Genomic DNA, 461,373 nt, shown 5'->3' with positions numbered 1-461,373 from the left:
ATTTCAGCAAGGGCCAGCCCAGCCTCTACATCCCCGCCAACAGTGTTTAAAAGAATGATTAACCCTTCAATTTTAGGATTTTGCTCTACGGCAATGAGCTGTGGCAGCAAATGCTCATATTTGGTTGTTTTATTTTGCGGGGGCAGCTGAAGATGTCCTTCTACCTGTCCGATAATGGATAAAACATGGATATTTGATTCAGGTGCCTGTGGAACATTAGCTTGTCCAAGCTGCTGAATTTTTTCTACGAGAGAAGATGCATTTTGCTGATTCTCCTCTTCTCCTTGATTTTCATTATTATCATCCGTATCCATACGCATATAAAAACTCCTTCCAGCTATGTTTATAGGATTAGTATAAACAATTGGTTTAAAAACATACGGAAGAAGGGATACAGAAAATAAAGCGTATCTAAAAAAGCAGTGTCTGATTGTTTTCATGAATATTCCAAATAGGGTATTTCATAAAAAAGGGAGATGAAGCAGTCAAACCCTGCTTCATCTCCCTTTTTTCTAAAGCGGTACTTCCTCTGCACTTAATCCAAATACATCATGTAATGCATTAACTGCTGTGACTAATTCATGATCATGTACTAAAACCCAAATCGTTGTGTGACTATCTGCAGATTGCAATATTTGTACACCGGCATCTGTTAATGCCTGCACGATTTTAGATGCCACACCGGGTACTCCTGTCATTCCGGCTCCAACAGATGAAACCTTTGCACAGTTCTCTGTGATTTCCGGATGAAAGCCCAGCATCTCTAAAATTTCAATCGCTTTTGTCGTTAGTTCTGCGGGTACAGTATAAGCAACCCCTGTTGGTGAAATATTAATAAAATCAACAGAGATACCTGCTTCCGCCATTGCTTTAAATACTTCTGATTGCATCCGGTAAGCTGATTCTTTCGTCTGCACTTTAATCTGCGTCACATTTGCAATATGCGCGATACCCGTTATCATTCGTTCAGAAATGTCTGCACCTGCTTCCTCTATCCGTGAAGAAGTAACAAGTGTCCCTAACCGTTCTGAATAAGTGGAACGGATACGCATGGGTATTTTTCCTTGCATCGCTATTTCTACAGCGCGAGGATGAATGACTTTTGCACCTTGATAAGCAAGATTACAAATCTCTGTATATGTCACTACATCCAGTGGGCGGGCATTTTTTACGACGCGCGGGTCTGCTGTCATAATCCCTTCCACATCTGTAAAAATTTCAATACGTTCTGCGTCTAAAGCAACTCCTAAAGCTGCTGCAGAGGTATCACTGCCACCCCGGCCAATCGTGGTAATCTCCCCGGATTCACTTTGACCTTGAAAACCTGCTACTACGACAACATCATGTGTTTCCAATTCATGTAAAACTCTTGCTGGATTAACCTCTTTTATTTTTGCACGATTAAAATCTTCACTCGTTAGAAAACCAGCTTGCGCACCGGTTAGAGCTGTCGCAGAAACATGATTTTTTTGCAGTTCATTAGACAGAACAACCGAAGAAATAACTTCACCACATGACATTAGCAAATCCAGCTCACGATTTGAATTTTTATTTGCCGGAAAGTCGATTAAGCTTAGTAAACTGTCCGTTGCATAAGGATCTGGTTTCCTCCCTAATGCAGAAACAACAACGACTAACTTATATTCTTGAACAAGTGCATCTTTAATATGACGGATAACATGTTCCCGGTTTGTTTCTGATTGTACAGAAGTTCCTCCAAATTTTTGAACTAATACTTGCAATATGAACACCTCAACACTATCCAAGAAGTTAAACTCTGGATGTCTATTAGATTGATTACACCATTATTTTTAAAATGGGCCCATGAAGGATACAAAAATATTGGTTCAAATAGAGGGTGTTCAAAAAGTCCAATAAAAATGACACGGTGAATTTCTGCGTTGACGTTTTTTTCCGATACTCACGTATTATAAAGCATACGCTCCGTTCGGAAATAACTCGTCGCCTTGAACTTTCGACGCACAGGACGTGCTAGTGTCGGCGTTGCGACAGGACGTCGCGAACTTAGCCGACTTGGTCCTATTTATCGGTCTTTTTGAACACGCACAAATAAAGAAACTTCTATTTTTCAACCTTCTTGAACCCATATTCAAAGTATACGTTATGAATAACTGGAAATCATTATTTTTTTAACCCACCACGTTCAACTAACGTTTGCGCGATTTGTACTGTATTCCAGGCCGCACCTTTTAATAAATTATCCGAGACTACCCATAAATGGAAGCCTTTTGGATTGTCTAAATCTTTTCGTACGCGCCCTACAAAAACTTCCTCTTTATCTTGAGCAGATTGTGGAGTTGGATATTCCTGCTCCTCTGGATTATCTTGAAGGATGATCCCGTCTGCTGCTTCTAATATCTTCCAAATATCTGTTACATTTAGATCTTCTTGACCTACTTCAATATATACACTTTCCGCATGAGAAGTAGCAAATGGAAGACGTACACAAGTTGCTGCTACATTCAATGCTTCATCATGCATGATTTTTTTCGTTTCATTGATCATTTTCATCTCTTCAAACGTAAAACCATTATCTCCAAAAACATCGATTTGCGGTAATGCGTTAAACGCAATTGGGTAGTGTTTTTTATCCCCTTTAACCGGTAAAATCTCTGCATTTACTTCGTTACCTTCTAAATAGTCTTTTGACTGTTCATACAACTCTTCTACCGCTGCATTTCCCGCACCAGATACTGCCTGGTAGGTAGAAACAATAATCTTACCAATTCCAAATGCATCTTTTATCGGTTTTAAAGCTGCCACCATTTGAATAGTGGAACAGTTTGGATTTGCGATAATTCCTTGATGCTCCGCAATATCTTCCGGATTTACTTCTGGCACAACAAGCGGTACATCTTCATCCATACGAAAAGCACTTGTATTATCAACAACAACTGCTCCTCTTTTCACTGCTTCAGGAGCCAATTGTTTAGAAATAGAACCACCTGCAGAAAATAACGCAATATCTACACCTTCAAATGATTCAGGTGCAGCTTCTTCGACAATAATTGTTTCCCCGTTAAACGTTTCTTCTTTTCCTGCCGAACGGGCGGAAGATAATAATTTCAGCTGTTTTACCGGAAACTGTTTATCTTCTAATATTTTTTTGATTTTCTGACCTACTGCTCCTGTAGCACCTACAATTGCTACATTATATGTTTGTTGCTCTGCCATTCCAATATCTCCCTCCACTTATTTAAATGTCAACTAAACTTCATTTTAACACATTTTTCGTGGAATAAGGTACAATAATCGGCTGAATTTGTTTTCCATTTAACGCAGCCTCTGCTGCAGGAATTAATTCATTTAAATTCGCTGAAAGGGAAGAAGGTTTTTGATAAGGATTATCCTGCCCGAACGGGACAAAAAAGATATGCTTTGCATTAAGCAGTGCAGCTAAATTTTTAGCATTTAATCCAAGCGCGTCATTCGTTGTCAAAGCTAATAAAACTGGGTTTTCATTGCGGAGTGTCGATTTAGCAGCCATTAAGACTGCATTATCCGTATGAGCATTTGCAAACTTGCTCATTGAATTTCCTGTAAGTGGTGCGATAATCATTACATCAAGCGGTTTATCCGGTCCATAAGGCTCTGCATCGGGAATGGTCGTAATGATAGGATGGCTGGTTATTTTTTTAAGCTTCTCTACATTATCCTTTGCTTTTCCATGTTTCGTATCTGTATATTGGACTGTTTCTGTTATAAACGGAACGACTTCTGCTCCTTGCTTAATCAGTTCTTCGATGATTGGAAAAATATGAGGAAAGGTATGATGCGATCCGGTTAACCCAAAGCCAATTCGCTTATCCTTGAATATCATTCTAACGCACGCTCCTCCTCCAGAATTTGTTCAATCACATTCGCAAGTATTTTCCCTGCTGTTCTTGGTGCTACAATCCCCGGCAAGCTGCGTGCTAATATAGCTTGAATCCCCCGCTTTTTTGCAAATTCAAAATCGGTTCCACCCGGCTTTGATGCAAGATCAATGATAACTGCATTTGTCGGCAGATTTTGAATTGCTTCTTTGGTTACCACTAAACTTGGAATCGTATTAATTAAAATATCACAGTTGTCTGCATGATTGCTTAATTCATGCAAAGGAACTGCATGTAAACCCATTTCCGTGATACGAGCTAAATCTCTTATACTTCTGGCACATACGGATACTTTTGCTCCCAGTGCAGAAAATTTATTTGCTACTGTGTTACCCACTCTTCCAAATCCTACCACCATTACCCGTGAAGAATGGACAGTCTGATCGGTATGCTCAAAAGCCATCATAATGGCACCTTCTGCCGTTGGAATGGAGTTATAAATAGCAACATCATCACGATCAAGCAACGGTACTAATTTCACTCCCGCTTTTTCTGCCAAGCTTGTTAAGTAAGCATTCGTTATCCCTGTAAAAACGGTACATTCAGGAGGTAATTTTCGAAACCATGCCTCATCTAAATGGATTTTCTTATCTGTAAAAACGGTCTCTACATTCCCTTTTGCATCTATACCTGTTATGGGCAAAACAACGACATCTAACTTGCTCACGTCCAATTCGTCCAGCGCTGATTCATTTAAACCTGTAAAGCCCTGCTCTAATTTATCGAAGCCACAAAGAATCACTTCATTATCAGGATTACCTTTTAACATTTTTATTAACTCTAAATATCTTGCATCTCCACCAATTACTGCAATCCGTCGACTCATTTTACGTATAACCTCCAGACAACTTTTCACGTATTCATGATTCGATATAGCTTATGAATTTTTAAGCCAGTGGTGAACAATTAAGACATAAAAATACAACCTTACAGGAAAGAAAGGTGAAGACCTATTTTCAGGTTAGAAGTTTGCTGTTTCAGGTTACATTTTTATGTTTTCATAATGGACAAAAAAAGCTTGTTTACCCAGTAAGAAAAGAAGCATGACACTACCTTTTCGAACAAAATAAACAAGCTTTCCAATTTCTATCCTTCTTCAGGGAGCTCTGTATCAATCATAATCATATCCGTACCTATTTTTTTAATAGACTGCCAATGAATTTTTGTTTCTTCTCCCTCTTTTACAAGACCGAACCATTTATAACTCGGAATAATAAACGCTTCAATTTGTCCTGTTTTTGGATTAATTTCCAGATCTGTTTGTCCCAGCATACCAAGCCTTTTTCCTTCATTTACATTAATAATTTCCTTATCTCCCATATCGCGAAAGCGTACCATAGAAAAACTCCTTTTCTGTGTTCTGAAGATCGATAACCTCAGGATAATGAAGTTTCACTTTCTACACTATATGTCCAAAATAAGAAAACATGCTCTTATTTACGAGTATCTTCAGGTGCAATCAATGCCCGGGACGGCTTTTGCATTAATACATTTTGAATAACATCCGTTATTTGCTCATTTGTAATGCCATCTATCTCCTGAATCAAATCATCTAAAGAACGATGTCTTTGCAATAACAATTCATTCCGTCCATTTCGTGACATACGGCTGTTGGTGCTTTCCAGCCCAAGCATAAGATTTCCTTTAATCTGTTCTTTACTGTTTCGTAATTCTTTTTCGGTTAAGCCATGTTCCACAAAATGATGAAGTGTAGACTGAATCACTTCTTCTAATTGTCCCAGCTGGTCTTTGCCCGTACCAGCATAAATCGTTAATAAGCCATCATCAATAAATGCGGCATGATAAGAAAACACGGAATAGGCAAGTCCCTTTTTCTCGCGTACTTCTTGGAATAAACGTGAGCTCATGCTCCCACCAAGTACATTATTCATGATTGATAACGGGTATAAATGTTTGTCTCCCACTTCATAACCATGGTAACCAAGGCAGAGATGTGCCTGCTCGGTATCTTTACTCCGGTAAATGGCTTCCTGTAAAAATACAGGTTTTATTCTTGTTTCCTTAGATGCATTTCTTGTAAAAGATCCAAAATAAGCATCAACATCCTTGATAAACGAGCTGGACACATTACCAGCTACAGAAATAACAACATTATCCGGCGTATAATTATCTTCTACATACTGCTGCAATTGCTTTTGATCAAAAGACGCAAGCTGCTTTTCTGTCCCGAGAATAGGATATCCGAGAGGGTGCTTGCCATACGCTGCTTCTGCCAGCAGATCATGTACGATGTCATCCGGTGTATCTTCACACATTTTTATTTCTTCGTAGACAACCTTTTTTTCTCTTTCCATTTCCTCTTCGTCAAATGTCGATTCAAAAAACATATCCGCTAATATTTCCAGAGCAAATTCTTTATGTGTATCTAACACCTTCGCATAAAAACATGTATATTCTTTTGAAGTAAAAGCATTAATCTGCCCACCAATAGAATCAAATGCTTCTGCAATATCCTGTGCGCTTCTTGTTTTCGTTCCTTTAAAAAACATATGCTCTAAAAAATGTGAAATGCCGTTATTATGGAGGGTTTCATTTCTGGATCCCGTTTTAACCCATATCCCTATCGTAACCGAACGAACGGCCGGCATAGATTCTAATACAATACGAACTCCATTACTACCTGTATATTTTTCTACCAATGCTTATCCTCCTAAATTTCTAAGCTTAACGTGATTCACTTAACAACGATTCTACTGTTCCTATTTTATAATCTTTTTCTTTGATAATGTTAATCATTTGCTCCAAAGCCTTCGTACTGGCCTCCGTCGGATGCATTAGAATCATCGCTCCAGGGTGAACATTATTTTCTATGCGATTAACCATAACAGATACAGAAGGATTCTTCCAATCAATTGTATCAACTGTCCATAAAATAGTTTCCATTTCCAGTTCTGCTGCTGTTTCTACTGTTTCGTCCTTATAGCTTCCACTTGGCGGTGCAAACCATTTGGGCTGCTCCCCTGTGATTGTTTTTAAAATTTGATTGGTTTCCTCTATTTGTGTATAGGCATTACTTTTATCAAGCGCAGCCATATCTGGATGATCATAGGCATGATTACCAATGACATGTCCTTCCTCTTCAATCATTTTAACAAGGCTCGAATTATTTTGCGCCCATTTGCCTTCAATAAAAAAGCTGGCTTTTACCTGATTATCTTTTAATATTTGCAGCATTTCTGGAATATACGCTTCTCCCCAGGAAACATTAATTAAAAAAGAAACCATTTCTTTTTCTGGATTTCCTCGATAAATGGGGGATGGCTCCAGATCCTCTAATAAGATATCAGGAGAAGTTTCGTTAAAAACAAGTAAATCTTCATCCCATTTATTTGCTTCTTTCATTTTTTGATAAGATTCTTCCACATTCACTTCTAAGCCATTCCGTCCAGGTGTTTTCTTCCAAACCTCATCTATATAAGCATTTTCTGGATCCTCTTGATAAGCGTCTTTCTTTTGCTCAATTTCCATATAAAGTGCATCATTTGGTGCACTTACTTCTATTTCTGATGGCTCCATCACCACAGGATCAGTTTGAAAAGGATTATATCGTATATCAAATACCGTGAAAATTAAAATTAGAAAAACAAGAACATGCACATACTTAAAATACCGCTTCATCTTTAATCCCTCCCTCTCCCTATTTTTATGCTTTTAGAAGGACAAGTATGAATGTATTTTAAGGAAGGCACCGTTCCTCTTATCTATCCATAAAAAAAGAAACTGAATTAAAAACCAGCTTCTTTTTATCATAGAAATCTTTTTCTACCCGAGATTAAGTGACTTTTCTTACTATGATTTAGCATTCTCTTTCTTTTCATCTTGCAGGACTGCTTTTCTGGAAAGGTTGATTCTTCCTTGACGGTCAATTTCTTTTACCTTCACCATGATTTGATCACCAATCGAAACAGCATCCTCTACTTTATTTGTACGCTCCTCAGCAAGCTCTGAAATATGAACCAATCCGTCTTTTCCTTTGAAGAGTTCAACAAACGCACCAAATTTTTCAATACGTTTTACGGTACCAAGATACAATTGACCAACTTCAACTTCACGTACAAGGTCTTCAATGATTTTTTTCGCTTTTTGATTCATCTCACTGTCTGTAGATGAAATAAAGACATTACCATCCTGCTCAATATCAATTTTTACACCAGTTTCATCAATGATTTGATTGATCTGCTTTCCGCTCGGTCCAATAACATCACGAATTTTATCTGGATTAATTGACATCGTTAAGATTTTTGGTGCGTATTCAGACAACTCATCCTTTGGTTCCTGAATCGTTTGAAGCATTGAATCCAGGATATGCATACGGCCTTTTTTCGCCTGCGTTAATGCTTCTTCTAAAATCGCACGGGACAAACCATCAATTTTAATATCCATTTGCAGTGCTGTTACACCTTTTTCTGTACCAGCCACTTTAAAGTCCATATCACCAAGGGCATCTTCCATACCTTGGATATCAGAAAGAATCGTATAGTCCTCTCCGGATTTAACCAATCCCATCGCAATACCAGCTACCGGCGCTTTAATTGGAACACCTGCATCCATCATAGCTAACGTACTTGCGCAAATACTTGCCTGGGATGTTGAACCATTGGATTCAAGCACTTCGGATACAAGACGAATCGTATACGGGAAATCTTTTTCAGTTGGTATTACTTTTTCTAATGCACGTTCTCCTAAAGCACCATGACCGATTTCACGGCGGCCTGGTCCACGGATTGGGCCGGTTTCTCCTACACTATATTGCGGGAAATTATAGTGATGCATAAATCGTTTTGTTTCTTCTAAATCAAGTCCATCTAAAATCTGCACATCTCCTAATGCTCCTAATGTGCATACACTTAACGCCTGCGTCTGTCCACGGGTGAACAAACCGGAACCGTGCGTACGTGGAAGCACATGGATACGAGAAGATAATGAACGAATTTCATCTACTTTACGGCCATCCGGACGTATTTTTTCTTTGGTAATAAGGCGTCGCACTTCTTCCTTCACAAGTTTATCCAATAAAGATTTAACCTGTTTAACCGTTTCTTCTTCCGCCTCTTCTTCTTCGTATTTATCAACAATTTCCTGCTTCACTGCATCAATTGCATCTTCACGTGCATGCTTTTCAACAACCTGGATTGCTTCAAGTAATTTTTCTTTTGCTTCTGCTTCTACTTTTTGTACAAGTTCTTCATCTGTTTCTGCAATGTCAACTTCAAATTTTTCTTTACCGAATGCCTGTACAATTTCTTCTTGGAAAGCAACAAGACGTTTGATTTCTTCATGTCCAAACATAATTGCTTCAAGCATTACATCCTCTGGTACTTCATCAGCGCCAGCCTCTACCATGTTAATGGCATCTTTTGTTCCGGCAACGGTTAATTCAATATCGCTTTTTGCTTCTTGTTCAATCGTAGGGTTAATAATTAACTCCCCATCGACACGGCCAACATGAACACCCGCGATTGGCTGTTCAAAAGGAATATCCGAAATACTCAATGCAATGGATGAACCAATCATTGCAGCTATTTCGGAAGAACAGTCCTGATCCACACTCATTACGGTGCTGATTACTTGTACTTCATTACGGAATCCGTCAGGAAATAATGGACGAATCGGGCGGTCAATCAATCTTGAAGATAAGATTGCTTTTTCACTTGGACGCCCTTCACGTTTAATAAATCCTCCTGGAATCTTTCCTACTGCATATAATCGTTCTTCATAGTTTACTGTTAAGGGAAAGAACGGTAAATCTTTTGGTTCTTTAGAAGCTGTTGCTACCGATAGTACAGAAGTATCTTCATAGTGTATCATACAGGCACCATTTGCTTGTTTTGCCAGCTCCCCTACTTCAACCGTAAATTTCTTTCCTGAAATTTCTGTAGAGAATAGCTTTTTTTCATTTGCCATTAGTTTTGTTGCTCCTTTCGAGGCTACAGCTATTTAAATATATGTAGCACTTCATATATTACATTTTTCTTCTATTTTATATTATTCACAAAAGAATCTCTTTTTATAGGATAAACGATAGCCTGTCAGGAATCAATCGCTACCTTTTAAAATACAGCTTGAGTAAGAATCTATCTATATTATTGCTGTCTTGCTTTTACATAAAAGAAAAAGCAGGATTGCTCCTGCTTTTTGCGTTATTAACGACGTAAACCAAGTTTTTTGATTAATTCACGATAACGAGTAACATCTTTATTACGTAGGTAAGTTAATAAGTTACGACGTTTACCTACCATTTTCAAAAGACCGCGACGTGAATGGTGGTCTTTTTTATGCGTACGTAAATGTTCATTTAGTGCAGTAATTTCTGCAGTTAAGACAGCAATCTGAACCTCTGGAGATCCAGTATCTGTGTCGTGAACCTTATACTCATTAATAATTTCGTTCTTACGTTCTTGTGTAATTGCCATGTTGGCACCTCCAAAATAATTTTTGTTATCCCCAATCCCCTAGCATACGTCGGAGTTACGTGATGCCAAGCGATGGTTGTACAAATATAAGAATAGCGTTTTTGAAGAAAAAAATCAAGTATAAGTTTATCTATTTGTTTAGAAAGACTTGCATTCCTTCAATTCATTATACTTTCTAAGCCTGTAAATAAGCTCTAATTTCCTGCTCATCTTGTTGCATTCGTTCAATTAAAGCTTCTTTGGAGTCGAATTTTATTTCTTCTCTTGTATAAGATAACCATTCTATCATTAATTCTTCTCCATATAAATCACCGTCAAAATCAAATAAAAAAACTTCCACAGACATATCTTCTATCTCGTCTGTAAATGTTGGGTTCGTCCCAATATTCGCCATTCCTCCATATACTTCGCCCTTATAATAAACACGAGTAGCATATACGCCTTGTTTTGGCAGCAAAGCATCTTTGGATATAGCTAAGTTTGCTGTTGGGTAACCTAATTCACGCCCACGGCTTGCCCCTTTTACAACCAACCCAGTTGTTTTAAATGTCCTGCCTAGCAACTGTTCTACTTGCTCCATATCTCCAGTGGCCAATGCAGCTCTAATTCGGGTAGAGCTGATCTTTTCTTTTTCTAAAGTAACTTTACCGATCGTTTCCCAAGTGAATACATCCCTTGCATAGTCCTGCATATCTGCCATTTTCCCTTGCCCTTTGTGTCCAAAAGAATAATCAAACCCTGCCACAAGATGTTTAATATTTAACCCAATAATAAAGTGATCAATAAATTCTTGCGGACTGAGTTTAGAAAGATCTTGATTAAATTGGATAATATATAAACGGTCTACTTGGAGATCATCCAGTATTGCTTGCTTTTCCGAAGATATCGTTATGTACTTAACATGCTGAGTATCTTTCCTTAACACAACAGAGGGGTGCGGAAAAAAAGTGATAACAGCACTTTCCATATTCTTTTGCTTCGCTTTATCGACAGCTTGCTGGATGACCCTTTGATGTCCTTTATGAATTCCATCAAAAAAGCCAATGGCGCTGACTGTCTCTGGTAAATCCTCTTTACTTAATGTATGCGGATAGGATAATTCAATTGTTTCCATCCTGTTACACCTGCACTTTCTTTCGTTAGAATACCCTTAATGGTTTAATTTGACCTGGTTGTTCTGGATGCTTTCCATAAATTGCTAAGACTTCTTCGTTGTTTGTAAATACAAACGGATTATTTGTCACTGGAGCTTCGGTAACAGCTAATTTCTGTCCATTTTTGATGCGGAGTTTTAATGCATTGTCTACATCTTGATGCACTAAATGACTTAATCCTTCTGAAATTGGCCGTAATAGCTGCGCTTGCTCATTCTTTGCAGCTGCCTCTTCTATCATAGCAAAAGTAACCGTATTTTTCTTGGAAAAACTACCGGTTTTTATACGTTCTAATTGAAGCATATGTGCTGGGTATCCTAATTCTTTACCAGTATCCACACATAATGTTCTAATATACGTCCCTTTTGAGCACTCTACGTATAAGTCAAAAGAATTTTTGCTTTCATCTATCGCTAAAAGCTGTAAATCATAAATAAAAACTTCCCTGCTTGGCCTTTCCACTTCTTCATTTGCTCTCGCATACTCATAAAGCTTCTTCCCATTTACCTTCACAGCAGAATACATTGGTGGTACTTGAGTAATCGCCCCTTTAAACGCTTCTAAAACAGCTTCTATCTCTGTTTTTGTAGGCATTTCAACCACTTTTTTTTCTTCAATAACACTCCCTGTAGCATCTTCAGTTTCCGTAGCTGTTCCTAACGCAACCGTACCGAGATATACTTTTTTCGTATCCGTCAGGAAGGGAACAACCTTGGTGGCATTGCCAAGACAAATAGGCAAAACTCCCTCAACTTCCGGATCTAAGGTGCCTGTATGCCCTACTTTTTTTGTATTAAAATAACGCCGGCATTTAGCTACACAATCAAAAGAAGTCATCCCTTTCGGCTTCCAAAGCGGTAAGATACCATTCATTATAAACACCATCCTTTGGTTATAAATCATAAAACGAAACTTCACTCAGTGGGAGTTTTTCGACGCACAACTCTTTACGATGGGACGAGTAATCCCAGTCCCAGGACGTACTAGTGCAGACGTTGCAACAACTCTTTTCGATGGGGTGAGTAATCGCAAAAGCTCTTCGGTGGGGCGAGTAATCGCAGCCCCAACCCCAGGATGTTGCGACTTTAGTCTGCCTAGGGGCACGCTCTTCAGCTAACTTTTGCCAAGAAGACCGCTTGGCAAAAGTGGATCTTCAGATGGTGCTGATCCCTCAGGAGTCAAAACGGTCCGCCTCTGCTAGTTAAATCTTCTATACGTGGAATAGCTGAACAAATAAAAGGTAGATCAGACAGAAGAGATTTTTCGTGGTGCATGATAAAAATGTTCAGCAATCATTTCTCTCTGTACAAAAAAGCTATTCCTTGTATTTCATATCCATGCTGTCATAATTGGTTTTCAGGCGAAAGCTGCTATTTTGTCAAACGCATCAAAATGTTATTTCTTTCATTCGCTGTAGAATCCTATTAAAGCGGAGGTCAACCACGTAGACTCCTATGGGAACAGGGCGAGCTGAAGATCCACTTGAAAAGCGGGTTTCTTTTCAAGTTAGCTGAAGCCGTCCCCATGGAAAGCGGAGTGGTTGACTGGAGCGGAGCTATACATAATCACCAATTCCCAAATCGCCGGATATGTAACCAAAAACGAGCATGATACTGGAAAACATGTTCATCCTGAGATAGCAAGATATATATGCTTATTCTTAAGTGCGAAAGTTGAGTTACCTATAAGTAAAAAAACTGACCCCTTGCCAGGAAGCAGAAGGATCAGTTTTCAAAATTACTTATTAAGATCTCTCAAGATAGAGTCTATTCGATTACCTTGTTCGATTGCTTCGTCAAATTCAAAGGTAAGTTCAGGCGTTTTGCGCAAACGAATTCGCTTGCCAATTTCTGAACGGATAAACCCTTTCGCTTTTGCAAGACCCAATAATGTCTCTTGCTTTTTCTTTTCATCACCTAATACCGAAATAAATACTTTCGCTTGTTGCAAATCACCAGTTACTTCTACATCGGTAACTGTCACAAAGCCAACACGGGGATCTTTGATTTTTCTGGATAAAATATCACCCAGCTCTTTTTTCATTTGCTCTGCAACTCGATGAGCTCTTAATTCAGCCATTTATCTCACCTCACATAGCTCTATGCATTTTCATTATAATCGTTCGATATTTGTTATTGTTCTCTCTAATTCAGAAAAAGAATCAATGGTGTTTAAAGCTTGTTGTATTACTTTTTCAGCATGCACATAATCGGTTGAAATGATAACAATCCCCAATTTGGTCCGTTGCCACATATCATGAAAACCAAGCTCTGTGACAGAAACATTAAAAGACTGGCGTAACTTATTTATGATCCGTTTTAATACGGAACGCTTTGCTTTTAATGAGTTCCCTTCATACAACATACATTCTACTTCTGCATAGAGAATCATTTTCTTTCAATTTCTTCCATTACATAGGCTTCAATAATGTCGCCTTCTTTAATATCGTTGAAGTTTGATAATGTGATACCACATTCATAATTTTGCTGGACTTCTTTCACATCATCCTTAAAGCGTTTCAATGCAAGCAAGCCGCCTTCATAAAGAACAACACCATCACGAATTAAACGGACACTGGAATCTCTGGTAATTTTACCATCTGTTATATAGCTTCCTGCAATCGTACCGATACGTGATACTTTAAATGTTTCACGAACTTCTGCTTGGCCAATGACTTTTTCTTGATACTCTGGATCCAGAAGCCCTTTCATTGCTGCTTCAATTTCTTCAATAGCACTATAAATCACACGGTGAAGACGCAAATCAATTTTTTCAGATTCTGCAGCTCTTTTCGCATTTGTATCCGGACGAACATTGAAGCCAATAACAATTGCATTTGATGCAGAAGCAAGGATAATATCAGATTCTTTAATCGCTCCAACACCAGTATGAATTATTTTAATATTAACGCCCTCTACTTCAATTTTGCGCAGTGAAGCAGCTAAAGCTTCCACAGAACCTTGAACATCCGCTTTGACAATAATATTTAATTCTTTCATTTCACCTTGTTTAATCTGTTCAAATAAATCGTCTAAGCTGACAGTAGTTTGACCGCCACGGCTTTCATCAATTTTCTTTTGTTGACGGGCTATTCCGATTTGACGAGCTTTTTTCTCATCTGAAAACGCAAGAAATTGATCTCCGGCCTGAGGTACATCTTGTAAACCTGTAATTTCAACTGGAGCTGATGGACCCACTTCTGTTACACGTTGACCAATGTCATTTACCATGGCACGCACTTTCCCGTACGTACTTCCAACAACAAGTGGGTCTCCCACATGCAACGTTCCATTTTGTACAAGGAGTGTGGCAACAGAACCCCGGCCTTTATCTAATTGTGCATCAATTACCGTACCGAAAGCTTTTGCATCTTGATTTGCCTTTAATTCTTCTACTTCTGCAACTAATAAAATCATTTCAAGCAGATCATCAATACCTTCTCCTTTAATTGCTGAAAGATTAACAAAGATAGTGCTGCCACCCCAGTCCTCAGGGATTAATTCGTGCTCTGTTAATTCCTGCATGACACGATCTGGATTGGCACCTTCTTTATCCATTTTATTAACTGCAACGATAATTGGTACTTCTGCAGCTTTTGCATGGTTAATTGCTTCAATGGTTTGCGGCATAACTCCATCATCTGCAGCAACAACTAAAATAGCAATATCCGTTACTTGAGCACCCCGGGAACGCATACTTGTAAATGCAGCGTGACCTGGTGTATCTAAAAATGTAATTTTCTTCCCATCATTTTCCACTTGATAAGCACCGATATGCTGCGTAATTCCGCCAGCTTCACCAGCTGTTACCTTCGTATGACGAATCGCATCTAATAAGGTTGTTTTTCCGTGGTCTACGTGTCCCATAATGGTAACAACAGCTGGACGCTCTTCTAATTTATCCGGATCATCTTCTTCAATATATTTATCCAGGTCTGTATCTTCCAATATAATTTCTTTTTCTACTTCTACATTATATTCTTCACAAATTAATTCAATAGCCTCATCATCAAGGTCCTGATTTTTTGTAGCCATAACACCCATAAACATTAATTTTTTGATCAATTCTGCCGGCTCTTTGTGAAGTTTATCTGCTAAATCTTGTACAGTTAATGTACCATGGTACGTAATTTTACTTGGAGTCTCTTTCACTAATGACTGCCCCTTTTGTGGTTGATGTTGTTTACCTTTTTTAGAGGATTTTTGTTTTTTATTTTTAGGATTATCTTTCTTTCCATGCTGATTCGCATTCGATTTATGATTGGATGCTTTTTTATCCTTCTGTTGCTTATTCGTATTTGCCTGATCATTCTTATTATCTTGTTTTGTTTGCGGATTAAATTTTTCATCCAATTGTTTAACTTCTTTCTCAGAAATCGTAGACATATGATTGGAAACTTCCACACTCTTGTCTTTTAAAAATTGAATGACTTCCTTACTTGCTACATTGTTTTTCTTTGCGTATTCATATACACGTATTTTACTCATACGTTCACCCCCGGATTAATTTATCCAACGAATTAAAAGCTAAAGAGCGCCCTTGCACGCGACGACGATCTGGAACCATGCTTACTCTCCCCATCGAAAACATGAGAGACTTGCGTTTATTCGCCCACTGACGAAAGTACGACGCGGAATCTCTTCAGTTTGGCACTCAAAGCCAGATAGCTATATCTATAGCTTGGGAGTTCATTCACGAAAAGGGTTATACTTTCTTTGTTAATAAAGAAAGGAGTTTTTTTGCAAAACCTGCATCTAATATTGCTATAGCTACACGTTGTTCTTTGCCAATCGCTTTCGATAAAACCTCACGATTATCAATAAATCGATATGGGATATTGTATGAGGTACATTTATCTGAAAGTTTCTTTTTGGTTTGCGGCCCAATATCTTCAGTCAATAAAACAAGCTTTGCATGGCCTTTGCGAATATCCTTTATAATGTTATCTTCCCCTGTGGAGCATTTCCCTGCTCTAACAGCGAGACCAATGATGTTTAAATAATTAGGATTCATGTCATTCTCCCTCTACTAAAGCTTCTAACTCATCGTAGATTGTTGGACTTACTTCTGCATTCAAGGTTTTATTAAGCGCATTGGTTTTCCGTGCCTGTTCAATCACAGACTTATCCTTGGAAAGGTAAGCTCCACGTCCGTTTTTCTTACCAGTTTCATCAACGAACACTTCCCCTTCTTTGTTCCGGACAATGCGGATTAATTCTTTTTTAGGCTTCATTTCATTTGTAATAACACATTTTCTTTCTGGTATTTTTTTCTTTTTAGCCAAGTGAAATACCTCCTTATTCAAACAAATCTTCATCGTTGTCAGAATAAGCTTCTTCTAACTCTACGTCATCTAGCAAACCTTCTGCTCTTGCATCTGATTCGCTTTTAATATCGATTTTCCAGCCTGTAAGCTTAGCAGCTAGACGCGCATTCTGGCCTCTTTTACCAATTGCCAGTGATAATTGATAATCTGGAACAACGACTGTCGTTGCTTTGTCTTCCTCATCAACAAATACTTTTAATACTTTGGAAGGGCTTAATGCGTTTGATACATATACGACAGGGTCCTCAGACCATTCCACGATATCAATTTTTTCACCTTTTAATTCTGTTACAATTGCTTGAACACGCTGCCCTTTTTGTCCTACACAAGAACCTACTGGATCGATCTCTGGATCTGGTGCATGAACAGAAATTTTAGAACGGTCCCCAGCTTCACGGGAAACAGATTTAATTTCAACAATTCCATCATAAATTTCTGGAACTTCCATTTCAAATAACCGTTTTAACAAACCAGGATGAGAACGGGAAATATAAATTTGTGGTCCTTTGCTTGTATTCTCAACCTTTGTTACATACACTTTCAAACGATCATGAATATGATATTCTTCTGTTGGCATCTGTTCTGCCTCTGCCAACTTTGCTTCAATTTTCCCTAGATTTACATAGATAAAACGTGAATCCTTACGCTGAATAATTCCTGTCATAACATCTTCTTCTCTATCAATATATTCAGAGAAAATTACGCCGCGTTCTGCCTCACGTACTCGCTGTGTAACAACTTGTTTTGCAGCCTGTGCTGCAATACGTCCAAAGTCTTTCGGTGTTACTTCTACTTCGATAACATCATCCACTTCATAATTTGGATTAATACTTTTGGCCTCATCAAGAGATATTTCTAATTGGGAATCGTCTACATTTTCAACAATTGTTTTTCTTGCAAAAACAGCCATCTTTCCAGTAGTTTCATTCAACTCTACCCGGACATTCGATGCAGACTTAAAATTTTTCTTATAAGCAGAAATAAGTGCTGCTTCTAACGCTTCCATCAAAATGTCTTTGTCTATCCCTTTTTCTTTTGCTAAATGATCAATCGCATCAAACAACTGCGTGCTCACTTTTTCTTTTCCCCCTTTTATTTAAAACATGACTGCTAGTCTTGCTTTTGCAACTTTTTCATAAGGTATTTCTACGATTTTCTTTCTTGTTTTTATTTTGTATTCAATAAAGAGTTTATCATTCTCCACATTTTGTAAAATACCTTCAAATGCTTTTTCACCATCAATTTTTTCATATAACTTTACAAAAACATTCTTTCCAATGTTCTTTTTCAAGTCTTCCATCGTTTTTAATGGTTTCTCAACTCCAGGAGAAGATACTTCTAGAAAATAAGCTTCTTTAATTGGATCAGCCTCATCCAGTTTTTCACTTAACTGCTCAGAGACTTCTCCGCATTCTACAATGTCAATACCGCCTTCTTTATCGATATAAACACGTAGAAACCAGTTTTTTCCCTCTTTCACATAATCAATGTCCACTAATTCTAAATTTTTCTCTTCTAAGATTGGATGAACTAATTCGGTTGTTATATCAATTATATTGGAACTCAAGTGTAAACCTCCTTTAACCATGTCCTTACGCCTTCACTCAATATAAAACCCCTGCCTAAAATATGGCGGGGGAAGCAGAGAGTCTTGTTTGCACTATAGAAAAGAATAAAAATTCAGCGGATGTTTTCAATGGAATAAGTGGTCACGTCCCAAAGAAATGACTTTGGTGTAGCTGAAATTTTACGGTCTATAGTATACGTGCAACAAAGTCGATCAATCCTGCACCTTCAGCTTGGCTTGCCAAGTTTTTTTAGGCGAGGTATGAATAAAGAGTGGGCATACACCCACTCTTTACATTCGTACATATCGAACATTCTAACAAAAAATAGTATAGCATATTCTATAGCCCTTTGCAAACCATCAAACCAAGACTTCAACGCTTTTTAAAGCCATGTCATTTCCTATAGTTTTTCCAAAAACAAAAGGCTTTATGCGCGTATTTTCTTATCTAAAATAAGGAAAGTTGATTTTTCTCTTCCATTCCTTCTAAACATCCATGATTATCTAAATACTCTAGTACCGTTTTAGAGATCTTACTTCTTTCTCTTAAATCTTCTTTGGATAAAAATTCGCCTTCTTCACGTGCTTTCACAATGTTTAAAGCAGCATTCGTACCTAATCCATCTACTGCATTAAAAGGCGGTAGTAAAGAATCACCGTCAACGATAAATTCAGTTGCGCTTGATTTATATAAATCTACTTTTTTAAAGGACAGGCCCCGTTCACACATTTCTAAAGAAATTTCTAACACTGTGAGCAAGTTTTTTTCTTTTGGTGATGCATCATTGCCTTTATAATTAATTTCTTCCATACGTTTACGGATAGCATCTGAGCCTTTAATCATTGTATCTAATTCAAAATCATCTGCGCGGACGGTAAAATATGCCGCATAAAAAAGAATCGGATGATGTACTTTGAAATAAGCAATCCGTACGGCCATTAAAACATAGGCTGCCGCATGGGCTTTCGGGAACATGTATTTGATTTTCTTACAAGATTCAATATACCAGTCAGGTACATTATTTTTCTTCATTTCCTCGATCCATTCATCCTTCAACCCTTTACCTTTACGGACAAACTCCATGATATTAAATGCTAAGGAAGGTTCTAACCCTTTATGCATTAAATACACCATAATATCATCACGACAGCCGATAACGTCCGGAAGCTGACAGATGCCATCATTAATAAGCTCCTGTGCGTTTCCAAGCCATACGTCTGTACCATGAGACAAACCAGATATAATTAACAATTCTGCAAATGTCTTCGGCTTTGTATCTTCCAGCATCTGCCGGACAAATTTTGTACCGAATTCAGGTACTCCCAGCGTTCCTGTTTTACACTGGATCTGCTCCGGAGTAACACCTAACGATTCTGTTCCACCAAAGATTTTCATAACCTCTTCATCATCTGTCGGTATGGTCTTAGGATCGATCCCGCTTAAATCCTGCAGCATACGGATAACGGTGGGATCATCGTGTCCAAGTATATCCAACTTCAGCAGATTATCGTGAATCGAATGGAAATCAAAATGCGTTGTCCGCCATTCACTATTCCGGTCATCTGCCGGGAATTGGATTGGTGTAAAATCATAAATTTCTTTATCATCGGGAACAACAATAATCCCCCCGGGATGCTGTCCAGTTGTTCTTTTAACCCCAGTACAGCCTTGCACAAGACGGTCAATCTCTGCATTTTTATAAACAAGCTGATGGTCGGAAGCATAACCCTTCACATAACCATAAGCTGTTTTTTCAGCTACAGTTCCTATAGTTCCCGCCCGGTATACATTGTCGATCCCAAACAAATCCTTTGTATAGTTATGGGCACGCGGCTGATAATCTCCTGAGAAGTTCAAGTCAATATCCGGAACCTTATCCCCTTTAAAGCCTAAGAACGTTTCAAAAGGAATATCCTGTCCATCCTTTACAAGTGCTGTACCGCATTCCGGACAATTTTTATCTTCCAAATCAAAACCGCTCGCTACAGAACCATCTGTAAAGAACTCAGAGTGTTTGCAGCTTGGACAAACATAATGTGGAGGAAGCGGGTTAACTTCTGTAATTTCAGTCATCGTAGCAACGAAGGAAGATCCGACAGAGCCCCGGGAACCTACAAGGTAGCCATCATCCAATGATTTTTTAACCAGCTTATGGGAAATTAAATAAATTACCGCAAATCCATTTCCGATAATACTTTCTAATTCCGTTTCCAGACGTTTGCTAACAATTTCTGGTATTGGCTCGCCATATACTTTTTTTGCCATATCGTAACATAAGTCACGCATATCCTGCTCCGCGCCTTCAATGTTTGGTGTAAACAATCCATCTTGAATTGGTGAGATATCCTCGATACTGTCAGCCAATTGCTGTGTATTTTGAATAACGATTTCTTTTGCTTTTTCTTTTCCTAAAAAAGAGAAAGCCTCAAGCATCTCACTCGTTGTTCTAAAAGGTGTGTCCGGCAATGTTTGCCTATTCAATGGATTACCAGCTTGGGAGGCAATTAATATTTGACGATACTGTTTATCAAAATCTTGCAGATAGTGTACATTTCCAGTCGCTGTTACCGGCTTATTCATCTGTTCTCCCAGGTTTACAAGTTTCCGTAATATATCTACTACTTGCGCCTCGTTTTGTACTAAATCCTTTTCTACTAAATGGACATAGTTTTTAGGCGGCTGTACTTCAATATAGTCGTAGAATTCAGCAACCTGCTCTGCTTCTTCCTCTGATTTTTGCATCATCGTTTCAAAGACTTCTCCTTTATCACAAGCAGTCCCAATTAATAGTCCTTTACGATATTTTTTCAAGACAGACCTCGGCAGTCTCGGCTCACGATAGAAATAATCAATATGTGCATGGGACACAATCTTATATAAATTTTTCAATCCTTCCTGCGTCTGCGCTAAGATCGTACAGTGAAAAGGTCTGGAGCGCTGATAAGCGTTGTTTTCTCCCATATGATTATTTAAGTCCTGATGGTTGGTAATTTCTCTTTCTATTAATTTCTGGACCAGGTTCCACAATAGGTAGCCTGTAGCTTCTGCGTCATAAATGGCACGGTGATGCTGTGTCAATTCAATCCCTAAATGCTTACATAATGTATTTAAACGATGATTTTTGAGTTCTGTAATTAAAAATCTTGCTAATTCTAATGTATCAATGACTGGATTAGCCGCTTTTTCATAGCCAATTCGTTTAAAGCCTTGATTTAAAAATCCCATATCGAAACTTGCATTATGCGCTACTAAAATATCTTCCCCCATCCAAGCATGAAAATCTTTTAGAACATCACTTACTTCTGGAGCATCCTTGACCATATCATCGGTAATACCGGTTAAATTTGTTGTTGTCTCAGACAGTGGGTGATGCGGATTAGCAAAAGACTCAAATCGATCAATAATCTCACCATTGTGTACCTTTACGGCAGCTAATTCAATGATTGTATCGTATACTGCAGAAAGCCCGGTTGTTTCCACGTCAAACACAATATAATTCGCATCTTTCAGGAGCTGGTCACTTTCATTGTAAGCAATTGGAACACCGTCATCGACAAGATTCGCTTCTACACCGTAGAGTACTTTGATACCATGTTTTTTCCCTGCATAGTAAGCGTCAGGGAAACCTTGCACACCAGCATGGTCTGTAATAGCTACAGCAGGATGCCCCCATTTAGCAGCTTGTTCCACCAAAGCATCTGGAGAAACCACTGCATCCATTTGACTCATTGTCGTATGTGCGTGCAGCTCTGCTCTTTTTTCATCCTCCGGCGCTTCATCTTGCTTCTCTCTTACTTGCACTTCATGAATATCCTTTGCCATCATTGCCAGTTCATTCGTATACATATCTGTTTGAATGCTGCCGCGAGCTTTGACCCACATCCCTTTTTTAACAGATTGAAACTTATTGACGTCTTCATCACCTTTAGAGAACATTTTAATTTGTAGAGAATCTGTATAGTCTGTTGCTTTAATAATTAAAAGACTGCGTCCTGATCGCAACTCTCTGATCTCCGCATCAAACACATAACCTTGTACAGTGATTCTTCTTTCTTCTTCTAAAATTTGATTCATCTCGGCCGGTTCATCTTGAATTTTATAACCAATTGCCAGCGGCTGACTAACAGGCGTATCTTTTTCTTTATCCCGTTTTTCCTTTTCTTGAACTGTTTTTTGGACAAGCGCCTGATCTTCTTTCGCTTTATTATCCTGGAAAGCTTGCATTTCGTTTTGATCTTCCTTTACTTCTAATTCTATAGAATAAGGTCTTGATCCAATTTGATAGCAAAATTGGCTGAATGCTGGCTCAAGTCTTTTTTTCAAAATATTAGATTCCGTTTCATTTCTTGAAGTTAACATAATTTTATTTTCCACAACCCGGGGCGTCTGCTGCATCACCATCTCCTGATATGCTGGAGAAATGTTGGTTGTTGCTAAAAAATGCTTCCAATAAACGCCAATATCTTTTTCATTACATTGTTTATTATCTGTATGTAATGTCAACTCTACCTTCTCGGCAATCGAGGAAAAGCTTTTTTGCAAGGATTGGTATAAATATAAATATTCATCAAAAGGAAGAACATCTTCCAGATGAATATAGAAATGCCATTTTTTTTCTTGCTTATAGACTTCTACTTTTTCTAAATAACTTGAAGCAAAATACGTTTGAACCGATGTTTCAGACAGTTGAATTTGCTCAAGTAATAATCTCATTTTTTCTTGCTTGGAAATACTCATTTATGTCCCTCCAATTGTAGATAGTTTTTTGACTACCCAGGAAGCTAATTTCTCCTATACGATAAAACTTGCTGTATTTATTATATTGATTTATCACTTTTAACACAACGGAATGATTTGTAAGTTTCTTATCTTTTTTATATGAATTCACAGGATGGAGGCTATTTTTAATAATTCAACTTTCGCACCTTAAAATAAGCATATATATCTTGCTATTTCAGGATGAGCATGTTCTTCATTATTGTGCTTGTTTTTTGGTCAAATCAGCTTTTTTTGAGCTAATGATAGTGTATAGCTTCCGCTCCGTCCAACCACTCCGCTGAATTTGGACTCTACAGCGAATGGAAGAAATAACATCCTGTTGGGGTGGACGAAATAGTATCTCTATCGCTTGATGCAACAATCATTCCGTTATTTCAAATGGTTGGTTTAGCAGTTCGAATCAAAACAGCATGAATAATTAACATCAGGAATAGCTTTCATGCACAGAAAGAAATCTTAGCAGAACATTTTACTATGCAGCATAAAAAATATGTTCTGTCTGATCTACTTTTTATTTGTTCAGCTATTCCACGTATAGAATATCTAACTAGCGGAGGCGGACCGTTTTGACTCCTGTGGGATCAGCACCATCTGAAGATCCACCTTTGCCAAGCGCTCTTCTTGGCAAAAGTTAGCTGAAGAGCGTGCCCCTAGGCAGACTAAAGTCGCAACGTCCTGGGGTTGGGGCTGCGATTACTCGTCCCATCGAAGACCCTTGTACGTCGGAAAGCAAAACGGTCCGCCGCAGCGGCGCTTTACACTACACCTTCTATTCTTTTTATTGAAGGAACAACCAATTCCTCTTTCTATGGAAATGAAGTTGCTTTTTAAGGTGTGAAAGTTGAGTTAATAATACTAAAAACCATCCATATGACATTCAACTCATATACAAACACGAAACCCTTGTCTATTTATCGACAAGGGTATCTTATTAAGTTCACTATTTTATTTTACAAGAATAACCGCTGAATGTCATTCCATGTGACAACAATCATCAAAAGCATCAAGAGCGCAAATCCGACAAAATGAAAGACGCCTTCTTTTTCTGGAGCTATCGGCTTTCCTCTGACTGCTTCAAGTCCGACAAACATTAATCTACCGCCATCTAATGCTGGAAGAGGAACTAAGTTAATAATTCCTAAATTAATACTTAGCATAGCTGTCCACATTAAAAAGTTGGTAAAACCAGATTGAACAACTTGATTGGTCGCATCATAAATTCCTACTGGTCCTGATAAAACATCGATGGAAAGCTGACCTGTAACTAACATAACTAAATTGGTAAGAATAAGCTTTGATGTTTCATAAGTTGTTTCGAAACCAAATGCTAATGTTCCAAGGATATCTTTCTCATAGGCCGGCAACACACCAATTTGTCCGATTTGAATCGGATCACCTTGTTCATTGACATCTTCAACCTCAGCTGGTACAACAGTTAATTCTTGTTCCACATCGTCTCTGGATATGACTAAATCTAATTCCTCGCCAGGGTGTTCCCGTACAATATCCGTAAACTGTTCCCAAGTTGAAATAGACTGGTCACCTATTTGCATAATAACGTCATTTTCCTGCAATCCCGCTTCTTCTGCAGGGCTTTCCGGCTGAACTTCACCCATTTGTGCTTCCTCTGATGGAACACCTTGGATCATTCCCAAAAGCAGGAAAATAAAGATGGCCAATACAAAATTCATCATTGGTCCCGCAAACAGCTGCATACCACGCTGTCCGACCGATTTGGAAGCAAATTGTCGATCGAAAGGAGCAATCTGTGTTTCTTGTTCATCGACAATAAACATCGCTTTCGGATCCACATCGAAATGAAGCTTTGTATCTTCGTCATCTAATTCATAACCTTCAATATATAACTGATGATCCAGATCGACCTTCTCTACTTCAATCGTACGGGCATTCGGATGTTTTGATTTATTATTGACTATAATTTGAGATACTTTTCCATCTTTATTAAAATCCAGGGCAACGTGGTGTCCCGGTTTTAACTCGACAATCTCCGGATCATCTCCAGCAACACGGACATACCCGCCAGCCGGGATCAATCGAATTGTATATAGTGTCTCATTTTTTGTAAATGATATTATTTTGGGTCCGAATCCAATCGCAAATTCGCGAACAAGCATGCCTGCTCTTTTTGCAAAAATCAGATGGCCCCACTCATGAATGGAGACGAGGACACCAAACATTAATATAAATGCAACAACAGTTGTCATGACAGCACCTTCCTTTTTATAAAGGTAGAAAGAGGTTGTTAAGAAGTATTGAAAATAATTCATTCTCCGTAACAATTTCACATAACAATAAATTTCTCTTGATCGAATAAATCCCGTCACAAGAGGATATACATGTACGTGACCGGGCAAGAATAAGATATATTATAACTTGTCCCAGAATGAAAACTTGTTATGTATTAAGAAAATAAAGCTCTTCTTCTAGTATATTCAACAAGTCGGTTTTCTTTACCGATTCTACAACATTCACTTCGATTTGTTAAAAAAAGTGAATAAAATGTAGTAATGGAAAAACAAAAAGCATGCTGTCAAATCGATCTAAAATACCACCATGCCCGGGAAGTATTTTCCCGGAATCTTTTACATTGTAAACACGTTTGAAAGCAGATTCAACTAAATCACCGATTTGTCCAAAGCTTGAGGCGATCATTGTAACAATTATTAGTGTCAGCCAGGAGTGATCAAATGGCGCTATCAGATGAAAAACCACAGCAACAACAACTGCTACAAAAATACCGCCTAATGCACCTTCAACCGTCTTCTTCGGGCTGATAGTCGGCCATAATTTGTGTTTGCCTAACTTACGACCAAATAAATAGGCTCCTGTATCTGTTGCCCAAATAATACAAAATGCAAACAAGATATTTCTTAACGCATTCTCGCCATCTCTTGTTTCAAGGAGATAAAAGAACCCTAAACCAACATAAAATGCTGCAAGAATCACAAAGCCGACATGGTCAAAGGTAAATTCGTTTTTCACAAGCACAGTATATGCTAATAAAATAAGAATTATGATAGAAATCAATTCATACTTCGTAAACCACTCTATACTAGCAAAAATTTCATTAGGCAATAAAATAACCCATGTTAATAAAGCGGACAAAACATATGGAAAGATGTTCTTATCTGTATGGCGCATACGTATTAATTCAAATAATCCTATAGTGGCTAATAAATAGACAAAAACGGTAAATGGTAATCCGCCAAGAATAATAATCGGTACAAACACAAGCAGAGCTAGTATTGCGGTTATTGTTCGTTGCTTCATTAAATCATCATCACCTTATATACCTCCATATCGTCTTTTTCGCTGCTGATATGCAAGTAAAGCTTCATAGAATGTTTCTTCCGTAAACTCCGGCCATAGCTTATCCGTAAACCAAAATTCGGTATATGCCATTTGCCAAAGCATAAAATTACTTAATCGATATTCTCCGCCAGTACGGATTAATAAGTCCGGGTCAGAAACATCCTCTGTGTATAAATACTTTGAAAAGGTTTCTTCATCTAAGCTGTTCATATCGATAGCATCTTCTTTTACTTCTTCTGCAATTTGCTTCACTGCTTTTAAAATTTCATAACGGCTGCCGTAATTAAGGGCAAAATTTAAAATAAGACCATCATTATTCTTCGTTTTTTCTTTTGCATAGTTTACTGCTTCCTGCGTAGAGGCTGGTAAAGCAGAAAAATCACCTATCGTTTCAATACGAACATTATTTTCCATCAAACTTGGTAAATATACATGCAAAAATTCTTTTGGAAGTTTTAAAATATATTCCACTTCTTGTTTTGGCCGTTTCCAGTTTTCTGTTGAAAAAGCATAGAGCGTTAAAACCTTCACATTTGCTTTCACAGCGGTTTTAACGATTTTATTCACCGTAGAAACACCCTCTTTATGACCAGCAAACCTAGGTAACCCCCGTTTTTGCGCCCATCTTCCGTTCCCATCCATGATGATAGCAACATGATTAGGAGCATTTTCTTCAGAAAGTGAATCGGATTCTTTTGGTTGTTTTGATAAAAAAGGAATTTTAATAGACATTTTCCGTCCCCCGAATGGTTGTTTGTTCATAACCCTCTCCATCTTTTTTAAAAGAGCAAGGGATGAAAGGCATGACCATGCCAATAATTAATATAACTGTGTTTTATTTAACAGGTATTTTAAAGTGCACGATTGCCAGTGACATTAATACAAAAACCCCCTTTAATAAGAGGGCTTAATGGCATCTTACTACGTTAGCAGAAAACTGTCACCTTTAAACAAAATATATTTTTGCCAGGGTTTGTACCTTTAAGGCTGATAGAAGTAATGGATATCTTCTATCAAACTTCCATAATTTCATTTTCTTTTGTTTTTGCTAAATCTTCAACTTGCTTAATGTAACCATCTGTTGCTTGTTGAACATCATCTTGAAAAGCTCTTAAATCATCTTCTGTCATGTCGCCATTTTTTTCAGCTTTTTTTAGCTGATCATTTGCCTGACGACGAAGATTTCTAATTTGTACACGAGCTTCTTCTGCATATTTCCCGACAACTTTTACCAAGTCTTTTCTTCTTTCTTGTGTAAGTGCAGGAATATTTATCCGAATGATATTTCCATCATTCGATGGAGAAAGTCCCAAGTCTGCTTTTTGAATTGCTTTATCAATATCGCCAATTGCAGACTTATCATATGGTGTTACTGTTAATAACCTTGCTTCCGGAGCACCTACCTGAGCCAATTGGTTAAGCGGTGTAGAAGCACCATAGTAATCAACATTAACAGTGTCTAAAAGGCTAGGATTTGCACGTCCAGCACGAACAGAGGCTAAATTTCTTGAAAAAGCTTGAACAGCTTGGTTCATTTTTTCCTTCGTATCTTTAATTACTGATTCTGACATTTTTAGTTCCCCCTTATCGTTGTTCCGATATTTTCACCTTGCACAACTCGTTTAATGTTTCCTTCTTCCGTAATAGAGAAGACAATTAATGGTAAGTCATTATCCATACATAATGAAGAAGCGGTAGAATCCATTACACCTAATCCTTCATTCAACATTTCTAAATAAGTAAGTGTTTCATATTTCTTAGCTTCTTTATTAATTTTAGGGTCGTCTGTATAAACACCATCAACATTATTTTTAGCCATTAAAATAACTTCTGCTTCGATTTCTGCAGCACGTAATGCAGCTGTTGTATCTGTAGAAAAATAAGGATTTCCAGTTCCAGCAGCAAATATGACAACACGCTTTTTCTCCAGATGGCGAATCGCTTTCCGGCGTATGTATGGTTCAGCAACCTGTCTCATTTCAATAGATGTCTGAACTCTGGTTTCTACCCCAATCGTTTCCAGTCCATCTTGTAAGGCAAGAGAATTCATAATTGTTGCAAGCATGCCCATATAGTCAGCCGAAGCTCTATCCATACCCATTTCTGATCCTACTTTACCACGCCAGATATTTCCGCCGCCTACAACTACAGCAACCTCAACTCCAAGGTCTGCAACTTCTTTTACTTGTTCTGAAATGGATTGAATGATTTTAGGTGAGATTCCATAACCTTCTTCTCCACTTAATGCTTCCCCACTTAATTTTAACACAACTCTATTATAATGTGCTGTCGTCATAATAACCTCCAGAGAAAAAAATATATTTACGATAGATAGAGATAAAGTGAAACTGTATTCAACGGAGGATTCTACCCCCGCTGAATAATAGTTAAACCGGTCAAGCCATTTCTGGTCTTCCGGCTCCCGCCCAGAATTTTCGAGTTTTTTCTATTCTTGAGACGTGAGCTTTGCAGCCAGTTCCACTGTAATAAATAGGGGGTTCGTATCCCCTACAAAGAAGGGAACAAATTAATGTCCCCTAATTTGTAAAACTTATTTTTTAATTTGGCTCATTACTTCTTCCGCAAAGTTATCTTCACGTTTTTCCATTCCTTCGCCCACTTCATAACGAACGAAAGCTTTTACAGAAGCACCTTTATCTCCAACATATTTTTTCACTTTTTGGTCCGGATCTTTGACAAAGCTTTGCTCTAAAAGAACAATTTCTTCAAAGAATTTACCTAGACGGCCTTCCACCATTTTTTCAACAATATTTTCTGGTTTACCTTCGTTTAATGCTTGTGTTTTAAGCGTTTCGCGCTCACGATTTACTTCTTCTTCAGCAACTTCATCACGAGATACGTAGCGAGGATTGATAGCAGCTACATGCATCGCAACATCTTTAGCAACTTCTTCATCTGTAGTACCTTCTAATAAAGAAAGCACTCCGATACGTCCGCCCATATGAAGGTAAGCTCCAAAAGCATCATTATCTGTTTTTTCTAAAACAGTAAAACGGCGAAGAGAAATTTTTTCTCCGATTTTCGAAACAGCTGTAGTAATTGCATTATCAATTGTTTCAGATCCATCTAAAAAATTTTGTTGTAAAGCTTCTTCTACAGATGCAGGGTTATTTTTTACAATGTGTTTTCCAATATCAGAAAGCAATTGTTTAAATTGCTCATTTTTTGTAACGAAGTCTGTTTCACAGTTTACTTCAATAATTGCAGCTTTATTTCCATCTATTTCAATATGAGTTAAGCCTTCAGCTGCAACGCGGTCCGCTTTCTTAGCAGCTTTTGCCATCCCTTTTTCACGAAGAAAATCAATTGCTTGTTCCATATCTCCGTTTGTTTCTGTTAGTGCTTTTTTACAATCCATCATTCCTGCACCTGTTTTTTCACGTAATTCTTTAACCATTTGAGCAGTTACTGCCATGTTAAATTCCTCCTTAAAATATTCAATTATACAAGTTGAAATTAAAATACTTTCATTATCTGCATAGACAACAAGAAGCTTCATAGTGACCGCTACGGAAAAACACTACGCTTTCCGTGGGCTTGAGCTCAGCCTCCTCGAAAAAAAAAGAAGTTCACTTTTTTTTTTGCGGGGTCTTCCCATTGTGCGTTCCCACAGGAGTCTCCGTATTTTTCCTCCGCTAGTTAGTTTTATTATTGAATCATTATCCACTTTTATTGTAAAAAAAGAAACAGATAAATTAAAAATCAGCCTATATCGATTTGTGCACGCCATAATTTCTTTCCTGAAAAAAGGGTGATAAAAGGCTTCTATCCTCTTATCACCCTCACCTTTTAAAAGATTACTCTTGGGAAGCAGCTTCTTCTGTAACTTCTGCTTCTAATTGATCTTGTTCAGAAACAGCTTCTTCTGTTTCTTCACCTTGTTTTACTTCCAGAATAGCATCTGCCATTTTTGAAGTAAGAAGTTTTACTGCACGGATTGCATCGTCGTTTGCAGGGATTACATAATCGATTTCATCCGGATCACAGTTTGTATCAACAATTCCAATGATTGGAATGTTTAATTTATGAGCTTCTGCAATTGCAATACGCTCTTTACGAGGATCGATTACAAATAAAGCATCTGGAAGCTTCTTCATTTCTTTAATACCGCCTAGGAATTTAACAAGACGATCTTTTTCTTTCAATAAGTTTACTACTTCTTTTTTAGGCAGTACATCAAATGTACCGTCCTCTTCCATTTTTTCAATGTCTTTCAAACGATTGATACGTTTGCGAATAGTTTGGAAGTTCGTTAATGTTCCACCTAACCAACGTTGGTTTACAAAGAACATTCCAGAACGGATAGCTTCATCACGTACTGAATCTTGTGCTTGTTTTTTTGTACCAACGAAAAGAATTGTACCGCCGTTTCCAGCGATCTCCTTAACGTAGTTGTACGCTTCATCCACTTTTTTAACTGTCTTTTGTAAGTCGATGATGTAGATGCCGTTACGCTCCGTAAAAATGTATTTTTTCATTTTTGGATTCCAACGACGTGTTTGGTGACCAAAGTGTACACCAGCTTCTAGCAATTGTTTCATTGAAATTGCTGCCATAATAAATTCCTCCTAATTGGTTTTATTCCTCCGCACTTTTCTTCTTTATAAGAATACTGTCGTTCAGCACCAATCTTATAAATCCAAATGCGTGTGTGATTTTTAGCTAACTAATGATAGATAGACTATTTACACCAAAAGTTACTATACCATAACATTACCGTGTAGGCAAGTGATTTCTATGACTTTTTTTGGTGCATTTTAATGATTATTTCAGCTTCCGTTTTTCCGCAGTTAAGTTTTTTAGCAATTTCATCTACCGTTTCCCCATTTGCATGGAGCTGCAGTATTTTTGCTTCTAAGGAAGTTTCTACTTCATCATGATAAATGTCTGACGAAAGTTTTTCTATATCTTCCAGCTTTTTTTCAGCTGCCACAGGAGTCTCATCATCATCTTTTACAGGAATTAAAGGTGTTTGTTTTATTTCGTCCTTATCAGCAGTTTTTTTATAGAACTGTCTATCCTCCTGTAAAAGCTCCTGCAGCATCCGATTCTCTTTCCGTATTTCTTCCAGCGTCTCTTTCAACACATTTTCTGTTTGCTTATTTCCGCTATTGTTCTGCCTATCCTTTAATAATAAATAAACAGCTAATATTGAAATGCCATGTAATAAAAAGCTGATCATCCATAGTAATGTTGACATATTTTTTCCTTTCCATACATACTTTACTCAACTTTCGCACCTAAGAATAAGCATATATATCTTGCCATTCCAAGGTTATCATGTTCTTCATTATTGTGCTTGCTTTTGATTAAATCAGCTTTTTTGAACGAATGATAGTATACACTCCCGCTCCGGCCAACCACTCCGCTTAGTTAGAATTCTACAGCGAATATAAGAAATAACATACTGTTGGGGTGGACGAAATAGTATCTCTATCGCTTGATGACAAGATCATTCCGTTATTTCAAATGGATGGTTTAGCAGTTCGAATCAAAACAGCATGGATAATTAACATCAATAATAGCTCTCATGCACAAAAAGAAATTATTGCTGAACATTTTTACCATGCAGCATAAAAAATATGTTCTGCCTGATCTACTTTTATTTGTTCAACTATTCCACATATAGAACACTTTACTAGCGGAGGCGGACCGTTTTGACTCCTAAGGGATCAGCACCATCTGAAGATCCACTTTTGCCAAGTGCTCTTCTTGGCAAAAGTTAGCTGAAGAGCGTGCCCCTAGGAAAGCAAAACGGTCCGCCGCAGCGGTCGCCTTACACCTCACCTGCTATCCTTGGTCAAGGAAGTTATCAAAAGAATAATCCACTCCTGTTCCTATAGAAATGAAGTTACTTTTTAATGTACGAAAGAGTTGAGTACTTTATATTAAATCTGTGTAATTTTTTGCAGGGTTGAACGTAATTTAACAATACTTCGCTTATGGATCTGTGAAATTCGGGAAGTCGTTAATTCAAGTACCTGTCCAATCTCTGTAAAGGTTAATTCTTCCTGATAGAAAAGACTAATAACAAGCTGTTCTTTTTCATTTAATGACTTGATACCTTCTATTAATTCACCCTTCCACTCCTCTTGGATAAGCCGGGCTTCCGGACTAAGCTCCGGTTTATCTGAGACATTGTAACCAATACCTTCTTTTAAATCATTCTCATGCCCTTTTGGTTTATCTTCAATAGACAGCATGTTACTTAAAACCATATCTCGTAATGTTGTTTCTACTTCTTGAATGGGCATTCCTGTTATCTCAGCTATGTCCTCTGGCTGCGCTACACGTTGATGTTTTTGCTCAAAAAGTTCACTTGCCTGCTCCACTTTTTTTGTTTTCTCACGGATGGAACGGGGCAGCCAGTCTTCTTTTCTTAGACCATCTATAATAGAACCTTTAATTCGAAATGAAGCATATGTATCAAATTTCAAATCACGTTTCAACTCGAACTTATGCAATGCGTCATAAAGCCCCAGCAAACCATAGCTGCGTATTTCTTCACGATCAACACTATTAGGTAATTGACTTACAATTCTTTCCGTGTGAAAGGAAACAAGATACATGTAGTTCTCAATAAGTATATTTGCTGATTCATTATCTTGATTGGTCATCCAATTTTTCCATAACACTTGTTCTTGTGAAGGGTCTAATGCGTTCAAGATGACATACTCCTTTCAAATCGGTTAAATTGTAAAAACATCATGATTACGTTTTCTGATGGAAAGTTTTGAAGTGACTGGATCAAATTCAATGGTTCTCCCTAAATTGCCGCCTACATCCGAGGAAACAACTTTAATATTTAATTTCTGGAGCGCGTCTTGGACTGCTTCAATATTTTTATCGCCTATCCTCATAAAACTTGTTCCCTTGCCAACTTGAAACATTTGTGCTCCCCCCGCTATTTTAGCTTTCATATTTCTGGCTCCCTGACCTTGTAACATTTCTAACAGCTGGGGAATAGCTGTATCTGCATATTTCATTGGACTTACATTGCCGGCTCTTGCTTGACTGGAATCAGGCAATAAAATATGGGACAAGCCTGCTATGCCGTTCCTTTCATCATATAATACTGTTCCAACGCAGGAACCAAGCCCCAACGTACGAATTGTATTAGGAGAGCGAACGGTTTTCGTATCTGCAATACCAACATTTACAATTGTTTTTATCGTACTCATATTAATTCCATCCTAATTTGGCAAAGAGCTTTTGAAAGGATTCCGGATCAGGGATAAAAAGAAAATTTCCTCTAATTTGTTCATGACCCTGCTCCTCTTGCCTTATTTCCGTATCAATAATAATTGCATAATCCGTTACCTGAGAAATTTCCAACAATCCCATTGTCATGATAGCACCGGCCATATCCATTCCAAGATGGGGAACAGACGGCTGTAAATTCATACCTGTAAAATCAGAAAGCGCGGTGAGATACGATCCTGTTAAAATATTACCAATTTCTCCTAGTGCAGACATCGCAATCTCTAATTCTGCTCCATTTGTTTGTTCGGATAATTGAAACGCAGGATTATGCGTTAACTTTTGTACAAGGTACTCTGCTTCTTCAATATCTACAACAATGGCCATGACTCCAGTTATTTCTCCTTCTACCTGAAACATCAGTCCAACAATTGGCTGTTCCGGACCGCCGACTAATTCAATTACTTCATTAAAATCAGCAACTTCCACATTAGGGACCATCATATCTATTTTTTGTCCTAATAGTTGTGATAAAGATGTTGCTGCATTTCCAGCACCAATATTCCCGATCTCTTTTAAGATATCCTTCTGAAAAGTCGTTAATTGAAAAACATCCATTAATGATCATCCATTCCCTGTGTCTTTATTTCCTCTAAATTTAATAATTTATAAATATCTAATAAAACAATCAGTCGATCATCAAAGTGAACAATGGAATGAATATATTCTTTTTTCACTGTACCAATTGTTTCTGGAGGAGTTTCCAAAAGGTTTTCCGGAATATCTAAAACGTCATTTGCACTATCTATAATTAACCCTACCTGTGTTTCACCAATTCGAGTGATAATAATTTGGTCTTCTTCATTACGATGCTCCCGCACTTCTCCTAAACGAATTCGCAAATCGATTACAGGAATAATCTTTCCTCTTAGATTAATAACTCCTTTTATATAGTTTTGATCATGTGGCACACGAGTGATTGGCAAGGCTGTCTCGATAGATTCTACAAAATTTACTGGCAGTCCATATTCACTGTCATTTAAATCAAAAATGATTGTTTTTTCTAATCTTTCTGGAGTTAACTGTTCTTGTATCATTCAAATCGATCCCTTCAAATTATTCGTTACTTAATAAAGAAAACTTGGCATTCACGAATGCCTTAGTTGGGCACTTAGAGCTAGACGAAGATCTTCCAAAATAAAAATTAATTCAGAAAAATATTATATTTCCTTAGTTCACAAGATTGCTCAATTGGCTAGCCATTTGATTTAAGGGTACTTGATAATCAGCTAGTCCTTCCTTAATAATAGATTTCGGCATTCCATAAACAATTGCAGTCTCTTCTGTCTCTGCAAGTGATAATACGTGAGAATTTACTTTTTTTAATTCTTTTAAGCCAAGTGTTCCGTCATTTCCCATCCCAGTTAAGATACATGTTACAATCTGATAATTCTTTAGAGCACAAAGGGAACGGAATAACGTATTTACGGATGGACGATGACCGTTATCCGGCGGTTGTTGATTTAATGAAATAATTAATGCCATACCACTGCTCTTTACTTCCATATGATATCCGCCTGGTGCAATGTAGACCGTTCCTTTTTTCATTAATTCTCCATGCTCAGCTTCTTTAACAGCTACCTGACTGATTTGATTCAACCGTTCTGATAAGGATGCAGTAAATCCAGGAGGCATATGTTGCACGACAGCAACAGGAACACGAAGATTTTTTGGTAAAGCAGTAATCACTTTCTGTAAAGCTCTCGGCCCTCCAGTAGATGTCCCTATTGCAATTAGTTTTTTTGAGGAGAGGGAAGGTTTCTCAGGCATGGTTAACGGTTGCTGTATCTGCTCTATCGGGACATGCTTCTCTGCTCCATTTATTTTTTTATGTACCTTCACTGTTGCAGCCGTGTATACTTTGTCACATATTTCTTTTTCTACCTTTTTTATATCTAATGAAATAGCTCCGGACGGCTTTGTAATAAAATCAACAGCACCTGTTGAAATAGCCTGGATGGTATAATCGGCACCTTTTCTTGTTTCGCTAGACAGCATAACTACCGAGGCAGGACATTCTTTCATAATTTGTTTTAATGCCTCTAAACCATCCAACTTTGGCATTTGTACATCCATGGTCACGACATCTGGATGCAGCTTCTTTACTTTATTCACACCATCAGCGCCATTTACGGCAGTTCCTGCTACATGAAATCTGCCGTCCTCCGTTAAGATTTCTGTAATCATTTTTCTCATAAATGCAGAATCATCTACGACAAGAACATTAATTAGAGCCATTATCTCACCCTTTCATAAAATGCTTTATCCGCTCTATGAAACTGCCAGATTTACGCATCGTTCGATTCACTTGCTTTACGTAGTTTTGCAGAATCAAATCTACCGCTTTTGCAGCTTTCGTTTTGGGATATATTATCGTATATGGCTTTTGATGCATGACAGCTTTCATAATATTGTCGTCTTCTGGAATGAAACCTAAGCCCCGAGCATTTCCATCTAAGAAACGATCAATAACGGTATGAAAATTATCGAGAATATTACTGCCATCTATTTTATTACCTGAACGATTTAAGATCGTATAAATGGGCATATCGGCTTGATTGGATAAAATATGCTTTACCATTCCATATGCATCTGTAATGGAAGTTGGTTCAGGTGTCGTTACAACAAAACATTCATCTGCTGCCAAAATAAAAAATAATGCTGTCTCTGTAACGCCTGCTCCCATATCAAAAAATACATAATCATATTCTTTTAATAACTTCTCCAGTCCTTGATAAAAAATCGCTTTTTTATGTGCATCCATTTCTAAAAAACCGTGAAGACCAGAACCTCCAGGAATATAGTCAATGCCGTAAGGACTTTTTACAATGGCGTCCTGAATGGAAATACGGTTATTTAATACATCGGCAATTGAGGACTCTGTTTGCATACCCAAAAGTAAATCGATATTCCCCATTCCAACATCTAAATCAAAAACTAATATTTTATAGTTTTCCTGAGAGAGTTTAATAGAAAAATTAAGTGTAAAGTTTGATTTGCCTACCCCGCCTTTACCACTGCACACAGCAATCGTTTTTGCTTTTCTTTCCAGGGAAAGTTGGTTTCGAAGCTTTTCGGCTTGATCATAACTCATTGTCCTTCACCTGTAATATAATGGCTAAGTTGACTGAATGTTGGATGAATCATATCCTCAGGCACATCTTGCCCATTTGTTATAAAACCGATTCGAATATCATCGTAAGTGGATACTGCATTTAAAATATTCCCGTATTGTTCTGTTTCATCAAACTTCGTCAAGATAAGGCCATGAATGCCAATAGCAGCAAACTTTCCGTAAATATCCAAAAAATCTTTTGGTTTTGCTGTCATAGATAACACTAAGTAATTCGTTACCTCATTGGGATTTACCCAGTCTACTAAATCTGTTAAGTACGCTTCATCCCGATAATTTCTGCCGGCAGTATCTACTAAAATCACATCATAATCCTGCTGCAATTGTTCAATGTACTGACGATATTCTTGTTTGTTATATGCCACTTGTACAGGGATATGAAGAATTTTTGCATATGTTTTTAATTGCTCCACAGCTGCTATCCGGTACGTATCCAACGTAATAAATGCGATTCTTTTGTTTTCTGTCAATTGCATCTGGGCAGCGATTTTTGCAATCGTGGTTGTTTTTCCTACACCGGTAGGTCCGACAAATTGAATTACTTTATATGGATATGAGAAACCTAACTGCAGATTTTCTAAACGCTTTTCTATGCTTTCATGAACCATTTGCTTTAATGTTTGTGCCGTATCTTCTTTAGAGGAAACAATCATATTGGCTGCTTCCTTAACAATATCCAAAGCAATATCAGGCAGAACCTCCCGGGTTATTAAACGATCATAAACCAGCTGTTCATCCGGTGTAAACTTAAGCTGAAGCTGTCTGCTCTGCGCTGCTAACAGGTTATAGACCTGTTCCATTTCTTTTGAGTGTGGAACATCTGCTAAGTCCTCCTGAAGGTTCTCTTTCTTAGGAGCAGGAGCCTCCTTTTTCATAGCAGCCTTTTTAGCAGGTTTGACCGGATCAGGGTCGTAACCGGCAACAACCTCTATATAATTCTTTTTAAAAAGACCTAATACGCCACCTGATTTAATTTGTCTGGATTGCAGAATCACCGCATCCGTACCAAAATCTTTCCTGACCTGCTTCATCACTTCCGGCATGGACGGAGCTTTATATTTCTTTATCTTCATGCGATATTCACCACCCCAACACTTTGTACCTCAACTGACGGTTCTAATTCATTATACGACAACACCACAACTTGAGGTAAGAACCGGTCTAATAATTGCTTCAAATACATCCGTACTGCTGGAGAACATATTATAATCGTTGTTTCTTCCTGTAGTGATACTTTTTCCGCTTCTTTATGAATGGCTTGTACAATTTCTTGCTGCTGATCTGGGTCCAAGGCTAAGTAATTTCCATGTTCTGTCTGTTGAATATGATCAGCAATCGCTTTTTCAATTTTCCCAGAAATCGTAATTACTTTAAGCGAATTATCATCTTTTACAAAGCTCTTCGTAATTTGCGATGCTAATCCTTGTCGGACATACTCACCTAAAACATCGGTATCATTTGTCAATCTGGCAAAATCAGCTAATGTTTCAAAAATCACCGGCAGGTTCCGGATAGATACCCCTTCTCTCAAAAGCTTCGCCAATACTTTCTGAACGTCACCGACCGATAGTGGTTCAGGAGTTACTTCTTCCACTAAGATTGGATTCGTTTCTTTTAAATGATCAATAAGCTGTTTCGTTTCTTCTCTTCCTAAGAGTTCAAATGCATATTTTTTAATAACCTCTGTCAGATGCGTCGATACAACAGAAGGAGGATCCACGACCGTATAACCAGACAACTCTGCTTCATCTTTTACATTTTCACTGATCCATTTTGCAGGAAGACCAAATGCAGGCTCTTGTGTATCAATTCCTTCAATATCATCCTCTAAAAAGTCAGGAGCCATAGCCAAATAATGATCTAGCATTAATTCGCCACTAGCAACTACATCCCCTTTTATTTTCAATTGGTATTCATTTGGTTGAAGCTGAATATTGTCTCTAATTCTTACTACAGGTATTACTAATCCTAACTCAATAGCTAGCTGTCTCCGTATCATAATAACCCTGTCCAAGAGATCACCACCTTGAGATGTATCAGCTAATGGAATGAGCCCATAACCAAATTCAAATTCAATCGGATCCATATTTAAGAGATTAACCACGTTTTCCTGCTGTTTAAGAGCGGTTGATTCCGTTTCTTCTTCCTCTTCTTCTGTGACCTCTTCCGGCTCCACACTTTTCTTCTCCATCCAATAACCGCTAAACGCCAAAAAAGCTGCAAGAAGCGTTGTTAAGAAAAAATTAATTGGAGTCAAACCAAGCAGGAAAATGGTTCCTGCTGCTATATATAAAAGCTTCGGAAATTGCAACAGTTGCCCTGTTACATCTGAACTTAAATTACTTCCTCTCGCAGATCTTGTAACAACAATCCCTGTTGCAGTCGAAATAAGCAGTGCTGGAATTTGACTAACCAAACCATCCCCAACCGTAAGCCGTGTAAATAGTTCAACGGACTCTGACAAAGACATGCCCATTTGCGCAACACCAATAATCATACCAAAAAGGACATTAATTAGAACGATAACAATTCCGGCGATGGCATCACCTTTTACGAATTTACTTGCCCCATCCATGGAACCATGAAAGTCCGCTTCATTTTCAATTTTTTCACGGCGCTCTTTCGCTTGACTTTCTGTAATTAGACCAGCATTTAAATCTGCATCAACACTCATCTGTTTTCCCGGCATTCCATCGAGGGAAAATCTGGCAGCCACTTCCGATACACGTTCTGCACCTTTTGTGATCACAATAAAATTAATAATAACTAAAATAATAAATACAACAAATCCAACTAAAGGGTTATTTCCAATAACAAAGGAGCCAAACGTTTCAACAACTCCTCCTGCGTCACCTTCAGAGAGAATGGCCCGGGTGGTGGACACATTTAAAGCTAACCGGAATAATGTCAAAAGCAATATCAACGTTGGGAACACGGAAAATTGTAATGGTTCCGTTGTATTCATTGCTACTAAAATAACAACCAGTGCAAGTATTATATTAACTAATATGAAAAGACTCAAAAGTTCTCCAGGCAAAGGAATAACCAGCATGATAATGACTAGTATAACGCCTATAAGAACCGCAATATCCCGGAACTTCATTTCCATTCTCTCCTAACTTCTTACGCTTTTTTCTCCATTTGATACACATAAGCAAGAACTTCTGCTACAGGCTGAAAATATTCTTCCGGAATAACTTCCCCAATTTCGGTTGTAGCATATAGCGATCTTGCTAGAGAACGATTCTCTACCATTTGAACATGGTGTTCTTTTGCAATTTCTTTAATTCGCTGGGCAATACTATCGGTACCTTTCGCAACAACAAACGGAGCTTCTGCTTTCGCTTCGTCATATTTAATTGCAATTGCATAATGAGTTGGGTTGGTAATAATCACATCTGCCCCCGGAACTTCACTCATCATTCTTCTAGTTGCCATTTGTCGCTGCTTTTCTTTCATTTTTGATTTAATTAAAGGGTCCCCTTCAACATTTTTATACTCATCCTTGATATCTTGCTTAGACATACGAATGTTTTTTTCAAAATCATATTTTTGATACAAATAATCAAGAACACCTAAAAAGATTAATAAAGCCACTGCCGAAAATGCCATGATCGTAGTAACTTGTGCAAAAAAACCCAGCGCTCCCTCTGCATCTAAAAATGCTGTCATCAGCATCTGATCTTTATTCATCCAGATAACTGTAAATGTCACTGCTCCGACCAATGTAATTTTCAGCAAAGATTTCAGGAATTCCACTAAAGCACGAATTGAAAAAATCCGCTTCGCACCTTTAATTGGATCAATTTTTTTTAAATCAAACTTTAATGGTTCTGTCGTAAATAAGAATTTAACTTGTAAAAGGTTTGCTGCGACACCAGCTATAACAGCAATCAGCATAATTGGAGCAACCATCAGAACAGCTTGGAGGAATGAATCATTAAACATTGTTTGAACCGAATTATTTGTTACATCCCAATGAATGTATTCTGTAAATGATTTTCTATAAAAGCTTGTCATATACTCCAGGATATAACCGCCAAAAACAAACAGCCCGATAAAACATCCCAGCAGCAAAATAGCTGTATTAATATCCTGACTTTTAGCAATACGTCCTTTTTTTCGTTCGTCCTGCCTTTTCTTTGGAGTGGCTTTTTCTGTTTTTTCACCTGCAAAAAATTGTAAGTCTAATGTTAACTTCACATTAAACACCTCCAAATAAAGCCATTAACTGCTCCATCACACGGTACATTGCCTCAAAAACTGCTTGTAAAAGCCCAATATACAATGCAAGAAACACAAGAATTGCTGCAAAACTCACCAGAATTTTTATTGGCAACCCAACAACAAACACATTCATCTGTGGTACGGTACGTGCGATAATTCCTAAAGCAACATCCACTAAAAACAAACACCCTACAATGGGAATTGCGATTTGAAAAGCAATGATGAACATCGTATTAAAAGTAGTTAATACTAATTCCACAATACTTTCCCGCCCAAAAGGAATAAATTGATCCAAGGGAATATAGGAAAAGCTGTTCATCATTCCATTTAAGATCATATGATGACCGTCTACAGATAATAAAAATAACAAGGCAATAATATAGAAATATTGACCGGTCAACGGACTTTGCGCACCTGTCTGCGGATCTACAACATTGGCAATAGCAAACCCCATTTGAAAATCAATAAATCCCCCGGCAACCTGAATCGCTGATACTAAAATAAATGCAATTAGTCCGATACAAATACCAACCAGAGCTTCTTTAACCAGTAGAAATAAATACAAATCATTCAGCGCAACATTACTGATGTCTACCGTAGAAATTAAAATAATTGTCAGGAAAAAACTGATTCCTATTTTAAATTGAACAGGAACAGACCGATAAGAGAATAAAGGCATAATCACAAAGAATGCCATAAGCCTTACAAATATCAGCATGAACGCAGGAACAAGGTTCCAATTTATCATCTCAATCATCTGAGCTACCCTATGTATTGGTTAATATTCATATATAGATTGGAAGTAAATTCAACAATGGTTGTCAACATCCACGGCCCAAAAAATACGAGACCGAGTAATACCGCCAGGATTTTAGGAATAAATGCCAATGTTTGTTCTTGAATTTGTGTTGTTGCTTGAAAAATACTTACTAGTAAACCAACTGCTAAAGCTAACAGCAGCAAAGGAACGGTTATTAATAAAATGGTAAAAATCCCCCGTTCCGCCAGAGTTAATACTAATTCACTACTCATTGATTGTACTCCTTCCGATGTATCCTTTCTAGAAACCACCGAGTAGTGACTGCGTAATCAAATACCAGCCATCCACCAATACAAATAGTAATATTTTAAATGGCAATGAAATCATTACCGGCGGCAGCATCATCATCCCCATGGACATCAATATACTTGCTACAGCCATATCGATAATTAAAAATGGGATAAAAATCATAAAACCCATTTGAAATGCCGTTTTTAATTCACTAATTGCAAACGCAGGAACTAAGGTGGTTAACGGAATATCTTGTACCGTTTCTGGTGGTTCTGCCTCTGTATAGCTTATAAACAATTGCAAATCCTTCTGCCTTGTATGTTGGGCCATAAATTCTTTTAACGGAATACTTGCATTTTCATAAGCTTCATCCAAAGTAATCTCCTCTTCAAAAAGTGGAGATAAGCCTTGTTCATAGACTTCCGAAAAGGTTGGAGCCATGATAAAGAAGGTCAAAAATAGAGCAATACCAATCAATACCTGATTCGGGGGCATCTGCTGTGTAGCTAATGATGTACGTACAAATGACAAAACAATAATAATTCGCGTAAAGCTGGTCATCAAGATTAAAATCCCGGGAGCCAAGGAAAAAATCGTTAATAATAACAACAGCCTCACAGAGGTTGCTATATTTGTCGGGTCAGAGCTTGAAAATATATCTATAAAATCATTCATTTAAATCGTCCTTATGCTTGTTAATCAAATCCTGGCGATTTTTACGAATCGATTTCAGCTCCCTTGTCAGTAATTGATCAAAAGACTTGCCAGATGATTTCTTCCCATTATTATTTTTTTCTCTTGAAAAGAATGATAATGCATCTGTATCTTTCTCGGTTGACTGATTGATCAACTGTTCTATTGTTTCAGGGTCATCGATTTCCTCTAAAAGCTCCACATTATCTCCAACGCCAATAAGATAATACTTGTTTCCAACACGGATAATTTGAACAGATTTATTCGCTCCAACAGATACTCCGCCTACATTGCGCAGGAGTCCCGGCTGCTGATTAAATCCATTTCTTTTTCCTAAAAATTTCAATACAACATAAACTAAACCTAATACCAAAGCCAGACCAATAATCAGTCTAACAATCTGCCAGCCCATAGATGAATTATCAGCATCGTCCTCCACTAAAAATTCATTGTCATTATTCATGATTGTATCCTCATCATTTTCATTCGGCTGTAGCTGTTCATTATCTATGTTTACTTCTTCTTCGTTACACTCCTCTTCGTTTTCAAGGCAGTCTAACACATTTGCTTCTGCGCCTACGCTGATTGGGAGCAGCAGAAAAAATAGAATTCCTACTCCCAACACATAGATACGCCATGATTGCTTCTTCAACCTCGTCAACTCACTTTTTAAATTGAAGTTTACTTAACCTAGTGCTTTTTGAATCGCTTCAATGACACGATCCGCTTGGAATGGTTTAACAATAAAATCTTTTGCTCCAGCCTGGATAGCATCAATAACCATCGCTTGCTGCCCCATAGCTGAACACATAATTACTTTTGCATCTGGATTAACTTGAAGTATTTCTTTCAAAGCTGCTAATCCGTCTTTTTCCGGCATTGTAATGTCCATTGTTACTAAATCTGGTTGATGCTCTTTATATTTTTCAACAGCTTCATTACCGTCTTGTGCCTCGGCAACTACTTCAAAATCATTTTTCGTTAAAATGTCCTTAATCATCATTCTCATAAAAGCTGCATCATCTATGATTAAAATCTTTTTACTCATTTTTCTCTCTCCTTAAATATCCTAAATTATCGTGCGTGTTCAAAAGTTGCCGATGGTTTTCACTGAAGCTAATAAGCAGATAACAAATTCTATATTAAAAATAGTAGCTAAAGTCTTATCTGCCCTAGGGCCATCATTATTTACCGATAAAACCTATTGGAGACTTTTTGAGCCTTTGCTTATACTCTTCTATTTCCTTAAATGTTGGATTCTATCATATTGACTAACAATATCCGTCACTCGAACACCAAAATTTTCATCGATAACCACGACTTCTCCTTCAGCAACCAATTTTTCATTTACAAGAATATCTACAGGTTCTCCTGCTAGTTTGTCTAATTCAATAATAGATCCTGCTCCAAGTTCTAAAATTTCCTTAATTGATTGCTTCGTTCTACCCAGCTCAACAGTAACTCTTAAAGGAATATCCATTAACATATCTAGATTTCGCTGTCCTTGATGGTTCAATGGAGCATGTTCGAAGTTTGAAAATGCGGCTTCTTGTACATTTGCATCTTGTGAACTTGGTCTGCCTAGGATTTCCTCATTTCTTTGATTCGCTGCAGCAGCCTGTTTGATAGGTTGTTCCTGCTTTACTTGCTTATTTTCTGTTACCGGTGCTGCATTAACGTGTGAACTTGTGTTTATGCTTGCTGCAGTTTGGCTTTCTGCTGCTTCCGGTTCGTCTGCTTCAACTTCAGGAGCTGGATTCATTAATTGCTGTACTAATTCTTTCGCAAAATCCAGCGGAACCAGCTGTACCATATTGGAATCTATTAAATTGCCAACCATTAACTTGAAAAAAACTTTGACATAAACGTCATCTTGAAATAAAACTTCTTTTTTCTCATTTCCTAATCCATGAATAATCTCAGGAGGGGAAATATCTATTTTTTTATTAAATACAGTGGACATACTTGTTGCAGCCGCACCCATCATTTGATTCATGGCTTCCTGGACAGCACTAAGATGCATTTCATTCAGCTCTTCGTCCGGATTGGTTCCATCTCCACCAAGCATAATATCCGCAATTACTGCTGCATCTTCTGTTTTAATGAAAAAAACATTATTGCCAGAAAAGCCTTCTATGTAATTAACTTGAACACTTACAGGTCTAAATGTAACTTCGCCTTCTAATTCTTCTTTTCCAATTACCTTAACAACAGGTGTTGTAATCTCTACCTTTTGGTTTAAAAGTGTCGACAGCGTAGTAGCTGAACTTCCAAAGGAAATATTGCCAATTTCCCCCAAAGTGTCCTTTTCGATACTCGTTAAAAGTTCATTGTCTTCTGTTTGTTCCTGCTGGTCATCTTCCTGATTATCTTCAGGTACCTTCAGCAGAGCATCTATTTCTTCTTGCGACAGCTTGCCATCATTCATCATTTTCTATCACCCCATTCAATTCCTCTAATACTTGTACAGACATTTTTTGTCGATACTTCCCTGGTTGCACCAAAAATTTAAATTCATCGTTTACAGCCATTTTTAATGGTGAATCAATCGATTGATCCAATGCAATCACATCACCGACAGAGAACTTCAAAAATTCATCAATATTGATTGACGCTTCCCCTAAAATTGTTTTTACTTCTACATCTGTATGTTGAAGATATTGCGACATTCTTTCCAGACTTTTTTCATCTTTATTTTTATTTGTCTGCATCCAATAGCTTGCAGAAAGCTTTGGTATGATTGGTTCTAAGATAATATGCGGAATACATATATTAATCATACCGGAAACTTCTCCAATCATTGCAGTTAAAGAAACAACAACAACTGTTTCGGTAGGAGCGACAATTTGCATAAATTGGGGGTTCTCTTCAAATTCTGCTAACACAGGTTCAATATCTGCAACAGAGGACCAGGCTTCTTTTAAATTTATTTCTGCCTTCTCAAACAATTGCGTAAGTAAAATCTTTTCAATTTCTGTCAGACTACTTGTTTTTGAACCGGTAGAGCCTTTTCCACCAAGTAGCCGCTCTAATAATGCAAATGCAACATTAGGGTTGATTTCCATGATTAAATTACCGTCTAATGGTTCTAAACTATAAATATTAAGCACTGTCGGTTTCGGTATAGACCGTATAAATTCTTCGTATGGTACTTGGTCAACGGAGGTAACATTAATATTTACATATGTTCTAAGTTGTGTAGCAAAAAAGGTAGTCAGTAATCGTGCATAATTCTCATGTAATCTTGAAATGCTGCGTATCTGGTCTTTTGAAAAACGTAATGCTCTCTTAAAATCATATACGCGTACCCGTTTTTCATCTTCTTCTTTTTTCAACTCTTCCGCATCCATTTCTCCTGATGTTATCGCTGAAAGCAAGGCATCAATTTCATTTTGTGATAATACCTCATCCATTAAATTTGGTCACCTCCTAGCATGATATACTCTATTGAAGTATCTTCTTGATGGTATATACTTCTGTAACCGTTCCTTCTGTCATTATTTCGTTTAAATTTACCTTCAGTGTCTCCTCCAAGTCATCCAGACCTGTTTGAAAGTCATCCACTTCCATGACGGCCAACTCTTTAATTAATAAATTGGTAATTTGAAAATCTCTTTTTTCCAATTCGTCTATCGCATCATTATCATCCGCAATTACTTGAAATTGAACCTGAACATACCTATTATCCATTATATCTGTTGTCACCTCTGGTGTTTCATAGGAGTGGCTGACCATGTCATCAATTGATTGCTCTCCAGATGCTTGCTCCGGTTCATTCACATAAATAACAATAATCAGCGTAGCTACAACACCAACAAGTAATGTAATAATAGATGTCACAGCTATTTTCACAACCTTACTCATTTTTTTCACCTGCCTTCAATGGGAGTGCGGGAAACCCAATCTGGTGATAAAAAGCAGTTACCTTTTCAATGATTTCTTCTTCGCTTTCTTTGACAAATACCTTTTTTCCATTTAATAGAGAAATGCTCGTATCGGCATATGCCTGGACTTGTTCAATCATGATGGCATTCAGAACAAAAGGCTCATTATTTAATCGGGTCAGTCTAATCATACGTTATCGGGACTAACCTGGTGATGTAAATTCAGGTTAGTCCCCTCCCTCCCTTGCTTATCGTTTTAGATTAACAAGCTCTTGTAAAATTTCATCCGATGTTGTAATAATTCTTGTGTTTGCCTGAAATGAACGTTGCGCTGTAATCATTTCTGTAAATTCTTCTGATAAGTCGACGTTAGACATTTCTAAGGCGCCGCTAATAATCTGTCCCGTTCCATTTTCTCCTGAGGCCTCCACACCAACTAAACCAGCATTGTTTGTATTTGCATATAAACTGCCTCCAACTTTCTCTAATCCAGATGGATTAGAGAACTTCGCTAATGCGATTTGTCCAGCTTCTATTGTGTCATCACCTACATTATAAGTAACTGTTCCATCCGGCTGCACGCTAAAGTCATCTGCGTTTTCCGGAATATTAATATTGCCTCCCCCTACTGATTGTAAATAATAACCATCTGCATTGACGATATCTCCATTATTATCTAAATAAAAGTTCCCGGCACGTGTATAGTAATCTATACCCTCTCCTTGTACCACAAACATCCCATCACCTTGTATTTGAAAATCTAATGGGTTATTTGTTGTTTGTCTAAAACCTGTAGTGTGATCATTAGAAATGGATCCTTCTTGAGAACCAAGACCCACTTGAGATGCGTTAATCCCGCCGCGCCCATTCCCAGCTCCTTGAGCTGCAGATGTCGTCTGACTCATCATATCCTGAAAATTGATATTTGCTTTTTTATATCCTGATGTATTAACGTTAGCAATATTATTACCGATAACATCTAATTTGGTTTGTGAATTTTTCATTCCTGAAATACCTGCGTACATTGAACGTAACATGATTATTTCCCCTTTTTAAGTTTCATTTGACCGCTTCTGTCATTCCACGGTGATAGGCTTCCCTTCAAGGGTCTGGCCATTTATATTTATAATAAAATCGTTCCATCAATATTGGTAAATACTTTTTTATCTGTCTCTGATTGATTCAGCGCAGTAATTATTGTATTATTTTTCACACTGACTACCATCGCATTCCCATCAACAACGACTAATGCATCTTTAACACCCTTCTGTTTAGCTTCCTTCACTTTATCTTGAATAGACTGCCATTCCTCGCTGCTAAACTGGATATTCCGCTCTTGCATACGGTCTGCTGCATGCTTACTAATAGTTAGCCCTTGTTGATCCTCAAGAATTTCCCTAAAGGATACATTCCCTTGTTTTGGCGCCGTTTTTTGTATTTGTTGATTTTGTGATATAGCTGGCGCGATTGGTTGAATTGGGCGAACCATTATGCTTCTCCCTCCTCGTTCTCAGAAGGATCTGTTTCATTATTATCTGTCTCGTTATTTGACATCCCTACTTCAATAACCGTATCAGCATAAATTTTCTCGCCATTTTCCAAATGAAAAACAGCCCATCCATCCTGTTCAGATACAGAAACAACCTTACTTGATTCAACACCTGTTTCTCTTCCCGTTTCTTCATCAAATGTTCTGTAATTTACCGTTTCTCCAATCATATGACTATATTGGATAGCTGGAGATACCAACTGATTATTTACTAAAAGATCCATCGAGTTTGACATATTCATCATTTGCTCCAAGGAAGAAAAAGTTGCCATTTGCGCAATAAACTCAGATTCATCCATACTATTCATTGGATCTTGGTTTTGCATTTGCGTAACAAGTAATTTCAGAAATTCGTCTTTCCCAAGTTCTGCAGAAGGTTCCCGTTGCTTTTGCTGATTACTTAAATATAAAGAGGGATCAATAGAAGTGATTGTCGTCACCGCCTTTCAAATTCAAAATAAATCTCTGTACAGCTTACTCCACCATTAAACTTGTTCTTCTATATTTTGAGATAGCAGCTGCTCCATAAACGATTCAAATGACTCTGTTTCAGAAGATTGCTCCGGTTCATTTGAATCAGAAGAAGCTTCCTGGTGCTCTGCTTGCTGCTGTTCATTTTGATTTTCTTTTGGGTTTTTCGATACATCTGTTTGTGAAGCATTTAGAGTTTCCTGTCTTTCAATCGTTACTTGATGTGGCGAAAATACATTTCTCAACTGGTGTAAATTAGATTCTAAAACTTCCTTTACTGCTTTAGAAGACACAAGCATCTGTACAGTCAGCTCTCCATTTGTCTGGAGAAAACGTATTGTCATATCACCAAGGTTCTCCGGTCTTAACTGAATAGATATTGGACTTTGTCCTCTTGCAAAATTTTGGAGACGCTGGCTCTGAACAATCGTCTCGATTTTATCAATCAGCTCTTTACCTGATAAACCTTTTGATGAATCGGTTGAACCCATATTGACAAGAAATTGTTCTACTTTAGAGATAGGAAGATGATCTTGCTTAAAAACAGCCGGTGATGCATCCTGAAAAGAAGTATGTAGCCATGCTGCCAATTTAGGCTCTATATGCCCGGTAACTTCAGAAGCTGTATGACCAGCAACATTTATATTGTTGCTCTGTTTGATAACTCCCGGCGAAACTTCTTTAAAAATGGATCGTAGCCATGTTGCTATCCTCACTTCCAGAGGCTGTTTTCCTTCCGGCCCTGCTGCAGATGCCTGCTGAGCTGAAACGCTTGTTTGTTCAGGCAGTTGAACTCCCTGCAATTGTTTCATTATTTGTCCAGCTATCTGCTTTGCAATATTGGTGTCTGCTCTTTGTATCTGTTGACTTATGACGTTCATTAATTGCTGCGCCTCTACCCTCTGTCCTGCATGAAACTGTACATTTTTCAGCAGCCCTTCATCTATTAAATTTGAGCCTGCTAATAGATTGATTATCTGCTCCATGAACTGTTCGGCGGTTGTGGAATCAATGGTTAACATGAATTGATTTAAATCTTGTAAAACGTTATTTACGTTGATGGCTTCAACATCTTCACCATTATTCATTTCTTGTGCTGAAAAATCCACATCCAATAATTGATACGCCATCTGATTTATTGCCTGATCAAATCCCGATAAGTCACCGCTTTGCATTTGTTGATGAATATGATTGAGAATCCTTTCTTTATCCATGCCTGGATTTTCCTGAAAGAACTGTTCCCAGTCCTGCACCAATTCTGTTAACGTCCCGGCCATATCATCTATGTCTGCTGTTTTTTCGAAGCCTTTTAATACCTCTGCTATTTCGTTATATATATCTATAGTGACTTGCAAATCTGCTTTCGTTTCCGGAGCCGACTCCAGCTGTTTTAATGAAGATAGGTGCTTACCAACCAGATTCTCTATAAAAGCTTTCTGCTGCTCCTCAACTTCCATTGGAAAAACATTTTGTTGAGAGGATAAACCTTGCATGATTAAATCAATTACCTCTTCCTGTAAAACATCATTACCTTTCAAAATATCAAGGACTTCTTCTGGCAGCATTTCTTCCAGATTTTCATACAGTTTCGTTAGTTGTTGCTCTTGATCTTGCAGAGGCGATGTCCTATCTGTCAACAACGATAAAGGCTCTGTTTGTTGTGTTAATAAATTTCCAAATTTGGAGGAACCTTGATTTGTCGTTGTTTTCGCATTCATCCGATTCGAAAACATTAAATCATGTATATTTAACATTGCCGCATTCATATACTCACCTCCCTTCAAGTTTTGCGTCGAATTACTCCATTAACATTTGTGTATAGATGGTTGCTGCTTCTACATTCATTTGCTGTAAAATGTCTCCGCGATCACCTGTAGACATTTCTTCTAAAATCGTTACAGCCAAATCGTCTTCTAGATTTTCTAAAATAGCTGCAGCTTCTTTACTTTTCATACTTTCTAACGTTCTTGTCATCGAACTTTTTTCTGAAGCTGCATTTGTTTGTCCTTGATTCTCTTCCTGCTGTTCGGTATTTTCATCAGCTTCCTCGTTATTCTCCTCTTCGTCCATTTCTTCTTCCAAACTACTAATCTGACTTTCTAAGTTCGTAATTGTTTCTTCTAATTCTTGGATTTGTTCATCTTTATTATCAATAATTTCATTTCTGCTCTCCACTTGATTGCGAAGCACTTCTAAGTCATTTGCAGTACTGATTTCTTCCCCTGTTTCATCTGTTAACATTTCTCCAACAACAGGAATAGATTGACCTCGCTCTTTTAACCAATCCAATGTATTAAATCCAGCAATATGTAAAACAAAAACAATAATAACCGCCAGAATGAAAAGTGGCATCGCTATTAAAAACAGCTTTATAAAAATACCGCCTGAAGACTTTTGAACTTCCACTTCCGTTTCACTTTGTTTTTTATTTTTCATGATTTTCACCTTTGATTTTGTCTCAAAAATTGTTGCATGGACATTTCATCCATAAAGCTAGCTTCTTGTTTTTTGACAATTGCTTGAGCTTTTTCTTTTTTTAAATCAATCATCTTATCATATTTTTTGTACTCAATGTAAGCTTCAGACAGTTTCGTCTGCTTTGTGTTCATATCATTTCTTGCTCTCTGTACTAAAAGCTGCACAGTCTGAATTTGATTTGTTAATTTTTCAATATAAGCAGATTGTTCTTTTATTTTTTCAATAGATGTCGATGCCTGAATAGCATTTTCAAAGGAACTTTCTGCTATTTCTTTTTTCTTCAACAAATTGTATAGTTCTTTAGCAATTTTTTCGAAAGTTTCTTGTGACTCTGCATAAGCTTTTTGAGCGACTTGTTTCTCATTATCGTGCATATCCCGTATTTTAGTTAGACTGGATATCTTAGCCATTAAAAAACCACTCCTTTATTCAACCAAGTTTTTCATCATCTGTATAGTTTCTGCCAGACTCACCTGCTCGTAGACCCCTTGTTTTAAAAAAGAAACAATATTTGGATAGGATGCGATAGCTAAGTCAATTTCGGGATTTGTTCCTTTTTTATAGGCACCGATAGAGATTAACTCATTATTTTCTTCATAGGTCGCAAGAAGTGTTCTTAACCTTGAAGCAATTTGTTTATGTTCTTCTGTTGCAATTGTATTCATGACTCTGCTAATGGACTTCAGAACATTGATTGCAGGATACTGGCCTCTTTCAGCAATTTTCCGGTCCAGGACAATATGGCCATCTAATATCCCTCTCACTGCATCCGCAATTGGCTCATTCATATCATCGCCGTCAACGAGTACTGTATAAAAGCCTGTTATCGAACCATTTTCATCTGTTCCTGCTCGTTCTAGGAGTTTTGGCAATATGGAGAATACACTTGGCGTATATCCTTTCGTTGTTGGCGGTTCTCCAACAGCCAACCCGATTTCCCTCTGCGCCATTGCAACACGTGTAACGGAATCCATCATTAAGTTCACATGTAAACCTTGCTCTCTGAAATATTCACTGATCGCTGTAGCAGTGTATGCCCCACGAATTCGCATGAGTGCAGGCTGATCGGAAGTGGCTGCAACAATAATAGACTTTTTTAACCCCTCTTCCCCTAAATCATGCTCAATAAATTCCCGGACCTCTCTTCCTCTTTCTCCAATAAGAGCTATAACATTCACATCCGCACTACTATTTCTTGCAATCATTCCAAGCAGTGTACTCTTCCCCACGCCACTGCCGGCAAATAAACCAACACGCTGCCCGATTCCCATGGATAAAAATCCATCAATCGCCCGGATGCCAACCTGTAATGGCTGCCTGATCGTTGGCCGGGAGAGAGGGTTAGGCGGCTTTCTTTCCGTTTGATACCCTGTTAAGCCTTTAGGCAAAGACTCCAGATCTAAAAGCGGCTTTCCTAGAGGGTCCAGAATATGACCTATCAAACTCCTGCCAACCTTTACTTTTAATGGATGTCCTGTTGCTTCTACCAAACAGCCGGAACCTACTTCATTTACCTCCCGATATGGCATCAGAATTATTTTTTCATTTTGAAAGCCTACTACTTCCGCTAAAATCTTCTCCTTGTTACCCGCGCTCGTGTGAATATAACAAACCTCACCAATATTTGCTGCAGGTCCTTCCGACTCAATCATCAGACCTACCACACGAATTACTTTTCCAAATCGCTTATACGGAACTGTCTTTTCTATAACTGAAAGCAACGCCTCTTTGTTCATTGCGCATCCTCCATCACATATTCCATCAAAGATTCACGAATTTTTTCCAGTTGCGTGTTTACACTGGTTTCTATCTGGCCATATGGATACTGGATAATACAATCTGTCGGTTGGATACCTGTATTAGCATGAATAGAAAGTTTAGTTTCATCCCCGACTAACCGCTGCAGTTCTTCCTGATGAGAATGTACTTCCTCATAGTATTCCGGATGAACGACAATAACAATAACAGGCTGTGACCTCACTTCATCAAGTGCTTCCTCGATTAATAACTTGATATAAGCTGGCTGCTCTTTTAATTCATTATGTAAAACCTTGTTTGCTACTGCCATTGATATATCTACAATACTTTCTGATTGTTTCTCCAGCGTTTGGTGATAGTCTTCTTTGGCTATGTCAATAATGTGGTTGGCTTCTTGCAGTTTATTCTCAAATTGCTGGTGAGCTTCTTTTTTCCCATCTTCATATCCCTTTTGAAACCCTTGCTGCTGTGCATTCTCTATTAATTCCTGCTTTTCACTTTCCCATCTGTTCCGTGCTTCTTCTATCTCTTTATCAGCATCTTCTATGCGTTTTTTTTGTTTTTCTTCAATGGAAGCCAGCTCTTCTTTTTGTAAAAAAATCGTCTCTGATAATTGCTGGTGCACTTCATTTTCATCTTCTTTAGGTGTGAATGCTGGAGGAATGATCGATTCAATTGGTTTAATGGATATTTGTTTTTTATAATCAGACAATAATATCGTCTCCTCCACCACGCGCTATAACAATTTCTCCTTTTTCTTCCAATCCACGTATCACATTGACTATTCTTGTTTGCGCCTCCTCTACATCTTTCAAGCGTACTGGTCCCATAAATTCCATTTCCTCTTTAAAAGTGGTTACCATACGCTCCGACATGTTTTGGAATACAATATCTTTCACTTCGTTGCTTGCCACTTTGAGCGACAAGCGTAAGTCATCATTATCAACTTCTCTAATGACACGCTGAATAGCACGATTATCCAATGTAACAATATCTTCAAATACAAACATTCTTTTCTTAATTTCTTCAGCCAATTCTGGGTCCTGTGACTCTAAAGCTTCTAAAATAGTTCTCTCTGTCGAGCGATCTACGCCATTTAATACTTCTACCACTGTTTGGATACCACCAGTTTGCGTATAATCTTCCGTCATAGAAGAAGATATATTTTTTTCCAGCACTTGCTCTATTTGACTTATTATCTCTGGTGATGTGGAATCCATCGTAGCAATTCTGCTAGCCACATCTGCTTGTACATTTTTGGGCAGAGCAGAGAGTATTTGACCGCTCTGTTCTGCATCCAGATAAGAAAGAATAAGCGCAATCGTTTGTGGATGTTCTCCCTGAATATAATTCAAAACTTGTTGCGGGTCTGCTTTTCTCGCAAAATCAAATGGTCTGACCTGCAAAGAAGAAGTTAGACGATTGATAATGCTGGATGCTTCCTGCTTTCCAAATGCTTTTTCTAAAACTGTTTTAGCATATCCTATACCTCCTTGAGAGATATAGTCTTGTGCAACAGCAATCTGATGAAATTGGTCTAATATATCTTCTTTTAAATTGGAATCTACTTTTTTAACAGAAGAAATGTCTAAGCTTAATTTCTCAATTTCTTCTTCAGATAAATACTTATACACTTGTGCTGATACATCCGGACCTAATGAGATTAAAAGAATGGCTGCTTTTTGTCTTCCTGTTAATGTATTTTTCCGTGCCATAAATAATCCCCCTAATCTTCATTCATCCAACTACGTAATAATTTCGCAAATTCTTCTGGTTTTTCATTTGCAATTTTTTCAAGTTGCTTTCTTCTAATAACTTCTTCTGAGTCTTCTGCTGGCAGGTCTGGAATAATTGGTTCTTCGTTATTAGATATAGAATCTAATGATTCTTCCTGTATCTCTTCTTCTACCCATTCTTGTTCTGTACGTTTTTTTCTAAGCATAAATAATAAAACAACTATAACAATTAGCAATATTCCGCCAACTATATACAGCCATATTGGTATTCCTGATCCTGATGGTTCTTCTTGTTCTCCAGTAGAAGTACTAAATTCTTGGAAAACAATTGATGTATTTGCTTCGGTATCTTCATCCTGTAGCTCGCCGTCAACAGATGTTTCTATGATGGAATTTAAAATAGATTCAACGCCTTCTTGAACGTCTGTCTGTTCCTGTTGATTTAAAAATTCTATTTCTCCATCTGCACCTTGTCTTGTACTGTTAACTGCTACTTGGATACCAAGATCTCTAACTTGATAAGGACTTTCTACGATCTCACGACGGATACGATTAAACTCATAATTGATGGTTTCACGATCTAATTCATATTCACCGTCATCACCCTCACCTGCAGGAAAGTTAGCAACATCTTCTTCCCCAGCTCCAACAACGCCATCTGGATCTCCTTGACCCGCATAAGACTCTTGAATCGTTTCTAAGCTAACTGGTATTCCTTCCATTGCTTCTAAATCGACAGGTTCTACTAAATCTTCTGTACGATTCTCTTGAGAAAAATCAATATCTGCCGTAACAGAAACAACAATATTTTCATTTCCTACCATTGTTCCAAGCATTTGCTGTAATCTTCGCTGTATGTCTCTCTCTACATCTTTTTTAATAGATTGCTGATTTGAATATGTATCCTGTCCTCCGGCAAGCTGCGTGTCCTGGTCATAGTATTCAAAATACTGGTTCATAATAATAATCTCTTCTGGATCTAAATTGGGAATTGCCTTTGATACAAGATGATAAAGACCATCTACCTGGTTTCCTTCAAATTGGTATCCCGGCTGTGTATGTAACATAATAGCAACACTTGCTTCACCTGTTGCTTCATCAGCAAATACCGGCTGTTCAGGCATGTTTATCATGACATTCGCATCTTGTATCCCATCAATTCCTGAAATCAAATTACCCAGCTCTGTTTGCATCGCGTCTAATTTCATCACACTAAATTCATTTTCTGTAATTCCCCACGATGCATTTTCGCTAAAAAAAGAATAATCTATGCTGCCGCTGCTTGGAAGACCCATAGAGGCAAACTCTAATAGCAATGAATCATCTTGGCCTTCAGGAACCAGAATAGAAGTTCCACCATTTTCTAACTCATATGGAACAGACCTAGCATCCAATTCACCGGTAATTTGACCAGCTTCTTGTAGAGACAAATTATTATATAAAGGGACATAGTTTGTATTGGAACTAAAGAAAATCACTGAAGCAATTAATAGGACTATCAAAATTGCTCCACCAATCATCGACCCTTTTTGCCCTTTAGATCTGGATTTCCAAAAAGTAAAAGTGGATTCTCTCCATTTTTGTAATTTCTCTTTCATATACACTACCCTCACTAAATTCAAAAACTATTATCTTTTTTCTTATTTATTTTATACTTGCACTTACACCTGCATCCGCATTATTTCGTTGTACGCGTCGATTACTTTACTCTGCACTTGCACACCTGTTTCAAGTGAAACACTTGCTTTTTGAGCTGTAATCATTACATCATGAAGGTTCTCTACATTGCCAGTTGCCAATCCTTCTGTTTTTTTATCTGATTCTAATTGAATGTGATTTAAATCCTCAATAGCGTTTTTTAACATAGAAGAGAAATTACCTTGTGCTTGACTTGGAGTTAAACGCGAAGATTGCCCCTCTTCAACCTGATTTACTGGAGGGAGGTAAGTTCCAATTGTATTCATTCTGTTCGACCACCTTTTTTTATTGTCCGATTTCTAATGTTTTCATAAGCATTCCCTTACTCGCATTAAAAGCTGTTACATTTGCTTCATAAGAACGGGAAGCGCTCATCAAATCAACCATTTCTTTTAAAGGGTCTACATTGGGCATTTCAACATAGCCTTCTTCATTTGCATCCGGATGTTCTGGATTATACACAAGTTCAAATGGTGTTTGGTCCTCTACAATTCCAGTTGCACGTACACCACCGCCAGAATCATTATTCCCTTCTGCATGTTTTAACATTTGCTTAAAAGAAGGCTGTTCTGTTCCAAATGTTGCCATTTTTCGTCGGTATGGTTCGAATTCTCCATCTGCATTTTGTGTTGCTCTTGTTGTCTGTGCATTTGCCAGATTAGAAGAAACCAGATCCATACGTAATCTTTGCGATGTCAAACCACTTGCGCTAGCATCCATTGATTGAAAGATTGACAATTTAATTCCCCCCTCGAATAACCGATTGTAAACTGCTAAATTTTCCACTTATACGATCAATAAGACTATTATAGTAAATTTGATTTTTAGCCAGTTCTGACATTTCTTTATCGATATCGACATTATTTCCGTTATGATTATATGTAGTTGATGAATCTTTCACGATCCGATAGGGATTATTTCCTTCTTCACCAAAGTTAAAATGCCGTTCGTTTGTTGTCTTCGTCTCAAGGCCAGTCATCTCATTTTCTAAAGTAGATTTAAAACTTACTTTTTCAGCTTTATAATTAGGTGTATCAACATTTGAAATATTATTAGAAATAACATCATTTTTTGCAGAAGCGTACTGTATAGAATTTTCTAAGTTATTAATCGTTCCACTAAATAAGTTCATTTTATCTTTTAACACCTCTTTTTTTCCATTAACGCCCATAAATTGTATTGATTATACGAACTAATTTTAAATTAAGTATTAGACAAAGTCTATGCAATTTCTACATTAATATTGACAAATTTAAAAATCGTTCATTATAACCAGACTAAAAGTCCTAAATATTCGTTTTTCATTTTCACGTTCCCGTATATCCCCCAAATCTTTATACTCTATACAAAAGTCCTAATGTGATTCCACTAGTTTTAAAACAAACAAAAAAACAGGTAATTAGACCTTATTTTCAATTCTACCTTTTCTTACCAAGGAATTCAATATACTCAGATGAAATTATTTTTAAATATAATTTACTATAACTTAACTTTCGTAAGTTGATCTTTCCTTCGATAACTCTCTAGAAAGAATAGAAGGTGCAGTGTAAAGTCCCGCTGCGGCGGACCGTTTTGCTTTCCAACGTACAACGGTTTTTGATGGGGCGAGTAATCGCAGTCCCAACCCCAGGATGTTGCGACTTTAGTCTGCCTAGGGGCATGCTCTTCAGCTAACTTTTGCCAAGAAGAGCGCTTGACAAAAGTGGATCTTCAGATGGTGCTGATCCCATAGGAGTCAAAACGGTCCGCCTCCGCTAGTAAGGTGTTCTATATGTGGAACAGCTGAACAAATAAAAGGTAGATCAGACAGAAGAGATTTTTTGTTGTGCATGGTAAAATGTTCAGTAATCATTCCTCTCTGTGCATAAAAGCTGTTTCTTGTGTTTCATATCCATACTATTTTGATTCGAACTGCTAAACCAACCATTTGAAATAACGGAATGATTGTTGCATCAAGCGATAGAGATACTATTTCGTCCACCCCAACAGGATGTTATTTCTTTCATTCGCTGTAGAGTCCTAGCTAAGCGGAGGCCAACCACGCAGACTCCTATGGGAACAGGGCGAGCTGAAGATCCACTTGAAAAGCGGTCTTCTTTTCAAGTTAGCTGAAGCCGTCCCCATGGAAAGCGGAGTGGTTGGCTGGAGCGGAGCTATACACTATCATTCGTTCAAAAAAATGATTTAACCAAAAGCAAGAACAATAATGAAGAACATGATAATCCTGAAAATAGGAAGATATATACGCTTATTCTTAGGTGCGAAAAAATGAGACTATGAAAATATATTCAAAGAATGTTCGATAAAAAAGGCCAAACAGCCAGAAATGATATATCTTAAGGGTGTGTATATCCAAAATGTTCAGGAGTACGGTTACACATCCCATTATAAAGAACGGAACGCCGGAAGGTTGATGTGATGTTATTTTTTACGTACAAGCCTCCACTGAAATGATACTTACCGTGTTCTACGCATGTAGCCCGCCCCTCAGTTGAAGTCCTTTTGGGTGAATCTTTTTGAGTTTTTTATCCGTTCTTTTCCTGTCAGCAATATCTCTTTAACAAAATTCCGTACTTTTCTCACACAAAAAAAGCTATGAAGGAATACTCCCTCACAGCTTTTTTTGTTGATTTAGCGTGTACGGATTTTTTCTAATTCTACTAAGAACTTATCGTTTAGTACTTTAATATACGTTCCTTTCATACCTAGAGAACGAGATTCGATAACGCCTGCACTTTCTAACTTACGTAAGGCATTAACAATAACAGAACGTGTTATTCCAACTCGATCAGCAATTTTACTTGCTACTAATAAGCCTTCTTTGCCATTTAACTCTTCAAAAATATGATCGATTGCTTCCAATTCACTGTAAGATAAAGAGCTGATTGCCATTTGTACAACAGCTTTGCTTCGAGCTTCCATTTCAATTTCTTCTGTTTTTTCATGAAGAATTTCCATTCCTACTACTGTTGCACCATATTCAGCTAATAATAAATCATCATCATTAAATGTTTCGTTCACACGACCGATAATTAGTGTTCCTAAGCGTTCCCCGCCACCAATAATTGGGACAATTGTTGTATAGCCATCTTTAAATAATTCCTTATTTTCTACTGGAAATACAGTGTGTTTGTTGTCAATATCAAGATTTGCAGTAGTCTCACGAATTTCTTGTAGTCCTTCTGTATATTCTACAGGGAATTGTTTTTCTTCAAGCATTGTTTTCATACGATCATTTTCTACTTCTTGATTCACTGCAACACCTAATAATTTCCCGCGTCGGCTAACTATATATACATTACCTCGAATTACATCACGTAATGAAGCTGACATTTCATTAAAGTTTACCGACTTTCCTGTTGCTGTTTGTAACATTGCATTAATTTTTCTTGCTCTCGTTAATAAATCCATTTGTTATTCCTCCATTCAAAATTTTAAATTATAGTATAAATTGACTGAGATCCTTGTTTTGAGCAATCGTCGAAAGCTTATTATCAACATATCCTCCTGTAATTTCAACTTCAGCCATCGAAATATCAGGAGCTTCATAGGACAGGTCTTCTAGTAATTTTTCTAAGATCGTGTGCAATCTACGTGCCCCAATGTTATCTGTATTCTGATTCACATCATAAGCAATCTGCGCAAGTCTTTCTATAGCTTCGTCCGTAAATTTAAGTTTTATACCTTCTGTTTCTAGCATTTGCTTATATTGTTTTAATAAAGCATTGGAAGGTTCCGTTAAAATTTGCTTGAATTCATTGATTGTAAGCTTTTCTAACTCTACACGAATCGGAAATCTTCCTTGTAGCTCCGGAATTAAATCAGAAGGCTTTGACATATGAAAAGCTCCTGCTGCGATAAACAGAATATGATCTGTTTTTAATGTTCCATGTTTAGTGACAATCGTTGATCCTTCTACAATCGGCAGAATATCTCTTTGCACACCCTCTCTAGAAACATTCGCAGAGCCTTCTTGTTTTCCGGCTACTTTATCAATTTCATCAATAAAAATGATGCCTGTTCGCTCAGAACGTTTAATCGCTTCTTGCGTAACCTCATCCATGTCGACAAGCTTTTGCGCTTCTTGCCGGGTTAAGACTTTTCTTGCCTCTGAAACTGTTAATTTACGTTTCTTTTTCTTTTTGGGCATGAACTGACCAAAAGCATCTTGCATGTTCATCCCCATTTGTTCCATTCCCGAACCTTGCAGCATGTCAAACATAGATGGCGGAATTTCTTCAATTTCAATAGAAACATAATGGTCTTCCAGCTCACCTAAAGCCAACTGATGGGCTGTTCGTTTTCTTCTCGATTTAATTTCTGACTCTTCATTGGATGTATCATCTTCTTGGTCTTCCTCTGAATCAGAAGCTTGAAATAGCATTTCAAATGGATTTTTCACAGAATTTTTAGATTTTGTTTGCGGGACGAGCAGTTTTACAAGCGTTTGATTTGCCTCTTGTTCTGCTCGATCCATGACATCCTCCATCTTTTCTTCTTTCACCATTCGAACAGCTTTTTCAACTAAATCACGTACCATTGATTCAACATCTCTACCAACATAACCAACTTCCGTAAATTTTGTAGCCTCTACTTTAATAAAGGGCGCCCCAACTAATTTCGCAAGACGTCTTGCAATTTCTGTCTTACCAACACCTGTTGGGCCCATCATTAAAATATTTTTAGGTACAACCTCATCTTGAAAATCTTCATCCAGCTTCATACGTCTATAGCGATTCCTTAAAGCTACAGCCACCGATTTTTTTGCTTGCTTTTGACCTATAATATACCGATCCAACTGATTTACAATTTGTTTAGGCGTTAAGTCTACCGTCATGAAAAGCATCCTCCTTTATCAAGATTTCATTAAAAGCATGAGATTTTATTCTAATACTTCTAACGTAATCTGATCATTTGTAAACACACAAATATCTCCCGCAACCTCCAGTGCAGTTTGCGCAATTTCAGCAGCAGATAACTCAGGTGCTTTTTGAATCAATGCTCTGCCGGCACTTAACGCATAATTACCTCCAGAACCAATCGCTAGAATACCGTCGTCCGGTTCAATCACTTCACCTGTGCCAGATACAAGGTACATATTTTCTTTATTCATCACGATCAACATAGCTTCTAACTTTCTGAGAACTTTATCAGAGCGCCATTCTTGTGCTAATTCAACAGCAGCTCTTGTCAAATTACCGTTAAATGCCTGTAATTTCCCTTCAAATTTCTCAAATAGAGTGAAAGCGTCTGCCACAGAACCAGCAAATCCAGCTAAAACTTTTCCATTATATAACGTTCTGACTTTTTTTGCTGTGTGCTTCATGATTACGGAATTTCCCAATGTAACTTGACCATCACCACTCATGGCACATTTTCCATTATGCTGTACCGCAAATATGGTTGTGGCATGCATTTGCGAGTCCATATATCCACCTCACCTAATTTTTATCATTTGCGCGCGGATGGCTTTTCGTATAAGCCTTTTTCAGATGCTCTTTAGAAACATGCGTGTAGATTTGTGTAGAGGATAAACTCTCGTGTCCTAACATTTCCTGTACAGACCTTAAATCAGCCCCCTCATTCAACATATGCGTTGCAAACGTATGTCTGAGCTTATGAGGGTGTACTTTAATATTTATAGAAGCTTTTTCTACTATTTTATTTAACACAGTACGAATGCCTCTTGTTGTTATCGGATTTCCTCTTGCGTTTAGAAACACATTCTCTGTTATATTATTTGACTTACCCAGTAAATTTTCTCTTCCATTAAGCAGATATTTTTCTAAAGCTGCTTCTGCAAAGCTACCAAAAGGAACATAACGTTCTTTTCTTCCTTTTCCCTTTACAAAAATAGTTCCGATTGAAAAATCAATATCCTGCAAACGTAATTGCTGGCACTCACTAACACGAATTCCAGTACCGTATAGAACCTCTAACAACGCTTGGTCCCGCTGCCCCATATCCGTCGTCAAATCACTCACACAAAAAAGCTTCTCCAACTCCTTTTCATACAGAAAGCCCGGGACAGGTTTTTCCGATTTAGGGAGTGTAAGCTGCGTAAATGGATTCTCCAAAACGAAATTCTCCCGCTCTAAAAAACGGTAAAAACTCCTTAATGAAGATATTTTCCTGGAAACAGATCTCCTACTTAATGCCTCGTTATATAATTCTGTAAGAAATACCCGAACTTCCCGGTAACTTACATCTTTTAAATCATTTACTTCTTCTCTTTGCATAAAAGCTTCGAATGTTTCTAAATCAGTCCGATAATATTGAATAGTATACGGTGAGGCATTTTTTTCAATTTGTAAATACTCTATAAATACATCCATATATTCCTTTAAATTCACAAATAAGTCACCTCATCATCGTATAACGGATAAAGCATAGCATAATACATATTAGAATGCAATGAATTTAACGAAATTGTAATAAAATTCAGAAAGGTACTTACGGTTAAGAAAATTCAATGAAGTGAAAAAACAACGATAGGATATATCGGGGCATCTAAAAGTCTTACCTTTCCCATTATACAAGTATATTTAAAAGAACCATAGCTACCTGATCAAATAATTCGGAGTATTATTTCCATCAAGATAATTGGACATCTTCTGTAAAGGAAAATCCCTTACCAAGTAGAGATTATAATGATAATTATTATTTTAGTCAACTTTAACGTTTTTTATACTTTTGTTTCAAGGATTCTAAAACAACACACCAAACATATATATGTTTTTACTTTTCTTAACACCAACAGAAGTAGCTGATTGGCTGATCAGCTACTTCTGGGCAACTTCTTTATATTCACAATTAGAGCATTGAACTTGCGTTTCTTTTTTACTTTTCTTTTCAACAAGCATGGAATCACATTTTGGACAGGTTCTGGCAATCGGTTTATCCCATGAAACAAAATCACACTCCGGAAATTGATCACAGCCATAGAAAGTCCTCTTTTTCTTTGATTTCCTTTCTACGACATCACCTTTATGACATTTCGGACAAGTGACACCTATTTTTTTCAAAATTGGTTTTGTATTTCGGCATTCAGGAAAGTTGGAGCATGCCAAAAATTTACCATATCTCCCCATTTTATATACCATTTCATGCCCACATTCTTCACAGTCTATTCCTGCAGGCTCATCACGTATTTCTACTTTTTCCATTTCAGCATCCGCTTTTTCTAGACGCTTACTGAAGTCTTGATAGAATTCGTCAATAATTTGAATCCAAGCTGTCTTTCCCTCTTCAATGGAATCTAAGTCTGTTTCCATTTTTGCAGTAAATTCTGCATCAATTACCTCTGGGAAGAACTCTTCTACAAGTTCACAAACGATCGTACCTAACTCTGTTGGTACAAACCGTTTATTATCCATCGATACGTAACCTCTACGCTGAATTGTATCTAAAGTTGGCGCATAGGTAGATGGACGACCAATCCCCATTTCTTCCATTGTTCTAACTAATCTGGCATCTGTATACCGTGGAGGCGGTTGCGTGAAATGTTGATTCGGTTTCACTTCTTTTGATTCAACCTTCATACCTTCTTCTAAGTCTGGCAATATTTTATCTTCCAGCTTTTTATTATCATCGTTGCCTTCCACATAAACTTTCATAAAGCCTTTAAACTTTATCTTTGAACCGGTAGCACGAAACTCTACGCCATTATTTAATAAGTGCACCGTCATTGTATCCATTATAGCTGGAGCCATTTGACTAGCAACAAAGCGCTCCCAAATCAGTTTATACAGACGCAGCTGATCTCTCGATAAAATACTTTTTAATTCTTTTGGATCACGCAAAGTGGAAGTTGGACGTATTGCTTCATGGGCATCTTGCGCACCACTTTTATTTTTAGTGGGGGCTTGTTTACCAAGATAATTTTCTCCATAATTTTCTTTAATATATCCTTTTGCTTCTTCCTTAGATCCATCTGAAATTCTTGTGGAGTCTGTACGCATATAAGTGATTAAACCTGTAATTCCCCCTGAAGAACGGCCTAAGTCTATTCCTTCATATAATTGTTGAGCGATCATCATTGTTTTCTTCGCCCGGAAGTTAAGTTTTCTCGCTGCTTCCTGTTGTAGGGATGATGTAGTAAATGGAAGTGCAGGGTTTCGTTTTCTTTCTCTTTTCCTCACACTTTGAATAGTAAATTCTTTTCCATCCAGTTTCTTTTTAACCTCTTCTACATCTTCTTTTGTTTGAAGTTTCGTCTTCTTACCATCAACACCATAAAAGGAACCTTCAAACGTTTCCTTTCCTTTTGCAAATAAACCATCGATAGACCAATATTCTTCCGGCTTAAAATTCTCAATTTCTTTTTCTCTATCAATAATCATTTTTAATGCTACAGACTGTACTCGTCCGGCACTCAATCCTTTTTTCACTTTCTTCCATAATAATGGGCTGATATTGTAACCCACTAACCGGTCAAGGATACGGCGTGCTTGCTGTGCATCAACTAAGTCTAAATCTATTGCACGGGGGTGTTTAAACGATTCTTTAATAGCGTCTTTTGTAATTTCATTAAAAACAACACGGCATTTTGACTGTTCATCAACATTTAGAATATGAGCTAAATGCCAAGCAATTGCTTCTCCTTCGCGATCCGGGTCGGCTGCGAGATAGATTTTTTTTGCTTTTTTTGCTGATTTTCTTAAATCCTTCAGTATATCCCCTTTTCCTCGAATGGTAATATACTTCGGCTCATAATTTTCTTCTACATTTACTCCCATTTGACTTTTTGGTAAATCACGAAGATGTCCCATGGAAGCTTTAACTGTATATTTTTTTCCTAAATATCGTTCAATCGTTTTTGCTTTCGCCGGCGATTCAACGATAACGAGATAATCTGACATGTACGTTCCTCCCATAATGAGGTTGACAATTTACGAATAGAAATCTTTCCTAATACTATAGATAGAATACGTTTTTGTCAAACACTATTTATTGAACATTTGAAAATGATAATTCCATTCTGTGTAAATATCTTCCGCAGATTGAATTAATTTTGCACCATCCTGAATGATTTCATTACAACCTATGCACTGTTTTAAAAGCGGGTTACCTGGTACAGCAAATACATCTCTGCCCTGATCAAGAGCCTGATTAACTGTAATCATCGTACCGCTTTTCTTCGTCGCCTCTATTACTAAAGTCCCCATTGTTAAACCGCTTATAATCCGGTTCCTTTCAGGGAAATGATATTTTCGCGGCGGTTTATCAGGCGGATATTCAGAAAGTACTAACCCTTTCTTTACGATTTCGTGAAACAGCGGTATATGTTCTTTTGGATAAACGGAACGGAATCCGCTCCCTAAAACTGCAATCGTGTTTCCCTGCCTTTTTAAAGTCAACCGATGTGCCATACTATCAATACCTCTAGCCATACCGCTGACAATCACCCATTTTGCATCAATTAAAGGTGCAACTGAAATCGCAAGCTTCCCAAACGCCTCACTTGATGGATTTCTGGTACCAATAACACTAAGTGTCGGCTGTTTTGTTAAAAGATGCAAATTTCCTACACCATATAAAACGAGCGGCGCGTCTTTAATTGTATTTAACATAAGAGGATAATATTCGTCAACTATTGTGATGATGTGGAATTCTCTAGATTCGTCCCATATCTTCTTTTTTAATTGCGGATTATGAAGGTCTTGCAAGAGGGTTTGTGCTTTTTTATGAGGAATCCGAATAATTTGTGACAATTCTTGAGAGGTTATTTGATAAATCATTTTTAATTCAGGGTCTATCCGTATCCATTTGCGGATAAACGGGCGTGAGGCATAACGGCATCGACTGAGATGAATAAAGTCTAATCGATTAAAATGATAATTCAATACATATCAATCCCCTTTCTTCTACAACACGTACATTTTAAGCTTTTAAAAAAACCTGAACAAAATGCTGATTCTATCTATTATAATAGATAGAATCAGCATTTTCTGTAGCAGCCTCAACAGGCTCAGTGTGTTTTACACTTTTCCTCTAAACCTTTTTCTTTTAATGCTTCAATCATTGTTTCTCCCATAACGGCAGGAGTAGAAGCTACTTTAATACCGCAAGACTCCATAATGTGGATTTTTTCTTCAGCTGTCCCTTTTCCTCCGGAGATGATGGCACCAGCATGTCCCATGCGTTTTCCTGGAGGTGCTGTTGCACCGCCGATAAATCCGACAACCGGCTTTGTCATGTTTGCTTCCACCCATTCCGCAGCTTCTTCTTCAGCAGTACCGCCGATTTCACCAATCATGATAACAGCCTCTGTTTCAGGGTCTTTATTAAATTCATCTAATACATCAATAAAGTTCGTTCCATTGACCGGATCACCGCCAATACCGACAGCTGTGGTTTGTCCATAACCGGCTTCAGATAACTGATGAACAGCTTCATAGGTTAAAGTACCTGAACGGGAAACCACACCGATATGGCCTTTTTTATGGATGTACCCAGGCATAATGCCAATTTTTGTTTCATCAGCTGTAATTACACCAGGACAGTTAGGCCCAACAAGACGCGTTTTCTTACCTTCCATATAACGTTTTACCTTCACCATATCCATTACCGGGATATGTTCTGTAATACAGATTACTAAATCAAGCTCTGCATCAGTTGCTTCAATAATGGCATCAGCTGCAAAAGGTGCCGGCACATAGATAACAGATGCTGTTGCTCCAGTAGCTTTCACAGCATCTTCAACTGTATTAAATACAGGAACTCCTTCTACTTCTGTACCTGCTTTTTTCGGTGTAACCCCACCTACAATTTTTGTACCATATTCCAGCATTTGTTTTGTATGGAAACGTGCAGTTCCACCTGTAATTCCTTGGACTATTACTTTTGTATCTTTATTAATATAAACACTCATTCTAAGTCCGCCCTTTCCTATTTGTACGTCCTTTATTTGTATGTCATTGTAACGGTAACTACTTTATTTTACTGCAGCAACAATCTTCTCTGCGCCATCCGCCATAGAGGATGCAGAAGTAATATTCAGACCTGATTCGTCTAAAATTTCTTTTCCGCGCTCCACATTCGTGCCTTCTAAGCGAACCACTAACGGGATGGTCAGACCGATTTGTTTCGTTGCTTCCACAACTCCTTCAGCAATAACATCACATTTCATAATTCCGCCAAAAATGTTTACAAAAATCCCTTTTACATTTTTGTCTGAAAGAATGATTTTAAATGCTTCTGTTACTTTTTCAGCTGTAGCACCGCCTCCTACATCAAGGAAGTTAGCCGGATCGCCGCCATAGTGCTTAATAATATCCATCGTAGACATTGCTAAGCCGGCACCATTTACCATACATCCGATATTTCCATCTAATGAAACATAACTTAAGTCATATTTAGAAGCTTGGATTTCTTTCTCATCTTCTTCACCTAAGTCACGCAGATCTGCTATATCAGATTGACGGTAGAGTGCATTATCATCAAAGTTTAATTTTGCATCTAAAGCAAGCACTTCATTATCACCTGTAGTTACAAGCGGATTAATCTCTGCAATAGAGCAATCTTTTGCAACAAAAGCATCATAAAGTGCTGTCATAAATTTAACTGCTTTCCCTAGTAATTCATCAGGAATATTAATATTAAATGCTAGTCTTCTAGCTTGATAAGGTAATAAGCCAACGACAGGATCAATTACTTCTTTAAAGATTTTTTCAGGTGTTGCTTCTGCCACCTCTTCAATTTCTGTACCGCCTTCTTCAGACGCCATCATCACTACTCTTGACGTTGCACGATCAAGAACTACCCCTACGTAATATTCTTTTTGAATATCACAGCCTTCTTCAATAAGTAAACGTTTTACTTCTGTGCCGTCAGGACCATTTTGATGTGTTACAAGTGTCTTTCCTAAAATTTCATCCGCATATGTACGAACTTCCTCCAGGTTCTTTGCTACTTTTACTCCGCCAGCTTTCCCGCGTCCACCTGCATGGATTTGCGCCTTGACAACGGTTACAGACGAGCCAAGCTTTTCCGCAGCTTCCACAGCTTCATCTACTGAATAAGCAACATGACCGTTCGGAACGTTGACACCAAATTCTCGTAAAACTTGTTTACCTTGGTACTCATGAATGTTCATCTTCCATCCTCCTATCAAAATCAATGCACTACTATTGTATTAAAAATAGAGAAAATAAACAAGAAATAGGGAACACAAAATTCAACATTATTTCTTTATTCGCCAAAAAGGATGAACGAGACTGCAGATAAATTCCATTCATCCTTTTGCAGACTAGCGATGACATGATATTTTATTATACTTTACATATTTTCTTTTCCTGTCTGCTTATCAGTTTGATAAATAAAGGCAAAAACTTCTGAAACGACTTGAAACAGTTCTTCCGGGATTTGTTCATTGATATTTAATTCAGCGAGTACTTCTACTAAGGAAGGGTCTTCTAAAATTGGAATATCATGCGTCTGTGCCCTTTCTATGATTTCTTCAGCAAGAAAACCTTTTCCTGAAGCTTTGATTCTCGGCGCATCATCCATACTCTGTTCATAGCTTAAAGCTACTGCTTTTTTCCGTTTTTCATTCATATCCGGAAATCCACCCCTCCTTGCTCAGGATTTTCATCAAGAGCGCTTGTTGATTGAAGCTGCTGTTTATCTATTTCTGTATAAGGTTTACAGATAATTGATGCGACTTGATAATTCATTTTTTCTAAGGCTTCTTGCAGATTTGGCCGAAGTTTATCTACCAGCATTGGTGTTGTTGCTTGGTCATTATATATGGTAATAGCTAATGAATTCTTTTGAACATGTAAATCAACAATCGTCTCTTTCATCCTGTGCAGCTGCAAGTCAAATATAATCCGACAATGCTCAGGATCAATACTCCCATCAGCAGTCTTCTTTCCTTCAAAATGCAAGCCAATATCCTTAGATACACCCAGTTTTTGACCGGGTATTTGTAGGTTAGTCTGAATAAAATAACTACTTTCATTGATATTATTTAATTGCATCCCGTTCAAAAAATGGACTACCTGCTGTGCATTCTCCCTGCCAATCCCGCTGCTGGTATTCTGAAGCATTTCCAGCAATAAGTGTTTGAACTGCATCGAGTTTGCGTCATCTGTTTTTAACGAGTTTTCTGCATTTAATCCTGCATCACGGAGAACCCACTGCATTTGCTGCAGGAATTGCTCTTTAGGATTATGAATCATATGTTCATTAGAAGCTTTCCAGATATTCAAGAGGCGTTCCAGTGCTTGATAATTTTTTGGTTCTGTTAATGCTTCCATTAGGGAGCGGACAGTATTTTCACTCTCTTGTGCAACCGGCGCATGATTAGAGAAATACTGTGGAAACTCAGCAGTTAAATGGGCCTTAGGCAGAGCTGCAGTATTGTTTCCCTGTATCATCGCTCCATGTAACACTTTCGCCTCTGCCATGAGTTGTTTCTGATTTCCCAAAATAGACTGGATCTGTTCTTTTACACCTTCAAAGCTGCCTGTGAACGGTGTGGTTATCGTTCCTTGACTTTGCCCTGCTGGCGGATTCCATTGCTGTAATGCATTTATCCAGCCTTGCTTACCTATTGACTTTGAAACAATACCTAAGTCTTGTAAAAGAGGAAACAATGCCGGTTTTGCAGCTTGTGTATCAGCAGTCAATACAATTTTTACCGCTCTTTCATTAGAGGTTCCCAAAATATTCATGAAACGTTCCAAAGTTTGATAATTTTTAGGTTCTGATAAAGCTTCGGTTACTTGACGTGCATTCCCTTCGTTTCCAGGTGTTTGACTTGAAAAATATTGCGGGAACTGTGCTTCCAAGTTTGGCCTCATCTGTACTCCCTTGTTATTTCCTTGTTGTTGAGCCCTCGCTTCAGACATCAGCAGCTGCTGATTTGCTAAAATAGATCGAATCTGCTCCGTTACCTTTTCAAAGCCAGCTGTAAATGGCGGTGTTGATGCAGCCTGGTTGATTGCATTCGGCGGAGCTTGTGTATTCCATTGCTGTAAAATATTCGACCAGCTTTGTTTATCCAATGCTTTTGAAACGAAGCCGAGATTTTGAAGCAACGGAAATAAAACTGGTTTTGCTGTTTGCGCATCAGCAGTTAAGACGGCACGTACAGCACTTTGTTCAGATGGAAATCCTCTCAACACATGTTCCAGGTTTACTTGCAGCATCGATTGTTTCCCTGGAGGAAGAGAACGGTCAAGCGAGGCTAAACCGGCACTGATATTTCCATTTTGTAATGCCTGCACTGCCTGAAAAGAAGCTTGAGTAACCGGGATTCGCATTTTCATTAACTGCATAAGTACAGGCATTGCCTGCCTCGGGGGGATTTTATTATCCTGGATATATTGTACTGCCTGCATTAAATCACTTCTCTGCATTGGTACTTGTTCTCTGGCGAGAGCATTTACAAGCTGGGAAGTTAATCTGTTTTCTTTGATGCCAAGCTGCTGCAGAAGATTACTGATCATTTGCTCTTTATTTTGCTGTTCACCTGTCATTACTTTTAACTCCGGCATGTTACCTTCATTAGATGTAACTTGAAAAAAATACCTTCCACCAACGGAAAGTGAGGCCTCAAGCTGAGCAATAAGCTGGTTGCCTTGAATTTGAATGGCTGCTCTTTGATTTGGATAAAGCTGTTTTACCGTTCCTTGTAAAACATCCCCCATCTTTAAATTTTGAAGCAAGCTAGCCTTGGATGGACGTAGTAACTTATCCGCCTTTATATTTTCTTGAATCCTCATAGCTTCTCCTCTTTTTCTTTATCATTTTACCAATGTTTTTATTGGAGCAAATGATGTTCTATGGTAAGGCGTCACTCCAAATTGATTCAGCCCCTCTAAGTGCGCTTTGGTGCCATATCCCATATTTTTATCAAAATCATAACCGGGATATTCTTTATTTAATTCCTTCATAAACTGATCACGGGCTACTTTTGCCAGAACACTGGCAGCTGCAATACTGATACTTGACGCATCTCCCTTGATAATTGCTTCTTGAGAACAATGTAAACCCGGAAGGTGGACCGCATCAACCAACACATGATCAGGAGACGGGTCTAATCCTTCCAACGCTTCATACATTGCTTTTTTAGTTGCTTGATAAATATTGATTGCATCAATCGTTTGATTATCTATAAAAGAGATATGATAGTTGACAGCATGTTCTTTTATATAGATACTATATGCTTCTCTCACGTCTTCCTTTAATTTCTTAGAGTCATTTAACCCGATCAGCCGAAAATCTTCAGGAAGAATAACAGCTGCCGCAACCACTGGTCCTGCAAGCGGTCCTCTTCCTACCTCATCTACACCAGCAATCTTTTCTGCTCCATTTGTATATGCTTTCTTCTCGTAATGCTGCATCGCTGTAAACTGGTTGATTAAGAGTTTTTCCCGTTCTTTTTTACGTTGATATGATTGAATCAGTGTCTGTACACCTTTTCTTTCATCTTGCAGCAACACTTCCCAGTTTTCAGTTGTCAGATTATCTTCATTTAGTAATTCTTTAATTTCTGCGATGGATTGTTTTTTCATTTTCTATCCTGCTTTCTTTTATTATCGTCATTTTTTCAAGCATGTTAAGCTGTCTTTTTAAATACAAAAATAGCCTACAAAGAAAATCCCTTGCAGGCTGTTAAAATAAGTTTTTATGGCAGCTCTAATGTGAACTTACCTAATTTTCCTGTACGTAAATCTTGAAGAACAATATCGGAGACTTTATCAAAATTTACATGACCGCCGCTTTCCAATGCGCCTCTTTTCCTTCCGATGCCTTCAAATATCTCTACCATATCAGAACTATCCTCTATACCATAACGTTCCTGCAGGTAACTCGGGTATTCTTCAAATAAAAAGCGGATAACAAAGGCTGTAATATCTTGAAGAGGAAGAAGCTGGTCTTTTATTGTGCCAATTGCCGCCAACCGGTATCCCACAGCTTCTTCTTCAAATTTTGGCCATAAAATGCCTGGAGTATCCAATAATTCAAAGTCTTTCTTGATTTTAATCCATAATTGCTGCTTGGTAATTCCAGGACGATCTCCTGTTTTGGCAATTTTTTTATTGGCAAGCCGATTAATCAACGTAGATTTCCCTACATTTGGAATACCAACGATCATTGCTCTGGCAGGCCTAGGCTTAATTCCTTTTGCCTTCAGCTTGTCCATCTTTTCTTGCCCCATTGCTTTGGCGAGTTGAACAACCTGCTGTATATCTCCTTTTTGATTCACATCCACTGCAGCAGCTTGTATTCCTTGTCCCTGATAACTTTCTATCCAATTAGCTGTTCTTGCAGCATCCGCTAAATCTTTTTTCATCAGCAGGACAAGCTTCGGTTTTTGTCCTAAAACTTCTTGCAGCATCGGATTTTGCGAGGAGTATGGCGCTCTTGCATCAACTAATTCAATCACAAAATCTACGAGCTTTAATTGCTCCTGTACTTCTCTTCTGGCTTTGGCCATATGGCCGGGAAACCATTGAATTGGCATAACGATTTTCAACTCCTTCCATATCAAGGGTTACTAGGCTTATTTTTTACTTTTTATTAACTAACTAAACTTTCGCACCTAAGAATAAGCATATATATCTTGCCATTCCAGGGTTATCGTATTCTTCATTATTGTGCTTGCTTTTGATTAAATCACTTTTTTGAACTAATGATAGTGTATTGCTCCGCTCCGGCCAACCACTCCGCTCTGATAGGATTCTACAGCGAATGAAAGAAATAACATTTTGATGCGTTTGACGAAATAGTAGCTTTCGCCTGAATAACCAATCATGAAAGCGTGGATAGTTAACATCAAGAATAACTTTCATGCACAAAAAGAAATCATTGCTGAACATTTTTACCATGCACCACAAAAAATCTCTTCTGTCTGAACTACCTTTTATTTGTTCAACTATTCTATATATAGAACATCTAACTAGCGGAGGCGGACCGTTTTGACTCCTGTGAGGAAAGCGGAAAGTGTCGTTTAAAAACGTAACAACTGGACCGAAGCAACTGAGATAAAGGAATCACCGTGAGTTTACGAACGGATGATGACTTTCACCCGCGGGGCATAAGTGCGACTTTACTTCTGTCTGCGCCTGTCGGCTTGCCAATCAGTAAGTCTTCTTTATCGTAGGGCGCTCTCGGGAAGTTGTCTAGTTTTTGACGCTTGTAGCTGGACAAGGGATCAGCACCATCTGAAGATCCACTTTTGCCAAGCGCTCTTCTTGGCAAAAGTTAGCTGAAGAGCGTGCCCCTAGGCAGACTAAAGTCGCAACGTCCTGGGGTTGGGGCTGCGATTACTCGCCCCACCGAAGAGCTTTTGCGGTTACTCGTCCCATCGAAGACCGTTGTACGTCGGAAAGCAAAACGGTCCGCCGCAGCGGTCGCCTCACACTTCACCTTCTATTCTTCTTGTCTTGGGAGTTATCAAAGGAACAATCCACCCCTGTGTCTATGAAAATGAAGTTTCTTTTTAAGGTGCAAAAATTGAGTAACTAATTAAACATTCACTCACCAGTGGTTCGCAAATAACTTTACATCATCCTAATGCACAGTACCGGCTGCTCTATTTACTCTCTTTATTCACTAAAATGTATTCGATTCAATGGCCAGTAGACAAAACTTGCCTTCCCGACAACTTCATCCATCGGCACAACTCCAATAATACGGCTATCTGTTGAATTGCTTCGATTATCACCTAATACGAATACAGAATCTTCAGGAACGACTTCGTATCCTTCTTCCAATTCTTCTAACTCAAAATCATTTGTAAAAACTTGATCATTTAAAAATGGTTCATCTACTGGTTCGCCATCTATATATAATACATTATCTCTCACTGCTACATGTTCTCCTGGTAAACCAATGACACGTTTGATAAAATCATTTTGCTCAGGAGCATGGAAAACAACAATATCAAAACGATCCGGTTCTCCAAGTGTATAAGTGATCTTATTAACAATCATTTGATCGCGGTCATGTAAGGTTGGAAGCATGGATGGTCCTTCAACAACAATCGGCGCAAATAAAAACATCCGCACTAAGAACACGAAACCAAAAGCCAGTAATAATGCTTTTATCCAATCCAACCATTCATTTTTTTTCTTTTTTTGCTCTTTCTCTGTCATCTAACTTCCTCCGATAACTACAGTCTACCTTTTATTGTAGCTAGTAAACTTTAGATAAACAACTTCTAAGTATTATTTTTTTATAAACCATTTTTAAAAAAGATACAAAATGCTAAAAGAATAACTTGATACTTCTTCTTTTTTAGTCTTCAAATCTAAACCTGGATAGCGTGAATAAGCATTTATTCATACTTGGCGTATAATATTATCTTAATCAAGAACAAAAGCGCAGAGCGCCTGTTTAAAAACGTAGAGATTGGAGCGGCGCAACTGAGATAAAGGAAACACGGTGAGGTGACGAACCGATGTTGACTTATCGTAGGGCGCGACGTGAAATCTCCTAGTTTTTGGCGTTCGGAGCTGGACGTGGCTGTTTTACTATAAATAGTTATCCACAAGGCAATAATTCTATAATTTCCTATGCAATGAAAAAGAGCTACTGTCATTATTGACGTAGCCCTTTTGTATTTGTTTCAAATTCTCTGTCAGCTGATTAGCGACGTTCTTTAATACGAGCTGCTTTTCCACGCAGGTTACGTAGGTAATAAAGCTTCGCACGACGTACAATACCGCGACGAGAAACTTCAATTTTATCAATTCTTGGTGAATGTAATGGGAAAGTACGCTCCACACCAACACCGTAAGAAATTTTTCTTACTGTAAACGTTTCGCTGATTCCGCCATTTTGACGCTTAATTACAACACCTTCAAATACCTGGATACGTTCACGATTACCCTCAACAACCTTAACGTGAACTTTTAAAGTGTCACCAGGTCGAAAATCAGGATGATCTGTACGTAATTGATCTTTTGTTACGTCAGCAATAATTTGTTGCATGATTTTCACTCCTTCCAAACTAATGCTCATGCCCTCATTTGAACAGCGGAACATCGTTCTACATGCTTATACGCACATAAGCACAATTAATAATATAGCATATTCCAGCGTAAAGTACAACTACTTTTCGTCATTTTTTATTTCTTGAAACATTTCAAGATCTGCTTCATCCATCTCTTGGTTTTCTAATAAATCTGGTCGTCTTTGGGTTGTTCTTTTTAAAGATTGTTTCCTTCTCCAAGTTTCAATATTCGCATGATTTCCTGATAAGAGGACATCTGGAACCTTCATTCCACGAAAATCAGATGGGCGTGTATAATGAGGGTACTCTAATAAACCGGTTGAAAAAGAGTCCTGCTTTGCTGATTCTTCATTTCCTAACGCTTCTGGCAACAGCCGGACAACACTATCCACAACAACCATTGCTCCTAATTCCCCACCAGTTAAGACATAGTCTCCTATAGATATCTCGTCCGTTACAAGGTGCTCACGGATTCTTTCATCATATCCTTCATAATGACCGCAAATAAAAATAAGATGCTCTTCCTGCGCTAATTCTTCTGCCTTTTTTTGTGTATAAGGCTCTCCTTGAGGGCACATCAAAACGACACGCGGGTGTGATGATCTTTCTTTTTTCACAGCTTCCACAGCATCGAATACAGGTTGTGGGGTCAGTACCATGCCGGCTCCTCCACCATAAGGGTAATCATCCACTTTTTTATGTTTATGCATGGAATAATCCCGAAAATCAACGAGTTGATATGAAAACTGTTCCTTTTCTGCTGCTTTCTTTAAAATAGAGCTTTCCATCACACCATGAAACATTTCCGGGAATAATGTCAGAATATCAATATGCATCTAATCTAACATCCCTTCCATTAATTCGACAGAAATAATGCCATCTTGGGTATTTACCTTTTTAACTACATCTTCAATATAAGGCAACAATAAATCTTTCTTTCCAGGCCTTTGTACTACCCAGACATCATTAGCACCAGGAGATAAAATTTCTTTCACTTTTCCTAGTTCTTCCCCTTCTACTGTCTGAACTTGGCAGCCGATAATTTCATGATAGTAATATGCATCCTCTTCCAATTCTTCTGCCTGGCTCTGATCAATATACAAATTCATGCCCTTCCATTGTTCTACATCATTCACATTTGTATAGTCTTTAAATGTAATTAAATCAAATCCTTTATGGATGCGGTGTGAATCAATTGTTAATGTAATATCACGCTGTTCTGATGTAATAATCACTTCATTTCCAGGCGTAAAACGCTCTTCAAAATCGGTAATGCGTAAAACTTTTACTTCGCCCCGAATTCCGTGTGTATTAACGATTTTACCAATTTTTAATTTCTCTGTATGCATCTTTGCTCACCTATTTCATTCATCAATTCGGATAACTTTATCATCTTTAATTACGATAGCCTGCTCTTTCATAATATGATTCCAATCAGAGCCCACTTCGACTTCAACAAGAGCTTCAACCTCTTTTTCAACGATTTCGCTACCCATTTTTAATTCATCTAACTGTTCTATTTTAAAATCTAATAGCTTCATTTTTTCTTGACGGTTTTTAATTTCCTGGTTAAACCGCGTTTCCATATCTGAACGAACATTTGCGTTTTTGTTCTTTAGTTTCCGTATTTCAAATTGGAGTTGTTGACACTCTTGTTCAAGACGTAATTTATGATTCGTAAAATTTTGGCGGATTTTTTCTTTGCTTTCTTCTGTTACGACTAGCTTAATGGGAACCTTTTTTATTAATTTCATCTAAATTCAGCTCCTGCCTGATAGATTCGGGTTACAATGTGTAAAAAGGGAAAGTTGAGCCCTAAAAAAACAGGGTCAGCTTTCCCTTTACCAGGTTATTCAAAAAGAATACTTTCTTTTTGAATACGAATCTTACATAATATCTAAAAAAATACGTTTATTACCACCAGTATTTGCAGCATATACAACAGTGCGTATCGCTTTTGCAATCCGGCCGTTTTTGCCAATGACTTTTCCGACATCATCCGGGTGAACGGTTAAATGATACGTAACCTTGGAATCTTCTTCCTTTTCTTTAATCACAATATCATCCGGATGATCTACTAATGAGGTAACAATCGATTTAATCAGGGCTTTCATGATATCACACTACTTATTTAGAATTTTTTTGTTCGTGAAATTTCTTCATGATGCCTTCGTTAGAGAATAAGTTACGTACAGTATCACTTGGTTTTGCACCTTTCGTCATCCAATCAAGTGCTTTTTCTTCATCTATTTTAACCTCAACTGGATTTACTACAGGATTGTACGTACCGATTTGTTCGATAGAGCGACCATCACGTGGAGAACGAGAGTCAGCTACTACAATACGATAGAATGGATTTCTTTTAGAACCCATACGTTTTAAACGAATTTTTACTGCCATGCTTTGCACCTCCAATAATTATCTTATCACAAGAATTGATTCTACCAGATAGTTTTTAGTCTGTAAAGTATTTTTCCATTACAAGCTTATTTTATTATAAAAAAGTACAAAAATCAACTCTGCATATGCATGTTTAAAATTTAATAGAAAAGACAAGCCGACTCGGAACACGACTCAGGCATCCTTAGTGGAAACTCTTTCCTGCCGCCGCATCACCTTTATTATTTTTTAGTTATCCTCTACATGAAAGGAAATTTAAATCCGCCGCCTTTGCCTTTTTTTCCTTTTTGCATATTAGTCATTTGCTTCATCATTTTTTTCATCTCTGTAAACTGTTTTAACAAACGGTTTACCGCTGCCACAGAAGTCCCTGAGCCTTTTGCAATACGTTTTCTTCTGCTTCCGTTGATGATACTCGGTTCTTGGCGCTCTTTTTTAGTCATTGATTGAATGATCGCCTCTACCTCTGTCAATTGGCCTTCATCTAATTGCGCATTTTTCAGGCCTTTCATCTTGTTGGACCCTGGAATCATTGACATTAAGTCATCTAATGGTCCCATTTCACGAACCTGTCCCATTTGTTCCAGAAAATCATCAAATGTAAAGGAAGCCGTGCGCATTTTTTCTTCTAATTCTTTCGCCTGCTTTTCATCCACATTGGTCTGTGCTTTTTCAATTAAGGAAAGCACATCGCCCATGCCAAGTATTCTGGATGCCATGCGTTCAGGATGGAAAGCTTCTAATTGATCCAGTTTTTCACCCATCCCGGCAAATTTAATCGGCTTATCCGTAACTGCTTTGATAGAAAGTGCAGCACCGCCACGCGTGTCACCATCCAATTTTGTCAGAACAACTCCTGTAATATCGAGCTGCTCATTAAAGCTTTCTGCTACATTGACAGCATCTTGTCCTGTCATGGAATCAACCACTAAAAAGATTTCATCCGGTTTTACGCCGGTTTTGATTTGCTGTAATTCCTCCATAAGATTTTCATCAACATGCAGACGGCCAGCTGTATCAATAATGACGTAATCATTGTGATTTTCTTTTGCCTGAGCAATTGCCTGATTGGCAATATCAACTGGATTTGCCTCTGTTCCTAATGAAAAAACAGGCATATCCAGCTGTGTCCCAAGTGTTTCCAATTGTTGAATGGCTGCAGGACGATAGACATCACACGCAACTAATAAAGGATTACGGTTATGATTTTTACGTAAATGGTTCGCCAGTTTTCCAGTAGTAGTTGTTTTACCTGCACCTTGTAAACCAACCATCATAATAACTGTCGGCGAGCGGTCGGCTACTGCAATTTTACTTTGTTCCCCGCCCATTAAATTCGTTAATTCGTCTTTTACAACTTTAATAACCTGCTGTCCAGGCGTTAAACTTTCCATTACTTCCTGTCCGACGGCTCTTTCTTTTATCCGGGCAATTAATTGCTTTACAACTTTAAAGTTTACATCAGCTTCTAAAAGTGCCAAGCGAACTTCCCTTGTCATTTCTTTTACATCTTGCTCAGAGACCTTACCCTTACCAGTAATTTTCTTTATTGTACCTTGGAGGCGGTCCGCTAATCCTTCAAATGCCATAGAAGGTATCCCCCTAATCTAAATCTTGTAATTGTTGAACATACTTCTTTGCCTCCGGATCTTTTACTGTTTCCGAAAGCTTTGCAATAATGTGCGTGCGCTTTTCAAATCTTGAGTAAAGATGAAGTTTATCTTCATACGTCTCTAACATTTTTTCGGTTCTTTTAATATTATCATATACTGCTTGCCTGGAAACTTCAAAGAGCTCTGAGATCTCTCCTAAAGAATAATCCTCCAAATAGTACATTTCCATATAACTGCGCTGTTTTGGGGTCAACAGTGATTGATAAAAGTCAAATAAATAATTTATCCGATTCGTTTTTTCTAGCAACAGGTACACCTCTTGTTAAGTGATTTTCCTTTACATTTATCATATCCAACCAAATCGGAAATTGTCAAGTAGTCTAGTGAGGTTTCGCTTACTCTCTTTTCTCTTCTTCTTCACTCATTCCTAAATCTGCAAACAGTCCGTACACAAATGCATCTGCTTCAAACTGCTGCAAATCATCAATACCTTCACCCAGACCGACATACTTCACCGGAATTTGCAACTCATTACGAATAGCTAAAACAATTCCGCCTTTTGCGGTACCATCCAATTTGGTTAAAACAATCCCAGTCACGTTCGTTGCTTCAGAGAATGTGCGTGCTTGTGTCAATGCATTTTGGCCGGTAGTAGCATCTAACACTAACAAGACTTCATGTGGAGCACCAGGAATTTCACGCTCAATAACACGTTTTACTTTGGCAAGTTCATTCATTAGATTCACCTTGTTTTGAAGTCTTCCTGCTGTATCACAGATTAGCACATCTGCTTCCCGTGACTTTGCAGCTCTAATTCCATCATAAATGACTGCGGCCGGGTCACTTCCTTCACTGTGTTTAATGACGGGGACATTTGCACGTTCTCCCCAAACTTCTAACTGTTCAATAGCTCCGGCACGAAATGTATCTCCTGCTGCTAAAATCACATTCTTACCATCTGCTTTTAATTGATGTGCGAGCTTACCTATGCTTGTTGTTTTCCCAACACCGTTAACGCCAACAACAAGAATAACCTGTAATCCATCCCCATCTAATTGCATATGCTGGATCGATTCATCTTCTTCGCCATAATAGATTTCTACGAGTTTCTCAGAAATAACATCTTTTACTTCAGAAGAATCCTTAATCTTTTGACGCTTCACTTCCATTTTAAGCTCTTCAACAAGATCCATCACTGTGGAGACGCCTACGTCTGCTGTAATTAAAACCTCTTCTAATTCTTCAAAGAAATCCTCATCTACCTTCCGATAACGAGCGATTAAATCATTTAATTTACCAGAAAAAGAATTCCTTGTTTTTTTCATCCCTTCTTGATATTTCTCGGAAACTTCCTTTGTTTCTTCATTTTCCTTAAAACGCTGTTTCAATTTATCCATAAAACCCATATTGATATCCCCCTACGATTGAATCAATTCTTTTGTATCTTCTAATCGGACAGAAACCAGCCTTGATACGCCCGATTCCTGCATTGTTACACCATAAAGAACATCCGCTTCTTCCATGGTTCCTTTCCGATGTGTAATAACGATAAATTGTGTATTTTTGCTAAAGTGTTTCACATATTTAGCAAAACGGACTACATTGGCTTCATCTAAAGCAGCTTCGACCTCGTCCAATATACAAAATGGGACGGGACGAACACGTAAAATGGAAAAGAGAAGGGCAATTGCTGTTAATGCACGCTCTCCCCCTGACAAAAGACTTAAATGCTGCAGTTTCTTACCAGGCGGCTGCGCGATTATTTCAACACCTGTTTCTAATAAATTATCTGGTTCTGTTAATTTTAATTCGGCATGTCCGCCACCGAACAAGTGCTTAAACACCTCAGAAAATTCTTCCTTTATTTTGGAAAAAGTAGAATCAAATCTTTCTTTCATTTCAGTGTCCATCTCTTCAATAACAGTATATAGCGTTCGCTTTCCTTCTACAAGGTCATCTCTTTGTTCTTTTAAAAACTGATATCTTTCAGAAATACGCTCATATTCATCAATAGCACCTAAATTAATTGTACCCAGCCGATTGATTTTATCCTTTAAATTGCTGACCACAGCTTTTGCCTCATCCATATTTTCGACCTTAGCGTAATCACGTTTCGCCAATTCATATGTCATCATATATTCTTTTTCAAGCTGCTGCAGGTGATTATCAAGCTCCACGTCTAAGCGATTCGATTTAACTTCTTGTTTTTGATATTGCTCATTCGTGTCGCTGTATTGTTCCTGTGCTTCTTTCAATTTCACTTCCAGAGACTGCTGTTTATCGGAGCTTTCTTTTCTTTTATTACGCAGTTTTTCTATGCTTTCTGTTATTTCCTGTTTAGTATTTCTGGCGTGAACTATATTTTCTTCAATCTCTTCTTCTGTTTCTTCCTGATTTTTAATAGCTGTTATTGCCTCCAGCTCTTCATCTACTTGATTTTTTTCCTGGATTGCCCGCTCAAGCTGCGTTTCCAACGCTTTTGTATTAGCTTTCTGATTTTTGAAACGTTCTTCTTGCTCAGCCAGGGCCACTTTGACTTCATAAAATGCATCCTGTAATTTCGCTTGTGTCTCTTTTAATTTTGCTTCTTCTTTCGTTAAATCATCCACTTCTTTTTGGACCGTTTGAAGTTTGAGATTAATTTCTTCTAATTCCTTTGTTAGAATCTTACTTCGATCCGCTAACTCTGTATGGCTCTGTTCATTTTGCTTTTTATCCATATCATAAATGGCTAAATTGTCATTTATCGATGTCAATTTTGCTTGAAGGGATTGAAAATCGACTTGACTTTCTTGTACATCCTTTTGCAGCATATTCACTTCTTGTTCAGTAGAACTTATTTTTTCATCTACTTCCCGTAAATAATCTCTTTTTTTCTGTACGCCTTTCTCAAATTGCTCCGTTTTTTGTTTGTATTCTGCTAATCGCGCATGCAGCTCCTGCAAGTCTTTTTCCCGAGAAAACAACGACTGGTTCTGCTTTTTCTGCGCTCCCCCTGACATCGACCCTCCAGGATGCACCATATCTCCATCCAAAGTGACGATACGGTACCTCCGATGCAGCTTTATCGCAATATCATTTGCATCCCGCAATGTTTTAGCGATAACAACATTCCCCATTAAGTGCTGCACTGCTTTTTCATATTTTTTTGTTTTCGGCTGTACTAAATCCGATGCAACTCCTACAAAGCCATCATGGTCTTTTACTTCCTGTTTCCCTTCATTTGATAAAAAGCGGGGCTGGATAGATTTAAGCGGCAAAAAGGTGGCTCGTCCGCTATTTGTCTTTTTCAACCAATTAATTGCCTCTCTTGCTGCCTGATCCGTTTCTACAACAATATTTTGCGCCTGTCCGCCTAATACTGTTTCGATCGCTGTAATATAATCTTTCGGAACATCAATTAACTCAATAACTGCTCCTTCTACGCCAGTTAGCTTACCTTCTTCTCTGGCTCTTAATACTTGACGAACTCCCTGAAAGAAACCTTGAAAGTCTTCTTTCATTTCTTCAAGCATCTCTTTCTTTGATTTTACTTTTTCAATATATTGATAGCCTTGGTAAAGCTTTGATTGCGCTTCTTCATATTTTGCACGTTCGGATTGCATTTCCAGTTTTAAGGTCTTTAATTGCTGATTCTTCTCTTCTAAATTTTTCTGATAGGATTGCAATGCTTCTTCAGCAGCTGCCTGTTTAACTTGTAACTCATTTCTCTCCGTAAGCGTATCTTTAAATTTCATAGACTGCGAAGTATTTTTAGCTTCAATTTGCTCCTGTTGCCGATCAACGGATTGCTTTTCGTTTCGATAAGCAGCTTGCTGATTCAATAGTTCAATATACTCTGCCTTTAAGTCCTCAATTCGATTAGCTACATCTTCCGGCCGCATAGCTAATTTATTCTCTATTTCTTTTTTCCTTGCTAATGTATTAGCTTTTTCTGCTTCTAAATGTGTGAGCTTCTCTTGCTCTTTCGTTTTTTGTTCTTCCAGCACTCGAACATTAGAAGTTACCCGCTCTAACTGCTGCACAAGTTTTTCTTTGTTTTCATCTGCATGCTTTGAACGTTCATCAAATAGTTGTTTTTTCCCTTCAAATTTCTCCAGACGTTCTGTTACATCTAGTAAATCAGATTGCAACTGTTCTATTTCTGTTTCGTAGTACTGGGTGCATTCTTTTTCTTTTGCTAAGTCTTCTTCAACAAGCCGAATGGCTTCCGATTGTTCTTTTAGTTTTTTTTCATTCTCTGCTAAACGTTTTAATACCTGCTGCCATTCATAATGGATTTGTTCCATTTCCGTAATCAGTACAGAAATCTCTGTTTCTTGAAGCTCCGCTTGTAAAGTCTGATATTCTTTTGCTTTTTTCGATTGCTCTTTTAAAGGCTCCAGCTGTTGTTCAATTTCAAAAACAATATCTTCCACACGGTTCAAGTTCTCCTGCGTTTCCGCAAGTTTATATTCTGCTTTTTTCTTTCGTTGTTTATATTTTAATACACCGGCCGCTTCTTCAAAAATCACCCGACGCTCTTCCGCTTTTGAACTAAGAATTTCTTCTACACGCCCTTGACTGATAATAGAGAAGGCTTCCCTGCCAAGACCTGAATCAATAAACAGATCAACAATATCTTTTAATCGGCAAGCCTGTTTATTAATATAAAATTCACTTTCTCCAGAGCGGTAAATCCTTCTTGTTACACTCACTTCTTCATAATCCAGCGGTACACGCTGATCTTTATTGTCTAATACGAGTGTAACTTCAGCGATATTTAGAGGAGATCTGGAATCACTCCCTTGGAATATAATATCTTCCATTTTTGATCCGCGCAGAGATTTCATAGATTGTTCACCCAGCACCCAGCGTATCGCATCCGTAATATTACTTTTGCCGCTGCCATTTGGACCGACTACTGCTGTCACACCAGGTACAAAATCCACATTAATTCTCTCTGCAAAGGATTTAAATCCAACACTTTCCAACCGCTTTAAATGCATAATCATTCTCCTAAAAATCAAATCTTTCTATTTATCGTTATAAATTTCATTTTTTATTTTATCGTTGCTAGAATTGTTTAGCTAATACATTTTATCATATTATCATGCTTTAGCCTATGTGCAGCACGGTATTAATTCAGAAGTGAACCATTAACGATTTCTAAAACTTATGCTATAATAAAAACTCGTAACAAATGAATTAGGTTTTACCGTACATGCTTAAGTTGAAATACAAATCATCGCTATTTTATGCTTTTCGCATGTACATGAATATTCCAGATTAAGGATCATGATAAGGGGGATAAGATGCAATTAGACCAGCCAAGCGTTGAAAATATGGAGTATATGCTTCAGGAATTAGCAGAAAAGTTACAAGTAGTTAACCGTTCAATTATGGACGCAGAAGATTATAATCTTGAAAAATATGAAGATTTAAAATGGATGTATGATATGGTTATCAGTAAAGGCCGTTTAAGTGCTTCCGAAACGCAAGCCTTTATTAACGAATTGGCATCTATCCGAAAATAATATGAAACAAAAAACGTTACGCAAGAACAAGCAACCAAATTACTCTTGCGTAACGTTTTTTTTGATTCTCAAGAACGAATAACCTTGTCTATTCCGGCAGTTTTTTCTCCAGTGCTGCTCTGGCTGCTTTTTGTTCAGCTTCTTTCTTCGTTCTTCCAATTCCTTTTCCAGCCGGTTCTCCCTGAATTAAAACCTCAGCAATAAATTCTTTGTGATGAGACGGGCCATGCTCATCAATAATTTGATATTCAATTTTTCTATCTTTTTGCTGCTGGACAATTTCTTGGAGATGACTTTTATAATCCACTACACTTGTTGAAGCATCGACTGTTAATACAGGAAAAATGTGTTTGTTTAAAAAACAAAGTACTGTATCGAAACCCTGATCTAAGTAAAGCGCTCCTAAAAATGCCTCAAATGCATCTGCTAAAATAGCTGGTCTCTGTCTTCCGCCAGTCTTATCTTCTCCTTTTCCTAAAAGGATATATTGCCCAAAGTTAAATTGCTTTGCAAAGACTGTTAAAGATGCTTCACATACGATAGCTGCACGTAATTTGGTCATTTCACCCTCAGGCATTTCCTGATTATTTCTATATAAATATTGCGAAACGGCTAATTCGAGTACAGCATCTCCCAGGAATTCTAATCGTTCGTTGTCTTTCAGCTTGCTTTTCTTATATTCGTTCACATAAGAAGAATGGGTAAATGCTTCTTTTAATAATTTCTTTTGTTGAAAGGATATTCCTAATTCCTGTTCCAGTTGACTTAATTCCATATTGACCTCCTTCACTCTCATCCATAACATGATGATTGGTTTACTATTCATTTTTTCTATTGCTGTTCATTGATTGCTCTAAATAATCTTTATACAGATATTTTACCATATACGAAAAATAATTATTTATGTTCTTTACAGTAAAATACAAATAATGAAGGGAAAGTCTCTAAAAGAAACTTTCCCTCGCTGTTTTTTTATTCATTAAGCTTTGCTGTTTATGTAATCTACAGCATCACCTACTGTATTAATCTTTTCTGCATCTTCATCAGCGATTTCAATATCAAACTCATCTTCTAATTCCATAACAAGTTCAACAACATCTAATGAGTCTGCTTCAAGGTCATCTTTAAATGAAGCTTCTAAAACTACTTTTTCTTCGTCTACATCAAGACGATCAGCAATAATGGACTTTACTTGTTCAAACACATCTGCCATTCCCGTTCACCTCCTTTCAAGAATATACCACTTTATTTTACTTTTAAAAAGTATAAATGCCACGATTTTTTTAGCCGAGGAACCGCAACGGGTTTCGGTGGGGCGAGTAATCGCAGCAACGGTTTTAATAGACCGAGTAATCGCAGGTCTCAATGTTGTAGCTTAATCGACCGCTGCGGAAAAACACTACGCTTTCCATGGGCTTGAGCTCAGCCTCCTCAAAAAAAGAAGTTCGCTTTTTTCTGCGGGGTCTTCCCACTGCGCTTTCCCACAGGAATCTCCGTGTTTTCCTCCGCTAGATAGATTTTTTGTTATCTGTATTAAATTAAAAAAATTCATTAACCTGACAACATTGGTAATCGCAGCCCCAGGCTTCAACGATTTTTATTGTTCTGTAATTGTATTACATCACCATTCCACCGTCAATATGAATCGTTTGTCCGGTAATGTAATTGGCGTCTTCACTTGCTAAAAAGCGGATAACACGTGCTACATCTTCCGGTTTACCGAAGCGCTCTAATGGTACCAATTGTAATAAAGATTCCTGCTGCTCTTCACTTAATTCGTCCGTCATATCTGTAGAAATAAAACCGGGAGCAACTGCGTTTACCAAGATATTTCGGGAAGCAAGCTCTTTCGCTGTCGTTTTCGTTAAACCAATCACACCTGCTTTTGCCGCAACATAGTTGGCTTGTCCCGGATTCCCACTTACTCCAACAATGGAGGCAACATTAATAATACGTCCTGATTTTTGTTTCATCATTTGACGCGTCACTGCTTTTGTACATAAAAACGTACCCTTCAAGTTAGTTTGAATAACCTGGTCGAATTCATCTTCCTTCATGCGCATTAACAAGTTATCTTTCGTAATACCTGCATTGTTCACTAAAATATCGATAGTACCGAATTCTTTAACAGATTGTTTCATAAGCTGCTTAACAGAATCTTCATCAGAAACATTTGCCTGAATTTTAACTACTTTCACGCCAAGTTCCTGGATCTCTCCGACAACCTCTTCAGCTTTTGCTTCACTTCCAGAGTAATTCACAATCACATTAGCTCCGTTTTTAGCAAGTTCCAAAGCAATGGCTCTGCCTATCCCTCTGGAAGCTCCAGTTACTACTGCTGTTTGCCCTTGTAACATTATTCTTCCTCCTTATACCAGCGAATAAACGCTTCAAGTGATTCCTGATCCTGTACAGCAAATGTTTTTGCTTTCCGATCTATTTTTTTCAATAAACCGCATAATACTTTTCCTGTACCTACTTCTACAAATGCATCTACACCTTCTTCCAACATCTTTTGAATCGATTCTTCAAAACGAACCGGTGAGTAAAGCTGCTGTACTAATAATTCTTTCACAGTATCTTTTTCCGTTACTGCATCGGCTGAAACATTTGCATAAACAGGTGTTTTCGGATCTTCCAAAGCTACTTCATTTAGATACGCTGCAAAGTCTTCATTTGCTTGTTTCATCAATCTCGAATGGAATGGCCCGCTCACATTTAATGGTAGTACGCGTTTTGCTCCGGCTTCTTTCAGTAAATTTGTTGCTTGTTCTACACCTGGAACGGAGCCGGAAATAACAATTTGTCCCGGACAATTTAAATTAGCAATATCCACAATTTCATCTGTGACCTGATCCAGCGCTTCTTGAACCTTATCTTCATCAAGTCCTAAAACAGCTGCCATAGTCCCTTGCCCTTTAGGAAACGCTTCTTCCATTAAACGACCTCTTACTTTAACAAGCTGGATAGCGTCTTGCCATTTCATTGCTCCTGCAGAAACAAGTGCACTGTATTCACCTAAACTGTGCCCAACAACCATGGAAGGTTGAATACCATTTTCCTCTAACAGTTGAGATGCCACAACACTGGATAACAATAATGCTGGTTGTGTGTTCTCTGTTTCTGTTAACGTTTCTTTGGGACCTTCGAACATAAGTGATTGTATATCCACATTTAAAACTTCATTTGCTTCCTTATATAATTCTTGTATCTGCGGATAAGTATCAAATAAGTCTTTGCCCATTCCAACTGTTTGTGATCCTTGACCCGGGAACATAAATGCAATGCGTTTCATTTATTTTTCCTCCTCTTTCCCCATTGTCTCAATAGTATTTTGAATTGTGGTTGTTACATTATTATCAACCATATAAACTGCTTGTTTAATCGCATTTTTGATTGCTCGGCTTTTGGAAGAGCCATGTGCTTTAATAACGGGTGCGCTTAACCCAAACAACCCTGCTCCGCCATACTCGGAGTAATCCAATCGGCCTTTTAAGCCCTTCAAGTCATTTTTAACAAGCGCAGCAGCAATTTTTGATTTTGTGGAAGACATAAAAGCATCTTTTAAAAGAGAAAAAATTGTTTCAGCAACGCCTTCCATTGTTTTTAGTGCTACATTTCCGCTAAATCCGTCTGTAACAACTACGTCCGCAACACCATTTAAGATGTCTCTCGCTTCTACATTTCCTACAAAATGAATGGGTGCATTTTCTAAAAGTTGAAAAGCTTTTTTGGTTAAATCATTTCCTTTTCCATCTTCCGTACCTACATTTAATAAGCCAACTCTAGGATTTTTGATGTTTCTTACTCTTTCCACATAAACAGACCCCATAATAGCGTATTGAAGCAGATGTTCTGGTTTTGCATCAACATTTGCTCCAACATCAAGCATTAAAAAGCCTTGTCCATCTACTGTTGGGAAAGTAGGGCTTAACGCCGGTCGGTCAATTCCAGGAATGCGGCCTACCACAAACAAACCCGCACTCATTAAGGCCCCTGTATTACCAGCAGAAATACACGCATCTGCTTCCCCATCTTTTACAGCCTTAGCCATTAGAACTAAAGAAGCATTCTTCTTACGTCGTACGGCTTTTACAGGCTCATCCTCTGATGTTATTTTTTCGTCTGTATGTATAATTTTAATTTGCTGGCTATCTGTTAAAATCGGTTTAATTTGGTTTTCATCACCATAAAGTGTAATTTGTAAATCTTTATTTTCTTTTACGGCATCCATTGCACCTAACACAATTTCCTTAGGAGCATGGTCGCCTCCCATTGCATCTATCGCTAATCGCATCTATCTAATCTCCTTTGCTTTCGCTAGAATGAAACATGAAAAATTCACCTGTTAGCACAGATTCATTATTTACAAAGCTATTCACTTCCACAATCGTGTGGCCGCGATTATCTTTCCCTTTAACAGTAGCTTTAGCAATGACTCTTTCTCCTTCTTTAACCTGCCTTTTGAAGCGCAGGGTGGACTTTGCTGTTAAAGCAAGCTCATCATTAATGACGGCTACAGCTAATGAATTTGCTTGAGCAAACAGATGATGCCCTCTGGCAATCTTGTTTCGGGAAAAAACAAAATCTGATGTTATATCGAGCATAGAGATAGCCCGCTCATCTAATTCCAAATCAATAATATCTCCAATCACTTCTTCAACCGGTAAAGCTTTTACAGTCTCATTCCATTGCTTTGTAGCAACATATTTGATTCGTTCACGAAGTTCAGGAATAGACAACTCCATACGATCAAGTCGAATCGTTTGGATACTGACTTGAAAATCTTTCGCCAACTGTTCATCTGTTACAAATGGAGAGTCCTCTATTTTTTCTCTTAATAACGATTGTCGTTCTGCTTTCGAGCGTCTCATTTCTATCATCAAACTTTCATTTAATATTTTCAGAGATGTTGACTCTTTTTATCACGTCGCTGCGTTTTTAATGGAGTGAGTAGCCGCAACCTCAGCATCCTTAGTAAAGCGAGTAATTGCAGTCTAAACCAGTGAAAAAGAGCGTAAACTTCCACTGTTTGAAGTTCAGCTTTATGACTTGGTACTAATAGTAATATATAATAGCACTCTTTATTATGCAAGTAATCTATTGATTTATATACGACCTCTGAATTAATCCAATTTCTCCAACAAACCTTCTTCTTCTGCTAAGATTTCTTTTAAGTATTTGTAGTCTTCAGCTTGTAATAAATTGTCCTCAACAATTTGTTGTGCGTCTTGTCTTGCAGTTTCCAGCGCTCTATAATCATGTACCATATCCGCTACTTTAAATTCTGGCATACCACTTTGTTTTCTGCCAAAGAAGTCTCCTGGGCCTCGTAATTGTAAATCTTGTTCAGATAGTTCAAACCCATCACTTGTTTCCGACATGATGCGCATACGTTCCTTGCCGACCTCTCCTTTAGGTTCTGCAATAAGGATACAATAACTTTGCTTTTCTCCTCGACCTACTCGCCCCCGAAGCTGATGCAGTTGCGATAATCCAAAGCGTTCCGCGTCATAAATAACCATTACCGTAGCATTCGGAACATTGACGCCTACTTCTACAACTGTTGTTGAGACTAAAACTTTTACTTTATTATCTGCAAAATCACGCATTACTTCATCTTTTTCTGCAGAAGATAAACGTCCATGCATCAAACCAATTTCCATTTCATTATCATAGTAAGCTGTTAACTGATGATACAAATCCACAGCGTTTTGAATATCCAATTTATCCGATTCTTCAATAAGCGGGCTTATAATATATGCTTGTTCCCCCTGCTTAACCCGCTCTTGGATAAAATCAAGAATTCGTTCAAACATATTTTCCTTCACCCATAGAGTTTCAATCTCTTTCCTTCCTGAAGGCAGCTGGTTAATAATAGACACATCCATATCACCAAAAGTTGTTATAGCTAGTGTTCTAGGAATTGGTGTAGCTGTCATAAATAGCACATCCGGATCTAATCCCTTATCCCGCAGTGTCCTACGCTGAGCAACACCAAAACGGTGCTGCTCATCAACAATTGCTAAACCTAAATCATTAAATAGGACATCTTCTTGAATAAGAGCGTGCGTTCCAATCACGATATCTATTTCCTGATTTTCAATTTGCTCGGTTAATTCTTTACGTTTCTTACCTTTTATAGAACCAGTTAGTAAAGCAACCTTAGCCCTTCCCTCTAGCATTGATTGAAGAGATTGAAAATGTTGCTCCGCTAAAATTTCAGTAGGAACCATTAATGCTCCCTGCTTGTTCGCTGTAACAGCAGCATATAAACAGATTGCCGCTACTGCTGTTTTCCCCGAACCAACATCCCCTTGAAGTAATCGGTTCATTCGATAAGCACTCTTCATATCTTTTAGAATTTCAGTCAATACCTTTTGCTGTGCCTCGGTTAAGATAAAAGGCAAGGAGCTGGTAAAATTCTCTACTTTCTTTATTTCATAATCTTGCGTATTCCCTTTTGTGGATTCCCGATTTATTTTTCTGATCAGCTGCATTTTTAGTTGAAACAATAGAAATTCCTCATAAATAAATCGCCGCCGTGCATGCTTTAAAGCTACTCTGCTTTCCGGAAAGTGCATTGTTTTTACTGCTTCCTTCCGATTTGGAAGCTTATAATTTTCTAAGTAAGAGGCAGGGAGAATTTCTGTTATATCCTCTTCATGTGAATCAAGCACCTGTTTTAAAAGCTTTTGAAATTTATAAGAAGTTAAATCACCCTTTAGAGAATACACAGGTGTAATCGAATCATTTTCTTCCATTTTTCCAATTTTATATTTGCTAACCGTTATTTGCAGCCGATGGGCGTCCCATTTCCCTGTTAATGTAATATCCTGCCCTTGCTGAATTTGTTTTTTGGCAAATGCCCGGTTAAACATAATAGCTTTTACAGCTATACCTTCTACTTCTACTGTAAAACTTAACCTTGATTTTTTTTTCCCAAAAAAAGTAAGAGAAGGATCATAAATGACCTTCCCTTTAATCGTTACTTTTTCATCATGAACCAGCTCTTGCAATGGTTTTTCTTCATAAATATCATATCGATACGGGAAATATTCTAATATATCGTTTGTTTCGTAAATTTGAATGGAAGCAAGTTGTTCTGCTAATTTTTCGCCGACACCTTTAACTTCTAATATCGATTCATTCATTTCTAACATCCTTTTCTATAAAACAAAACTTCATTCAGTGGGAGTTTTTGCTTCAATGTTGTCAGGTTAATCGATCGCTCCGACAGGTTATGGTGGGGTGAGTAATCTTAGGCCCCAGAAAAACACTACGCTTTCCATGGGCCCCGAGCTCATCTCCTTTAAAGAAGACTTGCTGATTGGCAAGCCGACAGACGCAGACAGAAGCATAGTCGCGCTTATGCCAGTGGTAGAAAAAAAGAGTCCTTTTTTCTGCGGGGTCTTCCCACTGGGACTGAGGCTGCGGTTACTCGCCCCATCGAAAAACATTGCGATTACTCGATCCATCGAAGAGCTTTTGCGGTTACTCGCCCCATCGAAAACCGTCGCTAGATAGTTGTTTCCATCTAACTCTAACAAATATAATATTCAAGAAAATTCATTAACCTTACAACATTGATTTTTACTCTTCTCCTACTGAATTAGCCTGAGTGATTCAGGGAGTTAGCGTCTGTTATCTCCCGCCTAAATAAATTTATTTTTACGCTTTATTTGGAGGTGGGAGTTTTATGGACGGTTCTCCGTGATAAAGAAAACTTGGCATTTGTTAAAAAGGTCTTGAAAGTGTATGTTACTTTCTTAGAATCCCTCATACTATGGAGTGTAAGCATTTAGGCGAAACACTCAGCAGGGGAGCCTGTTAAAAAACGTTGTGCTGCGAGTTTATTACATTTACATCCTAGACAGAGACACCAAAAATTTTTTCTTTTAAGAACCGTCCAGTTGGTGTATCTGCCAAGCCGCCTTCACCTGTTTCACGCAAAGAAGAAGGCATTTGTTTTCCGATCCGGTACATCGCGCCTATTACCTCATCACAAGGAATCCGGCTTTCTACACCTGCTAATGCTAAATCAGCAGACACAATGGCAAGTGAGGAACCTCCTGCATTTCTCTTTACACATGGTACTTCTACTAACCCAGCTACAGGGTCACAAACTAAACCGAGCATATTTTTTAATGTCATCGCAAATGCCTGTGCTGATTGCTCCGGCGTGCCCCCAGCCATTTCAACGATAGCTGCAGATGCCATTGCTCCTGCTGAGCCAACTTCTGCCTGACAACCACCAGCTGCACCGGAAATAAAAGCATTATTGGCTACTACAAAACCAAAAGCTCCTGAAGTAAATAAATACCGAACCATTTCTTCTCTTGTCGGGTTTAATTGTTCTTTCACTGCAAACAGCGTTCCAGGTACACAACCGGCGCTTCCCGCAGTCGGTGTAGCACAGATAATTCCCATGGCTGCGTTAACTTCGTTTGTCCCCATTGCTTTACTGACCGCATCCATCATTAAATTGCCTGATAGTGGCGTCTTTTCTTTCATATACTTCTGTACTTTCACCGCATCTCCGCCAGTAAGTCCTGTTACCGATTGCACACCCTTTAGCGCATCTTCAACCGCATTTTCCATTACAACAAGATTTTTTTCCATTTCTGAGAAAACTTCTTCTCTCGTTTTCTCTTTCACATCCATTTCCTGACGTATCATCACTTCTGAAATGGGAATGTTTTCTGTATTTGCCATCTCAACTAATTCTGCAACCGTTCTAAACATCCCTTTCCCCCCTTTTTTTAACTTACAATCTTTGCAATAGAGATAATATGATCCGCCGCTTCAAGCTCCTGTAATATATGATCTTCTACATTCTGGTCTACTTCAATTACCATCAATGCCTCTTTACCGACATCTTTTCGATTCACTTCCATATGACCAATATTCAATTCATATTTTGCTAAAATTTTTGTTACAGAGGCAATTGCCCCAAAACGATCATTATGCATAATTAATATAGCTGGATGATTTCCTGATAACCTAAGTTCAAAGCCATTTAATTCTGTAATCTCGACTTTTCCACCGCCAATAGATATTCCCATTAGCTCTTGCTGTTCTTTGCCATCTCCAATAATCATACGGACCGTATTCGGATGATTTGCGGAGGCGCTATCCTCAATAAACTCGATTTCCAGCCCATTCTTTTTTGCAAGCTCTAACGCTTTACTCATCTGTGGATCATCCGTCTCCATTCCTAAAAGGCCACCTACAAGCGCAAAGTCTGTTCCATGCCCGCGATAGGTTTTGGCAAAAGATTCATAAAGATGTATTTTTGCCCAAGTTGGTTGTTTCCCAAATAGATTCCGGGCTGCTTTCCCAATACGTGCAGCACCAGCTGTATGTGAGCTTGATGGCCCCACCATCACTGGACCGATAATATCAAATACGGAATTATATTTCATAAAATAACACCGCCTTAAATTAATTTAATTCAACTAGTATCATTATAACAAAAATTTGCGTCCAGATCACAATTCAATCAAAAAGAAAGCAATCATGCGTTCTAATTTTTTATTTGCTGCATCTGTTAGTCCCAAATCATATAGTATTTACAATAACTTCAGTTAGAAAAATGCTAGCAGTTGTTCCCTATTTACCTGGACAAAGATGTGCTGTCTTTGATATTTCCACAGGACTCTCTCTATTTGCCCTCCAGGACTGCCATCACTCGTCCCGGCAAAAATAAAGCTCAACTTGATTTGTATTATCAAGCTGAGCTTTATATACATAAAAAATATATTTTATTCTATAGTTTTAGCAATTATTCCAACCAATAATAATTGAAATATTGTTCTTTTATTCCACCGAGAAGATATAAGAATAAATTGGCTGTTCTCCTTGATGAATTTCTACTTCTATTTCATCATATTTCTCTTCTACATAAGATTCTAAAGCTTCTACCTCTTCTTCTGAAACATCTTCTCCTGAAAGAATGGTTAAAATCTCGCTGTCATCAGAAATCATTTTATCAATAAGGTCTTCAGCTGCTTTTTGCTTTTCCTTATGTGTTGTTACTATCTTGCCTTCATCTATTCCCATAAAATGTCCTTTAGCAATATCGATTCCGTCAATTTGAGTATCTCTTACGGCATACGTAATTTGCCCGCTTCGCACTTGTTTTCCTGCCTCTTCCATCGCAGTTCTATTGTCATCTAATGATGCCTCTGGATGGAATGCCAGCATAGCACTAATTCCTTGAGGGATTGTTTTCGTCGGTACAACCCTGACATGGTCACCAGCTAAATTTGCAGCTTGTTCAGCAGCCATTTGAATGTTTTTATTATTAGGAAGTACGATAATGTTTTCCGCATTTGCTTTTTCGATCGCATTCGTAATATCTTGCGTACTTGGGTTCATCGTTTGTCCACCTTCAATAACTACTGCAACACCAAGGTTTTCAAATAACTCTTTTAAGCCACTCCCCATTGCTACCGTAACCATTCCATAAACGGATTTTTCTTTTGGCGCTTCTTTTTTATTTCCAACAATCGCCGTGTGCTGTTCACGCATGTTTTCGATTTTTAAATTAATCAAGCTGCCATATTGCTGCGCTAAATTCAAGCATGTTCCTGGAGATTCAGCATGTACATGGACCTTTACAATTTCTTCATCCGCAACAACAAGAAGAGAATCTCCCCATTCACTCAATTCATTGCGGAAAGTTGTTTCATCAAAAGGATGAGACTTCAATTTTTCGTCTTCCAATTTCACCATAAACTCTGTACAGTATCCATAAACAATATCCTCTGTTTCCATGAAATCCTGTGTTACTTTATGATGTTCTACATTAACCATTTCTTCCATTTTATTAGCGGCATCTGATTCTTCCGGTACCTCTTCACCTTTTAATGCAGCTAAGAAACCTTCATAAATCGTGACTAAACCTTGTCCACCAGAATCAACTACCCCAACTTCTTTAAGAACAGGTAATAGATCCGGGGTGCGCTTTAGGGATGCTTTTGATTCTTTTAATATTTCTTCCATAAACGTAATGATATCTAAATCATTATTTGAAATTTCTACCGCTTTATTACCAGCATCTTTCGCTACAGTAAGAATCGTTCCCTCTACCGGCTTCATAACCGCTTTATAAGCTGCATTGACAGCTCCTTCAAAAGCTCCTGCTAAATCTTTTACATTCAGTTCTTTTTTTCCTTCACATGCTTTTGCAAAACCGCGGAAAATTTGTGATAAAATAACTCCTGAATTTCCTCTGGCTCCCATTAATAAACCTTTGGCAAATGCATTCGTCACTTCAGAAACATTATCTGTTTCCAATTTTTTCACTTCATTTGCTCCAGAAGTGATTGTTAAATTCATATTAGTTCCAGTATCCCCGTCAGGAACAGGGAAAACATTTAATGCATCAATTTTTTGTGCATTATTTGAGAGATGGTAAGCACCGGTCAACACCATCTGTGATAATAACGCTGCATCAATTTTCTCAACTGCCACATTTTCTCCTCCTTCTGCTCTATTCCTTTTCTACCCGGACACCTTGAATATATATATTTACCGAATCAATTTCTAAACCCAAGGATTGACTAAGTGTATATTTCACCTGTGACTGTACATTATGCGCCACTTCAGAAATTTTTGTTCCATAGCTTACAATAATATACAAATCTATATGTAGCTTTCCATCTTCTTGGCGAACGACAATTCCTTTAGAGTAATTTTCTTTTCGCAGTATTTCTGCAATATTATCTTTAATTTGGCTTTTTGAAGCCATCCCTACAATTCCATAGCACTCAACAGCTGTTCCGCCAGCTATTGTAGCAATAACATCTGTTGTTATCGTAACGAGTCCATCGTTTGTATGCAACTCTATTGACATAACCACAGCTCCTTTTAATACGAAATATAATTATAAAATAAATTCGAAGTTTTAACCATCATACCTTATCATTAGCTTCCATCATATATGATTAAAATTATACTATACGCTCTGCCATTTTAAAAGGAAGCACGTGAGAATTAAAAAACCCATTTCCTCAACGATCTTCACTAATTTCCATGCAGAAGAAAAACTCCACTATTACAATGGATGATTTTTAATCATCTGTCAAGCAATTTTTCTTTAAGGTATAAAAAGATTCAATTGCAATATCGGAGAACTTATGATAAATTAGTTTAGTGGTATACTGATTTTAGGAATGTAAGGAGGGAATGACATGGCTAGAAAATGTGTTGTAACTGGACGCCAGACTCGTAGTGGTAATCACCGCTCTCACGCTATGAATTCCAATAAACGTAATTGGAAAGCAAATGTACAAAAAGTACGTATTATGGTAGATGGAAAACCGAAGAAAGTATATGTATCTGCTCGTGCATTAAAATCAGGCAAAGTAGAACGTGTATAATATACGAAAATATGTGCATATGCCTTAAAAACACCATGATTCCCATGGTGTTTTTTTGTATAAAGAGAAACAATCTTCATGCAAAAAAATAAGATTTATCTTTAAAGTAAATCCTAAAAACGAGCCTTTGCCACTTATGACAAAAGCTCGTTTACTATTACTTATCTTTTTTAAATACACCAATGACCACTTTAACAAATCCACCTACAAACTTAGGAAGCTTAATCGTATAGAATTTCATTTATAAAGGCCCTCCCTGTTTAACCATCCTATTTGCTCCTAGTTAAACTGTATCAAAACTCTTTACTAGTATTAGTATGCCTTTATGGAAAGAAAAAGTACCTTTTTTTTGACTAAGCTCATTCGATATGCATAAAGAAGATCCCCAATGTATTGTTTCATGTTTTAAAGGGTATAAAAATCCTGTTAATGTTAGGCTGGTAACCTTAGGAGTAAACGCTAAAAAAGAAAGATAAGAATACCCTTCTGAAGCAACCTGGTAGGTGCCTGGTTCAAACAATTCTATTTGGTTGCCCTTATCGATAATGACAGCACGCTTTTTCTGCTGTAATAATGGATAAAGTAATTGTATATTCATTAATGCATGATCCAGTCTGCCGCCTGTTACACCAAAAAAGAAAAATTGACTTGCTTCTTTCTTTACTCCCATATCTATAGCAATCTCTAAATCCGTCTGATCCTTCATCGCCGGGTGCTTATCGAAATGTTTGGTATGCTTCTCGATAATCCCATATTCGCTTTCAGAGACAGAATCAAAATCTCCAAGTGCTATATCCATGGTAATTCCTTGTTCCGCTAAATATAAAGCTCCGCGGTCAGCGCCAATCCAAAAATCCATCTCTTCTTGATAGTTTAAAAGATTGGGTAACAATCCCTCAGGACCATTACCCACAATTCCAACACGTGTCATTATTTTTCTGCACTTTTACGAATCTGATCGATTGCTTCTTTTCGATCGCTTTGATTAAAAATCGCACTTCCGGCAACCAATACATCAGCACCGTTTTCCGTACAAATAGGTGCTGTTTCCTCATTTACTCCACCATCGATTTCAATTTCAAAATCTAAGTTCATTTCTTCTCGCCAAGCTGCGATTTGGGCAATTTTAGGAACAACTTCATGAATAAAGGATTGTCCGCCAAAACCCGGATTTACGGTCATTAATAAAACAAGATCTACTTCTGTTAAAATAGGCTTGATCGCTTCTGCAGGCGTTCCTGGATTTATAACTACTCCCGGCTTCACATCATGGGAACGAATTAATTGTAACGTACGATGAAGATGTACACATGCTTCCTGATGAACCGTGATAATCGAAGCACTTTTAGCAAATTGCGGAATATACACATCTGGATTTTCTATCATTAAATGAACATCTAACGGTACATCGGTGATTGGTTTAATCGCATCTGCTATTAAAGGACCGATTGTAATGTTGGGGACGAAATGACCGTCCATCACATCAACATGTATATAATCAGCTCCTGCTTGTTCTACTTCTTTAATTTCTTCTCCTAATTTAGCAAAATCTGCTGATAATATGGAAGGTGCTATTTTTGTCATAATCAATACCTCGGCTTTCTCGTTTTAATTTCTTCTAAGAATCGTAAATAATGCTGATACCTGAATTCAGCGATCACTCCATCGTTAACAGCTGCTTTCACAGCACACTTAGGCTCTTTATCATGTAGACAACCCCGAAATTTGCAATCTGACATATGAAGTCTAATTTCCGGAAAACAGGGACCTAAATCCTCGGCTTCTAAATCAGAAAACTCTAACACACTGAATCCAGGCGTATCTGCTACCAATCCTTCTCCAATCGGAAGAAGTTCAACATGCCTTGTTGTATGCTTCCCTCTCCCGAGACTTTTGGAAATCTCTGCAGTTTCTAAATACAGATTAGGATCAAGTGTATTTAACAAGGAGGATTTACCTACTCCGGATTGTCCAGCGAAAACAGACACTTTATTTTTAAAATAAGGGATTACTTCAGAAATCCATTCCGGCTCTTTAGATGATAATAGCTTTACTTCATAGCCAATGTTCTGATAGATCGATTGATACTCCTTCATTCTATCTATCTCTTCCTGCGTGGCTAAATCCATTTTGGTAATAAATATGATCGGCTGAATATGCTTGGCTTCTATAAGGACAAGGAAACGGTCAAGCAATAACGGATTGAGTTCTGGTGAATTTGCTGCATTTACAATACAGACTTGATCAATATTAGCAATAGGAGGCCGAATTAGTTCATTCGACCTGTCTTTTACTTTCATAATATAACCTTCATCCTCATTACGAACTTCAAATTCCACATCATCGCCAACTAACGGGGTGATGTTTTTATTCCGAAACACACCTCTGCCTTTACAAGCATAAACACCTTCATTTGACTGTACATAGTAGAAGCCGCTCAATGCTTTGATAATTCTGCCTACTGCCATCTACTCTTCCTCTCCCTCATAGGATACAGTCCTTTCTGAAACTTCTTCATCATCTCTGGTAATACGATATTCAGCATCTGTACCAGGTGCAATCGTTAATGTGAATGTTACCTCTGTGTCTTCTGTTATCGCTATTTCCCGATAGACGTCTGAAATATCGTTATCACTATCACCAATATAGATTCGTACGATTTGCTCTTCTGGTTCGGATGTTTCTGTCTCTTCTCCATTTACTTCTTCCGTATCTTCATTTGCTTCGCTTCCATTATTTTCTTCGCTTCCATCATTTTCTTCATTTCCATCGTTCTCTCCATTTTCTTCATTTGACTCGCCGTTATCCTCACCTTCATTATTCCCATCACCAGATGAAGTTTCTTCACTTTCTTCTTCGTTTCCATCGTTTTGCTCGTTTTCATCTCCACTGTCTTCTTCATTTGTTTCCTCTTCATTATCAAGTGTATAAGGAACCATGTAAGAAACAGAGTGAGAACGTGGCGGTTCTTCTTCAGGCCCAATAGAGAAATAAACATCTACCGTAGAACCTTTCTCTAAATCCGTTCCAGATTCAGGAGACTGGCTGATTACAAGACCCTCCTCCACATCATCCGAATATTCTTCATGCTTATTCATAACTAACTCATTGCGATCTACATACGCTTGTACTTCTTCTTCATCCATTCCGGTTAAATTATTGAGGCTGACCATCTCTGGCCCGGCGCTCACTTCAAAAATGACTTTTGTATCAGCAGGAACGACGGATGTTCCCGGATCTGGCTGTACTTGAGAAATAATCTCACCAACGGGTTGATCTGAATTTCGTTCAAAAGGGGTAATATCATCAAATCCCTCTTGCTCCAATTGTTCTTCAACCTCTTCAAAATTATCTCCCTCATAATCACCAAATTCCACTTGTTCTGGTCCTTGACTGACAAAAAGAGTGATCGTTGCGCCTTCTTTTACGGTTCTTCCAGCGACGGGGTCCGTTCGCTCCACGAATCCAGATTCAATTTCATCTGAGTTGACTTCTTCTATTTCTACTAAAAGATTTTGACTTTCCAGTGCATCTCTCGCTTCGTCCGCCGGCTGGTTGGCAAAATCCTCTATGGTGACATCCTGGGGCTGCATGGCATATACAATGGCAGTAGTCCCAATGCCAATAAGCAGCAGTAACAGGATCGAAATCCAAATAATTTTTTTCTTTTTACTCGCTGGTTTCTTTTTCTTCTTCTTTTCTTTTTTCTTTTCATTCTTTTCTTCAGGATAGCTTTTCGTTGGATCTGTATCCGAGTGATGGACAATCGTCCGGCCTGTTTCTGTATCATCCTGAGATAAATTTTCGTCTGTAATTATTGGAATTGCCTTTGTCTCATCACCCTCTTCATCCGGAATTGTAAAAGCTTCTTCATTTAGTTTTTCCGGTGAAAGTGCTGTTACAAGTGCTGTTTCAAACTGATAAACATCTTCATAACGATAAAACGGATTTTTTGCAGTTGCTTGTAAAACAATATTCTCTACACTCTGCGGGATATCCGGATTAATCTCTTTCACAGATGGTGTGTCACTCTGCAAATGTTTTAAGGCAATAGATACAGGAGATTGCCCAGAAAATGGAAGTTTTCCTGTTAACAATTCAAATAGTACAATACCTAATGAATAGATATCTGATTTTTTAGTTGCCATCCCGCCACGCGCCTGCTCTGGTGAAAGATAATGAACAGAACCCAGGATAGAATTTGTTTGCGTTAATGCTGTCGCACTAAGCGCCATAGCAATTCCAAAGTCTGTCACTTTCACTTGCCCGAAACGGTCAATTAATATATTTTGAGGCTTAATATCACGATGAATAATATCATTTTCGTGTGCATGGGCAATTGCCGACGCAATTTGCTTCATAATATCTAATGCAAGCGGAACTTCTACTGGTCCAAACTGTTGGATATATTCCTTTAAGGTCATTCCCTCCACATATTCCATGACCATATACAAGGTTTGGTCATCTTCACCGACATCAAAAATATTAACAATATTTGGATGAGAGAGAGAGCTTGCCGATTGTGCTTCACGGTCAAAACGGGCAATAAACTCTTGATCATGTACATAATCCGTTCGCAATGATTTGACAGCTACGTCGCGTTCAAGAATGGTATCTCTGGCAAGAAAGACATTTGCCATGCCTCCTCCGCCTACTTTTCTCTCGATTCGATAACGATCATTTAATAAGTGTCCAGTGTTCATGCAGGTTCACCTGCCTCCGAGTCTGAACCGTCATGTGCTATCAATATAAGCGAAATATTATCTTCTCCACCACGATGATTCGCTAAATCAATAAGTTGCTGACCTATCTCATCCATCTCTTTCTCTGCAGTAATAAGTTGTGCTAACTCCGTTTGACTAAGTTTGTCTGATAAACCATCTGAGCATAGTAATAAGCGGTCTCCAGTTTCCCAGGTCAGCGTCTTTACATCTGTATCGACATCTGCATCAGTCCCCAGCGCACGAATAATATAGTTTTTATAAGGGTGAACCTCTGCATCTCCCTCTGTAATCTCGCCTCTTTTTACAAGCTCATTTACAAAAGAATGATCTTCCGTCAGCTGCTCAATTTGATCTCCTCTTGCAATATACAATCGACTGTCTCCGATATGAGCAATAATAAGTGAATTTCCTATTATTACAGCAGCTACAAGCGTTGTTCCCATTCCTTCTAGTTGCTTGTTTTCTTGAGATTTCTGAAAGATTTGTTCATTCGTTTCTCTGATTATTTTTTGAAACCATTGTTCAATTTCATCCGGGTTTTCAACTCGTTCTGTTTCTTCCCATCTATTTTTGATATTTTCAACAGCCAGCATACTTGCTACATCGCCCGCTTGGTGGCCACCCATGCCATCCGCAATAATAGCAATTGGCTGATAGCTTTTATTTTTAAAAATACCGCCCGCATCTTCGTTATGATTGCGAACTTGACCACAATGCGTTAAGAAAAGCCCTTTCAAGAGCTACTCCCCCTTTATAGATCCAAATATATATCCTTTTCAAACAATAATTAGTACTTCTGATTAATAATAAATAGATATTCAAAAAGCAGCTAAAACGATTCAATGCGTTTCTCAAGCTTTTGAACATACGCTTCTATACATAATTATGGCACAATCTTACTGAGATTAAAACTATGCAACATAATTTTTAGCCTCTAATAAACACACCCTACTTATTTCGTTTAATTCTTGTTAGAAAAAAACCATCTGTTTGGAAATCTTGAGGGAATAGTTGTAAGCCTTCTGGCGACCATCCTGGCGCTTGTTTTAACGGTTCAGAAAGTTGATCTCTAAAGGAAAGATCCATGCAAAAGGCAGGATTTTTTTCTAAAAATGCCTGAACGACTTGATTATTCTCTTCCTTATCGACTGTACAAGTACTGTAAATCAGTAATCCTTCTGGTTTAAGGAGTTTTGCTACAGATTGAATAATATCCAGCTGAATGGATGAAAGACGTTCAATATCTTGAGCTTGCTTTTCGTATTTTATCTCAGGTTTACCATTAATAACGCCTAGACCGGAGCAGGGAGCATCGATCAAAATTCGATCAAAGCTTTCCTCTTCATATTTTTCATGAAGTTTTCTGGCATCCCCTTGAAAAGCGGTTATCGTGTGTAAATCCAATGTAGATGCTTTTTCTTCTATTAAATTTATTTTTTTCTTATGCAGGTCATAGGCATGAATTTCTCCTTGATCTGCCATTTTTTCAGCAATATGTGTTACTTTGCCGCCTGGCGCACTGCAAGTATCCAGTACTTTCATACCCGGCTCTAATCTTAAACATTCTGCTACAAGCATGGAGCTTTGATCTTGTACCGTTACTAAGCCATCCTGCAAAAGATTTGTTTTAAAAATATTTCCTTTCTCAATTAGAATACCCTGCGGCGAAAATACTGATGCTGTTACAGTGAAGCCTTCACTTTCCAACTGTTTCATAATCGATTCGCGATTTGTCTTCATTGGTTGAATACGAATAGACATTGGAAAGTGCTTTAAGTTTTCACGGCACATTGCCTCAGTCCGGTCCATCCCATACATTTCTACCCATCTTTCTACGAGCCATACTGGATGACTGGTTTCTATCGAAATCCTTTTAACCGGATCTTTAATCAAAGAAATGTCTGGAAGGCCTTTCCGCTGAATGCTGCGTAATATCCCGTTTACAAATGAAGCGATCCCCTTATGACCTCGAATTTTTGCAATTTCAACAGACTCATGGACCACAGCATGATCTGGAATTTTTTCTAAATAAACCATTTGATAAACAGACATTCTTAAAAGCTGTCTCACCCATATATCTAACTTCTTCTTATTGTTTATAAAATGTGCTAAATAATAGTCAATTGCTAATTGATTTTGTACCGTTCCATAAACAACCTCTGTAAGTAACCTTTTGTCTTTTTCAATTAAGCCTTTTTGCTGCAATTCATGGTTTAATATCAGATTGCTAAACCCTTTATCTTTCTCAATTCGAATAAGTACGTCAAGCATTGTTTGCCTCAATTGATAGTTCATAATTATTTTATTCTCCTAGTATTACACCAATTTGAATCCTGTCCTGTGACGCCTGCAAGTAATCTTTTACCTTCATGCGTTTCTTTCCGGCAGGTTGAATTTCTGTAATCTTGATACTTGTTTGCTGTCCGCACTGAACAGTAAAAGATTTACTGTCCTTTGCTATAATTTCTCCCGCTGGTTTGGAAGACGAGCTGTCCGATATTTCCTCTCCCCACCAGATTTTCATGACCTTCCCTTGATAGATTGTAAAAGCGACCGGCCATGGGTGAAGTCCTCTTATTTGATTATAAATTTCTGCAGCAGGTTTATTCCAGTCAATCTGTTCTTGTTCCCGTTTTATGTTTGCTGCAAAGGTTGCCGATGATTCATCTTGTTTTACAGGTGTTATGTTATCAGCAAACAAATCAGGTAACGTGTCCATAAGCAAGTCTGACCCAGCGTCAGCCAACTTATCATGCAATGTACCGACATGGTCTGTATCTTCTATTTCTACCTCTGTCTGTGTAAGAATATCTCCTGCATCTAATTTTTCTGCCATATACATGATCGTTACGCCTGTTTTCTTTTTCCCTTGAATAATGGAGTAATGGATTGGTGCACCGCCACGCAGCTCAGGAAGCAGGGATGCATGTACATTGATGGCTCCAAAAGGGGCTATCTCAAGTACTTCTTTAGGTAGAATTTGACCATAAGCAGCTGTTACAATCAAATCTGGTTTTGCATCTATCAGTGCTTGATAATCTTTTCTCAGCTTTTCTGGTTGAAACACTTCTATCCCATGTTTTAAAGCTTCTTCTTTAACCGGAGGAGGAGTGATTACCTTTTTTCTTCCTTTAGGTCTATCAGGTTGTGTCACAACAAGAGCGACGTCATATTTATTTTGAATAAGTTTTTGTAAAACAGGGACAGCAAAATCTGGTGTCCCCATAAAAACGATTCGTTTCAATTTCATTCCCTCATTTCCTTACAATTCGAACTACCTTACATCATATAATACGGCTGCATATCAATAAACAACTGCAGCGTCTGCTTCCGTATCTCATCCGCATATACCGATTTAATCTGTTCTAAATATCTAATTAAGTCAGGTTCATGTTTGTATTTTATCATGCACTGGTACCGATATCTATCTTTTATCCGTGTAATTGTAGAAGGAGTCGGCCCTAAAACAGTTGTTCCCGGCGATATCACTTCACTAAGCTGCTTTACAATTTCTCCAGTCACTTGTACAGCCCGGACATGATTTTCATGTGACACTGTAATCAATACAAGAAATACAAATGGCGGATACTGAAATGCTTTACGGACAGCCATTTCATGCTTGTAGAAATCCAAATAATTATGTCCTGCTGCATATGTCACACTATAATGTTCCGGTGTATAAGTTTGCACAATGACATTGCCGGTGAGTTCATGTCTTCCCGCTCTTCCGCTTACCTGGGTTAATAATTGAAAAGTACGTTCTGAGGCACGAAAATCAGGAAGATGCAGCATGGAATCCGCAGATAAAACACCCACCAATGTCACATCCTTAAAATCGAGTCCTTTGGCAATCATTTGCGTCCCAAGTAAGATATCAGCCTGTTTCTCGGAAAACTGTTTTAATAATTTTTCATGTGCTCCCTTTCTTCGCGTTGTATCTACATCCATCCGGATAACACGGGCTTCTGGCAGGAGCTTCGCTAACGATTCCTCCACGCGCTGTGTACCTGTTCCAAAAAATCGGATTAAATCACTTTCACAGGATGGACAATGCTCTGGAACAGCCTGCTCATAGGAACAATAATGGCATTTCAGTCTGTGTGTATTCTTATGATACGTTAACGCAATATCACAATGCGGGCATTCAGATACATGTCCGCAGTCACGGCACATTACAAATGTAGAATATCCTCTCCGGTTCAGGAGCAGTACAATTTGTTCTCCCCGTTCCATACAAGCCTTCATATTTTCCATAAGCGACGTCGAAAACATGGTCCGGTTGCCTGCATGCAGTTCTTTACGCATATCAACAATCTCTACGCCTGGCATCTGCTGATGATTCGTACGGCTGGCAAGGGTTAAAAGTTTGTAGACATCTTTTTTAGCTCTGGCAAAACTCTCTAAGGAAGGCGTCGCACTACCAAGGACGACTGGGCAGCGATGGCTGTTTGCCCTTTCTATCGCGACATCACGGGCGTGATACCTTGGCTGGTCTTCCTGCTTATAAGTAGTTTCGTGCTCCTCATCAATGATAATAATACCAATATTTGAAAAAGGAGCGAATATCGCAGAACGCGCTCCAACAACAACTTGAACCTGTCTTTGCTGAATTTTTCTCCATTCATCATATTTTTCTCCTGCAGAAAGACCACTATGCATCACAGCCACGTTTGATCCAAACCGTCCTTTAAAACGACGAACCATTTGTGGTGTTAACGAAATTTCCGGAACAAGAACAATAGCCTCTTGCCCTTTAGAAATCACATGTTGAATGGATTGCAAATAAACTTCTGTTTTACCGCTTCCTGTAACACCATGCAATAAAAATACATTGTCTTCTTTATTATCGATAGAGGCGACAATTGGGCGCATAGCATCGGATTGCTCTTTTGTAAGCTCGAACGCCTCTGTCTGTTCAATCTGCTGATTTTTATAAGGATCACGAAACACTTCCTGCTGAAATGTCTTAACAATCCCTTTTGATACTAATGTTTTCACGGTCTGTGTTGATGTACCAAGCAGTTTTATCAGTTTCGCCTGCTCAATCGGCTCCGGATTTTCAATAAAATATTGAATCAGCTCTTTTTGCTTTTTAGCCTGCTTTGATAAATCTTCTAAAGCTTCGAAAGCACGGATCTCAGATACATTCAATTGCACCATTGTCAGCTGCTTCTTAGTAATTCTCGACTTCACATGATAATAAATCGTGATATTTCCAGCCTCAACCTGATTTTGCAGATGGTAATAACTAATAGAAGAAGCTGTAAATTCTTCAAATGGAACCGACTCTCTCCCAGCGAATAAGTCTTCTAACTCCGGACTGAGAAATTCATCTGTTTCCCGAACCAAATCTTTTGTATACTGTGATTTTAATACTTGGGGAAGCATTGTCTGAAATACCGTAATATATAAACTGAGCGTTTTTGTAGCTACCGATTTCCCTAACTGCAACAGCTCTTCTGTTAAAACAGGCGTAATATCTAACACTTCATGCAGTTCCTTTAATTTTGTTAAATGCGTCTCACTCTTTAACTGTACAACAAACCCCATAATCTTCCGCGGTCCAAATGGCACCGTCACCCGCATGCCTGGAGTAATGATTTCATGATATTTCTCCGGAACGAGGTAGTCATATGTCTGGTTTGTTGCACTTGTAGGAACATCAACGATAACACTGGCAATTTTCAAATGGAATCATCCTTCATATCTTCTAAAATACAGTCCAGAAGCTGGGTTGCGATTTGTTTTTTATCAGCTTGCTGCAACTCAATGACAGATTCCGCTTTATTAATATAGGAAACAATATTCGTATCTCCTTCAAATCCTGCTCCCTCACGGCTGACATCGTTGACAACAATCGCATCTAAATGCTTCTTTTTCAGTTTTCCCAGCCCATATTCAATCGGCGTATCTGTTTCTGCAGCAAATCCTACTAAAAATTGATTTTCTTTTCTTTCGCCAAGTTTTTTTAAGATATCTTCTGTCCGCTCTAAAGTGATCACATCATCGCCTTCTTTTTTCTTCATCTTGGATGTTTGCACCTCTTTAGGTCGATAATCTGCTACAGCAGCAGATTTAATCACAATATCCTTATCCGCAAACTGATCATTCATCACATCATACATTTCTTTGGCGGAAACTACATCAATTCGTTTAATTGAAGGGTGCTGCGCTTCCAACGATACCGGACCTGCAACCAGGGTAACATCTGCACCCCGTTCCGCAGCTGCTTCAGCCAGAGAAAAGCCCATCTTCCCTGAGGAGCGATTGGTAAAGAAACGCACCGGATCGACCATTTCTTTTGTTGGTCCTGCAGAGACAAGTACCTTTTTTCCTTGCATATCGTGTTTTTTTTGTTGATGGCGTTCCAGTACAGTTATGATTTCCTGCGGCTCTTCCAAACGGCCTTTTCCAACATAACCGCATGCTAAATATCCATCACCCGGTTCAATGAAATGATAGCCCCATTTGTCAAGCTGTTTCATATTTTGGATAACAGCCGGATGCTCGTACATATGCACATTCATTGCCGGTGCAATATACACCTCTGCCTGCGTTGCCAGCATAGTGGTTGAGAGCATATCATCCGCTTGTCCATGAGCTATTTTTGAAATAATATTTGCTGTTGCCGGCGCAATAATGGCGATATCTGCCCAATCGGCTAAATCAATGTGCGCTATTTTCTTTGGATTTTTTTCATCAAAAGTATCTGTATACACCGGATTTCTTGTTAAAGCTTGAAAGGTTAAGGGCGTAACAAATTCTGTTGCACTTTCTGTCATAATAACCTTCACTTCCGCTCCAAGCTGTGTCAATTTACTTGCCAGCGCGCTTACTTTATAAACAGCAATTCCTCCAGAAACACCTAATAGTATCTTTTTCTGATCGAGCATGGAAAACATCCTCTCTATGATTTATTTTCATATATTTGTAGTTAAAAACGTGTAAAGTACGTGTTCATTCAGCGAGGGATTTCCTTTCATCCCTCATTGAATAAGACTGTGATTATCAAAGCTGTCAAGTTAATACGACTAATACAGGAAAACATATTTCCACAATTTTTTTACCTTCTCTATACATAGTTATAACATATAATAAGTGTTTTCTGCCGAATAAAGGCTTGTAAAAAATACTTGTAAAAGGATCCGAAAATGAACTTGTAAATAGCTCAACTTTTGCGTATTAAAAAAGTAACTTCATATCCATAGACACAAGAGTTGATCATTTGTTCCATAAAAAGAATAGATGGTGAAGTGTAAAGCACCGCTGCGGCGGACCGTTTTGCCTTCCTAGGGGCACGCTCTTCAGCTAACTTTTGCCAAGAAGAGCACTTGGCAAAAGTGGATCTTCAGATGGTGCTGATCCCTCAGGAGTCAAAACGGTCCGCCTCCGCTAGTTAGATGTTCTATACGTGGAATAAGCTGAACAAATAAAAGGTAGTTCAGACAGAAGAGATTTTTCGTGGTGCATGGTAAAAATGTTCGGCAATGATTTCTTTTTGTGCATGAAAGCTATTCCTGATGTTAATTATTCATGCTGTTATGATTCGAACTGCTAATCCAGCCATTTGAAATAACGGAATGATCGTGTCATCAAGCGATAGAGATACTATTTCTTTCACCCCAACAGGATGTTATTTCATTCCTTCGCTGTAGAATCCTAACTAAGCGGAGTGGTTGGCCGGAGCGGAAGCTATGCACTATCATTCGTTCAAAAAAAGCTGATTTAGTCAAAATCAAGCAAAACAAGGAAAAACATGATAACCGTGGAAAGGCAAGATATATATGCTTATTCTCAGGTTCGAAAGTTGAGTAAATAGAAAAACCTCTGCATCGTGAACAATTCTTGTATGAAGAATTATTCATTGTGCAAAGGTCTTTTTTTCTTCTGTGTACCACTTTTTATTTTCTAATATACAGCTTTCCAGCTTCAATTTCTTCTAATGCTTTACCAACAAATTTATGTGATTTTGGACGTTCTACTAACACATCATTTGTTTCACTTAGCTCTCTGGCTCTTCTGGCAGATAAAGTTACTAAACTGTATTTTGATTTAATTTTTGTTTGCAGTGAATCAATAGAAGGTTCTAACATCATGATAATTCATCCTCCAAAATTTGCTTGTATTGTTTTGCGATTCTTTCCCGCTTTAAATGCTCACTTTTAATAATTGCTTTTACTTTATCAACTGCTGTCTCCACCTGATCATTGACGACAACATAATCATAAGCATCCATCATTTCTATTTCATTACGTGCTTCCTTCAGACGGTTTAAAACAAGTTCTTGTGATTCTGTACCACGGTTAACGATACGATTTTTCAGCTCTTCTAAACTAGGAGGGAATAAGAAGATAAATACACCTTGAGGGAAATTTTCCTTCACCTGCATTGCTCCCTGCACTTCTATCTCAAGAAAAACATCAAGTCCTTTTTCTATGGTTTCTTCTACATATTTTCTGGGAGTCCCGTAATAATTATTTACATACTGGGCATATTCTAAAAGCTCGCCTTCTTCAATTAGCCTTTCAAATTCTTCGCGTGTTTTATAAAAATAATCAACACCATCGACTTCCCCATTTCTTCTATCTCTGGTTGTCATCGAAATAGAGTATTGAAGATCCATTTCTTCCTCAAATAACTTTTTACGAACTGTACCCTTCCCTACTCCTGATGGGCCAGATAAAATGAATAAAATGCCTTTCTCTTTAATCAAACCATTTCCTCCTAATTTCCAGCTTCGTTATTCGTCTGCAATTTCGTCGCTTGTCACAAGCCGCTGTCCTACTGTTTCAGGCTGCACTGCAGATAATACAACGTGATCGCTATCAGTAATTATAACAGCTCTGGTACGTCTTCCATACGTAGCGTCCACTAATTTATTATTTTCCCTGGCAACGGTAATAATTCTTTTCACTGGTGCTGATTCCGGAGACACGATAGAAATAATGCGGTTTGCGGAAACAACATTACCAAAGCCAATGTTTATTAAACTTAAATTCAAGATTTTTCCCCCTACCATTTCTTTTCTATCTATAATAGTACCATTATACTGTATCTTTATTGAATTTTATACTATAAACTTTTTTGTTACAAGGGCAAAACCAAGAAATAGGAAAATAGAGTGATGTTCACAGGCTTCATCTCGCGTGTTTATCCAGATATTAAAATATACTCTAATTAGTTAAAACAGCTATCCCACCTTGCAGCACATTATACTGCATCGATGGGATAGCTGCTTCTATAAAACGAAACTTCATTCAGTGGGAGTTTTACGGACGATTCTCCGTAATAAATTTGATATTTTATTTTTTAGTAAATCCAAATAATACTGTTGGTAATGCTCCTAGTCCCACGATAAGGCACCAGTCAACGACAGACAAGCTTACTGTATGGAAAATCGGCTGAAGCGGCGGGAAGTAAATAACAACTAAGAGCAGCAACATGGATGATAATACAGCCAAAATCAGATAACGATTTTCAAATAAATTTCTAGAAAAAATTGATTTTTCACTGCGACAATCAAATACATGAATTAATTGTGCTACTACCAGTGTTGTAAAAGCAATTGTCTGGGCGTAGACAAGGTTATTAGGATCATTTTGATAAGCAATAATAAAGGCGATCAATGTAACCACACCAATTAAGATCCCTCTACTGATAATCTTATAGCCAAGTCCGCGAGAGAAAATCCCTTCCCGTGGATTTCGAGGCCCTCTTTTCATCACGTCTCCCTCCGCCTGATCCACACCTAACGCCATTGCCGGCAGCCCATCAGTCACTAAGTTCACCCAAAGAATTTGCACAGGTACTAGCGGCAACGGTAATCCAAGTAGCATCGCAAAGAGCATTACTAAAATTTCTCCTACATTAGAAGCCAGCAGATAGCGAATAAATTTACGAATGTTTTCATAAATATTTCTGCCTTCCTGGATAGCCGATTTAATGGTCGCAAAGTTATCATCCATCAGAACTAATGACGACGCTTCTTTCGTTACATCCGTACCACTTATTCCCATTGCAATACCTATATCACTTGCTTTCATTGCAGGTGCATCATTGACACCATCTCCTGTCATCGCAACGATATGGCCTTTTTCTTGAAAAGCATTGACAATTCGAAGCTTATGCTCCGGCGTTACTCGTGCAAAAACATACGTATCTTCAATCGTCTCCACTAATTCAGCATCGGACATTTGTGTTAATTCTTTACCTTCCAGCACCTTACCGCTTTCTGGCAGAATTTCTAAATGATTCGCAATTGCTTTCGCCGTATTCGCATGATCCCCTGTTATCATTACTGTTTTAATCCCTGCTTCTTTACATTCACGGACAGCCGCTTTCACTTCTTTTCGAGGAGGATCCATCAAACCATATAAACCAATTAATGTTAAATCTTCCTCTAATAATGCCGTATCTAATGATTCTGACGGAGATAAGACCCGGAAACCTATCGCAATCGTTCGCAGTGCTTTTTCAGCCATAGCTACTACTGCTTGCTCCGTCTTTTTGCTTTGTTCCTTTGTTAAAATCGTTTTCCCATCCTCTGTTTGGATGTAGGAAGTTTTCGGGAGTAAAATATCAGGCGCGCCCTTCGTGATTAATAAACGCATGCCGTTTTTATCTTCTACAACGATACTCATCCGTTTCCGATTGGAATCAAATGGAATTTCTTTGACAACCCGAAATTCCTGTTTATCATTTTCATGGAAACCAAACTTATACGCTGCAACGAGTAGAGCGCCATCTGTCGGATCACCATCTACTACATTCTTTCCTTTTTTCGTCGAAACGGATGCATGGTTACACAACATTCCATATAGGAGCATTGATTTTAAATTGGAATGAGAATCTTCTATCTTCTTCTGATTATATAGAAAATCTCCTTGTGTTTGATACCCGTCACCTGTAACATACAAGGTTTTTTCATTTATATATACTTCCTTCACAGTCATTTGATTTTCAGTCATTGTGCCTGTCTTATCTGAACAAATGACAGAGGCACATCCTAATGTCTCTACTGCCGAAAGCTTTCTTACAATGGCTTTCTTTTTAATCATCCGCTGAACACCAAGTGATAGAGCAACTGTAACAATTGCCGGCAGACCTTCAGGTATAGCAGCTACCGCCAGGGAAACGCCTGCTAAAAACATTTCGTACATCGGATGACCTTGGAATATACCAGCTCCGACCACTAGTATGGTAAGGAATAGAGCGACAACAATTAATATTTTTCCTAACTCGGCTAATTTCATTTCCAACGGTGTAATTGTTTTCTTGGTATTATCGAGCAAAGTAGCTATCTGCCCCATAACGGTTTTCATACCTGTACCAACAACTATGCCCTCGCCTGATCCGCGTGTAACAAGCGTTCCCATAAAAGCCATGTTAACTTGGTCCTGTGCTTCTAGCCCATCCATTCTAATTTCTTTTGCATGTTTCGCAACAGGCAGAGATTCCCCTGTCAAAGCAGACTCTTCTGTTTCCAGGCTGGCAGTTCGAATTACCCTTACATCTGCTGGAATCCTATCGCCACTTGTAAATCTTACGACATCTCCTACTACAATTTCTTTGGATGGAATCTTGACCCATTGTCCATCTCTTCTTACGTTGGCTACGGGGGCAGACAGCTCCTTCAATTTTTCTAATGAATTTTCTGCCTTCTGCTCCTGGAAATAACCAATGACCCCGTTAATTAACACAATAACCATAATAGCTATTGCATCAATATATTCTCCTAGTAACCCTGCAAGCAACGTTGCAGCTAACAAAACTAATACCATAAAATCTTGGAATTGTTTTAAGAATAAAATCCATTTAGGTATTTTTTTCTTCGCTGCTAAAACATTTTCGCCATATTGCTGACGTCTCTTCGAAACCTGCTTCTCTCCTAATCCGACATTCGATTTTACTTGTAATGTCTCTTCTAATTTTTCTGGTGTTAGCTGATACCATTTCATTATACATTCCTCCGACAGACATGAATTGTACAAGCACTTAATCCATTTCTATGCCCGAACATCTAAAAAGATGCTATAATTGCCAATGAGGTGATCACATATGCCATTCGACGGTATTGTAACAAGAGCGATTACAAATGAATTAGCAACAAAATTAGAAAGAGGAAAAATAAATAAAATCTATCAGCCATCGGAAACAGAGATTGTGATGACAGTCCGCAGCCAGTCTGTAAACCACAGCCTGCTTTTTTCTGTCCATCCTACCTATGCCCGTTTTCATATTACGAACGATTCCTACACCAATCCGAAAGAACCCCCTATGTTTTGTATGGTGCTGCGAAAGCATCTGACCGGGAGTGTAATTGAACAGATCGAACAAAAAGGAATGGAACGGATCGTTACATTTACGATCCGGACCCGTAATGAAATAGGGGATATCAGTTATAAACAATTAATTATCGAACTCATGGGCAAGCATAGTAACTTTATTTTAGTCGACCAGGAAAAAGGGCATATTATTGACAGTTTGAAACATGTCTCTTTATCCCAAAACCGGCACCGGATGATTTTACCGGGACAACAGTATCAGTTACCGCCTGACCAGCATAAGGTCTCCATTTTAAATAGAGATAGTGCATCCATTGTAAAAAAATTAGATTTCAATACTGGAAAAATGGATAAACAGCTGCTTGGATTATTAGAAGGTTTTTCACCATTTGTGACAAAAAGAATGATAGAGCCTGTCCGGCTTGGTTCTAATCAAGACTACGAGAACATGATTTCCCTTGTTCAGAAGCAATTACAAGAAAATGATTATCAGCCTGCTGTCTACCAGGAACCAAAAGAAGATTTTCATGTACTATCTTTTCCAGAAGAAAAACCAGACACGGTATTTGAAGAGATCAATACAATGCTCGATGCATTTTACTCTGGAAAAGCCGAACGGGACCGTGTCAAACAGCAGGCAAAAGACCTCTATCGCTTTATTAAAAATGAACAGGATAAAAACGTTCGGAAGCTGAAAAAACATCAGCAAACGGTTGAGAAGTCTGAACGGGCAGATCACTATCAAAAAATGGGTGAACTTTTAACAGCGCATATGCATTTAGTGAAGCCAAATCAAAAAGAAATCTCTGTCGTAGACTACTATGATCCAGATCAGCAGGAAATAACCATTCCATTGAATCCGAATAAATCACCAAGTGCGAATGCACAGAATTACTTTAAGACCTATCAAAAGCTGAAAAATTCCCGAAAAATGATGGAAACAGAAATCAAACGAACGAATGAAGAAATTCTATATTTTGACCAATTGTTACAGCAACTTGATGTAGCAAGTACCGATGATATTGAAGAAATTCGTGAAGAGCTCAGGGAAGAAGGATATTTGCGGAAACAGCGTGCTTCGAAAAAGACAAAGAAACCGCAGAAGCCATCGCCAGAAACTTACCAGTCTTCTGACGGCACGACTATTTTAGTTGGGAAAAATAACAAACAGAATGAATATGCAACAATGCGATTAGCCCGCCGCAATGATATATGGCTGCATACGAAAGATATTCCAGGTTCGCATGTTATCATTCGAGACGAGGATCCAAGCGAAAAAACATTAGAGGAAGCTGCTATTTTAGCTGCTTACTTCAGTAAATCTCAACAATCTTCCTCCGTTCCGGTAGACTATACATTAATTCGTCATGTAAAAAAACCGAATGGATCAAAACCAGGGTACGTGACATACGATAATCAAAAAACATTGTTTGTTACACCGAAAAAAGAGACGGTGGATCAACTGAAGGTAAAATAAAAAGACCGGTGTATCACTTCTCTGATTTGATACACCGGTCTTTTTATTTACAACATATCATTAGCTGTTATCATCTAACAAAATCACAAAATTAGAGCCTTCTTCTTCTAAATGATAAACTTGTACTATACGACAAAATACAAATTAACTGGAAAAGAGGTTAAAATATATGAAACTTATAGGAGTATCAGGTGCGCTTGCAGGGGATAAAACATCGATCGTGGTGAATCAGATTTTAGTTCGCGCTCGTCGTTTCGATTCATCCATAAAAACAGAATTAGTCGACTTAAGAGATTATGAAATCGACTTTTTTAATGGCGCTCCCTTGGCAGACTATAATGACGATACCTGGGATATTGTTCAAAAGATTGCTTCCTCTGATTTCCTTGTATTTGGGACTCCCATTTACCAAGCGTCTATTCCAGGAGCGTTAAAAAATCTGTTCGATCATTTGCCAGAATACACCTTTAAACATAAAGTTACCGGGATGGTTGCAACCGGTTGGTCAGACCGGCATTTTCTTGTGATGGAATATCATCTAAGATCAATTCTTTCCTATTTTAAAGGATTAGTTCCAACTGGCAATGTTTTTGTCCATAACAGTGCTTTTAACATGGACGGTGATGAAATTAAGGATGAACGTGTTTTGGAAAGACTTGAAGCCCTTGGACAGGAAATGGTTTCTTTACAGCAGGGGATGAAGGATCAGTAATTAAACTGGGAGGTGAAGGTGGCACCCCCTCTCGAAACGGATTTGAACCTTCGCACCTTAAAAGTAACTCATTTCCATAGAAACAGGGGGTAATCGTACCTTTGATAACTCCCGTGATAAAGAATAGAAGGTGTAGTGTAAGGTACCGCTGATATGCTACCTTTATAGTAGACAGAGAAATAATAAAAAATCTCTCCTACTATGAAGGGAGTATTTTGTATGTCTAGAAGACTGACGAAACATGAGTTAGATGATCGAATTCAAATCGTACGGCAAGTATTAGATAAGAGAAAATCCATAGGGGCAACAGCTAAAAAACATGGAGTAGATGAACGGACACTGAAAAGCTGGATTCGTAAATACCAGGCTGATGGAGTGGACGGTTTGAAAGAATCAAGAAGCTGGAAGTCTTATTCCGCAGAGTTAAAACAACAAGCTGTCGAGTTTTATCTGTATAAAGGAGGAAGTCTGGAAAGCACATGTAACCAATTTCATATTTCGTCCCGATCGGTTTTACAACATTGGCTTAGCCTTTATAATAGTGGGAAAGAGATGAAATCCACGAATAAAGGAAGCGTTAAAATGAGCGAAAGGCGTAAAACCACATTCAAAGAACGGATAGAGATTGTCCAATATGCGATAGCCAATGATTTGAATTATCAGCAAGCTGCGGAGAAGTATGGGGTTTCCTATCAACAAGTGTATAGTTGGGTTCGTAAATACCGGAAAGATGGCGAGCAGGCTCTTCAGGATCGGCGCGGGAAAACATTAGAATCAAAGCCAAACCTAACCGAAGAAGAGAAATTACAGCTTCGAATCAAGGAACTGGAACACCGTACGCAATATTTGGAGGCAGAAAATGGTCTCTTAAAAAAGTTGGAGGAAATCGAAAGGAGAGGATGGAACGAGTAGGAAAACAAGTCCCTACCTTTGAAGCGATTCATGCATATCATGAAGAAACAGGTACGCCAATTCAATTATTATGCGACATTTTAAAGGTATCCCGATCCGGATATTATAAATGGCTGAATCACACGCCGGGTAGCCACGAAGAAGAAAATGTATGGCTGATGAAGCAAATTCAAAAGATTTTTAAACAGTACGGAGGGATTTACGGCTATCGCCGGATCAGAATGGTTATTCAACGCAAATACGGGAAACGCTATAATTTGAAACGTATTCGCCGTTTAATGATTTTATTAGACTTGAAATCATTTATACGTCGTTCCAATAGATATTCCACCAAAACAAGCTATGTCAACATCGAAGACAATCTTCTTAATCGGGAGTTTACGGCAGAAAAACCAAATCAAAAGTGGGTAACGGATATTACCCATTTAAAATACAGAGACGGTCATAAAGCCTATTTATGTATGATCAAAGACCTTTATGATGGGTCCATCGTTGCCTATAAGGTTAGTTACTATAACAATAATGATCTCGTTATGGAAACAATTAAAGCAGCGCTGGAAGCAAATCCAGGGGCTACTCCTTTACTGCATAGTGATCGTGGTTCGCAATATACCTCGAAGGAATATCGATTCGTGACAACAGAAGCCGGGATTACCCGCAGTATGTCCTGCGTTGGAAATTGCATTGACAATGCGCCTGCGGAAAGCTTTTTTGGGCATTTTAAAAGTGAGTCTTACTATTTTAAACAGTATAAAAGTTTTGAAGCATTGGCAGCGGATATTGATAGATATATCCAATTCTATAATAAAGAACGTTACCAGGAGAACTTAAATAGCCTGACACCGTTGGAATGTCGGTACCAGGCTGTTGCATAGAATTTTTGTTTTTTTACTGTCTACTTGACAGGGAGCAGTTCACCGCTGCGGCGGACCGTTTTGCTTTCCTAGGGGCACGCTCTTCAGCTAACTTTTGCCAAGAAGATCGCTTGGCAAAAGTGGATCTTCAGATGGTGCTGGTCCCTCAGGAGTCAAAACGGTCCGCCTCCGCTAGTAAGGTGTTCTATATGTGAAATAGCTGAACACATAAAAGGTAGTTCAGACAGAAGAGATTTTTTGTAGTGCATGATAAAAATGTTCAGCAATCATTACTCTCTGTGCATGAAAGCTATTACTGATGTTAACTATCCATGCTGTTATGATTCGAACTGCAAAACCAAAACATTTTAAAATATCGAAATGATCATGTCATCAAGCGAAAGAGATGCTATTTCGTCAACCCCAACAAGATGTTATCTCTTTCATCCACTGTAGAATCCTATCAGAGCGGAGGCCAACCACGCAGACTCCTAAGTGGTTTGCAGGCTAAACCCGTGACTCCTGGGGTTGCGATTACTCACCCCATCGAAAAGAGTTGTTGCAACGTCTGCACTAGTACGTCCTGGGACTGCGATTACTCGCCCCATCGAAAACATTTGTACGTCGGAAAGCGGAGTGGTTGGCCGGAGCAGAGCTATGCACAATCATTAATTCCAAAATCGCCGGATATGTAACCAAAAAACAAGCATGGTAATGAAGAACATGTTCATCCTGAAATAGCAAGTTATATATGTTTATTCTTAAGTGCAAAGTTGAGTAAGTAAGAAGTTTTTTATCACGTATAAAAAAAGTTCCAGCTTTTATTAGCTGGAACTTTTTTAAATAGACTTTTAAACTGCCGTCGGTTTTAATTCAACATCAATATTACCTCTTGTTGCTTTGGAATATGGGCAGAATTGATGTGCATCTTCTGCCAATTTTTCTGCTTCTTCCTGATTAACGCCTTCTATTTTGATATGCAGGGTTGCACCAATTTTAAAGCCGTCGTCAGCAGGATCTTTCATAAAATGAATTTCTGCTGTTGTTTCTGACGTAATATTTTTTCCCTGATTGGATGCCATTAAATTAAGTGCCCCATCATAGCAAGCTGCGTAACCAGCAGCGAAGAGCTGTTCCGGGTTGGAGCCTTTTTCATCTGATTTATTTCCAGCTGGATTAACTAAATTAACATCGATAATCCCATCATCTGATTTTACATGTCCATCTCTGCCGTTTTGAGCTGTTGCTTTTGAATTGAAAATAATGTTACTCATTGAAATCACTGCTCCTTTATCATTTAATCTAATGGTACTATTTCCTTTATTCCTTTTCTTTAAACCTTTTTTTAAAAGAAACGCTATCATTTTTTAATCGGCAACAAAATCATAGTTTTCCAATAAACGAAGAAAATGATCGACTTGCGGGAGCTGGCGAATCCCTTCCTGAAAGCAGACCCAGGTATCACGGGTCAGTGCCTGTTTTTCGACAAATAAAGGAATATAAGGATAATGTTCCTTTAAATGATTGGAAACACTGCCCGGCAATACAGCCATTCCAATTCCCTGCTTCATAAATTGCTTACACGTTTCAATTTGGTCTACAGTCATCTTTTTTTGCGGTTTAATATAATTTTGCTGTTCAAATAACCAGCTGTCAACGAGCTCATGCATGCTGTCATCACTTTTGAAGGAAATAATAGGCCGTTCTTTTAAGGCGTGATCCGGAAAAGGCTCCGTATCAAAAATATAGAGCGGGTCATCAAACAAATGTACCGAGGTGGTTTCTTTTAATTTTTCGCCGCGAATAATACATACATGGTATTGTTTATGATTTTTTTTGATATTTTCACTAATTCCTGTTACTAAATCAATCGTTACTTTTGGGTACGCAGCAGTATACTCCCCTAAAATGTCCGGCAGATAACGCTGGCTGATCAATGAAGAGCATGCAATAGATAATGTCCCTTGTATTTCTTCACCTGTCTCCGCTAAACGGTTTTTAAATTGATGCTCCCTTTCTACGGTTTCCTTGGCATGCTGAATAACCCGTTCGCCAGCCGGCGTCGGCAATAAACGCTTCGATGTCCGTATAAATATTTCTTCTCCAAAATAGTTTTCCATGTATTTCAAACGTTGAGTAACAGCCGGCTGAGAAATAAGAATAGCTTTTGCTGTGCCTCTTATGGTCCCTATTTCATAAAGTTTTAAAAGGATTTCGTAATCATCCATCCGCATAACAAAACCTCCTATAAGGATAGGTTATCATTTTTGATTAAAATATAGTATTTTACTTATTTGATTATACCATATAATATGAATTTAAGAGTATTTACAGTAAGCTTCATCTGTTGAATAAAGCGGAGTTTGATGCGGAAAACAAGAAAGGAAGGATGTTACATGGATAAAAAGCTATTGAATAAAGAATTATTTACCAAAAGAGAAGATGCTTATATCAAAAGTCATACACATAGTAACCCGGCGGCTTTACAAAAAATTGTGGAGTGGTTAAACCCGTCCAGCGAACAAACTGTTTTAGATATTGCTACAGGTGGAGGGCAGGTTGCAAAAACATTAGCCCCATTCTCCAAACAAGTTATTGCAACCGATTTAACACCATCAATGTTAGTTAATGTGAAAAACAGCTTAAATGAAACCAATAACATTTTACTTCTCATTGCTGACGCCGAGGAACTTCCATTTCTCGATGATTCTATGGATATTGTCACCTGCCGTATCGCAGCCCATCATTTTCCACATCCTGAAAAATTTATACAGGAAGCATATCGTGTATTAAAACCCGGCGGTAAATGTTTATTTATCGATAATATTGCTCCCGAGGATGATGCAGAAGACCAATTTTTAAATCAGCTGGAAGCGATGCGTGATCCAAGTCATGAACGCGCTAAAAAGATTTCGGAATGGAAGAAACTCTTTTCAAAACATCCATTTACATTGCTGAAAGAGGATATTCGGATAAAAGAACTTCCTTTCCAAGACTGGCTTAACCGTACAGTAGATTCGGAGGAAGTACGTCAGCAAGTTACTGATTTTATCGAAACAGCCGATGAAAAGCTGCAAAAATCAATACGTTTACAAAAAGATGAAAATACCATCCTCTCCTTTGCCATTGATGAATGGATAAGTATGTGGGAAAAATAAGGACGAAAAAAGGATGTGCCTTCTTTTACGGGTCACATCCTTTCTTATTCTTATAACTCGCTTCTCCAAGCAAGTACTGTCTCTTTTTCTTTCTCCGTAAGCTTATTTTCTTCAATAAGTAATTCTAACAGCTGATCAAAACCGGTAATCGATTCATAGGAGAAACCTGCTTCTTCAAATGCTTTTTGGGCTCTTGGAAGTCCATATGTAAAAATGGAATACACTGCCGTAACTTCAGCACCATCCTGCTTTAGCGCTTCGGCTGATTGAATAGACGACCCGCCCGTGGAAATCAGATCTTCAATAACAAGCACCTTTTTCCCTTCTACCGATGCCCCTTCAATCTGGTTTCCTTTTCCATGTCCTTTTGGTTTAGAACGCACATATACCATTGGTAAATCAAGTTTTTCTGCAAGCCAGGCTGCATGTGGAATGCCAGCAGTTGCACAACCGGCGATAACTTCCGGTTTTGTATCACTATTTTTCACCATATCAGCAAATGCTTGAACAATTTTTTTGCGGACAGCAGGATAACTCATTGTTAAACGATTATCACAATAAATAGGTGATTTTAATCCGGATGTCCATGTGAAATAGTTATCTGCATTTAATTGTACGGCTTCGATTGCTAATAAATCTTTTGTTACATTATTCTCCATGCTGCCACTCCTTCATTACTTGTTCATATGCTTTTCTTGGATTATTTGCTTTGGTAATACTTCTGCCGACAACCAGAAAATCACTGCCCAATTCTTTGGCCTTCTGCGGCGTCGCTACTCTTTTCTGATCATCCTGAGAGGAATCTGCTAAGCGAATTCCTGGGGTTATCGATAAAAAGTCTTTACCGCAATGTTCTTTTATCACTGGTACTTCATGAACCGAGCTGACTACTCCGTCTGCTCCAGCTTCTTTTGCTAAGGATGCAAAACGAATGACATTATCTTCTACATCTCCCGGCAAACCAAGCTCCTGCTCTAAAACGGTATTGTCCATTGAAGTAAGTATTGTCACTGCCATCAGCTTTGTCGACGACCCTCCCAAGCCTTGTTTCGCCTGATAGATCATTTCTTTTCCGCCAATCGCATGGGTTGTTACCATATCTACATTCAACGCAGCAATGTTTTTCATCGCCTGATGAACCGTATTTGGAATATCATGAAGCTTTAAATCCAGAAAAATCGGGTGGTTATCTGCCTGCAATTTTTCTATTATAGCCGGACCTTCACGATAAAAAAGCTCCATTCCTACTTTTACTGGGACGCCTGCTAAATTATTGCCTTTTAAAAACCGTTCTGTATCTGTCCATGTTGGAAAATCTAAAGCGACAAAGACGCTCATGCATGTACACTCCTTCTATCAATCACCTCTTGAACAGAAGTATATTGATATTTAGTCAATGTTTCTGGAAGGGCTTCAATGATATCTGCACACGCAAAAGGATTTTGGAAATTTGCTGTACCGACTGCAACAGCATCTGCACCAGCCTGCAAAAATTCTAGTACATCTTCTGCTGTGGAGATGCCTCCCATACCAATAATCGGGAGGGTCACGTGCTGCCGTACTTCATAAATCATCCGGATAGCAATCGGCTTAATGGCCGGGCCGGATAATCCTCCAGTCTGGTTGGCAATAAGCGGTTTTCCCGTTGGCAAATGCAGCTTCATCCCTGTTAATGTATTAATCATAGATAGTCCGTCAGCACCTGCTTCTTCCACTGCTTTTGCCATCTCTACTATGTTGGTCACATTCGGCGACAGCTTTACATATACAGGAAGATTACTTGCTTCTTTTACTGCAGAAGTAACTTTTTTAGCCATTTCCGGATTAGTCCCAAACTGAATACCGCCTTCTTTTACATTGGGACAAGAGATATTTAATTCTAACGCATGAACATCTTTTGTCTGATTAAATGATTCGGCTACAAAAACATATTCTTCTAACGAACTCCCGGCAACATTTGCGATAATCGACGTATCATATGCAGCCAGCCTGGGAACTTCATTTTCAATAATTCGTTCTACTCCAGGGTTTTGCAAACCAATCGCATTTAACATGCCGGAAGACGTTTCTGCAACTCGCGGTGTCGGATTTCCAAAGCGTTCAAATTGCGTTGCTGCCTTCATGATAACAGCGCCTAAACGGCTTAAATCGTAGAATTCACTGTACTCCTTGCCGAATCCAAAGCAGCCTGATGCTGGCATAATAGGGTTTTTTAACGTTAGTCCAGGTAATTTCACCTCTAGGTTCATAAGATAACCTCCTGTGCAGAAAATACGGGTCCGTCACTGCAAATCTTCTTGTAGCTATTATCTACTGTCGGCAGGACACACGCCATACAAGCACCGACACCACAGCCCATTCTTTCCTCAAGAGAGACATTCCCTGCAGTGTCTCTTAATTCTGTTGTTACGGCACGAAGCATTGGAAGCGGTCCACAGCTGAAATATTGATCAAATGCACCAACTTCAGGGAAAACATGTGTGACAAATCCTTGATGCCCATAAGAGCCATCATTGGTTACTACATAGGTTTCTGCTATTTGTTTGAACGCTTCTTCATAAAAGACATAATCCTTGGATTGAAAACCTAAAACAGCAACAAGCTCCACATTCTTTTCACTCAAGCGCTTGGCGAGATGGTAGATGGGAGGAACCCCAATTCCTCCACCTACTAACAAAATCCGCTCCCCTTCTTTTACATTGGAGATAGAAAAACCATTTCCATTTGGACCAAGCGCATCCACGGTCATTCCAGGTTGATATGCTGCTAAAGCACTTGTTCCATCACCTACTATTTTGAATAAAATCGTAAGCGTACCTTCTCCAGGATCTACCTTAGCAATCGAGATAGGCCTTCTTAAAGTAAATCCCGGGACAAGCAGATGCAAGAACTGACCTGGTACCGTTTGTTGACTGATTTCCGGCTGATACAATGTCATTTCAATCGTTTCTTTGGCGATCGTATCAACAGCTAATACTTTCATTTCATGTCTTTTCTTCATGATTGTTTCACCTTTTGTCCGCCGATGGATTGTGCTGTAAATGTTGTTGAATCAATTACATTAATAATCGCATTCACTGTATCTAAGCTTGTCAGACTTGCAATGCCATGTTCTACTGCTTCACGCCGGATCAAGAAGCCGTCGGATCTTGGTTTTTGTCCGGAATTAAGGGTATTGATAACAAATTGGACTTTTCCTTCTTCAATGATAGACAGAACATTTGGCTCATCCACACCGACTTTACCAACTTGAACAACAGGAATATCGCCTTCTTCCTCAATAAAGGCTGCTGTCCCTTGTGTTGCATAGAGTACAAACCCAAGCTGATGGAAACGTTCAGCTACCTCAAGCATTTCTGCTTTATCCTTATCCGCAACGGTCAATAACACGCCGCCTTCTTGCGGAACTTTTAATCCAGAAGCAATCAGTCCTTTATACAATGCTTTTTCTAATGTTTTATCATAGCCGATTGCTTCCCCGGTAGATTTCATTTCTGGTCCAAGAATGGTATCTACACTGCGTAATTTTTCAAAGGAGAATACCGGAATTTTGACAGAAACAAGCTCTTGTTCAGGTAAAATACCCGTTTCATAACCCATATCAGCTAATTTTTCACCCAGAATACATTTAGTTGCAATATTGGCCATCGTAACGCCAGTAATTTTACTTAAGAAAGGAATCGTTCTGCTGGCTCTAGGGTTTACTTCCAACACATAAACATCTTCATCACGGATAATAAACTGAATATTGATAAGTCCTTTTACGTTTAGTGATTTAGAAATTTTCACTGCTGCGTCCAAACATTTTTCTTTCACTGCTTCACTTAGACGTTGCGGCGGGTATACTGCCATCGAATCACCAGAGTGCACTCCTGCACGTTCGATATGCTCCATAATTCCAGGAACAATCGTTGTTTCTCCATCACTAATGGCGTCTACCTCTGCTTCCATTCCAGTTAAATATTTATCAATTAAAATCGGATGTGCAGAATCAACACCATCTGATTTCGCTAAATAATTTTCCAGCTCTTTTTCGCTATATACAATTTCCATACGGCTACCGCCAATAACATAGGAAGGGCGTACAAGTACCGGATAACCAATTTCATTTGCTGTTTCAATTGCCTTATCTAATCTTGGCACGGCTTTACCTTGTGGACGAAGCAAATCAAGCTCATCTAATAAAACTTCAAATTTATCCCGGTCTTCTGCGCGGTCGATTGCTTCCAGACCTGTGCCTAAAATTTTCACCCCGCGGCGTTCCAGCCCATCTGCAAGATTAATCGCTGTTTGCCCGCCAAACTGTACAACCACGCCTTCTGGTTTTTCCAGTTCAATGACATGCATGACATCTTCTAAAGTAAGCGGCTCAAAGTAAAGCTTATCGGAAATTGTAAAATCAGTAGATACCGTTTCAGGATTATTATTCATAATAATTGCTTCATAGCCAAGTTCTTTAATGGCAAATACAGAATGAACAGTTGCATAGTCAAACTCTATTCCCTGTCCAATACGAATTGGTCCGGAGCCGAGCACTAAGATTTTCTTGCGATCCGTTACTTCTGATTCGTTTTCGGTTTCATACGTACTATAAAAGTAAGGAGTTTCAGATTCAAATTCTGCCGCACAGGTATCTACCATTTTATAAACTGGGAAGATCCCCTGCTCTTTCCTTAATGCATAGACCTCATCAATTGAGACATTCCAGAGTCTAGCTATTTGTTCATCAGAAATACCAAGGTCTTTTGCTATTTTTAATACCGCAACATCTTTTTTGTTTTCAACTAAAGATTTCTCTGTTTCTATTATTTTATTTAAACTGTTTAAAAAGAAGCGGTCAATCTTTGTCATGTCAAAGATTTTATCAACCGAATAGCCGCGTCGTATTGCTTCTGCTAACAGGAAAATACGTTCATCATCTGCACGCTTCAAACGTTTATCCAATGTTTCTTCATCTAATTCCTCTGCTTTTGCGAGGTACAGCTCTTCGGTTCCCATTTCCAGGGAGCGTACACCTTTCAATAAGGATTCTTCCAAATTACGGCCGATTGACATTACTTCTCCAGTCGCCTTCATCTGTGTGCCTAAACGGCGATCTCCTGAAGTAAATTTATCGAATGGGAAACGTGGGAATTTCGTTACTACATAGTCTAATGCCGGTTCAAACATGGAGTATGTTTTACCAGTAATTGGGTTAATGATTTCATCCAATGTGTAGCCAACCGCGATTTTCGCAGCAATTTTTGCAATCGGATAACCAGTTGCTTTTGATGCTAACGCAGATGAACGGCTAACACGTGGATTTACTTCAATCACATAATATTGGAAGCTATATGGATCGAGAGCCAGCTGAACGTTACAGCCGCCTTCAATTTCTAAGGAACGGATAATTTTTAAAGATGCATTACGTAACAGATGATATTCACGATCACTTAATGTTTGTGACGGCGCCACTACAATGGAGTCACCAGTATGAATGCCAACCGGATCAATATTTTCCATATTACAAACAACGATTGCTTGGTCCTTATGGTCACGCATAACTTCATATTCGACTTCTTTAAAACCAGCAATATTACGTTCAATTAAGCATTGGTTAACTGGAGAAAGTACAAGCCCGTTATGCGTAATTTCTTTCAGTTCTTCCTCACTATAACACATTCCACCGCCGGTTCCGCCAAGTGTATAGGCAGGGCGTACAATGAGTGGATAGCCAATTTTATTTGCGAAATCAACAGCTTCATCAACTGTATGAACAATTTCACTTTCTGGTACTGGCTCATTTAATTCATTCATCAATGTACGGAATAATTCTCTATCTTCCGCTTTTTGAATTGATTCTGGAGCTGTTCCTAAAAGCTGCACTTTGTGATCCTCTAAAATACCTTTGCGGACGAGTTCCATTGCCAGATTTAAGCCAGTTTGTCCGCCTAGAGTAGGTAAAATAGCGTCTGGATGTTCTTTACGTATAATTTTTGTTAAAAATTCTTCCGTTAAAGGCTCCATATATACTTTATCAGCAACCGTATTATCCGTCATAATCGTTGCAGGATTTGAATTAGCTAAAATAACTTCATAACCTTCTTCTCTTAATGCTTGGCAAGCTTGCGTTCCGGAATAATCGAATTCTGCAGCTTGTCCGATAACAATTGGACCGGATCCAATCACAAGAATTTTTTGAATATCTGTACGTTTAGGCATGAATATGAACCTCCTGCTTCTTCTCTTGTTGCTTCATCATCTTTAAAAATTCATCAAATAAATAATTTGTATCCTCCGGCCCTGGTGATGCTTCCGGGTGATATTGGACTGAGAACGCCGGATAAGTCGTGTGTCTTACCCCTTCTACGGTTTCATCATTGATTGCGATTTGTGTTAATTCAAGCCCGGTATTTTCCAGTGTGGAGGGGCTCACTGCATAACTGTGATTTTGAGAAGTAAGGTATGTTTTATCATTCTCTAAATCTTTTACAGGATGGTTGGCACCACGGTGTCCAAATTTCATTTTTTCTGTATTTGCTCCACAAGCTAGGGACAGAAGCTGATGGCCAAGACAAATTCCGAATATCGGTACTTGTCCAAGAATCGCTTTGATCATTTCAATGGCTTCTGGTACATCCTTTGGATCTCCCGGTCCATTGGTCAGCATAATTCCATCTGGACGAAGACGTAAAATGTCTTCCGCTTTGTAATTATAAGGAACAACCGTAATTTGACAATCACGCTTTGTTAACTCACGAAGGATTCCGTGCTTTGCACCAAAATCAACCAATACAACACGGCATCCTCTGCCTGGAACAACGTAAGGCTTGCTTGTCGAAGTCTGTTTTACCTGGTCAGTCCGAAATACAGCAGTTCTTAAGTTTTCCAATGCTGTTTCTACATCTTCTTCAGCAGAAACAATTGCTGCTTTCATCGTTCCATGCCTGCGGATAATACGTGTTAACTTCCTCGTATCGATTCCAGCAATTCCAGGAATATTATTCGCCTTTAAGAAACTATCAATTGTCTCTTCATTCCGGAAATTGGAAGGTTGCTCGCTATACTCTTTCACAATCAAACCGTGGATAAATGGAGTGACTGTTTCAAAATCATCTCTGTTTATCCCATAGTTTCCGATTAAAGGATACGTCATTGTTACAAATTGACCACAATAACTTGGATCTGTAATCACTTCCTGATATCCAGTCATTCCCGTGTTAAACACAATCTCTCCTTTGGAAACCTCTTCGCTTCCAAAACCATATCCTTCAAAAACTGTTCCATCTTCTAAGATTAAATTACGTTTACGCATTGTTGCCCTCCTCAAATACGACTTTCCCATTTACCATTGTCATGACAGGGAACCCTGTTACCTCCCAGCCATGGAAAGGTGTATTTTTGCCTTTAGAAGCAAATTGATAACGGTCGATTTTTGCTGTTTTTTCTAAATCAACCAGCGTTAAATCTGCAGGTGCTCCTTCTTCCATAGTTCCATAAGGAAGTCCGAAAACATCTGCCGGTTTTTTGGTCATTCGATCGATTAATTCATGTAAATTTAATACATTTTTTTGTACTAAATGCGTGTATAGCAGTGGAAAAGCTGTTTCTAAGCCAACAATGCCAAATGGTGCTTCTAAGAATCCATTTGCTTTTTCTTCCTCTCCATGAGGAGCATGGTCTGTCGCAATAAAATCAAGCGTTCCATCTAAAAGACCTTCAATCAGTGCATCTTGATCATCTTTTCCTCTTAATGGGGGATTCATTTTGAAATTTGCATCATTTTCAAGAATATCCGTTTCATTCAGGATCAGGTGATGCGGTGAAACTTCTGCTGTTACTTTGATACCCGCTTTTTTCGCATCACGGATGATACGGACAGATTCTTTCGTGCTGACGTGGCACACATGATAATGGCAATCCGCTGCTTCAGCTAATAATACGTCTCTGGCAATTTGTACAGATTCGCTTAAAGACGGTATTCCAGGAAGGTTTAGCCGTTTGCTTACTTCCCCATCGTGTGTCACACCGCCGTAAACAAGGGAATTATCTTCACAATGGGCAACAATTGCTGCACCACATGCTGCTGCTTCTTTCATAGCTTGAAACATTTGGTTCGCTGTCTGAATTCCTACCCCGTCATCGGTAAAAGCAAATGCACCCTGCTCGAATAACGCTTTAATATCGGTCCGTTCTTCTCCTTTTAAGCCTTTGGTGATCGATGCATATGGAAGGACACGAACAACCGCGTCTTCTTCAATTTTTTGAAGTAGTTTTTCTAAAGTCCCTTCACTGTCAGGTACCGGGTTTGTATTCGGCATATTACAAACGGTAGTATAGCCGCCGCGCGCTGCAGATTGTGTACCTGTTGCAATCGTTTCTTTATACTCGCCGCCCGGTTCACGCAGGTGGATATGCACGTCTATAAAACCTGGCGTAAGAAGGTTATTGTTTCCATTAATTGTTTTATCAGCTTGTTCTGTCACTTCTGGAGCTATCTTTATAATTTTCCCATTTTCGATAACTACCTCACAGTTTTCCAATTCATTAGATGATGTTAAGCGTTTTGCGTTCGTTAATTTCGTTTTCATGAATAATCCCCCATTCTTTTAATACATGAATCAATATAGCCATTCTGACATAAACACCATTTTCCATTTGTTTAAAAATACGTGATTGTTTACTTTCTACAAGTTTTGTATCAATTTCTACCCCTCTGTTGATTGGAGCTGGATGCATAATAATAGCATGCTTTTTCATTTTCGCTGCTCTTTCCATTGTTAAACCATAGAGAGTGAGATAATCAGAAGTCTCCGCCTTATGAATGTGGCGTTCATGCTGAATTCTCAGAAGCATTACAACATCTGCTATTTCTACTGCCTCATCCATTGTGATGTATGGGTAATACAGCGAGTTATCTTCAAATCCCGGCGCTGCACTTAAGTATACCTTGGCGCCTAATTTTTCAAGAGCCAGTGCATTTGATCTGGCAACTCGACTATGTTGTATATCCCCGGCAATTACAACTTTTCTTCCTTCAACATTGCCAAATTCCTGATACATGGTCAGTAAATCCAGCATACATTGGGTAGGATGCTCTTCTTTGCCGGAACCGGCATTGATAACAGGTATGCGGAGTCCACCAGCTTCCTCAATTTCGTCTATCCAATAATCAGATGGATGACGGACAACCAGTACATCCGCACCAATGGCTTCAAAGGTTTTCGCTGTATCGTATAAGGATTCTCCTTTTACAAGGCTGGACGCTTCTGTATGCAAATCCAGCATTTCTAATCCTAACTTTTTCTGAGCAACTTCAAAGCTCATTTTTGTTCTTGTGCTAGGTTCAAAGAATAGATTGGCAGCAAATAACTGTTTGTTCATCGTTTTTGGTGATTTTCTTATCGATTCGGCTTCTTTAAGAATTTGATTCATCGTTTCTTTCGATAGTTGCTGCATCGAAATAAAATGTTTCACGATTCATCTCTCCCTCTTTGGTGTCATTCTTTTAAATTGATATTTAAATATAATACTTCCTTCAAAAAAAGCTCCCTGCAAAGGCTGCAGAGAGCTAGACGAATACTCTGTAAGAGCATTCGCTGTTCTTTAACAACCTTTCAAACCTCTCTGGATTTGATTAAAAGTTATCATGTATTCTTTTCATAAATAGAAACAAGGTCCACTTGATCTTTTTCACTTAGCTGAACGACGACAATTTCCTGGTCGGAAGTAGGTATATTTTTACCTACATAGTCAGCCCGAATAGGCAGCTCCCGGTGACCACGGTCTACCAAGGCTCCAAGTTGTATCGTTGCTGGTCTGCCGACATCCATTACGGCATCCATTGCCGCACGGACGGTTCTTCCTGTGTAGAGGACATCATCAATCAGAATTACTTGCCTGTTGGTTATATCCATGTCTATAGAAACCGAATTGATCCTCGGTTCTTCATGATGATCCTTTTTCTCCAAGTCATCCCGATACATGGTAATATCTAATTCGCCAAAAGGCACTTCGATATTTTCAATTTGCTTGATTTTCTCTTGAATACTTTTCGCAAGCGGAACACCTCTTGTTTTGATTCCAATTAAAACGAGGTCGTCTCCACCTTTATTCTTTTCCAGAATTTCATGGGACATTCTAGTTAATGCTCTGTTTATTGCTGCAGCATCAAGAATCTCTGTTTTTTTCTTCAACTATATACGCCCCTTTCTTATTACATAAAAAATGCCCTTTTCCTGCAGATGGAAAAGGGCATACGTGTACCATAAATAAACTTGTTCATCGTAGCCTTTCTAGCCTCACAGGACTATTATTAAAGGTCTTTATTTGTTGTTACTTATTATGTCAGAATGTGACGAGTCTGTCAATACATTTTGCGGATTTGGTCGAGCGCTTCTGTGAAAACAGCAGGCGGAGCAGCTTCAAATTCCATTCGTTTTTCTGTTCGCGGATGGATAAAAGCAATTTGTTTCGCATGCAATGCCTGTCCTTGTACATCTAACGATTTTCGCTGTCCATATTTCGGATCACCTACTAACGGAAAACCAATATATTGCATATGGACACGTATTTGATGTGTTCGGCCGGTTTCCAATTGGCATTCCACATGAGTATAGTGAGGAAATCGATCTAACACGCGAAAATGAGTGACAGCTGGTTTACCATTTTCAACGACTCCCATTTTTTGACGATCTTTTGGATCTCTGCCAATTGGTGCATCAATTAAGCCGGTCTCATGACCAACCTCTCCATGAACAATCGCTTCATACGTTCTTTTTAACGTCTTTTCTTGCAGCTGTTCTGATAAATGCTGATGGGAAAAATCATTTTTTGCTACAACTAATAGTCCACTAGTATCCATATCAATTCGATGGACAATACCAGGTCGTTCTACACCATTGATTCCTGATAAATCGGTGCAATGAAATAATAACGCATGGACTAACGTTCCTGTGCGATGTCCAGCAGACGGATGGACAACCATTCCTTTTGCTTTATTTACTACCAGAAGATCCTCATCTTCATAGACAATATCTAAAGGAATATCCTTTGCCTCTAATATAAGCGGCTTTGTTTCAGGTATTTCCCAGGTAAGACTTTCACCTGCTTGACCTTTTTGATTTGCTTTTACAGACTCTCCATTCAATTTAACGTTACCTTCTTCAATCCAGCTTTGAATTTGCGAGCGCGAATGGTCTTGCAGCAAATCAGAAAGAATTTTATCCACCCTTTTTCGATGCTCTATCTCCGTTATCGTGTGCTGATTCATTGTCATTTTTTCTCCTTGCCCCGCTTTCTCTCATCCAATATAATCGCAATCATCACAATAACAACACCGATTGTCAGTGAAGCATCCGCCACATTAAATATTGGAAAATTATAATTAAAAATATAGAAGTTTGCGAAGTCTACTACTTCTTGATATAAGATGCGATCAATAAAATTCCCAACCGCTCCTCCGATTAATACACTAACTCCGACAGCAATCAGGCGATCTTGTTTCCCATGTGTATGTAAAAAGTAGATTAATCCGGCAACCACAATAACGGTAATGATATAAAACAGCGTCATTTGTCCTTCTAAAATCCCCCATGCTGCTCCTGAATTTCGATGCGAGGTAATATAGAAGAATTCATTAATAATTGGGATGGATTCACCAATTTCCATTCTTTCAGCAACAAGCCACTTTGTCCATTGGTCAATTCCAATCAGGACAAGTGTAATCAGGTAATATCTCCACATGTTCATTTCTCCAATCTAAGCAAGTCTTTTTAACAATTTAAGGAATACATTACGACGGATCCGATGTCCCCGTATCAACATTGGTTGCAAATGTTTTCGTTTTAGTAAGGTGAATAACTCCAGTCCCGACTAAGGCAAGCCTGTGCCTTTTCAAGCTTGGTTTACCGAGCTTTCTTTATCTTATCCTTTCTGCTGGTAATTTTCAAGAAACAATACGATTTTCCTTATTTCTAACATCGTCAACTTTTGTACCTGAGAATAAGTATATATAACTTGTTATTTCAGGATGAACATGTTCTCCATTACCATGCTTGTTTTTTGGTTACATATCCGTTGATTTTGGAATTAATGATTGTGCATAGCTCCGCTCCGGCCAACCACTCCGCTCTAATGGAATTCTACAGCGAATGAAAGAAATAACATCCTGTTGGGCTGGACGAAATAGTATATCTATCGCTTGATGACGCAATCATTCCGTTATTCCAAATGGATGATTAAGCAGTTCGAATCAAAACAGCATGGATAATTAACATCTGGAATAACTTTCATGCACAGAAAGAAATCTTAGCGGAACATTTTACCATACACCACGAAAAATCTCTTCTGAACTACCTTTTATTTGTTCAGCTATTTCACCTATAGAACACCTTACTAGCGGAGGCGGACCGTTTTGACTCCTGTGGGATCAGCACCATCTGAAGATCCACTGTTGCCAAGCGATTTTCTTGGCAAAAGTTAGCTGAAGAGCGTGCCCCTAGGAAAGCAAAACGGTCCGCCGCAGCGGTGACTTACCCCTCACCTTCTATCCTTTGGCAAGGAAGTTATCAAAAGAACAATCCACTTCCTGTTTCTTGAATATAAAGTTACTTTTTAATGCACAAAAGTTAAATAACATCATCATCCATAAGTCTTTAGAATATTGGTATAAAAAACCCCCTTTTTACCATTTACAAATAGTTAAAAGGGAGTTTTAGACAGCAGATTATTTAAAATTGAAAATCAACGGTTGTATCTTCTTGCGTTTCATATCCTTTCATATATTGAATACGCCTTTGCGCTGCAGATTGACTTACTTGTTCATCCGCATGATAAGAGGAGCGTACCAATGGTCCTGATTCACAATGTGAGAAGCCTTTTTCAAGAGCAATTTTTTTCAATTCTTCAAATTCATCAGGATGATAATACTTTTCCACATTCAAATGCTTTTTCGTTGGCTGTAAATATTGCCCGATTGTAACAATATCCACATCATGCGCACGCAAGTCATCCATTGCTTCAATAAGCTCTTCTTTTGTTTCTCCCAGCCCCACCATAATGCTTGATTTTACAGGTGTGTCTGAAGCAATTTCTTTTACGCGTTGAAGCAATTGTAAGGATCGATCGTACCTCGCAATTGCTCGTACACGTTTCGTTAAGCGCCTGACTGTTTCAATATTATGGTTAAAAATATCCGGTTCGCTATCCATAAGTGTATGTAAACTTTCATAATCCCCTTTCATATCTGAAGGGAGAACTTCTATGGTGCAGCCTGGATTTTGGTGACGAATGGCACGCACCGTATTGGCAAAAACAGCGGCTCCGCCATCTTCCAAGTCATCACGGGCAACTGCTGTCACAACCACATGCTTTAATCCCATCACTTCAACGGAATCAGCAACCCGCTTCGGTTCTCCAAGGTCTAATCCGCTTGGAAGACCTGTTTTGACTGCACAAAAACGGCAGCCACGTGTACATGTATCACCTAAAATCATAAATGTTGCCGTTTTCCGCTCACTCCAGCATTCGTAAATATTTGGACACTTTGCTTCCTCACACACGGTGTTCAGCCGGTTATCCCGCATTAAGTTCTTTAATTTTTTATACGATTCATTCGTATTGATTTTTGTTTTCAGCCATTCTGGTTTACGAATATATTCTGATTGTTTAGCCAATGTCAGCACGCTCCTTGCCTGAGTTTATATTCCATGCTTTTGATTCATACTTTGATTGTGCTAATTGCTGTACTTCATCCCACTCGATTTTCGTTAACTGTAAAGGTTGTAGTTCTATACCTAACCCTTTCTTAAAGCCTTCCTTAAATGCATCCGTTAACATCTCATATTGATGTGTCCGATTCGTTATTTGGTTAATGGTAACTGCTTTTTTAGAAAAAGAAGCTCGACTCCGTTCTCTTAATTTTTCAGAAGAGAATACAAACAAATCAAAGAGCATCTTGGTATCCATACTCATCGGAATAGATCCATGCTGCATCAGTACACCCTTTTTTCTTGTTTGTGCATTTCCAGAAATCTTTTTACCTTCAACAACCATTTCGTAAAACGCTGGTTTTTCAAAGCATATTGCCGTTCTCCCTCTGACGCTTTCCCTGTCCAACGTTGCATATTCAGCAGGAATCCCTAAGTTATGATACCCTTCAAAGACCCCCTCAGATAATACGTGATATGCCTCTTGAACCGATACAGGAATAGCCGGATCATTCTCTGAAATAACCAGACTGTACGTTAATTCATCGTCATGAAGTACGGCACTGCCACCTGTCAAACGACGGACGAATTGGCACTGATGTCGTTCTATTGCTTTAAGATCAATTTTCTTATCAACTTTTTGAAAATAACCAATCGACAAACTCGGGTATTTCCAACCATAAAATCTTAGTGTTGGCGGGATTCTCCCTTCGTGGTGCCAGTTGATCAGACATTCATCAAAAGCCATGTTCCACGCAGCATCCTGGAAACCCGTATCGATAAAAGTCCAATGCTTATTCAAATTTCTCACCTCCTATGGATACATAAAACGAAACTTCATTCAGCGGGAGTTTCGTCGCACAACTCTTTACAATGGGGCGAGTAATCGCAGCCCCAGTCCCAGAATGTCGCGAACTTAGTCTGCTGCTTTTCTCTCACTGAATTAGCCTGAGTGATTCAGGGAGTTAGCTCACCTGATCTACCGCCTAAATAAATTTATTTTTTCGCTTTATTTGGAGGTGTGAGTTTTACAGACGATTCTCCGTGATAAAATGTTTTAGAGCTGTTCCCTGTTACACCAAACTTCTTAGCAGGACTTCCCAGTTCCCTTTCCTTGCGATGAAGGTTAAAAGATACAGACGAAATGAGAAGTATAACTAAAAAAAGACCACATTCCATAGAATGCAGCCTTTAATAGAGTTATTGATAAATTGATAAATTATTATCTAATTCATTATCGACTGCACATTCCCCACGCTAGGATTATCTAGTTCGGGTGCAAAGGGTCAATACAAAACGTCTTTCTCAGCTAAACAGCTCCCCCAGTGCATTTTATGTATTCAGTTTACAAATTAAGTCTACTGGTAATTGTAGTAATTGTAAAGAAAAATACAACAATTAGCTTTACAATTTTATAGTAAAAATAAGAGCCAGCTTTCCAGAAAACTGGCTCCTCCATTTTTAATTCACATAATTTTCTTTGACAACACTGGCACATCTTGCGCATAGACCTGGATGTTCCTGATCTTGGCCTACTGTTTCAGAAACAACCCAACAGCGTTCGCATGTTTCACCTGGATGCTTTTCAACGGCAACTTCCACATAATCATATGCTTTACCAATTCCTTTTTCACTTGAAATAGCTGCCTCAGAAACAATAAAGTATTGATGCAGATGAGCAATATTTTCTAAAACTTGTTTGGTTTCTTCATCGAGAGGTACTAATGTAATTTTAGCTTCTAATGACTTCCCGATAACCTTCTCACTTCTCGCTTCTTCAAGAGCTTTCAGAACGTCATCTCGAACTTCCATAAATTGGTTCCATTTTTCAACAATTTCTTCTGAACCTGCAACTTCTCGCGGCTCTGGAATATCTGTTAAGTGAACTGACTCTGCTTCTACCCCAGGGATATATTCCCACACTTCTTCTGTCGTATGCGGGATAATTGGAGCAAGCAATTTCACGAGTGTTGTTAAAATTTCATAGTAGCCTGTTTGAATACTGCGACGGCGTGGATGGTCCGCAGCTTCAATATACAGAATATCCTTCGCAAAATCTAAATAGAAAGAGCTTAAATCAACAGCACAGAAATTATGAACTTGACTAATCACTGGTGCAAATTCAAAGTGCTCATAGTTATCACGGGCATTTTTTAAGATTTGTTGCAGACGATAGAGCATATAACGATCTACTTCCTGCAGGTCTTCATCCTTCACACGGTCTTTACTAGGGTCAAAATCAGCAAGATTTGCTAATAAGAATCGGAATGTGTTTCGGATCTTACGATAACTTTCCGAAGTTTGTTTTAGAATAGCATCGGAAATACGCACATCCGCCTGATAATCTACACTAGAAACCCAGAGACGCAAAATATCAGCGCCTAATTGCTTTTGTACTTTGGATGGATCAACAGTATTTCCCAATGACTTACTCATCTTACGACCATTTCCATCCAGCGTAAAGCCATGACTGATAATGTTTTTAAATGGCGCTTTTCCCGTTACAGCGACAGATGTAGACAACGAGGAGTTAAACCAGCCACGATATTGGTCACTTCCTTCTAAATAGACATCAGCCGGGCGAGTAAGTTCTTCACGATTCATCAATACACCTTCGTGTGAAGAACCTGAATCAAACCAAACGTCCATAATGTCGACTTCTTTGGTAAATTTGCCATTTGGACTATGCTCTGATGTAAATCCATCCGGCAATAAATCTTTCGCTTCTCTCTCAAACCATACATTAGAACCATGTTCGCGGAAAAGATCAGATACATGCGAAATGGTTTCATCTGTAATAATTGATGTACCGTCTTCTCCATAAAATACAGGAATCGGAACTCCCCAAGCACGCTGTCTGGAAATGCACCAATCTTCACGATCTCTTACCATATTGTAAAGTCTTGTTTCTCCCCAATGCGGGTACCAATTCACTTTTTTAATCTCTTCAAGAATATCTTGTCGAAAATCTTTTATAGATGCAAACCACTGTGAAGTTGCACGGAAGATCGTCGGTTTCTTTGTTCTCCAATCATGCGGGTAAGAGTGTGTAATAAATTCTAATTTTAATAATGCACCATTTTCATCCAATTGTTCTGTAATGGCTTTATTTGCTGCATCGTAGAATAAACCTTCAAACCCTGGTGCTTCACTTGTAAATACACCTTTTTCATCCACTGGGCAAAATGCATCAATTCCATATCTGCGGCAGACATAGAAGTCGTCTTCCCCGTGACCGGGAGCTGTATGAACACATCCTGTCCCTGCATCTGTTGTAACATGTTCTCCGAGCATGACAAGCGATTTACGATCGTAAAATGGGTGCTGTGCTTCTATACGATCTGCTTCTTGCCCTTTGAATTTCTTTACGACTGTTACATCTTCCCAACCTAATACTTCTTTCACATCCTCCAGTAAAGCTTCTGCAAGAACATATTTTTCATCATTTACTTGGGCTACGACATAGCTTAAATCAGGATGTAAGCTGATTCCTAGGTTCGCAGGAAGCGTCCAAGGAGTGGTCGTCCAGATAATCATTTTCTCTCCGCCATCAAGCACATCTTTTCCATCTGTTACTTCAAAAGAAACATAGATAGATGGCGAGCGTTTATCTTGATATTCGATTTCTGCTTCTGCGAGTGCAGATTCAGAAGACGGAGACCAATATACCGGCTTCAGCCCTTTATAAATATAGCCTTTTCGTGCCATTTCTCCAAATACCTTAATTTGAGAAGCTTCATAATCCTTTGTTAACGTGATATATGGATTATCCCAATCTCCACGTACACCTAATTTTTTAAATTGTGTACGCTGACTGTCAATTTGTTCAAGTGCGTATTCTTCACAAAGTTTACGGAATTCTGCAACGGACATTTCTTTCCGTTTTACTTTTTTCTTCGCTAATGCTGTTTCAATCGGCAATCCATGTGTATCCCAGCCAGGAACATATGGTGCGTAATACCCTGTCATGGACTTATAGCGAACAATAAAATCTTTTAAAATTTTATTCAACGCATGACCGATATGAATATCTCCATTCGCATAAGGGGGACCATCATGTAAAATAAATAATGGCCTGTCCTTTGTGCGCTCTAAATTTTTTTGATATTGATTATTTTCTTCCCAATTTTTTTGGCGTTCAGGCTCTTTATTTGGAAGATTTCCACGCATTGGAAAAGCTGTTTTTGGCATTAATAATGTTTGTTTATATTCCAAAATATTCCCTCCTGTAATGTTCATCCCACATTTAAATAGTTTATCAAATACAAAAAGAGTCCTCTAATCCCTAAAGGGACGAGAAGACTCGCGGTACCACCCTTATAAATTTAATGATAAGCATTAAATTCACTCGAAATCCGTAACGTGGACAGCCGGCTATTATTACTAATATTCATAACAGCTACTCCAGAGTGATTTTCTAAAAGTCTTCTGTATCAGGCTTCCACCATCCCTAACTCGCTTAAGCAGAATATTCTTTTATACTTTCTCTTTCTTCGTATTACTATAAAATCTTTTTTTGTAAAATGAATGTCAAAAAACTCTATACTTGTATGAATTATATGTAATATACAAGCCTAAGTCAAGCCTTTAAGATTCATGCTCCATTAGCTCTAAATCTTCATCCACTTCTGTATCAAACAGCTCTTCCCAATCATCCGTTCCGAGCATTTCTAATTGTGCTTGAACGAGCATACGCATTCTTGAACGGAAGACTTTTGCTTGTTTTTTTAATTCTTCTACATCAAGTGAAATTTTTCGTGCTTTGCTTAAAGCTTCATTAACAATACGATCCGCATTTTTCTCTGCCTCTTTAATAATTAATTTCGCTTCTTTTTGCGCACTGCCTTTTATATCTTCTGCCGTTTCCTGGGCAACCAGAATAGATTTATTTAACGTTTCTTCAATATTTGTAAAGTGCCCTAATCGCTCTTGGAGCTCTTTCGCCTTCTGGTCCAGCTCATCTCTTTCACGTATGACGATTTCATAATCCTTCATCACTTGATCAAGAAATTTATTTACTTCATCCACGTCATAGCCTTTCCATCCTCTTGCAAACTCTTTATTATGAATATCTAATGGTGATAGTGCCACCATCTCCACCTCCCTTATCGGTGCTTGCTTGAGCTTCCGATTTCTCTCTTTATTATTCAATAATTCCAGCTAAATTTCCAGTATTTATTGCAAAATTGCAGCAGTCATTTTTATTTTATCTTTCTTCGACCTTCCACGTATCTCTACTACTTTACTTCTGCCTTTTCCACGTACAGAGAGCATATCTCCCGCTTGTAATTGAAATTTCACATCATCTACTACACGATAATTTACTTTTACATGTAGTTTTTGAATAAATGTAGCTGCGTCTTTCCGAGAGATGCCATATATTTCTTTAACCACTGTATCTAATCGCAAAGAAGAAATAGTCTTATCATATTCCTTCCATGCTTCTTTTTTTACAATGAGAGACGTAAGTGACTGTTCCTTAAAAGAGATACGAGATTTTTTAATGGATGTTAAATTTAACTTGATAAAAGGGACAACCTCTCTGGCTGCCAACAAATGAACTTTTCCCTCTGATATCATAATATCTCCAAGTTTTTTACGCTTCACACCCTGAGACAAAAAAGCCCCCATGACATCCCGATGTTCCAGGCTTACAAATTTTTCTGGATAAGATGCCTCTAATAGTTCTACCTGAAACATATCTTCTGTAAGAGTTTCATAAATAGGCGCAATCATCATTCTTTTCCGCTCACTATACTTGGACCCTCCAAAAGCTTCCACCTGCAGCTCATCTTGGCTCGTGCCTAAAAGTATCTGCACAATTTCTTGCTCCCGCGGGTCTAAAAAATCAGTCAGTTTCGGGATATAAGATCGCTCTACCTGGTCTTTCCAAGAAAGAACTTGATCAATAAAAGGCTGTTCTTCTTTTCGAAAATGCTGATAAACTTCCATGGTCATTCCTTTCCTTGAGCCTTAAACCATCATGGCAATTTGTACAAAACCCTGTCTTGCAAAATGCAATAAAATGATCGCAACAATTGGAGAAAAATCAATCATGCCAAGCGGCGGAATAAACTTACGAAAAATCTCTAAATAGGGCTCACAAATTTTCCCGAGCATTTCTCCAAATTGAGACTCTCTTGCTCCAGGGAACCAAGACATAAAAATATACACAATTAGTGCAAAGCTATAAATAGTTAAACCAAAACTTATTAGTGAAACGAGTTGTGCTAACATCTGCTGCTACCATCCTTTATCATAATCTTCCTGCTCATATAACATTTCAGAAATACTTCCGGATACTTCCACATTATCTGGCGTACACAGAAATGTTTCTGACCCTAATTTTTGAATATCCCCCTTCACGGCATAAACCGTCCCGCTCAGGAAATCAACGATCCGCTTTGCCTGCTGATGATCAACACGCTGCAGATTAATGATAACAGCACGCCTGTTAACAATATTATCTGCAATGTCCTGAGCTTCATTATAATTTCTAGGCTCTGCTAAAACAACCTTTGAATTCGCATTTTGTATACTGGAAAGGTTCACAACATTTTTACCCGATGCTGTTTTATCTTGAGTCTGGGGTATTTCTTCTGTTGGTTCTTCTTCGGCATATTCATACTCATATTCATCATCCATCGTGAAATAGTTCTTAAGCTTCTTTTTAAAGCTCATCTCTGCACCTCACTTTATATTTCTTTGCCGACCAGTTTAGTACCTATCCGAATATGTGTAGCGCCTTCTTCTATAGCAACTTTATAATCGTTACTCATCCCCATAGATAGGTATTCACACGGGGCATAATCTAAATCTAACTTCTGAATATAATCCCTTAGCAAACGTAATTTTTTAAATAGTGGTCGGGTTTCTTCCGGATTATCAACATGTGGGGCCATTGTCATTAAACCAACCACACGTATATTCTCAAATACTGCCAATTCTTTTATAAAAGATTCCACATCTTCTTCCGCTAATCCATGCTTCGATTCCTCACCACTTACATTAACTTGAACAAAACAAGGAACTGTTTTTTGACTTCGTTTATTAATTTCTTTCGCCAAAGATTTTCTATCTAGTGAATGAATATAATCAACATGATGAATGATATCTTTTACTTTTCTAGATTGTAGGGATCCAATAAAATGCCAGGTAGCACTATCCTGAATCTCTTCAAATTTCGCTAAAAAACCTTCATTTCTATTTTCTCCCAGGTTAACTATCCCTGCAGAAATTGTTTCTTTTGCTCGTTCTATTGTAACATACTTCGTCACAGCGATAATATTAATATCTTCTTTATTTCTTCCAGCTTTTTCTGCAGCTTGTGCTATATCAGCTTGAATTTCAATTAGATTTTCTCTTACTGCAACCATTTATATCCTCCATTACTTCTTCTGTTTCTCAAATCCTATAAATCCTAACATTCTTCCTGTTTTTCCATTATCGCGCCGATGAGAAAAAAATAGCTTTTCATCTTGTAATGTACAATATTTTGTTATCTCTATATTATGACGAAAGACTCCAGATTGTACAAGGATATCGACATTAAGTTCTTTTAAATCAATAAGATATTGATTGGGCGATATTTCTTCCGTAAATTTGAGTTTTTGTTTAGCAGTCAGATGTGATATGACGACATCGTCAACAACATAATTCTCTTTGGAAATACACGGACCTATCACAACTTTCAGATCTTCTAAAGATGCACCGGCTTTTTTTAATTCTTGTACCATTTCCCAGGCAATCTGTCCAACTGTTCCTTTCCAGCCTGCGTGGGCAATACCTGCTATTCTTGTAGTTGGATCGGCAAAAAATAAGGGAACACAATCTGCGAAAAAAGCCGTAGCAAGGATAGAATCGACCTCATTAACAATCAATCCATCAACGTTGGAAATGCTGGAATCATAGGAAATACTACCTTTTCCAGCATCTTCTGTACCTGCAGGATGCACTTTTGTTCCATGTACTTGTTCACCACAAATCCAACGATGCAACGGTATATTCAATTCATCACTTAAAATACGTCGATTTTCTAACACCTTTTTCTCATCATCTGCTACATGGAGCCCCATATTTAATGTTTCATAAGCTCCTTCACTTACACCTCCATTTTTTGTTGTAAAGCCTGCAATCAGACCTGGAATTGCCTCTTCTAATGAAGTTAAGTGGAGTCTTGTCTCACTTTTAAGCTGAAATGGCTCCATGTCTTTTCCCTCTTTTCGTTTTCTAATAATTTTAAAATTCATCAAACATTTGCTTTTACATATCATTTTGTGTCTTATTTTAACACATAATATCGATAATTTCTCCTTAATCTTCTGTATAGAGATCGGGTCCTTTTACTTTTTCCACTAAAATAACGTCTTCCCCGATCCGTACAATTTTCTCCCAAGCGATAAAAAGCTCTCCCGCTTTAGCAAACATGCCCGATTTTTTACCTTTTGCTTCAGCAATGATAGCTATGATTCTTCCTGTTCTCCCGTCAATCTCTAAATCAATGATATGTCCCAGTCTAGTTCCATCGTCCATCACAATGAGTTCTTTTATTTGTAATTCAGATAGCTTCACCATGCCAACTCCCTCCTCTTCTTATCCTATGCATTGGTACATGCTTTTTTTCATGGAAAATAAAAAAGAAAAGGTGTGTTAATTCATACAAAAAGCCCTGCCAATAGAGGCAGGGCTTTTTATTCCACTGTAATCATGTTTAAAGAATTCAGGGAATTACGTTCGACGGATACATTGTCCTCGTACATGAATTAGTCACACGACTGACCGATCTTAGGCAATGAAGATACAGCGTTTTTTTACTTATTCAAACATTTGCTTATTCATTTGATGGATAGCACCTTTTTCCAGTCTGGACACTTGAGCTTGAGATATGCCGATCTCATCAGCCACTTCCATCTGTGTTTTCCCTTGAAAAAAGCGTTTATTTAATATCATCTTTTCTCTTGAATTTAATCTGTGCATTCCTTCTTTTAGCGATAGCTTATCTACCCAAGATGAATCTTTATCTTTATCATCACTTAGCTGATCCATCACAAAAATCGGATCACCGCCATCATTGTAAATTGGCTCAAAAAGAGAAACTGGATCTTGAATGGCATCCAGTGCAAAAACAATATCAGCTTGCTCTACTCCCATCTCCTTTGCGATTTCTGCTGGAGATGGATCTTTAGATGTTTTACTGATTAATTGTTCTCTGACCTGCAGGGCTCGATAAGCAATATCACGTAAAGACCTGGATACGCGGATTGGATTATTATCCCGTAAGTACCTTCTAATCTCACCAATGATCATTGGAACAGCATAGGTGGAAAAACGCACATTATGAGATAAATCAAAATTATCGATTGATTTCATTAAACCAATACAACCGACTTGAAATAAATCATCGACATATTCACCCCGGTTATTAAAACGCTGAATAACACTAAGAACAAGGCGTAAATTGCCGTTTACTAATTCTTCCCGGGCAATCATATCGTTTTCTTGTTGCACCCGGATAAATAATTTTTTCATTTCATCGTTTTTAAGTACTGGAAGTTTTGATGTATCAACCCCGCATATTTCAACTTTATGTCTTGCCATTCCCGAAAACCTCCCCAATCTTAGATGCTGTTCAAGGACAGTATCTCCCCGGGAAAAGTTTTTATGCAGGAAAATCCTGTAAAATAAGAAGTCATATGCGGAGAATGATTGATATAGCAAGTTAAACCATTTTATTAAATTCTTTTTTTAATCGACGTATAATTTTCTTCTCTAATCGGGAAATATAAGACTGGGAAATTCCAAGCATATCTGCTACATCTTTCTGTGTTTTTTCATCATCACCTACTAAACCAAAACGTAGCTCCATAATTTGTTTTTCGCGTGCATTTAATTTTCCTAACGCTGATTTTAACAATGATTTATCCACATTTGATTCAATATTTTTTGTAATAATATCTTCTTCTGTTCCCAACACATCAGATAGTAAAAGCTCATTCCCATCCCAATCAATATTCAATGGTTCATCAAAGGAAACCTCTGTCTTTAATTTATTCGTCCTGCGCAGATACATTAAAATTTCATTTTCAATACAACGGGATGCATAGGTCGCCAGTTTAATCTTTTTTTCTGGATTAAACGTATTTACAGCTTTGATCAATCCTATTGTACCAATACTAATCAAGTCTTCAATATTAATTCCTGTGTTTTCAAATTTTCTGGCAATATAAACAACTAATCTCAGATTTCTTTCAATTAACATTGACCTCGCAGCCTTATCTCCTTTAGGCAGTTTTTTTAGCAATTCTTGTTCTTCCTGCTTTGTTAAAGGAGGTGGCAATGCCTCACTTCCACCAATATAATAGATTTCTTTTGGCTTAATTCCAATCTTTCTGAGAAATTGATACCAACGTAATTTAAATTTAAATTTCCAAATAGCCACTTGAGCACTCTCCTTTATGCAGATTGTATGATCGATTGCTTAATAATAAGGGGATGCAGCAAGCAATGATATTGCCCGTCCCTTTCCAGTTCTCCAAATTGAATACCAATTAATACATTCGCTGTTTGTAGAACCTCATTATTATAAAAAATAGTCAATTCCTCAGCCCGGATTGCCAGCATAAAAGAATGCGCTCCATCAACCCCTTGATACGGAATCAAATGTAGTTTATCCTCCCACTTCTTCGGCAGCTGACTGAAATCTAAATGCTCCTTCACTCTTTGTAATTCTTTCCATTCTTCATCATCAAACCACTGCTGTAAAAACGGTTGATCACAAATTACAACAGGTTGTTTGGTCATCGGATCGACAAGCTGGTTTCCACTGTCAACATAACCAATGGATTCAAAAGACTCACGATGGATTGTCAATACTACCTTATACATTTCGTCATATTTCACCTGCTCTCCAACATGCTCGTCCATACGCCGTTTTGTAAAATACCAAATAATTGGGAAGCAAGTAATCACAAAGATCCAGCTGACCGGGTCACCATACCCTTGATTAAAAGTAATGATCCCATCCAATGTGACGCTCACCGGACGCTGCAGGAAAAAGTGTATTGCCATTAACCCTCCGCCAATTGCAAAGGATACAAAATAAAAAAGCAATGACAACTTTATAAAGCGATACAGACTCTTAAAACCAAAAGTACTAAAAATAATGAAAAAAGAATAAACCAGCTTTCCAATAACATGATTGAAAAACGAATTTGGATACAAAATAGTCAGTGGAACAATACAAGAAGCAACAAATGCTCCAAGGAACAAGCGAGTTCTTTTCACTGGTTTTCGAGCAAGTATCTGTACGAGCATCAGCAACATTAAATCTACCAAAAAATTTAATGCCCAAATTACGTCTAAGTAAATAGACAATCCGTGCTGCACCCCCTAAATTGTTGCTGCTAATCAGAAGGTGTCATTACCTTCCGCATGCTTTGTTACCTATGATTTTCATAGAAATGAAGTAATATATGATGAAAAGTATAGACAATTGAAAGAGAAAAGTCTGTCAATTCTTGTGTGCAAAATTAAGCTAATTAACACTTATTCTTAGAAATAATGTCTAATCATTTTGGAGTGATATACAGGAGGGAAAAACATGGATGAAATTGCAGTTATTAAATCAGCTATCGCACCTAAGAATAAGCATATATATCTTGCAGTTTCAGGATTATCAAGTTCTTCTTTATTGTGCTTGCTTTTTAGTTAAATCAGCATTTTTTGAACGAATGATAGTGCATAGCTCCGCTCCGGCCAACCATTCCTCTTTCCGACGTACAGGACGTACAAGTGCAGACGTTGCAACAGGACGTTGTGGTTTTAGTCTGCCATGGGGACGGCTTCAGCTAACTTGAAAAGAAAACCGCTTTTCAAGTGGATCTTCAGCTCGCCTGCGATGCACAAATGTTTTCGATGGGACGAGTAATCGCAGTCCCATCGAAAACATTTGTACGTCGGAAAGCAAAACGGTCCGCCGCAGCATATCAGCGGTGCTTTACACTTCACCTTCTATTCTTTGGCAAGGGAGTTATTAATGGAACGACCAAATCCTGTTTTTATGGAAATGAAGTTTCGTTTTAATGTGTGAAAGTTGAGTTATTAAATTAAAATTAATTCTCTTTTTTTTGAGGCGGGAGTTTTACGGGCGATTCTCGGCGATAAAACAAAAATTTTCATGTTAAGCCGTTGTTCGCGCTTCCGTTAACTGAGGAATTCTTATCAAAAAAAACACTGTGTCAGAAGAGCCTTGATATGCTCTTCTGACACAGTGTTTTTTCTTATACGTATCATAGATAACCGTCTGTAAAACTGCCATTAATGGAAGTTTCGTTTTATCGATTACGATTACGGTTTCTTAGGAAAGTTGGAATATCTAATTCATCTTCTTCAGGACGAGGTTTTGAAGGTGATGGATTTGATGCTTCTCTTTCCCTGACAGGAGTTGATTCACTTGTTTGTTTCGTAGCTGCCTGTTGTGTCTGCCCTACATTTGGACGTTGTTGTTTTTGACGCGTATCTGCCTTTGGTTGTGCATTCTCATCAAAACCTGTAGCAATCACTGTCACAACAATTTCATCATTGAGGTTTTCATTAATAACGGAACCGAAGATAACATTTACTTCCTGATCCGCTGCAGATGTAACTAAGTCAGCCGCTTCTTGCACTTCATAAAGACTTAGGTTTGTTCCACCGGTGATATTCATTAAAATACCATGTGCACCATCAATTGATGTCTCTAATAATGGAGAAGAGATCGCTTTTTTGGCAGCTTCTGTTGCTCTTGTTTCTCCAGTAGCGATACCAATACCCATTAAAGCAGAGCCCTTATCATACATAATTGTTTTTACGTCAGCAAAGTCAACGTTAATAAGTCCCGGTTTAGCAATTAAATCAGATATGCCTTGTACACCTTGACGAAGTACATTATCTGCTTCGCGGAACGCTTCAAGCATCGGTGTATTTTTATCAACAATTTCTAGTAGACGATCATTTGGAATAACAATTAATGTATCCACGCTTCCTTTTAATGTATCAATACCAGAAATTGCTTGTGTTGATCTTCTTCTACCTTCAAAAGAAAATGGACGGGTAACGACACCAACAGTCAATGCGCCTAAATCTTTAGCTACCTGTGCAATAACTGGAGCTGCACCAGTACCTGTACCGCCGCCCATTCCAGCAGTAACAAAAACCATATCAGCACCTTTTAATACTTCTTCTAATTGCTCTTTACTTTCTTCTGCTGCTTTTTTCCCTACTTCTGGGTTAGCGCCAGCTCCAAGACCGCGGGTTAATTTCCCGCCGATTTGTATCTTGGATTCAGCCATTGAAAGATTCAAAGCTTGAGAATCTGTATTTACTGCGATAAATTCGACACCTTCTACGCCATGCTCAATCATACGGTTAACTGCATTGTTACCGCCGCCGCCAACTCCAATAACTTTTATTGTTGCTAATTCTTCCATGTTTGTATCAAATTCTAACATATTATGGTTTCCTCCTAGTCTACTAATTACGAACAATTCCTCATATAAACTTCTACAGGCAGAAATTAATCAAAGAAATATTTGAATAGGTTAGCAAATCCTGATTCTTTCTTCTTGCCTTTTTTCTTTTCTTTCTTCTCAATTGCAGGTCTGGATTGTTTAACTGGCCGCTGTTCCACATCTTCACCTTCTAAAGCTACAGCAGGATACAACTCTTTCCCTTGTATTTTCGCATTACGATAGGCAAATTGTAAAATACCAACCCCTGATGTGAATTGAGCTTCTCTAACACCAATGTAATCCGGGACAGCAACTCGCACATTGGAATAAAATAAATCTTGTGCTAATTCTAAACTCCCAGGCATTGCTATGGTGCCTCCTGTTAATACAAAACCACCAGGCAGTTCCTGATAGCCCATTTTTCGAATTTCTCTATCAATATAAGTGTATATTTCTTCTAATCTAGCTTCAATCATATCAGCTAATTGAAGTTGATTAAATACTTGTTTTTGATTACTTCCAATTGTTGTTACTTCAAACGTTTCTTCCTCGGAAGCATCATTGTAAAATGCATATCCATGTTTTAATTTAATTTGTTCAGCTTCTTCTGTAGAAATACGTAGACCAATTGATAAATCTTTCGTTATATTGTCTCCACCTAAATTAATAACGCTTGTTGCAGCTAAATGATCGTTTTCAAATATAGAAACTGTTGTACATCCGCCACCAATATCAATAAGGACCGATCCCATATTCATCTCATCCTTCGATAAGGCAACTGTTCCCGCAGCTAGCGGCTGAAGACAAATATCAGAGACTTCTAAATTAGCACGTTCTACACATTTTAAAATATTATGCAGAATCGTTTTCGAGCACGTGATAATCGTTCCTTCCATCTCCAAACGTACACCGATCATTCCTCTGGGATCGGTAATTTCATCCAATCCATCCACAATAAATTGTTTTGGAATAACATCGATAATCTCTCGTTCTGGAGGAATAGAAATTACTTGAGCACCATCAATTACTCTTGTTACATCTTCATCATTTATTTCTCGATTCTCACTTTGTACAGCTACGACGCCATGACAAGGCTGAAGTTGGATATGGGAGCCATTTATCCCCACTACAACTCGGTGAATTTCCATCCCTACCATTCTTTCAGCTTGTTCAACTGCACTCCTAATAGAATGAACAGTTTGATCGATATCAACGATAGCACCCTTCTTCATTCCGTTTGACGCTGCAGTACCTACTCCAATAATATTTAAAGAGTCTTGTTGTACTTCTCCAATAATCACTTTTATCGTATTTGTCCCAATATCAAGACTAACTAATATTTCACTGTTGTTCAAAAAAGAGCACCTCCCCGTAAAAATATGCTTTTGATATTTTTACTGCCACGTTATCCTTTGTATAGTGTTTAATTCTAAAAGAAAATGAATAAAAAATAAACATATTTATGCTTATTTTTTCATATAGTCTATTTCTATAAAAATCGACAATATACCATTCGTAAAAAAAGGATGATATATGACTTTATTCTACAAATTATTCATTTCCTGTTTCTTCATTTTCTTCATTAATTTCCTCATTGAGTTCTTCTATTTCGTCTTCAATATCTACTTCTTCCGTTTCATCTTTTTGAAAAGACTCAAAATAGACGCCAACCCCAATATGAATGATACCACTATCTCCCTCTTCAAGCTGTGTTACAATGGAAGGATAATAATCCAATTTATCTAACATTTGATCTGCACTGCCTTCTACGAGAAAACCATCACTCATATACAATCTAATAAGCAGTTTGTCCTCATCTTCTTCTGATTCTTTTCGTTCAATCTCAGAAATCATATTAAAAATACTCGGGCGAACATCATTCATTGCTGTTGCCAGTTCTGTTAATTGATCTTCATTAAAGCCTGTTATTAATGGAGCATTACTGATAGAACCTTGTCCATTTTGTTGGATGACTTGACCATCTGCAAGAACCGGGTAAAATTCCCTGCCATCTTGAACATAGCCCAAAATAGGTTGCTCTTCTACTTCAATTACAACTGTACTGGGGAAACTCCGGCTAATAGATGCTTGCTCAATGACAGGATCTTCTTCAATTTCTGTTGCAGCAGAGGATCCATTCATAGACCAAATGTTGTTTCCTTCTGTTAAGCCTGACTCATCTATTATGTACTCATCCGTTAAGAATACATTACCGTTTACCTCAATCGACCTTATTTCACTCCATGGAGATTGCAAGTAAACAATAATAGCAATGAGCAAGAAAAATACAGATAGATAAAATATTAATCGCCTGTTCGCTTTTTTCTTTCTAGCTTGCTTCAATTTTGGAATTCGATCCTCAATAGAAACGATATTTTTATCACTCATCTCCATTTCTTCCTTTGTCCATTATTTTAAAAGGGGACATAACTTCATAAGTTTATTCCCTTGTATTTACAAAAAGTATATCATAAATTAAGGTGATACACGTAATTGACTTCTATTGTTTCTAAAGTTTTTTCTATTTTTTAAAGATCATTCCAATAATAAGTTACATTAAATATATATAATCAGTGTCAAAAACTTAATTTGCTCGTCCTCTATTAGCAGAACGTTGTGTTGACTTCCACGCATTCCAACTGTTTTCTTTCTTCAGAACGAGTAAACGTAATCAAACTGCTATGACGAACGAGCTTTCACGTGTTATAATGAATTTTATGTTATTCACACAACATAAAATTCATTAGTAAAAGCTCGTTTGCTTTGTATCATTTTGTTTGGACTTGTTAAACATCCTCTTATACACATTTTATGATGTTTACAGTATCGTGATGGTAACTTATTAGACAAGTAGCCAATTCAAGTTGTACAGGCAGAATATTTTGGAAAAAATATGGAGCATTAAATAATTGGTTTTGTACTTTTTTCCATACTTTTAGCATGTCTGCTAATACTTAATAAAATTCCTGCTGCACATAATGTTAAAGTTAACGAGGACCCTCCGTAACTCAGGAAAGGCAATGTAATCCCGGTTACTGGTATTAAACCGATAACTACACTAATATTAATCATTGCTTGTAATGCTAACATGCTAGCTATTCCTATTGCTAATAATCTACTAAATAAATCTGGTGCTTCAATAGCAATTTTGATCCCTCTCCATAATAGCAGAAAAAACAATAGAATAGTTGTACAACCTCCAATTAATCCTAATTCTTCTCCAATTATCGAAAAAATAAAATCCGTCTGTGGCTCAGGAAGATAAAAATATTTTTGTAAACTATTTCCTAAACCTAATCCCATGAGTCCCCCTGGTCCAATAGCGTAGAGGGATTGAATAATTTGAAAACCATGGCCTAAAGGGTCTTCCCATGGATTGAGAAAAGCTAAAATTCGGTTAATCCGATAAGGAGCTGAAGCAATTAATCCAATAAAACCGATGATACCAATACCAGCCAGTCCAAAAAAATGAGAAAGCTTGGCACCTGCTACAAAAAGCAGAATCATGCATGTTAGTACAAGTACCATCCCCGTACCTAAATCAGGCTGCAGCATAATAAGACCAAAGGCCGTAAAAATCAAAAGTAAACATGGAAAGAATCCTTTTTTAAACGAAGTAATATATTTTTGATGGTCAGATAATATAGATGATAGAAAAATAATTAACCCTAATTTCATAAATTCAGATGGTTGAATACTAAATGCGCCAATACCAATCCAACTTTGTGCACCGCCACGAATCATTCCAATTCCTGGTATCAACACAAACAGAAGCAAAATGAAACAAGAAAACAATAAAATCTTTGCATACTTTTTCCATATATAATATGGGAAATAGGAGATAATTATCATTCCAACAAAGCCAATTCCTGCAAATAAAAGTTGTCTTTTTAAATAATAAAATGAATCATTGAACTTATATTCCGACCAGATGTAAGAAGAGCTATAAACCATCAGCATACCAATACATAAAAGGATGACAATTATTCCAAATAATACTTTATCAAGTTTATTCTTATTTTGAGTGAATTTATACAAAAATACCCCTTCTTTCCATGAGATAAACTTTGGAAATAGGGGCATTTGAAATCTGCTATATGATTACCCGGCTTGTCCGAGTTTGTTTACTATTTTTTGTTCAAGCCCCTTAGTTCATTGTATGAACAGCTTGAACAAATATGTCTCCTCTTTCTTCAAACGTTTTATACTGATCCCAGCTCGCACATGCTGGAGAAAGCAATAAGATATCACCAGCATCTGTTAATGAAAAACCAATTTTTGCAGCATCATCCACACCACTGGCATGTTCGATCACCTGAATACCGGCTTCTTTTCCAGTACGCTCTAACTTGGGAGCAGTTTCTCCAAATACGACCATTGCTTTTACATTTTGTAAATGTGGAATCAGCTCGTCAAATTCATTCCCACGATCTAAACCTCCCGCGAGAAGAACAATGTTTTTTTTAAAGGAATCTAATGCTTTTTGCGTAGCTAATGTATTGGTTGCTTTAGAATCATTATAAACATAACGTCCTTCAAGCATTCCAACAAACTCCAAACGATGTTTGACACCAGAAAACGTTTTTAATACATGCTGTATCCCTTCGTTTGTTGCTCCATTTAATTTTGCTGCCGCAACAGACGCCAGGATATTCTCTAAATTATGCTTCCCAACTAAGACGATATCTTCCAAACGTACAATTGCTTCATCGAAAAAGTATACATGTGTATCATCTATCCAAGCACCTTCTTGATACAAATTTTTTGTTGCTGAAAAGGGTATTTTTTTTGCTTTTGTATTCATTACCTTTTCTTGAAGTGTTGGATCGTCCACATTATATACAAGATAATCGTCTGCATGTTGATTTTTAAATATATTACATTTGGCATTTACATAGCTCTCTAAATCACCATGATAATCCAAATGGGCTTCATAGATATTTAACAGGACTGCTGTAGATGGTCGAAATGTATCGATTCCTTGTAATTGAAAAGAAGATAACTCGATAACCATCCTTTCATCTGTTTGCATCGTCTGCGCTACTTCTGTTGCTGCAATTCCAATATTACCTGCCAGCTTTACGTTACAACCACTCTGGTTTAACATTTCCGTAACCAAAGTTGTTGTTGTTGTTTTCCCATTTGAACCAGTAATTCCGATAATTGGCTGTTGTGTTAAGTAGGATACGAGCTCCACCTCTGTGATTACTGGAATGTTTTGTGTTAATGCTTCAGCAACAATCGGATGATCGTAGCGGATTCCCGGGTTTTTAACAACTACCTCTATTCCTTCTAAAACACTTAACGGGTGGGAGCCAAGTACGAGATGCGCTCCCTTTTTCTGGAGTTCTAAAACAGCAGCATCATCATATTTTGCCGCTGCATCATTGACAATTACATTTTTGCCGTTTTCTAAAAGGACCTTCGCAGCTGCTGTACCACTTCGAGCCAATCCTAAAACAAGCACTTTTTCGGAGAATTGTTTCCAAGCCTTCATTAGATACCCACCTCAATATAAATAGCAAGAATCGCAAATAGCAGGCCAACAGACCAAAATGTCGTAACGACTCTCCATTCTGACCATCCAACTAATTCATAGTGATGATGCAAAGGACTCATTTTGAAAATACGTTTTCCTGTTGTTTTAAAGGAAATAACCTGGATAATAACAGACAATGTTTCAATAACAAATACACCGCCGATGATTACTAATAAAATTTCAAGCTTCAGGAGTATCGCTATCGCCGCAATTGCCCCTCCTAATGCCAATGATCCTGTATCACCCATAAATACTTTAGCAGGATGCGCATTAAAAACTAAAAATCCGAGTAAAGCACCGACCACTGCCAAAGCAAAAACAGTTACCATATCGTTAGGCACACCATACCATGCAATAATTGCAAAAGCGCCGAATGCAATCGCTGCTGTACCAGCTAATAATCCATCTAATCCGTCAGTCAGGTTAACCGCATTAGAGGCTCCTACTAGCATGACAATGATAAGAATCGCATAGAACCAGCCAATATCAAATTCTGCGGCTGTTCCCGGAATGGCAATCGCAGACGAGAAATCCTCCTGTCCGCGTAAAACAAAATAAAATACAAGTGCAATAATAATTTGTCCAATTAATTTCTGCATCGATGTTAGACCTAAGTTTCGTTTCATCGCAACCTTAATATAGTCATCCAAAAAGCCTAATAAACCATAACCAAATAATACAAAAAGTAATAACCATAGCTCATAATTAATTCCACCGCCAACTCTGCTTCCCATAATAAGCGATGTGATCATAATACTGAATACAATCATGATTCCGCCCATCGTTGGCGTTCCTGTTTTCTTTTGATGCGATTCAGGGCCTTCTTCTCTAATACTTTGTCCAAACTTTAATCGTCTTAAAAAAGGGATAAAAATTGGAGATAGAAGAACTGTTATAAGAAACGCTACTGCGATTGTAATTAATAAACCTGTAATATTCATTTTCTCTCCACCTCATTTGTAACCTTCTATAGAATGGTTTAAAAAGCACGATAGAATCAGCGCAATTCCATGGGTTTTGTGGAGTTAACAAATCATCTCTAAATCCCAATATACCGCACTGATTCTGTCTCTTGCTAATTTAAACATACCTATAAGATCTCTTTTTGAACATCCTCTTTAACATAATTGTTCTAAGAATGTTTCAAACTCCATTCCTCTTGATGCCTTTAACAGGATAAGATTTTCTGGTTGTAGATAGTTTTCTACATGATGAATCAGTTCAAGCTTATCCTCTAAATGTACAGCAATCAGCCCAGGAACTTTTCTTTTTAACTCATCATGTATGTACTGTGAATGATTACCATACGTATACACAGCTGTAATTTCTGAATTAATGACCTCTACAATACTTCGATGAAATTCTTCCGCAAAATCTCCAAGCTCTAGAATATCCCCCAAAACGAGAATTTTATGCCGGTATCCTCTCATTTCTTCAACTACTTGTATGGATGCTTTCATAGATGCCGGAGAAGCATTATAAGCATCATTAATAACCGTTATACCATTTTTACCAACATGCTTTTCAAAACGCATCTTGGTCATTTCTAATTGTCCGAATGCATCTTTGATTGTTTCAGGATCAATTCCCATTTCATACGCCAGTTGAATAACATAAGCAGCGTTTTTCGCGTGATGTTTTCCTAATAGTGGAATTTGGTAAGTTTTTCCCTTTATCTCAAAGGTGGTTACGGTATCCTTTACTGCTATATTCTGAACAACAACATCATTGTATTCCGCGAAGCCAACGCGTTTTTTAGAAACTGGTACCGAAGCATTGATTAACAGAGGTTCATCTCCGTCAATAATCAAGGTCCCCTCCGGCTTTATTCCGGAAACAATCTCTAATTTTGCCTTGGCAATCCCTTCTTTAGAACCCAGATTTTCAATATGCTGACCATCAATATTTGTAATAATCGCCTTATCAGGTTCACCAATATTACTTAATCGTTCTATTTCTCCAAAATGATTCATGCCCATTTCGAGAATAAGTACTTCTGTTTCGCGGTCCATTGATAAAATGGTTAACGGAAGCCCGATATGGTTGTTAAAATTCCCTTTTGTAGCATGTGTTTTAAACGTTGTCTGTAAAACAGCTTTCGTTAAGTCTTTGGTAGTAGTCTTTCCATTTGATCCAGTAATACCAATAACAGTTGGATTTATTTCTTTCCGATAGGCAGATGCCAGCTCCTGTAAAGCCTTTACGGTATCTTCCACAAATAAAACGAGAAGGGAATCAAGAAGATTTTGCGGGAGCGGCTTTTCTTTTTGCCAAAAGGTCGCCACTGCTCCATTTTCCACCGCTCCGTCAATAAATTGATGCCCATCAAACCGTTCGCCAGCCACAGGTATATAAATTCCACAATGAGAATGAACACGGCTGTCATGGATTACTTCATGAATTTCCAGATCAGCAGATACATTCCCTTGATGGTGGGGAAATAAGTTCATTAATTGCGACGCAGTAAATAACATCTTTTACTCCCCTTTCTCTTTAATTGCTTCCCGGGCAATTTGACGATCATCAAAATCATATTTCGTTTGACCAATAATTTGATAGGTTTCATGTCCTTTACCTGCAATTAAAATAATATCATCTGTTTGCGCGAGCTTTACTGCATGTTTTATTGCCTCTGTCCGGTCCGCAATTACTTCAAAAGTTGCTTCCTCTTCGGTTAAATGACCTGTCATATCCTCTAAGATTTGTACCGGGTCTTCTGTACGTGGATTGTCAGATGTAAATAATGCATGGTCAGCATATTTCATAGCAACATCTGCCATTAATGGACGTTTGGTACGGTCTCTATCTCCTCCGCAACCAACGACAACATACACTTTACGCTTTGCAAATTCACGGCTCGTTTGAAGTACATTTTCTAAAGAATCAGGTGTATGCGCGAAATCTACAATCACGGAGTAATCCTGCCCTTCATTAATTGGTTCAAACCGGCCATCTACTCCTTTCGTATTCTCAAGGGCTTCTTTAATCACATCTAATCCTACATTAGATGCAATTGCAGCACTGCTTGCCGCAAGCATATTATACACATTAAACATGCCGATTAAATTCGTTTTAATATGGGTCGTGCCAATCGGAGTCACCAAATTAAATGCTACACCCGCTGGAGATAACATAATATTTTTTGCCATAATGTCAGCTTCCTGTTTGCAACTGTAGGTAAGTACTTGTTGTGCAGTACTTCGTTTTAATAAATCGCTTGAAGCATCATCTTCATTAATAATAGCGTATTTTTTCTTACCTGGACGATAATCATTTCCCAAACCAGCAAATAGCATACTCTTCGCTCTTAAATAGTCGTCCATATCTTTATGGTAGTCAAGATGGTCTTGCGATAAATTTGTAAAAATGCCAATATCATAATCACAGCCAAAAACTCTTCCCATGTCTAAAGCATGCGAAGAAACTTCCATAATAACTTGATCCGCCTCTTTTTCCTGCATTTGATGAAAGATGCGGTTTAACTCTAATGCATCAGGTGTCGTATTAACTACTGGAAATGTTTCGTTCCCAATTTTCACTTGAATACTGCCGATGACACCAGATTTTTTACCTTGTTTTTCAAAAATGGTATCTAATAAATAAGTTGTTGTCGTTTTTCCGTTTGTTCCGGTAACACCGATTAACGGAAATTGAGTTGTTGGATAATCATAATATGCGGCCGAGAGCATCGCCAGGGCACGCCCTGTATCTTTCACCCGAATAAGCGGAAGATCTCCTTTGACGTTAACTTCCTTGGAAACAACTGCGGCGGCAGCTCCTTTGTCTATCGCTTGCTGAAGAAAATCATGACCGTCTACGGTATAACCTTCAATACACACAAATAAGCTCCCTGCTTTTACTTTTCTGGAGTCCATTTCTACATTTACAACATTAATATCCTCTATGGAATCTGTTGTTTGATAGAATCCTATTCCATCTAATAGTTCTTTAAGTCTCATTTTTACACCCTATTTCTATTCTTTTCCTTTTAATTTATTCTTAACTAACCTCAAGTTTAAGAGGGTTGTCATTAAAGTTCTGTTTAGGCAAAAATATATAAACAGATGAGTTTTGAAACATTTCAATTTAATCAATGTTATACGTTACATTGATTAAATTGAAATGCATTACAAAATAAATATAACAAAATCTATTATAGCAAATATTTATAGATTTAACGATTATTTTTATGACCTAAAATCAAACGAATAGTACTTCCAGATTCTAACATTGTTCCCGCACTTGGAGATTGATCAATAATTTCATCCCCTTCGCCGTTTACTTCGATAGAAAGGTCTAAAGGGTATTCTGCAAGTTTATCTGTACTTTCTCCTATAAAATCTGGCACTTCAATTTTAGGCTGGTCTGGCCAAGCGTATTCTTTTTCTAAACCATCGGTACGCGGCTCTACGTCCATCGCCCTTAAACTATCATCAATAATCGTCCCAACAACAGGCGCAGCAACTACCCCACCAAATTGAATGGTATCTTTCGGATTATCGACAGCCAGATAAACAACAATTTCCGGGTCATCCGCCGGTGCAAAGCCAATAAACGATACAATATAATTATTTTCTAAATAACCACCACTCGGGCCTACTTTTTGTGCAGTTCCCGTTTTTCCGCCGACACGATAACCATCAACATAAGCAGGTCTTCCTGTCCCTTGTGCGACAACTGTTTCTAAAGTTTCACGTATGGTTTCTGAAGTTTCTTGAGAGATTACTTGTTCTTTTAAATTAGGTTCATAGCTTTCCACCACTTCTTCTGTTACAGGATCAACCCATTCTTTCGCAATCATTGGTTCATATAAATAACCACCATTTACCGCCGCCGCAACCGCCATCACTTGCTGAATCGGTGTCACGGAAACACCTTGTCCAAAGGATGTAGTCGCTAGTTCCACTGGCCCTACATTTTCTGGTTCAAAAAGAATCCCATTTCCTTCTCCTTGTAAATCAATTCCTGTTTTCTTTCCAAAACCAAAGGCATCAATATAAGAAAACAATTTTTCGGTTCCAAGCATTTGTCCTAGATTGACAAATCCTGGGTTACAAGAATTTTGAACAACTTCTAGATAGGATTGATCTCCATGTCCTCCACGTTTCCAACAATGAATTGTGGCACCACCAACTTTAATATCACCATCATCATAAAATCGATCTTTTTCCAAATCAACGACGCCTTCTTCTAAAGCAGCAGCTAACGTAATTATCTTAAATGTTGACCCCGGCTCATACGTGCTCCAAATAGGTAAATTTCTACCAAATATAGATGCATCCACATCCTGATAATTTTCCGGATTAAAATTAGGACGACTAGACATCCCCAATACTCCGCCTGTTTTAGGATCAACTGCAATTGCTGTTGCCCCATCTGGATTATATTCAGCTACAATTTGATCTAGCTCTCTTTCCATAATCGTTTGTACTTTGTTATTAATCGTTGTTTTTAAATCCAAACCATCTTTTGGAGATTTATATTCGTCTGCAAGCTGTTCTAACCGTCCGCCTTTTGCATCAGAAAAAAATGATAAACTTCCATTTTCCCCTTTCAATTTATCATCATAGTATAATTCAAGTCCCATTAATCCTTGGTTATCAATCCCTGTAAAACCAAGCACGTGTGATAAAGCACTATTATTTGGATAGTGACGCTTGGAATCTTTCGCTAAATAAACACCGTCCAAATCTAATTCTCTAATTGCTTGTTCTTGCTCATTATTTACTTTTATCCCCTCAGGGCGTACCATCACGCTTAATGAATTTTGTGTAACTAATTCCAACATTCTATCTTCTGGCACATCAAGAATCTCACCCAGCTGTTTTGCTGTATTTTCAGGTTCTTTGATTTGCCGCGGCATCAGTAATACCGTAGGAGCTGTTACATTCTCTGCAAGAATTTCCCCTTCCGAATCAAGAATATAACCTCTTTCTGCTGCAAATGTTATATCTCTTGTCCATAAATCATTTGCACTGTCTGATAAATCATCGCTCAACACAAGTTGAACATAGGCCAGTCTTGCAATAATAACAAGGAAAATAAGAATCGCAAATAAAAAAACTGTAACGATTCGTTTTTTTATAATAATGGTGGATGCGCGTTTCATGAAAGAACTCCTTTCATTCTGCTTTGTATCCACTATATGAATTTAAAAAATAGAATAGAACAAGCTATCTTTTATAGCTTGTTCTACCGCAAAATGTCAGTCTTTTATACTTTACAGGTTTTACCACTGGTGTTCTTGCCAAGGAGATGTCCGCTTCGGGAAGTCGCTTTCCGCGGGCAACGCCTCAGTCTCCTCGAAAGAAGATCACTTTCTACTCAGGTCTACCTGTTGCTTTTCACGCAGGAGTCGACTTCCCTCCGCTCCCATCTTTGAAGAAATATGTTTCATTTGCTTTCTTTCTTAAAGTATAAAAAAGAACTTGTTGAAAAGGTAATTGCCTTTTCAACAAGCTCTTTTTTATTCATCTTCTGTTTCTTCGTCCGCTTCTTCTGTACTCTCTTCGTTATTTTCTTCTTCTGTTTCTTCATTGTCTTCATCGCCGCTATCATCCGATGATTCACCAGAAGGAATCTCTAATTCAAAACCTAAATAGTCCCCTTCTTGGATTGGTTTCCCAACTTCAATACTTTGTGAGGTGACATAGCCATTACCAAATCTTTCTGTCTGCAAATCCAGCATATCCGCAAAGCTCATTACTTCTCTTAATGACCATCCTGTTAAATCAGGCATGGTTGGTTCATCTGTAAGTAATAGAACTTTCTCATTTGGTAATATTCTTTCTCCTGCTTCCACATTGCTTGAAACAATGTTTTCTCCTTCTCCAATGACAATTGGCTGAATTCCTCTTTCTTCTAAATCGGACTGTATACTTTCTGTAGATTCATCAACGACTTCTGGAAATTCAACCTCTTCAATCTGGTTAGATTCATTTTCATCTGTCTCCACATCTAAATAATGCAGACTGTTTTCTACCACGTTATTAAAAATGAATGCCAGAGGCGCAGAACCTGATTCCGTATCTTCCAATTCTGGTTGCTGAATAGATACGTAAACCATTAATTCAGGATCATCCATCGGAGCCATTCCTAAAAATGAAAATACATAGTTATCTCTTCCCGTTAAGTAACCGCCGCCTTCAGGATCTGGCATTTGTGCCGTTCCTGTCTTGCCGCCTACTATATAATCATCCAATTTATACGGTGCACCAGTTCCATCTTCATCATTTACTACCGATGCCAGTAATTCTTTCATTTCCTCTGCTGTTTCTGGTGAAATTGGTTGACCAGTGTATTCAGGTTCTGTTTCTTCCATCACATTTCCTGTTGTAGAATCGACAATTTTATCCACCACATAAGGCTTTACCATTTGCCCATCATTTACAACAGCTGAAGCAGCTCTCATTTGCTGTATCGGAGTAACAGTAGTACCTTGTCCAAAGGCAGTCCTTAATTTTTCTGACGGCCAGTTATATTGAATATGTCCAATAGATTCATCAGGAAGATCAATTCCAGTCGGTTCTTCAAAGCCAAAATCCTGAATATATTCATAGAATTCATCTGCACCAATATCTTCCCAGAGTAATTTAGAAGCAGCTACGTTAGAAGAACGCATAAATCCTTCATCATAGGAAATAGTACCCCAGCCTTCTCCCTGGTTATGGTCTCTGATTTCTTCAATTCTTTCGTTAGGTTGGTATGTTCCCGATTCAAAAGTCTCTTCTCCATTATAGATACCTTCTTCAATTGCTGCTGCCCATGTGAAAATTTTAAATGTAGACCCCGGTTCAAAAGGAGAGGAAATCGGATCATTATACCAATTCTCTACATTTTCAGGGCTGTTAGGGTTAAAGCTTGGACGTGTACTCATTGCCACAATCTCCCCCGTTTTCGGATCCATTATAATCGCATTCATCTTCGTAGGATTATATTGTTCATCCACTTGCGTCATTAAATCTTCTAACAAGGTCTGAATTTTTTGATCAAGTGTTAAATAAACAAGATCCCCATCTTCGGGCTCTTGAATAATTTCATCAGGATCTAACAATTTCTTATTATAGCGATCACGCTGATAAGAAATAGAGCCGTCTTTTCCACCAAGCACCTCATTCATAACATGTTCCATCCCTGTTACACCGGTAATACTATGTTCAATGCCATCCTCTGTTTCTTCTTCCACCTCACGAGCAAAGCCAATAATATGTGAAGCAAACATTCCATTTGGGTAATAACGCATTGGCTCTTCATCAAAGTAAATGCCTGGAATTCCTGATTCTTCTATTGCTTCTTTTTCCTGCTGAGACAATTGACGCCCAAGCTGTCCAAATTCAACCTGAAATCTCTCAGATTGAACCGCATCATCTAATATGCTTTTTATTTCGCTCTTATCCTCATCTAAAATAGATGCGAGTGTTTCCGCTGTTTCTTCCGTATTTGAAACATGCAGGTCTTCCGGTGAATTTTCGGAGTATGCTTCATCTAAAATAGCGTACATTCGAAATGCTGGACGATCATATGCTAACACCATGCCATTCTTATCCATGATTTGTCCTCGCTCTGCATTCATCTTATAAGAAGCTGTCCGCTGTTGCTCCGCCCACTCATTCAACGAAACACCACTAACTTCACCTGTTGATTGTATATACATAAACCTGCCTGCAATTACAAGGAATAAAGCAACGAAAACTAGCATATAAATGCTAGCCATTACATTTGCCATCTTATTTTTTTTCATGTTTAAGAAACCCCTTGCTAGTTGTTAACCGTTTCTGCTTGTTTCACTTCCGAATTTTGGATTTTCAAACCATTTTTCTCTGCAATATCGATAATTCTTTCTGGACGTGACAACTCCTCCTTCTCAAAATGCAAGTTTTCATTCACGGTTTTTTGATTGTTGATATTGTCTTCTAATTGCTGCATTTCACGATTTAAGGAATCTGTTCCAGACGCAAAAGATACCATTCCAATTCCAAATGCTAATACAGCAGCGCTAGTAACGGAGTAAATAATTTTTTCGCCTTTCGTAATCCAAGGTGTTTTCTTTACCTTTTTGACGACTGTTTTCGTTTCTTCTTGAGGATTATACTGGGGATTTACTTGCCATTTTCTAGCCTGGTTTTCACTCATCATTTTTTCCACCCTTCTTCATAACGGAAATCATTATTCCATTCATTTATTTTTTCAACGATCCGTAACTTAGCTGAACGCGATCGTCTATTTTCATCCAGTTCACTGTCCTGAGCTATAATTGGTTTTCGGCTTATTAATTTAAATGGAGCCTGGTGCGTTTCCGGAACAATTGGAAGATTCCTGGGGACAGGCTTATCTGTACTCCATGTTTTAAAAGCCTGCTTACAAAGACGATCCTCTAATGAATGGAATGTAATTACAGCAATTCTTCCATTTACACCTGTCAATTTAGCCGCCTGATGAAGTGCCTGATTAAACACTTCCAACTCATCATTTACTGCAATCCGTATCGCTTGAAAAATACGTTTCGCCGGATGACCGCCTTTTCTTCTGGCAGGTGCGGGTATCGCATCTTTTATAATTTCTACCAGTTCTCCTGTAGTTCCAATTGGTTTTTCCTCTCTGGCTTTTTCAATTTTCCGGGCAATTCCTTTGGAAAATTTCTCCTCACCATACCGAAAAAAAATAGATACTAACTGTTCATAAGACCATTCATTTACTACTTCGTAAGCCGTGAGAACTTGAGATTGATTCATACGCATATCCAGTTTGGCATCCTGATGATAGCTGAAGCCTCTATCTGCTTGATCTAACTGCGGAGAAGATACTCCCAGATCAAAGAGAAAGCCATCCACTTGAGTTATACCAAATTCAGATAGGTTTTCTTCCAATCCTTGAAAATTGGAGTGTATAAATGTAATTCTATCTTGATATGCATGTAGACGTTCCTTAGCAGCTTCTAAAGCTTGTGTATCTTGATCAAAAGCAAATAGCCTGCCATTTTCATTCAGTCTGGAGGCAATTTCCAGAGAATGGCCCCCACCGCCGACTGTACAATCTACATAGATTCCATTTGGTTTTATTTCTAACCCTTTTATTGTTTCTTCTTTTAAAACACTGTAATGTTCAAACATTTAAGCCACCAACTTTTTTATCCTTTTCATTCCATTTAAATATCAAAATCCATTAAATTCTCAGCGATCTCTGCAAACGACTCTTCAGATTCTTCCACATACGTATTCCATTGATCACTTGCCCAAAGCTCCACACGGTTTGAAACACCAATCACATTACAATCCTTTTCCAGATTAGCGTAAGTCCGCAGATTCGCAGGAATATTTATTCTTCCCTGTTTATCTATTTCACATTCCACTGCACCAGAGAAAAAGAAACGTGTAAAAGCCCGAGCATCTTTTTTAGTTAGTGGGAGTTGCTTTAACTTTTTTTCTAAAATTTCCCATTCATGTTTAGGGTACGCGAATAAACATTTATCAAGCCCACGTGTTAATACAAAACTTGTCCCTAAGTCTTCTCTAAACTTAGAAGGAACAATGATTCGTCCTTTTGTATCAATGCTATGCAGGAATTCTCCCATAAACATATAGACGCCCCCTACTTTCGTAAATTCATAATACCACATCCCCCCACTATGCTCCACTATTTCTTCAAAAATATTTTATTTCATGTTTTTTACATCCCTTATTTCCTTTTTTAAACCATTAAAAAAAACTGTCATATCAATAGATAGACAGTTTTACTTTTTCTTATAAAATTGTGGTGGGGAGTTGTGGGGGATTTTATTCAACCACCCAATGTCCTTTTTCCATATCCAATGAAAATGACGTTAACTGTGAAATAAATTCAATACCATAGTGATTCAGTAAAAACAATGGATTCCAAACGCGTTCTTGTAAGCCCCCATGTGGATGAAGTATTTGCTCCATCTGATTAAATTCACTTAGCACTTTAGAATGTTTCTTTTCGAACTCTTTATGGAAACGTTTATTCATAAATTGAATATTCTCTAACAAGTATGCTAAATTCTTTTTACTTAACGCTTGTATATCATCTCCCATATTAGCAGCCATATCTCGAATCGGTTGATGTACCTCTTTAATCTTTTCAGCAACATCCTCTGTGATTTGATCAATCTCTTGGCTTCCGTTCATTTCCATGTAATCCTTCACCTTGGATTGAACACCATTTAAAATAACAGCTTTTGTCGTCAGTTGATATTTTGTGACTAATTTCTTCGTAGCAGTGTCTAAAAATGTGAGAGATACTCTCGGAACAACAGGGGGCATTTGCATGTTCATCACATGAAAACTTGACTTCAACGCCGCCCAATAAGCTATCTCACCGGGGCCAGCTATAAAAGCTAACGTAGGGAACATATACTCTTGCATAATTGGCCTTGTTACGACATTATTACTTAGCTTCCACGGTGTATTCTTGGCAATATCCTTCAGTTCCTTCTCCGTAAATGACATTTCTTGTTGTTTTCCAACCCAGTCCCCATTCTCATCCACTCTTAACAAAATTCTTCCTTGTATATCATCATGGTAAAATAAATTTCCATCTGATTTTGCAGCTTCAATTGCAAGTGGATACTCGCGTTCTTCTAACGCTTTCAAGGTCTTCACTACAGATACACTAATTTGTGATTGTTTCTGGATCAATTTCAAAAAGCAATCTGTCTCCAGCTTACGGAAGGCTGAATTTCCTGAATCCACCAGAACAATTCCCTGCTTTGGAAACAACTCAAAAATTAGACGTGCAAAAAAGTCGATATAATTAGAAGCTTTATGCTGGACATCCTGAATTAACATGTAGATATCTTTTGTATGTGCTGTCTCCGGCAGTGTTTCAAAAACAGCTTCAATCCACTTTGATAACTCCTTCTTATCCATTTCTAATTCCGAAACAGCTTTTTTCCCAGCATCTATACTTTTGGTATGCAATTTTAATTTTTGAAAATCTCCATCTTCAGTGGGACAGTGAATATGATTGATTTCCTCGAAGTCATGATCTTCTCCGGCAATCCAAAACACTGGAATAACTGGTTTCCCCAATACTTTTTCTTGTTGCTTAGCCACTTCAAGAATCGTAATTATTTTATTAATCGTATAAATAGGTCCTGTTAAAAGCCCAGCTTGCTGACCGCCAATGACAACTGTACTCTTTTCATCATTTAAGCGTTCAATCTGTTTGAGTGTTTCTTCAGGAGCTCCCCATTGTTTATTTAATGTATGTAATACATTTGTTAACTCATTCCGATTAAAATCTCTCTCTGATAGATCTTGCAATCGTTTATGAAAGTCCTTATACGGATGATAATCGAACAAATTAGTTATATTATCTTCTTCATTTTTATAATCAGCTACCAGCCTATTAGCAGCAGGTAAAGTTAATGAATTTATCTGCATATCATTTTCTCCTTATATCGATTTGGATACATTCCGTATTGTACAGAAAAAACAGGAAGAATCAAACTAATCTGCTTTCTAAGAAAATGAATTCAGATTTTATTATGAAAAAATTGCTAAGATAATATAAATAATGCTTAAAATAAGATAAGCACAAGCAAATAGTAAAAATGCACTCCTCCAAACTATTTTAACCGCTTTAGAGACTTCAATATCTGCTTGTTTTCGATACTGGTGAATGAGAATTCCTGTCAAACTTACTAGGAACAAAAGGATAATCCAACCGAAAAAGCTTCGGTCAAATAAAAGTTGTAATAAGACACCTACACCTAAGATAAAAAAGATTGCTGACCATTGGACAGCATTATGTACAGCTTTCCATGTATGTTTTTTCCGTAATTTCGTTATCCCATACGCTAAAAAAGTAACAACGAATGGAAATGCAATAAAAAGAGCTAATATATAATAGATATAATCTCGCATCCTTTTCCCCCTGCCTGAAAACAAATTCATTTACCAGGTTAAATCCATCAACCTGTTTTATGTTCGTTTATTTTGTCTCAACTTTCGCATCCAAGAATAAACATATATATTTTACCATTCCAGGATTATCATGTTCTTCATTATTGTGCTTGCTTTCCGCCGCAGCGATGATCTTACACCTTACCTTCTTTATGCTTCGGCAAGAGATACATAGAAGACACAATCAACATTTGTTCCTATTGATATAAAGTAATTTTTTAAAGTACGATAGTTGAGACCTTGATAAGTAAGCAAAATAATTTTGGTGAAGAGCCGTCATTTTTTATCACGGAGAACCGCCCGTAAAACTCCCGCCTCAAAATAAAAAGCGAAAATAAATTTATTTAGGCGGGAGATAACGGGCGCTAACCCCCTGAATCACTTAGGCTAATTCAGTGGGAGAAGAGCGAAAACTCCCACTGAATGAAGTTTCGTTTTATGCATATCAGCTTTTCTAATATAAATATAACAGAAATAATTTTAAATTTGTCTCCTATGTATTATAATTTAGTCAGGGACGGAAATCTACATTCATCTTTAATATTTATGATATTACTTTATTCAGGAGGGGTAAACATGGGGAATATAAAGATAGAGAATTTACTTATTAATTTTAAGACACTTGAAAAATTTAAGCGTTTTCGTGAATACGGAAACCAGGAACTGACAATGATGGAGGATTTAGAAAATAAGATTATTGAAAACAATAGTAAATCTCCTTTTTACGGGATTTACATTGGTGATAATTTAATAGCCAGGATGAGTCTTTATGAAGTGAGTAAGAAGTATGATTTTTACTTTGAGCCTCCACAGGATTATCTGACGCTATGGAAATTAGAAGTACTTCCTGATTACCAGGGGAGAGGTTACGGAAAAGCACTTGTGGATTTTGCAAAAGGTTTCGGCCTTCCTATTAAAACAAACCCAAGAATTAATTCACATGGTTTCTGGGAAAAGATGGACTTTGTGAAACCACATTATGAAATGGAACGTGATTTAGGAGAAAATCCATTACTGTGGTTACCTGAGGGTGTTGAAGAAAAAGACACGAAGCAATAAGCTTCCTGTCTTTTTTCACACATTAAAAAGAATAAAATGAATAACTGTAAACTTCTAAGTGTTACGAATTTGAAACTGTTTTAAGCAGATCGTTTATTTCTCCCCACACAGTCTCATATGTGGCAACCCTGTTTTTTAAATCTTTATTTTCCTGTAAAACTTTATCTAATTCTTCCCGTTTCACAAAATCATCCTGCTGCGGGATATCCGTCCGCATTTTTTCTAGCAGCTGAATAGCTGCATCAATAGATTGAATGGATGAAGCCTCTATAGCCGGGTATGCGATTCGCTGCTTTAATCCTGCTTTTCTTTTTTCTTTTGCATCCTGCACCTGTTCCTGGCATTGCTTTCTTATTTTAGCATTCCAACGAAACCCGCAAGCTGCCGATGTCCTGGATAATTTTTCCGCAACTTCTTTAAATGCTTCTAATTGTGTTCTTCCTTCCTGTATACACTTCAGCACAGTATCTGCTAATAATCTGTCTTCTTCTTCCGTCCACGCATCTTGTCTTGTATCGTTCATAACATACCTCCTATTAGGGTTTGCTATCAATGTATGCAAAAAATAGGAATGCTAGAATCGTTTTATACTAAATTTATGAAACAAATATGAAGATACCTTCTAAATATGAGACATACGAAAAAAACAGACCACGTATTGTGATCTGTTTTCGTTAATTAGAATTAGTTACTTACAACTTCTTTTCCATCATAATGTCCACAAGCTTTGCAAACATGATGAGGTTTTGTTAATTCACCACAGTTCGAGCATTCTACCATACCAGGTACGTGTAATTTTTTATGCGTACGGCGTTGGTTTTTTACTTTTTTGGAAGTTCTTCTTTTAGGTACTGCCATGACTTACACCTCCTTCAAATTGAAAGTAAAACTTGAATCAGATTCTTATTTTTCTTTCGGCTTATTATTAAGGAAAGACTCCAATTTTTTCAATCTCGGATCGATGGACTTCTCTTCCTTAGTTTCAGATACAAATTCCCAGTCCTTCCCGCTAGAAGGAGCTGCTTCATCCGAATCAACGTTCTCAGCAAACACGCGGAACGGAATTTCCAATAATATATTTTCCTTGATATATGGTGTTAAGTCAAGAACTTCTCCCTGAATTGGATGAATTTCTTGCTCCTCTTCTTCTTTTCCATAATAAGCAGAAGTAGAAAAAACTTCACTTGCATCTATGTCAAACGGATAAGGAACATCCACCAATGTACGGGCACAAGGAAGGGTCATTTCTCCCTTAATATGAAAGTTCACATAGAACTCCTCACCATGCATAGTTGCTTGGCCAGTCACATGTACTGGAGAAATTTTACGTATATCATTATTCATCGATTCCAATTCTGACACATCTGCTTGGTTATCAAAGAAATACGGTTCATTTACAGAACCTTTTTTAATCTGATTAACAGTCAATTTCATTAAAATCACCTCTAGGCAACAAGATAAATGATAAAAGAAAAAGCTACTTTTGTCAATATATTTTCTTTACGCCACAAGCATTCGTATAATTATGGCTCTGTTTACGATTGCGGAACGATCATTGACAATTCTTCTTTACAAAAGTAGTATTCCCTAAGATTGAATATACAAAACGACAGCTAAAATCATTCTACTCGTACTTTGTCTATTTGTCATCCTATTCCACTTTTTATCATCTAACGCCCCTTATGTTAAAATACAATTACCTAAAAAAATAGAGGTGAGTATATGGAAGCTTGTGGTTTAGTAGTGGAATATAATCCTTTCCATTATGGTCATCAGTATCATTTAAAGAAAGCCAAAGAAAAAACAGGTGCTGATTGTATAGTTGCAGTGATGAGCGGAAATTTTTTACAGCGTGGCGAACCAGCTATCATGGATAAATATAACCGGGCCAAAGCAGCAATCCTTGGAGGAGTTGATTTAGTTGTTGAACTGCCATATGTATACGCTGTTCAACATAGTGATTATTTTGCTAAAGGAGCGATTGATACGCTTTACTATTCCGGAGTAAATGCTATCTGTTTTGGAAGTGAATCGGGAAATATTGATTCTTTTTCAGAAGCTTATCACATCCAAAAAGAGCATCAGGATCAATATAAAACATCTCTAAAAGAATATTTAAATGCAGGTCATGCTTATCCTGATGCAGCAACAAAAGCTTATCAAAGCATTTTGGGTATCTCGGAGATTCTTGATGTGTCCAAACCAAATAATATATTAGGATTAAGTTATGTCCGGGCAATTAAAGACGCTCACTATCCTATCCGCCCAACTACCATTAAACGAATTCAGAATAATTATCATGATACAACAATCACTGGAAATATCGCAAGTGCAACAAGTATCCGTAAAGAAGTCCTAAACAATCCATCCGCTTCAAAATCAGCTTCTGACGCCATGCCTGCTGACACGTTAGATATTTTAAAAAACTATAAACATACGTCAGGTTATTGGCATGATTGGGAGTTATATTTTCCTTTTCTAAAGTATCGTGTACAAACGATGACTTTAACAGATTTAAAACAAATAGAGGGCGTTGTGGAAGGGCTGGAGCATCGAATTGCACGTACATCTATAGATGCTGCTTCTTTCCAAGAATGGATGACAGCCTTAAAAACAAAACGTTACACGTGGACAAGACTTCAGCGAATATTTGTCCATATTTTAACCAATACAAAAAAAGAAGAAAATATACTAACCAATCAAACAGGATACGTACGGATACTTGGCATGAACAAAACGGGGCAGAGCTTTTTAAACCAGCAAAAAAAGAAAGCTGATTTACCGTTCATTACAAAAATAAATCAGTTGAAGCATCCATTTTTACAAATAGAAGAACGAGCTGCTAAAGCGTATTACAGTGTTTTACCCGTTCAAAAGCAAAGAAGATTTTTTTTACAGGAACTTCAATCCCCCATTATTGTAAAGTAGATGTTTTTATAAAACGAAACTTCATTCAGTGGGTATTTTCGACGCACAACTCTTTACGATAGGACGAGTAGTCGCAGCAACGGTTTTAATAGACCGAGTAATCGCAGGTCTCAATGTTGTCAGGTTAATCGACCGCTGCGACGGGTTATGGTAGGGGCGTAATCGCAACTCCAGGACGTTGCGAGCTTAGTCTGAGTGTGATTCAGGGAGTTAACGCCCGTTATTTCCCGCCTAAATATGTTTATTCTCCCTCTTTTTTTGGAGCGGGAGTTTTACAGGCAGTTCTCCGTGATAAAAAAGAGGATTTCCAGCCCCTTATTTCAACATGGAAATCCTCTTTCATTTATTTTTTATTCATTAACACTTTCTAAATAGTCTATGGCATCTTCAAAAGTATCCACCGGAACAATTTCCATATCTGTCCCTATACTTTCTGCCGTTTCAACTGCTACCTGGTAATTTGAATCTTCACGTCCATCTTCATTTGGTGCAAAGAAAATATCGACTCCTTCTTTATCAGAAGCAACAACTTTTTTATCTACTCCACCAATTCGATGAACATTTCCATCATAGTCAATTTCACCAGTCCCGCCGATCTGTTTTCCACCAGTTAAATCTCCTTCTGTTAATTGATCATAGATTTCTAAAGAAAACATGAGACCTGCGCTCGGACCGCCGATACTACCACTGGAAAAATGAATTTCTGGATTGACGGTTACTTCACGGTCCGTCACCAGATTTATTCCAACACCTACACGTGTTCCTTCTTCATCTAACGGCTCTAATTCCATATTAGTTGTGTGTTCTTCATCATTTCTTTCAAAAACAACCGTTACCGTATCACCGGCTTCTTTGCCATCAATATAATTAATTAAGTCTTGAGACTCATTCACCTCTGTATCATCAATTCCGATGATACGATCCCCGCTCTCTAATTTACCTTCTGCAGGTAACCCTTCCACAGCAGCGACCACATAAACACCTTTAAAATCAATATCTATTTCTTTTTCTGCTGCTTCATACGCAACAACCGTTGCTGCCTCTTGAGAGCTTTCCATCACCTGGAGCTGTGCAGCCATATAATCTTCCTGTGACATTCCTTCTGGGAAAACCTGATCTAAAGGAAGGATCTCTTGATGCGGTAAAACGGAAGCAGCCGCATATAAAATGGGCGTCGCCTGCATTCCACTAATTGTCACTAAATGCATATCTCCTTCACTAGGATAGCCTCCATCAACTTCTACAATAGGATCTAATGCATCAGCACCACCTGGTTTTTGTATATAATACGGTAATTGATATACGCCTAATAAGTAAACAAGTAATACAATGATTAGTAATCCTATAATTCTTTTTTTCGATAATCGCAACACATCTATTCCCCTTCCTCACACACTTACTAAAAATATATCTATGGCATATTTTCATATGGTATTCGCGTATATATATCACATATAGTAACTTTTTTCTTACAATTATACATCGGACAAGCTAGCATTATTCTACTACTTCCTACCATAATTGTACAGAATAGATACTTCATGATATGAAGATGAAACAGCGTCATGATATTTCCTTTCTAAATAAAGAATATGTATAAAATAAAGCGATATGTAGCGAAGTTCTGTACTTCTCATTTCATAGGAAGAGACATTAGAGAACACAGTATTCGAAAAGGGAGCCTGGGAAGCATACGCCGCTTTCTTTCCCCCTTATGTTCTAAAGTGCAGGTATATTGCTAAATAAAGTCTTCGTCAGAATAGCAGCTACTCGTCTCAACAAAATAAGCAAACGCTAAATTAGTTATTTTTTTGGTGAGATACAACACATCATTTTTGAATATGCATTAATAGGGGGACATTAGATTGAAACAAAAGCTAAAAACACTTGGCTATGCAGGAATATCTATTTTCTTATTTTTTAGTTTAATACGATTTCCAGACCAGGCATTGGAAGCAGCTATTCGTGGACTAAATATGTGGTGGGAGGTTGTATTCCCCTCGTTGTTGCCATTTTTTATAACTGCTGAGCTATTATTAGCTTTCGGTGTTGTGAAATTTTTAGGTGTTTTATTTGAACCAATTATGCGCCCATTATTTAATATACCAGGTGCCGGAAGCTTCGGATGGATTATGGGAATGGCAAGTGGTTATCCAACAGGAGCAAAAATAGCATCGAGACTCCGTGAAGAAAGGCAACTAAGCCAAATAGAAGCTGAAAGGTTAGTGTCTTTTACAAATAATTCGAGTCCACTCTTTATATTTGGTGCAATTTCCGCTGGCTTTTTTTATAACATTAAGTTGGGGTTATTATTGGCTGTTTGCCATTATGGAGCAAATACTATTGTCGGGATCGTGATGCGTTTTCATGGCAGGAAACAAGAACAGCAAGTCATCAAGAAAAAAAAATACTCCTTTTCATTAAAAAAAGCTTTTCAAGAAATGCACCGAAATCGTTTAAGGAATACACGTCCCTTCGGAGAAATATTAGGTGATGCTGTATTAAATTCAATTCAGACACTAGTTATGATTGGTGGATTTATTATTTTATTTTCCGTCCTGATTAAATTGCTTTTTCTGATGGACATCACGCCTTTTCTCGCAACACTTATTGAACCTTTTCTTCCTATTTTTGAGCTGCCGAAAGAGTTAGGACTTCCGTTTATTTCCGGATTATTTGAAATCACGGTGGGGTCAAACTTAATTTCCCAAGTAGCTACGGATTCTCTACTGCAAAAAGCGATGTTAATCAGTTTTATCCTTGGGTTTAATGGTTTATCCATTCAGGCGCAGGTTGCCAGCATTTTAGCAAAAACAGATATCCGCTTCTATCCATATTTCCTTGCCCGTCTTTTACATGGAACGTTTGCTGTTATCCTGACTATTTTATTATATAAACCATTATATCTTGATCGAATTGTCATCCGTTCTAATGAAATTCCTGCAGCGACGGTTCAGGACACCTCTATTTGGATGAATACGTACTATTTACTACAAGATATCGGTCCGACAGTAACGATTATCAGTTTAGCAACAGCTATCTTTATTATTATCTATAAAAACAAAATAAATAATCCCCTTTGAAATCAAGTGGATATAATAAAAGAGAGTCGATCTAATTAATCTGACTCTCTTCCCTTAAAAATATGTAACGAACAAAAATTCTATTTTTGTATAATTAGTTAAATTTCTTTTTTAATTCCTCTTCTACCACTTCCGGAACAAGCCCACTGATATTCCCTTGGTATTTAGCTGCTTCCTTTACCATACTTGAGCTTAAAAATGAATATTTGTTGTTTGTCATCATAAATAATGTTTCAACATCTTCGTTTAATTTCCGATTCATGGAAGTTATTTGCATCTCGTATTCAAAATCACTTACCGCACGTAAGCCTCTAATTACAGCAGTTGCTCCTATGTCTCTTGCATAATCCATGAGTAGTCCACTAGAAGAATCAACCCGTACATTGGGGTAATCCTTTAATGTTTCTTCTAATAATTGCTTTCTTTCTTCTACCGTAAAAAGCGGCGATTTAGATTGATTATTAAACACGGTAACTACTACCTCTTCAAATACTTTAGCACCACGCTGAATAATATCTAAGTGACCATTGGTAACTGGATCAAAACTACCGGGGCATATTGCTAATTTCCTCATTGTTTAAGCTTCCTCTCTCTCATCTATTTGGTAAATCGTAACTTGAACTAAACCGCCATAATCTGCTTGTTTAATGGCTTTTAAAGATTTATACGTATCTGGTAATATGTTTGATTTATCATGCTCACAATATACAATTGCTTTCTTTTTAAGCAATTGATGATCAATCAGGTAATCAAGTAATTCCATATAATCTTTACTTTTATATGGTGGATCTAAAAGTACTAAATCAAATTGTAATTCACGTTTAGTAATGGCTTTTAAAGCTCGGTCTGCATCATTTCGATAGACCTCTGCCTGCTTTTCTAATTGGAGTGATTTCAAATTCTCTTTAATCGTCTGGACCGCCTTTGGATGCTTGTCTATAAAAATGACCTTTGACATCTTTCTGCTTAATGCTTCAATTCCTAATGATCCACTTCCGGCAAACAAATCTAATGCTAATCCACCTGAAAAGAAAGGTCCCATTACTTGAAATACAGCTTCTTTTACTTTATCAGAAGTTGGCCTCGTAGATTCACCAGCTACACTCTTTAACGCTCTTCCTTTATGTATTCCTGCTATTACACGCACCTCTGAATCACCTCAGCTTCTTTTAGCTCGTCAATAGTCTACCACGATTCTCAAGTTTAGCAAATTATTTTCATTCATGATGTATATTATTTTTTACTTTGTCTATAATATCATAATGATTCAGCTAAATATGATTTAGTTGAAACGGAAGAAGGCTTATCCTTCCCCATAAGCCCTTCATCCGGTTTCTCCTCTCCCTTTAGCCTTTTATTTTTATGAGGAAACTAGGGATTCACTAAACCTTTAGTCTGAAATCCTAGTTACACTTATGCAAATAAGAAAGTTTTACACTTTCTTATTTGTCAAAAAATAAAAGGACCTGCAGTAATTTTGACTGCAGGTTTTTTTATTTTTTGCACTTTAAAAAAATATAAAGAATTCAAGGAATAAAGTACGACGGACACGATGTCCTAGCACCTAATTTGGTCACATGACGTGACCTTTCTTATAATCACAGCAACGGTTTTAATAGACCGAGTAATCGCAGGTCTCAATGTTGTCAGGTTAATCGACCGCTGCGACGGGTTATGGTGGGGTGAGTAATCGCAACCCCAGAAAAACACTACGCTTTCAAGTCTCCCTCTAACGAATGCCAAGTTTTCTTTAACAAAAGGAATCGCTTCATAAATACACCTAGATTCCCATTTTATAATCATATTGCTTCGCCTTATCCGGTTTTGCGTTTTCATAGTCTGTCGGTATAAATGGCTTTTGAGATCGTTCCACTTTAGAAACGAAAGCGAATTGATTGAATTTTTTCTCAATAGAATCAATATCTTCCCGATTCACATAAATAATCGCATAACGGTGCTTTTTAGATACATGAATAAGATGTCCATGTTTTTTCAACTGTCTGACATTTTTCATATGCTGAAACCAGACAACAATTCCTTGTCTTTCCACCATACTGCCTTCCCTCCTTTTTATTTCTGTAATATGTAAAAAGCTTCAATCAGTAGAAGTTTGATGGAAGGTTAGAACTTATTAGTTACCCGTGCCATAAAAAGCGTTATAAGGACATAAAGCAGGTCACTTCTTTCAAGCTCCCTGCTTTTATGAATTTATGATGCACAGCCACAGGCTCCACCGCTGCCACAGCCACAACCGCTATCGGTTAAAGCTGCGCCATCTTTAGGCGCTTTAATCTGTTCACTAACACTCTCTGCTACAAATTGGCTGACTTCATCCAATAGATTTTGCAGATTTCTTTCAGCAACTTTAAAAGCCGCCACTTTATCATTCAAATCCATATCTCGTTTTTTAGAGCGGACTTGCTTCATAATATCATAATAATCCGGATGGTATCTGCCGAACCGCTGTACATCTTCATAATGCTCTTTAACATCCGCAAATGTTTTAATCAGATTCTGCGCTTCCTTATCTTCATCCAACGATTTCTTCGCTGATTGATATTGTTCCATAACATCGGATTGTAAAATCATTTTCCCGACTAACTCCGATTCATCTAATATATCTACATATTCCATTGTAGCAATCATTTTTCCACCTCCACGAACAATTATTAATGAATGTAATAAAAAAGAGATTATCTCTTAATAAGGTTTATGCCAGTAACTATTAAATTAGATGTGATTCAGCTTAGCTGCATCATTAAACTTTTATAGTTATCCTTATTATCATACCATTTTATACTTCGAAAGAAAACAGAGGCGGCTTCAATCTTTCATTGATTTAGCCATCTCTGCAAACATTCTTACCATTTGTAATTGATTCGAGAAAGTATTTATTTTTTGAGGAAATGTTTTTCCATAAAATTTCTTTGCTTCTTTTTTTAACTCTTCCAGCCGACTTGGATCACGCGTCAAATAACGATACCAAATTGGATGATATCGGACAAATTCAGCAAGTTCCGGATTTTTTTTGAGATAGGCAATGATATCATTATCCATTTTATCCCCTCTAATCTTTTCTTAATGAAAAAGGAGCTCTGGGTGTTTTATTTGCGGAAGGCTTTTTCATATCACCAATCATTTCTTGAACAACACCTATGGCCTTACTTAATTGCTCGATTTGCCCTTGTACCTTTTCCGTATCTAAGTTCTGGGTATAGTCCATGATCTGTCGGATAAGGTCGGAATGATCTGTTTTTTTGCTTTTTTTACTATCCTGATTTTTCGATTCAGAATCGGCTTCTGTAGATTCTGTTTTATATTCGTTCCAAAACGGGTCATCTTCATCTAAAATTGCCCACTTTTCATAAAATTCCTGCCATCCCTTGCCACTTTTTCTGATTTCTTCCAATAATTTAGGATGGCGATTCACGAAAGATTTAAATGCTGCAACACTAGGATGTAATTGACTCAATTTTCTCACCGTCCTTTTTACACTATAAGGGCATATACTTATTAAAACTACAGTATATGTGCAGTGATTGTGATGGGAGGAGTTAGCGCAACAGTTGTCAGCGTAATGCGGCACTGTAGAAAAAGCAATACGCTAGTTAGCTTTATTGTGATCTATACAAGACTTTGTATTTCATACATTTAATTAACCTGACAACATTGGTAAGCACAGTACCAGTCCCAACGAAGGTAATCCTTTATTTTTAAGGCTCTGCCTGCAAAGTGTTTTTAAAACTTCCTACAATAACCTATGTAATTTGGTTAAAAATGTGCTAATGGCTTATTACTTTCTAACGTTAAAAACTTACATTCTATTGATATTTACTAGCACAAAGATGTGTTAACTTAGACATTTCCATAGGGACGCAGGAAACTTAGTCTTACTTCCTTACCGTGACCAAAAGCGCAGAGCGCCTGTTTAAAAACGTAGAGATTGCGCCCCCGGTTTTTGGGGGTGGTTCGACTTTAGTCGAACTTCCTTTATTCTTGAGATAAAGGAAACACGGTGAGGTGACGAACCGATGTTGACTTATCGTAGGGCGCGACGTGAAATCTCCTAGTTTTTGGCGCTCGGAGCTGGACGTGGCTGTTTTACTATAAATAGTTATCCACAAGGCAATAATTCTATAATTTTCTATGCAAATAAAAAAGAAGCCACGGATCTCTGACTTCTTCCTCTGTTAAATAGGTTTAAATATATTAAAAAGGCTTCCCTAAAAAGTTTTGTGTATAATAAAAACGATATACACCGACCCCAAGGTAACTATATTCATCACTTAATAATGCTTCCCGATGACTTTCACTATTTAACCATCCTTCCATCGCAGCAGGAGCATCTGGATACTGAGCTGCAATATTCTCTCCAGCAGCTACATAAGCAACCTGTTTTTCCTCCAAGCGTTCTTTTAAACCATTCCCGTCTAAATTAACATGGGAAAAATAATCATTGTCATACATATCTTTACTATGATCATATGCTACCAGGCTTACTTGATCATCCCATTCTAAACGCGGCAAATCATGCTTGTAACGCATTATATTAGAAATATCAAGCACTTGCTGCTCCATCCCTTTCTGAATTTCCCTCCACTCTTCCTCATTAAATTCAGGCTGTTCAGGCAGCTCTCCCCGATATTCGATTTCATAAGGTCTCTGTAATAAAAGTGCATCTCCCGTAGAAATTCTCATAGAAGATAATGTTTCTGTAAACGTATCAAAATAAAATTGAATAAATGTAGAATCACTTATTTTCACTAATGGTCTCATCTGAAGATCTTCTGCATTTAATCGAAAAGTAAACGAAGAATCACCATCAGAATAGGTTACTTCATTTGAAAAATGAAATGTATCTGCCACTTCTATATAACTTGCCTCTGAATTAATTGGTGATATCTCTAAATTATCACCAATAGCGTAAACAGATACAATCTCATCTTCTAAAATAGCAAACTGACCGTATTGGCTTTCTGAATTATTATATACGTACCATTCATAACTATATGCACTAACATCAATCCTGTCCGGTTCTCCCAGCTCTTCCACAAGTTCTGTTGACGTCTTTCCGATCCATTGATATAAATCGCCTTCTAAATTCATCTGAGGAAGCTCTGCAGCAGTCCCTTTCGGCTCTATGTCCTCTTCATCTTCATTAAGATGTGTCGTGACTTCTCTAACAACCTCTGTAGGTGATGAACTTATCTGGTTAATAACAATAAATACAAGGAGTGCAATAATCATGATTAACAAAATATTACGAAGCTTCTTCATGATTGGAACCCCCATCCAGCAGACAAATAAATCCTTGATCGTACCCCTTCAAAAATGGGCAAATTAAGAAAGCATGTATCTTAACTACGCTCTTAATGTTTGACTCCGCTCCATTCCGGTTATTCCGGATCACGCTCCCCTGTCTCAGCACAAAGGGTCAGTGATTTCTGAACATCTTTTTATAACCTACTTATCTACTTTATACCCCATTATCATTATATTATACCCTTTCTTTGCTAACGTCCATGGTTTCTATTGCATCTATTACCGTTTCGTATTATCCTTAAACTAAGCAGAATATTTTTGATGAGGTGAAAGTATAATGAGATTTGAAAACACTGGGATAGAAGACACTATTATTGATGTACAGGTATTGGATCATGTAACAGCGAATCTTGCATTTATCCGGGCAGGACAATGGGATTATGAACGTGTTACCTACGATTACAAAATTGGCTCCAATGAAGAAGGTATTACATATTATATCCGTGTACAAGGATATGCTATCGAGGGAGATGTAGATAAACGCAATGCCGTTATGCAATTAATGACTCCTTTACTCGGTAAACATTATTATCCTCATGGAATAGAATATGGTGAAGAAGAGAACTTCCCTGAAAGCGTTGTAGAAAGAACAAACACATTACTTGCCAAGCTCAGCGAAGAATTACAGTATTACAAAAAATAAAATAGAGCCTTAAAAAGAGATAGCATATCATTTTGTCATATGTTATCTCTTTTTATTTTTCATCATACCAGCTGTGTTGTGAGGCCATTATATATTTGCCGAAAATATTCCTTATTCGAAAAACATGTAAAAAGGGGCGGCGCTCCTGGATAACAGCACCCCCCTTTACATCAAATTCAAGCTTTCACATCACAGATTAGCGGTTAAAAACCAAGAATAGCCTTAATCATACTTGTTGTTTCACCCGGTTCAAATAATACATATAGAAAAATATAAACCATAATCCCTGTAATAGCACTGAAAAACCAAATAATACTTGTTACCGGACCAATTTTACGGTGTTTTTTAATATTTCTCTTGAATGCTAATACAAGCGTTACAATTCCAAACACCGCTCCCACTGTCGCTAAAATAATATGGAAAATCAGGAAAATCGTAAAATAGGTCTGTATATTTTCAGGACCTCCAAAGCTTGTATTTCCAATAAACACGGTGCGTGATACATAAATAATGAAGAAAAGAAGTGCACTGACAGCTGCTGATATCATCACAGCTTTATGTTCTTTTCTTTTATTTTTTACGATTAAAACCCAGCCTATTGCGACGAGTATTGCACTCAAAGCAATAAAAAATGTACTAATAGTTGGTAGTAAATGCATTTCTTTATCCTCCAGTATTTCTAAATATACGTTGAAAAAATATCGGGAAAAAACGAAGAAACCTTATAATTATATAAAGAAATGAAGATCTGCTTCCCTACGTAATTGCATCGTTTTTTCTCTTATTCATTTTGCTCCTCTTTTGGAACTTTCTTTTCAATGTGTTTCTGCCGTTGTTGGCGGTAACGGGTCAATAGTATTACCTTCTCTTCTGATCCAAGAAAAAATAATCGTTGCTAAAACCCCTCCATAAGTAATTTCTTGAATAATCTTCATGATAATACCGCCGAGCTGCTGGTCTGTCAATATACTGAGCGGTGTAAACATTTCCGGGCCAGTTAAACCGGGAGCAAGTCCCTGTAAAACATCAGTCGGCACACAAAGACTCATCGCCTGCATCCATGCTCCTCCTTGTGTATATGTTGCATAAAGAGGTTCAGATGCAAAAATGATTAATGCACATGCAGGTGTGATTAATACACTATTTGCAAAAATATAACCTACCTTTAATAGAGGCTGCATGCGGTCAAATTCCTTTATAGGAGATAACAATGGAAAGAACATTAGAAAAGCTGCAAATAACAATAACCCATGAACGGCCGAATGAATAACCGGCGAAGATTTTGCAAACTCAAAAAAACTAGGGATGTGATAAAAGGAAAATAAACCATTAAATAGCAATAATGATATTAAAGGTTTTGTGCCTATTTTTACAATTGGTCTAATAACAGGAAGATCAATCGCTTTTCTCCATAACCAGGCTGGAATGCCTTTGATAATCAATATTGGCACAACAAGTAAATAAACGGCCATTTGAATCATGTGAGCAGTAAGCGTTATATGTGAAAGTAAATCAATTGGTGCTCCTTTAACTAAGTATAGACATAGCATCGCGGTATAAAAAGACACCTGCTGCTTCACAGAAACTTTATTATGATTGCCAAATTTATGCCGATATGGCCCTGTAATTAAAAAATAAGCTAAAGCAATGAGAGCTATAAATATCATAAAATATGGACTCCACAATGCCCGAAACCCAAATATTTGTATATCTAACCACATACTTAATCATCTCCAGTTTAGTCTACATTATCTATTATACCTTAAAATAAGCAAGAATTCTCTAGATGGATTGTGACGATTTTAAAACACATCCATTTATTTTCGAACCTGCAAAAAAAAAACACTATGATGATTTAAAAATATATCATCATAGTATTTAGCAATTTTAATAAGGTTGATTTTCAATTGTCTTACTTACCACCAGGTAATAACCGTAAATGTTAATGCCACCATCACTGTAATGAAAATCCCACCATAGATAATTTGAGCAGGTACCTCATGACCTTTGTCCTTTAAGTGCATAAAGTAGAAAAACTGAAATCCTACCTGTACAAAGGCAAGAAGCAGCAATATTGGAATAACATACGTAGATGGTACTTCAAACATAACAAGAGCAAATGCAACTAATGTAAAGAAAATCATTAATGCGAAACTGACTACCATTTTTTGCATTTCTTGTTTATTCTTTTGTTTTTGGAACGAATTAATTTTTCTTGAACTCATTTCATCTGTCATAAATTAACTCACCATCCCCATCAGATAAACAACTGTAAAGATAAACACCCACACTACATCGATAAAGTGCCAATATAGCGCAAATGTATTATATTTTGGTGCATTATACAGGTCCAGCCCACGCTTTGCATTACGAACCATCAATGCGATGATCCAGGATAATCCAAATACAACGTGTCCTCCATGAAAGCCGACTAAAGTATAAAAAGCTGATCCAAATGCAGAAGAACGGAATGTAAAACCATAGTCATGAATATAATGTGCAAATTCATAAACCTCACATGCAAGGAAAGCAATACCCAGTAATGCTGTAATTCCCATCCATAGCTGCATCTTCTTAAAGTCATTATTCTTCATATGATAAATAGCATACACACTTGTTAAAGAGCTTGTTAAAAGCAGGATTGTCATTAAGAATACCAGTCCGAGACCGTATAATTCCTGTGTTGTCGGTCCTCCGGCATTAGAATCTTTTAAAGCAAGGTACGTACCAAACAGGCAGGCAAAAAGAACCGTCTCACCACCAAGGAATACCCACAAGCCCATGAATTTATGCTTTCCTTCTGTTGTTGCCTTCGAAGGGTCTTTTGGCATATTCTTTGGATCAATGGAATGATCATGACTCATATTAATCACCCACCCTTTCTAGTTCCTCTTTAGAGATATGATGTCCGTGGTCATCTTTTAATGAACGGGTCAGCATACAGATTAATGCAATAGCCATCCCTGCATAAACAGCGATTAACCAATATTTACTTTCTGTTTGATAAATAAAGCCGTATGAAGCAATCGTGAACCCGATCGTCATAATGAAAGGAAGAATCGATCCGTTCGGCATATGAATTTCATCTACCGGTTCGGATGGCGTCATTTTTTTATTTCCTTCCATCTTTTCAATCCATAATGGATCCAGTCCGCGGACTAATGGTAATTGTTTAAAGTTATAATGGACAGGCGGTGATGAAATGGCCCATTCCAAAGTACGTCCGGATCCCCATGCATCGCCAGGAGCTTTTTTACCTTTAACAGCTGTGTAAATAATGTTAATGAGAAATACAATTACACCAAATGACATAAAGAAAGCACCAATTGTACTGATCAAGTTACCTGTGTCCAAGCCCTGATCTTCTAAGAATACCCAGTAACGGCGCGGCATTCCCATTAACCCTAAGAAATGCTGGATAAAGAACGTTAAATGGAATCCAACAAAGAATGTCCAGAACGATATCTGCCCCATTCCTTCGCTTAAATATCTGCCGAACATTTTTGGCCACCAGTAATGCAGTCCTGCTAATATACCAAACACTGTCCCGCCTACAATTACATAGTGAAAGTGTCCGATAACAAAGTAAGTGTCATGATATTGATAATCAGCAACAGCAGAAGCCAGCATAACACCAGTCATTCCTCCGATAGTAAATGACGGAATGAAAGCTAATGACCATAACATCGCTGAATTGATTTTAATACTGCCTCCCCAAAGGGTAAACAGCCAGTTAAATATTTTTATACCGGTCGGAACAGCAATTGCCATTGTTGCTACTGCAAAGATAGAGTTTGCAACTGGTCCCAGACCTACTGTAAACATATGGTGAGCCCATACCATAAATCCTAAAAACGCAATCAAAAATGTCGCAAATACCATTGCTGTATATCCGAATAAGCGTTTTTTAGCAAATGTAGGGAAAACCTCACTAAATACTCCGAATACCGGCAGAATCAAGATATATACTTCCGGATGTCCAAATATCCAGAATAAATGCTGCCAGATAATTGAATTTCCGCCTAATGCTGCATCGAAAAATGCAGAACCAAACATACGGTCAAACATCATTAAGAATAATCCAACCGTCAATGCCGGGAATGCAAATAGAATTAAAATACTGGCTACAAATGTGGTCCAGGTGAACAACGGCATTCTCATATAAGTCATACCCGGTCCACGCATCGATACAATCGTAACAATAAAGTTAATCCCGCCCATTAAGGTTCCTGCTCCGGATAATTGCAATCCCATAACGTAAAAGTCAATACCATGACCCGGGGATTGTATGGATAATGGAGCATAGTTAGTCCAACCGGCATCAGGGGCACCAGTAAACCAGCTAAGGTTTAATAACACTCCCCCGAAAAAGAATAACCAGAATCCTAAAGAGTTAAGGAACGGAAATGCTACGTCACGCGCTCCGATTTGCAGCGGCATAATAAAGTTCATCAAACCTAATAATATCGGCATCGCTGCAAGAAATATCATCGTTGTACCGTGCATGGTAATCATTTCATTATAAAGCCCGGCACTAATAAAATCATTCTCTGGTGAAATTAATTGAATACGAATAATTACAGCCTCAAGACCGCCTAACAGGAAAAAGAATCCTCCTCCTGCAAGATACAGAATACCGATCTTTTTATGATCGACAGTTGTCAACCAATCCCATAGGATAGCCCCGAAACCGCTTTTTTGAGCACTAGTCATACCCAAATTTTAAACCTCCCTTTTGTAACAGTCATTCACTTTTTAATCTCCTGCGCTTTCAGGTGTAATCTCTGAAGGTTGTAATTGCATTAAATATGCTGCAATACTTTCCGCTTCATCTTGATTAAGTGGCGGATATTGGTCCGTCATTTTATTCCCCGGCTTAATAGACTCAGGATCCATTAACCAGTCAACAAGGTTCTCCTGGTTATGTTCCAAAATACCGGCAACATTAGAACGGTCGCCAAAGTTTGATAAATTCGGTCCAAATGGTCCGTTATTCTCCGGTCCAGCTTCAATACCGGAAGCAGCTGCGTCAGTCGCATGACAATTCATACAATTGTTCGCTTCAAACAACTCTTGACCTTCTTGAGCTTCAGCAGTTTCTGGCTCCGCTTCTGCATCTATGTTTTGCATATCGTCTACCCACTGTTCGTATTCTTCAGGTGAAACAGCAATGACTTTAAAATCCATTAAGGAATGCGAAGGGCCGCATAACTCAGCACATTTGCCCCAGTATACACCTTCCTCGTAAGCTTCGATATACATGGTATTTACATTCTCTGCATTGACATCCATTTTCCCGGAAATTGATGGAACCCAGAATGAATGAATAACATCAGAAGAGAGCATATGTAAATAAACGCGCTCGCCAGTAGGAATGTACAGGTCTTGACTTGTTTGAACTTCTTCTCCAGGATACTCAAAATGCCACCAATATTGATTTCCTTTTACATTAATATTAGTGAGTTCATCTGCACTCGAATCATCGGCCAGGTTGAAAGTCGCCAGCACGGTAGGTACAGCAATAATTAATACTAAAATTATTGGAATTACTGTCCAGATTACTTCCAGCTTGTGGTTCCCTTCCACTTGCTCAGGCACATGATCTTCCTGTCCTTTTTTTCTGCGAAAGCGCACAAGGGTAATCACATAAATCACCATAACCACAATAAACACACCTGTCATGATTAATGTGGTCAGAACAATAAGATCCATGGATTGTTCTGCGCCGTAACCTCTAGGTCTAAGTGCAGAAAGATTTTCCATTCCGCAGCCTGCCAAAAATAGAGCAAGTAACGTGAATACGAATAAAACTTTGGTTTTTCCCATCCAACCTTTCATGTAAGAATACCTCTCTTTCTTTTTGTTCTTTCCTTTTATATTTAAGTTTCAAGGAATAACAATCATTAATTAAATATCGGCAGTGTAACAATGATCATTAACGGAAATAAAATAGTTAAATAATTCAATGAAAATATAAATACTAAATTAGCCCATTTCATATCTTTTTCCGTGAATAATCCAATAAACCCTATTATCAGCCATCCAATATTTAATAGCGTTGCCACAATCGTAAAAGTTAATCCCAGTGTAGGGAGTAAAAAGAATGGTAATGGTAAAAGACAAGCAATGTAAACAACAATTTGCCTTTTCGTCATGCCCATACCTCTAACAACTGGTAACATCGGTACTCCAGCCGCCTTGTACTCCTCTTTCTTTTTCATTGCTAGAGCAAGAAAATGCGGTGTTTGCCAAATAAACATAATTAAAAACATGACAAGTGGAACCACATGAAAAGAGGATTCAACTGCTGCCCAGCCGATCACAGGAGGCATTGCACCAGATAAGCTTCCAATAGCTGTGTTTAACGTATATCTCCGCTTTGACCATATTGTGTATAACACCACATAGCCAAACCAGCCAATAAAAGCAAATAATGCTGCGTACCAAGTAGTAAACAGTAATACTGCGAATCCAAGAACACTTATAATCATTCCCATTATAAGTACTGTTCGCAATGAAAAGAAACCCGTAACAGTAGGTCTTTTCTTTGTTCTGGACATTTTGGGATCAATATCTACATCATCCCAGTTATTAATAACGCAACCGCCAGCAATCACTAAAGCACTTCCAATTATCATTAAAAGAAATGTCCCCCAATGACTACTAAAGGAGGTATTTGTTAAAGCGATAGCCACTAAAAAACCAGTAATTGCTGTAATCAAATTAGAATTAACAATTCCTATTTTTATAAGCGCCTTCACTTCTGACAGAAAAACAGTTATTTTCTCTTTAGTTGAGATAGTTGTGTTACCGATTAACTCCGAATAAGTCAGATCTACTTTATCCATAATTTCCCCCCTTCGCACCAGTAGGAAGACATAATAATAAACAGAATACAGACATTCGGTTCTATGTATTCCGTTTCCAACTTTAATTATAGCATGGATTTCTATGACAATCTAATGAACTTTAATATAATATTTTACAACTATTTGAACATTCAGCTAAAAAGGGTATGGAAACTAGATAAAGAAAATAAATTATGTACTTTTCAATGTTTATTAAATAATAACTGTTCTTCTGCATACTCATCCATACTATATTTCTAGCAAACATAACCGAATTATGCAAGCTTTTTTTATTTGCTGATGAAAATTCCAAAAAAACATGATACTATTAACAATGGTATTTTTATTCTTAACAGGAAGTTTACCTGCTTGAATAAATGAATTTTAATAGTTTATACTCCGGTGCTGTTTTGATTTGCAAATTATTTTAGCCGTTTGTTAGATTTTGTTCAAAATTGGAAAGCGTTTCCCGAATGAATTTTGATACACTAGAGATATTGGATAATTTACATAGAATTGAGGTTGCATAGATATGTTGAAAAAACTTAAAATACTATCTGTGGTAACGACCATTGGAATGCTTCCTCTTCTTTTGGGAGGGGCACTTGTTACAAAAACAGGTTCAGCGGATGGGTGTGGAGACAGCTGGCCGCTGTGTGAAGGAGAACTCCTCCCTGCCAACCTTCATTTTGAAATGATCGTTGAATTAAGTCATCGAATGGTCAGCGGTGCAGTTGGTATATTGGTGCTTTTACTTGCTGTTCTATCCTGGAAAGCATATAGACATCACAAAGAAGTTATATTCTTAAGCTTTTCTGCACTATTTTTTATTATTGTACAAGCACTAGTTGGGGCGGCAGCAGTTGTCTGGGGACAATCTGATTTTGTATTAGCTACTCATTTTGGGATATCTTTAATTTGTTTTGCTGCTGTTTTTTTACTTATGCTATTATTCTTTGAAATTGACAAGAAGTTACATACGGAAGACATCCATATTAAAAAGTCTCATCGAATGGAAATCTATGCGATAACGTTTTATACGATGTGTGTAGTCTATAGCGGGGCACTCGTACGTCATACCAATTCTATCTTGGATTGTTCGGACTGGCCACTTTGCTCAAATGCGGAGCCTTTTGCTTTTGCAAGCTATTCATTTAACCAATGGGTACAAATGGGACATCGTTTTGCAGCCGGAATCTTATTTTTATGGACACTTTTTTTAACGATTCGCATGCTAAAGAAATATAGTCACAATCTTGTTATGAAGTGGGGATGGCTTATTACGCTGACGCTGATTACACTCCAAGTTTTCTCTGGTTCGCTAATTATCTTTACGCAGCTCAATTTATTTATTGCTCTGGCCCATGCACTATTTATAACTTGTTATTTTGGAATGCTGACTTACTTTATCCATTTGTCTTTCCGAAGCAGTAGAAAAGAGAAATAGTAGAATTTGTAAAATATCACTTACAAATAAAAGGAAACCTTGCATTTTACACACAAGGTTTCCTTTTATGTTTAATTCAGATCTCCCAGCTCGTAAAGAAAATCGAAAATCCGGCATTTTTTAAAGGAAGGCTTAAAAGCGTATTTTGCTTTTATCCCCTTATGCTCCTGAGTGCAAGCCTTTCACCCTTTTAGACATTACAAGCCCCTTGACATGCCTGCCAAGGGACTTTATTTTATTTACTCAAATTCAATTAATAAATCATTTACCGCAATCGAACTACCTGCTTGAACATGAATTTCCTTAATGACACCATCAAGTGGAGCCTGTACAGAAGTTTCCATCTTCATTGCTTCATTTGTCATCAGATGCTGTCCTTTTTTAACCGTGTCTCCTTTCGCACAATGCACTTCAAGAACGGTACCAGGCATGGTTGCACCTACATGATTTGGATTGGATTTATCTGCTTTTGGATTTATTGCGATCGCAGACTCAATACTGTTATCACGAACAGCAATTTCACGGGATTGTCCATTTAGTTGGAAATAAATAACTCGAGTGCCGTCTTCTTTTGGTTCTGAAATAGAAACAAGTTTCACAATAAGCGTTTTACCTTTTTCAATCTCTACTTCAATCACTTCACCAAGCTTCATACCGTAGAAGAAAGTCGGTGTATCTAATACAGACATGTCCCCATACGTGTTCAAGAACTCCTGATAGTCTTTGAATACTTTCGGATAAAGTGCATTTGAAATTAAATCATGACTGTTCACCGGACGATTCAGCTCATTGTAAAGTGTATCACGCATTTCTTTAAAATCAACATCTTCCATTAACTCCCCTGGTCTAACGGTAATAGGCTCTCTATCTTTTAGAATCAGCTTTTGCAGTTTTTCTGGGAAACCTTGATATGGCTGGCCAATATATCCTTGGGCAAATTCAATAACAGAATCAGGGAAATCAATCGATTCACCTTTTTCATAAAGGCTTTCCTCCGTTAAGTCATTTTGTACCATAAAGAGTGCCATATCTCCCACCACTTTGGATGATGGAGTAACCTTTACGATATCTCCAAACATATCATTCACTTTACGGAACATTGCTTTCACTTCATTCCAGCGATCTCCTAAACCAACAGCTTTTGCTTGTTGCTGCAGGTTACTATACTGACCACCTGGCATTTCATGATGATAAATTTCTGTATGTGGTGCGTTCATTCCACTTTCAAAATCTTTGTAGTACTTCCGAACACCTTCCCAATACTGCCCAATCTCTTCCACTTTATCAATATTTAGCTCTGGCTGTTGCCCGGTTCCATCTAAAGCATAATAAAGAGATTGTGCACTTGGTTGTGAAGTCATTCCAGCCATGGAACCTACAGCAACATCAACAGCATCTACTCCCGCTTCAATTGCTTTGGAATATGCGTAAACACCATTTCCGCTTGTATCATGTGTATGCAAGTGAATTGGAATATCTACCGTTTCTTTCAATGTACTGATAAGTTGATAGGCTGCTTCTGGCTTCAGTAAACCTGCCATATCTTTAATTCCCAGGATATGTGCGCCTGCCGTTTCTAATTCTTTAGCCATGTTTTTATAGTATTCAACATCGTATTTAGTTCTGCCAGTATCTAAGATATCACCAGTGTAACAAATCGCTGCTTCCGCAATTTTATCTGTTTTACGGACATTATCAATTGCTACTTGCATCCCTTCTACCCAGTTCAAGCTATCGAAAATACGGAATACATCGATACCTGCTTCTGCACTTTTCTCAACAAATAATTCGATGACATTATCTGGATAATTTTTATATCCAACCGCGTTACTTGCACGAAGTAACATTTGGAACAACACATTTGGCATACGTTTTCTCAACTGCAGCAGTCTTTCCCAAGGATCTTCTTTTAAGAAGCGATATGCCACATCATAAGTTGCCCCACCCCACATTTCTACAGAAAATAGGTTTGGCATTAATTTTGCTGTTGGCTCTGCAATGTGCAATAAGTCATTTGTACGAACTCGTGTAGCTAATAAAGATTGATGCGCATCACGGAATGTCGTATCGGTTAACATAACCTGTTTTTGCTCTTTAAGCCACTTCGCAAGCCCTTCCGGACCACGTTCATCTAAAATTTGTTTTGCTCCCTGCTGTATTTCTATATTTTCTATATTTGGAATAATTAATTTTTCGAAATCAGGTTTTTCTTGTTTTTCCGCACCATCTACGCCATTTATAGTCGTATTCGCAATATATGTCAGCATTTTGGTTCCACGGTCACGACGTACTGGGAAAATAAACAATTCAGGTGTTTTATCAATGAAAGTCGTATCATATTCTCCTGACAAAAACTGTTCATGCAGCATAACATTTTCTAAAAATGGGATATTTGTCTTAATTCCTCTAATACGGAATTCTTTTAAATTTCGCACCATTTTAATTGTAGCTTGTTCAAAATCAAGTGCCCATGTAGAAACTTTAACTAGTAACGAATCATAATGAGGTGAAATAACTGCTCCTTGATACGCATTTCCAGCATCTAAGCGAACACCAAATCCGCCCCCGCTCCGATATGCATTAATTTTTCCTGTATCTGGCATAAAATCGTTCAGCGGATCTTCCGATGTTACACGAGACTGAATAGCATAACCTTGTGTTGTAATTTTATCCTGTACTGGGATGCCAACTTCCTTATCATGTAATCCAAACCCATCAGCAACTTTTATTTGTGTCTGAACAATATCTACACCTGTAATCATCTCTGTAATCGTATGTTCCACTTGAACACGCGGATTTACTTCAATAAAGTAGAAGTCATTTTCGGTTACAAGAAACTCCACGGTACCAGCATTGATATAGTCCACATTTTCCATTAAATCTACAGCTGCCTGGCAAATTGCTTCTCTTAAATTTTCATTTAAAGATAAGCTTGGAGCTACTTCAATTAATTTTTGATGACGACGCTGCACGGAACAGTCTCTTTCATATAAATGAACAATATTCCCTTGTGTATCACCAATAATTTGCACTTCGATATGTTTCGGGTTTTCAATTAATTTTTCAACATAAATTTCATCATTGCCAAAAGCAGCTTTTGCTTCTGATTTTGCCCGGTCGTATGCATTGTCTACTTCATTTGCATCCTGAACCACACGCATTCCTCTTCCGCCGCCGCCAAGAGAAGCTTTAATAATAATAGGATAGCCATGTTTCTCTCCAAAAGCTTTTACTTCTTCTAATGAGTCAACTGGACCATCACTGCCTGGAATAATTGGTAAATTTGCAGCTAGAGCTTGTTCTCTCGCTTTTACTTTATCCCCAAACATATTTAAATGCTCGCTGGTAGGACCGATAAAAATTATACCTTCTTCTTCACAACGTCTGGCAAATTCAATGTTCTCAGAAAGGAATCCATATCCTGGATGAATAGCATCTACTTCTACTTCTTTTGCTAAAGCAATGATTCCTTCGATATCTAAGTAAGCGTCGATAGGCTTTTTCCCTTCCCCGATTAAATAAGCTTCATCTGCTTTAAACCGGTGAAAGGAAGAAGAATCTTCGCTGGAATAAACTGCTACGGTGCGAATATTTAACTCGGTACAAGCCCGGAATACACGTATGGCAATTTCTCCTCTGTTCGCAACTAATACTTTGCTAATTTGCTTCAAGTCTGTCATGCTTTACCACCTCTGTACGTATTGATAGATTTTTTGGAGAATAAACTAGATTTGGGTACCAGTTCTTCTCTTTCATTTTCTTTCTTATTAACTTGCAAAGCTATATTATTAAGAATCCCCATAGCTATCATCATAAAGAGCAAGGAAGATCCTCCATAACTGATAAATGGCAAAGGTACACCTGTAATTGGTAGAACCCCGCTAATTGCGCCTAAATTAATAAAAGTTTGAATGCCTACCATCGATGCAATTCCAAGTGCAAGTAAAGAACCAAAACTATCCTGACATTTCCTTGAAATATAAAGTCCTCTAAAGACAATTGTAGCCAACAGGCCTAAAACAATCGCTACTCCTATAAATCCAAGCTCCTCTGCAATAATGGCCATAATAAAATCGGTATGACCTTCTACCAGAAAGCCCAGCTTTTGGATGCTTTGCCCCAACCCTTCCCCTGTTAAACCGCCAACACCAATCGCAACATACGATTGAATTAATTGATAACCATTTAAATCTGGAGAATTAAACGGCTGGTAAGCACCCGTGAAACGAGATAGCCTTTCTTCTGTTACCATATTTGGAATGGCAAAAGCCAACAGAAGCACCCCTGCAAAAACAAGGATAGATAAGTGTTTCCATTTAATACCAGAAGCAAAGATAACAGAACATGCCATTAAAAAAATAATGGACGCTGTTCCAACATCCGGCTGCCTCATAATTAACCCAAGAACGATTGCTGTAATAATAAGCGGAGGTAATACTCCTTTACTAAATTGGTCTAAGTAAGCCTGCTTTTTAGAATAGATAGCAGCTAAATACATAATTAGACCAAGCTTGGCAACTTCGGCAGGCTGCAAGCTAAATGGACCAAATCGAAACCACGATCTCGCATTATTAACTGTATCTCCAAAGAAAAGTACAGCTACAAGTAAGACAATACAAGATATAATGATTATTTTCATCAGTCTTTGATAAATTTGGTAAGGCAAGAAGGATGTAACCACAAATCCCAGAAGCGCAACAATAAAGAAGACTAATTGCCTGTTAAGGTAAAAATTGCTGTTTGATCCCTCCACAACTGCTAACACCATACTTGCACTATATACCATCACTACCCCAAAGCCAGCTAATAGAATTGGTGTAATCATCAATGTGAAATCGAAGTGTTTCCAATTTTTTAACATTATTTTTCTCCTAGTCACTATGTAAGTTTAAGAGATTTTTAACAGTATATCATATTATTTATAGAGCTGTTATTATTATCTCTTATTTGTCAGTATACATTTTTTTACATATATCAAACAATAGATAGCTCTAAAATATTTCATTATAACTTCAAAAACCTCGTGTAATTGTGTTGAATTTATCTTTCAGCTTTCTGTTATTACGCATGTAAATACTCCACGTTAATTTTTTAAATGTCTCCACGTTGTTGGGTACGATTTAGCGGGCTATTACATATTCCTGTTTATTACTGCTATATTAAGCACTAAAACGCAACCATCTACTCGCCCTTTGCTGATACAAGGATGTACGCTTCAACAATACCAAAAAGGACGTGGAAAACGCAGCCGGAGTTCCTCGAACCGGCCGATCTTATTTCATCGGCTAAGACCGGTCACGACGTCTGATTAATCTCGATACGGGAACGTTGTGTCCGCCGTACTTTCCTATAGTGCAACGTAAATAAGTAATCTGTTTCCCTTTAAGGCATGGATTAGCAACATTTATTTAACGCTAAAGTATACAAGTAATTGTATCAGAATAAACACAAATTCTTTTCTTATCTTTATAAAAAAACCTTGCCGCTCGTTAAATTGGCAAAGTTTTATTTCGGTACTGTCACAGTAATTGTCCACATTATTACAACGTACCTTGTGAAGCTTCATGTAATATATTAAGCTTTTTCTCCAGGTTTCCTAAAAGATTTCGTCCTTCTTCTTCTGTAATTAATTCTAAACGAACTGCAAAATCAATTTCTCTAGATAAGCCAAACATCTGTGTATCCAGTACGTCCTCGTAAACAGGACATTGTGGCATGGTTAAATTTTCTATCTGAACCTCGATTAAACGAAGTATCTTATCAGCATCAGCTTTCAAAAGAGCGTGGGCTTTTTCACGGTGATTAATCGTTACATCAGGCATCAATATAATCCCCTCCGCATATTATCATTCTTTATATAATATTATCGCTACAAGCCCAAAAATGCAAATATAACTTAAGTATAATGTTAAAATTACGCTGTTTTTTCTTTTTTTGGTTATAAACCATTTCAGATATATGTAACGTATATTTGAAGTAAAATAGATGAAAGTAATCCTGAATTTTGCTATTCTTATAAATGGAAGTACGCGTAAACTGTATTTGAGAAGCAAACGCTTCCCTATATAATCTTGTGCTACATGTATATATAAGCGGAATTAATTTTAGGGGGATCAAAATAACATGATTGTAATGATTAAAGGAAATGTCGGCTATCCTATCACACTTGACCCAACTGTATGGATTTTTGACGACAGAAAAATTGAACTGGAAAAAGCTTTTGTTGAAAAAGAAGAAGAGGCAGCAAGTACGTCCATTTTTCATAAGCCTCCTGTGAATCGGAGCATCTCCAAGATGGAAGGAGAAGAATATTTAAAAAATAGTTATGTGATTCCACTTCATGACTTTCTTAATAACGCAGAACCGAAAGCAAATGCCGAGGAAATTGAATTTATTAAAAGCAACGATGAGAATGAAAAAATAGCTTTAAAAGACGCTAAAAATGGCTATTTACTTTTCTCGTCAGAAGGAAAACCTCTTTTTGAAGATGGCCCTGTTCATTTCTATTATAAAGACGGCTCTAATCAAGATAATCCGATTAAGTATATTAAAGAAATTCATGTTCATTAATAACTAGAAAAACTTGTACAAGGATGTGGTGACTTCGCCGTCCCCACAAATGTCTTCGGCAGGGCGAGCAACCGCAGTCCCAGAGGAAAAACACGGAGACTCCTGTGGGAAAGCGCGGAGGGAAGACCCCGCAGAAAAAAGCGAACTTCTTTTTTCGAGGAGGCTGAGCTCAAGCCCACGGAAAGCGTAGTGTTTTTCCGTAGCGGTCGATTAACCTGACAACATTGGTAATCGCAGCCCCAAGAACGTGAAGTATTCCTCGAAGTTCCTTTAAAGCCATTTTTCATTGACTAGAATAAGTCATATTCTGTAACCAACGTTGATACTAGAACATTTGTGTCTATCATACTTTCCTATTGCGTCATAAAGCCCGCATGCTGTATGTGAATCTTACAAATCAGCATGCGGACTTTTTATTATCTAGTTTCATTTTCTTGTAATAACTGACGCATTTTATCCTTTTTTTCATTGTAGTACTGTACGCCAAATTGCGATCCTTCTGAAACCATTTTAGCATTTTCAAGTTGATCCAATTCTTTTTCTGTAAATTCATCAGGCTTTCCGGCATTTTCAAAAACTCGTAGTGTTCCCGTGGCTGATTTTAATTTTTTTCGTTTTTTTCTGTCTGATAATAATATACCGGCAACTCCTGCTCCGACTGCACCTAACGCTGATACAACATATCTTTTTTTCATATTATCATCCTTTCAATAAAATGAAACTTCATTCTGTTAGAGTTTTCTTATCTCTCCCCGACTAAAGAGTCGTTAAACCAATCAGTCTTCATCCAAGCAATAGTTCCTTTCTTTAATTTTATCATTCCCACTTCTCATGTTTTCAAACTTTGATTATTTAATTCGGCCCTAAAAATATGCTATACTATATGAATACAAGACATCGTTTTACTATTTTTACCGAATCGAGGTGGCAACATGCAGGTTAAATGCACCATATGTGATAAAGTGGAAGAAATAGAAAATGATTCACTGCATGCGAAAAGATTACGTAATCGAAGAAAAAATATTCATTTATGTACGCCGTGTTATAAACGGATTGAGGAAAATACTAAAAAAAGACTAGCTACAGGGAATTTTCGTTTCTATCAAGAAGTGAAGAAAGTAGATGACTACTTATAGCTTGTCTTAACTCAAATAAAAAGAAGCTGGATTTACCAATTTGGTAAATCCAGCTTCTTTTTATTATATACATCTAAGATTTTATCAAACATTTTTTGCTTATGCATTATCTTCTTGCACGCTATTACGGTTTTTCCTCTCGCGATGTAATCGAAAACGATAAATTCCTAACACCAAAATGATAACAATTAAACACTCAATCGTTGGCATCCGCATTACTGTTGAGAAGATAGTTATAACAAATGTACCAATCATTAATAGTATGTATACAATAATATTTTTTCCAATTGGGAGCTTTTTTGCAAAACCGAGCTGATAAGCGATTGCTGAAAGAATTAAGTTCATCACGTAAAAAATCCAGAAAATATTGTCTGTTCCATTTACTTCAAGAATATAATCTAATACCATACTTATATGCCACCTTATCTATAGAGGATGTTCAAAATAAAATGTTTGGAAAAGGTCCTCCTGCTAAGAATGCACACATCGAGCGGCGGACATAGGTGCTACCACAACACGCAAAACGGTTAGATACCCTCGGAATTTGCAAGTGTCGTTGTTACAACAACTCATTTCAATGGGACGAGTAATCGAAATGCCAGTCCCCGGTGTTGCGGTCTTAGCCGGCATTACCCTTTTGGCCATCCTTTTTGAACACACATTTATACCTTCCTTCATCATACTAAAAGTCCTTTCACATGACTAGAGAAAAATGAAAAATTATATGTCTGTTTTTTGAAGTTCTCTGTTTTATCCTTTATACTGATTTGTGGACAGATAGTAAAGGCGGTTGAAAAATGAAGAAATTAGATATTCCAATGCTATTATTAGCATGTCTAGTCGTCCTGTTATTTATTTTAGTTGGATTGGCTATTGCTTTCCGAAGTGTATGGGCTATCATTTTATGTATTATTCTAGCATTTTCTGTGTTCGGATTTGCAATGTCTAAAAAGAAAAAAAGGAAGGAATGATTATTTCCTTCCTTCCTTTAAAAATTCTATAATGGACCCGTATATTGCCGGGTTAGCTACTACAGCTGGTGACCTTTCTAATGGATTCCAGGGATTCCCATCGGCATCTCCTACAATACCTCCAACCTCTTTATTCAATATAATACCACCCGCAACATCCCAAGGTGCAAGACTCAATGCAAGATAAGCATCTTGTACTCCTTCAGCAACGTGTGCTAATTCTAATGCTGCAGATCCAATGGTCCGTGCTCCTCTTATCGTCCGTACAAATTTTTGCATAACAGTATAATCTACGACTTTGTTGTTACATAACCAAAAATGATTCATACCGACAATAGCTTCTTCTAATTTTTTCTCCTTGTCCAACGAAGCTAGCTTAATATCATTTTTAAAAGCACCTTCTCCGCGCTTCGCATGGTATAAAATATCATCCATCACATCATAAACAAAACCAATTTCACCCACACCATTATGTAGAATACCAATAGATATAGCAAATGTGCGTTTTTGATGGATAAAGTTCATCGTGCCATCAATCGGATCAATAATCCATATTGTTCCGTCGACATTAGACAATGTATCTCCAAATCCTTCTTCACCAATTATATGGTGTTCCGGATAAGTTTGATGAATACGATCTACTAAAAACTTTTCTGTCTGTTTATCTAAAATAGTTACCAAGTCATTAGGATTTGATTTTGCTTCAATGCCTAATGGCTCATTCATATGCTCACGAATTTGAGCACCTGCTTCATATATCCAATTTCTTGCTATTTCGTAAATTTCCTGTCTTTGTTCCTGATTCATTTATTCATCGCCTCCAAAAACTTTTAAAAAGCTTAGCAAAGTTCGGTCTTTATTAGCACAAGCATGTGCTTGCTTCGGCGTACCCACAGAAGCACGACAAACTTAATCGAAGTTCCTTTTAATCTGTCGTTTTCTTCATTAACTAAGAACAGTCATCTCATGTAGCAGGCTTTGATACTAGGAAATCAAATCCGCCGTATTTATGCTAAAATTCTTTATACTTTATTAAAATGTAAGTAAGGTTATTTTATCAGACTCTTCCTCATTAGACCAATTCTAAACTTTTGATCAGCACACACCTCCTGATTAAGTTTATCCACAATCACATTCAATGAACTAGTCCTAAAGAAAACTTGGTATTCGTTAAAGGGAGACTTAAAAGCATATTTTGCTTTCTTAGTCAGTTAAGAAACTTTCTTACTGCATAAGTGTAACTAAGGCTATCACCTAAAGGCTTGATGACAACCAAGTTTCAAATATCCCTTATACTCTTGAGTGCAACCCTTTTGCGAATGCCTTAGTGGGACTGAGGATGGGGATGCGATTACCCGCCCCCATCAAAACCGTTGCACTTATACTTTATTCCTTGAATTCTTTCTTAAAGTGCAAAAGAAATTTTATTTATCTTTGTTATTATTAACGTTTATTTGTAGGAAGAGGTTTCTAAGGGAAGAGGATGTTTATTTTTTAGCTCTCCACCAAAATCTACGGGTAACCAATTAGATAATAGTAGTTTGACCCCAATATACTCCTTCCTATGCATTTCTACCGCATTAGCAAAAATGGTTGTCACCAAGCTTTAGGTGACAACCATTTTTAAATCCTAAGGCTGGGATTACTCGTTTTATCAAAAACCGGTTGCATTTATACAGTAAGAAAGCTGTCGCTTATTGGGATAATCTAACATTATATTAATCTATAAGATTCTTCCATTGCTCACTAAGCTGCTTTAATCTTTCTTTAGACTTAATAATCTGTACCGTATTTTCATCTTGCATCGCTTCGTACAATGTTGCTAATTCATAATCAATCTCTAATTTAATGACAGGGAGACGTTCTTCTGCTTCTTTGCGACGAAGAGCTTCCATAACATATTTCATCCTATCACTCCTTTATGGGAATACTCACGTTTCACCTGAAAAGCTATTGAGTTTCGTATCATGTATGTGCTATATATTATGATTTACAGAATAAATTGTTCACCAAAAATAATAAATCAATTTATTGTTATCGTTCTATTCCCTTTATTTAGAGTATTAAAACCTTTTCTTGATTGTTAAACCAAGGCTTTTCCCGGTTTTCTCCTTTGACTTGACTTCTTCCTATAGATAAAGAATAATAATTTATATTAAAAAAAGTACACAATAATAAAGGGAAGGATGATATTTGTGGAACTGCATCATTTTACAAAAAAAGATTTTCAAACTTTTACAATTGACGGGTTAGATGAACGTATGGAAGCAATCCAAAATAGAATACAGCCAAAATTTCAAGCAATCGGTGAAGAACTTGTCTCCTACTTGTCTGAGAAAACAGAACAAGAGCTTTATTTACATATTGCGAAACACGCACGCAGAAGCGTTAATCCGCCAAATGATACCTGGTTAGCGATTGCAGATAATAAAAGAGGTTATAAAAAGCACCCTCATTTTCAAGTTGGGTTATTTGATGACCATTTATTTATTTGGTTAGCACTTATTTACGAATTACCGAACAAACAAAAAATTGCAGAAAGCTATTTAGAAAATTATAACGAAATAAAAAATCTTCCGAAATCATTTGTTATCTCTTTAGATCATACAAAAAAAGATACTATTTCTTTGGAAGAATTAAGTAAAAAAGAATTGGAACGTTTCCGTGATGTAAAAAAAGCAGAATTCCTAATCGGCAAGCATCTATCTTATGATGATCCCATTTTACAAAATGATAAAGAACTATTCACAACTATTACAGAAACATATGATCAGCTGCTTACGCTTTATCAATTAGCCCTAGATAGCCGGGATGCATAAAAGAAAGCCCCCTAAACACTAAAAGTTTAGGGGGCTTTCCTTACTTCATAGAAATAAACGTATCTTCAGAGGCTCTTGCTTTTTTCACAACATGGTAGCTGGAATATCCTGATGATCGCTTGAATTCTTCAAATAATTGCTTTTCTTCACTTTTAGATGGAACAATTTCTTTAAATCGGCGATATAAAGAAATCAAGTCTGACCGTCTCACATTTTTTTCATACGCCTGTTCAATTAAAGAGAAAAAATTGACGACATCAATAATTTCTTGCGTCGACCATGTCTCATCCATTGGATACGCATAATTCATTATTACACCTCTTTACTCCATTTTTCTTTCACCTGATCTGCTTCACGTATCATGGAGCTCATTAATTCTTTCACACTTAAAATTTGATGAATGCGGCTGGCGCCTTGACCCGCCCAGCCAAAACCAGTCGAATCCTCGCCAGAATAGATATATTTTTGATTTACCTCTCCACTAATATAATCTTTTAACTGTTCATAATTATTCCCGTGCTTTTTTTCCAATTTCAGGATATTTTCTGTAAAAGGTGTTCGTAATGCTCTTGCCGGTGTACCTAATGATCGTTTAATCACAACCGTATCTCCTTCACTTGCCGACACAATTGCTTTTTTATAATTTGTATGCGCCTGAACTTCCTTTGTTGCAATAAACCTTGTTCCCATTTCAATTCCTTCTGCTCCAAGAGCAAGTGCAGCCATCAAGCCCCTCCCATCGACAATACCGCCGGAAGCAATAACAGGAATATCAAGTTCATCCGCAACTTGCGGTGCAAGTACAATCGTGCCAGTGTCACTTCTACCCAAGTGACCTCCACCTTCTTGTCCGACAACCATTACGGCATCCGCACCTAATTCCTGCGCTTTCACAGCCTGTCTAACCGATGCAACCAACACAAGTTTTTTGATAGGATGATCTTTTAGCATATCTAATACACCAGCAGGATTTCCTCCAGTAACAGAAACAACAGGTACTTGCTCATCTATAGCGACCTGTACCATATGGTCAAATTTTCTGCCATGCTGACCAATAGCAAAATTTACACCAAATGGTTGATCTGTTAATTGCTTTACTTTTTGTATTTCTTTTTGTAGATCTTCTGGAGAAGCCAAACTCATTGCTGTAATTTGTCCCAGCCCTCCAGCATTACTGACTGCGGCAGCAAGATCGGCATAAGCCAAATATGCCAATCCTCCTTGAATAATTGGATATTTAATATTTAACAGCTTGGTAATTCTTGTTTGATACATGGGTTCCCCTCCATATGACCCTATTCTAATGTTTCAATTAAATTAGGATCAGCCATTTCATAACCTTGATCTCGCAGACCATCAATAACATCCCCAAGCGCTTCATTCGTCCATTCACGGTCATGCATCAGGATATTGGCGCCAGACTGTAATAACGAATAGTTAATATCGATTTCAGGTGCTTCTCCTGAGATCAGAGCTTCTTTTAATTTATCTGCATCTTGATATTCCTCAAAATAGTCAAAACCATACGTCCAATTCATTAATACCATTCCCTCTTCTTTTACAACTTCACGGGAATGATCTGAATTTGCTCCGTGCGGTGCCCGGAAAAATTGCGGGCGTTCACCGATAATTTCTTCAATTTTATCATTCAGGCTAACAATTTCCTCTGTCTGTTCATCTTCTGGAATTTCCGGAATAACAGGGTGTGAATATGTATGGTTGCCGATCGGGAATCCCATTTCATGAATGGTCTTTAATGCTTCTTGCCCTTCTTCATCTTCAATAAAATGTCCATTTACAAAAAATATAGCTTTTGCATCCTTTTCCTGCAATGTTTCTGCCATTTCCAAGGCATACTCATCAGGCGCATCATCGATAGTAAGCAAAACTACCTCTTCATCCGCGTCCTCGATAGGAAGAATAGAAGCTGTTTCTTCGTCTATGTAATAAATCGGCTCTTGGTTTTCAGTATTATCCTCCTCATTTCCTTCTTCACCAGTTTCTTCTTCATTTGTTCCATTTTCATCCGAATCTTCCCTCTCTTGACTCTCGGTGTTATCTTCTGTTGTTTCCGTTTCCTCCTCAGGTTGTTCTGCACTGCTTTCCTCGTTATTATTCGAACTGCAGGCAACCATCATGCCAATCATTAGAACGAATACGACAAAAAAGATGCTTTTTCGTAGCATATTATCAAAAACCCCCATAAGCCATTATAAAATTCTGATTTTATTATAAGTGAGTTTTTTACAATGAGCAACTGAAGTATTTTTAAGAAAAGAAAATTAATATGTTTGATTTTTTTTTAAATAGGTAGTTAAATAAATAATAAGCTAAGAATCCAAAATACATAATGCGACATTATCTTTGTTTTTTTACACAAGAAAAATAGAATAAATAATTTAAATTCCATATTTGAAAACAAAGACATACATTTTCATTACCAAATTCTCCTTCTGATTACTTACAAATTGGGGTTTATGTAAATGATTACGAAACTATAAAAGATACGTACACTTTTTAATTACTTGTACAAGTGTTAAATCAAACGGTTGACAATAATGTTAAACGATTGTTAGGCTATTATAGGTATTTATCAAATGAAGAGGCATGAATCGACACAAAACCAGCCCAAAACTTTAAGCAGCTGTTTATTTATTCGGACACAATATAATCTATTTCATGTTTACGAATTCTTATTACAAACGTCAAAATCCATATTCCCAAAACCGATATCAATTGGATTTGTATCATAATTTTTATGACGTTTTCCATTTCACTATCCGTTTCTGGATAATCTCCCTTCAGAGGGGAATTATAAGCAATATCCATTAACTGAACTTTTTCAACAAAATGGTTCTTAGAATGAATAAACATATTAATTTTTTGCCATAGAGAAGATAGTGACGCTGCTTAGCTTACGTACATCGCTTAATACTATAAGGAGGTCATAATATTAAATCGAAAACAATTACGCCCGTTTTTTGGGTATCTATATCGTTGATACTTGTTTTTCTTATTTGGGGAACATTCTTTCCTGCAAATGTAGAATACGTTTTAGGCATCATTGATGGATTCATTTCCAATACATTTGGTTGGTTCTATATGCTGGTTACAACAGGCTTTATTCTTGTTGCATTATTCCTTATCTTCGGACCTTACGGGAAAATCAAATTAGGAAAACCGGATGATAAACCGGAATATAGCTATTTTACCTGGTTTGCTTTTCTATTCACTGCTGGCATGGGAGTTGGTCTCGTATTTTACGGTGTGACAGAACCTGTAACACATTATTATTCCCCCCCTTCTGCTGAACCAGAAACAGTAGCTGCAGCAGAACAGTCGATGCAGTATACTTTATTCCATTGGGGTTTCCATCCATGGTCTACTTATGCAGTACTTGCATTAGCACTTGCTTATTTTAAATTTCGTCACCGTGCCCCTGCTTTAATCAGCTCTGCTTTCGCACCATTGATAGGAGATCGTGCAAAAGGCGGTTGGGGAATTGCTATCGATACATTAGCTGTGTTTGCTACCGTATTTGGGATTGCAACTTCTCTTGGGCTTGGCGCAACACAGATTACGGCCGGGTTAAATTTTACATTTGACGGAATTCCAAATAACTTCACAGTTAATCTGATTGTTATTATCATTATTACAGCCTTATTCATGCTTTCTGCTACGACAGGCATCAATAGAGGGATTCGCTATCTGAGTTGGACCAACGTTGTTCTTGCTATTGGGTTAATGGTCTTTGTATTCATTCTAGGTTCCTCTACACAGATGATTGAATCTTTTACAACAACATTAGGAAATTATTTGCAGAATCTGCCAAGTATGACATTTAGCACAAATGCATTTGAGGGAAATCGAGGATTCCTAAATGATTGGACATTGTTTTATTGGGCATGGTGGATTGGCTGGTCACCGTTTGTCGGAACATTTATTGCCCGGGTTTCTAGAGGAAGAACGATTCGTGAGTTTGTTATCGGTGTAACTGCCGTACCAGTAATATTCAGTGCCTTCTGGTTCTCTGTTTTTGGCATAGCGGGACTAGAAATGGATATATCCCAAGGTGGAATGATTCATCAATTAATGAATGAAGTGGGTGAAGAAGTTGCTTTATTCGCTTTTCTTGAGTCTTCACCTATGGCTTCCATCGTTATTGGTGTTGCAGTACTCTTAATTTCATGTTTCTTCATTACTTCTGCCGACTCAGGAACCTTTGTTCTCAGCATGCTTACAACAGGTGGTAAATTAAATCCGAATATGGGTATAAAAGTTATTTGGGGCCTAATTTTAGCTGCTATCGCTACTGTACTACTGTGGTCTGGCGGTTTAAGTGCCTTAGAAATGGCTATGCTGATTGCTGCATTCCCATTTGCTATCTTAATGATTCTTATGACGATTTCTCTCTTTAAAGCATTAATAAGCGAGCATAAGATTTTAACATTAGAAGCTAGACAGCGCAGATATGATCCAGAGTTCCGAGAAAATCAGAAGAAAGAAATAAGAAAAATGAAAGAAGGATTTAAGAAAACACTTCCTGATACGGACGAAGAAAATAAAGACAACTTTTAGATTTTAACAAGGTCGCGAACTTAGTCTGCTTCCTTCATTCTCCCACTGAATTAGCCTTAGTGATTCAGGGAGTTAGCTCACCTGATCTCCCGCCTTAATAAATTCATTCTTACTCTTTATTTTGAGGCGGGAGTTTTACGGACGGTTCTCCGTGATAAAATGAAATAATGTTAATTTTGAATCGAAAAGCTCTCCTTAAGTATTATAAATTTTACTTAAGGAGAGCTTTTTCTATGCACTATTTTCGACATCAAAAACTATTTATCATTACTTTATTTTTAAAGTATTACACATTGCTACAAGCGCATGTTACTCTAATATCATTTTCTTTACTATTTTATAACATCTGCTAATTTTGTAATTTTATTTGTTAAGCTATATGTATCCTACGAAAATAAAAGAAATGCTTGTTTTATTTTCGGGAAGAGGTGACATAGAATGAAGAAATTCGGTATCATTCTACTATTTATTGCCTTCACCCCTATATTAAATAGCTGTCAGGCTGAAGAGGACATGCAAGTTATCGAATTCCAATTTACCGACTATCAGGTTATATATGTTCCTCCAGAGGAAGATAATGATAGCTATATGAATACATTTATTGATTTGAAGGCGAAATATCCAGAAGAGATTACTAGTCCAGAAAAGCGTATAATGGATAATCAAGACATGCCATCAGATTATACTTTAAATAATAATAGTATTTACTTACTTAAAGATGAAGCGGTTATTTATTCAATCGAAAATACCATGTCTCGCGGAGACCTTATGAAGACGTTGGACTCTATAGTAAGTACAGATAATCAAATTATATATTGACGGAATAAAAGCTCTCAGAATAGCTTTATTACATGATAAAAGGATGTCAGTTTTCTTCAAGTATTAACAGTAGAAAACTGACATCCTTTTATACAAATAAAGTGAAACTTACATCGTGTTGATCGGAACCAAACCGGCTGCTACTGGCTGCCCAATCTCCTACTTAGATATTTCGTGCCCTCTTCATTTCTTGAAGTGGGAGTCTTACAGCCAGCTATATTTTGATAAATGAGACTCTCTATATTCTTTTTTTAAAGTAAAAAAGACATGCCTGGAATTCATCCAGAGCATGTCTTTTTGTTTTAATGAAATTACATTGTGTGGATTGGAGTACCCAAACCAACTTCTGCTGCTTCCATTGTAATCTCACCTAATGTTGGGTGAGCATGAATAGTCAATGCGATATCTTCTGCTGTCATACCAGCTTCGATAGCCAGTCCGATTTCAGAAATCATATCACTCGCATTTGGACCTGCAATTTGTCCGCCAATAATCAGACCATCTTCTTTGCGGGTTACTAACTTCACAAAGCCTTCTGATGTATTTAACGATAATGCACGTCCATTTGCAGCAAATGGGAATTTCGATGCTTTCACATCATAGCCGGCATCTTTCGCAGCTTGTTCAGATAAACCTACTGTTGCTAATTCTGGCTCAGTAAATGCTACTGCCGGAATTGCGTTATAATCAATAGCTGCTTTTTCACCGCTGATTACTTCCGCTGCAATTTTAGCTTCATAAGATGCTTTATGGGCAAGAGCTGGACCAGGAACAATATCTCCGATTGCAAAGATGTTATTTACAGAAGTTCTTCCTTGATTATCAACTTTAATCAAGCCTTTGTCATCTTTTTCAACACCAATTTGCTCTAATCCAAGTTCTTCTGTATTTGGACGGCGACCAACCGTAACAAGTACGTAGTCTGCTTCAATTACTTCTTCTTTGCCATTTGCTTCATAAGTAACTTTTACGCCGTCTTTTGTTTCTTCTGCACCTTTAGCCATTGCTTCTGTAACAATTTTAGCGCCTTTTTTCTCCAAAGCTTTTTTAACAACTTGGGTCATTTGTTTTTCAAATCCGCCAAGAATATCTTTTGCGCCTTCTAAGAATGTTACCTCTGTACCAAAGTTTGCATAAGCTGTGCCAAGTTCTGTGCCAACATAACCAGAACCGATAACAACCAGTTTCTCAGGAACTTCAGACAAGGCTAATGCACCTGAAGAATCCAATACTCTTTCAGAGAATTTGAAAGAAGGAATTTCAATTGGTGAAGAACCAGTACCAAGAATACAGTTGTTAAATTTATACGTTTGAGAGCTTTTTTCATCAGCAACTTTTACTGTATGCTCATCTACGAAATAAGCTTCCCCTTTGACAATATCAACTTTATTTCCTTTTAATAGTCCTTGAACACCAGAAGTAAGTTTATTGACAACAGATCCTTTCCATTCTTGTACTTTAGAAAAGTCAAGACTTACATTTTCTGTTGTAATTCCTAAATCATCAGTGCCTTTTGCATTCTGATATTTGTGTCCTGCTTCGATTAGTGCTTTAGAAGGAATACATCCAACATTTAAGCATACACCGCCTAATGGCCCTTTATCTACAATTGTAACTTTTTGTCCCAGCTGTGCAGCGCGGATTGCAGCTACATAGCCTCCTGGACCAGCACCAACGACAAGTGTATCTACTTCTACCGGAAAATCTCCTACTACCATGAATTTACGCCTCCATCATAATTAATTGTGGGTCATTCAATAAACGTTTGATTTGGTTCAATGCATTTTGTGCAGTCGCACCATCAACGATACGGTGATCAAAGCTCAAGGATAATGCAAGAACCGGTGCTACGACGATTTCGCCATCGCGAACGATAGGTTTTTCTGCAATACGTCCAATTCCGAGAATAGCTGCTTCCGGATAGTTTAATACAGGAGTAAACCATTGACCGCCAGCAGAACCAATATTAGTAATCGTATTGGAAGCACCTTTCATTTCGTCTGGTTTCAGTTTACCATCTCTCGCTTTTACTGCCAATTCATTGATTTCACTGGAAATTTGGAAGATGGATTTTTTATCTGCATTTTTAACAACAGGAACAAGAAGTCCACGATCTGTATCTGCAGCAATTCCAACATTATAGTAGTGTTTTTCCGCAATTTCATCGGTTGAATCATCAATATAAGAGTTAAGAATCGGGAATTTCTTCGATGCAGAAATCAATGCTTTCACAACATATGGCAGATAAGTCAGCTTAATATCCTGCTCTGCTGCAACAGCTTTAAATTTCTTACGATGCGCTACTAAATCAGTTACGTCCACTTCATCCAATAAGGTAACATGGGGAGCTTTCGATTTAGAGTTAACCATTGAATTTGCAATGGCTTTACGCATTGCTGTCATTTTCTCACGAGTTTCCGGATACTCGCCTTGTGGAGCTGCTGCCTGAGCACCTTCAGAAGCCGCTGTTTCTTTTGTTTCTTCAGGTTCAGAAGAGGCTTCCTTCTGATCTCCGCTTAAGAAGCTTTCCACATCTTCTTTTGTAATACGTCCATTTTTGCCGGAACCTTGTACATCCTTAATATTCACATCGTTATCACGTGCGAATTTACGGACTGAAGGCATTGCAATAACACGTTTGTCATCATCGGATTCAGATGATTCATCAGACGCCTGTTCAGCAGTTTCTTCCGCTTTTTCTTCTTTAGACTCAGAAGAAGCATCCTCAGATTTCGTATCTTCCTCTTCATCATCATATCCTTCAGCATCAAATGAGATTAATGTATCACCTACAACTGCAACCTCGCCTTCTGCTACATGAATCTTCGTAACTGTTCCATCCACCTGAGACGGAATTTCAACGACGGATTTATCATTTTGAATTTCACAAAGGACATCGTCTTCTTTTACTTCGTCGCCTTCTTTAACGAACCATTTAACGAGCTCGCCTTCGTGAATTCCTTCACCTATATCAGGTAATTTAAAATTAAATGCCATGAGTTTGACCTCCTAAAAAATTTAGAAATTGATTACTTCGTTTGCTTTCTCAATAATGTCTTTATGGTCTGGTAACCAAACTTCTTCTGCATCAGAGAATGCATAAACTGTGTCTGGTGCAGTTACACGAAGAATAGGCGCTTCTAAATGTAAAATTGCTCTTTCTTGTACTTCAGAAATAACTTGTCCAGCGATACCAGCCTGACGCTGAGCTTCTTGAACAAATACGACACGGTTTGTTTTCTTAACAGATTCTAAAATAGTTTCATAATCAACCGGAGAAACAGTACGCAAGTCGATTACTTCTGCAGAAATACCGTCTTTCTCTAATTCTTCAGCTGCTTTTAATGAAGAGTGAACCATTGCTCCATAAGCAAGCAGTGTAACATCTGTACCTTCGCGTTTTACGTCAGCTTTTCCGATTTCAACAGTATAATCTTCTTCAGGAACTTCACCGCGGAAAGAACGGTATAACTTCATATGCTCTAAAAATACAACCGGATCGTTATCACGAATTGCAGAAATAAGCAGTCCTTTTGCTTCATACGGTGTAGAAGGAATAACTACCTTCATACCCGGCTGCTGTGCAATAAGACCTTCTAAAGAATCTGCGTGTAATTCAGGCGTGTGCACTCCGCCGCCAAATGGAGCACGAATAGTGACTGGTGCATTATAGTGACCGCCGGAACGGTAACGTAAACGAGCCATTTGACCATTGATGGAGTCCATTACTTCATAAACGAAGCCGAAAAACTGGATTTCTGGAACCGGACGAAATCCTTCCATTGCTAAACCAATAGCTAAGCCGCCAATTCCTGATTCAGCAAGCGGTGTATCAAATACACGATCTTCGCCGAATTCATCTTGAAGACCTTCCGTAGCACGGAAAACTCCGCCATTTTGTCCAACATCTTCACCAAAAACAAGCACGTTCTCATCATTTTTCAATTCCACGCGCATTGCATCAGTGATTGCTTGAATCATTGTCATTTGTGCCATGATTTATTTCGACTCCTTTGCTTCATAAATTTCTTTTTGCTCCTGTAAATTAGGTGGAAGCTCTTCGTACATATTATCAATTAAATCGGTAACTTTTTGTTTCGGCTGCTGTTCTGCTTGTTTAATTGCTTTTTTAATATCTTCTTTCGCTTCATCAATTACTTTGTTTTCTTCTTCTTCAGACCAGAGCTTTTTACCTTCAAGGTATTTACGGAAACGGACAAGTGGATCTTTTTGCTCCCACTCTTTATCCATATCTTCTGTACGGTAACGCGTTGGATCATCACCAGACATGGTATGTGGTCCAAAACGGTAAGTTAATGTTTCAATTAATGTTGGCCCTTCACCAGCAACTGCGCGTTCACGAGCAATTTTTGTCGCAGCATAAACTGCTAAAACGTCCATACCGTCTACTTGGATTCCTTCGATTCCAGCAGCAACAGCTTTTTGTGCTAATGTTTTTGCATTTGTTTGTTTTTCTACTGGAACAGAAATAGCAAAACGGTTATTTTGCACAACAAAAATAGCAGGAGCTTTAAATGCGCCAGCATTGTTTATTCCTTCGTAGAAATCACCTTGAGAAGTACCGCCGTCACCTGTATAAGTGATTGCTACATTCTTCTTGCCGCGTTTTTTCAAACCAAGTGCTACTCCAGCTGTTTGAACATACTGTGCACCAATAATGATTTGTGGGCTTAACGCTCTTAATTCATCTGGATATTGGTTTCCGTGAAAATGCCCTTTAGAGAATAAGAAAGCTTGATATAATGGAAGTCCTTGCCAAATTAGCTGTGGAACATCACGATATCCTGGTAAAATAAAATCGTCTTTCTCTAATGCAAATTGACTCCCTAATTGAGAAGCTTCTTGTCCAGCAGTTGGCGCATAAAAACCTAAACGTCCCTGACGATTAAGTGCAATGGAACGCTGATCAAGTATACGTGTGTATACCATACGTCTCATTAGCTCCTTCAATTCATCATCTGATAAATCAGGGAGATCATCTTTGTTTACAACTTTTCCATTTTCATCTAGAACTTGGAACATTTCGAATTGGTTTTCAATATTTTCAAGTACCTGTTTCAAAATGATTCACCTCTTCCTTTCTTATATCAAAATTAAGTATCCTTTTACTATTCTACCCTTAAACAATAAAAATTACATACAAATACCTTTTCCCTAATACAGAAATTTTTAATCTGTATTATTTTGTCACTACTGTTCTAAAAGGACGTGTAATAGAAAGTAATACAATTTTTATCTTCTATTATCTTAGCTCATTTTTTATTGAGGGTCAATCAGTTTGTTTCTTGAACATTAATATATTTCCTAAGGGCTGCCGCTTCCTGTTTCCATCAAATAAAAACTGTATTACTATATTAAAAAACTGTATCAATTTTGTATATGATACAGTATAAACATGAAGTCATTATTCATTTTAATATGTATGCCCTCATTCGCTCGTCCTTCACTCGTACAAGGATGTTCTGACTTTAATATTCCCACAAAAAGTACCAGATTTACTTGCTTATTAAAAATTTTGCGTCGAAAGTTCCAAGCGATGTGTTTTACAAGTGAATTTCCGACGTATTGTAGCAACGTTTAAGTCATCACAGTATATAAGAAGTTCTTAGCAGCAGACCATTTCACCTTGCCTCGCGTTTAATAACTTTTAGAACATCCTCTTTTATTTTTTCTTCATAACAAGATGATCTATCCTATATCTAATTATCTCCATATTAAAAGCTTCCATTGCTCATTATTTTAATAAATAATGAGCAATGGAAGCTTTTTACTATGATTTATTCTTCTGTTTCTGCATCTGGTTCATCTTCATAATTCACATTCAAATCAGATGCTTCATAAAATGCCCGTTTTGCTTCATTATAATCAGCCGTCAATTCATTAAACGCTGTATTTAATGAAATAATTGCTTCATAATTTTCATTTAAGGATTCTAAATGACTTGTTACCTCATCTTGTTCAAGCTCTTCCAACTGCAACATTTCATATAGTTCTTTTTCCTGGTCTACAGAAGTTTGATACGTATCATTTAAATCATAATAAGTTGTATACCGCTCTGTCATTATATCAAACATATTTTCTGCATCTTGTTGTACATTTTCATCTTCTAAATCAGAAATAATCGATTCTACCTGAGCAAATTCTTCTTCAGAGGATTCAATACTTTCTCTTTCTTCACCTAATTTTTCTTTCTTTTCTTCAACTACAGAAATTGCTTCTTGGGATAGTACTTGAATTTCATCAAAATGATCCATATCAAGGTCGACAATCTGGCTGAATATTTCTTGTTCTTGCTGTTCAAGCTCTTCAATTTCCTGTTGCAGTGTTTCATACCCTTCTTCCTGCTGAATTGCTTCTTCAAGATGATCATGTATTTGTTCTTCAGATGATTTACTGCTGCAAGCGGCAATTAAAAACAAAGAAGAAATAATAATTGCAAATAAATAACCCTTTTTTGACACAAAAAAACCTCCAATATGTATGTTTCTTTTTTACTTAGCATTCATTTCATTTCTTAAGCTATATACCTCTAAAATTGTAACATACTAAATGAGTGTCGGAAAAGAAAAATCGAAAAATACAACTATCCGTTTGCCATTTACTACCAAAAGATTAGACTTGATTTATTATCCTTATACAATTTTGTTATGACGAACAAGTCTCACCCTCATATCTAAATACTTTCCTAACTTAAAACAAAAGCTTTTACATCTCCCCCTTCTATTTTATAATATGTATATATCATATCATCGATTAAAATATGTGTTATGATAAGCAACAGGCTTATTTAACAAAAGTGAAACTGCACATAAGGGATTTGTTTTACTTTTAGAAAGTATAAAGAATTCGTGAAAAAAAGTATGAAGGACACGATGTCCCAGCACCTGAGCTGGTCACATAACATGACCATTCTTAGTCGATGGACGTAACTATATATAAAGGAGTCGTAAACATGATCACAATGAAAGATATTGTCAGAGAAGGCCACCCTTCTTTAACCAAAAAAGCAGCTGAAGTAGAGGTTCCCTTATCTGCAGACGATAAACAATTATTAGAAGATATGCTTCAATTCTTAAAAAACAGCCAAGATGATGAAATAGCTGAAACATATAATTTAAGAGCAGGAGTTGGCCTGGCCGCACCTCAGCTTGGCATTGAAAAACAATTGATTGCACTTCACTTTGAAGATAGTAAAGGAAAAAAATATAGCATGGGTTTAGCAAATCCTAAAATTATCAGCCACTCTGTAGAGCAAGCATACTTGCAAAGTGGAGAAGGCTGCTTATCTGTTGATCGCACTGTAGAAGGTTATGTTCCTAGACATGCACGTATTACATTAACAGCAACAGATATGAATGATAATCCCGTTAAATTACGTTTAAAAGAATATCCAGCAGTTGTATTTCAACATGAAATTGATCATTTACATGGTATTATGTTTTTTGATCGAATTAACCAAGACAATCCTTTTGCAATTCCGGATAATTCCATTGAAATTAGTTAATATACAGCTCCTTGAAAATTCTTTTCAAACCTGTATAAAATTACTGATTTAGACGATGATAAGAATAGTTTATGTGATCCGAGCTAGAGAATATTTTTTATATGGTAAGAAGTATATAATTTTCAAGAAAATTAACCCGACAATATTGGTAAGTGCAATCCTATAGAAGAATTTCCGTGTCATAAAAATCTTCAAGTGCCAAGTATAAGCGCAAAGAAGGCATCTTTATTCCTTTTCATAGCCTGGTTTGCCAAGTTTTCTTTTTTATTTATCGTTTTTTATTTAATTATTTCCAATTTCGTACTATACTATAGATAAGAGGATTGGACGGTAGAGGGTTAAATTTGCTTTTCTATATTATCGGAAGGAGAAGTGAGTCCTTATGCTGAAACGTCTTAAAGAGAAACTCAAAAAACGTTTAAAGGATTTACTGGGCAAAGAAGGACGTGTACCAACTACTAATAAAAATTAACCGCCAAACAATAATTAAAAAAAAGAAAAGCCATTTTTCAGGTGAGCTGACGGAAACTTACCTTTTATAACGGAATAAATGATATCTAAAATAACCCTAACTAGGATATAGTTTTTAATTTTAAAGGAGAGATGAAATGATTTTTAAGGTATTATATCAGGCATCAAGCAATGAAGTGCCTGTAAGAGAAAGAACGGAGAGCCTCTATGTAGAAGCTCAATCCATAAGAGAAGCAAGATCAAAAATAAGTGACCGCAACATTAACATTGAGTACATTCAAGTATTAGATGAGGCACATCTCGAATACGAAAAAAGTACTGGCAACTTCGAAGTGGAGAACGTATAACGATGAAGTTTGTAAAAAATGATCAAACTGCTGTATTTGCCCTTGGCGGACTTGGGGAAATCGGCAAAAATACGTATGCAGTTCAATTCCAGGATGAAATTATCCTTATCGATGCGGGAATTAAATTCCCGGAGGATGACCTTCTTGGTATTGATTATGTCATACCGGATTACACCTATCTTGTCCAAAATCAAGATAAAATTAAAGGTCTTTTTGTTACACATGGTCACGAAGATCATATTGGTGGAATTCCATTCTTATTAAAACAAATTAATGTGCCAATTTATGCTGGTAAATTAGCGATCGGTTTAATCCGTAATAAGCTTGAAGAACACGGCCTATTACGCAGTACCAAGCTAATTTCCATTCAAGAAGATGATATTATTAAATTCCGTAAAACTTCCGTTAGCTTTTTCCGTACGACACACAGTATTCCAGATTCATTTGGCGTTGTTGTAAAAACACCACCTGGAAATATTGTTCATACTGGTGATTTCAAATTTGATTTTACACCGGTCGGAGAACCTGCAAACCTTTCTAAAATGGCTCAAATTGGCGAAGAAGGAGTATTATGTCTTCTATCCGATAGTACAAATAGTGAAGTACCTGGTTTTACAATGTCAGAAAGCGTCGTTGGCGAAAGCATCCAAGATATATTTAGCCGCGTTGATGGCAGACTGATATTTGCTACATTTGCGTCTAATATCTATCGACTACAGCAAGTTGTTGAAGCAGCTGTTAAGCATAATCGTAAAGTAGCTGTCTTTGGAAGAAGTATGGAATCCGCTATCAATATTGGACTGGAGTTAGGCTATATTCAAGCTCCTAAGGACACGTTTATTGAAGGAAACCAAATTAATCGTCTTCCGGCAAATGAAGTGACGATCCTCTGTACTGGTTCACAAGGCGAATCGATGGCAGCACTTTCTCGAATTGCTAATGGAACACATCGTCAAATTCAGCTTATACCTGGGGATACCGTTGTATTTTCATCCTCACCTATCCCAGGAAATACGGTTAGCGTAAGTAAAACAATTAACAAGCTCTACCGTGCAGGTGCGGATGTGATTCATGGAAAACTGAGCAACATTCATACTTCTGGTCACGGCAGTCAAGAAGAACAAAAATTGATGCTGCGTTTAATCAAACCAAAATATTTTATGCCAATTCATGGCGAGTATCGCATGCTAAAAGAACATGTGAAATTAGCTGAATTATGTGGAGTAGAAGAAAATCACTCTTTTGTAATGGACAATGGAGATGTACTAGCACTTGGAAAAGAACAAGCTGCGATCGCTGGTAAAATCCCGTCTGGTTCCATCTATGTAGACGGAAGCGGCATTGGCGATATTGGAAATATTGTTCTTAGGGACCGCAGAATTCTTTCAGAAGAAGGCTTAGTAATTGTCGTTGTAAGTATTAATATGAAAGAATTTAAAATTGAAGCAGGTCCAGATATTATTTCGCGCGGCTTTGTTTATATGCGAGAATCCGAAGACCTTATCAATGATGCGCAAAAACTTGTTGCTAAGCATTTAGAAAAGGTCATGGAACGTCGCACAACGCAATGGTCAGAAATTAAAAACGAAATTACAGATACGATTGCCCCGTTCTTATATGAGAAGACAAAGCGTCGTCCAATGGTATTGCCAATTATTATGGAAATATAAATAATAATAAGCTCCATTCTCCTAACTGTGTGGAGAATGGAGCTTTTCTTTAATAGGAAGTTCAAAAAGTCCAATAAAAATGACACGGCGAATTTCTGCGTTGGCTTGCTTTTCCGGTACTCACGTATCTAAAAGCATAGAGGAACTTCTGTTAAGATCGTCCACGTCCTGTGGACAACACAGAAGTCATCACATCCTGTGAAAGTCCGTTCCTCAAAGCGGCACCGCCTTGAACTTCTTGGTCCTATTTATCAGACTTTTTGAACATGCACTTTAATAACTTTTACACTGCCGTCAATTTAGAAAGAGGTAAAAATATGAAGGACAAATATTATGATAAGCTGTTACATATTCATACCATGGAGGACAAGAAAACATCCTATCCTGAATCACATCATTACAATCCATACGAACCTACTCCATACAGTGCTCTGGAGAAATTAAGTAAAAACTATACTTTTGATAAACAAGCTACTGTCATTGATTTTGGATGTGGGAAGGGGCGTTTGCCATTTTACCTTCATTATTTTCAGCACATTTCTGTAACCGGTATTGAAATGGACGCTCATTTTTTTAGTAATGCCCAGCATAATTTACAATCCTATAAGCAATTAATAAATACAGATCAAAGTCAAGCTGAAATTCAATTTATTTATCTTCTGGCAGAAGAATATGAAATTACATCGAAAGATACTTGTTTTTACTTTTTTAACCCTTTTTCTATACATATTTTTAAGCGTATTGTCGCTAATATTCTTAAATCTGTCGAAGAGGCGCCAAGAGAAGTAGATATTATTCTTTATTATCCGCATAATACGTATATTCAATTTCTCGAATATTACAGCCCATTTGAATTATTACTGGAAATAAAACTAAAGGCTTACTGGCTAAATCCGGATGAACGGCTGCTTATCTACCGATTTGGTAACGAAATAATCTAAATTTATTGAATTGAAATAAAAGACCCTTTTCCACATCTGTTTTAAATGGAAGGGTCTTCTATTTTTCAATCAAAAATCAAAGCTTTTTCAAATCGGTTAATATCCTGATCTGCTCCAATGACAATAAGTACATCCCCTTCAACTAATGGCTCATCTGCTTCGGGAGAAACATCAATTTCTTCCCCTCTTTTTATTGCAACAATATTACATCCAAACTTTGCCCGAATATCCAATGTAATTAAATTCTTTCCAATTATTTTCTTGCTGACAATAACTTCCACCATACTGTACTCGTTGGAGAGTTCCAGATACTCTAAAATATTATTGGATATAAAGCTATGTGCTAATCGCTTTCCCATATCCCGTTCTGGATGGACGACATGATGAACACCAATTCGGTTAAGAATTTTCTCATGATAGTCATTCTGCGCTTTTACCGTGATTCTTCTTATATCTAAATCGGTTAATATAACTGCTGCTAAAATGCTTGCCTGAATATTTTCCCCAATAGCTACAATAACATGATCAAAGTTTGTAATGCCAATTTCCTTTAAAGCATCTTCATCCGTTGCATCCAGTACAACAGAATGATAAGCGATGTTTTTATATTCATTCACTTTCGTCTCATCCGAATCAATCGCCAGGACGTGCATTCCTTTTTCACTTAGTTCTTTACAAATGCTGCCGCCGAATCTGCCGAGACCAATTACTGCAAAATCTTTTTTCATCGTAAGGAACCTCCATTCTTTTGCCTTTATATATTAACACAAAAGAAAGAAGACGACAGTTTAAATTGCATCCGCCCTCTTCTATTTATATTCTACATAGCGTCTAGCATTGTAAATTGCGATTTTACAAGTTCATAATATTTCCCATGCTGCTGCATTAATTCTTGATGATTCCCATATTCTAAAACCTCTCCCTGTTCTAGAACATAGATACAATCAGCTTCTCGAATGGTAGATAACCGATGTGCAATAATAATCGAAGTTCTTCCTTTTAATAAACGTTTCAACGCCTTTTGAATCTTTACTTCAGATTCTGTATCAATGCTCGCTGTTGCTTCATCTAATATAATGATACTCGGATTTGCCAAAAGCGCCCTGGCAAAGGACAACAATTGTCTTTCTCCAGCAGATAAAATATTGCCTCGCTCTTCTACTTCTGTCTCATAACCATTGGCTAAACGGCTAATAAAACTGTCTGCTCCAACAACTTTTGCAGCTTCCTTTACTTCTTCATCGCTTGCTTCCGGCCTTCCAAAACGAATATTTTCCATAATTGTACCTGAAAAAATAAATGTATCTTGAAGAACTACACTGATTCGCTGCCTAAGGCTATCTAATGTCACATCTCTGAGATCATGCCCATCAACGCGTACCGCTCCAGATGTAGGATCATAAAAACGGCTAATTAAGTTAGCAATAGTAGACTTTCCGCTCCCTGTATGGCCAACTAAAGCAATTGTCTGCCCGGCCTCGATCTGCAAGGAAATTTTCTTTAAAGCTAATCGATCTGCTTTATAAGCAAACTCTACTTCATCAAATTCAATTTTACCGTCCATCTCTTCAAATTGATAACCGTCTTTCTTTTCGGCAACGTTAGGCTGTTCATCTAAAAATTCAAAAATACGCTCCGAGGAAGCCATTGCCATTAACAATTGATTATACATCTGCCCCAATCTGGAAATCGGTTCCCAGAACATACCTAAGAAAAAGGCAAAGGAAATAAATGTCCCTAACTCAATGGTTCCGTTTAAAATTAAATAAGAACCAAATGCAATTAATATAATTGTTCCAGCTGCATCACAGATATCTACAAGCGGTCTAAAAAAAGCACTTTTCTTAGCTGCATCCCGAAAGCTGTTAAAGAAACCTGTGTTTACGCCATCAAAAAATTCTGCATTCTCTTTTTCTTGAGAGAATGATTGCGTAATACGCATACCTTGAAGGCCTTCATTTAAATGCGAATTCATTCTGGATTGCTGCAGGCGGACTACTTGCCAGGATCGCCTTATTTTTCTTCTTAATGTAGTAGATATAATAAACATTAACGGAATAACAATAACAACAGCCAATGCTAGTGGCGGACTCATCACGAAAAGGATAATAATAATTCCGCTTAACATTAAAATATCCATTAATAGGTTAATAATTCCATTGGTAAATAGTTCTTGCAAAGAATTAATATCATTTAAAATCCGTACAAGGATCGATCCTGCTGAGCGATTATCGAAAAATCGGTGGGATAATCTCTGAACATGGGAAAACAGCTTTTGTCTTAAATCATAAATAACATTTTGTCCCAATATATTTACCCACTTGATCCGAAAGCGATTGGCAATGAAACTGAGGATATAGAGAATAGCAATCCCCACAACAAGATAGATTAAAAGGTTGCCATCATTTTGTGCAATGGCTATATCTACAGCTACCTTACCTATCAAAATCGGAATCGCTAATCGGACAGCTGTGGCAATAACCATCGCGATAATGGCACCAGGCAAATATGTTTTGGAGTAAGGCTTTAAAAACTGAAGTAATCTCCACATCTGCTCCCAGTTAAACGGTTTTTCAATTGCCTGATCAGTCGTATAATGAAATCGTTCCAGGTGATTGCTTTGCTTTTTAGGTTCTTTAGTTCTTGCCAAGGTTCCCACCTCCTTTTAATTGACCACACTCATAATCTCTTCGCGGTCTTGATATTGAATATTATAAATACGTTCATAAGGTCCTTTGTTTTTTAATAAGAAATCATGCGTACCCCGTTCAATAATTTCCCCGTCCTCCAGAACTAAGATTTCATCCGCATGCTTTAAAGAGGATATGCGGTGCGCAATGATAAAAGAGGTTCTATTCTTCATCACTTCCCGTAAAGCCTTTTGAATCTTATGCTCTGTCTGCATATCGACAGCAGATGTTGCATCATCTAAAATGAGAATGCTGGGATCGATACAAATAGCTCTTGCTATTGCTATACGCTGCTTCTGTCCACCGGATAACCCCATTCCCCTTTCTCCAAGAAGCGTGTCATAAGCCTCTGGTAATTCCATAATAAAGTCATGTGCTTGAGCCATTTTTGCTGCTGCTACAATATCTTCTTCATCTACCCCTGGTGTACCGTAAGAAATATTTTCTTTAATTGTTGTTGAAAATAGGAATGGCTCCTGCAGAACAAAACCAATTTGACTGCGAAGACTTTTCAGCTTATAGTCGGAAACAGGACGCCCATCAATCAGTACCTCTCCTTCTTCCGGCTCATAAAATCGTGTAAGCAACTGAGTAATACTTGTTTTCCCAGATCCGGTTGCACCGATTAAACCAATTGTTTTGCCCGGTGGAGCATCGAAGCTAACATCCTTTAATGCTTCATCGTCTTCTTCAATATACGTTAACGTCACATCCTTGAATGTTACATGACCTTGAATCGGTGTATCGATAGCATCCGGCTTTTCTTCAATGTCTTCATGCGCTTCCAAAATTTCTAATAACCGCTCTCCAGACGCTTTTGCTTGGGAAAATTGATTAATGATAAATCCTAAGTTCATAAGTGGTCCCATAATAAACCAGACTAGACTGAAAAAGGCCATCAATTGTCCAGTTGTCATGGAACCATTTATAACAAAAAAGCCACCAAATGCTAATAAAACAACTGCACTAACATTCCCTATAAATTCCATTACTGGAAAATACTTAGCCCATAAACCTGACGTAAATAAATATTTTCTGCGATAGTTATCATTGCTCTCAGAAAATCTACTAATTTCAAAATCTTCTCTTGATAACGATTTAACAGTGTTCATTCCACTTATATTCTCTTGTACCCTTGTATTTAGTCTCCCGAAGGAACGTCTTATATTTCGAAAGGCCGGGTGAACCTGTTTATCAAATTTATAAACAACAAATGCAAGAAATGGCATGGCAGCCATTGTTATAAGTGCAAGAGGAATAGAATAATAAAACATAACGGAAATACTTATCAAGATGAGAGAAACAACACGAATTAATTCAGCAAAACCTACAGAGAGAAAGAAACGAAAACCTTCTACATCTGCAGTCAACCGGGACATAATATCTCCTGTTTTTGCATTGTCATAATACTTAAATGCAAGTGATTGTAGCTTATCATATAATGATTCTCTCAACTTATATACAGCAGTCATCCCAAACAAGTCACCTAGATATTGAAAGAAAAAGGTAGATACCCCTTTAATCATCATTAATCCTAAGAACACACCACAAATATATGGGATCAAGCCATACCTTTGTTTGGCAACTACTTCATCAATTGTAATTTGAAGCATGATTGGATAAACAACTGTAATCACTGTCACAATAAGCATAGAAATAATTGACCAAATAAAGAACTTCTTATAAGGCCAATAAAAACGTTTTAATTTTTTGAAAACATCCAAAACTTATTCCTCCTTTCACTAATCCGTAATAACTAATATAACGGTTTCCGAAATAAATTTCTACTGTTTTGTGAAATTTTTTTGAAAATTTTTTATAAAATTAATTTGTATATATACAAGTGTATTTTTTATATGGTTAGTACCGCTTAAATGACTGCTTTCATTCTACTGATTTTTATTTTTTCTTTAATAAACAAACAAAAACTCCATCCTATAAAGAATAGAGTGTCTATCGTTTATTTTGTATTTATTAATCGTCTCAAACGCTGTTCGATCAAATTTGTAGAATTTTTCCCAATTTGCTTAAACCGAAGCTTTTCTTGTTTATCAAATAAATATAGTGCAGGTACATAACGAAATTGAAATATATTAGTCAAGTGATCCTCCACATCATCTAAGTAAACACCCTCAATATGTAACTGATTTAATTTATTTTTTATTACTGACAAACTCACTTGCTCTCCTTCTAAATGTGTATGAATTAAAATTGGGATCACTTTTTTTGATTTAATTTCCGGTATAGCGTCTAGTTTTCGCAAAAAATAACCGCAAGACGAGCAGCTTACTGACCAAAAGATAACAAGGACTGGTTTTTCATTTGATAGCAGCAGGGACTGGTTACTCCCTTGCAAATGATTGGTTCTGGATAAATCAGGGAGTATATCATAAATCTGCATGAAGTCACTCCTTCGTATTTACTCTTTAACTGATATATGATAATGGAGGAAGAGATATGCATTTATTTTCATAATGCCGAAATGTTTTGTGAGATAGCTATTTAAAAAGATTACGACACTGCATAATAAAAAGACTTTCTCCGCAAAAAGGAAAAAGTCTTTTTATTGTATATCCTCATATCTACATTCAGTCAATTGACCGGATAAATGTTTCTACTGCTTCCACTCCTACCGAAAGCGCCTCTTCATTTGGAGCTAACTTGGCGTGATGAAGCCCGTATGGTGAATCAACTCCAAGCCAAAACATAAATCCTGGTATTTCTTTTAACATATCTCCAAAATCTTCTCCAGTCATCGCCGCAGAGGCTTGAACATATGTAATATCCGTATGTTGCAAGGAGTTTTTAAACTGATCTACATACTTTGTTTCATTGACTACCTGATAGTAATTCGATCCGTAATCCACATCTATCTGACAATCATAAGCTATCTCAAAACCTTTGATTAGCTTTTCCAATTCGTCTTTTACCAACACGATTGAAGAAGCTTCCGTTGTTCGAATCGTTCCTTCCAGACGAGCTGTTTCCGCAATGGCATTTTGAACAAATCCACTTTCCATTTTTCCAATCGTCACAACGGAACCATCTAACGGGTTTAGCCTTCTGGAAACAATTTGCTGCGCCTGCACGACAAAATTACTAGCTGCAACAGTCATATCTTTCGCCAAATGCGGATAAGCAGCATGTCCACCAAGACCTTTAAAATCAAGAAACAATTCGCTCGTATTTGCAAATAAAAGACCAGGTTTAGAAGATACCTTTCCAACTGGCAATTCTGGAGCAATATGCAAAGCAAAAATAGTGTCCGGTTTCCAGACAAGAAATTCATCAGATGCAATCATCGGTTTTGCACCGCCTGGCCCTTCTTCAGCCGGCTGAAAAATAAATAACACATCATCTTTTATCGGTTGTGTAATTATTTTTTCCATTGCTGCCAACGCGATGGTCATATGAAAATCGTGTCCACAAGCATGCATTTTCCCGGCATGCGTTGAAGCAAAATCAAAGCCTGTATCTTCCAAAATTGGCAGGCCGTCCATATCAGATCGGAATCCAATCCGCTGTGCTGGATTGGTTCCGGAGATATGTACTAAAATACCTGTGCGCCAAGTTTTCACTTCAACACGATCTGTCGCCATTTCTTGAATTTTTGCTAGAAGATAGCTTTGCGTTTTTTCTTCTTCAAAACCTAATTCCGGAATTTGATGCAATTCTCTGCGGACCGTTTGCAAATCAAATGCTGTCATATTGTTTCATCTGCCTTAATTATCTAATTTACGAAGCTCTTGTTTAATTTCTGTTTTCGTTTTTGTCTGTTCATCAATTTCTTTCAGAACACGTGCAGGCGTACCGCCGACTAATGTGTTTGGCTCTACATCTTTTGTTACAATCGATCCTGCTGCAACAATCGATCCTTTTCCAATTGTAATTCCTTCAAGCACAACCACATTCGCACCAATAACAACATCATCTTCTACAATTACTGGTTTAGCAGAAGGTGGCTCAATTACACCAGCTAATACTGTACCTGCACCAATATGACAGTTCTTTCCTACAGTTGCTCTCCCGCCAAGAACAGCATTCATATCAATCATCGTTCCTTCACCGATAACAGCACCAATATTAATAGACGCACCCATCATAATAACAACACCGTCTCCGATTTCTACTTGATCACGGATAATAGCGCCCGGCTCGATACGTGCATTGATATTTTTTAAATCCAGCATTGGAATTGCAGAATTACGACGATCATTTTCAACTACATAATCTTCAATAACAGATTCATTATCACTTAAGAATTGTTCTACTGTTTTCCACTCTCCAAATAATGTACCGCTTTTTGCATCAACAAATGCTTTAATTTCGTCTTGTTCAGGGAGCTTGTCTAAGTCTCCTTTTACATATACCTTGACAGGGGTACTTTTCTTACTATCAGAAATAAACTGTATAATTTCATTTGCGTCCATAACTACTATTCCTCCATTTTCTATAATCTCTTTCTTACTTTAGCAGACGCTCCCTTTATCGGCAACTGATATAATTAGAAAACTTACATTCTCTTTCCTTAACTCGGACAAGAATATGATGATTTTCACATTCTCACTGAAAAAGATCAACTAAAACATGTAAAATCCGAATGTAAAAAAAGTCTCCATGAAGCGAAAAACGGCAGTTCTTTCGCATATGGAGACTATACTTATTTTTTATATGCATTCATGTAAATATCTTTCTTTATTTGTTTCAATATTGCTCTTCTGGTCAAGATTCCATCAAAGTAACCATCTGCATCTACTAAACATATAAATGGGTGGTCAATAGACGCGTTTAATCCATCTAATAAACTATTTTCTCTTGTTAAGGTTGGTACATCACTGGCCATGGTATCCCTTACCCGAATTTCTGATAAGCGTTCCATTTCAAAGCTTTCTAACCCCAGTACTTCATTAAGAATGACTGTCTTGCCAATAATTCCAGCAAATTTATAGGTTGCATCAAGTACAGGTACTGCTGTATAGCCCGTTTTCATTAATACCAGCAATGCATGCTCTAAAGGATTATTAAGTTGAACATGCGCCACTTTCTCAGCAGGTATAAGGACTTCGCTAATTTTAATATCTGCCAATTGCTTATCTTGTGTTGCACTCACCTTATTTCCCCCCTTTTTTTGTATAAAAACTCTTATTGTAGTTCATTTGTGCTTTCTAACTTATTAAAAATACTGGAAAAATATACGGTTATACATCTTCTTTCAAAATGTTTCTCTGATAACTGCTTTATACCTTCTTTTTATATCTGCTTTAACCACTAGAACAATATGGCATGAATTGGAATTCCCAAATCATATGCCATACGTTTTTAACAATACATAATATTAGTTTAACATATTTTCACCATTCTCTCCCACTTATTGCATTAGCAGGTCCTTAAATTGGAAAAATATAGTTTTTTTCAAACAGTATCTATTCTTATTTTTGCGATAAATCATTGTTAACATTTGCTACGCGTTAAAGAAAATCCATACGTATCATTTACCCTCTTAGAACTCCATATCCTTTCCCAACGAGTTTTAAAAGCTTAGCTTGTCTGTGTTCAAAAAGACAAAGCATCGTCAAACCGCACTTATATAAAACGAAAATATTAAGCTTTCCTATCGTGGAAAAAAGACTTCTATCCGTGCTATAATTTTCGTATTGAGGTATCAGAAAGGAAATTACACAATGAATCGCAGAACGTTTTTAAAAAGGTCCCTTGGAAGCTTATTAACATTACTTGGCTTAAGCGGCGGAAGTTATTTTTATGCTCGTGAGATAGAACCTTCTCTACTGACAATCACAGAAGAATCCATTACATCTTCGCAAATTCCCAATGCTTTTAATCAATTTAAAATAGTCCAGTTTTCCGATACACATTTAGGTTTTCACTACAATTTAGAACAATTTGAAAAACTAGTTTCGAAAATTAATAATTTAGAACCTGACTTGATTCTGTTTACAGGAGATCTAGTTGATGAACCTAACAATTATCATTGGAATAATAAACTTATTCAGTTATTACAAAAGCTAAACGCGCCTGAAGGGAAGTTTTGGATATACGGAAATCATGACCATGGTGGCTACGGAACAGATATTTTATATGAAACCTTTGAAATTGCTGATTTTACTTTACTGCAAAATAGCGCATCTCGTATTCAGCGGGGAGACGCATCTTTTATATTAGCAGGACTTGATGATGCAATGCTGGGTAACCCTAATATTAGTCAATCTTTAGAAGAAAGAACGGATTCTGATTTCACCATTCTTCTTGCACACGAACCCGATCTTGCAGATACCATAAAAGATTATCCGGTAGATATTCAATTATCAGGACACAGTCATGGTGGTCAAGTTCGCCTTCCATTTATCGGTGATTTATATACACCGGCATATGCAGAAAAATATGTACAAGGTAAATATACTATATCAGATAAACTAACACTTTATGTAAACAGCGGCATAGGAACTACCCGTTTACCTTATCGCTTTTTCTGCAGACCGGAACTACATGTATTTACATTACATTCATCCTAGATTTTTAAGAATAACCATTCAGTAAAACGCTTAAAATGTCATAATTCCTTCATAAGACTAGCTTTCTCAATCATTTTCCCAATGCTATAATGAACGTAAGCACAGTTGGAAAGGAATTAGTTATATGAGAAATTATTTTATACTTATTGGTTTATTATTTCTATTGGCCGGATGCGGAAAAAGTTATGCTATTGAAACAACGATGTCAGAAGAAGTTCCCGATTTTGAGTACACCACACAAGATGAAGAACAATTATCTCTGGATGATTTAGAAGGAGATTGGTGGGTCGCTGACTTTATCTTTACAAACTGCACAACAGTTTGTATGCCGATGACTTATAATATGGCTCATTTGCAAACGATGATGGAGGAAGAAGGCATCGATGCACAGCTTGTATCTTTTAGCGTTGATCCGGACTTTGATACACCAGAGGTGTTAAAAGAATATGCCTCTAACTATGATGCAGACTTTGACAATTGGTCTTTTGTAACTGGATATGATTTTGAGACAATACGAGAGTTTTCCATTAAGCATTTTAAAAATCTTGTTCAAGCTCCTGCAGAAGGAGATGATCAGGTTCTCCACGGAACATCCTTCTTTTTAGTCAGCCCTGAAGGAGAAGTTGTCAAAAATTATGAAGGCATTGAAATGGAGAATATGGATGAGATTCTTGCTGACTTAAAAAAGGTAAATTAAATGATGTAACTAACTAATTCAACAACCAATATCTCTACGAACGTTAAAAGAACTATTTTACTTCGACATCTTAAAAGACCTTAGTCAAAAACTATGGTCTTTTTTTCTTCCTCAAATCTTACCAAAACATAAACAAGTGCATTTGTTCGTATTTTTCTGATATAGTATTGAAATTCCATAAAGTTTAAGTTAGAGTATTAATTAAAATAGATTAATTAAATGAAATCCTTTTTCCAAAGGGAGAGAATATAAAATGAAACATGAAGTTGAGGTTCAACAGCTGGCACAAGCTTTATTTGTGATTAATAAGCATGCCAAAACAGCTCCCGAACCGAAGCAGTTATATCAATTAAAAAAACAAGCTATCGAACAATTATTAAAAGAGAAAAAAGCCTTCAAAAAAGGACTGCATTTTTCTGATCATCCAAAGCTCAGTAATCAACACTCTACCGTGCTTATTAAGGTTGGAGATTATTGTTTCCACATTCCACCTACAAAAGAGGATTTAAAACAATTGAAGCATCTGGGCACATTGGATCAAAGCTATCGTAATCCTCCGGTAAAAATGTCTTTATCTCATGCAAAGCGCCTTATCTGTAAGTATATTAACTGGAAACAGGAAAAAACAAGATCCACCCCAGTTCGAAAACAAAATTCGAGCTACTATGTACCATCTTCATTAGGAAAAATGGATTGGCCTCCAATACGTTCTAAAAAAAGATGAAAAACATAGCCGGTATTTACCGTTAGCTTCATTTTTATTGTGTATCCACTTTACTCTCATATAAAATGGAGCGAATTTTATGTTTTAATTAGTTACTTTCTTTTTAATAAAAATTGGTGTAATAATGGAAATATAGCTAAACAGATCCCTAAAAAAACAAGACTGTGCATAGCGATTTTTAAAAATTGCCAGATATCCTTCTCTTGAATCATACCTAAAATAATTGTAAAACAAATTATAATGATACTTGCACCAATATAAGCAAGAAATCGCAACATTTGATTTTTTATCGCCCATTTGTAAATTTTCTTCATTATATAGTAAACTACCAAACTACATAAGAGCGTGATGCCGATATAGATATAAGTACCATTAATTCCTATATTTCCAATGGTTATTATTCCAGCTAACAACATATTCTCACCTTTTCTTCTATAAAGTCTGTTGTTATCTTAGTTTCGTCTCTTCCAGTTTATTTTATACAGGAGTAATATTTCATATTCTGTAATAAAAAAACCGCTTTCGCTAGGAAATATCCTATTCAGCGGTTAATTCTTTATTATTCTTTTTATGATTCAAGAGAAAAGCTTCTTGTTTCTTTTCTAACTTCTCTTCAATTTGTGATATACTTTTTTCATCGTTTAATAACTCCTGTCTGTTCATATCGACAAGTTGTTCAAAATTAAGTGTTCTTGGTCGCATGTTGTATTCTCCTTTTATTTCATTCTTTAATTTTATTATACCCATTTTTGTTCGTATTAATCCAAATTATTTGAACATTTATTGAAAATTTTAAGCGAAGGTGATTTAGTTGAAGTATTTATTAAATAATAACGTAAAAAACATTGAAATTTCCGGAATTCGTAAATTTTTTAATCTCGTCTCTGGTGAAAAGGACGTCGTTTCTTTGACCATTGGGCAACCAGATTTTCACACGCCTGATAATGTTAAAAAAGCTGGAATCAAGGCGATTGAGAATAACTTTACAACCTATACACCAAATCAAGGGGTTCTGGATTTGCGAAAAGCAATACATCGTTATTACGAAGCAAATTATGAATTAAATTATCAGCCAGAATCAGAAATTATCGTAACTTCCGGGGCATCAGAGGCAATTGATATTGCTTTTCGGACTATTCTTTCACCAGAGGATGAAGTTATTTTACCAAGTCCTATCTATCCTGGCTATGAACCTCTCATCACTTTAGCCGGCGCTAAATCGGTTCATGTAGATACTACCAATACAGGGTTTAAATTCACACCGGAAACATTGGCAGATGCTATTTCGGAAAAAACAAAATGCGTTGTACTTCCTTCCCCATCTAATCCAACAGGTGCAGCATATTCCAAACAGGAATTACAGGCACTTGCGGAGGTACTTCATGGAAAAGAGATTTTTATTTTATCAGATGAGATTTATAGTGAAATTATATATGATTTTGCTCATACTTCTATTGCTTCTATTTCTAATTTAAAGAATCAAACCATTGTTATCAATGGAGTATCCAAATCTCATTCCATGACGGGATTCCGTATCGGCTATACTTTAGCTCCTGAATGGATATCTGAAGAAATGTTAAAAGTTCACCAATATAATGTTTCCTGCGCCGCATCAATTAGCCAATATGCTGCATTAGAAGCACTGACAACTTACGAGAAGCATACAACACATATAAAACAGGTTTATAAAGAACGCAGGGATTATGTATATAAACGTTTGGTAAACATGGGGTTAGAAGTGGAACAGCCACAGGGAGCCTTTTATATTTTTCCGAAGCTGCAATTAAATAATCTAAGCTCATTTGACCTTGGGCTATCTTTAGTTCATGATGCCAAGCTGGCTCTTGTACCTGGAAGCAGCTTTTCACAGAATGGAGAAGGCTATATGCGTTTAAGCTATGCCTACCATGAAGATATTTTAAAAGAAGGATTAGACCGATTAGAAGCATTTCTAAAAGAAAAAAGTTGACTATGTTCATAAAAATTTAACCTGGGCCCCCTTTTCTTGGGGCCTTTCAATTAGGTTATTTGCGTCAGATTGTGTAAACATGCTACGATAAGAAAGAGACTAAGCAATTTTTGGAGATGAGCTTGTGGAAAATGTCAATCATAAAAAAGAATGGATAGGCTGGCTAAAGGTTATTATTATTACGCTTATGCTTGCTTTTTTTCTCAGGACGTTTATTTTTGCCACTTCCATTGTTGAAGGAGAGAGCATGTACCCTACCCTTCAGGATGGGGAACGTGTGATTTTTAATAAAATTGTTTACACGATTGATGATCCTCACAGAGGGGATGTGGTAATTATTCATCAACCGCCCAAAAATTATGTGAAACGTGTAATCGCCATGCCTGGAGAAACAATAGAAATTGAAAATAGTCAATTATATATAGATGGGGAGGCTTTTCAGCAGCATTTTTTAAGTGATGAAGTAATTGCCCAAACCAATAATTTTGGACCTATGGAAATTCCTGAAGATAATTATTTTGTAATGGGCGATAACCGGTTGATTAGTAAAGACAGCCGTAATGGGCTTGGGCTTATTCCAAGAGATGATATCATCGGCAGATCCGAATTAATTATATATCCTTTTAACCAGTTCGGCTCGATAGATTAAAAGCAGAAAACTGATTCTTTTTCTTTAAGAGAAAGTTCAAAAAGTCCAATAAAAATGACACGGCGAATTTCTGCGTCGACTTGCTTTTCCGGTGGGGCGAGTAATCGCAGTCCCAGGACGTCGCGAACTTAGCCGACTTGGTCCTATTTATCAGACTTTTTGAACACATATTTTAAGAAAATAGAAACAGCATTCTGCTTTTAAAATGACGTAAAGACTATTCTTTATCCATAACACAATAACCAACGTTTAAGACAAGAATCGCAAAACATACTACACCAAAAAGCATTTCCATTCTGAAGCACTCCCTTCACTTATGTACATCATATCATGTTATCATTTCCTAATATAATACCATCTTATCAATATCTACACATAAAATAAAGTGAAAAATGGAATTGTTCGCAGTTTGACAAGTAATTTTCCCTTTCTGCATCATTAATTTGAATTATTTTATCTAAAATCACTGTAATAATATAACCGGCTTAGTAATACCTCAACTTTCAGACCTAAGAATAAACATATATATCTTGCTATTTCAGGATGGAACATGCTCTCCATTACCACGCTAGCTTTTTGGTTACATATCCGGCCATTTTGGAATTGGCGATTGTGCATAGCTCCGGTCCGGCCAACCACTTAGGATTCTCCGTGGTTGGTCTGCGCTCTGATAGGATTCTACAGCGAATGAAAGAAATAATATTTTGTTGAGGCTAGCGCAAGTACAGATCCATAATCTTCCTTCCCTAAGACGGATTTTTCCGCCCATTTTCTGCCAAAGTAAATTAAAAAATAAAATAATTTGATTCCCCTTCTAATTAAATTTATTTTGAAACAAGAGGTTTTAAGAGGTTATCCGTTTAAAAACCCGGGACAAATGTCTATACACATTTTATCTATCTGCATACAGTAATACTGTAAGTTCAGGAGGTGAAAAGCATGGGCTATGGATATGGTGGCGGCTACGGTTACGGTGGCGGCTATGGTGGCGGCTACGGAAACGGCTTTGCGTTGATTGTTGTTCTTTTCATTTTACTAATCATCGTAGGAGCTGCATTTTACTGCTAATCACAAAATGGCTTGTGCTAGAGGCACAGGCCATTTTATTTAAAATGGAAAAGATTTGTTCGTTGACTTCATAAGCTTTGTCTCTTCATTTTATGATCATAACAACCTACAGAATAATTCCATCGTTATTCTTTTTCTTTCCTACCGTGCAAATCAATAAATATAAGCCATAACCCCTTATATATCAATGGTTATGGCTTTTTCACACATGAAGAAAGTATAAAATTTTTAGGTGCCAAGTATAAGTATAACGGTTTTGATCGGGCAGAAATCACAACCCCAGCTCATCCCCAGTCCTAACTAAGGCAATCCAGCGCCTATACAAGACTTGAATTGCCAAGTTTTCTTTATTCTTTCAGAACTGATTGATAACCAGAACAATGGAACATTTTTCTATTACTGAAATGACATTCACCAACTAGCTTCAACCAATAATCATTCTTTCTTTCGGATAGTTAAACTTTGCCGGATCTTTTTTACGTCTAAAAATCAGCAGGAAGCTAAGAATACCTACCCGGCCAATAAACATTAATATCATCAAAATAATTTTACTGAATACAGATAATTCACCTGTGATTCCTAAAGATAAACCTACTGTTCCAAAAGCAGAAGTAACTTCAAAAATAGCCGCATCTAATGAAATAGGCTCTAACAGTGTAAGTATAATGACAGACGTAAAAACAGCCATAATCGCAAAAAAGGTTACTGTCACAGCTTTATTTAAATCTACCTCATACACTTCTCTATGAAATATTTTAACGTCTCTTCCGCCTCGGATAAACGTGATTAGAAAAATAAGAACCAACGCAAAAGTTGTTGTCCGAATTCCACCTCCAGCACTGCTAGGTGAAGCACCAATGAACATTAATGCAGACATAAATAAATGATTTGTATCCGATAATAAATTCAGATCCATTGTTGCCAAACCGCCACTTCTAGTAGTAATTGATTGGAATAAAGCATAAAAAAGCGATTCATGCCAGGAAACACCTTTAAAAAAACCATTGAAATCAAATAAATAAATCCCCACTGTTCCAACAAAAATTAAGCTAAAAAAAGTGGTAGTGGTTAACTTGGTAAACAAACTAAAATGAAATTGATGTTTTAATTTCCTACGATGAAATATATATTCTTTTACCTCAATAATTACCGGATAACCGATTGCCCCAATAATAATAAGCAACATACAAATAACCTGGACAAAATAATCAGAGTGAAAAGGAAGCATAGATTGGCCAGTAATATCAAAACCGCCATTTGTTAACGCGCTGATAACAGTGAAAAACCCATGCAAAAATGCTTCTCCAAACGAAGAATAATATTGCATAAAATAAATTGCTAAAATAACGAAAAAAATGCTTTCAATCATCAGCAAAAGGTAAACTATATTCTTAATTAACCGCACCATACCGTCAAAATGAGTTTGATTTTGATCGGTCATAATCATACTTCTTTCTTTAAAACCAATTCGCTTCCCTAACATCACCCAAAGTATGGTCCCTAGTGCCATTATTCCTACTGCACCGATTTGCATCATAAGGGCTAAAAAAACAATTCCTGTTGTACTTAATGAATCCGCAATGGAAATTGTACTTAACCCTGTTACACTAATCGCACTAACAGCTGTAAAAATAATATCGATAAAAGGAATATTGATTTCCGGCTGATGCGAAACAGGTAAAGATAATAATCCTGTCGATAACGCTATCGCTGCAATATAATAAAATAACAGCAGTTGAAATGGATTCCATTTGCGTATACTTTTATATTTATTATGCGTTTTTTTCATTGTTTTCCCTTCTTCTCATCACATAAATATCCATTATACTCGTTGTACGTGCTCAAACAATTTCCAACAAACTCCCCTCAAAAAGCCATTAATGACTTTTTGAACACAGACTAATAAACCTCTTTAAATTTCTGAATTAAATTTTCACCTTCATATCCCTTCTCTACAAGTCTTGTCAAAAGTTGTTCTACATCTTTCTTTTGTTTATCAATTATTTTACCCATCAACATCACATTCATTTGTTCACCAATTTCATGCATCTCTGTCAATTTAGTAATAAACGAAGCAGGTTCATTCGTATCTTTTGTAATCGTAGCTTGAACCATTAGTTCCTCATTTAATTTATCCTTAAAATAATTCCAATAAGAACGATTGATAAATCCTTCGATTAACCATGTATCATGGTCATCTTCACGATTGATAATAAGTCCATCAATCAAATGCACTTCTGTTCCTTCCAGTCCTTTATCATAATCCAGAATAACTAATTTACGCAGCTTAAATGTTTTCACACCTATCATCCTCCACCGTATGAATTCTTTAGGGTATCACTGAACTTATTTTCGTATTTAAAATTATTTCCTCTCATTCGTTAAGTCCTGGACCGGGACTGGGGCTGCGATTACTCGCCCCATCGAAGAGCTTTTGCGATTACTCGGCCTACCCAAAAACATCGCCAGTTAGTTTTTTAATACCTGCCTGTATCGAATATAATATTTATAATAACACATCCAATCACGGTGTAACATCCATTCTCTTACTACAGATAGGAGCAAGATTCTTGGAAACGGTGTAACCCCCGTGATACACTTACTATCGAGTATTGTTATCAACTCAACTTTCGCACTTTAAAAGTAACTTCATTTCCATAGAAACAGGAGTTGATCGTTTCTTTGATAACTCCTTAAACAAAGATATAGAAGGGGAAGTGTAAGATACCGCTGCGGCGGACCGTTTTGCTTTTCGACGTACAACGGTTTTGATGGGGCGAGTAATCGCAGTCCCAGGACGTACTAGTGCAGACGTTGCAACAACTCTTTTCGATGGGGTGAGTAATCGCAAAAGCTCTTCGATGGGGCGAGTAATCGCAGCCCCAACCCCAGGATGTTGCGACTTTAGTCTGCCTAGGCGCACGCTCTTCAGCTAACTTTTGCCAAGAAGAGCGCTTGGCAAAAGTGGATCTTCAGATGGTGCTGATCCCACAGGAGTCAAAACGGTCCGCCTCCGCTAGTTAGCTATTCTATACGTGAAATAGCTGAACAAATAAAAGGTAGATCAGACAGAAGAGATTTTTTGTTGTGCATGGTAAAATGATCAGCAATAATTTCTTTCTGTGCAAGAAAGCTATTCCCCATGTTAACTATCCATGCTGTTTTGATTCGAACTGCTAAACTAACCATTTAAAATACTGGAATAATCGTGTTATCAAACGAAAGAGCCACTATTTCGTCCAACCTAACAGGATGTTATTTCTTTCATTCGCTGTAGAACCCTAACTCAGCGGAGGCCAACCACGGAGACTCCTATGGGAACAGGGCGAGCTGAAGATCCACTTGAAAAGCGGTTTTCTTTTCAAGTTAGCTGAAGCCGTCCCCATGGAAAGCGGAGTGGTTGGCCGGAGCGGGAGCTATGCACAATCACCAATTTCAAAATAGCCGGATATGTAACCAAAAGCAAGCATGGTATTGGAGAACATGTTTATCCTGAAATAGCAAGATATATATGCTTATATTCTTAGGTACGAAAGTTGAGTTATCAAATAAAATAATCAAAAATCTCTTTTACAACATGGAAATATGAGAAGGAGGACTATCATCTTGAATCAAATCATTGAAACAATAATGAACCATCGCTCGATTCGAAATTTTTCAGATAAACCTTTAAGCAATAGTCAAATAAAAATAATTGTAGAAAGTGCACAACGCGCATCAAGCTCTAGCAATGTGATGGCCTATAGTATTATTGGTGTATCCGATCAGGAAGTCAAAGACAAACTCCATACTATTTCTGGACATGCCCATGTAAAGACAAATGGACATTTGCTTATCTTTTGTGCAGACTTACATCGAATTGATCAATTAAAGGGAATTGAGCATACAGAAGCTTTTCAAACTAACCTGGAGAGCACGGAACAATTTATTGTAGGCACAATTGACGCTGCTTTAGCTGCACAAAATGCCGCTATTGCTGCGGAATCTCTTGGGCTGGGTATTTGTTATTTGGGAAGCCTGCGTAACGATATCCAAGCGTTTAATGATGTGCTAAAATTACCATCACATGTTGTTCCATTATTCGGTTTAGCAATTGGCTTTCCAAAAGAAATACCTGATATCAAACCACGGTTGCCCCTTCCTGCAATTTATCATGAAAATGAATACATTCCTTTTGACAAACAAAAGCATTTTATTCAAGAATACGATCAAACCATGAAAGATTATTATGAATCCCGAAATTCAAATAATAAACAAGAAACATGGACAGAACAAATGAATAAAAAATACGAAAAACCAACCCGCATGGATGTTGGGCCATTTGTAAAAGAGAAAAACTTCAATAAGCATTAAAACGAAATAACACCTTGTAAAAAGCGGCAGAGATTTCTCTGCCGCTTTTTACACATCTAAATTTATTTCTTCCTCGAACGTAAAAACTTTCTCTTCCCCATTCATTTGATAACGAACTTGAAAATAAATAATACCATCTTCAAATTCAACATCCTCTATCTCCATATTCGGCTGATAGTATATATCACTATTATGTAACGTGCGGTAAACGTACCCTCCTGTTACCCGATGTACATCTTCATGTGCAGAAAGGGAAACTAATGGTGTCTGATGCTGAATCGTTACTTCTTCCTCCCCGATATATTGAAGAGAGCACTTCACCTGTATATTATCTGCTTCTCCGCTGAATTGAATATGTAATAAAAATAAGTCATCCAGAGATACTGTCTTCGTTATCTCCATAGCCTGATCCTCTTCTAATTGTGACATATACCAAAAGAATATTGCTAATACTAAAATGATTAGAACCGAAATACTTCCCCATATTTCAAATCTTTTCATAATCACCCTTCCTTTAAACACATACTATTTCTTCCTCTTTCCTCTCTTTAATTTCACCTTTTTTCACCTATTCGTTGAAGAGGATTACTGCATTTTGATACAAATTTTGGAAAGCCTTTACAAGCATAAAAAATATTTTTTTCATCAAAATAATAAGTGCAAGATATCAAAAGGAGTGAAGAAAATGACAGTAGGCACGCAAGTTCAACAAACGATAGCGGGTTTAAAAAGTGCACAGGCAAGCCTTGAACAATTTGCACTTCAAACAGATAATAAACAAGCACAGCAATTATATAAAAATGCAGCGCAACAAACACAAGGTGTTTTAGATCAGCTAGAGCCAAGAGTACAACAAGTTATGCAAGAAGAACCTCAGTACAAACAGTAATAAAGGTATGTTAGAGAACACACTAAAACTGGGGGACTATCTGTATGGTCTCCCTCTACATATTAGATAAAAACAGGATGTGAATGTATGGGAATTAAAAGAATTACTCTGTTCCTCAGTTTTATTATTTTTTTAGTTGGATGTCACCATAATAATGAATCTTCTCATTCGGAAAACCCGAATATCAAGCATCTATCTACAAATTCTTATCATGAAACTGCAACACAGGCAAAAGAATTACTAATGGAAAAAGAAGATATTAAAGCTGTTCATGCAGTTAATACAGACGATACACTGCTCATCACCATTGAAGTTCCTCATCATGAGCGATTCTCTCTAGAAGATAAAAGGAAAGCCTATCAAAAAGAAATTGAACAAACTTTTCCCAATTTTACCATAGAGTTATCAACAGATAAAAAGATAATCCTTGAAACAACAAAACTGGAAGAAAAAATGACAAATCAAACGATATCCGAAGAGGAACTCAAGAAAAAAGTAGAGGAAATTATACACCTATCCAAGGAACAGACTTGATATTTCATTCAGAATAACCTTTGTTTAAGTCGTACAATAACCTAAAAAGGAGTGCTTTTCATGGGAGATAAAAAGAAACAAAAATTAAATCCAAATCAACAGCGCTATCAAGATTTCCAACAAAAGCGGGAAACCAAACGTCCCATCTTCAAAAATTGTATCAAAGCTTTCCTTATAGGCGGTTTAATCTGTTTTATCGGACAGCTCATTTCGACTTTCTATATTTATCAATTTAATTTCACAGAAAAAACAGCAGGAAACCCAACCATTGCTACATTGATTTTTATTACGATGCTGTTAACCGGTTTTGGAGTTTATGACCGCATCGCGCAATTTGCTGGAGCCGGATCCGCAGTCCCAGTTACAGGATTCGGGAATGCTGTCATTTCCTCAGCAATTGAATATCGTTCAGAAGGATTTATTCTCGGTGTAGGTAGCAATATGCTTAAACTTGCTGGGCCTGTCATTGTTTATGGTGTTTTTTCCGCATTTGTCGTAGCCATTATTAAAACTATTTTAACACAATGGGGGGGATTCTAATGCTGAAGGGACATCAATCCTGGATTTTTGAAAACCGTCCATCAATTGTTTCAACCGGTACTATCGGCGGCCCTTTTGAAGCAAAAGGAAAAATTCCCGAAGCTTTTGATATTCTCCATGAAGACATGTGGATCAATCAGGATTCCTGGGAAAAAGCGCAGCAAAAAATGTTGGAGGAAGCAATTCAGACTACGCTTAAAAAAGCCCGTATCGAAAAAGAAACCGTTGAATTTTTAATTGCCGGTGACTTAATCAATCAAATGACACCGACCAGTTTTGCTGCAAGTACAAGCAGCATTCCTTTTTTAGGAGCTTTCAGTGCTTGTGCGACCTCGATGGAAAGCTTGGCACTTGCTGCTTCCATTATTAATGCAAAAGGAGCAAATTATATTCTCTGCGCAGCTTCCAGTCATAATGCTGCTACAGAAAAGCAATTTCGCTACCCGACAGAATATGGTGGTCAAAAGCCTCCTACTTCTCAATGGACGGTTACTGGAGCAGGTTGTGCGCTTGTTGCTCAGGATGGCTCAGGACCATCAGTCACTTCAGCTACGATTGGTAAAGTAGCTGATATGGGAATGACAGACCCATTTAATATGGGGGGAGCAATGGCTATCGCTGCCGCCGATACAATTGAAGCTCATCTTCGGGATATGCAAATCGATCCATCCTATTACGATTTAATTATCACTGGAGATCTTGGACATGTTGGAAGAGAAGTTTCATTAGATTTATTACATGACAGAAATATTCCGATTGAAGCAGAAAAGTATGTGGATTGTGGCATTGCTATCTATCGCGAAGATCAACCGGTTCTTGCCGGTGGAAGTGGTGCCGCTTGCTCAGCCATTGGAACATATGGTCACTATCTCCAAGAAGTCATCAAAGGAAATTTACAAAGGATACTTGTAGTAGCAACGGGCTCTTTACATTCTACATTAAGTATTCAACAAAAAGCGCCTATTCCATGTATTGCACATGCTGTGTCAATCGAAGCAAGAGGTGAACAACTATGATTTTTTTCTGGGCCTTTGTGATAGGAGGACTTATTTGTGTTATTGGACAAATTATGTTCGATGTCTTTAAGTTATCTCCTGCGCATACATTAAGTATTTTAGTTATTTCTGGAGCTATCCTGGATGGGCTTGGTTGGTATGAACCACTTATCGATTTTGCTGGAGCTGGTGCAACCGTACCCATCACAAGCTTTGGAAACTCTTTAGTTCATGGTGCCATGCAGGAAGCAGAAAAGCATGGATTAATCGGTGTTGTAACGGGAATGTTTGAAGTGACAAGTGCCGGTATTTCTGCTGCCATTATATTTGGTGTTATTGGTGCCATTCTTTTCAAACCAAAAGGATAGGGAGATGCTTTATGACAGTAGGATCACAAGTAAAAACATGTTATGCCACGTTAAAATCGATCGAAGCAGGGTTGGATTTATTACATGCTTCTACTACCGAACAGGACTTAAAAAATACGATTGAAGAAGTTTCTGTATTAATTAAAGATGCACGGCATGATGTGCACCAGCAAGTTATTCATATCGATAAACAAGAACCACAATATAAATCATAAGGAGGGGAAATCATGCCTGAATGGATATCAATTATAATTCGCTCTCTGATTTTAATAACCGTTTTATTTTTCTTTGTAAAGTGGTTGGGTGCAAAGCAGCTGTCACAACTTAATATTTTTGAAACCATATCCGGAATTGTCCTTGGAGGAATCGCTGCCTTCCATACAGTAGACCCGTATAGCAGCTTTTATTATGCGCTATTAGCAATGTTTGTCTGGTTTATTGCTGCATTTACAATTGAAAAATTATCTTTGAAAAGTAAACGTATGCGCGACTTCACAGATGGAAAGAGTACGGTTTTTATACAAAATGGCAAAATCATGGAGGAAAATTTAAAAAAAGAAGGTTATTCCACGGATGACCTGCTGGAAAAACTCCGGAATAATAACCAATTTCTTGTTTCCGATGTGGAATTTGCCGTTTTAGAACCGACCGGAGAATTAAATGTACTGCCCAAAAAGGAAAACCAGCCCGTCACTTTAAAAGATTTAAAAATCACTCCGGCACCAGCTAAGGAACCGCAAACCGTTATTGCTGACGGAAATATCCTGCTCGAGCCCCTGGCGAATGCTTCATTAAATCCAACTTGGTTAGAAGCTGAATTAGAAAAACAAAATGTAACCATAGACAATGTTTTTCTCGGTCAAGTGGACCATCAGGGTCAATTATTTCTTGACCTGTACGATGATCATATAACTGTACCCGAACCTGCCCAGCCAGCTCTGTTATTAGCTAGTATGAAAAAGTGTCAGGCAGATTTAGAATTATTTGCCCTTGCTACAGATAACCCTGAAGCGAAGGAATTATATAACCGGAATCAAAAGCGGCTGCAAGAGGCTGTGAAACGTATGGAGCCTTTCTTAACATCATGAAACATGTCTCGATGTCTGCCTCTGTACCTGACACCAATGCCAATAAAAAAGAAGGCAGTGGGACGCAACTTTTTAAACGCTCATTAGTCCCTCTGCCTATATTCTTCATAAACTTTATCGATTATATTGCTTTTTTCAATATAACCATATCTTTATGCAATACGAATAATCACCTTGCCAAATTGTTTCCCTTCCTCTAAATAGCTCAGTGCATCTAAACTTTGATCCAAAGAAAAAATGCGGTCAACTACTGGCTGTAATTGATACTCTTCTGCATGCTCAAGTGCTGCAATCAATTCTTCTCTACATCCCATTGTCGAACCAATGAGTTTATATTGCCCATAAAAGAAAGCACGTAAATCAAACGCAACGGTGTCCTCTGTTGTAGCTCCGAACGTAACAAATTTACCGCCTTTTTTCAAAATAGATAAAGAACGGTGAAAGGTTGCTTTTCCGTTACTATCAATAACCATATCGACGGTTTCATTACTTAATTTTTCATCCCAATCATCTGCTGTATCTATTACTACATCAGCTCCAAGCTTGCGGGCTTTTTCTCTTTTTTCTTCACTTCTGGAAGTGGTAATTACCCGTGCCCCGATATTTTTAGCGAATGCAATTAAATACGTTGCCACACCACCGCCTGCTCCAGGAATAAAGACCGTATCTGTCTTTTGCAGATCTCCTTTTGTAAACATTGCCCGATATCCTGTCAATGCAGCTAACGGAAAAGCTGCTGCTTCTTCCCAGCTCATATATGCCGGTTTAGGCTCTACCTGATCCTCGGAAATCACAATTTTTTCAGCAAACGTACCGTGGTCAGGCATACCCAGAATATCAAATTCTTTGGGTGGCGCTTCACTGTTTTGCACCCAGCGTAATGACGGATTAATAATCACTTCATCACCTACATTTACATCAATAACATTTTTGCCTATTTCTTCAATAATTCCCGCCCCATCTGAGCCAAGAATCAAAGCTTCTTCTGATTCTTTTCTGCGGCCAGGGATGGCTAAATCCCGCCGATTAAGCCCTGCAGCTTTCAATTTTACGACAACTTCCGATCCACCTGGCTTTTGCAGTTCCATCTCTTTCATATGCAGGCCGCCATTTTCATGTACTAGTGCTCTCATTCTTTTCTGCCTCCTTCAAATAAGTTCCCATTTGTTTTAATTGTTTACGGCTAGTGATGTCTTCCGAAAAAAAAGGAATATACAAAATCGTTTGTACCAAGAAGTCCCCAGCGATTTGTTCTAAATAAATTTTTTCGTTCTGTTTACGTTTTGTAAAGAAATCTCCACTGGCTTTTTCTGGCAATACTTTATTAACAATAAGGTAAGGAACAGCAATCTGAAATTTCTCCAGAAGAAGAATTGCTTTTTTTGTTTCAGCTACCGGTAATCTCTCTGGATTCAAAACAAACAGAAAAGTAGTTACTTCCTTATCCAACAGAATTTCTCTTGCCTTCGTAAATCGCTGTTTCCTTTCTTGTAATGTATCGTAAATGGGATCATCTACAGGTTGTCCATCATTTAATAATTGCGAATACTGTGTATTTGTTTTTTTCCTTTTAGTTAATAGACCTTCAATCCAAATCCCCATTAATTCTGGAAGAGATAACAACCGTATCGTATGGCCTGTTGGTGCCGTATCAAATACTAGTTTATCAAACCTGCCCCCTTCTTCCAAAATAATTGATATGAGCTTATCAAATAAGGCAGCTTCATCTGCTCCAGGAGAGGCTTTTGCAGTGTCTAATTGCCGGTGCACCTCTTCCATCATTTCAATATGAACAACACCTTGGATATTTTCTTTTACTTTTTTGATATACGTATCCGTCTCTTTTTCAGAATCAATCTCCAGCGCATATAAATTTTTCTCAATATATGTAATATCCCCACCAACTTGCTGCTGAAAAATATCACTTACATTATGAGCTGGATCCGTGGAAATGAGTAATGTACGATATCCTGTCTCCGCATATTCCAGTGCTATAGCGGCAGCTGAGCTCGATTTTCCGACACCGCCCTTGCCTCCTACAAATATAATCCGGTTATTTTCTCCAAACACTGTTTTCCCTCCTCCGATGTTTTCACATCATCGTATCATTACTTTTTTTAGCAGCAGCGAATTCCGTTAAGCGGTGATTTATCCATTCCCATCCGTAAATGCCAATCATGGAAGGATTCAAGAATATAAGGATATAACTCCAATGTATAATAATAAACCGGGTTCGGTATTCCCAGCATTTCAGAATATAGAAGCAACAGGAAAAAATCATCTTCATTTCTCCATTCCCTCGCAACTTCTGATTTATGCGGCAAACTGATTACTTCCTCATAATATTGAATTAATTGTTTTAATCTATCCGTAAGCATAGTTCACCCCTCCTGCATGATAATATTCTGCCTGCTTAGAGGCTTCCAAATCTATCTTCCGTTGAAAATAGATTTGGAAGCAAAATCAATCTTTATTTAATGGATCTTCTATCTTTTTCATCAACTCTGAAAAGGAAGTCAATGCTATCCATACCGCAAATACGAAGATAATGGAGCCCAGAATAAACAACAGCAAATTCGACCCTGTTCCCATCCACGACCATTCAAAGACAACCTGTTGAAACATAGCAAACAACGTCATGAAGATAAGGAAAATCATTGGGATGAGCGCAACCATATAATTGCTTCCTTTTCGTTTTAACCAAATAGCAATTAAGAATAAACTAATGGCAGCCAGTAATTGATTGGCCGTACCAAATAATGGCCAGATGAGATAACCGCCCGACCCGAAACCATTCGGCCCTTCAGGAATCAACACAAGCGCCGCACTGGAAAGCACAGCAATCGTTGTCGCTACATGCGTTTTAGTCAGCGGTTGAATTTTATATTCAATGCCTAATTCTGCAATAATGTACCGCATCAGGCGTACAGACGTATCTAATGTCGTTGCCGCAAAACTGACGACGATAATCGATACAATTGTCGTTGCTATATCTGTTGGAATCCCTAGCCCTTGTGCTAACGTTGCTGCCCCTTCAATAAACGTACCTAATCCGATTGCATTTGCTTCATTAAACGAAGTATAGGCTTGCGAAAAGGCATCCGTATTAGCAAAGAATGTCCCTACTGCAATAATGGAAACAAGTGCTAAAATACCTTCTCCTACTGCTCCAAAGTAACCTACAAAACGCGCATCGGTTTCTTTATCCAGCTGTTTCGAAGAGGTTCCTGAAGATACTAATCCATGGAATCCGGAAATAGCACCACAAGCAATTGTAATAAAAAGAAGTGGCAAGAAACTTCTATCCGGGCTTTCATTTACTACAGGAGCTGTCATATTCGGAGAAGTAAAAAGTAATCCCAAATATAATATTGCCAGTCCAATAACTAATTGATGTGAATTAATAAAATCTCTTGGTTGTAGTAATTTCCACACCGGAAGCGTTGAAGCAATATATACATACACCATTAAAATAACAATCCATATCAGAAACGCCGTTGAAACAGCGCCTAGGCCAAATAAACCTGTTCCATTCTCTCCCCCCATATATCCGACTAAATCAATTTGCAGAAAACCAACCCTACTTGCCATAATAGCAGCTAAATACATGATTACTAATGCAATAATGGATGGCAGAAGCATCTTTACATTCCTCTTATACGCCGCATAACCAATCCAAATGGCTAATGGAATTTGAATAAAGACAGGAAACACACTGGAAGGATAACTAATAAATAAATTTGAAATAACCCATGCAAAAACAGCATTTACCATCAATACGAGAATGAGAATAATGAATAAAAATAATAGCTTTGCTTTTCTTCCTACTAAACGGTCTGCAATTGTCCCGATCGAATAGCCCTTATTACGGACAGATAAAGCTAAAGTACCGAAATCGTGAACACCTGCTGCGAAAATGGTTCCCAATACAACCCATAAAAACGCCGGAAGCCAGCCCCAATAAATAGCTATTGCCGGCCCTAAGATAGGCGCAGCACCCGCTACAGATGTAAAGTGATGCCCCCACAAAACAAATTTATTAGTTGGAACATAGTCCACACCATCTTTAAAACGATGTGCCGGAGTAATATAATTAGGGTCTAACCGAAATATTCTTTCTGCAACAAACTTGGAATAATAACGATAGCCTAAAATAAAAACAATAATTCCTATGAAAGCAATTAAAATCGCATTCATGTCAAACGCTCCCTCCCTTTAATTTTTGTAAATGCTTTAATTTTGAAGCCTCCTTTTTATTTTTTTATTTGGCCCTGTCCATTGAATGAAAATATTTCTGGAAACTACATGCAATTTGATACGCAGCTGATTAATAAAAAATTGTATGAGTCAGAATACAAGTACGAAATGATTCCAACCCATACAATTATATTTTTCATTTGATTAAAATATGATCACCGCAGCAATGGTCGCTATAAACAACCCAAGTATTACAGGGAAAAAGTTTTTTCGGACTAACTCTATTGCAGAAACACCACAAAATCCTGCTACAGCAATCAGAGATGACCAGGCGATCAGCGCTCCTCCACCAGTCCAAATAGCTCCCAGCTGACCAATTGCAGCTAGTGTACTTGCATCCATAGAAGCAGATTCTAATGATGCTGCTAAAGCTCCTGTTAAAGGTAATCCGGAAAAACCAGATCCATCTAATCCTGTGATAATTCCTACAATTAATAAGGTAAAAGCAACAAACACCGTACTTTCAGGTAGAAAAGCTTGAATAGAGGAAATAATATCAAATAAAAAAGATGGTGCTTCTTCTACAAGCAATATTTCCCGGGAAAACTCAGCATTTCCTAAAAAGAAAAAACCTGCAATTGGAATAACTGGCCCCATTGCCTTAAAAGCAAATACAAATCCATTGGTAATATGATTTCCCACATAATCTAATGCGTTTTGTTTTCCAAATACAGACGTAGCCAGTAATAATAAAATGACAGCTACACCGCCAACAAGTGCAGCTCCTTCTCCGCCAACTAAATCACTCGTTCCGAAAAATTTACTGTAAAGCATATATCCGACGACCAAAAGCAAAACAATGGGAACCAGCCAGGCAAACATGCGGCTCCATTTTTTAAGATTTTTGGAAGCTGCTTTATGCCCTGACGAATCGTAATCTTGAATTTGTGCAATTTCTTCTTGGTTCCTGGAATCATCTTTTGAACGAATGGATCTGCGATAAAATAAATACGCTAATAGTGTTGCCGTAACCCCTGTAATTACGGAGAGCACAAAGGATCTGTCGGCAACTACTGTTGTTTCCACACCTGCAGCAGCAGCGGATAACGCTGGAGCTACCTGTACAATATAATCAGAGGACAAAGCCATTCCTTGACCAGCAATCGTAATGGCAACTGCTGCAGTAATCGCTGGCAATCCTGAGCGTATAGCGGCTGGCACAAGCAGGGCGCAAATAAGCGGTACAGCCGGAGTCGGCCAGAAAAATAAAGATATAAAATAGGTGACAATAATTAAAACAAAATAAGATAGATGTCCGTTCACCATTACCCTTTGAATCGGCTGAATCATCAGCACATCCGCTTTTAAATCTTTTAAAGCATTTAATAAAGCAAGCATAAAGGTAATAATTAAAAAGATGCTGAAAAGCTCCCGTGCAGCAACTAAATTAGCATTAAAAATAGCCATAAATCCACTGACAATACTCCCATTATAAAAACAAGCAATTACAAATGTGCCTAATAAGCTCGGAAGAACAATCCCTCTTCGGAAGACCATTGTCATCAAAATAAGCAATGTGAAAAATCCATATAATACGTGTGGGATAGTTAAACTCATTTCATTCAGATCCTCTCCTTCATTATGTACAGTAGCCTATGCAATAAGAAAGTAAGAGGGTACAAAATAAAGGATAAAAATCAAACAAAACAGCAACTCTATTACAACATGTATATCTCTAAAATATTATGTAATATATACATTGAAATAAATAAAGAGGTGATAGCAATTGTGAAAAATAATTTAAAAGTTGCCCGTATCCAAGTAGATCTGACTCAGCAACAGCTTGCAGAAAAAACAGGAGTTACCCGACAAACTATCAGCTTGATTGAAAAAGGAAATTATAATCCAACCTTAAATCTGTGTCTGGAGATTTGTTATGCAGTGAATAAAACTTTAGATGAAGTATTTTGGAGAGAAAAAGGAGAGTGACAGCAAATGCAAAAAATTAAAGATGAACGATTGAAGCTAAAAAATTTAAAAAACATTAGAGTACTATTTATGATCCAAACAATCGGTATTTTGGGGATACTAGGGTATGATTGGATAACCAAAGGAATAGACGGAATGACGGATAATCCTTTGTGGTTTGTTTTTATTATTACAGCTGTCGTTTCAGCGTATTTATCCATGAATATTAGCGTAGATCATGAAACCAGCGGGAAATCTCCTGAAAAAGGATTGACTATCTCACTAATGATAACTGCCCTTATCTCTATTGTTATCGGAATCTTAATATCACTAAGTGAAGGAACCCCGGCAACTACTGGTATTTTAATAGGCGGGATCGTATTTATATGCGGGGGTATTCCATGTTTTTACGTCTATCGTTTGCGAAAAAGGACCATGGATAATTGAGAGGAATAAAAAACAGAAGTTGTATAATAATGCCATTTACTTTGGTAAAATAATCTATCTTAAGAAAACACGCAATGATAAACTTCCGAATCATTGCGTGTTTTCTGATACTTCTATCACCGTACGGCCTTCTGTTGTAAGATTTCCACTTTGAGAATGAAAACCCAAACTTACTGACAGGAAATCAACCAGCTGTAAAAGGTAGTGAATTATAGAGGTTATTCAGTAACTCAACTTTTACACATTAAAAAGTAACTTCATTTCCATAGTAAAAGTGTTCAGCAGTGATTACTTTTTGTGCATGAAAGTTATTCTTGATGTTAATTATCCATGCTGTTATGATTCGAACTGCTAAACCAACCTTTTACAATAACGGAATGATCGTGTCATCAAGGGATAGAGATACTATTCCGTCCAACCCAACAGGATGTTATTTCTTTCATTCGCTGTAGAATCCTAACTAAGCAAAGACCAACCACGCAGACAAATGGTTGGCAGGCTAAACCCGTGACTCCTGGGACTGCGATTACTCGCCTCATCGAAAACATTTGTACGTCGGAAAGCGGAGTGGTTGGCCGGAGCGGGAGTTATACACTATCATTCGCTCAAAAAAAGCTGATTTAACCAAAAGAAAGCACAATAATGGAGATCATGTTCATCCTGAGATAGCAAGATATATATGTTTATTCTTAGGTGCGAAAGTTGACTCAGTAAGAAATAAAGAACGAAAGGAATAAAGTTTCATTTTAATTTAAAATATCTATTACTTTTTTAACAGATTCAGCCGATTTATCCAATTGCTGCTTCTCCTCATCTGTCAGGTCGAGCTCAATAACTTCTTCTATTCCGGCTCCACCGAGAACGGTTGGTACACCAAGGTAAATACCATCGTAACCATATTCTCCTTCTAAATAAGCAATAGAAGGTAATATTCTGCGCTGATCCTTCAGAATCGCTTCTGCCATCACTGTTAAAGAAGCGGCTGGTGCATAGTAAGCACTTCCGTTACCTAATAGATTTACAATTTCTCCGCCGCCAGTTCGGGTTCTTTGTACAATTTCTTCTAAACGGTCTTTCGAAATCAGCTTTTCAAGCGGTATACCCCCTGCATACGAATAGCGAATAAGTGGTACCATATCATCCCCATGTCCGCCCAGAACAAAGCCCGTAATATCCTTCACAGAAATATTCAATTCTTCCGCTACAAAAGCTCTAAAACGAGCTGTATCCAGAACTCCTGATTGTCCGATAACGCGCTCTTTAGGCAGACCGGAAGCTTTATAAACGCTATAAGTCATTGCATCTACCGGATTGGTCAATACAATAATTGTTGCATTCCCGGAGTATTTCACAATTTCTTTTGTAACCGTGTGCATTATTTTGGCATTTGTATTTACTAAATCATCCCGGCTCATTCCCGGTTTTCGTGCAATTCCTGCTGTTATAATAACCAGATCAGAATCCTTTGTATCTGCATAATCAGACGTACCTGTAACTCTCGCATCAAAACCTTGAACTGGTGCTGCCTCTGCCATATCCAGCGCTTTCCCTTTTGTCGGATTTTCCATATCTGGAATATCAACAAGGACAACATCTCCTAATTCTTTTTGCGCAACCATCAATGCCGTTGTCGCCCCTGTAAAACCAGAACCAATAACGGAAATCTTTTTACGTGTAGAAACCATTATATTTACCTCCTTTAGTCGTTTTTAAAATAACATGTATTTAAAGAAAATGCTTGCAGTACCGATATTTCCCGTTACCACAAACATTTTCCTTTTTAGATCAGTTTACTCACATAACCCTATTTATTTTACCTTTTATCGCAGTGTAACTTATGCTTCCATGTTCTTAATTAACTCATCGGCGAATTCAGAGCATTTCACTTCTGTTGCACCATCCATGAGACGGGCAAAATCATAAGTAACCACTTTCGAACCAATTGTTTTATCCATTGATTTCGTAATTAAATCAGCTGCTTCTCTCCACTCTAAATGTTCAAGCATTAATACGGCAGAAAGAATAACAGAAGATGGGTTCACTTTATCTAATCCTGCGTATTTCGGTGCAGTTCCGTGTGTTGCTTCAAAAATAGCATGTCCTGTATCGTAGTTGATGTTAGCTCCTGGAGCAATACCAATTCCACCGACTTGCGCAGCGAGTGCATCAGAAATATAGTCACCATTTAAGTTCATAGTTGCTACTACATCAAATTCTTTTGGACGAGTAAGAATTTGTTGTAAGAAGATATCTGCAATTGAATCTTTTACTAGTAATTTTCCAGCTGCTAATGCATCTTCCTCTGCTTTATTCGCTGCATCTTTACCTTCTGCTTCCACAATGCGGTCATATTCAGCCCAAGTGAACACTTTATCGCCGAATTCTTGTTCAGCAACTTCATAACCCCAGCTTTTGAAAGCTCCTTCAGTAAATTTCATAATATTTCCTTTATGCACTAAAGTCACACTCTTACGTCCTTCTGTTAATGCATAATTAATCGCTGCACGGACAATACGTTTTGTTCCTTCTTCCGATACTGGTTTCACACCGATACCAGAAGTTTCAGGGAAACGAACATTTTTTACATCCATTTCATTTTTCAGGAAGTCAAGTACTTTCTTCACGTCGTCAGTGCCTTCTTGCCACTCAATACCGGCATAGATATCCTCTGTATTTTCACGGAAAATAACCATATCTACATCTTCAGGACGCTTTACAGGAGAAGGAACCCCTTCAAAATAACGTACTGGACGCAGGCAAGTAAATAAATCCAATTCTTGACGTAAAGCTACGTTAAGGGAACGGATTCCGCCACCAATTGGAGTAGTTAAAGGTCCTTTAATAGCAATCTTATATTCATTGATTTTATCAAGCGTATCTTGTGGTAACCATTCGCCTGTTTTATCAAAAGCTTTTTGACCAGCATATACTTCCAACCAGTCAACTGATTTTTCCCCATTATAAGCTTTTTCAACGGACGCTTCGATAACGCGACGGGCAGCAGCCCAGATATCAGGACCAGTTCCGTCCCCTTCGATGAATGGAATAATTGGTTTATTTGGTACATTCATTTCGCCATTTTCTACTACAATTTTTTCACCTTGTGTCATAGATAAAAAACCTCCTAATAATGATTCCTATTTCATTCTACTACATTTTAACGATATTAGCTTCTATCTTCAATAGCAACATACTCCTGAAGATCCGGTCCATTATATTCTGCACGCGGACGGATTAAGCGGTTGTCAGCATACTGTTCCAGAATATGGGCTATCCATCCGGATGTTCTGCTTACAGCAAATATCGGTGTAAATAAATCTTCCTCAATTCCCAGGCTATGGTATACAGATGCACTGTAAAAATCTACATTTGCAGGCAGACCTTTATGTTCCTTCACATAGTCCTCAATTTTGATAGACATATTATACCATTTTTCCTGCCCTGTACGCTTTGTCAATTGCTTAGACATTTCTCTTAGGAATTTAGCTCTTGGGTCGCCGTCACGATATACACGGTGTCCCATTCCCATAATCTTTTCTTTGTTTTCCAGTTTTTCTTTAATATATGGGATAGCATTTTCTTCTTCTCCAATTTCAAGAAGCATCTTCATTACATTTTCATTTGCTCCACCATGTAACGGTCCTTTTAAAGCACCAATAGCTGCCACAAGTCCAGAGTAAATATCTGAAAGTGTTGCTACACAAACCCGGGCTGTAAATGTAGAAGCATTTAATTCGTGATCAGCATGTAGGACAAGCGCTTTATTAATCGCTTCTACCTCAATATCTTCTGGCTCTTTACCATTCAGCATAAATAGGAAATTAGCAGAATAGCTTAAGTCTTCTTTTGGCTGTATTGGATCTTTTCCATCACGAATTCTTGCAAACGCAGCTACGATAGAAGCTATTTTAGCTTGAATACGAATCGCTTTTCTTTTATTTGCTGCTTCATCCATTTCATCTGCTTCATCATCATAAATGGCTAACAATGAAACCGCTGTACGTAAAGCTGCCATCGGGTGAACACGCTTCAAATCATAGGAGCGCAAATGGTCAATAATAGCCTCTGAAATGGTCATATTTTTTGCTAAATCAGCCTTCAACTCATCTAATTGTGATTTAGTTGGAAGCTTTTGGTTCCATAATAAATAGATAATTTCCTCAAAGCTGGAATTCTCCGCTAAATCATCAATTTTATAACCAACATAGGATAACTGATCATCAATGATCGAACTAATTGCTGATTGCGTTGCGACAATATTTTCTAATCCTTTTGTTGTTGACATATTACCCTCTCCCTTTCCAGTTAATCAAAGTATTACGTATTTATTTCACTTCAAATAAATAATACAAGGGTGACAAACTAAATTTGGGCTGTTTAAAGCTATGTAGGAATAATTTTGAGCAAATCTTTTCTATTCGCTTAATACCATTCAGGTGATGGAACTCGCGTTTCGTGGAATGTTAAACGTGGAACCAAAATCTTTTGAAAGTTACGAATCAATGAATTTATTATTCTACTTTTTAAACAAACTCAGAAACATGTTGTCTTTATTTGTACCCTCCAGCTTCATGAAAGCTATTCTTTTTATCTGCCCATTTCTCATTATAAATCATAATAAGCAGAATGTGAATTGAAACCGTTTAAATTTTGTTAAATAACTGTTAACCCCTCCAAGTTTCGTTATTATTTTCCGTTTTAATCATAACCATACCCCTTATTACTTCTACTTTTCAGCTTTTAAACATAGATTAAATTAGGTCTTTTTTCTGGAGGAAATATAATGCATTCAAAAATCATCGGACAACTTATCCGCAGCCTAATTGTTGTTATTATTTTATTTAGCAGTATTTTTCTGTTCTATATACTATTTCCCTATATATATCCTATTTTAATTGCTTTTTTATTATCTTTTCTTTTTCAGCCCTTTATCAAGTGGTTTATAAACAAGCTAAAGATGCCACGATTATTAGCTTTAATAAGCACCTTCAGTCTTTTTTTAAGTTTATTCACCATCGGTTTATACTTTTTAGTAAGTGAAGTCTATCAAGGTATCGTTTATTTATCGGACAAGCTGCCTGCTTACTTTCATCATATGATGGAACAATTTCAACAGTTATTGGATACGCACATTTTACCGTTATACGATAAATTACTGTCTCTGCTGACAACGTTACATGTTGATTATCGTTTTGAAGTCTACGAATATATCCAGTCATTCACAGAATCTATTACATCCGCTTTTACTCGTTTCTTTCAAATGTTGCTCCAGCAAACAGCTAGTTTTCTAATGATGTTGCCAAATTCTTTTACTGTTTTTATTTTTATTATCTTAGCTACTTTTATGATCAGCTACGACTTCCATAATATTCAAAATAAGTTTCAAAAAAGTATACCTGCTGGCGGATACGCACTTTACCAAAAAATAACTTCTCACTTAAAAGAAGCTATAATCGGTTATTTCAGGGCTCAGGTTATTCTCGTTTGTATTTCCGCAGTTATTTTATGGATCGGGCTTCTTATCCTTCGTGTAGAACATGCATTTACCATTGTTTTATTTGCAGCAGTCACCGATTTTATTCCTTATTTAGGAATTGGCATTATTATTATACCTTGGATCCTTTTTAGTTTTTTTACCTTTAATTATCCTTTAACTATTGGGTTATCCGTACTATATGGAGTAATTATTCTTACCCGGCAATTTGTAGAACCTAAAATTGTCGCAACGTCGATAGGCATTTCACCTTTAATGATGCTTATCGGTATGTTTTTAGGTGTTCAATGGTTTGGTGTCCTTGGGTTTATCCTCGCTCCTGTAACTTTGGTAGTTATTCTTGCTATCCATAAATCTGGAGTGTTTCAGCATTTATTTCTCTATATCAAAGGATAGTATATTACCAGCGGCGATAAATAATGGTGTTTCTCCCCTTAAATTGCATAGCTATTTTCTTTAGATACTTTTTAAATAGATTTCTTGTCCAAGGTATTAATAATAATAAACCAACTGCATCTAATACAAATCCCGGGATAATAAGCAAGAATGCTCCAAGCATTGTTGCTATCCCATCAAGGAGTTCTTCGGTAGGCGGGAATCCTCTTTGTAATTGCAATTGTGCGCGTCTAAATACTTCCATTCCTTGATATCTGGCAAGAAAAATACCCAGCATAGCTGTCGCAATAATTAATCCAACTACCCATAAAACACCAATAAGCTGGCTTAACCACAGAAATACGCCAATTTCTATTGCTGGAATAATAATGAATCCCAGAAGAAGGTATTTTTTGCTCATTTTAACACCCTTTCTATCTTGCAAATAAATAATATTTTCTAATGTACAAACAAAACCTCCGAATAGCTATCGGAGGTTTGTTTGTTTTTTCTTAACTATTATAGTACGCCTGCATGACCTGCGTAAACTTGACCTCGGCTGCTGTCTACAGTAATATCTTGACCATCTTCTAATAGTTCAAAGACGTTCTCTACACCTACAATAACAGGAATTCCCAGACTAACGCCTACTACTGCCGCATGAGAAGTCAGGCCGCCTTCTTCTGTAATAACTGCAGCAGCTTTTTCAATTGCCGGCATCATTTCTTTTTCCGTAGCATGCGTTACAAGAATATCCCCTTCATCCATTCGGGATAGTGCTTCTTCATTATTTTTAGCAAAGACAACATGTCCATATGCTTTACTTCTGCCAATACCTTGTCCTTTTGCAACAACATCACCAATAACATGAACTTTCATCAGATTTGTTGTGCCTTTTTCTCCAGCAGGGACTCCGGCAACAACAAGGACAGTATCTCCACGTTTACATACTTCTGCTTCCAAACCTTGTTTTACAGACACTTCCAGCATCTCATCTGTAGATTTGGTAGCTGTACCCCTTACTGCATGTACACCCCATACAAGAGAAAGTTGACGATTTACAACTTCATCCACTGTTACTGCAATAATGGTCGCTTTTGGACGATATTTTGAAACCATGCGTGCTGTTGAACCACTTTCTGTCGGCGTAATGATCGTACCTATATTTAAATTATATGCTGTATGGGAAACAGATTGAGTAATCGCTTCTCTGATTTCCATATCTACGTTTTTAGAACGTTCTTCCAGAATTGCTTTATGATCTAATGCAGATTCTGCTTTTAATGCGATATTGCTCATCGTTTGAACAGATTCAACTGGATACATTCCTGCAGCTGTTTCCCCAGAAAGCATGATAGCATCTGTACCATCAAAAATAGCATTTGCAACGTCGGAAGCCTCTGCACGGGTCGGACGAGGGTTGCGCTGCATCGAATCTAACATCTGTGTCGCTGTAATCACGGGTTTTCCAGCTGTATTACATTTTGTAATAAGCTTTTTCTGTACAAGAGGCACATCTTCTGCCGGTATTTCTACACCAAGATCTCCCCGTGCAACCATTAAACCATCACTTACTTCCAGGATACTGTCAATATTGTCTACCCCTTCCTGGTTCTCAATTTTAGGGATAATTTTAATATGCTCTGCTTGATGCTGCTCCAATACTTCTTTAATTTCCAATACATCGGAAGGACGACGAACAAAAGAAGCTGCAATAAAGTCTACACCTTGTTCAATTCCAAAAATAATATCATTGGTATCCTTTTCTGTAATTCCAGGAAGGTTGACCGATACATTAGGAACATTAACTCCTTTTTTGTTTTTAATCTCTCCGGAGTTTAATGCAACCGTAACAATTTCTCCAGCATTGTGATTGATCTCTTTTACTTCCAATTCAATAAGGCCATCATCTAATAATATTTTAGATCCTGCGTGAACATCATCGATTAATCCATTATACGTAATACTGAATTTCTCGGCAGTACCTTCTACTTCGTCCATGGAAATAATAACCTCTTTACCTTGGACAATATCAGCTCTTCCCTCTTTAAAGCTTCCTGTACGGATTTCAGGACCTTTTGTATCAAGAAGAATCGCTACTGTTCTATCTTTTTTAGCTGCTGCTTCACGAATATTATTGATTCTTGCACCATGTTCATCGAAGTCTCCATGCGAAAAGTTTAATCTAGCAACATTCATTCCTGCATCGATTAACTTCTCCAATTTTTCTACTGATTCTGATGCTGGACCAATTGTACAAACAATTTTTGTGTTTCTCATTTTGTTTCCTCCTTCAATTCATTACATACCTTATATTTAAATAGACAACTCTTTGGATAGTTGGAACATTTCATTATCGATATGATGTTTAAGTTTTAATATATCCTCTATATCATTATCCACAATTTGGTTGTTTCGAATACCTACCATGCGCCCACTTTTATTATTTAGAAGCAGTTCTACTGCTGCTGCACCAAGCCGACTTGCTAGTACTCTATCCTGCCCAGTTGGAGAGCCGCCTCTTTGAATATGTCCTAATACCGTCACACGTGTCTCTAAATCCGTAGTTTCTTCAATTTGTTTTCCTACTTCAAATCCACTTCCAACACCCTCGGCAAGCAGGATAATACTATGTTTTTTTCCACGTTTATGGCCACGATTTAAACGATCAACGATTTCTGAGAACTCATCTTTTTGTTCAGGAATAAGAATACTTTCTGCACCAACAGAAAGCCCAGCCCATAGTGCTAAATCTCCTGCATCGCGACCCATTACTTCTATGATATATGTACGCTCATGAGAAGTAGCGGTATCACGAACCTTATCAACAGCTTCTATAATTGTATTTAATGATGTATCAAATCCAATTGTAAAGTCCGTTCCAGCAATATCATTATCAATTGTTCCCGGAACACCAATACAAGGAATGCCTTTTGCTGTCAGCTTTTGTGCTCCTTTAAAACTGCCATCACCACCAATGACAACTAAACCTTCAATCCCAGCTTTCTTCATTTGTTCAACTGCTTTTAACTGGCCTTCATCAGATTTAAATTCTTCACTTCTTGCTGAAAATAAAATCGTGCCGCCACGGTGAATAATATCACCAACCGAACCAAGATGCATTCTTTCAAAGTTACCATCCATTAACCCTTGAAAACCATTTTTGACGCCAAATACTTCCATATCATGATAAATCGCTTTTCTCACAACTGCTCTAATTGCAGCATTCATGCCTGGAGCGTCCCCGCCACTTGTTAAAACACCAATTCTTTTCATTTATTTACTCACCTCATTGTTTAAAAATTGCAATGCTCAAGCTTTTTTAAGTATGCTTAAATGTTGACATCTCCATGTTTTCTTTATCCTATTTTGTCGAATTCCCTTTTTCGGACTGTTAAAAACACTTAAACATTCTCCTCATGTAAATAAAAGAAAAAGAAAATCTTGAGAGAGAACCATTATAAACCAAAACAGATCAATAATCGATGATTGATTTCTTATCTTTCATTTACCCACTTTATCTATTTTACATGATTCTTTCATTATAATCCAAATTAAAATAAAGGCTGATATTCATTCTCAGCCTTTATTTACGGTTATACCGTTTGAAATGAACCTATCTTTTTATATTTTTGCCATCTTTCTTCTACAATATCCTCTGATGACAACCCTTTTAGCTCGTTTATGGACTTTTCCAGGACTTGGTCAATGAGTGACGCTTGTGTATCAATATCTCGATGTGCTCCACCTTTTGGTTCTGGTATCACTTCATCGATAACATCCAATTTTTTCAAGTCAGGAGCTGTGATCTGCATTGTTTCCGCAGCACGCTGTGCTTCCCCTGCATCTTTCCAAAGAATTGCAGCTGCGCCTTCTGGAGATATCACCGAATATGTAGAATTCTCCAGCATATGAACACGATTCCCAACGCCGATTCCTAATGCTCCGCCACTTCCACCTTCACCTATTACAATACATACAATAGGAACTGTTAATCCAGCCATTTCCATTAAATTTTTAGCGATGGCTTCACTTTGCCCTCTTTCTTCCGCAGCTTTTCCCGGATAAGCTCCTTTTGTATCAATAAAGGTAATAATCGGGCGGTGAAACTTTTCTGCCTGTTTCATGTGACGTAATGCTTTTCGATAGCCTTCAGGATGCGGCATGCCGAAATTACGTTTAATATTTTCTTTGGTATCTTTTCCACGTTGATGGCCAATCACTGTTACTGGCTGCTCTTTATAATAAGCTATCCCGGATATAATCGCTTCATCTTCACCAAACAAGCGATCCCCATGAAATTCAATAAAGTCTTCAAATATTCTTTCCACATATTCCAGTGTTGTAGGGCGTTCTGGATGCCTCGCCATTTGTACCCGGTTCCAGGGCTTTAGATTTCCATAAATATCTTCTTCTAATTTAGCTAAGCGCTCTTCCAGCGTCTTGATTTCATCTCTTAAATCAATATCACTGTTTTCTGTGAATGATTTTAATTCTTTAATCTTTTCTTTCAGATTCACAATTGGCTTTTCAAATTCTAAGATTGGCGCCATTTCGGGTTACCTCCCATCCACATGCATGGAAAGAATCTTTCCAAGTTTTTTTTTCATAACATGACGGTGAATCACCTTATCTACTTGTCCATGCTCCAGCTGAAATTCAGCTGTCTGAAAATCATTTGGCAGTTTTTCACGGATCGTCTGCTCAATAATTCTGCGGCCGGCAAAACCAATGAGTGCTCCCGGCTCGGCAAAGTTATAATCTCCAATAGATGCAAAACTAGCAGATACACCACCAGTAGTTGGATGAGTCATCACAGAAATCATTAAATTACCGCTGTCTCTAAACCGTTTCACAGCAAAGGAAGTTTTCGCCATCTGCATTAAACTCAAAAGCCCTTCCTGCATACGTGCTCCACCAGATGCTGTAAATATAATAAAAGGAATAGACTCCTTTCTGGCATTTTCAATGGCTCTTGTTATTTTTTCTCCAATTGCAGAACCCATACTTCCCATACGAAAATTGGAATCCATCACTGCAAATGCAATCTGATTATCATCAATAGCACCCGTTCCAGTAACAATTCCTTCATTCAGCCCTGTCTTCTGGCGGTCTTTTTTTATCTTTGATTCATAATCAGGAAAATCTAGTGGATTAGATGAAGTTAGTCCTGCATCCCACTCTTTAAATGTTCCTTCGTCGAACAAACTCTCAATTCTTGCCCATGCGGTCATCGGATGGTGGTATCCGCAGTTTGGGCAAACATATAAAGATTTAACGATTTCTTTTCGATAATAAATCTGCTTACAATTATCACACTTCTGCATTAACCCCTCTGGAACATCTACTTTTGCTTTATCGCTCGGAATCGATGCATACTTCTTACGCTTGCCGAAAAAATCTTTAAGTGGCAAGGTCTATCCCCCCTTTTTCTACTGCTAGTTCACGTTTGTATAATATATATAATAAATAAATTGCAAATATTAACTAGCATTCAAATAGAGTTTTCAAGTAAGAACGTTTTTCTTATCTTACCATTGTAAACTATTTTACTGAGTTATAATAGTGTGTGTTTAAAAAGAAACAGTTGGCTAACGTCGTACCTCTGCCCTTGGGTGTAAAAAGAAGAACCTTTTTAAGGAACGAAAAAGCAAGCTAAACAAATTATTAAAGGAGACGGGTGTTCTTAGTAGAAGTTCCTTTTCCTAAAGCATTGGTTTATTTGCTTTTTTACTTTTCATTTTATAGTTATTTTATAAAAATGAAATAGAAACCCAACCAATAGATTACCACCTGATGGCAAGTCGTGCAATCACGTTGTTGTAATCAATACTAATTTATTTATATATCAAAAGTGAATAGAAGTGGTTTGATCCTGCTTTAATATTCTATTCCTGCTGCGTTCAATATAAAAATGTAAAATAAAAAGTTTACCTCAAATAGCAATGTACTTTTTTTAAATTTAATTTTAACATAAAGTGAAACTTCACTCAGTGGGTGTTTTTTCGACACACAACTCTTTACGATGGGACGAGTAATCGCATTAATGTTGTCAGGTTAATACGACCGCTGCGACGGGTTATGGTGGGGTGAGTAATCGCAACCCCAGAAAAACACTACGCTTTCCGTGGGCTTGAGTACAGCCTCCTCAAAAAAAAGAAGTTCGCTTTTTTTTCTGTGGGGTCTTCCCTCCACGCTTTCCCACAGGAGTCTCCGTGTTTTTCCTCCGCTAGTTAGCCTTATTGCTATCTACCAGTATCAAACATAATCTTAATGAAATTCACTAACCTGACAACATTGGTAATCGCAGTCCCAGCCCCAGCCAGTTACACTGCGATAAAATACCCCCAAAACACTTTTAACAAAATAAAATGTCTCAGGGGATAATTGTTAGATCAACCTATTTATTAATTTCTTTTGTAAGGCGCCTTGTCTTTTCTGCTACTTCTTCTGAATCTACTTGAATACGGGCCACACCTGTTTTCATCGCTGCTTCAGCTACATGTTTGGCAACAAGCGGGGCAACTCTGTCATCAAAAGGAGAAGGAATAACATAATCTTCATTTAAATCACCTTCTGCAATCAAGGAAGCAATTCCCTCTGCAGCAGCAATTTTCATTTCTTCATTAATACGCGTTGCTCTCACATCCAGAGCTCCCCGGAAAATCCCTGGAAAAGCAAGCACATTATTTACCTGGTTTGGAAAATCCGAGCGGCCTGTACCAATAACTTTTGCCCCGGCTTCTTTTGCATCATCAGGCAAGATTTCCGGGTCCGGGTTTGCCATCGCAAAAATAATCGAATCATCATTCATTTTCTTTACCATTTCTTTCGTTAAAGCTCCACCTACTGAAACGCCGATAAATACATCTGCACCTTCTAATACATCTTCCAGGCTTCCTTCGATTTTCTGAGCGTTCGTATATTTTGCGACCATTTCTTTTACTTTATTCATTCCTTGAGGACGCCCTTCATAAATTGCTCCCCGAGAATCACACATAATCATATCATGAACGCCAAGACTCTTTAATAATCGAATAATTGCAATACCTGCTGCACCTGCTCCATTCGCTACAACTTTTATATTAGAAAAATCTTTATCTACCAACTTTAAAGCATTCATCAGCCCTGCAACAGTTACAATTGCCGTACCATGTTGATCATCATGAAAAATAGGAATATTGGTTTCACTCTTTAACCGATCTTCTATAATAAAGCAATTTGGTGCTGCAATATCTTCCAGATTAACTCCACCAAAGGTTGGCTCCATTAATTTAACCGTCTCCACAATTTTATCTACATCTTGGGTGTCAAGGCAGATCGGAAACGCATCCACTCCTGCGAACCCTTTAAATAATACTGCTTTTCCTTCCATTACAGGTAAGGAAGCTTCTGCACCAATATTCCCAAGACCTAAAACAGCAGATCCATCACTAACTACCGCGACCATATTCCCCTTCATTGTATAGTCATAGACGGTTTCTTTTCGTTCATAGATTTCTTTACAAGGCTCTGCTACACCAGGAGAATATGCTAAACTTAAATCCTCTTTATTTTTGACCGGTACCTTTGTTTTCACTTCCAATTTTCCTTGCTTTAGTTTGTGTAAATGTAATGCTTCATCTCGTAGGTTTGCCATTGAATTCCGCTCCTTTGAATACAGTAAGTAATATGTAAAATAATTACGCTTACATATTGGGCCAAGCCATTTAAATCCCTTTTATTATAACAGATCGGACACTTGTGTAAAGTAACTATAACCATAAAATTACGATCTTCTGTCATTACATGGTGTATTGGAAAACTTAAATATTCGCTCCTCTATTACTTACGCATTTTGTACGAGTAATAGAGGAGTGAATGCGAGTATTTCTAACGTATAAAATCTTTCCAATCAACTTTCATAGCTCTATAATAAACATAAAAATATGGATAAAATGATACACATTTAAAGGAGCTGAATCATCTCTCTATTACATTATCATTTCCAAAATAATTTTTTAACTGCTTCATTTCTTTTTCGCTCAACTGAAGAGAATAATTGGTTGCAAGCTGGTACGTTTCCTTATCTACCGAATTATATACGATCACTGGTGTCTTTCCTGGATGCTGATCAGCCAGCTGCTGTAAATATTTTAAAGCACTGCTTTTATCTTGATCGGTCAATCGTATAAACAATTTTTTTGTTTCTGGGAAACCTACTTCAGAAAGGTCAAAAGCAGCTATTTCTTTTATAACAAACTGGAGCTTCTGATTTCTTTTTTCTACAGTAACACGCATCCAAACGATCTGCTCTTCTTCCAGATGGTTCGAAATTTGACGAAATAAGTCTGGAAAGATAACAGCGTCTCTCTTTTTATCCTCATCGGAGACAGTTAAAAAGGCCATTCTTTCTCTATTTTTTGTACGAATAACTTTTATTTCTTCCACTACACCGGCTGTAAAAATATCTTTTCGCTTGTCAGTAAACTGATCTGCCTGTTTGAAAGAAACAATTCCATTCGCTCTTAACACATTCCGATAGCTTTCAAACGGATGATTCGATATATAGATACCCATCAATTCTTTTTCAAAATGAAGCTTCTGCATCATGGAATAATCCGCTGTTTCGGTATATTCCAATGCATCATGAAATAAAGAAGCATCTTCATACATTCCCTGAAAAAGCTCTTTTTGTTCAAGAGCTGGCGCAATAGATTCAATCAGACTTGCCCGATTGGAATGAAAAGTATCAAATGAACCGGCTAAAATAAGATTTTTTATGGCAGCGCGGTTTACTTTTTTAATATCAATACGCATACAAAAATCAAAAAAACTGGTGAACGGGGCTTCTTTTCGAATCTCTAAAACATGAAGTAATGCCTGATAGCTGATTCCTTTAATCGCAGCCAGCCCTGCACGTATTCCTTTTTTTTCAACTGTAAATTGCTGATAGCTCCTATTAATATGCGGCGGAAGTATATCGATATTAATTTCTTTTAATGACTCTTGATAAGCTAATAACTTTTCAGGTTGATTTTTGGCATCTGTTAACAAGCATGAAAAAAATACTTCTGGATAATGCGCTTTTAGAAAGCTGAGCTGATAGGATATTTTACTATATGCTACTGCATGGCTTCTCGGAAATCCATAATTGGAAAAGCGAACAATCCAGCTGAAAATCTCTCCCGCTACCGCTTGAGAATAGCCATTTTTTAAACACCCTTTTATAAAAGCTTGCTCTTGTTCCTGCATAACTTCTTTCTTCTTCTTACTTACAGCTCTTCTTAAAATATCCGCATCCCCTAAACTGAACCCTGCAATACGGTGAGCAATTTGCATAATCTGTTCCTGATAAATAAGCACACCGTATGTTGATTTTAAAATTGGCTCTAAATCCGGATGCGGGTAGGTTACAGGTTCTTGCTTAAATTTTCGTCGGATATAAACAGGGATAAAATCCATTGGGCCCGGTCGGTACAGTGCATTCACCGCCACAATATCCTCAAATGAAGACGGCTGCAGTTCTTTAAGAACATTTTGCATTCCCGCTGACTCTAATTGAAAGACACCACTGGTCTCTCCTTTTCGCAGCATGGCAAAAGTTTTTTCATCCTGCTCCGGGATATCCGTTAGTATGTCATTTTTTTTATGCGTATATGCTACACTTTTCGTAACTCTTTCTATTAACGAAAGGTTTCTAAGCCCCAAAAAGTCCATTTTTAACAACCCTGCAGCTTCCAGTTCGTTCATTGCATATTGCGTCAAATAGGTTTCGCCTGTACCGCTGGTTAAAGGAACATCTGTCACTAACGGCTGTTCACTAATGACAACACCCGCAGCATGTGTGGATACGTTTCTTGGTAACCCCTCCAGCTTCATTGCAATGGAAAATAACGTTTTCAGCTTTTCAGATGATTTCACATACGTTGCTAATTCCACTGAATCTTGTAACAACCTTTGAATACTTTTTGAAGACGCCCGCTTCATCTCGCGTAAAATATAGCTGACATCTTGATCATGGATATTCATTGTTTTCATCAATTCACGAAGGATGGAACGAGTTGCATACGTTCCAAAAGTAATAATCTGTGCAACATGGTCCTTACCATATTTATCTCTAACATAATCAATCACTTCATCACGTCGAATATCAGAGAAATCTACATCAATATCTGGCATGGTTTGCCTTTCTGGATTTAAAAAACGTTCGAATAACAGATTATATTTTAATGGATCAACTTCTGTAATCCCTAAAATATAAGCTACAATAGATCCTGCTGAAGACCCCCTGCCTGGTCCAACCATAATGTGATTCGTTTTCGCAAATTGAATAAAATCAGCAACAATTAAAAAATAATCACTATAATTCATATTTATAATTGTTTTCAGTTCGTATTCTAATCGCTCTCTATGCGTCTCTGTAATGGTTGGATAACGCTCCTTTAACCCTTTTTCACAGCATTCTCGTAAGTAGGCATCTGCTGATAATTGATTTGGTGTTGGAAAGGATGGCAGATGCTGCTCATCAAAATGCAAGTAGGTTGTACATTTATCCGTGATTTCTTCGGTCTTATCCAGTAGTTCCGGCCAAGCATAAAATAATTGTTTCATTTCCTCTGGAGAAGTAAAATGATGCCCTGTAGGCAACTGTTCTTTCTGTTTTGGAATCCAATGCTTCCCGTAGCGCATTGCTTGCAAACAATCATAAGCGAATACATCCTGCTCATCTAAATATAGAACATCCTGCATAGCAACATAAGTGAAGTCCATCTCTTGCCAAAGTTGAAGTTGATGTAACTGGGGATCAATTCCAACATAAAAATCACCTGTTTGAAAGTATGATTCAACCCTTTTCATTTGTTGTACAAGTAATTGGTTGTCCGTTTCCATGGTATCGTTGACGTCTTGCAGAAGCGCTTTTCCAGACGCCACACCAATGATACCCTCTGTATATTCCGTAAGCTGTTCAATAGGTAATTTATCCATATGATTTGTTTGTAAATAGGTACTTAAGGATAACAGCTGTTGATAGCCATTCTTGTTTTTGGCAAGTACAATAAACGGATAACTCCGCTCATTTCCTTCCATTTGAACAGGAACACTCATTCCAATAATTGGTTTTATTCCTTGATCCATACAAGCTTTATAGAAAGAAACGGCCCCGTAAAGAACAGCTTCATCAGTTAAACATAAGCTTTGAGCATGAAATTTTTTCGCTTTTTGAACAAGCTTTTGTATAGAAATCGTGCTCTCCATTAAACTGTAGCCGCTTTTCACTGATATATGTGTGTACGTCATTCTATCCCGCCTTCTTTCTACTATGTCTATTATAATTAGAAAACTTAGCATTCGCCAAGCAATTAGACTAATGCCTTATTTGCCAAAAAAGTACATATGTACCTATAGCATTAGTTTTTCTCATATCTCGTTCCCTTCATTCATAGGATAGAATATAGCACCTCCAACCATAAGAGTTGCCAATTATAAGACAAGCTATAGTGCGAGGAGTGTCCATATGGAGGAACGTTTTTTTGCTGCATTTATTCATTGTTTTTTCATTGCATTAGGAGTTATCATCGGAGGCTCTATTATCGGGAGCATTGGAGATTTTGCGACTGGAGATGCTGCTCTAACCTCCATGAATCGAATCGCAGAACGCTTAAGAATATGGGGGATTGTTGCTGCAATCGGCGGTACCTTTGATGCAATCGCTAACTTTGAAAGAGGATTATTCGACGGTACACCAATGGATTTAATAAAACAAATCCTGTTAATTTTATCTGCAATGGGTGGTGTAAAGGTTGGCCTAATTATTATTCAATGGTTTTCACAAGGAGATGTTCCCTAATGCATATCCCTCCTTATCATAAAAAAACAAACTGGCAGCTTATTTTTGTCGGTTTCTTTTTTGGCAGCATTATTTCTTACATTGTCTTCACGTATATGTACGGAACGATGTATGAAGATATGTTAAAAGAAAATATCGAACTGTCTAATGAAGTAACTGAGCTAGAGCATACCAATCAAACACTGCTTAAGGATAAAGAAGATTTAAGTGAGCAATCGAAACAACCACTTACCATTTCAAAAATCACCATCGAAATTGAAGATCCAGATTCTATGAGAATTGACTTATTAATGCAGGATCAGCTGCGTGCTCTCATTCGTGATGAGATTGATCATGTCGTGGGCGAAGAAGTTGAGCTGATATCGCGATCAGACGATCTGCTTATCTCAACGATTGAAAATAAAGCCTTCACCCTTGACAGCATGAGCTATCAATTTACTGTAAGTCAAATTATTGCATTGGGATCCGAATTAAAAATCGTTGTTTTGCCTGATTCGGTTAGATAATTTGCGTAACCGCCAACCGCGTTTATTTCATGAAACGAAGGCTGTTATTGCTTTGATAGATATCTTTAAGCATAACAGCCTCTGTATATTTATTAGTTAAATCTAATTGGAATCTACCATCCCAATATTCATCATTCTGTTAAACATTTTCCCCGCATACTTTTTCTAAATCAGCTATTAAATCTCTTGCCTCGTCCCATGTGTACACCGTTGCACCAGAAGCTAATGGATGACCTCCCCCATTATATTTCTTAGCAACTTGGTTAATAACAACTCCCTTTGAGCGGATACGTACTCGAATTTGCTCAGGTTCTTCAATAAAAAACACCCATGATTTGATCCCTTTTACATCAGCTACCACCTGTACAAGCTGATTCGTTTCCTCTACAGTAACATCAAATTCTTTCAATAAATTCTCCGTTAATTTAATAACACATAATCCATTGTCCGTTAACTTAAAATGCTGTAAAATATGTCCACTCAATCGTAGTACCTTTTCTTCTGCTTGATATAATGTATCATATAAAGCTGTCCGGTCAAAATCATAGCGAACTAATTCTCCTGCATATTGAAACGTTTTGACAGTTGTACTAGGAAATTTAAACCTTCCTGTATCGCCAACGATTCCTGCATATAATAGTCGTGCTGCCTCATTGTTTAATGCCCAGCCCCGAGGCTGCGCTTCTAGTGCAAGCTCAACAATCATCTCTGAGGTAGAACTCGCATCTGTGGATACCCATTCTATATCTCCATAAGAATCTGTAACGGGATGATGATCAATTTTTATCAGCTGCTTTCCCGTATGATAACGTTGGTCATCAATCCGCGGTTGATTTGCAGTGTCACAGACAATAACTAGACTTTCCTTGTAGATATCATCTGGTACTTGATCCATCTGTGCTAAAAAAATCAAGGATGGCACATCTTCTCCTACAGCATAGACTTCTTTTTCTGGAAAAGAATGTTTGATTAAAGCCTTTAAACCAGCCTGTGAACCGATCGCATCTGGATCAGGACGCACATGCCGATGGATAATAATTTTCTCATTTTTTTCAATCGCTTCGATAATTTTTGTAATTTCCATGTCAATCTCCTTCTTGAATATATTTTAAAAATAAATTCCGGCTCCTCGCCAAGATTATTACACTTCCTTTCTTATTTAAAAAAAGGTACAATGAAAATATAATTTAACAATATGTAAGTAGGAGCGGAGCAGTTAAATGGTTATCTTTCCAATAATAATTATAGTGTCAGCAGTCTTTTATATCTATTATAAAGTAGCAATCCTGAAAGAGAAAAATACATTAACTCAAAAATATTTTAATGGCAGAGCCAGATCTTGTTTAGGAGCATTTTTAATAGCTTTTGCAATTAATCAGTACACACTCTATCTTACACAGCTTAGTTTGTTTATTGGACTTGCTATCTTTGCTTTAGGATTAATGCAACTCATCCGCGGCTTTAAGGAAGCGCGTCATTATCAAAAAGAGTGGAGAAGATTATACCCGCAATAAGCAAGGTTCAGGCGTTACGTTATATTCTAATTATGCAGCCTTGTATATATTTACTTCATTTTAGCTTAAAAACAACTGGAATCAATAGGGATCCAGTTGTTTTTTTATTGCTAAATCATAAAGTGAAACTTCTTTCAGTGGAGGTTTTTCGACGCACAACTCTTTTACGACGGGGCGAGTAATCGCAATGATTTTCGGTGGGGCGAGTAACCGCAGGCCCCAGCCAGTTACACTACGATAAAAACAGTACTTGATTCTGTCGAAAGATTTACCACCGCTCGTTAATCCCGCTTCTTTTTTTATGCTTTTTGAATGGTCGAAACGTGGCCTTTACAAATAGTTAAACTATAACAGGTACCTTACCGGTTAATCAGCTGAGCCATAATTAATGATCGTCCTACCGTAGTTTGCCCATGGATTACCTCTACATCTATTTTTGCATATAAACGCCCGACATCAAGTAGAGTCGGTTTAACATGCAGCGTGCTGTCAATTGGTACCGGCTTACTAAAATACACCGTAATATTTTCAATCGAAATTTCTGCTTTTTTTTCTATTTTCATCATTTTTTCACATGCTTCTGTAATTAAAGCTGTAAACACACCATGCGATAACGTACCCAAATGATTTGTCATTTGCGGTATAACATGTGCTTCAAACATACCATCTTCCCCGGGACTCTGCGACATATTATTAGCTACAATATCTTCAATTGTTTCTCCAACTTGAGGCTGTCTCTGTATTTGCTGCATTGCTTTTAATACATCTTGCCTGGAAACAACCCCTTTTAACTCATGAGCTCCATCCACCACTGGAACGAGTTCAATTCCTTCCCAAACCATCATATGTGCCACCGAAGCTAATGATGTTTTCTCTTGAACAACGAGCGGTCTACGGCTCATGATACGATCGATAAACGTACTCTGATCTTTCCCAACAATGTCACGAGAAGAAACCATCCCTACTACCTTCATCCGGTCATCTACAACTGGAAATCGCGTATGGGAGGAAACCTCATTATTAATATACCAATCCTTGACCTGTTGTTTTGTCGTTAAATAATAGGAGGACTCAAACGGGGTTGAAATATCTCCTACAAAAACAATTTCCTTCTTAATTAATTGATCATAAATGGCACGGTTAATCATTGCTGCAACTGTAAAAGTATCGTAGCTCGTTGAAATAATAGGTAATTGTTTTTCATTTGCTAGCCGCTTTACAGCATCATCTGTATCAAAGCCTCCTGTAATCAGAACAGCAGCTCCAGCTTCTAAAGCCAGTTTATGCGCTTCAAGCCTGTTCCCAACAATCAGCAGTGAATCTGCTTGCGTATAACGCATCATAGCGTTCAATTGCATTGCTCCAATGACAAATTTACTAAGTGTTTTATGTAACCCGTCTCTACCACCCAGTACTTGTCCATCAATAATATTTACAATTTCAGCAAAGGTCAGTTCCTCAAAATTATCTTTCTTTTTCCTTTCAATCCTGATTGTCCCTACGCGTTCAATCGTACTTACTATTCCTTGGTTTTCTGCTTCCTTGATCGCTCTATAAGCAGTCCCATCACTAACATTTAAATCCTTTGCTATTTGACGGACAGATATCTTACTACCTACTTGTAATGATAAAATATGTTGTAAAATTTGTTCATGTTTGGTTGCCATCTGCCATCACCTTCTTTCAACTGTACTATATAAAACTTATTAGTCTAATTATACAACTGATACAGATATTTTAAAGCATATTAATGAAAAATATTATAAAAAACTTACTGTATCAACATTTATATAAAAATATTATAAAACAAAAGCGTAAGAAAACATATAATAATATAACAATTTGGGGCTGAAAATAATACGCGGATAGGTGTAAAAAAGAGAGGGCTTCCTCTCTTTTTATTCTACTATATTCAGTATCCATTTATTATCTCTTTCCATATATTAAATGAATTACCCCCACCACATGGCTAAAACAAATATGGACCACCCAGAAACAACCAATCCTACAATCAAACTCAAAAACATGAATAAACCTAATTGTTTCGTCCCGATTTTTCCTCTGATATACTGAAAACATGTCATAAGTATAGCAATTAAAAATAAAGATACGCTTATTACTGTTAAAACAGTTAAATTATATATCGGTTCTAAATCATCGGAAATCCAATTCAAAAAATACGCAAAATCTTGACCGAATACACCCATTATAACCGCCAAAATTATAATACTAATTAGAATAGCATTATTTTTTCTCACTAATACTCTTCCTTTCTTACTCTTAATACGCAATAATAATCCTTCTTTTATATTATAAAAACGTCAATAATATCTTCAAATTTAATCGTTGTAAACTCCTTATATCCTAGCTTATCAACTACATCTATATACCTTTCCTGATAGTTGATGCTGTCAATATAACCATCTATTCGATGGTATTCATTATCCTTAAAATATTTTACTTCTACATAAAGATTATCCTTATGAGCCATCATTAATTGAAATATGTTCCTATCTAACTCTTGCAAATCCTTCATGCTCCCATTCTTCCCTTCAATCGCCCGTACGATAAGATGTTGTCTATTTTGAAGTTTCTAACCTGTTTTCGATAATAACAATAAGCTAATATTTTTTCATCACCTAATTGTACTACTCTAATAATTCTTTGACTTACCTCGTCCTTAGAATCCATATAATAAATCATGATTTTTTCTTTTCGGTTCATTGCATTCGTTAAAAAAACAATCATACGTCCCCCTCCAAGAATGCCATTTTCACGAATATTTGTTCTGTTTATAACATCAGTATACCACAAAAACAGAACAAGTGTACTGTTAATTTTTAGCAGGGTAAAAATAATAAATACGATCTATTGGTATGGTAAACATAAGCAGCCCATCAAGGAGAAACCCTATATTCCAACCTAATAAAATGCTGTTTTATTAACTGGGTTATGGTATAATTCCTCCTGTATATACATAGTGCGAGGAGTGAAGAAATGCGGGTGAAAATGGGTCTAATATTATTTATTACATTTCTTTTATTAGTCGGTTGCAATAGTGACGCATCTGGTAAGAATACAGTACCAGACGACATGTCCAAAGAATATTATGATGATTTTGTAAAAAGTTATGAGTTATACGAAGAAAGAGCGCATGAGCATAATGGAAGCTTTGTTGATGATAATGGCAATGAAATTGACTTTGACGATCTCTTTATTGATGAGGACTTGATAAGATTAGGTGTAGAAAGCGATAACAAAATAGACAGAGGTGAAGAGCCCATCCTAAATGAGACAGAGCTTCAATTAGTAAACGATATTATAAGTCTTTATTGGCTAAAAGGAAATGATGAATCCAGTATAGAATTTGCAATGAGAGATCATTTTGATAGTGAAACCCCTGAAGAACATGCTATTAAATTAGAAGAACGTGTCATTGATATACTTGAATTGGATAAGGATTCAATAACTGCTGAATTGCAGTAATTCCTTGATACAAAATGAATTTAAAGGGGATGCCGACTATTCAAGTACTTGCTTAGCCGGCATCCCCTTTAACCTTTCTTTGTTTATCGGTTTATATGGGTTGTCCATGCTTTTTAACTTCTCAGCAATCCTTTATGATACAACTACACCAGCATCTGCCAGTTTTTCTACAATACTATTCCATTGATACAGAGGAAACTCAATGACTGCGCTGTTTATTCTTAGTTAGTCCCTCCTGTTCCATAACCGGTGGACGGGACATTTTTAATAGTGTTGCAAGATTAGCACCTATAAATACAAACGCAAATAATAACCAGCACCCCCAAAACAAGAATTCCAAGGAACTAGTAGATTGCGGAACCATTGGCCAGGCAATGTAAAGTAAAAAAGCAACCAACAATAATCTTAAAATAATATTTGTCTTCAAAGCTACCTCCCCCTTTTTATAAGTCTATGAGAGATCGTTATTTCTATGCAGCAGAAAACCACGGAGATACATTCTGCTCCGTGGTTTTCTACTGAAAATATATTTCTTTTTTTAAGAAGATAAATCGAGGGTTTCGCCAACTTTCATTGCGTGAGCATTGCCAGCCTTCACTTTAGAGGCCCAAGCTTCCGGGTCCTGCACAATCGGTGGGAAAGTATTATAATGCACAGGAACAACTTTCTTGGCATTTACCCATTCAGCTGCAATCAGTGCATCACTTGGTCCCATCGTAAAGTTATCCCCGATTGGAATAAAGGCAATATCAATATCGTTTAATTCACCGTACATTTTTAAATCTGTAAATAATGCCGTATCTCCCAAGTGATAAATGGTTTTTCCATTTACTGTAAGAAGAATTCCACCTGGCATACCGCCATAAATAACTGTTCCATCCTCTTCTTCATAGGATGAACCATGAAAGGCTTGTGTAAATTGCACTTTCCCAAAGTCAAATTCGTGAGAACCGCCGATATGCATAGGGTGTGCATTCACACCATTCGAAGCTATATAATCAGCAAGTTCTTTCGGAGCTACAACCAAGGCATCATTATTCTTAGCGATTTCCACTGTATCTCCGACATGATCATTATGAGCATGTGTCAGCAGAATAACATCCGCCTTTTCTGTACTTGGATCTAAATCACATGCCTCATTTCCATTGATAAACGGGTCAATAATGATGTGATGCTTTCCTGTATCAACTTTTACTACGGAATGTCCATGAAAAGATACTTTCACTGAAAATCTCTCCTTTGACGATTTGGATTATTATTTGATTTCGTAATGTGTTTTCCCGCTATTGGTTACTTGTATGCATCTTTTCAAAAATTATTTATTAAATTTCTTTTTCAATGCAGCTAATTCATCATCCACACCATTATTATTTTCAAGCTCTTTGAATGCATCATCCAGCGTACGTGCACTTTCATTTAAGTCTTCTGAAGTTTCTGCTTCTGCTTCATATTGCAGCACTTTTTCTTCCATTCTTTCAAATCCTTGACGAGATTGATCGCTGCCAATAGAAGACATCGTACGGTTCATTTTTGTTCTGGTTTTTGCAGATTCTGCACGTGCTTTTAAGGAATCCTTTTTCAATTTCATTTCTTGATATTCTTTTTTCATTTCAGATAATTTTTCTTTAAGAATTTTTACATCTTCATCAGCACGTTCCCAAGAAGCTTGTAAAGACTCATACGATTTTTCCTGGTGTCTTTTATCTTCCAATGCTTTTTTGGCTAATTCATCATTATCTGCTTCTACTGCTTTTTCCGCTTGCTCTTGACGCTTTTCGACCATCGCTTTTGCATCATTTGCTTTGCGCTTCAACATTTTTTCATTAGCCATTTGTTTTGCGACAGCAGCTTCAACCTCTTCAATATCCTTGCCCATATCCCTCAAGTACTGATCTAACATCTTGACTGGGTCTTCCGCCTTATCGATCATTGCATTCAATTCTGAACTGACAATTGTTTTCATTCGGTTAAAAAATTGAAACATACAAATCCTCCTCTTGGAATAAGTAATAGTAATGTACGGTTCGTGTACAATATGAAATACGATTGGTCTCGTAAAAAGTTTCATTTTTATCGGATTTTTTCTTATTATCTGCTATAATTTTTTAAAGAATACTATTTATTTCAATCCGCCCTGTAAAAAAATCAGCTATATTAATAGACTAGGAGGCAAAAGAACAATGTCAGAAAGAATTAATAATTTATTTGCGGAGCTCAAAAAAAAGCAAGCGGATAGCTGTTTTATCAGTTCCAAAGCAAATGTATATTATTTAAGCGGGTACTACACTGATCCGCATGAGAGAGTTATCGGGATCATCCTGATGGACGAAATCGATCCTATTTTCTTATTACCGAAAATGGAAGAAGAAGATGCAAGAAATGCCGGATGGGAACATTTAATTGTAAGCTACTATGACCATGAAAATCCTTGGCAGGTTCTACAAGCTTTCTTGAAAAAACAAGAAAAGAATCCTGCTGTCATGGCTGTAGAAAAAGATCATTTAACTGTCCATCGCTATAATCTACTTCAAGAAATTCTTCCAGATACGACGTATATTGATGCAACAGACGCCATTCAGAATCTACGTCTGATTAAATCAAAGACAGAACATGAATACTTAAGAACGGCTGCAGATTTAGCGGATTTAGGTGTTAAAACAGGAGTGGAAGCTTTAAAAGAAGGCGTCTCTGAGTTAGAAGTAGTAGCAACCATCGAACACGCTCTAAAGAAACAAGGGATACGCGAAATGTCATTTCAGACAATGGCATTATTTGGTGCGAAAACAGCATCTCCCCATGGAAATCCGGATAAAACACAATTAGAGAAAAACAGCTTTGTTCTTTTTGATTTAGGTGTTATTTATCAAGGATATTGCTCTGATATTACCCGTACAGTTGCTTTCGGAGATATTACTGATGAACAGAAACAAATATATGATACAGTACTGACCGCAAATGAAAAAGCAATTGAGGCAAGCCGAGCTGGTACGGCAGTCGGCGAACTTGATAAAATTGCAAGAAATTACATTACAGAACAAGGATACGGTGAATATTTTACACATCGACTTGGACATGGATTAGGAATTGAAACACATGAATATCCTTCCATGCATAGTGAAAATACATTAGCTATCCAGCCAGGTATGTGCTTTACCATTGAGCCGGGCATTTATGTACCAGGCGTTGGCGGTGTAAGAATTGAAGATATGCTGTTTACAACCAATTATATGCCGTTAGAACTAACGAAATATCCAAAAACATTACAAGTAATTTCTTAAAGAGGATGTTTACAAAGTCCAATAAAAAGGACACGGCGAAAAAAGGAGCTTAGCCGACTTGGTCCTATTTATCGCACTTTTTGAACACGCACTTAAACGGATTTTTAATAACCAATCTATTTCCAGCTTCGATTCACACAGAATCGGAGCTTTTTTCATTTTCGATTTGCCATCTGCTTTGTTGTCAACCCTTTTTCGAATAGAAAAAGGGTTCCCCCTCTATCTTTGACTATTTTTCGAAATCTTATGTGATTTACAGATATTTGTTTGTAACGCTTCCAAAACAGGTATATAATAATAGTAGAAAGGGGAGATGAATCATGGAATATAAAAATATTGTTGTCGCAGTAGATGGATCTAAAGCTGCTGAAAAAGCTTTTAGTAAATCACTCGATATCGCTAAACGAAACAATGCCCGACTAATTCTTGCTCATGTAGTGGACTCTCGTACTTTTTCCACAGCTGAAGCATATGACCGCTCTTTATCTGAAAGAGCAGAAACGTATGCAAAAGAATTATTGGATGATTATGTTGAGCAAGCTGAAGCAGCTGGTGTAACAGATATCGTCCGCTGTATTGAGTATGGATCTCCTAAAGTAAAAATTGCAAAAGAAATAGCTAATAATTTTGAAGCTGATCTAATTATTTGTGGTGCAACTGGTATGAACGCAGTAGAGCGTTTCTTAATTGGAAGTGTATCTGAAAGCATTACCAGATATTCTAGTTGTGATACACTTGTTATTCGCTAGAAACAGAAACCACATCTTTAAGGAGCTTTTACTTTCTAATTAAAATGTACTAAAAAGCCTTTTTACTCCATAAATATTAAGAGTAAAAAGGCTTTTCCAGGTCAAAACCAGTATTATCGACTTAAACGAACCGTATCCCGGGCAATCATGACTTCTTCATTCGTTGGAATGACCATTACTTTTACTGGAGAATGCGGATAGTTGATAAATTGTTCTTTTCCGCGGACATCATTTAGTTTTGGATCCCAATAAATGCCCATGAATTCTAAACCAGTAAGAATTTTTTCACGAATAGCAATACTATTTTCTCCTACACCTGCAGTGAAAATAATTGCATCTACGCCATTCATTTTAGCAGCATACGATCCAATATATTTATGGATACGTCCTGCAAATACATTTAACGCAAGTTCTGCTCGTTCATTTGTATCTGCTTCATCCTGAATATCACGTAAATCACTGGAGAACCCGGATAATGCCAGCATTCCACTTTCTTTATTCAATACATGCAGTACCTCATCAACGGTTTTTCCGGTACGCTGCATAATATAAGGAATCAAGGCAGGGTCAATATTTCCAGATCTGGTCCCCATCGTTACTCCGGCTAGTGGAGTGAAGCCCATTGAAGTATCAATTGATTTACCATCTTTAATAGCTGTCACACTAGCACCGTTACCAATATGACAAGAAATCAAACGAAGGCTTTCCAATGGTCTGCCTAAAAGCTCTGCCGCACGCTCAGAGACATATTTATGAGAAGTTCCGTGGAAACCATATTTACGAATTCCATAGTCTTCATAATAGTTTCTTGGCAAGCTATATAAATAAGAAGATGCCGGCATAGACTGATGGAATGCTGTATCAAATACGGCAACCATTGGAACATTTGGCAGAATTTCTTTGAAAGCATTGATTCCAGTTAAGTTTGCAGGGTTATGCAATGGAGCCAGTTCCGATACTTCTTCAATTTTTTGAATCGTTTCATCATCTAATAGAACGGAGTCAGAGAAATATTCTCCCCCATGAACAACACGGTGTCCAACAGCATCAATCTCATCAAATGATTGAATAATTCCTTGAGAAATTAAAGCATCTAATAACATTTTTACTGCCACACTGTGATCTGGAATGTCTGTAACGGTTTTTTCCTCTTCCCCATTTGCTTCCATTTTAAAAATAGATTCTGGTAATCCAATTCTTTCTACCAGGCCGATTGCAGCTACGTCTTCTTCCGGCATTTTAATAAGCTGAAATTTTAAAGATGAACTTCCAGCATTAATTGCTAATACATTACTCATTTTCATTCCACTCCTATATTCTCATTTAATCCTATTTGGATAAGATGTAAACCATTGATTGACCTGTTTGATGATATCTGCCATCGCTTGAGCATTCTTAAATGAAGGCAATTGTACAAGTAACGGTTGTTTCGGTTCTTTTGTACCATTCCCTTTTTTCTGCAAGATTAATACACTTTTCGCCTGATTTTTGGACTTGAAAGATGTTTCTGGCAATCGTATAACTCCGACAATATGTGCGGCTTCTTGTAAGAATGCATGCAGCTTGTCTGATTGATCACTATCAAATAAAAATTCCGGGATGACGCCGATAAAGAATCCACCATCCTTCAAATACTTCAAGCTCTGCTCAATAAATAAATGGTGGGCATAAGAATGACCTTCCTCCGCCTTTAATTGATATTCCTCTGCTGTGACATCATCCGGATAATATCCAACTGGAAGATCCGTCACAACCATATCTACAGGCTCTATCAGGAAAGGTCTTAAACTATCTTGATGGTAGAAGCTAATTTCTTTTTTCTGCAAATTGGCATTTAACACTGCTAATTCTATCAATGTAGGATCGACTTCAGAAGCATATGCTTTAAATGGATTTTGCATTTGATTCAAAACCGTTGTTAATAAATTAGCTGTTCCACTGGCCGGGTCAAAAAGACTTATTTGTCCCTCTTTATCAATCAATTTATTTACCAGGTAACTGATTAAAAAACCAACCGTATCAGGTGTCATTAAATGCTGCTGTTGTGACGCGCCTTTCATTCCTTTTAAAATAGAAAGACTTAATGCTTTTCGATACGATTCTGCATCAAGTTCTTCTTCATTAAATGTTTTCATTGGTTTTGCAACCTTGTGTTTTGTAACATCATCCAACTCATCTTGAGCTTCCTCACCTAAGATGGTATTTAAGGCTATGATCAAACTTTCCAGATAGGTTTCATTTTTAGCGTTTTGTATAATTTCAGTTACTTCATCCATACATTTAAATAATTTCTCGACATTTGATTGCTCCATAGTATGTCCTCCTATCCAAAGCTGACAACTTTCTATTTTAACAATACTTCTACCAGATGTAAAAGAAATTTCATCATTTCCATATAAAATATTTACGAGGATGAGAAAATCTCAGACATTCAATTATTTTTCTTTCATCGAATATGAACAGTCGCGTCGTGTGACAAATATCAATACTAAGATATCTTATCCATCGTACTTTTCTATCATGCAAAAATGAGGTGTTATTTCACTATAGTATAACCTTTTTCTGATGGGACGGGTAGCTGTAGGTTCACCTAGTGAGAGGAGGGTGAAGAGAGGTTTCATATTATGTCATGTTAAAAAGCATGACTCAAACAGAATCATGCTTTTATTGGTCATTATTTTGATTTTAAATGCTCTAATACAGCATCATAGTCTGGATGATCGGATACTTCCGGAACATATTCCACATACGTAATTTTATTGTTTTCATCCACTACAAAAATCGAACGGGATAACAACCGTAGCTCTTCAATAAGCACGCCATACTTCTCACCGAAATCTGCTGAACGATGATCGGATAAAGTTTCTACGTTTTCAATTCCATTGGCGCCACACCAACGTGCTTGAGCAAATGGTAAATCCATGCTGATTGTCAGCACAGACACATTATCTAAACTGGCTGCTTCCTCATTAAAACGACGAGTCTGATCAGAACATACACCAGTATCCAGCGAAGGAACAACACTAATTAATTTTGTTTTTCCTTCGTAATCTGCTAATGTTTTCTCAGATAAATCATTTGCAAGTACAGTAAAGTCAGGAGCTTGATTTCCTACTTTTTGTTCTTCTCCTAATAATGTAACTGGTTCTTGTTTGAATGTAACTTGTTTTGGCATGATATTTCTCCTCCCCATCTTTACAATTTTAATTCAATTACTATTATGGGGTTTATTCGATTACCTGTCCAATCATAGGTACTACTTGCAAACTTAAATTTCAAAACGAGTAAGAATTGATTCCAATTCTCCTTTTTCTTCCTTTGGTTCTTTTTCAGCAGCTTTAATTGGTTCTTTCTCTTCTTTTTTATGATGTTTCTGTTCTACACTACGTTCTTCGTCTTTTCCTTTTCTGGATTTATTTGTCCGCTGGAGTAACTCCGGTAATAAATCAATTATTTTTTCATATAAATGTGTATGCTGATCCATATGCACCAAATCCATATTCCCTTCTTTTAATACTAAGAAAGCAACTGGCGTGATGGATACTCCTCCACCGCTTCCGCCTCCAAACGGAATCTCATGCTCTTCAAATTCACTTGACTTTATTTCTCCAGGCATAAATTCACTTCCCCCTGCCGCGAAGCCAAAGCCAACTTTGGACACCGGAATAATTACTGTTCCATCTGGTGCTTTTAATGGATCGCCTACAATTGTATTGACTTCAACCATCTTTTGTATATTTTTCATTGCACTCGACATTAACCCTTCTATCGGATGTTCTGTCATTTTTTTACCTCCTTTATTTTCAAAACGCGCATGATTCCTAGAATAGTTTTTCCTAAGCGAAAGGAAATCATACATGAAAACCTGGTCTGTAAACTGCTGTTTTGAAAATCAGGCTGAACATGAATTTGTGGATTTTTACAGAAATCAAGCTGTTGCGTGAGATAGCCAATCAACCAGCCTTTCATTGCCCAAATCGTCCCACTGGTGATCGAAGTGGAAAATGCATTTCCTGTTCCGCCTTTTGTACTCCATGTCAATTCAAGCACCTTTATTTCTTTTAGTAGAGCTTGAAATCGTAGTTCTTTTAACAAATGAAGCTTCTTCTCCCGCAAAAGCTTATAAAAATGAATATATCCTTTTTCCATTTCTTTTTGACTTGATATACGCAGTTTCTTCTGTTTTAGTACACACCAGTTATAAAAAAAGACTGAGATTTGCATATTATCCATTTCTGGAAATTGATAATTGATTTTCACAACCCATTTGCTTCTCAGAAAAAATACGAGGATCAAAACAATTCCTGCAATAAGAATCAAAAAAATGTATAAACTATCCATAATCAGCTCTCCTGAATGATTTAATATATCTAATAATCATTTTTTCTTATTTCCATTCACTGTCTGTTCATATTCTAAAGAGAAATACAGCTTAGAAAATGTTATGATAAGAGTAAGTACAATCTTATTTTTTAAGAGACCCGCCTTTTCTTTCAGATAAAACGAAACTTCATTCAGTGGAAGTTTTACGAGCGGTTCTCCGTGATAAAGAAAAGTATAAGAAAAACACACTTCAGACGCTCCTGTCAGACTTTAATATGAAAACAGGAGCGTGACAGAAGATGACAGCATCATCATATTTTGTTTGGAGGTTATCAAATGCAAAATCGTAATAACATTTTCTTTTTTTACCATCCCCGGCAAGAAGGCAATAAAACAGACTATTTAAAATCAGCTGCTGAACAGAACGGTTTACAAGTCGTTAGTGACCCTAAAGAGGCATCTATTATTGTTAGTTTTGGTGGTGATGGCACTTTTCTACAAGCTGTCCGTCAAACCGGATTTCGCCAGGACTGTATTTATACTGGTATTACAGAAGATGAACAAATTGGATTATATTGTGATTTTAGTATAACCAAATTTGATGAAATGATTGATGCAGTAACAAATAATAAAATTGAAGTTCGTCGTTTTCCGACGATTAAAGTAAGTGTTGATGGTGAAAAACCTTTTTATTGTTTAAATGAGGTATCTCTGCGTTCCAGTATTATTAAAACAATTGTTATTGATGTCAAAATTGATGACGAACATTTTGAAACATTTCGTGGAGACGGGATGGTCGTTTCAACTCCTACTGGAAGTACCGGCTATTCCAAGTCTGCCCATGGAGCGGTCATTGATCCGTTGCTTTCCAGCTTTCAAGTTTCTGAAGTTGCTTCTTTAAATAATAATAACTACCGTACGCTAGGATCTTCTTTTATTTTAAATAAAGATAGAAAGTTACAATTAGCAGTTATTCAGAACGGTAATGACCATCCAATTATCAGTTTGGATAACGAAGCATGGCCAGTGCAACGTATTCATCATGTTGATATTGAAATGGACGACACCGTAATTAAAACTGTAAAAATGACAAACAATACTTTCTGGAATCGTATCCAGCGCACTTTCTTGTAGAAAGAACCCCAGCCCGGCAGTACAGTGTCAACCATCCGGGTGGGATAAGGTTTCTTTTATGCTGGCAGCCGATCTTTCACTTGCTGGTTTTAACGCATTATGTATGCCCGATGTAAGAAACCTGCTTCCACGATCCAATTATCCAGAGCCTGCCCTTCACTTGTGATATGCTCCTTCATTCGTGAAGCGCAGGTTTTTTGCTGATTTTTTATTAATAAACTCAACTTTCGCACATTAGAAAGTAACTTCATTTCCATAGAAACAGGAGTTGATTGTTCCTTCAATAAAAAGAAGAGAAGGTGTAGTGTAAAATACCGCTGCGGTGGACCGTTTTGCTTACCGACGTACAACGGTTTTTTGATGGGGCGAGTAATCGCAGCCCCAACCCCAGGACGTTGCGACTTTAGTCTGCCTAAGGGCACGCTCTTCAGCTAACTTTTGCCAAGAAGAGCACTTGGCAAAAGTGGATCTTCAGATGGTGCTGATCCCTCAGGAGTCAAAACGATCCGCCTCCGCTAGTATGGTACTCTATACGTGGAATAGCTGAACAAAAAAGGTAGATCAGACAGAAGAGGTTTTTCGTAGTGCATGGTAAAAATGTTCAGCAATGATTTCTTTTGTGTATGAAAGCTAGCTATTCCTGATGTTAACTATCCATGCTGTTTTGATTCGAACTGCTAAACCAACCTTTTACAATAACGGAATGATCGTGTCATCAAGGGATAGATATACTATTTCGTCCACCGCAACAGGATGTTATTTCATTCATTCGCTGTAGAATCCAAATTCAGCGGAGACCAACCACGTAGACTCCTATGGGAACAGGGCGAGCTGAAGATCCACTTGAAAAGCGGTCTTCTTTTCAAGTTAGCTGAAGCCGTCCCCATGGAAAGCGGAGTGGTTGGCCGGAGCGGGAGTTATGCACTATCATTCGTTCAAAAAAAGCTGATTTAATCAAAAGCAAGCACAATAAAGAAGAACTTGATAATCCGGAAATAGCAAGATATATATTCTTAGGTGTAAAAGTTGAGGTAATAAAGGAATAAATCATATCATCATCCATTTCTATCAAAATTAAAGGCTGCCTCTACATAAGCAGAGACAGCCAGCCATTCATTTTATTATTTAGTTCCACCAAATTGTTGCTCAGCCATTGTTACTAATCTTTTCGTGATTTCTCCACCAACAGATCCGTTAGCACGAGAAGTTGAGTCAGGACCAAGTTGAACACCAAATTCCTGAGCAATTTCGTATTTCATTTGATCAAGTGCTTGTTGCACTCCTGGAACAACTAATTGATTTGAGTTATTGTTTGCCATGTTGTTCACCTCCTTGGTACTTATAGAATGTGCCAAGCAGGATGAAAACATGCATTTATTATTTTGGTAATTTTTTCTTTATCTATTACTTAGAATAGATCTGTAAAATCTTCATTGAATAAAGTCTTCTCCGTTACTTTTATTGTCTCAATACCCTCTATCGCTTCTTCAATTGATGGCGTAAAATCATATCTCGACTCATAAAAATTCACTTTATCCCGCTTCGGCTTTGTTTTTGGAGACTTCGGTACAAAGATCGTACAACAATCCTCATATGGTAAAATGGATGTCTCATAGGTTCCGATATCCTGTGCAATGTGAATGACCTCATCCTTATCCATCGCAACTAATGGACGAATAATTGGATAATTGGTTACTTCGTTGATCGTATGCATGCTGTCCATTGTTTGACTTGCTACCTGTCCAAGATTTTCTCCCGTAGTCAGAGATAAAATCCCTTCACGTTCACAAAGCTGTTCACTGACCCGGAACATAACGCGGCGCATAATCGTCATTGCATAATCATTAGGCATCTCTCTAAAAATTTCCTGCTGTAATTTTGTAAACGGAACAATATGCACCTTGATTGATTTTCCATATTTGGTCAGTTGCTTTGCTAAATCTAATACTTTTTGTTTGGCACGTTCACTTGTAAACGGCGGAGAATGAAAATGAATGGCCTCTAAATGAACGCCTCTTTTCATTGCTAAAAAGCCGGCAACCGGACTATCAATACCGCCTGAAAGTAAGAGCAGTGACTTCCCGGAGGTCCCAACCGGCAATCCGCCCCGGCACATAATTGTTCCACTCGTAATATAAGTAGCTTCCTTCCTTATCTCTACTTTAATTTCCAAGTCAGGATTGTGTACATCTACGGTAATTCCGTCTGTATTTGTTAATAAATGACTGCCTAATAGATGATTCATTTCGCCCGAGCGTTTTGGGAAATCTTTTTTTGTTCGACGGACGCTCATTTTAAATGTTTTCACATTTGCTTCCTGCTGCAACGCATAAAGCGCAGCTTCTTTCATTTCTTCTACATCATTCTCCACACGAATTGCTAAGCTCAGGCTATGAATACCAAAAACATTACGTAATTTCTCCACGATTGGTTCTGGATCATTGCCATTCAATAAAACAAACATTCTGCCTTGTGTCCGCATTACCTTGACACCATCAAATTCTTTTACTTTTTGATGAATATTATCATGAAGCTTTAATATAAATTGTTTCGCATTTTTTCCTTTTAACGCTAATTCTCCATAACGGATTAATATATGATCATATTGCATATTATCTACCTCAATACTTCTTTAAATTGTTGAATTGCTTTTTTTAATTCTTTCACAAAAATAGCTACTTCTTCTTCTGTATTCTCATAGGAAAAACTGATTCGCAAGCCGGAAGAAGCAATATCATTTGCTTTTCCACAAGCAACCAGCACATGACTCTCTGCCTGGTCACGGGAGGAACAAGCCGACTTTGTAGAAATATATATTTCCTTCTGACTTAAGCTATGGATAATAACCTCTGGCTTTATACCCGGAACGGAAAAATGAACAATATGATGCGCTCCATCCGCCGGGCTATTTATTTCAATGCCCTCCATCTGATAAAGTTCTTCCATAAGCTTATCATGCAGTTTTTTTAAAATATTACGCTGCTGTTTTTCTTTGATTAATCGTAATGCTTTTACAAATGACACAGCACCAGCTACATTCTCCGTCCCTGAACGTATACCAGATTCCTGACTGCCACCGTGAAGAAGCGGATATAATTTTGCTGTATGATTAACATACAAAATTCCTGTTCCTTTTAGTCCATGAATTTTATGACCAGAAAAAGTGCAGAGATCAATCCCTGTATCTGCAAGCTTTAAAGGAACCTTCCCCAGCCCTTGAACAGCATCCACATGAAATAATACTTTCGGATACTTTTGTAAAACATTTGCAATTTCTTCAATCGGTTGAATAGAACCAATTTCATTATTCACCTGCATCATCGTCACAAGGATTGTATCCTTTCGAACGGCTTTTTCAACCTCGGCTGCAGAAACCGTTCCATCTTTTGTCACTGGCAAATAAGTAATTTCAAAGCCAAACTTTTCCAGGCTCTCGCAAGTATCATGAATCGATGGATGCTCCGCCGTAGTGGTAATAATATGTTTGCCTCGTGATTGATGCTCCAGAGCGACTCCTTTGATTGCTGTATTATTTCCTTCTGTTCCTCCTGAAGTAAAAATGACTGTTTCTTTAGGAACATCAATTAAATCTGCTGCTTGTTGCCTGGCTGCCTCCAGCAATTTTTCTACTTGTCCACCTAGAGGGTGTATGGATGAAGGGTTAGCGAAGTAATGAGCGGATACTTTTGTAAAACTGTCAATTACTTCTGGATGTGGTTTTGTGGTTGCGCTATTATCAAAATAAATCAAAGTGTCCACCTTCTTATACGGATTCTAAATGTGTAAACAAAAATGTAAGGCTGACCTAAGTAACGAATTTTCCATTCTTAGCGACAGCCTTCTTCTATTTCTTATATTATAGTAACTGAAAATCTCTACTTATACAAAGCGGGAAACTTAAGATGCCTTACACTCTTCAAGTATTCACTTTTGGCAGAATACCTTCGTCTCATTTATACAAATAAGGATAACTCGATACTCCTATTTGCCAAAAATAATATTATTTGCTTCTCTCCGCTTGGTACGATTCTATTTTCTTTAAAGAGCCTGGTTCAACCTCTTCCACTGCATTGGCAGCATGCTCTAACGAAAGCTCATATTCAAAATTACGGAATAACCGCTCTGCTTCCTTCAATTTATGATCCAACTCAGAATTTTTACTTCTATAACGGTTTGCATATTGAATTACCTGTTCTGTCAAGTAAGCCTGATCCAACATCATATCCACTTGCTCATAAGCCTGTTCAATGGAGCCTTTCGCTTCTGTCAATGCGTGCTGCACGCTGCTCATATCTAATGGATAGGTCTCTAATGCTTCCATTACTTTATTGTTTTTTTGTACTGCTGTTTCAAAACGGGTCCAGATATAACTCGGCACTCCCGGGATATTGCTCTTTTTGATTTTTCTATTTAACTCTGTTAGCTGCCCGCGCATTTCTACCAATTTATCCCTTGCTTCCAGCTCATCTTTCCGTAAATTGGCAATGGATTTTTTAAAGGTTTCATGCTCCTCTTCCAGCTCTTCAATCTTCTTAAAACCTTCTTCAATCCCTCTTTTCAATTCCGAATGGGATTGTTTATCATCTTCAATCCCTTGCTCTAATGTTTCTACATGATTCTTCAATGCTTTAATCGCTTTGCCCATGGTTTGGAAACGTTCCATATCATCATCTTCTACGTAATAAGCCTTTTGAATTTCTTCTACTTCTAACTTTGCAGCTTCAAACGTAGCGCTGATTTGTTCCACAGAATCTTCATACTCCGGGCTTTTCTGTTCCACATAGTTTTTAGCGATTGCTTCACCTTCTAAAGCTTCGTACATTTCTAAAATACGAGACTCTATTTGTTGAAGTTGCTCTTCCACATCTGTTATATTTGCCGCTTCAAGTTGAGATTCCATGTCCTCCAATTGCTCTTGATATGTAATAATTTCTTTTTCAAAACCTAAGTGTTTAATTCGGTAGCCATCTTCCCGCATCTCTTTCATACCGGAAGAAAGATTTGTCAATTGAGATGGTACTTCCTGCTTCACCTGTTTAAGCAGATCAGGAAAAATTTCTAATTTATTTTCCACCGTTTCTGTACTTTCCTTTAATTCCTGAATGCTTTCATTTGCTTTTAAATAATCACCATCTTCAATAAACGCATCGTACTGCTCCAGCATTAATTCTAATGCATCAATCTCTTTGTCAAATTCCTTTTCAGCCTTACCATATTGGTATCTGGATTGGGAAAGCATGCTTCTTAATCCTTTAATTCTTGGCTTAAGTTCCTCTGCACCTTCACGTCCTGCTTCTTCAGCATGGAGTAAGTCCTCTAATTCTGAAATAATTTCTTTGATTTCTTCTTCAATTTTTTCTAAAGAACTTTCTGCCTCATTTAAAATCTTCTTTGCTTTCGGTACAAGAAAACGATCAGCCGCTTCCTCTGCACTCATCAAATAATTATCCACGTCAGGCAAGGATTTTGTTACGATTTTTTCCCATTCTTCTTTCCATTCTTCAAATTTTTCTAATGTTTCACCAGAAAGATTTAATGCTTTAATCTGCCCAATCTGCTTGGCAACATCTCTATCCGTTATTTCTAATTTCCAATTTTCTATATAGTCTACTTGATCATAAACGCGTTTTCTTATAATTAAAGCAACTGTTAAACATACAATAATCGCTAAAATAATCCCTACAACGACAGCCATACTTTGCCTCCCAACCGATAAACAACTATATAAATATATCAATAACTATAAAAATCACAATAATATATCCTTTATAATATCATGTCTTCTGCTCTTTTGGCTAAAGAAAATACATTTTTCTTGCTGATTCTACAACTTTTTATCATTATACAAAGAAAAATGGATGATTTTTTATTATTTACTTCTTTTTTCCATGCTTATATTCGTATTAAATTGAATCCATTTCTGTATACTTCGGGTATATTTTTTAACAAATTGTTCATGGGCAAATTCACCTACGACCTGATCTTTCCAATCGGAATGTAAAATATAAGGAGTAATCAACATTCCTTTCAACTGCATAAATAAATACCCTTTTTCGTCCTGATTTACACTTTTTCCTACTGTCTCCTGAAATAATTCTTTTAAGTAATAATTTTCTTTGGCTAAATATGTAACGGTCATTTCTCTGACAAACACAGAATCAAGAGACAACTCGCGCTGAATAAAACATGTTAATTGATGATTCATTTGCTTATAATGTATAATTGTAAAAATTAATTCATTTAACCGATACATAGCAGGGTCATCTTCTGTTCTTTTTAGTGATTCTTCTATCTCTACTAAGTATGCTTCATAATAGTTGGTTACAGCATATTCTAAAAGGCCTTGTTTGCCTTTAAAGTAGTAACTGATTAACGAAACATTTACAGAGGCCCGGTCAGCAATATCACGTACAGAAGTACCATGAAATCCTTTTTGAAAGAATAGGGAGGACGCAGCATCAACTACTTTTTGCTTTGTTACATTATTTTTCATTCTTCACTCAACTCCTTACTCTATTCATACGACAAAGAAGGGAATAAATCCTTTAATCGATTATCGACAAAATTATCGGAATGTCGTTATTTGTCACTTTCATACATCACAATTGCTATTTTACTTTTAGGAGGTAATATAAAATGTTTCAACAACTTGATTATTCCGGAGAAAAAACAAAAGACTATGAGCTTCTTATTAAACAGCTGGATGCTTTATCCACAGGGGAAACAAATCAAACGGCTCTATTAGCAAATGCTTCCTCCCTGCTTAACCATTTTTTAGATGACATAAACTGGGTTGGATTCTACTTATCAGAAAACGAGGAATTGGTTCTCGGCCCCTTTCAAGGACTGCCAGCATGCATTCGCATTCCTTTTGGAAAAGGAGTTTGTGGAACTGCCGTTTCCGAGAATAAAACACAGCGCATAGCAGATGTACATCAATTTCCTGGTCATATTGCTTGTGACGGAGCTTCAAAATCTGAAATTGTTATCCCTATTTCCCGCAATAATAACATTATCGGTGTTTTAGATATTGACAGTCCGATCCATGACCGATTCGATGTGGCTGACCAGGAAGGGTTAGAAAAATTTGTCACACAGCTTGAAAAACATTTATAACGCTCTTTTTCACACAATAAGAAAAATAACTTTTGATATATTCATTATAACGGATAAGAGCACATGATGAATCATTTTTGCTTTTATAAGAATAACATCTTACTTAAACAATCTACCGTATGTTATTTTCTGCAACTTTTTGTTGACAAGCGTACATGTAAATTATATACTATAGTTTGTGTAAAATAATAAGGTGGCCTAAGTGAGTCGACGCTTGCACTCATTTTGTTCCTTTATAGATCTATCTTAAAAGGTGTATCGTGTAACTCTCTGCTACTGGAGCGATGGTACATGAAAACAAAATGAACATCGGAACGATCACGCGCGTTTTATTTTATACAAATAAAACATAAAGGAGGAAATGTCCTATGTCACGTTATACTGGATCAGTATGGAAGAAATCACGTCGTCTTGGCATTTCATTAACTGGAACTGGTAAGGAATTAGATAAACGCCCTTACGCTCCTGGTCAACATGGACCGAACCAACGCAAGAAACTATCTGAATATGGCTTGCAAATGCAAGAGAAGCAAAAATTACGCTTCATGTACGGATTGAACGAACGTCAATTCCGTAACCTGTTCAACAAAGCCGGCAACATGAAAGGTATCCACGGTGAGAACTTCATGATTCTTCTTGAATCTCGTCTTGATAACCTTGTTTACCGTCTTGGTCTTGCTCGTACTCGCAGACAAGCACGTCAGCTAGTTAACCATGGTCATATTACAGTAGATGGCGGTCGCGTAGATATTCCATCTTACTCTGTAAAACCTGGTCAAACAATCGGTCTTCGTGAAAGATCTCAAAAGCTAGATATTATTACAGAAGCAATTGAAGTGAACAATTTCGTTCCTGAATATACTACTTTTGATGCTGAGAAAAAAGAAGGCACTTATGCCCGCTTCCCTGAGCGTTCTGAACTTCCAGCTGAGATTAACGAACAGCTTATTGTTGAGTTCTACTCTCGTTAATTCTGCTGCTTTGCAGAGAATAACACTAAAAGCCTTAGAAACGTTGTTAAATCAATGTTCTAAGGCTTTTTTGTGTTATATAAACTTTGCAGGATATTGTAAGAAAATGAAACGATATGGGGCTCTTTTGGGGCCGCTGTGGGACCATAAAATAATAAGCGGGTAGACAAATTTTTGAGACGAATTGTATTAAGTTTAAACTGTTTGATTTTAAACTAAAACAATCAGAGGAATTACAATGAAGATTTATACAAAAGAAAATAAATGGGTAGCATAAGTTACAAGAACTGATGGCAAAGACTATAAAAGAACAAAGTGTATTGGAAACAGTAAACCAGAAGCTATAGAAAGAATTACTTTAAAATTTGTGAACGAATTTATTCAAAGAATTAATATAAAAAATTTAACAGTTGAACGCAAGAAACCTATGCCAGGCATTGACATCTTAGTAGTAAGTGAAGATGGTCGGATTTCTGTAATGGTACCTACTAAATTTGTATTAAATAAATCATTTGAGAACATTTATAAAAATGTGAAGATTGAAATAGAACAATGTTAATCAAATAAAGAGAGGTCTCCCCTCTCTTTTACTTTTTGTATTATCATCTTCCGTTATTTTCATTATCCAGCAATATTTTCGCATAATCCGTTATCTCAGTAGTTGAGCTGAAAACATATTTAAAAATAATCGCCACTAACGATAACATGTTTCCGAAAGCTGCAATTGTAACAGTCATTAGCAATGCAAGAGGAGTGTCCTCTGAAAATCTGAATAAGAAAGTCCATGTCAATATCATTAAACTAACAAAGATGCCTATTATGATCCAGTAACTATATTTTCTGAGCGTTTGTTTAGCTTTCAACTCATCCAAAATATGTTTTCTGATTTTATCGCTGTGCTCTTTAAATTGAAGATTTGTATCATATTCGTTTACTGTTCTGCTATTTACTTTCATATACGGACTCTCATGAGAGTCCGTATATTCTTCGGAATTAAGGATTTCATCAAATTCATCAAGTAAATTGTCAATTTCTCTCTCTTTCATTACTCAACGTTAGCCTTTTCAATTTGAATTTTTGCAACTTGAGGCGATACTTTATATTGATCAGCTAATGCATTTCTCATCAAACTTATATTAGGATATTGATTTTTTAAATTCTTCACTTCATCTACCGGAAGCAACAATTCGGAAGCAAATTCATTCGCTTGCCTTTCCCTAGCTTTTTCAGTTTGAGAATAGTTTATATCCGCTCTATAAGTTATTTCAGCAAAATGATGATCTATCCTTCTTCCAGGGAGCCATTTCCAATGCAGTAGAATATGTCCTAATTCATGTGCCATAGTAAAGCGACTTCTGAATTTTGGTTCGTTTCCATTTATAACTATTTCCGGCCTGCCAGTGTTTTTATTTACTCGAGCGAAACCACTGACTCTTCTTCCTTCTTTTTCTAAATCTGATAAATCAGAATAGAGAATGTTTATGCCTAATAGTTCGATACTAATTTCAATGTCTTCAATAATTGATTCCAAACTCATTGATGGATATTCTAACCTTAATGCGTTGACAATCTTTTTGATTTTTAATTGAGTATCATTCATCTTAGACACACCCCCTTTTAATTAAAGTATATAAAATTTGGACTAATATTGATAGTATAATGAAGTAATTTAACAAAAACAAATTAATAATCTTCTCCGTAGCATGCATCTATGCACCGATACTCCTATTCACCAGGCCACAGTATAAAATGTTTTCTAATTTAAAACTACGGACCTATTTACAATAATAACAATAAGCCAGCACCTTTTTATTATCCAAACCCACTACTCTTATAATGCGCTGGCTGACATTCCCCTTGTCATCAATGTAATAAAATCATGATTTTTTCTTTTTTATTTAACGACTTAATTAATAATCTGATCATATTTATTCCTCCATAAAATATTATTTGCGAATGTTTGTTCTTATTATAATATAAATATAGCAAAAAAACAAGAACAAACGTGCTGTTATCATTTAATAAGGAGTGATTGTTTCTGAAAGTAAAAAACGTAACTGAGAATTAGAGGTACATAGTATGGCAAATGAAAAAAACTTCTCAATGGCCAGATTCTGAATTTAAAAGTTATGACACCAGATAGTATCTAAATTCACACTCGATTCAGTATCGAGTGCAATGATTACAGTAGGAGTAAAGGAATCATTTCACCTTATATCTAATATTTTTTCATGGTATAATAACCATATAATTACATAAAGCAAACACATAAAGATTATTTCTAAAAAGAACGTTCTAAGGAGGTGTTATATTGAAGAAATTTCAAGGTGGGCCTATAGTAAATAAGAAAAGTGTTTCCACTGGGGGCACTTTTCTTGCTGTATATTGTTTTTTTGACGCAACAGAAGGACATTTTCTACCTGTTTCTATACGTTGGACACTTTTCATTATCGCTATTATCCTAATAATTTCTAGTAATTTTATAGCAGAAAAAAAGCCAGATCAATAGTTTGGTCTGGCTAGTTGAACATCCTAAAATGTTTCTACATAACCTAAATAACTATCTACACAATTTCATAATAATTCCTGTTTCCTTTGTTTCACTAATTACTTATAAAATAATCCTTAAACTTTCAAATAAAAACTTGATTTCGTTTTATTAGACATAAACGAACCCCCTTTTTATTTAACCATAATAAGTTAGTTTGTTATATATAATATTTCTGTTACTTTATATACCCAAAATCTCCCTTGATTTAACAAAATAACAATTAGCTATTTAGCTTTTAGAATATTTTCTATTAAATTTTTCCCAATACTTCCTACTTATATGATATCTTAATATATATGCCTTCTAAAAGAAAAACAGACTATACATATTACATAAATTTCAACTTAAAGAAGGCTTCTAAAATCTTTAAAAAAGGAGAGTGTTTGTGGTTGTATTGTAAATCTTGTGGTAAAGAAATACCTGAGGATTCTACTTTCTGTAGATATTGTGGAGAGAAAGTTGAAACTAATGAAAACGAACCTAATTCACCTAAAAAGGGTAATTGGAAATTGACTTTCGGTATTTTGGGCGTTTTCGTTATTATTGCTGTAATTACTACCGTATTTTTATTGAATAAGAACGAAGAAGAACCTGTTGCTTCTGCTGATAGTACAGAAGAAGTTTCTGCTTCTACGGATGACAAAGAAAAAGAAGAACAAGATGAATCTGATGAACCAAAAAATTTAGAAACGGATACATCAATAAATGATTCAGAAGAAGAAAGTTCACAATCAGTTGTCGGTTCTGATGAAGAAGCATTTGAACACGTTTTTAGTGCTGTGAGATCAGGATTTTCTGGCCCTTTCCCTCCAGAAACGGAAGCATTTGAAGACCCCATATTTTATGAAAATGGAGCTTGGGATAATACTATTTCTTCTAATGAAATTGACCCTGACCAAGAATTTTACGCGGGTTATTACAAGATGTTTCCTGGTGAAGAAGATGAATTCATATGGATCAACTATTTAGTGGCTAAAGATACAGGAGTTGTACTTTTAAATTATGGTGAAGATATAGGTGATCCGGATGTCGAACAAAACTTATATATTATTCAAGATGACGGAAGTGTAGAACGATATTATCCTCAACCTGCTGTCGATTCCGAAGAAGACGCTAAAACAGAGTTAGAAGATGCTTTGAATTTGTCTTTTGTAGATCTTGAAGATTTTGTTACAGAAACGAATCCAAGCCCTTATTTAGAAGTGGTTTTTAACGATTTCCGGGAAGACCCTGAAACTTGGGATGCTTTAATAGAAAAATACGATATTAATCCGGACCAATCTTTTTATTATGGTCATTTTCAAGTTTATCCTTTAGAAGAAGTTTACGAAATATGGGCTTTCTTTATAGTTGCTCAAGATTCTGGTGAAGTCATTTTTGATTTTGGTGATTTCCAGGAGCTTTATCAAATTCAAGAAAATTCTTATATAGAAGCAGTCTCTATATAAGATTACTTTGGGAGTATAACTTAAACTCTGGAGTAAGATCCGTACAGTTTCGTTACACTCCCCCCTCTAAGTTCTTTTCTTTACCAAGCGTGTTGCACTTTCTCTTAAAATTATTTGTTACGGTTGAAAGTATACTGTCTCATTGTCATTGTCTGCATATGTCAAATCAAATTCTGTTCCTTCTATATTTACCGTAACTACATTCTCTGAGTAAATCCTTTGAAAGTCAGCTTGTGTTTCAGCATTAGATAAAGCATCTGAATTATAAATACTTTGTGAATCAATTTCATAAATTACTTCTAAAACTCCATCTTTTGGTAAATAATCTTCCTCACCTACTTCTAATGAGACTAAAGATTTTAATTCATTTTCACCGCTATTAGGGATATTTTTTTCTACTATTGTTCCATAGGCTTCTGCTTGTTCACCATTTACCAAAATATTTAAATTGGAAAATGAATCCACAGCATTTTCTAACTTCATATCTTCCTCTAATAACACATAAAACACGATAAAAGAATTATTAAATATTTGCGATTTCTTCTCATTAAACTCCTCTTCAAGAATACCCTCATCATTGTATACCTTACTTTCAATCATTTCACCATCAAATGAATAAACAGCTAGTTCCTCAGGTTTATCTTGCTCATCTACTTCAAGTTCCAAATAAGGTAAGTTTATATAAATACCTTCATAATGATTAAGTTCTGCGGGAATCAAATGTCCAACACCAGGATATCCTATTAAATAATCTCCTATTCTTTCAAAACCTTGGGTATCTTTATGATAATTATTTAAAAATCCACTCCATACCTCTGTCTTGACATCGTTCTTATATGTTCCTTCATCATCTGTAAAATCATTATGTCTATTTAACTCCATCAAAGGCGTTATCGATACATAATCTTTATTATTTTCTGCTATTTTATAATGTAAGATTGCTTGACCTTTTAGAAATTCCGAATCGGTTTCAGAATACATAGATCTGAATAAATAAGCCCTGCTATGCTTTTCTCCAAATTTTTCTTCAATAAACTCATGATCCACTTTATCTAACTCTTCATTTTCGATTGCTTCTCTTAAAGCCGCACTTGCTTCTTCAATACTTATTAAATCGTCAATACCGGCTCTTTCTTCTAACTCTTTTCTCTCTTCTTCACTTAATCCTTCTGCTTCTTTACCAGCTGTTTCTCCTGCTGTTTCTCGATTATTAAAATACAAGATTAAAAATACCGCTAAACTTAATACGATTACACCGCCTATTACGGTTAACCATTGCTTTTTATTCATGCCATTTCCCCTTTTTTGCGTTCCCTTACCATAAGATTCTCTTTAACTATTTTCTACACTCGTCTTGCTGTCTGATTTATATCATGTTGCATTTTTTGCCTTTGTTCATAATTTTTATTGCTCATCAGACCAACTACTAATAAAATAAACCACCCAAATATGGTCCAGCTGAAAAATAAATTGAGAATAAATATTAACCATTTCCATTCACTATAACATAATAAAGTTGGTAAATAATAGATAAGATTTAGTAAAACACTTATAAATACTATTCCTACACCAAAACTGGATAAAAATACATCAAATCCTTCAAGAAAATCTGTCATAATACCAATATTAAATAAAATTGCGCCAACTATTAAAAGTGGTAACGTACCGAATAAAATAATAATTATATTTAGCGCTTTCCCTTTCTTTTGCAATTGAAATGGCTCGTATGTAGTCGCTGGCAATTCTTGTTCATTGGGATTATCCTGTACAAAATTTGATACATATTCCGGTTTTTGCTTTGTTTCTTGTTCTTTTGTACTTGCGTTTTCCTGATTCACAGGAACAACCGTATTTTCTATGGATATCTTCTCAAATTCTTCTTGTTGTTCTGCTAACTTTTTGTCTAGCTCTTCTTGCTCTTTCTTCTTTTCATTTATTTGTTCCATGACCTTATTCATTTCTGCTTCTTTTTCTGCTATATTTTCTTTGAAAAATGCTTTTCTTAATTCTATTTCAGAAGCTAATATAGTTGTCTTTCCCAATAAAGCTGCACAGTACGCTAAAATGATCATCCCTAAAAATACTATCCATCCTGTTACATTAGATACGGTGTTTAAAAGAAAAGTAAGAATGAATCCTAATAATACGGTTAAAATATTTGCTTCTAAAAAATATACAACCTTTTGGAAATTGTATGTTGTTGGTTTCATTTTTTCTAAGATACTATCCGATTTTTCAGACGTAATTAATTCACCGCATTTCGAACAAAATTTACTATCTTCTGTTAACTTATTCCCACATTTTGAGCAATACATTTTGAACCTCCGCTAATTCATTCTTATGTTATTTATCGTTGAAATATAAATAAGTAAAATTAATAGATATATATCCTCTCCTTCATTTAGTCTAAAATCCTTATTAACTTTTCCATAAAACTAGGATAATAATAACATAATATCCTTTATATTCATATCATTTATCAAATCTATTTTCTCAATTATAATATTTTTTAGTTCATTAGATGTACTAATAAATAATATATTACATTTGTTAAACTTGTAATGATATGTTAGATGATTTTATTATCGTTATCCATACAATAACTTAACTCATGATACTTCCCTTTTGTCTTCACGGCTTATTAAGCAACCTAATTACGACTAATCTCTACAAAAATTACCGTCTGACGAATGTTTGTTCTATTTATAATATAAATGTATCTTAGAAATAAGAACAAGCGCACTGTTATACTTTGACAACAGGAAGGATGATAAAAGTGGAAGATTGCTCTATAACCTGTGTTACGCCTGAATATTACGACTATAAAGACAGAAAAATAGTCAAATGGTTAGGAATGATGTTAAGTGATCATACAGAGGCTTTAAAAAAGGAAAAACATAAAGTCACAGAAATAGAACCAAAAGAAGAAATGAAGATAGAGGAAATCTCTGAGGTACTGCATATAGCTTATGTAATGGGCTTGCCTGTCGCAATCCAAGCGAATACCATAAGAAACGGAAGCTATTATAAAGATGTGCAGTGTAAGATAGCCAGTTATGGCGGCGGCAAGATACATCTGTATGTGACAGATGGCAGGAAAACCAGCTGTGCTATAGAAGAAATTCGGAATGTTGAATTTATGGATGTTTTGGACTGGTACGGTAAGAGGGTATGACGTTTATTTTTATGGTCGATTTTTCATAAAACCCTTATAGAAGATGTTATTGTATGGTACAAAGAAAATGAAACAGAAAAAATCAAGAAAAGTAATTTTTCCAGGACAGAGAATTGGTGTTTCAGCCCTTTAAATATAGATAAACACACGTTTGATTTGGGACGTCAGTTTTTATTTGCGTTTGGCTCAACCACCTGTCAGGACGACCTCTTCACTCATATATCCATCCTTGAAAACACCTAATACTTGACACATCTTCTCTACACGAAATTCGTGGTAGTGTTCTTGGAAAAATCCATAGATTATCTCTACTTTATGGCAAAGATGCCCATCGCCTTTTTTAAGATAGCTACTTCCTCTTTTAAATCACCGGTTCGCTTATCTTTTTCATATCCTACTTAATCTTTGGATCTGCTATTCTCGGTTTCTACAAAGTTATCCTCTTGGTCCTCTTTATACTTCGCTACCCGTTTTTGTAGCCTCTAGGGTACTAAGTCTAATTCCTTACTACTACTGCTGCTTTCCTGCCATCTGAGACACCCCAAGAGATTATTATATTTATTACAAAAATCCTCATTTGGGATGCCCAATCATTAAACTTTAATCGTATCTATTCCAACAACAAACTAGTCTGTATAACAACCTAAGACCTATTTGACAAGTTTTAAAAAACAATTGATTAATTTGAAAACGACTTTAGTAACTTTAAATAAAGTCAAAGTCCGATTTTATATCTTCTACATCGCTCATTATACATATGAAATCTTCATAAATTAGGCTCTACAACACCTCTATTCAACCACTATGGCTTTATCTACAACTAAACAATCGACAATACCCTTGCTTGCGATAAATTCATTAAAAACTTTGCACTTTCTTTCTCTAACACTTTCTTATTAATGATTTGATAACTAGCCTTTAACAGTTCTAATCGATCAAAAAGCTATCCAGACTCTCCTATTGGAAATATTACTCATCTCTTTCCATGGAAAAAGTATAACTATACAAATCATTTCGAAATACACCAGTTTCATAAAGAACTGGTAACCCATAATTATCGTAAGTAACACGCTCCATCGACAAACCTGCTGAATTTTTACTGATACCTAAATGTTTAGCTACTTCTGCATTAATAATTGTTGCATTTATTGTATGTGTTGCAGAACGAATAACCTTTCCAAATTCCTGCTCAATGAAGAAATATAAAGATCCAGGAATATTAAAATCCTCGGTAATTCCAATATTTAATGGAATATAACCACATACATATAAAATTGGAATATCATTTCCTGAACGAATCCTCTCAATAAACAAGACTCGATCACTCATATCTATGTCTAATTTTTGAGCAACTTCCTCTGTAGGTTCAATTATTTTAGCTTGCAATAAAGTGCTACCAGGAGTCATACCTTTTTCTTCCAATTCTTGAGACAAGCTTTTTAAATTTGGCAAAACAATATGACTCTCTGGATAGCTAATTGAAATAAAAGTACCTTTTCCGGTAATCCTCATTAGATATTTTTGTCTAACTAATTCTTCAAGAGCTTTTCGTATCGTAGCTCTACTCATTTGAGTTTCTTCCTGTAATAAACTTTCAGTTGCAAAAAAGCTGCCTGGTTCTAATTCTTTATTTACAATAACCTTATAAAGCGAATCATAAAGTTGTTGATACAAAGGCAAAGGATTATTTCTATTAATTGTTTGTAAACTTCTCTTAATTGGCTCAGCCAACATTTTGTGATCAAAATAATTAGCGTCCTCTTTTATATGGAAATTTTGCATAACTTACACTTCCTTCTCTAATTCAACAGCACTTTTTTAATAATTTACATGTATATTTTAACATAATAATTTAACATGTATATTCTAACATAATAATTAAAATAGACTGAATAATTAATTTGACAAAATATATTCTGTATCTTAGTATGATTATACGTACAAACGATTAAAATATCAATATAAAGGATTGTTTTTTCAGTTAAGATAAGATTTTTCTAATAAATTCAACAGTATAAGATATTCACTAAAATTACACTTGTGTACCTGGTTTCACCAACATAAAAAAGGATTTTAATTATCCTTATATATTATATATTTTAATCGTTATAATAAGTCTATTAAGCTGCTAATCGGCATAAAGAAAGGGTTGAACAAATAATGCTAGTTTCTATGAAAAATATTTTATTTTAAGCAAACAAAGGAATTATGGTGTAGCTGCACCATATATTTTCAACTTAGAGACTGTTCCTACAGCTTTTAAAGCGGCAAGGCTTCTAAAGTCTCCAATTATACTGGATTTTGTGAGCGTTCATTCCATTGAAAAAGTTTGTGAAATCGCCCGTTTCTATGAAAGGAAATATCTTGAAGTTATAGTCGTATTAAACTTAGATCATGACAATACCTATGAACAAGCTATTCGTGAAATTTGTGCAAGTTACACTTCGGTTATGATTGACCTTTCCACTCTTCCATTCCAGGAAAATGTTTTAAAAGTACGGGAAATTGTTAAAATTACTTGCTCTGTAGGTGTTTCTGTTGAAGCCGAACTTTGGCCACGTGGAGTTGGACATGAATATAGTAAAACGAGGGATAGTGGTTTAACCAATCCTAAAAAAGCGATCGAATATGTAAAACAAACGAATGTTCACTGTTTAGCTGTTGCAGTTGGCACATGTCATGGTACTTAAAAAGGAGAACCACGGTTAGATTTTGAACTCTTACAAAAATTTAATAGCATTTTAGAGGTTCCGGAACAGGTGATGACAATCTTAAAAGAGCTATTAACACCAGGATTTAAAAAGTGGATCTATTTACTAATTTAAGCTAACAAGGTATGCAACATTTAAAAGCTTACTTGATGGAAGTTAACAATAAATCAATTAAATCAGAACTGCAGTCAGATAAATCTAAAAGTAAATTTGATGATAATCCAGATTTAAATATTTTTAACAGCATCAAACATATCAAAGAAGGTTATAAAAAGCGCTCATACGTTTCATAAATTTATTCGGCTTTGTTGACAAGATTTAAGTTACAGCCCCTTAAAGCTAATAAATTTATTGTACTGTCTGAATTAATAGGACTAGTCTGTTACAAAATAAGTAAATAATAATCAATAATGAGGTGTTTACATGGTTTATATTAATGGAGAATGGAAACAAAGTGAATCAAAAATGGAAGTACGTAATCCTGCGACTAACGAGGTTATTGAGACAGTTTCTACCGTAGGAAAAGTGGAAACAGAAGAGGCAATAAAAAGTGCAAAACAGGCCTTTAAATCTTGGAAAAAAACAACTTTTACAGAACGCGTTACCTATTTGGAAGAAGCCGCTAGATTACTAGAAGAACAAAGTGAAGAATTAGCACAACTTATTACAAAAGAAAACGGTAAACCTATTGCTGATGCAAGATACGAAGTAAATGACGGGATTGATTTCTTACATTGGTATGCAGAAGAGGCAAAACGCGTATATGGTGATGTTCTTCCAACAGCCGCAAAAGATAAACAACTTTTCGTGATAAGACGTCCAGTTGGTGTATGTGCAGCAATCACTCCCTGGAACTTTCCGTTTTCAATGATTACAAGAAAGATCGCTCCTGCCTTAGCAACTGGTTGTACTATAATCTTAAAACCAGCATCTGCTACACCTTTGTCAGCGATTAAAGTATTTGAATGCTTTCATAAAGCAGGATTGCCAGAAGGGATCGTTAATCTTGTTATAGGTAAAGCTAGCGAAATTGGAAACACATTAACAAAGAGTAAAGATGTTAAAAAAATCACTTTTACTGGGTCTACCGATGTTGGTAAATTATTACTAAAAAACTCTGCTGAGACCGTTAAAGCCTCTTCGATGGAGCTTGGAGGCCACGCGCCATTTATTGTCTTTGCTGATTCAGATATCAATGTTGCTACAGATGGTGTTTTAATGACAAAGTTTACTAATTCTGGACAAACCTGTGTTAGTACAAACAGAATTTATGTTGAAAAAAGTATTGCTGAAGAATTCACTAGTAAGCTAGTACAGAAAGTAGAGGAATTAAAAATAGGTAATGGTTTAGATGAAGACGTTAATGTTGGCCCTATTATCGATAGTAATTCCTTCGAGAAAATTATGAATCAGATTACTGATGCTAAAGCGAAAAATGGAGAAATTATCTGTGGTGGTAGACAATACGATAATAAATCAGACGGTTATTTTATAGAACCTACTATTATCGTCAATGCAAATGACGACATGTTAATCGCCCATGAGGAAACATTTGGACCAGTTGTTCCAATCTTTACATTCGAAAATGAAGAAGAAATTATTGAAAAGGCAAACCATACTCATTATGGTCTAGCAGGATATTGTTACACAAAGGATTTAGGGCGTGCGTTTAAAATGATGGAAGAATTAGAATATGGAATGGTTGGTATAAATGATCCTGCTCCATTTGCCATCCACACTCCATTCGGTGGAGTGAAAGAAAGTGGGCTTGGCCAAGAGGGGGGCAAATATGGTCTAGATGCGTATTTAATTACAAAATATGTTTCATTTAATACAAATTATTAATTACAGAAATAGAGCAACTTAACGAATAACGTTAGGTTGCTTATACTACTTACTAAAAAATATAGCTTAAAAAAGAAACATCTAAAAGGAAAGGAAGCATCTTACTTGAAAGAATATACACTTGAGAAACAAGAATTGGGAAAAGATAATACCAATGTTCTTATAATTGTAGGGATTTTCTTAGTTGCTCTTAACTTACGGCCAGCCTTAACTTCTATAGGACCGATTATGGGAATTATTAGAGATGAAATAGGCTTTGCAAATTGGAATGTTGCATTACTTACAAGTTTGCCATTAGTAGCTTTTGCTGTTATGTCAATTATTTCATCATATTTAGCTCAAAAATATTCAAATGAGAAAACATTAATTTTTGGATTAATAATATTAAGTATGGGGATCATTTTTCGCTCTTCTACTATGATAATCTTTTTATTTCTTGGTACACTACTTATTGGAATAGGAATTGCGGTTTGTAACGTCCTTTTACCAGGAATTATTAAAGATAAATTTCCTGACAAACTATCCATAATGACCGGATTATATTCCTCAATAATGGGAGTTTCCGCTACTGTTGCTTCAGCAATAAGTGTACCAATTGCCAAAAACATGGGATTAGGTTGGAGAAATGCTCTCTTAATTTGGGTAGTACCTGCAATTTTGGCATCTTTTTATTGGTTAGTGATTATACGACGGAAACCGACGCATCGTATACAAGAAAGGTCTATAGAAAAAATAAAGAATTTTCTGAGATCACCCTTCGCCTGGTTTATTGCTTTTTTTATGGGGTGTCATTCCCTTTTATTTTATATCACCATCTCTTGGTTCCCTGAAATATTAATTCATTTCGGGGCTAATAAAACAATTGCTGGTTTCTTATTATCCTATTTACAGTTAGTGGGAATAGCTTCTAGCCTACTCATTCCACTTATAGCAGGAAAACTGAAATCTCAGATAGGCTTAGTTATCAGCTTAAATATTTTATTAATAATTGGAGTTATCTATTTATTGTTTTATCATAATGATATAAGTTTTATTATCTCCACAACACTGATAGGAGTTTCTTTAAGTGGTAACTTTACAATTGCCCTTCTATTACTATCTATTCGTACTAAAAATACAAAACAAGCTACACTTTTATCCGGTATGGCACAATCAACTGGTTATGCTTTAGCCGCTTTAGGACCTATAGCGGTAGGCTTCATCTATGATATTACAAGAGATTGGACCATTCCCTTATTCTTACTAATATTACTTGCCATTTGCAGTTCTCTTTTAGGATTGAAAGTCGGACAAAATAAATTTGTTTAAAATAAAATTTCAAGAGTACAAAAGGATTATTCAAGGAGTACTCTGGTAGTGCCATTCGTTCTACCGGAAAGCTAACACCTATGCAAAAGACTAAGGAGCTTAAATGGGATAAAATTCATAAAGATTTTGGAAATATGTTGTGAATTACAACTAAATTGTTTGAGTACATAAAGGAAAAATTCCAAAATCAAAATAACAGTGGAAATCCGAACTATAAACAAATCCCTTAAAATTTGAATTCATAGTTCGGATTTCTCAATAAAATTTGTAACAATATACCATAATCAAATAGTACAATTATTTAAAATCAGCTAAAATCATCATCAATACTTGGATCAGCACCTATTCGACCATTATGATCAAGATTAGCAAGCTTATCCATATCCTTTTTCTCAATAAAGAAATCAAATAACTCAAAGTTTTTCTTAATTCGTGACGGTGTAACAGATTTTGGAATAATAATTGTATCACACTCTAAATGCCATCTTAAAATAATCTGGGCCGGTGTCTTATCATATTTTTGAGCAAGTTCTTTAATCAGTTCATCTTGTAAAATTGTTCCTTTGCCAAGAGGCGCCCATGCTGTAACAGCTATTTCTCTTTCCTTACAAAAGCCTTTTAATTCCCTTTGCTGGAGATATGGATGACATTCTACTTGATTAACCATTGGCATTACATTTACCTTATTTTCAAGTTGTAAAAGATGTTTTTTGTGATGATTAGAGACACCTGGTACACGAATAAGTCTTTCTTCATACAATTTTTCAATTGCACGATAAGTATCAATAAACTTATCAAATAGTGGCCAATGGATTAAATATAAATCGATATAATCAAGTCCCAGCAAGCTCAATGATCGGTCAAATGCACGTAATGTTTCATCATATCCTTGTTCATCATTCCACACTTTAGTAGTAATAAACAGATCTTCCCTTGGAATTCCAGATTGACGAATTGCCTCGCCAACTTCTTTCTCATTTTTATAGTAGCTAGCTGTATCAATTGCTCGATATCCTACTTTTAACGCTTCCTCAACAGCATTTATTGTTTCTTTTGAATTTGTCATTTTATAAACACCGAGCCCGATCCGTGGCATAAGTACATCATTTCTCAATTTTTTCAATATCATTTTTTAATGTACCTCCATTTTTTGGTGACTTTTATCACTATTCGTAGAAGACTAAAAAAACATATTTAGTCAAAAACTATTATACTGGTTTCTCCTTGTGCTCTTTTTCTTTATCTTTACTCTTTTGATAACTTTCAACAGCTTTAGTAATTACTTTTCTTACAGGTTTTTTATAACTGTTAAAGTTTTCAACATTTATACTCAATAAGTTTTCATTTATTAGTTCTTCACAATTGTCCCATGAAGAAAAAAAAGTTGCACCAGACATCAATAGACAGTCTTTAATATTGGCTTCCTTATCTAATTGAAGCATGATAATAGCACCAGAAAAAATACCTTTCTTTCTCTCCACTAATACATTTCCTGTTTCTAAAAACTTATTATAGTGGGTATGCAATACTTTTGTCTGTTTCATTTTAAAAAACCATTGTAAGATAACTAAAATAATAAAGAATAAAAATAGGATCTTCATTTTCTCACCTACTTAATAGTAATTTCCCCAAGATTGGATAAATCGCTTTCAAAATTCGGTGTTAAATGAATATGACCAGGTAATTGTGCTTCCTTTGCACCATCAAAACATAGTGAGGCATGTCCAAGTGAATAGAGGTTTTCATTAGCAACATCGCCAACAGCTGTGACCTCATATGTACGGTCTGCGATAGTCACAACATCACCTGACTCTACATGTCCATCTAGCTTATTTTCTTTGGTAACAACACAAAATGGTTTTAAATCTTCCGGTGCACTTTGGTTAAAAAGAATTAATAACCCAGTTTTCAACATATCATCAACATTTGAACCAACTTCTACAATATTTACGTTATATTTCAAGTACATTACCTCCCTAAAAACATTGACAATAAATATTTTAACATATTATTTATCTTTTCTTTTTGATATTGTATAGATCTATGATTGCACGCATCATGTTAGCAGTAATTTCAAAAAATAAAGAGAGCTGAGTTGGTTAGTTCACTGTTTATACAATCCAATTAATAAAAGAAGATATCTGTTTTACTAATTAAATGAAAGTTCAATAGCATAAACCGTCTATTTCCTGTTCTCATCTACGATTAACTTTTTACTACGTGCGAATCTTTTAATTTTAATAGTTCCAATCAAATTAATTATAGAGTCCAATACTGAACAGGTATGCAATAACAACAGCAATAGGACTTGATATTTGTCTCGCGATCAGAAATGCTGGTGTACCATATTCTATTGTTTTTGGTTTCGCCTGCATTAAAGACATACCTACTGGAAAGAAGTCTCCACCTACTTGTGCGTTAATAGCAAACAAAGCTGGTAATGCGAATTGTGGCGGAATCGCTCCTGCTGCAATTTGAGTACCTACTAGAACACCAACGACTTGGGCAACAGCTGCTCCCGGACCCAGGATAGGTGACAAAAATGGGAAACTACAAATAATAGAAATAAGCAGTAATCCCCAAAGTGACGATCCGAGCGGAGTTAAAGCGTTTGCAATCCATTCCCCTACCCCTGTATATTGTACTAGGGCTACTAAAATACTAACAAATGCCATAAACGGTATAATCGTTTTCAATAACAGATCAACCGTTTTTCTACCTGAGTCTAAGAACATGGAAACTACAGAACCAACGACTGAACCGATTTTGGTTAATAGTTTAAATATTGGGTTACCGCTTTCTTCGGCTGCACTTTGTTTATCGACTTTTTTTGGTTGTTTCTCTGGTTTAGGCTCTACTACTGCAGCGTGTTCATGACCTGGCTGGTCTGATTCTTGTACTACTGTAATGTTCCCTTTTTTAATACCAGAAACATATATTTCCTCTTTGATGTGCTCAGCTAATGGACCAGATGGACCAATCGCATTTAAATTAATTGTGTAAATCCCTTTTTGTGGATAAACACCACATCTTAATGTACCGCCACAGTTAATAATTGCACAAACAATCTCATCATCATTCGGTACCTCTTTAAAGCCATCTACTGCCACACCACCTATGGCGTCTGCAATATGTCTAGCTAAATCATGAATTCCTCCACCTGTCATTGATAATACTTTGTTTTTCTTCCCTTCACATTGTAAATAAAGTGGGCCGCCCCAACCACTACCGCCTTTTTCAACTTTGATCATTATATTTTCAGACATTTTTGTCCCCCCTTGTTAAACCTCGTAGTTATTTCTTCTGGAAATAATTATAAATACTATCTCGGTAATAATACCACTGATGACACCTACAACAATACCGGTAATAACATAGCGAATAGCTAAAGCACCAACTGGTAAACCAAGTGCCTCAATACCTTGGGCAACCCCTAGCCAAACAAATAATTCAGCTGGATTCGTATGGGGAAATAAACTAGTTAGCGGGTGACCATTTCTAAACATCGCTTCCATTAATCCAGGTTTGGACTTTTCCGGTAGAAACCTACCCATTGTTATACTAGCAGGGTTTCCGAGAAAAAATCCTGCAAATATAGGAAATATTGAGTATTTTAACAAACTACTTTTTGCTAAGAATTGACCCATTTTTTCGATCCGGCTTTCACCAACAAGGTTTACAATAAATTGAATTAAAGTTAGCATTCCTACAAGTATAGGAACAATACCAGTAAACATGCCGACAAACGTATCTCCTACAAACTCGAAAAAGCCCATAAACTGTTCTGCAAAATCAACAACAAATGACATAACTTCATCCTCCTTTTATTTGTTATACTGATTTTGATTGAGATTTAAAAAAACTAAATGACAAAAAATAAATCCATTACATGTTTATGCTTATATTTGATAAGGAGAGAGAGTTATCCCCCTCCAGTAGCTCCATATATCGGACTATTTTTATTGCTTAACGTTATTCTGACTCTTCTTGTAATAAAACACTTACACGGTAACTTCCTTGCGTACTAGCAATCTCGTAGGCCTTTTGGATTTCTTCTATAGGTACTTTTGTTTCAATTAATTTTGACACATCAACTTTTGCATCATTTAATAAATTTGCTGATTTATTAAAATCATGTATATCTGCCCCATATGTCCCAATCAATTCAATTTTTCTATAATGGACTAAATTAGAATCCACATTTAATTCAGGAGCAGGATATCCTGCAGCAAATAATAACAATCTACCATTTAAGTGTTTAACCATTTCTAATGCTTGATCATTTGCTTTTGTAACTCCAACGGCAAGAATAACTGCATCTGCCCCTTCAGCATTTGTTAATTCTTTTACTTTTTCTACTGGATCATATTTTTTCACATCAATAACATTTAATCCCATTGATCTTGCCGCCTCAATCTTCTTATCCATCATCTCAGTAACAATGACTTCCGCACCATATGCTGTCGCAGCTAGTGCATTTAATATCCCCATTGTTCCAGCACCAATGACAACAACGCGTTCTAACGCAGTAACTCTTAATCGTTTTAGTCCACTTACCACTGTTGCAAGCGGTTCCAAAAATCCAGCCTCACTGAACGATAATTTTGGATTCATTTTAATCACTGTATTTGCATTCTTAACATTATAAGTTGCAAAACCTAAATGACCGTAATATCCCTCATCATTTTTATCTTTAAACGGGTTTGATATTTCTATGCATTCACTTGTTCTCCCAGTTTGACAAGCCGTACATTCTCCGCAGTAATCATATGCAAGTGCAACATGATCCCCTATATTTAATCCATCTCTTACATTTTTACCCTTTGCGACAATGATTCCAGCACCTTCATGACCACCTGCCATCGGATATGGTTGGTGTTCCCTTAGTCCAAGCCATTGCCCAAAATCTGTTGTACAAATATTACAAGCTTCTTGCTTAATGAGGACTTGATTATCACCAACTTCTGGTATTTTACCTTTATGTACCTCTGCGTTTCTTGCCTTCGTTAAAACAGCAAACTTTCTCATTTTAGTCATCATATTTCCTCCCTTATATTATCCTTGTACTAAATACATCAGATCACTTAATAATTAACATTTTTAGTTTCTAGGTTTATGGATAATTTCTGCAAACCTAGCTAATAACTCTTTTGCTTCTTTAGGCGGGCGTTGCCAAATATTTCTGCCAATTGCAACACCATTAATACCAACATTAATAGCATCATCTACCATATTCACTAAATCTTCGGTAGTCCCACTTTTACTTCCACCTAGTAGAATAATAGGAATATCAAAATACTTCACCCAATTTTCGAGTGTTTTTGTATCACCAGGGTGAGCTGCTTTTAATATATCCGCGCCTAGTTCAAACGCAGCCCGATTCGCATCAGTTAAAACTTTTGCCCGTTCTTTAGGATCTTCGATTGGTTTTGATATAAGGGGTTCCACTAAAACTGGTATTTCCCATTTTTCTGCCTCCTCAATTACTGAGGCTATCAACTTCATAGAACGCATTCTTTCCTCAGCTGGACGGTCCCAAAACAAGACCAACTTCATACAATCATATCCTTTTCGAACTGCAATCTCTGGACTGAATGTTAAATGATGTTCCATTCGTTCATTTTTTACTTCATAACTAAAAACATCAGAATTTAGCATTCGACCTGGTGCACCTTTTCCATGAAAAACTTCTTCAGCTTGTCTAGCAACACCATCATTTAGTAATATTGCATCGATATCAGGTGTTTGTAATTCTTTAAGAGTCTTAACTGGATTTTCTAATCCTTCAATACTTCCACCAATACCATGATCTACAGGTAAAATAAGTGTATTACCTGTGTCCCTTCTAAAAATTCTTGACAATCGTAACGATTTCCCCATTTGGTCATCCACTCCTTAAATTGTTTTTCTTTACACCATTAACCTATTGTTGTTTAAATTTAAAACATCCGTTTGTACGTATAATGGTTTAAAATAATAATAGTATAATTAAAATTTCTTGTCAATTACTTATTTTAAAATTTCAGTTTATTTATTTTTTAATTTTTGTCTTTACAATGAAAAGAACATCTTCCCTTTACGTATCGACTGATCGTTACAAATTCCGGATATGAAAACGAAGAAAATTATGTCTATTTGAAATAACAAAAGAAGACGCCCTATATCAAGTCACAAAACTATGAATACAAGAAAAAGCTTCATTTAAAAAGAACATCAAATATCGGATAAATATTGCTTATGACAAAAGTACTGATACCTATACTTGTGACAATAACCAGTAGTTACATGTCATTCGAAACTACACGCGAATCTCGTAGACCAGCTACCAATCTTAGGTAATCTTTTATGATTTTGAAGACTGCACCGGTTGTCCACTCAAAGACAGATACCAAAGCCAAAGGAAACAAATAACAGCATGTAGCCAAAGCATTTATAGCTTACCAAGAAATTGTGTAAAAAATATTCTAATAGAAACGGACACATTATATAGTGTGAATTGCTCTATTCAAGTCGAAGAAACTTTTGGCGTACTGAAGGAAAGTTATCATCTGAAGAAGTTTCGTACGCGAGGAACAGGTAATGTACGAAACGAGTTTTTGATTCTAGCATTTAGTTATAATTTCAATAAAATACATACGAAAATCCAAACGGATCGCCTTAATCTCTATTATCATCCATTAATTAAAAAAGACAGCTTAAAAATATAAAAAGGGAGATTTATTTAAGTGTGTCAAAAATCAATTAGTTTTTTTATTACCATGAATAAGCATAACCAGCTTTAAAAAAGCTATCCAACATAGAAAAGGAGCTGTCATAAAATACAAACCATGCATTTTACAACAACTCCTTTTGTATTTTATGCACTAGGTGGTGCATCCGCCTTCTCCATCCAGTCTTTCCCTTCAATATGTCTTGCCACAACCATACTTGAAACGGTATCACCTGTTGAGTTAACCATTGTAGCTGGCGGATCAACAACAACCCCGATAGCTGTAATAATCGGCAGAGCTTCAATTGGGAACCCGTATAAGGTAATAATCATCAGCTCCCCTGTAAAGCCGCCACCAGGAATTCCACTCATAACAATACCAGATAATAAACAAATTCCGATAGCTGTTAAAAATGTATCAATTCCCGTGAAATCCTGATTAAACACACCGAAGATAAAGGCAATCTTTAACATAGCTGATAGACATGAACCATCCATATGAATCGTTGCTCCAAGCGGCATAATCGTCTCACGAATATCTTTTGGAACACCAATGCGTTCTGCAGCTTGCAAGTTAACAGGAATTGTCGCGACACTGCTTCCTGTTCCCAGCGAGGTTGCTGCCGGACCAAGTATATTCTTCCAAAAACGACTTACTCCCTGTTTTCCTCCAGCAAGGAATGCATATAATGTAAAACCAATCGCAAAATACAGTATAGCCACCGGATAATAGACAATCACTGCTTTTGCATAATCACCAATCAGCGCTGTACCAAATTCACCTACTAAAGATGCAAAGTAAGCACCCAATCCAATTGGCGCATAATACATAATCAGTTTAATTAACTTCATAAATACGTCAGAAGCACTCGTTAGTAACCTTCCAAAAGGTCTTCCCTTTTCTCCTGTCAAGCCAGTTGCAACACCGATTAGTATCGACATAACAATCAGAGCCATCATATTGTCTCTAGAGAATAAATCAACAAAATCTGGAACAGTAAAGGTATTGACTAATTGATCTGAAAGAGTTTGCTCTTCAACTTCTTCAGGAGCATTCAACGGGATATCCACATCTGAACCCGGCTGAAAGATCACTGTTGCAACCAGCATGAATACAGACGCAATAATTCCCGTTATGATAAACACCGTAATCATAGAACCCATAATTTTTCCGAGTCTTTTCATGCTATCCATGCTAGCAATAGCTGACGAAATGGAGAAAAATACAAGCGGGATAACAATCATAAATAGTAAATTGATAAATAAATCCCCAAAAGGCCTAATAACTGTCGCATCTTCACCAAAAATTAATCCAATTATTGCCCCAATTATAATAGAACCTAAAAGAATCAGCGGAAATCGGTAGGCTTTTAATTTTTCTAACATTATTTATTTCCCCTCTTGATAATATAATTTTAATAGAACTTATTTCATTTTACAGGAATAAGGAATTGAAGGGAAGTTATTAAATATTCATATAATTTCTTTCTGTTATTAACAAATTAAGTACTATTTCAATATTCTTTAGTTTTCGTGCATATCAAAACGATCTTTTAAAAATAAACTAAAATAAATCGCTATTCTACCAAAAATGATAGAACAGCGATAACCTATGATAAGTTGTATTTTATTTTTTCGAGTGCTAAAATAAGTCGACGGGCATATTGGTCTGGAGACGTGATAGAGTGGAATCAATCGGTCTTCTTCCAAACCAATATGTCAGTCTTTACTTATTTTACAGATACCGTATCTGCTTTATCCTTCGATACTTCACTGCTTAATTCCGGTTTCACTACAATTTTAATATGCTCTGGTTGTGGTCCAGCTACTAATATATCTCTAGCCTCTTCTAAATCAACCACTTTAGAAATCATGAAATCTGTTTCTATTCTACCTGTCGAAATTAAATCTGCGGCAATACTTAATTGTCTGGCTGTTGAATCAGACGTACCCGTAATCGTAATTTCATTATAGTGAATAATATTTAGATCCAGTGTTGCTTCTGGTCTTTGCTTTGGCATCCCTCCAAATACATTGATTCTGCCTCTGCGTCTTACCCATTGCAAGGCATCATTCACAATTTCCGGAACTGGCACAGCAACGATAACGACATTGACTCCTAATCCGTTGGTAACTTCTTTTATTTTTTCCGTTGGATCTTCTTCCTGTGGTGAAAAAGTAATATCCGCACCATGTTGTTTTGCAATTTCTAAACGATTTTTATCAAAATCGCTCGCAATAATTTGTTTTGCTCCATTTAATTTAGCCAATTGAATATGGAATAATCCCATCGGTCCACAGCCAACAATCAGTACGCTGTCTCCCAGCTTTACTTCCGCTATTTCCTGACCATTAATAGCGCACGATAATGGTTCACTTAAAGCAACCTGCTGCAGCTTATCACTTGAAACTTTTAAAACATTACCAGATCGAATCGAACGTTCCGGAACCCTCATATATTCTGCAAAGCCGCCATCATAATTATATGCAGTTGCTTGTTTATCCAGACATTGGTTTTCATAGCCTTCTAAGCATAATTCGCATTTACCGCAAGGACTTACTGCTGCAACAATAATATGCTCTCCGACTTCATATTCGTCTTTCCAGTTTTCACCGACTTTAACAATAGTTGATGCAATTTCATGCCCCATAACCCGAGGTAAGTCCATTCCATGTGCTGAACCCCCTGCAGCAATATTTCGAAAGTCACTGCCGCAAATCGTACAGGAATCAATTTTAATCAGTAATTCATTATCGTTAATTTCAGGGACAGGAATATCATCCACTTTCATATCTTTTGGTCCATATAAACGTAATGCTTTCAATGCAAATCCTCCTTGAATATTGATTTTGACATAAGATCATTTTAATAATTTATAAATCATTAAATTAAATATAATTATACAGATTGTTTTACTACTTTTTCAGCAGCTATTCCATCAAGCTTGCTTGTAGCGTGCATCCATTCTTTAAATTGTGGATAAGCTTTCTGATATTGTTCACTGTATAATTTATAGATTTCATGATTTTCTGGATTCGGTTCAATACGCTTCTTGTAACGAACCATATTGTTTACTGCTTCATCGGCATTTGCATAAGCGCCAGCTGTAACCGTTGCCATAATTGCCGAACCTAAACAGGCTACCTGATTCGATTCAGGAACATTAATTGGCAAATTACTTACATCTGCATGAATCTGCAGATACAAATCACTATTTGTTGCTCCTCCAGCTAAATAGAGCTCTTCTACTGGGATACCGTTTTCCTGAAAGTTTTTAATGTTTAATTCGGTACCATATGCGATCGCTTCCATAATAGCACGATAAATATGTGCTCGTGTATGCTTTAATGTCAAACCAGAAATAAATCCTCGGACATTCGCATCCACATAAGGAGTACGGTTTCCTTGCCAGTATTCTAATACAAGAAGTCCTTCTGATCCTGGTGGAAGCTCTGCTGCCTCTTTATTTAATATGTCATAAACACTAACACCTTGCTGTTTAGCCTCTTCTTCAATATCTTTTCCAAAATGTGTTTTAAACCATTTAATAACGGAGCCTGAAGAAGCCTGACCAGCTTCGGCTAATTTCATACCTGGGAAAACAACGCCTGGATATGTTCCAAAAATTCCTTCTTTATGAATCGATTTGTCGGTAAAAGCTAAATTACAATGAGAAGAACCTGTAATAAGTGCCAATTTGCCTGGTTTGGTTACTCCAAGACCAATCATTCCATTTAAACAGTCAACTCCGCCCTGGCCGACAGGAGTTCCTTCAGCAAGCCCTAAATGCTCTGCCGCATAAGGTGTAAGTCCACCTACATATTCTCCCAGATATTTAATTTCTTCCGGAAGCTTATCAAAGATATCCTCTAAACCAATCGCTTTATAAAAGTCTTCTGGAACACCGCCCTTTTCTTCATCATAGTACCACCTCAATGTCGTTGTACTTGCAGAACCCGTATTTTTACCAGTCATCATAAAGGTATACCAATCTACATAATCCATAATTTTTTCAGTTTGATGATAATTTTCAGGCTCATTTTTTTTGACCCATAGTACTTTACTTGGCATCCATTCTGCCGAGACATTTCCAAAACCATTATACTTTAGTGCTTCATGACCAGTCGCTGCCATTTCTTCTGCTTCTTCTGAAGATCGAATATCCATCCATATAACAGCTTTTCTGACGGGGGTTCCATCATTTTTAGAGAATACTACACTCGAGCAAGTTGTATCTAAACCGATACTAATAATTTCATCTTTAGAAGCATTTGCATCCTTCATTGCCTTTTTAATACTTTCTGCTAAGGATGCCCACCAATCATTTGGATCCTGTTCAGCCCATCCCGGCTTTGGATAATAAGTTTTATAAGGAGTTATCCCTTCCCCTACTTCATTCCCTTTCAAGTCAAAAATTCCTACACGAACACTTTCTGTTCCACCATCAACACCGATAACAAGTTCTCTTTTCACAATTAATCTCTCCTCTGTAGTTGCTTTAAAAGCAAATTTTTTAAAAACAGGTGAAAACGATGATAAATCTAAGAGAATATTTTGATGATGGTTACCAGAGATATTATAAATGAGTGCTACTTCAACTCTACCTCTGATTCTACGCGTTGGCTTTCCTTCTCTTTTTGATTTCTCAACAAGTATTCTGCAACATATTCATCGGTAATTAACGTATCCACCCATCCCCCGGCGAGCGCTGAAGCAATCGCTTCTTTCTTGTAGCTATTTCCAGATACTAAGACAACTTTTGAATGCTTACTTATTTGAGCAATGCTTGATCCAATCACTCTATTGTGGATATCAATTTGAGGTATCCTTCCATTAGAATCAAAAAACCAGCAAGCTACTTCTCCAACAACGTTTTCTTCTTTTGACTGTTTTTTCTCTTCTTCGGTTAGCAAATGAATATGGGCATAGGAAGAAGATTCAACACCAACACTTATAAACGTAATATCTGTCTCTAATGATTTTTTAAATACATTTTGAACCGTTAAATCACTTAAAATTGATTCTTTTAAATCTTCATTAGAAACAATGGCTGGTGCATATAAAGGAAAGCACTTTGCTCCTAATTTTTCCGCAACCCTTTGCGAAATGGTGTTAGCATCCAAGCCATACCCCATCCCTGGCCAATTACCACCCATAATTGGAACAACTTCACAATCAATTTTTTGTTCATTTCCTAGATAGTAAGCAAGCCTTTTTAATGTTTCTCCCATAGAAAAACCAACAGTCATCCCTTCTTTGACCTGGTTCACAAGATATTCTGCTCCTGCCTGGCCTAAGGAATTTAATATATTTTCTTCTTTCGTCGAATATACTGGAACAACAATAGCCTCGGTAATCCCAAAAGCTTCTTCTAATTGCTGTTCTAAATCAAAACAACGTGTCACGGGAGTTGTCACATTTATCTGAACAATCCCCTGTTCCCGTGCCTCTACTAACAGTCTAGAAATTTTACTTCTTGAAACATCTAATTCTTGTGCAATATCATACTGTGACATATTATCGATATAATACATATATGCAATTTTTGATAATAACCTCAAATCTACTTTAGACATAAGCTAATTACAGCCTCCTGATCATCTTAAATACTTATTTTTTATCATATCACTCCTTTATTATTTTTTGAACGAGGTTATTACCGAATACGTTTTGAACAAATGTGCAAAAATAAAATCATTTGTTCATTTGCGATTAGTATAAATGAATGTAATTCCAATGTCAACGCTTTCATTTAATTTTTTTACTTCTTTTTTTCCTAATTAATTGAAAGAAACTTGCTTTTTATGGTTAATTGGAAATTAATATTTTTTATTTACCTTTGTGAATACTTTTTGAAAGTTTTATAACCCGTTAGGTTGGGAATACTTTTACAAATATAAATTGGAAACTATTTCTTTTCTCTCTTTCTTCAATTTTTCAAATGATATTTCAAGAGAATTTAAACAATATAATTATAGTAGCTTGTTTTCTTCTTCATTAGGCTGTATAATATGGTTTATACTTACATATGATTCCGTAGCTCAGCTGGGAGAGCGCTACCTTGACAGGGTAGAAGTCGTTGGTTCGAGTCCAATCGGAATCACTATTAAATATCTATTTGTATAGCATGGAGACCTTCCTTAACCAGTTAGGCATAAAAAAGATAAAGTACTTCTTTTTCAAATTTGCTCTAAGACACATTACATTATTATGGATGTGTCTTTTTCATTTTTAAAAATTCATAACGCCTTTCATATTTACTTTATAGAACTTTTACAAACAGTTAAAAGGGAATCTATAGATATCACGAACTCGATAATAGGAGTTGATTCAGATGCAAGCCATACAATCAAAGCTAGAAACATATATCCACAGATATTTAGAATTGTGGGATTTCTACGGTGTAATTCAAATCAAAAAGAAAAATGAAGTTCTTTTTGAAAACGCATACAGATATTCGAATATCGAATTTGAGATAAAAAATGATATAAGCTCCCGGTTCTCAATCGCCTCAATATCAAAGCAGTTTACTGCATTTGCGGTTATGCTTCTATATGATAATGGGCAGTTGAACATGGATAACCCTGCAAATTTATACCTTCCTGATGATATGAAAATTAATGAATCCATTACCGTACATCATTTATTATCGCACACTTCTGGTTTGTACAATTTCTATAATTTTGAAAATGATTTTTTCTCCGGTTATAACAGAATGGACTACTCGAAAAACGATTTCTTTCAACGGTATATTAATAAAAATCCTAAAACTCTACCTGGTATGGAATATGATTATAATAATTCAAATTATAATTTGCTTGCATGGATTATTGAAAATGTCTCTGGAGAAAAATATGAAGATTTTATTCGCAAAAACATCTTTCTGCCTTTAAATATGATGGATAGCAACATTGATGACGGATGTAAAATAATCAAAAACAAATCATGTAATTATGTAAAAGATTTTGATACGATCATTAAATCTCCGTATCATAATGAAAAATTTAGCATCGGTGCAGGAGCTATTGTTTCTAACTGTGATAATTTATATAAATGGTATACCTGTCTACGCGATAGGAAAATCATTTCACAGAAAGCATATAACCGATTTTTTAATAAGAATAAAAATAACTATTGTTATGGATTGGAGTATCATCATGTTTATGGCACCACCAGATACTCACATGGCGGAGATCACCTTGGAGTAAGCACTTATATGCAAAATTACTTCGAGGAAGACATTTGTATCATTATTCTTTCAAATAATGAGGCTATCAATCAATACAGATTAGGCAATGCCATTTCAGCCATTCTGCATAATATTGATGTAGAAATGCCTATAAGATTTGAAGAATCTTTTCTTAGTAAAAGTGAGCTTGAAAAATATTGCGGTACCTATTTGAAAGATAAGATTCAAATAGGTTTGATTAATGGAAAATTATACTTTGTAAGATTTTCAGGCAATCTTCATATTGAAATTTATCCGATAGGTAATGGAAGATTTGTCCGACGTTATTTTGACCAGGTGGATCCCTATCTTATTATCGAGAACAAAAACGGTGAAATGACCTTTTTTGGGTATGTTAAGGCTTAATTAAATTATAATGTAAAATAAATATACAATCATAAATCATGTTGGAATCCCTATTGCTTCGCCTGTAATTCATAATAGATCAACGGATGATCAAGACATTTATTTTAAAAAACGCTTATTTTTACATTAATCCCATGAAATATCAGGAGGTTAGTCATGAATATACGAAACTCAGCAAAAGCAATAATTATTCAAGAACATCAACTGTTAGCGATAAAAAAACAAGACAAAGACGGCTACTACTTTATTTTACCCGGAGGCGGTCAAGAACATGGAGAAAATCTACATCAAACATTGCAGAGAGAGTGCATAGAAGAAATAAATACAACCGTTGACATCGGCAATCTTCTATTTATCCGAGAGTATATAGGGAAAAATCATGAGCATTTTGAATTCGATGGGAGTGTACATCAGTTGGAATATATGTTTTTGTGCACTATTCAAAGTAAAAATATTGAATTAAAAAATGGAATTATTCCGGATGACGGACAAATAAGCGTGGAATGGCTACCTTTAGCAGAACTATTAAATTATCGATTATATCCTCAAGCAGTGCGACAAAAAATCATTGCTCGTGTAGCAGGTGATGATTTGCCAGTATACTTAGGTGATATTAATTAAGAAAATAAGAAGCGAGCATAACACTATAACGTGTTTATGTTATGAAAATGAGTAAAAATTCCCGACAGCAGATTTACAATTTACAAGAGTCTCCCTTATCATTTCGTAAACCGAACTAATTACTAGCTTATTTATCTGCATTCATTCTATAATATAATAAGCAATTAATTTTCATTTGAAATTCTGAATACTTTTACTTTTTCCAGTTGGTAGGTGGATGATTTGCGCAACGTTTTTTCTTATTTAGGACCTTATAAATTCCCTTCGATGATCGCCTTTTTATTCATGCTGATGGAACTGGCAGTGGAATTATTGCTTCCCCTCTTCCTCGGTCTAATGATTAATCAGGGAGTTGTAAATCAAGATATCCAGAACATTATGTTTTGGGGATCGATTATGGTTGGTTTGGCATTATTATCATTTCTTGTAGGGATTCTAAATTCTTTTCTATCCTCTCATGTCAGTTTTTCCTATGCTTATGATTTACGAGAAGAATTATTTTCCAAGATTCAACGCTTTTCTTATGCAAAATTAGCCAAATACCCTACCTCTTCTCTGGTTACTCGATTTACAAATGATATCCGTCAGATTCAGAATACCGTTTTCATGGTCCTTCGCATCATGGCAAAAGCGCCTTTGACTGTTCTCGGCGGTGTTATTATGGCTTTTGTAGTAAATGCTCAGTTAGCATTAGTCTTTTTAATTACTGTGCCGCTGCTTATTTTATTTCTTTTATGGATATTAAAAATAACAAGCGGATTATTTAAACAAGTCCAAAGTAATGTGGACCATGTGAATCGAGTAATGCAGGAAAATCTTGCCGGAATGAGACTTATTAAAGCCTTTACCCGCCGCAATACGGAAGAAACCCGATTTGATCATGCTAATCAGACACTTGCTTTAACTACACGGAAAACCTTTCGTATCGTGGAATCAACGGGGCCGGTACTATTATTTGTAATGAATTTAAGTTTAATTTTCATCATTTGGTTTGGGAGTATTCAAACAGTAAATGGGCAAGCAAATATCGGTGAAGTGGTTACCATGATTAATTATGCGCTTCGTGTAGCAATGGCCATTTCTATGTTTTCATTCATTATCATGATACTTTCCAGAACAAAAGCCTCTGCGGAACGGATTAGTGAAGTACTTACAGAAGATCATCCAGAACAAGAGGAAAACCAGGACACCAATAATTCTATATCCCAAGGGTATATACGATATGACAATATTTCATTCCGATATCCGGATGCGTTAAAGGAAACGCTCTCCAATATATCTTTCTCTGTTGATTCAGGGGAACACCTTGTGATAATAGGCGCAACCGGTTCCGGAAAGACTTCTTTATTCCAGTTAATGCCTCGCCTTTATAAACCTTCTAAAGGCACAATATATGTGGATGACATCCCTATAGATAACTATTCCTTCAAAGCTTTACGAAATAGTATCGGGTATGTTCCGCAAACGCCGCTTTTATTTACTGGATCGATTTTTGATAACATTGCTTTTGGGAAAAGGAATGCAACGATGGAAGAAGTAATTCAAGCAGCTAAGGATGCACAAATCCATGAAACCATTCAAAACTTGGATGATCAGTATGAAACGAAGGTCGGTCAAAAAGGTGTCAATCTCTCAGGTGGACAAAAGCAGCGAATATCCATTGCCCGGGCACTTATTCGCAAACCGGAAATTTTGATGCTTGATGACAGCACGAGTGCGCTTGATTTAGCTACAGAGGCTCGATTCTTGCAGGCATTAGAACATTACCAATGTACGGTGCTTCTTATTACACAAAAAATATCCACTGCTAAAAAAGCGGATCGTATCCTCTTGCTTGAGCATGGAGAGATTCTAGACATAGGCTCACACAACGAGCTCCTGGGACGGTCTAATTTATACCAGGCGATCGCAGATTCACAGCAGGAAAAGGAGGCCCTTTATGCGAAATAGTTCTTTAAAAGCCGCCTTTCAATATAAACGGATTGACCTTTCAAAAGTAAACACAGCTGACTCCAAAAAAGCAGAAAATATGGGGGCAACCTTAAAGCGAATATGGAACTATTTAAAGATGGAAAAAGGAAAATTGATTCTCGTTATCTTTATGGTCTTGATCAGTTCGATGTTTGCTCTATTGGGCCCTTTTCTAGTCGGAATGTCTATTGATCATTTTATTGCGATCGGACAGATTAATGGGCTTGGTCTGCTGCTATTGGGATTAGTATTTGTTTATATTATTCATTCCCTATCGCTCTTCCTCCAAAACTTTTGGATGGTTGATATTGCACAACAAACCGTGTATACATTGCGAAAAAATCTATTTGAACAATTTCATCAGCTTCCTATTTCCTATTTCGATCAAAGACAGCATGGAGAATTGATGAGCCGATTAACCAATGATATTGATAATATCAATAACACATTGAATCAATCAGTGATTCAAATATTCGCAAGTGTGTTGACGTTACTAGGAACTGTCAGTATTATGCTTTATTTAAGCCCTATTTTAACAGCAATCACCATGTCTATTATTCCTGTCATGTATCTTGCTATGCGCTGGATTACCAAACGAACCGGACCATTATACAAATTACAGCAGCGCGACTTAGGCGAGGTAAATGGATATGTAGAAGAAATTGTTTCCGGCCAGCATGTTGTTAAAACCTATTCGCAGGAAGACTACGTAATAGATCAATTTGAACAAAGAAATAAATCATTGCAAAACACAGGTTTTTGGGCGTTAACCATTTCTGGATTTATCCCAAAAATCATGAATACATTAAACTTTTTAAGCTTTGCGATGATTGCCTTTGTCGGTGGAGTACTCGTTATCACCTCAGATGGCGCATTGGTTACAGTTGGAACAATTGTAATCTTCACAGAATACGCCCGACAATTTACAAGACCTTTAAATGAACTATCTAATCAATTTAATTTGCTGTTATCCGCTATTGCCGGTGCCGAAAGAGTGTTTCAGGTAATGGATGAAACGAAAGAAGAAATCGATGAGAAAGATGCGATCGAGATTTCAGATACAAAAGGTCATCTTGTTTTTGATCATGTGGGCTTTGGATATGAAAAAGCTAAGATCTTGAATAATATCAGCTTCGAAGCAAAGCCTGGAGAAACAATTGCATTTGTTGGTCATACCGGAGCGGGAAAAACAACCATTATTAACCTTATCTCCCGCTTTTACAACTATGATAGTGGTCAAATTTTATTGGATGGCGTGGATATAAAAACAATTAAACGGGCCAGTCTCCGTAAACATATGGCTTTTGTTTTACAGGACACCTTCTTATTTCACGGAACGATCCGGGAAAATATTCGTTACGGCAGATTAGATGCAACAGACGAGGAAATAGAACAAGCAGCAAAAGATGCCAATGCACATGATTTTATTATTTCTTTACAAGATCAATACGATACCGTTTTGGATCAAGATGGAAGCGGGATCAGTCAAGGTCAAAAGCAATTATTAACGATTGCACGTGCACTTTTAGCAGAACCAAAAATATTAATACTGGATGAAGCGACCAGTAACATTGATACGGTAACAGAATTAAAAATCCAGGAAGCATTAACCCGTTTAATGGAAGGCCGCACAAGTTTTGTGATCGCCCATAGACTCAATACAATCCGGGAAGCAGATAATATTATTATGCTGGAAAACGGGAATATTATGGAACAAGGCAGCCATGAAGAGCTTATGAAGCAGCAGGGAAAATACTTTAACCTTTATCAGTAATAATAAGCTTCAAGTGACAGTATACACATACAATGATAGACTATTTCTATATGATAAGAAGTTATTACGTATTACAAGAAAGGTTGAGGTGGAAAGCTTGCGTAGAAAAGGTAAAATGATTGAAAAAGAAATAAACAGTTCCTTTTTAAATGAAAGGATGACTTTACAGATTTATCATCCTGAAACTTTTTCCGACTTATATAAATATGAAATCTGTATTATGCAAGATGGAAAAGATTACTTTCAAATGGGGCGAATCGCTACATTAAGTGACAAGCTGCATGATGAGAAAGAGATGCATAACGTGGTGTTTGTTGGAATTCATTACAAGGATAAACATGACCGGAGAAAAAAATATCATCCATCTGGTGAACAAAATGAAGCTTACACCAATTTTCTAGTTCGTGAAGTTGTCCCCTACTTAGATGAATTAATTCCAACATACCATATGGGAAAAACACGTTCGATCATTGGTGATTCTCTAGCAGGAACACTCGCATTGATGACTGCAATGAAATATCCACATACCTTTGGAAAAGTAGGTATGCAGTCTCCCTATGTTGATGATGCTGTGTTAGCGTATGTAGAACAAGCAAAACCCTTTTCTACATTGGATATTTATCACACAATCGGTACAAAAGAAACAGAAGTTCACATGAGCGATGGAAATACAGCTGATTTCGTAGAACCTAATCGAAATTTAAATCAGGCCTTAAAAAAAGCTGGAGCAAGTTATACGTATCATGAATTAGAGGATGGCATTCATACTTGGAAGTATTGGCAAAATGATATGCGCCGTCTTCTTACAACTTTATTTGATTAAAATTTCTATTTTCTTCTTCTTTTGCTATACTTATATAAATGTAGCTTATATAACTCAATCATTAATCATATACTAGGAGGTTGTGCAAATGAAATATGGAATCGCTATTTTCCCTTCAAAAACTGTACAGGATCAAGCTAATGCATTAAGAAAGCGTTATGACACAAGGTACTCTTTAATCCCTCCACATATTACATTGAAGTACCCGTTTGAAACAAATTCTGAGGAAATCGATGAAGTTGTTCAAGAGCTGCATAAAATTGCCGGCAGTATAGACCCTTTTTACATTCATATCAATAAGGTAAGCACCTTTGAGCCTGTAACAAATACGATTTATTTAAAAATTGAGCCAATTGAACAGTTAAAAACACTCAACGAACAGCTTCAGCAAGGTATATTTGAAAATAATCAGCAGCATTCGTTTGTTCCACATATTACGATTGCCCAGGATTTAGAGCACGATGAATTCTCTGATATTGTAGGCAGATTAAAAATGGAAGGCTTTGCTATCAAAGATTATATTGACCGTTTCCAGCTGCTATATGAATTAGATAATGGTTCCTGGACGGTTTATGAAACATTTTTATTAGGAAAGGAATAAAACACGGATGCTCGTAAAAATCGCAACCACACCGAAAGAATTGCAAGATGTGTACCATATTCGCAATGTGGTATTTATCGAAGAACAGAACGTACCTGCAGAACGGGAATTAGATGAATTTGATAAAACAGCAACCCATTTTATTGTATATGAGGAAGAAACGCCAATTGCTGCTGCACGTCTGCGCTTCACAGAGGACGGTTATGGCAAGTTAGAGCGTATTTGCGTACTCAAATCACAGCGTGGGAAGGCTATTGGTAAAAAAGTAATCCTTAAAATGGAAGAAGAAATTACAAATCAGGGTTTTCATAAAGCAAAACTCAACGCACAGACACATGCCCAGCATTTTTATCAAAAGCTGGGCTATAAAGTGACATCCGGTGAATTTATGGATGCTGGAATTCCACACATAACCATGATAAAACATTTATAATTCATGAATGAAGACTCTTATCTCTGGTAGGTAAGGGTCTTTTCACGTACATTTTTTCTCCACTTCTGTGCACAATATAAAATACTGTGTATATGATAAAGGAGCGTATGATATGTCCAGTTACGTAAGTATGTTTACAGAAGTTGTTTTTGGTTTTTTCGCTTTATTTTTAATCACAAAATTATTAGGGAAAACACAGATTTCACAAATCACTCCATTTGACTTTATTTCTGCACTGCTTTTAGGAGAATTAGTTGGGAATGCTTTATTTGATCCAAATGCCGGCATACCGGAAATTGCGTTTGTCGTAGGTCTATATGCTATTCTCATGTATATTATCGAAATTGTGTCGCAAAAGTATAAACGGACCCGGCACCTGCTTGAAGGAAGCCCGACCATTGTAATTCATCGCGGAAAACTTATCCGGGATATGATGAAAAAGACGAAGCTGGATATTAACCAATTGCAGCACCTTTTAAGAGAAAAAGATGTGTTCTCTATCAGTGAGGTAGAATTTGCAGTTTTGGAAGCAAATGGTACGGTATCCGTTCTTAAAAAATCAGATTACCAGACACCTACACGCAAAGATTTAAAATTATCGCCTCAAGACGTTGCATTGCCCATCACACTGATTAATGATGGAGAAATAATTAAAGATAATATGGAGGAGAAAAACCTCCCTGTATCCTGGTTGGAAGAGTCAATTCGTGAACAGGGATACAAAGATATTTCGGAAATTTTTTATGCAGAATATACCAAAGATAATCCTTTATATATTGTTCCCTTTATTAACCGGAATCATAAAAAATATACTGATCTGGATTGAATTTGTACTTTTGCTTAAACATAAAAGAAGCATTCCTTTTTATCGTAAGAGGAATGCTTCATACATATTTATTAACATATCTTCCCTTACCGGTAAAAAGAGAAGAATCCAGCGGCAGGTCTAATGGTTTCTGCGGTTCAGGGCGATTACGGTAAAAACGATCATACGTGGCACTTAACTCCTGATGTCTTCGATCTAATTGAACTTTAAAAGCACTTTCTACATGATCCGCTTTTTTCTGTGCCGGTTGTACTCTTTGATGATAATCAGTATACTGTGAAGTCTGTACTGGAAGAATATATCCCATCCTCCGCACCTCCTTTGTATATTCACCTATATATACCCTTTCTCAGAAAATTGAAACCGCTTTTTATATATTATATACAGCTTTTTAAATATTGTATAGTCAGAATTTTATTTTTATTGAATCAGCCGTTTATTATAGCTACACTCGCCCACACCAACACAGTAAAGACACATATCCTATAAGGAAAGAAAATTCAAATTGTGAAAGGAGCAATTTCTCATGGGTTGTGGAAAAAGTTACGATACCGGAAGTTGTGTAGCAGATATTTTAAAAGACATTGTTGATGCTCAAAATGACATTGTAGAAAATTGCTGTGATACGAGCTGTGAACAATCAATTAATGACCTTTTATGTACAAATGAGGTTACTAATGATTTAGACACTGTTCCAGTTATTTTATACTGCAAGGATTGCAAGCCTTTTAAAGGTTTTGGCACAACAAAAAACCATCACAACAAAATGAATCCAATCTTATCCAGCTTTATTTTCCGAGTGAAGAAAGTAGATAAAGACAATTGCGCTATTCTTGAATTATTACTCAGTGATGGCGAAAGCTGTGGTTTTGACCATATGAAGGATCCGACAGAACAAAACACAGAAGACCTTGAAGCAACAGGTATTTGTATCACAGTAGATTTAGATTGTTTCTGCCATGTTACATGCTTACCAGCAATTAGAGCATTCCATTAAAATAGCAGCAATCATAAAAGACACCATCCAGGTAATTTACTCCTGGACGGTGTCTTTTAAAAACCAAGTAATTGAATGTTTTCAATGTCCTCAATCTCAATTTTCACCTTGTTTTTTCGATTATATAACTGTAAAAATAGCGTATCTTTCTCTTTTTCACGAATAATTCCCCGGTATTTTTTCTTGGATGCGGTCATTATTTCACATTTTATTGGAGGAGCAAATTCGGAGCGGTTCGTTAAATAATTAATTTTTTCAGCAATGGTCATTTCCATAAATTTTTTCTTACTAGATTGTTGATCCTTTGCATGAGTATTTTCACTTGATAATGTTTTGTTATCTTTTAACTGTGTTTTTTTCTTTGGCGGAACTTGGCTAGCATTCTTTTTTTGTTGTTTTCTATAGTCACCAACATAATTCTCTTGCATGGGAGCTGTAGATTCTTGCAGCCGAGGCTGGCTAATGTAAAGTAAGGGAGCTTGCGCTTTATTTTTATTTGTCATCGGTCATACACCCCTTCTTGGCTTATCTTGTATAGTGTATGAACCTGGAAATTGTTTTGTGTCAAAAGCACAGGCGTCTCTTTACATAAGAAAGAAGGCTGCCCTCAAAAACCGGACACCCTTCTTTTAACATTAACTCAACTTTCGCACCTTAAAAAGAAACTATATTTCCATAGAAACAGGAGTTGGTCGTTTCTTTGATAAAAAGAAGAGAAGGTGTAGTGTAAAGCACCGCTGCGGCGGACCGTTTTGCTTTCCTAGGGGCACGCTCTTCAGCTAACTTTTGCCAAGAAGAGCACTTGGCAAAAGTGGATCTTCAGATGGTGCTGATCCCTCAGGAGTCAAAACGGTCCGCCTCCGCTAGTTAAATATTCTATGCGTGAAATAGCTGAACAAAAAAGATAGATCAGACAGAAGAGATTTTTCGTGGTGCATGGTAAAAATGTTCAGTCAAGATTACGTTCTGTGCATGAAAGCTATTCTCTGTATTTCATATCCATGCTGTTATGATTCGAACAACTGCTAAACCAATCATTTGAAATACCGGAATGATCATGTCATCAAGCGATAGATATACTATTTCGTCCACCCCAACAGAATGTTATTTCTTTCATTCGCTGTAGAATCCTAACTAAGCGTAGGCCAACCACGCAGACTCCTATGGTAACAGGGCGAGCTGAAGATCCACTTGAAAAGCGGTTTTCTTTTCAAGTTAGCTGAAGCCGTCCCCATGGAAAGCGGAGTGGTTGGCCGGAGCGGAGCTATGCACTATCAATAGTTCAAAAAAAGCTGATTTAACTAAAGAGCAAGCACAATAAAGAAGAACTTGATAACCCTGAAACAGCCAGATATATATGCTTATTCTCAGGTGCGATAGTTGAGACATTAAGATTAAATTAAATAACTCATAAATGCAGTTGCCATTCCAAAGTAAATCAACGTAGAGATAAGATCATTAATCGTTGTAATAAATGGTCCTGATGCAACAGCCGGATCAATATGCAAACGATTCATTACCATCGGAATGATTGCACCTGCCAATGTAGCCACAACTAATGATCCTGCTATGGATAAACCTACAAGGATACCTAGATAGACACTTCCTTGCCAGATAAAAATAATACCAATAAGAATTAAACCGCAAATAATTCCATTAATTAATCCTGTTAATGCTTCTCTTCCCAGGAGCTTCCACTTTCCTGTATTATCAAACTCCCCTGTTGCCATTCCTCGTACAGATACTGCTAATGCTTGTGTTCCAGAATTCCCAGCCATACCGGCAATTAAAGGAATAAAGGCAGCTAAAACAGCAACTTGATCCAAAGTTTCCTCGAAGCTGGCAATTAATGTGGCTGTCAACATTCCAAGGAATAATAAGATAACAAGCCAGGGAAGTCTTTTTCTTGCAGAGCGTATCGCTGTATCATCCTTAATATCGGTATTTGACATCGCCGCTAATTTGGAGTAATCCTCACTAGCTTCTTCTTCCATAACATCTAAAATATCATCAACGGTAATAATACCAAGAAGATGATCTTGAAAATCAACTACTGGAAGTGCAAGAAAGTCATAATCTCTAAACATCTGCGCTACATCTTCCTGGTCTTTCGCAACGGATACAGCAACAACTTTCGTACTCATCACATCTTTAATCAACGTGTCATTATCCGCAATAATTAAATCTCTAATCGATAAGACACCAACTAAATGTTTATCATTATCAAGAACAAACAAATAATAAATCGTCTCTGCATCCGGAGCTTCCTTTTTTAACTGCGTCATTGTCTCAGCAACAGTTTGATCTTCAAAAAGGACGACATATTCTGTAGTCATGATACTACCAGCTGTTTTTTCTTCGTAATGAAGCAGCTGTTTAATATCGTTGGCAGACTCCTTATCCATGATCGTCAAATAACTGACTACTTTTTCTTTATCCAATTCATTTAAAATATCGACTGCATCATCGACAGGCATTTCGCCAAAAATCATCGCAGCATATCTCGGATCCATCTCCTCAAAAAACTCAATGACATCATCCAAATCAATATTGACTAATATCTCTGACATTTCTTCAGGAGATAAATACGTGTATATCTGCGACCTTCTCTCTTCACTCTGCTGCTGGAAAAATACAGCCTGATCATATGGATGAATTTCCAGAAATTCTGTTCGAAACTCCTCCAAATTTTCATTTTCCAATGCTTCTTGAACTTTATCAATATGTTCTTGAAACTGTTCTTCATATTGAACATCATATTGATCCTTTTTCATAGCAGTTCCTCCTTTCTTTTCACTGATTTTCTTATTCTTACACATCCTACCCTATTTTACAAGATGCGAAACAAATAGCAAGTCCCGGCAACATGAAAAAGATTCCGTTATACTATAGAGACATCGTAGTTATATTAAATAAGGAGAAAGTTTGATCCTGTTGTTTTTCGACTGCCCCAACAGATGATCTTTACTGACATATCATTCTTAAAGGAGGTTATGCGATGCAATTCGATATTATTGGAGATATACATGGATGCTTAGAGGAATTGTTAGAGTTGCTGGAGAAGCTTCATTATCGGCAAGAAAAAGGAGAATATTTTCATCCGGAAGGCAATAAAATTGTATTTATCGGGGATTTGACAGACCGTGGACCAAACTCAATTGCTGTAATTAAGCTTGTCTACCAACTAGTCGTCGAACAAAAAATCGCATATTATGTTCCGGGGAACCATTGTAATAAACTTTACCGTTACTTTTTAGGAAATCAGGTACAGGAAAAACATGGTTTAGAAACGACTGTTGCTGAGTGGAAAAAATTAAATGAATCTCAAAAAAAGAACATTCAAGAAAAGTTTATAGCCCTTTATGAGAATGCTCCGTTATATTTATATTTTGAAGATCTCCAATTAGTTGTCGCCCATGCAGGGATTAAAGAAAATTTAATTGGGCAGATGAATTCCCGTACAAAGACATTTGTTCTTTACGGAGATGTAACTGGCCAAACAGATCATCAAGGCCGTCCTGTCCGGCGAGATTGGGCAAAGCATTACCGGGGAGAGCCCTGGATTGTATATGGTCATACCCCAGTTTTAGAGCCACGTCAAATCAACCGGACAATCAATATAGATACAGGCTGTGTCTTTGGTAATAAACTAACTGCTTTTCAGTTTCCGAAGCAGACGATTATTTCCGTACCATCCAAACAGCCGTTTCAGCCTGATCGTTTTACTGATTTTACTGATGTGTAATAAAACGAAACTTCATTCAGTGGGAGTTTTCGACGCACAACTCTTTACGATGGGACGAGTAATCGCAGCCCCAGTCCCAGGACCTCGCGAACTTAGTCTGCTTCCTTCATTCTCCCACTGAATTAGCCTTAGTGATTCAGGGAGATAGCGCCCGTTATCTCCCGCCTAAATAAATTTATTTTCGCTCTTTATTTGGAGGCGGGAGTTTTACGGACGATTCTCCGTGATAAATAATCTTTTTCACGACACAATAGAATAAAAAAAATTACGGATTCGCTAAATTCTAAGTTTAGTTAAGTTTTTCTATACACGCAGCCATATCCAACGGAAGTTCACATTCAAACCTCATTTTTTTATGTTCAAAAGGATGCGTCCATTCAATTGCTCGACAATGAAGTGCTTGACGCTGTATGACATCCGTTCTACCCCCATACAAATCATCACCAAGAAGCGGATGGCCAAGATGACTGAAATGCACCCGAATTTGATGCGTTCTTCCCGTTTCCAATTGGATATGCAGTAAAGAAGCTTCTGAAAGTATAGATTGAATCTTATAATGCGTAATGGCTTTCTTACCCTTCTCCCAATTTACTTCACGTTCAATGATGGAGGTTTGCTTACGAGCAATTGGTGCCTGTATTGTTCCAATAGCAGGAGTAATTTCGCCTGTAATCATTGCTACATAATTGCGGTGAATTTGATTCTTTTTCTGTGCTTCTGATAGCAATGCATGAGCATAGCGATTTTTTGCAACTAAAACAAGACCAGACGTATCCTTGTCTAATCTTGTTACAATGTGCACTGTTGCTGGATGTCCTGATGCATTATAATAATTTTGAATTCCATTTGCTAATGAATAATGACGATCATTCATCCCTGGCAGACAGGCCTGACCAGCTGGTTTATTTAATAACAAATGATCCTCATCTTCATAAACAATGGATAGATCCATCTCTGTGGCTTCGATACTGCCTGCAGCTTCATCCGGAAAAATCACAGTTAATTTGTCATCCAACTTTAGTGATTCTGTAATATAACGATCTCTTTCATTGATTAAAAATTTCCCGCCCTCTTTTTTCATAGCAGTCAGTAATCTTCTTGAAAAGCCCTGCTTTTTTTGCAGGAATTCCTTAATCGTTAGCTGGGAGCCTGTATTATCAATCACCCAGCTTTTTTGTATGCTTCCAGTCACTTAATCCACCTCGGTAACAAAGGAATCTCTCACACGGTGCCAGAAAGGGAATTGTCTAAAACGCGCAAATCGGATTTTTTCATTTGCTACCCGACATTGAATTGATTTGACTTCATGATAATTTTTCGTAAAATGATCAATTTGAATTAAGAAGGAATTATCGACCATCGGTTTCAGGAAGCATGTATGATGCTTCGGTAAAACTAATGGCGATCCAATCGTACGAAAAACACGATTATTGATCGATGCATTCTCAGTTATCTGAATGGCCTCTAAAGAAGGATGAATAATCGCTCCTCCCAACGCTTTATTATAAGCTGTACTGCCAGAAGGGGTGGATATACAGATCCCATCCCCGCGGAATGTTTCAAAATGCTCCCCCTTCAATTCCACATCCAAGACAACAGATGAACCATCTGCTGTCTTAATCATTGCTTCATTTAAAGCGAGGTGTCTGTCTTCTTTTTTACCTAATTCATCCCGGATGATTACTTCCATTAATGGATACTCCACCGTTTGGTATGGTGTTTTTGCAATCTCAATTAAGAGTTTCTCCACTTCTTCCTGTGTCCAATCCGTATAGAATCCTAAGTGTCCAGTATGAATACCGATAAAAGCTGTTTCCTTTAAACGATGATTATAACGATGGAAAGCTTCTAAAAAGGTTCCGTCGCCGCCAACTGAAATGACCAAATCAGGCGTTTCTTTATGATACTCCAGCCCAAAAGACTCTAAATATTGCCGCATCATGCTTTTTATTTTATTTGATCGCTTGTCTCCTCTAGAAACAATTTTAAACTTCATTACATTTTCCCATCCTTTATCTATGATTTACGATGAAAAACACGTTGAGCTTCATGGATTTCGCTTCTGATTTTGGACATTTCTTCATCTAGTTTAAATGCAGCCTCAGCAGCTTTTTGTAAACGTAGCTTAACTTCTGAAGGTAAATTTCCTTCATACTTATAATTTAAAGAATGTTCATTGGTTGCCCAAAAATTCATCGCAAGTGTACGTATTTGAAATTCAGCTAAGACAATAATTCTTCCTGTCACTGTTTCTACTGGGTATTCAATAATCATATGATAAGATCTATAACCACTATCTTTTTTATGAAAAACGTAGTCTTTCTCTTCAATAATTTGAAAATCGTTGCGCTTCCTGAGCATTTCGACGATGGGATAAATATCATCAACAAATTGACAAACGACTCTTATTCCTGCTATATCCTGTAATTTATCTAAATTCTCAAGAGGAATTTGTCGTTCACGCGCCTTTTCTATTATGCTAGGTATTGGTTTTACTCTTCCTGTGACAAATTCAATTGGTGAATTGCTGGATTCTCTCTCATATTCAGAACGAATCCCTTTTAATTTCACTTTTAACTCTTCCACTGCCTGTTTATATGGCGCTAACGTTTTTCCCCAGTCCATCGAACATCACCCTATATGTAAACTAATATTATTATTTTTATTTTATCACAGAGTAGCATTAGTACAAAGGAAAGAGAGACTTTTCAAGCAAACTTGGCAAAGCTTGTTATTAACAGATCAAGGATGTGCTGACTTCTAAGGTTCTTATAAATACACCTTTTTTCTTGAAATGTGGTTTCCTTCGTAATATGTTTGCTCATCTTACCTGAGTCATCCAGGACTGTAGTTATTTGTCCCAGTATAAAGGTGTGTAAAAATTAGTTATAAAACGAAACTTCATTCAGTGGGAGTTTTTCGACGCACAACTCTTTACGATGGGACGAGTAATCGCAAAAGCTCTTCGATGGGACGAGTAATCGCAGTCCCAGTCCCAGTCCCATCCCTAGTCCCAGGACGTCGCGAACTTAGTCTGCTTCCTTCATTCTCCCACTGAATTAGCCTAAGTGATTCAGGGAATTAGCGCCCGTTATCTCCCGCCTAAATAAATTTATTTTCGCTCTTTATTTTGTGGCGGGAGTTTTACGGGCGGTTCTCCGTGATAAAACGCAGAAAAATATCTGTTTTTTCTGCTAAGTTATCGTCGTATAGTTATTTTTTGCAATGCTCCTTCATACAAGCCATAATAGAGTTAATCTAATTTTATTTAGAACTGGAGATTTGAGAATGAGCCAAGAAGTCGAAATTGAATTTAAAAATTTATTAAACACTCAGGAATATCATCAATTAGCCGAAGATCTTTTTTCTCAGGCAGCGACAATAGAGCAGACAAATTATTATTTCGAAACGTCATCCTTTGGTTTAAAAGAAAACCACTCTGCATTACGAATACGAAAAAAGGACGAAACATATACTTTAACATTAAAAGAGCCACATCCAGACGGGTTATTAGAGACGCATGACAACCTGACAGAGAAAGAATTTTTGTCTTGGACTTCTGGTATTCCAACAGAAGCTCCAAATGTAACAAAACAATTGAAGCAAATGTCGATTGACGTATCATCACTTATTTATTTTGGAAAGATGACTACTTTCCGAAAAGAACTCCCTTATCAGAATACATTAATTGTTTTAGATAAAAGCCTTTATTTAAATACCGAGGATGCTGAAATAGAATTGGAAGCAACTTCCAAAGAACATGGAGAAAAAGTTTTTAAAAATTTACTAGCAAACTATCAAATTCCTTTCCGAGAAACGCCTGCTAAAATAGCACGTTTTTTCAATCAAAAACAGAACCAATCCTTATAAGTATTGGTTATATACAAATTAGTAACCCCCCTCAGTATTATGACAAACAGGACATCGTGCTTCTGTTACGGTACAGATTATTTGATGAAGTAAACCTATATTGCTACAATACTAGTACAAGGAGCAATTGATATGGAACAGAATAATATAAAAACAGTTTATGACGGAATTGGCGGTTATGAAAAAATAGAGGGGATTGTCGAAACCTTCTACGGATATGTCAAAGAAAATCCTGTCTTAATACCGCTATTTCCAGATGATTTAACAGAGACAATGCATAAACAAACGCTATTTCTCACACAGTTTTTTGGTGGCCCAAGACTGTATGAAGCTGAGCGTGGACACCCTATGTTAAGAAGAAGGCATCTTCCCTTTCCAATAACACCAAATGCGAGAGATCAGTGGTTAGCTTGTATGAAACGAGCATTAATAGAAAATCAAGTAGAAGAACCTTACTATACAGAAATGATTGAGCGAATGACAATGACCGCAAATCATATGATGAATACCCCAGAATCTTAGAAAGGAGCATTCGAAATGAATGGGAATCAACAAGAACTATCATCTTCTAATCAAATAGATTCTTCTTTTAACTACATGAAATACGTCCAAAAACCGATTGAAATGTATGTTTTTATTGATCCATTATGTTCTGAATGCTGGGCTTTGGAGCCTTATCTAAAAAAGTTATACGTTGAATACGGCCGATTTTTTACGATAAAACATGTAATCAGCGGACAGCTGGCAGCTTTAAATCCAAATGGTGTAAATAAAAGCAAACAAAGGAAAAAAGCAGGCTCAACTTGTTTTCCAACCAACTACGAAGATCTTGACTATCCTTGGGTTCCTGCTTTAGCAATAAAAGCTGCTGAGTTACAGGGTAAAAAAGCAGGCAAACACTTTATCCGTAAAATTCAAGAGACTTTATTTTTTGATAAACAGAACATCTGCAATGAGGATATTTTATTGGATTGTGCATCAGAGGCAGCTTTAGATGTGGAAGAGTTTCAAAAAGACCTATTCTCTGATACGTCCAAACGTGCGCTGCAATGTGATTTAAGACTTGCTTGTGAAATGGATGTAGATTATACACCTACTATTGTTTTATTTAACCAGCAAGTAGAAGACGAAGGCGTGAAGCTTTCTGGACTTCATCCATATGATATTTATGAATTTGTGTTAAAAGAAATTTTACAGCGTACCCCAATTCCATCTGTAAAACCACCTTTAATTGATTATTTACAGTTGCAGCAGACAGTAGGGACAAAAGAATTGTCTGTTATCTATGATTGGTCCATTGACAGAACAGAAAAAGAACTTAAAAAACTGCAGTTTCAGCAAATTGTTGAAAGAGTACCTGAAAAAAATGAATCCTATTGGAGATACCTTGGTACGATCTAACTAACCGCTCCTAATAAAGCCTGATTCAGATTATCTTTGATGCTGAATCAGGCTTTTTCGTCAGCAAAAATACAGGAACTCATTTTTTTGCTTTTCCTGTACAAGGCCTACGGATGCCGGCATTTCAATAGAGAAATAAGAAACATCATGGAAATTTCCTACATCCCTTCGTTGTTTATATTTTCAATTGTATAAAAAAAGATACACGGGGCAGCGTGTATCTTTTTTCCGTCTTTGTATAATTACAAAGGGGGGATGGGAGAAAGTTTCATGATCAAACAAAAGGGGTATTTGTTTGTAATCAACTTACAATTATATTCTAGCAAGTTCTTTTCCAGTTTTCAATAATTATGTTCATCTTTTCACAAAAAATTCACTTCTGGTTAATTTAATCACATTTTCACTTCTAAGGTGAACAACTCGGACATATAATGCAGTATTAGAAAACGTGTCAATCGTTAAAAGGAGGATTCTATATGCGGCGTAATTACTTTCCTCTCTTGTTCATACTACTAGTTATTCTCGCCTTTTTCTTTAATTTATTAGGCTTTATGAACATGGTACCGGTCTATATAACTCTTCCTTTATTACTCGCATCTATTTATTGCATGCTTTCTTCTATTGCTTATCAGAAAACAAAAAGCTATCGGCGCTAAAGCATCCCTCATCATATCAAAAAACGACTAAGTAGCTAACTACCTAGTCGTTTTTCTCTTCACTTTATTTATCCAACAGCTCTTCCATCTCTGTTAATTTTTCTTCAAAAACATCCAACGCATCTAAAATGGCTTGTTTCTGTGTCATATCTACCCCAGCTTTTTTCAACACATCAATCGGATCTTCACTGCTTCCTGATTTCAAAAATCCTAAATAGCGATCTACCGCTCCTTCTTCTCCATCTAAAATCTGTTTAGATAATGCAGTTGCTGCAGAATAGCCAGTAGCATATTGATATACATAATAATTCATGTAAAAATGAGGAATGCGCGCCCACTCTAAACCAATCTTTTCATCACTTACCACATCTTCACCATAGTATTTTTTATTTAAATTATAATACACTTCTGTCAGTTTATCTGCAGTTAATGCTTCTCCGTTTTGAGCTAATTGATGAATATCATGCTCGAACTCAGCAAACATCGTTTGACGGAATACAGTCCCACGGAAGCCTTCTAAGAAATGATTTAAAATATAAAGCTTTTCTTTTTCATCATCAAGGTGCTCTAATAAGTAGTCATTTAATAAAGCTTCATTAGTTGTTGAAGCAACCTCGGCGACAAAGATAGAATAGTTACCGTAACGGAACGGCTGATATTTTCTCGAATAATAGCTGTGCACAGAGTGCCCGAGCTCATGAGCCAGCGTGAATGTATTATTTACATCATCCTGCCAGTTCAAAAGAATATATGGATTAGTACCATATGTTCCTGATGAATATGCGCCGCTTCTTTTCCCTTTGTTTTCTTCCACATCAATCCAACGTTCATTGAAAGCTTCATCTAAAATGCCGGCATAATCTTCACCTAAAGGTTTTAAACCTTCTAATACATATTTTTTAGCTTCTTCATATGTTACAGGCATCTTCACATCTTTTACCAGCGGTGTATATAAATCATACATATGCAGCTCATCTACACCAAGAATTTTCTTTCTTAGTTTTGCATAGCGGTGTAATAAAGGTAATTTTTCATTCACTGCTTCAACCAGATTATCATATACTTCTTCAGGAATATGATTATTATCAAGAGCAGCTTGCCGGGCACTCTCATAATTACGGACTTTCGCATTAAAATTATGTGATTTTACTTCTCCACTTAATGTGGAAGCAAATGTATTTTTGAATGAACCATACGTGTCATACATTGCATTAAAAGCTTGTTCACGCACTTTTCGGTCTGATGATTCCATAAAGGTAGAGTATCTGCCATGTGTCAGCTCTACTTCTTCACCATCCGCATTCGTGATAGAAGGAAAAGTTAAATCCGCATTATTCAGCATACTGAATGTTTGGGAAATGGCTCCAATAGGTTCATCCGCTTCGGCAAGTAATACTTCTTCCTTTTCACTTAAAATATGCGGACGACTATGATTAATATCATCCAGAACTTTTTTATAAACCTGAAGCTCTTTATTTTCTTCAATAAACTGTTTGAGCTGTTCTTCTGGTATTTCTAAAATTTCCGGTACAAGAAAGCTAAATTGACTGGATGCAGCTGTCAACAGGTTTTCCGCTTGTGCATTTAAACCTTGGTAAAAGGAATTTGTCGTATCTTGATCCGTCCGCAAATGACCATACACATACAGTTTACTAAGACGCTCAGATAACTCATCCTGCAACTGCAATGCTTCTAATAAAGCGTTAGAAGAAGTACCCAATTTTCCTTTGTACGCTGATAATTTTGAAATATCTTTTTTCAAGCTCTGAAATTCTTCTTTCCACTTATCATCCGTTTCAAAAATATCCTCTAATCGCCAAGTTAATTCTTCAGGTATTTCATCTCGTTTTGGTAATTGCTTTGTTGCTTTTGACATACGTTTATTGCCTCCCTTTTTACAAATCAACAGTACTTTCTATTTTCAAAAGCTCTTCCGATGTAAATTTATTAAAGTTATACTGTTTTTATTCTTCTTATTTAGTATAACGAAATAAGGGCTAATCATGCTCGTATTTTGCTTTTTTTTCCGTAAAAAAAGAATGAAAAAATAACTGATCTCCTTGAAGCGCTTTTTCCTGTGAAGAATAGGAAATCATTTTTTGGTTCGTCCGAAGAATCGAACCGGATTGCATTTCAATATATCCAGATCGATGGAGCAATTGCAGATAAATATGCAAGGACTCGGAAAAATCAAAGGTATCTTTGCTATAAAAGGAATAAAGTATTTTCTTTATTTCTGTAATATTTATTCTATCGCCTGTTTTTAAATTCGCTAAACAAGAGACATATAATTCTGCTTGCCATTTATAAAAAGGAATAGTAACAGCAGCGTGATAGGGTATCGGCAAAAAGCAAATACTTGGTAGATGTTGAAATAAATAACCATTATTATATAACCACCTGCGCAGTTTATATATTGTTCCGTAAGATTCTTCCACTTTTGTACGAAGACGATGTACTTCTTTTACCCAAATCTCCGAAAAAGAACCAGGAATTTTTTCTTTTTGAAAAAGATGCTTAAAATGTAGATGATAAAGAGGATAAACAAGTTGCTTGGCGAAAGCCTTCGAAGTTTGAAGCGGATATAAATGGTGAAGAATAGCCATTTCTGATATAAATGGGTCATAAAAGAATAGCTGTGGGTAATCCTTTTGTGGAGAAGAACGAATAAAGGTGTCTAAAAAATAATTCGTTTGAAACGTATACGATCCTTTTTGCTTTAAAAATTTTGCTCCTAAAATCCAAATTGATTCCATTCCTATTGATTTATAGCCTTGCATACGGCTTAAAATTTCTTCCTGTGATACTCTGGCGCACTGAAATTCAATGGCTATTTTTTTCTCTTCAATTTGGACAAAAATATCAGCCCGTTGAGAAATTTCAGGAAAATATACTTCTAATTCTGTTTTCATATTAAAATGGGATAACCATTTAAATAATTGTAACTTTCCTTTTTCATGATAAACTCCTTCCCCTCCTCCCGAAAGTAAGCATTCTGTATGTGGCAAATGTGCAAAATGTGGTATAACTCTTTCCCCTGACCGTATAATCACTCTTTCTTTACAAATCGGACAATAAAATATTTCTTTGCTCTGTTTCCAACCTAGTAGTTCATCTTGTGAATGTCGAAATAACAAAATCATATCTCCAGTTTTATTTTTTGCTCGTTGCAATTTTATCTCACCTCCATACTATATTTATTTCGACAGCAATTCTTTTTTTCCTGCAATAATTTATTGAATAATATCAACCATAGATCTTTGTGTCGAGCCAAAAAGAATTGCATACAAAAAACCTACAACAAATCGTACGCAAGATTTCTTGTAGGTTTTATATTAAACATCTTTTGGAAAATATTCGCGCACCTGCTCAAACGTGTTATTTTCCATAATTTTCTTCCCGTATTCTTCGAGTAAATGAATAGAAATGGAAGAATCGGAGGCGTATTCCAATACTTGACTAATCACATCTTCTTGGCGATGTTCATCTAATACATCGTAAGAGAATTCCATATATAAATAGTAGTTGCCTTTATAAGAATATAACGTTTCTTCTCCATAATCATCTACATTATTTAATTGATGGCTCAACTGAATAAGGTTTTCAAATTCATCAAATTCAACGATAATCCATAAATTTTCTTCCATTAGTTCGTCTTTCTTTTCCCCTTCGTCATCCTGCTTATTATCTCCAAACTTCTCATCTAAAATATTTTCAAGCTGATCATCCACCGGCAAATCAATATTTCCATCATCTGTTTCCAGCTCCAGATGTTCACCGTTCTTAGAGACTTTTGCTTTTGTAACAATAATTTCAAGGCCTTTTTCCATTGCTTGAACCTGTATCCATAACGGGCCTTCCGGATTGAAGTCCTCACGGTAATTCACTTCATCCATCATCTGCCAAAACAATTGCTCACTTCTTTCGCGATTATACCAGATTTCTTCTTTTTCAAAGCCCAGTTCCTCTATATCAACATAAGAAATATAAAATTTAATCGTATTTTCATTAATTCTTTCTATCTCCACAGTAAGCTCCCCCTTCTTATTAAGATAGAATCATCACCTGCATGTTTATCTTACACAAATGTCTGAGCCCACAGGATGTAATCATTGTCTTTATAATAGATGTACCCAAATCCGTGTAATATTAATCATGAATCTTATTTATCATATTATATGCAAAAATGCAATCTACAAGAAATGAATACGCCTAGTTCCATTCATTTTATTAAGAAATAGATAAGAACCTCTCATTACTCTCCGCTAAACACGAGTGTATTTATGCATTTTATTTAGTTAGTAATTTTAACGTATTTCTAGTGTTTTGTCATTTATCAGAGCTTATTCATTTTTTAGCATTTCCTGCCATAAAGAAAGGCGCAGACATAATCTGCACCTTTACAAATTTTTTATTATTAATTAACCATTCGTTGCGCTTCACGAAGTTGGAATGTTCTAACTGTCCTTGGTAAGAAACGGCGAATTTCATCTTCGTTATAACCAACCTGTAATCGTTTTTCATCTAAGATAATTGGACGACGCAATAAACCAGGATTATCCTGAATTAAATTAAATAAATCTTTCATCGGCAGCTGATCAATATTTACATTCAATTTTTGAAAAACCTTCGATCTTGTAGAAATAATTTCATCTGTTCCATCTTCCGTCATACGCAATATTTCTTTAATCTCATCAAGAGATAACGGTTCAGAAAAGATATTACGTTCTGTAAAAGGAATATTATGCTCTTCCAGCCATGCTTTCGCTTTTCTACATGAAGTACAGCTTGGTGAGGTATAAAGTGTTACCATAAAACTTCACTCCTCAATCTATTTTATATTTTCAACATCTACCTGATTTTATTAAATAATAATAAGTATAATCTACCCGTATGTACTTATTATACACCAAATATTTAATAAAAGGTAGGGGGATGCGATAAAAACATTTATTTAATTTTCTACCGCTTCTCACATAGTTTTAAGATTCCCTTCTCCAATTGATAATAAACCTTAAAAAAATAAAATTTTTCTGTGCAATTAATATAATGAGATTTCACTTTTTTATATTCCACGATTTATCTATATTTAAACATCGATTTCTGAAAGCGTTTCATGGAATATCATCTTAGAAAAGTCTTGCAATTTCCAAAAAAGAGCATTATGATAATTAACATAACTTCAAATGTTAGGTTTCCTAACATAAATGAAAGAGGAGGATTTCAATGAAAAAGGTGGAAGCAATTATCCGGCCGGAAAAGTTTCAAGATTTACGGGAAAAACTGTCAGCTATTGGGTTTGACGGACTAACCGTGACAGAAGCAGCCGGAACCGGAAAACAAAAAGGGAAGATTGGAATATACCGATCTACAGAATTTGAAGTTACCCTGCTTTCTAAATTAAAGGTGGAGTTGGTTATTTCTGATGAAAGGTTAGATGACATTGTCGGCCATATTATCGACACCTGTAAAACTGGCCAAATTGGAGACGGGAAAATCTTCATTTCACCAATTGAGCAGGTTATACGAATAAGAACTGGAGAAAGTGGAACAAAAGCCATTTATTAAATCTCAGGAGGAAATCATATGTTTAAGAAATCATTTACGTTAACCATCTTATTATTTTTCTTCGCAACGCCGGCATTTGCTCAAGCTCCAACTACAGAATCACTGGAGTCATCGATTAATCTTGTATGGCTAATGTTGGGAGCCATTTTGGTTTTCTTCATGCACGCTGGATTTGCTATGGTGGAATCCGGTTTTACCCGCTCGAAAAATACATTAAATATCTTAATGAAAAACTTTTTAACCATCTGCATCGCTGCTATTTTGTTCTTTATAGCCGGTTATGGAATTATGTTTGGTTCCTCCACAGGAGCTATCATCGGAAGAGACGGCTTTTTCTTAAACGGAGTAGATGACATTGGCTTCTTTGTATTTCAGGCTATGTTTGTTGCCACATGCGCAACCATTATGTCAGGAGCCGTGGCAGAAAGAATTAAATTAGGAAGCTATGTACTTATTGTTGTCGCCATGACTACATTTATTTATCCAGTAGCCGGACATTGGATTTGGCAGGGTAATGGCTGGTTGACAACTCTTGGTTTCAGCGACTTCGCCGGTTCGACCGTCGTCCATTTAACCGGAGCAGTCGGGGCACTCATGGTCGTTCTCATTCTCGGACCGAGACTTGGAAAATATAATGGTAAAAAAGTAAATGTTATTCCAGGGCATAATTTACCTTTAGGTGCACTCGGCGTATTTATTTTATGGTTAGGGTGGTTTGGTTTTAATGGCGGCAGTACACTCTCAGCCGACCCTTCTCTTGTTCCTTATGTAATTGGAACAACCTTATTATCAACATCTGCCGCCTTAATATCTTCCACTTTTTATACCAAATTGCGATTTAAAAAAGTGGATGCCTCTTTATCCATGAACGGTATATTAGGTGGTTTAGTAGGTATAACTGCCGGAGCAGCAGAAATTTCACTGGGTGGATCTATTATCGTAGGTTTGGTATCTGGCATCTTGTTGGTTGAAGCGATCCGCTTTATCGACACTAAATTGCGGATTGATGATCCTGTCGGAGCTATGGCAGTTCATGGCGCCTGCGGAATTTGGGGTACATTGGCTATCGGATTTTTTTCTATCGACAGCGGCTTCTTTTATGGACATGGTTTGAGTCAATTAGGAATTCAGGCAATTGGTATTTCAGCAGTAATTATTTGGGTTGCTGTCACTGTCGGAGGATTCACATACATCCTAAATAAACTTTCTCCGATTCGTGTATCAAATGAAGAAGAAAAAGCCGGACTGGACTTTACTGAGCACGGTACCAGCGCGTATCATTTTAAAGACAGCTATTTGGAAGGAATTTCAAACACCAAAGCACCGATTGGTCTGGCAGATCGTTTAAATCAAAATACACCTTCCGAAAGTCCGACCAAACCATAAGTATCCATTTACTTACTTTGTAAAAAAGAAAATTTGGCTTACACGTATAATTGGTGCCTAAAAATGTTTATTACGTCAAAAATCTTCTGCGCCAAATTCCTATATTTTCTTATCATATAAGAAAAGACTGTAGAGGTTATCACGCCTTTACAGTCTTTTTGATTTTACATTTCATCTGGCTCTCTCTTTTTTTGCACGCCTGCTAAAAGGTTATCTGCTTTATTATCTTCATTATAATACAATACCTCATCAGAAGGCTGATATTTTTTTCCATATATTTCTTTGTCTTTATATGTATGAATATCTTCATACATTTTTTTCATTTGACTGTAAATGACTTCTTCGGAATCGTCATTTGGTGACCAATATAAAATTTCCATAGGCGTTTCTTCATCCGTTGCCAATGACTTGCGATTGTAACCAATGGATCTTGCATGACGAAAACCTTCACGAGAATAAAATTTTAATCTTTTTTCTGTATCCGTATCGTCATAATTAATCGGCTCCACTTCCAAAATAATCGCTTTATTTTTTTCTTTCAGCTTTTCCATCAGTTTGTGACCGATCCCTTGCCCCCGAGTATTCGATGATACCCAAAGATAATCAATAAAAAGAAATGTATCAAACTCCGCATACATCAATACATGTTTCGGACTCTCATCTTTAAAATAGACATCGCCCTTTTCCGCCAGTAAAAGTTCCATATGCTGTTTAGATTTCATCTCTTCTACCGGAAAATAATCGTTCAGTTTTTCATACCAATTCATTCAGGTTGCTCCTTTTCGATTATTATCGTTTTATTATAACCGATTTCATTTTGATTGTGAAATGATAGCTAAATAAAAGGAACGAACAGGGAGAATTTACAGAAATAATAAGAACACGAAAAACATTACATAATCCTTAGTAATGTAAACAGAGCTGTTGCACAAGCCAGATACCTGCTTCCACAACAACCCCTTTAGTTTTTATTCTTCTTTACCTATTAAATAATCTACACCTTCTGTATAAGTGTTACCAGCATTCCATAATAAGAATTCATCAATACCATTTTCATATAACGCTTTAATCTGCGCCTCAACCTCTTCTTTGCCGTATTCAAAAGTAGGACCACTATATAACCACGGCGCACTGAAATCCTGCAACCACGGGCGAGATACTGGTGATTCGTCCAAATCACCTAACACTTCATTTTCTACTTGGGAATATTCATCGACAAGCGCATATGGTTCTTCATCCGGATTGGAAAGCCCGAAGTAAGAACCCCAATGGCTTGGATAAATCATCGATGAAATAATATCCACGTTCTCAGAGATTTTCGAGAAGTTCTGACCAATTCCAGGTGTTTCCTCAATCGTTGCTGCGTATCCAAAAATATCGACGGATACATCAACATCATAATCGCTTAGTTCTTCACGGGCGTAAGCCACAAAATCAGTCACTGCTTCTACACGTTTTTGAATATTATCCATATCCAAATCAGCATAATCTCCCATAGAATATTCCAAATCTTCATCTCTTGTTTCAAAGCCTTCCGGGAAACGGACATAATCAAATTGAATTTCTTTAAAGCCCATTTCTGCTGCCATTTTAGCGATTTCTACATTATATTCCCAAACTTCTTTTTCAAAAGGATTGACAAAAGCATCTCCCCCACCATTCTTCCATACTTCCCCGTTTTCTGTATAAGATAGATCAGGACGGGCTTCAGCTAAGATATTATCTTTAAAAACAACGATACGTGCAATTGGATAAATTTCTTCCTGTTCCAATCGTTCCATCATCGCATCAGGATCAGAAATAAAGGTTGTTCCTATATCTTCATACACTGAGCCTTCTTCAGGAGCAAAAGTGATATGTCCATAATCCTCCTTTACATCAATTACCATTGAATTTAAATCAGTTGAAGATACAAAGTCTATTAAGCTATCCATTTTTTCTCCACCAGCAGAGTTCCCCGTTACATAAATTCCTCTTACTGCATCCGGATATGTAAAATTATAATCAGATGTAACAACAAAGCGGCTAAATCGCTGAGAGGTATCTATTTCCTGTAAACTAGTAGTTCGCTCTTTATGTGAATTTGCTGCTACATCTGCGCTATCTTCTGCATACACTTTATCTGCTTGCCCTAGTCCGACAAACGCTGCACCAGCAACAGCAAAAGTCATCGCCAGGCTCTTCCATTTCCTCATCCAATCAATCTCCCATATGTATATATATTTTATTACTAGTATAAAGGATTTTTGGAAGTTTTTAAAAGAAAAAATCGAAAAAAGTGGAAAAAAGTTTTATTTTGCAGTTAGAATATACTAAGAAAATAATTCTAGGGATTTTGTTGTTTTTCTACCGTATAGACTACTTGCAATTTGCCAAAAATAAACTTATAATAAACTTAATTTAATAGCAGAAGCATTGAAGAAGATTTAGTACATCTTTCCCGCTGATTTTAGAGAGCTTGTGGTGCTGAAAACAAGTATCATGGTAAGGTGGAATTGGACTTTGGAGCTTTATTATAATGAAGTGATTCTATTTATATAGAATAATCAGGGTGGCAACGCGGTTCATTCGTCCCTAATTTGGGAATGGGTGGGCTTTTTTTATTGCCTGGGAAATATTTCAACCTTTGCTCCTATTTACTAAAGTATTTTGTTACTAACGTCTTTTTTGCTTTGAAATAAATAAATGAGGTGAAAACATTGCAAACAATTTTTTCAGGAATTCAGCCCAGCGGTACTTTGACTCTGGGAAATTATTTAGGTGCATTACAACAATTTGTCGAGTTACAAGATGAGTACGACTGTTACTTCTGTATTGTGGATGAGCATGCAATAACTGTTCCCCAAGACAGGTTAGCCCTAAGAAAGAATATCAAATCATTAGCTGCACTTTATTTAGCTTCAGGAATTGATTCGAATAAAGTAACTCTTTTCATTCAATCCGAAGTACCCGAGCATGTTCAACTGGCTTGGATTCTACAGTCCATCAGCTATGTTGGTGAATTAGAACGGATGACACAATATAAGGATAAATCACAAGGAAAAGAAGCTGTTTCTTCTGCTTTGCTAACTTACCCGTCTCTTATGGCAGCTGATATATTATTGTATAATACAAATGTTGTTCCTGTTGGAGATGATCAAAAACAACACTTAGAGCTAACTCGCAATTTAGCACAACGTTTTAACCATCGTTTTAACGATATATTTACCATTCCAGAGATACGCATCCCTAAAGTTGGCGCACGTATTATGTCTTTACAGGATCCAACGAAAAAAATGAGTAAATCAGATACGAATCAAAAGGGATATATTTCGATGCTTGATGAGCCAAAGCAAATCGAAAAGAAAATCAAAAGTGCAGTTACAGATTCAGAAGGCATTGTAAAATTCGATAAAGAAAATAAACCGGGAGTCTCCAATTTATTAACGATTTATTCTGTTTGTACTGGAGAATCGATTGAGAGTCTCGAAGAAAAATATGCAGATAGAGGATATGGAGACTTTAAACAAGGCGTAGCTGACGCTGTCATTGGTGTGTTAGAGCCAATTCAAGAGAAATATAAAGAATTAATTGACTCCGAAGAGCTGGATCTCATTCTTGACAAAGGAGCTGAGAAAGCTTCTTTTACGGCTGGAAAAACCTTAAAAAAAGCAAAGAAAGCAGTGGGGTTAGGCAGAGTCAGAAAATAAGCAAACAGGAAAAAATCCAAGGAAACGAATTTTCCTTGGATTTTCAGTTTTGTTTAGATGTATTTTCTTCGGATTCCATTTCAGCTTCCCACATTCTTTCTAAGAAAGCTTGTCCACGGATTAATTTTTTGCAAAGTTCTTCATGTGCCTGACTCCAACCATCTTTTAATCCATTATAGAGCGCATCCCAAACTTCTTCTTCATTCATATATTTAATAGAAGGATATTTTTTAGGATTCCATTCCGTAAGCCAGTACCTTAATTCTTGTTTATCATTTGTTGTTTTTAATTGATCTAATCCAATCATTAAAAGCTGTTTAAGTTGACGCTCTCTTCTTGTCAAGCCATGAACAAAAGATGGCGGCATAGACAACATATGATACTCTTTTTGGTAGTTCTCAGATTTAAAGCCATATGATTTTTGTTCTGCTTTTTCAATCATGCTGTATACTAACTGCTCTTGTCTGGGAATTAATCTGCTTTTTCTTACCGGAATATAGTATCCCGCAGTATCAAAAGCAAGAATTTCCATCCCATCCGTCACAACAGCTGCATATTCCAATACCGTTCTTTTTTGACCTTTTCGTATCGTTGCTCTTTTGTAAATACTATCGAGTAAATCTTTTGGAAGTTCACGAATATCGTTTTCAATATACTCGAAAAGTTCACTCGATATGTACAGCAGTGGAACTTGATCTAATAATTCAACAGAATCAGATTTTCGCCATTCATGAAAGGGGCATACATTATATCCGTTCTCTTCCCCTTCAAACCAATTTACCCAAGCATCATGTAAATATAACATTTCCTAACCCCACCTTATCTGCCATTTAATATCTTTTCGTTCAAAAAGGATGATTTGATGTCCAATATATTCAATCCTTTGAACTTGAAGGTTAAAATACATTATGACCATCTCACATTTTTTTATGCGAAAACACTTATTTTTCTACATTAAAATGACGAAGTGAAATCAATATAATCAATAAGCCCAGAGGCAGAAAATAACATTCCAACCTCCCTGCTATAAACATAAAATAATCTGCCCAGGTTAATCCGGCGGGGAGGAAATTAAAATAAGCTATGATGGTAACACTGCCTGTTACAGCCATCCCAAATCCGACTAGAAATAAAAAGAAAGAACCCATCGTTTCGCCTCACTTGCTTGTCCAATTACTATTATTCTATGTGCTTGTCCGATAGAAAATACGCGTTTTTTTACAGTATATTAAGACAGGCTTATTCCATTTATTCATGTAACAAATAAAACTTTGATATCCATATGTTTAGCTTACATCATTTGTTCTCCTAAAGATTATGTAGCCAAACGGTTTTTATATTTATTCAATAAAACAACCAAAATAACACCGCTTATAAAAGTGATAAAGACTGTTATATTTAACTCTAAGTAGAAACCTGTTTTCAGGTTACTTAAAATAGCAAATACAGACCCGCTTATCAAGCCAATCATAGCAGAATAAGTCTCAGTTATGTAGTTCATTAACAAATACTTTACCAGCTTACTTGTTATTAATATCCCCAGCAGCACACCTACCCCAATTGTTGCGATAACTGGTATATTAATTGTCAGAATGGCAGAAACAGCTATGTCATAGATGCCCATTATCATAAGTATTAAAGCACCGCTTATGCCGGGTAATACAAGTGCTGTACTAGCGAAAAGACCTGCAAGGATAAAGTATAGGTAATTAGAAAAAGACAAATTATCCATATCCAGATTATCTGCACCAGCAAAAAATTGCATGATGATCACAGCGCTTAAGAAGATGAACATAAAAAAAATAGTGTTTTTTTCTTAGTCTTGTTTCTGTGGTATTTACCGTATCCTTCCATATATATATGGCAAAAAACCTGTAATAATACCGATAAAGAAAAAGAAGGTTTGTAATTGGAAATTCGCAAGCAGGTATTGAATGAGTTGAATAGATGCTATAAAACCGCCAGCCATTCCAATGCCAAAAGTAAAAAGAAACGGGAAGGCTTTTATTCGATCCTTCGTTGTTAACATGCTTAGCGCGTTTAATAAACGTTCATATACTCCTAAAATCATTGCTATTGTACTTCCGCTTACTCCTGGTACCGTTTCTGTTATTCCAACAAACATACCCTGGATGACTGTTCGAATCAAATGATATCAACACCTTTAATTTTGATTAGAAAACACCTGAATGGTTTATTATATAAGATTTAATGTCCTCCGACCAGTAAAAAAGTAAACTATTGCGAATATAGTGGAAGTACCCTGAATTCACAGTTTTCTTATATTTCCAAACATAAAAAAGCCTATCCCTAAGAAAGAGATAAGCTTTTTTCTATACCTTACGCTTCATACTTTTTAAATACAAGTGCTACATTATGTCCGCCAAAACCTAAAGAGTTACTTACAACAGCGTTCACTTCCTGGTTTCTGGCCTCATTTGGCACATAATCTAAATCACATTCCGGATCGGGATATTCATAATTAATCGTTGGAGGAACGATCCCATCAATAATTGCTTTAATGGATATAATTGCTTCAATCGCTCCTGCAGCTCCTAATAAATGACCCGTCATTGATTTTGTTGAAGATATAGCCAGGCTGGATGCTTTTTCACCAAAAACGTCTTTAATAGCCTGTGTCTCAAATTTATCATTTAAATCCGTGCTTGTACCGTGTGCATTGACATAATCGATATCATTGGAATGTAAATTCGCGTCACTTATTGCTTCTTGCATCGCACGTGCAGCGCCTTCCCCATTTTCAGCAGGTGCTGTAATATGGTATGCATCCCCTGTCGCTCCATAACCGACAATCTCTGCGTAAATGTCTGCACCGCGTTCTTTGGCAGATTCAAGTGATTCTAAAATAAGAATACCTGATCCTTCTCCCATAACAAAACCATTTCTTTCTTTATCAAATGGGCGGCTTGCTTTTTTTGGATCTTCCGTTGTGCTTAACGCTTTAGCAGAAGTGAAGCCCGCAAATGCCATATTACTAATTGGCGCTTCTGTACCGCCTGTAATCATAGCATCGGCATCTCCACGCTGAATCGCTTTGAACGCATCTCCAATGGAGTTTGCACCAGAAGAGCAGGCTGTCACTGTACAAGAATTAATCCCTTTTGCCCCTAATTGAATCGACACCTGTCCTGCAGCCATGTCCGGAATCATCATTGGCACAAAGAAAGGGCTGACACGTTTTGCACCTTTCTCTAAAAACTTAGAGTGCTGCTCTTCCCATGTTTTCATTCCGCCAATCCCTGATCCAATCCAAACACCGATACGGCTCGCATTCTCATCTGTTATTTCCAAATTTGCATCTTGTACAGCCATTTTCGCTGCTGCCACAGCATATTGTGTAAAAGGATCCATCTTGCGAGCTTCTTTTTTCTCCATGTAGGCAGCCGGATCAAAATCCTTTACCTCAGCTGCTACTTTCGCAGTAAATTGTTCTTTATCTACCTTTGTTACGTAATCAATACCCGATTTCCCATTAACAATGCTTTCCCACATCGCAGAAACATTATTACCAACGGGAGTTACAGCTCCAAGTCCTGTTATTACAACTCTTTTTTCCACGTTCGTTTGCCTCCTTAATTAAATAAGAATTAACTCCCCCAGCGCAAAGCAACAGCTCCCCAGGTTAAGCCTCCTCCAAATCCAACTAATACGATTAAATCATTATCTTTTATTTTACCCTCTTTTACTGCTTCAGACAAAGCCATAGGAATCGAAGCAGAAGAATTATTTCCAAAACGCTCAATCGATTTCGCCATTTTATCTTCAGAAATTCCTAATCGTTCTCTAGCAGCCTCCATAATCCGGATATTTGCCTGATGTGGAATAAGATAATCCACGTCTTCTCGGGACAGTCCTATTTTTTCAATCACATTCACTGTAGATTCAGGCATTTGTCTCACAGCAAATTTAAAAACTTCCCTTCCATTCATTATGATATGGTCTTCTTTGTTTAAGTAAAGCTCCTTGCCACCAGCGCCATTTGCACCAAGTTCAAAGGACAGAATACCTTTTTCTTCAGATACTTCTCCAATGACAGCTGCTCCTGCACCGTCTCCAAATAATACACATGTAGAACGGTCTGTCCAATCGGTTATTTTAGATAGCTTTTCAGCCCCTACAACAAGTACATTTTTGTATGTGCCTGTAGCAATAAATTGATTTGCTGTAATGATTCCATACATAAAACCAGCACAAGCAGCCCCTACATCCATTGCCGCAGCATTTATAGCTCCTAATTTATCTTGAATTAGACAAGCAATAGACGGAAATGCTGTATCTGGTGTTACAGTTGCTACTAAAATCAAATCAATATCTTCTGCTTTGACATTCGCCTCTTTTAATGCTTCAATTGATGCATAGTATGCCATATCTGAAGTATCAATATCATCTGTAGCTAACCTTCTTTCATGGATACCTGTTCTTGTTCGTATCCATTCATCGTTGGTATCAACGATCTTCTCTAAATCATGATTGGTAACTACATTTGTAGGTAAATAATGGCCGGTTCCTAAAATACCGATACTCATCTAACCGCGCTCCTCTTCTATAAAACATTAATATCAAACATTATGACTTGGTACTAATTTTAAGACAAAATGAAACGGATAGCAAGTTACAATTTCAGCCTGGCTTGTGGACTATACTATCCATTTTTTTTCTTCCATTTTATTTATGGTACATTTTTTGTCACTTTTATTTTTTGCTATCAAATAACAGATGTTAATATTCATTAGGCAATAGCCCGGTGTCAATATACGCTTCAATATCCTCTTCTACCTGCATTTTTACGTTGTTTGGAACGGCAGAGTGAAATCCCCCCAGTGAGATAAATCCATCTTTAAAATCATACGTGTATATTTTCCCTTCCAGATCCCCGCTGTTAAAATCATCCGCTACGGATTTGTACAGTTCCCTGATATGTTGAATCGTACTTGTTAAAACAGCGTCAGGGGCAACATCCATCTGATCTGTCATATAACCAATTGCATAAAAATTATCATTTTCAGCCTCTCTCAAGATACTTTCACTAAAAGCATCTCCAATGGGATAAAAAACATCTACCCCTTGCTCCTTCATCATCGCATAGACCTCCAAAGCAAGGTCATTATTATTCCAATCGTTTATATAATTCAACGATATATCAGCATCTTTATTTGCATGAATGACACCTTCAAAAAAACCTTCTGTTTCCGGCTGCCAAGAATAAGCAGCTATGATCCCAATTTGGTTGCTTTCCGTCATATTTCCAGCGACCATACCAGCAAAAAAACCCATAGCATGAGCATTAAAATTCAAAGAAGTCACATTTTCTCCGGATTCACCGCCATTCACATAAACAAATTGTACATCTGGGTAGCTTTCAGCAAGCGTCATAAAATATTCTCCGTAAATATTACTATGGCCATAAATTAAGTTGACTCCATTATGTACGAATTGATCAACAGTCTGCTGTACTTGATGCATGGTTTCTACATTTTCCTCATAATAAACATTTATATCGTATTCATCACTTATTTCTAACATTGCCTGATACCCTTGTTCAGTCCAAGGATTATTATCTATTTCTGCATCTGTTATAAACCCGACATTTTGTATTTGACCTGTCTCAAAATAAGAACAAGCAGACAGTGTGCAAATCAGGAAAAGAAGGATTAGTGGATAGTGGATATATTTCACCTTAGCACACCCATTCTATCTTGATTAGGCGAGACGACTCCCAACCTCAAGGTATGTGCAGGATGAACCCCAATGAGCAGGTGGGAGTTGAATCGCCTTTTTGCATTTACGAACTTAAATTTACATGGCATGATGTTCTTGAAAGTAGACACCCCAGAAACCCACACTTCAAATTTCTTTAGAAATGAAGTGGCAGGAGTATTCATTACTGAAGCCGCTTATTAAATGTTTGTATTGCTTTGATCACTGTATTTATATCTCTATTTTCCAGCAGAACCTGCTTTTTTTCAACTTTTGTGTTTGTTAAGTTATCGTTAACTGAATTAATCTCTATTAATTTAGGTAAATGTGTCATTTTTATCCACTGCATAAATACATTTAAAAAATCTTTAATGTAAATCGCCTTCTTTTGCCATGCTTCGTCTGAGCAGGAAACCAGCTCACCATCTGCATACACTTTATTCTCTTCCAGTTCCATCCCTTCCCCAATAAGATAAGGTACAGAAATCACGGATGCAGCTGAATTATCAGACACTGCATTCTGATCAAAGACTGTTTGAATCAGTATTACCTTCTCCGTATGTTCGTGCAGATTTTTTATCTCTGATTGATTGATAATGATTGCCAGATCATAATCATTTTTCACTTGATCTACTTCTTGGAAATGACTATTTCTGCCAAAAAAATCTTCTAATCCAGAATTTAGTTGGGCACTCCGAATTCCATCAACTTGATAACCGTTATCTAATAATCTTGTTACAATATGATAACCGACCCAATGATTATGAGGAATAACTAATATACGCAAGAAAAACACTCCTTTATAAAGGTTGTTCAAAAAATCTAATACAAAATATAATGAATATTTATTGAGCGCACTTATTACCAACTCAACTTTCGCACCCAAGAATAAGCATATATATCTTGTCATTCCAGGATTATCATGTTCTTCATTATTATGCTTGCTTTTGGTTAAATCACTTTTTTGTACTAATGATAGTGTATAGCTCCCGCTCCGGCCAACCACTCCACTTTCCTACGCAGCGGTAATCTTACACTTTACCTTCTTTATGCTTTAACAAAGTATATAGAAGGCATAATCAACACTTGTTCCTATTGATATGAAGTAATTTTTTAAGTGCGAAAATTGAGTTAATTATTAACCAGATATATCATTAAATAATCATTAATTTTCACGATTTTTTTAGATTCTTTAAAGCAACGAAAGGCTTTTCATGTTAAAATGATATTTATGATATACTTAGATAAGGTAGTAAAGTGAGGTGGACTTATGCGTTTTATCGCAACTATTTTTTGGGCTGTGGCTATCGCTTTAGCAGTCTCTTATGTATTGACAAGCATGGGTGCAGAGCCATTTATTATTCGAGATGCACTGATTGTAGCGGGTATCTTTTCTATATTCGTGTTTGCTTTAGCTGGTTTGGTTTTGAAAGAAGATACCAAATAAGTAAAACCCCTTGTCTTATTATATGCGACAGGGGGTTTCTATATTTCTAAAAATGCTTTTTATTAAATAAAACGTTCTATGTCTATATTTTTTAGCATAATTACATAAAAGGACAGGCATATGAATTGGAATATATGGGTATAACCTTACCCATATATTCTATATACAAAATAAAAACTGACATGTTTTAAAAATTAATTGGAGCTCTGCTTTGTTCATTTTAAAAAATAACTGTACAATCAGAGAAGAAAAAATAAAGGAAGGTATTTAAAAAATGGATGCTTTAAGTAGATTATGGGAACTAATCCAGTTTTTTATTCTTGGGATCGTTCAAGGAGTTACCGAACCAATTCCGGTATCCTCCAGCGGACACTTAATTATTGTCAGGGAGCTATTTGATATTAAAGCCAGGGGGCTTTCTTTTGAAATATTTGTTAACTTCGCTTCCCTGCTGGCAGTGATGCTGATTTATCGTAAAGATATTGTACGTCTTATCGTCAATACGTGGAACTTCTTATTCAAAGGAGATAAAACGGTCAAAAGTGACTTTATGTTTGTTGTTTATCTCGTGATCGCCACCATTCCTGTAGGGATTATTGGTTTGCTGTTCGGGGATGCGCTTGGCGAAGCGTTAAGTGGTACCAGTGTAGTTGGAATCACATTATTAATTACCGCTCTTGCCCTTTGGATCATTCGTAATCTCAGAGGACGTAAACAGGATGGGGATTTATCCACAAAAGATGCTATTATTGTCGGACTTGTTCAGTCTATCGCTGTAACACCGGGAATAAGCAGATCCGGAGCAACCATCGTCGCTTCAATGCTCGTTGGAATGAAGAAAGAAACAGCACTTCGATTTTCTTTCCTGCTGTATATTCCGGTAAGTCTGGGGACGGCTATTCTTGAAATCCCCGAAATCGCCAGAGACCCTGAAATGAGTCAGCTCTGGGCGCCTTATCTGGTAGCATTTATTACTGCATTTATCGCCAGCTACTTTGCGCTAAAATGGTTTATGAATATCATGCGTCACGGGAAACTGGAGTATTTTGCATATTACTGCGTGATCGTTGGTATTCTTGTCTTGATTTTCTTATAGAGGATGTTCAAAAAGGCCAATAAAAATGACACGGCGAATTTCTGCGTTGACGTGTTTTTTCCGATACTCACGTATTATAAAGCATACGCTCCGTTCGAAAAAAACACGTCGCCTTGAACTTCTTGGTCCTATTTATCGGCCTTTTTGAACACGCACTTATAGTCCATTATTAGAAACTGCAGATCCGCCAGCCTTTTCCTTGCATAAGGGCGCGGAGAGCTTCATCGAATCTCAGCATGTAAATAGAGGCATCCACCAATTTTAATGGCGGATGCCTCTATTAATTTTTCAGGAATAAAACAATTCCTGCTTTATCAATCAGGTATTCCTAAAGCAATTTTTGCGTAGCGTGACATTTTATCTTTACCCCAAGGTGGATCCCAAACAATATTTGTTTTTGTTTCTTTCACTTCCGGAATATCTGATAAAGCATGCTTGATATCTGCTTCAATATGCGCAGATAATGGGCATCCCATGGCAGTCAATGTCATCGTAACCACACACAAACCATCATCATCCAAGTCTACATCATATATTAAACCAAGATTGACAATATCAATACCTAGTTCTGGATCAATTACATTTTCTAATGCACCCATTAGATTCTCTTTCATCGCTTCATCCATATGTGCCATCCTCCTTTCCCTATCCTCTATTAAATCATACTTTAACATGTTATAAAATCATTTTACAACAGATGCTGCTCAAACCAGTCTGTTGCACGATGCATTGCTGGAATACTCACCTTATGCTCTCTGCCTTTTTCCCCAATAAATTGCAGATGTTCTGCTGTTTTATAATATGGCTTTACTGCATGGTAAAAGGAGTGCGATTGTTCAAAGGGAACTACTTTATCATTTTCACCATGCCAAAACATTAATGGACGATCGTTAAGTGCTTTCATATGAGCGGATAAATCAATTTCAGCCAGCTTTTCAAATAATTTATTTAATTCTTCTTGGGTAAATGGAGACTTTCCGTTATTTTCAACATATTGCAGTAATTGTTTCGCATATGCTTGCAGTTTAGGCGTTCCCATCATAACCGCCGCTGCTTTTACCCACGAATATCTGACAAGTGCAGCACTTGTTGTAATACCTCCCATGCTGGTTCCGGCTACACCTAATGCGTTCTCTTTTAGAAGCTGATTTTTCAATAAGTATTTTCGAATGGTATCTAACTCACTAATATTTTTTAACACGATTTCAAAAAAAGCCAGCTGCCGCTTATCATCTGCTAATCCATCATTTCTTTCCCCATGATGAAGCGCTTCGGGCAATAGAACCCGAAATCCTTTTTCTGCAAGCAAATAAGCTATCGGCAAATTCTGTTCTTTCGCGCTGGTAAAGCCATGAAAGTAAATAACCGCCGGACGTGCTTTGCCAGCGTATTTTTGATCAACAACATGTAAACAAGGTATCCCCTTGATTGATTCTTGGTAAATTCCTATCATCGATGACACGCTTCCTTTCACTTATCAACGTACTACCCCTATTGTAAAGTTTTTGTAATATCTTTCGCAAATAATGCAGCTTTTATTTAACTTTTCTTTACTTTACATATTTTCAAATCATGATACGATAAAATTAGATGAGAGGTGAAGGAATGGAAAATAAAAATAGACACTTAATTGCACTTGATTTAGATGGTACGTTATTAACAGATGACAAGAAAATAAGTATTCGAAATAAACAAGTAATATCTCATGCAATCGAAGAAGGACATGTGGTCGTTATTGCCACTGGCAGACCCGGTCGTGCCAGTATCCAATACTATCAGGAACTTCAATTAAAAACACCAATGGTAAACTTCAATGGAGCACTTGTGCATCATCCTCTGGATACCAGTTGGAAAGGTATTCACACACCGATGCCTCTAACTACCGCACATCGGATTATTGATGTTTCCACCGAAGTTGAAGTAAAAAATATATTAGCTGAGGTACAGGATCAAGTTTATTTAGATCAATATAGTGAAGATATTATGACTATCTTCCAAGATTCACCTGAGGAATCTCCATATATTATCGGTGACATTAAATCAAAATTAAAATACGACCCTACATCCGTTCTTATACATCCTGATGCTTCACAGGTTGAAGAACTGCGGGCTCATTTAAATGACTATCATGCAGAAGTTATTGAACATCGTAAATGGGGTGCTCCATGGAATATCATTGAAATCATTAAAAAGGGAATGAATAAAGCGGTTGGTCTCAAAGCTATTGCTGATGAATATCATATCGCCCGGGAAAATATTATCGCTTTTGGGGATGAGGACAATGATTTAGAAATGCTCGACTATGCTGGTGTCGGTGTTTCTATGGGAAATGCTATTGACGAACTTGTTTCTGTTTCCAAACATCAAACCTTAACGAATGAAGAAGACGGTATTAGTATATTTTTAGAGGAATATTTGAATCTTAATAAGAAAAATATCATTATTTAATTTTTAGGGAAGTCTGCAATTTTGCAGCCTTCCTTTCTTTATCTCTTTTCGAATTTCTGTTAATATAAACTTACGAACTTTTTACATGAGGAGGTACTCAAATGGCAGTACATATTTCCCCAACACCTAATCCAAATGCAATGAAATACACATCGGATAGTGTTATTTTTTCAGGGACAAACAGTATTTCTGTGATGCCCGGCGATGTCAGTGAACATGAAATTTTAAATGAATTAATGAAACTGGAAGACGTTGATAACGTTTTTGGTTATCAAAATTTTATTACGGTCAACAAACATTTTGACGCTGACTGGGAAAGCATCAATCCAAAGGTGGAAGAAATATTTGTGAAATTTGGTTATTAAGAAGAGGCTGGGAGCTCCCGGCCTCTTTTCTTTTACTATTCAACTATCATTCGATTTCTAATTAAAACATAAGCAGTACTTATACTTCTCTACACACATAAAAACCCATTTCACTCAAGCATAAGTAAAACAGGTTTATAACGTATCCACAATCATATTGATACTATTCTTCGGTATCTACCGGTACATAGTTTGGATTAATTTCATTATTATCCCCATCTTTTCCGTACATAATAACGATTGGAGGCTCCTCTTGTTCTAATATATCTTCTGAGAAAGTTTCCATGATCTCAAAATCTTGAAAAGACCCTGGTGCTGCTTCTTCTAATTCTATCGTTTTTTCTTCTTGAATCGGTTCCCCGTCTTGTTCAACGCGATAGAAAAAAGCTTCTGCATCTGTTCTCGCCTGCCCAACAATATGGAACTGTTCTCCATCCGAAGTAATATCGATTTCTTGGAACATTACTGTACTTGCTGTTTCATTATCCTCCTCAGGAGCAATCGGTTCAATCACCTCTTCCCCTCTATTTCCACAACCTGCCAATAATACAATCAAAGCTATAACAACATACCAACGTTTCATATTATACACACCTTTTTAATCTTTTCTAAAGAATCCATATACGCCAGCAGTCTCCACAATATTTGTAAATGCATCCGGGTCTACTTCATTTATGATTCTTTCTAAATCATATAATTCATATCTTGTCACTACAAGATACATGAGGCTTTTATCTGTCTTTGTATAAGCTCCCTTTGCAGGTAAAATCGTAATCCCGCGAACCATCGTATCATGGATAGCTTTTTGCAGCTCGTCCGTTTTCTTTGTCACAATAAACGCTGTAACCTTTTCATAGCGTGTATGAATTGTATCAATTACACGAGTGGTTACATAAAGCGTCAGCATAGTGTATAAAGCATTTTCAGGCTCATACAAAACACCCGCAATCACAATAATCAACGAATTCATGATTAAAAAATATTTGCCAATCGGCTTATCTTTCAGACGGGATAAAATCATTGCAACAATATCCATGCCGCCTGTAGAAGCACCTGCTTTTAATGTGATACCAACGCCGACTCCTGCGATAACACCGCCAAATACAGCATTTAAAATAATATCATTCGAGATAGAAACAAGTGGTAGAATTTCTAAGAATAAGGTGGAGAAAAATACTGATATTACACTATAAACCGTAAATCCCTTTCCTACCTTTAACCACCCTAAAATCAAAACCGGAATATTTAAAAGAGCTAATAAAATACCTGTGGATAAGCCGATCCCTAAGAAATCATTAAAAATACTGGATAATAGCTGAGCCGCTCCCGTAAATCCACTGGCATAAACATTTGCTCCGATAAGAAAAAAGTTTAATGATGCAGCATTTAATAACGCCCCAAGGATAACGATACTTATCCTTTTTGCTTCAATATAAAACACAAAACAGCCTCCTTTATTAAATTTTTGACTAAATATTCAATTAAACGTAAACTTAATGTACAATCTTATTTTAAGAAAATGTTCATAAAGTTCCAAAATGCTAAGCTGCAGACTTTTGAATGAACGCATTATTTTTTGTGCGTCTGCGATTACCCGTTCTATCAAAAATATTTGTAAACAGCGTATAAAGTCACCACAATACGTGAAAATTCCTTTTGTAAAATCGACGTTTTCTTGATTTTTTAGGCTCCATTGGGAATCTTTTTGAACATACACTTTAAAAGAAATGGATGTGATTAAAATGGCAATCACCATTCTAGCTGATAGCGCATGTGACTTATCCGAACATTATTATAACGAATATAATATTGAAATGATACCATTAACTGTTCACCTTCAATCAAAAGACTATCGGGACAGTATTGATATTACTCCAAAAACAGTTTATGATGCCATGCGGGAAGGCGAAGCACCAAAAACATCACAAGCATCTGCGAATCAGTTTAAAGAAATTTTTACTTCTTATGTAGAAGCAGAAAAACCATTGCTTTATATTGCTTTTTCTTCCGAATTGTCAGGAACCTGCCAAGCTGCAAAAATGGTTGAACAAGAAATTAAAGAGGAAAATCCAGAGGCCCAGCTACATATTATTGATTCCAAATGCGCTTCACTAGGACTTGGTCTGGTCGTACTAGAAGCTGCAAAAATGGCCCAGAAAGATGTTCCATTTGATGAAATTATTAAGCAAACTGACAAAAATGCCGCTCAGATGGAACATATATTTACAGTAGATAATTTAGAGTATTTATATCGCGGAGGTCGTGTCAGTAAAACAGCAGCCTTTGTTGGCGGCTTATTAAATATCAAACCTCTCCTGCATGTTGAAGGAGGGAAGCTCATTCCTTTAGAAAAAATTCGCGGGACAAAAAAAGTACTTAAGCGAATGATCGAGGTAATGGGCAAGCGGGGAAACAATTTTCAAAATCAAGTCATTGGAATTAGCCATGGTGATGATTTACCGCGTGCACAAGAGCTATCAAATATGATACAAGACCAGTTTGGTGTTAAAGAAGAGAATATTATCATCGAAATGGTTGGTTCTGTAATTGGTGCGCATTCTGGACCCGGGACCTTAGCTTTATTCTTCTACAATAAATAAAAATATATGCTTCCTTACACGCCCCATAATGAATGCAAAAATAGATTTGACGTCCCAATAGCGTCAAATCTATTTTTTATGAGTACGTCCTCTTTTATTGAAAACGAATTAAGAAATATTTTTTCTTTCCTCTGCGAATGACAGTGAATGCATCTCCTAAACGATCTTCTTCGTCTACTATATAATCCAAATCCTGAACACGTTCTCCATTGATGTAAATAGCCCCATTTTTCACATCTTCTCTTGCTTGCCGTTTGGAAGAAGAAATAGATGCATTCACTAACAGATCAATCAAACCAGCAGGCTCTTTAACCGTATTGTGATTAGGAACATCCTTAAACGCTTGTTCTACCTCATCTACTTTTAATTGTTTGATATCTCCGCTAAATAAAGCCGCAGAAATTCTTTGCGCTTGTTCAAGAGCCGCCTCATCATGTATACTGCGAGTCATTTCTTCAGCCAGACGACGCTGCGCAACACGCTTTTCCGGTTGTGTTTCTACTTCTTTTTCTAATTCTGCAACTTCCTCATTCGACAGGAAAGTAAAGTATTTTATAAAGCGGATGACGTCCCGGTCATCAGCATTAATCCAAAACTGGTAAAATTCATAAGGTGATGTCTTTTCAGCATCTAACCAGATCGCATTTCCAGCAGTTTTTCCAAATTTTGTTCCGTCTGCTGTTGTAATTAAAGGTACGGTTAACCCAAACACTTCAGCAGTTTCCCCTTGGTTCTCTCTAGAACGACGGATAAGCTCAAGTCCTGCTGTAATGTTTCCCCATTGATCACTTCCACCAATCTGCAATGTACAATTTTCTTCTTCGTATAAACGTAAAAAGTCTAAAGATTGCAGAATCATGTAACTGAACTCTGTAAATGTAATACCTTGCGCAAGTCTGGCAGCAACCGAATCTTTGGATAGCATATAATTAATCCCAAAATGTTTTCCTGCTCCACGAAGGAAATCAATAATTGTCATCTGCCCCAGCCAATCATGATTGTTACGGGAAATGACTTGATTATCGCTGGATGTATCATCCATATCTACAATTTTGGCGATTTGCTTTTGAATACTCTCTGTAAAACCAAAAACAACCTCTTCTGTATTTAAGCTGCGTTCACTCGAACGTCCACTCGGATCTCCAATCATACCGGTTCCTCCACCAACTAACGCAATCGGTTTATGACCGGCCCGCTGAAATCTGCGCAACATCGTTAAAGGAACTAAGTGCCCAATATGCAAGCTGTCTGCTGTTGGATCAAATCCACAGTATAATGTGACTTGATTATTTTCAAGATGCTTTTCTAACCCATCTCGATCTGTTACTTGATTCACTAGCCCTCTATTTTCTAAATCCTGTAAAATATTCATAATCCTTCCTCCTGTAAATTAATATTTTCATTTTACCGGCAACTCCAATTGTTAAAAATTCGCTTTTTAAGGGAAAATAAAAAACCCGTCGCCTCTCTGGTCAGAAAGGGACGAGTTGGATTCGCGGTACCACCCTTGTTGCTATTACAATATAGCCACTTAAGGTTTGTTAACGATGTTTTTCACCGTTCTTTTTATTATCAGGGCAAATTGCGGATAATAAAAAGAAAAACTCCAGATTGTAATTCACATGTGAATGTATACTGACTTGCACCATCCGCCAGTTCTCTTAGACAGGGATTCACATTGCTACTTCGATCCTTCAACGTTTCATAAAAAAATAAATGAATATGATAATACTATTCATAGCATAAATAACCTTTTAACGCAAGCCTTTTTCCGTCTCACTACCAAACTGTAATTTCTCTATGTTATAATAAATGTTGAATTAGGAGGTCTAATGTCAATTATGAAAGAAAAACTACAACGTTTTTTTAATACTGTTAAAAACTGGTGGAAAAAAGGATTCATCCAGCAGACATCACGAATAACGTATGACGTTGTCTGGAATATTATCTTATTTGTCATTGTTATAGGCGGTATCGGCGGAATATTTGCCGGCGGAATCGGACTTGGATATTTTGCATCTTTGGTACATGATGAGCCTTTAAGAAGTGAAGCATCGATGGCAGATGATATTTACAATTATTCTGAAACGTCCAGTATTTATTTTGCAAATGATGTCTACTTAGGGGATATTAGAAGTGACTTATATCGTGAAGAAGTAGAACTCGATCATATCTCACCTACACTGCTTGATGCAGTTGTCGCAACGGAGGATGAATATTTTCACGAACATAACGGTGTGGTACCAAAAGCAATTTTAAGGGCGACAGCGCAGGAATTTCTTAATTCTTCTGTCCAAACAGGCGGTAGTACGCTAACGCAGCAGCTTATTAAGAACCAGATTCTTACCGATGAAGTGTCCTTTGATCGAAAGGCGAAAGAAATTCTATTAGCAATGCGACTGGAAAATTATTTTACGAAAGATGAAATTATGGAAGCTTATTTAAATATTATCCCTTATGGCAGAAATGCATCCGGTCGTAATATTGCAGGTATCCAAACCGCCTCCGAGGGCATTTTTGGTGTTGAAGCTTCTGAATTAACGCTTCCACAGGCTGCTTATCTGGCAGGACTCCCGCAAAGTCCGTCCGGATATACACCCTTTACTTCAGCAGGCGAGTTAAAGTCTGAGGAAGAGTTACAGCCAGGTATTAAACGTATGAAAACTGTTTTAAATCGTATGCATGATATGGAATTTATCACGGATGAAGAACTGGAGGAGGCTGTCAATTATGATATTGCCGGTGACTTTACCAATCCCGTCCCTTCTTCCAGAGATAAGTATCCTTATGTTACTTATGAAGTCGAAAAACGCACAAAAGACATTATTCAGGAAATGTTAATGGAAGAAGACGGCGTTAGCGAGGAAGATTTAGAAGAAGATGACGATTTGCGCGCAGAATATATAGAACGTGCAGAAAAAGAGTTGCGGGATGGCGGCTATCAGATTCATACAACAATCAATAAAGATATTTATGATGCCATGCAAGAAGCTGCCCAAGACTATTCTGACTATGGTTATGCCAGAACCTTTACCGCTACAAACAGTGATGGAGAAGAATATGAAGTAACACAGGAAATTCAGACCGGTGCTATTATGGTCGAAAATAATACCGGAAAAATTATTTCTTTTATTGGCGGACGCGGATTCGATGAAGATCATCAGGTGAATTTTGCTACCGATACAAGACGTTCTATCGGTAGTACCATCAAGCCTTTACTCGATTATGCTCCGGCGATGGAAGAAGGCGTCATTCAGCCGGGTACTCCTATTGCAGATTATCCACGGTCCTTTGCGAACGGCAGCTTTGATTTATCAAACTACGGCGGTGGTAATTACGGGCTTGTCTCTGCACGTACAGCGCTTGCTAACTCCTATAATATTCCCGCTGTAGATACGTATATGCAGATTATTGATGATGATCCTGCTGCGGAGTATTTAGAAAAGATGGGCGTCACTTCTTTAACACCAGGAGACCATGTCCAACCAGCTCTTTCAATTGGGGCAACGGACAATGGTATTTCTGTAGAAGAAAATGTCAATGCTTTTTCCACCTTTGGCAATAATGGAAAGTTTGCAGACGCTTATATGATTGATAAAATAACGGATGCAAATGGGGATGTTATTTATGAGCACGAGACAGAACCTGTGGAGGTATTTTCACCCGAAACGACTTACCTGACAGTAGACATGATGCGGGATGTTATTGATAATGGAACAGGTAATTTCGTGAACTCCCAGCTTCAAAACACAAATGTGGACTGGGCAGGAAAAACGGGAACATCTAATGATTATCACGATGCCTGGTTTGTGGCGACAAATCCAAATGTCACATTCGGTACCTGGATTGGATACGAAACACCGGCATCTATTAATCATTCCTACCACCTATCGTATAGTCAGCGAAATATGAAATTATGGGCAGAGGTCATTAATGCTGCCGCACAGGTAGATCCAGTTCTTGTCACACCGGAAACAAATTTTGAACGGCCAGACGGTGTTGTAGAGAGAAGTTATTGTGCTGTATCAGGAATGCTCCCATCTGATTTATGTGAAGATGTAGGGCTTGTTAAAACAGAACTGTTTGATTCCCGTTATGTGCCAACTGAAGAAGACAATAGCTTAATGCGAGGCAGCAGACGCGTTTTAGAATCAGATGACGATGGAAATTCATTTAGCCGAAGCAACGGAATTATGTTTAATCCAGATTGGCTGAAAGAAAACGGTTATGATGAGATGGATGACTTTTCGATGCTCTACCCAAAAACAGAACGTGATAAGTGGCTGAGAATCGGAATACCCGCAAGTATGTCATCATCCAGTTCAGACGACGATGATGATTAAAAAAATATGGCTCATAAGGCTCCACTCTATTAATAGAGTGGAGCCTTTTTAATAAATAACTCAACTTTCGTACCTAAGGATAAGCATATATTTCTTGCTATCTCAGGATGGACATGTTCTCCAGTACCATGCTTGCTTTTGGTTAAGTTAAATATCCATCCATTTCGGAATTGATGATTGTGCATAATTCCACTCCGGCCAACCACTCCGCTCTGATAGGATTCTACAGCGAACGAAAGAAATAACATTTTGATGAGTTGGACGAAATAGCAGCTTTTGCCTGGACAACCAATCATGGCAGCATGGATTTGAAATACAGGGAATAGCTTTCATGCACAGAAAGTAGTCTTGGGTAAACATTTTACCATGCAGCATAAAAAATATGTTCTATCTAATCAAACTTCTATTTGGTGAGTGGTTTTCTACGTATTGAACACCTTACTAGCGGAGGCGGACCGTTTTGACTCCTGTGAGGAAAGCGGAAAGCGTCGTTTAAAAACGTAACAACTGGACCGAAGCAACTGAGATAGAGGAATCACCGTGAGTTTACGAACGGATGATGACTTTCACCCGTGGGCATAAGTGCGACTTTACTTCTGTCTGCGCCTGTCGGCTTGCCAACCAGTAAGTCTTCTTTATCGTAGGGCGCTCTCGGGAAGTTGTCTAGTTTTTGACGCTTGTAGCTGGACAAGGGATCAGCACCATCTGAAGATCCACTTTTGCCAAGTGCTCTTTTTGGCAAAAGTTAGCTGAAGAGCGTGCCCCTAGGCAGACTAAAGTCGCAACGTCCTGGGGTTGGGACTGCGATTACTCGCCCCATCAAAAACCGTTGTACGTCGGAAAGCAAAACGGTCTGTCGCAGCGGTGCTTTACACTTCACCTTCTATTCTTTGTCTAATGAAGTTACTTTTTAAGATGCGGTAGTTGAGTAAATAAAATTAACTCCTGACAATTATCAAAAAACACTAAAAAAACAGTGCTATTTTCTGTATAATGGATGGTAAGAGCATTTTGTATTTCATAAAGGTGGTGGATGGATGAAACACACAAAGGAATTTGATTCAATCCTTTTCGAAACAGATGCAGGAGCACTGACAATTGAAGGTCCTGTTTCACGCTCTCAATTAGAACAGTATCATTTTCATGAAGAACTAACTGCGTTCAGACCTGCTGAGAAACAATTCGAAGCACTTTTAGACATTGCCGAGCTAAAAGAAGCACGAATTATCATTGCACGTACTTCAGATACAGTTATCGGCTATGTTACTTACTTGCATCCTGATCCATTAGAAAGATGGTCCAAATTCGAAATGGAGGATCTTATTGAATTAGGAGCAATTGAAATTATCCGGAAATATCGAGGTGGAGGTGTTGGCTCTACCCTGCTCCGTCAATCCATGAAAGACCCTTACATGGAAAACTATATCGTTATTTCAACAGAATATTATTGGCATTGGGACCTGGATTATAGTCAATTAAGTATCTGGGATTATCGAAAAGTAATGGAAAAAATGATGGCATCAGGCGGCCTTCTTCCAGCTCCAACAGATGAGCCTGAAATTAATTCACATCCAGCTAACTGCTTGATGGTGCGAATTGGAAGTAATGTACCGCAAAAATCAATCGAGTTATTTGATAAATTACGATTTTTAGGTCCAAATCATTATTAAAAGAGATATAACTAAAGGGGGATTCTTTCATGCTAGTTGAAGAATTAATGAATAGAAATATGATAACGCTTCCACCAACTGCAACAATTAATGATGCTTTACAGCTGTTAGAGAAGCATAAAATTAGACATATCACCATTGTTGATGATGATATGCAGGTTCTTGGTATTGTTTCTGATCGTGACGTGAGAGATGCAAGTCCATCTACTTTTCTCGATACAAGTGATTTTCATATTCTTAATAAAGAGATTCAGACCATTATGACAAGCCCTGTCATAACCATACATCCAATGGATTTCGTGGAAGAAATTGCTTACATTTTCTATGATAAAGAAATTGCCTGCTTACCAGTTGTTAGCAGGGACAAACTTGTTGGTGTCGTAACAGAAAAAGATATGCTTTATAAATTGATACAGTTGACCGGAACACATGAACAAAGTTCGCTTATTGAAGTGAAAGTGCCGGACCAGCCGGGAGAATTGCCAAGAGTTGCAAGTATCTTTGGCAATCATAACGTAAATATTGTTTCTGTATTGCTCTATCCTTACAAAGACCCTGAATATAAAATACTTGTATTTCGTGTCAAAACATTAAACCCGATGCCTATTATTAATGATCTTCGTAATGCTGGCTATACATTGCTTTGGCCAAACAATATTATGGAGCCAAAGAAATGACAAAGCAAGCTGGTTTTATTTATACTCCCAATTTTTTAAATTATCAATTCACAGAAGATCACCCTTTTAATCACAAAAGGGTTCTACTTACAAAAGAATTGCTGGAGCGACAATCTACATTAACAACAGGGGATTTCATCATCCCACGTACTGCTACGGATGAAGAGATTGCCCTTTTTCACGATACAACCTATATTGAAGCAGTCAAAAGAGCTGGCAGCGGAGATTTAAAAGAAGATCGGGCACAGGAATATGGTTTAGGGACAGAAGATACACCTATTTTTTCAAATATGCACGAAGCTTCCTCTGGATTAGTAGGCGGAAGTCTTACAGCTGTCGAAAAAATACTAAATGGTGATTATAAAAAAATAACCAATATTGGCGGCGGCTTACATCACGGCTTTCAACGTAAGGCTTCCGGTTTCTGCATTTATAATGATTGTGCAATTGCCATTAAATATTTACGGGAACAAGAAGATTTAAAAGTACTTTATGTAGATACAGATGCACATCACGGGGATGGGGTGCAAGCTGGTTTTTATGATGATCCAAATGTATGCACCTTTTCGATCCATGAAACAGGGCGCTACCTTTTTCCCGGCACAGGAAATGTGAGTGAAAGAGGTATAAAAGAAGGACATGGCTACAGCTTTAATTTACCGATTGATGCATTTACGGAAGATGCGTCTTTCTTAGACTTATACGAGACAGCTTTACGAAAAATTGCTGCATTCTTTAAACCAGATATTATCGTGACTCAAAACGGAGCTGACAGTCATTGTCTTGACCCTTTAACACACCTTTGCGGAACAATGAATATATTTGAAAGAATCCCTTTACTTGCTGCAGAAATTGCTGATGAGTATTGTGATGGAAGATGGCTGGCTGTTGGCGGTGGAGGCTATGATATGTGGCGTGTAGTTCCACGGGCTTGGGGACAGGTATGGAACGTCATGAAAACAGGAGCATACTGTGTAGGCCATCTACCTAAAAAATGGATTGAAAAATGGCAAAAGGAAGCTCCTGTTACCCTACCAGCAAGTTGGCAAGACACAGCGGATATTCAACCAACTATTCCAAGAAGAGCAGAGATCACGGAAAAAAATAAATTATTATTAGAAGATATGTTGAAATACACTGCTATTATTTAATTACTCTACGATGATAAAATTTTCACTCGTCTATTTTTTACTAGCAGGATGTGCTGACTTCGAGGTTTTTCTCATAAAAATTAATTCTTTCTATCATGTAAAAAAGACAAAGCAGATGATCATAACTGCTTTGTCTTTTTTAAAGAAAATATTTTATTTTGTTGAATCTCTAAACTCCATACGATGTGGTAGTACAACGTTTTTCTCTTCTACTTCCTCATCGTTCATATATTTTGTGAGAAGCCGCATACCTACAGCTCCAATATCGTATGTTGGCTGTACGACTGTTGTCAGTTTTGGACGTACCATACTTGCCAGACGGATATTATCAAAACCAAATACCTCTATATCTTCGGGTACAGTTAAACCATTATCCTGTGCACCGTGGATAACCCCTAAGGCAATTTCATCATACATAACAAATACAGAAGCTGGACGATCTTCTAATTTTAAAAATTCCTCCACCGCATCTATACCAGTTGAATACGCATAAGAACCTTTATAAATATAATCTTCATTAGGCTCTATATCAGACTCTTTCAATGCACGCAAATAGCCATTTGTTTTCAATGCATTCACACTTGTATCTGATTCACTACCTACTAAAGCAGGTTGTTTATTTGTTTTCTCAATTAATGACTTTGTCGCTTCATATGCAGCCAGCTCATAATCAATATTAACAGAAGGAATGGTATCTGTAGGGTCGTACGTAGAAGCTAGTACAACTGGAACAGAGCTTGTCTGGAACTGATGGATATGCTCCTCTGTTATATTGCCTCCCATGAATAAAATACCATCTACCTGCTTTTCTAACATGGTATTAATCAATTCCAATTCTTTATCCTTATTTTGGTCTGAGCTGCTTAAAATAATATTATACTTGTACATCGTTGCAATGTCTTCAATTCCACGGGCAAGTTCAGAAAAGAAGATATTCGATATATCTGGAATAATCGCACCAATGGTTGTTGTTTTTTTACTTGCCAATCCACGGGCAACAGCATTTGGACGATACCCTAATTGTTCAATGGTTGCTAATACTTTCTTTCTTGTTGTTGGTTTTACATTTGGATTTCCGTTGACAACACGTGATACGGTTGCCATCGAAACGTTTGCTTCTCTTGCTACATCATAAATTGTAACAGTCATGTTTGTCTACCTCCTAAAAATCAATTTTTCACAGTGTACTAGGCTGTAAAGTCCCCGCCTCATGAATAGATATTACTCATATTTACTAGGCGGCAGACCTAACAGCCCGTAACGGCCCGATTGGTTCCGGCCTACAGGATGTAGGTCATAAAGACGTTGCGACAATTCTTTTTGATGGGGCGAGTAATCGTAACCCAGGACGTCGCATTTTTATTCTTTGTGACCTATTCAGCGGGGATACATCCCACTGAATAAAGTTTTACAATATACAAGAACTAATGCTGCATCTATTTATATATCATACGCCACTATGAAAAAAATTACAAAACTTTCATGAAAACAAAATGAAAATTTTCATAAATACACTATAAATATAACATACCTTTTTATTATTATATCCAAACCTGAAACTTTGAAAACATTCTCACCATTTGTTTTTAGCACTAATCTTGTACACACACCATATTATATAAAAAACTGCCTCAAAAATTATACCATTAATTTTTGAGGCAGTCTTTATTATTTTCCTAAACGATTTTCAACATCTTTAATTTCTTTGAAAAATTGATCGAAAGTCGGAATATCCATTTGCTGAGCTGAGTCAGATAGAGCAACTGCAGGATCCGGATGAACTTCAGCCATAACGCCATCTGCTCCTACCGCAATAGCAGCTTTAGCTGTAGGTAATAGTAAGTCTCTTCTACCTGTTGAGTGTGTTACATCAACAAAAACAGGTAAATGTGTTTCTTGTTTTAAAATAGGTACTGCAGAAATATCTAACGTGTTACGTGTTGCTTTTTCGTATGTACGAATACCACGTTCACACAGCATAATATTTTTATTTCCTCTGGACATGATGTACTCCGCCGCATTGATGAATTCTTGAATCGTTGCTGATAATCCTCGTTTTAATAATACAGGTTTACCAGCATCTCCTGCAGCTTTTAATAGCTCAAAGTTTTGCATATTTCTTGCACCAATCTGAACAACATCAATGTAGTCAACTGCTTGTTCTAAGTCAGCAGGATTTACAATTTCACTGATCACAGCTAAATCATATTCATCTGCTACTTTTTTCAGAATTTCTAAGCCTTCGATTCCAAGTCCTTGGAAATCATATGGGGAAGTTCTCGGTTTAAATGCACCGCCACGAAGTAATTTTAATCCTTTTTCTTTTACGGAAGCAGCTACAGCAGCTACCTGCTCGTATCCTTCAACAGCACAAGGACCAAATACATAGCTGATGTGCCCATTACCGACTTTTTCCCCTTTTAGTTCCACTATTGTATTTTCAGGCTGTTTCTTTCTCGATACTAAGAGTGCTTTACTGTTATCTTCTTCTTGAAGCTCGAGACTTGCTTTAAAAATTTCTTTAAAAATATGTTCAAGTGTTGAATCCTGAAATGGACCACTATTATTATTTTTAATGTTATCCAGCATTTCACGCTCACGTACCGGATCAAAACGTTTAATGCTCTGCTTGGTTTTTAAATCACCAATCTCTTGATTAATGCTCGCCCTGCGATTAATTAACTCTAATATCTCCAGGTTAACCTTGTCCATTTGTTCTCTTAGCTGTTCCATTTCATTACTCATTTTACACTCTCCTCAAATCTCTTAATCTATTTAATCATTTAGAATAATTAGAGCCATTATAGCTAAGTTTCTTCTATTTGTCACCATTTAATTAATGTAAAATTTTAATTCTTAAAGAAAATACGGAAAAATAGAACCGCTCCTTTGTAAATATATCTTGTAATAAGCGCTTAAAAAACTTCCCTCAGCCCTAATCAGCAAAAGTATATGGTATTTTGACGTTCCCACAAGGTCGAAGGGAAATTATTCCAAATTCTTTTGGATCTATCTAAGTTGAAATAAAAATTGTATCCTCTACCATTCGCTAAGGAAAAACACTACGCTTTTCATGGGCTTGTCCTCAGTCTCCACGAAAAAGAAGACCACTTTTTCTGCGGGTCTTCATACTGGGACTGGGGCTGGGGCTGCGATTACTCGCCCCACCGAAGAGCTTTTGCGATTACTCGCCCCATCAAAACCGTCGCTGGTTACAGTGCTTAACCACATAATAAATGATTGATTATGTTAGAGAAAAAATAGATTTAATAATTCAACCTATATATTTGTTGTATTTTAATACTATTCGATCCTGGTAGAAAAAAACATTGATGAGTGAAAGACTCATCAATGTTTTAAGTATTATGATTTTTTATTTGCTTCTTTTTTCACTTCATTGGCTGCTTGTTTTGTTTCTTTTTTTACTTCTGCAGCTTTCTTAGAAACAGTTTCTTCTGTTTCCGCTTTTTTATCTGCAGTCTCTTTTTTTACATCTTCTATTTTATCTGATACTTCATCTTTCAAATCAGATGCTTTATTTTTTGTATCATCCAGTTTATCTTCAGCGGCATCTTTTAAATCTTCTGCTTTATCTTGAGCATCATTTAGTTTGTCTTCTACCGCACCTTTCAAGTCAACTGTCTTCTTCTTCACATTTTCTGTAAGCTCTTGTGATTTATTAGCAACTGTTTTAGATAAATCAGAAGTAGCGTCTACTGCTCTTTTGGTTAAATCAGAAGTTGTAGAATACGCTTTATCCTTTAATTCTACCCCTTTTTCTTGTGCTGTTCCTGCTAATTCTGTTGCACGATTTTTCACTTGAATTGCTCCATCATTAAGGTCACCGCGAAGTTCTTTACCTGATTTTGGTGCAAGCAATAATGCTGTCGCAGCTCCTACAAAACTTCCTACAAGTGTTCCAATAATAAAATCCTTCGTGTTAATTTGATTGTCTGCCATCCTTATAACCTCCTAAGATTTAATTAGACTCCTGTTTCCGCTTATTCCAATACTCAAAGATGGAAGCCCCCCATTTAACTGCTTGAGCAGCCTTTTCCTGATCTTCTTTTGAGTGTTTTGAAATAATATTAGATAATTGCTGTAATGACTTATTAAAGTCCTCTACTGTATCACCTATTCCCCTTGCTCCCTGAATTAAACCATCAAGCTGATTTGATTTTTGAGTTAAATCAGCTACCAGCCCTTTGGAATCTTGGACGACCCCTCTAGCTTCTTCTGTTACGCCGTTTACCTGATGATTAATTCTGACTAAAGATTCCCTAACTTCGTCCATAGTTTTCTTTGTGTTAAAAACTAAAATAACCGTATAAATCATTAATATGAGTAAGGCTATTATGGCAATCGCCAATGCGCTATAGAGGATAACTCCCATAATCTTATATCACTCCTTTGTATCTGTTATCTGTATTCATCAGTACGATTAAATGCATTATAAGGGATAGTATGTACTTTATAAAAGGTTGTCCAAGCAGCCTGGTAACCATGCACGGGTGACTAGAAAAAACGGACCATTACTAGCACAAGATCATAAGAAACGTAATCGAAGTTTCTTTAAATACATCGTTTTTCTTATACTTCCCGATCATGCAAAAAATAGTGCTGTATCTTTTACAAATGAAAAACATTACTGTTTCTCATTTGTAAACACGTTAGTTATTCTATTTCATACCAGGTGGAGAACGCATCATAGTTTATTCTTACCCTTCCTTTTCTAAGAATAAACTACATTTTCCCTTAAAAGATTTAATCCATATTTCTATTGTATCTTATTTTTCCGTTAAAATACAATATCAAGCTGATTACTATATTTAACAATAATATTTCATATAAATGTTTTCTCTATAATAAAAAAGCAGTGAGCTTTTTCACTGCTTTTTTATTCGCTTAGGCAAGCGTTTCTTCATAGGATTTCTGGAATTTTTGAATATCTCCTGCACCCATGAAAATTAACACACTGTCTTTATATTCTTGTAATACATTGGTATGCTCCAGATCTAAAATATCACTTTCTGGAATCAAGTTTTGCAGGTCTTCAATGGTTAATTGACCTGACTTTTCCCGGGCTGATCCAAAAATATCACATAAATACACTTTATCTGCTTGATTTAAACTATCTGCAAATTCTTGTAAAAATGTTTTTGTACGCGTAAATGTATGTGGTTGAAAAATAGCAACCACTTCCTTATTTGGATACTTTTTACGTGCTGATTCAATCGTTACCGCGATCTCCTTAGGGTGATGTGCATAATCATCCACGATTACCTGAGAACCGATTGTCTTCTCTGTAAAGCGGCGCTTAACTCCTTTAAAAGAGCTTAATTCCTTCATAAATTCAACCGGAATACCTTCATAGTGACAAATTGCAATAACTGCCAGTGAATTTAAAATCGTATGGTTTCCAAATGTCGGAATGAAGAAATGCTCATAGAACGTGCTTCGGACATATACATCAAACTCTGTCCCCTGTTCTGTTTCTACCACATTTTTTGCTTGAAAATCATTTGATTCATTAAATCCATAATAAATGATTGGAACTTTTGTGTGTATGCCTTGGAGCTGTTCATCATCTCCACAAGCAACGATTCCTTTTTTCACACGATCAGACATGGATTGGAAAGCATCCACAACATCATCCAAGCTTGTAAAATAATCAGGATGATCAAAATCAATATTTGTCATAATCGCGTAATCCGGCTCATAACTTAAGAAGTGTCTGCGATATTCACATGCTTCAAACGCAAAATATTTACTGTCAACATGTCCACGTCCTGTACCGTCACCAATTAAATAAGAGATTGGATAAGCACTTTCTAAAACATGCGACAATAATCCAGTGGTTGTGGTTTTCCCATGAGCGCCTGTAACAGCAATACTCGTATACTGTTTTAACCATTCCCCTAAAAATTCATGATACCAATAAAATTTACACCCTAGTTCTTTCGCTTGTTTTATTTCAACATGCTCTTCAGAAAAAGCATTTCCTGCTATAATCGTATAATCTGATTGAATATTATCTTTTGAAAAAGACAGAATAGGAATATTTTTTTCTTCTAAAGCCATCTGTGTAAAGATACGACTGTCAATATCTGACCCCTGCACCTTCTCACCTGAATCATGAAGAATTTGTGCTAATGCACTCATTCCTGTCCCTTTAATACCTATAAAATGGTAAGTTGTCATAAAACGAACCTCCAACGTTTTTTCATCTATTCTTTTTTGTCATTTATTCTATAACCATCCGCGTTGCGTCAAGGATACATAAGCACAAACCCGTTCAGTGGATTATAACAAATAAATAACTTATTTTAAAGCAAAATTTTTTCAAAGTTTTTGTAAGTAATTTCAAACATCGAAGCGTTATTTAGAAAAACTCGCATTCACTCGTTTTTTACTAACACAAGATTGTGCTGGCTTCAGCTAAGTTTCACATGGTGCAGGAAACTTAGTCGACGTTTCTTTAAATTGATTGTTTTCTTATACTTTTTTAACGTACATAAAGAAATATCCTTTTCCGCACAAATTTGATTCAAAGTCTATATCTCATTCTATACAGATAATGTGTCATATGTGCTTTTGCCTTAAATTTTCTTTCCTTCTCAGAAAGCTCCCTTTATATTTTAGTAACTTTCAGGAATTATAGCAACTTTTTTTGCTATTATTATTTTTTCACCATAAAATGAGAGACAGTTTACATACTGTCTCTCTGCGCTCTTGTAATCAAGACCTCCCGCGCACGGCTGCCATTTTGTCCTGAAATAATGCCTCTTTGCTCCAGCGAATCAATTAATCTCGCTGCACGGTTATAGCCTATTTTAAAATGTCTCTGTAGGGAAGAGGTACTTGCACTATTTTGATCTAATACAAATTCAATCGCATCTTCTAAGAGGTCATCTTCCTCTTCGTCTATTTGTACTTGCTCTAACAGATCTTCCTGTTCAAATAGATATTGTGGTTCTGCCATTGTTTTTGCATAATTTGCAACACGCTCAATTTCTTCATCAGACACAAAAGGACCTTGTAAACGAACACTTTTCCCAGCTCCATTTTCGATAAGGAGCATATCTCCTTTACCAAGTAATTTTTCTGCACCACTGGAATCAATAATTGTTCGTGAATCAACTTGAGAAGATACACTAAAAGCAATTCTTGTAGGAATATTTGCTTTAATGAGACCTGTTATAACATCCACAGATGGACGCTGCGTTGCAAGTAGTAGGTGAATGCCACATGCTCTTGCTTTTTGGGCAATTCTACTAATAGCATCTTCCACATCTTGCGGAGACATCATCATCAAATCGGCTAACTCATCAATAACAATAACGATATATGGCATTTTTTGATCTGCTTTTCCTTCACGCAGCATTTTTTGATTGTATCTGCCTATATCCCTAACACCTTCATTTACAAAACGGTCATAACGGTCCTCCATCTCTGCTACAGCCCATTTAAGACTTTGGGTGGCAGCTTTCACATCTGTAATAACAGGGGAAACAAGATGTGGAATACCGTTGTATGGAGCAAGTTCAACCATTTTAGGATCAATTAAAAGTATCCTTACGTCCTCATGACTGGCATTGTAAATTAAGCTAACCAAAATTGTATTAATACAGACACTCTTACCAGAGCCGGTAGCCCCGGCAATCAAACCATGTGGCATTTTATTAATATCAATTACTTTAGGCATTCCTTCAATAGTCAGTCCTAGAGCTACACTTAAAGGAGAATTGCTGTCTTTAAAATCATCAGATTCAATAATTCGTTGAATCCCTACCATTTCTGGATGCAGGTTAGGTACTTCAATCCCAACTGTATTTTTACCTGGAATAGGGGCTTCAATACGAATATCCTTTGCTGACATATTTAATTTTAAATCATCGGCTAAGTTTTTTATCTTACTAACCTTAACTCCCATCTCCGGCTGCACTTCAAAGCGTGTTACAGATGGGCCTTGTGTTGCTTTCACTACTTTTGCCTTTACTTGGAAATGCTTCAATGTTTCCTCTAGTAAATCTTGTTGTTCCTGCAGCCATTCTTCATCCTCTTCTGTCGACTTGACTGCTGGATCATTTAGCAAGTGTAAAGGTACATCTCTTATTTCTGATTCATTCAATGTTTCCGAAGTATTTGCAGTCAATATTTCTGTTTCTTCATTTTCAACATGTGTTTCACTTATTCTTTCTTCCGCTTTACGCTGCTCGTCTTCACGTCTTTCATGTGCTTGTTGCAATCGCTGGAAAGTCTCCGCCCTTTTTCTCTGCTCCTGTAAATTTTTCTTATCCCGCGGAGTCATCATTACATTAAAAGCAGTTGCGGCAGTACTTTTCTTACTATTGTCTTGGTTTTGATCTTTAGTCGTTGTATGAATAGGATTTCTTTTTTTTGAAACATCATTCGTTTCTATTTCTTCTGCTGGTTCTGATGCTGTTTGTTGGACCGTGTTTTCTTCCGTTTCCAGTTCTTCTACAGTACTGCTGATCTCTTGCTGCGCTTCTTCTGTTTGTTCAAGCAGCACATCTTCTGAAGAAGTATCCTCTTGATTAACGAAAGGATTCTCTGTTTCCAACAAATCAGTATCGTTACTCTCAGAGTCAATCTCTGGATCATCTACTGGTAATTGTTCTTCTTCATTTAACAGGGATTCAGAATAAAAAGCCGTCTCTTCTAAACTGCTTGCTGCTTCATCATCTTTTTGAAGTTTTGATTCCTTCCTCTGATACGCTGGTATTTCATGAATTGTTTTAGACTCTCTCGGTTGAAAACCATAGATTGGAGAAGGTACCTCTGTTGGCTGAAAAGGAACATCTGGATTTTTTTTATATACTTTTCTGCCTGGATTGTTATCCTCTTGTGATCTAGTACGTGTACTTTGCGAATGACGCGTACTCGATAAAGTTTCTTTTCTGTTTTGACCTGGTAACGGGCGATGCTTTTCTGGCTTTTGGTCAGCAGTTGTTTCTTTTCGTTCGCTATTTTCTCTATTTGTTCTTCTTTCTCTTCTCTCTCTTCTTTCCCGTACAATATCTTGATTTCTTCTTTCGTAACTAGGTTGCTTATCAAGGCTTGTTTCTTTTTTTTGATCAACAGTATCTGGAATTACCGGAAACTTAAATGTTCGCCCGGAAGGATAATGGTATGTCATTTTTGTTTGTAAATTTGGTTGTTTTTCAGAATTTTCCTGTTCAACCTCAACGAATTCTTCTACTTCTATCTCCACTTCTTTTGTAAATATGTTTTTGAGCCGTTCTTTCCATTGCTCCCACCACATATGCATTCACTCATTTCCTTAATTGTTCATACTGTCATTTTACCAGTTTTTAATGTTCATTAACATTATTCCTGTATTAAAATTTAATCACGTTCTTGCTGTTTTTGAAACATATAGCACAGTAAGCTTTTTACAGACACAAGGATTTGTTGACTTTGCCGTTCCCAAAAAACAGTGGTCAGCTTCATCAAATTTTCTTTGAATCTACCTTTATTTTTCCTTCCGTGTAAAAAATCCCCTGCTCACACAAGGGATTTGTAAATTAAAATGTAAATTCTTCACCAATTTGATACGTGTCCTCTAATACGTAAATACCTTTTTCTTTCGGTGCATCAGGCAAGCCTAATTCTTTTTGAGAACAAACCATTCCATTAGAAGGCACACCTCTTAATTCAGATGCTTTTATTTTCATTCCAGATGGCATTGTTGCGCCTACTTTTGCTATAACGACCTTTTGACCTTCGTCAATGTTTGGAGCGCCGCAAACGATTTGCAAGGTTTCTTCTCCAACATCAATTTGACATACACTTAATTTATCCGCATTTTCATGGGCTTGCTTTGACTTTACAAATCCTACTACAAATTTCGGACTCAAATCAAATTCAAGGGGGTCATTTATTCCTTTCTTCTGGAACAGGGTACGGATTCCAGCTAACAATTCTTCTGTTAAAGGGATTGCACCGTTTTTTTCATCTAAATGAAAATATTGAGAAGCATGAAAAATATTATAACCAAGCACTTCTCCATCTGTTGACGTTATTTTTGTAATATCATCATGGTTTTCTTCCTTTAATTCATAGCGGTTTCCTTCTTTAATCGGGAGGATCAATACATCTCCAATTCCTTGACGGTTATAAAAAACATCCATCTTTTTCACTCCTAGTTATTCTCAGGTCTATTTTTGGCTAATATAAATACCGGTTCTAATTTTTTATTTTCATAAACAAATGGTAACGAAGTAATCGGGATTCTTCCATCCGCAAAAAACTTCATCGTCATTTGCGCTAAAATATCATACCCTGCTTTATTTTGAATGTCCCCTAAAATAAGAACATCCTGATGCGGAACAGCAACCGTTAATTCTCCTTTTGCATTGGCAAGCATTTCTTCTAAAAAGGCTTCATTTAGAATCCGGCTTGCATCATAGCCATCTTGTGTTGCCAAGAAATAAAAGTCATTTCCTGCAACCTGATCCATTTTAGGCTCGTAGGTCAAGGAGCGGATATTAAATGTTGCTATTTCATCCAGTCTTTCCTTAGACCAGCCTTCTTCTTCCAATAATTCATCATCAATTAAACGGTAAGATTTTCCTAAATCAAGTGCATAAAAAACACGTGTTTCCGCAGTATGATCTTTATAAATCAGTTTTTTTCCAGCTTTGGTTTCCGTTGGGAAGGAAGGAGAGCGTAAAACTGGGAAAATTTGTTTCTCCATTCCTTTTAAATGCTGCGTCTGATTCATGATTTTCAATGCTTCGTTCACATGTTCCACGATTTCATCGACAGCTTCTTTCCCCCGATCATTATATTTTGCAATTAAATTAGGCAAGGAAACCGACATACCTTCTTTCGATTCCTTCCATTCAATTCGTACAGCATCATCATCACGCTTGTACACCACGCGATAATCGGGATTCTTCAGCTCATCCTCCAGCAGGCGCTTCATCTTGATGCTTGTCATTTTTGCCATACAGATGCCTCCTTACCTATTTAGCAAGCCCGTCTAAAAAGGATTCGATTTCTTCCTGTGTTTTCCGGTCTTTGCTTACAAATCTGCCCAGCTCTTCTCCATTTTCAAATGCCAAAAAGCTTGGGATGCCATAGATATCATATTCCTGACATAGTTCAATAAAATTGTCCCGATTTACTTCAACAAATTCAAATTGTGTATATTTCTCTTCAATTTCAGGCAATACCGGTTCAATCACACGACAATCCGGGCACCAGCCGGCAGTAAATAAAAAGACAACCGGACCTTCCTGAATATAGGAATTAAATTCTTCTGTGCTTTGTAATTCTTTCATTTTCATACATCCTTTCTATTCCTCTATCATAGCGTGCTGTGTATTTTCTTTCAATTATGTTACCTTGTCTGCATCCTGGGATATCCTATAATTAAATAACTCAACTATCGCACCTAAGAATAAGCATATATATCTTGCTATTTTAGGATGAACATGTTCTCCATTACCATGCTTGCTTTTTGGTTACATATCTGACCTTTTGGGAATTGGTGATTGTGCATAGCTCCGCTCCGGCCAACCACTCCGCTTTCCATGGGGACGGCTTCAGCTAACTTGAAAAGAAAACCGCTTTTCAAGTTAGCTGAAGAGCGTGCCCCTAGGCAGACTAAAGTCGCAACGTCCTGGGGTTGCGATTACTCACCCCATCGAAAAGAGTTGTTGCAACGTCTGCACTAGTACGTCCTGGGACTGGGGCTGGGACTGCGATTACTCGTCCCATCGAAAACCATTGCGATTACTCGCCCCATCAAAACCGTTGTACGTCGGAAAGCAAAACGGTCTGCCGCAGCGGTGCTTTACACTTCACCTTCTATTCTTTGTCAAGGAAGTTATCAAAGGAACGATCAACTCCTGTTTCTATGGAAATAAAGTTTCTTTTTTTAGGTGTGAAAGTTGAGTAACGAACATATGCAACAATCAAATAACTTAACAAGATAAAGAAAAACATTTACTATAAAGATAACATTGATTGGGAGGGATTGGAATGAATTTAACTGTTTATTTAGCTGGACAAATTCATGATAATTGGAGAGAAGAGGTAAAAAAGCTTGCTGAAGAAAAAGAACTGCCGCTGACATTTGTTTCTCCGCAAACAAATCATGATCGTTCCGACGATATTGGTGAAGCGATTTTAGGAAAACAGCCTGGAAATTTTTATCGCGATGATGCTGCTTCCAGTGTCAATAACTTTCGGACACAGGTATTGATGCAGAAATCAGATATTGTAATTGCTTTATTTGGTGAAGAATATAAACAATGGAACACAGCCATGGACGCCAGCACAGCCATAGCTTTAGGAAAACCGACGATTATTATTCGTCCCGAAAAATTAATTCATCCGTTAAAAGAACTTTCCAACAAGGCAAATATTACCGTGGAATCCGTAGAGCAAGCATTGGATGTTATTGCGTATATCTACGAATAATGATTTTCAAGAAACTGCCGTCAAATGCAACTTGTGCTTTTGGCGGCAGTTTCTCTTTCTAGGTTGGATTGATTCTTTTAAGATCATAAATTCTTCTTCCACAAACAAAAAATTCCGAAAACAATATCGACATTATCAATTGCTTTGTCATTGATTGTTTCACTTCAATTTTTTGTTTTGTTTGTATTGGAGAGCTAGTTTATGTGCCTCCTCTTTGGAAAGATGGTAAAAATTTGATTTCTGTGATTCATTTGTCTGTTGAACAGTTTGTATTGAGCTAGCGCGTTGTTCCATGTCATAGTTAAAATACCGTATATTATCCCATATTTCTTTTTCTAGTGAATTATCTCCAGGTAAAGAAAGTGGAAACCACGTACCATGGGGTTCTAAATATATATTACTTACACTATATTTCCCATTTGCTTTACTAACTCTTTTAACTTTATACCCTTTCCCTCCTTTAAATTGAATCACATCTCCCACATTAATAACATTGAACTTATTTTTTGGTTTTAAATCATTCTTTAAGAATTTAAATATTTTGTTCACCAAAAATCCCCTTTAATGAATAAAATTATATCATTTAGAAAAACTTGTATGACCATAAACACATTTAAAATTATCTATTCTTAATAACACTTTGAAACTTTAAACGACATAATTCGTGATTGATAATGAACCCACACTAGGCGAGCCTAAGATTTTTTATTGTACAAGAAGTTGTTGCACAACCAGGTACCCGATTGTGCAACAGACTGTTATTTATGATTAAAATTCGCAAATTCATATTGACCTTTTAAAAGTTGGACAACATGGGTAAACATATCTTCTCTGGTTATACAATTATTCGTAAAAATACCAATTGCGCCTTCATGACTACGTACGTTTTCCTTCTTGGTATATGCGTCCATTACCGTACTTAATTCGCCAGTTATTTTAAGTTCTTCTTCAATTTCTTTGGGAAGGGCAATTCTTGCTCCACTGGCCGTGTACAGCTTCCCATCTCCAGTTACCAGTGCGCCCCAGTTACAGAGGAATAATGTTTCGTCCACATACATTACTCCTCCTTCCAACCCAATTCCAATAGTCCCCGAACTACTTGCTGCACATGCTTTTGCACGATTTACTGCACCCATACGCGTTTCCTCATCCGAGAAAGGCTGAATAGATACGTTAGATGGCACGTCAAGTGAATTCACTTCAGATGTTTGAAAAATATTTCTAACCGCTTGTACTTTGGTTGGATTTTTCGATCCGATAATAACCGTTTTTTGCATTTCATTAACCTTGACGTAACTCAGAAACAACCGTTTCATCCGTTGTTTTGACAAGCTTCGTAATTAAGGCTTTCGCCGCTGCATAATCATCCACATGAATGATAGATGCTGATGTATGAACATATCTGGAACAAATTCCGACTACTGCAGATGGAACACCATCACCAGATAAATGAACACGACCTGCATCCGTCCCGCCCGGAGAGATAAAGTACTGATACGGAATATCATTCGATTCGGCTGTATCTAGAACAAATTCACGCATTCCTTTATGTGTAATCATCGTACGGTCATATATACGCAATAAAGCACCTTTCCCCAGTTGACCAAATGCTTTTTTATCTCCTGATGCATCATTTGCCGGAGAAGCGTCTAAAGCATAGAAAATATCCGGTTTGATCATGTTAGCTGCTACTTGCGCGCCTCGCAAGCCTACTTCTTCCTGTACCGTTGCACCAGAATAAAGCTGATTTGGCAATGTTTCTCCCTGCAGCTCTTTTAAAAGCTCAATAGCTAATCCGCATCCATAACGGTTATCCCAGGCTTTTGCTAATATTTTTTTCTCATTAGCCATCGGTTCAAATGGGGTAACAGGAACAACTGTATCTCCCGGGCGAACACCAATTTTTTCTACATCTTCTTTATCATCGGCTCCAATATCAATAAGCATATTTTTTATTTCCATAGGCTTGCCGCGTTGCGCTTCCGTTAATAAATGAGGAGGTATCGAAGCAATAACACCAATGACTGGTCCATTTTTTGTCATTACTTGAACGCGTTGAGCTAACATGACTTGGCTCCACCAGCCTCCCAACGTCTGAAAGCGAATCATTCCATTATCTGTAATCTGGGTCACCATAAAACCAACTTCGTCCATATGTCCAGCCACCATAACGGTAGGCCCTTTCCCATGTTTTACGCCAAATACGCCACCCAAATTATCTTGAATTATTTCATCTGAATATTTATCTAATTCCTGTTTCATAAAATTGCGAACTGCATGCTCATTCCCGGGAGCTCCTTGCAATTCTGTTAAATTTTTAAATAAACTCAGTGTCTCTTTGTTCATTAAAAAAGCCTCCTATTTTGTTAATCCATCCGTAAAATATATAAATCACTACATCAAGTATACTTGAAAAAGTCCGACGCTTTCCAGCAATAATGTTCAATTATTTGTATTTCTTTACCTCAATACGATATACTACACTTATAGTAGACATTGAATCTTACTAAAACAGAGGTGAATAAATTGAGCAAAAAGAAAGTATTACTTGCAGCAGCACTCGGTATTGCCATCGGTTATATCGCACGTGAACAAGTAAACAATCAAATGAAAGTCACTCCAGAAAAAGCATTAAATCATGCCAAAGAAATGTTCAAACGTCAAGGACCTATCAGCGGTTCCTGGATTTATATGAAACCGGAAGAATTAGAAAGAAATGGTCTGCTTTACGATGTATATCGTGGCGGAGTAACTAGAAATATCGATGGGACAAACAAACAATATGATTTCTATGTAGACACAGAAACTGGTGCAGTGATCGATACAGAAGCAGCAGTTTAATATAGTACTTTTATAGGAAGCAGCCTTTTTTAAAGGAGCTGCTTCTTGTTTATTTCTTTTTAATCATAAGCGTGACGTAAACGCTCCAGCTTATCTATCTTCTCTCCTTGTTCATTAAACTTGATTGCGCGGAAATAGGCATCATGATAAAAAGTAAACCATGCATTCTCCTTATACCCCTGCTCCATCCAATATTCTTTTTGAAGTACCGATTGAACGGGATAATCATCATATGCAAGTACCCATAGTTTATTCTGATGAGCATGTGTCGGCATAATATCTGCCATATGTAAAAAACTGTCCGCTTTATCCTGAAAATGTATAACAGCGTGTCCATCGCTGTGACCACCTGTATGAATCATCGTTAATCCCGGTAAAATTTCTATCTTTTCTTTAAACGGATACACTTGGTCAACAATCGGCTTCCAATTTTTCTCCCAGTAAGTATTTACTGAGCGTATATTAGGATGACGCATCTCATCCCACTCCACTTGGGAAACATAAATTTTTGCATTTTGAAACACAGACTCATACGCTTCCTCACTAATTAGCTTTGTTAAGCCATTTGCATGATCATAATGAAGATGTGTCATTAAAACCATATCAATATCATCTACAGTAAGCCCTAACTCTGATAAAGATGCTTCCAGCTTTGTTTCTTCCAATACACCAAAATTCCTTTTTTGTTTATCAGATAGCTTATTGAAGCCAATTCCTGAATCAATAAGCAGATACGAACCATCCAGCTCAATTAATATAGGATCTGTACGTAGTTCGATCTGATTTTTATCATTATGCGGATATTTCTTCTCCCATAGTGCTTTAGGTACCACACCAAACATGGATCCCCCGTCCAGATGCGTGACTCCGCCGCTTAACCAAGCAAGCTTTGCTCTGCCAATTTGTAAAGTTTCCATCTTTATCCTCCTTTCCCTTTAAGTTTAGACGATAAAACGCGCTGTTGCAATCGTTTACAAAAACAGACTATTATCTGGATCTAAAATAATGTGGCAAATTTATGAACAATCTGCTATGATTGTTAACGAATTCACATTTGCAATAATGTGAATTATATCACATATATTTTATGGAGGTAAGCTTATGAAGGAAAAAAGTACAGCAATAGTAATTGGCATTATTGTTATTTTAGCTTTTATCATTCCTTTTACGGTTCTGAAAGATGTTGAGAAATGGTACGGGAGCTTTCTTTTTTGGTTGATATTAACTTTGATTGTCATCGTATGTAATGCCATATTGACAAAAGATTGGAGCAATGAAAAATGAATGTATCACTTATTTGGTGGGGGCTTGGAATCTATATTATGGTTTCCCTTCTTATCGCCTTTTTATCCCGGACTGGCAGTCAAAGTAATATGGGGTCTTATTTTCTCGGAGACCGGAAAATGGGCGGATTTGTTTCTGCACTAAGCTACAGCGCTACAACATACAGCGCATTTATGCTAGTTGGATTAGCCGGACTTACCTATCGCGGAGGTGTCGGTGCATTAGGTTTTGAACTTATTTATTTAATGGGTGTATCATTAATTGCATTTTTCGGTCCCCGCTTTTGGATTGTCGGAAAAAAATATGGTTATATTACCCCCTCGGAAATGATCGGGGACCGTTATCAGAGTAAGGCTGCTGCAATAGCGATCGCAGTAAGCAACTGTATTTTTTTAATTCCATATAGTGCTGTACAATTAACCGGTGTAGGATACTTATTACAAGGAGTATCTAATCAGCAAATTTCTTTCCGTACCGGGGTTATTATCGCTGTCGTTTTAGCACTCTTTTTTGCATACATAGCCGGGATGCGCTCTGTTGCCTGGACAGATTCCCTGCAATCACTCTTTATGATTGTAGGATCTACATTAATTGTATTGTTTTTAGTTCGGGAACTTGGCGGATTCACAGGATTCTTTCAGCAATTAGAAATACAACAACCTGAAATGCTGACGGTGCCTGGTAATGGATATTTTAGCTTTTTAACATTTATCGGTTTAACCATACCTTGGTTTTTCTTTAGTATTTCTAACCCGCAAGTCAGTCAACGTTTATTTATGCCCGCTTCTCTGAAAAGCATGCGACATATGTTGTTAGGTTTTATGATTTTTGGCTTTATCTATACACTTGTATCGATATTCTGGGGATATTCCGCTTTCTTATTAGAACCTGGCTTAGATAATCCTGATTTAGCCACACCTATTGTATTGACATCATCAGCTATTCCTCCTATTTTAGCTGTCATCGTGATGGTAGGTATTATTGCTGCTGCTATTTCAACGATAGATTCCATTTTACTCACACTATCATCCATGTTTGCAAAGGATGTTTATGGAAATATTCGCAAAGGGACAACAGACCGAGTGCAGCTTAAAATCGGCAAATTTATTATTCCTGTGATTGCCTTAATGGCTTATTTATTTGCAGAATTACAATTAGATTTAATCGCAGTTCTATCCGTTGCTTCCTCTTCCGGGCTCATTGTTGTTGTTCCAACAATTATTGGCGCTTTCTTTTGGAAAAGGGGGACGGCAGCTGCTGTATTAGTTAGCACGACTATCCCTGGTACGGTTGTTTTTATTTTAGAACTGATGCAGGCAAAACCACTTGGTTTGGCTTCCGGTTTATGGGGGCTCCTTCTATCTACTTTACTATTCATCATCGTTAGCTTGTTCACAAAAGCTCCAGAAGAAAAAGCAAACGAATTTATCAGCTATATAAAGGAAAACCTTCGTCATAAACACTGACCATATAAAAACAGCGTGCAGGTAATTATCTACACGCTGTTTTTATGTTAATGATGCAAGCATTTGAAGCTGCTGTTTCTTAACTATTTCCATCTGTTCTTCTATTTGTCTTTGCTTTTCTTCTTGTACATACTCTTGCTTTCTTTCCAGCAAAGTTTGATAGGCATCTTCATATTTTCCATACATATAATAAAGATTTTCTAATTCATGATGAGACAAAAAACGCGTCAATTTCATACTCCCCCTTTTTACTACATAAGTATTACTAATATATGCAAAAGCAGGAGCTTTTATACCTATTTTTCACGCATATGTATAGAAAGTATAAAGTTATTCTATATTCAGCAGGAGCTTTGCGAGGTACAATTCTTTATGATGGGGCGAGCGACCCCAGCTCCAGAAAAACACTACGCTTTCCATGGGCTTGAGCTCATCCTCAGTCCCAGCCTTAAAACAGGTCAGCACTACTATGCTTTTAAGAGAGGATTTACATCGTTTTCTTTAAAAATTTCTCCATTAATACATAAAGGAGATAGTGCTATCACCATCTCCTTTATGTATAACTTTGCTCTTCGTCTATTCTTCTTCACGCTTTTCTTTTTTGCGAACATATTTTTCCAACTTATCCAATTCATAAAAGAGCTCTACAATGCTATTGGCAACCGGAAAGACATAATGCCATTTTTCATAGTCTGTGCCTTGCAGTGCATCAATTAAATTATTGATTGTTACGCTCATCGCATTTTTTGTCTCTTTTTGCAAATCCCTATCAAGGACAATGCGATCTTCATACATAAGAAAAACATTTTCGCTATAGTTATTAATTTCACTAACCAATTTTTTAATTAAGAAAGACTTACCGGCAGCCATTTGTTCAATTTCTTTTAAATTTTTTTCCAGCTCTACAATTAGTGTGTGTTTCTTTCTTAATACTTGTATCATTTGTTTATAAATAACAATATTCCGGAAAAATGACCTTCGTTTTCGAATAAATAATCGATTCTTCTCATCCGTAATGATTTCAAAATAATCTCTTATCTTATTAATTTGTTTCTCCACATTTCTTTCTTCATCACGAATTTGCGGAACACTCATCGTATTGCTTGGGATAACGCGCAAGAGAAAGTGAGAGCTTTCACTGGCTTCCTTAATCATCTGAAACAGAATCTTTTGATGGTTTGGAGGATTCACGAATACATTAACAATAAATGCAGAAAGTACCCCTATTGCAACAAGCGATACACGGGATAAAATATACACAAAATTAACATGATCTCCTTGGCTTGCTACCATCATACTGACAATCGTTAAAACTGTTAAATTTACTGTTTTGGTCAATCCCAGTTTTATATTAATCGCAATCGATAAAATAACTACCGCACCGACAGAAATTGGATGACTTCCCAGCAAGAATACGCCTAAGATGGCAAGTGTCGCTCCGACAGAGTTTGCAATAACAACTTCTTTAATATAATTAAATGATCGCATGATAGAGGGCTGCATCGCTATCACAGATGCAATCGCTGCGATGACAGCATATTCCATATCGAATATACCTGTAATTAATAACGTTAAAGTTACTGCCAGCCCTGTTTTTAACATCCTGGGGCCAATATTAAATTCCATTCATCTGCACCTCTCTAGAAGTAGTATACAGCCTTCCTTCAAACATGTCATTAGAAAAAACCGCATTCGCTTGTATTTTAATGTGCTGATTCCCAGCCCCAAAAACACGGGATATTGTTAACATTCATTATATCGTTTGTTTTTTCTAATTTGTGCTACGGAAATCTGAACTTTATTCCAATGAACATACATCAAAATACTATATTGAAATGGGTATGTTTCTTAAAACATAAGAAAAATCAATGGTTTCAAAAGAATAATTTACAGCGGTATCCAGCTTCTACTCCATTTTACAAGTTCTCTGGATGATGTTTCCACCTTTTTGTCTAATTATAACGCAGCAGGAGTGAAAACTTGTAGCTGCTTCATTTGCTTTTTATTAAATAAGCATTGTAGCCCCAGGATATTTTGAAAAAGAATCAACAAACATATACTTATTTTCAGTTAGCAAGAATTAATTAGACCTCCTCTTTATATTCATTTTCCACAATCATTACAGTTGAATCGATAGATATTTCACCTCAACATACTCATCCATCCCGTGATGACCGCCTTCTCTTCCAAGTCCGCTTTCTTTAAAACCGCCAAACGGTGCTTGTGCTGTTGAGGGAGCTCCATCATTAATTCCAACGATTCCATACTCTAATTGTTCGCTGACCTCAATCGCTGTTGTCAGATTTTCTGTAAATAAATATGCTGCCAAGCCATAAGAGGAATTATTCGCACGTGCAATAACCTCTTCCTTAGACGAAAAAGTAGTAATTGGCGCCAGTGGCCCAAATGTTTCTTCTTGCATACATATCATCTCATCATTTACATTGGTTAGGATTGTAGGAGAAAAGAATAGATCTTCATCTGCTGTTTTGTCCCCTAACAACTTATTTGCTCCCTTCTCAAGAGCATCCTCAATATGATATTGTACTTTTTCCACAGCAGACTGGTCAATTAAAGGACCAATCTCCACGCCCTCTTCTAAACCATTACCAACTTTAAGCTGTGCGACCTTTTCTTTAAAAGCATTGGCAAATTCTTGTTCAATCGATTCGTGAACATAAATTCGATTGGCACATACACAGGTTTGCCCGGCATTACGGTATTTAGATGCAATTGCTCCATCTACCGCTTTTTCAATATCTGCATCTTCCATCACAATCAATGGTGCATGGCCGCCAAGTTCCAAGGATATTTTCTTCACTGTATCTGCAGATTTTTGCATGAGTAATTTCCCTACTTCTGTCGAGCCCGTGAATGATATTTTCCGAACGCGCTCATCTTCCATCCATGCATCACTGATCTCTCCTGAGCTTCCTGTAACAATTTGCAGCACTCCCTCAGGAATTCCTGCTTCTATCGCAAGTTCTCCAAGCCGGATAGCTGTTAAAGGAGTTGCGCTGGCCGGCTTCACTACTGCTGTACAACCCGCTGCTAGTGCTGGCGCAACCTTTCTAGTGATCATTGCGGCCGGAAAATTCCATGGTGTAATTGCTGCAATCACGCCCACCGGCTGCCGATTAATAACAATCCGCTTATTACTTGCAGTTGCAGGAATGGTTTCCCCATAAAGTCTCTTTCCCTCTTCTGCATACCAGGAAATAAAACTATTAGCATACTGAATCTCTCCAGCTGCTTCCTTCAAAGGTTTTCCTTGTTCCTTTGTCATGATTTCCGCTAATTCTGATTCATGCTTTTCAATAAGTGTATGCCATTTATTTAGCAAAGCACTCCTTTCATAAACGGATTGTTTTGCCCAGTCTCTAAAAGCGTGATGTGCCTTATCAACAGCCTGCACTGCCTCTTCCTTTCCACCTTTTAAAACCGTATCCACTACATCACCCGTTGCTGGATTTATTATTTCTATAACATCTTTATTTTTTGTCATTAGAATACCCTCCAACTTTCATGATATGCTTTGTTCTACCCTCATTATACATTGTAAAATCATCATTTCCACATAATTAACATGAGAAACATTTTTAAATTACTGCTCTCAGACATTGTATCCGTCTTATTTTCGTTATCGTGTAAAAAACTCCCGAACAAAAATATTGTCCAGGAGTTTTTCTTATTATTTAACAGCATAGCTGCGAATATGGTCTTTTACCCCAGCTAAACAGATTTTGGCGGGGTCTTCGTCAATATTTAATTTCTTTTCACTGCCGTCTGTCGGGAGTTCTTCTTCAAATACTTTTTCATATTCCGCTACAGAAATACATTCCCGATTTTCAAACATGGCTTGATGTGCTGCCGTTTGTAGATGCTCTTTGAAGTCACTCTGCAGTGTGCCGGATAAGAATTCGCCAACAGCACCTGAACCATAGCTATACAAGCCGATCGTATCTCCTTCTTTTAAATCGTCCTGATTTTCTAATAATGAAATCAGACTGAGATAAAGAGAGCCTGTATAAATGTTTCCTACATTCCGGTTATATTTTGTACTGATCTGATAATTATTTTTTAATCTTTCCTGTACTTCCTCTGGCGCATCTTCCATTACGGTGCGCAATGCCTTCCAGCCCATTTTTGTATAAGGTAAATGAAAAGCAATAGCAGCAAAGTCCTCTAAACTTCTTCCTGTTTGCTCCTGGTAGTCTTTCCATACTTTTTGAAAGAAAGCAATATACTGTTCATTGGAGTATTTGCCATCTACAAATGCTGTGGAAGAATATACCGGTCTCCAGAAGTCCATAATATCCTCTGTGTAATAGGTGCTTTCTTTTTCCAACTCTAACAGTCTTGGAGAAGCACTTACTAAAATAGCAACAGCTCCAGCGCCTTGTGTTGATTCACCAGGTGTATTCAAGCCATAGCGTGCAATATCTGATGCTAAAATAAGTACTTTCTTGTCTGGATGAAGCGCGATATGCCCTTTTGCCATTTGTATTCCTGCTGTTGCGCCATAACAAGCCTGCTTCATTTCTACAGAACGCGCTTTGGGGTTCAAACCTAATAATTGATGTACATATACAGCAGCTGATTTGGAATGATCCACGCCAGATTCTGTTCCAAAAATAACTAAATCAATGGCATCCTTATCTTCCCTATCCAGGATTTGTTCCGCTGCATTGGCTGCTAAAGAAACAGGGTCTTGCGTAATTGGCGGAACAGCCATTTCATCTTGTCCCAGCCCAATTGTGAATTTTCCCGGATCAATTCCCCGCTCTTTTGCTAAATCATTCATATCTACATACAGATGTGGTGCATAAAATCCCAGTTTATCAATTCCAATCTTCACCATGATTCCTACCCTTCTCCTTACTATAATTAAGACTGCTTTTAAAGCCTCGTAATCTAGCAATTTTAAGATTTAATGTCGAAAAATACAATAATTAAATGATAATACAAGGATCGTTTAATTAGCAAACAATACAGCTATTTTTAGCTGATACATCATTTGTAAAAAAATGCATTTTCACTTATTTAACGACAATTTCTGTTTTGCTGTAGCCCTCTTTCGTTTTATGAACTTCGATTGCTGCCGGAAAAACATCTTTTAGTTCTTGAACATGCGAAATAATACCAATCATTCTTCCCGATTGCTGCAGCTGAATAAGTGTATCTATTGCTTTTCTTAAAGATTCCTCATCCAGAGAACCAAAGCCCTCATCGATAAACATGGTTTGAATGACAATATTTCCTTGGAAGCTTTGGATCACATCACTCATTCCTAATGCCAGACAAAGAGAAGCGTGGAATTTCTCTCCTCCGGATAATGTTTTCACATCCCTTGTCTGTCCTGTATATTGATCATAAACGTCCAGCCCTAAACCACTTTGTCTTCCCCTAGCTTCCTGGCGGTCACTTCTTGTCAGATAGAATTGACCATTAGAAAGATCATTTAAACGTAAATTGGCAGCTTCCATAATTTGATCTAAATATTCCATTTGCAGATACCGTTCAAACGATACTTTTTTAGGGTTTTGTCCCCGCAACGTATCATATAAATCTGTTACAAGCCTGCTTTTCTTTTCTATATCTTCTGATTGAAGATGAAACTCCTGCAATTGATTCATATAGAATGTCATATCTTTCTTTTCCTGCTGCAGCTGTTGGAGCTTTTCAAGGCTGGATGTTGTTTCCTGCTTCCATTTCGTTAAAACTGTTTCTATTTCAGTTTCATCCTGCTTGGACTGTCCTTCTAATTTCTTCTCAAGCTCTGAAATCTGTTTTTCTAATTGATAGCCCTGCTTCTCATAATCCGTGAGTTTCTGTTTAACAGATTGATAAGTTGTTTCATCCCATTTCGCATCTTGATAGTCCTGCTCTGTAAACTCCGCCTGCTCTAACTTCTCCTGAAAGATTTTTTCCAGGTTCTCTATTTTCTGCTTCATTTTTGCCTGATTTTCTCTAAGGTGATGCACATCAGCCGTCCATTTTGTAAATGCTTCATGCACTTTCTTATAATTTTTTTGCGCATCCGCCCAGCGCTGCTCAAGTAGTTGCTTTTTTGTTTTTAGACAGTTGATTTCAGCTTCTAATTCGGAAAGAACGCGTAAATTTTCTGGAATCTGCGTCAACTGCTGCTGGTATACAGCTTCTTTACTTTGATACTCAGATTGAAGCTTACTGACTTGGCTATTTTTTTCATTCATTTTTATTTCACTTTGCTTTTGCTCTTGACGCTTTTTCGCTAATTCTTTTTTACACTTAGACAAACGTTCTTTAGACTGCTTGAGACGATCTTCTTCTGCTTTTTTCTTTTTCCCCTTCTCAACAATCCTTTGGTAACTTTCGTCCGGATTAGAGAATTCCAATTCATGCTGCATGAGTTCCTCTTCTAGTCCTTTTCTTTCTGATTGATATGCTGTTACATTTGCTGTTTGCTCCCGCCACGCAGACTCTTTCTGCTCCATAAGCTTTTTCGCTTGTTCGAGCTCTTTTTTCGTCACTTCAGCTTCCTTCGTTTCTGCTGGTCTTGGATGTTCTAAGCTTCCACATACCGGACAAGCTTCACCATCGTGCAAATACGCAGCCAATACATGAGCCTGATTGGCAAACCACGCTTGTTCTAATTGATCATAAGCCTTTTTTTCTTGCAGATAAACTGCTTCTTTATCTTTAAGGTCCAGCTCCCCTTTTTGTATTTGCGCTAATTTATCTTGATATTTTTTCATCAGTGTAACTTGTTCACGCAGGACTCTTAATTCTTCTTTTACAGAGTCTAGCTTATCTGTGTCTTGGTCTAATACCTGTTCTTCTTTCTCTAAACGGTCGATTTGTTTACTTCGTGTTTCCCGAAGCTCTGTTAATTTTTCCAGCTGTGCTTTTTCTTCCTTTAAAAGTCCAGCCAGCTTCTGAATCTCTTGTTTTTTTACTTCCAATTCTTTTACAACTGGCAAAAAACTTTCCAAACGATTTACTTCTATCGAGGTTTTATCCCGTTCCCCGGCATTATCCTGTTCTTTTTTAAATTCAGTTTCAACTTCGTGCTTTTGTTTTTCCATTTTATCTTGCTGTGCTTCTAATCGTTGTAATGCTTTATTACTTTCTTGAAACTCTTGGTTTGCTTCATTTCTCTGCTGTTCATAAGGAATAATTAATTTCGCCTGTTCAGCAGCAGATACTCCTTTTTTTAAGGTATCCATTTCTTGTGCCTGTTCTTTCCACGTGACTAGATTCTTTTGATATGTCTCTAATTCTGAAAAATATGCATTGATCTGTTTTACTTGAAACAATTGGTTTTGAGTAAGTTCCTGCTTTTTTGTTGCTTCTTTATAATGCGCATCTGCTCCGGTAATTGCTTCTTCATTCTTTTTGAGCTCTAATTGTAAAGCTTCTATCATTTGATACGTATTGATATGCTCTCTATCCGCTAATTCATGTATATAAGAATCTTCCGGCAGGTCGATAGAAAAAATCTGCGTACGTAATTGTTCCATGCGGCTGAGAATACGCTGATTTTCTGTTTCTAATTTTACTTTCTTCTCCCGAAGCAGCTCATTCATCCATTTATAATGTTCTGTTTTGAACAAGCGTCTCAAGATTTCTTCTTTATTTTCTGTATCTGAAGTAAGCAGTTTTCGAAATTCCCCTTGTGGAAGCATAACAATTTGTTTAAATTGATCTGGCGTTAATCCGATAATTTCTTCTATTTTTTGATCAATTTCACTTACGATCTGTCTGTCTACACATGGTACTTCCCCATCTTTACATACTTCGTAAAACTCACACTTATCGCCGGTTTTACTCTTATTTCCTTTCTTCACATGACCTAGTTGCCGAAAAATACGATATGTTTTATCTTGGATTTGAAAAATAAGCTCCACAGAAGTATGTATATTCTCATCCGCAAAGTCACTTCGCAGCATACGCTGATCTTCCCGGTCGGACCCGCTGGCTTTTCCAAATAATGCAAAGGCTATTCCATCAAATAAAGTCGTTTTTCCTGCTCCTGTTTTTCCAGAAATCACAAACAGTGTATTCCCTTGAAGCTTTGAAAAATCAATGACTTCTTTTTCTTTATAGGGACCAAAAGCATGTAATGTTAACTGTAAAGGCTGCATTCTCTTTCACCTGCTCTTATTTAGATGTTTTCCGTTCACTGGATACATCCTGGATTTCTTGAAATAATTCTTTCATAATCTCATTCATTTCTTCGGAAGCTTTTTTATCCGTTACTTCCTGATAAAAGGCATCAAACAATTCCATTTCACTTAAACTCGTTTTGGGTGCTTGATTTTCTTTGGAGTTATTTATTCCTGATATGGTTCTTATTCTCTCCACATGCATGGCATTGGGAAAAATAGAACGTACCTTTTCCATCGGTGATAGAATCGGTAATTCATCAAGCAATTGCACGAATACATAATCTTCACTTCGAGGCTGCTTATAAATATCCTCCATTTTCATTTTTAAAGAACGCATTTCACGTTTAGGTGAAAGCTTTTTTTTCTCGACCTGAATATCTCCTTTTTCATCAAGTTCGACGACCAGATATCCTTTTTGATGATGTTCTTCCGATAAAGAATATTTGAGGATGGAACCACTGTAACGAATTTTCTTATCCAGTACATGGTGTGCTTGGTGAAGATGCCCGAGTGCTGTGTAATGAAAATCCTTAAATAAATGCGCATCCACATGCTCCGCTCCCCCGATAGACAGCGGGCGTTCGGAATCACTAGTATTTTCTTCTATTTCCCCAAAAGGGGTTACAAAGGCGTGTCCAATATAAACATGCCGTGCGTCTTCATCCAAATTTTTTTTAATCCGGTTCACTAGATAAGCGTTTGCTTCCTGATGATTACGAATATCCTCTTCTTGAAACAGCGCTTTTACCACACTAGGGTCTGCATACGGAATAAGATGAAAATGTACTTCACCAAATTCATCTGAAAGAACAACAGGATTTAAACGATCCGATAGCTGACCAATAATATGATAACCTTTTTCCTTCATTAAGCGGCTGCCAAAATGAAGCCGGCCCGGGCTGTCATGATTACCAGCAATAGCTAAGACGGGAATGCCTAATTGATTAATGATACGATCTAATGTTTTGTCCAGTAAATCAACTGCTTCCACAGGAGGAACAGCCCGATCATATAAGTCACCAGCAATAATGACTGCATCAGGACTTTCTTTTTCTACCGCTTTTATAAATTGGTCCAGAATAAAGGCTTGGTCTTCCGTCATATAAACACCCTGAACCAATTTTCCCAAATGCCAATCCGCTGTATGTATCAATCTCATTAAAAAACCTCCTTGTACCCTGCAAGCCCCTGTAAAGAAAGAGAAGCAAGCCTATCGTTAAAAAGTCTTCCATAGCATATGTGTGTTTAAAAAACAGCCAATGTTTTTCGATAGGACATGAATGCGCCCTTTGAAAATACTACGTTAGCTAATTTCATTACCAACTATATTAAAAATCTTATATCCCTGACAACTTTGGTAATTTCAGTCCCCGTCTGAAAAGCTAAATCAATGAGTTTCCCGCGTATTGTGGTGACTCCTGCGTACAACACTTGGCAAAGGTTATCGTCACGCTGCTTATCATTTGGGGACTTTTTAACATCTTCTTATAATAATCCTTCTTTTTCTATTAAATAACTGTAAGGAATATCAAAAAATATATATCGTTCTTGAGATAACGGATAAGCATATGTTCTTATCAATTCTGACCGCTCAATATCTGTGTATAAATCCGATAAAATTCCTTTTTTCTCGATATTCATCCGCATAATATTTTCGAAAAAATAAGGACGCCAACTCCAATTTTTATGCATCCCTTCTTCAATTAAAGTCCAACTTCCTTGTGCATCTGTTTCCACATTTGCAGAGACCTGTAATCCGACACTATTGCAAATATAGATTCGGAAAACAAAATCTTCACAGCCTTCCGCAAGCTTTAACAGCCACGTATCATCATGTGTCTGTTTAGTCTGAGAAAGAAGACGATGAATTATCCCATATACAGAATCTAATAATTCGAATTGTGCCTTCGCTTTCTGCTGTTCATAAGTTACAAACTCTCTAAAATACTCCGTTAATTCATTTTTACATGCATCCTCCTTAATAAAATCCCGCTGCGGATAAGTCAAAAAATTGCCCTGATAATATTCTCCCCCACTTTGCCATGCAAAGTTTAATTGTTTATAAGAACGTATCCCCTTAAATAATAAGGATGCACCTATTTTTCTGGATAACATGGATACGCCAAAATAGACATCCTTATACAAATGCGGCAGCAGATCGTCTTTTAAAAACGAGGTGTCTACTTTGATAAAAGAAGGATGCAGAACAGCTAATTGGTTTAAACTGCCGTTCGGATTAGCTAATTCAATACTAATTTTAACACCCAGTGTCTTTAAATATTTAATAATATGGCTTAGTTGATCCGTATTATTTGGCAGGCATGTATCTTTCATCTCAAGAATAATGTTATTTAGTTTTAACCCTTTTTCCTGATAATCATGTAATAAATTAATGAACGTTTCCCCGTTATCATGTACAAATAATTTTGCATCGTAGTATAAGGTAAGATGTCCCGGAAAATGATCTTGTATTTTTTTCTCAATTGCTTTTTGATGAATATACTGATTTACTTCAAGCCGGAATTCATCCGGGATAGAAGTGTCGTCGAAGAGCCAATCTAAACGCTGCTCTTTATTATTTTCATCTAAAAAATAAGCAATTACTTCATAACCGCTTACCAGCTGTTTATCAGCCCGGATAATCGGCTTATAATAAGGAAGTAATTGGTCTAAATCAATCAATATATCTAATGGATCCATGTTGACTCCCCCTTCGTTTCATTATAGCATATTCTATATTGTACTTATTTGATTTACGTTTTCTTCCTTTCTATAACTCAACATTCGCACCTTAAAAAGAAACTATATTTCCATAGAAAGAGGAGTTGTTTGTTCTTTTGTTAACTCCCTTGACAAAGAATAGAAGGTGGAGTGTAAAATACCGCTGCGGCGGACCATTTTGCTTTCCGACGTACAACGGTTTTGATGGGGCGAGTAATCGCAGCCCGAGTCCCAGGACGTACTGGTGTAGACGTTGCAACAATTCTTTTCGATGGGGTGAGTAATCGCAACCCCAGGACGTTGCGACTTTAGTCTGCCTAGGGACACGCTCTTCAGCTAACTTTTACCAAGAAGAGCGCTTGGCAAAAGTGGATCTTCAGATAGTGCTGATCCCACAGGAGTCAAAACGGTCCGCCTCCGCTGGTTAGATATTCTACACGTGGAATAGCTGAACAAATAAAAGGTAGTTCAGACAGAAGAGATTTTTTGTGGAGCATGGTAAAAATGTTCTGCAATGATTTCTTTTTGTGCATGAGAGCTATTCTTGATGTTAACTATCCATGCTGTTTTGATTCGAACTGCTAAACCAACCTTTTACAATAATGGAATGATCGTGTCATCAAGCGATAGATATACTATTTCGTCCACCCCAACAGAATGTTATTTCTTTCATTCGCTGTAGAATCCTAACTAAGCGGAGTGGTTGGCCGGAGCGGAGCTATACACTATCTTTAGCTCAAAAAAGCTGATTTAACTAAAAAGCCAGCACAATAATAAAGAACACGATTATCGTGAAACAGCAAGATATATATGCTTATTCTTAGGTGTGAAAGTTGAGTCCATAAGTTTTATTGATTTTCAAAATATCTTAGATCAGATCCTTATTAATCGTACAAGTTCTTCTATATCACATTAAAAATCCTAATACTACCATTTATTATTATTGTCAAGTCTTTTTCGACATTTTTCGACACTGTTCAAAAAGATGTAGAAGTTTTCATGAACATTTTGTGAAGTGTTTTTCAATCTCTTGTAATTTCTCAACATCAGTATTAATATTATTTCTGCTATAAATCAATACTAAGTTAATTGTGTGTTCAAATTTTGAACAACCTCTTAATCATAGTAAACCAACTTAATTATACATCAAAGGAAGGGGTATCAACATGAAGTTAAAGTGGACCTATTTCGCCTTTTTAACAGGTATTGCTGCTTTTTTGGCAGGCTGTGAACCATTGCTCGTACTTGATCCAAAAGGTCCTCAAGCAGATACAACTGCAACTGTGATCTGGATATCAATCTTTACAATGTCATTCATTGTCATTGTTGTATTAGTAATGCTGACAGTTATTTTATTTAAATATAGAGCATCAAAACAAGATCCTGACTATGAGCCTCCTCACATCGAAGGTAATAAATATGTAGAAGGAATTATTGTCGCGGTTCCAATTTTGATTGTTGCCTTTTTATCCGTGGTCTCTACGATTTCGACACATCAAGTGGAGAGTCCGCCAGAAGGATATACTGAAGACGAGCCGCTCGTCATCTATGCATCCTCTTCCAATTGGAAATGGCATTTCAGTTATCCAGAACAGGACATTGAAACGGTTAATTATGTTTTCATTCCAACAAATCAAAATGTTGAATTCCGATTGTATTCTCATGGAACGATTTCAAGCTTTTGGATTCCTCAATTGGCAGGACAAAAATATGCAATGGCTGATATGACAAATTACTTGAACGTTGTAGCAGATGAGCCTGGAGAATATATGGGAAGAAACTCTAACTTTAATGGAGAAGGTTTTGCAGAGAATGAATTTGCTGTCACAGCAATGCCGCCAAGTGAATTTGACTCTTGGGTAGAGGATATTCATAATACTGCTGATCCTTTAACTGAAGAAAAATTTGAAGAGTTATTAGAGCCTGGTCATTTAGGTCAAATGACTTTCACTGGTACACATCAGGAATTCAAACCAGCTCCTGAAGGAGAAAACAGCCCGCATGATCATGGACCATCTGACTCAGACGAAGACGGCGGACATCATCATTAATCAGCTTTACAATAGCACTCATTTTTGAGGTGCCAGAAATTTTCTAAGCTCTAGAAAGGAGTTTTGACATAATGGATTTTTTAGATAGATTTTCTATTCCGCCCCATGATGATCCAATGCTTTATGCATCCATTGTTGCGATTGGACTTGTAAGTATTGCGATTGTTTTTGGTGTTACCTATTTCAAAAAATGGGGATATCTTTGGAATGAATGGTTAACAACTGTTGATCATAAACGAATTGGTATTATGTATATCATTTCAGCATTGCTTATGCTTTTCAGAGGTGGAGCAGATGCTGTTATGATGCGTCTTCAGACAGCTGTTCCTGACAATAGTTTCTTAGACGCACAGCACTATAATGAGATTTTTACGACACATGGTGTTGTTATGATTTTCTTCATGGCAATGGCATTTATTATCGGTATGATGAACTTCGTTGTTCCGCTGCAAATCGGGGCAAGGGATGTTGCTTTCCCGCGCTTGAACGCGCTCAGCTTCTGGTTATATTTTGCGGGAGCAATGCTATTTAATCTTTCCTTCGTAATCGGAGGATCTCCTGATGCCGGATGGACAAACTATTATCCATTAGCAGGAACGGAATTTAGTGAACACGTTGGGGTAAACTATTACAATTGGGCACTGCAAATTTCCGGTATCGGAACATTAATGACCGGAATTAACTTTATTGCTACCATTATGAAAATGCGAGCACCAGGTATGAAATTAATGAAAATGCCAATGTTCACCTGGTCTGCATTAATTACAAACCTTATTATCGTATTCGCATTTCCTGTACTGACCATTGCGTTATTAATGGGAACGTTAGACCGTCAATTCTTCACTAACTTCTTTACAACAGGAGATGGCGGTATGGATATGATGTGGGCGAACTTATTCTGGGTTTGGGGACATCCTGAAGTATATATTCTAGTGCTCCCTGCATTCGGGATTTACTCACAAATTATCGCTACGTTCTCACAACGTAATTTATACGGTTATAAATCGATGGTCGCTTCGATGGTTATTATTTCCTTGTTATCATTTATGGTATGGGTTCACCACTTCTTTACCATGGGTCAAGGAGCTGTTGCCAACAGTATCTTCTCGATTACAACTATGGCGATCGCCGTACCGACGGGAATCAAGATATTCAACTGGCTCCTGACGATGTGGCGAGGTAAAATACGATTTACAACCCCAATGATGTATGCTGTGGCATTTATTCCATTGTTTACGATTGGCGGAGTGACTGGTGTTATGCTCGCCATGGCAAGTGCAGACTATCAATATCATAATACAATGTTCCTGGTAGCTCACTTCCATAACGTGATTATCCCAGGTGTAGTATTCGCAATGATTGCCGGGTTCATTTATTACTTCCCGAAAATGTTCGGTTTCATGTTAAATGAACGTATTGGTAAATGGGCGTTCTGGAATATCGTTATCGGTTTCTGTCTGTCCTTCTTCCCAATGTATATTACCGGATTAAACGGGCAAGCACGCAGGATGTACACTTACTCTGAGTCGGCAGGTTTTGGACCTTTAAGTATGGTATCCTTTATCGGAGCATTACTCCTTGCAGTCGGATTTGTCATACTCGTATATAACGTGTATTACAGCTTCCGTTATGCACCAAGAAATGTCGGTGACGATCCTTGGAATGCACGTTCCCTTGAATGGGCAACTCATAACCCTGTTCCGGAATACAACTTTGCAATTACACCAAATGTAGATTCAGAAGAAGCTTTCTGGGATTACAAAAAGAATGGTCACGAGTTATTTAAAGGTGGAATTAAGGACATTCATATGCCAAATAACAGCGGCTGGTCCATTATTTTCGCAGGTATGTTCTTTGTCTTTGGTTTCTTCTTTGTATTCCATGTATGGATAGGGGTTATTATAGCCTTCCTGGGTATAATCGGCTGTCTCATCTACCGTTCGTTTGAAAAAGATGATGGACATCATATTCATAAAGAAGAAATTGAAGAAACAGAAAAGAAATTCGGAGGTGCTAAATAATGAAACTTGATTCAAAAAATTTGCCTCTTGAATATAGTACCGAAACGAATAGAATGAATATCCTGGGATTCTGGATTTTTCTTAGCGCAGAAATCATGCTGTTTGCGACACTATTTACAACGTACTTTGTTTATGTAGATCGTGGCGTCGGCAGCGGTCCGGCGGGAGCAGAGATTTTTGAATTACCGCCGGTATTGATTGAAACATTTCTATTGCTTACAAGTAGTTTTACAATCGGTTTAGCAGTACACGCCATGCGTATTAACCGTGTGAAAGCAATGATTGGATTTATGATCGTTACCCTTCTTTTAGGGGCAGGGTTCCTTAGTGTAGAAATTTATGAATTCGTTCATTACTATCATGTAGGTGCAACATTGCAGACAAGCGGTTTTACTGCTACGCTTTTAACAACACTTGGAACACATGGGGCTCACGTAACGTTTGGTCTCTTCTGGGGAATTATCATTATTATTCAAATTCTGCGTAATGGCTTAAATGCACGCACAGCGAATAAATCATTTATATTCTCCCTTTACTGGCACTTCCTAGACGTTATGTGGATCTTCATTTTCAGCTTTATTTACTTGAAGGGAATGATGTAACATGAAAGAACTTTTTCCGCTAAAACAGGTTAACGGATATATCTTTTCACTGCTCCTGACTGTTGTTGCATTAAGTGTCTATTTCTTTGACATGTCTTTTGCAATGGGATTAACCATTCTTATTGTTACAGCATTTATTCAAGCTGGGGTGCAGCTCGTTGTCTTTATGCATGCCGGAGAAAGTGAAGATAAAGGCGGTATTTATCTTCATACCATCTATGGCGTGGTGGTTGCGATCTTAACCATCCTTGGTTCAATGCTTGCGATGATATGGGGATACATGATTTAAACTATTAAAAGCTCAAGCAGCAAATAAACTGCTTGAGCTTTTTTATTTCATCTTTTTATTGTCTATGATTGTTCATGCTTATGCTTCTTTCCACGAAAATTCTCTTCGACAGCAACAAGAAACAATCCCATTATAAAGATAAATGTGCCACCCTCTGCTAAGCCGATACCTACAGCTGTCACAATAGGTATAGCGCTTACAAGATAACCGTATATAAACATCATCGCACCAATTGTAATTAATGTCCCACAAATTAGAGACAAGCTTTTTAGTAATTTTTTATTCATTTTCATCTATCTCATCTCCTTTAATTAATAGTATGCATTTTGTTCAATAATTTGTCAATAATTTTGTGTCTATTTATTGAACAAGTGATTTATTTCTTGACTCGTGACTTTCGGTTTATTTTTTTACAACGCTCCTATTTTCATGGAATTTCATAAAAAAACACTTTATACTTGAATTCATACGATATACATAGGAGGTTGGAAATTGAAAAAGAATTTATTATCTATTAGTTTTGCAATGATACTTATGATTGGTCTTTTACCTTCTCACGCTTTTGCACTTGAAGCGGATGATCCGGAAGTAGAAGACTTTTTAGAATCCATTGATTGGGAAGCAGAAGAGTATGAAGATTACCTAGCAGAGTTTGATTTGGAGCTGGCTAATTTTGATGATGTTTCCGAACTTGGTACACCAGCTACCGAAGAAGAATTAGAGGAAGTTCTCGAAATGTATGATATGACCTATGAAGAGTTAGATGAACTCTTTCGTGAAGAAGATCTGCTTTTAGAGGATGAAGAAATTTCAGACAGTGTGGCATTCATATTTACGGAAAATGTTGAGCTTTTCATAGATCTGATTTTAACTGACCTGGGTGAAGCCGAGGATTCTTTTGGTTCCTTTGAGGAAGAAATTACGGATGAGAATTTAGAAGAGCTTGCTTCAGCGTATGGTTTTGATTCCATCGAAGAATTAGAAGAACTTTTCAATGCATATGAAGATTCTATTAATAACTATACGACACTTTTTGACGTTGAATTGGCTGCTGATTTTTATGTAGCAGAAGAAGGTTCCGAATCAAGTGATGACTTATGGGAAGAAGACGATGACCTGTGGGAAGATGACGATTCATGGGAGGAAGATGATATGTGGAATGATAATGCAGAAAATTTCACTGCAGACATGTTCAACACTTCCTTTTTAACAGGTGAACCAGTTGTTGATATTTACGGAATGATTTCAGTTATATTCGTAGAAGCAGCATTTGGCCTGCAATAATTTTAAGATCATACAGAAGGAAGAAAGTTAGAATAAATTATCTAATTTTCTTCCTTCCTTTTTCTTTTCCAATATACCGTTTCCCTCTCTTTTTAAGAGCAATTATGCAAAACTTCTTTTCGTTAGTAATTCTCTTATCTCCATTAAATCATATTCTTCATCTATTTTTTCTTTTATAAACATCAAAACTTCCACTGCTTCAATTTCGAAATAAGGTATTTGATCAATCGTCTTCATTGGGATATGTGCTTTAAAAACCTCCAGCCACTCCCAAATTTTATACATAGGCGCTTGAATAACTTTGCTCATTCCCAATAGACTAATGATATACATGTTTATTTCACCCACCTTATATTTCTTTCATTTTCTAAAACTTATTATACTTATGAAATACATTTAAGGTGTGGAATAATTAAGTAAAACCAATAACAATGAGGAGACACATGCTTTTCAACCTGTTATTCTGCTTTTAAAAAATGTAGATGATTTCATCTTTTCGTATTTTAATGATAAAGTAATTAAGTTGGTACAAAGTATATGATAACTGATTGATAAAGAAGGGATATATTATGTTAGAGTTTTTTCAGAATCTTAGTCCTGTCATGCAAGCATTAGCAGCAACACTTTTTACATGGGGGATGACCGCATTAGGGGCAGCAATTGTATTTGCCACAAAAACCGTACATCAAAAACTGTTAGACAGTATGTTAGGCTTTGCCGGGGGAGTTATGATTGCAGCCAGTTATTGGTCTTTACTTGGTCCATCTATTGAAGCATCAACAGATAATATTATCGGTCCTTGGTTTCCTGCCTTGGTTGGTTTCTTACTGGGAGGCGGATTTTTATGGATTATTGATAAAATTCTCCCCCACCTTCATCCGAACACCGAAAAGAATCAAGCAGAAGGTCTGGCACCTACGAAGAGAAAACGCAGTACCTTATTAGTGCTTGCTATCACCATTCATAATATTCCAGAAGGACTTGCTGTCGGAATTGCTTTTGGTGCATTGGCAAATCACAGTACAGAAGCTGCTTTAGCTGGTGCAATCACCCTTGCTCTCGGAATAGGGATTCAAAATTTTCCGGAGGGTGTTGCTGTTGCAATGCCATTGCGCGGAGAAGGAATGTCCCGGGGAAGAAGCTTTATGTATGGACAACTTTCAGGTTTTGTGGAACCTATCGCTGCCGTTATCGGCGCATTAGCGGTTGCTCATATCGAACCGCTGCTTCCTTATGCGCTTAGCTTTGCAGCAGGTGCTATGATTTTTGTAGTCGCTGAAGAAGTAATACCAAGCTCTCAGGAAAATAATAATAGAGATTTAGCAACCATCAGCCTGATGATTGGTTTTGCTCTGATGATGGTGCTTGATGTTGCTTTGGGATAAATCCTGCAAACAAAATGATATGAATACAAAAGATGCCTATGGTTTAAAGTCCATAAACCATAGGCATCTTTTTCGTTTTCTTATTTAAAATAATCCTCTATCACTGTTTTCGCAATCCCCTGATCCAATTCTTCAAATTCCTCATATTGAATCGTTTCATAAAGTTCTTTTCGTGTCTGCATATCCGCTAAAGCATTTTTTTGTGTACCTTCATCTCGAATCAAACCAAAAACTCGCTCATAGGCTTTTGCAGCAGCACGTAAAGAAGTTACTGGGTAAATAACCATTTTATACCCCAAGTCTTCAAATTCCTTCGCTGTTAAATAAGGAGTCTTCCCAAACTCTGTCATATTTGCTAACAACGGAACTTCTATTTCTTTTGCCACTGCCTGGAATTCTTCATTATTTTGCAGGGCTTCCGGAAAAATAGCATCTGCTCCGGCTTCTACATAGCCTTTAGCACGTTCCACAGCGCTGTCTAAACTTTCTACTGCCCTGGCATCCGTTCTCGCTACAATATAGAGTGTTGGTGCTGCCTTTTTAATTGCAGCTATTTTTTGCATCATTTCTTCCTTGCTGACAACATTTTTCCCATTTAAATGTCCGCATTTTTTAGGAAGCTGCTGATCCTCCAGCTGGACGGCAGCCACATTAGCTTCCATCATTTCTCTAGCTGTGCGGGCAACATTTAAAACACCGCCAAAACCTGTATCAATATCTACAAGCAATGGTAAATTGGTTGCTCTGGTAATTTCCTTCGCCCGGTCTGCTACTTCCTCGGAGTTAATAATTCCTAAATCAGGCAACCCCCTGCTCGCAGTAAAAGCAGCTCCTGATAAATAAAGACATTGAAACCCTGCTTGTTTTGCTACTAATCCTGCCATGGCATCATGGGCTCCAGGAATTTGCAAAATCTCTTTTTCTGCTGCCATCTTACGGAACTTTTCAGCTAATTCATGCTGTGGTACTGGGCTATCTACAATCCAAGCCATTTCTTCTCACCCTTCTAATCTAAAAATAATTCGATAAAATCTGTAATCGGCATTTCCTTAATCTTATCATAATCTACACTCTGTTTCTTAATGCGGACAGATTGTTTTTCCGTAAATTGTGTTGCCAGATTCGCTTCGTACTTTTTAATTATTTGCGGGAATGCTTCTTCTCTGCGGAAACGATGTCCCAGAGGATATTCACAGTCAATCCAATCTGTGGATGTTCCATCAGTAAAATGAATCTGTACCGCATTCGCAATAGAACGTTTTTCAGGATCTAAATAATCTTCCGTATAACGTTTGTTTTCTGTTACGGTCATTTTATCACGGAGCTCATCAATGCGTGGATCTTTTGCCACGTCATCCTCATAATCTTCTGCAACAATATTTCCTTTCAACAGTCCAATCGCTGTAATATACTGCAGGCAATGGTCTCTGTCTGCCGGGTTATGCAACGGTCCTTTTTTATCAATAATACGAATAGCTGATTCGTGCGTAGATATAGTAACTTCTTTGATTTCATCGATGCGGTCAACGACTTCCGGATGTAATTGAACAGCTGCTTCTGCTGCTGTTTGCGCATGAAATTCTGCTGGATAAGATACCTTGAACAAGACATTTTCCATGACATAGCTTTCAAGCGGTCTGCTTAATACCAATTTTTTCTCTTTGAAAAGGACGTCCTGAAATCCCCATCCACCTGCACTTAAAGCAGTTTGATAACCCATCTCTCCTTTAATTGCCATCAGAGCCAGACGAACCGCACGGCTTGTTGCATCCCCTGCTGCCCATGATTTTCTGGAACCCGTGTTTGGAAAATGACGATATGTCCGTAAACTAGAATTATCAATCCAGGCATTGGATAATGCATTAATGATTTCTTCTTTTCCGCCGCCAAGCATTTTTGTAACTACAGCGGTTGTAGCAATTTTCACGTATAATACATGATCCAGGCCGACACGATTCAAACTATTCTCTAAAGCAAGAATACCTTGTATTTCATGTGCTTTAATTGACATTTCTAAAATTTCTTCTACGGTTAAAGGAGTTTCTCCTTTTTGCTGCCGTAACTGGCTCACATAATCAGCAACAGCTAAAATACCTCCCAGGTTATCAGAAGGATGTCCCCATTCTGCTGCAAGCCATGTGTCATTATAATCCAGCCAGCGTATCATCGTCCCAATGTTAAATGCTCCCTGCACCGGATCTAAAACATGCGGCGTTCCTGGAACTCTCACGCCATTGGGAACAACGGTACCAGGCACAATCGGGCCTAACAGCTTGGTGCACTCCGGATAATTTAGTGCCAGAATGCCGCAGCCAATCGTATCAATTAATACATGATGTGCTGTTTTATAAGCTTCTTCACTCGTGATTTCTTTATTTAATACATACTCAGCAATTTCTTCTAAAAGATGGTCTGTTTGATTTGTTTTTACAGATTCCATAGTATATTCCTCCCCTATTAGTAACTTTTTCCTGTGTACGCTACTCTTGGTCTAAAAATGCGATTGTTATCATGCTGTTCGATAATATGCGCCGCAAGACCTGCCGTTCTGGCACTAAAGAAAATTGGTGTATAGAGCGGTATTGGAATGCCAAGCTTCCAATAAACGGGTGCAGCATAATAATCCAGATTAGGATATAAACCTTTTTCCTCCCGCATGATTTCCTCTCCTGCTTCACACATTTCCAGAAGCATATAATCCTTATCGCTTTCACAAAGTTTCCGCAATGCTTCTTTCGTAATCGTTGCCCGGGGATCCATCTTTTTCATATAAACCCGATGTCCGAATCCCATGATTTTTTCTTTATTTTGGAGTTTATGACGAATCAGAGCTTCAAAACCATCCACTGTATCTACCTCACGAAGCATATGCATCACCGCTTCATTAGCCCCGCCGTGCAAGTTTCCTTTTAAAGAAGAAATAGCACCTGTTAAAGCACCGTACATATCTGCATTTGTGGAAGCAATCACACGGGCAGCAAACGTTGAATTAGGCATCTCATGCTCAATATAAAGCAGTAAAAGCTGATCAAAAATTTCTACTTCCAAATCGGACGGTTTCTTTCCTGTAATCATATACAGGAAGTTAGCGCTGTAGCCGAGATTTTCATCCGGACTGACAATCTCTTTACCCTCTGTAGCAAAATAGCTGTTTACCGTAATAAAAGGCAGTTGACCTAATAGTTTGTAGGCACGCTGCTTATTTTCTTTATGCGAACGGTTCTCTATATCCGCATCGTATCCAGCTAATAAAGAAATAATCGTGCGCATTCCATCCATTGGGTGCATTCCTTTTGGCAATAGATTAAACGCAGGCAAGCTATCATCTGGAAGGCTATAATACCCTTTAATGTTTTCTTCAAGCTTGTTCTTTTCCTCTTGGCCAGGAACATCCCCTTCTAACAATAAATGAACAACATCAAAGTATGTCTTATCTTTCGCTAATTCAATTAAGTCTTCTCCACGAATAACGATTTTTTCTCGATCGACATCTAAAAATGATATTTCTGTCTTAGCCGCAATAACACCATCCAAACCAGGAACAAAACTTTCACTTGTACGCATTATTTCTCCCCCTTATTATTGAAAGCGTAATCATTTCATTTCTTCATTCTTCAAAATGGATATTCGTTACAAAGCGTCTTGAAAGCGTTTTCACTTTCTTAGAATCTCTTATTCTTTGGAGTACAACTTAACTGAATGTTTTCGTTAAGCTTAGGATTAATCTCCCGCTTGTAAATCTTTGTGTTCTATGTTGTCACCAGGATAGCATGTAACTCGTACTTTTGGAAAAAAGAGCAAGCATTAAAATTTTGTTCCTCACTCATGTTTTCTTATTATATAGTATAACCTTGAATTGAAAATTAGAAAAATATATAATTTTAATAAATAACGATAGTTTTTTTCTATGTCTGACTGGAGGAGGAAAACAATTGAACTTACAAGACTGGAAGATGCTTGCCACTCTTTATGAAACAGAAAATATTACACTGGCGGCCCATCAATTATTTTTATCACAGCCTACTTTAACTGCAAGAATTCAAAAGCTCGAAAACCATTATGGTGTCTCTCTTATTCTAAGAAAACGCCGCGGCATTATGTTTACTCCAGAAGGTGAAGAGCTTGCTCAACACGCCAGAAGAATGTTATTAGAACAACGTAAAATGGAGGAAAAGCTCAGCAATATGCGAGAAGAAGTGAGAGGAACATTACGGGTTGGTGTTTCTAATTTCTTTGCTGCAAATAAGATGCCAAAGTTGCTGATGCTATTTAAGGAAAAATATCCGGATGTAGAATGCCAGGTAGTCACTGGGTGGAGCAGTGATATGCATCGCTTGTTATTAAATCATGATGTACATATCAGTTTTATTAAGGGAAATTATGCTTGGAAAGAAAAGAAAGCGTTATTATATGAAGAGGAAATCTGTGTTGCCTCACCTTGGGAGTTCACATGGGAGGAGCTTCCCAAGCTTCCAAGAGTAGACTATTACACAGATGAGCATATGCGTATATTATTAGATGATTGGTGGCATCAAAATTATATTGAACAGCCAAATATCACAATCCATGTCAATCAGGTAGAGACGTGTAAAGAGATGGTTACTCACGGACTTGGTTACGCGATTGTTGCTAATTTAGTTGTTCGTCCGCACCCTGAACTATTTATTAAACCGATCACGGGGCCGTCTGGCGAGCCTTTAAGAAGGCAAACCTGGATGTATTATCAGGAAGATACCTTACAGATGAATATCGTCCGTGCCTTTGTTGACTTTGTTCAAACATTAGATGTTAAAGCTCTATAGTATCTAATGATATGCGACAAAACTCGCAAGTACCCAAATTAAAATGAAACTTAGAATAATGGTTATATTCACTAAGGTACCAACCATTTTGGCATCGTATCTGTACCTTATTGCATATACCACAGCTGTTGTGGAGGATGGCAAAATAAAACCGATTAAAACCGTATTGGCAAGCATGGGATAATCAGAAAACAGCCAAAATAGTGTAAACCCAAGCGCCAGTCCTGTACCATACTTCACAGCAAGATATTTGCTGAGTAAAGGAAACCATGACTTTTCAAAGGAAAAGTTTAAATAGAGGCCCAGCAATAATAAGGACAATGGCATATTCGCCACAGAAATAATTTCTGCTGTATCTATGAATAGTTCCGGCAAATGAAGATCAAGCACATTTAAGGCTACGACAAACATATATGTCAAGAATGGGATGGATCGGAGTAATGGACTGATAGTCTCCCGCCAATAAAATTTCGATGTACCTTTTGCAAAATAACTGGCAATAAAGTAACAGAGTCCAAATACAATCACGGCATTACCTACATCAAACATACCAAAATGCTGAATACCTTCTCTGCCCCAAATAGCTTCTACAAGCGGAAATGCGAATAAACCGACATTAACACCGGGTACCATCATTATTGCCATCCCTTTTATGTTATGATCTGCAGAGCGGAATGCAAAATATCCGATCAGAGCTGCAGCAAGGCCAAATAAGAGCGCAATAAAAATAAGGGACACCAGAGGCAAGGTCATCTCCATTTGATTAAAAGTTACAATAACCAGTGCAGGCAAGGTAATATTAAAAACAATCCTTGCTATTGTCTGTCCATCCGATTCTTTTAAAATTTTTGTCCTTTTAAAAAAGTAACCAAGTAAAATAATAAATACAGAAATAATAAATTGTTGCTGAAACCCTTCCAAAATTTTCTACTCCTTCAGTACATTCAAAATACACAATTGCTATCATATCACATACTTACTTTAGTTTATACAAAAAGAACTTCTCCCCTTTTTAAGGTATAAGAAAAAGGAAGACTAACCATCGTTTTGCTGATCGTTCCATCCATTAAAAAGCGAATGAACTATATGCCGTTTCGATTTGTCTTAAGTCCATTAACTTGTTCATAAAAAAAAGAACTAGTATGATGTAAGTAAAGAATGAATGTGTGAGGTGATCTTAGTGAAAATTATTTTATTTGATGGAGAATGTCACGTTTGCGATACCTTCGTACAGTTTATTCTAAATAAGGATACAGAAAATCAATTTCTTTTCACTTCCTTGCAAAGTGAAGCTGGAATTTATTTAAGAAAAAAATATCGGGTTCCAGATAACCTCGACAGCGTACTCCTTATCGATGGAGAGAAAATTTATATCAAGTCCGATGCAGCTTTAAAAGTATTACAAAATATACCACTTCCTTGGAAGCTGCTAACTGTTGGTAAAATCCTGCCTTATTTTATCCGGGATGCACTTTATGATTTCATCGCCCGTAACAGGCATAAATGGTTTGGCAAAAAACAGGCTTGCCGGCTTCCTACAGCACAAGAACGTAAGCAATTTGCAGAAACAATAAAGGATTTATAAAGAAAAATTGGCATTCGTTAAGCTTTTTGCGAATGCCTTAGTTGGGGCTGGGACTGCGGTTACCAATGTTGTCAGGTTAGTGAATTTCATTAAGATTATGTTTGATACTGGTAGATAGCAATAAGGCTAACTAGCGGAGGAAAAACACGGAGACTCCTGTGGGAAAGCGCGGAGGGAAGACCCCGCAGAAAAAAGCGAACTTCTTTTTTTTGAGGAGGCTGAGCTCAAGCCCACGGAAAGCGTAGTGTTTTTCTGGGGTTGCGATTACTCACCCCACCATAACCCGTCGCAGCGGTCGTATTAACCTGACAACATTGGTAACCGCAGTCCCAGGACGTCGCGAACTTAGTCTGCCGTTCTTCTCCCACTGCGTTAGCCTAAGTGTTTCAGGGAGTTAACTCACCTGATCTCCCGCCTAAATAAATTTATTTTTACGCTTTATTTTGAGGCGAGAGTTTTACGGACGGTTCTCCGTGATAAAAATTGGACGTTTACGATTTATAATTAAGTTAGCATTTCTTCAGATTTATCTGCTTAAGAAAGGAGCATATATACTTTGGAAAAGAAAAAAATCGTTGTATTATTTACAAGTGATGTCCATGGTAAAATTTCACCCTATAACAGTCAGGACAAAAGTTATGATGGAAAAGGTTATGCAAAAGTTTCTTCTGTCATCAATACAATAAGAAAAGAAGAAGAAAATGTGATTGTTATTGATAATGGAGATATGCTGCAGGGGACACCACTTTCTCATTACATGCTTGCGGAAAAAGAAGAGTCCAGCCAGATCCATCCAGTTATTTCCGCTTGTAACACGATTCAATATGATGTAGCTGTAATCGGTAATCATGAATTCAACTATGGCCAGGAAAAACTGGAACAGGCTGTGAAGGATTCAAATTTCCCTTGGTTATCTGCTAATATTGTAAAAAAAGGGACAACAGAACCTTACTTTGGTACACCTTATATGATAAAAAAATTTGATGAACTTACTGTGGGTATCCTTGGCTTGACTACGAAAAATATTCCTGTTTGGGAGCCGGAACGCCATATTGACCGTTTTGATTTCTTAGATCCGGTAGAAACTGCAACAGATTGGGTAAGCTACTTAAAAAATGAAGAACAAGCGGATGTTATCATTATTGCCTACCATGGCGGTTTTGAGCATGATCCTGTAACAGGGCAGTATCTGGCTGTCAGTAACGGAGAAAATCAAGGCAACGACCTGCTGGCAAATTTCCCTGAACTGGATGTATTACTTACCGGCCACCAGCATTTGGTTTATCACGCAGTTACAGAAGAAGATACAGCGGTAATTCAGTCTGGAACAAAGGGAGAATTCGTCGGCCGAATTGATCTAGATTTTGAAAAAGTGTTGGAGGAAGATCATTATCAATTAGCACACAAGGAAACATCACTTCTTCCTGTAAAAGATGCACCAGCGGACGAAATTATTTTATCAGATATTAAAGAGATTGAAAAAGAAGTGGATGACTGGCTTGATGAAACATTAACAACCGTATCTGATCCGTCAACAATGCAAATTGAAGACCCATTAAAAGATGTGTGGATAAAAGAACACCCTATGATTGAATGGGTGAATAAAGCCTTTTTAAAAATCACCGGAGCAGATATGGCATCTACAGCCTTTTTTCTTACTCAGGGTATGAGATTCGGCAATACACTTACCCGTAGAGACATACACACCTTCTATCCATTTGCGAATACACTCGTCGTGATGGAAGCAACAGGAGAAGAAATACGGGCTTCCCTTGAGTTCAGCGCATCCTTTTTAACATTAGATGCAGATGGCAACCCTGCGATAAGTGAAGCATGGAAATATCCGCGTCTCCTTAGCTATAACTATGATATGTGGGAAGGAATTCAATATACGATTAATCTACAGAAGCCAAAAGGCGAACGGATTACTTCTCTTACATTCAATGGAGAGGCATTAGATCCAAACAAAAAATATCGCGTAGCAACGAGCAGCTATCGGGCAAGTGGCACAGGCGGCTATGATATGTTTGGTGAAGAAAAAATTATCAAGGAATTTCCGTTTGGTGTAACTGAAATGCTGATCAAGGAACTGGAAAATACTGAAGAATTCATTCCGCAAACGAACCAAAATTGGAAGGTATTGATGTAATATTCTTCTATCATTATAAAAAAACACCAGCTGAATCTGTGTAATAGTTTCAGCTGGTTTTTTTTATAACATCGCTTTAGTTACCATATTCCTTTTTGTATTTATACCTGCATTTCTTTTTGATTTGCTCGCACGTATTCCGCTCATTTTTTCGTCATATCAAACAAAAGATTCCTTGCATATTATAAATTGAAACAAAATAATTATTTAAATGTCATCGTATATCCTTTTTGAAAAACCTCATCAGCCTCTAACCGGGTCATGCCAAATTTTTCTTTTAAGTCTCCTGTCGTATCATGCATATCCGCAATACCGTACCAAGGTTCAATACAGACAAATGGAGCAATCGTATTGTTCTCTTCATTGTATTTAGACCAGATCCCTACAAACGGAAAATCCGTAAATACAACTTCTACACCATGGTTCGACTTTGTTGAGGCCAGTTCAATACGATCTATATGACTATATATCATCGCATCCTTTGCAAACAGGTCTGGCTGCAATGTAATGTCTGGAAGATGATTGCGGATTCCTTTTTCATGAACCAAAGCATTTTCCAAACCATATTCCATTACTTCTTTGTCGGGATTAGGTGTAAATGTTAATTGATAATCCTCTAATCCTTCATTTTCTAAAAGTGGAATTCGAAAAGCAGGATGGGCACCAATGGAAAAATACATTTCAGTATCATTTTGGTTTTCTATTTTCCAATCAACGGAAAGAGAATCCTGATGAAGGGAATAGGTAATTGTTGCTTTAAATTCATATGGATAGATATTTTTAAAGCGACCGTCCGAAGCTGCTTCAAAAGAAACGTGTTCTGCCGAAAGTGAGCTTAATTCAAAATCAACATCTCTTAAAAATCCATGCTGGGACATCTTATATGTCTGCCCATCCAGCTGATATTGGTCTTCTTTCAAGCGGCCGACAATCGGAAACAACACTGGAGCAACACGCCCCCAATATGCACTATCACCTGTCCACATATATTTTAATGTATTCTTCTTATGCTCTACTGATTGTATTTCCGCTCCATTACTTTCTATTTCAACTTTCAACCACTCATTTTCAATAGTCTGTTTCACTTTTGTTTCATCCTTCCTGGAATTAAAGGCTAGTATCTCTACACTTAATCTTAATGTGCAGATATTGGGCTGTCTAGTTTAGCTTCTTGTTATAGTTAATAATTTGTTTTTATATTTTTGTCGTTATTTCCCGGGAAATGTTGAAATAGAGGTTATATTGTAAAAAGCGGACTAAGAATTAATGATCTTAGCCCACTTTTCACAATAAAAAGACCGATGTCATGCTTCAAAATTATAATAACACGGAATGCCTTTCTTTGTTTATAAAATACACCATTTCTTTAAAGCCGATTTGCTTTAATGTATCTTGAACCTCTATGTAGTCATCTCCAATCCTCGAAGGAACATGTGAGTCAGACCCAAAGGAAATATCTACACCATAATGATGAGCCCTTTCCAATATTTCATAAGAAGGATACCAGCCGCCACAATCTTTATTTTTACCAGATGTATTGACTTCAATGGCTACACCTTCATCAGCAATTATTTTCAATGTCTCATCTATGATCAGTGTCTCTAAATCATGAAAATCTAACAAATATCCTTTCATAGCATCAATATGACCTAACACTTGAAACATCCCACTTTTTGCGGACTGTTGAATTAGGCGATAATAAGACTCTTTTTCTTGTAATCTTTCTTCATTTGTTAAACGATCCCATCTACCTCTTTGAAAAATATTTATCCCATTCACAAAATGGACAGAACCGATAATATAATCAAATGGGTACTGCTTATATTTCTCTTTATATAATGCTTCATGTTTTGGAAAATAATCACTTTCCATTCCTAATAACACATGAATCTTACCCTTGTATTTTTCTTTTAATGCCAATACTTCCTTTACATAACTATCTAACTCACTTTTTGCCATCGTAATCCCAGGATAAAGTTGATCTTCCTTTGCATAAAAATGCGGGGAATGATCGGAAACACCTATGTAATGTAATCCCCGGTCCATAGCTGCTTGAATATAGTCTTCTATATTTCCCTCTGCATGTCCGCAGCGGTAGTGGTGTGAGTGTAGGTCAAAAATAATATTTGTCACTATGTTTCATACTCCTTTCTCTCTTGAATTTCTGATTACTTTATATACACATATATATAACTTACAATATTTTGATTAATAAATATATACATTATAATCTTCCGTTTCCATCTTTAACTGATTATAATCATTCTGAAGCGTATTCATACTGATCTGGTAATCATCACATAATTCTTCTACATGGATAGCTGGATACAGTAATAGAAGCTTTTGCATATCTTGCCGGCGCTGTACTGCACTTAAATAATCCTTCTGCTTGTACATTGCCTCCTGAAGTACCTGCTCTCTCCTAAAATCAGCCACATCTCGATTTCAAGTAAATCCTGGCGAATTGTACGCAGAGAAAGCTGATAGGCTTTATTCAAGTCAGCTAAGGAAACAAACGCTTCTTCTTCAATTAATCGTTCTAAAATTTTCTTTTGTCTGGATGAAAGCATGTTATCCCCTCCACATCACCGTAACCATTCCAGCACCTATATACATTTGATTTAAAATTCCGAAAAAATAAAGAGACAATCTCTCAAATATTCTCAGAAATAAATGAAACCCTTATCATTATTTTTGATAGTATATCATTTTTCGACAAGGAAATCTATATGATAACTTTTGATCAGAATGGAGTTTACTTGGTATGAAAGTGTCCGGGAAGCAGGATTTACATCATTAAAATCCTTCCTGAATGAGCTATTAAGTAAGTTTTGTGTTGCTCTTCCATGCTGTGCATTTGAAACATTGCTTTTGCGTAAACATTATTTCCCAAGCTAAGAAGCTGTCCTCCCATGCATACCGTTCAGTTAACGACAGCTCCTTATAAAAATCAATTGATTCAGTAACAGCTTCTTTATCTATAACTTGTCCTTATAACCGATTCCAATCAAATACATTCTCAAGTATAAGTGCTAAAATAATACCTACTAATAACCCGCTGCTTAACAATGGACGAAGAAAGTCAGGTAAGGTGTCGAAATAAGAAGCAGGGAAGGTCATAATGATGATACCGACAAATAAGGGAACTGCCGACCGATAAATATTAAGCGTATTGAATTCAACCTGCCGAAAGAAACTTAATGATGAATTAAACAGCTGTAAATAAGAAACAAATAATACTGCACTGCCTATACTCAACGGCAACATGGAAAAAAAGTGCCCAATTGGTGGAATAATCCCCATTAATAAGAACATAAAACTGCCAAGAATAAAAGGTAACCGTCTAATGATTCCTGTCTGATTTAAAAAACCAATGGAAGAGACATACGGCGCATATGGTACAAGTCCAAGCACCCCGGACAGTCCCGTGAAAACACCTGTTATCGTAAATGAGGAACGATATTGGGAATTTGTTGTCTCTGTGCGATAGATGCTATCTGTTCCTTTTAATGCTCCAAATGTGTTCGCTGTATTCAGCAGTCCAGCTAACACTGTCGTTATAACAATACCCGTATCCCACGTTGGTTTACCCAGCGGGAATAATTCCATACTCGATGAGGCTGTTTGACTAACCGCTTCCTGTTGCTCAAAAGTGAGATTAAATGCAATCCATCCAATAACTATTCCGATTAATAAGCCGTAGCGTCTAATGCTTGTTGGAGCTTTAATACTAATAATAGCTACAATGATTGCAATCAAAATAGATAACAGGGAAATAGATAAATTAATTTGAGCATTTTCCGCTTCGTTTCCAAAAGGAATACCCAGCATACCTCTTAAAAATATTCCGATTAATTGGCAACCGAATAAAAACATAAATACTCCCATAACAGCCGGGTTAAACAATTTAGCAATATATGGTCCTGCTCCGCTTAGACCAATAATCACTGTGAGGATTCCAGAAATAATAATGCCTGCTGTCAAACTTCCTCCCAGCACATCTAAAGGCATTCCTTGTGCCGCTGCGGTAGAAGTCAACGTTAAGATAACACCCCACCAAAGTCCCGATTGACCTTCCATTATCGCCCGTTTATGACCGACCAAAGCCTGTACCATACACGCTATTCCTGTCACAATAAATGACAATTGAAGCAAGCTGGCAATTCTTTCCTGGGAAAGTTCAAAAGCTGCACCAACTGTAATTGGGATCACAACAATATTTGTAAAAATAAAAAAGAGCCATTGAAGACCCGAAAACCAATTGCTTGATTTTAATAACTCCTTCATCCTTAAGTCCTGCCTTTCCTAAACTAAATACAGCAACTATTATTAATACCTTTTTATTGATTGTTTAGTTCTACTCCTAACCTTATCAGAATTGGGTTCTTTTTTCATTAGACTATCATCATTTATTACCTATCTTCCACAGTTACTTGACAGATAGATATAAGTAATTTCATTTTTCTCTGAACAAAAGATTTGCAAGCGATTAGTTTCGAACATCATCAAAGCCCCGCTGATTACAGCTGGCTTGGGCTGAAAAGAGGCGAAAAGGATATTATTATCTTCCAAGCAAAGCCCTCATTGATTCCTTTTACAACTCTTTATTTTTGAAAAATATCTAGACCTTTCTTATTCACAAGGCAACATTCTAAATCATTCCTCATATCCCATTGACATTTTTTCAAAAGGAGCATAAACTAAAAGACTATAACAAACTAAACTGATAGGAATTAGAGGTGTTAAGAATGTCTACATTGGCACAACCGGTTTCCGAACAACCAGCAAAAGTGGAAGAGGCTCCAAAACTAAATCCTCCACAGAAAAAGCTGGTTGCAGGCGGAATCGTGGTCACATTCATTTTGACGATTTATTTAGCAGCTACGCAACATGTCGTTCAGCCATTGTTGTTATTGATTGGATTACTGCTTGGATATACATTATTTCATGCACGTTTCGGTTTTACTTCCGCTTTTCGGAGACTTGCTTCAGTAGGAAATGGCCAGTCTCTTCGGGCGCACATGTTCATGCTTGCAATTGCATGTACACTATTTGCTCCCATTTTAGCATTTGGATATTCTTTCTTCGGAGGGACACCTGCTGGTAATATTTCCCCCATTGGTATTAGCCTTATTGTTGGCGCCTTTTTATTCGGTATTGGCATGCAGCTTGGCGGCGGATGTGCTTCTGGTACGCTTTATGCAGTTGGCGGCGGGCGAACTGTTATGTTTATTACGCTGTTGTTTTTTATTGTCGGCTCAACCATTGGTGCAGCTCACTCCACATTCTGGATGGAGGATTTACCAGCTGCGGAACCTTTTTCTCTGGCCACATCAACAGGACTTGGTTACGGCGGAGCATGGGGCATTTCACTGCTAATTTTTGCCATTATTGCCGGGATAACAATTTTGATTGAGAAGAAGCGAAAGCCTCCTAAAATGGCGACTCTCCCTTCCGAAAAGGGCTGGAAACGAATTTTACGGGGTTCTTGGCCACTTTTCGCAGCGGCTGCTGCACTGGCTGTTTTAAACGCACTTACGCTGCTTACTCGTGACAGCCCATGGGGCGTGACAGCAGCATTTACACTTTGGGGATCAAAAGCAGCAGAAGCGCTTGGCTTTAATGTGGAAAGCTGGGGCTATTGGGCAGGTAATACGGAGGCTCTTCATGCTTCAATCTTTGCTGATACAACAACCGCTCTTAATTTCGGTGTCATCTTAGGAGCCTTTATTGCTTCGGCAGCAGGTGGATTATTCAAATTTACAAAAATTACGAAAGGAAACACTGCTGCTTCCATTATTGGCGGGCTGTTAATGGGTTATGGCGCGCGCCTTGCATTTGGCTGTAATGTCGGCGCTTATTTCAGCGGTATTGCTTCCTTTAGTGCGCATGGTTACATTTGGGGCGTAATGGCACTTGCGGGTACCTTTCTTGCTTTATATTTGCGCCCACTATTTGGTCTTTCCGTTCCAAAACCACGCGATTCATTTTGCTAATATAAAAGGAGGATACGGGCAAATTCCTGTAGTTATTTTCAACAAATGAAACCAGCGAACTTGATAAAATGCAGGGAGCTCTCTTCCTTGTTGTTAACAGAAAAAACACGGGACTCCCGTGTTTTTTTATTTCAAATATTGTTTCACATCTTCTATTGTTTCCAATTCATCTATATGATCTATGATTGTTTCCAACGTGCTTATTTCCTGTTCGTATATCTTTTTCTTTATATCTTCTGAAGGTGGAGCTACAAATTTTGTGATTAATCGAATTGCGGTATTGGCTAATGCTTCCGCTATACCTTCTGCTTTACCTTCCACTCTGCCTTCTTCTTTCCCTTCATTCCGAAAAATCTCTGCTAAGGTCATCGCCAACTCGCTCCCTTCTTGATAAGTATTTTCGATATGCTTCATTATATCACAATATTGTTTTTTGGTGAGATGGTGTTGTACACGGAAAATATAATAAAACAACGTCTCCAAATATTCTGTTGCTGTTCTTTGATCTTTCATCTGCCGCAGATAATCGATTGCCAGATAAATGGTATTTAAAACAACTTGGATATCGTTTTTGCGGATATCCCGAAACACCAACAGAATAATCCGCAAGAATACATTCAGTTGGACATCCTCGTCTTTGAAATCAGATACATCATAGAGAAAGAATTCATAGTTAGGGACATATTTATGCAGATCCGGCGGGAGACTCTTATACCCTTCCAGCATATAATGGAAGGAAGTGCCGGCATACCAATCCGTGTCGCCGTGATACAAAACAATCGGCACAATGATTGGCTGCTTATTTTCTTCTGTATTATCCCGTTTAGTTTCCCATATCTCTACCATATATCGCAGTAACTGCAAAGCAGTATAATAATCGTGATAGCTTTTATGCTCGAACAAAAAATAGACGTAGGCGGGTTTTTGATGAATTTTTGTTTGGAATAATAAATCGGAGAAATATTCTTGAAGGTTATGGCTGATAAAGCTGTCTTTTTGGGGCTGGATGGAGTCTACATCAATGGTGTTGCGAATGGAAGGCGGTAAAAAATGTGTTATAAAGTCTTTAGCAACATCCACATTAGAAAAAGTTTCTTTAAAAATCTTATCATGCGGGCTTTGAATCTGCAAAGGTATCAAATCCTTTCTCAAATGGAATTTGATGACTTATTCTTATGTTGATTTCTAAATGTATATTAGCATATATCTAAAACAAACACAAACAAATGTTCCCAATTGGATTACAGTAACTTTTCCAATAAAATATCCATAACAATCGCAAAGCTTCTGTATATTTTTCAAATTTTATCCCAAACTAAGTATCGTTGTTGATTCACATTCTAAATGGATAGGGATGATAATTAATGATGAATAATAAAAAAGGAATGACCACGTCACTAATTGCTGCAGGTGTAGCAGGGGCGGCAGCCTATGGAATAAGCATGGGTATGCAAAATGGATCCTTTCAAAACATGTCACAAAAGCTTTCCAATTCCATGAATAGTTCCACCATGCAGGATATTGCTAAACCACTTCAGAACATGCTTTCTAGCGGTGGTCAAGCGATGAACCAAAATAATGGTGGAGGACAGAATCAAACACAATCATCTTAAGATGCGAATGCTGAGGTATTTGCTTTTTGAGATCACCAAAAGGGATGGCTCTGTACTGGAGTCACCCCTTTTTAATAAAAAAGTATAAAACTTATGAGAAATTTATTTCTACTCAGGAATAGACAGCCCAATTTCTGATAAATAACATAACTTTATTTAATTAACTACGTCCATGACTGCAATGCATGTAGAGATTTTTCAATAATCATTTCCTGATCATTATCCAATGTCGCTACATGATAGCTCTCTTTCATAGAAATAATTTCTTTTTGTTCAGAAGCTATTCCTTCCAATATCATTTGGGAATTATCCGGTGGAACAACATGATCTTCCTCAGAAACAAAAATAAGTGCCGGGCAGGTTATTTTTCCTAAATCTTCTTTAGTTTGTTTCATCAATTTCTTTATTTCTCCAATTGATTTTACAGGCGTTTTGTCATAAGCTAATTCCACTACACCTGCTTTCTTAATATCTGATCCAATTGCATCAATAAAACGTACTCCCTGGTCTTCCTCCATTGCAGGGATATCTACAGCTGCATTAATTAAAATAATCCCTGAGAGCGGGTGCTTTCCAGCTGTATACAGCGTCAAAGTTCCGCCCATTGACAAACCGCACATAAAAATCGTATCACATCTTTCTTCAAGCCAAGAATACGCCTCTTCAATAGAATCGATCCAATCCTGATACGTGCATTTTTCCATATCTTCAGGAGCTGTGCCATGGCCTTTCAGTCTCGGTCCGCAAACGGTGTAACCAGCATCCGCAAATGCTTTTCCAATTGGATACATACTCTGTGTTGTTCCTGTAAAACCATGAGATACGAGAACTCCTACACGATTTCCTTCAAAGTAAAATGGCTCGGCGTCTTTTAATACTGGATACTGCTCATTCATCTATTATTCCTCCTTTTGAAACGGAATGTAATACTTGTTATTCCTTATTTTAAGAATAAATCGGATTGGTTCATTCCACAAGTGATGACGCTTTCTTTTCTTGTGAAATACGTATAGCTATCCTTTCAAGAGCTCTGTTATTTTCCCTTCAATATATTCTTTCAAAGCTGTTAAACTCCGCCTCTCTCTCGTCTGTTTACACGCTTCTTTCCCTTGGTAATGGTATAGCAAGTTTTTGATTGTTGGACGCACACTCTCTGGAAATGCTTCATATGCTCTTTCTCCTGCTTCCTTTTTTGATAAAATACATTCCTCTTTTAAATACCAGTAAAACCGGAGCATATTTAACAAACAATACACAGGTTTATCGATATAATCCACCAAACATTCTTTATAATCTAAACCAATAGATGAAATATAATCTGATTTAGGGATTACAGGAAATACTTTCTCTGCCTGAACTCCTTCCAGAGTAACTCCTCTATCCAAAAGAACCGCAATATGCGCAGCTAAATCAGCATCCTTCCCTCCGCTCTCCTCAATCACTTGATTTTCATCCCGTTTTATATGTCCTCTCCAGTGTTCACTATAGTGAAAAAGATACGGAAAAGGATGCTCCCACTCCCTTAAATGACATTCTAATAAAAAACTGATTTCAATCGGATAAGGGTGATTAGACTTATCTAGAAATAATGCAGCCAGCTCCTGCTTTTGCTGTTTACTTAATGTTTTATTTAAGACAACCAATAAATCAATATCACTATTTCCAGGCTGAAAACTCCCCATCGCTAAAGAACCATGTAAATAACAACCGGTAAATTGCTCATCTGTAATTTGTTTTATCCCCTGGATAAGGTCATTTAAAAATGATTGAACATGTTTTGTAAGCCGTGGTATTTTCTCCACCTCCATAGCTCCTTTCCATTCTCTACCTTTCCTTGTTCATGTAGTAGAATATATAATAAACTATAACTACAAACTATTATATAAGAAAGAAGGATTTCCTTGAATATAAACCTTCGTCAGGAACAACCAAAAGATTATCAAAAAACAGAGGAACTTATTGAACAAGCCTTTCGAAATGAAGAAATGAGCGATCAGCAAGAGCATTTTCTTATACAACGTATTCGCAAGTCTACTGCTTTTATTTCAGAGCTGTCCATCATTGCGGTCAATCAGCAGGAGGATGTCATTGGTCAAATTCTTTTTTCAAAAATAGTCATTAAAAACAAAAAACGAATAACAGCATCTCTAGCTCTTGCACCTATTTCTGTTCATCCAGATTATCAAAATCAGGGCATTGGAGCTATGTTGATAAAAAAAGGGTTAGAAAAAGCAAAAGAAGCTGGATATACCTCGGTTATCGTACTTGGCCATGCTGCTTATTATCCTCGATTTGGTTTTAAACCGGCCAACTTATGGGGAATTAAAGCACCATTTGATATACCGAATGAAGCATTTATGGCATTGGAATTAAAACCAGGCGCGTTAGAGCATGTAAGCGGCATGGTTCAATATTCAGATGCATTTTCTGGATAATAAAACTTTCCGACAAAATGGAACTTGTATTGTCGGGAAGTAACGGGTCTTAATTGCTATCCTTTCATAAGAAGAGGAGGTTATCACTTGGATACACTTGATTCACTGAATGCTGCTATTAACTATATTGAGGAACATTTAGATAATGAAATCAACTACCAGCAGGCAGCTCAAATCGCCTGTTTTTCGGAACATCATTTTAAACGAATGTTTTCCTTTCTTGCTGGCATCCCTTTATCTGAGTATGTGCGCAGGCGCCGGTTAACATTAGCAGCATTGGAACTGCGGGATAATAACAAGAAGGTCATTGATGTAGCATTAAAATATGGATACCTGTCTCCTGATTCGTTCTCCAGAGCCTTTCAGGAACTACACCATACCTTGCCTAGTAGAGTTAAGCAGACGGGAGTTTCTCTTAAAGCTTATCCACCGATTTCCTTCCAAATTTCTATTAAGGGAGATGTTGAAATGAAATATCGTTTTGTCGAAAAAGACTCTTTTCACGTTGTTGGGTATAAGGAAGTCATGCAACCAGAGAATGGAGATTTTAACCCGACTCTTTGGAGCACGCTCACCGATGAAGATTATGCAAATCTGGAAATGCTTCGTTCAGAAGATGTTGATTTAAGTGGAGTGCTAAATATTACTGTTAATACATGTCATGGTCCAGATCAGAGCGAAGAAGCTCTGGAATACTATATTGCTGTTGTTACAGACCAAGTTGCTCCAGCTCATCTCGCTGCGTTAGAAATACCTAAACAACAATGGGCAGTCTTTGATGCAGAGGGAGAAATGCCTGATGCCTTAACGAACACGTGGAGCAGAATTTATACAGATTGGTTTCCAACTTCAGGATATGAACTTACAGAAGCTCCGGAGATTGTTAAAAATGTTGATGATACAAAAATAGAAATTTGGATTCCTGTACAAAAAGGGTAAGCATTTGACCATATTAAATAACCATTAACCACGATGACTTCTATTTCGCGGTTAATGGCGTTTTTTACAAATGAAGTTTTTTTCTTAATAATTTATTTTTACTGCTTAATAACCTGCCTTGTGAAATCAATATCATCCGTAAAAACACCATCTACTCCATACATTATGACTCGCTGCTGTTCAATGAGCTCCGTTCGTTCCTCTGTAAAAAATACATGAACTTCTATTCCTTCTTGTTGAAGTGCATCAACAACATCTTGCGTAACATTCCTTGATTCTATCCCAATCACATCTGCATCTGCTTCCAGCGCATCCTCTAAATCAAATTTATCTGTTTCATACAAAAGTGTTGTTCGAATTTCTGGTGCAAATTCCTGTATTTTTTGTAAACTTTCTTTAGAAAATGACTGAATGCTGACATATTTAGGATCTAATAAATTATTCTCCTGAAGCAGGTTTATTAAAGGTTCTTCCATTTTCGTATCGCCATCAACCAGCCGTGTCTCCATATAGTAATGTGCTTCCTGCCCAAATGCAGCAAATATTTCATCCAGCGTCGTTACAGAATCCTTATATGTTTCCTGCCCAAACATAGTTGCGGTATCGAATTGCTTGATTCCGCTCCGTCTAAATTCTTTCGGAGCAACTGCTTCTGTTGCTGTACAATCTAAAGTCGTGTCATGAAACGCGATTAATTCATGATCTTTTGTCATTCGCAAATCAATCTCTATCGAATCTGCTTCAGCCTTCGAAGCAATTTTATCAGCAGTCAGCGTATGCTCATCAAAGACATGATTCGCACCACAATGAGCAATAATTTCTACATCAGCCGATGCGTCTCCTGGTTTATCGGCAGCACTGACGTACAATGCCTCTGTTCCATATTTAGCTGTCGTCTGCGGTGTCTGTGGCTCCGCTTCAAAGAATCCAGATATGATGAAAATAGCAATCACTAAAACAAGTAATGCACTACGCCATGGCATAACGTTCACACCGATAAAAGATAGCCCTTTCTGGATCATCCGTGATAATTGCCTTCACCTTTACATCCAGCAATTGTTTTAACGTATCTTTATCGTTTACGGTCCATACGCGCAGTAACCTCCTCCATTTACTCCAATGGTAAATATGCTTCAGAAATGTTTCTACTCCGACGTGCAATGCCTCTAATCCTAAAATATCAATATAATCTTCCGGATGGGAAATCGGCTGGTCAAGGATCCATGCCAATCGGGCATCCCGATCATAATAACGCAAACGAATTAATGTAGGTAAGTGAAAGCTCGAGTAAATCACACGGTTTTTTACATTAGGAAATTTAGCAACATAGTCTACCAATCTTTCTTCAATATTTTCATATATATATTCATACGTTTTTAATTCAATATTTAACGCAACATCTGGATACGAATCAACTAATCGAAGAACTTCTGCTAAGGAGGGCACTTTTTCTTCCTCCCAGCTTTTGTCATAGGTTGGAAATGATGCAAAATAGGAATGATTCCACTGTAATTCTCGAATTTCTGAAAAAGTATATTCTGATACGGGTCCTATTCCATTTATTGTCCGATTTAATGTAGCATCATGTATCACAGCAAATTCGCCGTCCTTTGTCATGTGTACATCTATTTCTAAACCGTCCACACCAGCTTCCAGCGCTTTTTCAAAACCTACCAATGTATTTTCTGGATATATCCCCATCATACCACGATGTCCATATACTTTTGTCAAACTTATCCCTCCTGAGAATTGATTTAATTTTTACTATTCAGCATTAGTGCCGGAACACTTGAAAATACAAATATCAGCCTCTTTTCCTCCCTTCATTCAAGTACATTAAACCATACATTTTTCGTGAAATCAGGAAATTTACCAAACCTATACGAATATTTCATCTCTTATTAAAATAACTTACAGTAGCTTCATAAAGGGAATCTTTATGAAGCTACTATTTACATTGAATCAAAGATTTACTATTGCCGCTCTGGAGAATCAATAGGCTTTCTGTGATCACTGGATTCAGAATTTGCATCCTGCTTGTCCTTTTTGTTCTATGCTTTCAATTTTAAAAACCCAGAAATCTTTAAACAAAACGAATTTCATAATAAACATCCAAAAAAAGCAAATCAAACCTACTTCAAGCGCAGGATAATAGTCTAGTTCTTTATTTTTCTTCCATTTTGCTTTGACATTAATCGCTGAATTCGATACGCTAATTTTATGAAAAAATGGATAGGAGCAAAGACACAAATGAAAAAAACAACTTTTAGAATGACTGGACTTTTATTTTTATTGACTGCTATTTTGGGCTTAGCAGCTTGTGGGTCTGAAGAAACAGTTACCCTTCAAGGAAGCGAATTTGGAGTAGACATGGAAGTCACCATTGATGCCAAAGACGATGAAATCACAAAACAAACAGTTCAAAGTGAAATTCCTTATTCTGTTATAGGAGTAGCATCAAAGGAAGAAGCTGAATCCATGGATGAGATGCTTCAAGCAGAATTTGAACCATTTGAAGACATAGATGGTATTGAATTCAGCCTTGATTATGAAGAAGAACAGCTTACACAAATCGTTTCGGTAGATTTAACTGTTGCCGATATCGATGAGATAAACAGTATCCCTGATGCCAGTTTTCCAGAGCCTGAAGATGATGAGTATCTTAGTTTAGAAGAAACCGTACAATTGTTTGAAGATGAAGGATTTGAAGTAGTAGAATAATACTATTACCAGTAAAAGTATAGCCGTATCTATAAGCGGTACGATTTCATTTTTTATTTGACTTTACTAGTTGAATTCAGTACGCTAGCAACTGTATTAAAAAATAGATAGGAGCATAGACACGAATGAAAAAGAAAACTTTCAGAATTACCGGACTGTTATTTTTATTAATTGCTATTTTAGGTTTAGTAGCATGTGGTTCTAACGAAACTGTGACGCTTCAAGGAGAAGAAATGGGACAGCAACAGGAAATTACATTAGAGGCACAGAATGATGAAGTACAATCAATGGCCGCTGAATTAACCCTGCCATATGAACTAATGGGCATTGAATCACAGGAAGAAGCTGAGTCCATGGATGAGCTGCTTCAAGCCGAATTTGAAGAAGCGAATGAAGCAGATGGTGTAGAGGTCGAACTTAGTTATGAAGAAGAAGAAATTGTTGTAGCAATCAATATCGATCTTACAACAGCTGGTCCAGAAGAACTGAACACACTCGGATTCGGTATCGATCAAGACTCTTTTGAAGATGAAGATTTAAGTTTAGAAAGTATGGTTAGCGAATTGGAAGACAACGGGTTGGAAGTAGTAGATGAATAAAGTTGAAAGTAAAACCGTCCCTTCTTAAGGTGCGGTTTTCTTTTGCATGAAAGGACCAGGAATCTATAAAGATACTAAAAAACGTGCCTAATCTATGAAAACAGTATTGTATTTTTCTTCTCATTATACTGAAATCTATTATTTATAAAATGCGATTTTGACTTTCCAGTTTTAATCCGATACGATTACCTTAATTATATAAGAATAGGGGAAACGAAATGGCACAGTATAAAAACTTGAAAATGGCTGGTTTTATCCTCATGCTCATGTCCTTTACTGCTTTAGCCGCTTGCGGTTCCAATCAGGAAACTGTAACGTATAAATTAGAGGAAGACAATAATTCTATCGAAACAAGCTTTGTGGCTGATGATGGGGAAATCATAGAGCAGTCAAGTCAGAGTATAACCTCCTATGAAAGTATTAAAGGCATTGAAACAAAGGAGGATGCAGAGGCTCTCCTTATTCCTTCTGCAGAACCTTTACAAGGGATTGAAGGGCTGGAATATAACCTTGATTTTGAAGAGGATCATTTTATCGAGACCATAACCATCGATTTCAGCATCGTTGAACTTTCTGAACTGCCGGGACTTAATGAGATTCTTACAAATGAAGAAGAGAATCTAAACTTGGAGGATGCCATAGAATCTTTAGAAGAACAGGGGTTTAAAAAGGTAGATTAATTGATTTTCGAGAAATCAAGAAGCAACATTACAAATTTACTCAAATTATATAGAACGGGAGAGAACACATTGGTAAAGAAAACTGGATTAATATCTTTATTTATTTTATGCATTATGTTAGCTTCCTGCGGTTCGAATCAAGAAACCGTAACATATTATTATGATGACGATACCCACCTTGAAGAAATCACCATTACTGCTGAAGATAATGAGATTATTGAACATACAACCAAGGTGACGATAGAATATGAAGATGTCGGCTATGAATCAAAGGAAAAAGCACAAGAGTCTATTGATTTTTCTGAAAGTGAGGACATGAAAAGTGTTGATGGTATTGACGTCAATCAAACTTTTGGGGATGATAAATTCGTGCACAACGTAACATATGATTTTTCTATAATTGACTCCTCTGAAGCTTCAGGTGAATTACGGGAATTTTTGGAATCAGAAGAATCACGGGACTTTGAAATACAAGTGCAGGAGTTAGAAGATGCAGGATTTGAAGAGGCAGAAGAGTAAAATAACCAAGCAGGCTACACATAAATTTATGAAGCCTGCTTTTTTCTGATGCACCTTCTATATCTTACCAGTTACAAAAAAATCACTTTTTCCACTTATCGTTACATCTTTAAAAATATCCTTTATCACTTCATCGGTCAACGGCACTTCTCTCAAGAAACGAAGATCATTAAAATGACAGGGCTTTTCTTCCTCATGCGGATTAATCATATAAATGGTATATTCCTCCTTCGTAAAACGAAGCATCCCTAAAACATCATCGGTATAAAACAAAACAAAATCGCCAAATTTTAATGTGTTATTCTGTTTTCTTTCTGCAATCCATCTTTGACAATGCTTGAAAATATCTGGATCGATATCCTCCCATGGGAAGAATTTGCGGTTATCAGGATCCTGCTCACCAGTCACTCCTGCTTCATCTCCATAATAAATACAAGGAATCCCTGGAGCACTTAATAAGAAGCTCAGTGCAAGCTTCAGTCTTTCCTTATCTTCCCCTAAAAAGGTATAAATCCGTTTCGTATCGTGCGTGCCAATATTATTCAAATTATTGAAAAGAACATCTTTCGGATAATTCTCATGAAGCTGTGTCAGCCTCTGGCAGAGTTCTTTTGGAGATTTTTCCAATTGCAGCAAGTCTAAAACCGTATTGCGGAACGGATAGTTCATTACGCCATGTAAATGATTCCCTAAAATATACTGTCTCCGCTTATCGTAGGAAATTTTATTGGAAGCATCTTCCCAGACTTCACCAATCAACACTTTTTCAGAATACTGATCGAGCTTGTGACGAATACCTGCAATAAACTCATCCGGAAGTTCATCCGCAACATCTAAACGCCATCCATCTACACCAAGCTTACTCCATTTATCAATGACACTGTTGCCACTTTGATAGATATATTCTTGAAATTCTTTGTTGGATTTATCCACTTCCGGCAGATCATCAATTCCCCACCAGGATGCGTACTTATCGGGATACTTACTAAAGGTAAACCAAGAATAATAAGGGCTATCCGAATTTCGATATGCTCCTTCACCCTCGCCGTAAGTCCCGTCATAATTAAAATAGATACTATTTCTTCCCACATGGCTGAATACGCCATCCAAAATGACATGAATTCCTTCCGCGTGCAAATCGTCTATGATTTCTTTAAACAACTTTTCATCACCAAGCATTGGGTCGACCTTCATATAATCTGCTGTATCATAACGATGATTACTTGCTGCTTGGAAAATCGGATTCAGATAAATTGCATTGACACCTAAGTCTTTCAAATAAGGTATCTTCTGCCTGATTCCTTCTAAGTTTCCACCATAAAAATCCCAGCGGAGAATCTCTCCTTTTGAACCGCGGACATATAAAGGAGTATCACGCGTGTCACCATAAATAAAACTATTCCGTTTAGGTGCATTTATTTTCCCATCTGGATTACCATTATAAAAACGGTCAGGGAAAATTTGATAAAAAACAGCATCCCGATACCAATCTGGTGTCTTTTCTTCCTTTTCAAAACAGGTTAACTGATATGGAATAACTTCATGCTGCTCATGGTACAACTTCCCTTCTCCCTTTACAGGCGCTGCACCCCAAAAATCTGTCATTTCGATCCCGTGATCATCTTTCCACTTCACAGCAAAATAGTAAAAATAGAGACCTTTCCCTCCATGAGGTGTATAGACACAGGAGAAGCGGTTATCTCCTGTATCTTTCATTTGATACACTTCTCCCTCATGGTTTCCATTTTCTTTTCGAATCACAAATTGCACTTCTATGACTTGATGCTCATGGACATCCACTGAAAATGTAACCTTCTCTTGAGGTTGTACAGCTCCAAATGGTTTTTTATAATCACTTATCCATGAATTATAATAAACATGTGGCATAATACTATCCTTTCTCAGTAACAAATGAATCTTTCGGTTCTATTTTCCAAATATCCTCTGCATAACGACGGACTGTCTCATCAGAAGAGAATCTGCCTCCATTAGCAATGTTAATCAAACTCATTTTTTGCCAGAAGGTTCGATCACCGTAAGCTTTATCAATATCCTCCTGTGCTTTTACATAAGAATCAAAGTCACGCAGCAAGAAGTATTCGTCATTATATTTAATCAGTGAATCAAAAATTTCCCGGCCTTCGTAAACAATATTTGGAATGGTACCATCTATAAAGGCATTTAAAACACGACGAATCACTGCTTTTTCATCGTATAGCTTCTGTGCAGTGTATTCCTGGTTCTCATAATATTCATAGACCTCTTTCTCTGTGAGACCGAAGATATAAATATTATCATCTCCAACTGCATCTCTAATTTCTACATTAGCTCCATCCAGTGTAGCAAGAGTAATTGCCCCATTTAACATCAATTTCATATTACTTGTTCCGGAAGCTTCCTTCGATGCTAGAGAAATTTGCTCACTGACATCTGCTGCTGGAATTATTTTCTCTGCCAAGCTTACATTGTAATTTGGTAAGAAAACAATTTTAATCCGATCATTAATATCAGAATCATTATTAATTAAACGAGCCGCTTCATTAATACATTTAATGATTACTTTTGCATAATGATAGCTTGGTGCCGCCTTTGCCCCAAATATAAATACACGCTTTTGCATAGCTACATTTGGATTTTCCTTTAAATCCTGATACAACTTAATAATATGCAATAAGTTTAATAACTGACGCTTATAAGCATGAAGCCTTTTAATTTGTACATCAAAGATAGCATCTGTGGAAACGTTAATATCTGTTGCTTCCAAAATATAATCTGCTAATTTCTGTTTGTTTACTTTCTTCGCCTCTGCTAATCTTTCTAAAACAACTTGATCCGATTGATAGTTCATCAACAATTTTAAATCACCGGAATCTTTTCTCCATGTCTTCCCAATCACATCATCTAGTACATTGGACATTGGTTCATTAACAATTTGCGACCATCTGCGCTGTGCCACGCCATTCGTTTTATTATTAAATCGATCAGGATAAATAATATAAAAATCATGCAGCACAACCGATTTTATTAAATCAGAATGTAATTTTGCCACCCCGTTGGTACTATGGCTGCCAATAATAGACAAATGTGCCATATGAACTTGCCCATTACGAATAATACGAGTGCGTTCTACTAAATCATGCGGATGCAATTCCCGCATAGTCTGTACATAACGAGCATCAATCTCTTCCATAATTTGATACATACGCGGTAATGTACGGCGCATTAAATCAATAGACCACTTCTCTAATGCCTCAGCCATAATCGTATGGTTCGTATAACTCATTACTTTCACCGTAATATCCCAAGCCTGTTCCCAAGATAACTCTTCTTCATCCACTAAAATACGCATCATCTCTGGGACACATAAGGCAGGATGGGTATCATTAATATGAATAGAAACATATTCACTGAGCTTCGAAATCGGCTGCCCGATCCGCTTTTTATAACGGCGGATAATGCTTTGGATGCCCGCCGATACAAAGAAATATTCCTGGGTCAGGCGTATTAAACGTCCTTGTTCATTAGAATCATCCGGATAAAGAACCGCTGTTAAATCCTCTAATTCTCTGCGTCCTTGAATACTTTGATACTTATCTTCTTCCGAATCGGGAATCTCTACAGACCATAAACGTAATGTATTAACAACATTATTTTCAAAACCGACCATTCCTGTATCGTAAGGAACTGCTCGAAGTACTCGTTCATTCTCATATATCGGCTTCAGTTTTCCTTCATTGTTTTCAGCTAAATAAACATGTCCGCCAACACGAACATCTACTGCCTTACTTTCTCTGCGAACCTCCCAAATATTACCTCCCTGAAGCCATTCATCAGGCAGCTCTACTTGATAGCCATCCACAAAACGTTGTTTAAAAAGCCCGTAATCATAACGAATTCCGTTTCCATTGCCCGGAAGTCCACAGGAAGCGATCGAATCCATAAAACAGGAAGCCAATCTTCCAAGTCCCCCGTTCCCTAATGCCATATCCTTCTCCACTTCTGCCAGACTGTCTAAATCAATACCCAGGTCTGTTAATGCCTCTCTTGCCGTATCTAGCATACCAAGATTTAATAAGTTACTTTTCAGCATTCTACCCGGTAAAAATTCAATCGAAAAATAGTAAACCTGTTTCTTCTTTTTGTTCACATAATACTTCCATGTGTCTCCCCAGGCATCAGAGTAACGAGCCTTCACTAACGCCCCCAGTGTATTAAAGATTTCTTGTTCACTTGCATCTTCCAGTTCCATTGCATAATTCTCTCTTAACCGTTGCCTCAACTCTTTTTTAAACATTTCTTTATCTAAAGCCATGTATTAAGCTCCTTCTCTGCATTATCTAAGTTTAGCTTTAAGAGGATGTCCAAAAAGTCATCCTAAAAAGAGATAAGATGAATCTCTTTATACTTCTCGAACACACACTTTCCGTACTTCTGCACAAAACCAATGATGTCATCTAACATTTCATTTTTTCTTGAAGAAGTCACTTATCTCACTTAAATCGATGCTTTTATGTTTTTTATCCTATAAGCGCGTGTTCAAAAAACTCAATAACATTCCTACTCTTGAGCTTTTTGAACACACTCTATTTCTTATAAGATTTCTTTATAAAGTAAATAGTACTGCCCGCTCGACGTTTCCCAGCTGAAATCCTGTGCCATTGCTGTTTGAATAAGTTTACCCCATACATCCTTCTCGTCTTGATAAACATGGATCGCTTTCTTCAACGCTTCCATCATATAGTAGGGTGTAAATAAAGAGAAGCCAAAACCTGTTCCTGTTTTTTCAATTGGATTATATGGCTGCACGGTATCCTTTAGACCACCTATCTCATGAACTACTGGCAACGTACCGTAGCGCATAGAAATGAGCTGTGATAATCCACATGGTTCAAACTTAGAAGGCATCAGAAAGATATCAGCACCAGCGTAAATCTTTTGAGCCAGCGTCACATCAAAAGTAATTTTTGCTGCGCATTTATTTGGGTACCACTCAGAAATCAGCTGAAATGGATGTTCCAATGCTGGATCTCCAGTTCCTAATAGGACAAATTGGACGTCATATTGCAATAGATTTTCCAGTTCCTCCAACACAAGATGAAATCCTTTTTGATGTGTCAGACGGCTGACTACTGCAATGATTGGAACATTCGCTTTAACAGGAAGCCCCATTAATTCCTGTAATTCTTTTTTACAATCCTTCTTCCCTGCTAAGTTAGTTGAAGAATAATTTGCCTTGAGTGCCGTGTCCGTTTCCGGGTTATTAATTTCATAGTCTATTCCATTCACAATGCCCGATAACTTTTCTTGCTCTTGTCTGAGAATTGCTTCTAAGCCGTTGCCAAATTCAGCAGTTTGAATTTCTCTGGCATAAGAATGACTGACGGTATTTACTCTATCTGCATATACAATACCCGATTTCAGAAAATTAATGTCATTTTCGAAGCGAATTGTGCCATCATGATATTTCCGATCTCCAACCCCAAACAAATCAGACAAGACTTCTGGGTGATATCGTCCTTGAAATTCAATATTATGAATGGTCAATACGGTTCGTATATTTTGGTAAGCTTCTACCCAATGATACTTTTCTTTCAAGAGAAATGGTACCATTGCTGTATGAAAATCATGGACATGGAGAATGTCAGGAATATAATCAATTACTTCCATCATCTCAATCAGAGCTAATTGAAAGAAAGCAAAGCGTTCTCCATCATCATAAAAACCATATAAATCATCCCGGTCAAAATAATAGATATTATCAATAAAATAATAGGTGACATTATCCATTTCTAAACGTTCAATTCCACAATATTGACTTCTCCAGCCTACATCTACAGAAAAAGAGGCAACATGCTCGCAACGCTCCCTATATACGGTTGGCATTTTTTTATGAAGTGGCAGTACAATGGACACTTCAACATCTTTTTTTGCTAATTCCTTGGGAAGAGCACCTATCACATCTCCAAGCCCGCCTGTCTTGAAAAATGGCGCACACTCCGCACTAGCAAATAATAATTTCATACTTTTCCTCCTTCTTATCTCTCTACGTTACTAACCGCTACCCCATTTGCAAGGATATCATTGGTTACATGCTGATATTTTTCAATAACAATTGGATTTTCTCTTGTTCCAATTATTTGCACGCCTGGATCTACAACTACTTCCTTGTCTAGAATGGCATTCTGCACCTTAGCTCCAGCACATATTTTTGCATTCGGCATGATAATCGAATCGATGACTTCCGTCCCTTTATCTATGACGGTTCCACGAGAGATAGAAGAGCCTTGTACTTTCCCTTCAATAATACACCCTGTTGCGAATTGGCTGTTATTTACTTCAGATGACTCTGAATAATACGTTGGGACTTCATTTTTTAATTTTGTATATATTTTTTGGTTGGAATATAGAAGTGAACTAAATTTTTGCTGGTTAAGCATATCAAGTGATGCATTATAGTATGAGTTAATATCAAATATATTACTTAAATAACCAGTATGCTCATAGCTGGAGCTTTTTACGGTATGAATTTTTTTACGCAGAAAATCTTGAATGTCAGCAGGGGTTCCTTCTTGCTGACCTTCTTTTAATTCCCGGATCAACCAATTTGTCTGCACAATATAAATATCCATGCAGAGATTTTCTTGGTCTGAAGTCTGTACATGCTCCATATAAGGACGTACTTCCGTAATTTGGCCATTATCTGTCAGTGATAATACAGCATCCGTCTGGCAGATTTTTTCTGATTCCACCTTTTTATAAACAACCGTCATTTCATTGTTCTGCTGCTGATGAATTTTTAACACGGCACGTAAGTCTATATTACAAATCATTTTACTGCTCATATAAACGGTATACTCTGATTTTGATTTTTCAAGATAATCAATTAGTGGACGGTAATAGCTTTGGTTATGTGCTTTCAATTTCAAAAAGTCCTGATACAGATGAATAAAGAAACGATTATGCACGCCGTCTAAATTCCATTCCTTTCCTCCACCAATATGATCGAAAACAGATTGTGTTTCACCTTCATTAAAAATCATATAAACCGTATTTATATTTGCATTCACAATACTGGAAAGGGGGAAATCTATCAGTCTGTATTTACAAGCAAAAGGTAATGTTGCTAACGGTCTCTCATTGGTTAATGGAAGTAAAGCGTTATAGCGTTGAATATTTCCTAAAACGGCACAAATTTTATTAGTCCTCATCCATCGTCACTCCAATCACTTCAGAATAACCTACTACTCCTACCTCTTCTGTTCCATCAATTACCGTATTATCCCCGACAACCGCATCTTCCCCAATAATTGCTCGATGAATACTTACATTCCTGCCAATACTTGCTCCAGGCATAATAAAGCTGTCTGTAATTTGCGATCCTTCTTTCACCTGTACATCATTGGATAGAATACTATTTTTAATACTGCCTGCTACATAGCAGCCATCAACAATTAAAGAATCTGTCACAGAGGCAGTATCTGTTAAGAAGTTTGGAGGGGAAATCGTATTTCTTGAGTACACACGCCATGATTTATCACGGATATTCAGATTCATCTCAGGGTTAATAAATTCCATATTTGCTTCCCAGAGTGAATCAATCGTTCCAACGTCTTTCCAATACCCGGAAAAACGATAAACAAATACATTCTCTCCCCCCTCTAAATAAGAAGGGATAACATGCTTGCCAAAATCCAGCATATGATCATCTTTGGAATAACTGCTTAGTAGAACTTCCCGCAGTCTGCTCCAATTAAAGATATAGATTCCCATAGATGCTAGATTACTCTTCGGATTCTCTGGTTTTTCTTCAAATTCAATAATCCGGTCATTTTCATCTGTATTCATAATCCCAAAACGGGAAGCTTCCTTTTCAGGCACCTCAAGTACTGCAACTGTTAAAGAAGCATCATTTGCTTTATGTGTTTCCAGCATTTCTTCATAGTCCATCTTATAGATATGATCTCCAGATAACACAAGCAAATACTCCGGATTCATTTCATCGATATACGCAATATTCTGATAGATGGCGTGTGCTGTTCCTTCAAACCATTTACCACCCTCGGAACCGGCATAAGGCTGAAGAATCGTCACACCAGAGCTGATTCCGTCCAGCCCCCAGCTTGTCCCGTTATCCACATGATTATTTAACGCCAGTGGCTGATACTGCGTCACAACACCCACATTTTTAACACCGGAATTGGCACAATTACTTAAAGTAAAATCAATAATACGATATCTTCCTCCAAAAGGAACAGCTGGTTTAGCGATATTTTTTGTCAGTTTTCCTAATCGCGATCCCTTACCTCCTGCAAGAATCATTGCTAGCATCTCATTTTTCATATATTCGGTGAAAGCAGCCTTTCACCTGTCCCCCTTTCGATTACTTCTTCAAAACTTATTGCAAAAGTAAATCCTGGTGTGTATACAATAACTTTTCATAGGATAAACAAAGTATCCAATAAAAAGAAATTCTTAATGATGAAAAATTACTTAGCAGATGGACGTTTTCTCGGTATTTTGATGTTGTCAGGCTGTAAAATCAACGCTCCTAATGCCGGTACAACTGTCTTAATACGATAAGGATATTCTTTAAAAGGAATTTCCTCTGTCAACTGGTCAGGGTTATGCTCTGCCCACGTCCCTCCAAATTCTTGCATTTCCGTATTCCATATTTCTTTATAGCTTCCCTCAAAAGGAACACCGATAGGAAAATCCTGCCGCTCTACAGGTGTCATATTTAAGATAATAATCAGAAAATCCTTTTTCTTCTTACTTTTCCGCATAAAACTGAGAACGGAATCATTATGATTATCTGCATCGATAATCGAAATCGTATCATAGCTCTCCTCTAACTCCCATAGTGCCGGCTGTTCTTTATAAAGCTTATTTAAAGAGGCAGTAAAGTGCTGCATACTTTTGTTCCATACATCACCTAAATCCCGCCATTCTAAACCCTCATCGTACTTCCACTCTAAGAATTGCCCCCATTCACTGCCCATAAACAAGAGCTTTTTCCCCGGGTGCGTTATCTTATACGTATACAAATTACGTAATTGAGCAAATTGCTTATACCTGTCTCCCCACATCTTATGCATCAAGCTCTTCTTCCCATGCACAACCTCGTCATGAGAAAGCGGCAAAATATAATTTTCCTGCATCATATACATAAAGGAAAAAGTAATTAAGTTAAAATGATCTTTTCGGAAAGCCGGATCCATTTTATAAAATTCAAGTACATCATTCATCCAGCCCATATTCCATTTGTAATCAAATCCTAGTGCCCCTGTTTCAATTAACCCTGTGATTTGTGTATCGGATGAACTTTCTTCCGCAATCATAATTGCTTCCGGGTGAGTCAGCTTGACAACTGCATTTAGCTTTTGCAGGAAATAATATCCTTCATAGTTTCGATTTCCACCTTCATGATTCGGCTCCCAAGGACCCTCATCATAATCTAAATAAAGCATACTGGAAACAGCATCCACTCGAATCCCATCAATATGATACATTTCCAACCAAAACAACGCACTCGAAATAAGAAATGACTGTACTTCTGGTTTGCCTAAATCAAAGTTGACAGAACCCCAACGGATATTCGCAGCCCGATCCGGGTCCTCATATTCAAATTGTGGTGTACCGTCATATTTCGGAAGGGCATCATCATTGATGCAGCAATGACCGGGTACCCAGTCCACAAACACCCCTATATTATTCTGGTGGCATGCCTCCACAAAATCCTGAAATTCTTCCGGTTTACCATAATAAGAGCTCAAAGCAAAATAACCTATTAGCTGGTAACCCCATGAGGCTCCTAATGGATGTTCCATTAACGGCATAAATTCAATATGGGTATACCCCATTTCCTTTACGTAAGGAATTAATTCTTCCTTTAAATCTGCAAAGGAATAAGGCGTTCCATCTTCATGATGCTTCCAGGAGCTGGCATGTACCTCATAGATATTTATGGGGCGTTTAAAGAAATTAGAACGTTTCTTTCTTCCGTACCACAAACCATCCTTCCATTTTTTCTCTGGGACATGATGAATCACAGCGGCATTGCCTGGTCGCTTTTCAAATGCAAATGCAAATGGATCAATTTTATAAACTACTCTGCCATCCGCCTGCTGCACCTTGTACTTATATAAATCTTTTTCTGAAGGTTTGCTGGTGAATACTTCCCAATAGCCGTAAGCTTCATTTTTTTGCATCGGCAACGATTGATCCCAATCATTAAACGTTCCTACCAACCAAATCCTTTGTGCATTAGGAGCCCAGACGCGGAAGACAAAGCCTGTCTCCCCGTCCCGCTCTTCCTGGTGATATCCAAAAATATGCTGACTATAGAAATTTTCTCCCGTCTGAAATCTTTTTATGGCATCTTCTGTTTCCAATTCCACATACTCATTTGTTTGCATTTCTTCGTTCACCACCTATGGAAACTAGTTCCTGAAGTCATTTTTAGCTGGTTACATTCGTTATTTCAGAAATGGCTGCTGAAAAAGCTTTGATTTTTTCTTCTGCCCCTTCTTCACTTCCTGCTTTTACACCGATATAGAATTTGATTTTAGGCTCCGTCCCGGAAGGTCTTACAGCTATCCAACTTTCGTCTTCCAAGAAGTATTTCAATACATCAGATGATGGAGTATTTAATGCTGTTACGGATCCATCCACATGTACTTTTTCCTGTAATTTATAATCTTCCGTACTAACAACCTTCACTCCTCCAAAAGCCTCCGGAGCATCTTCACGCAACTGTCTCATCAAGGAAGCAATCTTTGCGGAGCCTTCTAAACCGCTCATTGTAATAGAAATCGTTTTTTCTTGATAATAACCATGTTCCTCGAAAATATCTTCTAATGCATCGTATAAATTTTTCCCTTTTTGCTTGTAAAAAGCAGCTACTTCTGCAATTAATACAAGTGCTTGAATCGCATCTTTATCCCTTACAAAAGCTTTTACCAGATAACCATAGCTTTCTTCAAAGCCAAATAGAAATGTCTGCGATCCATCTTCTTGATACGCTTGAATTTTTTCGGCAATAAATTTAAAGCCTGTAAGTACATCCACCATTTTCGTTTGATATTTTTCAGCAATTGCAGTAGACAATTCACTTGAAACAATCGATTTTAATGCCACTGCGTTATCCGGCAATGTACCTGCATCTTTTCGGGCTTTTAAAATGTAATCTAACATTAATGCGCCAATTTGATTACCGCTTAATACTTTATATGTCTCATCTGGAAGTTTAACCGCAACCCCTAAACGATCGGCATCCGGATCTGTTGCTACTAATAAATCAGCCCCCTCTTTTTCCCCGACAGCAATGGCGTATTCAAATGCTGAATGTTCTTCTGGGTTAGGAGATTTGACTGTAGTAAAATCAGGATCAGCAACACTTTGTTCCGGAACGAAAGAAAATCCGGTAAAACCAGCTTGTTCTAATGCTCTTTCTCCCAGCATCTTCCCGGCACCGTGTAATGGCGTGAAAATAAGCTTTAAATCTTTTCCTTCTCGAGATACCAGTTCTCTATTAATTGTCACTGTATCTACTTCTTGTAAATAAGCATCATCCACTTCTTTGCCAATGATTTTCAGAAGTCCTTTTTCTTTTGCTTCTTCTTCAGATAATACGTCTATTTGCAGAGGGTTCTCTACAGAGCGAACATACTTCGTTAAAGCATCTGCATCTTTCGGAGGCATTTGTCCTCCACTCTCTCCATAAATTTTATAGCCATTATAATTTGCAGGGTTATGTGACGCTGTAATCATAATTCCAGTAAAAGTATTTAAGTGTCTTACTGCAAAAGACAACTCAGGCGTCGGGCGCAATGCTTCAAACACATAGGATGGAATTCCATGACTTGCAAGTGTTTTTGCAGCTTCTAAAGCAAATTCAGGAGATTTATGTCTAGAATCATAAGCAATTGCTACCCCTCTAGATTTATTCCCTTCTGACTGACTTTCCATAAACCGTGCTAAGCCTTCTGTAGCTTGTCTCACAGTATAAATGTTCATTCGATTAATTCCCGGTCCTAGTATTCCACGCATCCCGGCAGTACCAAATTCTAAAGGGTGTGAGAACGCATCTTCTAATGCTTCTTCATTGTTTAAGAGGCTTTCCAACTCTGTTTTTAGCTCACTATCCAGAGCCTCTTCGTTTTTCCATTGTTCATAGATGTTTTGATATGACATAAACATTCCCCCTTCAAAATTTAAAAAATACATTATCTCACTGCCAAGTAGAAATACCTCTATATTCTCGTCATCTACAGCTAGAAATTTGTATAAAAAAAGCATCGCTTTAACCCCATCATAATATATTGTACATATATGGAATGGTTCGATGTTATAAACATAATAACACGTTTGCGATGTTTAGATAATAAATGTTCATTTGATATATAGCTTGTTTTGCACTTTCTAGTTGTTATATTGACTATTTATTAAGTTTTAAACAAAATAACTAAATTTTCTAAAATCTGAAATTAAAAAAGAGTTTCCTAGCACAACTAAAAAGAATCTATTCTAGATAGCAGTAAGAAGATTATCTGAGTTCATTATACTATAAATCCTTACATAATTATACAATGAATTTAAGAAAAAAAGAGTAATTTCATATTATTGCTAACTATAGCCAAAAACAAATTAGAGAAAATAAATCTATCTATTACCTAGAAAAACTATTTTGCCAAAAGAAAGCAGCATGTACCTATCTAAATAACAAGGTACATGCTGCTTAATATTTCCATTTTTTTCATGGTCTGCACACTTTAAATCCCATCTGTTTCTTCGGAGCACTTTTGAGATTCTAAACTAAATGCTTTGATGTTTTCTTTTCCATTCTCTAATGCACGGTTTGTAAAGTCCTCCAGAGATAATTCCCTTTCAAACAACCCACTTAAAATCATCGGGACGTTCGCTCCTCCTACAACTTTTACAGTGTGATCATCATCTGAAGCAATTTTCGAACACACATTAAACGGCGTTCCTCCTGCTAGATCTGCAAAACAAATGACACCATCTCCTGTATCCACTTGCTGGATTGCTTGGTTTATTTCGCTTTCCAATTCATGATGATTATCTTTAAATGAAACAGCTTTTATTTGGGGGTTATCTCCTGCAATTAATGTGAGCGATTCCACTATTCCAGTAGGAAAAGAACCATGCCCTGTTATGACAATACCAATCATCTTATCTCACCACGCTTCTATTTTTTTAACTTACATAATTCCAAAGAAAGAGCCAATTAATCCTACAACCACTGTTAAAGCAATTAATGTCAATGGTGAACGGCCTTTCTTCAACAGCCAATAGATGAGCAACGTATAAAGAAGCGGGAGCAATGCAGGCATAATTTGATCTAAAACATCTGTTTGAACATTCAATTCCGCCTCTCCTTGTACCCATGAATAATCAATGTTGAAGCTGACAAAAGTTGCAATCAATCCACCGACAACCGTAAGACCAACGATCGATGCTGCTCTAGTCACACTACGCATCGCTTCTTTTAATTTGGAAATTGCTTTAATTCCTGTTCGATAGCCGTAGCGCATTAAGCCAAAGCGTACTCCAAAGTGAATAACGTTAAACATGATCAAAAATACAAAAGGTCCAGCTATATTTCCTTCAACGGCTAATGAAGCACCAATACTTGCTGAAATTGGTAATAGCGTCAAATAGAATAATGCATCGCCAATTCCGCCAAGCGGACCCATCGTAGCTATTTTAATTCCTCTAATTGCTTCTCTATCTTCTTTCTTTTCCTCCATTGCCAATATGATCCCCATAATAAAGGTAACTAGAAATGGATGCGTATTGAAAAATTCCATATGGTCCTTCATGGATTTGCTTAGATCCTGTTTATTTTTATGAATATGCCGCAATCCAGGCAATAGACCATACAACCACCCAGCCGCCTGCATACGTTCGTAGTTAAAGGAAGCTTGCAAAAGCAAGGATCTTATAGCAAGGTGACGCAATTGCTTAGGGGACAAGTTTTCACCAGTACTTGTATCTTTATATACATAGCTATTAGATTCCATCACTTATTTCCTCCTTTTCCATATCATTATTATCGCCAGGACCTGGTTTATTTTTATTGATATTGTAATCATATAAAGCAATTGCTAAACCGATTAAAGCAATCGCCAGAATTGGTAATTCCATATAAGCAGCTAATATAAAGCCGATTATAAAGAACATAATATATTCTGTTTTAAGCATAATCCGTAACAATAAAGCAAAACCAATAGCTGGCATAATTCCTCCAGCAACCGATAGTCCATTAATAATCCACTCTGGAACAGCTTCTACATAAGTTGCCGCCTGCTGGGCTCCAAAATAGATAGGTAGAAAAATGATAATTGCATTGAAAAAGAAATGAATGATTAAACCCAAATAATTAATTCGTTCGATTCCCTTATAATTCGCTTCCAATGCAAACGTATCTGCCTTATGCATGACTGGAGCAAAAGCCGTAAATAAGAGCGTAATTAATCCTTGCATTGCGACTGCAAATGGAATGGCTACACCAATTGCGACCTCTGGACTTTGTCCGGTAATAACCCCAAAAGCTGTTCCCATTACACCGCCAATAACAACATTGGGAGGTTGAGCTCCTGCTAAAGGGGCCATCCCCATCCAAATTAATTCTAATGTTCCGCCAATAATTAAGCCGGTTGTTACATCACCAAGGATTAAGCCAACGACCAACCCAGATACTATCGGACGGTGTATATGTGTCAGGCCATTAAAATGGTCGATCCCAATTATCCCCGCCCAGATAGCTAACAAAATAGCTTCTAATAACATTGTTCATCCTCCTAGACTTTGACTTATCGTGCTTTTAGCCGATTAAAGCAGTTCTAAAAGATTCTTCCCTTTCTCATTCGGAACCCCTCTAACATCCAGCTCTACTCCTAGCTCATCTAACTTTTTAAAAGCTTCAATATCATTTTCGTCAACAGAGACCGTAGAAGATATTTGTTTTTTTCCTTCTTCATAGTGCATATTACCAACATTTAAATGATCTATTGGCACACCGCCTTCTTTAAGCGTTAAAGCATCCTGTACGTCTTTTACTACTAAAAATATTTTTTGACGTGGAGAAGCTTTATGAATAATATCGATCGTCTTCTGTAAAGTGAAATACCTCGTCTGAATCACATCTGGCAATACCATATCCATTAAGTTTTGCTGAACTTCGTCACTCGCTACTTTATCATTTGCTACAACAACTAAATTCGCGCCTAAATGATTCACCCACGTTACTCCTACTTGACCATGAATTAGTCGATTATCAATTCTCGTTAATAAAATATTTGGATTTCCCATATCACTTCATCCTTTCAACACTTTTATTTACTTCATCTTTTTCTAATGAACCCCACTTTGAACGCGCTTTCATTTCGTTTATAAAATTCTTCCTCTAGTAAATACATTAAGAACCCAAGCAACCATAAAAATAGAATTTTGACCTTCTTTCTGACAACATACCAATCCTTCATATATGGTTATGTTGTCATAACCAGTTAGATTGTTAAAATCTTTTAATTAAACCTCTCTACTCGTTCTACAAAGCAAATTTGATTTAACCAATTTTTGATATTCAAATTCCACCTCCGAATATAGAATGTCATCTGGTTATAACCAGTTAAGTTAAGTATAAGTTATTTTAAACAAATTGTAAATACTTTTCTGCAATAAATCATTCGAGATAGCTTTATATAGAATATGCTATTGAGTTTGGTTGTTAAAAATTAAACCCCTTTCTTTTTTTATTAATTTAAAAAGATTGAAAGCAATTTACTAACATTGATCAACCAACATATCAGTACCAGATCAATTCTCTCTAAAAGAACGGAGACCATGTATTTTACGTCTGTTTCCTGATGAACCAAATCTATATAAATGTCAAATAACTGGATTTATTACACAAGTCTTTACGATCCAATATAATAAAGCTAATCCGACTTCGTTTTGGTGATTCACTCATTTTTATGCCAATATCATTTCTGAATCTTTTTCATAAACGAGAATACTTCTCTGATTATTATAAAAATGTCCCCGTGTTCATCCTGAGTGCATGAGTAAGTTGTTTCTTTTAAGCAATAAATATATATGCAAAATTAGACAACTTTATAACAAAGTTAGCTTTAATAGACAATGTAGATTTATCAACTTACAACATAATAATTATTCTGGGATCAGTATTGATTTTACAAGTTTGTTATGTAAAAATAAGTATAATGTTTGCTGTATAACTTATTTTTACATAACAAACTAGAATTATTTCTTTCAGGAGTATAGTGGCTGTGAATTCATTTTAAAGAAATGTAGATAAACATGAAAACGCTTTCTTAAATGAAAAAGTATTTTTCTTTAACATTTCTTTTGATAAATTAAAACGTATTATCAAAACTTATGATTATGTAGTTATGTATAAAAACCAAGAATACATCTGCCGCGTAGAATCAGCTATATTTTCAAAGCAGCTATTTTATTTATATAAAAAATGGGTACCTTTGTTTCTGAAACGAATATTGTTTTTGATTAAGAATCAAAAAATATTAGAGGTGTTCCTTATGAACGAAAAAGATTATCAAATGCTAAATTACATTTATCAAGAAAAAAATATTAGTAATGCAGCAAAATTACTTTTTACATCACAGCCTTCATTGAGCTATCGACTAAAACAAATTGAAAATGAATTAGGGATCAAAATACTCATTCGATCCGTTAATAGTATTGAATTTACTCCAGAGGGAGAATATTTAGTGGCTTTTGCTAAAGAGATGTTAAAGAATTTAAACTCGTTTCGGGATGGGCTTTACGATATTTCTTCCAATCATAGAGGTAATTTGCGTATTGCAGTAACCAATATTACTGCCAGATACTATTTGCCCAATATATTAAAAAAATATACAAATAAATATCCTAATGTAAGTATTTATGTTTCTACCGGAAAAAGTCCCCATGTTTTAGATTTATTAGAAACCAATAATATACATGTTGGAATAATTAGGGGGGACCACAATTGGAATGGGGCAAAAAAACTTATAGATAATGAAGAAATATGTATCGTTTCAAATAAACCAATAAATTTAGAGGATTTACCCCAACTTCCACAAGTTTATCGTCAAGAAAATAATAATCCTACAATAACAAATAATGAACATTCTTTTTCAAGTCAAATCCAAAATTGGTGGTTTGAAAGATTTACAGAGCCGCCCAAATATACTATTGAAGTTGGCGGATTCGAATCGTGTAAAGAAATGGTTCGAATTGGCCTAGGCTATGCTTTTATCCCAAAACTCTTTATTAATGAAACGGATAATTTATACGTAAAAAAATTAAAATTTAAAAATGGAAAAACTCTTTCACGAAATACTTGGCTCCTATATAGAGATACATATTTACAATTAGATTTTTTTAAACGGTTTATATGTGAATTTGATTAATTCTCTTGAAATGATTACTTCAGTGTACTTTTTAGAAGCACGTATTATTAATTCCTTTCATTAACCAATTGGGGAATTTATTAATACGTAAACCAGTTATTAATCGCTTGTTTACCTTTCCTAATTTGTTTAACACAGGCACTTAGTGGGTCCAGTATGTTATTTTTTTAAAATAACACTTAAGGATTTATTATGAAAAACCTATAAAAAAGCGAGTATTGGTAACCTTTACATATGATAAAAAAGGTATACATATACTCGCAACACATCTCTATATTTACTTAGAAAGAATAACTGTTAATCCTTTATGAAGAAAAAGTATAACGTTTATATTCATAATTTTCTGGTGGACCAATTGCAACCCAAATTTCACCCTTAGAAGGAGCAGCAATAACGGAAGAAGATGTTGTACCTATTCCAAAATCTCCTGGCATTCTACAAATTGTATGAGGATATGAAGTTCTGTCACGCATCAAACTTTGCATTTCCGTTACATCTAGATCTCCATTTCTTGATTCGATTAACTGATGCATGCGGAATCGTCTCATTGCAGAGTTTTCAAAATCCTCGCCTACCTTTCGTTCTTGATCATACACCTCTGAAGATAGAAAGTGATTAGAATGTGCAATAAACCCATCTTTCGGAAGCACTTTGCCAATTACATCTGGGGTGACTTCTAAATCAATTGCATTATTCGCAGAATCTACCATAATAATATTTCGAGAAGAAGCTCGATAGGTATTTTCCAGTTTTATCACTGCTTCTTCTACAGAAGATTGAGTCAATGCTAATCTTGTTAGCATATATCTTGGAAAACCCTTTCTCCATCCATCACAAGTAATAAAGTTGCCACAAACACCTACACCTTGATCGTTTATTCCAATAAAAGATATTTGTCCAGCTGGTGTTAACATCAGAAATTTAGGACCATCATTCGGTATAATTTCCACAACAACATTACATTCTGCATAAAATGGAGGTAAGTCAACATTTTGTCCTACAAGTGGAGTATTATCTTTTGTCGCTTCTGCTTGCAAGGCAAATGTTGTACATTCATGATCTGTTGAATCAAAATGATGCACCATTTCAGCTCTTAATTGTAAGAAGTAAGCTTCTCCCAATGATATATTTGCCCCTTCAGCCAGGCCTTGGATCTCATCATCAAAAGATGGAGCATATTCGATCACATACGGACGGTATTGTAAAGCTGCATTCTCCAAATCTTTTTTTGATGGTAGTACTTTTATATCTTTTTCTAATTGCTTTAATGCATAATCGAGGTGTTTTTTGATTAAACCTGAACACCTCTCTCCATATTGCTGACCAATTTCCTTATGTGATCCCTTAAAACTATAAAATGGAAACGACTTCGTAGAACGTTTTTGTTTTTCAATTTTCATAGATTTAACAATCTCCTCTCCATCAAATATTATATTAAAAATTTGTTATTAAAAGATTCTAGTACGTTCATCAATAAGTAAATTGAGTAAATCCTATTATTAATTATATAAATGACAAGCTACTAAACGGCCATTAACCTCTTTTAAAGAAGGCACTTCAGTCTTACAAATTTCCATACACTCACTACACCTTGGGTGAAACGTGCAACCTGCAGGAGGATTGGATGGGCTTGGAATATCTCCTTTTAATACAATTCGCTCTCGCTTTACAGTTGGATCTGGAACGGGTACAGCAGAAAGTAATGACTTCGTATATGGGTGTAATGGTTCATTATAAATTGTACCTTTATCGCCAATTTCTACTATCTTCCCTAAATACATAACTCCTAAGCGATCACTAATATGTTTTACGACACTTAAATCATGAGCGATAAATAAATAGGTTAAATTATATTTTTCTTGTAAATCTTGAAGTAATGTAATTACCTGAGATTGTATAGACACGTCTAAAGCAGAAACAGGTTCATCTGCAACAATTAATCTTGGATTTAGTGCTAAAGCTCGTGCAATTCCAATTCTTTGACGTTGTCCACCGCTAAATTCATGTGCGTAACGATTTGCATGGTAGCTACTTAAACCAACATCATTTAATAGTTCATTAATTCGTTTATTTTTTTCTTTACCAGTATACATTTTATGAATTTCTAACGGTTCTGCAATAACATCTCTAACTGTTAAACGCGGGTCAATGGACGCATATGGATCCTGAAAAACAATTTGTATATCTTTACGGATTTGTTGAAGTTCTCTTTTAGACATTTCTACAATATTTTTACCTTCAAAAATAACTTGACCCTCTGTAGGCTCTAATAATTGAAGTATTGTTCTACCTGTTGTAGATTTACCGCAGCCACTTTCACCAACTAAGCCCAATGTTTCGCCCTCAAGTATTTCGAAATCTAATCCGTCTACAGCTCTTACAAAATTTACAGTCCGTCCAAAGATCCCTTTTTTTATAGGAAAATATTTTTTTAGTTTTTTAACCTCAACGAGTGGCTGTGACATGGTTTATTGCCTCCTCCTTATCTAATTCATAAAGAAAGCAACTAACTAAATGCTCCTCTTTTACATCTTTAAGAATGGGTTCTTTTTCTCGACATATGTCCATTGCAAAGTCACAACGAGGAGCGAAAGGGCATCCACCTTTTAAACTACCAGGAATCGGCACATTCCCTTTAATAGAATATAACCTTTTCTCCATACTTTCTATACTTGGTACCGATTTCAACAACCCTTGTGTATATGGATGCTTAGGATCCTTAAAAAGTGTTTTTACATCTGCTTGTTCCACCACTTTCCCGGCGTACATTACAATTACTCTATCACACATTTCAGCTACGACACCTAAGTCATGAGTAATCATCATAATCGCTGTATTACTTGTTTCTTTTAAATCCCTCATCAAGTCCAATATTTGTGCTTGTATAGTCACATCTAATGCAGTTGTAGGTTCATCAGCAATTAATAGTTTAGGGTTACAAGCCATCGCCATTGCTATCATAGCACGCTGCCTCATTCCTCCAGATAATTGATGTGGATAATCATCCACCACCTCTTCTGGGCGTGGTATTTCTACCTTTCTTAACATGGCAATAGCTCTCTCTTTCGCTTTCTTTTTATCATATTTCAAATGAATGCGAATAGCTTCACTAATCTGGTTCCCTATTGTAAATAGTGGATTTAAGGAGGTCATCGGTTCTTGAAAAATCATAGCCATTTCATTTCCACGGATCTCCCTTAGTTCTTTATCGCTTAATGACAATATATCCTTCCCATCAAAAGTAATAGAACCTTCTACAACTTTACCAGGGGTTAACTGCATAGCTGTAAGAGAAGTTACACTTTTTCCACAGCCTGACTCACCAACTATCCCTACTGTTTCGCCCTTATTAATTTTGATATCTACACCGTCTACAGCTGGAATCACACCATCATCAGTGTAAAAATATGTTTTAAGACCTTTAATATCTAACAGACTATTGGACAACCTGATTTCTCCTTTCTGTAGTAAATTTATAATAATTACACCTATACTTTCATTTTAGGATCTAGCGCATCTCGTATCCCATCTCCAAGCATATTGAACCCTAAAACTAGAAACATGATTGCTAAGCCTGGTATTGTACTCACATGTGGTGCTACCCGTAAATATTCTCTTCCAGAACTCAACATAGCACCCCATTCTGGAGTTGGCGGTTGAGCCCCCATTCCTAAGAAACTTAAACCAGCTGCTGTGATTATAGCAGTAGCAATTTGCATTGATGCAATAACAATAATAGGAGAGATACAATTTGGAATAACATGTTTTATAATAATACGAAAATCATGTCCTCCCATTGCTTTTGTAGCTTCAATATACTCCATATTCTTTATAGATATAACAGCACTTCTAGAAATCCTTGAGAAGTTAGGAATAGAAAAAATACCAATAGCAATCATGACATTAATCATTCCAGGACCAAGAACACTCACGATAGCAAGTGCTAAAAGGAAACTAGGAAAAGCCATAAAAATATCCATTATTCTCATAATTAAATTATCAATAAAACCACCGAAATACCCAGAAATTGTTCCTAATATCACTCCTATAATTACAGCAATAAATACACCAACTACCCCTATCGCCAATGAAATTTGAGCACCGTATAGAATTCTCGAGAGTATATCACGACCAAATTCATCAGTACCTAATAGGTGTTCTAAACTTGGTGATTCAAGCATTATTGCCATATTTTGTTCAATAGGATCATAAGGAGCAATTAAGGGAGCAAATATAGCTAGTATGATAAAAAAAACTACTATCCACAATCCTATAATGGCTCGTTTGTTTTTCTTAAACCTATTTGCTGCTAGTTTAAATAGTGAACGCGCGGGATAAGATGACTCCAATTCACCATCTTGCACATCTTTAGTGCTTAATTCTATTTGGCTCATAAATACACTCCTTTCCTACCGTCTTATTCTCGGATCTATAATACTGTATGATAAATCTACAATTAAATTTACAAATACAAATACCAAAGCTATAAACAAAACGGTGCCTTGTATAGCTGGATAGTCCCTAAATTGAATGGATTGAATTAAAAATCTACCAACGCCATTGATAGAAAAAACAGTTTCTGTTAGTACCGCACCACCTAGAAGTGTACCGAATTCTAGACCAATTATCGTGATAACTGGAATTAAAGCATTTCTAAGTGTATGCTTATATATCACGATTCTCTCCTTTACACCTTTTGCTTTTGCAGTTCTAATATAATCTTGGTTAACAACCTCAAGAAGACTAGATCGTGTTAAGCGTGCCAAAATTGCTGACGAAGAAAGACCTAATGCAATAGCGGGCAAAATAAAATGTGTAAATCCTTCATTACCACCTGAAGGAAAAATAGGTATATAATAAGAGAACACTAGAATTAACAAAATTCCTGTCCAAAATACTGGCATGGATATTCCAAATAACGCAACCATCATAGTAGAATTGTCTCGAAAACTATTTGGTTTTGTCGCCGAGAAAATCCCAGCAAATAAACCTACTACAACTAACATAACGACAGCCATTAATGTTAGTGTAATTGTTGTTGGAAGCCTTGTCATAATTTCTTCTAGCACTGGTCGATCTGAGCGCATAGACGTACCAATATCACCTTGGAATAAGCCAGATACATAGTTACTGAATTGAATATATATTGGATCATTCAATCCAAGTCGTTCCCGAACATTCTCCACCTCTACTGGCGTTGCTTCTGGCCCTGCAACCATGCTAGCTGGATCACCAGGTATTGAGTGAATCAATATGAATACTAAAACGAGTACCCCCAAAAGGGTTGGTATCATTTGTAATAAACGTCTAATTATATAACTAAACACTATATCCCCCCTTCTCGTTTAGAATATATCTTACTTATAAAATTCATTTCTTTATTTCTCATTTTACTTCTGCCAATACTTTTTCAAAAAATTGCTTTACTGTGGGTAAAACTTTAAAAGCCTCATGCGATACTCCATCTATCATTTCATATTGAACATGAATTCCATTTTCTTCATAATTATTTTTTAATGTTCGTAACCTTTCAATTCTTGTCTCACCAGTATTTTCTAAGTCATTTATCCAATAAGGAGCATTCTTATCATTAATCATCCAAGTATCTGTATCCTCTTTTCCAATGACCATTAATATAGGGACTTTTTGCATTTCAGATAAAAGTACAGGTGTTTGATATCTACTTTCTAAATCACCAACTCCTATATACCATGGCTTGTATGAATCTAATAAAGTAATATTTCCCGGGGCACCAATAGATACACCTAACAAGCGGTCTGGATGCAAATAAAAAAAACGATGAGAAAATTGGCCTCCACCTGAAAATCCATGTAGTAAAAATTTTTCTGTTTTTACTTTAAAGCGATCCGCAACTTCATCTACCATCGCGAGTAATATTTTATCAAAATATACTCCATCTACTCTTACAAACTTGTATGAGTCACTTTCCCACGGGGCTGTAATACTTCCCGGAAATAAAGGAGCTAATATAATAGTGTTTGTCTTTTCTGCATAATCTATAAATGCATCACGATATTGTTGTGAGTTTCGCATACTACCATGTACAATAACTGCTAATGGACACAATTCTGTCTGCTCCTCACTATAGTTTTCGGGAATATATAAAGAGTAAGAAAATCTAGGGTCATATAAACACGCAAAATGAGTGGTTTGCCTTCTTTCAAAATATAATGCTTTAGGACCTATCATTATTTTGACTCCTTTATGAAAATTTGTTTTGCTACCAAACCCCTTCTTCTAAAAAGTTTATTCGCTTTTATAGAAAAGCACTATTGATTAAAAAATAGAAGAAGGGAGTCTTCTTTTTCATGTATAAATTTATTGAAATAATTAAAGTATTACTCGATAAAAGCATTACGCAAAACTACATATCCATTACCCCAGTTGTATACATTCTTTACTTCAGATCTAACTGCAATAGGATTACTATACTCAAGGAGGAACACCCATGGAGCATCTTCATGGATTATTTGCATCGCTTCATGATAGATATCAACACGCTCATCCATATCACTGCTATTTAAACCAGCTAAGACTAACTCATCAACTTCATCATTAGAATAACCACCGTAGTTATTAGAACCCTCTGATGTCAATGTTGGTCTTAAGCCCCAGTCAACATCACCTGTTGAAGCACCCCAACTACCAACTATGATATCGAAATCAGGATCTGGATCTTCTAACACATCTAAATATGAACTATATTCAAAAACCTGGAACTCTACATCAAATCCTACTTCCGTTAGATTTTGTTGGATAAATTGAGCAATTGTACTATCCATAATATAGGCCGCTTCTGATGTCCATAACTTAATTTTTGTTCCTGGTTCAACACCTGCTTCTTCCAACAACTCTTTTGCCTTTTCAGGATCATATTCGTAAGTACCTATTTCCGAATATCCGTTCAAACTTGAACCAATAGGTGCTGTTGCTATTTCCCCCATATCTTTTAGGATGCTCTGAATAATCGTTTCTTTATCCACTGCATAGTTTAATGCTTGACGAACCTTTTTATCTTGGAATAATGGGTTGTCAAAATTTAATATCAATTGTAAGTTTCTATAAATTGGATTGTGTGTTACTTCAATATCTTCATTCTCTTGCAGTCTTTCAATATCTTGAATACTAAGTGGAGAAGCTACATCGATCTCTCCATTTTCAAGAGCAATAGAACGCGAGGAATCTTCAGGAATCACTCTAAGTGAAATCGAATCTAATTGTGGATCATCTCCCCAGTAGTTCTCGTTAGGTTCAAGATTCATTTCTGTTCCCGGAGTCCATTCCACTAATTTATAAGGACCTGTTCCTGCAGGGTTTGTACCAATATCTTGACCTTCTTCAATTGCTTTTGGACTTACAATCCCTCCCGCACCGTGAGCTAACGTAGCGAGCGCTGCTCCAAATGGTTTATGGAAATTAATGGTCACTTGATATTCGTTGTCAACTTCTATATTCTCCATATAATCGGCATAGATAGACATTCTGGCTAGGTTATTATCTTCATCAATTATACGCTCAAAGTTAGCTTTTACAGCTTCTGCATTAAACGGTGTTCCATCATGGAATGTTACATCTTCACGTAATGTCAAAGTTAAAGCCATCCCATCTTCTGAGAAAGTCCAATCGGTAGCTAGTTCAGGAACAAGATTATTATCTTCATCAAATGTAATTAATTTATCGTAAAGTAAAAGGTTTGCTTGGTTAGAAACACTATCGTTTGCATCATGAGGATCAAGTGTTATCGGCTCAGCTGCAAATCCAGCGACTAGATCCTTAGGTTGGGCACTGTCACTTGATTCCCTATCTGAACTGGAACAAGCAGAAATAATGAATAAAGCACTAAAAAGTGTGACAAACAAGATTAATAATTTTTTCATATTATCTTACCTCCCCGTATTCTTTTCGTTATTAATCCTCCTTCTATTACAAAAACAAACGATATTCATCTATTTTTATGAATCACCTCCTTCATTTTTGTAATCGTTTACAAGAATGAATAACATTTGTACTCATATTCATTAGGAGGGCCAATAGCTATCCATAAGCGCCCTTTTGAAGGCTCCGCAATAACAGATGCAAATGTTATCGTATCCTTTCCATAATCTTTCCCAAAATCCCCTGGAACGCGGCATAATGTATGTGGTGCATTTTTACGATCTCTTAAAATGGTTTGCATTTTCTCTACATTTAATTGTCCATAGCTACCTCTTAATAATTCTCTCATTCTTAAAAGGCGAATTTCAGAATTTTCTAGTTCCTCATCTATTTTTCTTTCTTCTACTTTTAATTCTTCTGAAATAAAGTGATTCGAATGTTCAAGCAAACCATTGGAAGAATCTATTCTCCCAACTCTTTTCGGGATTGTTTCAAGGTCAACAGATCGTCCACTTCTTTCCATCATAATTAAATTTCTAGAAGAAGCTCGATAAACTTGTGATACTGTTTTAATAGCAGCATTAAGATTTTCTTCGGTTAGAGCTAAACGTGATAATAAATACCTTGGAAATCCAACTCTCCAACCACCACATACAATAAAATTAGCAAATACCCCTAGTCCTTTATCATTAATTCCTATATACGAAATTTGCCCGGCAGGAGTTACCATTAACGTAGATGGTTTATTAACTGTTTTTGCTTCGATTACCACACCTACTTCTTTGTAGAAAGAAGGCAAATCTGCATTTTGTCCAATAAGTGGAATGCCATTACTAGTAGCTTCCGAAGATACAGCAAATGTCGTACATTCATCCGTTGCATCAAGATGCTGATAAATTTCAGCTCTTAATTGTAGGAAATAAGCTTCTCCTAAAGATATATTGGCACCTTCTGCAAGACCTTGTATTTCTTCATCAAAAAATGGTGCATATTTTTGAACAAAGGGCTGATATTCAAGCGCTGCATTTTCTAGATCAGCAAATGAATTCAATTTAATAGAACGTTGTAGCCTTTCAAGGGCATATTCCCTATGTAATTTAATTAAATCCCGACAAGATTCTCCATACTGTTGGCCAATCTCTCGATAATTCCCTTCAAATCTATAAAAAGGGAAACTTTTTGTTGACCTAGTATTCTTTTTGTTATGTAACGATTCCATTAATGTATTTCCTCCTTGTTAAATCCAATATATTTTAATTAAGATTAAGACTTAATCTAATTACTGAACATATAAAATATTACCAATATTCCGATAAATAAATTCAAAAATATATTAGAATGGCCACTCTTCAACATCATAAGTTTCACTTTTATGAGTTATTTGAATATTTTTTCTAATATATTAATGAATAGACTACTACATAATCAGATACTCGACAAGGTATTTCACATTAGTATTTTTTTATGGCAATGCTAAAATAATTTTATAACTCAAGTTTCCCACCTTAAAATAAACAGCGTTTCAACCCTTTGATACAACACGTTTACTAAAAATTTAAGCACCTTTATCTTCTTTAAATAATTTGTTTTCGAAAAAGAGATTTCAAATAGCTCTTCAAGCTATTTGTATTTTTTGGATTCTATAAACTCTTTAATATCAATAGGTCTTAATTCAAAAACTTTCTTGAAGAACTTAGTCGAAGATCTTTTAAACCAGTAGATAGGCTAAGAACGATTACGTGTCAGGACTATGATTACTCATCCCATCAAAAACCACTACATTTTTGTTTTCTATTACGAAAAACAAAGCTCTCAAAACCTGCCATAAGGTCTTGAGAGCTTATTCATTATTATTTTAAGACACTACCGCTTCTTGTGATAAAGCTTTTTTCGCTTTCTTTCCATGAAGCACCGTATATAATCCTGCTGTTACAAGAACCACAATACCCAGCACAATATAAAGTGTGCTGTACCCTGTAATTGGTGTAATAAATCCGAGTAAATATGGACCAAAGCCCAATCCTCCATCCAAGAAAATAAAGAAAGTGGATGTTGCTAATCCCATACGATGTGTCGGTGTCAACTTCACTGCAATAGCCTGTGTACAAGATTGCATATTACCAAAACCAAGACCGATTAATACACCAGCTAATAATAAAGTAAAACCACTATTCGCAAATCCTAAAATAATCATTCCAATCGTGAACAGTGCGAATGCAGGATACATAACAACATTCGCACCTTTTAAATCCATCAGGCGACCTGTAAATGGCCGTGATAATAATACAGCAATGGAATAAACAAGGAAGAATACGCTGGCTATACTTACAAGGTCTAATTCGATCGCATAAAAATTAAGGAAGGATAGCACACTCGAATAGCACAGAGCCAAAATCAGTGTAATAATTGCAATTGGCACAGCTCTTGGTTCTACAAATTGTGAGATATGGAATCCTTTCACTTCTTTCTCTGCTTCTGTTTCTTGAATAACTGGAATTTTTACGAAAAAGACGGTAAAGAAACTAATCACAGCTATAGCTAAACAAAGGCCAAATATCCCCTGCATGCTGGTATGCTGACTCATATATAAACCTACGAACGGTCCCAAAGCAGTGGATAGGGTAGCACTCATGCTATAATAACCGATTCCCTCTCCCTTCCGTGCAGCTGGGATAATTTGCGCTACAATTGTACCTGTTGCTGTACTCCCAAACCCAAGCCCGATACCATGGATAAACCGGTTAAAGAGTAAGAAGCCGATACCTAAATTTAAAAAATATAAAGAGGTCGCTAAAATAAATATAATAACTCCTAGAAAAAGTGTTGTTTTTTGACCTAATTTATTAATATAACGGCCGATAAAAAGACGGCCAACGAGTGCACCGACAATAAATATCCCTACTACTAAACCGGATTGGCTTGGAGATGCATTAAATTCTTCCGCTGCGTACACTCCCATTACAACAACAAGCAGATAGAAAACTAATGTCAATAAAAAATTAATGGCGGACACAATAATAAAATCTTTCGTCCATAACTTCGAATTACTACTCACGATGAAACCCTTCTTTACGTTGAATATTATCTTGAATCTTCATTAAAAATTGAAAAGCAGTTTGCTGCTCTTCTTCTGTTAACCCTTTGGAAACATGATGTTCCAGTGCAGTGATTTCTTTTCTGCACACTTGATACACACGTTTGCCTTCAGAGGTCAGCTCGATAATTTTTTCCCTTCGATTCGCACTGGGTACCTCTTTAATTAAACCTGCCTCCAGCAGACGATGAACGCGCCTTGTAATACTCGGTTTTTCTACTTGATAATAATTGGAAATATCCACGAGCGTTGATTTCCCGCTTTCTTCCAGATAGATAATAACCTGCCACAAGGAATAAGAAAGCTGATATTTTTCCAAAAGATCATTTAAATGCTTCATTAACTGTCGATGGATACGTATATAATTCCGAAATAATCCTTCCATTTACTAGCCCCCAAAAATAATTAACAAGAGTAACTATTAACCTAGGTAACTATACAGTTTATTAATGAAATTGTCAATAGGTTTTTAAGAAAATGCATTGGTTTCCTTCCTAACAGCAGCTTCGTCAAAATACTAATCGAACTACGAAGCGGTTACTGTAATTTAACTAGGCGTATTAAACCCACGAAACAAAACGGAACGTTCCATTTCCTTCTTCTTTATAACTCTATATGATAGCATGGCATAAAGGGATTTATTTAAAATCAATAAAGGAGGAACTCCATTGAACCCTAGCACCTACTGGTTAACAAATGTCACACTGGAAACAGGGTATGAATTACAAGACGGAATCGTTTCTGACACACATACGGATACATTTCATATTCGAATTGAACATAAACAAATCAAAGAAATTTTATCAGCTCAAGAAGTAATTACATCTAATTTACCAACGTATAATGCTGAAAAATACCTTATGCTTCCGTCATTCCGGGATATGCATATTCACCTTGATAAAACCTATTACGGTGGGCAGTGGAAAGCACCAACTGCTCCAAAAAACGGGATTTGGTCAAGGTTGCAGGAAGAAGAGAAGCTTATTCCCCAATTACGCCCGCAAGCAACAGATAGAGCTAAAAAAATAATGGATCTGCTTCTCTCCAATGGCGCGACACATATCCGCTCTCACTGTAATATAGGACCAGTGGAAGGCCTCCAGAATTTAGAAGCACTTCTACGTGCCAGAGAAGCCTATCAGGATAAAACTTCAGTAGAAATTGTTGCCTTTCCACAGCAAGGATTACTGAGAAGTAATGCAGCAAGCTTTGTCCGGGATGCATTACAAAATGGAGCTAATTATGTTGGAGCTGTCGATCCTGCCACCATTGATGGAAACATGGAAAAATCATTACAAACAATGATGGAGCTTGCTGTAGAAGGGGATGCAAACATTGATATTCATCTCCATGAGCCTGGACACTTGGGAATTTTTACAATGAAACGATTAGCTGCACTGACTGAGGAAGCCGGCTGGCAAGGAAGAGTGACGCTCAGCCATGCTTTTGCACTAGCAGACATTCAGGGTAATGAGCTTGATGAAGTGGCAGAAATGCTTGCGCAGCAGCATATTTCTATCGCTTCTTCCGTTTCCTTATCAAAAACCATTCCGATTCCATTTTTACATGAAAAAGGAGTAGAAGTATTCTTAGGAGATGACAGTATTACCGATCACTGGTCGCCATTTGGAAAAGGTGACAGTTTAGAAAAAGCAGGTCTGCTTGCAGAACGTTTTGGTTTAAGTGACGAGCATGCTCTTGCTCAAACACTCCAATATATTACTGGCGGAATTACTCCTCTTGATGATAAAGGAAAGCAAGTATGGCCAAAACAAGGGGACGCAGCAAATTTTGTATTAGTAGATGCAAGCTGCTCTGCTGAAGCGGTAGCCAGAAGGTCAAACAGAAAGGCCGTATTTTATCAAGGTAAACAGGTTATAGGTGACTTATTACCATAGGAAGGAATGAACAGCATGCATACAAGCCAGTGGATTAAAAATGTACAATTTGAAAAAAGTTATCGGGAAGAAGATGGCTATATTATCGGCAGCAAAACGCAAACCTCTCATCTTCTTATAACAAATGGAAAAATAGAGCAGATAATTCCTGGGGATCAAGAAATAACGGATCACCATATACCACAAATCGATGCAAAAGGAGCATTGGCCCTCCCATCTTTTATCGAAAAACATTGTCATTTAGATAAAACATTATTAGGAGATGAATGGCGTCCTGTTATTCCAACAAAAAATATTTTTGAGCGTTTTGAGGTTGAGAAAAAAGTACTTCCTACACTGGAAACAACAACACAGGAAAGAGCGGAAACATTACTAGGTATCTATTCTCGTGCTGGTGTTACAAAAGTGCGAACACATGTTGATTTATATCCAGAGGCATGATTAAAGAATTTGGTGGAAGTAAAAAAAGCACTGCATACCTATAAGGATAGACTCTCCTCGGAGATAGTTGCTTTTCCACAGCATGGTCTGCTCCGTTCTGATTCAAAAGATCTCGTTAAAGAAGCGCTCAGACAAGGTGCAGGCTTTGTAGGGGGTGTTGATCCCGCAACGGTTGACGGAGATATTGAAGCTTCCTTACAAACGATGATAGAGCTTGCTGTAGAAGCAGGAGCTGGTATCGACCTGCACCTGCACGATGCAGATCATTTAGGAATATTTACAATGAAACGATTAGCTGAATTAACAGTGGAAGCAGGACTGCAAGGGAAGGTTTCGATCAGTCATGCATTCGGCCTTGGTGATGTGTCTTTGAATCAAGCAGAGGAGCTGGCGAAAGTTCTTGCTAATGCTGGTGTAGGCATTATTAGTAGTGCCCCAAATGACCGGAAATTTCCTCCGCTTGAACTGTTAAGGAATAAAGGAATCGACACGGCAGTAGGCTGTGACAATATTTTTGATGTATGGTCTCCTTTTGGAAATGGGGATATTTTAGAACGTTTAGGCAGACTCGCGGAAATATACCGTTGGGTAGACCAATCTTCACTGACCCAATCTCTCGGATTTATTACTGGTGGGGAAACGACATTAACAAATGCCGGAGAACAGGCATGGCCAAATGTAGGCGATAAAGCAAATATTGTTTTTGTTGATGCTGGCAGTTCCGCAGAAGCTGTTGCAAGACGATCTGAGCGTATAGCAACCATGTTCAAAGGAAGAATGGTTGCAGGCGAACTTTGATAAAACGAAACTTCACTCAGTGGGAGTTTTTCGACGCACAACTCTTTACGATGGGACGAGTAACCGCAAAAGCTCTTCGGTGGAGCGAGTAATCGCAGTCCCAGTCCCAGGACGTCGCGAACTTAGTCTGCTTCCTTCATTCTCCCACTGAGTTAGCCTAAGTAATTCAGGGAGGTAGCCGTCCGTTATATCCCGCCTAAATAAATTTATTTTTACGCTTTATTTTGAGGCGACAGTTTTACGGACGGTTCTCCGTGATAAAAAAGACATAACATTGGCGTGGAATTTCTCCGATGTTATGTCTCTTCTAAGCAATGTATAAAGTGAAATTTCATTCTGTTGATTTTATTACTGTTTAAACAGCACTTGTTTTCCTTCTGTTATCTATAAGCCCTCTATTCCCCCGCCGCAAGCCTTTTCTGTTAATCGTTTCAACCTTTCCTCAACATTCTGCTAACTTCTCTAATATTCTGCGGTCCTGTCCGGCAGCAGCCACCAATGATTTTTGCCCCTGATTCAGCCCAGTCTGCAGCCGCTGTATTTATTTGCACATGCTTTTTACCATGCCATGTTTTTGTCTCTGGATCATAATCTTCCCCAGAATTCGGATAAATAATAACCGGTTTTTGTGTATACGCTTTTAATTCTTGAACTGCATCATGGACTAATTCGGTTGACACACAGTTTACACCTAACGCAACAATCTGGCTGTACGAATTTAAAAGTACCGCACATTCTTTTAGTTCTGCTTCCTCACTAATATGAGTAGCATCCTTCAATGTAAATGTCATCCATGCTGAAATATTCGGAAATTCCTTTAATAATTCGCAGACAACTTTTGCTTCCTGAAGAGATGGTATCGTTTCAACAGCTAATAAGTCAGCCCCCGCTTCTACTAAAGCTTCGATACGTGGTTTGTGAAAATCATATAGAACCTGATCGCTTACACCGTAATGCCCAACATATTCCGATCCATCTGCTAGGTAAGCCCCATATGGTCCGACAGAGCCGGCAACTAATGGATAAGGGCGGTCAGCTTCCATCTTTTCCTGCCAGTAATCTGTTCGCGCCTGCTGAGCTAACTCTACCGTTTTTCTGATTAAAACCTTTGCTGCTTCCTTACTGATTTCCCGCTTTTTAAAACCTTCTATACTTGCTTGATAACTTGCAGTGATTGCGATATCCGCACCTGCTTCAAAATAAGCATGATGAACTTTTCTAATTTTTTCAGGCTCATCCAGCAAAACACGTGCAGACCATAAAGGGTCATCTAAATCACAACCCAGCTTTTCTAGCTCTGTTGCTAATGCCCCATCTAATATTAATGTATTAAATTGATTCAGTAATGGCTCAACGGGATTTATATGTGTCATATCTTGTCCCCTCCGTTTCCTCTTATTCTTATATACATACTAGCTTATCGTATTCTTTGATTTCTGCAAATTCTTTCTGTTTTAAAAATAATCGCGTTTAAAATAATGTGCTATATCAATTTTCTGCTAGAATATCTAAAAAGGAGGATAAGTACATGAAAATGAAATCTTTCGTAAACAAGGGATTAAAAAAGTGGAATGAGATGGAACCTCATCAAAAAGAAAAACTTAAAAAGCAAGTCAGCAGGCATGCGACGAGCAGAACAGCCAGAAAGATATTACGAAAGTTTATTAAATAAACCTCTATCTTCTCCTATTATTTTGGAAAATAGCGCAGTATATAGTGTGTAAATCCTTCCAGACAAGGGTATATTATCTATAAACAGATAGTGAGGGATTATAATATGAAGCTTGTATTGATTAGACATGGACAAAGTGAATGGAATCTGTCCAACCTTTTCACTGGATGGACCGATGTTGACTTAACAGATCATGGCGCTGCCGATGCAAAGCACGCTGGCCAAGCATTGAAACAGCATGGATTCCAATTTGATGTAGCTTATACTTCTTATTTAAAAAGGGCAATTAAAACACTGAATTATGTATTAGAGGAAACAGATAACCTATGGGTCCCTGTTCATAAATCCTGGAAGTTAAACGAAAGGCATTATGGTGCTTTACAGGGGTTAAATAAACAGGAAGTGGCTGAAAAATATGGAGAAGAGCAGGTACATATCTGGCGCCGCAGCTTCGATACAGCTCCTCCATTTTTAGAAAAAGAAGACGAACGTTATCCTGGACATGAAAAAAAATATAAAGCATTACACGAAGATGAAATTCCTCTCGGCGAGAGTCTGGAAACAACTATCGAACGGGTTATCCCTTATTGGGAGGAAGAAATAAAACCGGCTGTAAAAGCAGGTAAAAGTGTGATTATCGCAGCACACGGAAACAGCCTAAGAGGTTTGATGAAATACCTTGAAAATATCAGTAATGAAGATATCGTTAATGTATCTATACCTACTGGCGTTCCGCTCGTTTATGAGTTAGATGACAATTTAGAACCTGTTTCAAAATATTTTATAGACCAGGAAGAATAAATAAACACTTCATTCAACAGGGAGTATTCTCTGCTGAATGAAGTGTTTTGTTACATTCTTCGCGCACTCGTATCAGGACCAATATAAATATTACGTCTTCCTCTACCTGTTTGAATTGTCACGACATTTGGATATGGTTCTGCTAAAATCGTATAGGTTAAACCGCCAAAAGCTGCTGGCGTAAGGCTCCAATCACTGTTTTTCTTTACAGGTGTAACGTTTAACGGATACGTGCGCCATGTGGATGCCGATGCAGGTAAATGGACACGTTTAGCTGAGGAACCGGAAGAGGTATTACCAGAAGTTCCTCCAGACCGGATTGCATTTAATAACTGGGTATTCTGGGCAGCTGTTCCCGTATAATTTTGAATATCATAAGAACTTGCCAACCTGGCACGATTGGTAAAGCTGGAATCTTCCCCAATTGATTTCAAGTAGTCTACAATCGAATTCGTTTTGCCTGAACCAGATGAAGAGGCTCCCTGATTCTTACTGGAACTACCGGAAGATCCGGAGCTGCTTTTAGAAGATAATTGAAAGGTCCTCGCGATCCCTCTGGCATGCCCTATAGCAATTTGTTCCAAGAATGCAGCCGATTTCAGTTTTGCTGCATCTGCTGCATGATCGATAAAACCATTTTCTGTTAAAATAGCAGCCATATTTGATTCACGCAGTACATGAAAATTAGCTTGTTTTCTGCCGCGGTTTGACAAATTCACCTGCTTCATGATTTCTTCATGCATCATTTGTCGATATCTTCCTGTTGTTCCGTGATTAGAAAGACTTGAATGGATAAAATCTTCGTATCCTGTTCCTCCCCCAGCATTAATATGAACGGAAACAAAATAATCTGCTCCCCACTGGTTAGCATCATTGGTACGTGCCGCCAGCGAAACGGTTTGATCTGACATACGGCTCATCCGAATTTGATGCCCCTGATAACGATTATTTAAGATATTTCGTATTTTTAAAGCAATCGCCAGCGTTAATTGCTTTTCTTGCAGCCCTTGCCCTACAGCTCCTGTATCGCTTCCTCCATGTCCGGGATCCAAGTAAATTTTCACCATACAGTGTTCCCTCCTTTATTTTTAAGATATAAAAAAAAGAGCTTGCCCGTATGGACGTGCTCCTCACGTTATTTGCTGATTTTTCTGATAAATAAAATCTTGTTTAGTAGAATGCAGCAAATTTATCCTAAAATGAAATGAAGAGGATACCGTTTTTTCACTATCATTTTTTATGGCGCATAATAAATTCACACCAAACTGAAACTTCCCCTCCTGGAAAACGTATATTTAGTAGGAAAGGGGCGAATGTATATGGTATTTCCATCAAAAAAAGATTGGTGGCTGGGGGTTATTATCTGGGGATCGGCATTGCTTCTTATTATACCGCCTATTTTATTCCCAAACTTCGGGGTTTGGATGACACCTGCATTTTTAGATAAACAATGGATAAAAGTAATCCTCCTGGGTTCTACCGGTGTTATTTTACTTTGGATTTGGTTTAGAACAAATTACACGGTTAAAGAAAAAACACTTCAAATAACTTATGGACCTTTTAAGAAAAAAGTAAACATAGATGATATCCGCAGCATACAGCAAACGAAGGATCCATTTACTGCTCCAGCGCTATCCATGGATAAAATAGAAATTAATTATGCATCATTTAAAATTATCTCCATTTCTCCCAAAGACAAACAAACATTAATCCAGCATTTATTACAACAAAACCCCAATATAGAAATAAAGTAAAAGTCCACAGACTCGATTCAATTCGCCTGTGGACCTTTCATCTATAGATTTTTCTTATTTGGCACTAACCAGGATTTTAGATTGGCTCTTATCATTAAGTAATAACTCGAATCCCTCTTCTACGACATTATCTAACTTAATTTTATGTGTCACCACTTTTTCAGCAGGAATTTGTCCACTGGCAATAAGGTTGATGACACGATCATAGATATTAGCATACCCTAATGAAAATTTAATGTTAGCCTCTTTAATTGTTGATGCAAAAGCATTGATTTCTGGATTTTGTCCAAAAATCGCTAACACACAAACGGTACCTGTACGTTTGATAGCTTCCAGACATGTATCAAAGGTCGGCTGAACACCTGCACATTCTAATGCCACATCCACACCGTCGCCATTCGTATCTTCCATAATGGTACCAATCACATCATCTTCCGTTGGATTTAATGTTTTTACAAATCCAAAGGTCTCGGCTAACGCTAAACGTTCTTTCGAAACATCGCTGACAAAAACTTTACTTGCACCAGCTGCACGAGCTGACAGAACAGTTAATAGACCAATCGGGCCTGCACCGGTAACCAATACAGCATCTCCGGCTTTTACACCTGCCATATCAACCCCATGATAAGTTACTGCAGTTGGCTCTACAAGTGCAGCTTGTTCTAAAGTCATATTATCCGGGATTTGATGACAATATTGTTCTTCCATCACGCAGTATTCCGCAAATCCGCCATCATCAGCAAGGCCGATAAAAGCGGCATTACTATTTCTACACAGATGATAATTTCCTTCCCGGCATTCCTTACATTCTCCGCAACGAAGGTTTGGCTCAATGCAAACACGATCGCCAGGTTTAAACGAAGTAACGTCGCTGCCTATTTCCGTTACTGTTCCGCTAAACTCATGTCCCAATGTTAATGGAACTTGTCTTTTAGATATCGGATGTTCTTCTGTCGGAATACCAACAAAATGTGAATAAGCGTGTAAATCAGAACCGCAGATGCCT

Annotated in this window: 439 protein-coding genes, 1 tRNA gene, 4 pseudogenes, 1 riboswitch and 3 other annotated features (2 of these 448 running past the window's edge); of the genes and pseudogenes, 113 read left to right on the top strand and 331 right to left on the bottom strand. The window is 37.1% G+C overall.

Annotated elements, in window-relative coordinates:
- The 28 genes from BN986_RS11885 to BN986_RS11750 all read right to left on the bottom strand — a co-directional run.
- Window positions 1-314 carry the beginning of a ClpP family protease gene (locus BN986_RS11885; RefSeq protein WP_040980847.1) on the bottom strand. The gene continues 421 nt to the left of window position 1, outside the view, so 314 of the gene's 735 nt are visible here — the first part of the coding sequence; it begins with the start codon at window positions 312-314; its stop codon lies off the left edge, out of view.
- A 198-nt stretch (window positions 315-512) separates the two neighbouring features.
- Window positions 513-1,742, bottom strand: a complete 1,230-nt coding sequence (gene dapG / locus BN986_RS11880) for an aspartate kinase (protein WP_040980209.1) — start codon at window positions 1,740-1,742, stop codon at window positions 513-515.
- Between the two features lie 400 nt (window positions 1,743-2,142).
- Window positions 2,143-3,195, bottom strand: coding sequence for an aspartate-semialdehyde dehydrogenase (locus BN986_RS11875; RefSeq protein WP_040980207.1), 1,053 nt, complete (start codon window positions 3,193-3,195; stop codon window positions 2,143-2,145).
- Between the two features lie 40 nt (window positions 3,196-3,235).
- On the bottom strand, window positions 3,236-3,841 hold the full coding sequence (gene dpaB, locus BN986_RS11870) for a dipicolinate synthase subunit B (RefSeq protein WP_040980205.1): 606 nt from the start codon (window positions 3,839-3,841) through the stop codon (window positions 3,236-3,238).
- Window positions 3,838-4,722, bottom strand: coding sequence for a dipicolinic acid synthetase subunit A (gene dpaA / locus BN986_RS11865; protein WP_040980203.1), 885 nt, complete (start codon window positions 4,720-4,722; stop codon window positions 3,838-3,840). Before dpaA ends, dpaB begins: the two co-directional genes overlap by 4 nt.
- A gap of 260 nt (window positions 4,723-4,982) precedes the next feature.
- A complete protein-coding gene (locus BN986_RS11860) occupies window positions 4,983-5,234 on the bottom strand; it encodes a YlmC/YmxH family sporulation protein (protein WP_040980201.1) in 252 nt (83 codons plus the stop codon).
- Between the two features lie 95 nt (window positions 5,235-5,329).
- Window positions 5,330-6,556, bottom strand: coding sequence for a M16 family metallopeptidase (locus BN986_RS11855; protein WP_040980199.1), 1,227 nt, complete (start codon window positions 6,554-6,556; stop codon window positions 5,330-5,332).
- Between the two features lie 25 nt (window positions 6,557-6,581).
- A complete protein-coding gene (locus BN986_RS11850) occupies window positions 6,582-7,535 on the bottom strand; it encodes a polysaccharide deacetylase family protein (protein WP_040980198.1) in 954 nt (317 codons plus the stop codon).
- Window positions 7,536-7,706: 171 nt separating this feature from the next.
- A complete protein-coding gene (gene pnp / locus BN986_RS11845; protein ID WP_040980196.1) occupies window positions 7,707-9,821 on the bottom strand; it encodes a polyribonucleotide nucleotidyltransferase in 2,115 nt (704 codons plus the stop codon).
- Window positions 9,822-10,060: 239 nt separating this feature from the next.
- Window positions 10,061-10,330, bottom strand: coding sequence for a 30S ribosomal protein S15 (rpsO, locus tag BN986_RS11840; RefSeq protein ID WP_040980194.1), 270 nt, complete (start codon window positions 10,328-10,330; stop codon window positions 10,061-10,063).
- A gap of 175 nt (window positions 10,331-10,505) precedes the next feature.
- The gene (locus BN986_RS11835; protein ID WP_040980191.1) at window positions 10,506-11,444 is read right to left on the bottom strand and encodes a bifunctional riboflavin kinase/FAD synthetase; all 939 of its coding nucleotides are present in this window, start codon (window positions 11,442-11,444) and stop codon (window positions 10,506-10,508) included.
- A gap of 25 nt (window positions 11,445-11,469) precedes the next feature.
- Window positions 11,470-12,357, bottom strand: a complete 888-nt coding sequence (gene truB, locus BN986_RS11830; protein WP_040980189.1) for a tRNA pseudouridine(55) synthase TruB — start codon at window positions 12,355-12,357, stop codon at window positions 11,470-11,472.
- 864 nt (window positions 12,358-13,221) lie between these two features.
- Window positions 13,222-13,563 (bottom strand): 30S ribosome-binding factor RbfA, encoded by a 342-nt coding sequence (gene rbfA / locus BN986_RS11825; protein ID WP_040980187.1) that lies wholly within the window; start codon window positions 13,561-13,563, stop codon window positions 13,222-13,224.
- Window positions 13,564-13,596: 33 nt separating this feature from the next.
- The gene (locus BN986_RS11820) at window positions 13,597-13,875 is read right to left on the bottom strand and encodes a DUF503 domain-containing protein (RefSeq protein WP_040980185.1); all 279 of its coding nucleotides are present in this window, start codon (window positions 13,873-13,875) and stop codon (window positions 13,597-13,599) included.
- On the bottom strand, window positions 13,872-15,971 hold the full coding sequence (infB, locus tag BN986_RS11815) for a translation initiation factor IF-2 (RefSeq protein ID WP_040980183.1): 2,100 nt from the start codon (window positions 15,969-15,971) through the stop codon (window positions 13,872-13,874). Before infB ends, BN986_RS11820 begins: the two co-directional genes overlap by 4 nt.
- Before the next feature lie 217 nt (window positions 15,972-16,188).
- Entirely contained in the window at window positions 16,189-16,497 is a 309-nt protein-coding gene (locus tag BN986_RS11810; protein WP_040980181.1) for a YlxQ family RNA-binding protein, read from the bottom strand.
- Window position 16,498: 1 nt separating this feature from the next.
- On the bottom strand, window positions 16,499-16,768 hold the full coding sequence (gene rnpM, locus BN986_RS11805) for an RNase P modulator RnpM (protein WP_040980179.1): 270 nt from the start codon (window positions 16,766-16,768) through the stop codon (window positions 16,499-16,501).
- Between the two features lie 13 nt (window positions 16,769-16,781).
- Window positions 16,782-17,885 carry a transcription termination factor NusA gene (nusA, locus tag BN986_RS11800; RefSeq protein WP_040980177.1) on the bottom strand — a complete coding sequence of 368 codons (1,104 nt, stop codon included), beginning with the start codon at window positions 17,883-17,885 and terminating at the stop codon, window positions 16,782-16,784.
- Window positions 17,886-17,906: 21 nt separating this feature from the next.
- Window positions 17,907-18,398 carry a ribosome maturation factor RimP gene (rimP, locus tag BN986_RS11795; protein ID WP_392392276.1) on the bottom strand — a complete coding sequence of 164 codons (492 nt, stop codon included), beginning with the start codon at window positions 18,396-18,398 and terminating at the stop codon, window positions 17,907-17,909.
- A 427-nt stretch (window positions 18,399-18,825) separates the two neighbouring features.
- Window positions 18,826-23,115 carry a PolC-type DNA polymerase III gene (locus BN986_RS11790; protein WP_040980173.1) on the bottom strand — a complete coding sequence of 1,430 codons (4,290 nt, stop codon included), beginning with the start codon at window positions 23,113-23,115 and terminating at the stop codon, window positions 18,826-18,828.
- 992 nt (window positions 23,116-24,107) lie between these two features.
- Window positions 24,108-25,382 carry an RIP metalloprotease RseP gene (rseP, locus tag BN986_RS11785; RefSeq protein WP_040980171.1) on the bottom strand — a complete coding sequence of 425 codons (1,275 nt, stop codon included), beginning with the start codon at window positions 25,380-25,382 and terminating at the stop codon, window positions 24,108-24,110.
- Window positions 25,383-25,659: 277 nt separating this feature from the next.
- Entirely contained in the window at window positions 25,660-26,448 is a 789-nt protein-coding gene (locus BN986_RS11780) for a phosphatidate cytidylyltransferase (RefSeq protein WP_040980169.1), read from the bottom strand.
- 15 nt (window positions 26,449-26,463) lie between these two features.
- Window positions 26,464-27,222 (bottom strand): isoprenyl transferase, encoded by a 759-nt coding sequence (locus BN986_RS11775; protein ID WP_040980167.1) that lies wholly within the window; start codon window positions 27,220-27,222, stop codon window positions 26,464-26,466.
- 281 nt (window positions 27,223-27,503) lie between these two features.
- Window positions 27,504-28,061 (bottom strand): ribosome recycling factor, encoded by a 558-nt coding sequence (frr, locus tag BN986_RS11770; RefSeq protein WP_040980165.1) that lies wholly within the window; start codon window positions 28,059-28,061, stop codon window positions 27,504-27,506.
- Window positions 28,062-28,063: 2 nt separating this feature from the next.
- Entirely contained in the window at window positions 28,064-28,786 is a 723-nt protein-coding gene (gene pyrH / locus BN986_RS11765; RefSeq protein WP_040980163.1) for a UMP kinase, read from the bottom strand.
- Window positions 28,787-29,041: 255 nt separating this feature from the next.
- Complete coding sequence (gene tsf / locus BN986_RS11760) at window positions 29,042-29,926, bottom strand: translation elongation factor Ts (RefSeq protein ID WP_040980161.1); 885 nt, start codon at window positions 29,924-29,926, stop codon at window positions 29,042-29,044.
- A gap of 382 nt (window positions 29,927-30,308) precedes the next feature.
- Window positions 30,309-31,067 (bottom strand): 30S ribosomal protein S2, encoded by a 759-nt coding sequence (rpsB, locus tag BN986_RS11755; RefSeq protein ID WP_040980159.1) that lies wholly within the window; start codon window positions 31,065-31,067, stop codon window positions 30,309-30,311.
- A 179-nt stretch (window positions 31,068-31,246) separates the two neighbouring features.
- Window positions 31,247-31,711: a DUF6115 domain-containing protein gene (locus BN986_RS11750; RefSeq protein ID WP_040980157.1), complete on the bottom strand. Its 465-nt coding sequence runs from the start codon at window positions 31,709-31,711 to the stop codon at window positions 31,247-31,249.
- Window positions 31,712-31,926: 215 nt separating this feature from the next.
- Between BN986_RS11750 and BN986_RS27010 the strand changes: the two genes are divergently transcribed.
- On the top strand, window positions 31,927-32,088 hold the full coding sequence (locus tag BN986_RS27010) for a hypothetical protein (protein WP_157037074.1): 162 nt from the start codon (window positions 31,927-31,929) through the stop codon (window positions 32,086-32,088).
- Between the two features lie 311 nt (window positions 32,089-32,399).
- Here the strand turns inward: BN986_RS27010 and BN986_RS11745 are convergent, their stop codons facing one another.
- The 55 genes from BN986_RS11745 to smc form a co-directional block, all read right to left on the bottom strand.
- Window positions 32,400-33,176, bottom strand: a complete 777-nt coding sequence (locus BN986_RS11745) for a FliA/WhiG family RNA polymerase sigma factor (protein ID WP_074435658.1) — start codon at window positions 33,174-33,176, stop codon at window positions 32,400-32,402.
- Window positions 33,177-33,200: 24 nt separating this feature from the next.
- Window positions 33,201-33,692 (bottom strand): chemotaxis protein CheD, encoded by a 492-nt coding sequence (locus BN986_RS11740; RefSeq protein WP_040980153.1) that lies wholly within the window; start codon window positions 33,690-33,692, stop codon window positions 33,201-33,203.
- Between the two features lies 1 nt (window position 33,693).
- Complete coding sequence (locus BN986_RS11735; RefSeq protein ID WP_040980151.1) at window positions 33,694-34,329, bottom strand: chemotaxis protein CheC; 636 nt, start codon at window positions 34,327-34,329, stop codon at window positions 33,694-33,696.
- The gene (locus BN986_RS11730; RefSeq protein WP_040980148.1) at window positions 34,329-34,808 is read right to left on the bottom strand and encodes a chemotaxis protein CheW; all 480 of its coding nucleotides are present in this window, start codon (window positions 34,806-34,808) and stop codon (window positions 34,329-34,331) included. The genes BN986_RS11735 and BN986_RS11730 overlap by 1 nt, the downstream gene beginning before the upstream one ends.
- A 133-nt stretch (window positions 34,809-34,941) precedes the next feature.
- Window positions 34,942-36,009 carry a protein-glutamate methylesterase/protein-glutamine glutaminase gene (locus tag BN986_RS11725; RefSeq protein ID WP_040980147.1) on the bottom strand — a complete coding sequence of 356 codons (1,068 nt, stop codon included), beginning with the start codon at window positions 36,007-36,009 and terminating at the stop codon, window positions 34,942-34,944.
- 4 nt (window positions 36,010-36,013) lie between these two features.
- Window positions 36,014-36,865, bottom strand: coding sequence for a MinD/ParA family protein (locus BN986_RS11720; protein WP_040980145.1), 852 nt, complete (start codon window positions 36,863-36,865; stop codon window positions 36,014-36,016).
- The gene (gene flhF, locus BN986_RS11715) at window positions 36,862-37,977 is read right to left on the bottom strand and encodes a flagellar biosynthesis GTPase FlhF (RefSeq protein WP_040980143.1); all 1,116 of its coding nucleotides are present in this window, start codon (window positions 37,975-37,977) and stop codon (window positions 36,862-36,864) included. Before flhF ends, BN986_RS11720 begins: the two co-directional genes overlap by 4 nt.
- Window positions 37,974-40,007, bottom strand: coding sequence for a flagellar biosynthesis protein FlhA (flhA, locus tag BN986_RS11710; RefSeq protein ID WP_040980141.1), 2,034 nt, complete (start codon window positions 40,005-40,007; stop codon window positions 37,974-37,976). Before flhA ends, flhF begins: the two co-directional genes overlap by 4 nt.
- Before the next feature lie 20 nt (window positions 40,008-40,027).
- Complete coding sequence (gene flhB, locus BN986_RS11705; protein WP_040980138.1) at window positions 40,028-41,107, bottom strand: flagellar biosynthesis protein FlhB; 1,080 nt, start codon at window positions 41,105-41,107, stop codon at window positions 40,028-40,030.
- 1 nt (window position 41,108) lies between these two features.
- Complete coding sequence (fliR, locus tag BN986_RS11700; protein ID WP_040980136.1) at window positions 41,109-41,888, bottom strand: flagellar biosynthetic protein FliR; 780 nt, start codon at window positions 41,886-41,888, stop codon at window positions 41,109-41,111.
- Between the two features lie 5 nt (window positions 41,889-41,893).
- Window positions 41,894-42,163, bottom strand: a complete 270-nt coding sequence (fliQ, locus tag BN986_RS11695; RefSeq protein ID WP_040980134.1) for a flagellar biosynthesis protein FliQ — start codon at window positions 42,161-42,163, stop codon at window positions 41,894-41,896.
- Between the two features lie 28 nt (window positions 42,164-42,191).
- Window positions 42,192-42,857, bottom strand: a complete 666-nt coding sequence (fliP, locus tag BN986_RS11690) for a flagellar type III secretion system pore protein FliP (protein WP_040980132.1) — start codon at window positions 42,855-42,857, stop codon at window positions 42,192-42,194.
- Window positions 42,850-43,527 carry a flagellar biosynthetic protein FliO gene (gene fliO / locus BN986_RS11685; RefSeq protein WP_052400755.1) on the bottom strand — a complete coding sequence of 226 codons (678 nt, stop codon included), beginning with the start codon at window positions 43,525-43,527 and terminating at the stop codon, window positions 42,850-42,852. Before fliO ends, fliP begins: the two co-directional genes overlap by 8 nt.
- A gap of 33 nt (window positions 43,528-43,560) precedes the next feature.
- Window positions 43,561-43,923, bottom strand: coding sequence for a response regulator (locus BN986_RS11680; protein WP_040980131.1), 363 nt, complete (start codon window positions 43,921-43,923; stop codon window positions 43,561-43,563).
- A gap of 189 nt (window positions 43,924-44,112) precedes the next feature.
- Window positions 44,113-45,306 (bottom strand): flagellar motor switch phosphatase FliY, encoded by a 1,194-nt coding sequence (gene fliY / locus BN986_RS11675; RefSeq protein WP_040980129.1) that lies wholly within the window; start codon window positions 45,304-45,306, stop codon window positions 44,113-44,115.
- Window positions 45,296-46,288 carry a flagellar motor switch protein FliM gene (fliM, locus tag BN986_RS11670; RefSeq protein ID WP_040980127.1) on the bottom strand — a complete coding sequence of 331 codons (993 nt, stop codon included), beginning with the start codon at window positions 46,286-46,288 and terminating at the stop codon, window positions 45,296-45,298. The genes fliY and fliM overlap by 11 nt, the downstream gene beginning before the upstream one ends.
- A 31-nt stretch (window positions 46,289-46,319) precedes the next feature.
- Window positions 46,320-46,739, bottom strand: a complete 420-nt coding sequence (locus BN986_RS11665; protein WP_040980124.1) for a flagellar basal body-associated FliL family protein — start codon at window positions 46,737-46,739, stop codon at window positions 46,320-46,322.
- Window positions 46,732-46,950, bottom strand: coding sequence for a flagellar FlbD family protein (locus BN986_RS11660; RefSeq protein WP_040980122.1), 219 nt, complete (start codon window positions 46,948-46,950; stop codon window positions 46,732-46,734). Before BN986_RS11660 ends, BN986_RS11665 begins: the two co-directional genes overlap by 8 nt.
- A 57-nt stretch (window positions 46,951-47,007) precedes the next feature.
- A complete protein-coding gene (flgG, locus tag BN986_RS11655; protein ID WP_040980120.1) occupies window positions 47,008-47,796 on the bottom strand; it encodes a flagellar basal body rod protein FlgG in 789 nt (262 codons plus the stop codon).
- Between the two features lie 86 nt (window positions 47,797-47,882).
- Window positions 47,883-48,248, bottom strand: coding sequence for a TIGR02530 family flagellar biosynthesis protein (locus BN986_RS11650; protein ID WP_040980118.1), 366 nt, complete (start codon window positions 48,246-48,248; stop codon window positions 47,883-47,885).
- Complete coding sequence (gene flgD / locus BN986_RS11645) at window positions 48,248-48,748, bottom strand: flagellar hook assembly protein FlgD (RefSeq protein WP_392392274.1); 501 nt, start codon at window positions 48,746-48,748, stop codon at window positions 48,248-48,250. The genes BN986_RS11650 and flgD overlap by 1 nt, the downstream gene beginning before the upstream one ends.
- 45 nt (window positions 48,749-48,793) lie before the next feature.
- The gene (locus tag BN986_RS11640) at window positions 48,794-50,545 is read right to left on the bottom strand and encodes a flagellar hook-length control protein FliK (protein WP_040980116.1); all 1,752 of its coding nucleotides are present in this window, start codon (window positions 50,543-50,545) and stop codon (window positions 48,794-48,796) included.
- A 31-nt stretch (window positions 50,546-50,576) separates the two neighbouring features.
- Window positions 50,577-51,215 carry a MotE family protein gene (locus BN986_RS11635; protein WP_040980114.1) on the bottom strand — a complete coding sequence of 213 codons (639 nt, stop codon included), beginning with the start codon at window positions 51,213-51,215 and terminating at the stop codon, window positions 50,577-50,579.
- Window positions 51,216-51,220: 5 nt separating this feature from the next.
- Complete coding sequence (gene fliJ, locus BN986_RS11630; RefSeq protein WP_040980112.1) at window positions 51,221-51,667, bottom strand: flagellar export protein FliJ; 447 nt, start codon at window positions 51,665-51,667, stop codon at window positions 51,221-51,223.
- A 15-nt stretch (window positions 51,668-51,682) separates the two neighbouring features.
- Window positions 51,683-52,993, bottom strand: coding sequence for a flagellar protein export ATPase FliI (gene fliI, locus BN986_RS11625; protein WP_040980111.1), 1,311 nt, complete (start codon window positions 52,991-52,993; stop codon window positions 51,683-51,685).
- Complete coding sequence (gene fliH, locus BN986_RS11620; protein ID WP_040980109.1) at window positions 52,990-53,727, bottom strand: flagellar assembly protein FliH; 738 nt, start codon at window positions 53,725-53,727, stop codon at window positions 52,990-52,992. Before fliH ends, fliI begins: the two co-directional genes overlap by 4 nt.
- Entirely contained in the window at window positions 53,720-54,730 is a 1,011-nt protein-coding gene (gene fliG, locus BN986_RS11615; RefSeq protein ID WP_040980107.1) for a flagellar motor switch protein FliG, read from the bottom strand. Before fliG ends, fliH begins: the two co-directional genes overlap by 8 nt.
- Window positions 54,731-54,741: 11 nt before the next feature.
- On the bottom strand, window positions 54,742-56,349 hold the full coding sequence (gene fliF, locus BN986_RS11610; RefSeq protein ID WP_040980105.1) for a flagellar basal-body MS-ring/collar protein FliF: 1,608 nt from the start codon (window positions 56,347-56,349) through the stop codon (window positions 54,742-54,744).
- A gap of 63 nt (window positions 56,350-56,412) precedes the next feature.
- Window positions 56,413-56,715 carry a flagellar hook-basal body complex protein FliE gene (gene fliE / locus BN986_RS11605; protein WP_040980103.1) on the bottom strand — a complete coding sequence of 101 codons (303 nt, stop codon included), beginning with the start codon at window positions 56,713-56,715 and terminating at the stop codon, window positions 56,413-56,415.
- Between the two features lie 19 nt (window positions 56,716-56,734).
- Complete coding sequence (flgC, locus tag BN986_RS11600; protein WP_040980101.1) at window positions 56,735-57,187, bottom strand: flagellar basal body rod protein FlgC; 453 nt, start codon at window positions 57,185-57,187, stop codon at window positions 56,735-56,737.
- A gap of 1 nt (window position 57,188) precedes the next feature.
- A complete protein-coding gene (gene flgB, locus BN986_RS11595) occupies window positions 57,189-57,581 on the bottom strand; it encodes a flagellar basal body rod protein FlgB (protein ID WP_040980099.1) in 393 nt (130 codons plus the stop codon).
- A 1,499-nt stretch (window positions 57,582-59,080) separates the two neighbouring features.
- Window positions 59,081-59,860, bottom strand: coding sequence for a GTP-sensing pleiotropic transcriptional regulator CodY (gene codY, locus BN986_RS11590; protein ID WP_040980097.1), 780 nt, complete (start codon window positions 59,858-59,860; stop codon window positions 59,081-59,083).
- Window positions 59,861-59,888: 28 nt separating this feature from the next.
- Complete coding sequence (gene hslU, locus BN986_RS11585; protein ID WP_040980095.1) at window positions 59,889-61,286, bottom strand: HslU--HslV peptidase ATPase subunit; 1,398 nt, start codon at window positions 61,284-61,286, stop codon at window positions 59,889-59,891.
- A 45-nt stretch (window positions 61,287-61,331) separates the two neighbouring features.
- The gene (gene hslV, locus BN986_RS11580; RefSeq protein ID WP_040980093.1) at window positions 61,332-61,877 is read right to left on the bottom strand and encodes an ATP-dependent protease subunit HslV; all 546 of its coding nucleotides are present in this window, start codon (window positions 61,875-61,877) and stop codon (window positions 61,332-61,334) included.
- Between the two features lie 13 nt (window positions 61,878-61,890).
- Window positions 61,891-62,784, bottom strand: a complete 894-nt coding sequence (gene xerC, locus BN986_RS11575; RefSeq protein ID WP_040980841.1) for a tyrosine recombinase XerC — start codon at window positions 62,782-62,784, stop codon at window positions 61,891-61,893.
- 447 nt (window positions 62,785-63,231) lie between these two features.
- Complete coding sequence (gene topA, locus BN986_RS11570) at window positions 63,232-65,310, bottom strand: type I DNA topoisomerase (protein ID WP_040980091.1); 2,079 nt, start codon at window positions 65,308-65,310, stop codon at window positions 63,232-63,234.
- An 84-nt stretch (window positions 65,311-65,394) separates the two neighbouring features.
- Entirely contained in the window at window positions 65,395-66,294 is a 900-nt protein-coding gene (dprA, locus tag BN986_RS11565; RefSeq protein ID WP_040980090.1) for a DNA-processing protein DprA, read from the bottom strand.
- A 125-nt stretch (window positions 66,295-66,419) separates the two neighbouring features.
- Window positions 66,420-67,322, bottom strand: coding sequence for a succinate--CoA ligase subunit alpha (gene sucD / locus BN986_RS11560; RefSeq protein WP_040980088.1), 903 nt, complete (start codon window positions 67,320-67,322; stop codon window positions 66,420-66,422).
- 63 nt (window positions 67,323-67,385) lie between these two features.
- Entirely contained in the window at window positions 67,386-68,546 is a 1,161-nt protein-coding gene (sucC, locus tag BN986_RS11555) for an ADP-forming succinate--CoA ligase subunit beta (protein WP_040980086.1), read from the bottom strand.
- 182 nt (window positions 68,547-68,728) lie between these two features.
- On the bottom strand, window positions 68,729-69,007 hold the full coding sequence (locus BN986_RS11550; RefSeq protein ID WP_040980084.1) for an EscU/YscU/HrcU family type III secretion system export apparatus switch protein: 279 nt from the start codon (window positions 69,005-69,007) through the stop codon (window positions 68,729-68,731).
- Window positions 69,004-71,181: a hypothetical protein gene (locus tag BN986_RS11545; protein ID WP_040980082.1), complete on the bottom strand. Its 2,178-nt coding sequence runs from the start codon at window positions 71,179-71,181 to the stop codon at window positions 69,004-69,006. The genes BN986_RS11550 and BN986_RS11545 overlap by 4 nt, the downstream gene beginning before the upstream one ends.
- Window positions 71,182-71,202: 21 nt before the next feature.
- Window positions 71,203-71,973 (bottom strand): ribonuclease HII, encoded by a 771-nt coding sequence (locus tag BN986_RS11540; protein WP_040980080.1) that lies wholly within the window; start codon window positions 71,971-71,973, stop codon window positions 71,203-71,205.
- Between the two features lie 113 nt (window positions 71,974-72,086).
- Window positions 72,087-72,926 (bottom strand): ribosome biogenesis GTPase YlqF, encoded by an 840-nt coding sequence (gene ylqF, locus BN986_RS11535; RefSeq protein WP_040980078.1) that lies wholly within the window; start codon window positions 72,924-72,926, stop codon window positions 72,087-72,089.
- A gap of 560 nt (window positions 72,927-73,486) precedes the next feature.
- Window positions 73,487-73,663 (bottom strand): hypothetical protein, encoded by a 177-nt coding sequence (locus BN986_RS27005; protein WP_157037073.1) that lies wholly within the window; start codon window positions 73,661-73,663, stop codon window positions 73,487-73,489.
- Window positions 73,664-74,010: 347 nt separating this feature from the next.
- Window positions 74,011-74,559, bottom strand: coding sequence for a signal peptidase I (gene lepB, locus BN986_RS11530; RefSeq protein ID WP_040980076.1), 549 nt, complete (start codon window positions 74,557-74,559; stop codon window positions 74,011-74,013).
- A 493-nt stretch (window positions 74,560-75,052) separates the two neighbouring features.
- The gene (gene rplS / locus BN986_RS11525) at window positions 75,053-75,397 is read right to left on the bottom strand and encodes a 50S ribosomal protein L19 (RefSeq protein WP_040980074.1); all 345 of its coding nucleotides are present in this window, start codon (window positions 75,395-75,397) and stop codon (window positions 75,053-75,055) included.
- A gap of 120 nt (window positions 75,398-75,517) precedes the next feature.
- Window positions 75,518-76,255 (bottom strand): tRNA (guanosine(37)-N1)-methyltransferase TrmD, encoded by a 738-nt coding sequence (gene trmD / locus BN986_RS11520; protein WP_040980071.1) that lies wholly within the window; start codon window positions 76,253-76,255, stop codon window positions 75,518-75,520.
- Window positions 76,256-76,768, bottom strand: coding sequence for a ribosome maturation factor RimM (rimM, locus tag BN986_RS11515; RefSeq protein ID WP_040980070.1), 513 nt, complete (start codon window positions 76,766-76,768; stop codon window positions 76,256-76,258).
- A 15-nt stretch (window positions 76,769-76,783) separates the two neighbouring features.
- A complete protein-coding gene (locus tag BN986_RS11510) occupies window positions 76,784-77,173 on the bottom strand; it encodes a YlqD family protein (protein WP_040980068.1) in 390 nt (129 codons plus the stop codon).
- Window positions 77,174-77,305: 132 nt separating this feature from the next.
- Window positions 77,306-77,533, bottom strand: coding sequence for a KH domain-containing protein (locus BN986_RS11505; protein WP_040980066.1), 228 nt, complete (start codon window positions 77,531-77,533; stop codon window positions 77,306-77,308).
- Between the two features lie 13 nt (window positions 77,534-77,546).
- The gene (rpsP, locus tag BN986_RS11500) at window positions 77,547-77,819 is read right to left on the bottom strand and encodes a 30S ribosomal protein S16 (protein ID WP_040980064.1); all 273 of its coding nucleotides are present in this window, start codon (window positions 77,817-77,819) and stop codon (window positions 77,547-77,549) included.
- Between the two features lie 239 nt (window positions 77,820-78,058).
- Window positions 78,059-79,408 (bottom strand): signal recognition particle protein, encoded by a 1,350-nt coding sequence (gene ffh / locus BN986_RS11495; protein WP_040980062.1) that lies wholly within the window; start codon window positions 79,406-79,408, stop codon window positions 78,059-78,061.
- A gap of 13 nt (window positions 79,409-79,421) precedes the next feature.
- Window positions 79,422-79,739: a putative DNA-binding protein gene (locus tag BN986_RS11490; RefSeq protein ID WP_040980060.1), complete on the bottom strand. Its 318-nt coding sequence runs from the start codon at window positions 79,737-79,739 to the stop codon at window positions 79,422-79,424.
- An 88-nt stretch (window positions 79,740-79,827) separates the two neighbouring features.
- A complete protein-coding gene (gene ftsY / locus BN986_RS11485) occupies window positions 79,828-80,838 on the bottom strand; it encodes a signal recognition particle-docking protein FtsY (RefSeq protein WP_040980058.1) in 1,011 nt (336 codons plus the stop codon).
- A gap of 12 nt (window positions 80,839-80,850) precedes the next feature.
- Window positions 80,851-84,420, bottom strand: a complete 3,570-nt coding sequence (smc, locus tag BN986_RS11480; RefSeq protein WP_040980056.1) for a chromosome segregation protein SMC — start codon at window positions 84,418-84,420, stop codon at window positions 80,851-80,853.
- A gap of 306 nt (window positions 84,421-84,726) precedes the next feature.
- Here smc and BN986_RS11475 point away from each other — a divergent pair, with 306 nt between their 5' ends.
- Window positions 84,727-84,948: a DUF1128 domain-containing protein gene (locus BN986_RS11475; RefSeq protein ID WP_040980053.1), complete on the top strand. Its 222-nt coding sequence runs from the start codon at window positions 84,727-84,729 to the stop codon at window positions 84,946-84,948.
- 88 nt (window positions 84,949-85,036) lie between these two features.
- Here BN986_RS11475 and rnc read toward each other — a convergent pair whose 3' ends face one another.
- The 11 genes from rnc to BN986_RS11420 all read right to left on the bottom strand — a co-directional run bounded on the left by rnc (window position 85,037) and on the right by BN986_RS11420 (window position 96,808).
- On the bottom strand, window positions 85,037-85,723 hold the full coding sequence (gene rnc / locus BN986_RS11470) for a ribonuclease III (RefSeq protein WP_040980051.1): 687 nt from the start codon (window positions 85,721-85,723) through the stop codon (window positions 85,037-85,039).
- Window positions 85,724-85,927: 204 nt separating this feature from the next.
- Window positions 85,928-86,161: an acyl carrier protein gene (gene acpP / locus BN986_RS11465; RefSeq protein ID WP_040980049.1), complete on the bottom strand. Its 234-nt coding sequence runs from the start codon at window positions 86,159-86,161 to the stop codon at window positions 85,928-85,930.
- Window positions 86,162-86,564: 403 nt separating this feature from the next.
- Window positions 86,565-87,305 carry a 3-oxoacyl-[acyl-carrier-protein] reductase gene (fabG, locus tag BN986_RS11460; RefSeq protein ID WP_040980047.1) on the bottom strand — a complete coding sequence of 247 codons (741 nt, stop codon included), beginning with the start codon at window positions 87,303-87,305 and terminating at the stop codon, window positions 86,565-86,567.
- On the bottom strand, window positions 87,305-88,243 hold the full coding sequence (gene fabD / locus BN986_RS11455) for an ACP S-malonyltransferase (protein ID WP_040980045.1): 939 nt from the start codon (window positions 88,241-88,243) through the stop codon (window positions 87,305-87,307). The genes fabG and fabD overlap by 1 nt, the downstream gene beginning before the upstream one ends.
- Window positions 88,244-89,245, bottom strand: coding sequence for a phosphate acyltransferase PlsX (gene plsX / locus BN986_RS11450; protein WP_040980043.1), 1,002 nt, complete (start codon window positions 89,243-89,245; stop codon window positions 88,244-88,246).
- 4 nt (window positions 89,246-89,249) lie between these two features.
- Window positions 89,250-89,822: a transcription factor FapR gene (gene fapR, locus BN986_RS11445; protein ID WP_040980839.1), complete on the bottom strand. Its 573-nt coding sequence runs from the start codon at window positions 89,820-89,822 to the stop codon at window positions 89,250-89,252.
- Between the two features lie 252 nt (window positions 89,823-90,074).
- Window positions 90,075-92,102: an ATP-dependent DNA helicase RecG gene (gene recG, locus BN986_RS11440; RefSeq protein ID WP_081922188.1), complete on the bottom strand. Its 2,028-nt coding sequence runs from the start codon at window positions 92,100-92,102 to the stop codon at window positions 90,075-90,077.
- A gap of 715 nt (window positions 92,103-92,817) precedes the next feature.
- On the bottom strand, window positions 92,818-93,693 hold the full coding sequence (sdaAA, locus tag BN986_RS11435) for an L-serine ammonia-lyase, iron-sulfur-dependent, subunit alpha (RefSeq protein ID WP_040980039.1): 876 nt from the start codon (window positions 93,691-93,693) through the stop codon (window positions 92,818-92,820).
- 17 nt (window positions 93,694-93,710) lie between these two features.
- Complete coding sequence (gene sdaAB / locus BN986_RS11430; RefSeq protein ID WP_040980038.1) at window positions 93,711-94,373, bottom strand: L-serine ammonia-lyase, iron-sulfur-dependent subunit beta; 663 nt, start codon at window positions 94,371-94,373, stop codon at window positions 93,711-93,713.
- 394 nt (window positions 94,374-94,767) lie between these two features.
- Window positions 94,768-96,426: a DAK2 domain-containing protein gene (locus BN986_RS11425; RefSeq protein WP_040980036.1), complete on the bottom strand. Its 1,659-nt coding sequence runs from the start codon at window positions 96,424-96,426 to the stop codon at window positions 94,768-94,770.
- A gap of 19 nt (window positions 96,427-96,445) precedes the next feature.
- Complete coding sequence (locus BN986_RS11420; protein ID WP_040980034.1) at window positions 96,446-96,808, bottom strand: Asp23/Gls24 family envelope stress response protein; 363 nt, start codon at window positions 96,806-96,808, stop codon at window positions 96,446-96,448.
- Between the two features lie 337 nt (window positions 96,809-97,145).
- On the opposite strand from BN986_RS11420, the gene rpmB reads away from it, so the two are divergent.
- The gene (rpmB, locus tag BN986_RS11415; RefSeq protein WP_040980032.1) at window positions 97,146-97,334 is read left to right on the top strand and encodes a 50S ribosomal protein L28; all 189 of its coding nucleotides are present in this window, start codon (window positions 97,146-97,148) and stop codon (window positions 97,332-97,334) included.
- A gap of 157 nt (window positions 97,335-97,491) precedes the next feature.
- Here rpmB and spoVM read toward each other — a convergent pair whose 3' ends face one another.
- The 14 genes from spoVM to BN986_RS11345 all read right to left on the bottom strand — a co-directional run bounded on the left by spoVM (window position 97,492) and on the right by BN986_RS11345 (window position 114,015).
- On the bottom strand, window positions 97,492-97,575 hold the full coding sequence (gene spoVM, locus BN986_RS11410; RefSeq protein WP_040980030.1) for a stage V sporulation protein SpoVM: 84 nt from the start codon (window positions 97,573-97,575) through the stop codon (window positions 97,492-97,494).
- A gap of 42 nt (window positions 97,576-97,617) precedes the next feature.
- Window positions 97,618-98,265 (bottom strand): thiamine diphosphokinase, encoded by a 648-nt coding sequence (locus tag BN986_RS11405; RefSeq protein WP_040980028.1) that lies wholly within the window; start codon window positions 98,263-98,265, stop codon window positions 97,618-97,620.
- Window positions 98,265-98,918 (bottom strand): ribulose-phosphate 3-epimerase, encoded by a 654-nt coding sequence (gene rpe / locus BN986_RS11400; RefSeq protein WP_040980837.1) that lies wholly within the window; start codon window positions 98,916-98,918, stop codon window positions 98,265-98,267. Before rpe ends, BN986_RS11405 begins: the two co-directional genes overlap by 1 nt.
- A 2-nt stretch (window positions 98,919-98,920) precedes the next feature.
- The gene (gene rsgA / locus BN986_RS11395; RefSeq protein WP_040980026.1) at window positions 98,921-99,802 is read right to left on the bottom strand and encodes a ribosome small subunit-dependent GTPase A; all 882 of its coding nucleotides are present in this window, start codon (window positions 99,800-99,802) and stop codon (window positions 98,921-98,923) included.
- Window positions 99,803-102,037 (bottom strand): Stk1 family PASTA domain-containing Ser/Thr kinase, encoded by a 2,235-nt coding sequence (gene pknB / locus BN986_RS11390; protein ID WP_040980024.1) that lies wholly within the window; start codon window positions 102,035-102,037, stop codon window positions 99,803-99,805. It lies immediately after the preceding gene.
- Complete coding sequence (locus BN986_RS11385) at window positions 102,034-102,795, bottom strand: Stp1/IreP family PP2C-type Ser/Thr phosphatase (protein ID WP_040980022.1); 762 nt, start codon at window positions 102,793-102,795, stop codon at window positions 102,034-102,036. Before BN986_RS11385 ends, pknB begins: the two co-directional genes overlap by 4 nt.
- Window positions 102,796-103,006: 211 nt before the next feature.
- Window positions 103,007-104,353, bottom strand: coding sequence for a 16S rRNA (cytosine(967)-C(5))-methyltransferase RsmB (gene rsmB / locus BN986_RS11380; RefSeq protein WP_040980020.1), 1,347 nt, complete (start codon window positions 104,351-104,353; stop codon window positions 103,007-103,009).
- 7 nt (window positions 104,354-104,360) lie between these two features.
- On the bottom strand, window positions 104,361-105,302 hold the full coding sequence (gene fmt, locus BN986_RS11375; protein WP_187378548.1) for a methionyl-tRNA formyltransferase: 942 nt from the start codon (window positions 105,300-105,302) through the stop codon (window positions 104,361-104,363).
- A 35-nt stretch (window positions 105,303-105,337) separates the two neighbouring features.
- A complete protein-coding gene (gene priA, locus BN986_RS11370; protein ID WP_040980016.1) occupies window positions 105,338-107,746 on the bottom strand; it encodes a primosomal protein N' in 2,409 nt (802 codons plus the stop codon).
- Window positions 107,743-108,951 carry a bifunctional phosphopantothenoylcysteine decarboxylase/phosphopantothenate--cysteine ligase CoaBC gene (gene coaBC / locus BN986_RS11365; RefSeq protein ID WP_040980013.1) on the bottom strand — a complete coding sequence of 403 codons (1,209 nt, stop codon included), beginning with the start codon at window positions 108,949-108,951 and terminating at the stop codon, window positions 107,743-107,745. Before coaBC ends, priA begins: the two co-directional genes overlap by 4 nt.
- Before the next feature lie 1,008 nt (window positions 108,952-109,959).
- Window positions 109,960-110,154, bottom strand: a complete 195-nt coding sequence (gene rpoZ, locus BN986_RS11360; RefSeq protein WP_074435657.1) for a DNA-directed RNA polymerase subunit omega — start codon at window positions 110,152-110,154, stop codon at window positions 109,960-109,962.
- Complete coding sequence (gmk, locus tag BN986_RS11355) at window positions 110,151-110,771, bottom strand: guanylate kinase (protein ID WP_040980011.1); 621 nt, start codon at window positions 110,769-110,771, stop codon at window positions 110,151-110,153. Before gmk ends, rpoZ begins: the two co-directional genes overlap by 4 nt.
- A 27-nt stretch (window positions 110,772-110,798) precedes the next feature.
- Window positions 110,799-111,059, bottom strand: a complete 261-nt coding sequence (gene remA, locus BN986_RS11350) for an extracellular matrix/biofilm regulator RemA (protein WP_040980009.1) — start codon at window positions 111,057-111,059, stop codon at window positions 110,799-110,801.
- A gap of 301 nt (window positions 111,060-111,360) precedes the next feature.
- Window positions 111,361-114,015, bottom strand: a complete 2,655-nt coding sequence (locus tag BN986_RS11345; protein WP_040980007.1) for a cation-translocating P-type ATPase — start codon at window positions 114,013-114,015, stop codon at window positions 111,361-111,363.
- A 100-nt stretch (window positions 114,016-114,115) separates the two neighbouring features.
- Here BN986_RS11345 and BN986_RS11340 point away from each other — a divergent pair, with 100 nt between their 5' ends.
- From BN986_RS11340 to BN986_RS26705, 3 genes are all read left to right on the top strand, one after another.
- Window positions 114,116-115,819 (top strand): Rqc2 family fibronectin-binding protein, encoded by a 1,704-nt coding sequence (locus tag BN986_RS11340; protein ID WP_040980005.1) that lies wholly within the window; start codon window positions 114,116-114,118, stop codon window positions 115,817-115,819.
- A 169-nt stretch (window positions 115,820-115,988) separates the two neighbouring features.
- A complete protein-coding gene (locus BN986_RS11335) occupies window positions 115,989-116,531 on the top strand; it encodes an NADPH-dependent FMN reductase (protein WP_040980003.1) in 543 nt (180 codons plus the stop codon).
- A 219-nt stretch (window positions 116,532-116,750) separates the two neighbouring features.
- A protein-coding gene (locus BN986_RS26705) for an IS3 family transposase (protein WP_392392261.1) occupies window positions 116,751-118,318 on the top strand; the annotation gives its coding sequence in 2 pieces (ribosomal slippage) (window positions 116,751-117,414 and window positions 117,414-118,318; 1,569 coding nt in all).
- An 830-nt stretch (window positions 118,319-119,148) separates the two neighbouring features.
- Here BN986_RS26705 and BN986_RS11320 read toward each other — a convergent pair.
- Window positions 119,149-119,571 carry an organic hydroperoxide resistance protein gene (locus BN986_RS11320; protein WP_040980001.1) on the bottom strand — a complete coding sequence of 141 codons (423 nt, stop codon included), beginning with the start codon at window positions 119,569-119,571 and terminating at the stop codon, window positions 119,149-119,151.
- 93 nt (window positions 119,572-119,664) lie between these two features.
- Window positions 119,665-120,531: a LysR family transcriptional regulator gene (locus BN986_RS11315; protein WP_040979999.1), complete on the bottom strand. Its 867-nt coding sequence runs from the start codon at window positions 120,529-120,531 to the stop codon at window positions 119,665-119,667.
- Between the two features lie 162 nt (window positions 120,532-120,693).
- On the opposite strand from BN986_RS11315, the gene BN986_RS11310 reads away from it, so the two are divergent.
- Entirely contained in the window at window positions 120,694-121,455 is a 762-nt protein-coding gene (locus tag BN986_RS11310; RefSeq protein WP_040979997.1) for a class I SAM-dependent methyltransferase, read from the top strand.
- 50 nt (window positions 121,456-121,505) lie between these two features.
- Here BN986_RS11310 and pyrE read toward each other — a convergent pair whose 3' ends face one another.
- The 39 genes from pyrE to BN986_RS11115 form a co-directional block, all read right to left on the bottom strand.
- Window positions 121,506-122,114, bottom strand: coding sequence for an orotate phosphoribosyltransferase (pyrE, locus tag BN986_RS11305; protein ID WP_040979995.1), 609 nt, complete (start codon window positions 122,112-122,114; stop codon window positions 121,506-121,508).
- Window positions 122,104-122,793 (bottom strand): orotidine-5'-phosphate decarboxylase, encoded by a 690-nt coding sequence (gene pyrF, locus BN986_RS11300; RefSeq protein WP_040979993.1) that lies wholly within the window; start codon window positions 122,791-122,793, stop codon window positions 122,104-122,106. The genes pyrE and pyrF overlap by 11 nt, the downstream gene beginning before the upstream one ends.
- On the bottom strand, window positions 122,790-123,704 hold the full coding sequence (locus BN986_RS11295) for a dihydroorotate dehydrogenase (protein WP_040979991.1): 915 nt from the start codon (window positions 123,702-123,704) through the stop codon (window positions 122,790-122,792). Before BN986_RS11295 ends, pyrF begins: the two co-directional genes overlap by 4 nt.
- Complete coding sequence (locus tag BN986_RS11290; RefSeq protein ID WP_040979989.1) at window positions 123,701-124,456, bottom strand: dihydroorotate dehydrogenase electron transfer subunit; 756 nt, start codon at window positions 124,454-124,456, stop codon at window positions 123,701-123,703. The genes BN986_RS11295 and BN986_RS11290 overlap by 4 nt, the downstream gene beginning before the upstream one ends.
- Complete coding sequence (carB, locus tag BN986_RS11285) at window positions 124,453-127,656, bottom strand: carbamoyl-phosphate synthase large subunit (RefSeq protein ID WP_040979987.1); 3,204 nt, start codon at window positions 127,654-127,656, stop codon at window positions 124,453-124,455. The genes BN986_RS11290 and carB overlap by 4 nt, the downstream gene beginning before the upstream one ends.
- Window positions 127,649-128,749 (bottom strand): carbamoyl phosphate synthase small subunit, encoded by a 1,101-nt coding sequence (locus BN986_RS11280; RefSeq protein WP_040979985.1) that lies wholly within the window; start codon window positions 128,747-128,749, stop codon window positions 127,649-127,651. Before BN986_RS11280 ends, carB begins: the two co-directional genes overlap by 8 nt.
- A complete protein-coding gene (locus tag BN986_RS11275; protein ID WP_040979983.1) occupies window positions 128,742-130,025 on the bottom strand; it encodes a dihydroorotase in 1,284 nt (427 codons plus the stop codon). Before BN986_RS11275 ends, BN986_RS11280 begins: the two co-directional genes overlap by 8 nt.
- Window positions 129,982-130,911, bottom strand: coding sequence for an aspartate carbamoyltransferase catalytic subunit (locus BN986_RS11270; RefSeq protein ID WP_040979981.1), 930 nt, complete (start codon window positions 130,909-130,911; stop codon window positions 129,982-129,984). Before BN986_RS11270 ends, BN986_RS11275 begins: the two co-directional genes overlap by 44 nt.
- Window positions 130,912-131,081: 170 nt before the next feature.
- Complete coding sequence (gene pyrR / locus BN986_RS11265) at window positions 131,082-131,573, bottom strand: bifunctional pyr operon transcriptional regulator/uracil phosphoribosyltransferase PyrR (protein WP_052400782.1); 492 nt, start codon at window positions 131,571-131,573, stop codon at window positions 131,082-131,084.
- Between the two features lie 227 nt (window positions 131,574-131,800).
- Window positions 131,801-132,712 carry an RluA family pseudouridine synthase gene (locus BN986_RS11260; RefSeq protein WP_040979978.1) on the bottom strand — a complete coding sequence of 304 codons (912 nt, stop codon included), beginning with the start codon at window positions 132,710-132,712 and terminating at the stop codon, window positions 131,801-131,803.
- Entirely contained in the window at window positions 132,709-133,179 is a 471-nt protein-coding gene (gene lspA / locus BN986_RS11255; protein WP_040979977.1) for a signal peptidase II, read from the bottom strand. Before lspA ends, BN986_RS11260 begins: the two co-directional genes overlap by 4 nt.
- A 986-nt stretch (window positions 133,180-134,165) precedes the next feature.
- A complete protein-coding gene (gene lipA, locus BN986_RS11250) occupies window positions 134,166-135,110 on the bottom strand; it encodes a lipoyl synthase (protein ID WP_040979975.1) in 945 nt (314 codons plus the stop codon).
- Window positions 135,103-135,945 carry a lipoate--protein ligase family protein gene (locus BN986_RS11245; protein WP_040979973.1) on the bottom strand — a complete coding sequence of 281 codons (843 nt, stop codon included), beginning with the start codon at window positions 135,943-135,945 and terminating at the stop codon, window positions 135,103-135,105. The genes lipA and BN986_RS11245 overlap by 8 nt, the downstream gene beginning before the upstream one ends.
- A 429-nt stretch (window positions 135,946-136,374) precedes the next feature.
- Window positions 136,375-136,477, bottom strand: a riboswitch (TPP riboswitch).
- A 127-nt stretch (window positions 136,478-136,604) separates the two neighbouring features.
- Window positions 136,605-139,358 (bottom strand): isoleucine--tRNA ligase, encoded by a 2,754-nt coding sequence (gene ileS / locus BN986_RS11240; RefSeq protein WP_040979971.1) that lies wholly within the window; start codon window positions 139,356-139,358, stop codon window positions 136,605-136,607.
- Between the two features lie 71 nt (window positions 139,359-139,429).
- Window positions 139,430-139,646, bottom strand: a binding site (T-box leader).
- Between the two features lie 84 nt (window positions 139,647-139,730).
- A complete protein-coding gene (locus tag BN986_RS11235) occupies window positions 139,731-140,234 on the bottom strand; it encodes a DivIVA domain-containing protein (RefSeq protein ID WP_040979969.1) in 504 nt (167 codons plus the stop codon).
- Between the two features lie 84 nt (window positions 140,235-140,318).
- Complete coding sequence (locus BN986_RS11230) at window positions 140,319-141,095, bottom strand: YlmH family RNA-binding protein (RefSeq protein ID WP_040979967.1); 777 nt, start codon at window positions 141,093-141,095, stop codon at window positions 140,319-140,321.
- A gap of 21 nt (window positions 141,096-141,116) precedes the next feature.
- Window positions 141,117-141,380, bottom strand: a complete 264-nt coding sequence (locus BN986_RS11225; RefSeq protein ID WP_040979965.1) for a YggT family protein — start codon at window positions 141,378-141,380, stop codon at window positions 141,117-141,119.
- Between the two features lie 6 nt (window positions 141,381-141,386).
- A complete protein-coding gene (locus BN986_RS11220) occupies window positions 141,387-141,824 on the bottom strand; it encodes a cell division protein SepF (protein ID WP_040979964.1) in 438 nt (145 codons plus the stop codon).
- A gap of 14 nt (window positions 141,825-141,838) precedes the next feature.
- Complete coding sequence (locus BN986_RS11215) at window positions 141,839-142,519, bottom strand: YggS family pyridoxal phosphate-dependent enzyme (protein WP_040979963.1); 681 nt, start codon at window positions 142,517-142,519, stop codon at window positions 141,839-141,841.
- Window positions 142,520-142,531: 12 nt separating this feature from the next.
- Complete coding sequence (gene pgeF / locus BN986_RS11210) at window positions 142,532-143,350, bottom strand: peptidoglycan editing factor PgeF (protein WP_040979962.1); 819 nt, start codon at window positions 143,348-143,350, stop codon at window positions 142,532-142,534.
- A gap of 106 nt (window positions 143,351-143,456) precedes the next feature.
- Window positions 143,457-143,717, bottom strand: coding sequence for a YlmC/YmxH family sporulation protein (locus tag BN986_RS11205; RefSeq protein WP_040979961.1), 261 nt, complete (start codon window positions 143,715-143,717; stop codon window positions 143,457-143,459).
- 240 nt (window positions 143,718-143,957) lie between these two features.
- Window positions 143,958-144,740: an RNA polymerase sporulation sigma factor SigG gene (gene sigG / locus BN986_RS11200; protein ID WP_040979960.1), complete on the bottom strand. Its 783-nt coding sequence runs from the start codon at window positions 144,738-144,740 to the stop codon at window positions 143,958-143,960.
- Window positions 144,741-144,861: 121 nt separating this feature from the next.
- Window positions 144,862-145,581: an RNA polymerase sporulation sigma factor SigE gene (gene sigE, locus BN986_RS11195; RefSeq protein WP_148417110.1), complete on the bottom strand. Its 720-nt coding sequence runs from the start codon at window positions 145,579-145,581 to the stop codon at window positions 144,862-144,864.
- 14 nt (window positions 145,582-145,595) lie between these two features.
- Window positions 145,596-146,516: a sigma-E processing peptidase SpoIIGA gene (spoIIGA, locus tag BN986_RS11190; RefSeq protein ID WP_040979959.1), complete on the bottom strand. Its 921-nt coding sequence runs from the start codon at window positions 146,514-146,516 to the stop codon at window positions 145,596-145,598.
- A 959-nt stretch (window positions 146,517-147,475) separates the two neighbouring features.
- Window positions 147,476-148,630 carry a cell division protein FtsZ gene (gene ftsZ, locus BN986_RS11185; RefSeq protein ID WP_040979957.1) on the bottom strand — a complete coding sequence of 385 codons (1,155 nt, stop codon included), beginning with the start codon at window positions 148,628-148,630 and terminating at the stop codon, window positions 147,476-147,478.
- 65 nt (window positions 148,631-148,695) lie between these two features.
- Window positions 148,696-149,985, bottom strand: a complete 1,290-nt coding sequence (gene ftsA, locus BN986_RS11180) for a cell division protein FtsA (RefSeq protein WP_040979954.1) — start codon at window positions 149,983-149,985, stop codon at window positions 148,696-148,698.
- Between the two features lie 196 nt (window positions 149,986-150,181).
- Entirely contained in the window at window positions 150,182-151,018 is an 837-nt protein-coding gene (locus BN986_RS11175) for a cell division protein FtsQ/DivIB (protein ID WP_040979952.1), read from the bottom strand.
- 513 nt (window positions 151,019-151,531) lie between these two features.
- Window positions 151,532-152,668, bottom strand: coding sequence for a stage V sporulation protein E (gene spoVE, locus BN986_RS11170; RefSeq protein ID WP_040979949.1), 1,137 nt, complete (start codon window positions 152,666-152,668; stop codon window positions 151,532-151,534).
- A gap of 109 nt (window positions 152,669-152,777) precedes the next feature.
- Window positions 152,778-154,127, bottom strand: a complete 1,350-nt coding sequence (gene murD, locus BN986_RS11165) for a UDP-N-acetylmuramoyl-L-alanine--D-glutamate ligase (RefSeq protein WP_040979947.1) — start codon at window positions 154,125-154,127, stop codon at window positions 152,778-152,780.
- Window positions 154,127-155,110 (bottom strand): phospho-N-acetylmuramoyl-pentapeptide-transferase, encoded by a 984-nt coding sequence (gene mraY, locus BN986_RS11160; protein ID WP_040979944.1) that lies wholly within the window; start codon window positions 155,108-155,110, stop codon window positions 154,127-154,129. The genes murD and mraY overlap by 1 nt, the downstream gene beginning before the upstream one ends.
- Before the next feature lie 177 nt (window positions 155,111-155,287).
- Complete coding sequence (locus BN986_RS11155) at window positions 155,288-156,643, bottom strand: UDP-N-acetylmuramoyl-tripeptide--D-alanyl-D-alanine ligase (protein ID WP_040979942.1); 1,356 nt, start codon at window positions 156,641-156,643, stop codon at window positions 155,288-155,290.
- Between the two features lie 3 nt (window positions 156,644-156,646).
- On the bottom strand, window positions 156,647-158,128 hold the full coding sequence (locus BN986_RS11150) for a UDP-N-acetylmuramoyl-L-alanyl-D-glutamate--2,6-diaminopimelate ligase (RefSeq protein WP_040979940.1): 1,482 nt from the start codon (window positions 158,126-158,128) through the stop codon (window positions 156,647-156,649).
- 215 nt (window positions 158,129-158,343) lie between these two features.
- Window positions 158,344-160,278 carry a stage V sporulation protein D gene (locus BN986_RS11145; RefSeq protein WP_040979938.1) on the bottom strand — a complete coding sequence of 645 codons (1,935 nt, stop codon included), beginning with the start codon at window positions 160,276-160,278 and terminating at the stop codon, window positions 158,344-158,346.
- Window positions 160,279-160,635: 357 nt separating this feature from the next.
- Window positions 160,636-162,909, bottom strand: a complete 2,274-nt coding sequence (locus tag BN986_RS11140) for a penicillin-binding protein (protein ID WP_040979936.1) — start codon at window positions 162,907-162,909, stop codon at window positions 160,636-160,638.
- Between the two features lie 17 nt (window positions 162,910-162,926).
- The gene (ftsL, locus tag BN986_RS11135; RefSeq protein WP_040980832.1) at window positions 162,927-163,301 is read right to left on the bottom strand and encodes a cell division protein FtsL; all 375 of its coding nucleotides are present in this window, start codon (window positions 163,299-163,301) and stop codon (window positions 162,927-162,929) included.
- Complete coding sequence (gene rsmH, locus BN986_RS11130) at window positions 163,301-164,278, bottom strand: 16S rRNA (cytosine(1402)-N(4))-methyltransferase RsmH (protein WP_040979933.1); 978 nt, start codon at window positions 164,276-164,278, stop codon at window positions 163,301-163,303. The genes ftsL and rsmH overlap by 1 nt, the downstream gene beginning before the upstream one ends.
- Window positions 164,279-164,313: 35 nt before the next feature.
- Window positions 164,314-164,745, bottom strand: coding sequence for a division/cell wall cluster transcriptional repressor MraZ (gene mraZ, locus BN986_RS11125; RefSeq protein ID WP_040979931.1), 432 nt, complete (start codon window positions 164,743-164,745; stop codon window positions 164,314-164,316).
- A 196-nt stretch (window positions 164,746-164,941) separates the two neighbouring features.
- Window positions 164,942-166,570, bottom strand: coding sequence for a bacillithiol biosynthesis cysteine-adding enzyme BshC (gene bshC / locus BN986_RS11120; RefSeq protein WP_040979929.1), 1,629 nt, complete (start codon window positions 166,568-166,570; stop codon window positions 164,942-164,944).
- A 102-nt stretch (window positions 166,571-166,672) separates the two neighbouring features.
- Window positions 166,673-167,053: a DUF3397 domain-containing protein gene (locus BN986_RS11115; RefSeq protein WP_040979927.1), complete on the bottom strand. Its 381-nt coding sequence runs from the start codon at window positions 167,051-167,053 to the stop codon at window positions 166,673-166,675.
- Window positions 167,054-167,668: 615 nt separating this feature from the next.
- Here BN986_RS11115 and BN986_RS11110 point away from each other — a divergent pair.
- A complete protein-coding gene (locus BN986_RS11110) occupies window positions 167,669-168,151 on the top strand; it encodes an N-acetyltransferase (protein WP_040979925.1) in 483 nt (160 codons plus the stop codon).
- A 61-nt stretch (window positions 168,152-168,212) separates the two neighbouring features.
- Here the strand turns inward: BN986_RS11110 and BN986_RS11105 are convergent, their stop codons facing one another.
- The 3 genes from BN986_RS11105 to BN986_RS11095 form a co-directional block, all read right to left on the bottom strand.
- Window positions 168,213-168,674 carry a Myb-like DNA-binding domain-containing protein gene (locus BN986_RS11105; RefSeq protein ID WP_040979923.1) on the bottom strand — a complete coding sequence of 154 codons (462 nt, stop codon included), beginning with the start codon at window positions 168,672-168,674 and terminating at the stop codon, window positions 168,213-168,215.
- Window positions 168,675-168,835: 161 nt separating this feature from the next.
- The gene (rpmF, locus tag BN986_RS11100; protein WP_040979921.1) at window positions 168,836-169,009 is read right to left on the bottom strand and encodes a 50S ribosomal protein L32; all 174 of its coding nucleotides are present in this window, start codon (window positions 169,007-169,009) and stop codon (window positions 168,836-168,838) included.
- A gap of 45 nt (window positions 169,010-169,054) precedes the next feature.
- A complete protein-coding gene (locus tag BN986_RS11095; RefSeq protein WP_040979919.1) occupies window positions 169,055-169,585 on the bottom strand; it encodes a YceD family protein in 531 nt (176 codons plus the stop codon).
- Between the two features lie 288 nt (window positions 169,586-169,873).
- On the opposite strand from BN986_RS11095, the gene BN986_RS11090 reads away from it, so the two are divergent.
- Window positions 169,874-171,079 (top strand): nucleotidyltransferase, encoded by a 1,206-nt coding sequence (locus BN986_RS11090; protein WP_040979917.1) that lies wholly within the window; start codon window positions 169,874-169,876, stop codon window positions 171,077-171,079.
- Between the two features lie 28 nt (window positions 171,080-171,107).
- Window positions 171,108-171,233 carry a hypothetical protein gene (locus tag BN986_RS27890; protein ID WP_262362465.1) on the top strand — a complete coding sequence of 42 codons (126 nt, stop codon included), beginning with the start codon at window positions 171,108-171,110 and terminating at the stop codon, window positions 171,231-171,233.
- Window positions 171,234-171,429: 196 nt separating this feature from the next.
- Here the strand turns inward: BN986_RS27890 and BN986_RS11085 are convergent, their stop codons facing one another.
- Window positions 171,430-172,449 (bottom strand): SepM family pheromone-processing serine protease, encoded by a 1,020-nt coding sequence (locus tag BN986_RS11085; protein ID WP_040980829.1) that lies wholly within the window; start codon window positions 172,447-172,449, stop codon window positions 171,430-171,432.
- Window positions 172,450-172,944: 495 nt separating this feature from the next.
- Here BN986_RS11085 and ylbJ point away from each other — a divergent pair, with 495 nt between their 5' ends.
- Window positions 172,945-174,162, top strand: coding sequence for a sporulation integral membrane protein YlbJ (gene ylbJ, locus BN986_RS11080; RefSeq protein ID WP_040979915.1), 1,218 nt, complete (start codon window positions 172,945-172,947; stop codon window positions 174,160-174,162).
- A gap of 94 nt (window positions 174,163-174,256) precedes the next feature.
- Here the strand turns inward: ylbJ and coaD are convergent, their stop codons facing one another.
- The 7 genes from coaD to BN986_RS11045 form a co-directional block, all read right to left on the bottom strand.
- Entirely contained in the window at window positions 174,257-174,736 is a 480-nt protein-coding gene (gene coaD, locus BN986_RS11075) for a pantetheine-phosphate adenylyltransferase (protein ID WP_040979913.1), read from the bottom strand.
- 3 nt (window positions 174,737-174,739) lie between these two features.
- Window positions 174,740-175,309: a 16S rRNA (guanine(966)-N(2))-methyltransferase RsmD gene (gene rsmD / locus BN986_RS11070; RefSeq protein ID WP_040979911.1), complete on the bottom strand. Its 570-nt coding sequence runs from the start codon at window positions 175,307-175,309 to the stop codon at window positions 174,740-174,742.
- 633 nt (window positions 175,310-175,942) lie between these two features.
- A complete protein-coding gene (locus BN986_RS11065) occupies window positions 175,943-176,215 on the bottom strand; it encodes a YlbG family protein (protein ID WP_040979909.1) in 273 nt (90 codons plus the stop codon).
- Window positions 176,216-176,370: 155 nt separating this feature from the next.
- Window positions 176,371-176,808: a YlbF/YmcA family competence regulator gene (locus BN986_RS11060; protein ID WP_040979907.1), complete on the bottom strand. Its 438-nt coding sequence runs from the start codon at window positions 176,806-176,808 to the stop codon at window positions 176,371-176,373.
- A 177-nt stretch (window positions 176,809-176,985) separates the two neighbouring features.
- Window positions 176,986-177,219 (bottom strand): YlbE-like family protein, encoded by a 234-nt coding sequence (locus tag BN986_RS11055; protein WP_040979905.1) that lies wholly within the window; start codon window positions 177,217-177,219, stop codon window positions 176,986-176,988.
- Window positions 177,220-177,229: 10 nt separating this feature from the next.
- A complete protein-coding gene (gene ylbD / locus BN986_RS11050) occupies window positions 177,230-177,643 on the bottom strand; it encodes a spore coat protein YlbD (protein ID WP_379555909.1) in 414 nt (137 codons plus the stop codon).
- A gap of 728 nt (window positions 177,644-178,371) precedes the next feature.
- Window positions 178,372-179,439, bottom strand: coding sequence for a CAP domain-containing protein (locus BN986_RS11045; protein WP_040979902.1), 1,068 nt, complete (start codon window positions 179,437-179,439; stop codon window positions 178,372-178,374).
- 322 nt (window positions 179,440-179,761) lie between these two features.
- Here BN986_RS11045 and BN986_RS11040 point away from each other — a divergent pair, with 322 nt between their 5' ends.
- On the top strand, window positions 179,762-180,127 hold the full coding sequence (locus BN986_RS11040) for a YugN family protein (protein WP_040979900.1): 366 nt from the start codon (window positions 179,762-179,764) through the stop codon (window positions 180,125-180,127).
- A gap of 203 nt (window positions 180,128-180,330) precedes the next feature.
- On the opposite strand, the gene BN986_RS11035 is transcribed toward BN986_RS11040, so the two are convergent.
- The 7 genes from BN986_RS11035 to cyoE form a co-directional block, all read right to left on the bottom strand.
- On the bottom strand, window positions 180,331-180,786 hold the full coding sequence (locus tag BN986_RS11035; protein ID WP_040979898.1) for a DUF420 domain-containing protein: 456 nt from the start codon (window positions 180,784-180,786) through the stop codon (window positions 180,331-180,333).
- Between the two features lie 156 nt (window positions 180,787-180,942).
- A complete protein-coding gene (ctaG, locus tag BN986_RS11030) occupies window positions 180,943-181,848 on the bottom strand; it encodes a cytochrome c oxidase assembly factor CtaG (protein WP_040979896.1) in 906 nt (301 codons plus the stop codon).
- 195 nt (window positions 181,849-182,043) lie between these two features.
- Window positions 182,044-182,352 carry a cytochrome c oxidase subunit IVB gene (ctaF, locus tag BN986_RS11025; protein WP_392392271.1) on the bottom strand — a complete coding sequence of 103 codons (309 nt, stop codon included), beginning with the start codon at window positions 182,350-182,352 and terminating at the stop codon, window positions 182,044-182,046.
- Between the two features lie 15 nt (window positions 182,353-182,367).
- Window positions 182,368-182,991: a cytochrome (ubi)quinol oxidase subunit III gene (locus BN986_RS11020; protein WP_040979892.1), complete on the bottom strand. Its 624-nt coding sequence runs from the start codon at window positions 182,989-182,991 to the stop codon at window positions 182,368-182,370.
- Window position 182,992: 1 nt separating this feature from the next.
- Window positions 182,993-184,840 (bottom strand): cytochrome c oxidase subunit I, encoded by a 1,848-nt coding sequence (ctaD, locus tag BN986_RS11015; protein ID WP_040980827.1) that lies wholly within the window; start codon window positions 184,838-184,840, stop codon window positions 182,993-182,995.
- Window positions 184,841-184,882: 42 nt separating this feature from the next.
- Complete coding sequence (gene coxB / locus BN986_RS11010; RefSeq protein WP_040979890.1) at window positions 184,883-185,965, bottom strand: cytochrome c oxidase subunit II; 1,083 nt, start codon at window positions 185,963-185,965, stop codon at window positions 184,883-184,885.
- A 65-nt stretch (window positions 185,966-186,030) separates the two neighbouring features.
- Window positions 186,031-186,975 (bottom strand): heme o synthase, encoded by a 945-nt coding sequence (gene cyoE, locus BN986_RS11005; protein ID WP_040979888.1) that lies wholly within the window; start codon window positions 186,973-186,975, stop codon window positions 186,031-186,033.
- A gap of 532 nt (window positions 186,976-187,507) precedes the next feature.
- Between cyoE and BN986_RS11000 the strand changes: the two genes are divergently transcribed.
- Complete coding sequence (locus BN986_RS11000; protein ID WP_040979886.1) at window positions 187,508-188,422, top strand: COX15/CtaA family protein; 915 nt, start codon at window positions 187,508-187,510, stop codon at window positions 188,420-188,422.
- A 239-nt stretch (window positions 188,423-188,661) separates the two neighbouring features.
- Here BN986_RS11000 and pyc read toward each other — a convergent pair whose 3' ends face one another.
- The 3 genes from pyc to BN986_RS10985 all read right to left on the bottom strand — a co-directional run bounded on the left by pyc (window position 188,662) and on the right by BN986_RS10985 (window position 194,244).
- Window positions 188,662-192,102, bottom strand: coding sequence for a pyruvate carboxylase (pyc, locus tag BN986_RS10995; RefSeq protein WP_040979884.1), 3,441 nt, complete (start codon window positions 192,100-192,102; stop codon window positions 188,662-188,664).
- Window positions 192,099-193,283: a putative lipid II flippase FtsW gene (ftsW, locus tag BN986_RS10990; protein ID WP_040979882.1), complete on the bottom strand. Its 1,185-nt coding sequence runs from the start codon at window positions 193,281-193,283 to the stop codon at window positions 192,099-192,101. The genes pyc and ftsW overlap by 4 nt, the downstream gene beginning before the upstream one ends.
- A gap of 679 nt (window positions 193,284-193,962) precedes the next feature.
- Entirely contained in the window at window positions 193,963-194,244 is a 282-nt protein-coding gene (locus BN986_RS10985; protein WP_040979880.1) for an Fpa/YlaN family protein, read from the bottom strand.
- Between the two features lie 301 nt (window positions 194,245-194,545).
- Here BN986_RS10985 and BN986_RS10980 point away from each other — a divergent pair, with 301 nt between their 5' ends.
- The gene (locus BN986_RS10980) at window positions 194,546-194,992 is read left to right on the top strand and encodes a hypothetical protein (protein ID WP_040979878.1); all 447 of its coding nucleotides are present in this window, start codon (window positions 194,546-194,548) and stop codon (window positions 194,990-194,992) included.
- Between the two features lie 416 nt (window positions 194,993-195,408).
- On the opposite strand, the gene BN986_RS10975 is transcribed toward BN986_RS10980, so the two are convergent.
- A complete protein-coding gene (locus tag BN986_RS10975; RefSeq protein ID WP_040979876.1) occupies window positions 195,409-195,687 on the bottom strand; it encodes a hypothetical protein in 279 nt (92 codons plus the stop codon).
- A gap of 237 nt (window positions 195,688-195,924) precedes the next feature.
- Here BN986_RS10975 and BN986_RS10970 point away from each other — a divergent pair, with 237 nt between their 5' ends.
- Entirely contained in the window at window positions 195,925-196,128 is a 204-nt protein-coding gene (locus BN986_RS10970) for a YlaI family protein (RefSeq protein WP_040979873.1), read from the top strand.
- A 99-nt stretch (window positions 196,129-196,227) separates the two neighbouring features.
- On the opposite strand, the gene BN986_RS10965 is transcribed toward BN986_RS10970, so the two are convergent.
- Window positions 196,228-196,536, bottom strand: a complete 309-nt coding sequence (locus BN986_RS10965; RefSeq protein WP_040979871.1) for a YlaH-like family protein — start codon at window positions 196,534-196,536, stop codon at window positions 196,228-196,230.
- A gap of 389 nt (window positions 196,537-196,925) precedes the next feature.
- On the opposite strand from BN986_RS10965, the gene BN986_RS27360 reads away from it, so the two are divergent.
- Window positions 196,926-197,099 carry a DUF5325 family protein gene (locus BN986_RS27360; RefSeq protein WP_187378547.1) on the top strand — a complete coding sequence of 58 codons (174 nt, stop codon included), beginning with the start codon at window positions 196,926-196,928 and terminating at the stop codon, window positions 197,097-197,099.
- Here BN986_RS27360 and BN986_RS10960 read toward each other — a convergent pair whose 3' ends face one another.
- Both BN986_RS10960 and BN986_RS10955 read right to left on the bottom strand, forming a co-directional pair.
- Window positions 197,100-197,906 (bottom strand): inositol monophosphatase family protein, encoded by an 807-nt coding sequence (locus BN986_RS10960; protein ID WP_040979869.1) that lies wholly within the window; start codon window positions 197,904-197,906, stop codon window positions 197,100-197,102. It lies immediately after the preceding gene.
- A 911-nt stretch (window positions 197,907-198,817) separates the two neighbouring features.
- Window positions 198,818-199,006 carry a hypothetical protein gene (locus tag BN986_RS10955; RefSeq protein ID WP_040979867.1) on the bottom strand — a complete coding sequence of 63 codons (189 nt, stop codon included), beginning with the start codon at window positions 199,004-199,006 and terminating at the stop codon, window positions 198,818-198,820.
- Between the two features lie 288 nt (window positions 199,007-199,294).
- On the opposite strand from BN986_RS10955, the gene BN986_RS10950 reads away from it, so the two are divergent.
- On the top strand, window positions 199,295-199,918 hold the full coding sequence (locus BN986_RS10950) for a YktB family protein (RefSeq protein ID WP_262362464.1): 624 nt from the start codon (window positions 199,295-199,297) through the stop codon (window positions 199,916-199,918).
- 40 nt (window positions 199,919-199,958) lie between these two features.
- On the opposite strand, the gene BN986_RS10945 is transcribed toward BN986_RS10950, so the two are convergent.
- The 3 genes from BN986_RS10945 to BN986_RS10935 are packed head-to-tail and all read right to left on the bottom strand — an operon-like array spanning window position 199,959 to window position 202,104.
- The gene (locus tag BN986_RS10945; protein WP_040979863.1) at window positions 199,959-200,228 is read right to left on the bottom strand and encodes a UPF0223 family protein; all 270 of its coding nucleotides are present in this window, start codon (window positions 200,226-200,228) and stop codon (window positions 199,959-199,961) included.
- Window positions 200,229-200,230: 2 nt separating this feature from the next.
- On the bottom strand, window positions 200,231-201,193 hold the full coding sequence (locus tag BN986_RS10940; RefSeq protein WP_040979861.1) for an NAD(P)H-dependent flavin oxidoreductase: 963 nt from the start codon (window positions 201,191-201,193) through the stop codon (window positions 200,231-200,233).
- A 20-nt stretch (window positions 201,194-201,213) separates the two neighbouring features.
- Window positions 201,214-202,104, bottom strand: coding sequence for a polysaccharide deacetylase family protein (locus BN986_RS10935; protein WP_040979859.1), 891 nt, complete (start codon window positions 202,102-202,104; stop codon window positions 201,214-201,216).
- A gap of 766 nt (window positions 202,105-202,870) precedes the next feature.
- Here BN986_RS10935 and BN986_RS10925 point away from each other — a divergent pair.
- Together BN986_RS10925 and BN986_RS10920 are read left to right on the top strand one after the other, a co-directional pair.
- Window positions 202,871-204,496, top strand: coding sequence for a BCCT family transporter (locus BN986_RS10925; RefSeq protein ID WP_262362469.1), 1,626 nt, complete (start codon window positions 202,871-202,873; stop codon window positions 204,494-204,496).
- A gap of 438 nt (window positions 204,497-204,934) precedes the next feature.
- Window positions 204,935-205,315, top strand: coding sequence for a hypothetical protein (locus tag BN986_RS10920; protein WP_040979854.1), 381 nt, complete (start codon window positions 204,935-204,937; stop codon window positions 205,313-205,315).
- 311 nt (window positions 205,316-205,626) lie between these two features.
- Here BN986_RS10920 and lpdA read toward each other — a convergent pair whose 3' ends face one another.
- The 5 genes from lpdA to BN986_RS10895 form a co-directional block, all read right to left on the bottom strand.
- Window positions 205,627-207,033, bottom strand: coding sequence for a dihydrolipoyl dehydrogenase (lpdA, locus tag BN986_RS10915; protein WP_040979852.1), 1,407 nt, complete (start codon window positions 207,031-207,033; stop codon window positions 205,627-205,629).
- A 4-nt stretch (window positions 207,034-207,037) separates the two neighbouring features.
- The gene (locus BN986_RS10910; RefSeq protein WP_040979850.1) at window positions 207,038-208,312 is read right to left on the bottom strand and encodes a dihydrolipoamide acetyltransferase family protein; all 1,275 of its coding nucleotides are present in this window, start codon (window positions 208,310-208,312) and stop codon (window positions 207,038-207,040) included.
- Between the two features lie 21 nt (window positions 208,313-208,333).
- Entirely contained in the window at window positions 208,334-209,311 is a 978-nt protein-coding gene (locus BN986_RS10905; RefSeq protein ID WP_040979848.1) for an alpha-ketoacid dehydrogenase subunit beta, read from the bottom strand.
- Between the two features lie 3 nt (window positions 209,312-209,314).
- Window positions 209,315-210,397 (bottom strand): pyruvate dehydrogenase (acetyl-transferring) E1 component subunit alpha, encoded by a 1,083-nt coding sequence (gene pdhA / locus BN986_RS10900; RefSeq protein WP_040979845.1) that lies wholly within the window; start codon window positions 210,395-210,397, stop codon window positions 209,315-209,317.
- A 716-nt stretch (window positions 210,398-211,113) separates the two neighbouring features.
- Entirely contained in the window at window positions 211,114-211,797 is a 684-nt protein-coding gene (locus BN986_RS10895; protein WP_040979842.1) for a YkyA family protein, read from the bottom strand.
- A 491-nt stretch (window positions 211,798-212,288) separates the two neighbouring features.
- Here BN986_RS10895 and def point away from each other — a divergent pair, with 491 nt between their 5' ends.
- The 4 genes from def (at window position 212,289) to BN986_RS10875 (ending at window position 216,269) form a co-directional block, all read left to right on the top strand.
- Window positions 212,289-212,840: a peptide deformylase gene (def, locus tag BN986_RS10890; RefSeq protein WP_040979840.1), complete on the top strand. Its 552-nt coding sequence runs from the start codon at window positions 212,289-212,291 to the stop codon at window positions 212,838-212,840.
- 608 nt (window positions 212,841-213,448) lie between these two features.
- On the top strand, window positions 213,449-213,658 hold the full coding sequence (locus tag BN986_RS10885; protein ID WP_040979839.1) for a DNA-dependent RNA polymerase subunit epsilon: 210 nt from the start codon (window positions 213,449-213,451) through the stop codon (window positions 213,656-213,658).
- A 2-nt stretch (window positions 213,659-213,660) separates the two neighbouring features.
- On the top strand, window positions 213,661-215,328 hold the full coding sequence (gene rnjA, locus BN986_RS10880) for a ribonuclease J1 (protein ID WP_040979837.1): 1,668 nt from the start codon (window positions 213,661-213,663) through the stop codon (window positions 215,326-215,328).
- Window positions 215,329-215,645: 317 nt separating this feature from the next.
- Window positions 215,646-216,269 carry a methyltransferase gene (locus BN986_RS10875; protein WP_040979835.1) on the top strand — a complete coding sequence of 208 codons (624 nt, stop codon included), beginning with the start codon at window positions 215,646-215,648 and terminating at the stop codon, window positions 216,267-216,269.
- 65 nt (window positions 216,270-216,334) lie between these two features.
- Here BN986_RS10875 and BN986_RS10870 read toward each other — a convergent pair whose 3' ends face one another.
- The 7 genes from BN986_RS10870 to cbpB form a co-directional block, all read right to left on the bottom strand.
- Complete coding sequence (locus BN986_RS10870) at window positions 216,335-216,997, bottom strand: potassium channel family protein (protein ID WP_040979833.1); 663 nt, start codon at window positions 216,995-216,997, stop codon at window positions 216,335-216,337.
- A gap of 92 nt (window positions 216,998-217,089) precedes the next feature.
- Window positions 217,090-218,820 carry an ABC transporter ATP-binding protein gene (locus BN986_RS10865; RefSeq protein WP_392392282.1) on the bottom strand — a complete coding sequence of 577 codons (1,731 nt, stop codon included), beginning with the start codon at window positions 218,818-218,820 and terminating at the stop codon, window positions 217,090-217,092.
- Window positions 218,821-218,934: 114 nt separating this feature from the next.
- Window positions 218,935-220,683: an ABC transporter ATP-binding protein gene (locus BN986_RS10860; protein WP_040979828.1), complete on the bottom strand. Its 1,749-nt coding sequence runs from the start codon at window positions 220,681-220,683 to the stop codon at window positions 218,935-218,937.
- A 236-nt stretch (window positions 220,684-220,919) separates the two neighbouring features.
- Window positions 220,920-221,360 (bottom strand): TlpA family protein disulfide reductase, encoded by a 441-nt coding sequence (locus tag BN986_RS10855; protein ID WP_040979826.1) that lies wholly within the window; start codon window positions 221,358-221,360, stop codon window positions 220,920-220,922.
- 187 nt (window positions 221,361-221,547) lie between these two features.
- Window positions 221,548-222,666: an N-acetyldiaminopimelate deacetylase gene (locus BN986_RS10850; RefSeq protein WP_040979824.1), complete on the bottom strand. Its 1,119-nt coding sequence runs from the start codon at window positions 222,664-222,666 to the stop codon at window positions 221,548-221,550.
- Window positions 222,667-222,681: 15 nt separating this feature from the next.
- Window positions 222,682-223,398, bottom strand: a complete 717-nt coding sequence (gene dapD, locus BN986_RS10845; protein ID WP_040979822.1) for a 2,3,4,5-tetrahydropyridine-2,6-dicarboxylate N-acetyltransferase — start codon at window positions 223,396-223,398, stop codon at window positions 222,682-222,684.
- A 221-nt stretch (window positions 223,399-223,619) separates the two neighbouring features.
- Window positions 223,620-224,069 carry a cyclic-di-AMP-binding protein CbpB gene (cbpB, locus tag BN986_RS10840; protein WP_040979820.1) on the bottom strand — a complete coding sequence of 150 codons (450 nt, stop codon included), beginning with the start codon at window positions 224,067-224,069 and terminating at the stop codon, window positions 223,620-223,622.
- A gap of 571 nt (window positions 224,070-224,640) precedes the next feature.
- Here cbpB and BN986_RS10835 point away from each other — a divergent pair.
- The 3 genes from BN986_RS10835 to BN986_RS10825 all read left to right on the top strand — a co-directional run bounded on the left by BN986_RS10835 (window position 224,641) and on the right by BN986_RS10825 (window position 226,910).
- The gene (locus tag BN986_RS10835; RefSeq protein WP_040979818.1) at window positions 224,641-225,489 is read left to right on the top strand and encodes a metallophosphoesterase; all 849 of its coding nucleotides are present in this window, start codon (window positions 224,641-224,643) and stop codon (window positions 225,487-225,489) included.
- Between the two features lie 124 nt (window positions 225,490-225,613).
- Window positions 225,614-226,186: an SCO family protein gene (locus tag BN986_RS10830; protein WP_040979816.1), complete on the top strand. Its 573-nt coding sequence runs from the start codon at window positions 225,614-225,616 to the stop codon at window positions 226,184-226,186.
- 253 nt (window positions 226,187-226,439) lie between these two features.
- Window positions 226,440-226,910 carry a YkyB family protein gene (locus BN986_RS10825; RefSeq protein WP_040979814.1) on the top strand — a complete coding sequence of 157 codons (471 nt, stop codon included), beginning with the start codon at window positions 226,440-226,442 and terminating at the stop codon, window positions 226,908-226,910.
- A 92-nt stretch (window positions 226,911-227,002) separates the two neighbouring features.
- Here the strand turns inward: BN986_RS10825 and BN986_RS10820 are convergent, their stop codons facing one another.
- The gene (locus BN986_RS10820; RefSeq protein ID WP_040979812.1) at window positions 227,003-227,323 is read right to left on the bottom strand and encodes a hypothetical protein; all 321 of its coding nucleotides are present in this window, start codon (window positions 227,321-227,323) and stop codon (window positions 227,003-227,005) included.
- A gap of 124 nt (window positions 227,324-227,447) precedes the next feature.
- Complete coding sequence (locus BN986_RS26160; RefSeq protein ID WP_074435656.1) at window positions 227,448-227,612, bottom strand: FbpB family small basic protein; 165 nt, start codon at window positions 227,610-227,612, stop codon at window positions 227,448-227,450.
- 109 nt (window positions 227,613-227,721) lie between these two features.
- Between BN986_RS26160 and BN986_RS10815 the strand changes: the two genes are divergently transcribed.
- From BN986_RS10815 to BN986_RS27640, 3 genes and pseudogenes are all read left to right on the top strand, one after another.
- The gene (locus BN986_RS10815) at window positions 227,722-228,879 is read left to right on the top strand and encodes an aminotransferase A (RefSeq protein ID WP_040979810.1); all 1,158 of its coding nucleotides are present in this window, start codon (window positions 227,722-227,724) and stop codon (window positions 228,877-228,879) included.
- Between the two features lie 124 nt (window positions 228,880-229,003).
- Complete coding sequence (gene lepB / locus BN986_RS10810) at window positions 229,004-229,528, top strand: signal peptidase I (protein ID WP_040979808.1); 525 nt, start codon at window positions 229,004-229,006, stop codon at window positions 229,526-229,528.
- Between the two features lie 987 nt (window positions 229,529-230,515).
- Window positions 230,516-230,596, top strand: a pseudogene (locus BN986_RS27640) (YjcZ family sporulation protein); the annotation flags it as partial.
- A gap of 424 nt (window positions 230,597-231,020) precedes the next feature.
- Here BN986_RS27640 and BN986_RS10805 read toward each other — a convergent pair.
- Entirely contained in the window at window positions 231,021-232,385 is a 1,365-nt protein-coding gene (locus BN986_RS10805; RefSeq protein ID WP_040979806.1) for a TrkH family potassium uptake protein, read from the bottom strand.
- Between the two features lie 110 nt (window positions 232,386-232,495).
- Window positions 232,496-232,906, bottom strand: coding sequence for a YwpF-like family protein (locus BN986_RS10800; protein WP_244444990.1), 411 nt, complete (start codon window positions 232,904-232,906; stop codon window positions 232,496-232,498).
- 1,296 nt (window positions 232,907-234,202) lie between these two features.
- On the opposite strand from BN986_RS10800, the gene nfsA reads away from it, so the two are divergent.
- Window positions 234,203-234,949 carry an oxygen-insensitive NADPH nitroreductase gene (nfsA, locus tag BN986_RS10795; RefSeq protein WP_040979802.1) on the top strand — a complete coding sequence of 249 codons (747 nt, stop codon included), beginning with the start codon at window positions 234,203-234,205 and terminating at the stop codon, window positions 234,947-234,949.
- Window positions 234,950-234,997: 48 nt separating this feature from the next.
- Here nfsA and BN986_RS10790 read toward each other — a convergent pair whose 3' ends face one another.
- Window positions 234,998-235,450, bottom strand: coding sequence for a hypothetical protein (locus BN986_RS10790; RefSeq protein WP_040979800.1), 453 nt, complete (start codon window positions 235,448-235,450; stop codon window positions 234,998-235,000).
- A gap of 184 nt (window positions 235,451-235,634) precedes the next feature.
- On the opposite strand from BN986_RS10790, the gene BN986_RS10785 reads away from it, so the two are divergent.
- The 7 genes from BN986_RS10785 to BN986_RS10755 all read left to right on the top strand — a co-directional run bounded on the left by BN986_RS10785 (window position 235,635) and on the right by BN986_RS10755 (window position 239,363).
- Window positions 235,635-235,838: a DUF1657 domain-containing protein gene (locus BN986_RS10785; protein ID WP_040979798.1), complete on the top strand. Its 204-nt coding sequence runs from the start codon at window positions 235,635-235,637 to the stop codon at window positions 235,836-235,838.
- A gap of 87 nt (window positions 235,839-235,925) precedes the next feature.
- Window positions 235,926-236,372, top strand: a complete 447-nt coding sequence (locus BN986_RS10780) for a hypothetical protein (RefSeq protein WP_052400752.1) — start codon at window positions 235,926-235,928, stop codon at window positions 236,370-236,372.
- Between the two features lie 60 nt (window positions 236,373-236,432).
- Window positions 236,433-236,912, top strand: a complete 480-nt coding sequence (gene spoVAC / locus BN986_RS10775) for a stage V sporulation protein AC (RefSeq protein ID WP_040979796.1) — start codon at window positions 236,433-236,435, stop codon at window positions 236,910-236,912.
- On the top strand, window positions 236,912-237,928 hold the full coding sequence (gene spoVAD, locus BN986_RS10770) for a stage V sporulation protein AD (protein WP_040979793.1): 1,017 nt from the start codon (window positions 236,912-236,914) through the stop codon (window positions 237,926-237,928). Before spoVAC ends, spoVAD begins: the two co-directional genes overlap by 1 nt.
- Window positions 237,925-238,275: a stage V sporulation protein AE gene (gene spoVAE / locus BN986_RS10765; RefSeq protein WP_040979791.1), complete on the top strand. Its 351-nt coding sequence runs from the start codon at window positions 237,925-237,927 to the stop codon at window positions 238,273-238,275. The genes spoVAD and spoVAE overlap by 4 nt, the downstream gene beginning before the upstream one ends.
- An 11-nt stretch (window positions 238,276-238,286) precedes the next feature.
- Window positions 238,287-238,490, top strand: a complete 204-nt coding sequence (locus BN986_RS10760) for a DUF1657 domain-containing protein (protein ID WP_040979789.1) — start codon at window positions 238,287-238,289, stop codon at window positions 238,488-238,490.
- A gap of 12 nt (window positions 238,491-238,502) precedes the next feature.
- Window positions 238,503-239,363, top strand: coding sequence for a DUF421 domain-containing protein (locus tag BN986_RS10755; protein WP_040979787.1), 861 nt, complete (start codon window positions 238,503-238,505; stop codon window positions 239,361-239,363).
- A 152-nt stretch (window positions 239,364-239,515) separates the two neighbouring features.
- On the opposite strand, the gene BN986_RS10750 is transcribed toward BN986_RS10755, so the two are convergent.
- The 5 genes from BN986_RS10750 to BN986_RS10730 all read right to left on the bottom strand — a co-directional run bounded on the left by BN986_RS10750 (window position 239,516) and on the right by BN986_RS10730 (window position 245,177).
- Window positions 239,516-240,496: a zinc-binding dehydrogenase gene (locus BN986_RS10750; protein ID WP_040979786.1), complete on the bottom strand. Its 981-nt coding sequence runs from the start codon at window positions 240,494-240,496 to the stop codon at window positions 239,516-239,518.
- A complete protein-coding gene (locus BN986_RS10745) occupies window positions 240,477-241,433 on the bottom strand; it encodes an ArsA family ATPase (RefSeq protein ID WP_040979785.1) in 957 nt (318 codons plus the stop codon). The genes BN986_RS10750 and BN986_RS10745 overlap by 20 nt, the downstream gene beginning before the upstream one ends.
- 47 nt (window positions 241,434-241,480) lie before the next feature.
- Window positions 241,481-241,741, bottom strand: a complete 261-nt coding sequence (locus BN986_RS10740) for a cory-CC-star protein (protein ID WP_040979784.1) — start codon at window positions 241,739-241,741, stop codon at window positions 241,481-241,483.
- Window positions 241,742-241,826: 85 nt separating this feature from the next.
- A complete protein-coding gene (locus BN986_RS10735) occupies window positions 241,827-243,560 on the bottom strand; it encodes a carbon starvation CstA family protein (protein WP_040979783.1) in 1,734 nt (577 codons plus the stop codon).
- A 204-nt stretch (window positions 243,561-243,764) separates the two neighbouring features.
- Window positions 243,765-245,177 (bottom strand): hypothetical protein, encoded by a 1,413-nt coding sequence (locus BN986_RS10730; protein ID WP_040979782.1) that lies wholly within the window; start codon window positions 245,175-245,177, stop codon window positions 243,765-243,767.
- A gap of 168 nt (window positions 245,178-245,345) precedes the next feature.
- Here BN986_RS10730 and BN986_RS10725 point away from each other — a divergent pair, with 168 nt between their 5' ends.
- Together BN986_RS10725 and BN986_RS10720 are read left to right on the top strand one after the other, a co-directional pair.
- Complete coding sequence (locus tag BN986_RS10725) at window positions 245,346-245,549, top strand: helix-turn-helix transcriptional regulator (RefSeq protein ID WP_198136794.1); 204 nt, start codon at window positions 245,346-245,348, stop codon at window positions 245,547-245,549.
- Window positions 245,550-245,555: 6 nt separating this feature from the next.
- Window positions 245,556-245,975, top strand: a complete 420-nt coding sequence (locus BN986_RS10720) for a hypothetical protein (RefSeq protein WP_040979780.1) — start codon at window positions 245,556-245,558, stop codon at window positions 245,973-245,975.
- 746 nt (window positions 245,976-246,721) lie between these two features.
- On the opposite strand, the gene mdh is transcribed toward BN986_RS10720, so the two are convergent.
- The 3 genes from mdh to citZ form a co-directional block, all read right to left on the bottom strand.
- Window positions 246,722-247,660 (bottom strand): malate dehydrogenase, encoded by a 939-nt coding sequence (gene mdh / locus BN986_RS10715; protein WP_040979779.1) that lies wholly within the window; start codon window positions 247,658-247,660, stop codon window positions 246,722-246,724.
- 150 nt (window positions 247,661-247,810) lie between these two features.
- On the bottom strand, window positions 247,811-249,085 hold the full coding sequence (icd, locus tag BN986_RS10710; protein ID WP_040979778.1) for an NADP-dependent isocitrate dehydrogenase: 1,275 nt from the start codon (window positions 249,083-249,085) through the stop codon (window positions 247,811-247,813).
- A 56-nt stretch (window positions 249,086-249,141) separates the two neighbouring features.
- Window positions 249,142-250,260, bottom strand: coding sequence for a citrate synthase (gene citZ / locus BN986_RS10705; protein WP_040979777.1), 1,119 nt, complete (start codon window positions 250,258-250,260; stop codon window positions 249,142-249,144).
- Window positions 250,261-250,758: 498 nt separating this feature from the next.
- On the opposite strand from citZ, the gene ytvI reads away from it, so the two are divergent.
- Complete coding sequence (gene ytvI / locus BN986_RS10700; protein ID WP_040979776.1) at window positions 250,759-251,865, top strand: sporulation integral membrane protein YtvI; 1,107 nt, start codon at window positions 250,759-250,761, stop codon at window positions 251,863-251,865.
- 4 nt (window positions 251,866-251,869) lie between these two features.
- Here ytvI and BN986_RS10695 read toward each other — a convergent pair whose 3' ends face one another.
- From BN986_RS10695 to dnaE, 7 genes are all read right to left on the bottom strand, one after another.
- On the bottom strand, window positions 251,870-252,265 hold the full coding sequence (locus BN986_RS10695) for an FxsA family protein (protein WP_040979775.1): 396 nt from the start codon (window positions 252,263-252,265) through the stop codon (window positions 251,870-251,872).
- A 98-nt stretch (window positions 252,266-252,363) separates the two neighbouring features.
- Complete coding sequence (pyk, locus tag BN986_RS10690; RefSeq protein WP_040979774.1) at window positions 252,364-254,124, bottom strand: pyruvate kinase; 1,761 nt, start codon at window positions 254,122-254,124, stop codon at window positions 252,364-252,366.
- 36 nt (window positions 254,125-254,160) lie between these two features.
- On the bottom strand, window positions 254,161-255,120 hold the full coding sequence (pfkA, locus tag BN986_RS10685; protein WP_040979773.1) for a 6-phosphofructokinase: 960 nt from the start codon (window positions 255,118-255,120) through the stop codon (window positions 254,161-254,163).
- A gap of 320 nt (window positions 255,121-255,440) precedes the next feature.
- Window positions 255,441-256,397: an acetyl-CoA carboxylase carboxyl transferase subunit alpha gene (gene accA, locus BN986_RS10680; RefSeq protein ID WP_040979772.1), complete on the bottom strand. Its 957-nt coding sequence runs from the start codon at window positions 256,395-256,397 to the stop codon at window positions 255,441-255,443.
- A gap of 6 nt (window positions 256,398-256,403) precedes the next feature.
- Entirely contained in the window at window positions 256,404-257,258 is an 855-nt protein-coding gene (gene accD / locus BN986_RS10675; protein WP_040979771.1) for an acetyl-CoA carboxylase, carboxyltransferase subunit beta, read from the bottom strand.
- 986 nt (window positions 257,259-258,244) lie between these two features.
- Window positions 258,245-259,483 carry an NADP-dependent malic enzyme gene (gene ystJ / locus BN986_RS10670; RefSeq protein WP_040979770.1) on the bottom strand — a complete coding sequence of 413 codons (1,239 nt, stop codon included), beginning with the start codon at window positions 259,481-259,483 and terminating at the stop codon, window positions 258,245-258,247.
- Window positions 259,484-259,806: 323 nt separating this feature from the next.
- Window positions 259,807-263,124: a DNA polymerase III subunit alpha gene (gene dnaE / locus BN986_RS10665; RefSeq protein WP_040979769.1), complete on the bottom strand. Its 3,318-nt coding sequence runs from the start codon at window positions 263,122-263,124 to the stop codon at window positions 259,807-259,809.
- 217 nt (window positions 263,125-263,341) lie between these two features.
- Here dnaE and ytrH point away from each other — a divergent pair, with 217 nt between their 5' ends.
- Complete coding sequence (gene ytrH, locus BN986_RS10660) at window positions 263,342-263,674, top strand: sporulation membrane protein YtrH (RefSeq protein WP_040979768.1); 333 nt, start codon at window positions 263,342-263,344, stop codon at window positions 263,672-263,674.
- Entirely contained in the window at window positions 263,674-264,180 is a 507-nt protein-coding gene (ytrI, locus tag BN986_RS10655) for a sporulation membrane protein YtrI (RefSeq protein WP_040979767.1), read from the top strand. Before ytrH ends, ytrI begins: the two co-directional genes overlap by 1 nt.
- 139 nt (window positions 264,181-264,319) lie before the next feature.
- Here the strand turns inward: ytrI and BN986_RS10650 are convergent, their stop codons facing one another.
- On the bottom strand, window positions 264,320-265,264 hold the full coding sequence (locus BN986_RS10650) for a DHH family phosphoesterase (protein WP_211198896.1): 945 nt from the start codon (window positions 265,262-265,264) through the stop codon (window positions 264,320-264,322).
- Between the two features lie 136 nt (window positions 265,265-265,400).
- Here BN986_RS10650 and BN986_RS10645 point away from each other — a divergent pair, with 136 nt between their 5' ends.
- On the top strand, window positions 265,401-265,694 hold the full coding sequence (locus BN986_RS10645) for a YtpI family protein (protein ID WP_040979765.1): 294 nt from the start codon (window positions 265,401-265,403) through the stop codon (window positions 265,692-265,694).
- A gap of 359 nt (window positions 265,695-266,053) precedes the next feature.
- On the opposite strand, the gene BN986_RS10640 is transcribed toward BN986_RS10645, so the two are convergent.
- The 4 genes from BN986_RS10640 to BN986_RS10625 form a co-directional block, all read right to left on the bottom strand.
- The gene (locus tag BN986_RS10640) at window positions 266,054-267,361 is read right to left on the bottom strand and encodes a DRTGG domain-containing protein (RefSeq protein ID WP_040979764.1); all 1,308 of its coding nucleotides are present in this window, start codon (window positions 267,359-267,361) and stop codon (window positions 266,054-266,056) included.
- A gap of 285 nt (window positions 267,362-267,646) precedes the next feature.
- Complete coding sequence (locus BN986_RS10635; protein ID WP_148417108.1) at window positions 267,647-267,985, bottom strand: hypothetical protein; 339 nt, start codon at window positions 267,983-267,985, stop codon at window positions 267,647-267,649.
- Between the two features lie 14 nt (window positions 267,986-267,999).
- A complete protein-coding gene (locus tag BN986_RS10630) occupies window positions 268,000-268,230 on the bottom strand; it encodes a YolD-like family protein (protein ID WP_040979762.1) in 231 nt (76 codons plus the stop codon).
- A complete protein-coding gene (locus BN986_RS10625) occupies window positions 268,227-268,442 on the bottom strand; it encodes a hypothetical protein (protein WP_040979761.1) in 216 nt (71 codons plus the stop codon). Before BN986_RS10625 ends, BN986_RS10630 begins: the two co-directional genes overlap by 4 nt.
- 249 nt (window positions 268,443-268,691) lie before the next feature.
- Here BN986_RS10625 and BN986_RS10620 point away from each other — a divergent pair, with 249 nt between their 5' ends.
- Window positions 268,692-269,180, top strand: coding sequence for a hypothetical protein (locus BN986_RS10620; protein WP_040979760.1), 489 nt, complete (start codon window positions 268,692-268,694; stop codon window positions 269,178-269,180).
- Window positions 269,181-269,184: 4 nt separating this feature from the next.
- Window positions 269,185-269,367 carry a hypothetical protein gene (locus tag BN986_RS27000; protein WP_148417107.1) on the top strand — a complete coding sequence of 61 codons (183 nt, stop codon included), beginning with the start codon at window positions 269,185-269,187 and terminating at the stop codon, window positions 269,365-269,367.
- A gap of 12 nt (window positions 269,368-269,379) precedes the next feature.
- On the opposite strand, the gene BN986_RS10615 is transcribed toward BN986_RS27000, so the two are convergent.
- The 3 genes from BN986_RS10615 to BN986_RS10605 form a co-directional block, all read right to left on the bottom strand.
- Entirely contained in the window at window positions 269,380-269,607 is a 228-nt protein-coding gene (locus BN986_RS10615) for a hypothetical protein (protein WP_040979759.1), read from the bottom strand.
- Between the two features lie 111 nt (window positions 269,608-269,718).
- The gene (locus BN986_RS10610) at window positions 269,719-270,405 is read right to left on the bottom strand and encodes a metal-dependent hydrolase (RefSeq protein WP_040979758.1); all 687 of its coding nucleotides are present in this window, start codon (window positions 270,403-270,405) and stop codon (window positions 269,719-269,721) included.
- 90 nt (window positions 270,406-270,495) lie between these two features.
- Window positions 270,496-271,164, bottom strand: a complete 669-nt coding sequence (locus tag BN986_RS10605; protein ID WP_040979757.1) for a PspA/IM30 family protein — start codon at window positions 271,162-271,164, stop codon at window positions 270,496-270,498.
- A 196-nt stretch (window positions 271,165-271,360) separates the two neighbouring features.
- Between BN986_RS10605 and BN986_RS10600 the strand changes: the two genes are divergently transcribed.
- Together BN986_RS10600 and BN986_RS10595 are read left to right on the top strand one after the other, a co-directional pair.
- The gene (locus BN986_RS10600) at window positions 271,361-272,458 is read left to right on the top strand and encodes a M24 family metallopeptidase (RefSeq protein ID WP_040979756.1); all 1,098 of its coding nucleotides are present in this window, start codon (window positions 271,361-271,363) and stop codon (window positions 272,456-272,458) included.
- 320 nt (window positions 272,459-272,778) lie between these two features.
- Window positions 272,779-273,207, top strand: coding sequence for a universal stress protein (locus BN986_RS10595; protein WP_040979755.1), 429 nt, complete (start codon window positions 272,779-272,781; stop codon window positions 273,205-273,207).
- Between the two features lie 113 nt (window positions 273,208-273,320).
- Here the strand turns inward: BN986_RS10595 and BN986_RS10590 are convergent, their stop codons facing one another.
- From BN986_RS10590 to BN986_RS10570, 5 genes are all read right to left on the bottom strand, one after another.
- The gene (locus BN986_RS10590) at window positions 273,321-274,505 is read right to left on the bottom strand and encodes an acetate kinase (protein ID WP_040979754.1); all 1,185 of its coding nucleotides are present in this window, start codon (window positions 274,503-274,505) and stop codon (window positions 273,321-273,323) included.
- Between the two features lie 21 nt (window positions 274,506-274,526).
- Window positions 274,527-275,519, bottom strand: a complete 993-nt coding sequence (locus BN986_RS10585; RefSeq protein ID WP_040979753.1) for a class I SAM-dependent methyltransferase — start codon at window positions 275,517-275,519, stop codon at window positions 274,527-274,529.
- 362 nt (window positions 275,520-275,881) lie between these two features.
- The gene (tpx, locus tag BN986_RS10580) at window positions 275,882-276,382 is read right to left on the bottom strand and encodes a thiol peroxidase (RefSeq protein WP_040979752.1); all 501 of its coding nucleotides are present in this window, start codon (window positions 276,380-276,382) and stop codon (window positions 275,882-275,884) included.
- A 93-nt stretch (window positions 276,383-276,475) separates the two neighbouring features.
- A complete protein-coding gene (ytfJ, locus tag BN986_RS10575) occupies window positions 276,476-276,991 on the bottom strand; it encodes a GerW family sporulation protein (protein WP_040979751.1) in 516 nt (171 codons plus the stop codon).
- Complete coding sequence (locus tag BN986_RS10570) at window positions 276,988-277,548, bottom strand: DUF2953 domain-containing protein (RefSeq protein WP_040979750.1); 561 nt, start codon at window positions 277,546-277,548, stop codon at window positions 276,988-276,990. The genes ytfJ and BN986_RS10570 overlap by 4 nt, the downstream gene beginning before the upstream one ends.
- A gap of 318 nt (window positions 277,549-277,866) precedes the next feature.
- Between BN986_RS10570 and BN986_RS10560 the strand changes: the two genes are divergently transcribed.
- Window positions 277,867-278,664: an NAD kinase gene (locus BN986_RS10560; RefSeq protein WP_040979748.1), complete on the top strand. Its 798-nt coding sequence runs from the start codon at window positions 277,867-277,869 to the stop codon at window positions 278,662-278,664.
- Between the two features lie 89 nt (window positions 278,665-278,753).
- Here the strand turns inward: BN986_RS10560 and BN986_RS27565 are convergent, their stop codons facing one another.
- The 6 genes from BN986_RS27565 to refZ all read right to left on the bottom strand — a co-directional run bounded on the left by BN986_RS27565 (window position 278,754) and on the right by refZ (window position 285,157).
- Complete coding sequence (locus BN986_RS27565; protein ID WP_148417106.1) at window positions 278,754-278,948, bottom strand: hypothetical protein; 195 nt, start codon at window positions 278,946-278,948, stop codon at window positions 278,754-278,756.
- 837 nt (window positions 278,949-279,785) lie between these two features.
- Window positions 279,786-279,983, bottom strand: coding sequence for an alpha/beta-type small acid-soluble spore protein (locus BN986_RS10545; protein ID WP_040979745.1), 198 nt, complete (start codon window positions 279,981-279,983; stop codon window positions 279,786-279,788).
- An 89-nt stretch (window positions 279,984-280,072) separates the two neighbouring features.
- Window positions 280,073-281,275: a tRNA uracil 4-sulfurtransferase ThiI gene (thiI, locus tag BN986_RS10540; RefSeq protein WP_040979744.1), complete on the bottom strand. Its 1,203-nt coding sequence runs from the start codon at window positions 281,273-281,275 to the stop codon at window positions 280,073-280,075.
- Window positions 281,276-281,280: 5 nt separating this feature from the next.
- Window positions 281,281-282,414, bottom strand: coding sequence for a cysteine desulfurase family protein (locus BN986_RS10535; protein WP_040979743.1), 1,134 nt, complete (start codon window positions 282,412-282,414; stop codon window positions 281,281-281,283).
- A 250-nt stretch (window positions 282,415-282,664) separates the two neighbouring features.
- Window positions 282,665-284,359: a septation ring formation regulator EzrA gene (gene ezrA, locus BN986_RS10530; protein WP_040979742.1), complete on the bottom strand. Its 1,695-nt coding sequence runs from the start codon at window positions 284,357-284,359 to the stop codon at window positions 282,665-282,667.
- 174 nt (window positions 284,360-284,533) lie between these two features.
- A complete protein-coding gene (refZ, locus tag BN986_RS10525; protein ID WP_040979741.1) occupies window positions 284,534-285,157 on the bottom strand; it encodes a forespore capture DNA-binding protein RefZ in 624 nt (207 codons plus the stop codon).
- A 143-nt stretch (window positions 285,158-285,300) separates the two neighbouring features.
- Between refZ and BN986_RS10520 the strand changes: the two genes are divergently transcribed.
- The 3 genes from BN986_RS10520 to BN986_RS26990 all read left to right on the top strand — a co-directional run bounded on the left by BN986_RS10520 (window position 285,301) and on the right by BN986_RS26990 (window position 287,310).
- Window positions 285,301-285,780 (top strand): GAF domain-containing protein, encoded by a 480-nt coding sequence (locus BN986_RS10520; protein WP_040979740.1) that lies wholly within the window; start codon window positions 285,301-285,303, stop codon window positions 285,778-285,780.
- A gap of 368 nt (window positions 285,781-286,148) precedes the next feature.
- The gene (gene rpsD / locus BN986_RS10515) at window positions 286,149-286,751 is read left to right on the top strand and encodes a 30S ribosomal protein S4 (protein WP_040979739.1); all 603 of its coding nucleotides are present in this window, start codon (window positions 286,149-286,151) and stop codon (window positions 286,749-286,751) included.
- Window positions 286,752-287,118: 367 nt separating this feature from the next.
- Complete coding sequence (locus tag BN986_RS26990) at window positions 287,119-287,310, top strand: hypothetical protein (protein WP_148417105.1); 192 nt, start codon at window positions 287,119-287,121, stop codon at window positions 287,308-287,310.
- Between the two features lie 43 nt (window positions 287,311-287,353).
- On the opposite strand, the gene BN986_RS10510 is transcribed toward BN986_RS26990, so the two are convergent.
- Together BN986_RS10510 and BN986_RS25725 are read right to left on the bottom strand one after the other, a co-directional pair.
- Window positions 287,354-287,797, bottom strand: a complete 444-nt coding sequence (locus BN986_RS10510) for a hypothetical protein (protein ID WP_040979738.1) — start codon at window positions 287,795-287,797, stop codon at window positions 287,354-287,356.
- Entirely contained in the window at window positions 287,797-288,351 is a 555-nt protein-coding gene (locus BN986_RS25725; protein WP_052400751.1) for an ImmA/IrrE family metallo-endopeptidase, read from the bottom strand. The genes BN986_RS10510 and BN986_RS25725 overlap by 1 nt, the downstream gene beginning before the upstream one ends.
- A gap of 711 nt (window positions 288,352-289,062) precedes the next feature.
- Between BN986_RS25725 and BN986_RS10500 the strand changes: the two genes are divergently transcribed.
- Together BN986_RS10500 and BN986_RS10495 are read left to right on the top strand one after the other, a co-directional pair.
- Window positions 289,063-289,260 (top strand): hypothetical protein, encoded by a 198-nt coding sequence (locus tag BN986_RS10500; RefSeq protein WP_040979737.1) that lies wholly within the window; start codon window positions 289,063-289,065, stop codon window positions 289,258-289,260.
- A 338-nt stretch (window positions 289,261-289,598) separates the two neighbouring features.
- Window positions 289,599-290,750, top strand: a complete 1,152-nt coding sequence (locus BN986_RS10495) for a zinc ribbon domain-containing protein (RefSeq protein ID WP_074435653.1) — start codon at window positions 289,599-289,601, stop codon at window positions 290,748-290,750.
- Between the two features lie 117 nt (window positions 290,751-290,867).
- Here the strand turns inward: BN986_RS10495 and BN986_RS10490 are convergent, their stop codons facing one another.
- Entirely contained in the window at window positions 290,868-292,040 is a 1,173-nt protein-coding gene (locus tag BN986_RS10490; protein WP_040979735.1) for a hypothetical protein, read from the bottom strand.
- Between the two features lie 53 nt (window positions 292,041-292,093).
- Window positions 292,094-293,065, bottom strand: coding sequence for a zinc-ribbon domain-containing protein (locus BN986_RS10485; RefSeq protein ID WP_040979734.1), 972 nt, complete (start codon window positions 293,063-293,065; stop codon window positions 292,094-292,096).
- A 452-nt stretch (window positions 293,066-293,517) separates the two neighbouring features.
- Here BN986_RS10485 and BN986_RS10480 point away from each other — a divergent pair, with 452 nt between their 5' ends.
- Window positions 293,518-293,925, top strand: coding sequence for a YolD-like family protein (locus BN986_RS10480; RefSeq protein WP_074435652.1), 408 nt, complete (start codon window positions 293,518-293,520; stop codon window positions 293,923-293,925).
- 138 nt (window positions 293,926-294,063) lie between these two features.
- On the opposite strand, the pseudogene BN986_RS28085 reads toward BN986_RS10480, so the two are convergent.
- Together BN986_RS28085 and BN986_RS10475 are read right to left on the bottom strand one after the other, a co-directional pair.
- A pseudogene (locus tag BN986_RS28085) lies at window positions 294,064-294,502 on the bottom strand (IS3 family transposase); the annotation flags it as partial.
- A 392-nt stretch (window positions 294,503-294,894) separates the two neighbouring features.
- The gene (locus BN986_RS10475; RefSeq protein ID WP_040979733.1) at window positions 294,895-295,707 is read right to left on the bottom strand and encodes a GntR family transcriptional regulator; all 813 of its coding nucleotides are present in this window, start codon (window positions 295,705-295,707) and stop codon (window positions 294,895-294,897) included.
- 404 nt (window positions 295,708-296,111) lie between these two features.
- Between BN986_RS10475 and BN986_RS26700 the strand changes: the two genes are divergently transcribed.
- The 4 genes from BN986_RS26700 to BN986_RS10460 all read left to right on the top strand — a co-directional run bounded on the left by BN986_RS26700 (window position 296,112) and on the right by BN986_RS10460 (window position 299,789).
- Window positions 296,112-296,615, top strand: coding sequence for a class II fructose-bisphosphate aldolase (locus BN986_RS26700; RefSeq protein WP_081922183.1), 504 nt, complete (start codon window positions 296,112-296,114; stop codon window positions 296,613-296,615).
- 146 nt (window positions 296,616-296,761) lie between these two features.
- Entirely contained in the window at window positions 296,762-296,929 is a 168-nt protein-coding gene (locus tag BN986_RS27355; protein WP_187378545.1) for a hypothetical protein, read from the top strand.
- A 130-nt stretch (window positions 296,930-297,059) separates the two neighbouring features.
- Window positions 297,060-298,481 carry an NAD-dependent succinate-semialdehyde dehydrogenase gene (locus BN986_RS10465; protein WP_040979732.1) on the top strand — a complete coding sequence of 474 codons (1,422 nt, stop codon included), beginning with the start codon at window positions 297,060-297,062 and terminating at the stop codon, window positions 298,479-298,481.
- Window positions 298,482-298,586: 105 nt separating this feature from the next.
- Window positions 298,587-299,789: a CynX/NimT family MFS transporter gene (locus BN986_RS10460; protein ID WP_052400748.1), complete on the top strand. Its 1,203-nt coding sequence runs from the start codon at window positions 298,587-298,589 to the stop codon at window positions 299,787-299,789.
- 307 nt (window positions 299,790-300,096) lie between these two features.
- Here the strand turns inward: BN986_RS10460 and BN986_RS10455 are convergent, their stop codons facing one another.
- From BN986_RS10455 to BN986_RS10425, 7 genes are all read right to left on the bottom strand, one after another.
- Window positions 300,097-300,918, bottom strand: a complete 822-nt coding sequence (locus BN986_RS10455; protein ID WP_040979731.1) for an aldo/keto reductase — start codon at window positions 300,916-300,918, stop codon at window positions 300,097-300,099.
- A 79-nt stretch (window positions 300,919-300,997) separates the two neighbouring features.
- Window positions 300,998-301,390, bottom strand: a complete 393-nt coding sequence (locus BN986_RS10450) for a transcriptional regulator GutM (protein WP_040979730.1) — start codon at window positions 301,388-301,390, stop codon at window positions 300,998-301,000.
- Between the two features lie 8 nt (window positions 301,391-301,398).
- Entirely contained in the window at window positions 301,399-301,752 is a 354-nt protein-coding gene (locus tag BN986_RS10445; protein WP_052400747.1) for a PTS glucitol/sorbitol transporter subunit IIA, read from the bottom strand.
- A gap of 292 nt (window positions 301,753-302,044) precedes the next feature.
- A complete protein-coding gene (gene srlE / locus BN986_RS10440) occupies window positions 302,045-303,055 on the bottom strand; it encodes a PTS glucitol/sorbitol transporter subunit IIB (protein WP_040979728.1) in 1,011 nt (336 codons plus the stop codon).
- 15 nt (window positions 303,056-303,070) lie between these two features.
- Window positions 303,071-303,598 (bottom strand): PTS glucitol/sorbitol transporter subunit IIC, encoded by a 528-nt coding sequence (srlA, locus tag BN986_RS10435; protein ID WP_040979727.1) that lies wholly within the window; start codon window positions 303,596-303,598, stop codon window positions 303,071-303,073.
- A 163-nt stretch (window positions 303,599-303,761) separates the two neighbouring features.
- Window positions 303,762-304,826: a zinc-dependent alcohol dehydrogenase gene (locus tag BN986_RS10430; protein WP_148417104.1), complete on the bottom strand. Its 1,065-nt coding sequence runs from the start codon at window positions 304,824-304,826 to the stop codon at window positions 303,762-303,764.
- A 63-nt stretch (window positions 304,827-304,889) separates the two neighbouring features.
- Window positions 304,890-305,669 carry a class I fructose-bisphosphate aldolase gene (locus BN986_RS10425; RefSeq protein ID WP_040979725.1) on the bottom strand — a complete coding sequence of 260 codons (780 nt, stop codon included), beginning with the start codon at window positions 305,667-305,669 and terminating at the stop codon, window positions 304,890-304,892.
- Between the two features lie 458 nt (window positions 305,670-306,127).
- Here BN986_RS10425 and BN986_RS28080 point away from each other — a divergent pair, with 458 nt between their 5' ends.
- Complete coding sequence (locus tag BN986_RS28080) at window positions 306,128-306,496, top strand: transposase (protein WP_081922182.1); 369 nt, start codon at window positions 306,128-306,130, stop codon at window positions 306,494-306,496.
- Between the two features lie 149 nt (window positions 306,497-306,645).
- On the opposite strand, the gene BN986_RS10420 is transcribed toward BN986_RS28080, so the two are convergent.
- From BN986_RS10420 to BN986_RS10405, 4 genes are all read right to left on the bottom strand, one after another.
- Window positions 306,646-307,884 carry a dicarboxylate/amino acid:cation symporter gene (locus BN986_RS10420; protein ID WP_040979724.1) on the bottom strand — a complete coding sequence of 413 codons (1,239 nt, stop codon included), beginning with the start codon at window positions 307,882-307,884 and terminating at the stop codon, window positions 306,646-306,648.
- Window positions 307,885-308,228: 344 nt separating this feature from the next.
- Window positions 308,229-309,323: a zinc-binding dehydrogenase gene (locus tag BN986_RS10415; RefSeq protein WP_052400746.1), complete on the bottom strand. Its 1,095-nt coding sequence runs from the start codon at window positions 309,321-309,323 to the stop codon at window positions 308,229-308,231.
- A 74-nt stretch (window positions 309,324-309,397) separates the two neighbouring features.
- Window positions 309,398-310,972, bottom strand: coding sequence for an FGGY-family carbohydrate kinase (locus BN986_RS10410; protein ID WP_040979723.1), 1,575 nt, complete (start codon window positions 310,970-310,972; stop codon window positions 309,398-309,400).
- Between the two features lie 116 nt (window positions 310,973-311,088).
- Window positions 311,089-312,075 (bottom strand): sugar-binding transcriptional regulator, encoded by a 987-nt coding sequence (locus BN986_RS10405; protein ID WP_040979722.1) that lies wholly within the window; start codon window positions 312,073-312,075, stop codon window positions 311,089-311,091.
- Between the two features lie 454 nt (window positions 312,076-312,529).
- On the opposite strand from BN986_RS10405, the gene BN986_RS10400 reads away from it, so the two are divergent.
- The 9 genes from BN986_RS10400 to BN986_RS10360 all read left to right on the top strand — a co-directional run bounded on the left by BN986_RS10400 (window position 312,530) and on the right by BN986_RS10360 (window position 321,142).
- Window positions 312,530-312,602 (top strand) — tRNA-Val (locus BN986_RS10400).
- Between the two features lie 231 nt (window positions 312,603-312,833).
- Entirely contained in the window at window positions 312,834-314,093 is a 1,260-nt protein-coding gene (locus BN986_RS10395) for a serine hydrolase domain-containing protein (RefSeq protein WP_040979721.1), read from the top strand.
- Window positions 314,094-314,249: 156 nt separating this feature from the next.
- Window positions 314,250-314,714: an NUDIX domain-containing protein gene (locus BN986_RS10390; RefSeq protein WP_040979720.1), complete on the top strand. Its 465-nt coding sequence runs from the start codon at window positions 314,250-314,252 to the stop codon at window positions 314,712-314,714.
- A 222-nt stretch (window positions 314,715-314,936) separates the two neighbouring features.
- Window positions 314,937-316,664 (top strand): ABC transporter ATP-binding protein, encoded by a 1,728-nt coding sequence (locus BN986_RS10385; protein ID WP_040979719.1) that lies wholly within the window; start codon window positions 314,937-314,939, stop codon window positions 316,662-316,664.
- Complete coding sequence (locus BN986_RS10380) at window positions 316,654-318,459, top strand: ABC transporter ATP-binding protein (protein ID WP_040979718.1); 1,806 nt, start codon at window positions 316,654-316,656, stop codon at window positions 318,457-318,459. The genes BN986_RS10385 and BN986_RS10380 overlap by 11 nt, the downstream gene beginning before the upstream one ends.
- 97 nt (window positions 318,460-318,556) lie before the next feature.
- Window positions 318,557-319,282, top strand: a complete 726-nt coding sequence (locus BN986_RS10375) for an alpha/beta hydrolase (protein WP_040979717.1) — start codon at window positions 318,557-318,559, stop codon at window positions 319,280-319,282.
- 88 nt (window positions 319,283-319,370) lie between these two features.
- Entirely contained in the window at window positions 319,371-319,883 is a 513-nt protein-coding gene (locus BN986_RS10370; RefSeq protein WP_040979716.1) for a YjcG family protein, read from the top strand.
- A 7-nt stretch (window positions 319,884-319,890) separates the two neighbouring features.
- On the top strand, window positions 319,891-320,316 hold the full coding sequence (locus tag BN986_RS10365) for a GNAT family N-acetyltransferase (protein WP_040979715.1): 426 nt from the start codon (window positions 319,891-319,893) through the stop codon (window positions 320,314-320,316).
- 112 nt (window positions 320,317-320,428) lie between these two features.
- Entirely contained in the window at window positions 320,429-321,142 is a 714-nt protein-coding gene (locus tag BN986_RS10360) for a YetF domain-containing protein (protein ID WP_040979714.1), read from the top strand.
- A 58-nt stretch (window positions 321,143-321,200) separates the two neighbouring features.
- On the opposite strand, the gene BN986_RS10355 is transcribed toward BN986_RS10360, so the two are convergent.
- A complete protein-coding gene (locus tag BN986_RS10355; RefSeq protein ID WP_040979713.1) occupies window positions 321,201-321,449 on the bottom strand; it encodes a hypothetical protein in 249 nt (82 codons plus the stop codon).
- 219 nt (window positions 321,450-321,668) lie between these two features.
- Between BN986_RS10355 and BN986_RS10350 the strand changes: the two genes are divergently transcribed.
- On the top strand, window positions 321,669-322,139 hold the full coding sequence (locus BN986_RS10350; protein ID WP_040979712.1) for a CotY/CotZ family spore coat protein: 471 nt from the start codon (window positions 321,669-321,671) through the stop codon (window positions 322,137-322,139).
- Between the two features lie 56 nt (window positions 322,140-322,195).
- Here BN986_RS10350 and BN986_RS10345 read toward each other — a convergent pair whose 3' ends face one another.
- Window positions 322,196-322,642, bottom strand: a complete 447-nt coding sequence (locus BN986_RS10345; protein WP_040979711.1) for a CotO family spore coat protein — start codon at window positions 322,640-322,642, stop codon at window positions 322,196-322,198.
- Between the two features lie 891 nt (window positions 322,643-323,533).
- A complete protein-coding gene (gene mgtE, locus BN986_RS10340) occupies window positions 323,534-324,913 on the bottom strand; it encodes a magnesium transporter (RefSeq protein ID WP_040979710.1) in 1,380 nt (459 codons plus the stop codon).
- A gap of 224 nt (window positions 324,914-325,137) precedes the next feature.
- On the opposite strand from mgtE, the gene prpE reads away from it, so the two are divergent.
- A complete protein-coding gene (gene prpE, locus BN986_RS10335) occupies window positions 325,138-325,884 on the top strand; it encodes a bis(5'-nucleosyl)-tetraphosphatase PrpE (RefSeq protein ID WP_040979709.1) in 747 nt (248 codons plus the stop codon).
- A 289-nt stretch (window positions 325,885-326,173) separates the two neighbouring features.
- Here prpE and BN986_RS10330 read toward each other — a convergent pair whose 3' ends face one another.
- The 3 genes from BN986_RS10330 to yjbM are packed head-to-tail and all read right to left on the bottom strand — an operon-like array spanning window position 326,174 to window position 328,509.
- Complete coding sequence (locus tag BN986_RS10330; protein WP_244444988.1) at window positions 326,174-327,076, bottom strand: RluA family pseudouridine synthase; 903 nt, start codon at window positions 327,074-327,076, stop codon at window positions 326,174-326,176.
- Window positions 327,077-327,880: an NAD kinase gene (locus tag BN986_RS10325; protein ID WP_040979708.1), complete on the bottom strand. Its 804-nt coding sequence runs from the start codon at window positions 327,878-327,880 to the stop codon at window positions 327,077-327,079.
- A gap of 20 nt (window positions 327,881-327,900) precedes the next feature.
- Window positions 327,901-328,509, bottom strand: a complete 609-nt coding sequence (gene yjbM, locus BN986_RS10320; RefSeq protein ID WP_040979707.1) for a GTP diphosphokinase — start codon at window positions 328,507-328,509, stop codon at window positions 327,901-327,903.
- A gap of 663 nt (window positions 328,510-329,172) precedes the next feature.
- Between yjbM and BN986_RS10315 the strand changes: the two genes are divergently transcribed.
- The 4 genes from BN986_RS10315 to BN986_RS26140 all read left to right on the top strand — a co-directional run bounded on the left by BN986_RS10315 (window position 329,173) and on the right by BN986_RS26140 (window position 331,811).
- Window positions 329,173-329,754, top strand: coding sequence for a CYTH domain-containing protein (locus BN986_RS10315; RefSeq protein ID WP_040979706.1), 582 nt, complete (start codon window positions 329,173-329,175; stop codon window positions 329,752-329,754).
- Between the two features lie 132 nt (window positions 329,755-329,886).
- Window positions 329,887-330,276, top strand: coding sequence for a globin domain-containing protein (locus BN986_RS10310; protein ID WP_040979705.1), 390 nt, complete (start codon window positions 329,887-329,889; stop codon window positions 330,274-330,276).
- A gap of 15 nt (window positions 330,277-330,291) precedes the next feature.
- Window positions 330,292-331,155 carry a ClpXP adapter SpxH family protein gene (locus BN986_RS10305; RefSeq protein WP_040979704.1) on the top strand — a complete coding sequence of 288 codons (864 nt, stop codon included), beginning with the start codon at window positions 330,292-330,294 and terminating at the stop codon, window positions 331,153-331,155.
- 476 nt (window positions 331,156-331,631) lie between these two features.
- Window positions 331,632-331,811 (top strand): hypothetical protein, encoded by a 180-nt coding sequence (locus tag BN986_RS26140; RefSeq protein WP_074435650.1) that lies wholly within the window; start codon window positions 331,632-331,634, stop codon window positions 331,809-331,811.
- Between the two features lie 64 nt (window positions 331,812-331,875).
- Here BN986_RS26140 and pepF read toward each other — a convergent pair whose 3' ends face one another.
- The 4 genes from pepF to spxA all read right to left on the bottom strand — a co-directional run bounded on the left by pepF (window position 331,876) and on the right by spxA (window position 336,624).
- Window positions 331,876-333,687: an oligoendopeptidase F gene (pepF, locus tag BN986_RS10300; RefSeq protein WP_040979703.1), complete on the bottom strand. Its 1,812-nt coding sequence runs from the start codon at window positions 333,685-333,687 to the stop codon at window positions 331,876-331,878.
- A gap of 121 nt (window positions 333,688-333,808) precedes the next feature.
- On the bottom strand, window positions 333,809-334,984 hold the full coding sequence (locus BN986_RS10295) for a competence protein CoiA (RefSeq protein WP_040979702.1): 1,176 nt from the start codon (window positions 334,982-334,984) through the stop codon (window positions 333,809-333,811).
- A gap of 162 nt (window positions 334,985-335,146) precedes the next feature.
- Window positions 335,147-335,839 (bottom strand): adaptor protein MecA, encoded by a 693-nt coding sequence (gene mecA / locus BN986_RS10290; protein WP_040979701.1) that lies wholly within the window; start codon window positions 335,837-335,839, stop codon window positions 335,147-335,149.
- A 389-nt stretch (window positions 335,840-336,228) separates the two neighbouring features.
- Window positions 336,229-336,624, bottom strand: a complete 396-nt coding sequence (gene spxA / locus BN986_RS10285) for a transcriptional regulator SpxA (RefSeq protein WP_040979700.1) — start codon at window positions 336,622-336,624, stop codon at window positions 336,229-336,231.
- Window positions 336,625-337,037: 413 nt separating this feature from the next.
- On the opposite strand from spxA, the gene BN986_RS10280 reads away from it, so the two are divergent.
- Together BN986_RS10280 and BN986_RS10275 are read left to right on the top strand one after the other, a co-directional pair.
- The gene (locus BN986_RS10280) at window positions 337,038-337,379 is read left to right on the top strand and encodes a P-II family nitrogen regulator (RefSeq protein WP_040979699.1); all 342 of its coding nucleotides are present in this window, start codon (window positions 337,038-337,040) and stop codon (window positions 337,377-337,379) included.
- Window positions 337,380-337,397: 18 nt separating this feature from the next.
- The gene (locus BN986_RS10275; protein WP_040979698.1) at window positions 337,398-338,765 is read left to right on the top strand and encodes an ammonium transporter; all 1,368 of its coding nucleotides are present in this window, start codon (window positions 337,398-337,400) and stop codon (window positions 338,763-338,765) included.
- A gap of 164 nt (window positions 338,766-338,929) precedes the next feature.
- Here the strand turns inward: BN986_RS10275 and BN986_RS10270 are convergent, their stop codons facing one another.
- Entirely contained in the window at window positions 338,930-339,532 is a 603-nt protein-coding gene (locus BN986_RS10270) for a GNAT family N-acetyltransferase (RefSeq protein WP_040979697.1), read from the bottom strand.
- Between the two features lie 201 nt (window positions 339,533-339,733).
- Window positions 339,734-340,960 (bottom strand): putative glycoside hydrolase, encoded by a 1,227-nt coding sequence (locus tag BN986_RS10265; protein WP_040979696.1) that lies wholly within the window; start codon window positions 340,958-340,960, stop codon window positions 339,734-339,736.
- 211 nt (window positions 340,961-341,171) lie between these two features.
- Window positions 341,172-341,344, top strand: a binding site (T-box leader).
- 120 nt (window positions 341,345-341,464) lie between these two features.
- On the opposite strand from BN986_RS10265, the gene trpS reads away from it, so the two are divergent.
- A complete protein-coding gene (trpS, locus tag BN986_RS10260) occupies window positions 341,465-342,454 on the top strand; it encodes a tryptophan--tRNA ligase (RefSeq protein ID WP_040979695.1) in 990 nt (329 codons plus the stop codon).
- Between the two features lie 43 nt (window positions 342,455-342,497).
- Here the strand turns inward: trpS and BN986_RS10255 are convergent, their stop codons facing one another.
- From BN986_RS10255 to BN986_RS10215, 8 genes are all read right to left on the bottom strand, one after another.
- Window positions 342,498-343,259, bottom strand: a complete 762-nt coding sequence (locus BN986_RS10255) for a YjbA family protein (protein ID WP_040979694.1) — start codon at window positions 343,257-343,259, stop codon at window positions 342,498-342,500.
- Between the two features lie 136 nt (window positions 343,260-343,395).
- Window positions 343,396-343,602 carry a YuzI family membrane protein gene (locus BN986_RS10250; RefSeq protein WP_040979693.1) on the bottom strand — a complete coding sequence of 69 codons (207 nt, stop codon included), beginning with the start codon at window positions 343,600-343,602 and terminating at the stop codon, window positions 343,396-343,398.
- Window positions 343,603-343,769: 167 nt separating this feature from the next.
- Window positions 343,770-344,249, bottom strand: a complete 480-nt coding sequence (locus BN986_RS28185; protein ID WP_074435649.1) for an undecaprenyl phosphate translocase family protein — start codon at window positions 344,247-344,249, stop codon at window positions 343,770-343,772.
- A 42-nt stretch (window positions 344,250-344,291) separates the two neighbouring features.
- On the bottom strand, window positions 344,292-344,603 hold the full coding sequence (locus BN986_RS28180) for an undecaprenyl phosphate translocase family protein (RefSeq protein ID WP_040979691.1): 312 nt from the start codon (window positions 344,601-344,603) through the stop codon (window positions 344,292-344,294).
- A gap of 191 nt (window positions 344,604-344,794) precedes the next feature.
- Entirely contained in the window at window positions 344,795-346,033 is a 1,239-nt protein-coding gene (gene fabF, locus BN986_RS10235) for a beta-ketoacyl-ACP synthase II (protein ID WP_040979690.1), read from the bottom strand.
- A gap of 29 nt (window positions 346,034-346,062) precedes the next feature.
- Window positions 346,063-347,001 (bottom strand): beta-ketoacyl-ACP synthase III, encoded by a 939-nt coding sequence (locus BN986_RS10230; RefSeq protein ID WP_040979689.1) that lies wholly within the window; start codon window positions 346,999-347,001, stop codon window positions 346,063-346,065.
- A gap of 193 nt (window positions 347,002-347,194) precedes the next feature.
- Window positions 347,195-348,151, bottom strand: a complete 957-nt coding sequence (locus BN986_RS10225; RefSeq protein ID WP_040979688.1) for a BMP family ABC transporter substrate-binding protein — start codon at window positions 348,149-348,151, stop codon at window positions 347,195-347,197.
- A 205-nt stretch (window positions 348,152-348,356) separates the two neighbouring features.
- The gene (locus BN986_RS10215) at window positions 348,357-348,959 is read right to left on the bottom strand and encodes a Rossmann-fold NAD(P)-binding domain-containing protein (protein WP_148417103.1); all 603 of its coding nucleotides are present in this window, start codon (window positions 348,957-348,959) and stop codon (window positions 348,357-348,359) included.
- A 483-nt stretch (window positions 348,960-349,442) separates the two neighbouring features.
- On the opposite strand from BN986_RS10215, the gene BN986_RS26135 reads away from it, so the two are divergent.
- Both BN986_RS26135 and BN986_RS10210 read left to right on the top strand, forming a co-directional pair.
- Window positions 349,443-349,619 carry a DUF2929 family protein gene (locus BN986_RS26135; RefSeq protein WP_074435648.1) on the top strand — a complete coding sequence of 59 codons (177 nt, stop codon included), beginning with the start codon at window positions 349,443-349,445 and terminating at the stop codon, window positions 349,617-349,619.
- 274 nt (window positions 349,620-349,893) lie between these two features.
- Window positions 349,894-350,715 carry an undecaprenyl-diphosphate phosphatase gene (locus BN986_RS10210; protein WP_040979685.1) on the top strand — a complete coding sequence of 274 codons (822 nt, stop codon included), beginning with the start codon at window positions 349,894-349,896 and terminating at the stop codon, window positions 350,713-350,715.
- Between the two features lie 314 nt (window positions 350,716-351,029).
- On the opposite strand, the gene BN986_RS10205 is transcribed toward BN986_RS10210, so the two are convergent.
- Together BN986_RS10205 and yjfP are read right to left on the bottom strand one after the other, a co-directional pair.
- A complete protein-coding gene (locus tag BN986_RS10205) occupies window positions 351,030-351,341 on the bottom strand; it encodes a metal-sulfur cluster assembly factor (protein ID WP_040979684.1) in 312 nt (103 codons plus the stop codon).
- Window positions 351,342-351,403: 62 nt separating this feature from the next.
- Window positions 351,404-352,168 carry an esterase gene (yjfP, locus tag BN986_RS10200; RefSeq protein WP_040979683.1) on the bottom strand — a complete coding sequence of 255 codons (765 nt, stop codon included), beginning with the start codon at window positions 352,166-352,168 and terminating at the stop codon, window positions 351,404-351,406.
- Window positions 352,169-352,320: 152 nt separating this feature from the next.
- On the opposite strand from yjfP, the gene BN986_RS10195 reads away from it, so the two are divergent.
- Together BN986_RS10195 and BN986_RS10190 are read left to right on the top strand one after the other, a co-directional pair.
- A complete protein-coding gene (locus BN986_RS10195; protein ID WP_040979682.1) occupies window positions 352,321-353,163 on the top strand; it encodes a Cof-type HAD-IIB family hydrolase in 843 nt (280 codons plus the stop codon).
- A gap of 101 nt (window positions 353,164-353,264) precedes the next feature.
- Window positions 353,265-353,528: a NifU N-terminal domain-containing protein gene (locus tag BN986_RS10190; protein WP_040979681.1), complete on the top strand. Its 264-nt coding sequence runs from the start codon at window positions 353,265-353,267 to the stop codon at window positions 353,526-353,528.
- 163 nt (window positions 353,529-353,691) lie between these two features.
- Here BN986_RS10190 and BN986_RS10185 read toward each other — a convergent pair whose 3' ends face one another.
- Window positions 353,692-354,111 (bottom strand): putative periplasmic lipoprotein, encoded by a 420-nt coding sequence (locus BN986_RS10185; protein WP_052400745.1) that lies wholly within the window; start codon window positions 354,109-354,111, stop codon window positions 353,692-353,694.
- Window positions 354,112-354,126: 15 nt separating this feature from the next.
- Complete coding sequence (locus BN986_RS10180) at window positions 354,127-354,969, bottom strand: YitT family protein (RefSeq protein WP_040979679.1); 843 nt, start codon at window positions 354,967-354,969, stop codon at window positions 354,127-354,129.
- 301 nt (window positions 354,970-355,270) lie between these two features.
- Here BN986_RS10180 and BN986_RS10175 point away from each other — a divergent pair, with 301 nt between their 5' ends.
- Complete coding sequence (locus tag BN986_RS10175; protein ID WP_040979678.1) at window positions 355,271-356,128, top strand: DegV family protein; 858 nt, start codon at window positions 355,271-355,273, stop codon at window positions 356,126-356,128.
- Window positions 356,129-356,222: 94 nt separating this feature from the next.
- Here BN986_RS10175 and tyrS read toward each other — a convergent pair whose 3' ends face one another.
- Window positions 356,223-357,500: a tyrosine--tRNA ligase gene (gene tyrS / locus BN986_RS10170; RefSeq protein ID WP_040979677.1), complete on the bottom strand. Its 1,278-nt coding sequence runs from the start codon at window positions 357,498-357,500 to the stop codon at window positions 356,223-356,225.
- A 103-nt stretch (window positions 357,501-357,603) separates the two neighbouring features.
- Window positions 357,604-357,835: a binding site (T-box leader), on the bottom strand.
- Between the two features lie 134 nt (window positions 357,836-357,969).
- Between tyrS and BN986_RS10165 the strand changes: the two genes are divergently transcribed.
- Window positions 357,970-360,471, top strand: a complete 2,502-nt coding sequence (locus BN986_RS10165; RefSeq protein WP_148417102.1) for a transglycosylase domain-containing protein — start codon at window positions 357,970-357,972, stop codon at window positions 360,469-360,471.
- A gap of 29 nt (window positions 360,472-360,500) precedes the next feature.
- On the opposite strand, the gene BN986_RS26980 is transcribed toward BN986_RS10165, so the two are convergent.
- Complete coding sequence (locus BN986_RS26980) at window positions 360,501-360,719, bottom strand: hypothetical protein (RefSeq protein ID WP_148417101.1); 219 nt, start codon at window positions 360,717-360,719, stop codon at window positions 360,501-360,503.
- 789 nt (window positions 360,720-361,508) lie between these two features.
- Between BN986_RS26980 and BN986_RS10160 the strand changes: the two genes are divergently transcribed.
- Genes BN986_RS10160 through BN986_RS10150 form a run of 3 tightly spaced genes read left to right on the top strand, consistent with a single transcriptional unit; the run spans window position 361,509 to window position 363,969 of the window.
- Window positions 361,509-362,141 (top strand): GNAT family N-acetyltransferase, encoded by a 633-nt coding sequence (locus tag BN986_RS10160; RefSeq protein ID WP_040979676.1) that lies wholly within the window; start codon window positions 361,509-361,511, stop codon window positions 362,139-362,141.
- 29 nt (window positions 362,142-362,170) lie between these two features.
- A complete protein-coding gene (locus BN986_RS10155; RefSeq protein WP_040979675.1) occupies window positions 362,171-362,818 on the top strand; it encodes an acetoin utilization AcuB family protein in 648 nt (215 codons plus the stop codon).
- The gene (locus BN986_RS10150) at window positions 362,815-363,969 is read left to right on the top strand and encodes an acetoin utilization protein AcuC (RefSeq protein ID WP_040979674.1); all 1,155 of its coding nucleotides are present in this window, start codon (window positions 362,815-362,817) and stop codon (window positions 363,967-363,969) included. Before BN986_RS10155 ends, BN986_RS10150 begins: the two co-directional genes overlap by 4 nt.
- Window positions 363,970-364,122: 153 nt before the next feature.
- Here the strand turns inward: BN986_RS10150 and ccpA are convergent, their stop codons facing one another.
- From ccpA to BN986_RS10105, 9 genes are all read right to left on the bottom strand, one after another.
- Complete coding sequence (gene ccpA / locus BN986_RS10145) at window positions 364,123-365,118, bottom strand: catabolite control protein A (protein WP_040979673.1); 996 nt, start codon at window positions 365,116-365,118, stop codon at window positions 364,123-364,125.
- Window positions 365,119-365,637: 519 nt separating this feature from the next.
- Window positions 365,638-366,714, bottom strand: a complete 1,077-nt coding sequence (locus BN986_RS10140; protein ID WP_040979672.1) for a bifunctional 3-deoxy-7-phosphoheptulonate synthase/chorismate mutase — start codon at window positions 366,712-366,714, stop codon at window positions 365,638-365,640.
- Between the two features lie 618 nt (window positions 366,715-367,332).
- Window positions 367,333-367,929 carry a YtxH domain-containing protein gene (locus tag BN986_RS10135; protein WP_040979671.1) on the bottom strand — a complete coding sequence of 199 codons (597 nt, stop codon included), beginning with the start codon at window positions 367,927-367,929 and terminating at the stop codon, window positions 367,333-367,335.
- A gap of 19 nt (window positions 367,930-367,948) precedes the next feature.
- Complete coding sequence (locus BN986_RS10130; protein ID WP_040979670.1) at window positions 367,949-368,362, bottom strand: DUF948 domain-containing protein; 414 nt, start codon at window positions 368,360-368,362, stop codon at window positions 367,949-367,951.
- A 512-nt stretch (window positions 368,363-368,874) separates the two neighbouring features.
- On the bottom strand, window positions 368,875-370,170 hold the full coding sequence (murC, locus tag BN986_RS10125; protein ID WP_040979669.1) for a UDP-N-acetylmuramate--L-alanine ligase: 1,296 nt from the start codon (window positions 370,168-370,170) through the stop codon (window positions 368,875-368,877).
- Window positions 370,171-370,678: 508 nt separating this feature from the next.
- The gene (locus BN986_RS10120; protein ID WP_244444987.1) at window positions 370,679-373,261 is read right to left on the bottom strand and encodes a DNA translocase FtsK; all 2,583 of its coding nucleotides are present in this window, start codon (window positions 373,259-373,261) and stop codon (window positions 370,679-370,681) included.
- A 256-nt stretch (window positions 373,262-373,517) separates the two neighbouring features.
- Entirely contained in the window at window positions 373,518-374,123 is a 606-nt protein-coding gene (ytpR, locus tag BN986_RS10115; protein ID WP_040979668.1) for a YtpR family tRNA-binding protein, read from the bottom strand.
- A gap of 11 nt (window positions 374,124-374,134) precedes the next feature.
- Window positions 374,135-374,944, bottom strand: coding sequence for a DUF1444 domain-containing protein (locus tag BN986_RS10110; protein ID WP_040979667.1), 810 nt, complete (start codon window positions 374,942-374,944; stop codon window positions 374,135-374,137).
- A gap of 16 nt (window positions 374,945-374,960) precedes the next feature.
- Window positions 374,961-375,278, bottom strand: coding sequence for a thioredoxin family protein (locus tag BN986_RS10105; RefSeq protein WP_040979666.1), 318 nt, complete (start codon window positions 375,276-375,278; stop codon window positions 374,961-374,963).
- A 703-nt stretch (window positions 375,279-375,981) separates the two neighbouring features.
- Between BN986_RS10105 and BN986_RS10100 the strand changes: the two genes are divergently transcribed.
- Entirely contained in the window at window positions 375,982-376,422 is a 441-nt protein-coding gene (locus BN986_RS10100) for a YtoQ family protein (protein WP_040979665.1), read from the top strand.
- Window positions 376,423-376,581: 159 nt separating this feature from the next.
- Here the strand turns inward: BN986_RS10100 and BN986_RS10095 are convergent, their stop codons facing one another.
- From BN986_RS10095 to BN986_RS10085, 3 genes are all read right to left on the bottom strand, one after another.
- Window positions 376,582-376,971 carry a hypothetical protein gene (locus tag BN986_RS10095; protein WP_040979664.1) on the bottom strand — a complete coding sequence of 130 codons (390 nt, stop codon included), beginning with the start codon at window positions 376,969-376,971 and terminating at the stop codon, window positions 376,582-376,584.
- 209 nt (window positions 376,972-377,180) lie between these two features.
- Window positions 377,181-377,699 (bottom strand): DUF84 family protein, encoded by a 519-nt coding sequence (locus BN986_RS10090; protein WP_040980810.1) that lies wholly within the window; start codon window positions 377,697-377,699, stop codon window positions 377,181-377,183.
- 4 nt (window positions 377,700-377,703) lie between these two features.
- The gene (locus BN986_RS10085) at window positions 377,704-378,768 is read right to left on the bottom strand and encodes a M42 family metallopeptidase (RefSeq protein ID WP_040979663.1); all 1,065 of its coding nucleotides are present in this window, start codon (window positions 378,766-378,768) and stop codon (window positions 377,704-377,706) included.
- Between the two features lie 180 nt (window positions 378,769-378,948).
- Between BN986_RS10085 and BN986_RS10080 the strand changes: the two genes are divergently transcribed.
- Window positions 378,949-379,263 (top strand): PepSY domain-containing protein, encoded by a 315-nt coding sequence (locus tag BN986_RS10080; protein WP_040979662.1) that lies wholly within the window; start codon window positions 378,949-378,951, stop codon window positions 379,261-379,263.
- A gap of 59 nt (window positions 379,264-379,322) precedes the next feature.
- Here the strand turns inward: BN986_RS10080 and BN986_RS10075 are convergent, their stop codons facing one another.
- Window positions 379,323-380,180: a YtnP family quorum-quenching lactonase gene (locus tag BN986_RS10075; RefSeq protein WP_040979661.1), complete on the bottom strand. Its 858-nt coding sequence runs from the start codon at window positions 380,178-380,180 to the stop codon at window positions 379,323-379,325.
- A 184-nt stretch (window positions 380,181-380,364) separates the two neighbouring features.
- On the opposite strand from BN986_RS10075, the gene BN986_RS10070 reads away from it, so the two are divergent.
- Together BN986_RS10070 and BN986_RS10065 are read left to right on the top strand one after the other, a co-directional pair.
- Window positions 380,365-380,547, top strand: a complete 183-nt coding sequence (locus BN986_RS10070; RefSeq protein WP_040979660.1) for a hypothetical protein — start codon at window positions 380,365-380,367, stop codon at window positions 380,545-380,547.
- Complete coding sequence (locus tag BN986_RS10065; protein WP_040979659.1) at window positions 380,544-382,013, top strand: sodium:solute symporter family protein; 1,470 nt, start codon at window positions 380,544-380,546, stop codon at window positions 382,011-382,013. Before BN986_RS10070 ends, BN986_RS10065 begins: the two co-directional genes overlap by 4 nt.
- 42 nt (window positions 382,014-382,055) lie before the next feature.
- Here BN986_RS10065 and BN986_RS10060 read toward each other — a convergent pair whose 3' ends face one another.
- From BN986_RS10060 to BN986_RS10030, 7 genes are all read right to left on the bottom strand, one after another.
- Window positions 382,056-382,244, bottom strand: coding sequence for a hypothetical protein (locus tag BN986_RS10060; protein ID WP_040979658.1), 189 nt, complete (start codon window positions 382,242-382,244; stop codon window positions 382,056-382,058).
- Window positions 382,245-382,589: 345 nt separating this feature from the next.
- Window positions 382,590-383,639, bottom strand: a complete 1,050-nt coding sequence (locus tag BN986_RS10055; RefSeq protein ID WP_040979657.1) for an FUSC family protein — start codon at window positions 383,637-383,639, stop codon at window positions 382,590-382,592.
- Window positions 383,640-384,132: 493 nt separating this feature from the next.
- Window positions 384,133-385,518: an NAD-dependent succinate-semialdehyde dehydrogenase gene (locus BN986_RS10050; protein WP_052400743.1), complete on the bottom strand. Its 1,386-nt coding sequence runs from the start codon at window positions 385,516-385,518 to the stop codon at window positions 384,133-384,135.
- A gap of 186 nt (window positions 385,519-385,704) precedes the next feature.
- Window positions 385,705-386,871, bottom strand: a complete 1,167-nt coding sequence (locus BN986_RS10045) for a hydroxymethylglutaryl-CoA synthase (RefSeq protein ID WP_040980806.1) — start codon at window positions 386,869-386,871, stop codon at window positions 385,705-385,707.
- 181 nt (window positions 386,872-387,052) lie between these two features.
- Window positions 387,053-390,139: an SbcC/MukB-like Walker B domain-containing protein gene (locus tag BN986_RS10040; RefSeq protein WP_040979656.1), complete on the bottom strand. Its 3,087-nt coding sequence runs from the start codon at window positions 390,137-390,139 to the stop codon at window positions 387,053-387,055.
- A 16-nt stretch (window positions 390,140-390,155) separates the two neighbouring features.
- On the bottom strand, window positions 390,156-391,322 hold the full coding sequence (locus BN986_RS10035) for an exonuclease SbcCD subunit D (RefSeq protein ID WP_040979655.1): 1,167 nt from the start codon (window positions 391,320-391,322) through the stop codon (window positions 390,156-390,158).
- Between the two features lie 326 nt (window positions 391,323-391,648).
- Window positions 391,649-392,863, bottom strand: coding sequence for an EAL domain-containing protein (locus BN986_RS10030; RefSeq protein WP_040979654.1), 1,215 nt, complete (start codon window positions 392,861-392,863; stop codon window positions 391,649-391,651).
- A gap of 1,187 nt (window positions 392,864-394,050) precedes the next feature.
- Here BN986_RS10030 and qoxA point away from each other — a divergent pair.
- The 4 genes from qoxA (at window position 394,051) to qoxD (ending at window position 397,847) form a co-directional block, all read left to right on the top strand.
- A complete protein-coding gene (gene qoxA / locus BN986_RS10025) occupies window positions 394,051-394,935 on the top strand; it encodes a cytochrome aa3 quinol oxidase subunit II (protein WP_040979653.1) in 885 nt (294 codons plus the stop codon).
- 71 nt (window positions 394,936-395,006) lie between these two features.
- Window positions 395,007-396,956 carry a cytochrome aa3 quinol oxidase subunit I gene (gene qoxB / locus BN986_RS10020; protein WP_040979652.1) on the top strand — a complete coding sequence of 650 codons (1,950 nt, stop codon included), beginning with the start codon at window positions 395,007-395,009 and terminating at the stop codon, window positions 396,954-396,956.
- Entirely contained in the window at window positions 396,956-397,558 is a 603-nt protein-coding gene (qoxC, locus tag BN986_RS10015) for a cytochrome aa3 quinol oxidase subunit III (protein WP_040979651.1), read from the top strand. The genes qoxB and qoxC overlap by 1 nt, the downstream gene beginning before the upstream one ends.
- Before the next feature lies 1 nt (window position 397,559).
- On the top strand, window positions 397,560-397,847 hold the full coding sequence (gene qoxD / locus BN986_RS10010; protein ID WP_040979650.1) for a cytochrome aa3 quinol oxidase subunit IV: 288 nt from the start codon (window positions 397,560-397,562) through the stop codon (window positions 397,845-397,847).
- Between the two features lie 62 nt (window positions 397,848-397,909).
- On the opposite strand, the gene BN986_RS10005 is transcribed toward qoxD, so the two are convergent.
- Window positions 397,910-398,140, bottom strand: a complete 231-nt coding sequence (locus BN986_RS10005; RefSeq protein ID WP_040979649.1) for a hypothetical protein — start codon at window positions 398,138-398,140, stop codon at window positions 397,910-397,912.
- 199 nt (window positions 398,141-398,339) lie between these two features.
- On the opposite strand from BN986_RS10005, the gene BN986_RS10000 reads away from it, so the two are divergent.
- Complete coding sequence (locus BN986_RS10000) at window positions 398,340-399,131, top strand: processed acidic surface protein (RefSeq protein WP_052400742.1); 792 nt, start codon at window positions 398,340-398,342, stop codon at window positions 399,129-399,131.
- A 102-nt stretch (window positions 399,132-399,233) separates the two neighbouring features.
- On the opposite strand, the gene BN986_RS09995 is transcribed toward BN986_RS10000, so the two are convergent.
- Entirely contained in the window at window positions 399,234-399,440 is a 207-nt protein-coding gene (locus BN986_RS09995) for a hypothetical protein (RefSeq protein ID WP_148417100.1), read from the bottom strand.
- Window positions 399,441-399,700: 260 nt separating this feature from the next.
- On the opposite strand from BN986_RS09995, the gene BN986_RS09990 reads away from it, so the two are divergent.
- Window positions 399,701-400,516, top strand: coding sequence for a ZIP family metal transporter (locus BN986_RS09990; RefSeq protein WP_040979647.1), 816 nt, complete (start codon window positions 399,701-399,703; stop codon window positions 400,514-400,516).
- An 80-nt stretch (window positions 400,517-400,596) separates the two neighbouring features.
- On the opposite strand, the gene prpB is transcribed toward BN986_RS09990, so the two are convergent.
- The 3 genes from prpB to mmgD are packed head-to-tail and all read right to left on the bottom strand — an operon-like array spanning window position 400,597 to window position 404,080.
- Window positions 400,597-401,508, bottom strand: coding sequence for a methylisocitrate lyase (gene prpB / locus BN986_RS09985; protein WP_040979646.1), 912 nt, complete (start codon window positions 401,506-401,508; stop codon window positions 400,597-400,599).
- Window positions 401,509-401,522: 14 nt separating this feature from the next.
- On the bottom strand, window positions 401,523-402,956 hold the full coding sequence (locus BN986_RS09980; protein ID WP_040979645.1) for a bifunctional 2-methylcitrate dehydratase/aconitate hydratase: 1,434 nt from the start codon (window positions 402,954-402,956) through the stop codon (window positions 401,523-401,525).
- A gap of 17 nt (window positions 402,957-402,973) precedes the next feature.
- Window positions 402,974-404,080, bottom strand: a complete 1,107-nt coding sequence (gene mmgD, locus BN986_RS09975) for a citrate synthase (RefSeq protein WP_040979644.1) — start codon at window positions 404,078-404,080, stop codon at window positions 402,974-402,976.
- 368 nt (window positions 404,081-404,448) lie between these two features.
- Here mmgD and BN986_RS09970 point away from each other — a divergent pair, with 368 nt between their 5' ends.
- A complete protein-coding gene (locus tag BN986_RS09970; protein ID WP_040979643.1) occupies window positions 404,449-405,318 on the top strand; it encodes a LysR family transcriptional regulator in 870 nt (289 codons plus the stop codon).
- A gap of 3 nt (window positions 405,319-405,321) precedes the next feature.
- On the opposite strand, the gene BN986_RS09965 is transcribed toward BN986_RS09970, so the two are convergent.
- A complete protein-coding gene (locus tag BN986_RS09965; protein ID WP_040979642.1) occupies window positions 405,322-406,239 on the bottom strand; it encodes an AEC family transporter in 918 nt (305 codons plus the stop codon).
- A 259-nt stretch (window positions 406,240-406,498) separates the two neighbouring features.
- Between BN986_RS09965 and BN986_RS09960 the strand changes: the two genes are divergently transcribed.
- Together BN986_RS09960 and BN986_RS09955 are read left to right on the top strand one after the other, a co-directional pair.
- Entirely contained in the window at window positions 406,499-406,903 is a 405-nt protein-coding gene (locus BN986_RS09960) for a thiol-disulfide oxidoreductase DCC family protein (protein WP_244444986.1), read from the top strand.
- Between the two features lie 556 nt (window positions 406,904-407,459).
- Window positions 407,460-409,052 (top strand): bifunctional metallophosphatase/5'-nucleotidase, encoded by a 1,593-nt coding sequence (locus BN986_RS09955; protein WP_052400741.1) that lies wholly within the window; start codon window positions 407,460-407,462, stop codon window positions 409,050-409,052.
- A gap of 203 nt (window positions 409,053-409,255) precedes the next feature.
- Here the strand turns inward: BN986_RS09955 and BN986_RS09950 are convergent, their stop codons facing one another.
- The 5 genes from BN986_RS09950 to BN986_RS09930 all read right to left on the bottom strand — a co-directional run bounded on the left by BN986_RS09950 (window position 409,256) and on the right by BN986_RS09930 (window position 413,339).
- Window positions 409,256-410,137, bottom strand: a complete 882-nt coding sequence (locus tag BN986_RS09950; protein WP_040979640.1) for an aldose 1-epimerase family protein — start codon at window positions 410,135-410,137, stop codon at window positions 409,256-409,258.
- Window positions 410,138-410,369: 232 nt separating this feature from the next.
- Window positions 410,370-411,176 (bottom strand): histidinol-phosphatase, encoded by an 807-nt coding sequence (locus tag BN986_RS09945; protein ID WP_040980801.1) that lies wholly within the window; start codon window positions 411,174-411,176, stop codon window positions 410,370-410,372.
- A gap of 84 nt (window positions 411,177-411,260) precedes the next feature.
- Entirely contained in the window at window positions 411,261-411,449 is a 189-nt protein-coding gene (locus BN986_RS09940) for a hypothetical protein (protein WP_040979639.1), read from the bottom strand.
- Complete coding sequence (locus BN986_RS09935; RefSeq protein WP_040979638.1) at window positions 411,425-411,622, bottom strand: HTH domain-containing protein; 198 nt, start codon at window positions 411,620-411,622, stop codon at window positions 411,425-411,427. Before BN986_RS09935 ends, BN986_RS09940 begins: the two co-directional genes overlap by 25 nt.
- 421 nt (window positions 411,623-412,043) lie before the next feature.
- Window positions 412,044-413,339 carry a uracil/xanthine transporter gene (locus BN986_RS09930; protein ID WP_040979637.1) on the bottom strand — a complete coding sequence of 432 codons (1,296 nt, stop codon included), beginning with the start codon at window positions 413,337-413,339 and terminating at the stop codon, window positions 412,044-412,046.
- 461 nt (window positions 413,340-413,800) lie between these two features.
- Here BN986_RS09930 and BN986_RS09925 point away from each other — a divergent pair, with 461 nt between their 5' ends.
- On the top strand, window positions 413,801-415,048 hold the full coding sequence (locus BN986_RS09925) for a YeeE/YedE family protein (RefSeq protein ID WP_040979636.1): 1,248 nt from the start codon (window positions 413,801-413,803) through the stop codon (window positions 415,046-415,048).
- 126 nt (window positions 415,049-415,174) lie between these two features.
- Here the strand turns inward: BN986_RS09925 and BN986_RS09920 are convergent, their stop codons facing one another.
- Entirely contained in the window at window positions 415,175-416,179 is a 1,005-nt protein-coding gene (locus BN986_RS09920; RefSeq protein WP_040979635.1) for an Rpn family recombination-promoting nuclease/putative transposase, read from the bottom strand.
- 233 nt (window positions 416,180-416,412) lie between these two features.
- Between BN986_RS09920 and BN986_RS09915 the strand changes: the two genes are divergently transcribed.
- Complete coding sequence (locus tag BN986_RS09915) at window positions 416,413-416,661, top strand: hypothetical protein (RefSeq protein WP_040979634.1); 249 nt, start codon at window positions 416,413-416,415, stop codon at window positions 416,659-416,661.
- A gap of 164 nt (window positions 416,662-416,825) precedes the next feature.
- On the opposite strand, the gene BN986_RS09910 is transcribed toward BN986_RS09915, so the two are convergent.
- Window positions 416,826-417,557: an alpha/beta hydrolase gene (locus BN986_RS09910; protein ID WP_040979633.1), complete on the bottom strand. Its 732-nt coding sequence runs from the start codon at window positions 417,555-417,557 to the stop codon at window positions 416,826-416,828.
- Window positions 417,558-417,674: 117 nt separating this feature from the next.
- A complete protein-coding gene (locus BN986_RS09905; RefSeq protein WP_040979632.1) occupies window positions 417,675-418,463 on the bottom strand; it encodes an aminoglycoside adenylyltransferase domain-containing protein in 789 nt (262 codons plus the stop codon).
- 99 nt (window positions 418,464-418,562) lie between these two features.
- On the opposite strand from BN986_RS09905, the gene BN986_RS09900 reads away from it, so the two are divergent.
- Window positions 418,563-419,096 carry a GNAT family N-acetyltransferase gene (locus BN986_RS09900; protein ID WP_040979631.1) on the top strand — a complete coding sequence of 178 codons (534 nt, stop codon included), beginning with the start codon at window positions 418,563-418,565 and terminating at the stop codon, window positions 419,094-419,096.
- Between the two features lie 87 nt (window positions 419,097-419,183).
- Window positions 419,184-420,035 (top strand): AraC family transcriptional regulator, encoded by an 852-nt coding sequence (locus BN986_RS09895; RefSeq protein ID WP_040979630.1) that lies wholly within the window; start codon window positions 419,184-419,186, stop codon window positions 420,033-420,035.
- A gap of 98 nt (window positions 420,036-420,133) precedes the next feature.
- On the opposite strand, the gene BN986_RS25715 is transcribed toward BN986_RS09895, so the two are convergent.
- A complete protein-coding gene (locus tag BN986_RS25715) occupies window positions 420,134-421,018 on the bottom strand; it encodes a glycerophosphodiester phosphodiesterase family protein (protein ID WP_052400740.1) in 885 nt (294 codons plus the stop codon).
- Window positions 421,005-421,766, bottom strand: coding sequence for a glycerophosphodiester phosphodiesterase family protein (locus BN986_RS09885; protein ID WP_244444985.1), 762 nt, complete (start codon window positions 421,764-421,766; stop codon window positions 421,005-421,007). Before BN986_RS09885 ends, BN986_RS25715 begins: the two co-directional genes overlap by 14 nt.
- Window positions 421,767-422,285: 519 nt before the next feature.
- Between BN986_RS09885 and BN986_RS09875 the strand changes: the two genes are divergently transcribed.
- The 4 genes from BN986_RS09875 (at window position 422,286) to BN986_RS09860 (ending at window position 424,554) form a co-directional block, all read left to right on the top strand.
- A complete protein-coding gene (locus BN986_RS09875) occupies window positions 422,286-422,756 on the top strand; it encodes a DUF1307 domain-containing protein (RefSeq protein ID WP_040979627.1) in 471 nt (156 codons plus the stop codon).
- 125 nt (window positions 422,757-422,881) lie between these two features.
- Window positions 422,882-423,355 (top strand): DUF1307 domain-containing protein, encoded by a 474-nt coding sequence (locus BN986_RS09870; protein ID WP_040979626.1) that lies wholly within the window; start codon window positions 422,882-422,884, stop codon window positions 423,353-423,355.
- A gap of 218 nt (window positions 423,356-423,573) precedes the next feature.
- Window positions 423,574-424,035, top strand: coding sequence for a DUF1307 domain-containing protein (locus BN986_RS09865; RefSeq protein WP_040979625.1), 462 nt, complete (start codon window positions 423,574-423,576; stop codon window positions 424,033-424,035).
- A gap of 69 nt (window positions 424,036-424,104) precedes the next feature.
- Entirely contained in the window at window positions 424,105-424,554 is a 450-nt protein-coding gene (locus BN986_RS09860) for a DUF1307 domain-containing protein (RefSeq protein WP_040979624.1), read from the top strand.
- A 57-nt stretch (window positions 424,555-424,611) separates the two neighbouring features.
- On the opposite strand, the gene BN986_RS09855 is transcribed toward BN986_RS09860, so the two are convergent.
- The 11 genes from BN986_RS09855 to agaV all read right to left on the bottom strand — a co-directional run bounded on the left by BN986_RS09855 (window position 424,612) and on the right by agaV (window position 439,887).
- A complete protein-coding gene (locus tag BN986_RS09855; RefSeq protein WP_040979623.1) occupies window positions 424,612-426,441 on the bottom strand; it encodes a glycoside hydrolase family 13 protein in 1,830 nt (609 codons plus the stop codon).
- Between the two features lie 4 nt (window positions 426,442-426,445).
- Complete coding sequence (locus BN986_RS09850) at window positions 426,446-428,866, bottom strand: glycogen/starch/alpha-glucan phosphorylase (RefSeq protein ID WP_040979622.1); 2,421 nt, start codon at window positions 428,864-428,866, stop codon at window positions 426,446-426,448.
- Window positions 428,867-429,144: 278 nt separating this feature from the next.
- Entirely contained in the window at window positions 429,145-430,575 is a 1,431-nt protein-coding gene (gene glgA, locus BN986_RS09845; protein ID WP_040979621.1) for a glycogen synthase GlgA, read from the bottom strand.
- Window positions 430,576-430,589: 14 nt separating this feature from the next.
- Complete coding sequence (glgD, locus tag BN986_RS09840) at window positions 430,590-431,762, bottom strand: glucose-1-phosphate adenylyltransferase subunit GlgD (RefSeq protein ID WP_052400739.1); 1,173 nt, start codon at window positions 431,760-431,762, stop codon at window positions 430,590-430,592.
- Window positions 431,752-432,894 (bottom strand): glucose-1-phosphate adenylyltransferase, encoded by a 1,143-nt coding sequence (locus tag BN986_RS09835; RefSeq protein ID WP_040979620.1) that lies wholly within the window; start codon window positions 432,892-432,894, stop codon window positions 431,752-431,754. Before BN986_RS09835 ends, glgD begins: the two co-directional genes overlap by 11 nt.
- Window positions 432,895-433,040: 146 nt before the next feature.
- Window positions 433,041-434,969, bottom strand: a complete 1,929-nt coding sequence (glgB, locus tag BN986_RS09830; protein WP_040979619.1) for a 1,4-alpha-glucan branching protein GlgB — start codon at window positions 434,967-434,969, stop codon at window positions 433,041-433,043.
- A 43-nt stretch (window positions 434,970-435,012) separates the two neighbouring features.
- Complete coding sequence (locus BN986_RS09825) at window positions 435,013-436,746, bottom strand: phospho-sugar mutase (protein ID WP_040979618.1); 1,734 nt, start codon at window positions 436,744-436,746, stop codon at window positions 435,013-435,015.
- Between the two features lie 578 nt (window positions 436,747-437,324).
- Window positions 437,325-437,744, bottom strand: a complete 420-nt coding sequence (locus BN986_RS09820; protein WP_040979617.1) for a PTS sugar transporter subunit IIA — start codon at window positions 437,742-437,744, stop codon at window positions 437,325-437,327.
- Between the two features lie 30 nt (window positions 437,745-437,774).
- Window positions 437,775-438,596, bottom strand: a complete 822-nt coding sequence (locus BN986_RS09815) for a PTS system mannose/fructose/sorbose family transporter subunit IID (RefSeq protein WP_040979616.1) — start codon at window positions 438,594-438,596, stop codon at window positions 437,775-437,777.
- Window positions 438,586-439,365, bottom strand: a complete 780-nt coding sequence (agaW, locus tag BN986_RS09810) for a PTS N-acetylgalactosamine transporter subunit IIC (protein WP_040979615.1) — start codon at window positions 439,363-439,365, stop codon at window positions 438,586-438,588. The genes BN986_RS09815 and agaW overlap by 11 nt, the downstream gene beginning before the upstream one ends.
- Before the next feature lie 42 nt (window positions 439,366-439,407).
- Complete coding sequence (gene agaV, locus BN986_RS09805) at window positions 439,408-439,887, bottom strand: PTS N-acetylgalactosamine transporter subunit IIB (protein WP_040979614.1); 480 nt, start codon at window positions 439,885-439,887, stop codon at window positions 439,408-439,410.
- Between the two features lie 1,250 nt (window positions 439,888-441,137).
- Here agaV and BN986_RS09800 point away from each other — a divergent pair.
- On the top strand, window positions 441,138-442,013 hold the full coding sequence (locus BN986_RS09800; protein WP_040979613.1) for a LysR family transcriptional regulator: 876 nt from the start codon (window positions 441,138-441,140) through the stop codon (window positions 442,011-442,013).
- A gap of 305 nt (window positions 442,014-442,318) precedes the next feature.
- Here the strand turns inward: BN986_RS09800 and BN986_RS09795 are convergent, their stop codons facing one another.
- The 10 genes from BN986_RS09795 to BN986_RS09750 form a co-directional block, all read right to left on the bottom strand.
- Window positions 442,319-443,413: a C45 family autoproteolytic acyltransferase/hydrolase gene (locus tag BN986_RS09795; RefSeq protein ID WP_040979612.1), complete on the bottom strand. Its 1,095-nt coding sequence runs from the start codon at window positions 443,411-443,413 to the stop codon at window positions 442,319-442,321.
- Window positions 443,414-443,512: 99 nt separating this feature from the next.
- Window positions 443,513-444,478, bottom strand: coding sequence for an ABC transporter ATP-binding protein (locus tag BN986_RS09790; protein WP_040979611.1), 966 nt, complete (start codon window positions 444,476-444,478; stop codon window positions 443,513-443,515).
- Window positions 444,459-445,460: an ABC transporter ATP-binding protein gene (locus BN986_RS09785; RefSeq protein WP_040979610.1), complete on the bottom strand. Its 1,002-nt coding sequence runs from the start codon at window positions 445,458-445,460 to the stop codon at window positions 444,459-444,461. Before BN986_RS09785 ends, BN986_RS09790 begins: the two co-directional genes overlap by 20 nt.
- Window positions 445,461-445,501: 41 nt before the next feature.
- Window positions 445,502-446,407, bottom strand: coding sequence for a nickel transporter permease (gene nikC, locus BN986_RS09780; protein ID WP_040979609.1), 906 nt, complete (start codon window positions 446,405-446,407; stop codon window positions 445,502-445,504).
- Between the two features lie 15 nt (window positions 446,408-446,422).
- A complete protein-coding gene (gene nikB, locus BN986_RS09775) occupies window positions 446,423-447,340 on the bottom strand; it encodes a nickel ABC transporter permease (protein ID WP_040979608.1) in 918 nt (305 codons plus the stop codon).
- A 58-nt stretch (window positions 447,341-447,398) separates the two neighbouring features.
- Window positions 447,399-448,223 carry an alpha/beta hydrolase family protein gene (locus BN986_RS09770; RefSeq protein ID WP_052400738.1) on the bottom strand — a complete coding sequence of 275 codons (825 nt, stop codon included), beginning with the start codon at window positions 448,221-448,223 and terminating at the stop codon, window positions 447,399-447,401.
- 149 nt (window positions 448,224-448,372) lie between these two features.
- Complete coding sequence (locus BN986_RS09765) at window positions 448,373-449,893, bottom strand: ABC transporter substrate-binding protein (RefSeq protein WP_187378544.1); 1,521 nt, start codon at window positions 449,891-449,893, stop codon at window positions 448,373-448,375.
- A gap of 125 nt (window positions 449,894-450,018) precedes the next feature.
- A complete protein-coding gene (locus BN986_RS09760; RefSeq protein ID WP_040979605.1) occupies window positions 450,019-451,128 on the bottom strand; it encodes a C45 family autoproteolytic acyltransferase/hydrolase in 1,110 nt (369 codons plus the stop codon).
- A gap of 636 nt (window positions 451,129-451,764) precedes the next feature.
- The gene (locus tag BN986_RS09755) at window positions 451,765-452,964 is read right to left on the bottom strand and encodes an MFS transporter (RefSeq protein ID WP_392392268.1); all 1,200 of its coding nucleotides are present in this window, start codon (window positions 452,962-452,964) and stop codon (window positions 451,765-451,767) included.
- The gene (locus tag BN986_RS09750; RefSeq protein ID WP_040979603.1) at window positions 452,957-453,388 is read right to left on the bottom strand and encodes a MarR family winged helix-turn-helix transcriptional regulator; all 432 of its coding nucleotides are present in this window, start codon (window positions 453,386-453,388) and stop codon (window positions 452,957-452,959) included. Before BN986_RS09750 ends, BN986_RS09755 begins: the two co-directional genes overlap by 8 nt.
- 283 nt (window positions 453,389-453,671) lie before the next feature.
- Here BN986_RS09750 and BN986_RS09745 point away from each other — a divergent pair, with 283 nt between their 5' ends.
- Window positions 453,672-454,901, top strand: a complete 1,230-nt coding sequence (locus BN986_RS09745) for an amidohydrolase (protein ID WP_040979602.1) — start codon at window positions 453,672-453,674, stop codon at window positions 454,899-454,901.
- 15 nt (window positions 454,902-454,916) lie between these two features.
- Window positions 454,917-456,140, top strand: a pseudogene (locus BN986_RS09740) (amidohydrolase).
- A gap of 431 nt (window positions 456,141-456,571) precedes the next feature.
- Here the strand turns inward: BN986_RS09740 and mmuM are convergent.
- A complete protein-coding gene (gene mmuM / locus BN986_RS09735; RefSeq protein ID WP_040979601.1) occupies window positions 456,572-457,513 on the bottom strand; it encodes a homocysteine S-methyltransferase in 942 nt (313 codons plus the stop codon).
- A gap of 155 nt (window positions 457,514-457,668) precedes the next feature.
- On the opposite strand from mmuM, the gene BN986_RS26975 reads away from it, so the two are divergent.
- Window positions 457,669-457,812, top strand: coding sequence for a hypothetical protein (locus BN986_RS26975; RefSeq protein ID WP_157037072.1), 144 nt, complete (start codon window positions 457,669-457,671; stop codon window positions 457,810-457,812).
- A 105-nt stretch (window positions 457,813-457,917) separates the two neighbouring features.
- The gene (gene gpmA, locus BN986_RS09730) at window positions 457,918-458,613 is read left to right on the top strand and encodes a 2,3-diphosphoglycerate-dependent phosphoglycerate mutase (protein WP_040979600.1); all 696 of its coding nucleotides are present in this window, start codon (window positions 457,918-457,920) and stop codon (window positions 458,611-458,613) included.
- Between the two features lie 512 nt (window positions 458,614-459,125).
- On the opposite strand, the pseudogene BN986_RS27630 reads toward gpmA, so the two are convergent.
- Window positions 459,126-459,680 (bottom strand): annotated as a pseudogene (locus BN986_RS27630) (N-acetylmuramoyl-L-alanine amidase family protein); the annotation flags it as partial.
- 252 nt (window positions 459,681-459,932) lie between these two features.
- On the opposite strand from BN986_RS27630, the gene BN986_RS09710 reads away from it, so the two are divergent.
- Window positions 459,933-460,367 (top strand): PH domain-containing protein, encoded by a 435-nt coding sequence (locus BN986_RS09710; RefSeq protein WP_040979599.1) that lies wholly within the window; start codon window positions 459,933-459,935, stop codon window positions 460,365-460,367.
- Between the two features lie 54 nt (window positions 460,368-460,421).
- On the opposite strand, the gene BN986_RS09705 is transcribed toward BN986_RS09710, so the two are convergent.
- On the bottom strand, window positions 460,422-461,373 hold the 3' portion of the coding sequence (locus BN986_RS09705) for a 2,3-butanediol dehydrogenase (protein ID WP_040979598.1). 101 nt of this gene lie beyond the right edge of the window; the window shows 952 of its 1,053 coding nt (coding positions 102-1,053); its start codon lies off the right edge, out of view; its stop codon occupies window positions 460,422-460,424.

The sequence above is a fragment of the Oceanobacillus jeddahensis genome, assembly GCF_000750635.1.
Lineage (GTDB): Bacteria > Bacillota > Bacilli > Bacillales > Amphibacillaceae > Oceanobacillus > Oceanobacillus jeddahense.
The sequence above is the reverse complement of the archived record's forward strand: the minus strand, read 5'-3'. Positions and strand labels throughout refer to the sequence as shown.

Excerpts from the sequence above, each read along its gene's own strand:
- BN986_RS10955 (WP_040979867.1), bottom strand. The coding sequence starts at position 199,006 with ATGAAATATGTTATGGAAGCTCTTCGTCGCAAAGAAGCAGAAGAACGT.
- BN986_RS09910 (WP_040979633.1), bottom strand. The coding sequence starts at position 417,557 with ATGAATGAGCAGTATCCAGTATTAAAAGACGCCGAGCCATTTTACTTT.
- BN986_RS09795 (WP_040979612.1), bottom strand. The coding sequence starts at position 443,413 with ATGAAAATTGAAAAACAAAAACGTTCTACGAAGTCGTTTCCATTTTAT.
- BN986_RS10975 (WP_040979876.1), bottom strand. The coding sequence starts at position 195,687 with ATGAAAAAAAGATATGTTGTATCAGCGTTAGGTGCAGTCGGAGCAGGA.
- BN986_RS11105 (WP_040979923.1), bottom strand. The coding sequence starts at position 168,674 with ATGAACGATACAAGACAAGATGCGTGGACGGAAGAAGAAGACAGATTA.
- gpmA (WP_040979600.1), top strand. The coding sequence starts at position 457,918 with ATGAAGCTTGTATTGATTAGACATGGACAAAGTGAATGGAATCTGTCC.
- BN986_RS09875 (WP_040979627.1), top strand. The coding sequence starts at position 422,286 with ATGAAAAAAACAACTTTTAGAATGACTGGACTTTTATTTTTATTGACT.
- BN986_RS09870 (WP_040979626.1), top strand. The coding sequence starts at position 422,882 with ATGAAAAAGAAAACTTTCAGAATTACCGGACTGTTATTTTTATTAATT.
- rpmB (WP_040980032.1), top strand. The coding sequence starts at position 97,146 with ATGGCTAGAAAATGTGTTGTAACTGGACGCCAGACTCGTAGTGGTAAT.
- rpe (WP_040980837.1), bottom strand. The coding sequence starts at position 98,918 with ATGACAAAAATAGCACCTTCCATATTATCAGCAGATTTTGCTAAATTA.
- ystJ (WP_040979770.1), bottom strand. The coding sequence starts at position 259,483 with ATGGCAAACCTACGAGATGAAGCATTACATTTACACAAACTAAAGCAA.
- murD (WP_040979947.1), bottom strand. The coding sequence starts at position 154,127 with ATGAAGGCTTGGAAACAATTCTCCGAAAAAGTGCTTGTTTTAGGATTG.
- BN986_RS11475 (WP_040980053.1), top strand. The coding sequence starts at position 84,727 with ATGCAATTAGACCAGCCAAGCGTTGAAAATATGGAGTATATGCTTCAG.
- BN986_RS10175 (WP_040979678.1), top strand. The coding sequence starts at position 355,271 with ATGGCAATCACCATTCTAGCTGATAGCGCATGTGACTTATCCGAACAT.
- BN986_RS10800 (WP_244444990.1), bottom strand. The coding sequence starts at position 232,906 with ATGATAGGTGTGAAAACATTTAAGCTGCGTAAATTAGTTATTCTGGAT.
- BN986_RS26135 (WP_074435648.1), top strand. The coding sequence starts at position 349,443 with ATGCGTTTTATCGCAACTATTTTTTGGGCTGTGGCTATCGCTTTAGCA.
- BN986_RS10605 (WP_040979757.1), bottom strand. The coding sequence starts at position 271,164 with ATGTTTCAATTTTTTAACCGAATGAAAACAATTGTCAGTTCAGAATTG.
- rpsD (WP_040979739.1), top strand. The coding sequence starts at position 286,149 with ATGTCACGTTATACTGGATCAGTATGGAAGAAATCACGTCGTCTTGGC.
- BN986_RS09825 (WP_040979618.1), bottom strand. The coding sequence starts at position 436,746 with ATGTCATATCAAAACATCTATGAACAATGGAAAAACGAAGAGGCTCTG.
- BN986_RS10835 (WP_040979818.1), top strand. The coding sequence starts at position 224,641 with ATGAATCGCAGAACGTTTTTAAAAAGGTCCCTTGGAAGCTTATTAACA.
- BN986_RS10135 (WP_040979671.1), bottom strand. The coding sequence starts at position 367,929 with ATGGCAGACAATCAAATTAACACGAAGGATTTTATTATTGGAACACTT.
- BN986_RS10430 (WP_148417104.1), bottom strand. The coding sequence starts at position 304,826 with ATGACTAAAATGAGAAAGTTTGCTGTTTTAACGAAGGCAAGAAACGCA.
- BN986_RS10585 (WP_040979753.1), bottom strand. The coding sequence starts at position 275,519 with ATGGAGCAATCAAATGTCGAGAAATTATTTAAATGTATGGATGAAGTA.
- BN986_RS10970 (WP_040979873.1), top strand. The coding sequence starts at position 195,925 with ATGCAGGTTAAATGCACCATATGTGATAAAGTGGAAGAAATAGAAAAT.
- BN986_RS10085 (WP_040979663.1), bottom strand. The coding sequence starts at position 378,768 with ATGAACAAAGAGACACTGAGTTTATTTAAAAATTTAACAGAATTGCAA.
- def (WP_040979840.1), top strand. The coding sequence starts at position 212,289 with ATGATCACAATGAAAGATATTGTCAGAGAAGGCCACCCTTCTTTAACC.
- BN986_RS11545 (WP_040980082.1), bottom strand. The coding sequence starts at position 71,181 with ATGAGGATTCAAGAAAATATAAAGGCGGATAAGTTACTACGTCCATCC.
- BN986_RS10940 (WP_040979861.1), bottom strand. The coding sequence starts at position 201,193 with ATGTATCAAACAAGAATTACCAAGCTGTTAAATATTAAATATCCAATT.
- BN986_RS10985 (WP_040979880.1), bottom strand. The coding sequence starts at position 194,244 with ATGCCTGATGTAACGATTAATCACCGTGAAAAAGCCCACGCTCTTTTG.
- trmD (WP_040980071.1), bottom strand. The coding sequence starts at position 76,255 with ATGCATATTGATATTCTGACATTATTCCCGGAAATGTTTCATGGTGTG.
- BN986_RS10195 (WP_040979682.1), top strand. The coding sequence starts at position 352,321 with ATGGAAAATAAAAATAGACACTTAATTGCACTTGATTTAGATGGTACG.
- rpoZ (WP_074435657.1), bottom strand. The coding sequence starts at position 110,154 with ATGATGTTAGAACCTTCTATTGATTCACTGCAAACAAAAATTAAATCA.
- BN986_RS11735 (WP_040980151.1), bottom strand. The coding sequence starts at position 34,329 with ATGGATGTTTTTCAATTAACGACTTTTCAGAAGGATATCTTAAAAGAG.
- BN986_RS10480 (WP_074435652.1), top strand. The coding sequence starts at position 293,518 with ATGATAAAAGTGGAAGATTGCTCTATAACCTGTGTTACGCCTGAATAT.
- BN986_RS28185 (WP_074435649.1), bottom strand. The coding sequence starts at position 344,249 with ATGTTCATCTTCTTAAGCGCTGTGATCATCATGCAATTTTTTGCTGGT.
- BN986_RS11000 (WP_040979886.1), top strand. The coding sequence starts at position 187,508 with ATGTTGAAAAAACTTAAAATACTATCTGTGGTAACGACCATTGGAATG.
- BN986_RS10910 (WP_040979850.1), bottom strand. The coding sequence starts at position 208,312 with ATGGCATTTAATTTTAAATTACCTGATATAGGTGAAGGAATTCACGAA.
- BN986_RS10645 (WP_040979765.1), top strand. The coding sequence starts at position 265,401 with ATGGTTATCTTTCCAATAATAATTATAGTGTCAGCAGTCTTTTATATC.
- BN986_RS10315 (WP_040979706.1), top strand. The coding sequence starts at position 329,173 with ATGAGCCAAGAAGTCGAAATTGAATTTAAAAATTTATTAAACACTCAG.
- BN986_RS10230 (WP_040979689.1), bottom strand. The coding sequence starts at position 347,001 with ATGAGTATCGGTATTTTAGGAACCGGCCATTATTTACCTACAAATGTA.
- BN986_RS26980 (WP_148417101.1), bottom strand. The coding sequence starts at position 360,719 with ATGTTATTTCTTTCGTTCGCTGTAGAATCCTATCAGAGCGGAGTGGTT.
- ftsY (WP_040980058.1), bottom strand. The coding sequence starts at position 80,838 with ATGGGTTTTATGGATAAATTGAAACAGCGTTTTAAGGAAAATGAAGAA.
- BN986_RS11420 (WP_040980034.1), bottom strand. The coding sequence starts at position 96,808 with ATGTCAATAGAGTTGCATACAAACGATGGACTCGTTACGATAACAACA.
- BN986_RS11275 (WP_040979983.1), bottom strand. The coding sequence starts at position 130,025 with ATGAAAACGAAATTAACGAACGCAAAACGCTTAACATCATCTAATGAA.
- qoxA (WP_040979653.1), top strand. The coding sequence starts at position 394,051 with ATGAAGTTAAAGTGGACCTATTTCGCCTTTTTAACAGGTATTGCTGCT.
- BN986_RS10090 (WP_040980810.1), bottom strand. The coding sequence starts at position 377,699 with ATGCAAAAAACGGTTATTATCGGATCGAAAAATCCAACCAAAGTACAA.
- BN986_RS10475 (WP_040979733.1), bottom strand. The coding sequence starts at position 295,707 with ATGCAAAATTTCCATATAAAAGAGGACGCTAATTATTTTGATCACAAA.
- pyrF (WP_040979993.1), bottom strand. The coding sequence starts at position 122,793 with ATGAGCGTCTTTGTCGCTTTAGATTTTCCAACATGGACAGATACAGAA.
- BN986_RS10750 (WP_040979786.1), bottom strand. The coding sequence starts at position 240,496 with ATGAGAGCACTAGTACATGAAAATGGCGGCCTGCATATGAAAGAGATG.
- coxB (WP_040979890.1), bottom strand. The coding sequence starts at position 185,965 with ATGAAAGGTTGGATGGGAAAAACCAAAGTTTTATTCGTATTCACGTTA.
- rpmF (WP_040979921.1), bottom strand. The coding sequence starts at position 169,009 with ATGGCAGTACCTAAAAGAAGAACTTCCAAAAAAGTAAAAAACCAACGC.
- ctaD (WP_040980827.1), bottom strand. The coding sequence starts at position 184,840 with ATGACTAGTGCTCAAAAAAGCGGTTTCGGGGCTATCCTATGGGATTGG.
- BN986_RS11035 (WP_040979898.1), bottom strand. The coding sequence starts at position 180,786 with ATGCATTTACTACCAACTATTAGTACATTTTTTATTGCTTTGAGTGCA.
- BN986_RS09800 (WP_040979613.1), top strand. The coding sequence starts at position 441,138 with ATGAACGAAAAAGATTATCAAATGCTAAATTACATTTATCAAGAAAAA.
- mgtE (WP_040979710.1), bottom strand. The coding sequence starts at position 324,913 with ATGAAAAAGGATCAATATGATGTTCAATATGAAGAACAGTTTCAAGAA.
- BN986_RS26975 (WP_157037072.1), top strand. The coding sequence starts at position 457,669 with ATGAAAATGAAATCTTTCGTAAACAAGGGATTAAAAAAGTGGAATGAG.
- BN986_RS11155 (WP_040979942.1), bottom strand. The coding sequence starts at position 156,643 with ATGTTATTTACTGCGTCGCAATTAATGAACTTATTTCCCCACCATCAA.
- glgA (WP_040979621.1), bottom strand. The coding sequence starts at position 430,575 with ATGAAATTATTATTTGCTAGTGCGGAGTGTGCGCCATTTTTCAAGACA.
- BN986_RS10055 (WP_040979657.1), bottom strand. The coding sequence starts at position 383,639 with ATGGAATTTAATATTGGCCCCAGGATGTTAAAAACAGGGCTGGCAGTA.
- rbfA (WP_040980187.1), bottom strand. The coding sequence starts at position 13,563 with ATGGCTGAATTAAGAGCTCATCGAGTTGCAGAGCAAATGAAAAAAGAG.
- BN986_RS10160 (WP_040979676.1), top strand. The coding sequence starts at position 361,509 with ATGAAACACACAAAGGAATTTGATTCAATCCTTTTCGAAACAGATGCA.
- ytrH (WP_040979768.1), top strand. The coding sequence starts at position 263,342 with ATGGAGGAACGTTTTTTTGCTGCATTTATTCATTGTTTTTTCATTGCA.
- BN986_RS11505 (WP_040980066.1), bottom strand. The coding sequence starts at position 77,533 with ATGAAAGCCCTGATTAAATCGATTGTTACCTCATTAGTAGATCATCCG.
- spoVAC (WP_040979796.1), top strand. The coding sequence starts at position 236,433 with ATGGGAGATAAAAAGAAACAAAAATTAAATCCAAATCAACAGCGCTAT.
- BN986_RS11650 (WP_040980118.1), bottom strand. The coding sequence starts at position 48,248 with ATGGTTCGCCCAATTCAACCAATCGCGCCAGCTATATCACAAAATCAA.
- BN986_RS10270 (WP_040979697.1), bottom strand. The coding sequence starts at position 339,532 with ATGAATTGGTATGAAAAACTGAACGATTATTTTCCGGTAGAAGAGATG.
- fapR (WP_040980839.1), bottom strand. The coding sequence starts at position 89,822 with ATGAGACGCTCGAAAGCAGAACGACAATCGTTATTAAGAGAAAAAATA.
- BN986_RS10110 (WP_040979667.1), bottom strand. The coding sequence starts at position 374,944 with ATGGCAAAAATGACAAGCATCAAGATGAAGCGCCTGCTGGAGGATGAG.
- BN986_RS09855 (WP_040979623.1), bottom strand. The coding sequence starts at position 426,441 with ATGCCACATGTTTATTATAATTCATGGATAAGTGATTATAAAAAACCA.
- BN986_RS11310 (WP_040979997.1), top strand. The coding sequence starts at position 120,694 with ATGGATAAAAAGCTATTGAATAAAGAATTATTTACCAAAAGAGAAGAT.
- BN986_RS11720 (WP_040980145.1), bottom strand. The coding sequence starts at position 36,865 with ATGAGTTATGATCAAGCCGAAAAGCTTCGAAACCAACTTTCCCTGGAA.
- BN986_RS10600 (WP_040979756.1), top strand. The coding sequence starts at position 271,361 with ATGTCAGAAAGAATTAATAATTTATTTGCGGAGCTCAAAAAAAAGCAA.
- flgG (WP_040980120.1), bottom strand. The coding sequence starts at position 47,796 with ATGTTACGTTCAATGTACGCAGGTATTTCAGGAATGAAAAATTCACAA.
- BN986_RS11780 (WP_040980169.1), bottom strand. The coding sequence starts at position 26,448 with ATGAAGCAACGAACAATAACCGCAATACTAGCTCTGCTTGTGTTTGTA.
- BN986_RS11810 (WP_040980181.1), bottom strand. The coding sequence starts at position 16,497 with ATGAATCCTAATTATTTAAACATCATTGGTCTCGCTGTTAGAGCAGGG.
- glgD (WP_052400739.1), bottom strand. The coding sequence starts at position 431,762 with ATGAGGACTAATAAAATTTGTGCCGTTTTAGGAAATATTCAACGCTAT.
- BN986_RS11040 (WP_040979900.1), top strand. The coding sequence starts at position 179,762 with ATGAGATTTGAAAACACTGGGATAGAAGACACTATTATTGATGTACAG.
- BN986_RS09980 (WP_040979645.1), bottom strand. The coding sequence starts at position 402,956 with ATGGAATCTGTAAAAACAAATCAAACAGACCATCTTTTAGAAGAAATT.
- BN986_RS26140 (WP_074435650.1), top strand. The coding sequence starts at position 331,632 with ATGCGGCGTAATTACTTTCCTCTCTTGTTCATACTACTAGTTATTCTC.
- BN986_RS10190 (WP_040979681.1), top strand. The coding sequence starts at position 353,265 with ATGGCAGTACATATTTCCCCAACACCTAATCCAAATGCAATGAAATAC.
- BN986_RS10850 (WP_040979824.1), bottom strand. The coding sequence starts at position 222,666 with ATGACAGCATTTGATTTGCAAACGGTCCGCAGAGAATTGCATCAAATT.
- BN986_RS10150 (WP_040979674.1), top strand. The coding sequence starts at position 362,815 with ATGACAAAGCAAGCTGGTTTTATTTATACTCCCAATTTTTTAAATTAT.
- BN986_RS10390 (WP_040979720.1), top strand. The coding sequence starts at position 314,250 with ATGAATATACGAAACTCAGCAAAAGCAATAATTATTCAAGAACATCAA.
- icd (WP_040979778.1), bottom strand. The coding sequence starts at position 249,085 with ATGACACAAGGTGAAAAAATTGTAGTAGAAAATGGCGAAATGAATGTA.
- BN986_RS10075 (WP_040979661.1), bottom strand. The coding sequence starts at position 380,180 with ATGGAAACTTTACAAATTGGCAGAGCAAAGCTTGCTTGGTTAAGCGGC.
- BN986_RS10395 (WP_040979721.1), top strand. The coding sequence starts at position 312,834 with ATGCAAGCCATACAATCAAAGCTAGAAACATATATCCACAGATATTTA.
- truB (WP_040980189.1), bottom strand. The coding sequence starts at position 12,357 with ATGAATGGTATCTTACCGCTTTGGAAGCCGAAAGGGATGACTTCTTTT.
- BN986_RS10780 (WP_052400752.1), top strand. The coding sequence starts at position 235,926 with ATGGGAATTAAAAGAATTACTCTGTTCCTCAGTTTTATTATTTTTTTA.
- tyrS (WP_040979677.1), bottom strand. The coding sequence starts at position 357,500 with ATGAATATTTTACAGGATTTAGAAAATAGAGGGCTAGTGAATCAAGTA.
- BN986_RS10855 (WP_040979826.1), bottom strand. The coding sequence starts at position 221,360 with ATGCAGATTTATGATATACTCCCTGATTTATCCAGAACCAATCATTTG.
- qoxC (WP_040979651.1), top strand. The coding sequence starts at position 396,956 with ATGAAACTTGATTCAAAAAATTTGCCTCTTGAATATAGTACCGAAACG.
- BN986_RS10450 (WP_040979730.1), bottom strand. The coding sequence starts at position 301,390 with ATGAAGATCCTATTTTTATTCTTTATTATTTTAGTTATCTTACAATGG.
- ftsL (WP_040980832.1), bottom strand. The coding sequence starts at position 163,301 with ATGAGTGAAAACCAGGCTAGAAAATGGCAAGTAAATCCCCAGTATAAT.
- BN986_RS11635 (WP_040980114.1), bottom strand. The coding sequence starts at position 51,215 with ATGAAAAATAAAAAACAAAGTGAAACGGAAGTGGAAGTTCAAAAGTCT.
- BN986_RS10185 (WP_052400745.1), bottom strand. The coding sequence starts at position 354,111 with ATGAAACGTTGGTATGTTGTTATAGCTTTGATTGTATTATTGGCAGGT.
- BN986_RS10740 (WP_040979784.1), bottom strand. The coding sequence starts at position 241,741 with ATGCTTACGGATAGATTAAAACAATTAATTCAATATTATGAGGAAGTA.
- flhA (WP_040980141.1), bottom strand. The coding sequence starts at position 40,007 with ATGAAGTTCCGGGATATTGCGGTTCTTATAGGCGTTATACTAGTCATT.
- sigG (WP_040979960.1), bottom strand. The coding sequence starts at position 144,740 with ATGGCAAGACATAAAGTTGAAATATGCGGGGTTGATACATCAAAACTT.
- BN986_RS11405 (WP_040980028.1), bottom strand. The coding sequence starts at position 98,265 with ATGACACGTGTTGGAATTGTGGGTAATGGTCCTGAGGGATTGTTACCC.
- BN986_RS09930 (WP_040979637.1), bottom strand. The coding sequence starts at position 413,339 with ATGAAGGAGTTATTAAAATCAAGCAATTGGTTTTCGGGTCTTCAATGG.
- BN986_RS27360 (WP_187378547.1), top strand. The coding sequence starts at position 196,926 with ATGAAGAAATTAGATATTCCAATGCTATTATTAGCATGTCTAGTCGTC.
- BN986_RS10050 (WP_052400743.1), bottom strand. The coding sequence starts at position 385,518 with ATGACAAAAAATAAAGATGTTATAGAAATAATAAATCCAGCAACGGGT.
- spoVAE (WP_040979791.1), top strand. The coding sequence starts at position 237,925 with ATGATTTTTTTCTGGGCCTTTGTGATAGGAGGACTTATTTGTGTTATT.
- BN986_RS11045 (WP_040979902.1), bottom strand. The coding sequence starts at position 179,439 with ATGAAGAAGCTTCGTAATATTTTGTTAATCATGATTATTGCACTCCTT.
- BN986_RS09995 (WP_148417100.1), bottom strand. The coding sequence starts at position 399,440 with ATGAGCAAAGTTATTCAAGCGCCTATGTATAAAATTTGGGAGTGGCTG.
- BN986_RS11860 (WP_040980201.1), bottom strand. The coding sequence starts at position 5,234 with ATGGTACGCTTTCGCGATATGGGAGATAAGGAAATTATTAATGTAAAT.
- sdaAB (WP_040980038.1), bottom strand. The coding sequence starts at position 94,373 with ATGAAATATAATTCCGTATTTGATATTATCGGTCCAGTGATGGTGGGG.
- glgB (WP_040979619.1), bottom strand. The coding sequence starts at position 434,969 with ATGCAAACAAATGAGTATGTGGAATTGGAAACAGAAGATGCCATAAAA.
- spxA (WP_040979700.1), bottom strand. The coding sequence starts at position 336,624 with ATGGTAACACTTTATACCTCACCAAGCTGTACTTCATGTAGAAAAGCG.
- BN986_RS10065 (WP_040979659.1), top strand. The coding sequence starts at position 380,544 with ATGAATGTATCACTTATTTGGTGGGGGCTTGGAATCTATATTATGGTT.
- pyrR (WP_052400782.1), bottom strand. The coding sequence starts at position 131,573 with ATGTCCCATGAAATTCTGGAAAAGAATAAAGGTGGAGACGACCTCGTT.
- BN986_RS10545 (WP_040979745.1), bottom strand. The coding sequence starts at position 279,983 with ATGGCAAACAATAACTCAAATCAATTAGTTGTTCCAGGAGTGCAACAA.
- BN986_RS11680 (WP_040980131.1), bottom strand. The coding sequence starts at position 43,923 with ATGAGTAAAAAGATTTTAATCATAGATGATGCAGCTTTTATGAGAATG.
- ffh (WP_040980062.1), bottom strand. The coding sequence starts at position 79,408 with ATGGCATTTGAAGGATTAGCGGACCGCCTCCAAGGTACAATAAAGAAA.
- BN986_RS10030 (WP_040979654.1), bottom strand. The coding sequence starts at position 392,863 with ATGGATCCATTAGATATATTGATTGATTTAGACCAATTACTTCCTTAT.
- BN986_RS11665 (WP_040980124.1), bottom strand. The coding sequence starts at position 46,739 with ATGAGTAAGGTTGTGAAAATAGCTGTGACATCTATTATTACATTACTT.
- BN986_RS10310 (WP_040979705.1), top strand. The coding sequence starts at position 329,887 with ATGGAACAGAATAATATAAAAACAGTTTATGACGGAATTGGCGGTTAT.
- BN986_RS11220 (WP_040979964.1), bottom strand. The coding sequence starts at position 141,824 with ATGAGCTTTAAAAAGAAGCTTAAGAACTATTTCACGATGGATGATGAA.
- rplS (WP_040980074.1), bottom strand. The coding sequence starts at position 75,397 with ATGCAACAAATTATTGCTGACGTAACAAAAGATCAATTACGTACAGAT.
- BN986_RS10495 (WP_074435653.1), top strand. The coding sequence starts at position 289,599 with ATGCCTTCTAAAAGAAAAACAGACTATACATATTACATAAATTTCAAC.
- bshC (WP_040979929.1), bottom strand. The coding sequence starts at position 166,570 with ATGCAGATAAATTCATTAACTTTACCTGCTGCTAATAGGCTGGTAGCT.
- BN986_RS10120 (WP_244444987.1), bottom strand. The coding sequence starts at position 373,261 with ATGCATATGTGGTGGGAGCAATGGAAAGAACGGCTCAAAAACATATTT.
- ylqF (WP_040980078.1), bottom strand. The coding sequence starts at position 72,926 with ATGCCAATTCAATGGTTTCCCGGCCATATGGCCAAAGCCAGAAGAGAA.
- BN986_RS11740 (WP_040980153.1), bottom strand. The coding sequence starts at position 33,692 with ATGAGTACGATAAAAACAATTGTAAATGTTGGTATTGCAGATACGAAA.
- BN986_RS09760 (WP_040979605.1), bottom strand. The coding sequence starts at position 451,128 with ATGGAATCGTTACATAACAAAAAGAATACTAGGTCAACAAAAAGTTTC.
- BN986_RS10650 (WP_211198896.1), bottom strand. The coding sequence starts at position 265,264 with ATGGAAATTACAAAAATTATCGAAGCGATTGAAAAAAATGAGAAAATT.
- coaD (WP_040979913.1), bottom strand. The coding sequence starts at position 174,736 with ATGAGGAAATTAGCAATATGCCCCGGTAGTTTTGATCCAGTTACCAAT.
- BN986_RS09925 (WP_040979636.1), top strand. The coding sequence starts at position 413,801 with ATGTCTACATTGGCACAACCGGTTTCCGAACAACCAGCAAAAGTGGAA.
- qoxD (WP_040979650.1), top strand. The coding sequence starts at position 397,560 with ATGAAAGAACTTTTTCCGCTAAAACAGGTTAACGGATATATCTTTTCA.
- BN986_RS10405 (WP_040979722.1), bottom strand. The coding sequence starts at position 312,075 with ATGTCTAAAGTAGATTTGAGGTTATTATCAAAAATTGCATATATGTAT.
- BN986_RS26160 (WP_074435656.1), bottom strand. The coding sequence starts at position 227,612 with ATGCGACCAAGAACACTTAATTTTGAACAACTTGTCGATATGAACAGA.
- rsgA (WP_040980026.1), bottom strand. The coding sequence starts at position 99,802 with ATGGCAGTAGGCAGAATTATCAAAGCATTGAGCGGCTTCTACTATGTA.
- lspA (WP_040979977.1), bottom strand. The coding sequence starts at position 133,179 with ATGTGGAGATATTACCTGATTACACTTGTCCTGATTGGAATTGACCAA.
- recG (WP_081922188.1), bottom strand. The coding sequence starts at position 92,102 with ATGAATGAATCGATATTAGAAGTTAAAGGTGTCGGCGAAAAATTAGCA.
- BN986_RS10785 (WP_040979798.1), top strand. The coding sequence starts at position 235,635 with ATGACAGTAGGCACGCAAGTTCAACAAACGATAGCGGGTTTAAAAAGT.
- BN986_RS10830 (WP_040979816.1), top strand. The coding sequence starts at position 225,614 with ATGAGAAATTATTTTATACTTATTGGTTTATTATTTCTATTGGCCGGA.
- rpsB (WP_040980159.1), bottom strand. The coding sequence starts at position 31,067 with ATGGCAGCAATTTCAATGAAACAATTGCTAGAAGCTGGTGTACACTTT.
- BN986_RS11145 (WP_040979938.1), bottom strand. The coding sequence starts at position 160,278 with ATGAAACGCGCATCCACCATTATTATAAAAAAACGAATCGTTACAGTT.
- BN986_RS11315 (WP_040979999.1), bottom strand. The coding sequence starts at position 120,531 with ATGCGGATGGATGATTACGAAATCCTTTTAAAACTTTATGAAATAGGG.
- BN986_RS09815 (WP_040979616.1), bottom strand. The coding sequence starts at position 438,596 with ATGGAATCTAATAGCTATGTATATAAAGATACAAGTACTGGTGAAAAC.
- lepB (WP_040980076.1), bottom strand. The coding sequence starts at position 74,559 with ATGACAGAGAAAGAGCAAAAAAAGAAAAAAAATGAATGGTTGGATTGG.
- agaV (WP_040979614.1), bottom strand. The coding sequence starts at position 439,887 with ATGGGAAATCCAAATATTTTATTAACGAGAATTGATAATCGACTAATT.
- srlA (WP_040979727.1), bottom strand. The coding sequence starts at position 303,598 with ATGTCATTTGTTGTTGATTTTGCAGAACAGTTTATGGGCTTTTTCGAG.
- BN986_RS10165 (WP_148417102.1), top strand. The coding sequence starts at position 357,970 with ATGAAAGAAAAACTACAACGTTTTTTTAATACTGTTAAAAACTGGTGG.
- coaBC (WP_040980013.1), bottom strand. The coding sequence starts at position 108,951 with ATGCTCGATCAGAAAAAGATACTATTAGGTGTTTCTGGAGGAATTGCT.
- pnp (WP_040980196.1), bottom strand. The coding sequence starts at position 9,821 with ATGGCAAATGAAAAAAAGCTATTCTCTACAGAAATTTCAGGAAAGAAA.
- fliR (WP_040980136.1), bottom strand. The coding sequence starts at position 41,888 with ATGATTGAGATGATAAATTGGAACCTTGTTCCTGCGTTCATGCTGATA.
- tpx (WP_040979752.1), bottom strand. The coding sequence starts at position 276,382 with ATGCCAAAACAAGTTACATTCAAACAAGAACCAGTTACATTATTAGGA.
- thiI (WP_040979744.1), bottom strand. The coding sequence starts at position 281,275 with ATGCAATATGATCATATATTAATCCGTTATGGAGAATTAGCGTTAAAA.
- BN986_RS10250 (WP_040979693.1), bottom strand. The coding sequence starts at position 343,602 with ATGGGTTCTTTCTTTTTATTTCTAGTCGGATTTGGGATGGCTGTAACA.
- BN986_RS11090 (WP_040979917.1), top strand. The coding sequence starts at position 169,874 with ATGGAAGCTTGTGGTTTAGTAGTGGAATATAATCCTTTCCATTATGGT.
- hslU (WP_040980095.1), bottom strand. The coding sequence starts at position 61,286 with ATGACGGTAGACTTAACGCCTAAACAAATTGTAAATCAGTTGGATCGG.
- BN986_RS10140 (WP_040979672.1), bottom strand. The coding sequence starts at position 366,714 with ATGAGTAATGAAATGGAACAGCTAAGAGAACAAATGGACAAGGTTAAC.
- pyrH (WP_040980163.1), bottom strand. The coding sequence starts at position 28,786 with ATGACGACAGCACATTATAATAGAGTTGTGTTAAAATTAAGTGGGGAA.
- BN986_RS11215 (WP_040979963.1), bottom strand. The coding sequence starts at position 142,519 with ATGGTTGCAGTAAGAGAAAATCTAATTGAAATTCAAGCTGATATAGCA.
- BN986_RS10870 (WP_040979833.1), bottom strand. The coding sequence starts at position 216,997 with ATGAAAAAAGATTTTGCAGTAATTGGTCTCGGCAGATTCGGCGGCAGC.
- rpsO (WP_040980194.1), bottom strand. The coding sequence starts at position 10,330 with ATGGCAATTACACAAGAACGTAAGAACGAAATTATTAATGAGTATAAG.
- BN986_RS11060 (WP_040979907.1), bottom strand. The coding sequence starts at position 176,808 with ATGATTGCTACAATGGAATATGTAGATATATTAGATGAATCGGAGTTA.
- BN986_RS11175 (WP_040979952.1), bottom strand. The coding sequence starts at position 151,018 with ATGAGTGATAAAAATATCGTTTCTATTGAGGATCGAATTCCAAAATTG.
- ftsW (WP_040979882.1), bottom strand. The coding sequence starts at position 193,283 with ATGTTAAAAAATTGGAAACACTTCGATTTCACATTGATGATTACACCA.
- BN986_RS10510 (WP_040979738.1), bottom strand. The coding sequence starts at position 287,797 with ATGAAAGAGAGAGAAATTGACAATTTACTTGATGAATTTGATGAAATC.
- BN986_RS10305 (WP_040979704.1), top strand. The coding sequence starts at position 330,292 with ATGAATGGGAATCAACAAGAACTATCATCTTCTAATCAAATAGATTCT.
- BN986_RS10560 (WP_040979748.1), top strand. The coding sequence starts at position 277,867 with ATGCAAAATCGTAATAACATTTTCTTTTTTTACCATCCCCGGCAAGAA.
- carB (WP_040979987.1), bottom strand. The coding sequence starts at position 127,656 with ATGCCTAAACGTACAGATATTCAAAAAATTCTTGTGATTGGATCCGGT.
- BN986_RS11225 (WP_040979965.1), bottom strand. The coding sequence starts at position 141,380 with ATGTTAGCACAACTCGTTTCACTAATAAGTTTTGGTTTAACTATTTAT.
- BN986_RS10425 (WP_040979725.1), bottom strand. The coding sequence starts at position 305,669 with ATGGGGAAATCGTTACGATTGTCAAGAATTTTTAGAAGGGACACAGGT.
- prpB (WP_040979646.1), bottom strand. The coding sequence starts at position 401,508 with ATGGCTTGGATTGTAGATAGCCCAGTACCACAGCATGAATTAGCTGAA.
- BN986_RS10265 (WP_040979696.1), bottom strand. The coding sequence starts at position 340,960 with ATGAGGAAATGGAAGAGCCTGGCGATGACTTTTGCTGTTGCTGGTGCA.
- pyrE (WP_040979995.1), bottom strand. The coding sequence starts at position 122,114 with ATGGAGAATAATGTAACAAAAGATTTATTAGCAATCGAAGCCGTACAA.
- BN986_RS09865 (WP_040979625.1), top strand. The coding sequence starts at position 423,574 with ATGGCACAGTATAAAAACTTGAAAATGGCTGGTTTTATCCTCATGCTC.
- fliY (WP_040980129.1), bottom strand. The coding sequence starts at position 45,306 with ATGATGAATGATGGCAAGCTGTCGCAAGAAGAAATAGATGCTCTGCTG.
- mmgD (WP_040979644.1), bottom strand. The coding sequence starts at position 404,080 with ATGCGTACAAGTGAAAGTTTTGTTCCTGGTTTGGATGGTGTTATTGCG.
- BN986_RS10640 (WP_040979764.1), bottom strand. The coding sequence starts at position 267,361 with ATGGCAACCAAACATGAACAAATTTTACAACATATTTTATCATTACAA.
- BN986_RS09820 (WP_040979617.1), bottom strand. The coding sequence starts at position 437,744 with ATGATTGGTATTGTCATAACAGGGCATGGTTCTTTTCCTACTGGAATA.
- BN986_RS10620 (WP_040979760.1), top strand. The coding sequence starts at position 268,692 with ATGCGGGTGAAAATGGGTCTAATATTATTTATTACATTTCTTTTATTA.
- BN986_RS25715 (WP_052400740.1), bottom strand. The coding sequence starts at position 421,018 with ATGCCATGGCGTAGTGCATTACTTGTTTTAGTGATTGCTATTTTCATC.
- BN986_RS10370 (WP_040979716.1), top strand. The coding sequence starts at position 319,371 with ATGAAATATGGAATCGCTATTTTCCCTTCAAAAACTGTACAGGATCAA.
- tsf (WP_040980161.1), bottom strand. The coding sequence starts at position 29,926 with ATGGCAGTAACTGCTCAAATGGTTAAAGAATTACGTGAAAAAACAGGT.
- BN986_RS09710 (WP_040979599.1), top strand. The coding sequence starts at position 459,933 with ATGGTATTTCCATCAAAAAAAGATTGGTGGCTGGGGGTTATTATCTGG.
- BN986_RS11230 (WP_040979967.1), bottom strand. The coding sequence starts at position 141,095 with ATGGAAGTTTATCAGCATTTTCGAAAAGAAGAACAGCCTTTTATTGAT.
- BN986_RS25725 (WP_052400751.1), bottom strand. The coding sequence starts at position 288,351 with ATGAATGATACTCAATTAAAAATCAAAAAGATTGTCAACGCATTAAGG.
- BN986_RS11280 (WP_040979985.1), bottom strand. The coding sequence starts at position 128,749 with ATGCGTAAACGTAATTTAATCTTAGAAGATGGAACAGTTTTTGAAGGA.
- BN986_RS10630 (WP_040979762.1), bottom strand. The coding sequence starts at position 268,230 with ATGAAGGATTTGCAAGAGTTAGATAGGAACATATTTCAATTAATGATG.
- BN986_RS11055 (WP_040979905.1), bottom strand. The coding sequence starts at position 177,219 with ATGGATAATGATATCATTGCCTATCTCAAAAAAAATCCGGAACTTGCT.
- BN986_RS10345 (WP_040979711.1), bottom strand. The coding sequence starts at position 322,642 with ATGACAAATAAAAATAAAGCGCAAGCTCCCTTACTTTACATTAGCCAG.
- BN986_RS10875 (WP_040979835.1), top strand. The coding sequence starts at position 215,646 with ATGAAGGACAAATATTATGATAAGCTGTTACATATTCATACCATGGAG.
- mraY (WP_040979944.1), bottom strand. The coding sequence starts at position 155,110 with ATGAATATTACAGGTTTATTAATTACAATCGCAGTAGCGTTTCTTATA.
- fliM (WP_040980127.1), bottom strand. The coding sequence starts at position 46,288 with ATGGATGAGGTATTATCACAAAATGAAATTGATGCCTTGCTTTCAGCG.
- BN986_RS09850 (WP_040979622.1), bottom strand. The coding sequence starts at position 428,866 with ATGGCTTTAGATAAAGAAATGTTTAAAAAAGAGTTGAGGCAACGGTTA.
- BN986_RS27355 (WP_187378545.1), top strand. The coding sequence starts at position 296,762 with ATGCAACATTTAAAAGCTTACTTGATGGAAGTTAACAATAAATCAATT.
- BN986_RS10455 (WP_040979731.1), bottom strand. The coding sequence starts at position 300,918 with ATGATATTGAAAAAATTGAGAAATGATGTACTTATGCCACGGATCGGG.
- mdh (WP_040979779.1), bottom strand. The coding sequence starts at position 247,660 with ATGGTTTCTACACGTAAAAAGATTTCCGTTATTGGTTCTGGTTTTACA.
- lpdA (WP_040979852.1), bottom strand. The coding sequence starts at position 207,033 with ATGGTAGTAGGAGATTTTCCGGTAGAAGTAGATACACTTGTCGTTGGT.
- refZ (WP_040979741.1), bottom strand. The coding sequence starts at position 285,157 with ATGAAAAATAATGTAACAAAGCAAAAAGTAGTTGATGCTGCGTCCTCC.
- BN986_RS11335 (WP_040980003.1), top strand. The coding sequence starts at position 115,989 with ATGAAACTTATAGGAGTATCAGGTGCGCTTGCAGGGGATAAAACATCG.
- BN986_RS10275 (WP_040979698.1), top strand. The coding sequence starts at position 337,398 with ATGTTTAAGAAATCATTTACGTTAACCATCTTATTATTTTTCTTCGCA.
- plsX (WP_040980043.1), bottom strand. The coding sequence starts at position 89,245 with ATGCGATTAGCGATAGATGCAATGGGAGGCGACCATGCTCCTAAGGAA.
- BN986_RS11140 (WP_040979936.1), bottom strand. The coding sequence starts at position 162,909 with ATGAAAAAAAATAAGATGGCAAATGTAATGGCTAGCATTTATATGCTA.
- yjbM (WP_040979707.1), bottom strand. The coding sequence starts at position 328,509 with ATGGACTGGGGAAAAACGTTAGCGCCATATAAACAGGCAGTGGAAGAG.
- BN986_RS11345 (WP_040980007.1), bottom strand. The coding sequence starts at position 114,015 with ATGAAATGGTATCAGCTAACACCAGAAAAATTAGAAGAGACATTACAA.
- BN986_RS11775 (WP_040980167.1), bottom strand. The coding sequence starts at position 27,222 with ATGTCTATTAAAATTCCTTTTTTATCAAAACAACCAAAAGAATCCGAT.
- BN986_RS10755 (WP_040979787.1), top strand. The coding sequence starts at position 238,503 with ATGCCTGAATGGATATCAATTATAATTCGCTCTCTGATTTTAATAACC.
- infB (WP_040980183.1), bottom strand. The coding sequence starts at position 15,971 with ATGAGTAAAATACGTGTATATGAATACGCAAAGAAAAACAATGTAGCA.
- agaW (WP_040979615.1), bottom strand. The coding sequence starts at position 439,365 with ATGTTATTAGAAGCTATTTTGTTAGCTATCTGGGCGGGGATAATTGGG.
- BN986_RS11550 (WP_040980084.1), bottom strand. The coding sequence starts at position 69,007 with ATGAATGAAAAACGGAAAAAAGCAGTAGCTTTAAGCTATGAACAGAGT.
- ezrA (WP_040979742.1), bottom strand. The coding sequence starts at position 284,359 with ATGGCTGTCGTTGTAGGGATTATTTTAGCGATTATTGTATGTTTAACA.
- BN986_RS10210 (WP_040979685.1), top strand. The coding sequence starts at position 349,894 with ATGGATGCTTTAAGTAGATTATGGGAACTAATCCAGTTTTTTATTCTT.
- BN986_RS10935 (WP_040979859.1), bottom strand. The coding sequence starts at position 202,104 with ATGCTACGAAAAAGCATCTTTTTTGTCGTATTCGTTCTAATGATTGGC.
- BN986_RS09915 (WP_040979634.1), top strand. The coding sequence starts at position 416,413 with ATGATGAATAATAAAAAAGGAATGACCACGTCACTAATTGCTGCAGGT.
- rseP (WP_040980171.1), bottom strand. The coding sequence starts at position 25,382 with ATGACAACTGTTGTTGCATTTATATTAATGTTTGGTGTCCTCGTCTCC.
- ytvI (WP_040979776.1), top strand. The coding sequence starts at position 250,759 with ATGCATTCAAAAATCATCGGACAACTTATCCGCAGCCTAATTGTTGTT.
- BN986_RS10905 (WP_040979848.1), bottom strand. The coding sequence starts at position 209,311 with ATGGCACAAATGACAATGATTCAAGCAATCACTGATGCAATGCGCGTG.
- acpP (WP_040980049.1), bottom strand. The coding sequence starts at position 86,161 with ATGGCAGATGTGTTTGAACAAGTAAAGTCCATTATTGCTGATCGTCTT.
- BN986_RS09940 (WP_040979639.1), bottom strand. The coding sequence starts at position 411,449 with ATGTACAAGCAGAAGGATTATTTAAGTGCAGTACAGCGCCGGCAAGAT.
- BN986_RS10360 (WP_040979714.1), top strand. The coding sequence starts at position 320,429 with ATGTCCAGTTACGTAAGTATGTTTACAGAAGTTGTTTTTGGTTTTTTC.
- sucD (WP_040980088.1), bottom strand. The coding sequence starts at position 67,322 with ATGAGTGTTTATATTAATAAAGATACAAAAGTAATAGTCCAAGGAATT.
- ytrI (WP_040979767.1), top strand. The coding sequence starts at position 263,674 with ATGCATATCCCTCCTTATCATAAAAAAACAAACTGGCAGCTTATTTTT.
- qoxB (WP_040979652.1), top strand. The coding sequence starts at position 395,007 with ATGGATTTTTTAGATAGATTTTCTATTCCGCCCCATGATGATCCAATG.
- fliI (WP_040980111.1), bottom strand. The coding sequence starts at position 52,993 with ATGAACAAAGAGGCGTTGCTTTCAGTTATAGAAAAGACAGTTCCGTAT.
- BN986_RS09935 (WP_040979638.1), bottom strand. The coding sequence starts at position 411,622 with ATGCTTTCATCCAGACAAAAGAAAATTTTAGAACGATTAATTGAAGAA.
- BN986_RS10255 (WP_040979694.1), bottom strand. The coding sequence starts at position 343,259 with ATGTTATATTTACATGATGCTTGGGTAAATTGGTTTGAAGGGGAAGAG.
- BN986_RS10965 (WP_040979871.1), bottom strand. The coding sequence starts at position 196,536 with ATGGTATTAGATTATATTCTTGAAGTAAATGGAACAGACAATATTTTC.
- BN986_RS11835 (WP_040980191.1), bottom strand. The coding sequence starts at position 11,444 with ATGGAAACAATTGAATTATCCTATCCGCATACATTAAGTAAAGAGGAT.
- BN986_RS10490 (WP_040979735.1), bottom strand. The coding sequence starts at position 292,040 with ATGAATAAAAAGCAATGGTTAACCGTAATAGGCGGTGTAATCGTATTA.
- BN986_RS10790 (WP_040979800.1), bottom strand. The coding sequence starts at position 235,450 with ATGAAAAGATTTGAAATATGGGGAAGTATTTCGGTTCTAATCATTTTA.
- frr (WP_040980165.1), bottom strand. The coding sequence starts at position 28,061 with ATGTCAGAATCAGTAATTAAAGATACGAAGGAAAAAATGAACCAAGCT.
- BN986_RS10570 (WP_040979750.1), bottom strand. The coding sequence starts at position 277,548 with ATGGATAGTTTATACATTTTTTTGATTCTTATTGCAGGAATTGTTTTG.
- hslV (WP_040980093.1), bottom strand. The coding sequence starts at position 61,877 with ATGGACTCGCAAATGCATGCCACAACCATATTTGCGGTACAGCATAAT.
- flgB (WP_040980099.1), bottom strand. The coding sequence starts at position 57,581 with ATGAACTTATTTAGTGGAACGATTAATAACTTAGAAAATTCTATACAG.
- sdaAA (WP_040980039.1), bottom strand. The coding sequence starts at position 93,693 with ATGTTTAGAACGGTTGCAGAATTAGTTGAGATGGCAAATACAGAAAAC.
- BN986_RS10825 (WP_040979814.1), top strand. The coding sequence starts at position 226,440 with ATGAAACATGAAGTTGAGGTTCAACAGCTGGCACAAGCTTTATTTGTG.
- fliG (WP_040980107.1), bottom strand. The coding sequence starts at position 54,730 with ATGGCACGGAAAAATACATTAACAGGAAGACAAAAAGCAGCCATTCTT.
- BN986_RS10805 (WP_040979806.1), bottom strand. The coding sequence starts at position 232,385 with ATGAAAAAAACGCATAATAAATATAAAAGTATACGCAAATGGAATCCA.
- dnaE (WP_040979769.1), bottom strand. The coding sequence starts at position 263,124 with ATGACGTACACACATATATCAGTGAAAAGCGGCTACAGTTTAATGGAG.
- BN986_RS10100 (WP_040979665.1), top strand. The coding sequence starts at position 375,982 with ATGAATTTAACTGTTTATTTAGCTGGACAAATTCATGATAATTGGAGA.
- pyc (WP_040979884.1), bottom strand. The coding sequence starts at position 192,102 with ATGACAGACTTGAAGCAAATTAGCAAAGTATTAGTTGCGAACAGAGGA.
- cyoE (WP_040979888.1), bottom strand. The coding sequence starts at position 186,975 with ATGGATAAAGTAGATCTGACTTATTCGGAGTTAATCGGTAACACAACT.
- BN986_RS10035 (WP_040979655.1), bottom strand. The coding sequence starts at position 391,322 with ATGAGATTGATACATACAGCGGATTGGCATTTGGGAAAATTGGTTCAG.
- srlE (WP_040979728.1), bottom strand. The coding sequence starts at position 303,055 with ATGTCTGAAAATATAATGATCAAAGTTGAAAAAGGCGGTAGTGGTTGG.
- BN986_RS10485 (WP_040979734.1), bottom strand. The coding sequence starts at position 293,065 with ATGTATTGCTCAAAATGTGGGAATAAGTTAACAGAAGATAGTAAATTT.
- BN986_RS11065 (WP_040979909.1), bottom strand. The coding sequence starts at position 176,215 with ATGGTGGAAAGACAAGGAATTGTTGTCTGGTTTCAGCATATGAAAAAT.
- ytpR (WP_040979668.1), bottom strand. The coding sequence starts at position 374,123 with ATGGATGTTTTTTATAACCGTCAAGGAATTGGAGATGTATTGATCCTC.
- fliP (WP_040980132.1), bottom strand. The coding sequence starts at position 42,857 with ATGAATGATTTTATAGATATATTTTCAAGCTCTGACCCGACAAATATA.
- BN986_RS11820 (WP_040980185.1), bottom strand. The coding sequence starts at position 13,875 with ATGATTCTCTATGCAGAAGTAGAATGTATGTTGTATGAAGGGAACTCA.
- BN986_RS10735 (WP_040979783.1), bottom strand. The coding sequence starts at position 243,560 with ATGAATGCGATTTTAATTGCTTTCATAGGAATTATTGTTTTTATTTTA.
- pfkA (WP_040979773.1), bottom strand. The coding sequence starts at position 255,120 with ATGAAAAGAATTGGTGTTTTAACAAGTGGCGGGGACGCTCCAGGCATG.
- BN986_RS10730 (WP_040979782.1), bottom strand. The coding sequence starts at position 245,177 with ATGAGTTTAACTATCCCACACGTATTATATGGATTTTTCACATTGCTT.
- ytfJ (WP_040979751.1), bottom strand. The coding sequence starts at position 276,991 with ATGACAGAACATCCGATAGAAGGGTTAATGTCGAGTGCAATGAAAAAT.
- BN986_RS10590 (WP_040979754.1), bottom strand. The coding sequence starts at position 274,505 with ATGAGTAATGTATTAGCAATTAATGCTGGAAGTTCATCTTTAAAATTT.
- BN986_RS11095 (WP_040979919.1), bottom strand. The coding sequence starts at position 169,585 with ATGAAATTGACTGTTAATCAGATTAAAAAAGGTTCTGTAAATGAACCG.
- BN986_RS10595 (WP_040979755.1), top strand. The coding sequence starts at position 272,779 with ATGGAATATAAAAATATTGTTGTCGCAGTAGATGGATCTAAAGCTGCT.
- fliF (WP_040980105.1), bottom strand. The coding sequence starts at position 56,349 with ATGAAAGAGAAATTACAAAAATGGAGAGAATCCACTTTTACTTTTTGG.
- BN986_RS11295 (WP_040979991.1), bottom strand. The coding sequence starts at position 123,704 with ATGAACCTAGAGGTGAAATTACCTGGACTAACGTTAAAAAACCCTATT.
- fliQ (WP_040980134.1), bottom strand. The coding sequence starts at position 42,163 with ATGAGTAGTGAATTAGTATTAACTCTGGCGGAACGGGGGATTTTTACC.
- BN986_RS09835 (WP_040979620.1), bottom strand. The coding sequence starts at position 432,894 with ATGAAAAATGAGATGCTAGCAATGATTCTTGCAGGAGGTAAGGGATCG.
- BN986_RS11110 (WP_040979925.1), top strand. The coding sequence starts at position 167,669 with ATGGGGAATATAAAGATAGAGAATTTACTTATTAATTTTAAGACACTT.
- BN986_RS10920 (WP_040979854.1), top strand. The coding sequence starts at position 204,935 with ATGAAGAAATTCGGTATCATTCTACTATTTATTGCCTTCACCCCTATA.
- ccpA (WP_040979673.1), bottom strand. The coding sequence starts at position 365,118 with ATGACTGTTACAATTTATGATGTAGCAAGAGAAGCAAACGTTTCGATG.
- BN986_RS10420 (WP_040979724.1), bottom strand. The coding sequence starts at position 307,884 with ATGTTAGAAAAATTAAAAGCCTACCGATTTCCGCTGATTCTTTTAGGT.
- fliE (WP_040980103.1), bottom strand. The coding sequence starts at position 56,715 with ATGAATACAATTGGAACTTACCTCCCTCCAGTAAATCAGGTTGAAGAG.
- BN986_RS11020 (WP_040979892.1), bottom strand. The coding sequence starts at position 182,991 with ATGAGTCATGATCATTCCATTGATCCAAAGAATATGCCAAAAGACCCT.
- dpaA (WP_040980203.1), bottom strand. The coding sequence starts at position 4,722 with ATGAGTCGACGGATTGCAGTAATTGGTGGAGATGCAAGATATTTAGAG.
- rnjA (WP_040979837.1), top strand. The coding sequence starts at position 213,661 with ATGAAGTTTGTAAAAAATGATCAAACTGCTGTATTTGCCCTTGGCGGA.
- BN986_RS10465 (WP_040979732.1), top strand. The coding sequence starts at position 297,060 with ATGGTTTATATTAATGGAGAATGGAAACAAAGTGAATCAAAAATGGAA.
- codY (WP_040980097.1), bottom strand. The coding sequence starts at position 59,860 with ATGGATTTATTAACGAGAGCAAGAAAAATTAATGCAATGTTACAAACA.
- flhF (WP_040980143.1), bottom strand. The coding sequence starts at position 37,977 with ATGAAGATAAAGAAATATAAAGCTCCGTCCATGCCGGAAGTGATGAAG.
- sucC (WP_040980086.1), bottom strand. The coding sequence starts at position 68,546 with ATGAACATTCATGAGTACCAAGGTAAACAAGTTTTACGAGAATTTGGT.
- BN986_RS11730 (WP_040980148.1), bottom strand. The coding sequence starts at position 34,808 with ATGATACAAGAACAGTTAACTCCAGAAAGATTAGAAAAAACAATCATT.
- dpaB (WP_040980205.1), bottom strand. The coding sequence starts at position 3,841 with ATGATATTCAAGGATAAGCGAATTGGCTTTGGGTTAACCGGATCGCAT.
- BN986_RS10070 (WP_040979660.1), top strand. The coding sequence starts at position 380,365 with ATGAAGGAAAAAAGTACAGCAATAGTAATTGGCATTATTGTTATTTTA.
- spoVM (WP_040980030.1), bottom strand. The coding sequence starts at position 97,575 with ATGAAATTCTATACGATTAAGCTTCCTAAGTTTGTAGGTGGATTTGTT.
- pgeF (WP_040979962.1), bottom strand. The coding sequence starts at position 143,350 with ATGGAGCCATTTCAGCTTAAAAGTGAGACAAGACTCCACTTAACTTCA.
- BN986_RS10325 (WP_040979708.1), bottom strand. The coding sequence starts at position 327,880 with ATGAAGTTTAAAATTGTTTCTAGAGGAGACAAGCGATCAAATAAAATA.
- smc (WP_040980056.1), bottom strand. The coding sequence starts at position 84,420 with ATGCATTTAAAGCGGTTGGAAAGTGTTGGATTTAAATCCTTTGCAGAG.
- citZ (WP_040979777.1), bottom strand. The coding sequence starts at position 250,260 with ATGTCAACAACAAAAGGATTAGAAAATATTGTCGCAACGCAATCAGCA.
- pyk (WP_040979774.1), bottom strand. The coding sequence starts at position 254,124 with ATGAGAAACACAAAAATTGTTTGTACAATTGGTCCAGCATCAGAATCA.
- mmuM (WP_040979601.1), bottom strand. The coding sequence starts at position 457,513 with ATGACACATATAAATCCCGTTGAGCCATTACTGAATCAATTTAATACA.
- ftsZ (WP_040979957.1), bottom strand. The coding sequence starts at position 148,630 with ATGTTAGAATTTGATACAAACATGGAAGAATTAGCAACAATAAAAGTT.
- prpE (WP_040979709.1), top strand. The coding sequence starts at position 325,138 with ATGCAATTCGATATTATTGGAGATATACATGGATGCTTAGAGGAATTG.
- rimM (WP_040980070.1), bottom strand. The coding sequence starts at position 76,768 with ATGCATACAGAGAAATTAAAAATTGGTAAAATCGTTAATACACACGGA.
- BN986_RS11340 (WP_040980005.1), top strand. The coding sequence starts at position 114,116 with ATGCCATTCGACGGTATTGTAACAAGAGCGATTACAAATGAATTAGCA.
- BN986_RS10885 (WP_040979839.1), top strand. The coding sequence starts at position 213,449 with ATGATTTTTAAGGTATTATATCAGGCATCAAGCAATGAAGTGCCTGTA.
- BN986_RS10205 (WP_040979684.1), bottom strand. The coding sequence starts at position 351,341 with ATGGATGAAGCGATGAAAGAGAATCTAATGGGTGCATTAGAAAATGTA.
- pepF (WP_040979703.1), bottom strand. The coding sequence starts at position 333,687 with ATGTCAAAAGCAACAAAGCAATTACCAAAACGAGATGAAATACCTGAA.
- pknB (WP_040980024.1), bottom strand. The coding sequence starts at position 102,037 with ATGAACACTGGACACTTATTAAATGATCGTTATCGAATCGAGAGAAAA.
- topA (WP_040980091.1), bottom strand. The coding sequence starts at position 65,310 with ATGTCAGATTATCTCGTTATCGTTGAATCGCCGGCGAAAGCAAAAACG.
- BN986_RS10040 (WP_040979656.1), bottom strand. The coding sequence starts at position 390,139 with ATGCAGCCTTTACAGTTAACATTACATGCTTTTGGTCCCTATAAAGAA.
- fabG (WP_040980047.1), bottom strand. The coding sequence starts at position 87,305 with ATGTTACAAGGGCAAACAGCAGTAGTAACTGGAGCTTCCAGAGGGATA.
- xerC (WP_040980841.1), bottom strand. The coding sequence starts at position 62,784 with ATGGATGTATTTATAGAGTATTTACAAATTGAAAAAAATGCCTCACCG.
- BN986_RS10520 (WP_040979740.1), top strand. The coding sequence starts at position 285,301 with ATGTTTCAACAACTTGATTATTCCGGAGAAAAAACAAAAGACTATGAG.
- fabD (WP_040980045.1), bottom strand. The coding sequence starts at position 88,243 with ATGAAACGCATTGCATTTATGTTCCCGGGTCAAGGATCACAAACAGTT.
- BN986_RS09770 (WP_052400738.1), bottom strand. The coding sequence starts at position 448,223 with ATGATAGGTCCTAAAGCATTATATTTTGAAAGAAGGCAAACCACTCAT.
- BN986_RS10380 (WP_040979718.1), top strand. The coding sequence starts at position 316,654 with ATGCGAAATAGTTCTTTAAAAGCCGCCTTTCAATATAAACGGATTGAC.
- rimP (WP_392392276.1), bottom strand. The coding sequence starts at position 18,398 with ATGGTTAAAGGAGGTTTACACTTGAGTTCCAATATAATTGATATAACA.
- BN986_RS10350 (WP_040979712.1), top strand. The coding sequence starts at position 321,669 with ATGGGTTGTGGAAAAAGTTACGATACCGGAAGTTGTGTAGCAGATATT.
- BN986_RS11750 (WP_040980157.1), bottom strand. The coding sequence starts at position 31,711 with ATGTCAACATTACTATGGATGATCAGCTTTTTATTACATGGCATTTCA.
- BN986_RS11260 (WP_040979978.1), bottom strand. The coding sequence starts at position 132,712 with ATGACAATGAATCAGCACACGATAACGGAGATAGAGCATCGAAAAAGG.
- BN986_RS10005 (WP_040979649.1), bottom strand. The coding sequence starts at position 398,140 with ATGAAAATGAATAAAAAATTACTAAAAAGCTTGTCTCTAATTTGTGGG.
- BN986_RS11790 (WP_040980173.1), bottom strand. The coding sequence starts at position 23,115 with ATGAGTATTTCCAAGCAAGAAAAAATGAGATTATTACTTGAGCAAATT.
- BN986_RS10720 (WP_040979780.1), top strand. The coding sequence starts at position 245,556 with ATGCAAAAAATTAAAGATGAACGATTGAAGCTAAAAAATTTAAAAAAC.
- BN986_RS11850 (WP_040980198.1), bottom strand. The coding sequence starts at position 7,535 with ATGAAGCGGTATTTTAAGTATGTGCATGTTCTTGTTTTTCTAATTTTA.
- BN986_RS09990 (WP_040979647.1), top strand. The coding sequence starts at position 399,701 with ATGTTAGAGTTTTTTCAGAATCTTAGTCCTGTCATGCAAGCATTAGCA.
- ctaF (WP_392392271.1), bottom strand. The coding sequence starts at position 182,352 with ATGAGTTCAAGAAAAATTAATTCGTTCCAAAAACAAAAGAATAAACAA.
- fliJ (WP_040980112.1), bottom strand. The coding sequence starts at position 51,667 with ATGGCTAAGATATCCAGTCTAACTAAAATACGGGATATGCACGATAAT.
- BN986_RS10365 (WP_040979715.1), top strand. The coding sequence starts at position 319,891 with ATGCTCGTAAAAATCGCAACCACACCGAAAGAATTGCAAGATGTGTAC.
- ctaG (WP_040979896.1), bottom strand. The coding sequence starts at position 181,848 with ATGTGGTTAGATATACAAATATTTGGGTTTCGGGCATTGTGGAGTCCA.
- BN986_RS10155 (WP_040979675.1), top strand. The coding sequence starts at position 362,171 with ATGCTAGTTGAAGAATTAATGAATAGAAATATGATAACGCTTCCACCA.
- mraZ (WP_040979931.1), bottom strand. The coding sequence starts at position 164,745 with ATGTTTATGGGAGAATTCCTGCATAGCATTGATACAAAAGGACGAATC.
- rsmB (WP_040980020.1), bottom strand. The coding sequence starts at position 104,353 with ATGAACTATCAATTGAGGCAAACAATGCTTGACGTACTTATTCGAATT.
- BN986_RS10760 (WP_040979789.1), top strand. The coding sequence starts at position 238,287 with ATGACAGTAGGATCACAAGTAAAAACATGTTATGCCACGTTAAAATCG.
- BN986_RS11640 (WP_040980116.1), bottom strand. The coding sequence starts at position 50,545 with ATGAATGCGGCAATGTTAAATATACATGATTTAATGTTTTCGAATCGG.
- murC (WP_040979669.1), bottom strand. The coding sequence starts at position 370,170 with ATGACAACTTACCATTTTATAGGTATTAAAGGGACAGGAATGAGTGCA.
- rnc (WP_040980051.1), bottom strand. The coding sequence starts at position 85,723 with ATGGAATTAAGTCAACTGGAACAGGAATTAGGAATATCCTTTCAACAA.
- BN986_RS11150 (WP_040979940.1), bottom strand. The coding sequence starts at position 158,128 with ATGAGACTTAAAGAACTATTAGATGGAATAGGATTCTATCAAACAACA.
- BN986_RS11540 (WP_040980080.1), bottom strand. The coding sequence starts at position 71,973 with ATGAAAAAACAATCCATCGCAGAAATTAAAGAATTACTAAATGAAGAT.
- BN986_RS10355 (WP_040979713.1), bottom strand. The coding sequence starts at position 321,449 with ATGGGATATATTCTTCCAGTACAGACTTCACAGTATACTGATTATCAT.
- BN986_RS10945 (WP_040979863.1), bottom strand. The coding sequence starts at position 200,228 with ATGAATTATGCGTATCCAATGGATGAGACATGGTCGACGCAAGAAATT.
- spoVAD (WP_040979793.1), top strand. The coding sequence starts at position 236,912 with ATGCTGAAGGGACATCAATCCTGGATTTTTGAAAACCGTCCATCAATT.
- BN986_RS10625 (WP_040979761.1), bottom strand. The coding sequence starts at position 268,442 with ATGATTGTTTTTTTAACGAATGCAATGAACCGAAAAGAAAAAATCATG.
- BN986_RS10280 (WP_040979699.1), top strand. The coding sequence starts at position 337,038 with ATGAAAAAGGTGGAAGCAATTATCCGGCCGGAAAAGTTTCAAGATTTA.
- BN986_RS10105 (WP_040979666.1), bottom strand. The coding sequence starts at position 375,278 with ATGAAAGAATTACAAAGCACAGAAGAATTTAATTCCTATATTCAGGAA.
- BN986_RS09750 (WP_040979603.1), bottom strand. The coding sequence starts at position 453,388 with ATGGAAGGATTATTTCGGAATTATATACGTATCCATCGACAGTTAATG.
- BN986_RS11660 (WP_040980122.1), bottom strand. The coding sequence starts at position 46,950 with ATGATTAGACTGACCCGATTAAATAATGAGCCTTTTGTTCTGAATGCC.
- BN986_RS11725 (WP_040980147.1), bottom strand. The coding sequence starts at position 36,009 with ATGGCTCTAATTAATGTTCTTGTCGTAGATGATTCTGCATTTATGAGA.
- BN986_RS09790 (WP_040979611.1), bottom strand. The coding sequence starts at position 444,478 with ATGTCACAGCCACTCGTTGAGGTTAAAAAACTAAAAAAATATTTTCCT.
- BN986_RS11115 (WP_040979927.1), bottom strand. The coding sequence starts at position 167,053 with ATGCGAGATTATATCTATTATATATTAGCTCTTTTTATTGCATTTCCA.
- BN986_RS11510 (WP_040980068.1), bottom strand. The coding sequence starts at position 77,173 with ATGAAATTAATAAAAAAGGTTCCCATTAAGCTAGTCGTAACAGAAGAA.
- BN986_RS10960 (WP_040979869.1), bottom strand. The coding sequence starts at position 197,906 with ATGAATCAGGAACAAAGACAGGAAATTTACGAAATAGCAAGAAATTGG.
- BN986_RS11875 (WP_040980207.1), bottom strand. The coding sequence starts at position 3,195 with ATGGCAGAGCAACAAACATATAATGTAGCAATTGTAGGTGCTACAGGA.
- BN986_RS10695 (WP_040979775.1), bottom strand. The coding sequence starts at position 252,265 with ATGAGCAAAAAATACCTTCTTCTGGGATTCATTATTATTCCAGCAATA.
- BN986_RS10865 (WP_392392282.1), bottom strand. The coding sequence starts at position 218,820 with ATGTGGAGATTACTTCAGTTTTTAAAGCCTTACTCCAAAACATATTTG.
- BN986_RS10130 (WP_040979670.1), bottom strand. The coding sequence starts at position 368,362 with ATGGGAGTTATCCTCTATAGCGCATTGGCGATTGCCATAATAGCCTTA.
- nikC (WP_040979609.1), bottom strand. The coding sequence starts at position 446,407 with ATGAGCCAAATAGAATTAAGCACTAAAGATGTGCAAGATGGTGAATTG.
- BN986_RS11290 (WP_040979989.1), bottom strand. The coding sequence starts at position 124,456 with ATGAAGAAAAGACATGAAATGAAAGTATTAGCTGTTGATACGATCGCC.
- BN986_RS11320 (WP_040980001.1), bottom strand. The coding sequence starts at position 119,571 with ATGAGTAACATTATTTTCAATTCAAAAGCAACAGCTCAAAACGGCAGA.
- rpsP (WP_040980064.1), bottom strand. The coding sequence starts at position 77,819 with ATGGCAGTAAAAATTCGTTTAAAACGTATGGGTTCTAAAAGAAATCCA.
- BN986_RS11205 (WP_040979961.1), bottom strand. The coding sequence starts at position 143,717 with ATGGTGAAGCTATCTGAATTACAAATAAAAGAACTCATTGTGATGGAC.
- BN986_RS10980 (WP_040979878.1), top strand. The coding sequence starts at position 194,546 with ATGATTGTAATGATTAAAGGAAATGTCGGCTATCCTATCACACTTGAC.
- accA (WP_040979772.1), bottom strand. The coding sequence starts at position 256,397 with ATGGCGCCAATCTTAGAATTTGAAAAGCCAATTGTGAATCTGAAAGAA.
- yjfP (WP_040979683.1), bottom strand. The coding sequence starts at position 352,168 with ATGATAGGAATTTACCAAGAATCAATCAAGGGGATACCTTGTTTACAT.
- rsmH (WP_040979933.1), bottom strand. The coding sequence starts at position 164,278 with ATGTTTGAACATTACAGTGTTTTAAAAGAAGAAACAATAAAAGGGTTA.